The organism is Rhodococcus sp. USK10 (genome assembly GCF_019378875.1).
GTDB lineage: Bacteria > Actinomycetota > Actinomycetes > Mycobacteriales > Mycobacteriaceae > Rhodococcus_F > Rhodococcus_F pseudokoreensis.
Genome location: NZ_CP076048.1, coordinates 3,348,319 through 3,809,691, shown reverse-complemented (window position 1 = coordinate 3,809,691; position 461,373 = coordinate 3,348,319). Strand labels below are relative to the sequence as shown.

Annotated in this window: 398 protein-coding genes and 17 pseudogenes (2 of these 415 cut by a window edge); 232 read left to right on the top strand and 183 right to left on the bottom strand. The window is 65.1% G+C overall.

The genetic code is table 11. The features are described 5' to 3' along the window. Together I1A62_RS24465 and pruA are read right to left on the bottom strand one after the other, a co-directional pair. Nucleotides 1-180 carry the start of a proline dehydrogenase family protein gene (locus I1A62_RS24465; protein WP_219460507.1) on the bottom strand. It extends 792 nt beyond the left edge of the window, so only the first 180 of its 972 coding nucleotides appear in the window; its start codon is at nucleotides 178-180; the stop codon falls past the left edge of the window. Next, nucleotides 180-1,835: an L-glutamate gamma-semialdehyde dehydrogenase gene (pruA, locus tag I1A62_RS24460; protein WP_219460504.1), complete on the bottom strand. Its 1,656-nt coding sequence runs from the start codon at nucleotides 1,833-1,835 to the stop codon at nucleotides 180-182. The genes I1A62_RS24465 and pruA overlap by 1 nt, the downstream gene beginning before the upstream one ends. 164 nt (nucleotides 1,836-1,999) lie before the next feature. Between pruA and I1A62_RS24455 the strand changes: the two genes are divergently transcribed. Continuing rightward, entirely contained in the window at nucleotides 2,000-3,709 is a 1,710-nt protein-coding gene (locus I1A62_RS24455; protein ID WP_219460502.1) for a CdaR family transcriptional regulator, read from the top strand. A gap of 170 nt (nucleotides 3,710-3,879) precedes the next feature. Beyond that, nucleotides 3,880-8,634 carry an NAD-glutamate dehydrogenase gene (locus tag I1A62_RS24450; RefSeq protein WP_257890907.1) on the top strand — a complete coding sequence of 1,585 codons (4,755 nt, stop codon included), beginning with the start codon at nucleotides 3,880-3,882 and terminating at the stop codon, nucleotides 8,632-8,634. Between the two features lie 61 nt (nucleotides 8,635-8,695). Here I1A62_RS24450 and I1A62_RS24445 read toward each other — a convergent pair. From I1A62_RS24445 to I1A62_RS24435, 3 genes and pseudogenes are all read right to left on the bottom strand, one after another. Further along, nucleotides 8,696-10,048 (bottom strand): annotated as a pseudogene (locus tag I1A62_RS24445) (amino acid permease); the annotation flags it as partial. A 490-nt stretch (nucleotides 10,049-10,538) separates the two neighbouring features. Then, nucleotides 10,539-11,540: a MerR family transcriptional regulator gene (locus I1A62_RS24440; RefSeq protein WP_219460496.1), complete on the bottom strand. Its 1,002-nt coding sequence runs from the start codon at nucleotides 11,538-11,540 to the stop codon at nucleotides 10,539-10,541. 12 nt (nucleotides 11,541-11,552) lie between these two features. Further along, the gene (locus tag I1A62_RS24435; RefSeq protein WP_219460492.1) at nucleotides 11,553-12,218 is read right to left on the bottom strand and encodes a HEAT repeat domain-containing protein; all 666 of its coding nucleotides are present in this window, start codon (nucleotides 12,216-12,218) and stop codon (nucleotides 11,553-11,555) included. Nucleotides 12,219-12,298: 80 nt separating this feature from the next. On the opposite strand from I1A62_RS24435, the gene I1A62_RS24430 reads away from it, so the two are divergent. Beyond that, on the top strand, nucleotides 12,299-12,814 hold the full coding sequence (locus I1A62_RS24430) for a putative immunity protein (RefSeq protein ID WP_219460490.1): 516 nt from the start codon (nucleotides 12,299-12,301) through the stop codon (nucleotides 12,812-12,814). Nucleotides 12,815-12,826: 12 nt separating this feature from the next. Here the strand turns inward: I1A62_RS24430 and I1A62_RS24425 are convergent, their stop codons facing one another. Both I1A62_RS24425 and I1A62_RS24420 read right to left on the bottom strand, forming a co-directional pair. Beyond that, the gene (locus I1A62_RS24425) at nucleotides 12,827-13,450 is read right to left on the bottom strand and encodes a hypothetical protein (RefSeq protein ID WP_219460488.1); all 624 of its coding nucleotides are present in this window, start codon (nucleotides 13,448-13,450) and stop codon (nucleotides 12,827-12,829) included. Beyond that, entirely contained in the window at nucleotides 13,434-14,369 is a 936-nt protein-coding gene (locus I1A62_RS24420) for an alpha/beta hydrolase (protein WP_219460486.1), read from the bottom strand. Before I1A62_RS24420 ends, I1A62_RS24425 begins: the two co-directional genes overlap by 17 nt. Nucleotides 14,370-14,446: 77 nt before the next feature. Here I1A62_RS24420 and I1A62_RS24415 point away from each other — a divergent pair. Together I1A62_RS24415 and I1A62_RS24410 are read left to right on the top strand one after the other, a co-directional pair. Next, nucleotides 14,447-15,283 (top strand): annotated as a pseudogene (locus I1A62_RS24415) (alpha/beta fold hydrolase). 11 nt (nucleotides 15,284-15,294) lie between these two features. Continuing rightward, on the top strand, nucleotides 15,295-16,200 hold the full coding sequence (locus I1A62_RS24410; RefSeq protein WP_219460484.1) for an amidohydrolase: 906 nt from the start codon (nucleotides 15,295-15,297) through the stop codon (nucleotides 16,198-16,200). 26 nt (nucleotides 16,201-16,226) lie between these two features. Here I1A62_RS24410 and I1A62_RS24405 read toward each other — a convergent pair whose 3' ends face one another. Beyond that, the gene (locus I1A62_RS24405; RefSeq protein WP_219460481.1) at nucleotides 16,227-17,396 is read right to left on the bottom strand and encodes a serine hydrolase; all 1,170 of its coding nucleotides are present in this window, start codon (nucleotides 17,394-17,396) and stop codon (nucleotides 16,227-16,229) included. 146 nt (nucleotides 17,397-17,542) lie between these two features. On the opposite strand from I1A62_RS24405, the gene I1A62_RS24400 reads away from it, so the two are divergent. From I1A62_RS24400 to I1A62_RS24385, 4 genes are all read left to right on the top strand, one after another. Then, nucleotides 17,543-17,878 carry a YciI family protein gene (locus tag I1A62_RS24400; protein WP_124391476.1) on the top strand — a complete coding sequence of 112 codons (336 nt, stop codon included), beginning with the start codon at nucleotides 17,543-17,545 and terminating at the stop codon, nucleotides 17,876-17,878. Continuing rightward, nucleotides 17,875-19,074, top strand: a complete 1,200-nt coding sequence (locus tag I1A62_RS24395) for an RNA polymerase sigma factor (protein WP_219460479.1) — start codon at nucleotides 17,875-17,877, stop codon at nucleotides 19,072-19,074. The genes I1A62_RS24400 and I1A62_RS24395 overlap by 4 nt, the downstream gene beginning before the upstream one ends. Before the next feature lie 196 nt (nucleotides 19,075-19,270). After that, nucleotides 19,271-21,091: a zinc ribbon domain-containing protein gene (locus I1A62_RS24390; protein WP_219460476.1), complete on the top strand. Its 1,821-nt coding sequence runs from the start codon at nucleotides 19,271-19,273 to the stop codon at nucleotides 21,089-21,091. A gap of 10 nt (nucleotides 21,092-21,101) precedes the next feature. Continuing rightward, on the top strand, nucleotides 21,102-21,407 hold the full coding sequence (locus I1A62_RS24385) for a DUF899 domain-containing protein (protein ID WP_257890906.1): 306 nt from the start codon (nucleotides 21,102-21,104) through the stop codon (nucleotides 21,405-21,407). 32 nt (nucleotides 21,408-21,439) lie between these two features. On the opposite strand, the gene I1A62_RS24380 is transcribed toward I1A62_RS24385, so the two are convergent. The 7 genes from I1A62_RS24380 to I1A62_RS24350 all read right to left on the bottom strand — a co-directional run bounded on the left by I1A62_RS24380 (nucleotide 21,440) and on the right by I1A62_RS24350 (nucleotide 27,063). Then, nucleotides 21,440-22,660: a cytochrome P450 gene (locus tag I1A62_RS24380; protein WP_219460473.1), complete on the bottom strand. Its 1,221-nt coding sequence runs from the start codon at nucleotides 22,658-22,660 to the stop codon at nucleotides 21,440-21,442. A gap of 74 nt (nucleotides 22,661-22,734) precedes the next feature. After that, the gene (locus I1A62_RS24375) at nucleotides 22,735-23,580 is read right to left on the bottom strand and encodes a DUF4097 family beta strand repeat-containing protein (protein WP_219460471.1); all 846 of its coding nucleotides are present in this window, start codon (nucleotides 23,578-23,580) and stop codon (nucleotides 22,735-22,737) included. 278 nt (nucleotides 23,581-23,858) lie between these two features. After that, nucleotides 23,859-25,076, bottom strand: a complete 1,218-nt coding sequence (locus I1A62_RS24370; protein ID WP_219460470.1) for an NAD(P)/FAD-dependent oxidoreductase — start codon at nucleotides 25,074-25,076, stop codon at nucleotides 23,859-23,861. Nucleotides 25,077-25,132: 56 nt separating this feature from the next. Beyond that, the gene (locus tag I1A62_RS24365) at nucleotides 25,133-25,426 is read right to left on the bottom strand and encodes a putative quinol monooxygenase (RefSeq protein ID WP_124391467.1); all 294 of its coding nucleotides are present in this window, start codon (nucleotides 25,424-25,426) and stop codon (nucleotides 25,133-25,135) included. A gap of 237 nt (nucleotides 25,427-25,663) precedes the next feature. Beyond that, the gene (locus I1A62_RS24360) at nucleotides 25,664-25,909 is read right to left on the bottom strand and encodes a hypothetical protein (RefSeq protein WP_124391466.1); all 246 of its coding nucleotides are present in this window, start codon (nucleotides 25,907-25,909) and stop codon (nucleotides 25,664-25,666) included. Nucleotides 25,910-25,997: 88 nt separating this feature from the next. Next, complete coding sequence (locus I1A62_RS24355; protein WP_124391465.1) at nucleotides 25,998-26,327, bottom strand: branched-chain amino acid transporter permease; 330 nt, start codon at nucleotides 26,325-26,327, stop codon at nucleotides 25,998-26,000. Continuing rightward, on the bottom strand, nucleotides 26,320-27,063 hold the full coding sequence (locus I1A62_RS24350; RefSeq protein WP_124391464.1) for an AzlC family ABC transporter permease: 744 nt from the start codon (nucleotides 27,061-27,063) through the stop codon (nucleotides 26,320-26,322). The genes I1A62_RS24355 and I1A62_RS24350 overlap by 8 nt, the downstream gene beginning before the upstream one ends. 77 nt (nucleotides 27,064-27,140) lie before the next feature. Between I1A62_RS24350 and I1A62_RS24345 the strand changes: the two genes are divergently transcribed. The 4 genes from I1A62_RS24345 to I1A62_RS24330 all read left to right on the top strand — a co-directional run bounded on the left by I1A62_RS24345 (nucleotide 27,141) and on the right by I1A62_RS24330 (nucleotide 31,114). Beyond that, nucleotides 27,141-27,581, top strand: a complete 441-nt coding sequence (locus I1A62_RS24345) for an Lrp/AsnC family transcriptional regulator (RefSeq protein ID WP_005254660.1) — start codon at nucleotides 27,141-27,143, stop codon at nucleotides 27,579-27,581. A gap of 16 nt (nucleotides 27,582-27,597) precedes the next feature. Beyond that, nucleotides 27,598-28,572: a histone-like nucleoid-structuring protein Lsr2 gene (locus I1A62_RS24340; RefSeq protein WP_124391463.1), complete on the top strand. Its 975-nt coding sequence runs from the start codon at nucleotides 27,598-27,600 to the stop codon at nucleotides 28,570-28,572. A 168-nt stretch (nucleotides 28,573-28,740) separates the two neighbouring features. After that, nucleotides 28,741-30,108, top strand: a complete 1,368-nt coding sequence (locus I1A62_RS24335; protein ID WP_219461391.1) for a hemolysin family protein — start codon at nucleotides 28,741-28,743, stop codon at nucleotides 30,106-30,108. Further along, the gene (locus tag I1A62_RS24330; protein ID WP_219460467.1) at nucleotides 30,101-31,114 is read left to right on the top strand and encodes a hemolysin family protein; all 1,014 of its coding nucleotides are present in this window, start codon (nucleotides 30,101-30,103) and stop codon (nucleotides 31,112-31,114) included. Before I1A62_RS24335 ends, I1A62_RS24330 begins: the two co-directional genes overlap by 8 nt. Nucleotides 31,115-31,186: 72 nt before the next feature. Here the strand turns inward: I1A62_RS24330 and I1A62_RS24325 are convergent, their stop codons facing one another. Beyond that, on the bottom strand, nucleotides 31,187-32,164 hold the full coding sequence (locus tag I1A62_RS24325) for an MBL fold metallo-hydrolase (protein ID WP_219460466.1): 978 nt from the start codon (nucleotides 32,162-32,164) through the stop codon (nucleotides 31,187-31,189). Nucleotides 32,165-32,858: 694 nt separating this feature from the next. On the opposite strand from I1A62_RS24325, the gene I1A62_RS24320 reads away from it, so the two are divergent. The 10 genes from I1A62_RS24320 (at nucleotide 32,859) to I1A62_RS24275 (ending at nucleotide 43,373) form a co-directional block, all read left to right on the top strand. Beyond that, a complete protein-coding gene (locus I1A62_RS24320) occupies nucleotides 32,859-33,020 on the top strand; it encodes a hypothetical protein (RefSeq protein ID WP_219460462.1) in 162 nt (53 codons plus the stop codon). 252 nt (nucleotides 33,021-33,272) lie between these two features. Continuing rightward, nucleotides 33,273-33,722 (top strand): MarR family winged helix-turn-helix transcriptional regulator, encoded by a 450-nt coding sequence (locus I1A62_RS24315; RefSeq protein WP_218271661.1) that lies wholly within the window; start codon nucleotides 33,273-33,275, stop codon nucleotides 33,720-33,722. Beyond that, entirely contained in the window at nucleotides 33,719-35,155 is a 1,437-nt protein-coding gene (locus I1A62_RS24310) for an MFS transporter (RefSeq protein ID WP_218271591.1), read from the top strand. Before I1A62_RS24315 ends, I1A62_RS24310 begins: the two co-directional genes overlap by 4 nt. Before the next feature lie 133 nt (nucleotides 35,156-35,288). Then, nucleotides 35,289-36,452, top strand: a complete 1,164-nt coding sequence (locus tag I1A62_RS24305; protein ID WP_219460459.1) for an iron-containing alcohol dehydrogenase family protein — start codon at nucleotides 35,289-35,291, stop codon at nucleotides 36,450-36,452. Nucleotides 36,453-36,665: 213 nt separating this feature from the next. Continuing rightward, nucleotides 36,666-38,153 carry an aldehyde dehydrogenase gene (locus I1A62_RS24300; protein ID WP_219460456.1) on the top strand — a complete coding sequence of 496 codons (1,488 nt, stop codon included), beginning with the start codon at nucleotides 36,666-36,668 and terminating at the stop codon, nucleotides 38,151-38,153. A 59-nt stretch (nucleotides 38,154-38,212) separates the two neighbouring features. Then, nucleotides 38,213-39,394, top strand: a complete 1,182-nt coding sequence (locus I1A62_RS24295) for a MaoC family dehydratase N-terminal domain-containing protein (RefSeq protein ID WP_219460453.1) — start codon at nucleotides 38,213-38,215, stop codon at nucleotides 39,392-39,394. Further along, entirely contained in the window at nucleotides 39,391-40,977 is a 1,587-nt protein-coding gene (locus I1A62_RS24290; RefSeq protein ID WP_219460450.1) for a class I adenylate-forming enzyme family protein, read from the top strand. Before I1A62_RS24295 ends, I1A62_RS24290 begins: the two co-directional genes overlap by 4 nt. Then, on the top strand, nucleotides 40,974-41,723 hold the full coding sequence (locus tag I1A62_RS24285; RefSeq protein ID WP_219460447.1) for an enoyl-CoA hydratase/isomerase family protein: 750 nt from the start codon (nucleotides 40,974-40,976) through the stop codon (nucleotides 41,721-41,723). The genes I1A62_RS24290 and I1A62_RS24285 overlap by 4 nt, the downstream gene beginning before the upstream one ends. Before the next feature lie 117 nt (nucleotides 41,724-41,840). Then, on the top strand, nucleotides 41,841-42,539 hold the full coding sequence (locus I1A62_RS24280; protein WP_257890905.1) for an IclR family transcriptional regulator: 699 nt from the start codon (nucleotides 41,841-41,843) through the stop codon (nucleotides 42,537-42,539). A gap of 87 nt (nucleotides 42,540-42,626) precedes the next feature. Beyond that, on the top strand, nucleotides 42,627-43,373 hold the full coding sequence (locus tag I1A62_RS24275; protein ID WP_219460443.1) for an alpha/beta fold hydrolase: 747 nt from the start codon (nucleotides 42,627-42,629) through the stop codon (nucleotides 43,371-43,373). On the opposite strand, the gene I1A62_RS24270 is transcribed toward I1A62_RS24275, so the two are convergent. The 4 genes from I1A62_RS24270 to I1A62_RS24255 form a co-directional block, all read right to left on the bottom strand. After that, nucleotides 43,370-44,086 (bottom strand): 2,3-bisphosphoglycerate-dependent phosphoglycerate mutase, encoded by a 717-nt coding sequence (locus I1A62_RS24270; protein WP_219461389.1) that lies wholly within the window; start codon nucleotides 44,084-44,086, stop codon nucleotides 43,370-43,372. The two genes, I1A62_RS24275 and I1A62_RS24270, sit on opposite strands and share 4 nt — an antisense overlap. A gap of 128 nt (nucleotides 44,087-44,214) precedes the next feature. Continuing rightward, complete coding sequence (locus tag I1A62_RS24265) at nucleotides 44,215-45,570, bottom strand: MFS transporter (protein ID WP_219460440.1); 1,356 nt, start codon at nucleotides 45,568-45,570, stop codon at nucleotides 44,215-44,217. Nucleotides 45,571-45,693: 123 nt separating this feature from the next. Continuing rightward, nucleotides 45,694-46,071 carry a carboxymuconolactone decarboxylase family protein gene (locus I1A62_RS24260; protein ID WP_219460437.1) on the bottom strand — a complete coding sequence of 126 codons (378 nt, stop codon included), beginning with the start codon at nucleotides 46,069-46,071 and terminating at the stop codon, nucleotides 45,694-45,696. A 34-nt stretch (nucleotides 46,072-46,105) separates the two neighbouring features. Further along, entirely contained in the window at nucleotides 46,106-47,116 is a 1,011-nt protein-coding gene (locus I1A62_RS24255; RefSeq protein WP_257890903.1) for an NAD(P)-dependent oxidoreductase, read from the bottom strand. Between the two features lie 368 nt (nucleotides 47,117-47,484). On the opposite strand from I1A62_RS24255, the gene I1A62_RS24250 reads away from it, so the two are divergent. The 10 genes and pseudogenes from I1A62_RS24250 (at nucleotide 47,485) to I1A62_RS24205 (ending at nucleotide 58,578) form a co-directional block, all read left to right on the top strand. Next, nucleotides 47,485-48,897 (top strand): aldehyde dehydrogenase family protein, encoded by a 1,413-nt coding sequence (locus tag I1A62_RS24250; RefSeq protein ID WP_219460435.1) that lies wholly within the window; start codon nucleotides 47,485-47,487, stop codon nucleotides 48,895-48,897. 240 nt (nucleotides 48,898-49,137) lie between these two features. Further along, on the top strand, nucleotides 49,138-49,443 hold the full coding sequence (locus I1A62_RS24245; protein ID WP_219460434.1) for an MBL fold metallo-hydrolase: 306 nt from the start codon (nucleotides 49,138-49,140) through the stop codon (nucleotides 49,441-49,443). Between the two features lie 693 nt (nucleotides 49,444-50,136). After that, a pseudogene (locus I1A62_RS24240) lies at nucleotides 50,137-50,315 on the top strand (transposase); the annotation flags it as partial. A 453-nt stretch (nucleotides 50,316-50,768) separates the two neighbouring features. Continuing rightward, entirely contained in the window at nucleotides 50,769-50,906 is a 138-nt protein-coding gene (locus tag I1A62_RS46495) for a hypothetical protein (protein ID WP_257890902.1), read from the top strand. Nucleotides 50,907-51,323: 417 nt separating this feature from the next. Beyond that, a complete protein-coding gene (locus I1A62_RS24230) occupies nucleotides 51,324-52,736 on the top strand; it encodes an aldehyde dehydrogenase family protein (protein WP_219460432.1) in 1,413 nt (470 codons plus the stop codon). A gap of 85 nt (nucleotides 52,737-52,821) precedes the next feature. Continuing rightward, nucleotides 52,822-53,865 (top strand): ABC transporter substrate-binding protein, encoded by a 1,044-nt coding sequence (locus tag I1A62_RS24225; protein ID WP_219460429.1) that lies wholly within the window; start codon nucleotides 52,822-52,824, stop codon nucleotides 53,863-53,865. Nucleotides 53,866-53,915: 50 nt separating this feature from the next. After that, nucleotides 53,916-54,755 carry an ABC transporter ATP-binding protein gene (locus tag I1A62_RS24220; RefSeq protein ID WP_219460427.1) on the top strand — a complete coding sequence of 280 codons (840 nt, stop codon included), beginning with the start codon at nucleotides 53,916-53,918 and terminating at the stop codon, nucleotides 54,753-54,755. Between the two features lie 135 nt (nucleotides 54,756-54,890). Next, entirely contained in the window at nucleotides 54,891-55,655 is a 765-nt protein-coding gene (locus tag I1A62_RS24215; protein ID WP_257890901.1) for an ABC transporter permease, read from the top strand. 179 nt (nucleotides 55,656-55,834) lie between these two features. Further along, on the top strand, nucleotides 55,835-57,328 hold the full coding sequence (locus I1A62_RS24210) for an MmgE/PrpD family protein (protein ID WP_219460422.1): 1,494 nt from the start codon (nucleotides 55,835-55,837) through the stop codon (nucleotides 57,326-57,328). 74 nt (nucleotides 57,329-57,402) lie between these two features. Then, entirely contained in the window at nucleotides 57,403-58,578 is a 1,176-nt protein-coding gene (locus tag I1A62_RS24205) for an alpha/beta hydrolase (protein WP_219460419.1), read from the top strand. A gap of 185 nt (nucleotides 58,579-58,763) precedes the next feature. Here the strand turns inward: I1A62_RS24205 and I1A62_RS24200 are convergent, their stop codons facing one another. From I1A62_RS24200 to I1A62_RS24185, 4 genes are all read right to left on the bottom strand, one after another. After that, the gene (locus I1A62_RS24200; protein WP_218271572.1) at nucleotides 58,764-59,621 is read right to left on the bottom strand and encodes an enoyl-CoA hydratase/isomerase family protein; all 858 of its coding nucleotides are present in this window, start codon (nucleotides 59,619-59,621) and stop codon (nucleotides 58,764-58,766) included. A gap of 510 nt (nucleotides 59,622-60,131) precedes the next feature. Then, nucleotides 60,132-61,178, bottom strand: a complete 1,047-nt coding sequence (locus I1A62_RS24195; protein WP_219460417.1) for an NAD(P)-dependent alcohol dehydrogenase — start codon at nucleotides 61,176-61,178, stop codon at nucleotides 60,132-60,134. A 73-nt stretch (nucleotides 61,179-61,251) separates the two neighbouring features. Next, nucleotides 61,252-62,280 (bottom strand): zinc-binding dehydrogenase, encoded by a 1,029-nt coding sequence (locus I1A62_RS24190; protein ID WP_219460415.1) that lies wholly within the window; start codon nucleotides 62,278-62,280, stop codon nucleotides 61,252-61,254. A gap of 43 nt (nucleotides 62,281-62,323) precedes the next feature. Next, the gene (locus tag I1A62_RS24185; RefSeq protein ID WP_257890899.1) at nucleotides 62,324-63,511 is read right to left on the bottom strand and encodes a CaiB/BaiF CoA-transferase family protein; all 1,188 of its coding nucleotides are present in this window, start codon (nucleotides 63,509-63,511) and stop codon (nucleotides 62,324-62,326) included. A 283-nt stretch (nucleotides 63,512-63,794) separates the two neighbouring features. Here I1A62_RS24185 and I1A62_RS24180 point away from each other — a divergent pair, with 283 nt between their 5' ends. The 4 genes and pseudogenes from I1A62_RS24180 to I1A62_RS24165 all read left to right on the top strand — a co-directional run bounded on the left by I1A62_RS24180 (nucleotide 63,795) and on the right by I1A62_RS24165 (nucleotide 68,666). Continuing rightward, nucleotides 63,795-65,138, top strand: a complete 1,344-nt coding sequence (locus I1A62_RS24180) for an MFS transporter (RefSeq protein WP_225929128.1) — start codon at nucleotides 63,795-63,797, stop codon at nucleotides 65,136-65,138. A gap of 95 nt (nucleotides 65,139-65,233) precedes the next feature. After that, on the top strand, nucleotides 65,234-66,622 hold the full coding sequence (locus tag I1A62_RS24175; RefSeq protein WP_219460412.1) for an MFS transporter: 1,389 nt from the start codon (nucleotides 65,234-65,236) through the stop codon (nucleotides 66,620-66,622). A gap of 22 nt (nucleotides 66,623-66,644) precedes the next feature. Then, the gene (locus I1A62_RS24170; protein WP_219460410.1) at nucleotides 66,645-67,394 is read left to right on the top strand and encodes an N-acyl homoserine lactonase family protein; all 750 of its coding nucleotides are present in this window, start codon (nucleotides 66,645-66,647) and stop codon (nucleotides 67,392-67,394) included. Between the two features lie 73 nt (nucleotides 67,395-67,467). Then, nucleotides 67,468-68,666: pseudogene (locus I1A62_RS24165) on the top strand (acetyl-CoA C-acyltransferase). 81 nt (nucleotides 68,667-68,747) lie between these two features. Here I1A62_RS24165 and I1A62_RS24160 read toward each other — a convergent pair. From I1A62_RS24160 to I1A62_RS24140, 5 genes are all read right to left on the bottom strand, one after another. Next, nucleotides 68,748-69,857 (bottom strand): alpha/beta fold hydrolase, encoded by a 1,110-nt coding sequence (locus tag I1A62_RS24160; RefSeq protein WP_219460409.1) that lies wholly within the window; start codon nucleotides 69,855-69,857, stop codon nucleotides 68,748-68,750. Between the two features lie 40 nt (nucleotides 69,858-69,897). Further along, on the bottom strand, nucleotides 69,898-70,632 hold the full coding sequence (locus I1A62_RS24155) for an SDR family oxidoreductase (RefSeq protein WP_219460407.1): 735 nt from the start codon (nucleotides 70,630-70,632) through the stop codon (nucleotides 69,898-69,900). Between the two features lie 205 nt (nucleotides 70,633-70,837). Continuing rightward, on the bottom strand, nucleotides 70,838-71,527 hold the full coding sequence (locus I1A62_RS24150) for a flavodoxin (RefSeq protein WP_219460405.1): 690 nt from the start codon (nucleotides 71,525-71,527) through the stop codon (nucleotides 70,838-70,840). Between the two features lie 31 nt (nucleotides 71,528-71,558). Then, nucleotides 71,559-72,380 (bottom strand): oxidoreductase, encoded by an 822-nt coding sequence (locus tag I1A62_RS24145; protein WP_219460404.1) that lies wholly within the window; start codon nucleotides 72,378-72,380, stop codon nucleotides 71,559-71,561. Next, nucleotides 72,377-73,222, bottom strand: a complete 846-nt coding sequence (locus tag I1A62_RS24140; protein ID WP_219460400.1) for an oxidoreductase — start codon at nucleotides 73,220-73,222, stop codon at nucleotides 72,377-72,379. The genes I1A62_RS24145 and I1A62_RS24140 overlap by 4 nt, the downstream gene beginning before the upstream one ends. Nucleotides 73,223-73,411: 189 nt before the next feature. On the opposite strand from I1A62_RS24140, the gene I1A62_RS24135 reads away from it, so the two are divergent. The 3 genes from I1A62_RS24135 to I1A62_RS24125 all read left to right on the top strand — a co-directional run bounded on the left by I1A62_RS24135 (nucleotide 73,412) and on the right by I1A62_RS24125 (nucleotide 78,953). Then, nucleotides 73,412-74,293, top strand: coding sequence for a helix-turn-helix transcriptional regulator (locus I1A62_RS24135; RefSeq protein WP_219460397.1), 882 nt, complete (start codon nucleotides 73,412-73,414; stop codon nucleotides 74,291-74,293). A gap of 123 nt (nucleotides 74,294-74,416) precedes the next feature. Then, nucleotides 74,417-75,292, top strand: coding sequence for an aldo/keto reductase (locus I1A62_RS24130; RefSeq protein WP_374710819.1), 876 nt, complete (start codon nucleotides 74,417-74,419; stop codon nucleotides 75,290-75,292). A gap of 397 nt (nucleotides 75,293-75,689) precedes the next feature. Next, nucleotides 75,690-78,953 carry a protein kinase gene (locus I1A62_RS24125; RefSeq protein ID WP_219460391.1) on the top strand — a complete coding sequence of 1,088 codons (3,264 nt, stop codon included), beginning with the start codon at nucleotides 75,690-75,692 and terminating at the stop codon, nucleotides 78,951-78,953. Between the two features lie 160 nt (nucleotides 78,954-79,113). Here the strand turns inward: I1A62_RS24125 and I1A62_RS24120 are convergent. From I1A62_RS24120 to I1A62_RS24105, 4 genes and pseudogenes are all read right to left on the bottom strand, one after another. Further along, a pseudogene (locus I1A62_RS24120) lies at nucleotides 79,114-79,407 on the bottom strand (ABC transporter ATP-binding protein); the annotation flags it as partial. Between the two features lie 199 nt (nucleotides 79,408-79,606). Then, nucleotides 79,607-80,782: a MaoC family dehydratase N-terminal domain-containing protein gene (locus I1A62_RS24115; protein ID WP_219460387.1), complete on the bottom strand. Its 1,176-nt coding sequence runs from the start codon at nucleotides 80,780-80,782 to the stop codon at nucleotides 79,607-79,609. A 116-nt stretch (nucleotides 80,783-80,898) separates the two neighbouring features. After that, nucleotides 80,899-82,095 carry a CaiB/BaiF CoA-transferase family protein gene (locus I1A62_RS24110; RefSeq protein WP_219460385.1) on the bottom strand — a complete coding sequence of 399 codons (1,197 nt, stop codon included), beginning with the start codon at nucleotides 82,093-82,095 and terminating at the stop codon, nucleotides 80,899-80,901. A 121-nt stretch (nucleotides 82,096-82,216) separates the two neighbouring features. After that, complete coding sequence (locus tag I1A62_RS24105) at nucleotides 82,217-83,866, bottom strand: class I adenylate-forming enzyme family protein (protein WP_219460380.1); 1,650 nt, start codon at nucleotides 83,864-83,866, stop codon at nucleotides 82,217-82,219. Between the two features lie 246 nt (nucleotides 83,867-84,112). Between I1A62_RS24105 and I1A62_RS24100 the strand changes: the two genes are divergently transcribed. From I1A62_RS24100 to I1A62_RS24075, 6 genes and pseudogenes are all read left to right on the top strand, one after another. Beyond that, nucleotides 84,113-85,135, top strand: a complete 1,023-nt coding sequence (locus tag I1A62_RS24100; protein WP_219460377.1) for an ABC transporter substrate-binding protein — start codon at nucleotides 84,113-84,115, stop codon at nucleotides 85,133-85,135. Further along, a complete protein-coding gene (locus tag I1A62_RS24095) occupies nucleotides 85,132-85,899 on the top strand; it encodes an ABC transporter ATP-binding protein (RefSeq protein WP_219460375.1) in 768 nt (255 codons plus the stop codon). Before I1A62_RS24100 ends, I1A62_RS24095 begins: the two co-directional genes overlap by 4 nt. Continuing rightward, entirely contained in the window at nucleotides 85,896-86,744 is an 849-nt protein-coding gene (locus I1A62_RS24090; protein ID WP_219460373.1) for an ABC transporter permease, read from the top strand. The genes I1A62_RS24095 and I1A62_RS24090 overlap by 4 nt, the downstream gene beginning before the upstream one ends. Continuing rightward, entirely contained in the window at nucleotides 86,723-87,556 is an 834-nt protein-coding gene (locus I1A62_RS24085; RefSeq protein WP_257890898.1) for an IclR family transcriptional regulator, read from the top strand. Before I1A62_RS24090 ends, I1A62_RS24085 begins: the two co-directional genes overlap by 22 nt. A 234-nt stretch (nucleotides 87,557-87,790) precedes the next feature. Then, nucleotides 87,791-88,309 (top strand): annotated as a pseudogene (locus tag I1A62_RS24080) (hypothetical protein). 132 nt (nucleotides 88,310-88,441) lie between these two features. Then, nucleotides 88,442-89,945 (top strand): annotated as a pseudogene (locus tag I1A62_RS24075) (PepSY-associated TM helix domain-containing protein). Between the two features lie 21 nt (nucleotides 89,946-89,966). Here I1A62_RS24075 and I1A62_RS24070 read toward each other — a convergent pair. Beyond that, nucleotides 89,967-90,635: an AIM24 family protein gene (locus tag I1A62_RS24070; protein WP_219460369.1), complete on the bottom strand. Its 669-nt coding sequence runs from the start codon at nucleotides 90,633-90,635 to the stop codon at nucleotides 89,967-89,969. 21 nt (nucleotides 90,636-90,656) lie between these two features. Beyond that, entirely contained in the window at nucleotides 90,657-91,133 is a 477-nt protein-coding gene (locus I1A62_RS24065) for an Lrp/AsnC family transcriptional regulator (RefSeq protein ID WP_124391460.1), read from the bottom strand. A gap of 135 nt (nucleotides 91,134-91,268) precedes the next feature. Between I1A62_RS24065 and pdhA the strand changes: the two genes are divergently transcribed. The 5 genes from pdhA to I1A62_RS24040 all read left to right on the top strand — a co-directional run bounded on the left by pdhA (nucleotide 91,269) and on the right by I1A62_RS24040 (nucleotide 96,555). Next, entirely contained in the window at nucleotides 91,269-92,405 is a 1,137-nt protein-coding gene (gene pdhA, locus I1A62_RS24060; protein WP_124391459.1) for a pyruvate dehydrogenase (acetyl-transferring) E1 component subunit alpha, read from the top strand. 3 nt (nucleotides 92,406-92,408) lie between these two features. Further along, entirely contained in the window at nucleotides 92,409-93,413 is a 1,005-nt protein-coding gene (locus tag I1A62_RS24055) for an alpha-ketoacid dehydrogenase subunit beta (protein WP_219460368.1), read from the top strand. Beyond that, a complete protein-coding gene (locus I1A62_RS24050) occupies nucleotides 93,410-94,639 on the top strand; it encodes a dihydrolipoamide acetyltransferase family protein (RefSeq protein ID WP_219460365.1) in 1,230 nt (409 codons plus the stop codon). Before I1A62_RS24055 ends, I1A62_RS24050 begins: the two co-directional genes overlap by 4 nt. Beyond that, the gene (gene lpdA, locus I1A62_RS24045; RefSeq protein ID WP_219460364.1) at nucleotides 94,640-96,013 is read left to right on the top strand and encodes a dihydrolipoyl dehydrogenase; all 1,374 of its coding nucleotides are present in this window, start codon (nucleotides 94,640-94,642) and stop codon (nucleotides 96,011-96,013) included. It begins immediately after the preceding gene. 107 nt (nucleotides 96,014-96,120) lie between these two features. Continuing rightward, a complete protein-coding gene (locus tag I1A62_RS24040) occupies nucleotides 96,121-96,555 on the top strand; it encodes a VOC family protein (protein WP_219460357.1) in 435 nt (144 codons plus the stop codon). Between the two features lie 12 nt (nucleotides 96,556-96,567). Here I1A62_RS24040 and I1A62_RS24035 read toward each other — a convergent pair whose 3' ends face one another. Next, nucleotides 96,568-97,407 (bottom strand): nucleotidyltransferase domain-containing protein, encoded by an 840-nt coding sequence (locus tag I1A62_RS24035; RefSeq protein ID WP_219460356.1) that lies wholly within the window; start codon nucleotides 97,405-97,407, stop codon nucleotides 96,568-96,570. A gap of 38 nt (nucleotides 97,408-97,445) precedes the next feature. On the opposite strand from I1A62_RS24035, the gene I1A62_RS24030 reads away from it, so the two are divergent. Continuing rightward, nucleotides 97,446-97,841: a VOC family protein gene (locus I1A62_RS24030; protein ID WP_219460353.1), complete on the top strand. Its 396-nt coding sequence runs from the start codon at nucleotides 97,446-97,448 to the stop codon at nucleotides 97,839-97,841. 10 nt (nucleotides 97,842-97,851) lie between these two features. Here the strand turns inward: I1A62_RS24030 and I1A62_RS24025 are convergent, their stop codons facing one another. Beyond that, a complete protein-coding gene (locus tag I1A62_RS24025; RefSeq protein ID WP_219460351.1) occupies nucleotides 97,852-99,000 on the bottom strand; it encodes an aromatic acid exporter family protein in 1,149 nt (382 codons plus the stop codon). Nucleotides 99,001-99,275: 275 nt separating this feature from the next. Between I1A62_RS24025 and I1A62_RS24020 the strand changes: the two genes are divergently transcribed. Continuing rightward, nucleotides 99,276-101,639, top strand: a complete 2,364-nt coding sequence (locus tag I1A62_RS24020; RefSeq protein ID WP_374710843.1) for an arylsulfatase — start codon at nucleotides 99,276-99,278, stop codon at nucleotides 101,637-101,639. 3 nt (nucleotides 101,640-101,642) lie between these two features. On the opposite strand, the gene I1A62_RS24015 is transcribed toward I1A62_RS24020, so the two are convergent. Then, entirely contained in the window at nucleotides 101,643-102,725 is a 1,083-nt protein-coding gene (locus I1A62_RS24015) for a M48 family metallopeptidase (protein WP_219460348.1), read from the bottom strand. 336 nt (nucleotides 102,726-103,061) lie between these two features. Here I1A62_RS24015 and I1A62_RS24010 point away from each other — a divergent pair, with 336 nt between their 5' ends. Both I1A62_RS24010 and I1A62_RS24005 read left to right on the top strand, forming a co-directional pair. After that, a complete protein-coding gene (locus tag I1A62_RS24010) occupies nucleotides 103,062-105,404 on the top strand; it encodes a pyruvate dehydrogenase (protein ID WP_257890897.1) in 2,343 nt (780 codons plus the stop codon). 17 nt (nucleotides 105,405-105,421) lie between these two features. Then, entirely contained in the window at nucleotides 105,422-106,594 is a 1,173-nt protein-coding gene (locus tag I1A62_RS24005; protein ID WP_219460345.1) for an FAD-binding oxidoreductase, read from the top strand. Between the two features lie 58 nt (nucleotides 106,595-106,652). On the opposite strand, the gene I1A62_RS24000 is transcribed toward I1A62_RS24005, so the two are convergent. After that, nucleotides 106,653-107,903 (bottom strand): LuxR C-terminal-related transcriptional regulator, encoded by a 1,251-nt coding sequence (locus I1A62_RS24000; RefSeq protein WP_219461379.1) that lies wholly within the window; start codon nucleotides 107,901-107,903, stop codon nucleotides 106,653-106,655. A 191-nt stretch (nucleotides 107,904-108,094) separates the two neighbouring features. Between I1A62_RS24000 and hxlB the strand changes: the two genes are divergently transcribed. Both hxlB and hxlA read left to right on the top strand, forming a co-directional pair. After that, the gene (hxlB, locus tag I1A62_RS23995; RefSeq protein WP_124391449.1) at nucleotides 108,095-108,676 is read left to right on the top strand and encodes a 6-phospho-3-hexuloisomerase; all 582 of its coding nucleotides are present in this window, start codon (nucleotides 108,095-108,097) and stop codon (nucleotides 108,674-108,676) included. Nucleotides 108,677-108,723: 47 nt separating this feature from the next. Beyond that, nucleotides 108,724-109,353 carry a 3-hexulose-6-phosphate synthase gene (gene hxlA / locus I1A62_RS23990; protein ID WP_219460342.1) on the top strand — a complete coding sequence of 210 codons (630 nt, stop codon included), beginning with the start codon at nucleotides 108,724-108,726 and terminating at the stop codon, nucleotides 109,351-109,353. Between the two features lie 140 nt (nucleotides 109,354-109,493). Here hxlA and zwf read toward each other — a convergent pair whose 3' ends face one another. After that, the gene (gene zwf / locus I1A62_RS23985; protein WP_257890896.1) at nucleotides 109,494-111,038 is read right to left on the bottom strand and encodes a glucose-6-phosphate dehydrogenase; all 1,545 of its coding nucleotides are present in this window, start codon (nucleotides 111,036-111,038) and stop codon (nucleotides 109,494-109,496) included. Nucleotides 111,039-111,235: 197 nt separating this feature from the next. On the opposite strand from zwf, the gene gnd reads away from it, so the two are divergent. Further along, a complete protein-coding gene (gene gnd, locus I1A62_RS23980) occupies nucleotides 111,236-112,141 on the top strand; it encodes a phosphogluconate dehydrogenase (NAD(+)-dependent, decarboxylating) (RefSeq protein WP_257890895.1) in 906 nt (301 codons plus the stop codon). A gap of 3 nt (nucleotides 112,142-112,144) precedes the next feature. After that, nucleotides 112,145-113,827 (top strand): glucose-6-phosphate isomerase, encoded by a 1,683-nt coding sequence (gene pgi, locus I1A62_RS23975; RefSeq protein ID WP_257890894.1) that lies wholly within the window; start codon nucleotides 112,145-112,147, stop codon nucleotides 113,825-113,827. A gap of 6 nt (nucleotides 113,828-113,833) precedes the next feature. Here pgi and I1A62_RS23970 read toward each other — a convergent pair whose 3' ends face one another. The 4 genes and pseudogenes from I1A62_RS23970 to glsA all read right to left on the bottom strand — a co-directional run bounded on the left by I1A62_RS23970 (nucleotide 113,834) and on the right by glsA (nucleotide 118,517). After that, the gene (locus I1A62_RS23970) at nucleotides 113,834-114,241 is read right to left on the bottom strand and encodes a hypothetical protein (protein ID WP_219460338.1); all 408 of its coding nucleotides are present in this window, start codon (nucleotides 114,239-114,241) and stop codon (nucleotides 113,834-113,836) included. Between the two features lie 44 nt (nucleotides 114,242-114,285). Beyond that, a complete protein-coding gene (locus I1A62_RS23965; protein ID WP_219461373.1) occupies nucleotides 114,286-115,716 on the bottom strand; it encodes an aldehyde dehydrogenase family protein in 1,431 nt (476 codons plus the stop codon). A 498-nt stretch (nucleotides 115,717-116,214) separates the two neighbouring features. Further along, nucleotides 116,215-117,438 (bottom strand): annotated as a pseudogene (locus tag I1A62_RS23960) (MFS transporter); the annotation flags it as partial. 65 nt (nucleotides 117,439-117,503) lie between these two features. Next, complete coding sequence (glsA, locus tag I1A62_RS23955) at nucleotides 117,504-118,517, bottom strand: glutaminase A (RefSeq protein ID WP_219460336.1); 1,014 nt, start codon at nucleotides 118,515-118,517, stop codon at nucleotides 117,504-117,506. 130 nt (nucleotides 118,518-118,647) lie between these two features. Here glsA and I1A62_RS23950 point away from each other — a divergent pair, with 130 nt between their 5' ends. The 4 genes from I1A62_RS23950 to I1A62_RS23935 all read left to right on the top strand — a co-directional run bounded on the left by I1A62_RS23950 (nucleotide 118,648) and on the right by I1A62_RS23935 (nucleotide 123,257). Next, nucleotides 118,648-120,870 (top strand): thiamine pyrophosphate-dependent enzyme, encoded by a 2,223-nt coding sequence (locus I1A62_RS23950; protein WP_219460334.1) that lies wholly within the window; start codon nucleotides 118,648-118,650, stop codon nucleotides 120,868-120,870. A gap of 127 nt (nucleotides 120,871-120,997) precedes the next feature. Next, complete coding sequence (locus I1A62_RS23945) at nucleotides 120,998-121,531, top strand: gluconokinase (RefSeq protein ID WP_219460332.1); 534 nt, start codon at nucleotides 120,998-121,000, stop codon at nucleotides 121,529-121,531. Next, nucleotides 121,528-122,301 carry an SDR family oxidoreductase gene (locus I1A62_RS23940; RefSeq protein ID WP_219460329.1) on the top strand — a complete coding sequence of 258 codons (774 nt, stop codon included), beginning with the start codon at nucleotides 121,528-121,530 and terminating at the stop codon, nucleotides 122,299-122,301. The genes I1A62_RS23945 and I1A62_RS23940 overlap by 4 nt, the downstream gene beginning before the upstream one ends. A 26-nt stretch (nucleotides 122,302-122,327) precedes the next feature. Beyond that, nucleotides 122,328-123,257, top strand: coding sequence for a D-isomer specific 2-hydroxyacid dehydrogenase family protein (locus tag I1A62_RS23935; RefSeq protein ID WP_219460327.1), 930 nt, complete (start codon nucleotides 122,328-122,330; stop codon nucleotides 123,255-123,257). On the opposite strand, the gene nac is transcribed toward I1A62_RS23935, so the two are convergent. Next, nucleotides 123,251-124,168: a nitrogen assimilation transcriptional regulator NAC gene (nac, locus tag I1A62_RS23930; protein ID WP_072944342.1), complete on the bottom strand. Its 918-nt coding sequence runs from the start codon at nucleotides 124,166-124,168 to the stop codon at nucleotides 123,251-123,253. The two genes, I1A62_RS23935 and nac, sit on opposite strands and share 7 nt — an antisense overlap. Before the next feature lie 281 nt (nucleotides 124,169-124,449). On the opposite strand from nac, the gene I1A62_RS23925 reads away from it, so the two are divergent. The 9 genes from I1A62_RS23925 to I1A62_RS23885 all read left to right on the top strand — a co-directional run bounded on the left by I1A62_RS23925 (nucleotide 124,450) and on the right by I1A62_RS23885 (nucleotide 133,670). Continuing rightward, the gene (locus I1A62_RS23925; RefSeq protein ID WP_219460323.1) at nucleotides 124,450-125,256 is read left to right on the top strand and encodes a LamB/YcsF family protein; all 807 of its coding nucleotides are present in this window, start codon (nucleotides 124,450-124,452) and stop codon (nucleotides 125,254-125,256) included. Beyond that, complete coding sequence (locus I1A62_RS23920; RefSeq protein ID WP_219460319.1) at nucleotides 125,244-125,966, top strand: allophanate hydrolase subunit 1; 723 nt, start codon at nucleotides 125,244-125,246, stop codon at nucleotides 125,964-125,966. Before I1A62_RS23925 ends, I1A62_RS23920 begins: the two co-directional genes overlap by 13 nt. Next, nucleotides 125,959-127,002: a biotin-dependent carboxyltransferase family protein gene (locus I1A62_RS23915; protein ID WP_219460317.1), complete on the top strand. Its 1,044-nt coding sequence runs from the start codon at nucleotides 125,959-125,961 to the stop codon at nucleotides 127,000-127,002. Before I1A62_RS23920 ends, I1A62_RS23915 begins: the two co-directional genes overlap by 8 nt. Beyond that, complete coding sequence (locus I1A62_RS23910; RefSeq protein ID WP_219460314.1) at nucleotides 126,999-128,348, top strand: MFS transporter; 1,350 nt, start codon at nucleotides 126,999-127,001, stop codon at nucleotides 128,346-128,348. The genes I1A62_RS23915 and I1A62_RS23910 overlap by 4 nt, the downstream gene beginning before the upstream one ends. An 88-nt stretch (nucleotides 128,349-128,436) precedes the next feature. Further along, nucleotides 128,437-129,192, top strand: a complete 756-nt coding sequence (locus I1A62_RS23905; RefSeq protein WP_219460313.1) for an SDR family oxidoreductase — start codon at nucleotides 128,437-128,439, stop codon at nucleotides 129,190-129,192. A gap of 8 nt (nucleotides 129,193-129,200) precedes the next feature. Then, a complete protein-coding gene (locus I1A62_RS23900) occupies nucleotides 129,201-130,265 on the top strand; it encodes an L-idonate 5-dehydrogenase (RefSeq protein ID WP_219460310.1) in 1,065 nt (354 codons plus the stop codon). A gap of 140 nt (nucleotides 130,266-130,405) precedes the next feature. Continuing rightward, nucleotides 130,406-131,614, top strand: a complete 1,209-nt coding sequence (locus I1A62_RS23895; RefSeq protein ID WP_124391432.1) for an aspartate transaminase — start codon at nucleotides 130,406-130,408, stop codon at nucleotides 131,612-131,614. 32 nt (nucleotides 131,615-131,646) lie between these two features. Further along, entirely contained in the window at nucleotides 131,647-132,318 is a 672-nt protein-coding gene (locus I1A62_RS23890; RefSeq protein WP_219460307.1) for a 4-carboxy-4-hydroxy-2-oxoadipate aldolase/oxaloacetate decarboxylase, read from the top strand. A gap of 56 nt (nucleotides 132,319-132,374) precedes the next feature. Next, nucleotides 132,375-133,670: a Glu/Leu/Phe/Val dehydrogenase gene (locus I1A62_RS23885; protein ID WP_219460303.1), complete on the top strand. Its 1,296-nt coding sequence runs from the start codon at nucleotides 132,375-132,377 to the stop codon at nucleotides 133,668-133,670. Nucleotides 133,671-133,675: 5 nt separating this feature from the next. On the opposite strand, the gene I1A62_RS23880 is transcribed toward I1A62_RS23885, so the two are convergent. The 4 genes from I1A62_RS23880 to I1A62_RS23865 all read right to left on the bottom strand — a co-directional run bounded on the left by I1A62_RS23880 (nucleotide 133,676) and on the right by I1A62_RS23865 (nucleotide 136,176). Then, nucleotides 133,676-133,843, bottom strand: coding sequence for a hypothetical protein (locus I1A62_RS23880; protein WP_201453015.1), 168 nt, complete (start codon nucleotides 133,841-133,843; stop codon nucleotides 133,676-133,678). Nucleotides 133,844-133,980: 137 nt separating this feature from the next. Continuing rightward, nucleotides 133,981-134,277 carry a putative quinol monooxygenase gene (locus I1A62_RS23875; protein ID WP_219460301.1) on the bottom strand — a complete coding sequence of 99 codons (297 nt, stop codon included), beginning with the start codon at nucleotides 134,275-134,277 and terminating at the stop codon, nucleotides 133,981-133,983. 115 nt (nucleotides 134,278-134,392) lie between these two features. Next, nucleotides 134,393-134,632, bottom strand: coding sequence for a hypothetical protein (locus I1A62_RS23870; RefSeq protein ID WP_219460298.1), 240 nt, complete (start codon nucleotides 134,630-134,632; stop codon nucleotides 134,393-134,395). Then, the gene (locus I1A62_RS23865) at nucleotides 134,629-136,176 is read right to left on the bottom strand and encodes an amidase (protein WP_219460295.1); all 1,548 of its coding nucleotides are present in this window, start codon (nucleotides 136,174-136,176) and stop codon (nucleotides 134,629-134,631) included. Before I1A62_RS23865 ends, I1A62_RS23870 begins: the two co-directional genes overlap by 4 nt. Nucleotides 136,177-136,457: 281 nt before the next feature. On the opposite strand from I1A62_RS23865, the gene I1A62_RS23860 reads away from it, so the two are divergent. The 10 genes from I1A62_RS23860 to I1A62_RS23815 all read left to right on the top strand — a co-directional run bounded on the left by I1A62_RS23860 (nucleotide 136,458) and on the right by I1A62_RS23815 (nucleotide 147,221). Then, complete coding sequence (locus I1A62_RS23860; RefSeq protein WP_219460292.1) at nucleotides 136,458-137,420, top strand: helix-turn-helix domain-containing protein; 963 nt, start codon at nucleotides 136,458-136,460, stop codon at nucleotides 137,418-137,420. A gap of 113 nt (nucleotides 137,421-137,533) precedes the next feature. Continuing rightward, on the top strand, nucleotides 137,534-138,433 hold the full coding sequence (locus I1A62_RS23855; RefSeq protein WP_374710818.1) for a helix-turn-helix domain-containing protein: 900 nt from the start codon (nucleotides 137,534-137,536) through the stop codon (nucleotides 138,431-138,433). Nucleotides 138,434-138,586: 153 nt separating this feature from the next. Next, nucleotides 138,587-139,642, top strand: a complete 1,056-nt coding sequence (locus tag I1A62_RS23850; RefSeq protein WP_219460287.1) for a phenylacetaldoxime dehydratase family protein — start codon at nucleotides 138,587-138,589, stop codon at nucleotides 139,640-139,642. Nucleotides 139,643-139,681: 39 nt separating this feature from the next. Further along, nucleotides 139,682-140,305, top strand: coding sequence for a nitrile hydratase subunit alpha (gene nthA / locus I1A62_RS23845; RefSeq protein ID WP_219460284.1), 624 nt, complete (start codon nucleotides 139,682-139,684; stop codon nucleotides 140,303-140,305). Nucleotides 140,306-140,330: 25 nt separating this feature from the next. Beyond that, complete coding sequence (gene nthB / locus I1A62_RS23840; RefSeq protein WP_219460281.1) at nucleotides 140,331-140,972, top strand: nitrile hydratase subunit beta; 642 nt, start codon at nucleotides 140,331-140,333, stop codon at nucleotides 140,970-140,972. 106 nt (nucleotides 140,973-141,078) lie between these two features. Further along, a complete protein-coding gene (locus I1A62_RS23835; protein ID WP_219460279.1) occupies nucleotides 141,079-142,305 on the top strand; it encodes a GTP-binding protein in 1,227 nt (408 codons plus the stop codon). Between the two features lie 167 nt (nucleotides 142,306-142,472). After that, entirely contained in the window at nucleotides 142,473-143,582 is a 1,110-nt protein-coding gene (locus I1A62_RS23830) for a ring-opening amidohydrolase (protein WP_124391422.1), read from the top strand. A gap of 99 nt (nucleotides 143,583-143,681) precedes the next feature. Beyond that, nucleotides 143,682-145,187, top strand: coding sequence for an amidase (locus I1A62_RS23825; RefSeq protein ID WP_257890892.1), 1,506 nt, complete (start codon nucleotides 143,682-143,684; stop codon nucleotides 145,185-145,187). Between the two features lie 9 nt (nucleotides 145,188-145,196). Then, nucleotides 145,197-146,891, top strand: coding sequence for a PucR family transcriptional regulator (locus I1A62_RS23820; RefSeq protein WP_219460277.1), 1,695 nt, complete (start codon nucleotides 145,197-145,199; stop codon nucleotides 146,889-146,891). Nucleotides 146,892-146,948: 57 nt separating this feature from the next. After that, the gene (locus I1A62_RS23815) at nucleotides 146,949-147,221 is read left to right on the top strand and encodes a hypothetical protein (protein ID WP_219460273.1); all 273 of its coding nucleotides are present in this window, start codon (nucleotides 146,949-146,951) and stop codon (nucleotides 147,219-147,221) included. A 16-nt stretch (nucleotides 147,222-147,237) separates the two neighbouring features. Here I1A62_RS23815 and I1A62_RS23810 read toward each other — a convergent pair whose 3' ends face one another. After that, nucleotides 147,238-147,954: a TetR/AcrR family transcriptional regulator gene (locus tag I1A62_RS23810; RefSeq protein ID WP_124391419.1), complete on the bottom strand. Its 717-nt coding sequence runs from the start codon at nucleotides 147,952-147,954 to the stop codon at nucleotides 147,238-147,240. Nucleotides 147,955-148,047: 93 nt separating this feature from the next. Here I1A62_RS23810 and I1A62_RS23805 point away from each other — a divergent pair, with 93 nt between their 5' ends. Further along, on the top strand, nucleotides 148,048-149,259 hold the full coding sequence (locus tag I1A62_RS23805; protein WP_219460271.1) for an FAD-dependent monooxygenase: 1,212 nt from the start codon (nucleotides 148,048-148,050) through the stop codon (nucleotides 149,257-149,259). Here I1A62_RS23805 and I1A62_RS23800 read toward each other — a convergent pair. Both I1A62_RS23800 and I1A62_RS23795 read right to left on the bottom strand, forming a co-directional pair. Further along, nucleotides 149,224-149,637 carry a VOC family protein gene (locus I1A62_RS23800; protein ID WP_219460268.1) on the bottom strand — a complete coding sequence of 138 codons (414 nt, stop codon included), beginning with the start codon at nucleotides 149,635-149,637 and terminating at the stop codon, nucleotides 149,224-149,226. The genes I1A62_RS23805 and I1A62_RS23800 overlap by 36 nt on opposite strands. A gap of 101 nt (nucleotides 149,638-149,738) precedes the next feature. Beyond that, the gene (locus I1A62_RS23795) at nucleotides 149,739-150,971 is read right to left on the bottom strand and encodes a CHAT domain-containing protein (RefSeq protein WP_219461371.1); all 1,233 of its coding nucleotides are present in this window, start codon (nucleotides 150,969-150,971) and stop codon (nucleotides 149,739-149,741) included. A 189-nt stretch (nucleotides 150,972-151,160) separates the two neighbouring features. On the opposite strand from I1A62_RS23795, the gene I1A62_RS23790 reads away from it, so the two are divergent. After that, nucleotides 151,161-151,637, top strand: a complete 477-nt coding sequence (locus tag I1A62_RS23790) for a hypothetical protein (protein WP_257890890.1) — start codon at nucleotides 151,161-151,163, stop codon at nucleotides 151,635-151,637. A 537-nt stretch (nucleotides 151,638-152,174) separates the two neighbouring features. Here the strand turns inward: I1A62_RS23790 and ahpF are convergent. The 5 genes and pseudogenes from ahpF to I1A62_RS23765 form a co-directional block, all read right to left on the bottom strand. Beyond that, nucleotides 152,175-153,767: an alkyl hydroperoxide reductase subunit F gene (gene ahpF / locus I1A62_RS23785; RefSeq protein WP_219460265.1), complete on the bottom strand. Its 1,593-nt coding sequence runs from the start codon at nucleotides 153,765-153,767 to the stop codon at nucleotides 152,175-152,177. Between the two features lie 172 nt (nucleotides 153,768-153,939). Continuing rightward, nucleotides 153,940-154,503 carry an alkyl hydroperoxide reductase subunit C gene (gene ahpC, locus I1A62_RS23780; RefSeq protein ID WP_072944388.1) on the bottom strand — a complete coding sequence of 188 codons (564 nt, stop codon included), beginning with the start codon at nucleotides 154,501-154,503 and terminating at the stop codon, nucleotides 153,940-153,942. 243 nt (nucleotides 154,504-154,746) lie between these two features. Next, nucleotides 154,747-156,260: pseudogene (locus I1A62_RS23775) on the bottom strand (tetratricopeptide repeat protein). 1 nt (nucleotide 156,261) lies between these two features. Further along, on the bottom strand, nucleotides 156,262-157,296 hold the full coding sequence (locus I1A62_RS23770) for a hypothetical protein (protein WP_219460263.1): 1,035 nt from the start codon (nucleotides 157,294-157,296) through the stop codon (nucleotides 156,262-156,264). Continuing rightward, on the bottom strand, nucleotides 157,293-158,618 hold the full coding sequence (locus I1A62_RS23765; protein WP_219461366.1) for a hypothetical protein: 1,326 nt from the start codon (nucleotides 158,616-158,618) through the stop codon (nucleotides 157,293-157,295). Before I1A62_RS23765 ends, I1A62_RS23770 begins: the two co-directional genes overlap by 4 nt. 208 nt (nucleotides 158,619-158,826) lie before the next feature. Between I1A62_RS23765 and I1A62_RS23760 the strand changes: the two genes are divergently transcribed. Beyond that, on the top strand, nucleotides 158,827-159,351 hold the full coding sequence (locus I1A62_RS23760; RefSeq protein ID WP_219460260.1) for a lipoprotein LpqH: 525 nt from the start codon (nucleotides 158,827-158,829) through the stop codon (nucleotides 159,349-159,351). Between the two features lie 103 nt (nucleotides 159,352-159,454). After that, nucleotides 159,455-160,258 carry a hypothetical protein gene (locus I1A62_RS23755; protein WP_219460257.1) on the top strand — a complete coding sequence of 268 codons (804 nt, stop codon included), beginning with the start codon at nucleotides 159,455-159,457 and terminating at the stop codon, nucleotides 160,256-160,258. A 16-nt stretch (nucleotides 160,259-160,274) separates the two neighbouring features. On the opposite strand, the gene I1A62_RS23750 is transcribed toward I1A62_RS23755, so the two are convergent. Beyond that, nucleotides 160,275-160,715 carry a MarR family winged helix-turn-helix transcriptional regulator gene (locus I1A62_RS23750; RefSeq protein WP_095861756.1) on the bottom strand — a complete coding sequence of 147 codons (441 nt, stop codon included), beginning with the start codon at nucleotides 160,713-160,715 and terminating at the stop codon, nucleotides 160,275-160,277. A gap of 99 nt (nucleotides 160,716-160,814) precedes the next feature. Here I1A62_RS23750 and I1A62_RS23745 point away from each other — a divergent pair, with 99 nt between their 5' ends. Both I1A62_RS23745 and I1A62_RS23740 read left to right on the top strand, forming a co-directional pair. Continuing rightward, a complete protein-coding gene (locus I1A62_RS23745) occupies nucleotides 160,815-162,956 on the top strand; it encodes an MMPL family transporter (RefSeq protein WP_219460255.1) in 2,142 nt (713 codons plus the stop codon). A gap of 34 nt (nucleotides 162,957-162,990) precedes the next feature. Continuing rightward, nucleotides 162,991-163,497 carry a DUF664 domain-containing protein gene (locus tag I1A62_RS23740; protein WP_219460252.1) on the top strand — a complete coding sequence of 169 codons (507 nt, stop codon included), beginning with the start codon at nucleotides 162,991-162,993 and terminating at the stop codon, nucleotides 163,495-163,497. Here I1A62_RS23740 and I1A62_RS23735 read toward each other — a convergent pair. Then, complete coding sequence (locus I1A62_RS23735) at nucleotides 163,482-164,714, bottom strand: oxygenase MpaB family protein (RefSeq protein ID WP_219460251.1); 1,233 nt, start codon at nucleotides 164,712-164,714, stop codon at nucleotides 163,482-163,484. The two genes, I1A62_RS23740 and I1A62_RS23735, sit on opposite strands and share 16 nt — an antisense overlap. Before the next feature lie 141 nt (nucleotides 164,715-164,855). Here I1A62_RS23735 and I1A62_RS23730 point away from each other — a divergent pair, with 141 nt between their 5' ends. Beyond that, nucleotides 164,856-165,482, top strand: a complete 627-nt coding sequence (locus tag I1A62_RS23730; RefSeq protein ID WP_124391406.1) for a TetR/AcrR family transcriptional regulator — start codon at nucleotides 164,856-164,858, stop codon at nucleotides 165,480-165,482. 99 nt (nucleotides 165,483-165,581) lie between these two features. Here I1A62_RS23730 and I1A62_RS23725 read toward each other — a convergent pair whose 3' ends face one another. The 7 genes from I1A62_RS23725 to I1A62_RS23695 form a co-directional block, all read right to left on the bottom strand. Continuing rightward, entirely contained in the window at nucleotides 165,582-167,882 is a 2,301-nt protein-coding gene (locus I1A62_RS23725) for a serine/threonine-protein kinase (RefSeq protein ID WP_219460248.1), read from the bottom strand. Between the two features lie 100 nt (nucleotides 167,883-167,982). Then, a complete protein-coding gene (locus I1A62_RS23720; protein WP_219460245.1) occupies nucleotides 167,983-169,257 on the bottom strand; it encodes a glycosyltransferase 87 family protein in 1,275 nt (424 codons plus the stop codon). A gap of 149 nt (nucleotides 169,258-169,406) precedes the next feature. Continuing rightward, a complete protein-coding gene (locus I1A62_RS23715) occupies nucleotides 169,407-170,216 on the bottom strand; it encodes a sugar phosphate isomerase/epimerase (RefSeq protein ID WP_219460242.1) in 810 nt (269 codons plus the stop codon). Beyond that, complete coding sequence (gene aroQ, locus I1A62_RS23710) at nucleotides 170,213-170,680, bottom strand: type II 3-dehydroquinate dehydratase (RefSeq protein ID WP_219460239.1); 468 nt, start codon at nucleotides 170,678-170,680, stop codon at nucleotides 170,213-170,215. Before aroQ ends, I1A62_RS23715 begins: the two co-directional genes overlap by 4 nt. A gap of 43 nt (nucleotides 170,681-170,723) precedes the next feature. Next, nucleotides 170,724-171,815: a Gfo/Idh/MocA family protein gene (locus I1A62_RS23705; protein WP_124391402.1), complete on the bottom strand. Its 1,092-nt coding sequence runs from the start codon at nucleotides 171,813-171,815 to the stop codon at nucleotides 170,724-170,726. A gap of 48 nt (nucleotides 171,816-171,863) precedes the next feature. Beyond that, the gene (locus I1A62_RS23700) at nucleotides 171,864-173,195 is read right to left on the bottom strand and encodes an MFS transporter (RefSeq protein WP_219460236.1); all 1,332 of its coding nucleotides are present in this window, start codon (nucleotides 173,193-173,195) and stop codon (nucleotides 171,864-171,866) included. Between the two features lie 213 nt (nucleotides 173,196-173,408). After that, nucleotides 173,409-174,095, bottom strand: coding sequence for a TetR/AcrR family transcriptional regulator (locus I1A62_RS23695; RefSeq protein ID WP_219460235.1), 687 nt, complete (start codon nucleotides 174,093-174,095; stop codon nucleotides 173,409-173,411). A 100-nt stretch (nucleotides 174,096-174,195) separates the two neighbouring features. Between I1A62_RS23695 and I1A62_RS23690 the strand changes: the two genes are divergently transcribed. The 4 genes from I1A62_RS23690 (at nucleotide 174,196) to I1A62_RS23675 (ending at nucleotide 176,079) form a co-directional block, all read left to right on the top strand. Next, nucleotides 174,196-174,528, top strand: a complete 333-nt coding sequence (locus I1A62_RS23690) for a helix-turn-helix transcriptional regulator (protein ID WP_072944441.1) — start codon at nucleotides 174,196-174,198, stop codon at nucleotides 174,526-174,528. Then, nucleotides 174,525-175,013 carry an SRPBCC family protein gene (locus I1A62_RS23685; RefSeq protein ID WP_219460232.1) on the top strand — a complete coding sequence of 163 codons (489 nt, stop codon included), beginning with the start codon at nucleotides 174,525-174,527 and terminating at the stop codon, nucleotides 175,011-175,013. The genes I1A62_RS23690 and I1A62_RS23685 overlap by 4 nt, the downstream gene beginning before the upstream one ends. A 71-nt stretch (nucleotides 175,014-175,084) precedes the next feature. Further along, complete coding sequence (locus I1A62_RS23680) at nucleotides 175,085-175,522, top strand: helix-turn-helix domain-containing protein (RefSeq protein ID WP_124391397.1); 438 nt, start codon at nucleotides 175,085-175,087, stop codon at nucleotides 175,520-175,522. Between the two features lie 26 nt (nucleotides 175,523-175,548). Then, nucleotides 175,549-176,079: a PIN domain-containing protein gene (locus I1A62_RS23675; RefSeq protein WP_219460230.1), complete on the top strand. Its 531-nt coding sequence runs from the start codon at nucleotides 175,549-175,551 to the stop codon at nucleotides 176,077-176,079. Nucleotides 176,080-176,131: 52 nt separating this feature from the next. Here I1A62_RS23675 and I1A62_RS23670 read toward each other — a convergent pair whose 3' ends face one another. The 4 genes from I1A62_RS23670 to I1A62_RS23655 form a co-directional block, all read right to left on the bottom strand. Beyond that, nucleotides 176,132-177,301 carry an NADH:flavin oxidoreductase gene (locus tag I1A62_RS23670; RefSeq protein WP_219460227.1) on the bottom strand — a complete coding sequence of 390 codons (1,170 nt, stop codon included), beginning with the start codon at nucleotides 177,299-177,301 and terminating at the stop codon, nucleotides 176,132-176,134. Between the two features lie 135 nt (nucleotides 177,302-177,436). Next, nucleotides 177,437-178,858, bottom strand: coding sequence for an amino acid permease (locus I1A62_RS23665; protein ID WP_219460224.1), 1,422 nt, complete (start codon nucleotides 178,856-178,858; stop codon nucleotides 177,437-177,439). Between the two features lie 16 nt (nucleotides 178,859-178,874). Further along, nucleotides 178,875-180,101: a Glu/Leu/Phe/Val dehydrogenase dimerization domain-containing protein gene (locus I1A62_RS23660; RefSeq protein WP_095868784.1), complete on the bottom strand. Its 1,227-nt coding sequence runs from the start codon at nucleotides 180,099-180,101 to the stop codon at nucleotides 178,875-178,877. 208 nt (nucleotides 180,102-180,309) lie between these two features. Then, nucleotides 180,310-180,837, bottom strand: coding sequence for an Lrp/AsnC family transcriptional regulator (locus I1A62_RS23655; RefSeq protein ID WP_219460220.1), 528 nt, complete (start codon nucleotides 180,835-180,837; stop codon nucleotides 180,310-180,312). A 181-nt stretch (nucleotides 180,838-181,018) separates the two neighbouring features. Here I1A62_RS23655 and hppD point away from each other — a divergent pair, with 181 nt between their 5' ends. The 3 genes from hppD to I1A62_RS23640 all read left to right on the top strand — a co-directional run bounded on the left by hppD (nucleotide 181,019) and on the right by I1A62_RS23640 (nucleotide 186,230). Then, on the top strand, nucleotides 181,019-182,224 hold the full coding sequence (gene hppD / locus I1A62_RS23650; RefSeq protein WP_219460217.1) for a 4-hydroxyphenylpyruvate dioxygenase: 1,206 nt from the start codon (nucleotides 181,019-181,021) through the stop codon (nucleotides 182,222-182,224). A gap of 68 nt (nucleotides 182,225-182,292) precedes the next feature. Further along, nucleotides 182,293-183,840, top strand: a complete 1,548-nt coding sequence (locus I1A62_RS23645; RefSeq protein ID WP_219460214.1) for an FAD-dependent oxidoreductase — start codon at nucleotides 182,293-182,295, stop codon at nucleotides 183,838-183,840. Nucleotides 183,841-183,854: 14 nt separating this feature from the next. After that, nucleotides 183,855-186,230, top strand: coding sequence for an FdhF/YdeP family oxidoreductase (locus tag I1A62_RS23640; RefSeq protein WP_219460210.1), 2,376 nt, complete (start codon nucleotides 183,855-183,857; stop codon nucleotides 186,228-186,230). A gap of 123 nt (nucleotides 186,231-186,353) precedes the next feature. On the opposite strand, the gene I1A62_RS23635 is transcribed toward I1A62_RS23640, so the two are convergent. After that, nucleotides 186,354-187,121, bottom strand: a complete 768-nt coding sequence (locus tag I1A62_RS23635; RefSeq protein ID WP_219460208.1) for a hypothetical protein — start codon at nucleotides 187,119-187,121, stop codon at nucleotides 186,354-186,356. A 132-nt stretch (nucleotides 187,122-187,253) separates the two neighbouring features. On the opposite strand from I1A62_RS23635, the gene I1A62_RS23630 reads away from it, so the two are divergent. The 9 genes from I1A62_RS23630 (at nucleotide 187,254) to I1A62_RS23590 (ending at nucleotide 198,051) form a co-directional block, all read left to right on the top strand. Then, nucleotides 187,254-187,499 carry a sigma factor-like helix-turn-helix DNA-binding protein gene (locus tag I1A62_RS23630; RefSeq protein WP_219460206.1) on the top strand — a complete coding sequence of 82 codons (246 nt, stop codon included), beginning with the start codon at nucleotides 187,254-187,256 and terminating at the stop codon, nucleotides 187,497-187,499. Between the two features lie 110 nt (nucleotides 187,500-187,609). Then, nucleotides 187,610-188,662: an MFS transporter gene (locus I1A62_RS23625; protein WP_257890888.1), complete on the top strand. Its 1,053-nt coding sequence runs from the start codon at nucleotides 187,610-187,612 to the stop codon at nucleotides 188,660-188,662. Nucleotides 188,663-188,681: 19 nt separating this feature from the next. Continuing rightward, nucleotides 188,682-189,791, top strand: a complete 1,110-nt coding sequence (locus I1A62_RS23620) for a response regulator transcription factor (protein ID WP_219460205.1) — start codon at nucleotides 188,682-188,684, stop codon at nucleotides 189,789-189,791. Between the two features lie 140 nt (nucleotides 189,792-189,931). Further along, complete coding sequence (locus tag I1A62_RS23615; RefSeq protein WP_219460201.1) at nucleotides 189,932-191,998, top strand: hydantoinase/oxoprolinase family protein; 2,067 nt, start codon at nucleotides 189,932-189,934, stop codon at nucleotides 191,996-191,998. Between the two features lie 10 nt (nucleotides 191,999-192,008). Then, nucleotides 192,009-193,928, top strand: a complete 1,920-nt coding sequence (locus I1A62_RS23610; RefSeq protein WP_219460200.1) for a hydantoinase B/oxoprolinase family protein — start codon at nucleotides 192,009-192,011, stop codon at nucleotides 193,926-193,928. A gap of 12 nt (nucleotides 193,929-193,940) precedes the next feature. After that, nucleotides 193,941-194,201 (top strand): hypothetical protein, encoded by a 261-nt coding sequence (locus tag I1A62_RS23605; protein WP_219460197.1) that lies wholly within the window; start codon nucleotides 193,941-193,943, stop codon nucleotides 194,199-194,201. A 37-nt stretch (nucleotides 194,202-194,238) separates the two neighbouring features. Continuing rightward, complete coding sequence (locus tag I1A62_RS23600) at nucleotides 194,239-195,003, top strand: SDR family NAD(P)-dependent oxidoreductase (protein WP_219460195.1); 765 nt, start codon at nucleotides 194,239-194,241, stop codon at nucleotides 195,001-195,003. 107 nt (nucleotides 195,004-195,110) lie between these two features. After that, complete coding sequence (locus I1A62_RS23595; RefSeq protein ID WP_219460193.1) at nucleotides 195,111-196,574, top strand: aldehyde dehydrogenase family protein; 1,464 nt, start codon at nucleotides 195,111-195,113, stop codon at nucleotides 196,572-196,574. A gap of 49 nt (nucleotides 196,575-196,623) precedes the next feature. Further along, nucleotides 196,624-198,051 carry an MmgE/PrpD family protein gene (locus I1A62_RS23590; protein ID WP_219460191.1) on the top strand — a complete coding sequence of 476 codons (1,428 nt, stop codon included), beginning with the start codon at nucleotides 196,624-196,626 and terminating at the stop codon, nucleotides 198,049-198,051. Between the two features lie 261 nt (nucleotides 198,052-198,312). Here I1A62_RS23590 and I1A62_RS23585 read toward each other — a convergent pair whose 3' ends face one another. Next, nucleotides 198,313-199,293: an AraC family transcriptional regulator gene (locus I1A62_RS23585; protein WP_219460188.1), complete on the bottom strand. Its 981-nt coding sequence runs from the start codon at nucleotides 199,291-199,293 to the stop codon at nucleotides 198,313-198,315. A 435-nt stretch (nucleotides 199,294-199,728) separates the two neighbouring features. Between I1A62_RS23585 and I1A62_RS23580 the strand changes: the two genes are divergently transcribed. The 5 genes from I1A62_RS23580 (at nucleotide 199,729) to I1A62_RS23560 (ending at nucleotide 207,979) form a co-directional block, all read left to right on the top strand. Next, a complete protein-coding gene (locus I1A62_RS23580) occupies nucleotides 199,729-201,771 on the top strand; it encodes a hydantoinase/oxoprolinase family protein (protein ID WP_087559334.1) in 2,043 nt (680 codons plus the stop codon). Nucleotides 201,772-201,797: 26 nt separating this feature from the next. Beyond that, nucleotides 201,798-203,732 carry a hydantoinase B/oxoprolinase family protein gene (locus I1A62_RS23575; RefSeq protein ID WP_257890963.1) on the top strand — a complete coding sequence of 645 codons (1,935 nt, stop codon included), beginning with the start codon at nucleotides 201,798-201,800 and terminating at the stop codon, nucleotides 203,730-203,732. Next, a complete protein-coding gene (locus I1A62_RS23570; protein WP_219460184.1) occupies nucleotides 203,732-204,748 on the top strand; it encodes an alcohol dehydrogenase catalytic domain-containing protein in 1,017 nt (338 codons plus the stop codon). Before I1A62_RS23575 ends, I1A62_RS23570 begins: the two co-directional genes overlap by 1 nt. A 62-nt stretch (nucleotides 204,749-204,810) precedes the next feature. Beyond that, nucleotides 204,811-206,301 (top strand): aldehyde dehydrogenase, encoded by a 1,491-nt coding sequence (locus I1A62_RS23565; RefSeq protein ID WP_218271265.1) that lies wholly within the window; start codon nucleotides 204,811-204,813, stop codon nucleotides 206,299-206,301. 247 nt (nucleotides 206,302-206,548) lie between these two features. Further along, complete coding sequence (locus I1A62_RS23560) at nucleotides 206,549-207,979, top strand: aldehyde dehydrogenase (protein ID WP_219460182.1); 1,431 nt, start codon at nucleotides 206,549-206,551, stop codon at nucleotides 207,977-207,979. A 69-nt stretch (nucleotides 207,980-208,048) separates the two neighbouring features. Here I1A62_RS23560 and I1A62_RS23555 read toward each other — a convergent pair whose 3' ends face one another. Further along, nucleotides 208,049-209,035 (bottom strand): LuxR C-terminal-related transcriptional regulator, encoded by a 987-nt coding sequence (locus I1A62_RS23555; protein WP_257890962.1) that lies wholly within the window; start codon nucleotides 209,033-209,035, stop codon nucleotides 208,049-208,051. Nucleotides 209,036-209,338: 303 nt separating this feature from the next. Here I1A62_RS23555 and I1A62_RS23550 point away from each other — a divergent pair, with 303 nt between their 5' ends. The 7 genes from I1A62_RS23550 to I1A62_RS23520 all read left to right on the top strand — a co-directional run bounded on the left by I1A62_RS23550 (nucleotide 209,339) and on the right by I1A62_RS23520 (nucleotide 217,591). Further along, the gene (locus I1A62_RS23550; protein WP_219460178.1) at nucleotides 209,339-209,521 is read left to right on the top strand and encodes a hypothetical protein; all 183 of its coding nucleotides are present in this window, start codon (nucleotides 209,339-209,341) and stop codon (nucleotides 209,519-209,521) included. Between the two features lies 1 nt (nucleotide 209,522). Then, on the top strand, nucleotides 209,523-210,536 hold the full coding sequence (locus I1A62_RS23545) for an ABC transporter permease (RefSeq protein WP_087559339.1): 1,014 nt from the start codon (nucleotides 209,523-209,525) through the stop codon (nucleotides 210,534-210,536). Between the two features lie 50 nt (nucleotides 210,537-210,586). Beyond that, on the top strand, nucleotides 210,587-211,666 hold the full coding sequence (locus I1A62_RS23540; RefSeq protein WP_218271262.1) for a substrate-binding domain-containing protein: 1,080 nt from the start codon (nucleotides 210,587-210,589) through the stop codon (nucleotides 211,664-211,666). Next, complete coding sequence (locus I1A62_RS23535; RefSeq protein WP_219460175.1) at nucleotides 211,584-213,863, top strand: SMP-30/gluconolactonase/LRE family protein; 2,280 nt, start codon at nucleotides 211,584-211,586, stop codon at nucleotides 213,861-213,863. Before I1A62_RS23540 ends, I1A62_RS23535 begins: the two co-directional genes overlap by 83 nt. After that, nucleotides 213,860-214,966, top strand: coding sequence for a hypothetical protein (locus I1A62_RS23530; RefSeq protein WP_219460173.1), 1,107 nt, complete (start codon nucleotides 213,860-213,862; stop codon nucleotides 214,964-214,966). The genes I1A62_RS23535 and I1A62_RS23530 overlap by 4 nt, the downstream gene beginning before the upstream one ends. After that, nucleotides 214,963-216,477: a sugar ABC transporter ATP-binding protein gene (locus I1A62_RS23525; RefSeq protein ID WP_219460171.1), complete on the top strand. Its 1,515-nt coding sequence runs from the start codon at nucleotides 214,963-214,965 to the stop codon at nucleotides 216,475-216,477. Before I1A62_RS23530 ends, I1A62_RS23525 begins: the two co-directional genes overlap by 4 nt. 64 nt (nucleotides 216,478-216,541) lie before the next feature. Continuing rightward, complete coding sequence (locus tag I1A62_RS23520) at nucleotides 216,542-217,591, top strand: zinc-binding dehydrogenase (protein ID WP_219460169.1); 1,050 nt, start codon at nucleotides 216,542-216,544, stop codon at nucleotides 217,589-217,591. 383 nt (nucleotides 217,592-217,974) lie between these two features. On the opposite strand, the gene I1A62_RS23515 is transcribed toward I1A62_RS23520, so the two are convergent. From I1A62_RS23515 to I1A62_RS23505, 3 genes are all read right to left on the bottom strand, one after another. Further along, nucleotides 217,975-218,253, bottom strand: coding sequence for a hypothetical protein (locus I1A62_RS23515; RefSeq protein ID WP_219460166.1), 279 nt, complete (start codon nucleotides 218,251-218,253; stop codon nucleotides 217,975-217,977). Between the two features lie 4 nt (nucleotides 218,254-218,257). Next, nucleotides 218,258-218,485, bottom strand: a complete 228-nt coding sequence (locus I1A62_RS23510; RefSeq protein WP_257890887.1) for a hypothetical protein — start codon at nucleotides 218,483-218,485, stop codon at nucleotides 218,258-218,260. 716 nt (nucleotides 218,486-219,201) lie between these two features. Further along, entirely contained in the window at nucleotides 219,202-220,566 is a 1,365-nt protein-coding gene (locus tag I1A62_RS23505) for an aromatic acid/H+ symport family MFS transporter (protein ID WP_257890886.1), read from the bottom strand. A 252-nt stretch (nucleotides 220,567-220,818) separates the two neighbouring features. Here I1A62_RS23505 and I1A62_RS47275 point away from each other — a divergent pair. Further along, nucleotides 220,819-221,042 (top strand): annotated as a pseudogene (locus I1A62_RS47275) (transposase); the annotation flags it as partial. Between the two features lie 91 nt (nucleotides 221,043-221,133). On the opposite strand, the gene I1A62_RS23500 reads toward I1A62_RS47275, so the two are convergent. From I1A62_RS23500 to I1A62_RS46475, 4 genes are all read right to left on the bottom strand, one after another. Next, nucleotides 221,134-221,352: a WhiB family transcriptional regulator gene (locus I1A62_RS23500; protein ID WP_256974055.1), complete on the bottom strand. Its 219-nt coding sequence runs from the start codon at nucleotides 221,350-221,352 to the stop codon at nucleotides 221,134-221,136. A 230-nt stretch (nucleotides 221,353-221,582) separates the two neighbouring features. Further along, entirely contained in the window at nucleotides 221,583-221,831 is a 249-nt protein-coding gene (locus I1A62_RS46485; RefSeq protein ID WP_257890885.1) for a hypothetical protein, read from the bottom strand. Between the two features lie 51 nt (nucleotides 221,832-221,882). Then, complete coding sequence (locus I1A62_RS46480; protein ID WP_257890884.1) at nucleotides 221,883-222,014, bottom strand: hypothetical protein; 132 nt, start codon at nucleotides 222,012-222,014, stop codon at nucleotides 221,883-221,885. A 114-nt stretch (nucleotides 222,015-222,128) separates the two neighbouring features. Continuing rightward, nucleotides 222,129-222,353: a hypothetical protein gene (locus tag I1A62_RS46475; RefSeq protein ID WP_257890883.1), complete on the bottom strand. Its 225-nt coding sequence runs from the start codon at nucleotides 222,351-222,353 to the stop codon at nucleotides 222,129-222,131. Between the two features lie 177 nt (nucleotides 222,354-222,530). Between I1A62_RS46475 and I1A62_RS23490 the strand changes: the two genes are divergently transcribed. The 8 genes from I1A62_RS23490 to I1A62_RS23455 all read left to right on the top strand — a co-directional run bounded on the left by I1A62_RS23490 (nucleotide 222,531) and on the right by I1A62_RS23455 (nucleotide 231,177). Then, on the top strand, nucleotides 222,531-222,995 hold the full coding sequence (locus I1A62_RS23490) for a MaoC family dehydratase (protein WP_219460164.1): 465 nt from the start codon (nucleotides 222,531-222,533) through the stop codon (nucleotides 222,993-222,995). Between the two features lie 51 nt (nucleotides 222,996-223,046). Further along, nucleotides 223,047-224,996 carry an AMP-binding protein gene (locus I1A62_RS23485; RefSeq protein WP_219460162.1) on the top strand — a complete coding sequence of 650 codons (1,950 nt, stop codon included), beginning with the start codon at nucleotides 223,047-223,049 and terminating at the stop codon, nucleotides 224,994-224,996. Between the two features lie 10 nt (nucleotides 224,997-225,006). Then, nucleotides 225,007-226,173 carry an acyl-CoA dehydrogenase family protein gene (locus tag I1A62_RS23480; RefSeq protein WP_219460159.1) on the top strand — a complete coding sequence of 389 codons (1,167 nt, stop codon included), beginning with the start codon at nucleotides 225,007-225,009 and terminating at the stop codon, nucleotides 226,171-226,173. Between the two features lie 24 nt (nucleotides 226,174-226,197). Further along, nucleotides 226,198-227,319: a CaiB/BaiF CoA-transferase family protein gene (locus I1A62_RS23475; protein ID WP_219460157.1), complete on the top strand. Its 1,122-nt coding sequence runs from the start codon at nucleotides 226,198-226,200 to the stop codon at nucleotides 227,317-227,319. A gap of 52 nt (nucleotides 227,320-227,371) precedes the next feature. Beyond that, nucleotides 227,372-228,163 carry an enoyl-CoA hydratase/isomerase family protein gene (locus I1A62_RS23470; protein WP_219460155.1) on the top strand — a complete coding sequence of 264 codons (792 nt, stop codon included), beginning with the start codon at nucleotides 227,372-227,374 and terminating at the stop codon, nucleotides 228,161-228,163. Next, the gene (locus I1A62_RS23465; protein ID WP_219460153.1) at nucleotides 228,160-229,314 is read left to right on the top strand and encodes a CaiB/BaiF CoA-transferase family protein; all 1,155 of its coding nucleotides are present in this window, start codon (nucleotides 228,160-228,162) and stop codon (nucleotides 229,312-229,314) included. Before I1A62_RS23470 ends, I1A62_RS23465 begins: the two co-directional genes overlap by 4 nt. A gap of 16 nt (nucleotides 229,315-229,330) precedes the next feature. Then, on the top strand, nucleotides 229,331-230,677 hold the full coding sequence (locus I1A62_RS23460; RefSeq protein ID WP_219460151.1) for a phenylacetate--CoA ligase family protein: 1,347 nt from the start codon (nucleotides 229,331-229,333) through the stop codon (nucleotides 230,675-230,677). 128 nt (nucleotides 230,678-230,805) lie between these two features. Further along, the gene (locus I1A62_RS23455) at nucleotides 230,806-231,177 is read left to right on the top strand and encodes a hypothetical protein (protein ID WP_219460148.1); all 372 of its coding nucleotides are present in this window, start codon (nucleotides 230,806-230,808) and stop codon (nucleotides 231,175-231,177) included. Nucleotides 231,178-231,542: 365 nt separating this feature from the next. On the opposite strand, the gene I1A62_RS23450 is transcribed toward I1A62_RS23455, so the two are convergent. Next, nucleotides 231,543-232,436 carry an alpha/beta hydrolase gene (locus I1A62_RS23450; RefSeq protein WP_219460145.1) on the bottom strand — a complete coding sequence of 298 codons (894 nt, stop codon included), beginning with the start codon at nucleotides 232,434-232,436 and terminating at the stop codon, nucleotides 231,543-231,545. 152 nt (nucleotides 232,437-232,588) lie between these two features. Between I1A62_RS23450 and I1A62_RS23445 the strand changes: the two genes are divergently transcribed. Then, nucleotides 232,589-233,521 carry a helix-turn-helix domain-containing protein gene (locus tag I1A62_RS23445; protein ID WP_257890882.1) on the top strand — a complete coding sequence of 311 codons (933 nt, stop codon included), beginning with the start codon at nucleotides 232,589-232,591 and terminating at the stop codon, nucleotides 233,519-233,521. On the opposite strand, the gene I1A62_RS23440 is transcribed toward I1A62_RS23445, so the two are convergent. From I1A62_RS23440 to I1A62_RS23430, 3 genes are all read right to left on the bottom strand, one after another. Then, nucleotides 233,462-235,000, bottom strand: a complete 1,539-nt coding sequence (locus tag I1A62_RS23440) for a sigma-54-dependent Fis family transcriptional regulator (protein WP_257890881.1) — start codon at nucleotides 234,998-235,000, stop codon at nucleotides 233,462-233,464. The genes I1A62_RS23445 and I1A62_RS23440 overlap by 60 nt on opposite strands. Before the next feature lie 224 nt (nucleotides 235,001-235,224). Next, a complete protein-coding gene (locus I1A62_RS23435) occupies nucleotides 235,225-236,139 on the bottom strand; it encodes a mycofactocin-coupled SDR family oxidoreductase (protein ID WP_219460140.1) in 915 nt (304 codons plus the stop codon). 50 nt (nucleotides 236,140-236,189) lie between these two features. After that, nucleotides 236,190-237,293 (bottom strand): beta-propeller fold lactonase family protein, encoded by a 1,104-nt coding sequence (locus I1A62_RS23430; RefSeq protein ID WP_219460138.1) that lies wholly within the window; start codon nucleotides 237,291-237,293, stop codon nucleotides 236,190-236,192. A gap of 281 nt (nucleotides 237,294-237,574) precedes the next feature. Between I1A62_RS23430 and I1A62_RS23425 the strand changes: the two genes are divergently transcribed. After that, nucleotides 237,575-238,105: a cupin domain-containing protein gene (locus tag I1A62_RS23425; protein WP_219460136.1), complete on the top strand. Its 531-nt coding sequence runs from the start codon at nucleotides 237,575-237,577 to the stop codon at nucleotides 238,103-238,105. Between the two features lie 6 nt (nucleotides 238,106-238,111). On the opposite strand, the gene I1A62_RS23420 is transcribed toward I1A62_RS23425, so the two are convergent. Genes I1A62_RS23420 through I1A62_RS23410 form a run of 3 tightly spaced genes read right to left on the bottom strand, consistent with a single transcriptional unit; the run spans nucleotide 238,112 to nucleotide 241,947 of the window. Beyond that, on the bottom strand, nucleotides 238,112-238,987 hold the full coding sequence (locus tag I1A62_RS23420; RefSeq protein ID WP_219460135.1) for an alpha/beta fold hydrolase: 876 nt from the start codon (nucleotides 238,985-238,987) through the stop codon (nucleotides 238,112-238,114). Between the two features lie 57 nt (nucleotides 238,988-239,044). Next, nucleotides 239,045-240,439 (bottom strand): MmgE/PrpD family protein, encoded by a 1,395-nt coding sequence (locus I1A62_RS23415; protein WP_219460133.1) that lies wholly within the window; start codon nucleotides 240,437-240,439, stop codon nucleotides 239,045-239,047. Between the two features lie 26 nt (nucleotides 240,440-240,465). Continuing rightward, nucleotides 240,466-241,947 carry an aldehyde dehydrogenase gene (locus I1A62_RS23410; RefSeq protein ID WP_219460130.1) on the bottom strand — a complete coding sequence of 494 codons (1,482 nt, stop codon included), beginning with the start codon at nucleotides 241,945-241,947 and terminating at the stop codon, nucleotides 240,466-240,468. Between the two features lie 263 nt (nucleotides 241,948-242,210). On the opposite strand from I1A62_RS23410, the gene I1A62_RS23405 reads away from it, so the two are divergent. Further along, complete coding sequence (locus I1A62_RS23405; RefSeq protein ID WP_219460128.1) at nucleotides 242,211-243,386, top strand: CaiB/BaiF CoA-transferase family protein; 1,176 nt, start codon at nucleotides 242,211-242,213, stop codon at nucleotides 243,384-243,386. A 69-nt stretch (nucleotides 243,387-243,455) separates the two neighbouring features. After that, entirely contained in the window at nucleotides 243,456-244,349 is an 894-nt protein-coding gene (locus I1A62_RS23400; RefSeq protein WP_219460125.1) for a CoA ester lyase, read from the top strand. Between the two features lie 72 nt (nucleotides 244,350-244,421). On the opposite strand, the pseudogene I1A62_RS46875 reads toward I1A62_RS23400, so the two are convergent. Next, nucleotides 244,422-244,978: pseudogene (locus tag I1A62_RS46875) on the bottom strand (SDR family oxidoreductase). After that, nucleotides 244,975-246,385: pseudogene (locus I1A62_RS23390) on the bottom strand (aldehyde dehydrogenase). The pseudogenes I1A62_RS46875 and I1A62_RS23390 overlap by 4 nt, the downstream one beginning before the upstream one ends. A gap of 274 nt (nucleotides 246,386-246,659) precedes the next feature. Between I1A62_RS23390 and I1A62_RS23385 the strand changes: the two are divergent. Next, nucleotides 246,660-247,982 carry an MFS transporter gene (locus tag I1A62_RS23385; protein WP_219460122.1) on the top strand — a complete coding sequence of 441 codons (1,323 nt, stop codon included), beginning with the start codon at nucleotides 246,660-246,662 and terminating at the stop codon, nucleotides 247,980-247,982. Between the two features lie 62 nt (nucleotides 247,983-248,044). On the opposite strand, the gene I1A62_RS23380 is transcribed toward I1A62_RS23385, so the two are convergent. Then, the gene (locus I1A62_RS23380; RefSeq protein ID WP_219460120.1) at nucleotides 248,045-248,971 is read right to left on the bottom strand and encodes an alpha/beta hydrolase; all 927 of its coding nucleotides are present in this window, start codon (nucleotides 248,969-248,971) and stop codon (nucleotides 248,045-248,047) included. Nucleotides 248,972-249,007: 36 nt separating this feature from the next. Continuing rightward, nucleotides 249,008-249,934, bottom strand: coding sequence for an alpha/beta hydrolase (locus tag I1A62_RS23375; protein WP_219460119.1), 927 nt, complete (start codon nucleotides 249,932-249,934; stop codon nucleotides 249,008-249,010). 180 nt (nucleotides 249,935-250,114) lie between these two features. On the opposite strand from I1A62_RS23375, the gene I1A62_RS23370 reads away from it, so the two are divergent. Then, the gene (locus I1A62_RS23370) at nucleotides 250,115-250,981 is read left to right on the top strand and encodes a helix-turn-helix domain-containing protein (RefSeq protein WP_219460118.1); all 867 of its coding nucleotides are present in this window, start codon (nucleotides 250,115-250,117) and stop codon (nucleotides 250,979-250,981) included. Nucleotides 250,982-251,005: 24 nt separating this feature from the next. Here I1A62_RS23370 and I1A62_RS23365 read toward each other — a convergent pair whose 3' ends face one another. After that, nucleotides 251,006-252,145 carry a low temperature requirement protein A gene (locus I1A62_RS23365; RefSeq protein WP_219460115.1) on the bottom strand — a complete coding sequence of 380 codons (1,140 nt, stop codon included), beginning with the start codon at nucleotides 252,143-252,145 and terminating at the stop codon, nucleotides 251,006-251,008. A gap of 146 nt (nucleotides 252,146-252,291) precedes the next feature. On the opposite strand from I1A62_RS23365, the gene I1A62_RS23360 reads away from it, so the two are divergent. Both I1A62_RS23360 and I1A62_RS23355 read left to right on the top strand, forming a co-directional pair. Then, entirely contained in the window at nucleotides 252,292-253,464 is a 1,173-nt protein-coding gene (locus I1A62_RS23360) for a CaiB/BaiF CoA-transferase family protein (protein WP_219460113.1), read from the top strand. A gap of 59 nt (nucleotides 253,465-253,523) precedes the next feature. Further along, nucleotides 253,524-254,243: a nitroreductase gene (locus I1A62_RS23355; RefSeq protein WP_219460111.1), complete on the top strand. Its 720-nt coding sequence runs from the start codon at nucleotides 253,524-253,526 to the stop codon at nucleotides 254,241-254,243. Between the two features lie 15 nt (nucleotides 254,244-254,258). Here the strand turns inward: I1A62_RS23355 and I1A62_RS46460 are convergent, their stop codons facing one another. From I1A62_RS46460 to I1A62_RS23335, 5 genes and pseudogenes are all read right to left on the bottom strand, one after another. Continuing rightward, nucleotides 254,259-254,582, bottom strand: a complete 324-nt coding sequence (locus I1A62_RS46460) for a DNA-binding protein (RefSeq protein ID WP_257890878.1) — start codon at nucleotides 254,580-254,582, stop codon at nucleotides 254,259-254,261. A gap of 68 nt (nucleotides 254,583-254,650) precedes the next feature. After that, a pseudogene (locus tag I1A62_RS23350) lies at nucleotides 254,651-255,045 on the bottom strand (helix-turn-helix domain-containing protein); the annotation flags it as partial. A 16-nt stretch (nucleotides 255,046-255,061) separates the two neighbouring features. Beyond that, complete coding sequence (locus I1A62_RS23345) at nucleotides 255,062-256,462, bottom strand: MmgE/PrpD family protein (RefSeq protein WP_219460108.1); 1,401 nt, start codon at nucleotides 256,460-256,462, stop codon at nucleotides 255,062-255,064. Between the two features lie 129 nt (nucleotides 256,463-256,591). Then, on the bottom strand, nucleotides 256,592-257,401 hold the full coding sequence (locus I1A62_RS23340; RefSeq protein ID WP_257890876.1) for an IclR family transcriptional regulator: 810 nt from the start codon (nucleotides 257,399-257,401) through the stop codon (nucleotides 256,592-256,594). Between the two features lie 191 nt (nucleotides 257,402-257,592). Beyond that, the gene (locus tag I1A62_RS23335; RefSeq protein ID WP_219460106.1) at nucleotides 257,593-258,285 is read right to left on the bottom strand and encodes a GntR family transcriptional regulator; all 693 of its coding nucleotides are present in this window, start codon (nucleotides 258,283-258,285) and stop codon (nucleotides 257,593-257,595) included. Nucleotides 258,286-258,538: 253 nt separating this feature from the next. Between I1A62_RS23335 and I1A62_RS23330 the strand changes: the two genes are divergently transcribed. Next, nucleotides 258,539-259,816, top strand: coding sequence for an MFS transporter (locus tag I1A62_RS23330; protein ID WP_219460102.1), 1,278 nt, complete (start codon nucleotides 258,539-258,541; stop codon nucleotides 259,814-259,816). 60 nt (nucleotides 259,817-259,876) lie between these two features. Here the strand turns inward: I1A62_RS23330 and I1A62_RS23325 are convergent, their stop codons facing one another. Both I1A62_RS23325 and I1A62_RS23320 read right to left on the bottom strand, forming a co-directional pair. Further along, nucleotides 259,877-260,995, bottom strand: coding sequence for an NDMA-dependent alcohol dehydrogenase (locus I1A62_RS23325; RefSeq protein ID WP_219460100.1), 1,119 nt, complete (start codon nucleotides 260,993-260,995; stop codon nucleotides 259,877-259,879). 38 nt (nucleotides 260,996-261,033) lie between these two features. Then, nucleotides 261,034-262,518, bottom strand: a complete 1,485-nt coding sequence (locus I1A62_RS23320) for an aldehyde dehydrogenase (protein ID WP_219460097.1) — start codon at nucleotides 262,516-262,518, stop codon at nucleotides 261,034-261,036. 73 nt (nucleotides 262,519-262,591) lie between these two features. Between I1A62_RS23320 and I1A62_RS23315 the strand changes: the two genes are divergently transcribed. Both I1A62_RS23315 and I1A62_RS23310 read left to right on the top strand, forming a co-directional pair. Continuing rightward, nucleotides 262,592-263,395, top strand: a complete 804-nt coding sequence (locus I1A62_RS23315; protein WP_219460094.1) for an N-acyl homoserine lactonase family protein — start codon at nucleotides 262,592-262,594, stop codon at nucleotides 263,393-263,395. Nucleotides 263,396-263,427: 32 nt separating this feature from the next. Continuing rightward, entirely contained in the window at nucleotides 263,428-264,321 is an 894-nt protein-coding gene (locus I1A62_RS23310) for a LysR family transcriptional regulator (RefSeq protein WP_219460093.1), read from the top strand. Here I1A62_RS23310 and I1A62_RS23305 read toward each other — a convergent pair. Genes I1A62_RS23305 through I1A62_RS23295 form a run of 3 tightly spaced genes read right to left on the bottom strand, consistent with a single transcriptional unit; the run spans nucleotide 264,261 to nucleotide 266,267 of the window. Then, on the bottom strand, nucleotides 264,261-265,130 hold the full coding sequence (locus tag I1A62_RS23305) for a LysR family transcriptional regulator (protein WP_219460091.1): 870 nt from the start codon (nucleotides 265,128-265,130) through the stop codon (nucleotides 264,261-264,263). The genes I1A62_RS23310 and I1A62_RS23305 overlap by 61 nt on opposite strands. Nucleotides 265,131-265,164: 34 nt before the next feature. After that, nucleotides 265,165-265,908, bottom strand: a complete 744-nt coding sequence (gene fabG / locus I1A62_RS23300; RefSeq protein WP_124391386.1) for a 3-oxoacyl-ACP reductase FabG — start codon at nucleotides 265,906-265,908, stop codon at nucleotides 265,165-265,167. Next, a complete protein-coding gene (locus I1A62_RS23295) occupies nucleotides 265,905-266,267 on the bottom strand; it encodes a 4-coumarate--CoA ligase (protein WP_124391385.1) in 363 nt (120 codons plus the stop codon). Before I1A62_RS23295 ends, fabG (I1A62_RS23300) begins: the two co-directional genes overlap by 4 nt. Before the next feature lie 230 nt (nucleotides 266,268-266,497). On the opposite strand from I1A62_RS23295, the gene I1A62_RS23290 reads away from it, so the two are divergent. From I1A62_RS23290 to I1A62_RS23275, 4 genes are read left to right on the top strand one after another with little or no spacing between them, the layout of a single operon-like run. Next, nucleotides 266,498-267,667, top strand: coding sequence for an acyl-CoA dehydrogenase family protein (locus tag I1A62_RS23290; RefSeq protein ID WP_072944572.1), 1,170 nt, complete (start codon nucleotides 266,498-266,500; stop codon nucleotides 267,665-267,667). A 3-nt stretch (nucleotides 267,668-267,670) separates the two neighbouring features. Beyond that, nucleotides 267,671-268,894, top strand: a complete 1,224-nt coding sequence (locus I1A62_RS23285) for an acetyl-CoA C-acetyltransferase (RefSeq protein WP_219460089.1) — start codon at nucleotides 267,671-267,673, stop codon at nucleotides 268,892-268,894. 44 nt (nucleotides 268,895-268,938) lie between these two features. Then, nucleotides 268,939-269,391, top strand: coding sequence for a MaoC family dehydratase (locus tag I1A62_RS23280; protein WP_219460086.1), 453 nt, complete (start codon nucleotides 268,939-268,941; stop codon nucleotides 269,389-269,391). Nucleotides 269,392-269,404: 13 nt separating this feature from the next. Continuing rightward, the gene (locus I1A62_RS23275; protein ID WP_219460084.1) at nucleotides 269,405-270,601 is read left to right on the top strand and encodes an acetyl-CoA C-acetyltransferase; all 1,197 of its coding nucleotides are present in this window, start codon (nucleotides 269,405-269,407) and stop codon (nucleotides 270,599-270,601) included. On the opposite strand, the gene I1A62_RS23270 is transcribed toward I1A62_RS23275, so the two are convergent. The 3 genes from I1A62_RS23270 to I1A62_RS23260 all read right to left on the bottom strand — a co-directional run bounded on the left by I1A62_RS23270 (nucleotide 270,598) and on the right by I1A62_RS23260 (nucleotide 272,979). Then, nucleotides 270,598-272,034, bottom strand: coding sequence for an MFS transporter (locus I1A62_RS23270; RefSeq protein WP_219460081.1), 1,437 nt, complete (start codon nucleotides 272,032-272,034; stop codon nucleotides 270,598-270,600). The genes I1A62_RS23275 and I1A62_RS23270 overlap by 4 nt on opposite strands. Continuing rightward, nucleotides 272,018-272,446: a MarR family winged helix-turn-helix transcriptional regulator gene (locus I1A62_RS23265; RefSeq protein WP_219460077.1), complete on the bottom strand. Its 429-nt coding sequence runs from the start codon at nucleotides 272,444-272,446 to the stop codon at nucleotides 272,018-272,020. Before I1A62_RS23265 ends, I1A62_RS23270 begins: the two co-directional genes overlap by 17 nt. Before the next feature lie 281 nt (nucleotides 272,447-272,727). After that, on the bottom strand, nucleotides 272,728-272,979 hold the full coding sequence (locus tag I1A62_RS23260) for an anti-sigma factor (protein ID WP_257890875.1): 252 nt from the start codon (nucleotides 272,977-272,979) through the stop codon (nucleotides 272,728-272,730). Between the two features lie 117 nt (nucleotides 272,980-273,096). Here I1A62_RS23260 and I1A62_RS23255 point away from each other — a divergent pair, with 117 nt between their 5' ends. The 5 genes from I1A62_RS23255 to I1A62_RS23235 all read left to right on the top strand — a co-directional run bounded on the left by I1A62_RS23255 (nucleotide 273,097) and on the right by I1A62_RS23235 (nucleotide 278,264). Continuing rightward, a complete protein-coding gene (locus tag I1A62_RS23255) occupies nucleotides 273,097-273,759 on the top strand; it encodes a class I SAM-dependent methyltransferase (RefSeq protein WP_219460075.1) in 663 nt (220 codons plus the stop codon). 110 nt (nucleotides 273,760-273,869) lie between these two features. Next, nucleotides 273,870-275,012: a sugar diacid recognition domain-containing protein gene (locus tag I1A62_RS23250; RefSeq protein WP_124391379.1), complete on the top strand. Its 1,143-nt coding sequence runs from the start codon at nucleotides 273,870-273,872 to the stop codon at nucleotides 275,010-275,012. Nucleotides 275,013-275,123: 111 nt separating this feature from the next. Next, nucleotides 275,124-276,326 (top strand): glycerate kinase, encoded by a 1,203-nt coding sequence (locus I1A62_RS23245; RefSeq protein WP_219460072.1) that lies wholly within the window; start codon nucleotides 275,124-275,126, stop codon nucleotides 276,324-276,326. 50 nt (nucleotides 276,327-276,376) lie between these two features. Then, a complete protein-coding gene (gene pyk / locus I1A62_RS23240; RefSeq protein ID WP_257890874.1) occupies nucleotides 276,377-277,855 on the top strand; it encodes a pyruvate kinase in 1,479 nt (492 codons plus the stop codon). 46 nt (nucleotides 277,856-277,901) lie between these two features. Continuing rightward, nucleotides 277,902-278,264, top strand: coding sequence for a WhiB family transcriptional regulator (locus I1A62_RS23235; RefSeq protein WP_219460069.1), 363 nt, complete (start codon nucleotides 277,902-277,904; stop codon nucleotides 278,262-278,264). Between the two features lie 19 nt (nucleotides 278,265-278,283). Here the strand turns inward: I1A62_RS23235 and I1A62_RS46455 are convergent, their stop codons facing one another. From I1A62_RS46455 to I1A62_RS23180, 12 genes and pseudogenes are all read right to left on the bottom strand, one after another. Then, entirely contained in the window at nucleotides 278,284-278,721 is a 438-nt protein-coding gene (locus I1A62_RS46455; RefSeq protein ID WP_257890961.1) for a WSD1 family O-acyltransferase, read from the bottom strand. A gap of 213 nt (nucleotides 278,722-278,934) precedes the next feature. Continuing rightward, nucleotides 278,935-279,638 (bottom strand): annotated as a pseudogene (locus I1A62_RS46450) (wax ester/triacylglycerol synthase domain-containing protein); the annotation flags it as partial. A gap of 255 nt (nucleotides 279,639-279,893) precedes the next feature. Next, a complete protein-coding gene (locus I1A62_RS23225) occupies nucleotides 279,894-281,369 on the bottom strand; it encodes an aldehyde dehydrogenase family protein (RefSeq protein WP_219460066.1) in 1,476 nt (491 codons plus the stop codon). Between the two features lie 31 nt (nucleotides 281,370-281,400). Next, entirely contained in the window at nucleotides 281,401-282,174 is a 774-nt protein-coding gene (locus I1A62_RS23220) for an SDR family oxidoreductase (RefSeq protein WP_219460064.1), read from the bottom strand. Beyond that, on the bottom strand, nucleotides 282,174-283,088 hold the full coding sequence (locus I1A62_RS23215; protein WP_219460061.1) for a dihydrodipicolinate synthase family protein: 915 nt from the start codon (nucleotides 283,086-283,088) through the stop codon (nucleotides 282,174-282,176). The genes I1A62_RS23220 and I1A62_RS23215 overlap by 1 nt, the downstream gene beginning before the upstream one ends. A 21-nt stretch (nucleotides 283,089-283,109) precedes the next feature. Beyond that, nucleotides 283,110-283,904 (bottom strand): enoyl-CoA hydratase-related protein, encoded by a 795-nt coding sequence (locus I1A62_RS23210; protein WP_124396205.1) that lies wholly within the window; start codon nucleotides 283,902-283,904, stop codon nucleotides 283,110-283,112. Beyond that, a complete protein-coding gene (locus I1A62_RS23205; protein WP_219460060.1) occupies nucleotides 283,901-285,160 on the bottom strand; it encodes a CaiB/BaiF CoA-transferase family protein in 1,260 nt (419 codons plus the stop codon). Before I1A62_RS23205 ends, I1A62_RS23210 begins: the two co-directional genes overlap by 4 nt. Beyond that, nucleotides 285,157-286,521, bottom strand: a complete 1,365-nt coding sequence (locus I1A62_RS23200) for an FAD-dependent oxidoreductase (RefSeq protein WP_219460057.1) — start codon at nucleotides 286,519-286,521, stop codon at nucleotides 285,157-285,159. Before I1A62_RS23200 ends, I1A62_RS23205 begins: the two co-directional genes overlap by 4 nt. Nucleotides 286,522-286,529: 8 nt before the next feature. Continuing rightward, on the bottom strand, nucleotides 286,530-287,825 hold the full coding sequence (locus I1A62_RS23195) for an MFS transporter (protein ID WP_219460056.1): 1,296 nt from the start codon (nucleotides 287,823-287,825) through the stop codon (nucleotides 286,530-286,532). Between the two features lie 220 nt (nucleotides 287,826-288,045). Further along, on the bottom strand, nucleotides 288,046-288,654 hold the full coding sequence (locus I1A62_RS23190; protein ID WP_124396213.1) for a helix-turn-helix domain-containing protein: 609 nt from the start codon (nucleotides 288,652-288,654) through the stop codon (nucleotides 288,046-288,048). 136 nt (nucleotides 288,655-288,790) lie between these two features. After that, nucleotides 288,791-289,162, bottom strand: a complete 372-nt coding sequence (locus I1A62_RS23185) for a hypothetical protein (RefSeq protein ID WP_219460054.1) — start codon at nucleotides 289,160-289,162, stop codon at nucleotides 288,791-288,793. A 25-nt stretch (nucleotides 289,163-289,187) separates the two neighbouring features. Further along, nucleotides 289,188-289,649, bottom strand: coding sequence for a hypothetical protein (locus I1A62_RS23180; RefSeq protein ID WP_219460052.1), 462 nt, complete (start codon nucleotides 289,647-289,649; stop codon nucleotides 289,188-289,190). Nucleotides 289,650-289,733: 84 nt separating this feature from the next. Here I1A62_RS23180 and I1A62_RS23175 point away from each other — a divergent pair, with 84 nt between their 5' ends. Continuing rightward, complete coding sequence (locus I1A62_RS23175; RefSeq protein WP_219460050.1) at nucleotides 289,734-290,213, top strand: SRPBCC family protein; 480 nt, start codon at nucleotides 289,734-289,736, stop codon at nucleotides 290,211-290,213. 56 nt (nucleotides 290,214-290,269) lie between these two features. Here the strand turns inward: I1A62_RS23175 and I1A62_RS23170 are convergent, their stop codons facing one another. Together I1A62_RS23170 and I1A62_RS23165 are read right to left on the bottom strand one after the other, a co-directional pair. Then, complete coding sequence (locus I1A62_RS23170) at nucleotides 290,270-290,812, bottom strand: hypothetical protein (protein ID WP_124396198.1); 543 nt, start codon at nucleotides 290,810-290,812, stop codon at nucleotides 290,270-290,272. Nucleotides 290,813-290,982: 170 nt separating this feature from the next. Beyond that, nucleotides 290,983-291,873, bottom strand: coding sequence for an alpha/beta fold hydrolase (locus I1A62_RS23165; protein ID WP_219460049.1), 891 nt, complete (start codon nucleotides 291,871-291,873; stop codon nucleotides 290,983-290,985). 127 nt (nucleotides 291,874-292,000) lie between these two features. Between I1A62_RS23165 and I1A62_RS23160 the strand changes: the two genes are divergently transcribed. From I1A62_RS23160 to I1A62_RS23130, 7 genes are all read left to right on the top strand, one after another. Further along, the gene (locus I1A62_RS23160; protein WP_219460047.1) at nucleotides 292,001-292,612 is read left to right on the top strand and encodes a hypothetical protein; all 612 of its coding nucleotides are present in this window, start codon (nucleotides 292,001-292,003) and stop codon (nucleotides 292,610-292,612) included. A gap of 145 nt (nucleotides 292,613-292,757) precedes the next feature. Next, complete coding sequence (locus tag I1A62_RS23155; protein ID WP_124396195.1) at nucleotides 292,758-293,138, top strand: decarboxylase; 381 nt, start codon at nucleotides 292,758-292,760, stop codon at nucleotides 293,136-293,138. A 48-nt stretch (nucleotides 293,139-293,186) separates the two neighbouring features. After that, nucleotides 293,187-293,891 carry a TetR/AcrR family transcriptional regulator gene (locus tag I1A62_RS23150; protein WP_219460046.1) on the top strand — a complete coding sequence of 235 codons (705 nt, stop codon included), beginning with the start codon at nucleotides 293,187-293,189 and terminating at the stop codon, nucleotides 293,889-293,891. 8 nt (nucleotides 293,892-293,899) lie between these two features. After that, nucleotides 293,900-294,829 (top strand): ABC transporter ATP-binding protein, encoded by a 930-nt coding sequence (locus I1A62_RS23145; protein ID WP_124396193.1) that lies wholly within the window; start codon nucleotides 293,900-293,902, stop codon nucleotides 294,827-294,829. Next, nucleotides 294,826-296,463 (top strand): ABC transporter permease, encoded by a 1,638-nt coding sequence (locus I1A62_RS23140; RefSeq protein ID WP_219460044.1) that lies wholly within the window; start codon nucleotides 294,826-294,828, stop codon nucleotides 296,461-296,463. Before I1A62_RS23145 ends, I1A62_RS23140 begins: the two co-directional genes overlap by 4 nt. 27 nt (nucleotides 296,464-296,490) lie before the next feature. Beyond that, nucleotides 296,491-297,243, top strand: a complete 753-nt coding sequence (locus tag I1A62_RS23135; RefSeq protein ID WP_124396191.1) for an IclR family transcriptional regulator — start codon at nucleotides 296,491-296,493, stop codon at nucleotides 297,241-297,243. Nucleotides 297,244-297,319: 76 nt separating this feature from the next. Beyond that, the gene (locus I1A62_RS23130; protein WP_192582155.1) at nucleotides 297,320-297,475 is read left to right on the top strand and encodes a hypothetical protein; all 156 of its coding nucleotides are present in this window, start codon (nucleotides 297,320-297,322) and stop codon (nucleotides 297,473-297,475) included. Between the two features lies 1 nt (nucleotide 297,476). Here I1A62_RS23130 and I1A62_RS23125 read toward each other — a convergent pair whose 3' ends face one another. Beyond that, nucleotides 297,477-298,517 carry an NAD(P)-dependent alcohol dehydrogenase gene (locus I1A62_RS23125; RefSeq protein WP_257890873.1) on the bottom strand — a complete coding sequence of 347 codons (1,041 nt, stop codon included), beginning with the start codon at nucleotides 298,515-298,517 and terminating at the stop codon, nucleotides 297,477-297,479. A gap of 103 nt (nucleotides 298,518-298,620) precedes the next feature. Here I1A62_RS23125 and I1A62_RS23120 point away from each other — a divergent pair, with 103 nt between their 5' ends. The 4 genes from I1A62_RS23120 (at nucleotide 298,621) to I1A62_RS23105 (ending at nucleotide 301,902) form a co-directional block, all read left to right on the top strand. Further along, entirely contained in the window at nucleotides 298,621-299,289 is a 669-nt protein-coding gene (locus I1A62_RS23120) for a TetR/AcrR family transcriptional regulator (RefSeq protein ID WP_219460042.1), read from the top strand. A 98-nt stretch (nucleotides 299,290-299,387) separates the two neighbouring features. Beyond that, on the top strand, nucleotides 299,388-300,365 hold the full coding sequence (locus tag I1A62_RS23115) for a PDR/VanB family oxidoreductase (RefSeq protein ID WP_219460041.1): 978 nt from the start codon (nucleotides 299,388-299,390) through the stop codon (nucleotides 300,363-300,365). Nucleotides 300,366-300,409: 44 nt separating this feature from the next. After that, the gene (locus I1A62_RS23110) at nucleotides 300,410-301,612 is read left to right on the top strand and encodes a cytochrome P450 (protein ID WP_219461350.1); all 1,203 of its coding nucleotides are present in this window, start codon (nucleotides 300,410-300,412) and stop codon (nucleotides 301,610-301,612) included. Between the two features lie 110 nt (nucleotides 301,613-301,722). After that, entirely contained in the window at nucleotides 301,723-301,902 is a 180-nt protein-coding gene (locus tag I1A62_RS23105; RefSeq protein ID WP_124396187.1) for a hypothetical protein, read from the top strand. Between the two features lie 634 nt (nucleotides 301,903-302,536). Here I1A62_RS23105 and I1A62_RS23100 read toward each other — a convergent pair. Next, complete coding sequence (locus I1A62_RS23100; protein WP_219460039.1) at nucleotides 302,537-303,886, bottom strand: MFS transporter; 1,350 nt, start codon at nucleotides 303,884-303,886, stop codon at nucleotides 302,537-302,539. A gap of 916 nt (nucleotides 303,887-304,802) precedes the next feature. Between I1A62_RS23100 and I1A62_RS23095 the strand changes: the two genes are divergently transcribed. The 3 genes from I1A62_RS23095 (at nucleotide 304,803) to I1A62_RS23085 (ending at nucleotide 307,696) form a co-directional block, all read left to right on the top strand. Next, nucleotides 304,803-305,327: a MaoC family dehydratase gene (locus I1A62_RS23095; protein ID WP_124396185.1), complete on the top strand. Its 525-nt coding sequence runs from the start codon at nucleotides 304,803-304,805 to the stop codon at nucleotides 305,325-305,327. A gap of 244 nt (nucleotides 305,328-305,571) precedes the next feature. Then, nucleotides 305,572-306,771: a CaiB/BaiF CoA-transferase family protein gene (locus I1A62_RS23090; RefSeq protein ID WP_124396184.1), complete on the top strand. Its 1,200-nt coding sequence runs from the start codon at nucleotides 305,572-305,574 to the stop codon at nucleotides 306,769-306,771. A gap of 64 nt (nucleotides 306,772-306,835) precedes the next feature. After that, entirely contained in the window at nucleotides 306,836-307,696 is an 861-nt protein-coding gene (locus I1A62_RS23085; protein WP_192582153.1) for an SDR family NAD(P)-dependent oxidoreductase, read from the top strand. A 66-nt stretch (nucleotides 307,697-307,762) separates the two neighbouring features. Here the strand turns inward: I1A62_RS23085 and I1A62_RS23080 are convergent, their stop codons facing one another. Next, on the bottom strand, nucleotides 307,763-309,055 hold the full coding sequence (locus I1A62_RS23080) for an acetyl-CoA hydrolase/transferase family protein (RefSeq protein ID WP_124396182.1): 1,293 nt from the start codon (nucleotides 309,053-309,055) through the stop codon (nucleotides 307,763-307,765). 150 nt (nucleotides 309,056-309,205) lie between these two features. Here I1A62_RS23080 and I1A62_RS23075 point away from each other — a divergent pair, with 150 nt between their 5' ends. From I1A62_RS23075 to I1A62_RS23045, 7 genes are all read left to right on the top strand, one after another. Beyond that, nucleotides 309,206-310,306, top strand: coding sequence for an amidohydrolase family protein (locus I1A62_RS23075; protein WP_219460036.1), 1,101 nt, complete (start codon nucleotides 309,206-309,208; stop codon nucleotides 310,304-310,306). A 166-nt stretch (nucleotides 310,307-310,472) separates the two neighbouring features. After that, on the top strand, nucleotides 310,473-311,378 hold the full coding sequence (locus I1A62_RS23070; protein ID WP_192582150.1) for an amidohydrolase family protein: 906 nt from the start codon (nucleotides 310,473-310,475) through the stop codon (nucleotides 311,376-311,378). 1 nt (nucleotide 311,379) lies between these two features. After that, nucleotides 311,380-311,820: a Rieske 2Fe-2S domain-containing protein gene (locus tag I1A62_RS23065; protein WP_219460034.1), complete on the top strand. Its 441-nt coding sequence runs from the start codon at nucleotides 311,380-311,382 to the stop codon at nucleotides 311,818-311,820. After that, entirely contained in the window at nucleotides 311,817-312,065 is a 249-nt protein-coding gene (locus I1A62_RS47270) for a ferredoxin (RefSeq protein WP_219460031.1), read from the top strand. The genes I1A62_RS23065 and I1A62_RS47270 overlap by 4 nt, the downstream gene beginning before the upstream one ends. Further along, on the top strand, nucleotides 312,062-312,898 hold the full coding sequence (locus tag I1A62_RS23055; RefSeq protein ID WP_219460029.1) for a CoA ester lyase: 837 nt from the start codon (nucleotides 312,062-312,064) through the stop codon (nucleotides 312,896-312,898). Before I1A62_RS47270 ends, I1A62_RS23055 begins: the two co-directional genes overlap by 4 nt. A gap of 77 nt (nucleotides 312,899-312,975) precedes the next feature. Beyond that, a complete protein-coding gene (locus I1A62_RS23050) occupies nucleotides 312,976-314,148 on the top strand; it encodes an acyl-CoA dehydrogenase family protein (protein WP_124396176.1) in 1,173 nt (390 codons plus the stop codon). Between the two features lie 288 nt (nucleotides 314,149-314,436). Then, nucleotides 314,437-315,810 carry an MFS transporter gene (locus I1A62_RS23045; RefSeq protein ID WP_124396175.1) on the top strand — a complete coding sequence of 458 codons (1,374 nt, stop codon included), beginning with the start codon at nucleotides 314,437-314,439 and terminating at the stop codon, nucleotides 315,808-315,810. Between the two features lie 878 nt (nucleotides 315,811-316,688). Here the strand turns inward: I1A62_RS23045 and I1A62_RS23040 are convergent. After that, entirely contained in the window at nucleotides 316,689-317,459 is a 771-nt protein-coding gene (locus tag I1A62_RS23040) for an enoyl-CoA hydratase/isomerase family protein (RefSeq protein ID WP_219460026.1), read from the bottom strand. Nucleotides 317,460-317,606: 147 nt separating this feature from the next. Here I1A62_RS23040 and I1A62_RS23035 point away from each other — a divergent pair, with 147 nt between their 5' ends. The 10 genes from I1A62_RS23035 to I1A62_RS22990 all read left to right on the top strand — a co-directional run bounded on the left by I1A62_RS23035 (nucleotide 317,607) and on the right by I1A62_RS22990 (nucleotide 329,370). Next, nucleotides 317,607-318,449: an alpha/beta fold hydrolase gene (locus I1A62_RS23035; RefSeq protein ID WP_192582148.1), complete on the top strand. Its 843-nt coding sequence runs from the start codon at nucleotides 317,607-317,609 to the stop codon at nucleotides 318,447-318,449. Between the two features lie 24 nt (nucleotides 318,450-318,473). Continuing rightward, nucleotides 318,474-319,370 carry a CoA ester lyase gene (locus I1A62_RS23030; protein ID WP_219460023.1) on the top strand — a complete coding sequence of 299 codons (897 nt, stop codon included), beginning with the start codon at nucleotides 318,474-318,476 and terminating at the stop codon, nucleotides 319,368-319,370. Further along, nucleotides 319,367-320,749 (top strand): MmgE/PrpD family protein, encoded by a 1,383-nt coding sequence (locus tag I1A62_RS23025; RefSeq protein WP_219460021.1) that lies wholly within the window; start codon nucleotides 319,367-319,369, stop codon nucleotides 320,747-320,749. Before I1A62_RS23030 ends, I1A62_RS23025 begins: the two co-directional genes overlap by 4 nt. Before the next feature lie 42 nt (nucleotides 320,750-320,791). Next, nucleotides 320,792-322,009 carry an NAD(P)/FAD-dependent oxidoreductase gene (locus tag I1A62_RS23020; protein WP_219460019.1) on the top strand — a complete coding sequence of 406 codons (1,218 nt, stop codon included), beginning with the start codon at nucleotides 320,792-320,794 and terminating at the stop codon, nucleotides 322,007-322,009. 352 nt (nucleotides 322,010-322,361) lie between these two features. Further along, a complete protein-coding gene (locus tag I1A62_RS23015; protein WP_124396169.1) occupies nucleotides 322,362-323,162 on the top strand; it encodes a FadR/GntR family transcriptional regulator in 801 nt (266 codons plus the stop codon). A gap of 412 nt (nucleotides 323,163-323,574) precedes the next feature. After that, complete coding sequence (locus I1A62_RS23010) at nucleotides 323,575-323,754, top strand: hypothetical protein (protein ID WP_219460016.1); 180 nt, start codon at nucleotides 323,575-323,577, stop codon at nucleotides 323,752-323,754. Between the two features lie 927 nt (nucleotides 323,755-324,681). Next, complete coding sequence (locus tag I1A62_RS23005) at nucleotides 324,682-325,284, top strand: nuclear transport factor 2 family protein (protein WP_124396167.1); 603 nt, start codon at nucleotides 324,682-324,684, stop codon at nucleotides 325,282-325,284. 105 nt (nucleotides 325,285-325,389) lie between these two features. Further along, entirely contained in the window at nucleotides 325,390-326,847 is a 1,458-nt protein-coding gene (locus I1A62_RS23000) for an aldehyde dehydrogenase family protein (protein WP_219460010.1), read from the top strand. Between the two features lie 81 nt (nucleotides 326,848-326,928). After that, nucleotides 326,929-327,741 (top strand): SDR family NAD(P)-dependent oxidoreductase, encoded by an 813-nt coding sequence (locus I1A62_RS22995; RefSeq protein WP_219460009.1) that lies wholly within the window; start codon nucleotides 326,929-326,931, stop codon nucleotides 327,739-327,741. A gap of 273 nt (nucleotides 327,742-328,014) precedes the next feature. Further along, entirely contained in the window at nucleotides 328,015-329,370 is a 1,356-nt protein-coding gene (locus I1A62_RS22990; protein WP_219460006.1) for an MFS transporter, read from the top strand. Between the two features lie 227 nt (nucleotides 329,371-329,597). Here I1A62_RS22990 and I1A62_RS22985 read toward each other — a convergent pair whose 3' ends face one another. From I1A62_RS22985 to I1A62_RS22965, 5 genes and pseudogenes are all read right to left on the bottom strand, one after another. Continuing rightward, on the bottom strand, nucleotides 329,598-330,791 hold the full coding sequence (locus tag I1A62_RS22985; RefSeq protein ID WP_219460004.1) for a flavin reductase: 1,194 nt from the start codon (nucleotides 330,789-330,791) through the stop codon (nucleotides 329,598-329,600). A 748-nt stretch (nucleotides 330,792-331,539) separates the two neighbouring features. Then, on the bottom strand, nucleotides 331,540-332,316 hold the full coding sequence (locus I1A62_RS22980; protein WP_219460002.1) for an enoyl-CoA hydratase: 777 nt from the start codon (nucleotides 332,314-332,316) through the stop codon (nucleotides 331,540-331,542). Next, nucleotides 332,313-332,945 (bottom strand): annotated as a pseudogene (locus I1A62_RS22975) (enoyl-CoA hydratase/isomerase family protein); the annotation flags it as partial. The gene I1A62_RS22980 and the pseudogene I1A62_RS22975, both read right to left, overlap by 4 nt. A gap of 133 nt (nucleotides 332,946-333,078) precedes the next feature. After that, complete coding sequence (locus tag I1A62_RS22970) at nucleotides 333,079-333,606, bottom strand: nuclear transport factor 2 family protein (RefSeq protein ID WP_124394091.1); 528 nt, start codon at nucleotides 333,604-333,606, stop codon at nucleotides 333,079-333,081. A gap of 46 nt (nucleotides 333,607-333,652) precedes the next feature. Further along, nucleotides 333,653-334,978 (bottom strand): MFS transporter, encoded by a 1,326-nt coding sequence (locus I1A62_RS22965; protein ID WP_124394092.1) that lies wholly within the window; start codon nucleotides 334,976-334,978, stop codon nucleotides 333,653-333,655. Between the two features lie 293 nt (nucleotides 334,979-335,271). Here I1A62_RS22965 and I1A62_RS22960 point away from each other — a divergent pair, with 293 nt between their 5' ends. Continuing rightward, nucleotides 335,272-337,233 (top strand): NAD(P)/FAD-dependent oxidoreductase, encoded by a 1,962-nt coding sequence (locus I1A62_RS22960; RefSeq protein WP_225858291.1) that lies wholly within the window; start codon nucleotides 335,272-335,274, stop codon nucleotides 337,231-337,233. Nucleotides 337,234-337,876: 643 nt separating this feature from the next. Here the strand turns inward: I1A62_RS22960 and I1A62_RS22955 are convergent. From I1A62_RS22955 to I1A62_RS22945, 3 genes are read right to left on the bottom strand one after another with little or no spacing between them, the layout of a single operon-like run. Beyond that, a complete protein-coding gene (locus tag I1A62_RS22955; RefSeq protein ID WP_124394093.1) occupies nucleotides 337,877-341,059 on the bottom strand; it encodes a carboxyl transferase domain-containing protein in 3,183 nt (1,060 codons plus the stop codon). Further along, the gene (locus I1A62_RS22950) at nucleotides 341,056-341,568 is read right to left on the bottom strand and encodes a flavin reductase family protein (protein WP_374710804.1); all 513 of its coding nucleotides are present in this window, start codon (nucleotides 341,566-341,568) and stop codon (nucleotides 341,056-341,058) included. Before I1A62_RS22950 ends, I1A62_RS22955 begins: the two co-directional genes overlap by 4 nt. 35 nt (nucleotides 341,569-341,603) lie before the next feature. Next, complete coding sequence (locus I1A62_RS22945) at nucleotides 341,604-342,428, bottom strand: mycofactocin-coupled SDR family oxidoreductase (protein WP_124394095.1); 825 nt, start codon at nucleotides 342,426-342,428, stop codon at nucleotides 341,604-341,606. A 377-nt stretch (nucleotides 342,429-342,805) separates the two neighbouring features. On the opposite strand from I1A62_RS22945, the gene I1A62_RS22940 reads away from it, so the two are divergent. The 4 genes from I1A62_RS22940 to I1A62_RS22925 all read left to right on the top strand — a co-directional run bounded on the left by I1A62_RS22940 (nucleotide 342,806) and on the right by I1A62_RS22925 (nucleotide 345,611). Next, nucleotides 342,806-343,315, top strand: a complete 510-nt coding sequence (locus I1A62_RS22940; protein ID WP_124394096.1) for a nuclear transport factor 2 family protein — start codon at nucleotides 342,806-342,808, stop codon at nucleotides 343,313-343,315. A 163-nt stretch (nucleotides 343,316-343,478) separates the two neighbouring features. Then, nucleotides 343,479-343,961, top strand: a complete 483-nt coding sequence (locus I1A62_RS22935) for a nuclear transport factor 2 family protein (RefSeq protein WP_124394097.1) — start codon at nucleotides 343,479-343,481, stop codon at nucleotides 343,959-343,961. Nucleotides 343,962-344,038: 77 nt separating this feature from the next. Beyond that, entirely contained in the window at nucleotides 344,039-344,818 is a 780-nt protein-coding gene (locus tag I1A62_RS22930; protein ID WP_257890872.1) for an enoyl-CoA hydratase-related protein, read from the top strand. A 16-nt stretch (nucleotides 344,819-344,834) separates the two neighbouring features. Next, entirely contained in the window at nucleotides 344,835-345,611 is a 777-nt protein-coding gene (locus I1A62_RS22925) for an enoyl-CoA hydratase/isomerase family protein (protein ID WP_124394099.1), read from the top strand. A 102-nt stretch (nucleotides 345,612-345,713) separates the two neighbouring features. Here the strand turns inward: I1A62_RS22925 and I1A62_RS22920 are convergent, their stop codons facing one another. After that, on the bottom strand, nucleotides 345,714-346,430 hold the full coding sequence (locus I1A62_RS22920; protein WP_225858292.1) for a TetR/AcrR family transcriptional regulator: 717 nt from the start codon (nucleotides 346,428-346,430) through the stop codon (nucleotides 345,714-345,716). A 313-nt stretch (nucleotides 346,431-346,743) separates the two neighbouring features. Between I1A62_RS22920 and I1A62_RS22915 the strand changes: the two genes are divergently transcribed. Both I1A62_RS22915 and I1A62_RS22910 read left to right on the top strand, forming a co-directional pair. Further along, nucleotides 346,744-348,405, top strand: coding sequence for a class I adenylate-forming enzyme family protein (locus tag I1A62_RS22915; RefSeq protein WP_219459997.1), 1,662 nt, complete (start codon nucleotides 346,744-346,746; stop codon nucleotides 348,403-348,405). Beyond that, complete coding sequence (locus I1A62_RS22910) at nucleotides 348,318-349,070, top strand: carboxymuconolactone decarboxylase family protein (protein WP_225858293.1); 753 nt, start codon at nucleotides 348,318-348,320, stop codon at nucleotides 349,068-349,070. Before I1A62_RS22915 ends, I1A62_RS22910 begins: the two co-directional genes overlap by 88 nt. A gap of 128 nt (nucleotides 349,071-349,198) precedes the next feature. Here I1A62_RS22910 and I1A62_RS22905 read toward each other — a convergent pair whose 3' ends face one another. Then, nucleotides 349,199-351,868: a LuxR C-terminal-related transcriptional regulator gene (locus I1A62_RS22905; RefSeq protein ID WP_219459994.1), complete on the bottom strand. Its 2,670-nt coding sequence runs from the start codon at nucleotides 351,866-351,868 to the stop codon at nucleotides 349,199-349,201. 233 nt (nucleotides 351,869-352,101) lie between these two features. Here I1A62_RS22905 and I1A62_RS22900 point away from each other — a divergent pair, with 233 nt between their 5' ends. After that, nucleotides 352,102-352,503: a nuclear transport factor 2 family protein gene (locus I1A62_RS22900; protein WP_124394102.1), complete on the top strand. Its 402-nt coding sequence runs from the start codon at nucleotides 352,102-352,104 to the stop codon at nucleotides 352,501-352,503. A gap of 60 nt (nucleotides 352,504-352,563) precedes the next feature. Continuing rightward, the gene (locus I1A62_RS22895; RefSeq protein ID WP_257890871.1) at nucleotides 352,564-353,679 is read left to right on the top strand and encodes an LLM class flavin-dependent oxidoreductase; all 1,116 of its coding nucleotides are present in this window, start codon (nucleotides 352,564-352,566) and stop codon (nucleotides 353,677-353,679) included. Nucleotides 353,680-353,834: 155 nt separating this feature from the next. Here I1A62_RS22895 and I1A62_RS22890 read toward each other — a convergent pair whose 3' ends face one another. The 8 genes and pseudogenes from I1A62_RS22890 to I1A62_RS22855 form a co-directional block, all read right to left on the bottom strand. Further along, on the bottom strand, nucleotides 353,835-355,001 hold the full coding sequence (locus I1A62_RS22890) for an LLM class flavin-dependent oxidoreductase (RefSeq protein WP_124394104.1): 1,167 nt from the start codon (nucleotides 354,999-355,001) through the stop codon (nucleotides 353,835-353,837). Between the two features lie 442 nt (nucleotides 355,002-355,443). Continuing rightward, the gene (locus I1A62_RS22885) at nucleotides 355,444-356,907 is read right to left on the bottom strand and encodes a 3,4-dihydroxy-2-butanone-4-phosphate synthase (RefSeq protein WP_219459992.1); all 1,464 of its coding nucleotides are present in this window, start codon (nucleotides 356,905-356,907) and stop codon (nucleotides 355,444-355,446) included. 444 nt (nucleotides 356,908-357,351) lie between these two features. Beyond that, nucleotides 357,352-358,488, bottom strand: a pseudogene (locus I1A62_RS22880) (acetyl-CoA C-acyltransferase). A gap of 17 nt (nucleotides 358,489-358,505) precedes the next feature. After that, a complete protein-coding gene (locus tag I1A62_RS22875) occupies nucleotides 358,506-359,441 on the bottom strand; it encodes an alcohol dehydrogenase catalytic domain-containing protein (protein WP_124394106.1) in 936 nt (311 codons plus the stop codon). Between the two features lie 39 nt (nucleotides 359,442-359,480). Continuing rightward, complete coding sequence (locus I1A62_RS22870) at nucleotides 359,481-360,686, bottom strand: cytochrome P450 (protein WP_124394107.1); 1,206 nt, start codon at nucleotides 360,684-360,686, stop codon at nucleotides 359,481-359,483. A gap of 37 nt (nucleotides 360,687-360,723) precedes the next feature. Beyond that, complete coding sequence (locus tag I1A62_RS22865) at nucleotides 360,724-361,044, bottom strand: 2Fe-2S iron-sulfur cluster-binding protein (RefSeq protein ID WP_124394108.1); 321 nt, start codon at nucleotides 361,042-361,044, stop codon at nucleotides 360,724-360,726. Nucleotides 361,045-361,080: 36 nt separating this feature from the next. Further along, nucleotides 361,081-362,289, bottom strand: a complete 1,209-nt coding sequence (locus tag I1A62_RS22860; protein ID WP_124394109.1) for an NAD(P)/FAD-dependent oxidoreductase — start codon at nucleotides 362,287-362,289, stop codon at nucleotides 361,081-361,083. 565 nt (nucleotides 362,290-362,854) lie between these two features. Then, nucleotides 362,855-364,141 (bottom strand): CdaR family transcriptional regulator, encoded by a 1,287-nt coding sequence (locus tag I1A62_RS22855; protein WP_124394110.1) that lies wholly within the window; start codon nucleotides 364,139-364,141, stop codon nucleotides 362,855-362,857. A gap of 116 nt (nucleotides 364,142-364,257) precedes the next feature. Here I1A62_RS22855 and I1A62_RS22850 point away from each other — a divergent pair, with 116 nt between their 5' ends. Next, nucleotides 364,258-364,449: a hypothetical protein gene (locus I1A62_RS22850; RefSeq protein ID WP_124394111.1), complete on the top strand. Its 192-nt coding sequence runs from the start codon at nucleotides 364,258-364,260 to the stop codon at nucleotides 364,447-364,449. A gap of 428 nt (nucleotides 364,450-364,877) precedes the next feature. Here I1A62_RS22850 and I1A62_RS22845 read toward each other — a convergent pair whose 3' ends face one another. Continuing rightward, entirely contained in the window at nucleotides 364,878-365,561 is a 684-nt protein-coding gene (locus I1A62_RS22845) for a TetR/AcrR family transcriptional regulator (RefSeq protein WP_225858294.1), read from the bottom strand. A gap of 151 nt (nucleotides 365,562-365,712) precedes the next feature. On the opposite strand from I1A62_RS22845, the gene I1A62_RS22840 reads away from it, so the two are divergent. Beyond that, nucleotides 365,713-367,371 (top strand): class I adenylate-forming enzyme family protein, encoded by a 1,659-nt coding sequence (locus I1A62_RS22840; protein WP_124394112.1) that lies wholly within the window; start codon nucleotides 365,713-365,715, stop codon nucleotides 367,369-367,371. 238 nt (nucleotides 367,372-367,609) lie between these two features. Here I1A62_RS22840 and I1A62_RS47265 read toward each other — a convergent pair whose 3' ends face one another. Then, a complete protein-coding gene (locus tag I1A62_RS47265) occupies nucleotides 367,610-367,801 on the bottom strand; it encodes a DUF3263 domain-containing protein (RefSeq protein WP_374710842.1) in 192 nt (63 codons plus the stop codon). Between the two features lie 82 nt (nucleotides 367,802-367,883). After that, on the bottom strand, nucleotides 367,884-369,437 hold the full coding sequence (locus tag I1A62_RS22830; RefSeq protein WP_257890960.1) for a 3,4-dihydroxy-2-butanone-4-phosphate synthase: 1,554 nt from the start codon (nucleotides 369,435-369,437) through the stop codon (nucleotides 367,884-367,886). 472 nt (nucleotides 369,438-369,909) lie between these two features. Here I1A62_RS22830 and I1A62_RS22825 point away from each other — a divergent pair, with 472 nt between their 5' ends. Then, nucleotides 369,910-370,677 carry an SDR family NAD(P)-dependent oxidoreductase gene (locus I1A62_RS22825; RefSeq protein ID WP_219459986.1) on the top strand — a complete coding sequence of 256 codons (768 nt, stop codon included), beginning with the start codon at nucleotides 369,910-369,912 and terminating at the stop codon, nucleotides 370,675-370,677. A gap of 409 nt (nucleotides 370,678-371,086) precedes the next feature. Here the strand turns inward: I1A62_RS22825 and I1A62_RS22820 are convergent, their stop codons facing one another. Then, a complete protein-coding gene (locus I1A62_RS22820; RefSeq protein ID WP_219459983.1) occupies nucleotides 371,087-374,407 on the bottom strand; it encodes a protein kinase in 3,321 nt (1,106 codons plus the stop codon). 621 nt (nucleotides 374,408-375,028) lie between these two features. On the opposite strand from I1A62_RS22820, the gene I1A62_RS22815 reads away from it, so the two are divergent. After that, complete coding sequence (locus I1A62_RS22815) at nucleotides 375,029-378,280, top strand: protein kinase (protein ID WP_219459979.1); 3,252 nt, start codon at nucleotides 375,029-375,031, stop codon at nucleotides 378,278-378,280. 382 nt (nucleotides 378,281-378,662) lie between these two features. Beyond that, nucleotides 378,663-379,424: a FadR/GntR family transcriptional regulator gene (locus I1A62_RS22810; RefSeq protein ID WP_192581993.1), complete on the top strand. Its 762-nt coding sequence runs from the start codon at nucleotides 378,663-378,665 to the stop codon at nucleotides 379,422-379,424. Nucleotides 379,425-379,428: 4 nt separating this feature from the next. Here the strand turns inward: I1A62_RS22810 and I1A62_RS22805 are convergent, their stop codons facing one another. The 3 genes from I1A62_RS22805 to I1A62_RS22795 all read right to left on the bottom strand — a co-directional run bounded on the left by I1A62_RS22805 (nucleotide 379,429) and on the right by I1A62_RS22795 (nucleotide 383,124). Beyond that, nucleotides 379,429-381,087 carry a thiamine pyrophosphate-binding protein gene (locus I1A62_RS22805; RefSeq protein WP_219459976.1) on the bottom strand — a complete coding sequence of 553 codons (1,659 nt, stop codon included), beginning with the start codon at nucleotides 381,085-381,087 and terminating at the stop codon, nucleotides 379,429-379,431. Between the two features lie 225 nt (nucleotides 381,088-381,312). After that, nucleotides 381,313-382,056, bottom strand: a complete 744-nt coding sequence (locus I1A62_RS22800) for an SDR family NAD(P)-dependent oxidoreductase (protein ID WP_124394120.1) — start codon at nucleotides 382,054-382,056, stop codon at nucleotides 381,313-381,315. Between the two features lie 36 nt (nucleotides 382,057-382,092). Then, nucleotides 382,093-383,124, bottom strand: a complete 1,032-nt coding sequence (locus I1A62_RS22795; protein ID WP_219459974.1) for a zinc-binding dehydrogenase — start codon at nucleotides 383,122-383,124, stop codon at nucleotides 382,093-382,095. Nucleotides 383,125-383,324: 200 nt separating this feature from the next. Between I1A62_RS22795 and I1A62_RS22790 the strand changes: the two genes are divergently transcribed. Together I1A62_RS22790 and I1A62_RS22785 are read left to right on the top strand one after the other, a co-directional pair. Next, nucleotides 383,325-383,648 carry a 2Fe-2S iron-sulfur cluster-binding protein gene (locus I1A62_RS22790; RefSeq protein ID WP_124394122.1) on the top strand — a complete coding sequence of 108 codons (324 nt, stop codon included), beginning with the start codon at nucleotides 383,325-383,327 and terminating at the stop codon, nucleotides 383,646-383,648. After that, nucleotides 383,645-384,898: an NAD(P)/FAD-dependent oxidoreductase gene (locus I1A62_RS22785; RefSeq protein WP_124394186.1), complete on the top strand. Its 1,254-nt coding sequence runs from the start codon at nucleotides 383,645-383,647 to the stop codon at nucleotides 384,896-384,898. Before I1A62_RS22790 ends, I1A62_RS22785 begins: the two co-directional genes overlap by 4 nt. 394 nt (nucleotides 384,899-385,292) lie before the next feature. On the opposite strand, the gene I1A62_RS22780 is transcribed toward I1A62_RS22785, so the two are convergent. Then, complete coding sequence (locus tag I1A62_RS22780; RefSeq protein WP_124394123.1) at nucleotides 385,293-385,823, bottom strand: MaoC family dehydratase; 531 nt, start codon at nucleotides 385,821-385,823, stop codon at nucleotides 385,293-385,295. A 61-nt stretch (nucleotides 385,824-385,884) separates the two neighbouring features. On the opposite strand from I1A62_RS22780, the gene fabG (I1A62_RS22775) reads away from it, so the two are divergent. The 7 genes from fabG (I1A62_RS22775) to I1A62_RS22745 all read left to right on the top strand — a co-directional run bounded on the left by fabG (I1A62_RS22775) (nucleotide 385,885) and on the right by I1A62_RS22745 (nucleotide 390,382). Further along, the gene (gene fabG / locus I1A62_RS22775) at nucleotides 385,885-386,628 is read left to right on the top strand and encodes a 3-oxoacyl-ACP reductase FabG (RefSeq protein WP_219459972.1); all 744 of its coding nucleotides are present in this window, start codon (nucleotides 385,885-385,887) and stop codon (nucleotides 386,626-386,628) included. 46 nt (nucleotides 386,629-386,674) lie between these two features. Beyond that, on the top strand, nucleotides 386,675-387,463 hold the full coding sequence (locus I1A62_RS22770; RefSeq protein WP_124394125.1) for an enoyl-CoA hydratase-related protein: 789 nt from the start codon (nucleotides 386,675-386,677) through the stop codon (nucleotides 387,461-387,463). A 188-nt stretch (nucleotides 387,464-387,651) separates the two neighbouring features. Beyond that, nucleotides 387,652-387,834, top strand: a complete 183-nt coding sequence (locus I1A62_RS22765; protein WP_219459969.1) for a hypothetical protein — start codon at nucleotides 387,652-387,654, stop codon at nucleotides 387,832-387,834. Continuing rightward, nucleotides 387,831-389,012: a thiolase family protein gene (locus tag I1A62_RS22760; RefSeq protein WP_219459967.1), complete on the top strand. Its 1,182-nt coding sequence runs from the start codon at nucleotides 387,831-387,833 to the stop codon at nucleotides 389,010-389,012. The genes I1A62_RS22765 and I1A62_RS22760 overlap by 4 nt, the downstream gene beginning before the upstream one ends. Before the next feature lie 28 nt (nucleotides 389,013-389,040). Beyond that, nucleotides 389,041-389,514 carry a Zn-ribbon domain-containing OB-fold protein gene (locus I1A62_RS22755; RefSeq protein WP_124394128.1) on the top strand — a complete coding sequence of 158 codons (474 nt, stop codon included), beginning with the start codon at nucleotides 389,041-389,043 and terminating at the stop codon, nucleotides 389,512-389,514. A 2-nt stretch (nucleotides 389,515-389,516) separates the two neighbouring features. Further along, complete coding sequence (locus I1A62_RS22750; protein ID WP_219459965.1) at nucleotides 389,517-389,990, top strand: MaoC family dehydratase N-terminal domain-containing protein; 474 nt, start codon at nucleotides 389,517-389,519, stop codon at nucleotides 389,988-389,990. Beyond that, the gene (locus I1A62_RS22745; RefSeq protein ID WP_124394130.1) at nucleotides 389,987-390,382 is read left to right on the top strand and encodes a MaoC/PaaZ C-terminal domain-containing protein; all 396 of its coding nucleotides are present in this window, start codon (nucleotides 389,987-389,989) and stop codon (nucleotides 390,380-390,382) included. The genes I1A62_RS22750 and I1A62_RS22745 overlap by 4 nt, the downstream gene beginning before the upstream one ends. A 24-nt stretch (nucleotides 390,383-390,406) precedes the next feature. Here I1A62_RS22745 and I1A62_RS22740 read toward each other — a convergent pair whose 3' ends face one another. From I1A62_RS22740 to I1A62_RS22685, 12 genes are read right to left on the bottom strand one after another with little or no spacing between them, the layout of a single operon-like run. After that, nucleotides 390,407-391,213, bottom strand: coding sequence for a CoA ester lyase (locus tag I1A62_RS22740; RefSeq protein ID WP_219459962.1), 807 nt, complete (start codon nucleotides 391,211-391,213; stop codon nucleotides 390,407-390,409). A 55-nt stretch (nucleotides 391,214-391,268) separates the two neighbouring features. Next, nucleotides 391,269-392,033 carry a hypothetical protein gene (locus I1A62_RS22735; protein WP_374710803.1) on the bottom strand — a complete coding sequence of 255 codons (765 nt, stop codon included), beginning with the start codon at nucleotides 392,031-392,033 and terminating at the stop codon, nucleotides 391,269-391,271. Between the two features lie 3 nt (nucleotides 392,034-392,036). After that, entirely contained in the window at nucleotides 392,037-393,197 is a 1,161-nt protein-coding gene (locus tag I1A62_RS22730; RefSeq protein ID WP_124394133.1) for an acyl-CoA dehydrogenase family protein, read from the bottom strand. Between the two features lie 14 nt (nucleotides 393,198-393,211). Continuing rightward, the gene (locus I1A62_RS47260) at nucleotides 393,212-393,634 is read right to left on the bottom strand and encodes a Zn-ribbon domain-containing OB-fold protein (protein ID WP_219459957.1); all 423 of its coding nucleotides are present in this window, start codon (nucleotides 393,632-393,634) and stop codon (nucleotides 393,212-393,214) included. Continuing rightward, complete coding sequence (locus tag I1A62_RS22720; RefSeq protein ID WP_219459955.1) at nucleotides 393,631-394,794, bottom strand: acetyl-CoA acetyltransferase; 1,164 nt, start codon at nucleotides 394,792-394,794, stop codon at nucleotides 393,631-393,633. Before I1A62_RS22720 ends, I1A62_RS47260 begins: the two co-directional genes overlap by 4 nt. After that, nucleotides 394,791-396,200, bottom strand: coding sequence for an MmgE/PrpD family protein (locus I1A62_RS22715; RefSeq protein ID WP_219459952.1), 1,410 nt, complete (start codon nucleotides 396,198-396,200; stop codon nucleotides 394,791-394,793). The genes I1A62_RS22720 and I1A62_RS22715 overlap by 4 nt, the downstream gene beginning before the upstream one ends. Then, entirely contained in the window at nucleotides 396,197-397,414 is a 1,218-nt protein-coding gene (locus tag I1A62_RS22710; RefSeq protein ID WP_124394137.1) for a CaiB/BaiF CoA-transferase family protein, read from the bottom strand. The genes I1A62_RS22715 and I1A62_RS22710 overlap by 4 nt, the downstream gene beginning before the upstream one ends. Continuing rightward, nucleotides 397,411-398,178, bottom strand: coding sequence for an SDR family NAD(P)-dependent oxidoreductase (locus tag I1A62_RS22705; protein WP_124394138.1), 768 nt, complete (start codon nucleotides 398,176-398,178; stop codon nucleotides 397,411-397,413). The genes I1A62_RS22710 and I1A62_RS22705 overlap by 4 nt, the downstream gene beginning before the upstream one ends. Beyond that, nucleotides 398,175-399,794, bottom strand: coding sequence for an AMP-binding protein (locus I1A62_RS22700; protein ID WP_219459949.1), 1,620 nt, complete (start codon nucleotides 399,792-399,794; stop codon nucleotides 398,175-398,177). The genes I1A62_RS22705 and I1A62_RS22700 overlap by 4 nt, the downstream gene beginning before the upstream one ends. Further along, nucleotides 399,791-400,918 (bottom strand): acyl-CoA dehydrogenase family protein, encoded by a 1,128-nt coding sequence (locus tag I1A62_RS22695; RefSeq protein ID WP_124394140.1) that lies wholly within the window; start codon nucleotides 400,916-400,918, stop codon nucleotides 399,791-399,793. The genes I1A62_RS22700 and I1A62_RS22695 overlap by 4 nt, the downstream gene beginning before the upstream one ends. A 2-nt stretch (nucleotides 400,919-400,920) precedes the next feature. Then, nucleotides 400,921-402,144 (bottom strand): acyl-CoA dehydrogenase family protein, encoded by a 1,224-nt coding sequence (locus I1A62_RS22690; RefSeq protein ID WP_219459947.1) that lies wholly within the window; start codon nucleotides 402,142-402,144, stop codon nucleotides 400,921-400,923. Nucleotides 402,145-402,171: 27 nt separating this feature from the next. Further along, nucleotides 402,172-403,053, bottom strand: coding sequence for an SDR family NAD(P)-dependent oxidoreductase (locus I1A62_RS22685; RefSeq protein WP_257890959.1), 882 nt, complete (start codon nucleotides 403,051-403,053; stop codon nucleotides 402,172-402,174). Between the two features lie 133 nt (nucleotides 403,054-403,186). On the opposite strand from I1A62_RS22685, the gene I1A62_RS22680 reads away from it, so the two are divergent. Further along, a complete protein-coding gene (locus tag I1A62_RS22680) occupies nucleotides 403,187-403,933 on the top strand; it encodes an enoyl-CoA hydratase/isomerase family protein (RefSeq protein WP_124394143.1) in 747 nt (248 codons plus the stop codon). Nucleotides 403,934-403,992: 59 nt separating this feature from the next. Here I1A62_RS22680 and I1A62_RS22675 read toward each other — a convergent pair whose 3' ends face one another. The 3 genes from I1A62_RS22675 to I1A62_RS22665 are packed head-to-tail and all read right to left on the bottom strand — an operon-like array spanning nucleotide 403,993 to nucleotide 406,532. Beyond that, complete coding sequence (locus I1A62_RS22675) at nucleotides 403,993-404,472, bottom strand: VOC family protein (protein WP_124394144.1); 480 nt, start codon at nucleotides 404,470-404,472, stop codon at nucleotides 403,993-403,995. 47 nt (nucleotides 404,473-404,519) lie between these two features. Beyond that, nucleotides 404,520-405,713 (bottom strand): cytochrome P450, encoded by a 1,194-nt coding sequence (locus I1A62_RS22670; protein ID WP_219459942.1) that lies wholly within the window; start codon nucleotides 405,711-405,713, stop codon nucleotides 404,520-404,522. 33 nt (nucleotides 405,714-405,746) lie between these two features. Next, nucleotides 405,747-406,532 (bottom strand): SDR family NAD(P)-dependent oxidoreductase, encoded by a 786-nt coding sequence (locus tag I1A62_RS22665; protein WP_124394146.1) that lies wholly within the window; start codon nucleotides 406,530-406,532, stop codon nucleotides 405,747-405,749. A gap of 299 nt (nucleotides 406,533-406,831) precedes the next feature. Here I1A62_RS22665 and I1A62_RS22660 point away from each other — a divergent pair, with 299 nt between their 5' ends. The 5 genes from I1A62_RS22660 to I1A62_RS22640 all read left to right on the top strand — a co-directional run bounded on the left by I1A62_RS22660 (nucleotide 406,832) and on the right by I1A62_RS22640 (nucleotide 411,769). Then, on the top strand, nucleotides 406,832-408,250 hold the full coding sequence (locus I1A62_RS22660; RefSeq protein WP_124394147.1) for an MFS transporter: 1,419 nt from the start codon (nucleotides 406,832-406,834) through the stop codon (nucleotides 408,248-408,250). A 165-nt stretch (nucleotides 408,251-408,415) separates the two neighbouring features. Further along, nucleotides 408,416-409,618, top strand: a complete 1,203-nt coding sequence (locus I1A62_RS22655; protein WP_219459939.1) for a cytochrome P450 — start codon at nucleotides 408,416-408,418, stop codon at nucleotides 409,616-409,618. Between the two features lie 14 nt (nucleotides 409,619-409,632). Next, a complete protein-coding gene (locus I1A62_RS22650) occupies nucleotides 409,633-409,863 on the top strand; it encodes a ferredoxin (RefSeq protein ID WP_124394149.1) in 231 nt (76 codons plus the stop codon). A gap of 236 nt (nucleotides 409,864-410,099) precedes the next feature. Then, complete coding sequence (locus tag I1A62_RS22645) at nucleotides 410,100-410,420, top strand: DUF4286 family protein (protein WP_124394150.1); 321 nt, start codon at nucleotides 410,100-410,102, stop codon at nucleotides 410,418-410,420. Between the two features lie 8 nt (nucleotides 410,421-410,428). Continuing rightward, nucleotides 410,429-411,769 (top strand): FAD-dependent oxidoreductase, encoded by a 1,341-nt coding sequence (locus I1A62_RS22640; RefSeq protein WP_219459938.1) that lies wholly within the window; start codon nucleotides 410,429-410,431, stop codon nucleotides 411,767-411,769. 394 nt (nucleotides 411,770-412,163) lie between these two features. Here I1A62_RS22640 and I1A62_RS47255 read toward each other — a convergent pair whose 3' ends face one another. After that, nucleotides 412,164-412,421 carry a hypothetical protein gene (locus I1A62_RS47255; protein WP_374710841.1) on the bottom strand — a complete coding sequence of 86 codons (258 nt, stop codon included), beginning with the start codon at nucleotides 412,419-412,421 and terminating at the stop codon, nucleotides 412,164-412,166. 812 nt (nucleotides 412,422-413,233) lie between these two features. Between I1A62_RS47255 and I1A62_RS22635 the strand changes: the two genes are divergently transcribed. Further along, a complete protein-coding gene (locus I1A62_RS22635) occupies nucleotides 413,234-413,998 on the top strand; it encodes an FCD domain-containing protein (protein WP_308340773.1) in 765 nt (254 codons plus the stop codon). Between the two features lie 475 nt (nucleotides 413,999-414,473). Here the strand turns inward: I1A62_RS22635 and I1A62_RS22630 are convergent, their stop codons facing one another. Then, entirely contained in the window at nucleotides 414,474-415,928 is a 1,455-nt protein-coding gene (locus tag I1A62_RS22630; RefSeq protein ID WP_124394153.1) for an aldehyde dehydrogenase, read from the bottom strand. A gap of 237 nt (nucleotides 415,929-416,165) precedes the next feature. On the opposite strand from I1A62_RS22630, the gene I1A62_RS22625 reads away from it, so the two are divergent. Continuing rightward, nucleotides 416,166-416,780: a PaaI family thioesterase gene (locus tag I1A62_RS22625; RefSeq protein ID WP_192581994.1), complete on the top strand. Its 615-nt coding sequence runs from the start codon at nucleotides 416,166-416,168 to the stop codon at nucleotides 416,778-416,780. Between the two features lie 111 nt (nucleotides 416,781-416,891). Then, nucleotides 416,892-417,542, top strand: a complete 651-nt coding sequence (locus I1A62_RS22620; RefSeq protein WP_192581995.1) for a TetR/AcrR family transcriptional regulator — start codon at nucleotides 416,892-416,894, stop codon at nucleotides 417,540-417,542. A 200-nt stretch (nucleotides 417,543-417,742) separates the two neighbouring features. Here I1A62_RS22620 and I1A62_RS22615 read toward each other — a convergent pair whose 3' ends face one another. The 3 genes from I1A62_RS22615 to I1A62_RS22605 all read right to left on the bottom strand — a co-directional run bounded on the left by I1A62_RS22615 (nucleotide 417,743) and on the right by I1A62_RS22605 (nucleotide 422,038). After that, the gene (locus I1A62_RS22615; RefSeq protein WP_219459935.1) at nucleotides 417,743-418,891 is read right to left on the bottom strand and encodes a YbfB/YjiJ family MFS transporter; all 1,149 of its coding nucleotides are present in this window, start codon (nucleotides 418,889-418,891) and stop codon (nucleotides 417,743-417,745) included. Nucleotides 418,892-418,967: 76 nt separating this feature from the next. Further along, the gene (locus I1A62_RS22610) at nucleotides 418,968-420,815 is read right to left on the bottom strand and encodes a long-chain fatty acid--CoA ligase (RefSeq protein ID WP_124394155.1); all 1,848 of its coding nucleotides are present in this window, start codon (nucleotides 420,813-420,815) and stop codon (nucleotides 418,968-418,970) included. 26 nt (nucleotides 420,816-420,841) lie between these two features. Next, nucleotides 420,842-422,038 carry a phenylacetate--CoA ligase family protein gene (locus tag I1A62_RS22605; protein ID WP_124394156.1) on the bottom strand — a complete coding sequence of 399 codons (1,197 nt, stop codon included), beginning with the start codon at nucleotides 422,036-422,038 and terminating at the stop codon, nucleotides 420,842-420,844. A 230-nt stretch (nucleotides 422,039-422,268) separates the two neighbouring features. Here I1A62_RS22605 and I1A62_RS22600 point away from each other — a divergent pair, with 230 nt between their 5' ends. From I1A62_RS22600 to I1A62_RS22535, 14 genes are all read left to right on the top strand, one after another. Next, complete coding sequence (locus I1A62_RS22600; RefSeq protein WP_124394157.1) at nucleotides 422,269-422,922, top strand: TetR/AcrR family transcriptional regulator; 654 nt, start codon at nucleotides 422,269-422,271, stop codon at nucleotides 422,920-422,922. Then, nucleotides 422,919-424,049: an acetyl-CoA hydrolase/transferase C-terminal domain-containing protein gene (locus I1A62_RS22595; protein WP_124394158.1), complete on the top strand. Its 1,131-nt coding sequence runs from the start codon at nucleotides 422,919-422,921 to the stop codon at nucleotides 424,047-424,049. The genes I1A62_RS22600 and I1A62_RS22595 overlap by 4 nt, the downstream gene beginning before the upstream one ends. 99 nt (nucleotides 424,050-424,148) lie before the next feature. Next, nucleotides 424,149-425,000: a cyclase family protein gene (locus I1A62_RS22590; RefSeq protein ID WP_219459931.1), complete on the top strand. Its 852-nt coding sequence runs from the start codon at nucleotides 424,149-424,151 to the stop codon at nucleotides 424,998-425,000. A gap of 85 nt (nucleotides 425,001-425,085) precedes the next feature. Next, entirely contained in the window at nucleotides 425,086-426,177 is a 1,092-nt protein-coding gene (locus I1A62_RS22585) for a thiolase family protein (RefSeq protein WP_225858298.1), read from the top strand. Between the two features lie 2 nt (nucleotides 426,178-426,179). Further along, complete coding sequence (locus tag I1A62_RS22580) at nucleotides 426,180-426,560, top strand: Zn-ribbon domain-containing OB-fold protein (protein WP_219459929.1); 381 nt, start codon at nucleotides 426,180-426,182, stop codon at nucleotides 426,558-426,560. Nucleotides 426,561-426,586: 26 nt separating this feature from the next. Further along, complete coding sequence (locus tag I1A62_RS22575) at nucleotides 426,587-426,985, top strand: hypothetical protein (protein ID WP_124394161.1); 399 nt, start codon at nucleotides 426,587-426,589, stop codon at nucleotides 426,983-426,985. Then, nucleotides 426,982-428,355 (top strand): acyclic terpene utilization AtuA family protein, encoded by a 1,374-nt coding sequence (locus tag I1A62_RS22570; protein WP_124394162.1) that lies wholly within the window; start codon nucleotides 426,982-426,984, stop codon nucleotides 428,353-428,355. Before I1A62_RS22575 ends, I1A62_RS22570 begins: the two co-directional genes overlap by 4 nt. Continuing rightward, the gene (locus tag I1A62_RS22565; protein WP_124394163.1) at nucleotides 428,348-429,112 is read left to right on the top strand and encodes an enoyl-CoA hydratase/isomerase family protein; all 765 of its coding nucleotides are present in this window, start codon (nucleotides 428,348-428,350) and stop codon (nucleotides 429,110-429,112) included. The genes I1A62_RS22570 and I1A62_RS22565 overlap by 8 nt, the downstream gene beginning before the upstream one ends. A 185-nt stretch (nucleotides 429,113-429,297) precedes the next feature. Then, the gene (locus tag I1A62_RS22560; RefSeq protein ID WP_225858299.1) at nucleotides 429,298-430,059 is read left to right on the top strand and encodes a phosphate acyltransferase; all 762 of its coding nucleotides are present in this window, start codon (nucleotides 429,298-429,300) and stop codon (nucleotides 430,057-430,059) included. Between the two features lie 6 nt (nucleotides 430,060-430,065). Beyond that, nucleotides 430,066-431,238: an acyl-CoA dehydrogenase family protein gene (locus I1A62_RS22555; RefSeq protein WP_219459927.1), complete on the top strand. Its 1,173-nt coding sequence runs from the start codon at nucleotides 430,066-430,068 to the stop codon at nucleotides 431,236-431,238. 63 nt (nucleotides 431,239-431,301) lie between these two features. Further along, nucleotides 431,302-433,119, top strand: coding sequence for an NAD(P)/FAD-dependent oxidoreductase (locus I1A62_RS22550; protein WP_257890870.1), 1,818 nt, complete (start codon nucleotides 431,302-431,304; stop codon nucleotides 433,117-433,119). 184 nt (nucleotides 433,120-433,303) lie between these two features. Beyond that, a complete protein-coding gene (locus tag I1A62_RS22545; RefSeq protein WP_124394166.1) occupies nucleotides 433,304-434,146 on the top strand; it encodes a mycofactocin-coupled SDR family oxidoreductase in 843 nt (280 codons plus the stop codon). A gap of 168 nt (nucleotides 434,147-434,314) precedes the next feature. Next, complete coding sequence (locus I1A62_RS22540; RefSeq protein ID WP_124394167.1) at nucleotides 434,315-435,649, top strand: MFS transporter; 1,335 nt, start codon at nucleotides 434,315-434,317, stop codon at nucleotides 435,647-435,649. 126 nt (nucleotides 435,650-435,775) lie between these two features. After that, nucleotides 435,776-436,618, top strand: coding sequence for a PaaI family thioesterase (locus tag I1A62_RS22535; protein ID WP_219459924.1), 843 nt, complete (start codon nucleotides 435,776-435,778; stop codon nucleotides 436,616-436,618). Nucleotides 436,619-436,935: 317 nt separating this feature from the next. Here the strand turns inward: I1A62_RS22535 and I1A62_RS22530 are convergent, their stop codons facing one another. The 5 genes and pseudogenes from I1A62_RS22530 to I1A62_RS22510 form a co-directional block, all read right to left on the bottom strand. Beyond that, entirely contained in the window at nucleotides 436,936-437,592 is a 657-nt protein-coding gene (locus I1A62_RS22530) for a DUF2889 domain-containing protein (protein WP_219459921.1), read from the bottom strand. Nucleotides 437,593-437,977: 385 nt separating this feature from the next. After that, entirely contained in the window at nucleotides 437,978-439,063 is a 1,086-nt protein-coding gene (locus I1A62_RS22525; RefSeq protein ID WP_124394170.1) for a zinc-binding dehydrogenase, read from the bottom strand. Nucleotides 439,064-439,416: 353 nt separating this feature from the next. Continuing rightward, a pseudogene (locus I1A62_RS47250) lies at nucleotides 439,417-439,802 on the bottom strand (flavin reductase family protein). Between the two features lie 490 nt (nucleotides 439,803-440,292). Beyond that, nucleotides 440,293-441,459: an LLM class flavin-dependent oxidoreductase gene (locus I1A62_RS22515; RefSeq protein ID WP_095861890.1), complete on the bottom strand. Its 1,167-nt coding sequence runs from the start codon at nucleotides 441,457-441,459 to the stop codon at nucleotides 440,293-440,295. Nucleotides 441,460-441,621: 162 nt separating this feature from the next. Continuing rightward, nucleotides 441,622-442,752, bottom strand: a complete 1,131-nt coding sequence (locus tag I1A62_RS22510; protein WP_219459914.1) for a 3,4-dihydroxy-2-butanone-4-phosphate synthase — start codon at nucleotides 442,750-442,752, stop codon at nucleotides 441,622-441,624. 1,029 nt (nucleotides 442,753-443,781) lie between these two features. Between I1A62_RS22510 and I1A62_RS22505 the strand changes: the two genes are divergently transcribed. Continuing rightward, nucleotides 443,782-444,513 (top strand): TetR family transcriptional regulator, encoded by a 732-nt coding sequence (locus I1A62_RS22505; protein WP_257890958.1) that lies wholly within the window; start codon nucleotides 443,782-443,784, stop codon nucleotides 444,511-444,513. 150 nt (nucleotides 444,514-444,663) lie between these two features. On the opposite strand, the gene I1A62_RS22500 is transcribed toward I1A62_RS22505, so the two are convergent. Together I1A62_RS22500 and I1A62_RS22495 are read right to left on the bottom strand one after the other, a co-directional pair. Next, nucleotides 444,664-445,308 carry a TetR/AcrR family transcriptional regulator gene (locus I1A62_RS22500; RefSeq protein WP_219459911.1) on the bottom strand — a complete coding sequence of 215 codons (645 nt, stop codon included), beginning with the start codon at nucleotides 445,306-445,308 and terminating at the stop codon, nucleotides 444,664-444,666. After that, entirely contained in the window at nucleotides 445,305-446,780 is a 1,476-nt protein-coding gene (locus I1A62_RS22495) for an MFS transporter (RefSeq protein WP_219459910.1), read from the bottom strand. The genes I1A62_RS22500 and I1A62_RS22495 overlap by 4 nt, the downstream gene beginning before the upstream one ends. A gap of 614 nt (nucleotides 446,781-447,394) precedes the next feature. Between I1A62_RS22495 and I1A62_RS22490 the strand changes: the two genes are divergently transcribed. Further along, the gene (locus I1A62_RS22490; RefSeq protein ID WP_124394177.1) at nucleotides 447,395-448,279 is read left to right on the top strand and encodes an alpha/beta fold hydrolase; all 885 of its coding nucleotides are present in this window, start codon (nucleotides 447,395-447,397) and stop codon (nucleotides 448,277-448,279) included. 228 nt (nucleotides 448,280-448,507) lie between these two features. Here I1A62_RS22490 and I1A62_RS22485 read toward each other — a convergent pair whose 3' ends face one another. The 3 genes from I1A62_RS22485 to I1A62_RS22475 form a co-directional block, all read right to left on the bottom strand. Continuing rightward, entirely contained in the window at nucleotides 448,508-448,834 is a 327-nt protein-coding gene (locus tag I1A62_RS22485) for a hypothetical protein (protein ID WP_225858302.1), read from the bottom strand. Nucleotides 448,835-449,001: 167 nt separating this feature from the next. Beyond that, nucleotides 449,002-449,181: a hypothetical protein gene (locus I1A62_RS22480; RefSeq protein WP_124394178.1), complete on the bottom strand. Its 180-nt coding sequence runs from the start codon at nucleotides 449,179-449,181 to the stop codon at nucleotides 449,002-449,004. Between the two features lie 136 nt (nucleotides 449,182-449,317). Next, nucleotides 449,318-450,064: a glucose 1-dehydrogenase gene (locus tag I1A62_RS22475; RefSeq protein WP_219459908.1), complete on the bottom strand. Its 747-nt coding sequence runs from the start codon at nucleotides 450,062-450,064 to the stop codon at nucleotides 449,318-449,320. 162 nt (nucleotides 450,065-450,226) lie between these two features. On the opposite strand from I1A62_RS22475, the gene I1A62_RS22470 reads away from it, so the two are divergent. After that, on the top strand, nucleotides 450,227-450,841 hold the full coding sequence (locus I1A62_RS22470) for a TetR family transcriptional regulator (protein WP_124394179.1): 615 nt from the start codon (nucleotides 450,227-450,229) through the stop codon (nucleotides 450,839-450,841). Nucleotides 450,842-451,573: 732 nt separating this feature from the next. Here the strand turns inward: I1A62_RS22470 and I1A62_RS22460 are convergent. Next, on the bottom strand, nucleotides 451,574-452,338 hold the full coding sequence (locus I1A62_RS22460) for an Lrp/AsnC family transcriptional regulator (RefSeq protein ID WP_219459904.1): 765 nt from the start codon (nucleotides 452,336-452,338) through the stop codon (nucleotides 451,574-451,576). Between the two features lie 417 nt (nucleotides 452,339-452,755). Between I1A62_RS22460 and I1A62_RS22455 the strand changes: the two genes are divergently transcribed. From I1A62_RS22455 to I1A62_RS22445, 3 genes are all read left to right on the top strand, one after another. Next, nucleotides 452,756-454,138: an amidase gene (locus I1A62_RS22455; RefSeq protein WP_219459902.1), complete on the top strand. Its 1,383-nt coding sequence runs from the start codon at nucleotides 452,756-452,758 to the stop codon at nucleotides 454,136-454,138. A 198-nt stretch (nucleotides 454,139-454,336) separates the two neighbouring features. Then, complete coding sequence (locus I1A62_RS22450; protein ID WP_219459900.1) at nucleotides 454,337-455,032, top strand: DUF5058 family protein; 696 nt, start codon at nucleotides 454,337-454,339, stop codon at nucleotides 455,030-455,032. Nucleotides 455,033-455,060: 28 nt separating this feature from the next. Then, nucleotides 455,061-455,798, top strand: coding sequence for a hypothetical protein (locus I1A62_RS22445; protein WP_219459899.1), 738 nt, complete (start codon nucleotides 455,061-455,063; stop codon nucleotides 455,796-455,798). Between the two features lie 601 nt (nucleotides 455,799-456,399). Here I1A62_RS22445 and I1A62_RS22440 read toward each other — a convergent pair. Further along, nucleotides 456,400-456,582 carry a hypothetical protein gene (locus I1A62_RS22440; protein WP_219459897.1) on the bottom strand — a complete coding sequence of 61 codons (183 nt, stop codon included), beginning with the start codon at nucleotides 456,580-456,582 and terminating at the stop codon, nucleotides 456,400-456,402. Between the two features lie 423 nt (nucleotides 456,583-457,005). Continuing rightward, the gene (locus I1A62_RS22435) at nucleotides 457,006-457,656 is read right to left on the bottom strand and encodes a GntR family transcriptional regulator (RefSeq protein ID WP_124394783.1); all 651 of its coding nucleotides are present in this window, start codon (nucleotides 457,654-457,656) and stop codon (nucleotides 457,006-457,008) included. Between the two features lie 242 nt (nucleotides 457,657-457,898). On the opposite strand from I1A62_RS22435, the gene I1A62_RS22430 reads away from it, so the two are divergent. Further along, a complete protein-coding gene (locus tag I1A62_RS22430; protein WP_219461341.1) occupies nucleotides 457,899-459,347 on the top strand; it encodes an aspartate ammonia-lyase in 1,449 nt (482 codons plus the stop codon). A 43-nt stretch (nucleotides 459,348-459,390) separates the two neighbouring features. Continuing rightward, nucleotides 459,391-460,230: a CoA ester lyase gene (locus I1A62_RS22425; RefSeq protein WP_219459895.1), complete on the top strand. Its 840-nt coding sequence runs from the start codon at nucleotides 459,391-459,393 to the stop codon at nucleotides 460,228-460,230. Here I1A62_RS22425 and I1A62_RS22420 read toward each other — a convergent pair. After that, nucleotides 460,193-461,373, bottom strand: partial view of a PucR family transcriptional regulator gene (locus I1A62_RS22420; RefSeq protein ID WP_219459894.1) — the 3' portion only. The gene runs 394 nt beyond the window's last position; 1,181 of the gene's 1,575 nt are visible here — the last part of the coding sequence; the start codon falls outside the window, past its right edge; it ends in the stop codon at nucleotides 460,193-460,195. The genes I1A62_RS22425 and I1A62_RS22420 overlap by 38 nt on opposite strands.

Sequence of the window (461,373 nt, the reverse complement as noted above, 5' to 3'; positions counted from 1 at the left end):
GATGTAGCGGCCCGAGTCGAGGATGGATGTGGTCGCGGCGATCGCCTGGTCCTCGGTCTCGCCGGCGACGAACCGGTCGACGAGGCTGCGGGTCACCGGGATCCTGGTGACGGTGCGTTCCATGCGGGGCGAGCGGGCGGCGGCCAGCAGGGCGGGCCGCAGCAGGTCTGCGAATGCCATCAGATGTCCTTCGAGGTGTCGGCGCCCTGATGCGGGTAACGGTGGTCGGTGGCGGGGACGAACGTTTCCTTGATGGTGCGGGCGGACGCCCAGCGCAGCAGGTTCTGCGGGGAGCCGGCCTTGTCGTTGGTGCCCGACGCGCGGGCACCGCCGAACGGTTGCTGTCCGACGACGGCGCCGGTGGGCTTGTCGTTGATGTAGAAGTTGCCGGCCGCGAACCGCAGGTCCTCGGTGGCCCGGGCGATCGCGGTGCGGTCGTCGGCGATGATCGACCCGGTCAGCGCGTATGCGGAGCCCTTGTCGACGACGTCGAGGACCTTCTCGAACGATCCGGCGGCGGAGTCGTCGTAGACGTGCACGGCCAGGATCGGCCCGAAGTACTCGGTGCGGAACGCCTCGTCCGTGGGGTCGTCACCGAGCAGCACGGTGGGGTCGACGAAGTAGCCGACGGAGTCGTCGACATGGCCGCCGGCGGCGATGGTCAGGCCGGGGGTGGCCTTCGCGCGGGCGAGGGCCTCGGCGTTGCGGTCGAAGGCCCGCTTGTCGATGACGGCGCCGCCGAAGTTCGAGAAGTCGGTGACGTCACCGTATTTCAGGGCGGACACCTTGTCGATGAAGTCGTCACCCATCTTCGCCCACACCGACTTCGGGACGAACGCGCGGGAGGCGGCCGAGCACTTCTGGCCCTGGAATTCGAAGGCGCCGCGGATCAGCGCGGTGGTGAGGGTATCGGGGTTCGCGGAGCTGTGGGCGAGGACGAAGTCCTTGCCGCCGGTCTCGCCGACCAGCCGCGGGTAGGAGTCGTAGTTCGCGATGTTGGTGCCGACCTGACGCCACAGGTGCTGGAACGTCGCGGTGGAGCCGGTGAAGTGGATCCCGGCCAGCCGGCGGTCGGCGAGAACCACGTCGGAGACGGCGGCGCCGGGACCGTTGACGAGGTTGATCACCCCGGGCGGCAGGCCGGCGGCCTCGAGCAGTTTCATCGTCCAGAACGCGGCCACGGACTGCGTCTGCGACGGCTTCCACACCACCGTGTTGCCCATCAGTGCGGGCGCGGTGGGCAGGTTGCCGGCGATCGCGGTGAAGTTGAACGGGGTGATCGCATACACGAAGCCCTCGAGCGAGCGGTACTCGAGCTTGTTCCACACGCCGGGGGAGGAGATCGGCTGGTCGGCGAGGATCTGCCGGGCGAAGTGGACGTTGAACCGCCAGAAGTCGATCAGCTCGCACGGGGTGTCGATCTCGGCCTGGTACGCGGTCTTGGACTGACCGAGCATGGTTGCGGCGGCGAGGGTTTCGCGCCACGGTCCGGACAGCAGGTCGGCGGCGCGCAGGAACACCGCGGCGCGGTCCTCGAACGACAGCGCCCGCCACGCCGGGGCCGCGGCGGTGGCCGCGGCGACCGCGTCCTGGATGTCCTGGGTGCCGGCGCTCGTGAAGGTGCCCAGCACCGCTGAATGCCGGTGCGGCTGCACCACGTCGATCGTGGGGCCGTTGCCGCGTCGGTGCTGCCCGCCGATCACGTGGTGGATCTCCGTCGGATTCGACCCGAGTTCGGCCAGCTTCGCCTGCAGCCGCGCCCGCTCCGCGCTGCCCGGCGTCAACGACCCCACCGGCTCGTTGACGGGCTGCGGGGTGGTGGTGATGGCGTCCATGAAAACCTCCTACGGGATGTGGCGGCGAAGACGGCCGCCGCAACGAACTAGCCGTAGTCAACACCAGCCCGGCGCCAAAAGAATGAGTCAGTCGAACAAATCTCTACTATTGAAGTTGTACAATCAGCCAACTGCTCGTGTGATCCCGAAGGGGAGATCGTCCCGTGAATTCTGAAGGCGGAACCCGTGGGGGTTCAACCGATTCGTCCGGCCGTGCCACCGGAAGCATCACGCTGCGTGAGCTTCTCAGCGCCCTCGACACCTCGGTCGTCGAACTGATCGACGCGCCGGCCGGCACCGAGATCGCGCTGTCCTCCGTCGCACTCGTCGACAGCTCCGACCTGGCCACCGAGACCGATTCGCAATCGCCGCTGCCGGACCTGTACCTGCACGTCGGGATCGGCAAGACGGAGGCCGTGCGGTGGTTCGACGACATCGCCCTCCGCCCGTCCGAGCACCGGGTGAGGGCGGTGATGTCCAAGAATGCGGCCACGTCGACGGCGCTGCAGGCAGCGGCGCGGCGCGCCGGGGTCGCGTTGGTGGCGGTGCACCCGAAGGCCCGCTGGGATCACGTGTTCCCGCTGGTGCAACGCATGCTGGACCGCTCCCGCCGCAGCACGGGCCTGGGTGATCCGGATCTGCTGGCCACCGACACCGACCTGTTCGGGCTGGCGCAGATCGTCGCCCAGAACGCCGGCGGCATGGTGTCGATCGAGGACGCGCAATCGCACGTGCTGGCCTACTCCGCCTCCGACGAGGCCGCGGACGAGTTGCGGACACTGTCGATCCTCGGCCGCGAAGGGCCCCGCGACTACCTGCGGGCACTGCAGCGGTGGGGGGTTTTCGACCGTCTCCGCAGCAGCGACGAGGTCATCGACGTTCCCGCCCATCGCAAGCTCGGCACGAAGCGGCGGCTGGTGGTCAGCATCCGGCAGTCCTCCGACGACGCCACGACATCGGCGCGCACGCTCGGGTCCATCTGGCTGCAACAGGGGGTGGCGCCGTTCGCCGACGACGCCGAGGACGTGTTGCGGGGCGCGTCCGCGATCGCAGCGCGGATCATCTCCCGCAGTCTCAATGCGCCATCCACCGAGGGCCTGCTGATCCAGCGGCTGTTCGGCGCCCGCGGGGGTGGTGTGGACGTCCCGTCCGTGGTCAGTGCCCTGAACCTGCCGGCAACCGGGCCCGCTGCGGTCGTCGGTTTCGCGGTCAGTGCCACCGAGACCGCCGGTGGCGGCCGGCTCACGGAACTGGGCAGCATGCTGCGCCTGCAGGCCAGTTCCTTTCGCCGCGACTCTGTGGCGACGATCATCGGGGAGCGCGCCTACGTGCTGCTCCCGCGCTACACCAGCCCGAAATCGGTGACCACGTGGACCCGGCAACTCGTCGAGCAGTTCGAGGCGAAGCGGTCGATCGCCTTGCGGGCGGCGATCGCGATCCCGGTGCCCGATCTGGGGCAGGTCGCCGGAGCACGGGGAGAGGTCGACCGTGTTCTCGACGGCACCGCCGCGACCTTCCCCGAGGGCCGGGTGACCACGCTTGCCGAATCGCGCACCGCGGTGCTGTTCGGGGAAATCCTCGACCTCCTCGCCGAACACCGGGAACTGCACGACCCGCGGCTCGACGCCCTCGTCGACTACGACGAGAAACATGCGTCGAATCTGCAGGACAGTGCCGAAGCCTATCTCGCGGCGCACGGTGACGTCCGCGCGGCCGCCGCTGTCCTGCAAGTACATCCGAATACCCTGCGCTACCGGATTCGCCGCGTCGAGGAGATCGTCGGTATCGACCTGCACGACGCCTCCGACCGGATGTTGTTCGAATTGCAGCTCGCCTTGCGGCGCCGCGGCGTCGCGAATTCCTCCGCCTCCTGAGAGTTGGCCGAGAGAACAAAATCCAGTACCCCTTTTCTCACATCGAGCCCAATACTTCGGCAGGCGCGGTCGGTTTACTAACTGGCACCAGTTCGCGGCAACGGCGCCGCGTGCGTGGACCTCGACGAAGGAACGGTGAACTCCCGGTGAGTATGTCGGTGCATTCCGGAATGCGTGAGAGGCCGGCCGCGGCGCCTCACGCGACGATCGAAAGCCTCCGAACGGCGTTCTTCCCGCACACCGCCCCTGGCGATCACGCCGCCGCGGACGCCGTCGTGCGCGAGCATCTCGATCTCGCGACGAGGCGCCTGCCCGGTACCGACATCGTGCAGTTCCTCTCCGCCGGCCGCCTTCCGGCCGTGCTCGTCGTCACCGACGACGCGCCGCTGCTCGTCGATACGCTCAGCGGCGTCGTGGAATCCGGCGAAGCGGTGATCACTCGCCTGCTTCATCCCGTCGTCCCGGTGATCCGAGACGAGACGGGGACGCTGGTCGACGTCGCCGCCGACCGAACCGAGGCGACGATCGAATCCTGGATTCGGTTCGAACTTGCTGCCCCGATGGAAGATTCGCGGGCCGAGCAGCTGCAGGCCGATCTCGCGCAGGCACTGACCGCCCTCCGGAACATTGCCGCGGACCGGCCCGCCGCACTCGAACGCGTCCGGCAGGCCGCGGCGACACTGGCCGCGGCGCCCTCGGTCTCCGCGCCGTGGGATCCGCGGGAACTCGCCGACGGCATCGACCTGCTCGGCTGGTTCGGTGACGGACACTTCACCTTCCTCGGCTACCACTACCAGGGCCTCGGCGCCGACGTCGCCGACGAACTCGGAATGTTCCGGACTACCCGATCGACGGTCGACCAGGAGAGCGCGACACAGTCTCCGGTCGCGGTCGTTCAGGGCCCGGAGTTCCCCACGAGTTGCCGCGGGCTGCACCCGCACCTGATCAGGGTCCCGGAGATCGGTGAAACCGGTGTGGTGTTGGGCGAGCACCGATTCCTGGGGGTGTTCACCGTCACCGCGCTGCACGAAAACGTCCTCGACATCCCGGTTCTCGGCCGCCGTGTTCGCGAGGTCATCACAAGGGCGGGTTACCGGCTCGACTCCCACACCGGGCGGACACTGCTGGAAATCATCCAGGACCTCCCGCGGCCGCAGTTGTTCGCGCTCGACGTCGACACCCTGCACCGCACCGTGGTGGCGGTCCTCGGCGCCGCCGAGCGCAAAGAGCTGCTGGTGTTCCTGCGCGCCGCCGACGACCGTCGGTCGCTCTCGGCGCTGGTCTACCTGCCCCGCGACCGCTACACCACAGCGGTGCGCACCGGCATGCGGCGCGCGCTGCTCGAACACTTCCCCGGCACGGCCATCGACCACACGGTGCGGGTCACCGAGAACCCGCTCGCTCTGGTGCATTTCACCCTCCGAGCCGGCGGCGACCAGGTGCTGGACGCCCACGAGGACTGGAACGTCCTCGAAGAACAGGTGCGATCCCGTCTGGCGGCGGTCTGCCGCAGCTGGGACGACGCGCTCCACGACCACCTGCGCGAGTGCGCCGGAGTGCCCGCGACGGTCGGTGCGAGCTACACGCACCGGCTGCCCGCGTCCTACCAGCACGACTTCTCCGCCGAACGCGCGGCCGCCGACATCTCCCGCCTGGAGGCCCTCGCGGCGGGTGCCGTCGACGTCGCGCTCACCACTCGGCCGGCCGGCGACCACACCGAACTGCGGTTCACTCTGTATGTCGCCGGTGAACGGGTCTCGCTCAGCGACATCCTGCCCATTCTGCACAGCCTCGGCGTCGAGGTACTCGACGAACGGCCGTACCCGGTGACCCGTCCCGATGGGTTGTCGACCTGGATCTACGAGTTCACCCTCCGCTCCGCCGGGCCGTCCGACGTCACCGCGACCGTCGCGCGCGAATCGCAGTCGGCGGAGCCGGGGACACTGGCCCGCCGCTTCTGCGACACGTTCGTCGCCGCCTGGTCCGGTGCCGCCGAAGTCGACTCCTTCAACGCCCTCGTCACGCGGGTCGGCCTGACCTGGACGGAGGCGGCGCTGCTGCGGGCCCACGCCAAGTACTTGCGGCAGATCGGGTTCCCCTACAGCACCAGACGCATCGCCGCCGTGCTCGTCGACAACCCCCGCACCTGCGCGGCATTGATCGAGCTGTTCACCGCCCTGTTCGACCCCGCCGCCGATCAGAGCCGCGACAGCACTGCCGTTGCGGAGCAGATCGGCGGAGCGATCGAGGAGGTCGTCAGTCTGGAGGCGGACCGGATCCTGCGCGCTTACCTCGACCTGATGCGGGCCACCGTGCGCACCAACTACTACCGCAACGGCGACGGAGTCCGGCGCTCGCCGGCCCTGGCCCTCAAACTCGAACCCGGTGAGCTGTCCCAACTCCCGCAGCCGCGCCCGCGGTTCGAGGTGTTCGTCTACTCCCCGCACGTCGAGGGCGTGCACCTGCGCTGCGGCGCCGTCTCCCGCGGCGGGCTGCGCTGGTCCGACCGGCGCGAGGACTTCCGCACCGAAATCCTCGGTCTGGTCAAGGCGCAGGCGGTGAAGAACGCGGTCATCGTCCCGGTCGGCGCGAAGGGTGGCTTCGTCGTCAAGAGGCCACCGGCCGCGACGGGAGACCCCGTCGCCGACCGGGAGGCGTTCCGAGCGGTGGGTATCGGGTGCTACCGCGCCTTCATCGGTGCGCTGCTCGATGTCACCGACAACGTGCATCCGGAAACGGGTGCGACGGTGCCCCCGACCGGGGTGGTGCGCCGAGACGGTGACGACCCGTACCTGGTGGTCGCCGCGGACAAGGGCACCGCCACCTTCTCCGACGACGCCAACGCCGTCGCCGCCGAATACGGGTTCTGGCTCGGTGACGCGTTCGCCTCCGGCGGGTCGGTGGGCTACGACCACAAGGCCATGGGCATCACCGCCAAGGGCGCGTGGGAAAGCGTCAAGCGGCACTTCCGGGAAATGGGCGTCGACACCCAGACCCAGGACTTCACCGTCGCCGGGGTCGGGGATATGAGCGGCGACGTCTTCGGCAACGGCATGCTCCTCAGTGAGCACATCCGGCTCGTGGCCGCGTTCGATCACCGGCACATCTTCGTCGATCCGAATCCGGATCCGGCCGCCTCGCACCGGGAGCGGGCCCGGCTGTTCGCGCTGCCCCGCTCGTCCTGGAACGACTACGACACCGATCGGATCAGCACCGGGGGAGGAGTGTTCGACCGCACCGCCAAATCGGTTCCCGTGTCCGCCGAGATGCGCGAGGCACTCGGCCTGGACTCGACCGTGACCCGGCTGTCCCCGCAGGACCTCATCCGGGCCATCCTCTGCGCCCCGGTCGACCTGCTGTGGAACGGCGGGATCGGCACGTACGTCAAGGCCGCCCGTGAAACGCACCTCGAGGTCGGGGACAAGGCCAACGACGGTGTCCGCGCAGACGCTGGGCAGGTGCGGGCGAGGGTGATCGGCGAGGGCGGCAACCTCGGCGTCACCGCCCTCGGACGCATCGAGTTCAGCCTCGGCGGCGGCCGGATCAACACCGACGCACTCGACAACTCGGCCGGCGTCGACTGCTCCGACCACGAGGTCAACATCAAGATCCTCCTCGACGGACTCGTCTCCACCGGGCGCATCGAACCGGAGGCCCGGAACCGGTTGCTGCAGAACATGACCGACGACGTCGAGACACTCGTTCTGGCCGGCAACGTCGACCAGAACGCTCTCCTCGGCACCAGCCGCGCCACCGCGGCCGCCAAGTTGCGGGTGCACGCCCGTCAGATCCGGGCACTCGAGGCGCAGCGCGGCCTCGACCGCACCCTCGAAGCCCTCCCCGACGAGGACGAGCTGGAACGACGCGGCAAGCAGGGGCGAGGGCTGACCTCCCCCGAACTGGCGACCCTGACCGCGCATGTCAAACTTGCCCTGAAGTCGGACTTGCTGGCCGGCGACCTCGTCGACGGGGATGCCTTCACCGACCGTCTGCTCGGGTACTTCCCCGCCCGGCTGCAGAAGGACTATCCGGACGCGATCCGCACTCACCGGCTGCGCCGCGAGATCATCGCGACCGTGATCACCAACGAGGTGGTCGACGCCGGCGGCATCACCTACGTGTTCCGGCTCTGCGAGGACACCGGCGCCTCTGCCGTCGACGCCGTCCGCGCCTACGCGGCTGCCAGCGCGATCGCCGATCTGCCCGCAACGATTTCCCGGATTCACACGGACGCACCGAACACCGCGGTCTCCGATGCCATGATGGCGGAGGTGCGGCGGCTGCTCGACCGGCTGTCGCGGTGGTTGCTCCACCACCGGCCGCAGCCGCTCGCCATCGGCGCCGAGATCACCCGATACGGAAAGGCTTTCGAGCACCTGCTGCCGAAGGTCGCGGGTTGGTTGCAGGGCCCGGATGCTCAGATTGTCGAAACCCGAGCCGCCGGCATGCAGGCACTGGACGCTCAACCCGAGCACGCAACCGCCATCGTCAGCCTGCTGCACGCCTTCTGCGTCATGGACATCATCGACGTCGCAGACCTCGAGGGCCGGGCACTCGACGAGGCCGCCGAACTGTACTACACCCTCAACGCGCACCTCGGTCTCGATCACCTGCTGACCGCAATCTCCGGCCTCGACGACACCGACCGCTGGAACGCCCTGGCCCGGCTCGCCTTGCGCGACGAGGTGTACGGCTCGATGCGACTGCTGTGCCTGGACGTGCTCTCCGGTTCGGCATCCGCCGAAACCGCCGCGGAGAAGATCGTCGACTGGGAGGCCACCAACACCTCCCGGCTGGCCCGCGCCCGCTCGATCCTCACCGAGATCTTCGCCGTCCACCCGGCCGACCTGTCGACGCTGTCCGTCGCGGCCCGGCAGGTGCGGACCATGGTCGGCCGCGCCGGCACCGGCCGATCGACCAACTGACCAAAGACGCGGTGGACGGTGCTGGCAGTACCCGTCACACTTTCGCCGCGGTGAGGGGCGATTCGACGGCTTGGCGACGACTCAGGAACCACTTGTTGGCGAGGAACAACACCATGACCACAGCCCAGGACAGCAGGCTCAGGACCAGTTGCGACCGGGCGCTGTCCTCCAGGTACATCTGCAGCAGCACGCCGAGGATTGCCGCGGTGGTCAGCAGCGACAGCACCGGGAACAACCACATCTTCACGCGCAACTCGGAGTCCGGGGTGCGGAAACGAAGAACGATGTGCGAGATCGCGATCAGCAGGTAGACGAACAGGATGATCGCGCCGCTCGAGTTCAGCAGGAACGTGAACACGGTGTCCGGCGAGATCGCGGCGGCGATGACACAGAGGAATCCGACGACCGAGGACACCAGGATCGCGGCGGCCGGCACGCCGCGCCGGGTGACCCGGGTGAGGAGAGGTGGCGCCTCGCGGCGCGCGGCCAGGACGAACAGCATGCGCGAGGAGGTGTACATCCCCGAGTTGAGACAGCTCAGCACCGCCGTCAACACGACGGCATTCATGATGTTGTCGGCGTAGGGGATGCCCATCTCGGTCATCGCGGCGACGAAGGGGGAGGCCGCCAGGTCGGTGTCATTCCAGGGGAGGATCGTCACCAGCAGGAACACCGCGCCGACGAAGAACACCGCGATGCGCATGATCACCGAGTTCGCGGCCTTGGCAACGGCCTTCTCCGGATCCTCCGACTCGGCAGCCGCGATCGTCGCGACCTCGGCGCCGACCATCGAGAAGATCACCGTCACCACACCGACGGTGATCGCGGCGGGACCGTGCGGCAGGAAGCCGCCGTGGGACCACAGGTTGGAGAAGTCCATCGTCTTGTTCGGCCAGATACCGAACACGTAGAGCGAGCCGAGCCCGATGAACAGACAGATCGCGAACACCTTCACGCCCGCGAACCAGTATTCGAACTCGCCGAAGGACGAGACGGAGAACAGGTTGGTTGCGGTCATCAGGACCATCAGCACCAGGGCGCACAACCACAGCGGGACGTCGATCCAGAACTGGATGATCTTGGCGCCGGCGATCGCTTCGAAGCCGACGACGATCACCCAGAAGTACCAATACAGCCAGCCGACGGAGAAGCCGGCCCAGTTGCCGAGCGCGCTGCGGGCATAGTCCGCGAACGATCCGGTCGACGGGTTCGCCACGGCCATCTCGGCCAGCATGCGCATGACCATGATGATCAGGATGCCGCTGGCGGCGTAGGTGATGAAGGCCGCGGGCCCGGTGTCGGAGATGACGACGCCGGATCCGACGAACAGGCCGGCGCCGATCACGCCGCCGATGGCGATCATCGTCAGCTGTCGCTGGCTGAGCGCCTTCTTCAGTTCCGGTGCGCTGCTCATGAGCGCCCGGTCCGGATCGAAGCTGCGTGCCGCGAGTGTTGGTCGTGTAATTCGGCGATGGACATGGGGGCTTCCCTTTCGTCGTTCTCCGCAAGACCTCGATGTCGGGAGGCACGTGACGTGCCTCATACGAAGCTCTCTGCAACTAAAGACGATCACCACGGCCGTGTGATCGGCGGATCGAACGAAAATCCTCGCAGCTACTTGGCCGATCGAACGTATCGCTCAGAGGGGCTCGGTTTCGTGGGTGACGATCCGCCGGCGTTGCTCACGAGACCGGACCGTTGCCGGTGGTCGCATCGCGGAAGCACCGGCGGCTGCAACTACCATCTCGGATCCCCGTACATCGCAACCCTGGCCAGCATCGGTGTCTGCCTCGCCGTCTACCTCACGACCATCGCATCGACGAGGGACGCCGTCCTCATCTACGGTGCCGCCGGGGGCTTCGGAACAATGCTCGCACCCGACCCCCGGCACACTGTGTCAGGAATTATCCGCGGTCCTGCGCCTGCATGATCGCTGCCGCGGTGGAGGCGATCGTCCGATCGTCGTCGTGGGTCAGCCGGATGAGCGCCTTCCGTGCCGCGGTGCCGGGAATCTCGGCGAGTGCCTGCGTGATTCGCAACCGGGAGGGCGCGTCGTCGATGGTGTCGAGCGTGTCTTGCATGGCCCCGACGATGTCGTCGGCCGTCGGAGAGAGGGTCGTCAGCAGACCCAGCACCTCGGCGGCCTCGACGTCGAGCCGACCCGTGACGACCATCTGGAGGAGGACGGGTATCGACTCGCCGTTCCCGCGAGAGCCGAGCGCCAGGGCCGCGTATCCGCGGACCGTGGCGTCCGGGTCGTCGAGGGCACGTCTCAGATGTTCGGCGGCTTCCTCGGTGTGGATTGCCGCTATCGCGGTGGTGGCGCGACGCCGGACGTCGACCTCCTCCGCGTCCAGGCCGTGGGCGAGATCCGCGAGTCCTCGACCGGCGATCCTCGCCAACGACCACTGCAGCGCGCCGGCCACATTGAGGTCGTCCTCCGTGAGGGCGGCCTCGACCAACGCCTCGACGGGCAGCGACGCCTTCCCGTTCGCAGACAGGATCGCCTGTTGACGCCGGGCGGCGGACTCCGATTCGAGCGCCCGCAACAGGGTGACGAGGTTCAGGACGTCGTCCCACTCCACGGGGGAGGCAGCGTCGACGCTTTCGAGCCTGCCGAGCAGTTCCTCCTCGGCGGCGATCCGCTGGCGAGTGTGCCGAATGAGGTCTCCCACCAGATCGGCCGGTGCGAAATCGGGCTCGTCCAGTGCGCGCTTGGCCTCGTTCAGCGACAGCCCCAACGTCCTCAGGCTCTCGACGTGGAAGAGCCGTCGGATGTCGTCGGCGGAGTACTCGCGGTAGCCACCCGACGTGCGGCCGGTGGGCTCGACCAGTCCCAACCTGTCGTAGTGGCGCAGCATCCGCGTGCTCACACCACACCGCCGCGAGACCTCGCCGATCAACATCCCATCTCCTCCTTACATGTCCGGACCGGCGACAGCCACGCGCTTCGCCGTCTCGAGTGAGAGGGCGAATCCGCTGTCGGGGTCGTGGCAGAGCTGCCTCGTCGCATCGGCATGCGCGCGAACGTGCGGATCGGGACTCGTCCCGGCTACGTCGAGGACCGGTAGGGCAGCGTCCCCGAGTTCCACGAAGGCACGGCTCAGGCTGAGGTGCATCTGATGGTCGCCGCGTCCGAGTTCGGTCACCAGTTCGGCCGCGAGCGCAGCCTCCCCGCCGGGTGGCACGAGGACCACGGCCGCCCGCCATGCGCTGCGCGCGACCTCGTCGTGCTCGTCGTGCAGCAGTGCCGACACCGCGGGCCAGGCGAGCCGATCCCCGATCTTGGACAGGGTGTGCAGCGACTGGCTGCGGCCCTGCGCGGAGCCGGACACGAGCTCGTCGACCAGTCTCGGCACCGTGACCTCGCCCGGCATGCGACACAAAGCCCAGGTCAGCATGTCGCGGACATAGAAATCCGGTTCGACGGCACACCGATCGACGAGAGCGTCCGCGAATCGGGGATCGGGGTGCGTGCCCGCGGCGAGCGCCGCCCGCAGCCGAGCCGACGCGTCGGTCGCGGCCAGAGCGTCGACGAGGTGAGCATTCGGCCCACCCTGGTTGGTTGTGTTCACGGCAACCACCTCCTTCGCCGACCATTCGAGTCCTTGTCACTGTGTCAGGGTCAAGGGCCGGGTGGATGCGCGTGGTGGAAAATCTAGCCATGATCCTCCCGAAGGTCCGAGACCCGCGCTTCGTGACGATCCGCCGCGGTGGCACCCTCACCGACGCGGATCACCAGCTTCTGGCCCTGTGGGCGGCATCGTGCGCGGAGCATGTGCTGAACCTGTTCGAGTCGGTTCGGCCCGACGACGCACGACCGCGTGACGCGATCGAGAACGCCCGCGCGTGGGTGCGTGGGGAGGTGAAGATGATGGAGGCCCGCGCCGCCGGCGGTCATGCGATGGGGGCGGCCAGAGACCTGCGTGGAGCCGCCCGGCACGCCGCCTACGCTGCGGGGCAGGCCGGGGCGGTCGCGCACGTCGCGGCGCACGAACTCGGTGCCGCCGCCTATGCGATCAAGGCCGCACGTGCTGCCGCGCCCGCCGGGGAGGGCGACGCAGCGGGACGGCGTGAGTGCCGTTGGCAGCGTGACCAACTCCCCGAGGCGATTCGTGCACTCGTACTCGACGACCAGCGGTTGCGGAACGACATCTGCTGGTCGGTGTTCGACTGCTGAGCGCGCGTCGTTTCACCGAGCGTCACCTGTCCGGGCGGGACGGCGTCCCCGTCCGAGCACCCAGCCGGCGTAACCGATGAACACGACCCCGGCCCCGGCACCGGCCGCCGCGCTCGGCGCCACGGCATCGGCAAGCCCGAGACCTGCAGCAGCCACCGCGACGAGCGCCGCGACGACACCGGTCAGCGCAAGACCCCGGGCGTGAAAGAGCTTGCCCAGCGGAATGAAGTGGACACCGACGACGAACAGCGTCCACGCCGCGTCGTACGCCGGATGCCCGACCGCGGCGAGGAGGAGGTTTCCGCCCACGATCAGCACCACCTCCACCGCCACGGTGAGCCAGTAGTGGCGGCGGACCCGCGGGTCGGCCATCGCCGAGCCGGTCGTCGTCAGCCGGCGCACCAGCAGCACCACCAGCGCGACCAGGAGTAGCGCCGAGATCACCGATCCGGCGACCAGGTAGGGCACCCACGGTGCGGGCGGGTCCTCCTGTGCCCAGCCGAACCAGGCGATCCCCGCGACCGCCAGCACCGCTGCGCCGATCACCTCGCCGCGATCCCAGAGCGGCGCGATCGGCGTTACCGGAACGGAACTGTCGGACAACTGATTCGAACGGCGCTCACTGATGCCGATCACCTCCTGCAGTCTCGCGTCGGTGGCCGTTCAGCCACATCTGCATGTCGTCGTGTGCCGCCCGGGCCATCGGCGTCGGGTGGCCGGTGAATCCGTGGGGCGAGTCCGGGTAGATACGGAGATCGACGTCGACGCCCGAAGCGGACAGTCGTGCGGCCATGGCCAGGTTGTCCTGCAGCAGGATGTCTTTATTGCCGACGACCATCAGGATCGGAGGCAGGTCGGTGAGGTCGGCATAGATCGGGGAGAGGTCGGGATGAGTGCGGTCCGACGCCGCGCCCGCGTAGGCGTCGAGGAAGTACTCGTCGGCGATGAGGCGTCCGGCGGGTGTCTGAGCGCTGAGGTCGTACGTTCCGAACTGCAGGACGGCGGAATCAAAGGCGAACATCCCCCGATCGCGCAGCCGTAGAAGCGTGGTCATCGCGAGCGTTGCACCGGCCGAGAAGCCGCCGATGGAGAGTGTCGTCGTCCCGAAGCGGTCCGCGGCGTGCTCGGCGAGCCAGAGTGCGGCGGCCTCGCAGTCGTCGGGTGCGGCCGGCCACGGGTGTTCCGGAGCGAGCCGGTAGTCCACGCTGACGACCGCGACGCCGAGCGCGTCCGCGAGCCGGCGGTTGCGGACGTCGCTGCCGGCGGCCGACCCCATGTAGAACCCGCCGCCGTGGATCTCCAGGTAGACACCCGTCGCGGCCCGGCCGACAGGGGCGTGAATCCGCAGCGGGACTCGACGACCACCGCTGACGACGACCTCCTCGACAGCCGGCGGTTGGGACTGGGCGGGGGCGGGGGCCTCGGCGCGGACCGATCGAAGTTCCTCCCAGCTACTCGGACCCCGACCGGCGACGCGCTGCGCGTAGAACGCACGCGACGCGTCGACGAGAGGCAGCAGGCGCGGGTCGATCAGATCAGACAGTCCGAAGTGCATCGAGATCACAGTACGGACTGGACCCGCACTCCATCTCGTGACGCGCGGACCGTCCGGCGCCGTGGCAGGGTGAGGCGGTGGGCGACGCACTATATCCGGCGGTAGAGCCGTACGAGTCCGGACTCCTCGACGTCTCCGACGGTCACCGCGTGTACTGGGAGACCGTCGGGACCCCGACCGGGATCCCCGTCGTGTACCTGCACGGCGGACCGGGCTCGGGGAGTACCGCGGGAGCGCGACGCTATTTCGACCCGACCGCGTTCCGGGCGGTGCTGTTCGACCAGCGCGGGTGCGGTCGCAGCACGCCGCTCGCGGACGGCCCCGACTACGACCTGGGGTCGAACACGACCGCGCACCTGGTCGACGACATCGAGCGTCTGCGTGAGCATCTCGGGATCGAGCGGTGGATCGTCACCGGCGTCGGGCGCGTGTGCCCGCAGCAGTGTGACCAGTTCGTCTCTGGTGTCCCGGACATCGAACGGTAGGGAAACCTCCCGGCCGCCTACGCCCGCCTGCTGGCCGACCCGGACCCGGAGGTGCGCCGGACCGCGGCGGTGAGGTGGTGTGCGTGGGAGGACACGCATGTTTCGCTGATGCCGGGGTGGCAGCCGAACCCGCGCTACGCCGATCCCGTATTCCGGAGCGTGTTCGCGCGGTTGGTGACGCACTACTGGTCACACGATTGCTTCCTCGCCGCGAACGAGATCCTCGACGGGATGGGCGCCCTCGCCGGCATCTCGGCGATCCTGGTGCACGGACGTTACGACGTGTCCGGGCCGTTGGACACCGCGTGGGACATCGCGCGGGCCTGGCCCGGCAGCAAGTTGGTCGTGCTCGACGACGCCGGGCACGGGGGAGAAGGATTCGCCGCCGCGGTGGCCGCCGCCGTGGACAGTTTCAACGGCCGGTCGTGACGCAGTGAAATATGCTGCGTGAGGTGGATATTGTCGACGCGCATCATCACTTCATCAACCTGCCTGGCCTCACGTACCCGTGGATCGACAACCGCCCACCTGCACTGACCGCCCTGCTGTCGAATTACTACGACGCGGCACACCGATACCTGCCGCACGACTACCGGGCACAGGTCGACCGGATACCCGTCACGGCCTCGGTCGCATGTGAGTTCGGAGCAGCGGACGGTGTCGCGGAGGCCGTCTGGGTTCAGCAGTGCGCCGATCGTGTCGGCGTTCCGAACGCCTTCATCGCGGCCGCTCAGCTCGAATCGGATGGTCTGGCAGATGTTCTCGCGCGATACCGGGATCTGCCGGTGGTCCAGGCGGTGCGGCAGCCGCTGTACTGGGCGGACGACCCCGTCAAGCGTCTGAGTGCGCGGGGCGACTACCTGTCGGACCCGGCCTGGCTGCGCGGGTTCGAGAAGGTCGCCGATGCGGGGTTCGTGTGGGATCTGCTCGTATACGACGAGCAGCTACCCGGCGCGCACGAACTCATTGCGGCGTTTCCCGACACCACCTTCGTGTTGGAGGCGGTCGGTTGGCCCGTCGACCTCACCGCCGAGGGCTTCTCCCGTTGGGAAGAACGCCTCGGTGCGGTGAGTCGGTTTCCGAACGTCGTCCTCAAGTTTCAGGGAATCGCCCTCATCTTCGGAACCTCCCCGGACGCGATCGGTCGCTGGATTCGGACGGCGCTCAGGATCTTCGGCGCCGGACGATGCATGTTCGCCTCCCATTACCCGATCGACCATCTGCTGTGGGACAGCGAGACCATGGTGTCCACCGTGCAGGCGGCCCTCGACGACCTGTCGTCGGCGGAACAGGCGCTCTTCTTCGGCGACACCGCGCGGCGGGTGTATCGCCTGCCGGCGCGTTAGGCTCACCACACGCGCCACAGCGGGGATCAGACGTTCGGGGGTCGGTCCGGGACGAGGAGTGCGCCGATGTCTTTGCCGATGGGGACGGCGTTGTTGGTGTCGGAGTTGGCTTTCGGTCCGAGGGTGCAGTAGACGACGATCGTCGTGTCGGTCTTGGTGTCGTAGAAGGCGACGCCGTTGTAGCCGCCGAATGCCGGGTTCATGTAGAGCCAGTCGTCGATGTGGACGACCCCGAACGCGAAGTATTTCTGCGCCGTCATGGGGCCGAGGCCGGCGGTGCTGGGGGCCATCATCTCCTTGAACTGCTCCTCGGGGAGGAGCTTGCCTGCGGCGAGAGCACGCACCCACACGGAGACGTCGGCGAGGGTGGAGTTCATGTTGCCGCTGTTGAGGAACGCGGTGGGGTTCCAGAACGTGGAGTCCTCGAAGACGCCACGTTCGTTCGTGTAGCCGTGCAGCGTCGGCTCCGTCATCTGGGGTGTGAGGACGACGTCGCTGGAGTTCATGCCGAGCGGGTCCAGGATGCGCTGCTGGATCAAATCGTGGAGCGTCGTGCCGGTGGCCTTCTCGAGGACCACGCCGAGCAGGCACAGGTCGCTGTGGGCGTACGCCCAGTTGGTGCCGGGTTCGAACAGCGGCGGCCGCGCGTTGGCGAGGTCGAAGATCTGCTGCGCGGTGAAGCCCGCCATCGGGTTGGCGTAGAACTGCTTCAGAAATTCGGGGTCGGTGACGTAGTCCGCGATGCCGGTGGTGCTGTTGGCGAGCATCCGCGGGGTGATCTTGTCGGCGCGCGGGAAGTCGGGGACCCATTCGGCGATGGGCTTGTCGAGGGGGACGACGCCGTCCTTGTCGAGTTGCAGCAGCACCGTCGACAGCATCGGTTCCATCGGCTGGCCCACCCGCAGCTGCATGTCGGGTGTCGCGGGGACGCCGATCGGGGATCCGCCCAGCGCGCCCGCGGTGACCTGCTCGTCGCCGCGCCACACCCCGAACACGGCGGACGAGAGGTCGAGTTCGGTCATCTTGCCCTGGACGATCTGTTCGATCTTCGCGGCGTCGGGGGATTCCGGGGCTTTCGACTCCGTCCCACCGCCGCCGGTGTCATCCGATCCGCAGGAGAGGGTGGCGAATCCGATGGCGACGGCGAGGGCGGCGGATGCACCGCGGCGCACCCACCGGTGAGTCGGCTTACTCATAACGGACGATCCCTTCGACGAGCGGGAATCTTGCGGGAGCAGCGATACGTGAATCTACCGTCGCCGACGCCGCGCGGGGAGCAAACGGCGGGTGCGCCCCGGCCGATCCGGTGACCGTGCGGCCACCGCTCGGGCAAGATCGGAGTATGAAGTACGTCCTGCTGATCTGCGACGACGAGTCGGTATCGCCGACGAACGAGGAGCTCGAGGCCGACCCCGTGCATCAGGCGTGGTGGGCCGATGTGCAGCGGCGGGGCGGTTTGCTCGTCGGCCAGCGGCTGCGGCCGGTGGTGGACGCCACGACGGTCCGGGTCCGCGACGGCGAGACTCTGGTGTCGGATGGGCCGTTCGCCGAGACCAAGGACTTCGTCGGCGGATTCGTGATCGTCGAGTGCGCCAATCTGGACGAGGCGATCGAGATCGCGGCCGGCCATCCCTACGCGCGGTGGGGCGGCGTCGAGATCCGCCCCGTGTGGGAATGACGGAGTCCGAGAACCGAGTCCTTTCCGCCGTCGCTGCGGCGTTCCGGGACGAGTGGGGTCAGGTGGTTGCGACCCTGATCGGCATGACGGGGGACTGGGATCTGGCCGAGGACTGCGCGCAGGACGCGTTCGCCGTCGCGTTGACGAGCTGGACGCGCGACGGCGTTCCGCGGAGCCCCGGTGCGTGGCTCACCGCGACGGCCCGCAACCGTGCGATCGATCGTCTGCGCCGTGCCGCCGTGGGTGCGGGCAAGGTGCGCCAGCTCGCCGTGCCGGTCCGCGACCAGGACGAGCTGCCGTACGACGAGATTCCTGACGAGCGGCTGCGGCTGATCTTCACCTGCTGCCATCCGGCGCTGCCGTTCCCGGCCCGGGTCGCCCTCACCCTGCGGACGCTGGCCGGTTTGAGCACCACCGAGATCGCCCGGGCCTTCCTCACCGCCGAGTCCACGATGGCGCAGCGTCTCGTCCGCGCGAAGCGCAAGATCCGGGAGGCCGGGATCCCGTACCGGGTGCCGCCCGTCGAATTGCTGCCACCGCGACTGGCCGCCGTCCTGGCGGTGCTCTACCTGATCTTCAACCAGGGCTACGACGAGGAGAACGGAGAACGGGCCCTGACCGCCGAGGCGATCCGCCTCGCCCGGCTCCTCGTCCGGCTGATGCCCGGGGAACCCGAGCCGCGCGGCCTGCTCGCGCTGATGCTGCTGCACGAGTCCCGGCGCGCGACGCGCACCGACGCCGGCGTGCTCGTCACCCTGGAGAACCAGGACCGGTCTCGGTGGGACCGAACGCTGATCGCCGAAGGAGTGGCAACACTCGACCAGGCGCTGGCGATGCGACGAACCGGTGCCTACCAGGTGCAGGCCGCCATCGCCGCCTGCCACGTCACCGCACCCGACGCGGCGAACACGGACTGGCAGCAGATCGCGGCCCTGTACACCGAGTTGGCGCGGCTGGCGCCGTCCCCGGTCGTGGATCTCAACCACGCCGTCGCGGTCGCGATGGCCGACGGCATCCCGGCCGGCCTGGCCCTGGTCGACGAGATCAAGGCGTCCGGCCGGCTCGACAACTACCACCTGCTGCCCGCGACCCGCGCCGATCTTCTCCGCCGAGACGGCCGCGCCGCCGAGGCCCGGGCGGCGTACGAGCAGGCTCTGGAGCTGGCGCCGACCGACGCCGAGCGGCATTGGATCTGACCGTACCTGTCGGTGGTCGGCGTTACAGTCGGGGTCTTGCGAGAGATGGGGCGGCACATCGGTGTTGGGGGTTGATAGATGACGTCAGTGTGGTGCCGGCATCGTGGCCCGGCCGGTTCTGTGCGCCACGATCGGCGCAGAATCATCACCGGCTTGTCCGGTGATGGCGCGCCGCACGGTTGGGGAGGGGTAATCAATGAGCTCGCCGGGTGATCGCGGCTCTTCTCGGACGACGGAGCGTCAGTTCGCGTTCACCACCCGCCCGTACCGGGCGGTCGACGACGCGACCGGCGAATCGATCGGACTCGACGACGTCGGCACCCGGGTGCGGTGGCTGCTCGACCTGATCGCGGCGGCCGGCACCGAGTTGGTGGCACGGCTGTGGCAGCCGGTCACGTTCGACGTCCTCGCGGCCGGTCGCGACCGCCAGGACCGCAGGCTGCCCGCACAGGGTCATGTCGCCGCGTCCCGCCTCGGCTGGAACCCGCACTACCCGGACGGGCTCTACGTGCCCTCGCGGGTGACCCGGGTGGTGACGGCGCAGGTGATGGCGACGCTGCGGACCCTCGTCTACCGGGACACCGCGATCGCGGCACTGTCGGCCCGCTTCGACGCGGCGACCGGCACTCTGGCGCCGCCGACCGAACCGGGCGACTGGGTGCCGTTGGGTTTCGCCCGGGGCGTGCGGCGCCAGCTCATCGCACGCTCTCGCCGCACCGACGAGGCGAAGTCGACGCGGTTGCGGATCACCGACATGCAGGGACCACCGCAGACCAGCGCGATGGCCCGACTCTCCGCCGCCGACCGGCAACTCGCACAGCTCACCGTCACAGGCCGTGAGCTGGTGTTGACGGTGAAGCTGCCGACCTGCCCGGCCCCGGCGGGGCGGGCGCAGTGGCGGCGGGTCCGGCTGACCGCCACCATCCCCGCACACCTGCACGGCCGGGCGATCACCGACTGGCATCTGCCAACCCTGGTCCTCGACCGTCGTGGTCTGTTGTGGCAGTGCGCGGCGACCGAACTCGCCCCCGACTGTGACCTGGGATCGGCGACCGTCGCGGTCGGGGTGGATTGGTCCCCGTCCACGCTCGGTGCCGCCGCCACCGTCGCCGAAAACCCTGACGGGCTGGTGTCGGATTACCGGGGCTTCACCTACGACGACCGCGGCCTCGGGACCAAACTCGCACGCCTACAGGCCGAAGGCCAAATGCTGCACCGCAAGGCGGCCCGGTTGACCCGGCTGGCCGCCACCGCCCCTCCCGAGGTCCGCGCCCAACTCGAGGAGAAGATCGCCGTCCTCAACGAGCATCGCACCGCGGTGGGCGTCAAGCGCGGGAAGATCAACCGGGAACTGGGATTCCATTTTGCCCGCCAGGTCACCGACTACGCCGAGGCGGCGGGTGCGCAGGTGATCGCGGTCGAGGACCTGACCACTCTCGAGACCCGCGGACACGGACGGGTCAACAACAACCGGGCCGCGCAATCGGCCCGCCGTAAAGCGGTCGCCGCGCTCGCGCACACCGCGGGAGGTGTCGGTGTCGACGTGGTCGTGGTGCCGGCCCGCGGATCCTCGGCATTGTGTCCGGGGTGCGACGAACCGCTTTCGCGTCCCGGCGGCTATCACACCGCGTGGTGTTCAGGTTGCCTGCTCGGCGGCAACCGCGACCACGTCGCCGGGGTGAACCTGGCCAAACGCGCCCTGCTCGGCAAAGGCAAGCTGACCCGTCGGCGGGGGCAGCTGCCCGCGATCCGGGTCGCCGAGCACACACCTGTCCGCAGGTCCAGGGACAAGACCAGTCCGACCCCACCTCGGCCACGGCATCGCCGGGTCCGTCACAGCATCCCCACCGCACCACGACGGGTGGGGGTGACTCCGAAACAGCATGATCCTGCACCTCGAGCGTCGGTGTGGGACACGGTCAAACCCACACCACCGCAAGGTGATACGGGTAGCCGTGACACACGCACATCTCCAACGAACGCCACACCCGTGGCCGACGGTATGAGATCTACGTAGACGCTGGGACGTGCCCTGGTACTCCGCGCAGGACGCGGCGGATGCTCTGCTCGGCGACCGGCCACGGTCGCCGGCGCCGCTGGTCTGCTGTCTGAGACAGGGCGGCCGAGTGTTCGAGACGTTCTGGACCAGCGGCCGCGGCCTGGAACCGATGGCTCCGACGTACGGGCTCCTCGACATGACCACGTACGGGCGTCAGGAGTCGTGGGAGGACTCGCCCGCCGGGTGGCCGCAGCGGTGGGAGCGTCGCACGCGGGACATCATGCGCACCGACGGACGGCCCACCGCGCAGTGGTCCCGGTTGCTTCGCCCGTAAGTACTTATCAACCGCCCGACGTTAATAAGTACTCACGGGCCGAAGGCACGCACTGGAAGTGCGTGCACACCATAGATATTCATGTCGGACTTGAGTTTCACCTCGCCCGCCGGGACGGCGAGCTCGAGATTCGGGAAGCGGCGCAGCAGTCCCGCGAAGCCGGCGCGCATCTCGAGGCGGGCCAGTTGCTGGCCCAGGCACAGGTGGACGCCGTGGCCGAAGGACAGCTGACCGCGGGCCGTGCGATGGATGTCCAGGGTGTCCGGGTTGTCGAAACGCAGGGGGTCGCGGTTGGCGGCCAGCAGGGAGACGACGACGGTCGATCCCTGCCCGATCGTTTCGCCGCCGAGTTCGATGTCTTCCGTGGCGTAGCGGTAGAAGATGTCGGCGACGGCCAGGTAGCGCATGAGTTCCTCGACGGCATCGGGCATCAGGTCCGGGTCGGCGCGGAGCTCGGCCAGCTGCTCGGGGTGCTCCAGGAGCGCGAAGGCGCCCAGCGCCAGCATGTTGGCGGTCGTCTCGTGGCCCGCGAGCAGCAGCAGGAACGCGATGCCGATCAGTTCCTCGACGGTGAGGTCGTCGTCGCGGGCCAGGTCGGACAGGATGTCCTCGCCGGGCGTGGCGCGTTTGAGCGCGGCCAGTTCGGCCAGATACCCGGTCAGCGCGCCGTACGCGGCCATCTTCTCGTCGAGCGCCTGATCCTTGACCAGGAACTTGGCCGTGTTGACCTGGAACGTCGCCCGGTCCGCGTAGGGAACGCCGAGCAGTTCGCAGATCACCAATGAGGGCACGGGCAGCGCGAACTCCTTCACCAGGTCGACCGGCTGGGGCAGGCCCGACATCTCGTCCAGTTGCCGCTCCACGACGTCGACGATGTGCTCCTCGAGCTGCTTCATGCGCCGCACGGTGAAGGCGCCGGTGAGCTTGCGCCGCAACCGCGTGTGGTCCGGCGCGTCCATCGCGATGAACAGTCCCGGCACCTGCGGGGACGGCTCGGTGGCGGCGGGCATGCCGGGCGTCTCGTACGGCACGTGGAGAATGCCGATGTCCGAGCGGGAGCTGAACCGGGTGTCGGCCAGAAGCCGGCGGACCGCGTCGTAGCCGGTGACGAGCCAGCCCTCGTGACCGTCGGGGAAGACCAGCGGACTGACAGGTCGAGCGTCGCGTAGCCGGGTGATTGCGCTCGGCGGGTCGAACGGGCCCGCGTCGCGATCCATGGGAAGGCCGTGCGGGACGGGAACGGTTCGGCTCATCGGATGTCCTTCTCGTGCCGGGTGAGTGTGCCTGACGGTCATGGGTTTTCCCTTTCTCCAGGGCTGGAAGTGGATCAGGAACGGCGGATCGTGATGCCGCCGAACGAGGTGTGCGCACGCACCTCGGCGGTCCGGTCGGACGCCGCGGGCCGGGTGACGTCGTCCAGCAGGTTGTGCACCCGCCCGAACTTGGACGTCACGTCCAGCCGTGCGGCGGTGCCCTCGGCGATGCCGATCTCCAGGTCGCCCATCGCGGTCCCGACCTCGACCGAGCCGTGGGCGACCTCGGCGATGCGAATGTTGCCGTTGGCCGTCTTGGCCTCGACACTCGCGCCTGCCCGGTCGACGGAGATGGCGCCGTTCGCCGAGCGCACCCGGACGTCCCCGGTGACGGCGTCGATGGTGGTGTCGCCGTTGGAGTTCTTCACGACCACGGAGCCCGCGGTCTCGCCGATGCGGATCTTCCCGGAGCCAGTGCGGATCTCTGCATTGCCCGCGACGCCGTCCGCGGTGACGTCGCCGGCGGCGGTGTTCACGCGCAGGGAACCGGTCCGCTCGAGCCGGACGTTACCTGCGGAGGTCTTGAACGTGCACTCCCCGAGCCGGCCCGTGCCGCCGAGGTCTCCCACCTGCAGCGAACCGGATACCCGTGAACCGCTGGGAAGTTCGATGGACACGTTCACCGACCTGGTCTTGCGGGAGAAGTCGAAAGCGCGCGCCTTCGGTCCCGTGACCTGAAGAACGCCGTCCGCGTAGTCGACGCGGACCTGCTGGGCGGCCTCGACGTCCGACTCGTCGGAGTCGTCGCTCGGAAGCACGTCGACGACGGTGTCGGTCCGGTCGCTCGCGGTGATCCACACATTGCCGACGCCGAGCCCGAGCGTGACGGAAATCGGTTCGGGTGTCTCGAAATTGGGCATGGTTGTCCCCTTCATCATGGGTGGGTGGCACGTCCCGCAGGTCGGGGACGTGGTGTGGCGGGATGCACGGCCGCATCCTCGACCGGCTCAGCAGGCGGTGCGGTCGCGGTGTCTCATGTACGAGATCAAGTGCATGGCACCACTATGGCACCAAGATGGCATCAACGCAAGACCTATATGGCTCAACCTGGGCGTAGCGCGGCACCACGCAGTAAAAGCTGCTGGTCGGGAAGTGACCAGGTCGATCGGCGCAGAATGTCCTCAAAAGGCCCGGATGGTCACTGTCCGGGGTCGGGTCGTGCCTGCAGCACCGGCGCGGCGGCGGCCAGCAGCGCGTCGCGGTCGCGGTTCAGCGGGGGATAGATGCGTTGGGTGTTGATGGTGACCTTGGTGGCTTTGGCCTGCGCGCCGCGCGTCACCACCTGGCGATCCCACCCCTCGGTGTACACCGCACCGGCCGGTCCGAGATCGAGAATTGTTGCGTACCAGGGGATCCGGAGGGGAAGCATCGGCTCCCCGAGCGGATCGCTGACGACGTTGTAGCCCGCGTAGCGGCCCATCGGGCGCCCGTGCTGGCACGACATCACCGACAGGTGGCCCTCGTCCACCCGCGCCGCGGCGACGTCACCGGCGGCGAACACGCCGGGCGAGCCGATCACGCGCAGATAGTCGTCGACCGGCAGGCGGCCGAGCCGGTCGCGCTCGGCATCGAATTGTGCGGTCAGCGGGTTCGCCCGCATGCCCGCACACCAGACGACGGTCCCCGCGGCCAGCACCTCACCGGAGGAGAGCGTCACCCCGTGCTCGTCGACGGCTGCGACGCCGACACCGGTCATCGTCTCGACGCCGTTCTCGGACAGACCCGCTTCGATCACCGGTCGCGCCGAGTCCCCCATGTCGGAACCGACGCGGGGATTGTGGTCGATCAGCACCACCCGCGGTTCGGCGTGGCAGGCCTTCGCGAGCATTGCGGGCAACTCGGACGCCGTTTCGATGCCGGTGAGTCCGGCGCCGACCACCACCGCGGTCGCCGCGCCCACGCCCGCTCGGCCGTTGGACAGTGTGGCCAGGTGGCGTTGCAGCTTCATCGCGCCGTCGTACGTGTCCACGTCGAAGCCGAATTCCCGCAGTCCGGGGATGTCGGGCTTCGCCACCCGACTGCCCAGCGCCAGGACCAGGCGGTCGTACCGCTGCGTGCCTGCTGCTCCGTCGCCCGAGACGGTGACGGTGCGTGCTGCGGTGTCGATCGCCGTCACCTCTGCGGTGATGTGCCCGACGCCGACCGGGTCGAGCAGGTCGCCCAGTGGGATGCGGCACGCGCTCAGGTCCGCTTCGTAGTTGCGGACCCGGATGTCGTGGAACGGCTTCGCGCTGATGACGGTGACGTCGACGGTGCCCGCGGCGCCGAGTTCGTCGAGCCGCCGCGCTGCCCCCAGCGCGGCCCACAAACCGGCGAACCCCGAGCCGAGGACGAGGACGCGATCGGAATCGGTCACCCCGCCATCGTGCCAGGTCTACGCCGCGACGACTGCCGGATCGCGATCATGCGCGATCATTCGCCGAACAACGCCCGCTCGTCGGCGACGTCGTACTCGGCTACCGACGCCGTGAGCATCGCCTCGCCCTGCTCGTCGCTGGGGCCGCTGCTGCGGAAGGCATCGACCGCCGCCTGCGTCTCCCAGCGCTCGAAGATATTGATGCGGCCGGGGTCGATCAGGTCGGCGGAGATGGCGAAGTCGAGGCAGCCGGCCGCGCCGCGCGCCTGTTCGACGACGCTGACGCAGCCCGCGAGGTAGGACTCGCGCTGTTCCGGTTCGACGGTGATGTGCCCTGCGACGATGACCATGGCTTCGCTCCCGGTTCGGGACAGTCGGACGCTTGGTCCGTGATCGGGGTGGTTCCGGGGGCGCGGAATATCTCTGAGGACGGTACTGTTGAACCCGTCGACGGTGTCGGACATACCCCGGGTACCACATTAAAATTGTCGCCGAGAGCGACCACTTGCCGAGAGGCGATATGACGGCACCGTCGCAGAAGCCGCCGGCACCTCCGGGTGCCGGCGGTTTTCGTTGCGCAGTGGACGTTACTTTTCCTTCTTGTCCTTCCCGAGGCGGGCGGCGAGCATCGCCTTGCCCAGATCGCCGCCCTTCCGGCTGACGGCCTGGGCGCGGCGGAAGAAGTCGGCCAACTCGGCGTCGCCGTCCATGTCGGCGTCGGAGATGTAGCCCTCGAGACGCAGCGCGTTGCTCAGTGAGGCCTCGACGAACCAGATCAGGTTGTAGTCCTTGTCCCGTAGACCCGTCACCGAACCGGCATCTTGTTCACTCATCAGTGCGTCCTTCCCGAGAAACGGCCGACTGTCTTGTGGTTCCTGCCTACCCGTGTGGTTGCATCGTAGAACGTAAGGCGCGCCGGGCTCAGGCGAATGCCCAGTTCATCAGGACGACGTACAGCCCGGTCCCGACGACGATCGAGAGCACCGCGTTCTTACGCCACAGGTGTACCGCGGCCGTGGCCCCCACCGCGATCAATTCGGGGATCCCGTGCGACGGGGCGGTGACGGAGACGTTCTTCAGCGAGTACGCCACCAGGATCAGCATGATCCCGGCGGGCATGTAGACACCCAGGTAGCCGACGAGCGCGGACGACCGCAACGGCATGACGATCGCGAACGGGACCGCCCGCAGTGCGAACGTGACCACCGCCATGATCGCGACGGCCGCGAGGATGTAACCGGGGTCAGGCATCGGCAGGCACCTTTCTGCGCGTTAAGAAGTATCGGACGACGAGCAGGCTCACGAATGCGCCCATCGCGATCGGCAGCATGTGTTCGGCGTCGACGAGTCGCGCCGTCAGGGCGCACGCCACGGCGATCGTGGGAACCGCGAAACCGCTCTGGGCCCGGATCGCCTCGATGGACAGCACGACGAACAGTGCGGTCAGCGCGAAGTCGAGTCCGACGATGTCCTCCGGGATCCACTGCGCTGCAGTCGCTCCGAGGATCGCCCCGCCGATCCAGTACGCGTGGAGATACAGCTGCGAGTACACCATGACCCGACCGGTCATCGACCTCCGGTCGCCGGTGACCGACATGGCGTACGCCTCGTCGGTCAGCGCGAACATGCTGTAGAACCGGGCGAGCCGGCCCTTGACCCTGTCGAGGGGAAAACTCAAGGCGTAGAACACGTGCCGGAAGTTCACCAGCAGCGCGGTCAGCGCGATGTAGGGGAGTGGCGTCAGGGTGGCGACCATGCCGACCGCGATGAATTCGAGGGAACCGGCGTAGATCAGCGAGGTGAAGACCAGCGCCCACCAGGGGTTGAGTCCCTGCTGGACCACGAGCACCCCGAGGGCGATCCCCAGCGGAACCAACCCGATCCCGACGGGGAGGGACGCCTGCAGGGCCCGACGCCATTCCGGGGTGTGCCGGTGGTCGGGGTCGACGACTGCGGTCGTGGAAAAGGGGGCTGGATCGATCACCACGCAAATCTATAGCAACTATCCCGGTGCGCGATTGCGAGCGAATGCCCATAATCGGCCTCGTGCGCAATAATAGTGCGATGGATGACATCGATCACGCAATTCTCGACCACCTGCGCAACGACTCCAGTCTGACCAACACCGAATTGGCGGATCTCGTGGGTCTGACTCCCTCCCCGTGCCTGCGCAGGGTCAAGAAACTCGAGGCGGACGGCGTCATCACCGGCTATCGCGCAATCGTCAGCCAGGAGGCGCTGGATCGGGGCTTCCAGGTGATCGTCACCGCCGAGATCGGGGTGAACGACCAGGCGACCATCGAGCAGTTCGAGTCCCGGGTCGCCGCGTTCGATGAGGTGATCGAATGCCGGCGGCTGTTCGGGATCCCCGACTACTTCATCCGGGTCGCGGTCCGCGACCTCGCGACGTACGAGAACTTCATGGCCACCAAGCTCAGCGGACTCCCGGCCGTGTCGCGGGTGACGTCGCTGATCACGATGAAGACCATCAAGAGCGCCGACTGACCTTTATTCTGGCGGTATGCCCGACGACCTGCTGATCGCGCGGAATCCGGAAGCCGGTTCGACGCTTCCCTATCTGGTGCGGGTTCCGCTCGGACCGGGCGGCATCGTCGTCAAGGCGAAGCAGCCCTGGCCTCGCGAATCCAAGGTCTACTGCCACCGGGCCGACGAGTGGCCTGCCGACGCCGAGATCCTCGAGCGGCTCGAGGTTCGTTCGTGCACCCGGCGGGGTCCCGCGATCGACCTGGTGCTCACCCGTGCCCGGGAGAACCGCTCCCAACTGGTCATGACTCGTGCGCGGGGCCGGGAGATGATCTTCTGGCAGTCGCCGCGCACCGCGAAGCAGGCGAGGCCCGCGGTCACGGTGCCGACGGCGCGGGCCCACGGCCGGGTGCTCGACATCGTCGTCGACACCGCCGAAAAGTATCCGTACACGTTCGGGAAGCAGCAGGCGACCACGGTCCGGCGACGGCTGTCGGCGGGAGACTACGCGGTCGAGATCGGCGACGAGCTCGTGGCGGTGGTGGAGCGTAAGACGCTCGAGGATCTTGCGGCGAGCCTGCTGTCCGGGCGGATGACCTACGCGGCGGCCGAGTTGAGCGCGCTGCCTCGGGCCGCCGTGGTGGTCGAGGACCGGTACAGCCGACTGTTCAAGCTCGAACACGTCAGCGGCGCCAGGGTCGCCGAGGCGCTGGCCGAATTGCAGGCCCGGTTCCCGGCGCTGCCGGTGACGTTCTGCGAGACACGGCAACTGGGGCAGGAGTGGACGTATCGCTGGCTCGGTGCCTGCCTGCACGAGTGGGAATCGGCCCGGGCGACCAGCGAACTCGAAACGACGTTCGCGACGGCGCCGCCCGTGGCGCCCGCGAAAGTCGACGTGCAGCGCCCCGCGGTCGTCCGCGCCTGGGCTCGGACTCAGGGTATCGAGGTCTCGGAGAAGGGCCGGATCCCGGCGGCGGTGATGCGGGCGTTCTCGGCGGCTCACGCCGATTGATATCGGTGATGCTGCGCACCCCGCGCGCCAAAAGGTAAAGAGTCCTTTACTATGGGTGGCTCGTACTCCTATTGCAGAGAGAGCCATGACCAGCGCTTCGCGCCCCCGAAGACCCAGCCCGCCCCAGAGTGATCACCGCAGTCCCGGATGCAGGACGCGGGTGACGCCATGGTGACCGTCCTGAGCATCGGCTTCGGCGTCGTCGTCGTATTACTGATCACCGCCCTGACCGGCTATTTCGTCGCGCAGGAATTCGCGTACATGTCGGTCGACCGTTCGCGGCTCAAGGCCAGGGCCGAGGCGGGAGACGCGGGCGCCGCACGCGCGCTGGGCGTCACTCGCCGCACGTCGTTCATGTTGTCCGGCGCCCAGTTGGGTATCACGGTCACCGGTCTGCTCGTCGGTTATGTCGCCGAACCCCTGATCGGGCGCGGCCTTGGTGAGCTCCTCGGCGGTGTCGGCATCCCGACCGCGGTCGGTGTCGGTGTCGGTGCCGTCCTCGCCGTCCTGTTCTCCACCTTCGTTCAGATGCTGTTCGGTGAGCTGTTCCCGAAGAACCTGGCGATCGCCCGTCCCGAACCGGTGGCCCGATGGTTCGCGCTGTCGACCACCGTCTACCTGAAGCTGTTCGGCTGGCTGATCTGGTTGTTCGACCAGTCGTCGAACCTGCTGCTGCGTGCGCTGAGGATCGAGCCGGTCCACGACGTCGAACACTCGGCGACCGCACGGGACCTCGAGCACATCGTCGCCGAGTCCCGCGACGCCGGTGAGCTGCCGCGGGAACTGTCGACCCTGCTCGACCGGATCCTCGACTTCCCCACCCGCACTGCCGGGCACGCCATGATTCCCCGCGCCCACGTCGACACCGTCCGGGCCGACGAACCCCTGAGCAGCGTGCTCGGGAAGATGGGCGCCGGACACACCCGCTACCCCGTCGTCGGGACCTCCTCCGACGACCTGCGCGGCGTCATCCACCTCCACGACCTGCTCGGCGAACAGCCCGACGGGGCGGCCGCGTCCCGGACCCGCGCGGCCGTCGTCGTGCCGACGTCGCTGCCGCTGCCCGACGTGCTGGAACAGCTGACGGCCGCCCGGGACGAGATGGCCCTCGTCGTCGACGAGTACGGCGGTTTCGCCGGCGTGATCACGATCGAGGATCTCGCGGAGGAACTCGTCGGTGAGATCGCCGACGAACACGATCCCGACGGCGACGCGTCCGTGACGGGCTCCGAGTCCGAGGGCTGGACGATGCCCGGCGACCTGCACATCGACGAGGTGGAGCGCGTCCTCGGACACGACCTCCCGTCCGGTGACTTCGAGACGCTCGCCGGCGCCGTCATCGCGGAGTTCGGTGGTCTCCCCGTCGTCGGGGATGTCGTCGCGATTCGATTGAACCCGGATCCGGCCGACCTGATCGCCGACGCCGACCCACCCGTCCGCAGCCTCGACGCCGAGGTGCGGGCGGTCGACAAGCACGTTCCGTCCTCGCTGTTCGTGAGGCTCCGCGTCCTGGAAAGCGAGACGACCGATGAGTAATCCCTGGGTCGTCGTGGTGGTCACCGTCGGGTTGATCGCGGCCAGCGCGTTCTTCGTGGCGATCGAGTTCGCACTGATCGCTGCCCGCCGCCACCGCCTCGAGGACGCCGCCCCCACCAGTCGTGCCGCCCGGTCCGCCCTGCGCAGCGCGTCCGAGCTGTCGGTGTTGCTGGCCGGATCCCAGCTGGGCATCACCGTGTGCACCCTCGCGCTCGGTGCCGTCACCAAGCCGGCCGTGCATCACTGGCTGACCCCGGCGTTCGCAGGGTGGGGTGCCCCGCTGTGGCTGGCGGACGTCCTCGGATTCGTCCTCGCCCTGATCATCGTGACGTTCCTGCACCTCGTCGTCGGCGAGATGGCACCGAAGTCGTGGGCGATCGCGCACCCGGAGAAATCGGCGACCCTGCTGGCGATCCCGATGCGCGGGTTCATGTGGGCCACCCGCCCACTGCTGCTGGTGCTGAACCGGATGGCGAACCGGTGCCTGCGACTGTTTGGTGTGGAACCGGTCGACCAGGTCGGGGCGGGCCAGGATCCCGACGCGCTGCGTCACCTTGTCGAGCACTCCGCGACCGTCGGCACGCTCGACGAGCGGTACCACGGCCAGCTGACCAGCGCCCTGGAACTTCAGTCGCTCACCGTGCGGGACGTGGTGCGGCCGAACACCTCCCCGAGCAGCGTCGCCCCGGACGCGACCGCGGCGGCGATCAAGGCGGCTGCGGACCGAAGCGGCCACCTCCGGCTGCTCGTGCGCGACGACGACGGGATCAGGGGCGTGGTGCATGCGCGGGACAGTCTGCGGGCAGGCTCCACTGTGACGGCCGCCGACCTGATGCGTCCCGTGCTGACCCTCGACGCGGACGCCGCCGTGTACGAGGCATTGCACACGATGCGCGAGACCCGCAGCCATCTCGCGATCGTCACCGACGACGGGCAGCTGATCGGTGTCGTCACGTTGACGGACGTCCTCGCGCGCCTGCGTCCGGCGGCGGGGGCGCCCGCCTGACCCGTTTCGCATACCGCAGCCGGTGCTGGGACCGCGGGAGCGGTGCCTCGTGGAATTCCCCGCCGACTCACGTCAGGGCCCGCCGGGGAGCCAGATGGTGGGGGGCCCGGTCCGTTCTTCGAGGAGGTCGTTTCGGCTCAGTCGGGTGAGGTGAGCACCTGCCTCTCCTGTGGCCGACAGCTGCGCGGCTACGGGGAGGGAGCTCCAGTCGCGTCTGCGTGGCAGACCAGCTGCCACCTCCCAGACCGTCGCTCCCTCACTCGGTATCGCGCGAGCAATGTGATCTGCCCGCGACCTATGGTGCGACGCGACTGTGTCGATTCGCGTTGCGAGTCCGGTGAACGGCGAATGGTGCCCTGGCAGAACCCATTCGACATCGAAGTTGCGAAGACGCTGCAGCGAGTTCAGGTACTCGGACATGGGGTCTTCGGAGGAGCCGGGACGCAAGGTCGGGCTGTAGGTCGATCTCGAGAACAGCGTATCTCCGCTGAACAGCGACCGGGTCGAGGACTCGTAGAAGCTGACGCTGCCGGGCGTGTGGCCAGGGGTATGTATGACGGTCAGGTGGAACGGGCCGTGGCGAATGACCGATCCTTCACGCAGGCTGATGTCGGGGACGCCTGGCCAGAAGAGCGCTGCCTGCTCCGACACTTGTTGCTGCGCTCGGTGCCAGAGCGATTCGGGCACGCCTGCCCACGCCAGCCACGCCGCGGTTTCGTCATGGTGAGGCTGCGGCAGATGGAAACGGTCCTCGAGTTGCACTGCATCCGCCGGATGTAATCCCACCGACACTCCCCAACTCTGCATCCACCCCGCGAGACCGGCGTGATCAGCATGCAAGTGTGTCAGGAGAAGTGTGTCGATGTCATCGAGACGATAGCCCAGATGAGCAACGAACTGTTCGAGGTGTGCGCGAGCCTCCGGCGTGGACCAGCCGCAGTCGATGATCAGTAGGCGTCCACCTGCTTCGAGCAGGTAGACGTTGACGTGATCGATGCTGTGGCCGGCGAGGGGGAGTTCGAGGCGGTGCAGACCGGGCTTCATCGACATGCTCGGCGGTTATTCGAGTGGGTGCTACTCAGGCAAGAGAACCCAGCAGCCTCCTGGCGAACGACTGTGATCACGTGTGTCTCTCTACTCGGTGGCGCGGACGCCTGGCTCGATCGGCGTGAAACCCAACGTTAGTGGGCTGGTTCGGTCAAAGCAGTCCTTGTCGACCTCGCGTATCCGGTGTTCATTGCCGGGTCGTGGCCGGGGATCACATCGACCTCCAGCCGTTCGCGCCACCTTCTTGCGGTCGATATCGATGTCGGTAACGACCTGACCTGGGGTATGCCCGGCGTAGCGAGTGATGCGCGCTTTACCGGCGCAGATCTCACCGCTCTCGTCGACAAGCTCCAATCGTTCCTCGCGGCATAGTGACTCGAAGAATGTGACCTCCTGGGACTCGACCGGCCACGAGAACGCCGGCCTGTCCAGTATTCGTACTCGGACCGCGACTTGTGGAAGGTGGCATTGGGAAGGGTTGCGGGGTCGAGCCGACGTTCTCGTTGAGACCGTATTCCATTACCACCCTTTGATCCCGTCACCGGATGTGTCAGAGAAATTACTACATCTCGATTCGGGTGTCCCTCTCGCCGTGAAGTTTACAGCGATAGAACGTCTCACTGGTCATTCGCTCGGAACGCGTGGCATACCGCGCCGATCTTCCGGTGACCGTGATGTTCCGTTCGATCAGGCAGACATGCGCGCGCCGACTCCCACCGGCCCATCGCCTTTGCCATCGGGCGCGCTCTCGGCCAGGCCGGACGAGCGCGCGGCGCTGTTTCGCAGGCTCGCACTGTGGGGCCTTTCGATGGTGATCATCGGCCCGTTGCTGTCATGGGGCATCTTCACCCTGTCGTGACGGTAGATCGCAGCCTGGACGTGAGGGAGGAACTGTCAGTACACGTACTGGCAGACACTGGCAGCCGCGTTCGTTTGCGCGTCCAATGATGGGTTGACCACGGATCGGGCCTTCACGTGGCTTTTGTCGATTTAGTTACATCCACTCAAATTAGTCATCAATGCTGTGTATCCTTCATGCATCTAGCGTGGAAGAGTCGGATACTTCTTCCGGATTAACGCAGCAAGGCTGACTAATTAGTGGGTGAAGCTGATGGATGAACGTGTCGATCGGTTGAGGGAGAACGTCGTCGCATTCAGCCGCAGGATTCGAAGCAAGAGCTCAGGGCACCTGATGTCGCCGACGCAGATGCAGGCCCTGTCTCATCTGGATCGGTCGGGGCCGTTGAGCGCGCGCGCACTTGCCGACCTCGAGCAGGTGGCGCCGCAGACCATTGCTCGCACGGTCTGCTCGCTGGAGGGCACGGGGATGGTCACTCGTTCCGTCGATCCCAGAGACGCTCGTTCGCAGCTTATTTCGATTACCGAAACGGGTGCCGGCACCCTTGCGGCGGATCGGGCCAGGCGCAGGGAGTGGCTCGCGGCCGCAATCGAGGAGCGATGTACCGAGGTCGAACGGGAATTACTGTTCCTCGCGGGCGGCCTGTTGGCTCGACTCTCGGAGGCGCCCGGCTCGGCCCGGACGCCGGAGTCGCAGTCGTGACGGCTGTCGGTAGTCGAACCCCGCCTGCATCGGAAGGCCGGGCGATCCCATTCCGTGTGAGTGGGGCACTGGCGACCGGTAGTGTTCTGCAGCCGCTGAACTCGTCGATGATCGCCGTTGCCATCGTCGGCATCGCCGCGCAATTCGGATCGAACTCGGGAGTTTCCTGGGTCATTTCGGCGATGTACATCACCACCGCGGTGGGTGCGCCCACGGCAGGGCGCATGGGTGCACTCTTCGGAGCGCGACGCGTATTCGTCGGTGGCCTGGTTCTGGCTGCTGCCGGGTCGATCGTGGGAATGCTGGCCCCCGACGTGAGATGGTTGATCGCAGCGTATGTGCTTCTTGGCTGCGGTATTTCGGCGCACATGCCCAATGCGATGACGATGATCCGCAGCTATGCGGAGCGTTACGGGCGGCAGTCGCGCACCGCGCTCACCACGTTGGTGGTGTGTGGCCAGTCCGTCGCCGCTCTCGGGCCCACGATCGGCGGCTTGCTCGTGGGAACATTCGGATGGCAGTCCATTCTGTGGGTAAACCTTCCGGTCGTGCTGCTCAGTGCCATCGCAGTAATGCATGCGGACGTCGGGTACGCAGGCGGGCGTTCGGCGTCGGTCCGCGAAGCGCTCCGTGCGCTCGATGTGGCCGGAATCGGGATGTTCCTCGTCGCGATCACTTCGCTGATGTTGCTACTCGTCTCGCTTCGCGACAGTCCCGCGTGGTGGTTGCTACCTGTGGCCGGAAGCGGCCTCGCCCTGTTCGTCTGGTGGGAGTGGCGTGCGTCCGACCCCTTTTTCGATGTTCGTGCTCTGGTGCGCAACCGTGCGCTCAGCAATACTCTCGGTCGTACACTCGTCACCTACACGTGCTTCTACTGCATTTTCTTCGGCATACCCCAATGGCTGCAGTATGTGCGGGGGATGAGTGCGATCGAGGCCGGCATGACGATGCTGCCGGTCGCGGGGGTCAGCGTCTTCTCCACGATCGTCGGGTCACGTGTCTACCGAAGGACGGGGGCTCGGGCGACGCTGCTCGTCGGCACAATCGCTCTGATGATCGGGGGCGTCCTGATTGCCTCCGTCGAGCGTTCCACAGCGCCGATACCGGTCCTGCTGCTTGTCGCCGCGGTGCTCGGCATTCCCAACGGATTCAACAACATCGGCAATCAGAGCCTGGTCAACTCGGTGACTACGGTCGAGGAAGTCGGCACTGCAATCGGCATGTTCCGCACGATGGCGTTCATCGGAGCCAACCTCTCGGTGGTGGTGCTTCAGGTGACTGCCGGTCACGAGATCGACGATGCCGGACTGCATCGAATGGGCTGGTTCATTGCCGCCACCGCGTTCGTGCTGGTGGTCGGGGTCGCGCTCTCGCGCCATATGGGTCCGAAGGTCGAGGACGAGAGGGTCGATTCCGAACCACGCTCGGGATAGCTCCTTCCTTCTCCGCTGTCGCAGTTTCATGAAAATGATTGCATATACGGCCTAGGGTTCCTATATAAGAACAACGCGGCTACGCTCGGGTCGGAGAAGACGTCAAGAATTCACCGACCCTGGAAGGCGCCCCATGACCGTGTTGACCGTGCGGCACGCAACCCCAGCGTTCCGCACCTACTCGGGTGAGAATGCCCTCGACCTGCTGTCGAAAGAACTCGACCGTCCCAGTCCGCATCGCGTGATGCTCGTCTGTGGCGCCTCGATGCTGGCTCACGACGAGGCGCTTCGTCGCGTGGAATCGGCAATCGGAGATCGGTTGGTGGCGCGTTTCAGTGAAGTGCGCGAGCACAGCCCGTTGCCCTCTGTGGAGAAGGCGCGTGATGTGCTGATCGACTCCAGCGCGACTGCGGTGGTGGCGCTGGGCGGCGGTTCCGCGGTCGTCACCGCGCGGGCCGCGGTGATTCTCGCGGGTGAGAACGGAGATGCCCGCGACTTGTGCACCCGACGCGCGGACGACGGCCGGATGATCAGTCCGCGCCTGACTGCCCCGAAGGTTCCGATGTGGGTCGTCCCGTCCACGCCGACGACCGCCTACGCCAAGGCCGGCGCCGCGGTACGGGATCCCGCGACAGGCGAGAGGCTGGCGCTGTTCGACCCGAAGGCGCGGGCGGCGGGGGTCGTCTTCGATCCGGTGGTTGCCCTGACCGCGCCGGCGTCGCTGATACGTTCGTCCTCGCTCAACGCCCTCGCGATGGCAGTCGACGGGATGCAATCCACGGGCGGAGACCCGCTGGCCGAAGCGTTGCTGAGCCACGCGCTGACCGTGTTGACGACCTGGCTGAGCCGGCTCGGCGACCGGCCCGACGCCGAGGCCGCCGTCCAGTTGATGTTCGGCGCGCTCCTCGCGGGGCAAGGCAGTGACCATGCCGGAACGGGCTTGGCGCAAGCGCTTTCGCATGCGGTCGGCCCCCGATCGACGGTGGGCAATGGCGTCGTCGAAGCCCTTCTGCTGCCGCACACGATGCGTTTCAATCTCGGCACGACCGACGAGGCCCTGGCCCGGATCGCACGCCTACTGGGTGCGCCGGGAGCCGATGCGCCGGCCGATGCCATCGCTGCCGTCGAAGATGTGTTGACCTCGGCGCGAATTCCGCTTCGACTTCGTGACGTCGGCATCGAGCAGACGGACCTGCCGGACATCGTCGACCACACCCTGCACGACTGGGCCCTCACCGCGGTCCCGCGTCCGGCCGATCGCGACGGGCTGCGCAGCATTCTCGATCAGGCCTGGTAGCAACGGGCCGAGGCCGACGCGCGCCGCCGGCGTGTTGCCGGTTCGGGTACTTCTTTGCCGTCAGGTGTTCCCAAATACAACCAAGAGTTCTAATATACGAACTATCGTATTCTGCTGACCCCGGGCCGGCGAGTGCCACCGACACGAGAACACCGTCACGTCCAGCCGGTCTGCACTACAGAACCGGCCGTCCATTCACAAGGAGAGACGTTCATGACGACACAGCCGCAGAGCTGGTCTTTTCCCCTGCAAGCAGATAACGGGCCCGCACCGATGCTCATCGACGGGAGTTGGCTCTCCGCGATCTCGGGGCAGACGTTTCCTACCTACGACCCGGGAACGGGGGAGAAGATCGCGGAGGTCGCACTCGGTTCGGAAAAGGATGCCGAGGTCGCGGTTGCGGCCGCCCGCCGCGCCTTCGACGAAGAGCGGTGGATGAAGCTGCCGGCGCAACAGCGGGGTGCAATCCTGTGGCGGGCGTCCGAGCTGATCAAGTCCTCGGCCGACGAACTGGCCAAGCTCGAGAGCCAGGACATGGGAATCCCCGTTCCCCAGGCCCGCGCCATGGTGCTCGAAGCCGCCGCGCAGTTCCAGTACTACGCAGGATGGGCAGACAAGATCCACGGTCGCACCGCCGACCTCGGCCCCGCCGAACGCCGCATCCAGGGTTACACGCTACGAGAGCCGGTCGGCGTGGTGGCGATGATCGTGCCCTGGAACGCCCCGTTGATCTCGGCATCGAAGAAGCTCGCCCCCGCCCTCGCCGCCGGATGCACCTGCGTCCTCAAGCCCGCCGCCGAAACACCACTCACCGCGCTGTGGCTGGGACAGATCCTCTTCGCAGCCGGAGTTCCTGCGGGTGTGGTCAACATCGTCACCGGCCCCGGCTCGACCGTCGGAGCCGCGCTGGCCGAGCACGACGACGTCGATGCCGTGGCATTCACCGGCTCGACCGAAGTCGGACGCTCGATCATCAACGCCGGTGCCGGCAACATCAAGAAACTGTCCCTCGAACTCGGCGGCAAGTCACCGGTCATCGTCATGCCGGACGCCGATCTCGCGGCCGCGATTCCCGGAGTGGCAGGAGCGGTGTTCTGGAACACCGGTCAGGTCTGCGCCGCGGGCACGCGACTGTTCGTACACGAGGCGGTCTACGACCAGGTCGTCGAAGGTGTCGCGGAAGAAGGCCGTCGACTGCGCATCGGCTACGGAGCGGACCCCGACGTCGATCTCGGTCCTTTGATCTCCCGCAAGCAACTCGAACGCGTCACAGCGTACGTCGACGGCGGCCGCGAGGCCGGCGCCCGCGTGGTGTCGGGCGGCAACCGGATCGGTGACAAGGGCTACTTCTTCGAGCCCACCGTCCTGGCCGACGTCGACCAGACCATGGCGGTCATGCGCGAGGAGATCTTCGGACCTGTCCTCGGGGTGATGCCCTTCTCCGATGTCGACGAGGCCGTCGCCCTCGCGAACGACAGCTCGTTCGGGCTGGCTTCGAGCGTGTGGACACGCGACGGCGCAGTCGGCCACGCGATCGCGCGGCGACTGCGCGCCGGGCGCGTGGGCATCAACGTGCATCGCGCCGGCGGCGTGCACATGCCTGCCGGCGGCTACCGCCAGTCGGGATGGGGTCGCGAGAGCGGCCCGGAGGCGATGGAGAACTACCTCGAGACGAAGTCGGTCGTCTCAACCCTGAGCTGACCCAGCCGGACAAGGCTGCAGCCACCTCACCGCAAGCTCATACATCCACAAGGAGAATTATGACCCAGACACAGGACCCTCAGATCGGGCGCGAACTCGCGCAGGCAAAGTTCACCGACGAGATGCTCGACAACATGCGCGCACTGATCGGCACCGAACTGCGCACCGCCTCGGCAGTGAACAACGAGTACGCAACACGATTGGCCATCCTGCGCTTCTGCGAAGGCATCGGCGACGACAACCCGCTGTGGACCGACGAGGAGTATGCGTCGACCACAGTGCACAAGGGAATCATCGCTCCGCCGTCGTTCATCTTCGCCTGCCTGGGTTCGGTGCAGGTCGGATGGCCCGGCCTCGGCGGATTCCACTGCGAGACCACCATCAACTTCCACGAACCGATCCGCGTCGACGACAAGATCACCGCGAAGGTGGTTTTCGACGGGTTCGACGGCCCGACCGACGCAAGTAACTTCGCCGGCCGACGGATCAAGGATTACTTGCGGCAGGAATACCGCAACCAGAACGACGAGCTCGCCGCAACATTCATCTGCTCGCGGATGCGGTTCGAGCGCACCGAAATGCAAGCGAAGCGTGAGTCCCGCAAGGTCGAACTTCCCCACCCCTGGACCGAGGCCGAACTCGAACGGATCGAATCGGACATCCTCGCCGAGGCGCCGCGTGGCGCCGAACCGCGCTACTGGGACGACGTACAGATCGGTGACGACCTCGACGTGATCACCAAGGGTCCGATCGGACTGACCGACGAGATCGCGTTCGTCGCCGCAGGTGCCGCACCGATCCCGCGCATCGCCGCCCACGGTGTCGCGCTGCGCCGCTACAAGAAGCACCCCAAGTGGGCGTTCCGCGACCCGTCGACCAGCGCGCTCGAGCCCGTCTACTCCGTGCACTACAACGACTACGCGGCCCGCCTGCAGGGCGCCCAGGTCGCCTACGACGTCGGAATCCAGCGCACCTCCTGGCAGATCCACCAACTGACGAACTGGATGGGAGACGACGGATTCCTGAAGTCGATCCACGGTCAGTACCGCTCCCACGTCTACCTGTCCGATGTCGTCCGTCTCGGCGGCCGGATCACCGACAAGCTCATCGACGACGCCGGCGACCACGTCGTCCGCGTCGAGACCTGGGCAACCAATCAGCGCGATCAGTCCGTGATGCCCGGCTCCGCCGTCATCCGCCTGCCGCACCGCGCGACCGATGCAGAGGAGACCGCGCAGTGACCCCAGAGCCCACCACCACGGTCTGGGGAACGTCGATCGTCCCCGTCGTCGTCCACGGCCGAGAATTCCGCATGTACGCCGATCGCCCGCGCAATCTCGGGTCACTGTTGCCTTTCGCGGACCGCTGGAGCGAACGTGCCCACATCGTCCAGGGCGAACGCGTGATGACCTTCGCCCAGTTCCATCGGGCAGTTCGGGCACGCGCCTCTGAACTGCGAGCACGCGGGGTCACCACCGGTGATCGCGTGGTGATTCTCGGATGGAACAGCCCGGAATGGATCGTGAACTTCTGGGCGACCGTCTCCGCCGGCGGCGTCGCGGTTCTGGCCAACGCCTGGTGGAGTGAGAAGGAACTCGCCGACTCGCTGGACACGGTGGCGCCCGCATTGGTGATCGCCGACGACCGGGTCGTCGACCGGGTGGCCTCCCAATGGGAGTTGCTCCCCTGGGATCCGCAGTCCGAGACCGACTCGGAGACACAGCTCGAAGCGACTGTCGATGACATCGACGAGAACGCCCCGGCGACGATCATCTTCACGTCGGGAACCTCGGGCCGCCCCAAGGCCGCCGTCCTGTCCCACCGGTCGCTGCTTGCCGGCCTGCAGATGCTTCTGCACATCACCCGCAGGTTGCCGCATCAGGTCGACGAATCGACCGGCCAGCCCGCCCTGCACACCGGGCCCATGTTCCATGTCGGCGGAGTGCAGACCCTCCTGCGGGCGATCTGCGTCGGGGACACGCTGGTGATGCCGGCAGGCCGGTTCGATCCCGTCGAGGCGATGCGACTGATCGAGCAGTGGCGCGTCCAACGGTGGAGCGCGGTGCCGACCATGGTCTCCCGTGTCCTCGAGCACCCGGACGTTCGGACCCGCAACCTGACCACACTGAGGTCATTGACCGTCGGCGGCGCCCCGATGACCCCGGAGTTCGTCGAACGCATCCGCACCGGGCTCTCCGGTGTGGAGCCGCGGATCGCCACCGGCTACGGGCTCACCGAGAACGGCGGACAAGGCGTCGCGGCCTCGGGAGCCGACACCGTCGAACGCCCCGGAACCACCGGACGGGCCCTTCCGTGCGTCGAAATCATGATCGCCCCGGCCACCGAGTTCACGGACGGGGAAATCCTCCTGCGAAGCCCGACCCAGATGCTCGGGTACCTGGGAGAGAACGAAGCGCCGATCGACTCCGACGGCTGGCTGCACACCGGCGACCTGGGACGCCTCGACGACGACGGGTACCTGTTCATCACCGGACGGTCGAAGGAGATGATCATCCGCGGCGGTGAGAACATCGCCCCCGCAGCAGTCGAAGCGGCTCTGACGGCCTTGCCGGACGTGGCAGACGCCGTCGTGTTCGGGATGCCCCACCCGGATCTGGACGAGGAGGTCATGGCGGCGGTCGTTCTCACCCACAACGTCGATCCGGACACCCTGGCCGGACAACTGCGTGGCCGGATCGCATCCTTCGCGATCCCGAGCCGCTGGGTCCCGCACCGCGAGCCCTTCCCGGTCAACCACGCAGGCAAGATCGACAAGAAGGCGGTCGTTGCCGCCGCACGACAGCTCCTCGAGGAGGTCCGATGACCGGCGTGGTTGCAACCCACACCCAGGGACGGGTCGGCATCGTCGAAGTACAGCGAGGACCACACAACTTCTTCGACGAGGCAAGTCTGTGCGACATCGGTGCGGCACTCGTGCACTTCGACTCCGTCGCCGACGTTCGTGCGATCGTCCTCTGCTCGCAGGGACGGAACTTTTGTGCGGGCGCTGATCTCCGGGGAGTGGACCAACACATCCTTCGTCGGGTCTACCGCGCAGCGGCGTCGCTGTTCACCACCCGAAAGCCCATCGTCGCGGCGGTCCAGGGCGCAGCGGTCGGAGGCGGGCTCGGTCTCGCGTTGGCCGCGGACTTCCGCGTCGCAGGTGCGGACGCCAGGCTGACGGCTAACTTCGCGAGACTCGGCTTCCATCATGGCTTCGGGCTGTCCGTCACCCTCCCCGCGGTCGTCGGCCAGCAGAAGGCGCTGGACCTGCTGTACACCGGCCGCAACGTCGGTGCGGACGAGGCGCTGGCGATCGGGCTGTGCGATCGAGTCAGCGCTGGTGATCCCCGCGAGGCCGCGATCGAGTGGGCAGCCGAGATCGCGGAGTCCTCACCGCTGTCCCTGGCAGCCATCAGGTCCACGATGCGACGCTCCCTCGCCGCCCAGGTAACGGCAGCCCTGGACGAGGAAGCCACCGCGCAGACAATGCTGCTGGCAACCACTGATCTACACGAGGGCATTGCGGCCTCGATCGCCAAGCGTCCCCCGGTATTCGTCGGCGCCTGAGATGAAAGGCTGCAGCGGCCGGATACCACGAATGAATGGGGTTAAATTGTGACCGTGAGCGATTCTTCGAGCGACCAGGTGGAGCGAGGTCCACAGAACCACCGGACGATCGACCGAGTGACGCGCATCCTCGAGGAGGTTGTCTACAACCCGGGGATGACCTTCGCGGAGCTGTCCCGCGCGCTGGACGCTCCGAAGAGCTCGGTACACGGTTTCATTCGTGGACTGGTCGCTGCCGGATGGCTCCACCAGGACAACAACCGGTTCTACATCGGTCCGGCCTTGCACGGGCTGACGCTGGCAAGTGGACACCTTCGTGCCGGATCGGTCACCGACGCCGATCTTCAATCGCTGCACGAGGCGACTGGTGTGACGGTGTTCCTCGGCGTTCAGGCCGGCGACAACCTGATCTATGTTTCCGAGATCGGCGCGGATCTCCTCGCCGGGTTCGGTGCCCGCAAGAACATCCGCCGTCGGCTGCTCGAGACCGCCGGCGGCAAGGCGCTGCTGGCCGACCAACCAGCGAGCCAGATGGACGCCTACCTCCGTCGGTGCGGGGGCGACGAAGCGGCGCTCGTCGATACCTTTCTCAGCGAGTATGACGAGATCAAGCGCACCCGCATCGCTCGGAATACTCTCCACGCCGGTACTCGGTTCGCGCTGGCCACCGTGGTTCGGAACAAGGCCGGGAAACCGGTTGCCGAAGTGACCCTGGTCGGTGCGAGCGCCGACATGCTGCCACGCGAGCAGGAACTGAGGAAACTGCTGCTCGACCACGTCGACGGATGGCAGCAGCGGATCGGTTTCCCGCGCTGAGCGCTGACTCCCAGAGCTCGTGCGGCAGTGGCACCGCTGTGCGCACATCACACTTGTGCAGTAGTGACTCGAGAAAGGGAAGCTGCGATGGAAGCGGCCGCTTCACAGGAATCGACACCCTTCGTACTGCTCCACGGCGGTCGCCACGGCGGGTGGTGTTGGCGACGTGTCGCCACGCTTCTCCGTCAGGATGGACACGAGGTCTACACACCGACGCTGACCGGGCTCGGCGACCGATCCCATCTTCTGAGCCCGCAGATCGGCCTCGACACCCACATCCAGGATCTTGTCGCGACCTTCACCTACGAAGACATCCGAGACGCTGTGCTCGTCGGTCACAGCTACGGCGGCATGGTGGTCAGCGGTGCAATGGAGGTCATCTCCGACCGTGTGAAGACCGTCGTCCTGCTCGACGCACTCGTGCCCCGCGACGGGGAGTCGGTCTTCGACCTGAACGGTGAATCGCGGGCCGCGGCGATGATCGCTCTTGCCGATCAGCACGGAGATTCGTGGTACATCCCCCCGGCCGACGCGAGTCGATACGGGGTGACAGATCCGGACGACGTCGCGTGGGCGAACAGTCGAATGACCGCCCAGCCACTGAAGACCTATCAGGATCGGATCGGCGCCACCGACCGGCTCTGGCGCCACCCCGGGATGTTCGTCGAGTGCGTCCCCTCATCACTCGAACCCCACCTGCTCGAGCGAGCCAGACAGCGAAGCGCAACCGATCCGCGCTTCCACTACCGGGTACTGCAGACCTCGCACAACGCGATGGTCACCGACCCCAAGGCCGTGGTGGAGCTCCTGTTCGAAGCGCGTGGCCTCGCCTAATACGCGCAGGTGGGTTCCAGGACGACACCCCCGGGAACGACCGGGCGCAGAGCGTCGTCCAAGTCGTATCGAATCGGGATTCCGGTCGGAATGCTCACTGCGCCGATATCGTCGGCGGTCAGGCGGTCGAGATGCATGATCAGCGCACGCAGGGCGTTCCCGTGGGAGACGACCAGTGCTGTTCGACCCTGCACCAGATCGGGGACGATTGCCGTCGCCCAGTAGGGAAGTAGTCGGTTCTGCACGTCCTGCAGTGACTCCGCCGGGGGGACGTCGACGCCCAACGCGCGATAGCGGGGATCGCCTTCCTGCGAGAAGGCGCTGTCTGCGCGAATCGCCGGTGGCGCAATGTGATACGAGCGCCGCCACACTGTGAAGGTCGCCTCGCCGACCTGAGCGCGGACAGCGTCCCGAGTTCGCCCCTGGAGATCGCCGTAGTGCCGCTCGTTGAGCCGCCAACTGCGATGGGCGGGAATCCAGTGACGTTCGGCAGCATTGAGCGCAACGTCGGCGGTCGCAACAGCACGCCGCAGCAGCGACGTGTGCACAACATGCGGAAGCACGCCCGCCCGACGGATCAGCTCACCGGACCGGTGTGCTTCCGCCCGCCCCACGTCGGTCAGTGGGACGTCGACCCAACCGGCAAAGCGATCAGCGGCGTTCCATGCGCTTTCCCCGTGCCGTAAGAGGATCAGGTGGCGTCGCCCACCCATGGTGCTGTGCTTCCCGGAATCTAGATTCATCGTCAGCTTTCCTTTTGCAGCGTGCTCATCGCCGTTGACGCCGGACTGCCTCCGGTCCCCGTAGAGGGGCCGGAGGCAGCCTGCTGTCCAAGGATTCGTCACGAGACGGGGACGCCGTCTTCGCGGTCGAGGTCCAGTTGCTTCGTCTCGCCGATCACCAGGACGCACGTCAGACTCACAGCCGCCAGGCCGGCCATGACGAGACCGAAAGCGAATCCACCCCAGGCTGCGATGATGGGCGTCGCAATGAGCGGGGGGATCGCTCCACCGAGCATGCCGGCGAGACTGTAGCTCAGGCCGGTCGCGGTGTATCGATAGCGAGTGTGGAACAGCTCGGAGAGGAAGGCGCCGAGGGGACCGGTCGCCAGACCCGAGATGAACATCGTCACCGGAACGCCGATGGCGAAAGCGAACAACGACCGAGTTTCGAGGATCGGAAACAGCAATAGTGTCCACACGATCGCCAGACACGCAGCCGTCATGATCATGCGGCGGCGCCCGATTCGATCGGACAGGACGGCGCCGAGGATGACCGCGACGGAGATTGCGAAACCGCCGGCGATCGCGATGCTGAGTACAAACGGACGAGGCAGCTCGAGCATCTTGGTTCCGTAGCTGATCAAGTAGGTGCCACCGATGTAGGTCAATGACAGCGTCATCGCCGCGGTGCCGGTTGCGAGCAGGACCTGCCACGGCTGACTCTTGAACGCATCCAGGAAGGGTGTGCGGGCAGTTCCGTGCTGCTTGACCTGCTTGGCGAACACCGGTGTCTCGTCGATACTGAGGCGAACCCAGAGCCCGACCGCGATCAGGAAAATGCTCGCCAGGAAGGGGATTCGCCAACCCCACGCCACGAACGTATCGTCGCTCATTCCGATTGCCGCGGCGAAGAACGTGGCGTTGGCAAGGATGATCGCGCCGCCTCCGCCGAGTGACGGGAACATCGACCAGAACCCGCGCTTGGACTTCGGAGCATGCTCCGAGACGAACAGCACCGCGCCGCCCCACTCGCCACCTGCAGCGAGGCCCTGCAGGATCCGTAGAACCACGATGAGAATCGGTGCAGCCACGCCGATCTGCCCCGCGGTCGGCATCAGGCCGACAAGGAGGGTAGCCACTCCCATCAACAGCATCGTGACGATCAGAGTCTTCTTCCGGCCGAGTCGGTCACCGAAGTGTCCGAACAGGATGCTGCCGAAAGGCCGTGCGACGAAGGCCACACCGAGTGTGGCGAAGGATGCCACAGTGCCTGCCACCGCACCCAACGCAGGGAAGAACACGGTTGGGAACACGAGCGCCGCGGCGACACCGTAGATGTTGTAGTCGTAGAACTCGATCACGGTACCGATGAAGCTCGCTGCCGCGACCTTTTTCATGCCCGGCGGATTGGCCTTACCCGTGGAGGATCCGGGTGTGGGGCTTGGTGGGTGGACCTTCTCCTGCGAGTGGGTCATTAGATCTCCTTGTTGCCGACGAGTCACATCACCCAGCGAGGGGAGGGAGCCGCCAGGTGTCGTGTAGAGGAGTTGTGGAGGAGAGCGGGGATTGGGGCGGCGCGGCGGGTGCGTGACACAGCGTCAGTCGAGATGACCGTGTTCGCGCAGCACGTTCTCTGCGACCCGGAATGCTTCACCGGCTGCCGGAAGCCCGCAGTAGACGGCGGCCTGCAGCAGCACTTCCTTGATTTCGGCGACCGTGCAGCCGTTGGTGAGGGCACCCTCGACATGGTGTGCGAGTTGAGCCGGCCGGTTGAGCGCCGTCAGCATGGCAATGTTGACGATGCTGCGTTGCTTGCGGTCGATGCCGTCGCGGGCCCAGATCCGGCCGAAGCAGACTTCGGTGGAGTAGTCATGGATGACGTCATTGAAGTCGTTGCGGGTCTGGTCCTTCTTCTCGACGTAGTCGGCACCCATGAGTTCGCTCATGATGCGACGTCCGGTCTCGTTGGCGTCCAATGGATCTCCTGTGGTTCATGATCGAGGCGGCTGGTCAGCCTCGATCGAGGACTTCCTGTACATCTTCTGCGGAAAGCTTGATCGTCACGTTCGCTCGTTCGTTCTGCAGCTGCATCGGCGACTGGGAGTCACGATGTCCCCATCCACGATCGAGCGCTTCGGTGAAGTCGGCTTGCGCAACTTCCGCGCACGCCATGGGCACACCGAGCTGCTCGGCCAGTTCGAGGGCCAGGCGAAGGTCTTTGTTGGCCAGTGCCAACGCGAAGGACGGCGGGTCGTAGGCAGATTGCAGGTACCGATCGCCGATGCGGTCGAACGTCCGCGCGCGTCCGATGGCCCCTTGCCGCACTGCGTGCCAGAGGGCCGCCGGCTCGACTCCGGCCTTGACTCCCATGGTGAACACCTCGGCGATGGCACGGCGGATCGTGATGCTCGCGCAGTTGTGGACGAGCTTGGCTGTATTGCCCGCACCGATCTCGCCGACATAGAGGATCTGGTCACCGATGGCATCGAGCACCTGCTTGTGCTGGCCGAATGCTGTCCGACTGCCGCCGACGTAGATGGCGAGCTTGCCAGTCCGTGCGCCCTTGGGCCCACCGCTGACCGGCGCATCGAACAGTTCGACGCCGTGGTCGGCGCAGGTTGTGTGCACCTCACGAACGACGGCGGGGGAATTCGTCGTCAGGTCGAACCAGGCGCTTCCGGTCCGCAGTGTGCTCAGCAGGCCGTCCGTGCCGAGGCCGACCTCTTGCATTTCCACCGGACCGGGCAGTGAGGTGAAAACTACGTCGACCTGCCGACCGAGCTCGGCGACACTGTCGGCCCAGGTTGCGCCTGCCTGCTCGAACGGTTGCCCGCTTTCTCGCTTGATGTCGTGCACGACGAGGTCGTATCCGGCGTCGAGGAGGTTGTGGGCCATGCCCGACCCCATGCCGCCGAGGCCGATGAACCCTACTTTCATCTGCGGACTTCCCTTCAATGATCCTATATACGAACAATAGTTCCTAAACGGGAACGGAATGACCGTAGCTGTGGTGGCTGTCACTCGTCAACAGGCTCACAGGCAGGGGTGCGATCGAACTACAGGCTCGGCATGTCATCGCGGGGCGACGAGGGTTCGTCACCCCCCCGCGGTCGCAACGGCGCGGGTTGGGTAGTGCATGGATCAAAGGGGCGCGGCACGAATTCTCGCGCGCAGTGCTAATGGGTGACGGGCGGGCATTGACAGCTTTGTTCCTCTCCGCGTAGCGTGCGAAGGACACACTCTCGATCAAAGGTTCGTATATGCGAACGCGATGAGGTAGGGCCAAGCCCGAGTCGTATGCCATCTTCATATCTGCGTTCGCCGGGGTGTCCGAGTGCTGGCAGCCTTGTCCGCCCCGGCGTCACAACACATCACAGGAGTGATTTCGGTTGATCGTCAAGGATCAGATCTTCATCAACGGTAAGTGGGTCCCTTCGGCGGGCGCCGACGTCATTCCCGTCATCAGTGCGATCTCGGAGGAGACGATCGCGACCATTCCGGCAGGCACTGCGGAGGACGTCGATCTCGCCGCGCAGGCGGCGGCGGACGCGTTCCCGGCCTGGTCCCAGACACCGGCCGACGAGCGCGCCGAGATGCTGCACAAGATCGCGCGCGGTATGGAGGCGCGAGTCGACGAGATCACCGAGACCATCGTCTCCGAGCTCGGATACCCGGTCAGGATGGCGGAGGCCGCGCATGCACGAGCGTCGATCAAGGACCTCGAGATCGCCGCGGACAGCCTCCGCGACATCGTCTGGTCGGAACAGGTCGGTGACACGACGGTGTGCCGCGCGGCCGCGGGTGTCGTCGGCGCCATCACACCGTGGAACGGCCCGATGCGGATGGTGAGCCTCAAGGCCGGGGCGGCGCTCGCCGCCGGATGCACCGTGGTGCTGAAGGGGACGGAACTGGCTCCGCTGAGCTCGTTCCTGTTCGCGGAGATCGCCGAGGAGGCGGGGCTTCCCGACGGCGTGTTCAATCTGGTGTCGGGAACCGGTCCGGTGGTCGGTGAGGCGCTCGTGACGCACCCGCTGGTGGACATGGTGTCGCTGACGGGGTCGGTTCGCGCCGGCCGGCGGGTGATGGAGTTGGCGTCCCAGTCGGTCAAGAAGGTCTGCCTCGAACTCGGCGGCAAGTCCGCCAACATCATCCTCGAGGACGCCGACCTCGAGACTGCGGTCACCCGCGGGATCGAGGACTCCTTCCGTAATACGGGGCAGGCCTGCGGCGCACTCACCCGGATCCTGGTGCCGCGATCGCGACTGGCCGAAGCCGAGCAGCTTGCGGTCCGTGCGGCGGAGAGCTTCGTACTGGGAGATCCCTACGACCCCGGCACGACCCTCGGCCCGGTCGCGAACGCTTCGCAGCGCCAACGCGTCCGTGACTACATCCAGGTGGGCATCGACGAGGGTGCGCGTCTGCTGACGGGCGGTCCCGAGGCACCCGAGGGCATCGAGCGTGGATTCTTCGTGCGCCCCACCGTGTTCTCCGGCGACAACTCTCTTCGTGTCGCCCGGGAGGAGATCTTCGGCCCCGTCGTCGTCATCATCCCGTTCGACAGTGAGGAAGAGGCCTTCCAGATCGCGAACGACTCCGTGTATGGGCTTGCCGGGGCGATCTGGGCCGGCGACGCCGATCGGGCGAAGAAGCTGGCGAGCAAGCTGCGCGCCGGACGCATCCGCATCAACGGTTCGCCCGTGAACCTGAAGGCACCGCACGGCGGGTTCCGGCTGTCCGGAATCGGCCGCGAATCGGGCCGCTTCGGGGTCGAGGAGTACCTCGAGTACAAGTCCATCGGATAACTGCTTCAATCCGGCAACGCCCAGGGGCAGCTGTTCGTAGCTCTCGATCGGGCCGTTGAAGAAACGACTATGACGGCATCACGACCATCCGGATCGTTAGCACCTTAATCGTTCGACACCGCACGTCCTGCACTCCCGATCGAAGGCGACTTGCCGAACTACGGCCTGCCGGCATCGAGGAGCTTCTTCGGTACAAGCTCATCGGATTGTCGGCAAAGGGGTCCAATTCATTATTCGGCAATGGATTACGCCCGCGGCCGAGGCTTCTACCGCCGAGATCGGGAGTCCAGGACGGGTGGAAAGGTGATCTACCTCGATGACCATTCCCGGCGAATTCTCAGCATCCCGCTGGTGATTTTCGTGCTGAGGTCGGGCGACCGGGCCGTGGTGGTGGACACCGGCGGTCCGGCGGACGAAGCACAGATCCGTCGCATGATCCCCTTCGGGTACGCGGTGAAGGAGGCGGATTCCATGGAGAACGCGCTGACCCGCCTGGGCGTGCGCGCCGACGATGTCGACCTCGTCATCAACACCCACCTGCACTGAAACCACTGCTCGAACAGCGACGTATTCCGCAACGCCGAGATTCTGGTCCAACGCGACGAACTGGGCTATGCCGCGGGCGCCTTGTGCGGAGCATCTGCGGGCCTATGGGATCACGGCAGGCTTCGTGCCGCCATGCCGCTGCCGTCCGGGCGGTTCACGGCCCTCCGTGCCTTCTACGCTAGCCTCGCCCACCTCGAGGGCACTGGCTGGAAACCGCTGCCCAGCCACGACCACACGGTGGTCGAGAAAGGTACCTTCGGCTCCTGACACCACGACCGCCGGATTTCCGCCCGATGGCGTCGGTGTCGAAAGCCTGATCGGAGAGGGTCTCAAAATCGGGCCCGGTGCGGAGGGTGGTCTGGTCTCCTACGGAGTGAACGCAGGCCCCGTCTCGGTGCTAAGAAGGTGCCACCGGGACAGTCTGATTGCGGGTTGATCAATCACCGGCACCCAACCCACCGATGAGACACGCAATCGGGACCTGTGCGACGTCCTTGCCTCAGAGCGCTGACCCATGCCCGTCCGCGAGAGGCATGGGCCGGTGCCCGGAACGACCGGCCTGCCTGTGCTCAGCGGATACGGCAACGACACTTTCCGACAGGTAGGCGACCCTGGTCGGGTGGTCCTCAATCTGGTTGCTCTCGAGTTGGAAGCGTTGCGTGAGAGGATCTCCGGTAGGTTCGCCGTGTCGGGGAGCTGTACCTTCCAAGTCCTGGACTCCGACCGGGACCGGTGCCTGCCCGGAGGATCGGTGACGATGTGGAGTCGTGACCAAACCCGCTCTGGCGCAGCGCATAATCGAACGCGCGCTCGATGCGCGGGTGCCGTTCGCCTGGTTCACCGCGGACGAGGCGAAGGTGAAGTATGTCCGGAGCAGCGGCACCGCGACTCGGCCGGCGTGCGTAACAACGGGTCTTCTCCCGAGCCCGTATCAAGGGCTACCGCTGGGCACAACATCAGGCGGCGAGGGCCGGGCTCGAGTTCACAGCGCTCGACAACGCCTTCACCGCCGTCGACGACGCCAACGCGCTGCAAGCGATCTGCGATCGGCTGAACGATCCACGGATCGATGCTCTGCTACGCAAGTGGCTGGCGATTCTGCCGGAATCCGTTCACCGATGCCGACAGCGACGCCGGCTACCGCTACGACCTGTCGGTGTTGCAGACGGAGTCCTCCCCGACTCATGACCTCGACGCGCCGGGCCCGTCACCACCGCCGCCGGCACCCACGTCCCAGGCTTGCGGTTCGCCGACCATCGTAGCTATGCCCTGCTCTCCGCGGTGCTGGTTTTTCGCTGCACCCGAACACGTTGTCCGCCGGGCAGATGACCTACAACCTGCGTCGGCTGAAAACCCGCGACCTCGTCGTCCGGATCGAGGGCACCCACCGCTACAGCAGCCACGGGCTCGACACAGTGAATTCCTCACCTGGGTCCACGACCGGGCACTGCGCGCAGGCCTGACCGAACTCGCCACCCCGACAACCACTCCCGGCCTCCTGTGATCGGCCGCCATTCGCGTATCTCACCGCCGCTGGTGCCCTCATCGGCACAGCGCAACTCGTGGCGCGAAACGTCAAGCAAGCAAAAACGATCCGAACACCACAAAATTGGTCCCGAAATCCGGCTACGCCATCGGTAGCTACCTAGGTTTCGCGTGAGTCCGAGCGAACGGCCGGCGAGAGGCATTGACAGGTTTGTCCGAATCCACGTAGCGTGCTCAAGGTCACACTCTCGATCAAAGGTTCGTATATGCGAACGCGATGAGGTAGGGCCAAGCCCGAGTCGTATGCCATCTTCATATCTGCGTTCGCCGGGGTGTCCGAGTGCTGGCAGCCTTGTCCGCCCCGGCGTCACAACACATCACAGGAGTGATTTCGGTTGATCGTCAAGGATCAGATCTTCATCAACGGTAAGTGGGTCCCTTCGGCGGGCGCCGACGTCATTCCCGTCATCAGTGCGATCTCGGAGGAGACGATCGCGACCATTCCGGCAGGCACTGCGGAGGACGTCGATCTCGCCGCGCAGGCGGCGGCGGACGCGTTCCCGGCCTGGTCCCAGACACCGGCCGACGAGCGCGCCGAGATGCTGCACAAGATCGCGCGCGGTATGGAGGCGCGAGTCGACGAGATCACCGAGACCATCGTCTCCGAGCTCGGATACCCGGTCAGGATGGCGGAGGCCGCGCATGCACGAGCGTCGATCAAGGACCTCGAGATCGCCGCGGACAGCCTCCGCGACATCGTCTGGTCGGAACAGGTCGGTGACACGACGGTGTGCCGCGCGGCCGCGGGTGTCGTCGGCGCCATCACACCGTGGAACGGCCCGATGCGGATGGTGAGCCTCAAGGCCGGGGCGGCGCTCGCCGCCGGATGCACCGTGGTGCTGAAGGGGACGGAACTGGCTCCGCTGAAACCGTTCCTGTTCGCGGAGATCGCCGAGGAGGCGGGGCTTCCCGACGGCGTGTTCAATCTGGTGTCGGGAACCGGTCCGGTGGTCGGTGAGGCGCTCGTGACGCACCCGCTGGTGGACATGGTGTCGCTGACGGGGTCGGTTCGCGCCGGCCGGCGGGTGATGGAGTTGGCGTCCCAGTCGGTCAAGAAGGTCTGCCTCGAACTCGGCGGCAAGTCCGCCAACATCATCCTCGAGGACGCCGACCTCGAGACTGCGGTCACCCGCGGGATCGAGGACTCCTTCCGTAATACGGGGCAGGCCTGCGGCGCACTCACCCGGATCCTGGTGCCGCGATCGCGACTGGCCGAAGCCGAGCAGCTTGCGGTCCGTGCGGCGGAGAGCTTCGTACTGGGAGATCCCTACGACCCCGGCACGACCCTCGGCCCGGTCGCGAACGCTTCGCAGCGCCAACGCGTCCGTGACTACATCCAGGTGGGCATCGACGAGGGTGCGCGTCTGCTGACGGGCGGTCCCGAGGCACCCGAGGGCATCGAGCGTGGATTCTTCGTGCGCCCCACCGTGTTCTCCGGCGACAACTCTCTTCGTGTCGCCCGGGAGGAGATCTTCGGCCCCGTCGTCGTCATCATCCCGTTCGACAGTGAGGAAGAGGCCTTCCAGATCGCGAACGACTCCGTGTATGGGCTTGCCGGGGCGATCTGGGCCGGCGACGCCGATCGGGCGAAGAAGCTGGCGAGCAAGCTGCGCGCCGGACGCATCCGCATCAACGGTTCGCCCGTGAACCTGAAGGCACCGCACGGCGGGTTCCGGCTGTCCGGAATCGGCCGCGAATCGGGCCGCTTCGGGGTCGAGGAGTACCTCGAGTACAAGTCCATCGGATAACAGTTGCGACAACAATGTCAACGCCATCCGGTCTCGCGCCCAGCGGTCGTTGCACACACCCCCGAATCGATACGAGGAATGAACAATGATGTTTCGCCGACTGGCCATGGTGGCCATTCCTGCACTCGCGGTTGCATTGACAGCCTGCGGCGCTCAGTCCGGGCCACTGAAGGCCGACGACGCTGGCGTGACGACCGTCCGAGTCACAAGCAGCCAGTCGTTCAACACGGCGCCCGCAGCACTCTTGACTCAAGGTGATTTTACGCAGGACGGCCTGAACTTCGAACAAGTGAACATCGCTGGATCGGGAAGCTCGAACCAGATCGCAGCGATCCTCTCCGGTGATGCCGACATCGCACTCGCAGGCTCCAACGCGTTCGTCGACGCCGTTATCGGCGGAGCGGATCTCCAGATCATCGCAGGTACCAGCGACATCATCCAGAGCCTGGTCGTCTCGAACAGCGCGATCGAGAGGTTCAACGTCGACGTCCATGCCGGCCCGGACGAGCGAGTGCAGGCACTTCGCGGAATGACGATCGGCGCAGGAGTGACGGGCTCGGCCGGCAATTCCGCGCTGCGCGTCGTGCTGACCCACGCAGGACTTGACCCCGACCGCGACGTCAAGCTCGTTCCCCTCGCAGACACCACGACTGCAGTAGGAGCAGGCCTCGAGCAGGGTACCTACGATGCGACGTGGGCTGCTGCCGGTTCCGGCGAGGTTGCCGTAGCGAGAGGTACTGCCACCACGCTCATCTCGGTGCCGGCCGGCGAAGCACCGGCACTGGACGGCTACGTCTGCAATGTGGTTTTTGCCCCCACCCGCTTCATCGAGCAGAACCCCGAGCTCGTCGACCGCATCCGCGAGGCACTCGCCGAAACCACCCGGATGACGAAGCAAGAGCCGGAGAAGACGGGGCAGATCCTGAAGAACTCCATCTACTCCGGTATGGATCAGCAGGTGTTCGACCTCGCATGGACCGAAGCCGTCAAGGCGTACTACGAGGGCAACCTGTTCACTCGAGAGGACTGGAACACCTTCGTCCGAATCTTCGATCCCCTCTCCGAACATGACTATTCCGAACTGGAATACGAGACAGTCGTCAACCCGGTGGCGCGCGGAGAGAACTGACGGAGCTCGAGTCAACGCCTACCCCGAGCTACACCCTTAGGAGACTGATCATGTCGAAGTTAGCCCACCATGCAAGACGAGCCGCCGCGAAATCAGCTACCAGCCCCGCATCCGGGCCGATCTTTGAGGTACGCAACCTAGCGATAGGTTTCGACGAACGTGAAGACATTCTCCACAATGTGACAATGCAGGTCGAACCTGGCGAGTTCGTCGTCCTGCTCGGACCGAGCGGATGCGGAAAGACCACCATCCTCAACCTCGCCGCCGGACTGTTGAGCCCGCGCAGCGGATACGTCCGTTTCGACGGCGCCGAGATCAACGGTGTCAACACCAATGTCGGCTACATGACTCAGGACGACACCCTCCTTCCCTGGATGTCCGTCCAAGCGAATGTCGGTCTGCCTCTGCGCATGCGAGGAGTGAGCAAGTCCGAAACCAAGGCGCAGGTCGAGCACTACCTCTCGCTTCTGGATCTCTCGGAAGCCGGAAGTCTGTTTCCGAGCCAGCTCAGTGGTGGCATGCGCCGCCGCGCACTCCTCGCGCGAAGCATGATCTACGATCCCCGCCTGCTCCTGATGGACGAGCCGTTCGCAGCCCTCGACGCCCAGCTTCGCCACCAGATGCATGTCGAGCTACGACGAACAGTGAAGAAGCTGAACCAAACGGTCGTCTTCGTCACTCACGATATCGCCGAGGCAGCAAAGCTGGCCGACCGAGTGCTGATCGTCGGCGGAGGGCGACCCAGCCGCTTGGTCGCCGAGTTCCAAGTTCCCTACGGTGACGACAGGGACCTCGAAACCATCGTCTACACAGACGAGTACGCCCGGTTCGAGCGTGAGTTGAACGAAGGGCTCCGTGGCGCGCGTGACCCGAACATGCCAGCCGTTTGAGCGTGACGAATCCATCGAGCATCAACCCCTGACGAAGACAGGTGAAATATTATGTCTACACAAGTCCTCAGCGCACCGGCGCGTCCGGCGTCCCCGTCGGTGAAGCGGCGCAGCACGGTCTCACACACTCGGAGGATGCACCGTGCGAAAATCGCCCTCGCACAGATCGCGATCATCGCATTCCTGATCGCTACCTGGGAGCTCGTGTCGGGTCGGCTGATCAACGACATCATGATCAGCGCGCCATCGAAGGTGTTCCCGCTCTTCTGGGAATGGCTGCTCGACGGAACTGTCTTCGACGCCGCTCTCCAGACGTTCAGCAACGCCGCCCTCGGTCTGGTGCTCGGTGGAACCGCCGGCATCGCGGTCGGAGTAATCCTGGGTCAGTCACGGCTATTGGGCGACACCTTCGAACCATTCATCACCGCGCTTTACACCATGCCGAAGTTCGCCCTGATCCCGCTCTTCATCATGTGGGTCGGAATCGGATCAGCACTGGGAATCCTCACCGCGTCGGTCGTCGCATTCTTTCTCATCTTCTTCAACACCTTCTTCGGCATCCGGGAAGTGAAGCAATCGTTGATCAGCTCCGTCCGCATCATGGGCGGATCGACCCTGGACGTACTGTGGCGCGTCCGGCTTCCCTCGGCGCTGGTGTGGGTCTTCGCAGGACTCAAGCTCGCGGTGCCGCAGGCGATCGTCGGAGTCGTCGTCGCCGAGATGCTCGCCGGCGACCAGGGCCTCGGTCACCTCGTCGCACGTAACGCGTCGTCATTCAACTCCGCGGGCACGTACGCGGCGCTGATCGCGCTCCTGCTTGCCGGATTCCTGATCGACAGGGTCATGACCGCGCTGACGAAGAAGCCGCTCGAATGGAAGAACTCCGGCAGCGCGATGTGATGCCGAATCAGCCGCGCCGCCGCGCCGCCGCGCCGCCGCGCCGCCGCGCCGCCGCGCCGCCGCGCCGAAGGCCCCAGCGCCGCGGCGGACCCGGTATCCCGGCACCGACAGGAAAAATCGGGTCGGCTGCGACCCGACGAGACCGGTAGCGGTCCGGTCCGGTCCGACGGCATCGACCGATGGAACTCAACGAGGCGTTCGCCCCCCTGGCGGTGTCGCGATTGACATCGTCACGACGAAGATACGGAAAAAGAATGCTCAAGCAACATGAAGTCGCCGCAGACACCCTGGTCGGCAGTGCCGCTTATGCATTGGCGAGCTACGCCACTGCCACCCAGTACGAAACACTGCCCGGGGAGGTGGCCGATCGTGCGAAGCTCATCGTGTTCGACCAGCTCGCCTGCGGGTTCGTAGGCGCCGAGCTCCCGGCAGGCCGGATCATCGGACGCTACGTCGCCGATATGGGCGGCAAACCGCAGTCAGTGGTGCTCGGATCACCCGACCGAAGTTCAGCGCCCCTAGCTGCCCTCGCCAACGGCACCTCCGGCCACGCCGATGAGTTCGACAGCGTCCATGCAACGTCGGACTTCCTCGGCACAGGTCATCCGGCCGCGATCATTGTCCCGGCGGCCGCTGCACTGGCCGAACGCCAGTTCTGCACCGGCCGCGATCTGGTGAACGCAGTGACCCTCGGTTACGACGTCGGCGCACGAGTCATCTCGGTGACTGGTGGCCTTGCGCCCATGATGGGCAACCATGGGATCGATCCGGGTTCACTGCATTCGCTGGGTGCTGCATTCGCATGTGCGCGGCTGCTCGGTCTGGACGAGAGCCGTCACCTGTTCGCTGCTGCACTGGCGGTCCAGCAAAGCGTTGCGCTCAACGCGCCCTACGGGGAACGCAGGCACATGAGTAAAGCGTTCGTCACCGGCCAGGCGGCATACGCAGGCGTCACCGGCGCGGTGCTGGCGGCAACGGGTTTCGAGGCCAGCGACAACATTTTCGAGGCACCGGGCGGGATCATCGACACCTGGGCCGAACCGGGCCGTGAGGGACAGCTGGCGAAGGATCTCGGCGCCGACTATGCGGTGATGGGCGCGAACTTCAAGTTCTATTCCGCTGGCTACCCCATCCATTCCCCGGTTGAAGCCGCCCTCGGATTGAAGAGTGAGCACGGCTTCGAGCTCGACGACATCGAGCGGATCACCGTTCGTATGCCGTCGCATCCGGCCAGCGTTGTCGACAACCGGTCGATGCCGACCATCTGCCTACAGCACATGGTTGCGGCCGCTCTGGTCGCCGGCAACCTTGGATTCGACGAAGCACACTCGGCGACGTTGCTCAACGACCCGAAGGTGCTGCACCTGAAGTCGCTCGTCCTCCTGATCCGTGACGCTGAATTCGATCGCGTTCAGCCGCAAGGGCGAGGCGCCGAAGTGACGATCGATTTCGCCGGTGGCTCGGTCTCGCGCAGGGTCGAGCACCCCCGTGGGCATCGGTTCAGGACCCCAGCCCCGACTTGGGACGATCTGCGGGCCAAGTGGGAAGACCTGCTGGTACGCCGGGTCGGCCAAAGTCGCTTCGATCAGTTCTACCACGCATGTGCATCCCTCGAATCGGTAGACGACGTCAATGAGGTGAGTAGCCTCCTCGCCGGAGGATATGTGTCGTGACGACTACACAACCCGTCTTGTCGAATCCAGCTGAATATTCGTCCGGATCTGCGTCGAAGAAAGCACGGTCTTTGATGACGATCGACAAAGGTACGCGGGCGAGCTACGACCGGACAGGCGTATCGACGTTGACGGGCATTGCGGACGGCGACATGGCAGAACACCGGAACGACCCAGGCCGGGATGCAGACGAATCCCGATGGCCGCTCGTACTGTCCGACCAAGGCTGCTTCTATGTCGGTGGCCGGTACAGCGACGACACGGACACCATGACGGGCCAGGTATTCGTGCAATACCAGATACCTGCGGACCTGCGTTACCCGTTCCCCGTGGTAATGATTCATGGAGGCGGACAGACCGGCGCGGGCTTCCTGTCGACGCCCGATGGGCGGCGTGGCTGGGCCGACAACTTTGTTGCGCACGGATTCGCCGTGTACGTCGTCGACGTGCCAGGCCGAGGACGAGCCCAAGGTCACGACCAGGTGGGCGCAGTGCGCCCGGCAACCGCGGTAGCGGGCCGGGTGCGCGCCGACCGGTCGGCACCGGCGTGGCCGCAGGCGCACCTGCACACCCAGTGGCCAGGAAACGGGAGGCGGGGAGATCCGACCTTCGACCAGTTCTACGCGTCACAGGTATCGAGTTCGGCCGACGCAGACTCGGTAGAGCTGGCGATGCGCGACGCCGGCGCCGCGTTGCTCGACAAGATCGGTCCCGCTGTTCTGCTCACGCATTCCCTGGGCGTCCCCTTCGGTTGGCAGATCGGTGACGTACGTCCGGATTTGACGCACGCAATCGTGGCGATCGAACCGAACGGTCCGCCCGTTTACGACGTACGTTTCACACCTGAACCAGAATGGTTCGACGATGCTGACCTCGCCCGGCCATGGGGAATAACGCAGACGCCGATCACGTACTCGCCGCCTGCCGAATTGGCAGACGAGCTGTCGTTCGAGCGTCAGGAACGGCCGGACGGCCCCGGTTTAGTGCGGTACTGGCGTCAGGCCGAGCCTGCGCGCAGGCTGCCGAATTTGGCTCGCCTCCGAATTCTGATCGTCTCCGGCGAGGCTTCGTATCACGCGCCATACGACCACGCGACGTCGGCGTACCTCACCCAAGCTGGCGTCGAGCACGACTTCGTTCGACTCGCTGATCGAGGTATCCGCGGCAATGGGCACATGATGATGTTGGAAAAGAACAACGCCGACATCGCGCGTTTACTCCGCGAGTGGATCCTCTCCAGTCCTTCATGAGACCTCTTCGACTCTGGCCACGGTGCCCGCCGAGATTTCGGCGGGCACCGTGGCCAGAGCGGCCGCCTCTGCAAACGCGCGGGTTGGTGCAACCTCCGGCCGGCGAACAAACGGCCGACACACCGCTCAGCCTCTAGCCAAGCCCAGGTGCCTTTTTTGAAACCGTTCTGATGGAGATCGATCCGTTATCGCGAAGACCCCAGCACGTCGCCGAGTAGGGCCTCCAGGCGCACCTCGCCCTCTCGCGTCTCACCACCGATGGCAAGGAATCGCTCCACGTTCGCCAAGGACTCAGAAGAGGCCATGAGACGTTGGAGTCTGAAATTCTCCTGTCGCAGGCCATCCTCGATGGGCCCGTCTGCCAGGGCGATGACTTCCTTCGTGAGACGAACAGCCTCCGCGGGGCAGGATGCAATGCGTCGCGCGGTGCTGGAGACGAAGTCGTCGATCTCAGTAGGCGGAAGTGCGCGGTTGAGGTACGCCCAGCGTTCCGCTGTCAGCGCATCCAGATCGAGCCCACCCATGATGAGTTCAATCGCACGCGATCGCCCGACGAGGCGAGGTAGGTACTGCGATGCTCCACCGCCCGGAACGCTACCGATGGGAACCGACATGGTGTTGAAGACAGCTTTGCCGATCGCGCCGAACTTCATGTCACATGCCATCACGATGGCCGCGCCGCCGCCGCTCGCTCGGCCCTCTACCTGTGCAATCGTGATCTTGTTCATCGTCCGTAGCCGCTCGCAGATTTCATGCATGTGGTTGAGACCGACCTCACCCACGGACGCGGGGACTTCCGGTGGCTGCATACGGTAGAGGTTCGCGAAGTCATTGTGAGTGATGAAAATGTCGGGATCCCGACTCTTCAGGACGACCACCAGCGGATCGGGGTCGGCCGAAACCTGCCGGGTAAATGCGTCGAGGTCATCTACCAAGTCGCGGGTCAAGAGGTGCAGCGGTGGATTATCCACGGTCGCTGTGACGATCCGCCCCAGATCCTCGACCTTCAACGTGGTGAATGAGTCGTACTGCAGTTTGGACATGATGTTTCCCTAGGTGATTCGTGTGGGATTGGGCGCAAGGGTGCCGACAACACCCGGTGCGCTTTGTGCCGGCCAGGCTGTCGTCTGGCCCTCGAAGTTCTGGTCACACGCCATGACGCGATGCCCGCGGGCTCGAAGGGTGCGGATATACGCTCTCGAGAATGCGTACCTCACTTGGGAGACAAGTCGATTCAGGGAGGACCTGCCACAGTCGCTCGATGAACCGGCGCATTGTCATTCCGAACTGCACAAGGACTTCCTCCTCGGTGGCGCCCCCGAATGGTGCCCATTTGCTGGCAAACTCGATGAGGCACTCCGCGTCGGTGTCAGAATGAATCCGTTGACGGTTGACTTCGATCCAAGCGGCGCGACGTCTTTGGCGCCACTGGCGATACTCACGAGAGTTCATGCGAATTTACAATCCAAATGTAGGGGCAGCCGAGCCTTGCCCGGCGGGTGCCGTCCGACAGACGGCACCCGAGAGCTGGGTCTATCAGAGTTCACGTGTCGTTACGAAGCCATCGTGCTGATGTCGATGACGAAGCGATACTTGACATCACCGGCAGCAACGCGATCGTAGGCCCGATCGATCTCATTGGCGTCGATTACTTCCACCTCGGCAGTGATCCCGTGGGTGGCGCAGAAATCGAGCATCTCCTGGGTCTCTTCGATGCCACCGACCAGCGTCCCCGCGATCGATCGTCGGTTGTGCAGCAAGGAGAACACGTCGAAGCTGATGGGACGCTTCGGGACACCGAGATTGACGAAAGTTCCGTCGAGCGCGAGCATCTGCAGGAATGCGTCGTAGTCGAGGTTCGCCGGCACGGTCGACACGATCAGATCGAAGGTGACGGCGTAATCGGTGTAGACCGTCGAATCAGTCGACAGGCGATAGGCATCAGCGCCGCGCCGCAGAGCGTCCGCTTCCTTGTCCATGGTCAGATCCAGCACGGTGGTGTGAGCACCCAGGGCCTTGGAGATCGACACGCCGACGTGTCCGAGGCCGCCGAACCCCACGATCGCCACTTTGCTGCCGGGGCCGGCCTTCCAGTGGCGGAGGGGTGTGTACGTGGTGATTCCGGCGCACAGCAGGGGCGCGGCCTCGTGCAACGGGAGACTGTCCGGGATCCGGAGTACATACGCCTCGTCCACAACGATCTTTTCGCTGTACCCTCCCTGGGTGACCTTCCCATCGCGGCCGACGGCGTTGTAGGTCCGGATGTGTTCGACGCGGCAGTACGACTCGAGGCCGGCCTTGCAATGGTCGCACTCCCGGCACGAATCGACGAAACAGCCGATTCCGACACGGTCACCCACAGCGAACTTGCTCACTTCAGCGCCGACGGCGGAGACGGTTCCGGCGATCTCGTGTCCAGGGACCAGTGGATAGTTTGTCTTGCCGAATTCGCTTCGCGCGCGGCTGACGTCCGTGTGGCAGATCCCGGCGTACGCTATGTCGATCAGTACATCCGCCGGGCCGACCTCCCGTCGCTCGATCTTGGTCGCTTCGAACGGCGCGCCCGGGGCCGCCGTGGAGCGGGCGTTGACAAGCATCATTCGTCCTTTCTCTCCGCCACTGCCGACCAGCTTTGTGGCCGAGGCGGATCGGATATGAATCTGTTCGGGTCGGTCAGGAGACGAACACGCCTTTGCCCGCGTCCTGTTTGTCGAACTTCGTGTACGCCTCTACTGCCTGGTCCAAGGACCAGCGATCGCTGAACAGGTCGTCGACCGGCAGCCGGTGACGATCGATGAAATCGGCACATTCCAGCTGCTGAACACTCGACAGTGACCATGAGGTCATGACGGTCAACTGCCGCGAGAGGTTCTTCCGCACATCGAGTTCGACGGTGCCACCCAGCCCCACCACGCACAGACGACCCCACGGTGCCAGCGCTGCCACGGCCGACTTGGCTGCTGCGATTGCGCCGGACGTCTCGACAATCGCGGGTGCGCCCAATCCTCGAGTCAGATCTCTGATCGCCTGGACGACGTCGCCGGACCCGGCGTCGACGGTCTCGGCAGCACCGAACTGAATCGACTGGGCCAACCGCTTGGGCTCGAGATCCACTGCGATGACTCGCGCTCCTCGTGCCGCGGCGAGCATGGTGGCGGAGAGACCGACCGGGCCTTGCCCGAACACCACGACATCGGTGCCACCGATGTCGCCGAGTCGTTCCAAGGCGCCCCACGCGGTACCGGTCCCGCACCCGATCGCCGCGCCGGCCTCGAAAGAGAGGGAGTCGGGAAGTCGAAGTGCCGACCTCGCGGCAACCAGCATGAACGGAGCATGGGCACCGTGTGCGTTCTTGCCGTACACGAGGGGAGCGCTGGTGGTGCACATCTGGGTCCACCCGGACCGGCATGCGACACAGCGTCCGCAGCCCGCGTAGTGATGGATCATGACCCGATCACCGATGGCCAAACTGTCGTCGATACCGGGGCCCAGCTCCTCGACGATGCCGGCCGGCTCGTGGCCACCGATGCAGACCTCTGCCGGGCCGGGTGTCGCATCAGCGGGTGCACGATAGTAGTGCAGGTCGCTCCCGCACATGCCCGAAGCGGTTACCCGAATGACGACCTCACCCTCGCCTGGCTTCGGGTCCGGAAATGGGCGCAGTGAAACCCGCCGATCTCCGTGGAACACCAGACCCTGCATTACGACCTCCTGTTATGAATGATTTCACGAGTGCCGAGCATTCTCAGATGGCTCCGGTCGAGCGCAGTTGCTCGACGTCCTCGGCGGACATGCCCAGCTCTTCGATCAGGATCTGGTCGGTGTCGGCTCCCAGCCCGGGGGCCCTGGTCGGCTCCACGATCGGTGAGTCGGAGAGGAACAGCGGGCTGCCGAGCGTCATCCACGAGCCCTTGTCGTCGGACATCCGGCGCAGAACGCCACGCTCGGCGATGTGGGGATCCACCATCAGTTCGGCAAGGTCTATGACGGGCGCGGTGGGGATGCCGGTGTTCTGCAACAGGTCGGCTACCTCTTGCTTGGTGTGAGTGCTCGTCCACCGTTCGACGATCATGTCGACGTCGTCGACATGATCGCAGCGGCCCCCCATCGAATCGAAGCGGGGATCCTTCGCGTCGGGGTCACCCATGATGTCGCACAACCGATCCCAGTGGACCTGAGTGGGGCACAGCACGGTCACCCAGCCGTCGCGTGCGCGGTACGCGTTGTACGGTACGACGGCCATGCCGCCGTGACGGTTCCCGGTCCGCTCCGGCATCGAGTTCTCGCTGTGTGCCATGCCGGCGATGTTGGAGGTGAGTGACGGCAGGATCGCGTCCTGAAGCGCCACTTCCACGTGTTGCCCTCGCCCGGTGTGCTCGCGCTGATAGAGCGCCGCGAGGACGCCGCCGACGAGATGGGCTCCTCCCATGAAGTCGACTACCGAGGGGCCGGTGCGAGTCGGGGGCCCTTCCATGAACCCGGTTGTGCTCATGACTGCCGTGCGGGCCTGGATGGTCAGGTCCATCGCGGGTTGTCCCGCGTACGGCCCGAACGAGCCGAATCCGCTGCCGGAAGCGACGATCAGCTGTGGATTGATCTTCGCCAACTCTTCGTAGCCCAGGCCGTAGCGGTCCATCGCGCCCGGCGCGAGATTCTGGATGAGAACATCGGCGGTTTCGGCGAGTCGCCGAAGCACGGCCTGTCCGTCGGGGTTCTTCAGGTCCAACCGCATGGCGCGCTTACCGGAGTTCAACATGCTGAACTGGACTGACGACCCGTCTTCGCCAGCGGTGGCCAGCCTGCGGTAGGGATCGCCGGCGGGCGCTTCGATCTTGATGACGTCGGCGCCGAGCCGAGCGAGCAGCATCGAGCAGTAGGGCGCGAAATAGAACTGCCCGACGCAGATGACCTTCACACCGTTGAGTGCGGGCATGCCCACCCCTTCGTGATCGTAATTGCGGACAAAAGTTTGTTACTGCGGAACGATAGGCGCGGCCATGGGAGGTGTCAATGAACGGAAAGGGCACCGAGGTGGCCTTGCCCCGCCGTCGGGTGAGTGGTCGACGCGAGCCCTTGACTCGTGACGGACGCCACAGATATCGTGAGGTAGATCTTTATTAGGAACTCGCGTTCTTATATACGAACTCAGTATTGAGGTGCGGGTCGCGGCGATACTGCTTCATGTTGGATCGCCCCACCATCAAGGAGAAGACCGGATGTCGCTGCACGAGCAGCCGGTGGAAGTGGATTCCCCCGCTTCGCCCCCCAGTGTGAAGAAGATGCGGAAGGTTGCCCTCGCAAGCTTCATGGGCACTGTCATCGAGTTCTACGACTTCATCATCTACGGCACCGCTGCGGCGTTGGTATTCTCCGACGTCTTCTTTCCCGCGTTGGGGAATCAGGCCGGCACCGTCGTTTCGTTCGCCACGCTGGGCGTGGCGTTCGTCGCGCGACCGTTCGGCGCGATCTTCTTCGGGCACTTCGGAGACCGGCTCGGGCGAAAGCGCACGCTGATCGCCACCATGCTGACGATGGGCGTTGCGACCGTCGTCATTGGTGTACTTCCCACTGCTGAAACGATCGGTGTCCTCGCGCCGGTCTTCCTTATTCTCTTACGCGTTGCGCAAGGGCTGGCAGCGGGCGGTGAATGGGCTGGTGCCGCGCTGTTCACGACAGAGAATGCGCCGAAGGACAAACGTGGGTTCTGGGCGATGTTCACGAACCTGGGAGGCGCTGCCGCCAATATGCTGGCCGCAACGACCTTCCTCCTGACCAGTGTGTTCATGACCGACGAAACATTCGTGTCCTACGGGTGGCGGATCCCCTTCCTGCTGAGCGCGCTCCTGGTGGTCTTCGGCCTCTATGTCCGGCTCAAGCTCGATGACACTCCGGTGTTCACCAAGCAGATCAAGGGTGAGGGGGCCAGCTCTCTTCCGTTCGCGGACGCGTTCCGCAACCAGGGCAGGCAGATCCTGCTCGGCGCCGGCACATTGCTGATGGCGTTCGCTCTCAACTACATGGGCGCGTCCTACCTGACCAACTACGGCACCGCCACGCTCGATCTGGCTCGCTCGCAGGTCCTCGGCGCAGGGGTGTTCGGTGGTGTGATGCTCGGAATCGGCATCATCTCGGGCGGAACCCGTTCCGACCGCGTAGGCCGGAGACGCATTCTGCTGATCACGAACGTTGTTGCGATCCCCTGGGCTCTGGTGCTGTTCCCGTTGCTGGACACGAAATCCCTGGCCGCGTTCTGGATCGGTCTTGCCGTGAGCTTCCTCGTTGCCGGTCACGCATTCGGCGTCGCGGGATCCTTCCTGTCGGAGCTGTTCCACACCAGGTACCGCTACACCGCCGCGGGTCTGTCCTACAGCCTCGCCGGAATCTTCGGTGGGGCACTTCCCCCACTGATCGCCGCGAGTGTCATCTCGACGTGGGGAGGCCTCGCCTTCGGCGTCCTGCTGGCCGGCATCGGCGTGATCTCCATCGTGTGCACTCTGAGGTTGCGGGAAACCCGGGACTTCGAGTTGGACGACATCCCGGACGCCCCACGAGCCGCCTGATCCTTCGGCGCTCGACGCGTTACAGCTCCTTGGCACCTTCGTCGGACGACGACTGCCTGCCGCGCCCACTACTTCAGAGATTCAGGAGTATTCGCTTGACCGACTACCTCCCTCCTTCAAAGCAGGACTCTCCGGTTGCCGAGCGCCCGACGGAGTCCGCCGATCCGTCCACGGCCAAGACGAACAAGATGCCGAGGGTGGCATTCGCCAGCTTCATGGGGACTGTCATCGAGTTCTACGACTTCGGCATCTTCGGTACAGCAGCTGCTCTGGTGTTCGCCCACGCCTTCTTCCCGGCGCTGGGAACGTACGCCGGAACGGTCGTGGCATTCGCGACTCTCGGCGTAGCGTTCGTCGCCCGTCCGTTCGGCAGCATCCTGTTCGGACACTTCGGGGACCGTCTCGGCCGCAAGCGGACGCTCATCTCCACGATGTGCCTGATGGGTACCGCCACGGTCATCATCGGTCTGCTGCCCACCGCAGCGACGGCGGGGGTCGTCGCACCGATTCTGCTCATCGTGCTCCGCATCGCCCAAGGGCTGGCCGCGGGCGGTGAATGGGCAGGCGCTGCACTGTTCACGTCCGAGAACGCTCCCAGCGAGAGCCGCGGCTTCTGGTCGATGTTCACCAACCTCGGTGGAGCGGTAGCCAACATCCTCGCGCTCTCGACGTTTTTCGTGACCGGCCTCTTGATGAGCAACGAGGCGTTCATCGCCTGGGGCTGGCGCGTTCCGTTCCTCCTCAGCAGCGTTCTCGTCGCCGTGGGCCTCTACGCCCGATTCAAGCTCGAGGAGAGCCCGATCTTCGCGAACGAGGTCGAGCGGCGCGGGCGAAGCAGTCTTCCGTTCAAGGATGCCCTGGCCAACCAATGGAGGGAAATCATCCTCGGTGCAGGGGCGCTCGTGTCATCGTTCGCCTTCGGCTACATCGGGATCGCATACCTGATCAATTACGGGACCGCCACGCTGCATCTGAGCCAGCACGGGGTGCTCGCGGCCGGGATCTTCGGGAACGTCGTGAACGGTCTCGCCATGATCTCCGGTGCGATCCTGTCCGACAAAATCGGTCGCCGACCAGTTCTGTTGATCGTCAACATAGTTGGCATACCGTGGGCACTGATCCTGTTCCCCCTGCTCGACACCGAGTCGCCGGTCGCCTTCTGGATCGGCATCACCGTCAGCTTCCTCATCGCAGGCCACGGCTGGGGAGTCTGCGGGTCCTTCCTCTCCGAGCTGTTCCACACGCGCTACCGCTTCACCGCCGCCGGTCTCGCCTACAGCCTCGCCGCCATCCTGGGTGGTGGTATCCCGCCGCTGGTCGCAGCGAGCATCATCGGCAGTCACGGCGGCTTCGTCTTCGGGATGTTCCTGGCGGGCTACTGCCTGGTGGGCCTTGCGTGCACCTTCGTCCTTCGGGAAACTCGCAGCAGGGCACTGGACGAACTCCCTCCCGACATCGGGTTCGCGCGAGCCGGCAACAACTAGACAACTACATCGGAGCGGTCTCATGAGCCTGACAATCAGAGCATTCTCTGTCGGCCGAGTATTCGGCCTCCCGAAGCCGTCGTTCACCTACTTACGGGGATGGGGCGACACCATGGACCTCCCGCTCATCATGTTCGTGATCGAAGGCGGAGAAGCGCCTGTGGTCGTCGATACCGGGGCCGATCTCAGCCGCGCCTGGGAGACCCATCGCATCAAGATGGAACAAGCCGTCGAGGAACGACCGGAGGTGGCTCTGCGGTCCGCGGGGATCGACCCGAATGACGTGCGCCTCGTTGTCAACACGCATCTGCATTGGGACCACAGCTCGAACAACCATCTGTTCCCCAACGCACGCGTCGTCGTCCAGCAAAATGAGCTCGACTTCGCCCGTCAGCCCGTGCCCTGGCACTGCCGGCAATTTGAAGCACTGCCTGATATGGACGCGGCGTGGAAGCGGGCCGAGGACAAGATCGTTCCCGTCGAAGGCGACACCGAGTTGGCTCCGGGAATCACACTGGTCGCATTGCCGGGGCACACTCCGGGCTCGCAGGGAGTTCTCGTCGAGGCAGACACCACCCGCTACCTCATCGCCGGCGACTGCGTCTACCTGTACGACAACTGGGAGGGCGACGCCGAAGCCGATCACATTCCCGTCGGACTCTTCACCGATCTCGTGGCCTATCAAGAGAGTCTGCTGAAGATCGAGTCCCTTGACTGCGAAGTCATCCCGAGCCACGACTTCCGTGTCCTCGAACGGTCGATCTTCAAGTGACCCCATCGGTTTTCGAGGGCGCCGGACCGCGTCTCCCTGTTGAGCATCATCGACCGTCTATGGAAGGAATCCAGTGACACGAGAAGCCGTTGTCGTTTCCACGGCACGAACCCCGATCGGCAAGGCCTACCGCGGCGCCTTCAACAACACCCAACCGCAACACCTCGCCGCCCACGCGATCACCGCCGCGGTCGAGCGGGCCGGGATCGACCCCGCCGAGATCGACGACGTCGTGCTCGGCTGCGCCATGCAGGAAGGCGCCTCCGGACTCAACATCGCCCGCCAGGCGTCCCTGCGCGCATCGCTGCCGGTCACCGTGCCGGGTATGACGATCGACCGCCAGTGCGCATCCGGGTTGATGGCGATCGCCACCGCCGCGAAACAGATCATCGCCGACGGCATGACCGTCACGGTCGGCGGCGGCGTCGAATCCATCTCGCTGGTGCAGAACGACCACGCGAACCACTACCGGGCCCGCGACCCGTGGCTCGAGGAGAACCTGCCACAGACGTACATGCCGATGCTCGAAACGGCCGAGATCGTCGCCGAACGCTACGGCGTATCCCGAGATCGCCAGGACGCCTTCGCGCTTCTGTCCCAACAACGCACCGCCGCCGCGCAGCAGGCTGGGCTGTTCGACGCCGAGATCGTTCCCCTCACCACCACCAAGGTGCTCACCGATCGCACCACCGGGGAGACCCGCGTCGAGACGGTTACCGTGACCCAGGACGAAGGCAATCGCCCGCAGACCGATCTCGCCGGACTCTCCGGGCTGCGTACGGTCCTCGCGGACGGTCAGGTCACCGAGATGGCTACCGTCACCGCAGGCAACGCCTCCCAACTCTCCGACGGCGCATCGGCCGCAATCCTCATGGAACGCCGGGAGGCTGCCCGCCGCGGCCTCGATGTCCTCGGCACCTACCGAGGGATGGCCGTCGCCGGCAGCCACCCGGACGAGATGGGTATCGGCCCGTGCACGCCATCCCGAAACTGCTCCGACAGCACGACCTGAAGATCGACGACATCGACCTGTGGGAACTCAACGAGGCCTTCGCCTCCCAGGCGGTGTACTGCCGCGACCACCTCGGGATCGACTCCGACCGCTTCAACGTCAACGGCGGCGCCATCTCCATCGGCCACCCCTACGGCATGAGCGGCGCCCGCCTCGTCGGGCACGCACTGCTCGAAGGCCGTCGCCGCGGGGCCCGCTACGTCGTGGTCACCATGTGCATCGGCGGCGGCATGGGTGCCGCCGGGCTGTTCGAAATCTGAACCGCATGAATACCGCTCGACAGCAAGGCGTCCGGGAAGGACGAACGCACGGAGCTTCGCCTTTCGTGCAGCGGAGTTCGGCTACTTGCCGTCGAGTTGCTTGTCGGCGAGGAATTTCGAGACTTCCTCAGCGATTTGAGTGTTGTTGAGGTCGGAGAACGGGAAGTGGGTGTTGCCGGTGATGCCGATCTCGGGAAGGTGGACGACGGTGGCATCACCGCCGTGGCGATTGACAGCATCGGCCCACAACCGTGCCATCTGGAGCCGGGCGCGCCAGCTGTCCTGATTCGGCTGATCAGTGGGCTGGTCGGGGATGTTGTCGCCGTAGAAGATGACGATCGGGATCTTCGTCAGCGCGTCGAACTGGCCCATCGGAACGGTTTCCGGGGTGAGGGTGTCGAAACCGTTCGGGATCGGTTGTGGTGCTTCCCCTTCGGGGAAGACGAATCCGCTGCCCGGCTCGAACGCGACCATACCCTTCACGTCGGGATTCTTCATCGCGGTCTGCCAGCCGGGGCCGCCACCTTGCGAGTGGGTGAAGAGGATCCCTTCGCCGATCCGGTCGAACAGGGCTGACAGGCTGTCGGAGATGACCCCGGCGTCGAAGGGACCGGTGTTGGGTGTCATCGAGCGGTAGAACTGATCCAGGGCTGCGGGGTCGCTCGAAAACTGCACCCCGGGGAACATGTCCGGCCAGGTCCCGAGGCGGAACTGATTGAACCACAGTTGCTCGTCCGGGGTCGCCGTGACGGTGGTGCCGACCATGCTGCGGCCCGCGTCACCGCGCCGCGGCTGGTCGACGACATAGGTGGAGAACTGTTTGCGCAGGAACAGGTTCTGGAAACCTTCCCGGCCGTCGGCGGTGGTCTCCCAAGTCTTGGAGGACTGGCCGGCGCCGTGCAGCATCACGATCGGCAGGTCCCGGGCGTCTTCGGGCACCTGGTAGTAGGCGTAGGCGTGGTCGCCGTGGTAGGTCTGGCCCTGCGGATCGGCGGGACGGCGCGGATCGAACTGGCCGGGCGCGGTCGTCATGGTGCCGCCGACGGCGAAGCTGCCCTGCTCGGCGAGGGTGAGTCCGGTCGCCGATGTGTCGCTTCCACTCTCGCCGGAGCTGTACGCAGTGAGCAGTGCGGCGGCGGCCACCGCGCCGGCCAGCAGCCGTGTACGCGTGCCGATGGTTGTGGTGTGCATATCGTCTGTTCTCCCGACTGGAGCGGCCTCTGGAACGCCGTCAGCCGAGTTGGCCGGCGGGGCGGAGCAGGATCTCGTTGATGGCGAGGTGCCGGGGGCGGGAAAGAGTAAAGGCGATGACCTCGGCGATCTCCTCGGGCTTGACGGTGGCCGCGTCGTAGCCCTGCTGAACGGCCTGCCGGGTGGCCTCGTGGGTGATGTGGGTGGGAAGCTCGGTGTCGACGACACCCGGTTCGATCAGCGTGACCCGGACGTCCGGTAGCAGTTCCTGGCGGAGGGATTCGGACCATCCGTTGACGCCCCACTTGGTGGCGGCGTAGACCCCGTTGGTTGCCCTGGCCGTGCGTCCGGCGACGGAGGAGATGTTGATGAGGTCGCCGCCGCCATCTTTGAGCTGGTCGAGGAAGACCTCGGTGGCGGTGATCGCGCCGAGAAGGTTGACCTCGATCATGTTGCGGTAGTCGGCGCGCTGTTCGGAGGAGAACGGGCCCAGGAGCATGGTTCCGGCGTTGTTGACCAGTACGTCGGCCCCGCCGAGCTCGTCCTGCACCCGATGGGCCGCGGCCACGAGTGCGTCGCGGTCGGTCACATCGGCCTGGATGGCGATCGCACCGTCACCGAGCTCGGCGGCGAGAGCCTCGATGCGGCCGAGGCGGCGCGCCAGGAGCGCGACGCGGTACCCGTCGGCATGGAGGGCGCGAGCGGTGGCCGCGCCGATCCCGGACGATGCACCGGTGATGACCGCAACACGGGGAAGGTTCTGGGAGTCAGTCATGTGATTGGTTTCCTTGTAATTGGTCAGGGGATCTCGCAGAGGTAACGACCCGACACACGGTGGGATACTCGCCTGCTGCCTTTTCCAGCACACCACGGTGAGGCCGAATACGGGAGTAACCGCCTATCCGTGTACTGGCATTACTCCTTACCGCCGTCGAGCGGTCGTGACGTACACGAGCGGGCGCCTTGCCCGTGCCGCGTTCTCACACGAGTTTGTTGGCGCTGAGCCACTTGTCGAGGTCCGGGGCTGCTTCTGCGACGGTCTCGCCCTGAATGGCCAACCCGTCACGGACATCGCTGCCGGGAAGGGCATCGCGGTAGTCGTCATCGATGCCGCTCATGCCGCTGACGGCATAGGTGACGAAGGGCAGGATCGTCTTCCCCGCGACGTCGACGCCCTCGACGAAGGTGGACATGATCATCGGGGTGCGCATGTTCCACACGGGGCTGCCCAGGAGCACGATGTCGTAGCCGCCGACGTCCGGAAGCGGGTTCACGATCGCGGGACGGGCGTCGTCTTGTTGCTCTCGGCGGTTGCGCTCGACCGTCGGGTCGTACGCATCCGGATAGGGGTCGGCGGCTTCGATTTCGTAGGTGACACAGTCGATCCGGTCGGAGATCATCCCAGCGAGGACTTCGGTGTTGCCGACCTCCAGGTTCCGACGGCCCCTGTACCAGTAGTTCTCGCCGGCGCGGGAGAAGTAGACGAGTAGCACCCGCGTGCCGGGGACGGTGGTTGTCTCGGGATCGGGTGTCCTCGGGGTTCGCTCTCCGGTGGCCGGGCCCTCCCGCGGGCGCTGCTCGGTGGTGCAGCCGGTGAGGACCGCGGCAATGGCCGTGATTCCGGTGAGCCCGGCGGTCAGGAGTGTTCTGCGGCTGAGGGATTCGTTCATGTTGCCGTCAGGTGCGGGTCGGCGGCGGTGCTCACGATGCTGCATCGGTGCTGCGGCTGAGTTGCTCGAACCGATCGACGTCACGGGCGGCGTCGTCGGCGGCCGCGCGAAAACCGCCGAGCGCATCGCTACCGAGAACGAGCAACGTCGGTGGCTCGGCGTCCTCGGCGACCTGCAGGATCGCGGCCGCCGCCTTCTCCGGTGCGCCACGCTGCGGACTGAGCGCCGAGTCACCTGTCCGTCCGAGTACCTGGTCGTACGACTCGACCCGGACGCTGGACCGGTCGGCGGAGCGTCCGCGAAAGTCGGTGCGGAACGATCCGGGTTCGACGACCATCACGCGCAGCCCCAACGGCTCGACCTCCTTGCGGAGCGACCCGGACAGTCCCTCGAGGGCCGCCTTCGCGGCGGAATAGTAGCCACCGCCCGGAATGGTGATGCGCGCGCCCACAGAGGAAATGTTGATGATCAGGCCGTTCCCGCGGCTGCGCATACCGGGCAGGGCCGCCTTGATCAGCGCAACGGGACCGAAGAAGTTCGTCGCGAACAGGCGCGTCACAGCCGTGTCCTCGCCTTCCTCGACCGCGGCGGTGTACCCGTAGCCTGCGTTGTTCACCAGCACGTCGATGCCGGCGAAACGCTCCTCGGCCCTCGCCACGGCGTCGTCGATGGACGACGGGTCGGTGACGTCCAGAGACGTGATCAACGCGGTTTCCGGATAAGCCGCCCGGAGGTCGTCGAGGGCGTCCGTGTTCCTCGCGGTGGCGACGACCCGATGCCCGGCATCGAGAACACGCTCGGCGAGCGCGCGGCCGAGTCCGCTCGATGCTCCGGTGATCAACCATGTCGTCATTCGTCGTCCTTCTCGATAGCGAAGTCGGTGGTGGCACTGACGTGCGCCCACTCGTCGATCTCGTCGATGCGTCCCTGGAGCTCCTCGCGGACGATCTGAATGGCGTCGGTCCCGAGCAGCAGGCGGAACGGGGCGTCCTTGCCTTCGACCGCGGCGATGACGACCTGCGCCGCGCGATCGGGATCACCCTGCTGGGTACCGTGGGTGTGGTCGTTCTCCTTGCGGCGCTTCCCGGCGGTGTCGGCGTAGTCGTCGATCACGGTGCTGGACTGGTTCAGAGAGCGACCGGAGAAGTCGGTCCGGGACGCGCCCGGCTCGAGCACCATCACCCGGATCCCGAGCGGAGCGACCTCGCGGTTCAACGCGTCGGACACGCCCTCCAACGCTGCCTTCGTCGCGGTGTAGTAGCCGGAGGCCGGGTTCGATCGGGGCGCGCCGATCGAGGAGACGTTCACAATGGTGCCCGACCGGCGGGAACGCATCTGCGGCAGCACCTGCTTGATCAGATCGACGGGGCCGAAGAAATTCGTGGCGAACAGCTCGTCCACCTCGTCCACAGCTGCTTCCTCGACCGCGGCCCGGTACCCGTGCCCGGCATTGTTCACCAGCACATCGATGCCCCCGAACCGGTCGGTCCCGGCGTTGACCGCGGCGACTACCTGATCATGGTCGGTGACGTCCAGCGGCACCGCCAGCGCACTGTTCGGATACGCGGTGACGAGGTCCTGTACGTGGTCGGCGTTGCGGGCGGTGATCACCGCGTTGTCGCCGTGCTCGAGGACGGCCCGTGTCAGCGAGGCTCCCAGGCCGCTCGAAGCTCCTGTGATGAACCAGGTGGTCATGTTCGTCTCCTTTTTCGTGCGTAGTGCGCCAGCGCTCGCGCCGGGCCGGCGGGCAGGGACGCTGTCCGGGGCGCGGAAGCAGAAACCCTATGCCCATTCCATCGCACCTTGCGCGACCGTGGGAGTCACGTCTTATCCGTGTACTGGCAGTTCCTCCCACAGCACCGTCGCCGGCGTTAGCGTTGAAATATGGATCACCGAGCAGAAGTGGCCGAGTTCCTGCGGACCCGCAGGGACCGAATCACCCCGGACCAGGCGGGCATTATCGGCGGGGGACGCCGCCGCGTGCCCGGGCTGCGCCGCGAAGAGGTCGCCATGCTCGCCGGGGTCAGTGTCGAGTACTACGCGCGGATGGAACGCGGCGATCTCACGGGCGTCTCCCCCGAAATACTCGACAGCATCGCCAGAGCTCTTCAGTTCGACGATGCCGAGTGCGACCACCTGGCGGATCTCGCCCGAGCCGCCGGACCACCGCCGCAGCGGCGACGCAAACGACCCGCCGAGCAGACCGTGACGCCCACGTTGCAGCGGTTCCTGGACGCGGTGACCGGCGCGCCGATGTGGGTGCGGGACCGGCGTATGGACTTCATCGCCGCCAATCCACTGGGGCGGGCGCTCTACGCGCCCATGCTGGAAGACCCGGCGAACCGTGGGAATACGGCCCTGTTCACGTTCCTCAATCCCGCCGCGCAGATCTTCTTCCCGGACTGGGAACAGAACGCCGATAACATCGTCGCGACCCTGCGCACCTACGCCGGTCAGAATCCGCTCGACAAGCCGCTCACCGATCTGATCGGAGAGCTCGTCACCCGTAGCGACACCTTCCGGCACCGGTGGGCCGCACATAACGTCCGTCATCATCGCGGTGGGATCAAACGCATCCACCACCCCGCCGTCGGTGACCTCGAATTCTCTTACGAAGCAATGGATCTGCCGGCGAACACGGAATGGTTCATGTTCGCCTATACCGCCGAGCCCGGCAGCCCCACGGAGGAACGACTGAAGCTCCTTGGCAGCCTCGCCGCCACCGGCCAGACAAACAGCGACGCCCGCGCGCACCGCTCATTCTGATCGGCCCCGACCCATCCGGGGCTGGAGAGTCACACCGCCGAGTCCGGCAGTCCGACCGCGAAGGGTGTACTCCCAGTTACTCCCTCATCTCACACAGAGTGTCTAACGTCAAGGAATATGAGTATGAACGTGACTTTGAACAATGGCGTCGAGATGCCCGCGTTGGGCTTCGGCGTCTTCCAGACCCCGCCTGAGACCACCGCCGCTTCCGTCGCCGAGGCCCTCAGGGTGGGCTACCGGCTGATCGACACGGCCGCCTCCTATTTCAACGAGCGCGGGGTCGGCGAGGGCATCCGCCGGTCCGGGCTCGACCGTTCCGAGGTGTTCGTGGAGACGAAGATCTGGATCAGCGACTACGGCTACGACCAGACCCTGCACGCCTTCGACAAGAGCGCGGGCAAGCTGGGCGTCGACCAGATCGACCTGCTCCTGCTGCATCAGCCCGTGCCCACGCAGTTCGACAAGACCGTCGAGGCGTACAAGGCGCTGGAGACGCTGTTGAGCGACGGCAAGGTCCGCGCGATCGGCGTCAGCAACTTCATGCCCGACATCCTCGCGAAACTGCTGGAGCAGACCGCGGTCGTGCCCGCGGTGAATCAGGTCGAGGTGCATCCGTACTTCACCCAGGCGGACGTGCAGGCCGCGGACACGGAGCGCGGGGTGCTGACTCAGGCGTGGTCGCCGATGGGCGGCATCACCAGCTACCGTGGCGACGGCGCTCGGTCGACCTTCGACGATCCGGTGATCGGCGAGATCGCTGCCGCCCACGGCAAGACGCCCGCCCAGGTCATGCTGCGCTGGCACCTGCAGGAGGGCCGCTCAGCGATCCCGAAGTCCGTCAACCCCGAGCGCATCGCCTCCAACTTCGACGTGTTCGACTTCGAACTCACCACCGAACAGCTCGGCGCGATCGACGCACTCGATACCGGTGTCCGCGGCGGACCCGATCCCGTGACCGTCACCCCCGAGCTGTTCGCCCGCGACATCCCGGAAGCCTGAACCGCAACTCGCGGTGACCCGCTGAGCGCCATGTTCGAACGGATGGCCAACCAGTGAACTTCGAGGCCACATTCCGGTTCCAGCTGAACACTGCTTTGGCAGGAATCATGATCCACGGCGACCGGCCACTACCGGCAATACTCGCCCAGACCGGTGTCGAAGCGTCCACTCGATAGCGATACACCGGCGCACCAGTTTGCAGATCAGATGGCTGGGTCCTCGTTTCGGTGTCCGACGGATGCGCCCTGATCGGGGACGGCGTTATGACCTAACCCAGCGTCACACTCGAGTGGCGGCGATACTCTTGAAGTAATCATCGAAACGCCAGTCAGTTACTGGTCATGCCGTCGGGACCAGTGCGCGGAGCCACGAGTCGACGGGGTGAGTTGACCGTCCGATGGGTGCAGGTGATCCGCTCGACACGCAGCGGTACCCGCCGTCCCCGGCCGCGGAGTTGGCAGGCACCGGCTTCGACGACGCCCAGGAGATCGGGCGCGGCGGTTTCGGCGTCGTCTACCGCTGCACGCAGGCGGACCTGGATCGCACGGTGGCGGTGAAGGTGCTCACCGTCGATCTCGACGAGGAGAACAAGGCCCGGTTCTTCCGGGAGCAGCGGGCGATGGGCCGGATGACCGGTCATCCGAACATCGTGAACATTCTGCAGGTCGGGGCGACCGCGAGCGGTCTTCCCTACATCGTGATGCCGTATCACCCGCAGGATTCCCTCGACGCGCTCATCCGCCGCCGCGGGCCGTTGCCGTTGGCCGAGGCGCTGCGGTTGGGTGTGAAGATGGCCGGTGCGGTCGAGACGGCGCACCGGCTCGGGATCCTGCATCGGGATGTCAAACCCGCGAACATCCTGCTTTCGGATTACGGGGAACCGGAGTTGACGGACTTCGGCATCGCGCACATCAGCGGTGGTTTCGAGACCGCGACCGGTGTCGTCACCGGGTCGCCGGCGTACACGGCGCCGGAGGTTCTCGCGGGTGATCCGCCGAGTCCGGCCGCGGACGTCTACGGGCTCGGGGCCACCCTGTTCAGTGCGCTGACCGGCCACGCCGCGTTCGAGCGTCGCAGCGGGGAGCAGGTGGTCGCGCAGTTTCTGCGGATCACCACGCAGGAGGTGCCGGATCTGCGGGAGCACGGAATCCCGGACGACGTGTCCGAGGCGATCGCCCGGGCGATGTCCCGTGAGCCCGATCGGCGACCGGCGACCGTTGCGGACTTCGGTGAGGAACTGCGGGCCCTGCAACGCGACCACGACCTCCCGGTCGACGAGATGGCGCTGCGTGCCGAACCGGACACACAGGGCGACGACCGGCGACCGCGCTCAGAAGAACGACCGCGGCGTGCAGGTGCCGCCACTCCCATCACGACAGGGACTCTTCCCCTGGAATTGACCAGTTTCGTCGGTCGCCGACATGAGCTCACCGAGGCGAAGAATCTGCTGGCCGGGTCGCGGCTGGTGACACTGACCGGGATCGGCGGGGTGGGCAAGACCCGGCTGGCGATGCGGGTCGCGTCCGCGGTGCAACGTGAGTACGACGACGGTGTGCGCCTGGTTGAGTTAAGTGAGCTCCGGGAGGAGTTATTGGTCGACTCGGTAGCCACCGCGGTGGGTGTGCGGGACCAGTCGGCGCGGCCGGTGGGGGAAGTCCTGGTCGAGTTCCTCGCCCCGTGCGAGTTGTTGTTGGTCCTCGACAATTGCGAACATGTGGTGGACGCGGTCGCGGAACTCGCCGGCCTGCTGTTGCAGGCCTGTCCGCGGCTGCGGATTCTGGCCACCAGCCGTGAACCGCTCGGTATCGGTGGGGAGGCGGTGTTGCGGGTTCCGCCTCTGGGGGTCCCAGACCCGGAGCGGACTCCGTCGGTGCGGGGGTTGCCCAAATACGATGCGGTGACCCTGTTCGCCGACCGCGCCGCTGCGGCCGTTCCGGGGTTCGCGCTGACCGAGGAGAACGCGGCGGCGGTGGCGGGGATCTGTCACCGATTGGACGGGTTGCCGTTGCCGATCGAGTTGGCGGCCGCCCGGTTGCGGGCGATGTCGCCCGAGCAGATTCTGCGGCGGCTGACCGACCGCTACGCGCTGCTGACTCGTGGTAGCCGGGGTGCGCCGACGCGGCAGCAGACCCTGCGGTTGTCCGTCGACTGGAGTTTCGAGTTGTGCACCGCAGGTGAGCAACTGGTGTGGGGTCGGCTGGCGGTGTTCGCGGGGAGTTTCGAGCTCGATGCGGCGGAGCAGGTGTGCGGTGCGGGCCTGGATCCGGACGAGTTACTCGACACAGTGACATCCTTGGTGGAGAAGTCGATCCTGATCCGGGAAGAGCATGGGTCGGTGGTGCGCTTCCGGATGCTCGAGACTCTCCGCGAGTACGGCTACGAGAAACTCGAGCAGACCAGTGAGGCTGTGTCTTTGCGTCGCCACCACCGGGAGTGGTACGAGTGGTTGGCGCTCGAAGTCGAGGCCGAGTGGATCAGCGCCGATCAGCTCGGCTGGATCGCCCGGCTGAAGCGGGAGCAGCCGAATCTTCGTGAGGCCCTCGAATTCAGCGTCGACGACGATCCTGTCGCCGGCCTGCGGACCGCTGCCGCACTCCATGTGTTCTGGGCTTCTCAGGGTCTCTACAGCGAGGGGAGGCGCTGGCTCGATCGCCTGCTCTCCCGTGAGAGTGGACCACCCACCCCCGAACGGGCAAATGCACTGTACTGCGCCACCGTTATGGCAAATGCGCAGGGCGACATTCACGCCGGGACAGCACTTGTCGAGGAGGGGCACACGCTCGCAGCGCGGAACAGTGACCCCATGATCCGCGCGTTCGTCTCGTTTGCCGACGGCATGCTGGCCCTCTACCGAGGTGACCTCGTACGCGCCCGCTCTCAACTCGAAGCCACACTCGCCGAATTCAGCAAACGCGGAGATCGAACACTCGAAGTGGCCGCCCTGTACCCGTTGGGGACGGCCTATGGGCTGAGTGGCATGACGAAGCGGTCGATCGAGAGCCAGGAGCGTGTCCTCGCGATCACGGAAAAGTACGGCGAAAAGATGTATCGGTCGCATTCGCTGTGGGCCTTAGGCATTGCCGTGTGGCGAGATGGGGACGTAGATCGCGCGGTCCGGGTCCTCGAGCAGTCGCTGGAGCTGACCCGGCACGTGCATGGCCCCCGCATCGCCGCCTCATGTCTCGAAGCACTGGCGTGGATCGAGGGCGATCAGCGCAACCTCATCAGGGCTGCAACGCTGATGGGAGCCTCAGAGGCTGTGGCGCGGTCCGTGGGCGGTACTGTGATCATTCATTCCGATCTGCTCGTTTACCATCAGAACTGCGAGCACGATGCCCGGCAAGAACTCGGAGTCGCAGCCTTCGAGAAGGCCCACCGCAAGGGTGAACAGCTCGGCTTCGACGCGGCCATCGCGTACGCCCTCCACGAGCAACCTCCCGCTGCCTCCACTCCCGACACCGACGCGTCGACGCGACTGACGAAGCGGGAACGCCAGGTCGCCGGCCTCATCGCCGAAGGCCTGACCAATCAGGCCATCGCCGACCGCCTCGTGATCTCACCCCGCACCGCACAGGGCCACGTGGAGCACATCCTGGCGAAACTGGGCTTCACCTCCCGCACCCAGGTCGCGGCCTGGGTCGCGAATCGGGCACACGACTAGCACTACAGTGGCGTGCAGGGCAGGTGTTCTCGGGCTGAGTAGTGGAATCGTCGGGCTCGATGTTGAAGGCGGCGACACTGAGCTGGCGATCACCGCGTGCTTGGTGACGGGGAGCGCGAGTCTTGAGCGTTGGCGATATTAAGATTTCCGGTGGCGGAATCTAATTCGGTGTATCGCTGGTTGTCCTCGTTTCTTTTTGGATGGTAACCTGCGCGCTTTCGGGGAGGGAGCGCCTGATGCGCGGGACGCGTTCCGGACGACGGGCGACGGCCTGCCGGAAAGGCATTCCCGGCGTCGTTTTCATCCATGGAACGATCCCCGCGACACTGTCGACCCCACTGGCATGGTGACCGGCATCGACCATCGCCTGCTCTTGCGCCATCTGCGCCTCGTCCTTCTCCTCCGACATCCCGATCGGACCGATCATCGTGCCGTTGAGGAACTGTTTGACCACCGTCGCCGATCCGTATGGAGCCCGGAAATGACGATAGGAGCGGTCGGCCATGGTGCAGCCATCGAGGACAGGTCCCTGCTCCCTCGATGGCGGTAACCCAGCCGGTTGGGGTGGCGCTGAAGCGCGCAACCGCTCTGCGCCCCTGACGGCTTGCTTCCGCGTCTGGCAGACGTGGTAGTCGTGGTAGTCGCGCGATTGTTCACCTGCGGCGGCGGGTGACCGGATTCTGCAACGATGAACGGCTTGGCAGAGCAACTATGGCGGTACCTGGCATCACGTCGATGCCGCGCTGGTTTTTGGCGAATGTACGCAGCTCGAGGATGTGCTCACCATCGGGGTCCACAGCCTTGTCAACGACTTCTCCGCCCAATGTGACGACGTCGCCGAGATACACGAAGCCGCGGTATTGCGCCGACACGCTCTTGATCCACCCGTCATTACCCATCCAGTGCGTCAGGAGCTGGAGCTGCCAGCACTGACGCTGGAATCCGACGTCGTACTGATAGGTCACGCCCATCGCCCGCGCCGCTGACTTGTTGTAGTGCACGGCGTAGATCGGTTCCGAGGCGGAGGTCTCGGGATCGCGGTAAGTCCAGGCAGGGTGCGCTTGGTAATCGGTGAGTGAGGCGGCATGAGCCTTCAGCCGCGGAACGGGTGTGCCGCCGCCGGCGATGAATGCCACTTCATCGGTGAGTCCGATCGGACCCTTGGTGAGACTGGCGATCTCGTCGCCGATCTCGACATCCTCCCAGAGGAGCGGGGCGGCACCTCGTGGTTGCTCGCTCAGCACCTGCGCTTCGACCCTCTCGACCTCCTCAATCGTCCAGGGGTGCGGGATCTCGGGTGTGGCGCGAGTGCTCCTGGCTGAGCGTGCCTTCGTGCGCTCGTAGTTCATGACCTGCCACCGAACCTCTGCGATCTTCTCGCCGTTCTGGTTGGTGTACTCGTTGGTGAAGCGATCTGTGACCATCTGGCCAGCGAAGGTAGAACGCTGGGGTCCGGTGAATCCATCGTAGCGGCAGGTCGCAGTGACTTTGTCGCCCCAGTAGACCGGGCGTAGGAGATCCATCTGTGTCGCGCAGTGGAACGCTCCGAGACCGGGCCACCCGAACTGCATCCCGGAGAAGCAGCCGATTACGAAGGACGGCGGTGCCACGGGTCCGCCGTAGGTCGTCGTGGCTGCGTACTCGCGATCGGTCCAGAGTGGGTTGACATCGCCGATTCCGCCCGCGAATTTGGTGACGGCGATTCGGGTCGCCTCTTCGTTGTTGATCGAATGATCGATGCGCAGCTGCAGTCCCACCTTCTGCTTCATCCGCTCGATCATTTCGTCGTCGATGGCGGCATCCGGCATAATTGCGGTCATCTCACTCATGTGAACTCCAGTTCCTCTTGGGTTGCGGCGGACGTCAGCCAGCGGATGTCCCGTCCGCGTCGTGGGTGTGGCAGCACGTCACTCGAAGTGACGGGTGTTGTGGCTTTTCGTGGCCGTCATAGGCGCCCGAAGGCTCCTCGGCTTCTCAACTCGTTCACGTCGTCCGTGCCGAGGTGAAGAAGTGTCTCGAGCACTTCCTCCGTGTGCTGGCCCAACCTCGGCGCCGAAAATGGCGGCTGGGGTGCGGATTTCGCGAAGCGCAGAGGGCTGTTGAAGAAGGTCGAGACGCCGCCGCCGGGCCGCTCGATGTCGTACAGAAAGCCCCGCTCGCGCATGCCTGCGTCACTCATGACGTCTTTGATCTCGCGAACCGGTGAGGCGGGCACGCGGTTCTCTTCGCACAGGTGACTGACCTCGTCGGCGGAGTGCGATCTGGTCCAAGCAGCGACGACCGCATCGAGTTCGTCCTGGTTCCGGATGCGTTCGGCGGTCGTTACGAACCCTGGTCTCGAGCTCAGGTCCGGGGCGTCCATTGCCTTCGTCAAGCGAGCCCACTGGTCGTCGGTGAGACACAGTATCGCCACCCATCCGTCCCGGGTGGGGTAGACGTTGTGGGGTGCTACCGCTTCCCCCGAATGATGATTGTGGGTGCGCGGCGGTCGCGTAACGTCACGCTCGAACATCCATGCCATGCTCGACAGCAGGGTGGGTACCAACGCTTCGATCATCGCCACCTCCACGACGCCGCCCCGTCCCGTGCGGTTCCGGGCCAGCAAGCCGCTCACTGCCGCCGCGTACATGTGGATGCCTGCAATGAAGTCGGCGACCGCGGGCCCCGCGCGGGTCGGAACGCCATCAGGTTCACCGGTCAGGCTGAGGACGCCAGCGGCAGCCTGAATCGTCAGGTCCATCGCCGGTTTCCGGCGAGCCGGCCCAGTGCGGCCGAACCCGGATCCGGAGGCGTAGATCAGACGGGGATTGATCTCGAGTAGTTTTTCGGGCGAGCATCCGAGGCGCTCCATCGTGCCTGGGACGAAGTTCTCGAGGAGAATGTCTGAATGTTCGACGAGCCGGTGAAGTAGCTCAACGCCGTGGCTGCTCTTGAGGTCAAGTACGACGCTTTGCTTGCCTGCGTTGAGCGCGCTGAAGGTGTAGCCGGTCTCTCCGGGCCGTTTGCGGACCGAGTCGCCGGTGGGAGGCTCGACCTTGATCACGTCAGCTCCGGCACGAGCCATCAGGAAGCCGGCATAGGGGCCTTGGTAAACCTGTCCTAGATCAAGGACGGTTACGCCCTCCAAGGGTGCTTCGATCATCGTCCCTCCTGATGTCGGTATCTGTGTGAAGTGGGGCAAGAAGAGCAATCAGGGGCATCGACGACTGCTGCCTCGTCGCGGTCTTGCCGGTCTTGTGTGCTGTGGGTCGTCCTCGTGTCCTTCACGTCATGGCCGGCCGAGTGTCGATGCTCGGCCGGTCCTCGAATAACTGAAGAAGCTCGCGCTTGAGGATCTTTCCCATGGCATTGGTGGGTAGAGGTTCGCGAACGATCCGCCAGTGCGCAGGTATCTCGAATCGCGCCAGGAGGGTGGACGCGTGATCGACGAGTTCCTGTTCATCGATATCGCCCGAGCTCGCCCGCACCACGACGGCCACAACTTCGCCCCATTCGGCGTCGCGTAGGCCCACGGCCGCGGCTTCCAGCACTGCTGGGTGGGCATGGAGCACCGCTTCGACGCGCGCGGCCGAGATGTTCTCGCCGCCACGGATAATGATGTCTTTGCTGCGACCTTCGACCCACAGGAACCCGTCGTCGTCGATCCGACCGAGGTCGCCGGTCATGACCCAGCCGCCCGACTTGGCGGGCTCTTCGGCCAGTCCGTTCGGTGTCAGGTAGCCGAGCATCTGTGCCCCTGATCGCACCGCTATCTCGCCACCGCCCTGCTCGTCGGGGTTGTCGATGCGAATTTCGGCCCACGGCAGTGCCCGCCCGGCGGTACCGGGACGTGCAGCGACGTCGGCGCCGGAGGCAGCTGTGACGGCTCCGCCGGCCTCGGTCAGCCCATATCCAGTGTTGACACCGACCTTCAGGCTCGGAATTGCCGTACGGAGCTGCTCGAGAAGTGACGGAGGTACCGGCGCGGCACCCAGAGTTGCGGATCGGAGGGAGGACAAGTCGCGGTGCGCGAAATCGGGATGTGAGAGAAGGCGCGTCAGCGCAGTGGGCACCAGGAACAGGCTCCGGATCCTTTCGGTTTCCAAGATGCGGAGTACCTCGCCGGCATCGAAGCGACCGGACAAGAAGATCCGTTTGCTCCCTTCGACAAGGCTGCGGACGACACCATGAATTCCCCCGATGTGGAAGAGCGGCGCGGTGATGAGGGCTGTCGGTGCCGGCTCCCGTCGCATGACCCGATCGGTCTTGCCTGTCAGCGCCAGAAAGCCTTGGAGGTTGAGCGCGAAGGTGCGGTGGGTCAGCACGGCGGCCTTGGCGAACTCTGTCGTTCCCGACGTGAACACGACTGCCGCTGCATCGTTCGCCGCGACTTCTCGAGCCCGGTCATCGAGGAGTCTGGACCAACTGTCATCGACGTGCTTCTCGTCGAAGTCGATGTCGTCCATACTCCACCGTTGCGCTCCTGACGGGAGCCTGTCCATCAACGACGAATCGACCACGGCGAATTGGCTTGTCGTGACAGTCAGCGCGTGGCGAACCTCCTCGCGGGTCCATGACGGATTGCCGAGGACGGGAACAGCCGCAGCCCGCCAGACGCCCCACACGGCGGCTACCCAAGCGGCACTGTTGCGTCCGTGAATGAAGACTCGGTCACCGCGATTGACCCCGTGCTGTGCGAGTGTCACCGCAAACCTGTCGGCGGAGCAGACGATATCCGCGAAGCTGACCGTAAGCGACCCATCTTGGATGTGGATCAGGTCATCCCATCGCGCCCCGATCTCTAGCAGGTCCGCGGTATTTGTCAGGCAACCACAGTGCCGTTCGTGAATGTTATCGAGGCAGTTCACCTCATCGGGTGGTGCCAGCCATCGATTGATGGCGTCCTGGATTGCTGGGGATGGAACTCGTTTCATACCGTTTCCGTCCTATATGCGACAGTTGGATCGTGTATACGACAGTTGCATGCCTGAGGTGTGCGCGTCAAGCCGCAGTCTCCGACCGGCCTCAGGGCTGAGGTTCTTGCGAGTTGGCCTCGGGAGTGGTTGAACCGCAACCCGTTATGACGATTCCGGGGTCCCTATTGACCGTGACCCGAGTCACTACTAGTCTCGCAGTTACGTTATTGATGTCGTATATACGACAAGAGTGAGGATTGATCAATGAAAGCTCGCGGACTGAAGGCCACCCTTGCCTTCGTGATAGCAATGGCGGGATTGACCGCCTGCGGCACTGGCGGCGATCCAGCTTCCGATACAGGAGCGATTCCCGTGCGGGTCCTGGCCACGACACCCAGCATGAACACGGGACTGCCGCTTGCCATGGTTGCCTTGGGCACGGCGGACGGCGCGGGCTTGGACATGAAATATGAAGCCGTCGGAGCTGCGAGTTCGACCGTGATCGCGGGCGTGATGTCGGGGGAAGCCGACTTCGGGGTGCTGGCACTCGCTCCGGCGATCGAGGCCATCCACACCGGTGCACCTATCGAGATCATCGCTGGGACAGCGGAAGTGGCGTCGCTGATGGTCGTGTCGAATGATGTGGCCGAACGCTACGGAAACAAGTCCGTCGACGAGCGCCTGCGGGGACTCGAGGGCTTAACCGTCGGCACCGGTCCTGTCGGTTCGACGAACTACAACATCCTGCGCGCGGAGCTGAGTCGTGTCGGCCTGGATCCGGACAAAGACGTCACGATCATCGGGATGAGCGAGCCTACGGCCTTGGTCTCAGGTCTCAAACAGGGACAGTTCGACGCGGGCTTCTACGGGGCTGGTGCGCTGGAGCAGAACCTCGCAGATGGTGACGGGGCCGTGTACCTCACGGGCAAGGATCTCCCCACGATCCAAGACATGATCGGAATCGGTGTTATCGGCCGGAGTGACTACATCGCCAAGAACGCCGACTCCGTTGAACGGCTGCGTGCGGCACTGGCCGCTGCGACCGAGCAGATCACCGCGGACCCAGTCAATGCGGGCGAGAAGCTGCACACAAAGTTCTTCGCGGAGACATCACCAGCAGCTTGGGCGATCACCTGGGAGCTCGGACAGAGCGTCATGGTCGCGGACACGAAAATCTCTCAGGACGCCTACGAGAAGAACCTCACGCTCCTCGCGGCGGGCGGCTCATCGGTCGATGTGCCATTCGATGAAGCTGTCGCCGAAATCGCCCGGAAGGACTCCGAATGAAGAACATGATTGAGTTCTCCGACGTCAGCATCGGATTCGGTCAATCCGCCGATGTTCTCAGAAATTTCGATCTGGAGGTGCGCGAGGGTGAGTTCGTCTCGCTCCTCGGACCGTCGGGATGTGGAAAGTCGACAACCCTGAACGTTCTGGCCGGCTTGCTTCACCCCCGGCGGGGTGCGGTCACCTTCGATGGCAGTCCGATCCGGGGGGTGAACACCGCAGCGGGCTACGTCACCCAAGATGACACGCTCCTGCCGTGGCTGACGATCGCCAAGAATGTCGGGCTACCGCTGAAGTTACGCAAGGTCGGCCGACGAGAGATCGAGGACCGGGTGGAAAGCCTCCTGGCGCTCACTGGATTGGAGAGTGCAGGTCCACTCTTCCCCTCGCAGCTGTCCGGCGGAATGAAGCGGCGCGCGCTGCTCGCGCGTGCACTGATCTATCGCCCGGCACTCCTGATGATGGACGAGCCGTTTGCGGCGCTCGACGCCCAACTGCGCACAGAACTACACGCGGAGTTGCTCAGGATCGTTCGCGCGGAGAACACCACGACGCTGTTCGTCACCCACGACATATTCGAAGCCGGCATCCTCTCCGACCGAGTGGTGGTCGTTGGTGATCGACCCGGACGCGTTGTCGCCGATATTCCTGTGCCGTTCGGGGCGGTGCGAGATGTCCACACCCTGCGCTTCGAACCAGAGTTCAACGTACTCGAGCGCACACTCCATTCCGCGCTCGCCTCAGCACGGAAGGTTGATGCATGATGTCATCGCACGTAGCCGCCCTGTCCACGACTCCCAGTCCATCAATCGTCGTCGACGACAACGACATACCTCGCCGGCCGCTGTCCGAATCGCCGATCACGCTGTTCCTGGCCCGTCTGTTCGTGCTGGTGGCCGCGCTTGCCGCATGGGAACTCTGTTCCGACACCGTGGTCGACAGCTTCTACATCTCCTCACCCAGCCAAGTGGCCCCGATGCTGTGGACATGGATCACCGACGGCACCCTCTGGTACCACGCACGAAGCACCTTGTGGTCGGCGGCAGTCGGCTTCACTGCCGGCGGCATCATCGCCGTTGTCGCCGGGTACATCTTCGCGCAGTGGAAATTTGTCGCGAGCGTGTTGGAGCCGTTCATCACTGCGATCTACGGTATCCCGAAGATCGCACTGATCCCGCTCCTGATCGTCTGGTTCGGACTCGGCTTCCAGCTGCAAGTAATATGCGTAGCGATCGTCACGTTCTTCCTGATGTTCTACAACACGTTTTTCGGAATTCGTGAGGTCAACCATGCGCTGATCGACCAGATGCGGGTGATGGGGGCGAACCGCTGGAACGTCGCGGTGAGGGCCAAACTGCCGTCCGCCCTCGTCTGGGTCGTGGCCGGTCTCAAGATCACCGTCCCGCAGGCGCTCATCGCCGTGGTCGTCGCTGAGATGTTGGCCTCCAACCAGGGCCTGGGGTACCTCCTCACACGGAGTGCGAACCAGTTCAACACCACAGGAGTGTTCGCTGCGATCATTGTCCTAGTAGCGGTCAGTTTCACGGTCGACCGCGTTGTCTCACGACTCACCCGTCGTGCAATGCAATGGAAGGAGGCACGGTCGTGACCACACTCTCGTCCGACTCGCACTCGGCCAGCTCGAAGGATCCGGATCCGACGGCAAAGGACGATCGACTGTCGCGAGACGGAATACCACATCGCACGATCGATCGAGTCACCGAGATCATGGAGCATGTGGCACACAGCGCGGACGGACTCACACTCGCGGAACTCGTACAGATCACCGGCGGCGCGAGGACCTCGATCCATGGGTTCGTCTGGGGACTAGTGTCGGCGGGATGGCTATTCGCCGAGGGAAATCGTTTCTACCTGGGTCCCGTCACGTTCAGCTTGACGCTCGGTCAGGAGCGCCTCCAGTTCGACGACTTCAGTCTGGAGGACCTTCAGCGCGTCAGTGACCGGGCAGGCACCAGCGCACTGCTCGCGCTCCGCGTTGGTAGCTCGATCGTATACGTCGGTAGGACGAGCCCGGACGGCTCGACCGCGAACTGGTGGCAGCGACGACAGCACGGCTGGAAGTCCCTGCGAAGGCCTCTGTTCGACACGGCCGCGGGACGTGCGCTCGTGGCCGCACAGCCGGACAGCACCATCCGGCTTCTCATCGCCAACATAAGTGCCGACCAAGCCGACGCCGCGGATGAGTTCCTCCGGCAAGTCGACGATATCCGCGAGAAGGGCTACAGCCTCAATGAGCACCCCGACAAGGATCTCAGCGGGCTTGCGGTAGCGGTCCGAGATCGTCACGGAGAGCACCCGGTGGCTGCGATCGCGCTCGTGGGGCCCGTCGCCACTTTGCGTGAGCGACGGGACGAACTGGTGACCATCTTGAAGGATGCGGCGAATTGCCGACAGAGATGACGTAAGCGCACGAGGGTGTGACATGCGGACGGGTGATTCTCACCTGCATCCGCTGAAGGCGTATCAGCGGCGCGGATACTTCCCGAAGCTGGATGACATTTCGGCCGTTGTCGTCGACACCGCGCGGCGTGCTCGATCACCGGTGTCACCTGCGGTGGCGACCTGTAGCGGACGCCCGCGCCCGGCCTTCGTGCCGGGCGTGGGAGGCGGTACCCCCGCGGGGTGAATTCACGGATGGATGTGGTCGTGCAATTGCGCGGCTCCGTCGTGGGTTCACTGTCCGGCGCGGTCAGCATTGCCGCGCACGGTATCGCCGGCGGCGGAATGCCCCCGAGCGACGGTTCGAAGGTGCTGCTTCTCGCCGCGTGCGCCGCGGTCGGCGCGTCGGTCGCCGCCATCCGGGTGTCCAGCCGCGAATGGTTGTTCGTCCTGTCAGTGCTCGCAGCGGGCCAGCTGATCGGCCACACCACGCTCGCCTTGCCGGCCGATCATGCGCACGGCCTGGGGCTATCCACTCCGATGATCGCCGCGCACATCGCCGCGATCGCGGTGGCCGCGGTGCTGGTCCGGTCGGCCGAACGTGCCTGTCTGCGGGCCCTGGCGGCGCTGTCGCGCATCGTTCTCGCCGTCCTGGCCCCGCCGCAGGTCGATACCGGCACCTGGTAGGCGACCCCGGTCTACCGCGCGAAGCTGTCGTTGTGGCTGCTGGTCGCCGCGGGCGCCGGCACCCGCGGATCACCCGCCCTCGTTTAGGCGACCCCTCCCGAGTCGGTGCGTCCCCGACGCGTCACCGCGAGTTGTCAGCGCACCTTCCCCGTGCGCGGCCTCGAGGGCGCTGGGTGCCCCGGCTCACCCGAACTCGAATCGAGATCTTCATGTCCGTCCCTGAGCTCGAACGCGACAAACCGGTCGCGCCCGCCCCGTCCTCCCCTGTCGAAGGACTCCTCGCCACCGCGCAGTCTCCGGCCACTGATCCTGCGCCTGCACTTCTACGCGGGGATTCTGGTGGCACCGTTCCTGATCATCGCCGCCGTCAGCGGCGGTCTCTACGCACTCGCGCCGTCCGTCGAGCAACTCGTCTACCGCGACTACCTGCATGTCGACTCGATCGGCCCCGACCTGCCGATGTCCGAGCAGGTGCGGGCCGCGCAGCAGGTTCGCCCGGACCTCGCCGTCGCGGCCGTGCGCCCGGCGACCGAACCGGGTGAGACGACGCAGGTGATGTTCACCGACCCCGGGCTGGGCGAATCCGAACGACTCGCGGTCTTTGTCGATCCCGCCACCGCGCAGTCGAAGGGCGAGCTGGTGGTCTACGGCGGCAGCGGGGCGCTGCCGATGCGGACCTGGATTTCGCAGTTGCACCGGCACCTGCATCTCGGTGAGCCCGGACGTATCTACAGTGAGCTCGCCGCGTCGTGGCTGTGGGTGATCGCGCTCGGCGGCGTGTACCTGTGGGTGCAGCGGTATCGCACGACCCGCGCCCGGAACGCGGACGCCGCCAGGCTGTGGTGGCCGACGTGGGTGGCCCGTCGGCGGGACTCATGTTCACCCTCGCCGCTCGACCGGTCGAGCCGCGGCCGTAATCGCACCCTCAGCTGGCACGGGGCTGTCGGCATCTGGAGCGCGGTCGGTCTGGTGTTCCTCTCGGCGACGGGCCTGACCTGGTCGCGTTACGCGGGCGAGAACGTCGGCGAACTCCGCTCGGCCCTGAGCTGGACCACCCCCCAAGATCGACAAGAAACTGGACTCGGCGCCGAACACGGGCGGCGCAGCATCGGGCGGTCACGACGGGCACGGCGCGGGGCATACTCCCGCGTCGGATCCGGGGATCCTCGGCACGAACGTCGGCGAACTCGACACCGTCCTCGGTGTGGCCCGGCGCAGCGGTGTCACCGGTGCCGTCGAGGCGACCGTTCCCGCGGACGCGGGCACCGCGTTCACTGTCACCCAGACCCGGGAACCGTGGCAGTTCTCGACCGACTCGATCGCCATCGAAGGGGCAACGGGCACGGTGACGGACGTGTCGCGGTTCGCCGACTGGCCCCTCGCCGCGAAGCTGACGTCCTGGGGCATCGCCCTGCACATGGGTTTGCTGTTCGGCCTGCTCAACCAGCTGATCCTGGCGGCTCTCGCCGTGGCGTTGCTCGCCGTGACCGTCCGCGGCTACGTCCTCTGGTGGCGGCGCAGGCCCACCCGCGGCACCGCCCGGACGGTGGGCAGGCCGCCCGCGCGGGGCACCTGGCGTCGCATCCATCCGGTCGTGGCCGTGACCGGAGTCGCCTGCGTCGTCCTCGTCGGCTGGTTCGTCCCGCTGCTGGGACTCAGCCTCGTCGCGTTCCTGCTCGTCGACGTCGCGGTCGGCGCCCTCGGCCGTACCCGGGCCGGGTGATGGACAGGGGCACCCGCGCGGTCAGGCCTTGGGAACCGGGTGCCCCTCCGACGCCTGCACGACGACGATGCCGCTTCCGGTGAGGCACAGCTGGTACGCCTCACCGGACCCGCGGCCGATCGCGGCGGCCATCTTCGCGGTCATGCGGATCGTCGAGTGCAGGCCGGTCGACCACAGCACCGCACTCTGCATATCGACATAGGTGGGGGTGTCGACGTTCAGGACGACGGGAGTGCCGTACACGGTGACGGCGAGAACGCCGCGCCCGGTGAACGTGGTGTTGAACAGACCGCCGCTGAGCATCGACGCGCCCTCGACGCGGTGGATATCCCAGCTCAGCGAGCTGTCGAACGCGAGGACGTTGGACCCGTTGACGGTCACGGACTCGTCCTCGAGTTCGAGCAGGAAGATCTCGTCGGCGTCGCGGGCGAGGAACACGTCACCGCTGCCGGACACCTTCATCAGCGACATGCCCTCACCGGTGAGCGCTTTCTTGAAGAATTTCCCGACACCGCCGCTGCCTTCGTACGAGAAGTCGACGTCACCCTGGTACGCGACCATCGCTCCCTGCCGGGCGAAGAAGTGGCCACCGGTTCCGGTCAAGTCCACCTTGAGCATTCGGGGATTCTGGAGCACGAAGGTGCCCGGTTCTCCATTGCGTTCCGCGTTCTTCATCAGGTCGCTGCGCATGCTGCGATCGTATCCGCCGCGTCAACGAACCCACTCCGGACCGGGCCCGCTGGCTTCCTCGAAGATCAGCCACGTCTTGGTCGCCTGCACACCTTCGAGGCTCTGCAACCGTTCGAGGACGACGTGACGCAATGCGCTGTTGTCCGGTGCGCGGACGAGGACGAGTACGTCGAAATCGCCACCCAGTAACGAGAAGTGCTCGACGAACGGCAGTGTCCGCAGCTGGGTGGAGATTCCCCGCCACGAGTCCTGCCTGATCGACAGGGCGATGAACGCGGAGGAGCCCAGACCTGCCTTGGAATGCGAGATGCGGGTGGTGAAACCTTCGATGATCCCGGCGTCCTGCAACCGTTCGATACGGACGTACGCGTGGGCGCGGGAGATGTGGGCCTTCTCCGCCAGCGCTCGCATCGAGATGCGGCTGTCGGCGACGAGTTCCTTGATGATGCGTCGGTCGATCGCGTCGAGTTCGTACGTGTCCGCTGTGCCTTCGGCCATCTGTCCATCCCTGCTGTGGTCGCTCACGCTCCGGTGAGACATTCTGCCCCCGACGGGCCGATTCTAGGCCATTTGTCTCTGATTTCGTCCGGTCGTTGTCGATAGGTCGTTCAGTTGCGAGCATTGACGAACACAATGCATCTGGAGGTAGACGTGACGCTCGTAGAGCCGCCCCTGGCGAGGCCGTATCGGAAGTTCCTTCCCGCCGACAGCGCGGTGCAGTATCTGGACTCGGCGGGCGAACTCACCGGGAGCGAGGCCCGGTACCCGAGGCCGAGCGATCACCGTCTGGTGGAGATGCACCGGAACATGGTGCTGGGCAGGCGCTTCGATCAGCAGGCGACGGCCCTGACCAAGCAGGGCAGGCTCGCGGTGTATCCGTCGTCGCGGGGTCAGGAGGCCTGCCAGATCGCGGCGGCGATGAGCCTGCGACCCGGCGACTGGATGTTCCCCACCTACCGCGACTCGGTGGCGCTCGCCGCCCGTGGCATCGACCCGGTCGAGATCCTCAGCATGCTCGCCGGCGACTGGCACTGCGGCTACGACCCGGCCCGGCACCGCAGTGCACCCCAGTGCACCCCGCTGGCCACCCAGTTGCTGCACGCCACCGGTGTGGCGTACGGCGAAAACCGCAGGGGCCGTGACACGGTCGCACTGGCCTTCTGCGGCGACGGCGCGACCAGTGAGGGCGACTTCCACGAGGCCCTCAACTTCGCCGCCGTGTTCAAGGCCCCGGTGGTGTTCCTGGTGCAGAACAACGGATTCGCGATCAGTGTGCCGCTCGCCCGGCAGAGCGCCGCACCCACGCTGGCGCACAAGGGCGTCGGCTACGGGATCGGCAGCGAGCAGGTCGACGGCAACGACCCGGTCGCCATGCTCGCCGTGATGGACGAGGCAGCGAACTTCATCCGGGCCGGCAACGGACCGGTCATCGTCGAGGCCCACACGTACCGGATCGACGCGCACACCAACGCCGACGACGCCACCCGCTATCGCGATTCGTCCGAGGTGGAGCAGTGGCTCGGACGCGACCCGCTGACCCGGCTGGAGAAGTACCTACGTGGGAAGGGCCTTCTCGACGACGCGTCCGCCGACGCCCTCACTGCCGAGGCCGACACCGCCGCCGCGACCCTGCGCGCCGGGATGAACGTCGACCGGCCCCACGACCCGCTCGATCTGTTCCGGCACGTCTTCGCCGAACCCACCCCACAGTTGCGCGAACAGCAGGCGCAGGTGCAGGCCGAACTGGCCGCCGAATCCGAGGAGCACTGAATCATGCCCACACTCACCATGGCTCAGGCCCTGAACACCGCACTACGCGACGCGCTCGCCGCAGACGAGAACGTCGTCGTCTTCGGTGAGGACGTCGGCACCCTCGGCGGCGTCTTCCGGGTCACCGACGGACTCACCCGCGACTTCGGCGACGACCGCTGCTTCGACACCCCGCTCGCCGAATCCGGCATCATCGGCTTCGCCATCGGCATGGCGATGGCCGGATTCAAGCCGGTCGTCGAAATGCAGTTCGACGCATTCGCGTACCCGGCGTTCGAGCAGATCGTCTCCCACGTCGCGAAGATCCGGAACCGCACCAAGGGCGCGCTGTCGGTGCCGCTCGTCATCCGGATCCCGTTCGCCGGCGGCATCGGCGGGGTCGAGCATCACTGCGATTCCAGTGAGGGCTACTACGCCCACACCCCGGGTCTGAAGGTGGTGGCCCCGTCCACCGTCGAGGACGCCTACACCCTGCTGCGGGCGGCGATCGACGACCCGGACCCGGTGATCTTCCTCGAGCCGAAACGGCTGTACTTCTCCCGCGCCGACGTCGATCTCGCGGTAGGCGCACCGCTCGGGCAGGCAGTGGTCCGGCGGGCCGGCCGGGACGCGACGCTCGTCGCCTACGGTCCGTCGGTAACCGTCGCGCTCGACTCCGCCGAGGCCGCCGCGGCGGAGGGTCACGACCTCGAGGTGATCGATCTGCGGTCGATCGTGCCGTTCGACGACGAGACGGTCATGGCGTCGGTCCGGAAGACCGGCCGGTGCATCGTCATTCAGGAGGCGCAGGGTTTCGCCGGTGTCGGCGCCGAGATCGCCGCCCGCGTCCAGGAACGCTGCTTCCATCACCTGCACGCCCCGGTGTTGCGGGTCAGCGGATTCGACATCCCGTACCCGGCGCCGAAACTCGAACGCCTGCACCTGCCGAACGTCGACCGCGTCCTCGACAGCGTCGACCGGTTGCAGTGGAACGACTCCGCCGACACCCGTTGGGCGGTGACAGCATGAGCAACCAGGTCTTCCTGCTCCCCGACCTCGGCGAGGGACTCACCGAGGCCGACATCGCCGAGTGGCGAGTCCGGGTCGGCGACACCGTCACCATCGACCAGGTGGTCGTCGAGGTCGAGACCGCCAAAGCTGCGGTCGAGGTGCCGATTCCCTTCGAGGGCACGGTGATCTCCCTGCACGGCGAAGAAGGCTCGACCCTCCACGTGGGCACACCCCTGATCACCGTCAGCGGAACCCCCGCCGCGCACGAGCAGTACCGCGAGGAGGAACGCGCCGGCTCAGGCAACGTCCTCATCGGATACGGCACCAGTGAGGACACCCGTCGGCGTCGGCGTCGTGTCGCCGCGAACCGTGAAGTCACGCAGGTCGACAAGGCCTCGGCGACGCGGGTCATCTCGCCGGTCGTCCGCAACCTCGCACGGCAGAACGACCTCGACCTGTCGCGGCTGCCGGGCAGCGGTCCCGGAGGGGTGATCAACCGCGCCGACGTCGAGCGGGCACTCGCCACGACACCCGAGGGCGACACCGGCGACGAGCAGCGGATACCGATCAAGGGCCTGCGCAAGGCGGTCGCCGACAAACTGTCGACGAGCCGCCGCGAAATTCCGGACGCGACGACGTGGGTGGACGTGGACGCCACCGATCTCCTCGCCGCCCGCCGCGCGATCAACACCGCACTGCCCGAGGACGACAAGGTCAGCCTGATGGCACTGCTCGCGCGCCTGGCCCTCGCGGCGCTGGCGAGCTACCCGGAACTGAACTCGACCGTCGACACCGACCGGGGCGAGATCGTCCAATACGGTCACGTCCATCTCGGCATCGCGGCGCAAACCCCGCGCGGTCTCGTCGTCCCGGTGATCGAGCGGGCCGACTCGCTCACCACCGTCGACCTCGCCCGGTACCTGCGGGACACCACGGCGCTGGCCCGGGAGGGAACACTCCCGCCGGCGCGGCTGACCGGGGGCACGTTCACCCTCAACAACTACGGCGTCTTCGGCGTGGACGGTTCGACCCCGATCATCAACCATCCCGAGGCCGCGATCCTCGGTGTCGGTCGGATCGTCGACAAACCGTGGGTCGTGGACGGGCAGTTGGCCGTTCGGAAGGTGACCCAGGTGTCACTGAGTTTCGATCACCGGGTGTGCGACGGCGGCGTCGCCGGCGGATTCCTGCGAGCGTTCGCCGACTACATCGAGAATCCGATCACCGTGCTGGGGAGGCTGTAAGTGACCGACACACACAGTGACGTCCTGATCCTCGGTGGTGGTTCCGGCGGCTACGCCTGCGCCTTCCGGGCCGCGCAACTCGGGCTGTCGGTCCGGCTGATCGAGGGGGACAAGATCGGCGGAACCTGCCTGCACCGGGGTTGCATCCCGACCAAGGCGCTGCTGCATTCCGCCGAGATCGCCGACGCCGCGCGGGCCGGTGCGGAGTTCGGTGTGCGAACGACGTTCGACGGCATCGACATCGACGCGGTGCACCGGTACAAGAACGGCACGGTCGATCGCTTGCACAAGGGGCTCCGGGGCCTGGTCGACCACCACAAGATCACCGTCGTGACCGGTCACGGAAAGTATCTCGGGAACAGGACGATCGAGGTAGGCGGCACCCGCTACACGGGAACGTCCGTGGTTCTCGCCACCGGCTCCTACGCCCGGACCGTTCCGTCCATCGAGCTCGGTGAGCGCATCGTCACCAGCGACGACGCCCTGAACCTCGGGCTCGTCCCGAAGAAGGCCATCGTCCTCGGCGGCGGCGTGATCGGTGTCGAGTTCGCCAGTGTCTGGGCGTCGTTCGGTGCGGACGTGACCATCGTCGAGGCACTCCCTCGCCTGGTCGCGGCGGAGGATCCGTGGTGCTCGACGCAACTCGAACGCGCGTTCCGCAAGCGCGGGATCTCCACTCGTACGGGCGTCACGGTCGCCGCGGCGAAGGAAACCGCGGACGGCGTCCTCGTCGAACTCGACGGCGGCGACACCCTCGAGGCGGACATCCTGCTGGTGGCGGTGGGGCGGGGGCCGCGCACCGGAGACTGCGGATTCGCCGAACACGGCATCACCCTCGACCGCGGGTTCGTCGTCACCGACGACCGGCTCCGCACCCCCGTCGACGGCGTGTATGCCGTCGGGGACATCGTGGCCGGACTTCAGTTGGCGCACCGCGGTTTCCAGCAGGGAATCTTCGTCGCCGAGCAGATCGCCGGGCTGGACCCCATTCCCGTGGCCGAGGATCTGATTCCGCGGGTGACGTACTCGCACCCGGAGGTCGCGTCCGTCGGCCTCACCGAGGACGCCGCCCGCGAACGGCACGGCGACGCGACGTCCGTGGTGTACGACCTCGCAGGCAACGGCAAGAGCCAGATCCTGCGAACGTCGGGCGGGATCAAGGTCGTCCGGGCCGGTGACACCGGCCCTGTGGTGGGTGTGCACATGGTCGGCGATCGCGTCGGCGAACTGATCGGCGAGGCCCAGCTGACCGTCGCCTGGGAGGCTCTGCCCACCGACGTGGCGCCGTTCGTCCACGCGCACCCCACGCAGAACGAGGCGCTGGGCGAGGCGATGCTCGCGCTGTCGGGGAAGCCGCTGCACACGCACGGCTGAGCGCGGCGTCGTCGATGCGCCACCACGCGATGCGGAACGGTGCCACTATCTGATGCGGAGCAGTTTCGCTCCCAGGTACACCGCCCAGCTACGGAGGAACTCGCATCATGGACTGGACCCTCGAAGTGGTCGTTCTGCCCGTCAGTGACATCGATCGATCCGTTGCGTTCTACCGCGACAAGCTCGGTTTTCATCTCGATCACGACACCACCAACGAGCACATGCACGTCGTTCAGCTGACGCCGACCGGTTCGGGGTGCTCGATCGTGATCGGCGACCTCCCGTCGCACACGGAGATGGCGCCGGGGTCGATGAGGGGGTTGCAGTTGGTGGTCGCCGACGCGAACGCGGCGCGGCAGGAGTTGCTCGACCGGGGCGTCGAGGTCAGTGAGATCACCGTGTTCGACGAGCGTGACGGGGGAACGTTCTTCGGTTTCGCCGATCCCGACGGCAATACGTGGGCGGTCCAGCAGATCAGGGCGCGGGCGGAGAAGCCGCTGATCCCGCTCGAGGCCCGCGGGCGGTTCGGCGAGGACGGCTGACGGTGCGCCTGCTCAGGTGAGCGGGCAGGCGTCGCGAGTGTCCGCGACGAGACGTTCCGCCAGGGTGAGAGCGGCGGTCAATTCGTCCGGTGTCGTGCCGAGCCGGCCGAGGACGGCGTGAGCGCGGGCGCTGAAATCGGCCGGTGCGTTCGGCAGGGCGCCGGCGGCGGCAACGGCGCCCTTCTCGCTGATGAGCCAGCGCCGGGCGTGCGCGTGCAGGGCGTGGGCGCACAGGCACACCGCGCGAAACAGGCACCCCGCCACGTACGTGGTGTCGGCGCGCGGGATTGCCTTGCGGGCCAGCACCGTCACGAACTCCGCCTCCCACAGCCCCCGCCGCACCAGGGCGTCGCGCAGCGCGTCCGGATAGTGCTGCATGTCGGCGCGGAACTCGCCGAGCTGTCCGGACGGATCGGCGAGGATCACCGCCGACGCGAGTTCGCCCGCGTACGCGAAGTCCGCGAATCCGAACGGGTGACCGGTCTGGGCGTGGAACCCGTACATACCCTGTTGCGCGTCCCGCCACACCGCGGCCACCCGGTCGAGGTCGCGGTACAGCCAGTCCACCGCCCGGCCGTCGTACGACAGCCACGCCCCGCCGTCCACCCACGGACCCCATTCGCCGGTGCGCGTCGCAGACGTCCCGGCGCCCGCCCACTCCTGCGCGAGCGCGGTCAGCCCGTCGGTGTCGAGCGCCCCGCGGTAGTAGACGCCGAGGTCGTAGTCGGATTCCGCCGTGTGCGTGCCGCGGGCGCGGCTGCCGCCGAGGGTGACACCGACGACGCCGTCGACGCGACACAACCGCTCGGCGAGGGGTCGCAGCACCGCATCCTGAAAATCCACACCCCACATCGTCCACCCCGGCCCGGCCCAGCGGATAAATTCGGATCATGCTCATCCTGGGAACGACCGTGATCGGGGCACGCGACGTCGACCGCGCAATCAGGTTCTGGACCGAGGCACTCGGACTGACCGCGCGCCCGGCGGTCGGCGACAACGACTTCACCAACCTGACGCGGCCCGACGGCCGACCGGTGCTCGCGATCCAGCAGAGCGAACACGACGCGGAATCCGAGCCACGGCTGCACCTCGACCTGCACGCCCGCGACAGCGAGGATCAGGCCGCCGAGATCGAACGACTCGTCGGTCTCGGCGCGCAGCGGGTGCCGTGGGACCGCTACCCGGAGGACTCGGACTTCGTGGTGCTGGCGGACACCGAGGGCAACCGGTTCTGCGTCATCGACAACTCGCGCGCGCCGGAGGAGTGCCGGCTCGACCTGTCCTGAGGCCGACGGGCTACGCCGCGCCCGCGTACTGGGCGGGCCGGGGCAGCATCGGCCGGCAGACGGCGCGCGGGATGCCGCACACTTCGAAGAAGTCGATGACGATCGATCGGACCTGCGCGGAGACGACCGCCGCGGAGAACCCGGCCGAGATCTCCTGCTGCGGCAGTGCGCGCGCGAACCGTTCGAGTTCGTCGCTGAGCTGGATTTCGTTGGGCTTCTTCGCAGGTGTCGTCGCGAGAATCATCAGCCGCATCCGGTCGGCGAGGTGCGCGAGCTCGGAGACGGCGCCCGCCAACTGCGGGTCCACCCGCTCGCCGTCGTACGTGGCGATCAGGGCCCGCCGCACCAGAACCCGGGTGTTGCGTGCGGCGTTGTCGATCGGGTCCGCGATCGACGCGAGCCGGCCGATGCGGCGACGTCCCCGCCAGTGAATCGGCGAGATCCGTGCCACCTCGGATCCGGAGCGGAGTTCGACGCGCATGCTGTCGATCATCGACTGCGTCGAACGGGCAAGTGCGAGAGCGTCCTCCAGCGCGGACACATCGCCGGCGGCCAGGCCCTTCGACGTCTGCCGGAGGGCCGCGGCGACGCTGTCCAGCACCGCGGCGGCGCACCGCCGTGTCCGTCGGACGGGGTCGGTGGGCAACACGGACAACGCCACCAGACTGAGCGCACCCCCGATCAACGCATCGACGACCCGATCGAACGGGTGCGCGGCGGTCGCGGACGCCATCGCCGCGACCAACGCCGCCGACGAACCCGACTGCAACACGATCACCGAACCACCGTCGAGGAGCACCGCCAGAGACATGGCCACCGCCACCACGAGGCAGATCTGCCACGGGCCGTTGCCGATGTACCGCACGACGACATCCGACACGATCGTTCCGATGGTGACGCCGGCGATGAGTTCACCGGCGCGGCGGCTGCGGGCGCCACGCGCGACGCTCAGGCACACGACCGCGGCCAGCGGGGCCAGCAACGGCTGCTCGTGACCGGCCACCTCGACCGACACCCACCACGCCGCCCCCGCGGTGACCGCCGTCTGCGCAATCGGCACCAGGTACCCCGCGAAACGAAGCAAAGCGGTGCGCAGCGACGGCCACGCGGTGGAGCCGGCACGTCGGAGGAGGCCGAGTATCGAGATGAGCTGGAGCACAGTGGTACAGCTTTCTGGACGATCACACGCGGGCAGGAGCACGTTCACCGCAGATCGTGTCCTGAAATTCTTACGCGCGTGTAAAAGTGGCCCCTTTCATTGCGCAGATCACGTTCTGCCACGGGTTTTGGGCGATGCAGGTCACAACGGGTGAACGCGGTTTGGAATCTTCGTGATTCAAACCACTCGCCGGGGTCGTGAGCATCCGTACGATTCCCCCACATGTGCGGGGAAATCCTTTCTCCGTGAGTGAAGGGATTGCGCGCGTGCCCGAAGTGGGAAGTAACGGAACCGGTGGTGTCGACGGTCAGCAGCAGATCCCGCCGGGCGCGCGAGGGTACGACGGATTCGGCGGACACATCGGGCGGACGAGTGCGGAGTCGACGCCGTGGTGGAAGCCGGAGACGAAGGCCCCGGCCGGCGCGCCGAACATCGTGGTGATCCTCATCGACGACATGGGCTACTCGGACATCGGACCGTTCGGCTCCGAGATCGACACCCCCAACCTCAACCGGCTCGCCGACAGCGGCTACCGGTTGTCGAATTATCACACCACCTCGGTCTGCTCGCCGGCCCGCGCTGCGCTGCTCACCGGGCTGAACCCGCACCGCGCCGGATACGGCAGCGTCGCGAACTTCGACCCCGGCTTCCCCGGGCTGCGGATGGAACTGGCCGACGACGCGCTGAGCCTCGCCGAGATCCTCCGCGCGAACGGGTACGCCACGCACGCGGTGGGGAAGTGGCATCTCGCGCGCGACACCAACCTCGCGCCGGGGCGCACCCGCGACTCCTGGCCGCTGCAACGCGGCTTCGACAGCTACTACGGGTCGCTCGAAGGGCTGAATTCGTTCTACTACCCGAACGAGTTGATCTGCGACAATTCGGTGGTCGACGTCGAGGAGTACCCGTCGGACTACTACGTCACCGACGACATCACCGACAAGGCCGTCGCCCGCATCAAGAGCCTGCGCGCACACGACGCCGACAAGCCGTTCTTCCTGTACTTCTCGCACATCGCCATGCACGGGCCTCACCAGGCCAAGCCCGAAGACCTCGCGAAGTACCGAGGCCGCTACGCCGAGGGCTGGGACGCCGTGCGACGCAACCGGTTCGATGCCCAGGTCGAGGCCGGCTTCTTCCCTCCCGGAACGCCGATCGCCGAGCGGAACACCGAACCCGGCTACGACGCCCCGCCGTGGGACGAGCTCACCGAAGAGGAGCAGTTGCGGTTCGCCCGGTACCAGGAGGTCTACGCCGCCATGGTCGACAGCATCGACCAGAGCGTGGGCCGGGTCCTCGACACCCTCGACGAACTCGGCGAAACCGACAACACCATCATCGTGTTCACCTCCGACAACGGCGGCACCGCCGAAGGTGGTGCGGCGGGAACCCGTTCGTACTTCAGTCAATTCGTGCACGGGCCGGTGCCGTCCGACTGGGTGCGCGACGTCCCGCACGACGAGGAACTGATCGGCTCGGAGAAGATCGGCGTCCACTACCCGCGCGGGTGGGGTCAGGCCTCGAACACGCCGTTCCGGTTCTACAAGGGGCAGACGTTCGCCGGCGGTGTCCGGGTGCCGTTCCTGCTGTCCTGGCCTGCCGGGCTCCGGCGCGCCGACGGCGACACCGGGCTGCGCAAGCACTACTCGTACGTCACCGACATCACCCCGACCCTCCTGGACCTCGCCGGACTCGAGACGCCGACCCATCGGAACGGGCTTCCCGCGCAGGAGCGGGACGGCGTCAGCATCGCCGAGGTCCTGCGCGACGCCACGCAGCCGACCCCGCACACGGAGCAGTACGCCGAGTTCGGCGGTCACCGCGGGTTCTACCGGGACGGCTGGAAACTGCTGTCGCTGCAGACGGATCCGACCCGGGTCGACGATCCGCAGTGGCAACTGTTCGACGTCGAATCCGACCCCGCCGAGACCACGGACGTCGCACGCCTCTTCCCCGAGAAGGTGCAGGAACTGGCCGAGGCATGGGATCGCGCGGCCTGGCGCAACACCGTGTTCCCGATCCTCAACGACCGCAAGGCCGTGCAGCGCCGGCCCGACGAGCGCCGGCTCGCGGAACCGGTGAAGATCCTCGCGGGCACACCCACGCTGGAACGCTATCGGTCCAGTGTGCTGATCCAGTACCGCGACTTCACCATCGACGTCGCCACCCACGAGATCGCCGCAGGCGACGAGGGAGTGCTCGTCGCGCACGGCGATCCGCACGGCGGTTATGTGCTCTACGTCGAGGACGGCCGGATCGTGTTCGCGGTCAACAGCTACGGCCGTGTCGCACACACGTCGGCACCCCTGGGCGAGGGTGTTGTCGGTGTGCAGGTGCGGGCCGAGGCCACCGAATCCGTCCGGTGGAACTTCACCGTCGCCCTCACCGATGCGGCCGGGGTGAGCGCCGACGTCGCCACTCTCGACAACCAGTTCCAGCTCGTCGGCATGGCGCCGTGGACCGGGATCTCGGTGGGCGTCGACGCCCGGGGGCCGGTGATATGGGATCTGCGGGAACGGCGCGGGACGTTCCGGTTCACCGGCCGACTGCGGTCGGTCACCTACACCCCCGGACCGGTGCGGGTACCCGAACCGGTCATCCAGGAGGTCGAGGAGCTGGCCGAGGCAATGGCCGACTGACGGTCAGCTGTCGCCGCCGGAATCCTTCTTGCCGTCGGAGTTCCGGCGCCAGTGGGTGAAGCGTTCCTTGATGTCCGCCGCGACGTCGCCGACACCATTGCCGACGGCGTCGACGGTGGTGCCCAGTCCGCTGCCGATCTCGCGGAGCATCCGGATCAGCGGGTCGTTGGAGGCGTCGAAATTCTGCTTGTACGTTTTCGCGGCCTTGCGGAACTCTTCGCTGATCTTGGCGTCGTCGTCCTCGTGCCGGCGCGGGTACTCCCCGCGCAGGATCGCCGCGTAGGCGCCGCTGTCCACCCACTTCTTCAACTCCGCCGCCCGCAGCACCGAGAACGGGTGGGCGAGCAGTTCGATGTTGAGGAGCTTGAGGACGCCGTCGCGGAGGTCCCCGCTGGCGTCGTACTCCGCGGCCTGGGCCAGGAAGGCGTCGGTGTCGATCTCACTCACCCGGGAACCGCCGGCCAGTTTCAGTTGCACGCGGAGGGCGGTGTGGACGTCCTGCCCACAGAGCAATCCGGCACGGTCGCCGGACAGTTCGGACTTGCGCTGCCATTCCATGAGCGCGGCGATGATCGCCCGCAATGCCCACCCGCCGATGGGCATCCAGCCGATGGTCCCGGCCAGCCGCATCAGGTGCATGAGGATCGTGCGATACACCGCGTGCCCGGACAGCGCGTGACCGAGTTCGTGACCGATGACGAACCGCTGCTCTTCGTAATTCATCACGTCGAGCAACCCGGTGGTGACCACGATGAACGGCCGGTCCATGCCGATGGTGAACGCATTCACCACCGGGGTCTGCAGCACGAACAGCTCAGGGGTTTCGTCGGCGCCGAGGATCCGCACGCAGTCGCTGCGGAGGTCGTGGAGATCGCTGAACTGCCGCTCGTCGACGCGCACCGACGTGGCCAGGTACATCAGCCGGTGCTGACGCTCCTGCAGCAGACCCGAGATGGTCCGGAAGACGGTGTCGAACCCCTTCAGCGTGCGCAGGGTGACGAGCGCCGCCCGGTCCGCGGGGTGCTCCCACGCACGCGAACTGATGTCCGGGAACGCCGTGCGAACGCGGTCTGGTGTGGTGGTCAAAATCGATCCCCCTGAGTTGGTGTGCGCGGTGAACAGCCCTTCCGGTCAGGGTAGCGCCGGGCGGTAGCGACGGCGGTCGTGCTGGGCATTTTGCCAACCGTCGACCGCGGCGTCCGCTCCGTGAATGCGCAGGATGCTCGAGTTTGTCCACCGGTATTGCTCAAAGTGCGTTCCGATGTTCGACTGTTGGGAGAGATCTGCACACGAGACCTCGACGATGCGGTGAGGACGGTTCCCACAGGTCCGCCTGCCCGTCACCGCCGATCCGCCTCGCTCACGAACTGGGCCGAGGAGGATCGGATTCGGTGCCAGGAACTCACAGGCAAGGACGACACCATGAACGACGCCCGCACGATCGATGCCCACACGAACGAACTCGCCCCGCGCTCGATCACTCCGGAAGCACTCGTGGAAATCGAGCAGCGGGTGTTGTGGCTGGCGACGTCGATGATCCATCACGCCAACCGGATTCGGCCGAATCCGACGGGGTTGAAGGTGGGTGGTCATCAGGCGTCGTGTGCGTCGATGGTGTCGATCATGACGTCGTTGTGGTTCGAGCAGTTGCGGCCGGGGGATCGGGTGTCGGTGAAGCCGCATGCGTCTCCGGTGCTGCACTCCATCAATTACCTGCTGGGGGCGTTGGACGAGAAGTATCTGACGACGTTGCGGGAGTTCGGCGGCCTGCAGTCCTACCCGTCGCGGGCGAAAGATCCGGATCCGGTGGACTATTCGACCGGCTCGGTTGGGATCGGTGCGACCGCCCCGATCTGGGGTGCGATCGCCCGCCGGTATGTGAACACTCAGATCGGCTCGGCGGGGACGGGCCGGCAGTACTCGCTGGTCGGGGATGCGGAGTTGGACGAGGGGGCGGTGTGGGAGGCGATACTCGACACCTCCGTTGCCGAGCTCGGGGAGATCGTGTGGATCGTCGACCTGAACCGGCAGTCACTGGACCGGGTGGTCCCGAACATCGCGGCCGGCCGGCTCGAGGCCATGTTCTCCGCCGCCGGTTGGCAGGTGCTCACCGTGAAGTTCGGGACCCTGCTGGAGTCGCTGTTCACCCGGGCGGGTGGTCCGTCGCTGCGGACCCGGATCCTGGACATGCCCAACCCCGAATACCAGCGGCTGCTGCGCTGCGGCGCCGAGGAGCTGCGTCGTCGTTTGCCCGGCGACGGCCCCGACGCCGCGGCGATCACCTCGCTGATCGCCGAGTTGGATGACGCCACCCTGCTGCGGGCGATCAGGAATCTGGGTGGGCACGACCTCGACGCCCTCCGGGCTGCGTATGCGCGGATCGACGACACCCGGCCGACCGTGATCATCGCGTACACCATCAAGGGCCGCGGCCTGCCCACGCAGGGGCATCCGCAGAACCATTCGTCGTTGCTGACCGTCGAGCAGTACAAGCAACTCGCGGCCGAACTGGGGATGGATCCGGCGCATCCGTGGGCGCGGTTCGCGGCCGATAGTGTGCCCGGTCAGGTGTGCCGCGCCACCGCGGAGACGTTGACGCGCAAGAAGGTCGAACTCGCCACCCCGCCCGCCGTCCCCGCCGACATCGGTCGTACCCCGTCCGGGACGTCGACCACCCAGGCCGCGCTGGGCCGGGCGTTGCTGGATCTGTCGCGTCAGGCCCCGGACGCCGCGAAGCGGGTGGTCACGGTCAGCCCGGACGTGTCGTCGACGACGAACCTGGCGGGCTGGCTGAACAAGGTCGGGGTGTGGTCGCCGAACGAGCGCCGCAACTGGTTCGACGACGACGCCGAGACGATCATGCACTGGCGGGAAAAGCCCACCGGGCAGCACATGGAACTGGGGATCGCCGAAACCAACCTGGTCGGGTTGATGGGTGAGCTGGGAGCGACGTGGAGTCGGTGGGGACAGCCGCTTTTCCCGATCGGGGTGATGTACGACCCGTTCGTCGAACGGGCCCTCGAGCCGTGGTCGTACGGGATCTACGCGGGCGGGCAGTCGATCCTGGTCGGCACTCCCTCCGGCGTCACCCTTGCCGCGGAGGGTGGGGCGCATCAGTCGATCAAGACGCCGTCGATCGGGCTGGAGCAGCCCGGATGTGTGAGTTTCGAGCCGGCGTTCGCGATCGACACCGAATGGACTTTGCTCGACAGTATTTCCCGGTTGGGTCGGCCGGATGGGTCGTCGTCGTATCTACGGCTGTCGACGCGCCCGGTGGATCAGACCCTCGCCGCGGTGCCCACGGATCCGGCGGCGCGGGAGCGTCGTCGCCGGCAGGTCGTCGCGGGGGCGTACACGTTGCGGCGCACCGAGCGGCCGGTGGTGACGTTGGTGGGGATGGGGGCGGTGATCACCGAAACCCTCGCCGCGGCCGACCGGTTGGCGGAGCAGGGGATCGCCGCGGATGTGGTGTGTGTGACCAGTGCGGGGTTGTTGTTCGAGGCGGTGCAGGCGCGGCGTGGACTGGCTGAGGGTTCGTCGTGGATCCTGGATCAGGTGTTCCCCGCCGACCGGGCGGCGCCGATGGTGACGGTCCTGGACGGGCACCCGCACACTTTGGCGTTCCTGACCGGCATCAACCGGGTGGCCGGTGCCGCGCTCGGGGTCAGCAGGTTCGGTCAGGTCGGCTCCCTCGACGAGGTGTACCGGTATCACGGCATCGACACCGACAGCATCGTCCGCGCCGCCCTCGACCTGACCGACTGAAAGCTACCGTGTCCGTCATGGATTCACGGTGCGCGTGGGACGATGACCCGGTCGTGGCGGCGTGGGCAGGGTTGCCCCGGTTGGAATCAGGCCTGACCGCGGATGCGTGCGTCGTCGGACTCGGCGGTTCCGGTCTCGCCGCTGTCGAGGAACTGACAGCCCGCGGGCTCACCGTCGTCGGCCTCGATTCCGGTCGCGTTGCCTCGGGCGCGGCCGGACGGAACGGCGGATTCCTGCTGGGTGGTCCGGCGGCGTTCCTGCATTCGTCGGTCGCCGCGTGGGGTGCGGCGTCGGTGGACCTGTACCGGGCGACGCTCGCCGAACTCGACCACCTCGCCGACGTGCTGGGTACGGACGTGATCACGCGAACCGGGTCGATTCGACTGGCCGGACTTCCCGGCGATCCCGTCGGCGACGCCGAAGCCGCCGAGCGGGCGGCCGAACTGGAGGATTGCCACGAGCTCGCACAGACGTTGCGGGACAACGCCATCGCCGTCGAAACCTACGACGGGGAGCTGGGGCGGGGGATATTCCTGCCCGACGACGCGGCGACGAATCCGTCGCGCCGAGCATTGGGTCTCGCGTCGATACTGCGGAATTCGGCCGGCCTGTACGAGCATTCGCGGGTGACCTCGCTCGAACCGGAGGTCGTGCACACCCTGCACGGCACGGTCAGCGCACCGGTGATTCTGGTGGCCGTGGACGGGAAACTCGAGCAGGTACTTCCGGAGCTGGCCGGCCGAGTCCGCACCGCGCGACTGCAGATGCTCGGCACTGCACCCGGACTGCCGCCGCGGCTGCCGTGCCCGGTGTACGGGCGGTGGGGCTACGACTACGCGCAGCAATCCGCCGACGGCCGATTGCTGGTCGGCGGCGGCCGCGACCTGTTCGCCGACGAGGAGTGGACGTCCGACACGGAGCCGACCCGACCGGTGCAGTCCCACATCGAGAGGGTGGCCGGTCGGATGGCCGGGCGGCCGGTGTCGGTGACGCGGAGATGGGCGGCGTCCGTCGGCTTCACTCCCGACGGTCGCCCCCTGTGCTGCGAGGTGCGGCCCGGCGTCTTCGCGGTCGGCGGGTACAACGGGACCGGCAATCTGGTGGGGCCCGTCGCCGCCCGGGCCGCGGTCGCACTGGCGCTGGACGGAATCGCGCCGCCGAGCTATCTGGTTGCGTCGGTGGCCGACTGAACGCCGACGTGGAGGAAGAGTTCGACACCCTCACCGCGACCTACACCGACGCGTCCCGCTAGCGGCGTGAGACGGCGACCATCGCTGCTCCGGGTGAAATGCCGGCGCGAATTCCGATCGCACCGGCCTCGCCGCGGTTGGTGACGTCGAGTTTCTGCAGCACGCTGGCGACGTGGAACTTGATCGTGCTCTCGCTGATGCCCAGTTCGGAGGCGATGGCCTTGTTGCGTTTGCCGACCGTCAGGTGCGCGAGGACCTCGAGTTCCCGGGGATTGAGGGTGGACAACAGGTGCTCGTCCGGGCGAGCGGCCGGGGGATCCAGCGGAATCACGAGCGACACCCGACTACCCCACCCGGCGATGCTCTCGATGTCGACGCGCCCGCGCAGGGTGTGTAGTCGCCCGGCCAATTGCCTGGTGAGGGCGCTGCCGTCGATCGCTCCGGAGCCCTGATCTCGGACCTCGAGCAGCACGTTGTCGCCGTCGCAGTCCCACGCGACCCGCAGCCGGGCCAGCACCGGTTGCGCCCCGAACGCCAGGACGATGGTGCGGACCATCGCCCTGGCCGCATGCGCGATCTCACCCGGAAGCGGTCGCCCGTCCGCCGGGGGTTCGACGTAGTCGATCTCGACCTCGCAATGCCGCAGCAGCGGACGTAGTTCCCCCTGTAGCCGGGCGAACGCTGTGGTGACCGCCTCCTCGGAGAGGGCGCGGTCGGCATCGCCCGCCGATCGCAGCGCGATCAACGCCGCCGACGCCGTCTCGCTGGCGGTGATCCGGGAGCGGCGATCGTCGAGGTCGTTCGATCGCAGTGTCCCCAGGATCGAGGACAGGGTGGCGTCGTGAATCTCGGTGAGTTCGGCGATGGTGCGGGCCCGTTCACTGGACGCGGCGCGGGACTCGGCGAGGTAGTCGGGGCTGGCCTGGGCGACCTGCTGACGGATCGAGGTGGCGACGATCCCGAACAGCGCCACGATCAGGTCCGGGTCGGGCGGTTCGGGTTGGACCCGCTTGGGTACGACGACCAGCAGGGTGTCGGTGGCATCGCGCACCACCCAGAGCGGGCGCCGGGCCCCTCCGAGAATCTGGACCCCGTCGACAACCGTGCCGAGGTCGGCCGACTTCTTCAGGGCGTCGAGTTCGTCGATGGTGACGCGGTCGACGATCTCCCGGTTCCCGGCGACCTTCCGTGGTCGCCCGGTGCATTCACACGTGAAGATCACCAGCGCGTCATGCGACCACAGTGAGGTCAGATACCGGGAGAAGCGCGTCGCGATGTCCGGCAGCGGGCCCGCGATCACGGCGCGCATGTCCGCCCACGACTGCGCTTGCTTCCGATCGGTGTCCTCGACGCTTACCACGGCATCCACCGTAGGACCGATCGGTGTGCGGCGGCACTGGCCATCCGGCCAGCGCGCACTCGTCGAGCGACCGGGTGCCGTCGGGGTGCGGGCTCGGCAATCTTGTCTCCACGACCGGACCCGCTATACCGAGGAGGATCATGACCGTCACCATCGAAGACACTCGAACACGGTTCGACGATGGGCGTCGCATCGTGCTGGACGAGAACGAACGGCTGCTCAATTCCGTTGCCGCCGAACAGTGGGACCGTGCCGGCGCGTTGATCACCTCCGCCCGCGCGGTGTTCGTGATCGGCAACGGCCGCAGCGGCCTGGCCGTGCAGATGGCCGCGATGCGACTGATGCACCTCGGCCTGCGCGTCCACGTGGCCGGTGAGGTCACCGCCCCTGCCGTCGGATCGGGCGACGTCCTGATCGCGGTGTCGGGGTCCGGGACCACCGCCTCGGTCGTCGGCGCCGCCGACACCGCCCGGAAGGTCGGCGCCTCCGTCGTCGCGGTCACCACCGCCGCCGAGTCGCCGCTCGCTCAGCGGGCCGACGAGATCCTCGTGCTCCCCGCGGCCGACAAACAGGACCACAGCGCCGCCATCACCGCGCAGTACGCGGGCAGCCTGTTCGAGCAGTCCGTCCTCCTCGCCTTCGACGCGCTGTTCCAGGCGCTGTGGGCGCACGCGGACCAGACCGCCGAACGGCTGTGGGAACGCCACGCCAACATCGGCTGAACCAGCACCACCCTCTGAACCCCCAAAGTAAGAAACAGGAGAAATACATGACGAAGCTGCAGGTAGCAGTCGACCTTCTCACCACCGCGGACGCACTGGCACTGACCAACAAGGTGGCCCCGTACGTCGACATCATCGAGTTGGGCACGCCGCTGATCAAGAGCGCCGGCCTCGGTGTGATCAGCGCCGTGAAGGCTGCGCACCCCGACAAGGAGGTCTTTGCGGACCTCAAGACCGCCGACGCGGGCTTCCTCGAGGCCGACCTCGCGTTCGAAGCCGGCGCCGACCTGGTCACCGTCCTCGGTGCCGCCGGTGACGCCACCATCAAGGGTGCCGTCGAGGCCGGTGAGAAGCACGGCAAGAAGGTCGTCGCCGACCTGATCGGTGTCGAGAACCGTGTCGAGCGGGCCCGCGAGATCGCCAAGCTCGGTGTCGCGTTCGTCGAGATCCACGCCGGACTCGACGAGCAGGCCCAGCCCGGGTACTCGATCCAGACCCTGCTCGACGACGGCAAGATCGCCGGCGTGCCGTTCTCGATCGCCGGGGGCGTGAAGGTCGACACCATCAAGGCCGTCCGTGATTCCGGTGCGGACGTCGCCGTCGCCGGTGGCGCCATCTACAGCGCTGCCGACCCCGCCGCTGCAGCGAAGGCCCTCAAGGACGCACTCACCAAGTAGCCTTCCGGCGCCCGAAATACCCTGAGCAGGATCGCTGCTCAGGGTGTTTCGCGTGTCCGGGAACTACCGGAGACAGGTGAGCGGCAAAGCGTGCCGGGGCACACTTTGCCACTCACGTGGGGCGACCACCGCGCTGAAAACTAGAGCGTGCGCCACACCCGGCCGGAGCGGCTCAGGATGTCGTCGGCGGAAGCGGGGCCCGAGGTGCCTGCCGGGTAGGTGTCCGGCCGGCCGGCCGTGGCCCAATGCTGCAGGAGGGGGTCGATGATCCGCCAGGAGTGCTCGACCTCCGCGCGGCGGGGGAACAATGTCCCGTCCCCGCGGAGGACGTCACCGATCAGCCGCTCGTACGCCTCCGGCGCCGGGTCGAACACCGACCGGAAGTCCATGCCCAAGCTCACCGGCTGGATCTGCATGCCACCGCCCGGGCGCTTGGCGCCGATGTGCAATTCGATCCCGTCGTCGGGTTGGACGCGGAAGACGAGGACGTTCGAGACCCCGGCGGCGCGGGCCGCGGGCGACCCGTGAGCGGGCGGCGTGAACGTGACCGCGATCTCGGTGGTCCTGCGGGCCAGCCGTTTTCCGGTGCGAATGTAGAACGGCACTCCCGCCCAGCGGCGAGTGGTGATCCCGACGGTCAGGGCGGCGAAGGTCTCGGTCGACGAGTCGGCAGGGAACCCGTCCTCCTCCGTCAGGCCGGGGAGCCGAACGTCGTCGTCGATGCCGGGCCCGTACTGGCCGCGGGCCGACGTCTGATCCAGGGGTCCGAGTAGTTCGGTGGCGGAAAGGATCTTGACCTTCTCGGCGGCGATGCTGTCGGCGTCGAAGCCGACAGGTTCCTCCATGGCGATCAGCGCCAGCAACTGGAGTAGGTGGTTCTGGATGACGTCGCGGGCGGCGCCGACGCCGTCGTAATAGCCGGCCCGTCCGGTCACCCCGACACTCTCGGCCATCGTGATCTGCACGTGGTCGATGTGCCGGTTGTTCCATAGCGGTTCGAACATCCCGTTCGCGAACCGCAGCGCGAGGATGTTCTGTACCGTTTCCTTGCCCAGATAGTGGTCGATCCGGTAGATCGACGACGGCGGAAAGTATTGGGCCAGTAAGACCTCGAGCGTCCGGGAGCTCGGCAGGTCGTGCCCGAACGGCTTCTCGACCACCACCCGTCGCCACCCGCGTGCGGGCCGATTCAACCCGACGACCGCGAGCTGGCCGCACACGGTGGCGAAAGCGGACGGCGGGACCGACAGGTAGAAGACGTAATTGTCCGGCTTGCCGCGGCGCTGATCGAGGACGGCCAACAGCGAAGCCAGCTGCGTGAACCCGCCCGGATCGTCGAACGACCCCTCGACCAGGTGGATGCGCTGCGTCAGGGCCTGCCAGACCGCGGGGTCGAACGGCCGCCGGGCGTGAGCGATCACCGACTCCCGCAACACCGGCTCGCTGTTCGCGGCGTCGCGGGCGAATCCGACGAGATCGAACCCCGCGGGTAGCTGACCACCATGAGCGAGATCGTAGATTGCGGGAACCAGTTTCTTGCGGGCCAGATCACCGGTGATGCCGAAGATCACCAGCGAAGACAAGTCGGCCACCGGGCCGATGTCACCGATCACCAGTTCCCCGCCGACGCGGCCACCGACCTCGCTCGAGAGCGGGACGCTCTGCTGCACTTCAGACACGGTCACTTCTGCTGCACTCCGTACATTCGCTCCTCGACAGGCGCATTCAGACAATGCGTCGGCTATCAGTGTCGGAGCGGCGAGCGGCGAATGCACTTGGCCGGGTGACCAGTAGCGGCTCCCCATCCGGTCAGGTGAACCAGGCGTCGCGCGGCACTACACATAGAGCAGGTACTCGACGGATCGACGGCGAAAGTGAAACTGTGACGATGAAACTCGGTGTGGTAGGGCTCGGTCGGATGGGATCGAACATGCGCGAACGTCTGCGTGAGAAGGGGCACGACGTCCTCGGCTACGATCCGAATCCCGACGTCAGCGACGTCCGCAGCCTCGAGGCCCTCGTCGAGGCCCTTCCCACACCCCGGGCGGTGTGGGTGATGGTGCCCGCGGGCGCGCCCACCCGCCAGGTGATCGAGCAACTCTCCCGGCTCCTCGCCCCCGGCGACGTGGTCGTCGACGGCGGCAACTCCCGGTTCACCGACGACAAGGTGAACGCAGCCCTGCTCGCCGAACACGACGTCCGCTACGTCGACTGCGGAGTCTCCGGCGGCGTCTGGGGACGTCAGAACGGGTACGCGCTCATGGCTGGTGGCCACGAGGACGACATCACAAGGCTGCTACCGATTTTCGACGCCCTCCGTCCCGAAGGAGACCGTGCGGACTCGTTCGTCCACGCCGGCGGCATCGGAGCCGGGCACTACGCGAAGATGGTGCACAACGGGATCGAATACGGGCTCATGCAGGCGTACGCCGAAGGCTACGAACTCCTCGCGGCCGAGGAATCCATCGCCGACGTCCCGGCGGTGCTACGGGCCTGGTCGCAGGGCACCGTGGTGCGTTCCTGGCTGCTCGACCTTCTGGTGCAGGCCCTCTCCGACGACCCGGACCTGGCCGCGATCTCCGGCTACACCGAGGACTCCGGAGAAGGCCGGTGGACGGTCGAGGAAGCGATCGCCCACGCCGTCCCCGCCCCCGTGATCTCCGCGGCACTGTTCGCCCGGTTCGCGTCCCGTCAGGACGACTCCCCGGCGATGAAGGCGGTCTCCGCGCTGCGCCGGCAGTTCGGTGGACACGCCGTCCGCAGCGCCGAGCCTGTCGAGGTCGCGTAACCCGTGACCGCGACGTCCGTATCACCGAGCATCACAGCGTTTCTCGAATGGCAGCGCCTGCAGGACCACTACGGTGACATCGCCTCGGTGCATCTGAGGGAATTGTTCGGCGCCGACCCCCGGCGTGGCAGGGATCTGACGGTCACCGCCGGTGATCTGTTCATCGACTACAGCATGAGCCGCATCGACCGCGACACGCTGCCGCTGCTCGTCGCGCTGGCCCGTGCCGCCGGCCTCGAGGACCACCGCGACTGCATGCTTCGCGGAAACCCGGTCAACACCACGGAGAACCGGCCTGCCCTGCACACCGCGTTGCGGCTGCCCCCATCTGCGGAACTGTCTGTGGATGGGCGCGACGTCGTCGCCGACGTGCATCGCGTGCTCGACCGGATGGCCGGCTTCACCGACCGCGTGCGCAGCGGCCGGTGGCGGGGCGCCACCGGCCGGCGCATCACCACCGTCGTCAACATCGGAATCGGCGGCTCCGACCTCGGCCCGCGGATGGTGTGCCAGGCGCTGCGCCCCTACTTCCACCCCGATCTGTCGGTGCGGTTCGTCTCCAACGTCGATCCGGCAGACCTGCTGGCTGCCCTCGACGGCCTCGACCCCGCGGCCACCCTGTTCGTCGTCGCGTCGAAGACCTTCACGACGATCGAGACCCTCACCAATGCCACTGCGGCCCGGTCCTGGGTCACCGGCGCGCTCGGGGAGGATGCGGTCGACCGGCATTTCGTCGCCGTGTCCACTAACGCGGCGAAGGTGGCCGAGTTCGGCATCGACCCGGCCAACATGTTCGAGTTCTGGGACTGGGTCGGTGGCCGCTACTCGATCGGCTCGGCGATCGGCCTGCCGGTGATGCTCGCGATCGGACGAGGTGCGTTCGGCGACTTCCTCGCCGGCATGCACACCGTGGACCGGCATTTCGCGACGACGCCGCTCGAGTCGAACGCACCGGTCGTGCTCGCTCTGCTGAGCTTCTGGTATTCGAACTTCTTCGACGCCGAGACCCGGGCCGTCCTGCCCTACGCCAACGACCTCGCAGCCCTGCCCGCGTATCTGCAGCAACTCGCGATGGAATCGAACGGCAAGTCTGTGCAGCTGAACGGGACGCCGACCGACGTCTCCACCGGGGCGATCTGGTGGGGTGAGCCCGGCACCAACGGGCAGCACGCCTTCTACCAGCTCCTGCACCAGGGCACCCGCCTGGTCCCGGTCGACTTCCTCGGATTCGCCGAACCGGCCGCCGATCTGCCACTGAGCGACGGCAGCGGCAGCATGCACGACGTCCTGGTCAGCAATCTGCTCGCCCAGCGCAGAGTGCTCGCATTCGGCCGTACTCCTGCGGTTCTCGCCGCCGACGGGGTCCGCGAAGACTTGATTCCCCACAAGGTGATGGCGGGGAACCGTCCGTCGACCACAATTCTCGCCCCTGAGCTGAGCCCCTGCGTGCTCGGCCAGCTGATCGCGCTCTACGAGCACCAGGTCTTCACCGAAGGTGTGCTGTCCAACATCAATTCGTTCGACCAGTGGGGCGTCGAACTCGGCAAGGATCAAGCCCTGCAACTACACCGGGCAGTCGGTGGGGACGGGGTCGCCGAGGGCGTGGACAGTTCCACCGAATCGATCGTGCAGTGGTACCGGGCAATCCGCGACGGTTCCCCGCAAACGCGATCGATGGCGCTCTGAAGAGTGTCAGCGCATCATCTCGCTCCGGATGGCGTCCTGGACCTTTCCCCGAGTCGCAGCGATGCTGCCCGCCATCGCGGCGAGATCTGTGCCCCGGTTGAACGACTCGGTGTGTTGCGAGAGCTCCTCGAGTTGTCGCAACACGTCCGGGCCGGCGACGACCTTCGCCTGGCTGAGCAGGCCGTCCAATTCCTCGGTGCCGATCTCCTCCATCTCGGCAGCGGGATTCGGTGCCCCCGAGTGTGCTTGTGCTGCGAGGCGGGCCGTCGCTCTCAGCAGTTCGGCATAGATGGCGAGCCGCAGCTTCATGAGCTGGTCTTTCCGCGCATTCTTGCTGCGTAGTCGTTCCGCGATCCACGGTGAGACGGCCGTGCCGATTATCCCGGCGATGCCCATCCACATGATCGGATTCACGATCCGTCCCTCCATCAGTCGTGCAGAATGCGGAACGCTCCCGCTCAGTTCTCGTTGTCGCCGAAGATGGCCTTGGCTTCGAGGTATTCGGCGAGGCCGAATTTGCCGAACTCGCGGCCGTTGCCTGAATGTTTGTAGCCGCCGAAGGGCGCATCGAACGCCAGTGGCGCCCCGTTGAGGTGGACCATTCCCGTCCGCAGCTTCCGGGCGACGCTCCGCGCGCGCTGTGGGTCGCGCGAGGAGACCATGCCGGAGAGTCCGTACGTGGTGTCGTTCGCGATGCGGATTGCGTCGGCCTCGTCCTCGTAGCCGATCAACATCATGACGGGACCGAAGATCTCCTCTCGCGCTATCGTCATGTCGTTGGTGACGTTCGCAAAGACGGTGGGCCGGACGAAGTATCCGGCGGAGAGTCCGTCCGGGCGGCCGACACCGCCTGCGACGAGCGTTGCGCCCTCGTCGACGCCCGTCTGGATCAGACGCTGAACCTTGTCGAACTGTGCCTGTGAGACAAGGGGGCCCACCGTCGTTCCGTCGGCGTCGGGAGGCCCGACGACGATCTTCTCGGCAGCCCCCTTCGCGATCGCGCAGGCTTCGTCCATGCGGTCCGACGGGACCAGGATGCGAGAGCCCGCGTTACAGGACTGGCCCGCATTGACGACCACACCCATCACGTCCCGGGTGATGACTTCGTCGAAGTCCGCGTCGACCAGCACGATGTTCGCCGACTTGCCGCCGAGTTCCTGCGCGACGCGTTTCACGGTCGGCGCAGCATTCCGCGCGACCTCGACACCGGCACGGGTCGATCCGGTGAACGACACCATGTCGACGTCCGGGTGCCTCGACAGGGCGGCTCCGACGGTAGGTCCGTCACCGTGAACAAGGTTGAACACCCCGGCAGGGACACCCGCTTCGTGAAGTATCTCGGCGAAGATGATCGCATTGAGTGGCGCGATCTCGGAAGGCTTCAGCACCATCGTGCAGCCGGCGGCCAGCGCGGGTGCGACTTTCGCGGCGATCTGGTTGACGGGCCAATTCCACGGTGTGATGAACGCGCACACGCCGACCGGTTCGTGCACGACGGTCGTGGTGCCGATCTTCTCCTCGAATTCGAACCTGCGGAGCGCATCGAGGGCGGCGGCAAGGTGTGCCATGCCGCACGGTGCCTGAGCGGTCGCGGCGAGTCCGGCAGGTGCGCCCATTTCCTGGGTGATGGTCGTGGCAAGGTCGTTCATTCGCCGCCCGTAGACCTCGATGACCCTGCTCAGCAACTCGATTCGGTCGGCGCGTGTCGTCGACGCGTAACTGTCGAAGGCTGTGCGTGCGGCCGTGACGGCTCGGTCGACGTCCTTCTCGTCGCCCAGCGCGATGGTGGTGATGGCCATTTCCGTCGCAGGGTTGACGACGTCGAGTGTGTCGGTGCCGATCGGCTCGACCCACTCGCCGTCGATGTAGATCTTGCGGGTGTTCTGCATGGTGCTCCCTCGTTGTCTGCCGTCCAGGTGTTCGCGGCATGTGACAACAATGGCTTCTCGCCGCTCGGACGTCTGTCCGCCGACGGGGCCTTCTGCGGGGTGAATGCGTTGTCCTCCGATCGGGGGACAACCCCGTTTCCGGGTGGGTCTAGTCCGCGTGGGGGAGGGGTCGGGGATCTCGTCCCTGCGGTAGTTGGGGAGCCTGCTCGCCGGCACCATGGCGATGGCGCTGAGCCCGGCAAGGGTGAGCAGCCCGATCTTGAGGGCGTCGAGGCGGGCGTCGATGTTGATCTGCACGGCGGCGTCGACCTGCACGTCGGAGGCGGTGGTGGTGTCGAGGATCTCCTCGAGCCGGTCGTTGCTGATGAAGTTTATGTTGTCGAGGTCGACCTGTGCGACGAGGTCTTCGGGTAGGTCGACGTGACTGGCGACTGCCTGCCCGACACCGATCGACAGCAGCGTCACCAGGAGCGCGCCTGCGAAGGCCGTGCCGACGGCGGACGCGAGGTTCTGGGTGGTGCCGCGTACCGACCCGACGTCGCCCGCGAGTTCCTTCGGGGCGGCTGTGACGAGCACGTTGAAGACGAGGGTGACGAGGGCGCCCTGTCCGATGCCGAAGACGATGAGCCCGAGGATGGTCGGGACGGTCTCCCAGTTGTTGGTCACCACGAACGAGAGCCAGATCAAGGCGCCGGTGGTCAGCGCGAAGGAGAAGCGGGCGATGACGCGGGGGCTGAACCGGCCGTAGAAGCGGACGACGAGCATGGCGGTGACGAACACGGTGATGTTGAACGGCATCATCGCCAGCGAGGTGTCGAACGGAGTTCGGCCCTGGACGATTTGAATGTAGAGGGGCACGGTGAAGTTCAGGGCGGCTTCGAGTGCGACGACGACGAACATCGCATAGACGGCCGCACGCTCGGTGGACTCCGACACCACCTCGAGGCTGATCAGGGGGACGCGGCCGCTGTTAGCGCGCCGTCTGGTCCAGACGAAGAACGCCTGTCCCAGGATGATTCCCAGCACGATCAGGACCGGGGCGCCGGAGACGCCGAGCACGCTGAAGGGCGCGGTGGGCGATGCCGTCAGCAGACCCCACGAGTTCAGATTGTTGAAACCCAGCGTCAGCGACACGACGGCGATACCGATGATGAACGCGCCGACGATGTCGATGCTGATGGCGTCGTTGCCGCGATCGGAGCGGAGCGTGAAGCTCAGCAGGAACACCACGACGGCGACGACGATGAGGATGGCGAACACGGGCCGCCAGCCGACGAGAGTTCCCAGTGCACCACCGATCAGGAACGCGGACAGCCCGGAGAAGGCCCTCGCCGATCCGAGTGATCCGATCGCGGTCGCCTGCTGGGCGTCGCGATAGTTCTCGGCGATGAGGGCGACGAGGGCGGGCACGATGATCGCCGCCGCGGCCCCCGCGAGCGCTTGCGCGGCGATCACCCAGCCGATACTCGGTGAGAGAACCATCATCAGTTCCGCGACCGCGAACACGGCGACCATGATGCGGAAGATCAGCACCCAGCCGACTCGTTGTCCCAGCTTCGCGCCGACCATCACCAGAGCCGCGACCACCAGGCCGTAGGTGACGATCGCGGTGCTCACCGTCGTCGGGGGAACACCGAAATCCTCGACCATGCCGCCCAGCGAAACCGGCAGCGCCGCGACGTTGAAGGACATGAGCACCTGCGCCAGGGCGAGTCCGATCATCGGACGCCACGACGCCTTCACCTGCTCGCCGGGATCACGCGGGCGGGACGTATCGGCGGGGATCGTCATGCTGACCTGCTTTCACGCGGAGGGTGGGGCCCGGACGCGAAGACGTTCAATCCGAGAGTCCGGGACAGGTAGGCGGTGGCCCGCTGCCCCCGAACGCTGTTGCCCGCGGAATCGAGTCGCGGGGAGAAGGTGGCCAGCCCGGCCTTGCCCGGGGCGATCGTGACGATACCGCCGGACACACCGCTCTTGCCGGGCACACCGATCTCGAACAACCATTCCCCGGATCGTTCGTAGAACCCGGTGGCGGCCAGCACCGACAGCGTGTCGCGGCAGATCGACTCGTCGACGACGCGCTCTCCCGTCACCGGGTTGACGCCGCCGTCGGCGAGAGTGGCGCCCATGATTGCGAGATCGCGGGTGTTCACCCGGAGTGAGCATTGATTGGTGTAGACGTCGACCGCGTCCAACGGGTCGACGTCCAGGCGGCCGTAGCTCTCCAGAAGCTGGGCGATCCCGCGGTTGCGCAGGTTCGTCGCCGCCTCCGATTCGTAGACGGTGACGTCGAGCGCCAACCGGCGCCCGGCGAAGCGGGAGAGACCGTCCTGGACGAATTCCCACTTCGCGGTGGGGGTGACCCCGGGAACGAGTGCGGTTGTGGCGATGGCCCCTGCGTTGACCATGGGATTCATCGGGTGGCCGTCGTTGAGTTCGAGGGCCACGACGGAATTGAACGCCAGGCCGGTGTTGTTCACCCCGATCCGGTCGCCCACCACCTCGTGGCCGATCTCCTGGCAGACGAGCGCGTACGCGAAGGCCTTGGAAATGGACTGGATCGAGAACTCGTGCGACGAGTCGCCGACGGCGTGCACACCCCCGTCGACCTCGGCGACGCAGATCCCGAACAGGTCGGGGTCGACTGCCGCGAGGATCGGGATGTAGTCGGCCACGACTCCGCCGGTGGCGGGGGCAGCGCGCTCGTACGCGCCGTGCAGTAGCGACTCGACATCGTCCCAGCCGGGCAGGGCCCCCGTCGAGGCCCGTTCCGGCACCCCGGTCACGTCCAACTCCATGGCCCCACCTCCGTCCTGACATTCTGACGCCGAAACACGTTCTTGTCCGGATAAGACCGGGCACTGGTCGAGAAGGTGAGTGGAGCACGAGACCCTTGCCCGCCGCTCGGCGTCACAGGATGATCGGGGGATGGCCGAACAGATCGACGATTACTTCACCTCCGTCGTGTCGGCGCTTGTCCGCGGGAAAGGCAGCACCGGGGTCCGCCCGGAGGATCCGATCCGGCCCCCGTCCCCGTTGTCGGTGCAGGGCGCTCTGGACCTTTTCGACGCCCAGCTCGGCAGCAGGCATCTCGATCTGGCGGCCCGGTGGTTGCGGTCGCAGGGTAAGGGTTTCTACACGATCGGTTCCTCAGGGCACGAGGGCAATGCCGCCGTCGCGGCAGCGCTGCGTCCGACCGATCCCGCTCTGCTGCACTATCGTTCCGGCGGATTCTTCCTCGCGCGGGCGCAGCAGGTGGACGGCAGTGATCCGCTCCGCGACGTCCTCCTCGGCGTCGTGGCCGCGACGGAGGAGCCGATCTCGGGTGGACGGCACAAGGTGTTCGGCCGCCACGATCTCGGCATCATTCCCCAGACCTCTACCGTCGCTTCGCATCTGCCGCGATCGGTCGGTGTCGCCTTCTCGATCGCCCGGGCACACAAGCTCCACCTGCCCTCGCCGTGGCCCGCCGACGCGGTGGCCGTGTGCAGTTTCGGGGACGCGTCGGCGAACCACTCCACCGCCGTCGGCGCGATCAACACCGCCGTCCACTCGGCCTACCAGGGGTTGCCGCTCCCGTTGCTGTTCGTCTGCGAGGACAACGGGATCGGGATCAGCACCAGGACACCGACGGGATGGATCGCCGCGAATTTCGGTACGCGGGCGGGTCTGGAGTACTTCGAGGCGGACGGTTCCGACCTGCCGGCTGCGTACGCCACCGCGAAGCGTGCCGCCGACTGGGTGCGCGGGCGCCGCAGGCCGGCGTTCCTGCACCTGCGGACCGTCCGGTTGATGGGTCACGCCGGATCCGATCTCGAGTCCGCGTATCGGACGTCCGCCGAGATCACCGCAGACTTCGACCGGGATCCGGTGCTGTGCACCGCAAGACTTCTGATCGAAGGCGGACACCTCGGCCCCACCGAGATCCTCGCGCGCTACGAGGACACACGCGCGAAGGTTCTCGGACTCGCCCGGGAGGTTGCCGAGTTACCTCAACTGGACAGTCCCGCGGCGGTGATGAGGCCCCTCACCGACACCGCCGAGCAGGCCGCCGGGGCGGTGCCGGAGCGCGTCGACCAGGCCGAGCGCGCCGAGTTCGTCGGATCGCCGCTGCCGGAGGAGGAAGGCAGGCTGACCCTCGCTCTGTCGATCAACCGTGCCCTGCTCGACGTGCTCGCCCGCTGCCCCGAGGCGCTGGTGTTCGGTGAGGACGTGGCCCGCAAGGGCGGGGTGTACGGGGTGACCCGGGGTCTGATGAAGAAGGCCGGATCGGCGCGCGTGTTCGACACCCTGCTCGACGAGCAGGCGATCCTGGGTCTTGCGCTGGGTGCGGGGGTGTCCGGGTTGCTGCCCATCCCGGAGATCCAGTACCTGGCCTATCTGCACAATGCAGCCGACCAGATCCGCGGGGAGGGTGCGACGTTGCAGTTCTTCTCCGACCGGCAATACCGCAATCCGATGGTGGTGCGCGTTGCCGGGTACGGGTATCAGAAGGGCTTCGGCGGGCACTTCCACAACGACAACGCCGTCGCCGCACTGCGCGACATCCCCGGCGTGGTGGTGGCGTCGCCGTCCCGCCCCGAAGACGCCGCGGCCATGATGCACACCTGTGTGGCGGCGGCGCGCACCGCCGGCGCGGTGTGCGTGTTCCTGGAACCGATTGCGCTGTACCACATCAGGGATCTGTACGACGACGGCGACGGGCTGTGGCTGGCACCGTACCCGGACCCCGCGACGCAGGCCGAGAACCACGTCCCGATCGGCTCGGCCCGCACCCACGGTGACGGCACCGACCTGACGATCGTCACCTACGGCAACGGTCTGCGGATGAGCCTGCGAGTCGCGCGGAAGCTCGAGCGGGCGCACATCGCCGCCCGGGTGGTGGACCTGCGCTGGCTGGCACCGCTGCCGGTGCAGGACGTCGTCCGGGAGGCGCACGCCACCGGCCGGGTGCTCGTGGTCGACGAGACCCGCACGTCGGGGGGTGTGTCCGAGGGCGTGGTCGCCGCGCTGGTCGACGAGGACTTCACCGGGCCGCTCGCAAGGGTGACGAGCGAGAACAGCTTCATCCCACTCGGCGACGCCGCGCTCGAGGTACTGCTGTCCGAGGACACCATCGAGGCGGCGGCGATCACACTCGTGAGCCGCTAGCGCCGGCATCCCTCGCGCTTCGGTATGACGGCAACGTCAACCGGTATCCCCTCCGCCATTGCCAAGCCGACGTGCGGTCGGGCATGTTCGAACTGCATCTCTCCACACCGGCGGACAGGAACAATTCATGAGTGGCGATCAGCGACCCCACATCGTGGTGATGGGGGTGACCGGCTGCGGGAAGACGACAGTCGCGCAGCAACTTTCCGCACTGACCGGCCACCGGTTCCTCGATGCAGACGATCTGCACCCGCAGTCGAACGTCGCGAAGATGGCCGCCGGCATCCCGCTGACCGACGACGACCGGGCCCCGTGGCTGGGAGTCGTCCGGGACCGGCTGCAGGAGCTGTCCGGGCAGGGGCGCCGCGGTGTGGTGGCGTGCTCGGCGCTGCGGCGCAGCTATCGGACGATCCTCGGCGACGTCTCCGACCCGGTGCTGTTCGTGCACCTCACCGGAGACCCGCAGGTGATCCGCGGGCGGATGCAGGCACGGAGCGGGCACTTCATGCCGCCTGCACTGCTCGATTCCCAGTTCGCGCTCCTCGAACCGCTCGACGCCGACGAATTCGGTGTCGCCCTGGACGTCGCACGCGCACCGGACCTGATCGCCCGGGCCGCCGTCGAATACCTGCACGAAGAACGAAAGGTCGCCACACAGTGAGTTCGCATCGGAGCTTCGACGTCGAGGGCAAGATCGCGCTCGTCACGGGGTCGAGCCGGGGAATCGGTTTCGCACTGGCCAACGGGCTCGCCGAGGCGGGCGCGGAGGTCGTGCTCAACGGACGCGACGCGGCAGCCCTGGCGCGCAGTCGCGACGAGATCGTCAAACACACCGGCGCGACGGTCCACACCTGCGCCTTCGACGTGACCGTCCCCGAGGAGGTCGCCGCCGCCGCGAAGCGGGTCGAGAACGAGATCGGCCCCGTCGAGATCGTCGTCAACAACACCGGCGTCCAGCACCGCAGCCCCCTGCTCGAGTTCGGCGACGATGACTTCCGTCGTGTTCTCGACACCAATCTCAGCAGCGCCTTCTTCGTCGGCCGCGAGTTCGCGCGGGCGATGGTCGAACGCGGGCACGGCAAGATCGTCAACATCTGCTCCGTGCAGAGCGAACTCGGGCGGGCGGGCATCGCCCCGTACGCTGCCAGCAAGGGTGGGCTGAAGATGCTCACCCGCGGAATGTGCGCCGACTGGGCGCCATTGGGGCTGCAGGCCAACGCCATCGCACCCGGCTACTTCGACACCCAGCTCACCGAGGCGCTCGTGAACGACGCCGAGTTCAGTGCGTGGCTCACCAAGCGCACACCGGCCGGACGGTGGGGACGCACGGACGAACTCGTGGGTGCGCTGCTCTTCCTCTCCTCGCCGGCGTCGGACTTCGTGAACGGCCAGATCCTGTATGTCGACGGCGGACTGACCGCCGTAGTCTGATCCCCACCCGACCGACTCGAAAGACGATGATGCCGAACACCGCAACGCCCCGTATCCACCTCGGACCGAACCCCGACGCAGCCCTGATACGCGGGATCGAGAGGGGCGGCGGCGTACTCACCCCGCTCGACGACGCCGAGGCCGTCGTCTGGGCGCAGGGCCCCGACACGTTTCCGGCGGAACTGCCGGACTCCGTGCGCTGGGTGCAGCTGCCCTCGGCGGGGGTGGAGCCCTGGATCTCCGCAGGAATCGTCGACACCGACCGGGCCTGGACGTCCGCGGCCGGCGCCTACGCCGGCAACGTCGCGGAACACGGCGTCCTGCTGCTCCTGGCCGGGGTTCGGGCCCTCACCGAGCAGGTGCGCGCGACGTCGTGGCGCAAGGCCGAGTTCGACCCCCGGGTGGGCACGCTGCGCGGGGTGACGGTCGCCATCGTCGGCTGCGGCGGCATCGGTCGCGCGATGATCCCGCTGCTCGCCGCGTTCGGCGCCGACGTGCTGGCGGTCACTCGCTCGGGCACCCCGGTTCCGGGTGCGTCCGAGACGCTGCCGGCCGACCGGACCTCGGAAATCTGGTCCAGAGCAGACCATTTCGTCATCGCCGCACCGGCGACGTCGGCCACCGCCCACCTCGTCGACGAGGCCGCGCTCGCACAGATGAAATCGACGGCGTGGATCGTCAACGTGGCGCGCGGTTCCCTCATCGACACCGAGGGTCTGGTACGCGCGCTGCGCGCCGGCTCGATCGGCGGCGCGGCACTCGACGTCACCGACCCCGAACCGCTGCCCGACGGGCATCCGCTCTGGACCCTGCCGAATGCGATCATCACCCCGCACGTCGCGAATCCCGCGACCGGACTGACCGGGTTGCTCGCCGATCACGTTGCGACCAACGTCGAACGGTTCGCCGCGGGCGCGCCCCTGCTGGCGCCGATCGATCCGGCCCGGGGCTATTGAGGGCCGCGTTCGGCTTCCGAACTGGTCCTGATGTAGTTGGCCACGACACTGCGCAGCACCTCGCGCACCGCCTCCGCCGGTCCCGACAGCGGCTGATTGGCGGGTGTCCCGAGGGAGACCTGGACTTCGATCGACGGTTCGATCCGGCGGAGTTCCAGGTTCTCCACGTTCATGATCCGGCGTGCCACCGAGAACGGTAATACCGTCGCGCCCAAACCGTTTCGGACGGCCTGTGCCATCAGCGTCACCGATTCCACCTCGCCGACCACCCGCGCGTGCTCGAAGGCGTGCTCGTAGGCCTGCTCCACCACCTTGCGGATCGTGTGCATCGGGCCCGGCAGCAGCAGTGGCAGATCGACGAGGTCCTTGATGGCGACGGCCGTCCCGGTGTCACCGGGCAGTCCGGTGCCCGCCGGGGCGACGACCATCAGTTCCTCGGTGAGAAGACGCTCGAAGTTGACGCCCTTGATCGGCCCGGCGTCGTACAACAGCGCCATGTCCATCCGGCCGGTCATCATGGCCTCGCTCAGCACACCGCCGAAATTCTCGTTGATGTGCAAAAGGATGCTGGGGTAGCGCGACCGCACGGCGGTGAGGAGCGGCAACGCGATGGAGCTGACAGTGCTGTACGGCGCGAGTCCGACGGAGACACCGCCCGCCAGTTCCCGGCCGACGACGCTCACCTCGGCCTGAGCGCTCTCCACCTGCCGCAGGATCACCTGCGCGTGCCGGTACAGCGCGCGCCCCGCGTCGGTGGGTTCCACTCCCTGCTTGCTGCGGATCAGCAGTTGCTGACCGAAGTGCGTCTCCAACGCCGTCATCTGCTGACTGAGCGCCGGCTGCGCGATGTGCAGAATGTCCGCCGCCCGCGTGATGGATCCGGCGTCGACGATGCGGACGAATGAGAACAAGCGTCGGGTATCCACGAGCGATCTGCCTTTCTGACGATGCGGCGACGCGAGCACGCCGCGGTTTCGAGAAGGTTGCCGGGCGGAAACACCGCTGTAGCCAAGTGCGGGGCCCGATTCTTCCGTCTGTGCATCGTCGCTGTTCAAACACCATAGACGTTCGTTATCGCCTCACGTAAAACAGGTATTAACCGCCTGAACCGGAACCTGCGTAGCGTCCGTTTACATCGAAAGTTCACTGGAACGGCACCCGCGGTTCCACTGCAGGCCCCCCTGGAGGCACCGTGACTGTCACGATCGATCTCGTCGCCGACCTCGGCGAGAGCTTCGGCGCTTGGACGATGGGCGACGACGACGCACTGCTCGACGTGCTGACGTCCGCCAACGTCGCGTGCGGCTTTCACGCCGGCGACCCCAGGACCATGGACGCGACGGTCCGAGGGTGCGTCGCCCGCGGAATCGGCATCGGCGCACACCCCAGCTTCCCCGATCTCGCCGGGTTCGGCCGGCGCGCGATGGACCTCACCGCCGACGAGGTCCGCACGGACGTCCTGTACCAACTCGGCGCACTGCACGCGTTCGCGACGGCCCACGGCACGTCCCTCTCGCACCTCGCACCGCACGGCCGGCTGGGGAACCTCGTCGCGACCCGCGCCGACTACGCGTGCGCTGTCGTCGATGCGGTGGAGGCGTTCGACCCGCGGCTCATCGTGCTCGCCCAGGACGGGGAACTCGCTGATCACGCCCGTGCGCGGGGGCTCCGCGTCGCCATCGTCGCCATCGTCGACCGCGCGTACCGGGCGGACGGCACCCTGGTCCCGCGGTCCGAGGCCGGCGCCGTGATTCACGACCGCGACGCTCTGGTGGCGCGCACGGTGCAGATGGTGACCGAGGGGGTCGTCGAGGCCGTCGACGGCACGCGCATCCCGATCGAGGCCGACACGGTGCTGCTGCACGGCGACGGCGCCGACGCGGTGGGCAACGCGCGGGCGATCCGAGAGGCACTGGTACGCGCGGGCGTCGTCATCGCCCCCGTCGCCGAGGTCCTCGAGGCCAGGGCCGAGAAGGAGTCCGCGTCGTGTCCGGCGTGACGTGCCTTCGGCCGCACCGCGACTTCGTCCTCGCGGATTGCGGGGACTCCGCGGTCCGCCTGACGTCGCTGTCTCCCGATGCCGAGGAGCGCTGGCAGGCCGTCCACACGGTCGCCGCCGCGCTCGACGCCCGGGGCGACGACGCCGCGGTCACCGGCATCATCCCCACCTACGACTCACTGCTGGTCGAATTCGACTGTGCTGCAACGACACATGACACCATTCGCGCGCTGGTCGAACGACTGATCGAGCTTCCGGCGCAACCCGCGACGCGCGGTTCGCGGCAGTTCGAGATCCCGGTCGTCTACGGAGGCGAATTCGGACCCGACCTCGACGACGTGGCGGCACACCTCGCACTCTCCCCGGCCGAGGTGATCCGCCTGCACAGCGCCCGCCCGCTGACCATGCGCTGCTTCGGGTCCCCGGGCGGCGCCCCCATGCTCGACGGCCCCGCGTTCCCGCGGCCCGTTCCCCGTCGCACCATCCCGCGGCCGCACGTTCCGGCAGGCGCGGTGGCGGTCGCGGGCAGGCAGGCCGTCATCTCGGCGCGCCCGGCGCCCGGCGGCTGGCCGGTGATCGGCCGCACGCCCCTGACGATCGTCGATCCGTCGACGGAACCGCTGTCCGACTTCCGGCCCGGCGACACGTTCCGCTTCGTGCCGATCACCGCGGCCGAGTGGCCGGCGTACGAGGGGGTCCGGCATGGCTGAGACGATCACCGTCACGACACCCGGTCTCACCTCGATCCAGGATCTCGGGCGACTCCGGGGCTCCCGGTTCGGGCAGATGACCGGGGGAGCCTCCGACCAGTACAGCGCCGACGTGGCGAACGCGCTGGTCGGGAGTCACCGCACCGCGCCGCTGCTCGAAATGGTGGCCATGGACTTCGGCGCCGTCGCGAGCGTCGACCTGCTCGTCGCGGTGACCGGCGCACCGGCCGAGGTCCAGGTCGGGGGTGTCACCCGCCCCCAGTGGGAGCCGTTCGTGTGGACCGCGGGCGAAGAACTCACCGTCCGCGGAATCCACGACGGGCTCCGCGTGTACCTCGCGGTGCACGGCGCGATCGCCGCGCCGTCTCTGCTCGGCAGCTGCGCCCCCGACTCGGTTCTCGGTTTCGGCCGGCAACTGACGGTCGGCGAGTCCGTCGCCATCGACGTCGACGGACCGCCGATCGACCACCCGTACTTCCGGGTTCCGCTGTTCCGGCTCGGCGCCGAGCCCGCATCCTTCACCGGACGCTGGACGATCGACGTCACCGACGGCCCCGACGTGCACGAGTTCGGCGCGTCCGCCGCCCGGTTGTTCGACACCCCCTTCGTCATCGGCGCCGACACGAACCACATCGGTCTCCGCCTGACGCCGACCGATCCGGGGAGCGACGTTCCCCGGCGGGACCGGTCGACGGAAGTGCTCTCCCGCGGGGTACCGATCGGCGCCGTCGAGGTTCCCGCAGGCAACGAGATCCTCGTCCTGCACCGGGGCCGTGGAGTGACGGCCGGATATCCGGTGCTCGCGGTGGTGACCGCCACCGCACTGTCCCAACTCGGTCAGGCGCGCCCCGGCCAGGAGGTGCGGTTCCGAAAGGTGAGCGTCCCCGAAGCCGTGGACGGCTACCGGAGCCAGCGACGCGCGATCGCGCTGCTGCGGTCCCGCGTGGCGAGCGCCTTCGCCGGTCTTCGGATCCCCACTCACACAGAAACGACATCCGCCCAGCACCACTCTGTAGCCCAGATGGAGTCAGCATGACCAACGCGATCTCACCCGACACGGCCGGGCACACGCCCGAACACGAGGTGCAACCCCGCCAGCTACGCAAGGTCGTTCTCGCAGGGTGCGTGGGCATCTTCGTCGAGCTGTACGACAACGGCATCTTCGCCTTCATGGCGACCGCCCTGGCCATCGTCTTCTTCGACGTCTCCAAGTCGAGCGACGCGCTGATGCTCGTCTTCGCCGGTTACGCGATCTCGTTCTTCGTGCGACCGCTCGGCGCGGTCGTCTGCGGCATCCTGGGCGACAGGATCGGCAGGCAGAAGATGCTCGTCTTCGTGATCATGCTGATCAGCGTCGCCACCGCGGGCATCGGTGTTCTCCCGACGTACGCCGCGATCGGAGTCGCCGCTCCCGCGCTGCTGATTCTCCTGCGGATCCTGCAGGGATTCTCCGTGGGCGGTGAGGCGGCGGGCGCCATGACCTTCCTCGCCGAGCACGCACCGGAGGGCAAGCGCGGACTGATCACCAGCTACGCACAGATCGCGTCGTTCCTGGCCCTGCTCACCGGCACGCTGGTCGCGTTCGCGATGTCGCCGTGGCTCAACGAGGCCGCGATCGAGGGCGGCGGACCGGCGAGCTGGGCGTGGCGCGTCCCGTTCCTCGTCGCGATCCCGATGGGCATCATCGGCTGGTACATCCGGCGGGCGATCAGCGACACCCCGAACTTCGAGAAGCTCAAGGCCGAAGGCGGACTGTCCCGCAACCCGCTGAAGGAAGCGTTCGCGACTCCCGAACACCGCAAGGCGATGCTGCTCGCGCTGTTCATCCCGTTGATGAACGGTTCCGGCTACTACGTGCTCTTCTCCTACATGCCGACGTTCCTCAAGGGCGAGAACATCGGCTTCTCCACCGGCACGGCACTGCTCGTGACCGCGGCGAGCCTGGTGGCGATCTGCTTCGCCATTCCCTTCATGGGCGCACTCTCGGACCGCGTCGGCCGCAAGAGGGTCATCGCCGGCGCGGCGATCGCCATGGCCGTCGGTGCCGTCCCCTGTTATGCCCTGATCGCGACCGGCAACTTCGCGCTCGCGGTGCTCGGAGCCTGCGTCATGGCCGTGATCTTCGCCGGCCACACCGCCGTCATCCACATCCTCATCGTCGAACTCTTCCCCACCCGGGTGCGGTACTCGGCGTACGGCCTGGGCTACAACATCTCCTCGGCAGTGTTCGGCGGCACCGCGCCGCTGCTGATGACCTGGCTGATTCCGCAGTTCGGGATCTACGTTCCCGCGGTCTACGCCGTCGTCACCGCACTGGGAACCCTCATCGCCGTCAGCACCGTCACCGACCGGGCGCACGTGCCGCTCCGTGACACGCTCTGACGCATTCAGACTCGGCCCGGTGGTCTCCTGGCCACTCGAAGACCACCGGGCTGCACCACTTTCACCACCAGCAAGGCAAGGGAGCGTCATGCCATTCAACGACTACCGGACCGCACTCGTCACCGGCGCCAACACCGGAATGGGTGCCGCGGTCACCGAGATCCTCACCAAGCGGGGTCTCACCGTCTACGGCGTCGCCCGCAACAAGGAACGGCTCGACGAGGTGGCGGAGAAGACGGGCATGATCCCGCTCGCCGTCGATATCACCGACATCGACGCCCTCGGCGCCGCCGTCGAGGGTCTCGAGATCGACGTGCTGATCAACAACGCGGGAGTCTCGGCCACCGGCAACATCCTGGACGCGTCCGCCGACTCGGTCGACGCGATGGTCGACGTCAATCTCCGTGCGGTGCTGCACCTGTGCCGGTTGCTGATGCCCGGGATGGTCGAGCGCGACCTCGGTCACATCGTCAACATCAGTTCCATCGCCGGCCTGTACAACTTCTACGGCCACACCGCCTACCACGCCACGAAGGCCGCGGTGCACCAGATCTCGCGGCAACTGCGCAACGACACCATCGGCAAGCGCATCCGTGTGACCGAGATCTGCCCGGGCCGGGTCGAAACCGAGATCTTCGGACGAAACCTGGGCGGCTCCCCGGAGGCGATGAAAGAGGCGTGGGAGACGTATTACGAAGGCTTCGAATCCATCACGACGAAGGACATCGCCGACACGATCGAGTTCGCGATCGACGCCCCGCGCCACGTCAACCTCGGCCTGATCGAGATCATGCCCACCTTCCAGGTGCCGGGCGGTCTCGACTTCGTCCGGCGCAACGACTGAGGCCGGCCGTGACCACGACGCCGCACGAATCCTTCGCCCCGCTGCCCACCGAGACCCTCGGGGTGGTGGCGCACGCCGCAGGCGACCTACGTATCGAATCGGTGCCCCTGCGCCGGCCCGAACCGTCCGAGGCGGTCGTCGAGATCGCCTACGGCGGGATCTGCGGATCCGACCTGCATTACTGGACGCACGGCGCCGCCGGTGAGTCGATCCTGAAGGCGCCCATGCTGCTCGGCCACGAGGTGGTGGGAACGGTCGTGCAGGCCGCGGCCGACGGGACCGGCCCCGCCGCGGGTGACACCGTGGCCGTGCACCCCGCGACCCCCGGCGGTCGCGGCGCCAGGTTCCCCGAGGACCGCCCGAACCTTTCCCCGGGATGCACCTACCTCGGCAGCGCGGCACAATTCCCGCACACCGAGGGGGCATTCGCGAAGTACGCGGTGCTGCCGTCGCGGATGCTGCGGCGACTGCCGCCGAACCTGCCGCTGCGCACCGCCGCCGTCGCGGAACCCGCCGCCGTGGCGTGGCACGCCGTGGCCCGCGCAGGTGACGTGGCCGGGAAGAGCGCGCTCGTCGTGGGGTGCGGCCCCATCGGCGCCCTCGTGGTGGCCGTCCTCCGCCGGGCCGGTGCGAGCGAGATCACCGCGGTCGACGTGCACGACTTCCCCCGATCGGTCGCGAAGGCCCTCGGTGCGGACACGACGCTGGACGCTACCGACGCCGCGAGCATCGCCGCGGTCGACGCCGACGTCGTCGTCGAGTGCTCCGGCAACCGCTTCGGACTCGAATCGGCCATTCGTGGCGCGACGCGCGGCGGCAGGATCGTCATGCTCGGACTGCTCCCCACCGGGCTTCAGCCCGCGCCGCTGTCGCTCGTCATCACACGGGAACTCGAACTCGTCGGTTCCTTCCGGTTCAACGACGAGATCGATGCGGTGCTCGAGGCTCTGGCGGACGGCAGCCTGAACGTCGAACCGGTGATCAGTCACGAGTTCGGCATCGAGGACGGCCTCGAGGCGTTCGCCGTCGCGAGGGACGCGTCCGCGTCCGCGAAGGTGTTGCTGGCGTTCTGAATCCAGCCATGCCGAACGGCTATCACCCGACACACAATCGGTCTTGTACAGGGGTGGTCCCCACCCGATAGCGTGAGTGTGGAGATACCGCCCCCACTTCCCGGCTTCTTTCGTTCCCACGCCCTCTACCAGGAGGAACTATGTCCACCTTCGTTCCAGCAGCGCGAGTCGACCAGATGCGTGAGTCACCGAGTGTGGCAGCCGCGCAACGGGTTCGCGAACTCCGGGCGTCGGGACGGGAGATCCTCGACCTGACGGTCGGAGAGCCCGATTTCGACACCCCGGAGCACATCAAGGCCGCGGCCGTGGCGGCGATGGAGTCCGGTCTCACCAAGTACACCCCGGTCAACGGAATTCCCGCACTGCGGGAGGCGATCTCGAAGAAGATGCTGGCCCGCACCGGAGTGGAGTTCGCGGACAACGAGATCACCGTCGGCGGAGGCGCCAAGCAGGTCATCTTCCTCGCGCTGATGGCGACAGTGGAGGAGGGCACCGAGGTGATCGTGCCCGCGCCGTACTGGGTGTCGTACCCCGACATGGTGACCGTGCACGGCGGGACACCCGTCGTCGTCGACTGCCCGGAATCCGACCGGTTCCTGCTCACCGCAGAGAAGCTCGAGGCCGCCATCACCCCGGCGACGAAGTGGGTCATCCTCAACGCGCCGTCGAACCCGACAGGCGCCGTGTACAGCGAGCACGAACTGGCGGAACTCGCGAAGGTCCTCGACCGGAACCCGCACGTGAACGTGCTCTGCGACGAGATCTACGACGAGATCGTGTTCACCGACTCACCCGTACCGAACCTGCTGTCGTCCGCGCCGCACCTGCGCGATCGGATCCTGGTCACCAACGGTGTGTCGAAGGCCTACGCGATGACCGGCTGGCGCCTGGGGTACGGCGTCGGGAACAAGGGCCTGATCGGCGCGATCAACAAGCTGCAGTCGCAGAGTTCGTCCTGCCCGTCGTCGATCAGTCAGGCCGCCGCCGCCGAAGCCCTCACCGGGGATCAGAGTTTCGTCACCACATCCGTCTCGAACTATCGCGCCCGGCGTGATGTCACGTTCGAATTGTTCTCTGGCATAGACGGTCTCGAACCCGTACTGCCGCAGGGCGCCTTCTACCTGTTCGTCGGATGCGCAGGCCTCGTGGGCAAGCGGACACCCGACGGCGCGCTGCTCGAAAACGACCAGGACGTGGTGCTGTTCCTCCTCGACCACGCGTCGGTGGCCACCATCCAGGGCTCTGCGTACGGGGCCGAATCCTATTTCCGGGTCTCCTTCGCCACATCCGAGGACGTGCTCAGGAATGCGGCAGCCGCGGTCGAGAAGGCCGTCGCGTCGCTCAGCTGACCCACCCGCCCACACCGACACACGGAGACATCATGGTTCACGTCACTACCAAGATCGATCGCGCCGACAAGGCCGCCATCGACAGCCTGGGCGCCTTCTCTGCCGCCACCATCCACGAAGCGCAGGGCCGCAAGGGCGCACTGGATTCGGGGATCAAGCCCATCGACCGCGACATGTCGTTCTGCGGATCCGCTTTCACCGTCGTGTGCCACCCGCGCGACAACATCATGCTCCAGGTCGCCATCAGCTACGCGCAACCCGGTGACGTGCTCATCGTGTCCTCCGGCGACCAGCCGGCGGGCCAGTTCGGCGACGTGCTGGCCAATGCGTGTGTGGCGCGGGGCATCAGCGCCCTCGTCACGGACGGCGGCGTGCGGGACAGCCGGGAGATCCGCGAACTCGGTTTCCCCGTCTTCTCCAAGCACGTGTGCATCGAGGGAACAGTGAAGGAATCCCTCGGCCCCGTCAATCAGCCGCTGGTGTTCGGCGGCCAGATCATCTACCCCGGCGACGTCGTCAAGGGCGACTGCGACGGTGTGGTCGTCGTCCGGCGCGACGAGGTCCAGTTCGCCATCGACGCCTCCCGCGAGCGGGACGCCGCCGAGGCCGCCTACATCGAGCGGTACAAGAAGGGCGAAACCCCGATCCAGGTCAGCAACCTCGCCCCGGTGCTCGAGGCGAAGGGTCTCACCGTCGACCAGTGAGCCGGCCGCTCCCCGCCGCAGATGTCCATCCGAGTTCGACGACGAAGGCGTAGGTCATGACCGTTGAAGAATTGGCTCCACCCGTATCGGCGCCGGATCGCGCCGCCCCGGGAGCGTTGGCTCACCGCGCCGCCCTGTCGCAATTGCGGGACGCGACCGGCATCCTCGGCCTCGACGAGGGCATGTACCGGCTGTTGGCCACACCGCGGCGATCACTGACGGTGTCGGTGCCCCTGCGGCGCGAAAACGGAAGAGTAGAGGTCTATTCCGGCTACCGCGTTCAGCACAATCTCACGCGCGGGCCCGGCAAGGGCGGGGTGCGGTTCCACCCCGACAGCGACATCGACGAGGTGACCGCGCTCGCGATGTGGATGACGTGGAAGTGTGCGCTGCTCGGGTTGCCCTACGGCGGGGCCAAGGGCGGCATCGCGATCGATCCGCGGGGGTTGACGCTGTCGGAGAAGGAACGGCTGACCCGGCGCTACACGCAGGAGATCCTCCCGTTCATCGGTCCGGACAAGGACATTCCCGCCCCGGACGTGAACACGGACGAATCCACCATGGCCTGGATGATGGACACCTACTCCGTCAACGCCGGGTACTCCGTCCACGGAGCCACGACCGGCAAACCGCTGACCGTCGGTGGGTCGAACGGCCGCGCAGGCGCCACGTCCCGCGGCGTCGTGCTCGCCGCACTCGACGCGATGCGGCACAGTCACCTCGACCCCACGGGACGCACGGTCGCGGTGCAGGGGTTCGGCAAGGTCGGTGCCGGTGCCGCGCGGTTCTTCGCCGACGAGGGCTGCCGCGTCGTCGCGGTGTCCGACATCAGCGGAGGATGCTACCGGGCCGGTGGACTCGACATCCCGGACCTCGAGGCGTGGGTCGCAGGGGGTGAGTCGCTCGCGTCGTACCCGAACGCGGACTCCATCACGAACCGAGAACTGCTGGGCCTCGACGTCGACGTTCTGGTTCCCGCCGCGATGGACGGCGTCCTGACCGCCGACAACGCCGGCGACGTCCGCGCCCGCATGATCGTCGAAGGAGCCAACGGGCCGACCTCACCCGAGGCCGACACGATCCTCCAGAGCAACGGCGTCACCGTCGTCCCCGACATTCTCGCGAACGCCGGTGGCGTGGTCGTGTCGTACCTCGAATGGGTCCAGAACCTGCAGGCGTTCTCCTGGACCGGTGCCGAGGTGGACCGGAAGCTCTGCGTGTTCATGCAGAACGCCTCGCGCAGTGTGTGGGCCCTCGCCGCGGAGAAGTCCCTGACCCTGCGGCGTGCCGCCCACGTCATCGGTGTCGGGCAGGTCGCCGAAGCGCACGAGGCGCGGGGACTGTTTCCCTGACGGTGCTACAAGGACGTCACAGCGTGGACACCTGCTCCCGAGGGGACTTCGTGGAGTCGATGGTCGTCCTCGCCGGGTGTGTCCGACCCTCCGGTCAGTTCGTCGAGGAGGATGTAACCGCCGTAGCCGAGGCCGGCGACGGCGAGGACAGCGGCGTACAGCCGGTCGAGCATCAGTTTCTCCGTATCGTTTTCGGAAACCCCCGAGCCGGGCAAGTATGCCGTGCAATGGACGGTCGGGGCCCTACCCGATCGGGTAGGTTTACGGTCAGGATTCGACTGACCCTTCGGTAGGAAACCCGGCGGGCGCCCTACTTGACGGCAACCACGTCGACCGGGCGGATGTCGGGGTCCTTCGCGAGGAGGTCGGGGCCGACGTCGGCCAGAGCGGCGGGGATGGCTCCGCTCAGGTGCGCCTGCCGGCCGTCCTCGTTCTCGAACGTGTCGAAGATGCCGTACGTGGTGTCGCTGACCTTGAACGCGTACCAGGTGACGGTGCCTTCCTCCGCCGCGGCCAGGGCGCGCCCCTGCTCCAGGAACGCAGCCAGTTCCTCGCCCTTTTCCGGCTTGGCCTCGAGCAGGGCCAGAATTCCTCTGTCGATCGTCACGATGTCTCCTCCTCGTTCGTTCCGACTCTCGTACACCTACGACGCTACGAGCGTCGAGTGGCTGACCACCACCCCTCTGACCCAAGTTGCGACTCGGCCGTTCGTCACCTGGTGACTACTTCGGTCTCAGGGCTGTCAGCATCGAGGTCTCGAAGAATCGGTCGAGTCGTGCGACGGCTTCCGTGTTCGACGTCTGCAGGTAACGGTCGATGGCGCGGGCCAGGCGGACGCGATATTCGGCCGGTTCGACGCCGAAGTCGCGCTTGATCTTGTCGGCCGGCGGGTCGCCGATGGGAAGCCACATGACGGCGAGATCGAGAATCTCGTCGTCCAAGGACAAGCGTGGTGGTGTCATCGAGCGGAACTCATCAAGGCCGGCGGGGTGGGGAAACCGCCGACGGCCTGTTCATAGGTGTGTGCCACGCGCAGAACCGTGGCGTCGTCGAATGTGTTGCCGACGATCATCAGCCCGGTCGGCAGGCCGTCGACGAGCCCCGCGGGAACCGAGCAGGCGGGGTGACCGGTGACATCGAACGGGGCGGTGTTGCCCACCATCGACAGCGCCACGTCGAGGTAGTCGCCCAATGCCACATCGGCAGGCGGGATCTTCTTCGCGGTGTAGGGGACCGTGGGCATGACCAGCACGTCGTAGTCCGTGAGCGTGGCGTCGTAGGCCGCGCGGAGTTCCGGGACGAGTTGGCGCGCCATCGCGTAGTACTTTCCGCCGCCGACCTCGAAGGTGTACCGGCCCGACAGCCCCACCAGCTTGACCGTCTCGGACAACTCGTGACCGCGCTCGAGGCGCTGAGCGGCGAAATGCGCGATCAGTTCCGGGTCGTAGAATCCGTCGGTGTTCATGCCGTAGGCGTTGCCGTCGAGCATCTGGTACGCGGCGCCCTCGGTCGCGATCACGTTCCAGACGTGCATCGCGTCGAGGTGCCACGGAATCGACACCTGCTCCGCCGCGAGTCCGGCGCTGCGCAGCACGTCGACCGCGGCGCGGACGGCGGCGTCGACCTCCGGATCGGACACGGCGGTGCCGAAGCCCTCGGTCACGACGCCGACCCGCAGCCCGGAGGTGGGTTCGGTGAGCGCCGCCAGGTAGTCGACCGGCTCGACCTGGCGTGATTGCCGCGGATCGGCCCCGTCCGTACCGGCGAGCACACTCAGCATGGTGGCCGCGTCGGCGACGGTCCGGGTCATCGGGCCGAGATGGTCGATGGTCCTCTCGATCGGGAATGCACCGGTGTAGGGGACCAGTCCGTGCGTCGGTTTGTGACCCACGATCCCGCAGAATGCGGCGGGAATGCGGATGGAGCCGCCCTGATCTCCGCCGACGGCCAGGTCGACCTCACCGCTGGCGACCAAAGCGCCGGAGCCACTGGAAGATCCACCCGAATTGCGGGTCGTATCCCACGGATTGCGCACCGGTCCCGGCTGCGAGGTGAAACTCCCGCCCGAGAAACACAGATCCTCACATACCGATTTTCCTGCGATCGTGGCGCCGGCATCGAGCAGCCTGCGGACGACCGTGGCGTCCTGCCGCGGGACGAACCCCTCCAGGGTGCGCGATCCGTTCATCATCGGAACACCCGCGACCGCGACGTTGTCCTTGACCGCCACGGTGCGGCCGGCCAGCGGACCCCCGGCGGAGCCGTCGATCGAGGTCGTGACGTACCACGCCCCGAGACGGTTGTGCTCCGGTGCCGGTGGTGCCCAGGATCGCTCGGGGGCCGGTGACGCCGCACGCCGATAGAGCTGCTCGACCGCGATCGGCGCAGTGAGGGTGGCCTCGACCGCGGGGGCGAACTCGTCGAGGTCGGCGGCGGACAACCCGAATCGGAAATGCTCGTTCAACGCCGCCAATCGGGCGGAATCGGGTGCAGGCAACGAAGTCATGAAGGTGCGCTCCTCAGCTGTGCAGTGGCGCCCGCGGGCACCTGGTCGAGGGCCGGTTGTCGGTCCGGATGCAACGCAGGACCCGTCGACATTTCCCGGTGTTCTACGAACCGTAGAAGCAGGCGAACCGCAGCGTTTGTCTCAGAGTGACAGCCCGCTTTGCGCTCAGCGCCAACTTCGCCGCCGAGGCAGGCGTCCAGCGGAAACAGTGGTCAGCTGTCATTGACAGTGACGCCGGACTGCTCATAGCGTGACGTGCAGGCGAGGGAAAGGGGCTGCTCATGCCGTTGTCGCTCGCACCGGGTGGCGAGCACCGCCGCACCGAGGTGATCCGGACTGCCGCCCTCCGCGACTGGGTCGAGGTGATCAGCGAGACCTTCGTGGCATTGAAGATCAGCCCGGGCGAATCCGATCGCTTCGCGGGGGCGGTCCACACCCGGCGATTCGCGCATCTGCTGGCGGCCGACGTCCTGGCCACACCGCAGACCTTTCACCGGACGCCGCAGCTGACCGACCGGCATCCGCTCGACCTCATGCAGATCGGCATGGTCGTCGCCGGTGAGGGACAACTAGTCCAAGACGGGCGAACCTGCACACTGCGACCGGGCGACTTCGCCATCTACGAATCCTCCCGCCCGTTCACCTGGAACCTGCGACCGGAATGGCACCTCCAGGTCTTCACGTGGCCGCGCGGTGCCGTCTCGCTGACCGAGGGGGAGTCGCAGAAATTGACGGCACGGACCGTGCGGTCCAATTCGGCAGTAGGGCAGCTGCTGTCGCCGATGCTGGCCGGACTCCTCGCAGTCGAGAAGGAACCGTCGCCGGGTGGTGCGATGCGGCTGGCGGACGGAATCGCAGACCTGGCAATCACCGCCGCACAGGAAGAGGGTGAGCCGGACGATCCCGATGTCACCGCACGCGACCTCTACGCGAACATGCTGCGGTATATCGAGCGGAATCTCGACGACCCGGACCTGTCCCCGCAGCGCATCGCCCACGCGTTCTTCATCTCCACGAGAACTGTTCACAGAGTGTTCGCTCGATTCGGAAACACCGTGGCAGCCACGATCCGGGCACACCGACTCGAGGTCTGCCGTGACGCGATGCTGTCACCGCGCAACGCCTCCCGTTCGCTGACCGATATCGCCGCGCAGTTCGGATTCATCGATCTGTCGGTATTCAGCCGAGCGTTCGCCACCCGATACGGCGTCAGCCCGAGCAGGTACCGGGAATTGCACCGGTAACCGAAGGCTCCCGGGGGAGCGCCCCGCGATCAGACCGAAGAGAGGTACCGATGCTTGTCAGGTCCGGGTTTGCATTACCCGTGCGGACGACACGGGCCTCCGACTGGGAGGGCATGCTGCGCGAGCACTTCGTCGCCCTCAGCGTCTCGGACATCGCAGACCGCCGCGGGTTCACCGGTGCGGTGCGGTCATCCGAACTTGCTCATCTCAAGGTGTCCACAGTCCAATCGAGCGAGCAACGGATCGCCCGCAGCGGCAGCCTGGCCAGAGCCGACCGTGCCGACTACCTCCAGATCGGGCGGATCCGTCGTGGGCGTGCTGTGGTCACCCAGGATGACCGGGAGTGCGTACTCGATCACGACGACTTCGTCCTGTACGACACGTCTCGCCCTTTCGATTGGCGGATCGACGGGCATCCGGATGACGGTTCGTGGGTGCTCGAGGTCTTCACGTGGCCGAGGAGCTCACTGTCGTTCAGCGAAGCGGAGATTCACGACCTCACCGCGATAGCCTTCGACGGCCGTGCCGGAGCCAGTGGGCTTGTGGGCCGGTTCCTTCACGACATCGTGACGAGCCGGATCGCATCCGATGCCGGAGCGGGGAACGCAATCGTGGACGAGGTCGGCGACCTGGTCACTGCCGTCCTGCGGGCAGTCGGCCGGCCGGTCGGCGCGCCACGTTCGAGTACCTACCGCGCAGCGATCACGATGATCGACGAGAGCCTCGGAGATCCATCGCTCTCGCCGTCCGTGATCGCCTCGGCCCTCGGCATTTCCACCCGGCACCTGCACCGGGTATTCGCTGAGCAGGACACGACGGTGTCACGCGTCATCCGCGTGCGGCGACTCGAGCAGTGTCGCCGCGACATGGCGCTGAGCACGACCACGGATCGCTCGCTCGGCCAGATCTCTCGCCGTTGGGGTTTCGCCGACCCCTCGCTGTTCAGCCGCACGTTCAAGAGCGAATACGGGATGAGCCCGCGCCAGTACCGGGCGACGGCGGCAGCAACCTGACGTCGGGACGCAACTCGAGTTGTCCCTCTCGTCCAAATACCTGTCTCTCTCGGTCAGATTCGCCGTCGATCGGGGAGGTAACTTCTGCATTGCCGGGATTTTCAGCCGCCGACGCGGCGGCCCGCACGCGATGGACCGGAACCAGGAGCCCTCATGGAATCTGCAATCAGCGATCACCTCACCTGCCCCCGCACGTTGACCCGACGCGTCCCGGATGGCTACCAGCCACCCTTTCCGATGTGGGTGGGACGTGCCGACGAAGAAGTGCAGCAGGTGGTGATGGGATACTTCGGTGTGCAGTTCCGCGGTGACGCGCAACGCCCGGCCGCGCTGCGCGCCATGCGCGACATGGTGGCTGGTTTCGATCTGGCCGACGGCCCGTTGCACTATGACCTGACCCATCACGTCGACAATCAGAACCATGAGAATCTGATGATCGTGGGCTATTGGAAAGATAGTGCTGCCCATGATCGTTGGCTCCAGTGTCCGGAGGTGGCCGACTGGTGGGCATCGGACGAGAGGCTGTCGGAGGGGCTGGGGTACTTCCGTGAGATCGTGGCCCCGCGGGCCGAACAGTTCGAAACGCTGTACGCGTTCCAGGACGCCCTTCCGGGTGTCGGTGCCGTCATGGGCGGTATCAGCGGCGAGATCAACGAGCACGGCTATTGGGGCTCGATGCGCGAGCGCTTCCCGATCTCCCAGACCGACTGGATCCAGCCGTCGGGTGAATTGCGCGTACTCAGTGGTGATCCCGCCGCAGGCGGCCGCGTGGTGGTTCAGGGTCACGACAACATCGCACTGATCCGCTCCGGGCAGGACTGGGCCGAGGCCGAAACGGCGGAACGCAACTTGTATCTCGACGAGATCCTGCCCACTCTGCAGGACGGCATGGACTTTCTGCGCGACAACGGACAATCGGTGGGCTGCTACAGCAACAGGTTTGTGCGCAACATCGATCTGGACGGAAATTTTCTCGACCAGAGTTACAACATCGGCCACTGGGGTTCGCTGGACAAGCTCGAACGCTGGGCGGAATCTCATCCCACCCACCTGCGAATCTTCACCACTTTCTTCCGCGTCGCAGCCAGCTTGTCGAAACTTCGCCTTTACCATGAAGTCTCGGTATTCGACGCGCGCGACCAGCGATACGAGTACATCAATTGCCATCCGCAGACCGGCATGCTGCGTGATGCGCAGCCGCCGCAGTAGAGCTATTCGCAATTTCAGCCCCTACAGAGAAGGTGAAGAATGTCGGTAACGATCGAACACACACCAGAGAACGCGACTCCCGCACAGGCACCGGCCGCCGACCGCGCCTGGGCGCTGTTCCGGGCGCTGGACGGAAAGGGATTGGTTCCCGAGGGATACGTCGAAGGCTGGAAGAAGACGTTCGAAGAGGACTTCAGCCCCCACCGCGGCGCAGAACTGGTCGCCCGGGCATGGACCGACGACGAGTTCCGGCAACTTCTGCTCACCGACGGTACCGAGGCCGTCGGCAGCTACGGGTACCTGGGACCGCAGGGTGAATACATTGTGGCGCTCGAGGACACGCCCACACTCAAGAACGTGATCGTGTGCTCTCTGTGCTCGTGCACCGCCTGGCCGATCCTCGGCCTGCCGCCGACCTGGTACAAGAGCTTCGAGTACCGCGCCCGCGTGGTTCGTGAACCGAGAAAAGTGCTGTCCGAGATGGGCACCGACATTCCGGAGGGCGTCGAGATCCGGGTGTACGACACCACCGCCGAAACGCGCTACATCGTCCTGCCCCAGCGGCCGGGAGGCACCGAGGGGTGGAGCCGGGAGCAACTCCAGCAGATCGTCACCAAAGATTGCCTGATCGGGGTCGCGATCCCGCAGGTTCCGAGCGCCTGAGCACCTGAAGAGAAGGAACAGATCCATGGATGGAGTACACGATCTCGCCGGTGTCCAGGGGTTCGGTAAGGTCCCGCACACCGTCGACGCCGACATCGGCGGACCCTTTCACGCGAAGTGGGAGCACCTCCCCTACAGTCTGCTGTTCCTCGGCGCCGCAGACCTGGGGGCGTTCAGTGTCGACGAAGTCAGGCACGTCGTCGAACGAATGGAACCACGCCACTACATGATGACGCCGTACTACGAGCGGTACGTCATCGGCGTCGCAACCTTGATGGTGGAGAAGGGAATCCTGACCCACGACGAGCTCGAGGCGCTCGCGGGCGGCCCGTTCCCGTTGTCCCTTCCTGCGGAATCGGAAGGCCGGCCGGCGCGGACGGACGGCATCACCTTCGAGGTGGGGCAGCGCGTTCGGGTCCGCGACGAGCACGTGCCCGGGCACATCCGGATGCCGGCATACTGCCGCGGCCGGGTCGGAACGATCACCCACCGCACCACCGAGAAATGGCCGTTCCCCGACTCGATAGGCCACGGGCGCGACGACGCCGGTGCCGAATCCACCTATCACGTCCAGTTCGCGGCGGAGGACCTCTTCGGCGAGGACACCGACGCAGGCAGTGTCGTGGTCGACCTCTTCGAGGGATACCTCGAAAAGGTAGCCGCCTGAACGCATCCGACACGATGACCACAGACCGGCGGTGGAAAGCCCTTCCGCGCCTCCGCCGCCGGTCTGTCATCGAGTACACCCAGATTCTCCGGAAGGAACTTGACAAATGAATGACACGCGCCTCCCCGTCACCGTGCTGTCCGGATTCCTCGGTGCAGGAAAAACGACACTCCTGAACCAGATCCTGCGCAACCGTGAAGGCAGGCGCGTCGCGGTGATCGTCAACGACATGAGCGAGATCAACATCGACAGTGCCGAGGTCGAACGAGAGGTCTCGCTGAGTCGATCACAGGAAAAGCTCGTCGAGATGACCAACGGCTGCATCTGCTGCACGTTGCGGGAGGATCTCCTCGACGAGATCAGAACCCTGGCAGCCGACGGACGATTCGACTACCTCCTGATCGAATCGTCCGGCATCTCCGAGCCCCTGCCCGTCGCCGAGACCTTCACGTTCATCGACACCGACGGGCACGCGCTTGCCGACATCGCGCGATTGGACACCATGGTGACCGTCGTCGACGGCCACAGTTTCCTCCGGGACTACCGGTCCGGCGGCCCCGTCGAGGCCGACGCCCCCGAGGACGAACGTGACATCTCCGATCTTCTGGTCGATCAGATCGAGTTCGCCGACGTGGTCCTGATCAGCAAAGCCGACCTCGTCTCCGCCGAGCACCTCGCCGAGCTGACCGCCTTGATTCGATCGCTGAACAAGGCCGCGGACATCCACGCGATATCTCACGGCCACGTCCCACTCGACGCCATCATGGATACCGGCCTGTTCTCCTTCGACAGGGCAGCCCAGGCACCCGGCTGGCTGCAGGAACTCCAGGGCGAGCACACCCCTGAGACCGAGGAATACGGGATCGGTTCGGTCGTCTACCGCGAACGCGCCCCCTTCCACCCGGGGCGACTGCACGAGTTCCTCACCGGCGACTGGACGAACGGCAGACTTCTCCGCGCCAAAGGGTACTTCTGGAATGCCGGCCGGTTCACCGAGATCGGCAGCATCTCCCAAGCCGGTCACGTGATCCGACACGGGTACGTCGGACGGTGGTGGAAGTTCCTTCCCGACAGCTACTGGCCGGAAGACGACTACCGCCGCCAGGGAATTCTCGACAAATGGGAAGAACCGGTCGGTGACTGCCGACAGGAACTCGTCTTCATCGGCCAGGGCATCGACGCCGACATCCTTCGGCGTCAGCTCAACACGTGTCTCCTCACCATCGAGGAGATCGACGCCGGCCCCGACACGTGGTCGGGGTGGCCCGACCCCCTCGGCGCCGGTCACTCCGATCACGTGACCAGCCAGGTAGCCCAGACGAGCACCATCTGATCCTGTCACCAGCGGCACTGGTCAACTCTGCCCAATGTGAGTTCTGGTTTGGGCAAGCTTTGCCAATGTCCGAACGTGCTCGCCCTCATAGCGTGGGCTGCGTTGGAGTTCCGATCGCCAAAAGCTGATCTCGACTACCCCGCAAGCCACGTATAGAGGAGATGTCAATGCCCGAAGCAATCGAGGTCCGCAAGGTTCCCCTGCACAGCGTGTCCGACGCCGGCGAGCTGGCCAAGCTCATCGACGACGGTGTGCTCGAAGCGGACCGCGTCATCGCAGTCATCGGCAAGACCGAGGGCAACGGCGGCGTCAACGACTACACGCGCATCATCGCGGATCGGGCTTTCCGTGAGGTCCTCTCTGCCAAGGGCAGCCGAAGCGCGGACGAGGTGGCGGGGGTGCCCATCGTCTGGTCCGGCGGTACCGACGGTGTGATCAGCCCGCACGCAACGATCTTCGCAACGGTGCCCGCGGAGAAGGCTGTGAAGACCGACGAGCCGCGACTGACCGTCGGTGTCGCGATGAGTGAGCAGCTTCTCCCCGAAGACATCGGTCGCACGGCGATGATCACCAAGGTGGCAGCGGCGGTGAAGATGGCGATGGACAACGCCGGCATCACCGACCCCGCCGACGTGCACTACGTGCAGACGAAGACGCCGTTGCTGACGATCCACACCATCCGGGACGCCAAGAGCCGCGGCGAGACGGTGTGGACCGAGCAGACGCACGAGTCGATGGACCTGTCGAACGGTGGTACGGCACTGGGGATTGCCGTCGCCCTCGGCGAGATCGAGATGCCCGGCGATGACGATGTCATGCACAGCCGGGACCTCTACTCGTCGGTCGCATCCTGCTCCTCAGGTGTCGAGTTGGACCGGGCTCAAATCGTGGTGGTGGGCAACACACGCGGTGTCGGCGGCCGCTACCGGATCGGGCACAGCGTGATGAATGATCCGCTCGATCAGGACGGCATCTGGTCGGCGATCCGGGATGCGGGACTCGAACTGCCCGAGCGGCCCCACACGAGCGACCTGGACGGCCGGCTCGTCAATGTCTTCCTCAAGTGTGAGGCGAGTCAGGACGGGACGGTGCGCGGCCGCCGCAACGCGATGCTCGACGACTCGGACGTCCACTGGCACCGCCAGATCAAGTCGTGCGTAGGCGGTGTCGCGGCGTCGGTCACCGGTGACCCGGCGGTGTTCGTGTCCGTGTCGGCCGCGCACCAGGGCCCGGAGGGTGGCGGCCCCGTCGCCGCCATCGTCGACCTCGGTCAATAGTTCCTGGTCGCACCGTGAACGAGGGTGCGTGGCCGCCACCGGGCGCCGCGCACCCTCGATCGCCGGTCATCGCTTCCGAAACCGTGGAGAGGTTCACAAGTGTCACACGTCATCGATCCCGTCGACGCAGGTGATTCGCCCCTGACTGACGTCGAACCCTTCGGCGGGCCAGGAGGATACGACAATCTCGTCATGTGTGACGCGCTCACGCTCAGCGGTTTGATCAAGAGCCGCGAGGTGTCGTGCGTCGACGTCATGACTGCCTATCTCGACCACATCGCACGGCACAATGGCAGTGTCAACGCCATCGTTGCCCTGCGGGACCGGGACGAGTTGCTGGCCGAAGCGCGCGAGCGCGACCATCAGCTTGCCGACGGGCACTACCTCGGCTGGATGCACGGGTTCCCGCACGCCGTCAAGGATCTCTCCGCGGCCAAGGGACTTCCGTTCACGTCCGGATCACCCATCTTCGCCGACCGGATCGCCGACGCGGACGACCTGTTCGTCGCGCGGATCAAGGCAGCAGGTGCCATTGTCATCGGCAAGACGAACACGCCCGAATTCGGACTCGGGTCCCAGACGTACAACCCGGTGTACGGCACAACGGCGACACCGTACGACACGTCACGCACCGCAGGTGGAAGCAGTGGCGGCGCCGCCGCGGCCCTGGCACTGCGGATGGTCCCGGTTGCCGACGGCAGCGACTACATGGGGTCACTGCGAAATCCACCAGCCTTCAATAACGTTGTGGGATTTCGCCCGTCATGGGGACGCATCCCGGAGGCAGGCTTCATCGCTCAGGGCGCGGTGGTCGGCCCGATCGGGCGGTCGGTGGCCGATGTGGCGCAGCTCTTGTCGACGATGGCCGGGCCCGACGCAGGCGCCCCGCTCGGCATCGACGAGGACCCAGAGGTCTTCACACGGAACCTCGATCGGGACTTCCACGGAACGCGGATCGCGTGGGTGGGTGACTGGGACGGGTACCTGGCGACGGAACCCGGGGTTCTCGAGCTGTGCGAGTCGTCGTTCGACGCATTCCGGAACATCGGGTGCCGCGTCGAGGCGGCGCTCCCCGACTACAAGCCCGAAGACATCTGGCAGCTGTTCCTGAGATGGCGCTGGTGGGCACAGCTCGGCTTGGTCGACCTCTACGACGACCCACAGACACGCGAGCAGATGAAGCCCGAATTCGTGTGGGAGATGGAGCACGGAATCGCACTGTCCGCGCTCGACGTCACGAAGGCCGCGGCGGCCCGCAACGACTGGCAGGCTGCCCTCACGAAGATGTTCGAATCGTATGACTACATCCTCGCGCCCAGTGCTCAGGTGTTCCCGTTCGACAAGTCCGCACACTGGCCCACCGAGATCGACGGCCGGCCCATGGATACCTATCACCGATGGATGGAGACCGTCGCACCGTGGACGATGACGAGCCTCCCGGTGGCCGCGATGCCGGTCGGTTTCGATGACCGGGGGCTTCCGATGGGAATTCAGATAATCGGACGACACGGCGCCGACCGAGCCGTTCTCCAACTCGCCCACGCGTACGAGCAGCGGACGAAGTGGACGCAGCGTGTGCTTCCGCCGGCACTCCTCCCGAGCTGAGCTGCACCCGTGGACGCAGTCGGTCTGCCGTCACCTGCCGGATACGCGTTGACGATTCGGGAGGTGCTGACCCTCCCCAGCTTGGCCGGCGCCACGCTCGTCGCGGGGGCGGGCGGACTGGAGCAGACCGTTCTGCGAGTCAACGTCATCGAGGTACCGGACATCCTGCCGTGGGTGAAGCCCAACGAACTGCTGATCACCACGGGGTTCCCTCTGCGACATGCAGATTCGGGTGAGCCGTTCGACCCCCTCGCGCTGGTCGAACTCGTCGAGGGCCTCGCCCGGTGCGGCGCGGCCGCACTCGGTGTCAAGGAGGGCCGGTACCTCGGCGATCTCCCTGCCGCGATGCTCGAGGCATCGGACCGTCTCGACATTCCGCTGTTTCTCATTCCGCACGACATCGGTTTCGACGAGGTGATGTCCGAGGTGTTCACACACCTCGTCGATCGGCAGGCATTCGCCCTCGACGTCGCCGATCGCATGCACCGTGCCTTGACGAAGATCGTCCTCGAAGGTGGCGATCTGCCGCAGATCGCGGACGAGGTCGCCGCGCTGTTCGACGCTGCGGTGTTGATCTGCACACCGGACGGGCGGGTCAACGCGTCAGCGGGTACGACGGCCAATCTGGAGGTGTTGGAGGGGCTGCCGCTGTTCGACCGGTCCGGCCGGCTTCGCACCGAGCGCCTGCACCACGGCCTGCAGCCGGCGCCGGGCACGGAGGCCGGCCAGATCGCCGTCGCACCGGTTCATGCCGGCGGGACCGAACACGGCGTCATCGTCGCCTTCGTGGGCGACGGCGGATTGGGCCCCGTCGCCGTGCAAGCGCTGGAGCGAGCCGCAACCGTTGTCGCGCTGGCGGTGACCAAGCAGCTCGCCGTGTCGGCGGTCGAATCAAAGTTTCACGGCGACTTCCTGCGCGACGTACTCAACGGGAATGCCGGTACGGTTGAACAGATTACGGAGCACTGCGCGCAGCTCGAATGGGACGTGAACCGCGCCATGGTGGTCGTTGTCGCGGAGCTCGATCCGGACCCCGCTCGCTCGACCACCGGCCCCGTGATACGGCCGCCGGGTGCCGGACGGATGCCGCAACAAAGACTCACGGCTGCCTGGAAACAAGTGGTCCGGCGCAGGGACCGGTACGCACCGGTGGTCGGGTTCAGCCACGAGGTGGTGGTGTTGATGCCGGTCGGTGACGACGACGCAAGAACTGTCATCGACGATCTGATTGCGGCCGTCACCGGTGACCGAGGAGGCGGCAGGCGTTCGTTCTGCACCGGCGTGAGCCGGGTCATCGGTTCGGCTGCCGACATTCCGCAGGCGTACGACCAGGCACGTAAGGCAGTGGCGGTGGGGCGGCGCATGCGCGGGAACGGTTCTGTCGCACACTTCGACAGCCTGGGCGTCCACAGACTGCTCTCCCTGGTCGACGACAGCGCCGAGCTCCGATCGTTCGCCACCGAGATCCTCGGGTCGCTGGCCGGCGACGCAGACGAGGCGATCGATCTCCGCCAGACGATGCAGGCACTCCTGGACACCAACTGCAACGTGGCTGAGACTGCACGCGTCCTGCATTTCCACTACAACACGCTGCGTTACCGGATCGGCAAGTTGGAGAGCATCGTCGGTCCGTTCACGACGGATCCCATTCTGCGCCTGGATGTCGCGCTCGCATTGAGAGTAGAGGAGATGGAGGGTCTGTGACCGATCCGCACGATATGAACTCGTCCTCACCGTCCACCGCTCTGTGATAGGACAGCAATGAACGCTCTGCTCTACCCCGGCATCGTGCTTCTCATTGTCTCCAACGTACTGATTCCCCCGTCCCTTCTGCGAGTCCACGCCGGAACCAGTCAGCTTCTGAACTGGAATGTCACCCTGTCATTGACTGGTGCGGCGACGATGCTGGCGTGCGCGCTGACTTCCACGGATGCATCGGTGGGACAGCGTTGGGCCACAGCGCTTGCCGGGCTTCTGTGCGGCGGCGTCCTGGCTGTGACGATCGCCGTGGTGCTCAGGCCTCGATCCACCTGATCGGACCGCGGCTCCGCTATTCGGCGCGTTCCGCGACGAGTGCGGCCAGGCCGTCGAAGATCCGGGCCAGGCCGAATTCGAGCGCATCGTCCTGCCCGGAAGACGAACTCGCCGACGCGAAGGCCGCCGCCGCTTCAGGAAAGCGCTCGGCGTTGTCGGTGAGGATTCCCGTCATGATCGCGTTCAGGGCCTTCTCGGGTGTGTCGGTTTCGGCGCCGGCGGCCGTCGACTGTTGCGCGAGGCTGCGGACGTGGCCGGTGATCAGGACGACCGAATCCAGTCGTTCTCCGCCGGTGAGCCCGGTGCCGCTCAGTGCCGAGAGGCCGGTTTCGAGCCAGCCCAGTTCGTTCGGTCCCATCACGCGGGGGCCGACGGCGACGTCCACGACCCACGGATGCCGTCGCAGACCCGCCCACATGCTCAGTGCCCACTCGTGGAGCGCTGCGCGCCAGCCGCCGTCGATCTCGGACAGGTCGGGTGCGGGTCCGAGAGCGGCATCGAGCATGAGGGCGGTCAGCTCGGCCTTCCCCGGGGTGTAGCGGTAGAGGGACATCTTGGTGAACCCGAGGTCCTCCGCGAGGCGCTGCATCGACAGCGTGGCGAGGCCCTCCGCATCGGCCATCGAGATGGCGGTGGCGACGATCCGCTCGAGACTCAGCGCCGGCTTCGGACCGCGCTTCGGTCTGTCCGGTGATCCCCACAGCAGCTCGGCGGTACGGGGCTGGGTGACCATCTTGCGCTCCTCCGGTCGACTCTTGATCCGGAATGGTGTCTACCATACACTGAATTGTGTCCATAAGACACAATTAATTCCCGGAGGGCTCCCATGCCGAACGAAACCGTCCTCATCTCTGGTGCCGGCATCGCCGGGCCCGCCCTGGCGTTCTGGCTCGCTCGCAGCGGCTACGCCGTCACCGTCGTCGAGAAGGTGCCGGTCCTTCGGCTCGGCGGCCAGGCCGTCGACTTCAAAGGGGAGGTGCACCGGCAGGTGCTGGAGAGGATGGGGATTCTCGACGAGGTGCACCGCAGGCAGACGGGAAAGACCGACCTCCGGATCGTCGACGAACGTGACAAACACTTGGCGACCATGCCCGGTGAATTCATCGGCGGCGACGTCGAGATCCTGCGGGGCGACCTGACCGAGATCCTCTACGAACGGACCGCGGATTCGTGCGAGTACCTGTTCGGTGACTCCGTGACCGCGCTCACCGACACAGAGTCCGGTGTCGAGGTCACGTTCGAGAAATTGCACGCACGCCGTTTCGACCTGGTGTTCGGCGCCGACGGCATCCACTCGGCGGTGCGTAAACACCGGTTCGGGCCGGAGGAGAACTTCGTCCGATTCCTCGGGTACTACTACGCCGTCGTCGGCACCACGGACGCGGTGACTGCGGCGTCGCCCGACCGGGAACGCGCGACGGGATGGATGTACAACGAACCCGGAAGGATGGCCGTCGTCGGTGGACCGAAGGCTCCCGAGTTGTTCGTCTTCGCCTCCGACCCGATCGACTACGACCGTGGCGACATCACCGAGCAGAAGCGCCTGCTGGTCGCCGCGTACGCAGGTGCAGGCTGGCGCGTGCCCGGGTTGCTCGGGCACCTGGACGACGCCCCCGACTTCTACCTCGACTCGATCGCGAGGGTCGAGACCGATACCTACACCGCCGGGCGCGTCGCCCTACTCGGCGATGCCGCGTACGGAAACACGCTGGGCGGCTTCGGAACCGGTCTCGCCCTCGTCGGTGCGTATGTGCTCGCGGGCGAACTGGCCGCAACCGGTGGCGACCACCGCGTCGCATTCGGACGCTACAACGAGCAGATGCACCGGTATGCGAAGGTCGCCCGCAAGGCCAGCGCCGGACCGTTTCTCGCGCCGAAGTCGTCGACTCGCATCAGGCTGCGGAATTGGACGTTCAAGTCCAGGACCCTGTTCGGCCTGATGATGACGCTGACCGACTCCTTCGCCACCGACATCGACCTGCAGGACTACCCGGCGCTGAGATCAGCTGGGCGTCCCGGCGATGTTGACCATCCATGAGATACCGAATTGGTCGGTACAGGCACCGAATTCGTCTCCCCACATCTGCTTTTCGAGGGGCACCGACACGGAGCCGGCGTCCGAGAGCTTGGCCCAGTAACCGCGGAGCAGGTCGCCGTCGTCGCCGCTCAGGCTCACCGCGATGTTGGTGCCCGGGTTGTGTTCCATGCCGGGCGGCGTGTCTGCCCCCATGAGGGTGAACCCGTTGTCGGATTCGAGCATGGCGTGCATGATCTTGTCGGCTCCCTCGGCGTCCGGGGCGCCGAACTCACCGAATGTGCTCACCGCCAGAGTGCCACCGAAGACGTCCTTGTAGAACTCCATTGCCTGCCGAGCGTCGCCGTCGAAGCTGATGTAGGGGTTGAGACGAGAGGTCATGAGGCATGCTCCTTCTAGGTGCCGGAACCGACAGCAACGACGGTACAACGACCGACCGACACGATGTGGGGAACGCAAAGCTCGGTACTGCACCAGGTGTTTCAGGGCACCGCGACGGTCGCGAACGCCGCCCACAGCACCGGCGAATGCTCGATCGTCCGTTCGTCCCGCCAGGCGGCGACCCGGTCGCGCTGCCACGCGCAGAGCGCGCCGACCGCGTCGGGCAGTTCGTGCGCCGCGTCGATCGAACAGATGACGTCCTGCAGCGGGCGCGCGTGCGGTGCTGCGCCGGCGATGCGTTGGAACGCGAGGTCGGTGGGAAGTGCCCAGCGGCTCGCGGTGACGAGTTCCGCCCCGCCGGCGATCATCGCGGAGACCAGTCCGAGGGCCTCGCTGAACCGCAGGTCGCCGCCGCTCTCGCAGGCGATGAGCGCAACCCGGCTCGGGATCGGCCACAGGTCGGCGCCGCGGATCGGTTCGTCGGTGAGCGTGTGCGTTCCCAGCAGGAGGTCCTTCGCGGACAACGGCCGGTGCGCACGCGTCGGCTCCGCGAACCCGACGGCGTCGGTGGAGCAGGCGAGGTGCAATTCCGCGTGCTCGCTCTGACCGGATTCGGGTGCCGCCGCCGTGACGTGCCCGACGTACACCAGCCGGCCCGCGCCCTCGCGCAACGCCGCACCGAGCCATGCCCGGTCGGCGTCTTCGCGGCGGAACACGTCCAGTGGTCCGTCCACGGCCGGGAGCAGCCGGCCCTCGCCGGCGTACGTCGCGACCCGTTGCGACAGCGGGCTGTCCGCGGCCATCCGCCCCAGGACGGAACCGAGAACCGAATCGGCGCGGAACCCCGGAACGCGGGGGTCGAGGACCGCGACGACGGGGAGCCGGTGGCCGTCCGTCCAGGTTCGGACCGGGCGACCGGGTGAGTGCACGATGCTGAGCGGGGCCAGCAGGCTGACGTCCGCGATGTCGACGAGACGCAGCCCGGCGTCGGGAGCGATCAGTTCCCACGGGACCTGCGCGACCCGGGGTGACGGCTGGATCCGGAGGTGGGGACGCACACCGCGGGTGAAGAGTTCGTGCAACTGCCGGGCGAGGCCGAACGGGAGAAATGTGCGGGAGAGGAGTTGAGCCAGATCGTGTTCGGACTCGTACCGGGAGAATGCGCCCGTCGTCAGTGAACGGTGCAGCCCCTCCGTGTCCGTGAGGTCGGGCAGGGCCCGGGCCAGCGCGGCGACGGCCTCGTCCACCACCCCGGCGGGGGCGACGCCGACACCGCCGGGGTGGGAGTCGTGGGTCCACCGCCAGGACGTGTACAGGTCGCCGGCGTCGGCCATCCGCACGATCGCGGTGGGCGGCTCGTGCGAGGTCGGCGGGTGGGACAGGTGAGTCGGCACCGCCCCAGCATTCCCTACCCGCCTGGCATCTTCACCGGCAAATAGATCGGCTCCCCGAGCAACCTCCGACTTCCGGTCGCCTGAGCCTCGACGTGGAATATCTGAACTAGTTCTGATGTAATGGTGTGTATGAGCAAGTCGACCGCCACCACCACGTTCTCCGACTTCTTGAGGTCGCCGAAGGATGTACTCGGCGTCCTCGAGGACAACGGTGAGGTGGTGTTGACGCGTCGGAACGCGCCCGCTCTGCGGCTGACCCAGGAATCGGCGAGCCGTGCGGAATTGAGCACTCTCGGCGTCGTGGGACAGCTATTCGCCGCCTCTCTCGACGAGGCGGCCCTCGATCGTGTCGCTACCCGGCTCGCGGTGGCACTGCCGTGGATCGGGTTGCTGCCGGCGTCGTTGCACGCGGAGTTCATCGCGGAGTTCCAGGACATGGCCCGGGCCTGCATCGCGGTTGCCCGCTTCGACCGGCTCGCGATTCTGCTCGAAGCGTGGAGGGCCACCGCGGAGGCGTATGCCGACCCGCGCCTGACTGCGGACGGTTCCGATCTGGAACATCTTGACGTCGCCGAGGTGGTCGCGGCGCCGGGCCGCGACGCGTGAGCAAGAAGGGCGGATCGGTCCCTCGTCCGATCAAACGTGCCGAGTGGCAGCTGGTGTTCGTTACACGTGACGCGGAGAAGGGCTGGACGGATCTGTTGGCGACCGCTCGCAATGCGACGGTCGATGCGTGGGACACCCTTACCCGTGAACCTGCAGTGGAGACACCGCGGCTGTATCAGCCAAAGGTGACTATGCCTACGGCACGCACATCGGGCGGAACTACGCCCGCTACCAGTACAAAGTGACCAATGGTGGGCGTATCTGGTTCTTTCTCGACCCGGCTCCGACGGGCGGCAAGGTCGCCGGCCGGGTCCTGCTCGAGCGATGCGAGCCCGGCCATCCGAAGGAAACCGAGTAAGCACGACCACATGTGATTCTGCGGCCGCTGCGGGTCGGCGCTGTGGCTGGTTTCAGCGCCTCGAGTACTCCCCGCGAAGCGACTTACCCACACCGTGCCCGGCACGGTGTGGGTAAGAAGTCGCGTCTGTTGGACCGCAGTCGTGCTTCGTGAGTGCCTCTGACGCAGGGGCGACCGAACTAGCCGACAGTTGCGGCGGCGGAATCCTCGGCAGGCACACCCGCGCGGATGAGCCGATCGAATGCGCTCAGCGCTGCCGTGGCGCCGGCACCGGCGGCGATCACGATCTGCTTGTACGGCACGGTGGTGCAGTCACCGGCAGCGAACACGCCGGGGACCGACGTCTGGCCGCGGTCGTCGATCGCGATCTCGCCGCGATCGGACAACTCGATGCTCCCGGCCAGCCACTCGGTGTTGGGCAGGAGACCGATCTGGACGAAGACACCCTCGACGTCGAGCGTGTGAGCGGTATCGGTCGTGCGGTCCTGGTACGCCAGACCGGTGACCTTGTTGCCGTCCCCGACGACCTCCGTCGTGAGCGTGCTCAGGAGGATGTCCGCGTTGGGGAGGCTGCGCAGTTTGCGCTGCAGCACCTCGTCGGCGCGGAGCACCGAGTCGAACTCGATGAGCGTGACGTGCTCGACGAGTCCGGCGAGGTCGATCGCGGCCTCCACTCCGGAGTTGCCGCCACCGATCACGGCGACGCGCTTGCCCTTGAACAGCGGTCCGTCGCAGTGCGGGCAGTAGGTGACGCCCTTGTTCCGGTACTGGTCCTCGCCGGGCACGTTCATCGAGCGCCACCGCGCACCGGTCGACAGGATCACGGTCCGCGCGAGAAGGGAAGCACCGCTTTCCAGTTCGATCTCGACGAGACCATTCTCGGTGGCGGCGGGCACGAGCTTCGCGGCCTTCTGCGTGTTCATGATGTCGACGCCGTACTGGCGGACGTGATTCTCGAGCGCAGACCCGAACTGGGGGCCCTCCGTGTAGGGCACGGAAATGAAGTTCTCGATCGCCATGGTGTCGAGCACCTGGCCGCCGAAGCGTTCGGCGGCGATACCGGTGCGAATTCCCTTGCGCGCGGCGTACACCGCGGCCGCGGCACCGGACGGGCCACCGCCGACGACGAGCACGTCGAACGGATCCTTCTGCGCGATCGCGGTGGCGGCGCGGTCGGCGGCACCGACGTCGAGCTTGCCGATGATCTCCTCGAGGCTCATCCGGCCGGACCCGAAGAGTTCGCCGTTGACGAAGACCGTCGGCACGGCCATGATCTGGCGGCCGTCGACCTCATCCTGGAACAGGGCGCCGTCGATCGCGACGTGGCTGATGCGCGGATTGAGCACGGACATCAGGTTCAGGGCCTGCACCACGTCGGGGCAGTTCTGGCAGGACAGCGAGAAGTACGTCTCGAAGTGGAAGTCGCCGTCGAGGTTGCGGACCTGCTCGAGCAGCTCGGGGGACTCCTTCGACGGGTAACCGCCGACCTGGAGCAAAGCGAGTGCGAGCGAGGTGAATTCGTGGCCGAGCGGGATCCCGGCGAAGCGGACCTCGATGTCGGTGCCACTGCGGCGGACCGCGAAGGACGGGCGGCGCGCGTCGTCGTCGCGGCGTTCGTAGGTGACCTTGTCCGACATCGCCGCGATCTCGGTGAGCAGTTCGGCGAGTTCGGTGGACTTGGGGCCGTCATCGAGTGAGGAGACGAGCTCGATCGGCAGGGTCAGCCGTTCGAGCAGGGACTTCAGTTGGCCGGCGAGCGAGGCTTCGAGCATGCGGATCTACTCCATCGATCGGGGAGGAAAGGGATCGGAACCGGAAACCAGCTCTGGGCGGTCCGGAAAGTGTTGGTGCGACACCGATTGCCCCTCACGGGAGCGGAGCACCGGGAACCGCGCGCACGGGCTCAGAAGTTCTGAGCCCGTGCCTACGGTCGACTGGGCTACGTCAGATCTTGCCCACGAGGTCGAGCGACGGAGCGAGGGTCTCTTCGCCCTCTTCCCACTTGGCCGGGCAGACCTCGCCCGGGTGCGACCGGACGTACTGAGCGGCCTTGACCTTGCGGACCAGCTCGGCGGCGTTGCGGCCGATGCCTTCCGCGGTGACCTCGGTGAACTGGATGACGCCGTCGGGGTCGACGAGGAAGGTGCCGCGATCGGCCAGTCCCTCGTTCTCGCGCAGAACCTCGAAGTTCTTGCTGATCTCCTGCGTCGGGTCACCGATCATGGCGTACTTGATCTTGCCGATGGTGTCGGACGATCCGTGCCACGCCTTGTGCGTGAAGTGGGTGTCGGTGGACACCGAGAAGACCTCGACGCCGAGACGCTGCAGTTCTTCGTGGTGATCGGCGAGGTCGCCGAGCTCGGTCGGGCAGACGAACGTGAAGTCGGCCGGGTAGAAGTAGAAGACAGCCCACTTGTCCTTGATGTCGTCCGCGGAGACGGTGATGAACGCGCCGTCCTTGAAAGCGGACGCCGCGAAGGGCTTGATCTGCGTGTTGATCAGGGCCATTGGAACCTCTATTCGTAAGACTGGAAGCCGACAGCGACGAGGCTATCCAGCAGATTGGAATAGGTCCAATCTATGAGACCTATTCCATAGATTGGATGGGGCTATCAATGACCGTCGAATCGGACGCGTTGCAGGTCAGCGCGGACATTCACCCACGCACCCCGGGGTGGCCGCCGGACGAGCGGTGTGACCACCGTGACACCTTGCGGCCCTGAATCTCCTCGCAGGGAACGGAAAGTGGGATCACCAGGCCGGAACGACGCGGCTGTCGCGGACCTCGCGCCCGTAGCGTTCCTCGGCGGCCGCGATCGAGGATCCCAGCATGATCCGTCCGTCCGACGTCACGGCGAGCCGCGGGGGGAGGGGCACCGGCAGGCCGGCGCCGGCCGCGACTCCCGCCAGTGCGGCGCCGAGCAGGAAGGAGCCGTCGGTGTCTGCGGCGCCGGCCGGGGAGGGTCGGGCAACTGGAGGGGCAGCCGCGGCGCGGTGCCGTGCCCGGCCCGGCCGATGTCCACCGTCGCCCCCGCGCACTGCGCCTCGACGAGATCGGCGACCAACTGGGCGTCGCCGGAGGCGTAGGCGAGACGGAACGCCAATTGCATTGCTGGACTCGCGATCTCGCGGTTCCACTGCTCGCGCTGTCGGCCGTTCGGGAGTGTGTATCGCACGGCGTCGATGGCAATTGCCGCGGGCACGGCGAGCGCGGTGGCCCGTGCCTGCGCCGCATCGTCCGGTGTGCCGGCGGTGGTCAGTGCGGATTCGAGGAGGGTCGCGTGCCAGAAGTCGACCTGCGCGCAGTGCAGTCCGAGTCCCAGTCCGCGGTACGTGGCGAACGCGGCGGCGAGCAGTCTCTCGCCCTCGCCCGGTCGGCCCTCGGCGAAGGCAGCGGTGGCGAGGCGCGTCTCGACGTCCGCGACGTCGAGCACGGCGCCGGACCCCCGGAAGTAGTCGAGGCTGCGGCGGTAGAGCGCCGTCGCGCGTGCGGTGTCGCCGCGGCCCTCGGCGAGAAATGCCAGCACCTTCGATCCGATTCCCGCTCGGTGGCCGATCCCGGCCCGTTCGAAATACGACTGACTCGATTGCAGCAGCGGTTCCGCATCGTCGAGGCGACCCGTGCGGACACGCATGATGCCCAGGTTCTGCTGCGTCTCGGCGACCGCGTTGACGTCGCCCGCCGTCTCGAATGCGGCGAGTGCCTGCCCGGCGAAGTCGTCGGAGAGATCGAATCGCCCGGTCTCGAAATGGATGGCAGCGAGATTCATCAACGGATGGCCCGCGAGTCCCGGCGCGAAACGGACTGTCGCGTCGAGGGACTCGGTGGCCACGTCGGCCGCGTGCGCCCACTGCTGCCGATGCATCGCGACCGCGGTGAGCGACAACAGGCACGCGACCCGCAGGTCACCCTGGTCTGCGCCGCCGGCCGCGAGCAGTTCCCGCGCCTGCTCGAGCGCGTCCTGTGCGCCGTCGAGATCGCCGACGTGTTGCAGTGCCTGCGACAGGTTGACCAGCGCCGCCGGACGCATCCGGATCGCGTCGGCCGGCATCACCGCGAGGGCCTCCCGGTACAGGTCGACGGCCTTCGCGTGCTCGCCCAGTTCGTCGGACATGCTGGCCGCATTGATGATCGCGCTCGTCCGGAGATCACCGGTGGCCCCGGCGGCGACCTGCTCGAACGTCCGGAGCGCCTCGGCGACGTCGCCCCGCGCATAGGCCGCGGCTCCCGCGGCAAGAAGGTTGCGGCCCGTCTGGTCGTCCATGTCAGAAGTCTGAATCCGAGGCGGCCGCGTCTATCTCGGCGAGCAGCGGTGCGTCAGGTCCGTCGTCAGAAGCCGGCTCCGCGGCGCGCCGCAGCCGCAGACGGGCCAGGGCCCGAACCCGCTCCCGGACGTCCTGACCTCCGACCTCAACGGAACCGTTCACACCGAATCCGGGCAGGTACACGTCCACGGACACCCCCGCTTCCGCGCCGGGTGGCGCGGCCGACTCGCCGAACCAGATGTCTCCCGACAGGTGCAGCGGGACGTCGACGGCGCCCGATGCGGTGCCGACCAGAGCGCGGGGGCGGACATGATCCGGCACGGGTCCGGAGACATCCGGTGCCGCAACGACACTCACGTGCACTGCGGTGTTCCCGGAGGTGCGCACCACCTCCCACGACACCGCGCGCTCGGAACAGTCGACGAGTCCGGGTGGGTACCGGCGCCAGTCGGATCCCGTGATGCCCCGCGCCAGCACGAGGGTACCCGGCCGCGTCGCGGTCGCGGCGCCCGCGGCGAGCGCGTAGTCCTCGGCCCGCCCGGGACGGTCGGCGAGCGTGGGTCCGCTCGGCGCGAGCGCGTCGTCCCCGTCGACGAGCAGATCGCAGTCCTCGACGAGTGTCGCGATCTCGCGGTTCAGCAGCCCCGCGTCGAGCGCCGCGATACCGTCGACCGTCGACGTCGGCCACCACCGCGCCGCCCAGTGCGCGAACGCGAGGCGTCGAGCGCCGACGGCCACCCACGGCCGGGCCGGTTCGACCACGACCTCGCTCCCGGTCTCGCCCTCGGCCACGGCGAGTGCCACCTCCTCGCCGAACACCGCCCACACCCAGTTCTGCGCCGAGTCGACGTCGTCGATCACCGCGACCGGGACGGTGTGTTCGGCGAACACACTCCACGACAGGTGCCCGCCGAGCACCTCCAGCACGGTGACGTCGATGCCCGCTGCGTCGCCGAGGACGCTCGGTGCGTTCTCGGGGGCGATGATCCAGACCCCGTCGGCGACGCGGTCGATCCGCACGGTGCCGGTGGTCAACTCGCCCTCGATTCGGGAGCATCCGCCGCGTCCGCGAGCGGAATTGCGCTGAGCGCCTGCTTGACCCGCATCCGGTGGTCGAGGATGACCGACCGCGCCACCCCGTCCAGGAGATCCCACAGTTCGCCTGGTTCGTGGACGGAGAACTCGCGGACGTCGCGACCGTGCAGGCGGACCCACAGGCGGCGGAGGTAAGGCCGCCACGGCTCGCGGAGTTCGGCGGCGATGGCCGCCAGCGGATTCGTGTCGGGCAGCGCCGCTGCGTCGACGTTCACGGTGAGGCGCCGCGCCTGCAGGACGTACGCCTCGCGCTGCCAGCGACCGTTGATCACCCGGACGGCGGTCGTGTCCGTCGCCGCGGGAGAGGGTGCCGTCCCGATCGGGCGGAGCCCGGTCGCTAGCGAGGCACCCGTCGTTGCCGCGACCCGCAAGGACTCGTCGAGAAGTGCCCAGGGCGAGCAACTTCGGGCGATCTCGGTGGTGACCAGTTCGTGGATCGGCGGTAGCCCCGCACGGTCGGTCGACGCGCGGAGCACCGTGAAGACGCGTTCGTGGACGGAACGATCGAAGGGGAGCCCGAGCGCCGAGGTGGACGCCGACGTCCCCAGGCGCGGTGGCGCGGGGAGGGGATGCACCGTCAGACCGAACCGCTGAGCCGAGACCTCGTTCGTCCACAACGCAATTCCGTGGTGAGTCCCCGCGTGGCCGGCGATCAGGTCGTCGAGGGCGTGCCGTCCGTCGTCGCCGGCCTGCTCGAGTCGCGCGCCGGGACAGGCGTCGAGGACGGCGGTCACGGCGGCCTCGTGGTCGCCCGTCGCGGCGCCCGACAGCGGTCGCCGCCCCCACGCGAGGTCGATCAGGGCGGTCAGTCCCCGCGCCCGGGCCGGGTCGGTGACGTGGGCCTTCAACGCCTGCGTGGTGCGGCCGGCGGCGACATCGTGCACGTCGCGCAGCATGTCCTCGGCGACGGACTCGTCGCGGAGCGGGTCGGGCGCCCCCGACCCGGTCGCGAGTTCGAAGCACCGCTGGAAGTACAGGTCCTGCGGGTTGCCGTCCGTGATGCGCAGCGCCCGGCGGACCCGCTTGAGCAGCATGAACCAGGCCGCGGTGGCCCGCAGTACGTCGGCGGAGGCGTGCACCCGGGTGGCGAGCAGCTGCGCCCCGTCGGCCGTGACGATCGGACCGGCGCACAGCGGGTTCTGCACCGGGCGGATGACCAGCGGATCGAGGATCAGTTTCACGGTGCGGCTCAGGGGGCCGCCGTCGGGCCCGCTGAGCGGTTCGACGCCGTCCAGTTCGCGCCACACCTCGTCGAGGACCATCGCGCGTGGTCGCCGAGCAGCCGCTGAGCCCCTCGGTCCCGTCCGCATTCGAGCAGGTTACCGCAGGCGCGGCCCGTCGACGCCGCGAGAAATCTGGGATCGGTAGGGCGCGAGACGTTCCTACCTTTCTCACATCGGCTCCAGTCCGCGAGCCGAAGGAATCGACGACGGGCGCCGAGCGCCCCTCACGAAACGTGAAGGACGGATCATGAACAAGATCGTTCGGACTCAGAAGTGCGTCTACACCGCAGGCATCGTCGCGGCGGCCGCCGTCGCCCTGCTCGTCTCGGGCTGCAGCGACACCGGCGACAACTCCGGCGGCGGAAGCTCCGAGCAGAGCCCGGCGGGTGCGTCGGCGGCCGCGGTCGACGGCAAGGCACTCGACGCGAACTTCGACGCGACCTGCGCCAAGCAGGGCGACACCCTGGCCCTGGCGCTGGCGGACACCGGCAACGCGACGTACGGCGACCTGGCGGTCTCCGCGACGATCACCGGCACCGACACCGTGCAGGCGGTCGGGATAGCCGGCAGCAAGGGCGGGTCGAACGGCCTCCCGTACGCACTCGGCTTCGGGCAGGGCATGCCCGGCGGCTCCGCGAAGGTCGTCAAGGACGGCGACATCTACACGGTCACCGGCGAAGGCGTCGGGGCACCCGACATGAGCAACCCGACCGCGCCGAGTTCGGCGAAGTTCGACATCACGTTCGCATGCTCGACCGTCGTGGGCGGCTGAGCCCGGCCCACCCCGGGACGCGCGCGGAGTCACCTCGAGTTCGCGCGCGTCCCACCTCCCCCAGTTCAGGCACCCCCCAGTTCAGGCACGGAAAGGACACCTCGTGAAGAAGATCGTGCGTACCGCCGCCCTGGTGTTTCTCGTCGGCTCGGTCGGCTACTACCTCTGGCACGGCCTCGGCGATCGCGGCCGGACGAACTACGGAATCGACGCGCTGTCGTGGGTCGGCCCGCAGATGATCTGGCCGATCGTCGCGGTCAGCGTGGTCGTAATGTGTTTCGCCGTCACCGGCGACAGCGTGCTGGCGGCGTTCACGGGGCGCAACAGTGCCGCGTTCCGCAACGGAGCCGTCGGGATCGGAACGGTGCGGTCGGTGCATCAGACCGGCATGACACTCAACGACCAACCGGAAGTGCGGATCGACCTCGCCGTGGAGGGCGACGACGGCAAGATGTTCGAGTCGCACGCCAGGATGATCGTGCCGCTGACCGAGTTGGCGCTTCTCCGCCCGGGTGTCGTGCTCCCCGTCCGTTACCTTCCCGGCCGCACCGACAGGGTCGAGATCGACCGCTCGGGAGACGTGGCATCGGCGCAGGAGGCGTTGAACCGATCCATGATTCGGCAGGGAGTCACCACCCCGGGCAAGCTCGACATCGCGGCCCGCGGTATCCCCGCGCAGGCGGTGGTGCAGTCGCTCAGTGTGCCCGGGGAGATCCGCAACGGGAATTCGAAGGTGGAACTCGGGCTGGCGGTCACCCGGCCCGACGGCACGACGTTCACCACCCGCGTCGAGAAGTTCATGCCGCCGCGCACCGTCGGGCACGTCCAGGTCGGCAGGGTGGTGACGGTTCACTATCTGCCGGGGAACGAGCAGGAGGTCGTCATCGCCTTGCCTGCGAATGTGTGACGGGCCCGCGGCCGGGTCAGTCCTCGTCCCGGGGTGGAAGTCCCAGCGACCGGACGAGGTGGAGGAGTTGTTCGCGCAGCGGCCCCACGTCGCCGACGGCGGCGGTGAGGGCCGCGTCCTCCTTCTCCAGGGTCAGGAGGTGCTGGTAGATCGCGCGTCCCGGCTCGGTGATCGCGACCCGTTTGCGGCGCTCGTCGTTCGGATCGGTCTCCCGGGTCACGTACCCGCCCCGTTCGAGGCGGTCGATGGTGCGGCTGATGGTCTGATCCGTCACCCGCGAGGCCTTCGCGATGTCGCGTTGCGAGGCCGGCCGGCCGGCGATCGTGTGCAGGCAGATCAGTCCCGCGTGGGTCATGTTCTGCGACCGGAGAATGTCCTCCCACGAGTGCTCGACCAGGCGCGCAGCCGTGGACAACAGCCGTCCGGTGGGCCATTCGTCCATGCCGTCGCTCGTCATTTCTTCGCCTCCATTTGCAATTTGCTCAGCAGGCTGAACAAAATAGGATCGTCGCAATCCGGACATCCGGTCGTCGAACCGTCCAGCATTGGAGAGCACGTGACCACAACTGCCCGCCCACGCCCGGTTCGTCGCCTGCGGTGGATTCTGCCAGCCGTGCTGGTGATCCTCTGGCTCGCCGTCGGCGGGTTCGGCGGACCGTTCGCCGGCAAACTGTCCACGGTTCAGCAGAACGACAGCACGTCGTTCCTGCCCGCGTCGGCCGAGGCCACCGAGGTGTCGGCGCTGCAGAAGGGCTTCACCGACACCCGGTTCGTGCCCGCGATCGTCGTCGCCGAGCGGACGTCGGGGATCACCGCCGCCGACACCGAATTCCTCGCCGACACCGCGGCCTCCTTCGCCGGGTCGGAGGGATTCGGCGACGAGGTGTCACCGCCGATCCCGTCCGAGGACGGGCGGGCGCTGCAGATGTTCGTGCCCGTCGACAGCACCGGGGAGGTCGGCGACAGCGTCACCGAACTCCGTGACGCGCTCGGTGCCGCGCCGGACGGTCTCACCGTCCTCGTGACCGGGCCTGCCGGGCAAGTGGCGGATCTGTCCTCGGCGTTCGCCGGCATCGACGGACTGCTGCTCCTGGTGGCGGGTGTCGTGGTGATCCTCATCCTCATCGTCGTCTACCGCAGCCCGATCCTCCCGTTCGCGGTGATCACGTCCGCGGTCTTCGCGCTGGGACTGTCGAGTCTGCTCGTCTATCTGCTCGCCGACGCCGGTGTGATCGCGCTGAACGGCCAGAGTCAAGGGATCCTGTTCATCCTGGTGTTCGGCGCCGCCACCGACTACGCCCTGCTGCTCGTGTCCCGCTACCGCGAGGAACTGCGGATCGAGCAGGACAAGTACCGCGCCATGCGGACCGCCTGGCGGGCGACACTCGAACCGGTCGCGGCGTCCGCGGGCACCGTCATCGCCGGCGTGCTCTGCCTGCTGCTGTCCGATCTCAACTCCAATCGCGGTCTCGGTCCGGTCGCGGCCATCGGCATTGCGGCGTCGTTCGTCGCCTCCATGACGTACCTCCCTGCGGTGCTCGTGCTCCTCGGCCGGGCGGCGTACTGGCCGAGCAGGCCCGCCTTCGACGCACGGCACGCCGAGAAGGACGAGGCCGCCGACCACAAGTTCTGGGCCGCGCTCGCCGCGCGGATCGGCGCACATCCGCGCCGATTCTGGGTCGCGTCCAGCCTGGTGCTGGTGCTCTTCGCGCTCTTGATTCCTCAGTTCAAGGCCAGCGGCGTCGCGGAGTCCGAGACGTTCCTGCTCGACGTCGATTCTGTTGCGGGCCAGCAGGTCCTCGGCGACCACTTCGACGCCGGCTCCGGTTCGCCTGCCGTGATCATCGCGAACGAGGGCGCCCTCGACGCCGTACTCGACGCCGGCCGGGTCGACGGCGTCGGCGACCTCACCGTGCTGACCGCCCCCGGCACCCGGGATCCGCTGGTGGTGGACGGCCGGGTGGCGATCGAAGCCACCCTGACCGATCCCGCCGACTCCCTCGAGGCCGAAGACACCATCGTCGCGCTCCGCGACGCCGTCCACCCGATCGACGGCGCCGACGCCCTCGTCGGGGGCAACACCGCCACCGATCTCGACACGAAGACGACGTCGACGCGGGACCGCACCCTGATCATCCCCGTCGTCATCCTCGTGGTGTTCGCGATCCTGTGCCTGCTGCTGCGGTCGCTCCTCGCACCGCTGCTGCTGATGGGGACGGTGGTGCTGTCCTTCGCTGCGACCCTGGGCATCTCGTCCCTGGTCTTCGAGCACATCTTCGGATTCCCGGGCGCGGACCCCGTCGTCCCGCTGTTCGCGTTCGTGTTCCTCGTCGCCCTCGGAATCGACTACAACATCTTCCTCATGACCCGCGTCCGGGAAGAAGCCCAGCGCATCGGCACCCGCCGCGGCGCGCTGCGCGGTCTGACCGTCACCGGTGGGGTGATCACCTCGGCGGGAGTGGTTCTGGCGGCGACGTTCTCGGCGCTCGCCGTCATTCCGCTGATCTTCCTCGCGCAGATCGCATTCATCGTCGCCTTCGGTGTTCTCCTCGACGCACTCCTCGTGCGGTCGCTCCTGGTGCCCGCCCTCACCGTCGACATCGGGCAGAAGATCTGGTGGCCGAGCACGCTCGCATCGGCACCGGAGCCGGACGAGACCGTCCAGAGGCATGCCGAACGGGCCCGCCTGGGGTCATAGTGGAACGTGATGTGCACACGACGAAAGGAAGATCGTGGACCATAGCGCGCTGTTGACCGACGCCTTCGATCGCATTCAGGAGACCGTGCATTCGACGCTGGCCGATTTGCCCGCGGACGCCCTCACGTTCCGGGTGGACGCGGACACGAACACCATCGCCTGGCTGATCTGGCATCTCACGCGGGTGCAGGACGATCACGTCGCCGGAGTGGCGGGCACCGAGCAAGTGTGGACGTCCGGCGGGTGGGTGGAGCGCTTCGACCTGCCGTTCCGGGTCGCCGACATCGGCTACGGGCAGTCGTCGGACGAGGTGGCGAAGGTGCGGTCCGGGGCCGACCTGCTGCGGGAGTACCACGACGCCGTGCACGATCGCACCGTCGATTACGTCCAGACGATCGGCACGGACGACCTCGACCGGATCGTCGACGAGAATTGGGATCCGCCGGTCACTCTCGGGGTCCGCTTGGTCAGCGTCGTCTCCGACGATCTTCAGCACGCCGGGCAGGCGGCGTACGTGCGCGGCATCTACGAGCGTCGCTGACTCCGCGACGTCGTCTCGTTCGCGGCGAGCCACGCCTCCACTCGCCGACGGGACCGCCTGCCGACGCGGTCCCGGACGGCCGGACTCACCCGCGCCGCACCGTGCATCGTCCCGTTCCCGGCGACTGCCAGCGGCACGAACCAGGCCGGCACGACCGGCAATCCGAGTTCCCGCATGCCCCTCTTGCCGGAGAACATCCGCTGAATGCTGAGCAGGCGCTGCCGGTTGAGTCGGCGTCGCAGCGCCTCCGCGTGCCGGTAGTGGAACATGCCCCACGACTTCTGCAGTGAGTCGGCCAGCACCCGGGAGTTGCCGTCGGGGCCGGGAGCGAACATCCCGATCTGGCACATGTTGCGGCGCCCGGTGTTCTCGTCGTCGACCAGCCAGTGGTCGTCGATGCCCATCAGCCAGCCGATGTACCGCCACAGGTGCATGACGTCCGCGCCCTCGTCGGCGGACACCCACACCCCCAGCGAGCGGAGGCCGACGAGGAACGTCGTCGAGAAGAGGGCGAGCGTGCCCGCCTGATCCGACTGGTTGATCGGCATGCCCCAGTCGGACACGTCCCAGTCCTCGTCCTGCAGCAGCGTCAGATTGACGAACGCGTGCATCAACCGGACGTGGACGGACAATTGCCAGCCGCGGCGGTCGCGGTCCAGGCCACCCGGGAGGACGCACTCGTACCACCACCGCACGGTCTCGGCGACCCGCTGACCGGCGCCGTCCCCGACGAGCCTGCCGGTGGCCACGAGTTGGCGGGACGTGGCGGCGCTGCGGTAGCCGTTCATCAGCGAACCGGTCGCGAGGAGGTCGAGTCCGGTCATCCCGCTGCGCAGGCAGACTGCGGCCCCGCGGTCGAGGCGACGGTCGTCGACCCACGACGGCCGGTGGTCCACCGCGTCGAAGAAGGCGGCCAGTGCCGGCGCGGGGTCGGGCACACTGCCGATTCCGTCGGACAGTGCCCGGGAGAACTGGGCCATAGTCACGGTCTTGTCGACGAGCACCGCCCGCGCGAGTGCGGCACCGATCTCGTCCTGACTGACGACCGCCCGGGCGTGGAGTTCCCGCTCCGCCGCGGTGGGCGTCGGATCGCCGTGCACGAACCGCGACAGCGTCCGCATCGAGCGGCGACCCCACTCCGAGTCCATGTCGAAGCGTCGAGGCGGCGTGAAATCGGAGAAGCCGGGGGCGGATTCCCGAGACTGGGTTTCTGTCATTGTCGAGGTACTCGATTCGGTCGTCGAGAGGGGGCGTCCTGGTGCCTCAGCCCCCGCTCGAGTTGCTGTGAGTTACAGTTCACTCCACCGGATCGGACGGGTACAAGTCGCATTGTGTGACAGATCGGGAAGGCTGCGCGAATGGGCACTGGCCAGCGGAAAGATCCCTCCCAGCAGCGTTCGCAGGCGACGGTCGCACGCATCCTGTCGGCAACAGGTCAGGTTTTGCGGGCGAAGGGGTACACCGGCTGCAGCACGAACGCCATCGCGGACGCGGCGGGCATCTCGAAAGGATCGGTGTATCAGTACTTCGCGAACAAGGACGAGATCATCGAGGTCCTGATGGACAGGATCATGGAGGAAACCACGGCCGCGTTCGGGGCGCAGCTCGAGCAGTCGGTCGCGGAGGGCACATTCTTGGCGGACGCCGCCCTGCAGGCTCAATTCCTCGCCGTCCTGGACGAGTACCGCGACATCCTCGGTTCGCTGCTCAACGATGCCCCGCACCTGGCCCTGGCGGCTCACCGTTCGGTCCGCATCGAGGAGCGGTGCCGCGACCTGCTACGTACGTATGTGACGTTGAATCCGTCCGCCATCGGTCCGGGTGTGGACCTCGACGCGCTGCTCCTGGTACTCACCGTCAGCTACCGGGAGGTGGGCCTCGAGTACCTCCGCCGGGACCTGCGCGGCCGGCGGAACCAGCTGGCCACGGCCCTGTACGACATGACGATGGGCGGCCTCGCCGGGACCGCGACACGAGGGGTGTAACGCGGAGGGGGCTTCGGGAGAAATACCTGTTGAGCCCATGGTGCTGTCGGACCCCGACCTGGCAGCACCAGGGGCCTTCTTTTTTCCACCCGGACGCTCCTACCGGCGCCGCCGAGCCGGCGATCCCGGCACCTCCAGCGACACGACCCGCGCGAGTGCGCGCAGATCGCTCTCGATCCGCCGGAACAACTGGTACACGGCGATGAAGGCGAAGATGCCGCCCAGACACAGCGCGCGAACCGTCGCGTTGACGGCGTCGCCGGTGCTTCCGCCGACGAAGCTGAGCCCGGCGACCCCGATCAGCGGGACGGCCGCGGCGACGGCGAGGTACCGCGGCATGCCCCGGCCGAGGGCCCGGATGTTGCGGCCGTCGCTTCCGCGCAACTCGCCGTGCGACAGCAGGATCGGGCAGAGACACCGCACCGCGTAGAAGGTGAGGATGAAGAACGGGTAGGCGAGGGCGACCGCCCCGCACACGGCGAGGGACGCGAGGAGTTGCGTGTACGCGCGCAACGGGATGCCGCCGGCCGTGAGTTCCAGGGCGATCGGGTAGGCGACCCCGGCGACGACCCACAGCCCGAAGCTGACCACGACCGCCCGATGTCCGAGCGCCAGCGTCGTGGCCCGCGCCTTCTCGAGCACCTCGGAACTGTAGGTGCGGCCGTTGCGGAGACCACGCGGCACCGTCAGCGACAGCCGACACCAGTAGACGATGAGAACCGCGCCCAGCGGAAACGCGATTCCGCCGATCACGAGGTGGACGAACTCCAGATCCTGCTGCGCTTCGGCGGGCAGCGTCGCGATGATGAGCACCTTGTTGTAGTAGTAGTTGTATCCCGCAGCCAGCAGATTCGGGATGCCGACCGCGGCGAGCACGATGGGCAGCGCCCACCGCCACATCCTCGACCGGACGCTTCCCGGCGCCGGGTCGACGAGATCGCGCGCGTGCGGGTCGAGGCAGAGCGCGAACTGACGCGTCAGCTTCCGGCCACTCGACCACCGGTCGTCCCGGTCGGGCGCGAGGGACTTCACTAGGATGCGCCGCATCGCGGCCGGACAGTCCTCGGGGAGCGCGGACCGCTCGGGGTCGACGCCCCGGCGCCGCGACTCGAGAAGTACCTGCGGCGACGCGGTTCCGTCGTCGTCCGGGAACGGCCGCGCCCCGGTCAGCAGTTCCCACAGCATGACCCCCAGCGCGAAGATGTCGCTGCGGGTGTCGAGGTCGGTGGCGGTCCGGCGGGTGTCCGGGTCGATCACCTCCAACTGTTCGGGCGACATGTACGCGACGGAGCCGCCGATGAATCCGCCGGCGCCGCGATTCTCGACGCTGTCGCTCGAACTGACGTTGAAATCGGCCAGCTTCGGGATTCCTTCCAGGCCCAGCAGCACGTTCGCGGGTTTGATGTCGCGGTGCAGGACGCCGTGCGCCCGCGCGTAGTCGAGTGCGTCGGCGAGCCGCAGACCGATCCAGGCGACGGTCTCCGGCCACGACAGCGCGGCGATCTCGTCCCGCACACTCGAGTACTCGGGCCGGATCTCGCCCCGCGCCTCGAGGACGCGGTCGACCGAATCGAGCAGCAACTGTCCCGAGCGCTGCTCGGGTGGGGTCTTGCGGACCAGCCGCACCACGTCGAGGAGCGTGCCGCCGGGGACGTACTCCATGAACAGCACCCGCAGGCGGCGATCCTCCAGCACCCGCTGGTCGTACACGCGGACGATGTACGGGTGGTCGAGCTGCGCGAGGGTCTGCGGTTCGTTGCCGATGTTGCGGGAGATCTTCAGCGCCACCCACCGCTGCATCGACCGCTGCCGGGCGAGGAACACCCGCGCGAACGCGCCGTGGCCCAGTTCCATCATCAGATCGAAATCGTCGAGGCGGCCGCCGACGTCGAAGTCGTCGTCCGGGCCGAGTGTCGCGCTCGCCGAGCGCCGGTCCATGCGCCGGTCGTCTTCGAGCAGGGTCTCGAACCGGTCCGCTTGCTGCGGGTACTCGGCGACGTACTCCTCGGGGTCGACGTCGGCGCCGCTCCGACTGCGGACCCGGTACTCCAGGTAGACGAGTTCCGGCGGCAGCGGTTCGGCCAGCAATTCCGGGAATTCGAGGCAGTACTCGGGGATGCGTTTCGGGCAGCCCGACCGCAGCCACCGGTACTCGAGGTCGACCTTGATCAACTCGATCAGCGCCGCCCGCCGGATCGCGGCGGTGTCGGGCAGGTACTCGGTGAGTTCGGCCGGCGAACCCGACGATTCCCAATCTGCGACGAGGCGTTCGACGCCACTGTCGACGACGAACACCGGTTCGGCGCCCGACGTCGTCGACGGCGGCAGCTGAGTTTCCTCGCCCAGTTCGGTGGGCGGCCCAGTCGCGACCGTCGAATCACTCGGCGGGCGCTCGGTCATGGCGGTTCGATTCCGGGGGTGCAGAGTCCAGGCAGTGCAGGGCGTGCACTTGCCAGGGTATTCCCGACGGCGCGTCGAGGGGTGCGGAAAGGCGGTGCCGTCACGCGCTTCGCAGCGACATCTCCGGCGGTTCCGGTGCCTGCGGGTACGTCACGACCGAGGTGAGGTTCGGCCGATGCCGGGTGCGCCGGGTGACCATCCGGATCGCCGAGGCGAGGACCGGGAAATACACGAGCACGTAGATGTTCTGCAGCAGAAACGCGACCGGCCACGACGGAGGGAACAGGAACAGTCCGACGACGGCGAAGTCCGGGCTCCACCAGTACGGCCACGCCGCCGTCGACGCGAACAGTGCGGCGAACGCGAACCACCACCGCCCGGTGTCCGTGACCGCCCGTTGCATCAGGTAGACCATCAGCGGCACCAGCCACACCCAGTGATGGCTCCAAGAGAACGGCGACACCACGGCGGCGGTGAGCCCGCCGAGCACCACCGACAGCAACCGCTCGCCGCGTTCGTACAGGCGCACCGACACGACGAGGCCGGCGACGGCGACGGCTCCCGCGAGGATCAGCCACAGCCACGGCGGTGCCTGCCCGTCCGTGAGCCGGGTCAGTGTTCCCCGCAACGATTGATTGGACGGATGCGCGTCGTCGGCGATGCGGGTGGAGTCGAAGAACGTGCTGGTCCAGTACCGGCGGGAGTCGTCGGGCACGATCACCCAGGCGAACGCCACCGTGCCCGCGAAGACGGACGTCGCGACCGCGGCCGCCCGCCACTGGCGCAGGGCGAGGAGCTGGACGACGAAGAAGCCGGGGGTCAGTTTGACGGCCGCGCCCAGCCCGATCCCCACCCCGCGCAGCACGCTGCGCTCCGGCCGGGAGAAGTCCCAGAGCACCCACAGCATCAGCACCAGATTGACCTGGCCGTAGAACAGCGTCGTCCGCACCGGTTCGACGAAGGTGCAGGTCACCGTCGTCAGCGCGGTGACCAGCAGCAGGTACGGGGTGATCCGGTACCCGAGGATGCGCCAGCACAGGAGGATGCAGCCCGCCAGCACACCCAGATTGAACGCCATCCACAGGTTGTCGACGTACGCGCCGGGTATGCGTTCGAGCGGCACGAACGCGATCGCGGAGAACGGCGTGTAGGTGTAGAGCAACCCCAGCGCGACGGGTCCGCTGTACAACGGCAAGCCGTGCAGCACCCGCCAGCCACCGTCGCGGTAGACGTGCAGATCGGCGCCGCCGGCGAACAGCCCGACCTTCGGCGTCCACGGGTCGACGGTGCCGAGCAGCGCCACGACGGCCAGCGTCGCGCACACCGCGAGCGCCACCACGACCACCGGGCGGCGAGGAAAGACGCGTGATTCCATCTGCGCCCCCTCGGTGTGCGGACGTGTGCCGACGGGTTCGACGCTAACGGCGCCCGCGAGATGACCAGTGCGGCGACAGGCGGGTCGTCCGGATTCGTTACCGATCCGTACCGGCACCGAGATGCCGCGGGCGCCGTCGCCGGCCGGGCCTACGCCGCGGACACCGTGTCGCGCAGGGCCCGGTACGCATACTCGGCTCGGTCGCCGACCGCCCACCCGGTGTGAGCGAGGACCGGGGCCTCCACGGAGAAGACGGTGCCGGCGGGAAGGGCACCGACCAAGTCGTGCAACGGGAGTTCACCCTCGCCGGGCAGCAGCCGGTCGGTGCGCGCTTCGGTGATCAGTCCGGCGTGATCGGCCGGCGCCTCTTTCGGGGCGTCGCACAGCTGAGCGTACGACAACCAGTGGTCGGGAACTGCCCGGACCTCGTCGGCAGTGCTACCGGTCCGAGCCAGGTGCAGCGCGTCCACGACCAGCACCGCCGCGGGACTGGCAGCGTGCGTCAGCACGGCGGTGGCGTCGCCGAGGGTTCGGATCCGACTGAACGCCATGAACTCCAGCGCCAGGGACACCCCTCGTTGTTCCGCCTCACGGCACATGTGTGCGAAGGTATCGGCTTGCCGGGTGGGCTCCGGGTCGCTGCCGTTCACCAGCACATAGCTCGCACGCAGCGTCGACGCCGCGTCGAGGACCCGCAGAGCGACCTCCACGTCGTCTGTGCCGGTGATTCGCAGGACCTCGACGTCCAGGATCTCGATGCCCAGATCGTCGGCACGGCGGCGAGTCTCGCGCACCATCGGGCCGTTGTCGAGCATCGGCCATTGAGTGTCGGTGGCGGCCGCCCTCGCCCGGATTCCCACACAGTCGAAGCCGGCGTCGGCGGCCGCGGCCACCAGGTCCGGTGGTGAGGCGTCGACGGCAGTGAGCGGCGAGAGTGACAGCAGTGGTCTGTCGGTCATGGCCGGATCGCGTCCCCTTCTGCCGGGGCCAGCACGGCCGCGAGGTGCTCGATCGCGAACTTGTACCCGGAGATCCCGGCACCGGCGATGACGGCATTCGCGATCGGCGAGACGAAGGAGCGATGACGGAACTCCTCGCGGGCGTGAATGTTGCTGATGTGCACCTCGACGATCGGGATCTCCGGGACCACCAGCGCGTCGCGAAGGGCCACGGACGTATGGGTCCACGCGCCGGGGTTGATCACGATTGCGTGTGCGGATCCCCGGGCCTGATGGATGCGGTCGATCACGGCGCCTTCGTGATTCGACTGGAAGAACGTCAATTCGACGTTCAGGGGCTCGGCGGTCCGCTCGCACAGTATGCGGACGTCGTCGAGGGTGTGGTGACCGTAGTGTTCGGGCTGCCTCGTCCCGAGCATGTTGAGGTTCGGTCCGTTGGCGACCAGGAAGGTCGGTGAATGCATCGTGTCGTCCTCGCCTGATGGAGTGAAAACTGTTGCGGTGCAGTTACTGCAGTCCGGCGAGAGCGCCCGAGGTGAGTGCGACGGGTTGCCCGGTCCGGGAGGATTCGTAGATGGCGAGGACGATCTCGAGCGCGCGACGCGCGTCGCGTCCGGAGACCGCGGGCGCGCGGTCCTCGACGATGGCGTGGACGAAGTCCTCGATCTGCATCTGATGGAACGGTGCGAGACCGACATGGATCTGCGAGAGCGGCGGATCCGATTCGATGTCCGTCGAGTGCATCTGCAGGTACTCCTCCTCGCCCTCGACGGTCCAGATGTCGTTGACCGCCGGCATCCCCTCGGGAAATTCCGTCAGGCTCACGGTGCGCCCGTTGCGTCCACCGACCACGATCTGGGTGCCCAGACCGGGTGTGAAAGTCGTGCCGGCGGTGATGGTGGCGAGTCCGCCGGACGAGAACTTCACGGTGGCTGCGACCGTGTCCTCCACCTCGATGTAATCGCCGTGCACCAGGGTGTCGATATGACCACTCACCTCGACGGCGTCGCCCATGAACCACTGCAGCAGGTCGATGTAATGAATGGCCTGAGTCATCAGCACCCCGCCACCGTCGGTGTCCCAGCGGCCGCGCCACGGGTCGGAGGTGTAGTAGTCGCGGTCGCGGCCAAGGCGTACGGTGCAGGTGGCGACGACGGGCGCGCCGCCGAGCGCGCCGGCATCGATGGCGGCTCGGATGCGCTGAGCGGCAGGCCAGAATCGGCGCTGGAACAGCACGCCGAATTTCACCTCCGCGGCGGCTGTCGCCTCGACCATGCGGTCGGCTTCGTCGAGCGTGATCGCGATCGGCTTCTCGCACAGCACGTGCAGTCCGTGTTCGGCGGCCGCGAGGACGATTGCTTCGTGGGTCGGGTGCGGAGTGCAGATGGTGACGGCGTCCAGGCCGCTGCCGAGCAGAGCCTCGAGGTCGCCGTAGGCGTGGGCTATTCCGTGTGCGGCAGCGAAGGATTCGGCTCTGTCCTGGTCGGTGTCACTGCAGGCGACCAGTTCCACCTCGGGCATGGCGTGCAGAGCCTTGGCGTGGTTGATGGCGATCTTGCCGCAGCCGACGATTCCGATTTTCAAGCGTGTGGTGGTCATGGGTTCTTCCTTGTCGTCGTAAACGTGTGAAGGATTGGTGGCGACGTGTCAGGTGATGGGCTTGCCGAGCTGCGCGAGCGGTGTCTTGTACGTCTCCCGCGCGGTGGAGGCCGCCGCTGCCGAGATGAGGCACGCCACGGCCACCAGGACGGCAACGGGGATCCAGTTCGTTCGGCTGTCGCCGACGATGGTCCATGCGATGGTGGGGGCGAAACCGGCTAAGGCGAAACCGATCTGGGTGCCGAGCGCCATGCCGGAGAATCGCACCTTCGTGTTGAACATCTCCGCGTAGAACGAGGGGAAGATGGCATTCGGTGCGCTGTAGCAGATTCCGGTGAAGACGATCGCGCCGGCAAAGATGAGTACCACGTTCGCGGTGGAGATCGCCCAGAAGTAGAGGAAGATCGACAGCGCGAGACCGACGACGCCGCTGATGAACACCGGCTTGCGGCCGATCCGGTCGGCGAGGACGGCCAGCGAGGGCTGCATGAACAACGCGACGACGTTGGCGACGACGGCCGCCCAGAGCATGGTCGGGCGACTGATGCCGACCTCGGCGCTGGTCGCGAACGCGAGTCCGAAGACCGCGAAGATGGTGCCGCCGACCGACTGGAACGCGCACAGAATCACTCGCAGCACATCGGTGGCGTGGGTGCGCAGAAGTGTCGCGACAGGAAAGCGTTCGAGTTCGCCGTTGTCGCGATTCTCGGTGAAGACCTCCGGCTCCTCCAGCTTGCGCCGCGCGATGTAGGCCGCGAGGACGACGACGGCGCTGGCGAGGAAGGGGATCCGCCATCCCCAGCTGAGAAGCTGGTCTTCGGGCAGGGTGGCGACGGAGAGGAACACCAGCGTGGCAAGGATGAAGCCGGCCTGCGTGCCGGTGAGGGTCCAGCTGGTGAAGAAGGCCCGCCGGTGTTCCGGGGAGTGCTCGAGGGTCAGTGAATTGGCTCCGGACTGCTCGCCGGCTGCCGAGATTCCCTGACACACGCGGAGGCAGACGAGGAGGATCGGCGCCCAGATTCCGATGTGCTTGTACTCGGGCAGGCAGCCGATGAGAAACGTTGCCGTGCCCATCAATCCGAGCGTGAACAGCATGATCTTCTTACGTCCGACGCGGTCTCCGAGATGCCCCAGCAGGACCGCTCCGATGGGCCGGGCGATGTACGCGACGCCGAACGTTGCCAGCGACAACAGGGTTCCGGTGGCCGCGCTGGACGAGGGGAAGAAGACCTTGCCGAAGACCAGGGCGGCCGCGGAGGCGTAGATGTAGAACTCGTAGTACTCGAGCATGCTGCCGAGAAAGGCGGCGGTGGCTGCTCGTTTGACCTTCTGCAGGTCTGTCCGAGGACCGGTGCCCGTGGCATCGATAGTCGTCGTCATTCGGTCTCTCCTCTGTGCGTGCATGACACCGCCCGACTGGCGTTCGTATGGCGAACGGAAGTTCGTCCTGCGCAGGTCCTGAATCTAGCGCACTGAATGTGACGGGCGCAATAGCTTTGTACCTCACGGACCAAAAAGTGTCCAGTGGGTACAAAGACCGCGACAAACCGCTCCTATCAGGAGCGGAAGGTGCGTGGAGGGGCTTGTGTGCCGTCAGATGCAGACGTACCGGACCGCGACGTCACCGATGACGGTGCGCAAGTGCGATCGGAGCTCGTCCGCGGCGAGATCGCGCTGGAACAGCGCGTCGAAGGTGTACTGGTTGGAGATGCGGAACAGGGACACGCTGTTGATGAGCATGTGGACGTCGATAGCCTCGACGTCCTGGCGGAACACGCCGGCCGCCTGACCGCGGCACAATACGTCCTCGAGCACGGCCAGTACGGGCATCCCGAGTCCGGCTACCTCGTCGGACCGCCGAATGTACTTGCCTTTCATCATGTTTTCTCCGCTGACGAGGCGGACGTAGGCACGATGAGTGTCGTGGTGGTCGAACGTCAACTGCGCGATCAACCTCAGCGCATCGACCGGTTCGGCGTGTTCGAGGTCTACCTTGTGTTCGAGTTCGCGAATGAGTTTGTAGTTGCGCTCGAGTACGGCGGTGTACAGGCCTTCCTTGCCGCCGAAGTAGTAATAGATCATGCGTTTGGTGGTCTGCGTCTTCTCGGCGATCTCGTTGACGCTGGCGCCGGACAGGCCCTTCTCGGCGAACTCTGCGGTCGCGACTTCCAGGATGTCGGCCTGGACAAGTGCCGGATTGCGGCGCGTTCTCGCGGGCGAGACGCGGCTGTGCGGGCGATCGCGGATCGCCTCTTCGTGTTCGTCGGGCGACGCTGTCATCGGTGGACCACGGCCCAAGCTTATCCGAGCGCGTTCGCGGCTCGTGGATCCCCGGGGCCAGGCCTTGACGGAGTGCAGGGCCGGTGCAACACTGAACTCGATGGTTCAGTATTCGGCTCTCGACGCTACGTTCGCCGCACTGGCAGACCCCACGCGACGTGGGATCCTCCGCCGGCTCGGTGACGGCGCCTGCTCGATCAGCGACCTCGCCGAACTCTTCGAGATGACCCTCACCGGCATCAAGAAGCACGTGCGACTGCTCGAGGAGGCCGGGATGGTCGTGACCGAGAAACGTGGCCGGGTGCGGTACTGCATGCTGGGGACCAATGCCCTCGAGCGTGAGGTGGCCTGGATCCGCGACTACCAGCTGTCGCTCGAAGGGCGCCTGGACCGTCTGGACGAATTCCTCAATCGAACGGAAGGCACGTCATGAGCACTTCGCAGACTCCCACGACCGCGACCGTCTCGACGCCGACGGACCGGGAGATCCACGTCGAACGCATCTTCAACGCTCCCCGCGATCGCGTGTGGGCCGCGTTCACGAGACCGGAACTGCTCGCCCAGTGGTGGGGTCGCGGAAACGAACTCGACGTCGAACGCTGGGAATTCGAACGCGGCGGACACTGGCGCTTCGTCGAACACGCGGGCGGCGAGACCCACGGTTTCGAGGGCAGATTCCGGGAGATCACCCCGGAAGAGCGCCTGGTGTACACATTCGAGTGGGACGGCATGCCGGGCCACGTCATCGTCGAGAACAACACCTACACCGACCTCGGTGACGGACGCACCAAGCTGTCCGTCGTCAGCCAGTTCCACACCCCCGAAGAACGCGACGGCATGCTGCAGACCGGCATGGAGGGCGGCATGAACGAGAGCTACGCGGCTCTGGATGCGGTTCTGGCGCAGACGAGCTGGTGATCGGTGCCCTCGGGCAATCATCGTTGCGTTTATTTCGTTTGTTCCGTATATTGCGTTTAGGAGGTGCGGTGGTGTCAGGAGCGCATGAGCAGCCCAGCGTTGTCGAGCAGGAGCAGGCCCGACAGGCGCTCAAGTTGCTTCGTGACGTCGATCCCACGGGGGAGACCGTTGATATCACCGTCGCCGGAACCTCGGAGTCGGTTCACCTTCCTCGTGCCGCCCTCGACCTGATTCGCGACGTGCTGGCGAACATGGCCGCAGGGCGGGGTGTAACGGTCGTCCCGGCGCACGCGGAGCTGACCACGCAGCAGGCTGCGCAGATGCTCAACGTCTCGCGCCCGCATGTGATCAAGCTTCTCGACGAGGGGCGCATCGAGTATCGGATGGTCGGACGACATCGGCGGATCCGCGCTACGTCTCTGCTCGCCTATCAGCGGTCGCAGTTGGGAAGTTCCCGCACCGCGGCGGACGAGTTGGCGGCTCTGTCGGAAGACCTCGGACTGTACTGACGTGACGTTCACCGTACGACGCGAATGTGCTGTACCCGAATGTGTTGCGTGATGTTCTCATCCGGCTTGCGCAGACCGGCCTGGTGCATGCCCGGTGGACGGACCGGATCCTGGACGAGATGTTCGAGAACTTGGGTGAGGATCGCCCGGATATCCCGGCAGCGGCGTTGGCGAAGCTGCGGGAATTGATGAACAGAGCGGTACCGGACTGCCTGGTCACCGGGTACGAGAGGCTCATTCCTGCCCTCACTCTGCCGGACGAGGATGACCGGCATGTGCTGGCTGCGGCCATTAGATCGGGCGCTCAGGTCATAGTCACAGCAAACCTGCGCGACTTCCCCGACTCCGAGTTGGCGCAGTTCGGCATCGAAGCCAAGCATCCGGACGAGTTCGTGATGGATCTGTTCCACCTCGACGGGGTGCGGGTCCATCAGGCTGTCAGCGCGACAGCAGCGGCGTGGCGCAATCCGCCGGGAACTCCCGCTGATGTGTGTGACCGCCTCGTGGCGGCGGGGCTTCCCATCTCGGCTGCAGCCTCCGGCGCTGACGCTGAATAATTGGGATCAACGTCGATCACGCTGCGTGTGCAGCCCGCGCAGAGTTCGCCGACTATTCGACGAGCACGCAGCGCGCTCCGCTGAAGATGGTGGGCATGCATTTGTTGCAATGGATGCACAGCGACCGGGTGCCGGATTCGGACCGGATGCGGTTCACCAGGTCGGGTTCGCGGAGCAGTGCCCGGGCCATGGCGACGAATTCGAAGCCCTCGGCCATGGCGGTGTCCATGCCCGCCCGATCGGTGACTCCGCCGAGCAAGACGAGCGGCAGCGTCACCGCCGCGCGGATCTGGCGTGCGTGCTCGAGCATGAACAGGTCGCGGTACGGGTAGGCGTGGATCATCGACTTCCCGGCCAACTGGACGCCGAGGCGGACCGGCTGCGGCATGGCGGCCGCGAACTCCCGTACCGGCGCGTCGCCCTTGAACAGGTACATCGGGTTGAGAAGTGAACTGCCCATAGTGAGTTCGAGGGCGTCGACACTGCCGTCCTGCTCCAGCAGTCCGGCCACCTGGATGGCCTCGTCGAGCCAGAACCCGCCGGGGACGCCGTCGTCCATGTTCAGCTTGGCGAGAATCGCGACCCGGCCGCCGACGGCGTCGCGCACGGTCCGGGCGACGTCGCGCACCACCCGGGCCCGGTTCTCGAGCGATCCGCCGTAGGAATCTTTGCGACGGTTCAGTTTCGGACTGAGAAACGAACTGGCGAAGTAGTTGTGGCCGAAGTGGATCTCGACTGCGTCGAAGCCGGACTCGACCGCCAGCCGTGCCGCGGTGCCGTGGGCGGCGGCGATCCTGCTGATGTCGGCGGCCGTGGCGCTGCGGATCATCCGCATGCTCAGCGGATTGAATGATCGCGAGGGCGCGAGCGCGGGTAGTCCGGTGGACTTCTCGTTGGCGACGGGTCCGGCGTGACCGAGTTGGGCGGACGCGGCCGCACCCTCGGCGTGGATGGCGTCGGTGAGTCTGCGCAGCCCGGGCACGGCGTCCGGGCGCATCCACAACTGCCCGCGTTCGGTGCGGCCCTCGGGGGCGACGGCGCAATAGGCCACCGTCGACATCCCGACCCCGCCGGCCGCGGGCCGGCGGTGGAACTCGACCAGTTCGTCGGTGACCAGGGCGTCGGGGGTGCGGCCCTCGAACGTGGCCGATTTGATGATCCGGTTGCGTAACGTGATGGGGCCCAGCGTGGCCGGGGCGAAAACGTCTGGAGGTGTGGTCATTCCCGCCCCTTCGTCGTGTGCAGTCGACGGTAGGCCGCGGGGACGTTCGGCGACCGGGAGGTGTCCGCTGAGCGGGACACCACCGCACTCTCGCGGACGACCCCTCGACGTCCGTGAGCGTGCGGCGGTGGCCTCTCAGCTGACGGTCTCGGGCAGCTTCTCCGGTGCTTCACCGCTGGTCGCGCCGCGTTGCCTGCGCCCGAGCGCCCAGCATGCGAGCGTGATCGCACACGTGAACGCCAATGTCGCGAACAGCTGGTTGCGTGCCGCGTCGTCGAACAACGCCAGCACCGCGATCGCGGCCAGCAGCGCGAGAGCGACGTACGACAGGTACGGGAAACCCCACATCTTCAGCGGCAGATCCGTCCGGCCCGACTTCTCGGCGCGCCGCCGCAGCACGATCTGCGAGACAGTGACGAACGTCCACAACACCAGGATCGTCGAACCGACCGCGTTGAGCAGCAGCGGGAGAACACGATCCGGCGCCAGGTAGTTGAGGACGACGGTGACGAAGCCGAACGCCACCGACGCCAGCACCGCCACGCGGGGGACGCCGTTGCCCGACACCCGGCCGAACACCTTCGCGGCCGCCCCGCGTTCGGACAGCGAGTAGATCATGCGGGAACCGCTGAACAGCATGGCGTTCAGCGACGACAGCAGCGCGATGACCACGACGACGGTCATGACGGCGCCGGCGCCCGGCACGTGCGCGGCGTTCAGGACCGCGACGAACGGACCCGTCGCGAGTTCGTCTGCGGTCCACGGCAGCACCGTCACCATGATGAGGACGGAACCGATGTAGAACACCAGGATCCGCCACACGATGGACCGCACCGCCCGGCTCACGTTGCGCCGGGGCTCCGACGTCTCGGCGGCCGCGATGGCCATCACTTCGGTGCCGCCGAATGCGAAGACCACGATCAGCAGGCCGGCGGCGATGCCGGTGACGCCGGTCGGGGCGAAACCGCCGTGGCCGGTGAGGTTCGACAGACCGGGCGCGTCGAAGCTGGGGATCCAGCCGAGGATCATCGCGGAACCGACCGCCAGGAACGCGACGATCGCCACGATCTTCAGTGCGGCGAACCAGAATTCGAACTCACCGAAGCGGGAAACGCCCGCGAGGTTCACGGCGGTCAGCACACTCATGTACGCCAGGGCGGCTACCCATTGCGGCACCGCCGGCAGGGAGGCGGCAGTGATCGCCGCCGCCGCGGTCGCTTCCGCGGCGACCACGATGACGACCTGCACCCAGTAGAGCCAGCCGATGGTCCGGCCGGCGATCGGGCCCATCGCCTTCTCGGCGTGGACGGAGAACGCACCGCTGTCCGGGTCGGCGGCCACCATCTCGCCCATCATCCGCATGACGAGGACGACGAGGAATCCGGCGATGAGGAAGGAGACGAGCACGGCGGGCCCGGCGACGGCGATGCCCGCACCGGAGCCGACGAACAGTCCGGCGCCGATCGCGCCGCCCAGACTCATCATCACCAGCTGCCGTGGTTTCATCGCCTGCTGCAGGCGCGTGGTGGAGGCCGGTGGGTCGTGAACTGTGTTCATGGGGTCTCCCGTGCCGTCAGACGAGCTGATCGAGTGCGATCTCGAACGCGGTACCGGCGATTCCGGTCGGCTGCGACGAACGGGCGAAGCAGCGCTCGAGCGCCGTCGCCACGGTGGCGGAGACGTCGCCGAAGATCGCCTCGTCCGACACCTCGATGTCGCCCTCCATCAGCAGCGCGAACGCCCGGGCCATGCCGCAGTTGGCGATGAAGTCGGGGACGACGGCGACGCTCTTGTCGGCGTACTCGTAGGTGGGGCCGTAGAAGATCTCGTCGTCCGCGAACGGCACGTTGGCGCCGCTCGCCACCACCTCGAGGCCACCGGCGATCAACCGGTCCACCTGGTCACGTGTCACGAGACGTGATGCGGCGCAGGGGAGGAAGATCTCGGCGCCCGAACTCCAGATCGCTTCATTGATCTCCTCGAACGGCACCATGCCTGCTGCGCGGAGTTCGTTGCCCTCCTTGGCCAGGAACAGCGCCCGGATCTGCTCGAAGTCGTAGCCGTCGGTGTTCGACAGCCCACCGTTGCGGTCGAGTATGCCGACGATCCGGGCCCCGGACTGCGCCAGGTAGTACGCGGCGGCGGCACCGACGTTGCCCCAGCCCTGCATGATCACGCGCTTGCCGGCCAGTTCGCCGCCGTAGACCCGGTAGTAGTGCCGCACCGATTCGGCGACACCCCAGCCGGTGATCAGGTCGGACACCGTGTACTTCGCCTGCGGATCGGGGGTGAACCGCGCATCCTCGACGACCTTCGCGACACCCAGTCGAAGCTGTCCGACCCGCTGCACCCGCTCACGATCGCTGGCCGCGAAGTGCCCGTTGACGACGCCCTCCTGCGGGTGCCACAGGCCGTAGCTCTCGGTGATCGGCACGACCTCGGCCATCTCGTCGACGTTCAGGTCGCCGCCGGTGCCGTAGTACGCCTTGAGGAGCGGGGTGACGGCCTTGAACCAGCGCCGCAGCACCTCGTCCTTGCGCGGGTCGGTCGGGTCGAAGTCGATGCCCGACTTCGCGCCGCCGATGGCCGGGCCCGAGACGGTGAACTTGACCTCCATGGTCTTCGCGAGTGACTCCACCTCGCGCCGATCGAGACCGCGGCGCATCCGGGTTCCGCCGCCGGCAGCGCCGCCACGCAGCGAGTTGATCACCGTCCATCCGCGTGCGGAGGTCTCCGTGTCGTGCCACTCGAAGACGATCTCGGGGGCCTTCTCTTCGAATCGGGTGAGCAGATTCTTCATGGCTTCTCTCGGTTTCTCGACTGCCGGGGCTTGGGGGGCGATCCGGTCGGAATCCGGCCGGTACCCGCGCTGTTACGGCGATCACTGTGGTGGGCACCACTCGTGCGCCGCAACCGGCTGTGCAGCAGATAGCCACGATGAACATCACCGAGAAAGAAGTTCGTCGATTTTCTATTCAGTTTGTGCAGCAGAAGCGGTGATCGCGTTGCTAATCCGCGTCTGCGGGCGCGGCGCGGTAGGCCGGTGCCTTCGCCGGACGCGGTCGGTCGAGCGTCCGCAGGAGAGGCATCGACCGGTAGGGGACGATCACCGACAACACCATCACGCTGGTGGATCGGGCGACGACGCTCGACTTGTTCAGATCGATGAGCGTCTGCTGCAGCCCGAGGTGGGAGCCGGCGGCGATGCGGCACAGGATGTCGCCGGAACCGGTGGTCGCGAAGGCCTCGAGCACCCCGGGGATGGACTCGAGCTCCGACGTCACCGAGTCGAGTGCGCCCTGCGCCGTCTCCAGCGTGACGAACGCCTGCACGTCGAACCCCGCGGCGGCGATATCGAGGCGCGGCTCGTACCCGGCGATCACGCCCGACTCCTCCAGTTTGCGGACCCGCGCCTGAACGGTGGCCCGCGCGACCTTGATCCGGCGCGACAGCTCCAGCACGCCGGCCTTCGGGTCGTCGTGCATGGCGTCGAGGAGGGCGAAGTCGAGCTCGTCCAACTGCACTGCGTCCTTCATGGCCAGACCTCTCCGAACGAATTCAACTAGTCCGACTGTATAAGAAATCCGTCCTCGAGGCGCCCGAAAGTGGCACCGCGGCTAGCTTCTGCTGGCTCGGTTGCCTATGTGGCCGGTCTGGGTTTTCGTAGTGACCCACACAACAGGCCAAGCCCTCCGTCCCCGAAACAGGAAGACAGCGATGACGATCGAGCAGACTCTCACCGACAAGGAACGCCTGGCAGGTCTCGACCTCGGCCAGCTCGAACAGCTGGTCGGGCTCGTCGAATACGACGGCACCCGCGACCCGTTCCCGGTCAGCGGCTGGGACGCCGTCGTCTGGGTGGTCGGCAACGCCACCCAGACCGCCCACTACTTCCAGTCCGCGTTCGGGATGACCCTCGTCGCCTACTCCGGACCCACCACCGGCAACCGCGACCACCACAGCTTCGTCCTCGAATCCGGCGCCGTCCGCTTCGTCATCAACGGCGCCGTCGACCCCCAGAGCCCGATGATCGAGCACCACCGCACCCACGGCGACGGCGTCGTCGACATCGCCCTCGCCGTCCCCGACGTCGACAAGTGCATCGCCCACGCCCGCGCCCAGGGCGCCACCGTCCTGGACGAACCCCACGACGTGACCGACGAGCACGGCACCGTCCGGATCGCCGCGATCGCCACCTACGGCGACACCCGCCACACCCTCGTCGACCGCAGCAACTACACCGGCCCCTACCTGCCCGGCTACCAGCCGCGCACCTCGTCGCACACCAAACGCGACGGCGCCCCCACACGCCTGTTCCAGGCCCTCGACCACGTCGTCGGCAACGTCGAACTCGGCAAGATGGACCACTGGGTCGACTTCTACAACCGGGTCATGGGCTTTACGAACATGGCCGAATTCGTCGGCGAGGACATCGCCACCGACTACTCCGCCCTGATGAGCAAGGTGGTCTCCAACGGCAACCACCGCGTCAAGTTCCCCCTCAACGAACCCGCCATCGCCAAGAAACGCTCCCAGATCGACGAATACCTCGACTTCTACGGCGGGCCCGGCGCCCAGCACCTGGCCCTGGCCACCAATGACATCCTCACCGCGGTGGACCAGTTGACCGCCGAGGGTGTCGAGTTCCTGGCCACCCCCGACTCCTACTACCAGGATCCCGAACTGCGGGCCCGGATCGGCAACGTCCGCGCCCCGATCGAGGAGTTGCGCAAACGCGGCATCCTCGTCGACCGCGACGAAGACGGCTACCTGCTGCAGATCTTCACCAAACCCCTCGTCGACCGGCCCACCGTGTTCTTCGAACTCATCGAACGCCACGGCTCCCTCGGATTCGGCATCGGCAACTTCAAAGCCCTCTTCGAAGCCATCGAACGCGAACAAGCCGCCCGCGGAAACTTCTGAGCGAGAGCCGATGAGCGGGTGCGGCGACTTTCCCGCGGGATCGGTGCCGTCGCGAATACGATGACGCCATGAGCCCTACCGAGGCAGTGGTGGCCGGGGCCGGGCCGACCGGTCTCACGCTCGCTCTGGAACTGGCGCGGCGTGGCGTCGAAGTGCGGATCCTCGACAAGTCTCCCGAGCCGTTCGCGGGTTCGCGCGGAAAGGGATTGACCGCCCGCAGTCAGGAAGTGATGGACGATCTCGGTATCGTCGACGAGGTCGTCGAGGCCGGGTTCCGGCACCTTCCCAACCGGGTCGCGGTGCGCGGCCGGGTGGTGGGCGACAGCGACCCGAACGCAGACCTGAGCCCCACACCCGACCGGCCCTACGAGAGCGGGTTGATGATCCCGCAGTGGCGGACCGAGCAGATTCTGCGAGAGCGTCTCTCCGAGTTCGGTATCGACGTGGAGCGCGGCGTCGAGGTGGTGGGTTTCGAGCAGACCACCGACAAGGTGACCGTCCGGCTCGCCGGGGGCGGGACCGTCATGGCGCGTTACCTCGTCGGGTGCGACGGCGGGCGTAGCACGGTGCGCAAGGCGCTCGGGGTGTCGTTCGAGGGGACGGGCGGCATCGAGGGCATGCTCCTCGGCGACGTGTCCGTCGACGGCCTGACCCCCGATCACTGGTACCAGTGGTCGCACCCCGAGAAGGGATTCGTCGCGCTGTGCCCGTTCCGTGGAATCAACTCCTGGCAGTTCCAGGGAGTGCCGTTCGCGGACTTCGACGAGGAGGGGAACCTGCCCGAACCGTCGCTGGAGTACTTCCAGCGAGTGCTCGACGACATCGCCTGCGATCCCGGCGTGCGACTGTCCGCACCGACGTGGCTGTCCACCTGGCATGTGAACGTGCGGATGGTGGACCGCTTCCGAGACGGCCGGGTGTTCCTCGCCGGCGACGCCGCGCACGTTCATCCGCCCGCCGGTGGGCTCGGGATGAACACCGGGATCCAGGACGCCTACAACCTCGGCTGGAAACTCGCGCTCGTCCTGGCCGGGTCCGCGGATCCGTCGCTCCTCGACACGTATCAGGAGGAGCGGTTGCCGCTCGCCCGCTGGACGCTCGGGGTGAGCAGCGCGGGGCTGCAGAAGGTGACCGACAACCTCGGACGCGAGGACTCATCGGGGTTCGCCGGCGCGGCGACCGAGGACGGCCAGCAACTCGGGCTGGGCTACCCGTGGAGTTCGCTGTCCCGGGACGGGGACGTGACGACGGGCGTCCGCGCGGGTGACCGCGCACCCGACGCGCCGTGCCTGAGCCCGGACGGCACCCCGCTGCGACTGTTCGACGTCTTCCGCGGCACGCACTTCACGGTTCTCGGGTTCGACGGCGGGCCCCGGCACGCCCTGCAGACCCTGGCCGAAGACGCGCCCGACGACGTGAAATACGTGGTGGTGGGTGATTCCCGCGGCCCCGGCGTGGACGTCGTCGACGACCGCGGTTTCGCGCGTAGCGCCTACGGGGCACACGGTGGCACGCTGGTGGTGGTGCGCCCCGACGGTTACGTCGCGCTCACCGCCCCGGCCACCGCGACCGACGACGTCATCGACTACCTCGGCTGCCTGGTGGGGAGATCGTGACGGAAGGCTGAACGATGCGTCCCAAGGACGAGGAACTCGACTACGACGAGGCCGACCTCGAGGTCGGGCACCCGAAGGATCATGCGGCCGGGCCGACCGCTGTCGCGGTGTCGATGAAACGTGCGCTCGAGCAGATGGGTGTGGTCCGCACGGCCGAGACGTTGCTGCGGCTGAACCAGGCCGAGGGCTTCGACTGCATGAGTTGCGCCTGGCCCGACCCCGACCCGGGTCACCGCCACGCCGCGGAGTTCTGCGAGAACGGCGCCAAGGCGGTGGCCGAGGAGGCGACGCGGGTCCGGGCGACACCCGAATTCTTCGCCCGCCACAGTATCGCCGAACTCGACTGCCACAGCGAGCACTGGCTGGGGCAGCAGGGCCGGATCACGCATCCGATGGTGAAGCGGCCCGGCGGAATCCACTACGAGCCCATCGAATGGGACGAGGCCTTCACGCTGATCGGCGAGCAGTTGAACGCCCTGGACAGCCCGGACGAGGCGATCTTCTACACGTCCGGCCGGGCGTCGAACGAGGCCGCGTTCGCGTACCAGCTGTTCGTCCGCGCGTTCGGGACGAACAATCTGCCCGACTGTTCCAACATGTGCCACGAATCGACCAGTATCGCGCTGCAGGAGTCGATCGGCATCGGAAAGGCCAGCGTCACGATGGACGACGTCTATCAGGCGAAACTCATTGTCCTGCAGGGGCAGAATCCGGGAACCAACCATCCGCGGATGCTGTCGGCGCTGGAGAAGGCCAAGCAGAACGGAGCGAAGATCCTGTCGATCAACCCGCTGCGCGAGGCGGGGCTCGTCAACTTCAAGAATCCGCAGACGCCCCGCGGCATGGTCGGTCCCGGCACCGACCTGTCCGACCTGCATCTGCCCATCGCGCTGAACGGCGACCTCGCCCTGCTCCAGGCGTTCGGCTCACTGCTCGTCGAATGGGATGCCCTCGACCACGACTTCATCGACCGGTACACGATCGGATTCGAGCTGTGGAAGCAGCACGTCACCGACATCGACTGGGACGTCGTCACCCGCACGACCGGGCTGTCGCGGGAACAGATCACCGACGCCGCCCGGATGCTGCGGGATTCCGACGCCACCGTGTTCTGCTGGGCGATGGGGCTCACCCAGCACCACAACTCGGTGTCGATCATCAAGGAAGTCACCAATATCGCGCTCGCGCAGGGCAACATCGGGAAACCCGGCGCAGGGCTGTTCCCGGTGCGCGGGCACTCGAACGTGCAGGGCGACCGCACGATGGGGATCTGGGAGCGCCCGCCGCGGCATTTCCTGGACGCGCTCGCGAAGGAGTTCGACTTCGAGCCGCCCCGCGAGAACGGCTACGACACCGTCGATTCCATCCGGGCCATGCGCGACGGCAAGGCGCACTTCTTCCTCGGGCTGGGCGGCAACTTCGTCCAGGCCGCTCCGGACACCGAGGTCACCGCCGCCGCCCTGCGCAAGACCCGGATGACGGTCCACGTCTCGACGAAGATCAACCGATCGCATCTCGTATGCGGTGACACGGCCCTGATCCTGCCGACGCGGGGACGCACCGAGCAGGACGTCCAGGCCGGCGGGCCGCAGTTCATCTCCGTCGAGGATTCGGTGTGCTCGGTTCATGCCTCCCGTGGTCCGCTGAAACCCGCGAGCCCCCAACTCGATTCGGAGGTGGGTATCGTCACCCGCATCGCCGAGGCCACGCTCGGCGACCGCTACGGCATCGAGTGGAAGAAGATGCGGGACGACTACGCGAACATCCGCCTGCACATCTCGCGGGTGGTGCCCGGATGCGAAGGGTACGAGGTGAACGTCCGCAAGCCGGGCGGGTTCGTTCTGCCGCACCCGCCGCGCGACTCCCGGACGTTCCCCACCCACTCGGGGCGCGCCCAGTTCGCGGTGTCCCCGATCGACGTGCTGCAGGTGCCCCCGCGGCACGTGATCCTGCAGACCATCCGCAGCCACGACCAGTTCAACACCACGATCTACGGGCTCAGCGATCGGTACCGCGGCATCGAGGGCGGGCGCCGCGTGATCTTCCTGCACCACGACGACATCGCGGCCCTCGGCTTCGACGACGGCGACATGGTCGACCTCTTCACCCACTGGGACGGCGACGACCGCGTCCGCTGCGCCCACGACTTCCGGATCGTCGAATACGACACACCCCGCGGGTCGGCCGCCGCCTACTATCCGGAGACCAATCCGCTGGTGCCGCTCGATTCCACGGCGACCGGCAGCAACTGTCCCACGTCGAAGTCCGTCGTCGTCTCCCTGGAACACGCGGGCAAGTACAGCGCCGAATGCCCACCGGAGGCGAGCCAGGACGCGGTCGGATCGGACCAGGTCCACAAGTCGCACCCCCAGCCGGAGCACCTCTCCTGACGTGAGCGGCAAATCCTGACGTGAGTGGCAAAGCGTGCCCCGACACGCTTTCCCACTCACCTGCGCAGGTGAGTGGCAACGTGTGCCGGGGCACGCATCGCCACTCACGTACGGAGGGACTGCTCAGCCGCGGTCGCGGTCACGCAGGTAGGCGGCCAACGGCGCGTGGCGTTGTATGCGTGACAGGGCGATTCGCCGCGCCACCGCCCACATCAGCGCCGAGATGACGACGGCGAGGACGACGCACAGCGCGAAGTCCGCGGTACCCATCCGCGAGTGCACATCGGCCGGACGGACGAGGCGCCACAGCACGACCGGGACGACGGCGATCGCCGCCGAGAACGCGGGGAACACCCCGTACGGCACCACCAGCAGGATCAGCCACCGGACGACGACGGTGCGCCACCGGGCACGTTGTTCCCATCGCCACCGCAGCGACCGCTGGTGGTACGGAAAATAGACCCCGACGAGACTCGACCCGGCGAGTGCGCCGAACGGGCACAGCGCCACCGCGACCACCACCACAGCGGTGAACAGCCAGTCCTGCTCGGCGAAGCCGACGACGATCGCGATGGTCGCGCAGATCGGGGCGATCAGCATCCACAGCGCCACCGCCTTGGCGCCGAGCATCGCACCCAGCGCGTCCCGGTCGTCGAGTGCGGCGAGAACCCGCTCACTGTCCGGCGCCAGCACGTTTGTGGCGGTGACGTCGGCGTACATCCAGCCGGCCAGGGCGAGCGCGAAACCGGACGGCCCGGTCCACTCGAACAACCAGCTCCGGGGCAGCAGGAACCAGGCCCCGATCATCAGGACGGCATTGAACGCAACGGTCGTCAGGGTGTCTGCCGGGTTGCGCCAGATTCTGATCCACTCCGCGCGAAGAGCGGCCATGACATTCAGCGTAAAGCGTCGGGCCGGCCGTCGGACCCGTGTCGGCAGGATCCCGGACGATCGGGACGCCGGTCCCTTCCACCTGGGACATCGGGTCGGCGACAGTGGTGCGATCCGAGAGAAAGGCCTGTCGTGACCATCGACGACGAGGAGGCAGCCGGGGCCGCGATCCTGATGGACACCCTCCCCGACCGCCACCGGACCGTACTGCGACTCCGGCTCGCACACCGACTCCCGGCCGTCGAGGTCGCGCGCATCCTCGGGACGAACGTCGACGCCGTACTCCTCCTCCAGCACGCGGCGCTCAACCACCTCCGGGGGCAACTCGCGGCGGGGGAGAGACACGACGTCGAGACTCCGGCGGACGGGCGCTACTGAGCGACCGCACCCAAGGTGGTTCGAGTCTCACTCGACCCAGTTCGTGACCCCCGCCACTTGATTTTAAAGATTATACATAATAGTTTTGCGCGACAAGTGGCGGAAGGGACGTGACTGTGGCGCAGAGACGTGAGGTACCCGTTCGGCGGGAATCCCCCAAGAGCGTGAAGAAGGTCGGAGCTGCGGTCATCGTCGGAACCTCGCTGGAGTGGTTCGACTTCTACCTGTACGCATCGATGGCGGCGCTCGTGTTCGGCAAGGTGTTCTTCCCGTCGGCGAATTCGTCGGCGAGCACCCTCGCGGCGTTCTCCACGTTCGCGGTCGGATTCCTGGCCCGGCCCTTCGGGGGCATCCTCTTCGGAATCCTGGGTGACCGCATCGGGCGCAAGGCGGTGCTGTCGATCAGCCTGCTGATCATGGGAATCGCGTCCGGGCTCATCGGACTCGTGCCGTCGTATGCCGCGATCGGTGTGGCGGCACCGGCGCTGCTGATCATTCTGCGGATCCTGCAGGGCTTCGGCGCGAGTGCCGAACTGGGCAGCGCAATCACGGTGGCGTACGAGCATGCCGACGAGACGACCAGGGGCCGGAACGGCGCCTACCCGGTGATGGGCGCCCAGATCGGCCTGCTGGCGGCGTCGCTCGCAGTCGCCGCGGTCACCAGCCTCGACGACGAAGCCCTGTACACCTGGGGATGGCGGGTGCCGTTCGTCGCGAGTTTCGCGATCGTGATCGTGGGTTACTGGATTCGCCGCGCGATGCCCGAGTCGGAGGAATTCGAGAAGGTGGCGACCGAGGCGCGGCAACGCAAAGGTCTCCAGGTTCTGCGTGACCTGGTGCGCGGCAACTGGCGGGGCCTGGTCGTCGTTGCGGCCGTGTACGGCGGATACTCCGCCCTCTCGTACACCTTCAAGACGTTCTCGCTGTCCTACCTCGCGGAATTCCAGGGGGTGGCGAAGAACGTCGGCGCCCTCGGGGTGACGTTCGCGAGCATCGCGGCGATCGCCGCGTGTCCGCTCCTCGGGCGGCTGTCCGACTGCGTGGACACCCGCAGGGTCATGATCGGCGGCGGGTTGTTCGATCAGTCCCGTCGGCTGACACGTGACGCGAACGTACGGGCGGAGCCCCTCGACATGGCTCACCAGGAAGCACAGCGAACGTAGGCCACCGAGGGAGTAGAAAATGCGCAACTCGTCGAGCAGGCAGGACGGTGTCGCGGTGCAGGATGCGGTCGCCGAGATCACCAATGACGTGGGCGTGCTGCTGGACCGCGGTCTCGGCGGTCCGGAGCTGACGGGCGCACACTCGGACCGGCAGGTGCTGGGTCGGCTGTGGGACCTCGTGACCGCGGAGATGCTGCGCGTGATCGGTGATCGCGGCTCGTCGCCGGACGTTCTCACATCCCTCACGGAGATGCTCGGCCGCATACGCGAGGCGGAGGCGGCGGTGGCGCGGCGGGGGAGGGCCGGCCCCGCAGAAGTACTTGCCATGGTGCAGTCGGCGTTGGCGCGGGTCGGCGACGCGCAGACCGTCGACGCGCTGCTCGCACGGGCTCCCGAGGCGGTGTGCAGCCTCGGTTTCGACCGTGCGCTGCTGTCGACGGTGGACGGGTCGTGGCGGTTGCATTCGATGCATGTGGTCCGGGATCCGCGCTGGGCGGAGGAGATCGTCGCGGTGGGCAGGGAGAATCCGCCGGTGCTCGACCGCACGCTCGTCGAGAACGACACGGTGACCGGTGCTCGTGCAACGCTCGTCCACGAGGTGCAGGACAACCCGCGCGTCAACCGTCCACTCGCCGAGATCACCAGATCCTCGTCGTACGGCATTGCGCCGCTGGTGGTCGGCGGCGACGTCGTCGGCCTGGTTCACGGCGACTGCTATCACCAGAGGCGCAACCTCACCGGCGTCGATCGGGCGCTGTTGTCGACGTTCGCCGAGGGGATGAGCCAGAACCTGGCGAGAGTCACTGTGCTCGAGGGGCTTACGGCCGTGCGTACGCAGTTGGACGGGCTCGGACGCTGGAACAAGGCCACCGGACCGGGGGTGGCGAAGTCCGTGGCGCTCGGACGCGACGACGATTCCGTCCTCACTCGTCGTGAGGTGCAGATCGTCCGGCTCATGGCGGACGGTGACTCCAACGGCAGGATCGCCCGCAGGCTGGTCATCTCCGAGGGAACCGTCAAAACCCACATCACTCGGATCCTGCGCAAACTGGGCGCATCCAATCGGGCCGAGGCCGTGTCGATCTGGCTGCGCAACGTCGACGTCACGCGCACTGCACCGCAAGGCTGACGCCAGCCGAAGGTCGTACGAAACTACGACCTTCGTCAGATGTTCCCGCACCCTCCGTGCGGAAGAGTGACTCACGACACACACGAGTGACGCGGACGCACTGCGCACGTCACCGAAGCACACAGCACGGAGGCCGAGATATGACGAAGAGTGAGCGGGCAGCCGACTGGATAGTCGGCATCGACGTCGGGGGCACCTTCACCGATATCATTGCGCTCAACCGTAAGACGGGTGAGACCCGAGACGGCAAGGTGCTGTCGACCCTCCAGCAGGAGGAGGGGGTGCTGCTGAGCATCGAGGCGATCGGCGTCGAGATCCCGGACGTCGCCGAGATCGTGCACGGGCACACGGTGGGTATCAACGCCCTGCTCAGCCGGACCGGCGAGCGGACCGGCCTGATCGCGACCCGCGGTCACCGGGATCTGCTCGACATCGGCCGCATGCACCGCGAGTTCGGTGACCGGTTCTACGATCCCACCTGGCTGCGACCGCACCAGGAACGCCCGATCGTGCAGCGCGAGTCGCGCTTCGGGATCCCGGAGCGACTGCGGTACGACGGTTCCGAGTTGTTGCCGTTGGACGAGAACGCCGTTCGCGAGGCCGCACGTGCTCTCGCGGGCCAGGGCGCGAAGTCGGTGGCCGTATGCCTGATGAACTCGTACACCAATCCGGAGCACGAGCGGCGAGCAGCCGAGATCGTCGCAGAAGAGTTGCCGGACGCCTACATTCAGACGTCCGCGCTCTACCCGGTGACCAAGGAGCACGAGCGCACCACGACCGTCGCCCTCGACGCGTACGTGGGCCCGGCGGTGGTCGGCTACCTTGACCGTCTGATGAACGAGCTGTCCGAGCGCAATTACGCCGGGACGCTGTGGATCATGATGATGAACGGCGGTGTGGCGACGTTCGCCGACGCGGGCCGGGCGCCGGTGTTCCAGCTGGTCTCAGGTCCGGTCGGCGGCGTGAGCGGCAGCGTCAAACTCGCCAACGAGAGCGGCTCACCGAACCTGCTCACCATCGACGTCGGCGGCACGAGCACCGACGTGGCGGCGATCGTGCACGGCAAGACGCCGCTCACCGATCTGTGGACACTGGAAACCGGCCTCACACTGACGATGCCGCTCGTCGACGTCGAGAGTGTCGGCTCCGGCGCCGGCAGCCTGATCCGGCCCAACACGCTCGGCAACGTGGCGGTCGGTCCGGCATCGGCCGGATCGAATCCCGGACCGGTGTGTTACCAGCGCGGCGGTGTCGAACCCACCCTCACCGACGCGTGCGCGGCGCTCGGGATCCTGCAGCCGGACCTGTTCGCCAATGGCTCCATCCGGCTCGACGTCGACGCGTCGCTCGACGCGCTCCGCAAGACCGGGGAGCAGTGGGGCATGACGGCCCTCGAACTCGCGTCGGCCGCCTACGAGGTGGCCTGCGAGGACATCGCCGCGAAGGTCCGCACGATCTCGGTCTACCGGGGGCTCGACGTCCGCGAGTTCGCCCTGCAGCCCTCCGGTTCGGCCGGCCCGATGCTCGCCGACCGCGTCGGGCAGATCCTCGGCCTGGACAAGGTGATCGTGCCGCGCAACCCGGGCCAGTTCTCGGCCCTGGGACTGCTGCGCAGCGACCTGATGGTCACCCGGGCGCAGTCGATCATGACTCCGCTCGCACCGGAGAGTGCCGAGGCGATCGAGGCCGCGTTCGTCGCGTTGCAGGACCGGATCCGCGGCGAACTCGCCGGCCAGGGTGCCGACGTGGATCGAATCCGCTTCGAGCGGGCCGTTTTCGCGATGTACCGCGGCCAGACGTGGGACAACCGCATGCCCATCCACGCAGATGCGCTCACCGCCGACACCGTGACCGGTCTGGTGCCGCAGTTCCACGACTTCTACCGGGAATCATACGGTTTCGCGGCGACGGAGATCCCTGTGGTGATCTCGACGGTCGAGGTGACGGCGATCATCCCACGCGAGCAGCACAAGTCCGATCTCACCCCGGACGACGGGGAAGCGTTCCTCCGCACGGCGGAGATCACGCTGCCGGGAACGACCGAGCAGGTCGAGGTCGCGATCCACGTCCGGGAGCGCCTCGAACCGTTCGAGCGGGTGCAGGGCCCGGCCCTCGTCGCCGAGAAATTCGCGACCACCCTCGTCCTTCCGGGCCGGACGGCCTACGTGGACGGCGACCTGAATCTCATCATCGAGCCGCAGAGCTGAGGAGCAGACCATGACGATCACCACCCCCGACGCAGGCCCCGCCGTCGACGTCGAACTCGACATCCTCCGGTACGGCCTCACCGAGGTCGCCCGGGAGATGCTCGACTCGCTGATGCGCAGCGCCTTCTCCCCGGTCTGCCGCGACATCCTGGACTGCACCAGCGCCATTCACATGCGCACCGACGACGGCTGGGAAACCGTCGCGCTGTGGGAAGGCTGCATGCAGCACGCGTTCACCGCCCCGCACATCGCGAATTTCGTGATGGACGACTGGGACGTCGACAGCATGCAGCCCGGAGACGTCATCTTCGTCAACGACCCGTGGCGCGGCACCATCCACCAGTCGGACGTCAATCTGCTCCGGCCCGTCTTCGTCGACGGCCGTGTGGAATTCCTGCTGCACTCGACGTCTCACCTCGTCGACCTCGGCGGTGCGATCCCGGGTGGCTTCTCCAACGGCACGCAGACGCATTTCGAGGAGCAGTTGAAGCTGCCGCCGACGCTGCTGTACGCCAACGACGTTCCGGTGCGGCCACTGTTCAATTTCATCCTGGAGAACAACCGGGTGCCGCACCTCGTGCTCGGCGACCTGCGAGCCCTGCACGGCTGCCTGGTGGTCGGTGAGCGCCAACTGCAGGCCCTGATCGCCCGCGGCGGACTGGACAAGGTGCGCGCGGCCGGTCGTTACGCCATCGACGCGACCGAGGCCAGCATGCGGCGCGGCATCGCGAGCATCCCGGACGGCGACTACACCGCCGAGGACTTCCTCGACGAGGACGGCGTCACCGACGAACCGATCCCGGTCAACGTGACCGTGAAAGTCCGCGGAGATTCCATGGAGATCGACTTCTCCGGTTCGGGCCGGCAGCCCCTCGGCAACTGCGGCACCGCCTGGTGCGAGGCCTCCCGCTGCATCGAGGCGGTCAAGCTGATGGTCGACCCGTCGACCCCGGTCAACAGCGGCACGCTGCGGCCGATCGAGACCCTGCTGCCGTCCGGCAGCGTGGTGCAGGTTCTGCCGCCGTCGAGTTGCTCCAACCACGCCGACATCGGCGCACGGGGGATCAACGTCGTCACCCAGGCCCTGAGCCAGGCCATGGACGAGGCATTCGCCTGTGACACAGGCACTGCCGTCGTCGTCAGCCTCGGCGGCATCGACACCCGCCCGGGTCACGAAGGCACGCCGTGGGGTGCATTCGCGCTCGCCGGTGGTGGCTGGGGCGGCACCTGGAAGGACGACGGCGTCTCCTTCTGCGTGATCCCGATCGGCAACTGCCGGACGTCGGTGCAGGAGCACGTCGAGATCGAGAGCCCGCTCGTCATCGTCCAGCACGAGATGGTGATCGACACCGCCGGCGCCGGTGAGTTCCGCGGCGGTCTCGGCTCGGTCTACTCGATCTTCGCCGAGTCCGACACGATGGTCACCATCACCGCCGACCGGGTCCGCCTCGGCGCACCCGGTTCGAACGGAGGTGGCGCAGGCTCGCCGGCCTACGGCTGGTACATCGAAAACTTCGACCTGGCCGCACACGGCGACCCCCTCGACCTGCGCGGGGCCGAACCGCTGTTCGGCATGTTCGACGAACAGGGCAGACCGGACCCGAACAACGGCGAGTTCGGGCGCGGTGCCCGCTACCAGACTGGCAAGTTCTCCGGGCTGATCCTCAAAGCAGGCGACGCACTCCGCTTCGTCATCGGCGGTGGCGGCGGCTGGGGTGACCCTCTGGAACGCGTCCCGGCGAAGGTGCTGCAGGACGTCCGCAGCGGACTCGTCAGCCCTGAGTTCGCGGCCGACGCGCACGGTGTCGTCATCGCGAACGGTGACATCGACGACACCGCCACCACCGCACGACGCGCACAGCTGGCCGCCGAGCGCGACCAGGGGCGCTGGAGCGTGCCGGTGGCCAACCCCCGCAACTGGAATCTCTGAGAAAGGAAACCCATGGCTGTCGACCGGCTACTGTTCCCCCGCCCCGAGACCGACCGTGTCTACGTCGAACGCAACGCCGTCGACGGCGCCTGCCCGGCCTGCGGCGCAACGAGTCTCGCCCGCTACCCCGTGGCGAACCATCTCGGCCCCCGCATGGTCGTCAAGTGTCAGGAGTGCTTTCACCACGTGTCGGTGACACGTCCGGAGCCGGAGGACAACTGGCCCGCGTGGCGTTCGCCGGCACGCGACTGGCCGGCATCCCGCGTCGGATAGATCGCCACCACAACATCGGCTCAGAAGAAGGACGGAAATGTCAGGATTACTCGACGGGAAAGTAGTACTCGTCACCGGCGCTGCGGGAGGGATCGGGCGCGCGACGTCCCTGCTGGCGGCGAAGGAAGGCTCCCGGGTCGCGGCGACCGACGTGTCCGAGGAGGGCGTCGGGGCGACGGTGGAACTCGTGCGCGCTGCCGGCGGCGAGGCGATCGCGCTTCCCGCCGACCTCACGGTCGGAGCCTCCGTGGACGCGATGGTCGCCGCGGCCGTGGACCATTACGGCCGCCTGGATGGCGCGTTCAACAACGCCGGGGTGAGCGGCGGGCAGATCGGCCAGGGAGGCAGATCCGTTGCGGAGTGGGACGAGGACGCATTCGACCGCGCGGTCGCGGTAAACCTCAAGGGCGTATGGCTCTGTATGCGCGCGCAGTTGAAGCAGATGGTGGCGCAGGGTGGGGGCGCCATCGTGAACACGGCGTCGCTCGCGGGTCTCACCGGATTCAGGACCACAGCCGGGTACGCGGCGGCCAAACATGGCGTCGTCGGCCTGACCAAGACTGCCGCAATCGAATACGCGCCGACGATCCGGATCAACGCGGTGTGCCCGGGCTATACCGACACCGACTTGATGAAGGACGCCAAGCGCCGCAGCGGGGCCACCATCATGGCCCGAATTCCCTTCGGCGCCCTCGCCCAGCCCGACGACATCGCCGAGATGGCGTGCTGGCTCCTCTCCGATCGCGCCGGCTATGCAACCGGCGGTTCGTTCGTCGTCGACGGCGGATACATGGCGGGATAGCCGCGCAGAACGCCAGTAAGAACATAATATATTGAGTATGGTGTCCCTTGTCCGGCGTCGAGCCGTGCAAGGCGCCGTGCGAGATCGAGAGACAGAGGTTCATTGTCATGACCGCAGCGATAGTCGAGGCCGAATGCCACATCGGGGGGCGGTGGCTCGCGGGTGAGGGGGAGCCGTTCGCCTCCGTCGACCCGACGACGGGCCGGCAGTTGGCGCTGACCCCGGCGACGAGTCACAGGCAGGTCGCGGCGGCCGTGTCCGCGGCCAGGGAGGCGTTCGACGGCGGCGCGTGGAGTCGCCTCACACCGGGCGAACGGGGTGTCCTGTTGCACCGGTTGGCGGATCTGCTCGACCGGGACCGGGACCGGATCGTCGACCTCGCCGCCACCGAGATCGGCACCCCGGTCAGCAGCGCCGCGACGTTGCACGTGGATCTGCCGGTGCGGTTCTTCCGGTGGTTCGCCGATGCCGCCGCCCGCGGACCGCGAGAAGGCTACGAGCAGCCGCTGCCGCTGCACCACGACCCCATCACGTCGAGCAGCATGCTGGTGCGGGATCCGGCCGGGGTGGTCGCCGCGATCGTCGCCTACAACGTCCCGGTGATGATGTGCGCGTACAAACTCGGGCCCGCGCTGGCGTCGGGATGCTCGGCCGTCCTGGTCACCTCCCCGAAGGCGGTGCTGCTCACGGCGGCGATTGTGCGGCTGATCGAGGAGGCGGGATTCCCGCCGGGTGCGGTCAACCTGGTGTTCGGGCCGCCGGAGGTGACCGCGCAGGTGGTCGCCGCCCCGGAGGTCGACATGGTGACGTTCACCGGATCCGCGGCCGTCGGCAGCAAAATCTTGACGTTGGCGGCACCGACGCTGAAGAAGGTCGTTCTCGAACTCGGCGGCAAGTCCCCGAACATCGTGCTGCCGGGCACCGACCTCGCGGCGGCGGTGCCGGCGTCGGCGTTGCGCTTCACCCGCAACAGCGGTCAGGCGTGTGGGGCGACGACCCGCACCCTGGTGCCCCACGCCGATTTCGACGAGTACGTCGAACGATCGGGGCAGTTCCTGCAGAGCCTGACGGTCGGTGATCCGCATCTGCCGGGCACGGTGCTGGGGCCACTGATCACCGCCGAGCATCGGATGAACGTGGAGGGGTTCCTGGCGCGGGCCGTGGAGCGCGGTGCCCGGGTGCCAGTCGGTGGCGGCCGGCCTGCCGGTCTCGACGACGGGTTCTTCCTGGAGCCGACCCTGGTGACCGGGGTGACGAACGAGGCGGAGATCGCGCAGGAGGAACTGTTCGCCCCGGTCGCGGTGGTGATGCCGTACACCGATCTGGACGAGGCGGTGCGGATGGCGAACGGTGTCCGGTACGCCCTCAACGCCAACGTGTGGGGGCCGACGGCGGAGGCGTTGGCGTTCGCGCGTCGTCTGCGGTCGGGGACCGTCACCATCAACGGTGGTGGTGGGATGCGAGCCGACGCCCCCTGGGGCGGTCCCGGGCACAGCGGCATCGGCCGCGAGGGCGGCGAGGAAGGCCTCCGCGAGTTCTTCGAAGTCAAACACCTCCAGTGGCCCTTGTAACCGCACCGACGTCAAGAACCCAGCAACAGAAATGAAGAGGACGAACCTGATGCCAACAATTGTCGAAGACCTCGCGGATTTCGCCGCCGGCGCCGACGGACGGTCACTTCCGAAGGACGTGGTTTCCGAGTCCAAGCGCATTCTGCTGGACACCCTGGGCTGTGCGGTGGCGTCGCTCGGCGACGCGGGTGCGCAACGAGGGGTCGAGTACGGCCGGATCCTGGGCGGCTCCGGCGGTTCGGCGTCGATCCTCGGGACGGGCACGAAGACGTCGGTGCCAGGCGCGGCGTTTGCCAACGCCGAACTGGTCAACGCGCTCGACCAGGACGCGGTGCTGCCGCCCGGCCACGTGACGCCGTACGTCGTCCCCGGTGCGCTGGCGACCGCCGAGGCCCTGCACTCCTCGGGTGAGCGGCTGCTCACGGCGATAGCGGTCGCGCACGAGATGTCGTACCGCATCGGCAAGGCCACCGACTATCTGCGCGACATCAAAGACGGCGTGGTCACGATCCCCAAGGTCATCGGCTACAGCAGCACGCTGTTCGGTGCCGCGGCCGCGATCGGTGTCGTCAAGGGATTCTCCGGCGAGACGCTGGCCGATGCGCTCGGCATCATGGGCTCGACGATGCCCACCAACACCCAGCGCGCGTGGATGATGCACGCGCCGTCGACCACCATCAAATACCAGCTCGCGGGAGGCATGGCCCTGTCCGCGGTGACGGCCGCGAACCTGGCCGAACTCGGGCACACCGGTGACCGGCAGATGCTCGACGACCGCGAGTACGGCTTCCCCCGGTTCATCGGGACGTCGCGTTGGGAGCCGGCGCCGATCACGGCAGGCCTGGGGTCGGAGTGGACCTTCACCCCGTTCCAGTCGTTCAAGCCCTACCCCCACTGCCGGGTGATGCACGCGCTGTTCGATGCCCTCACCGAGATCGTCGAGGCCAACGACCTCGCGCCCGGCGAGATCGACGCCATCGACGCCTGGGGCGAGAGCTTCGTGATGCAGCCGGTGTGGGTCAACGAGACCATCCGCAATCCGCGCGACGCCCAGTTCAGCATGACCCACGGCCTCGCGCTCGCCGCCCACCGGATTCCTCCCGGAAAGGACTGGCAGACACCGGAAGCGGTCCTCGATCCGTCCGTCCTCGCACTCACCACGAAGACGACGTTCCAGGAACACCCCGATTACACGGCGGCGCTGGCGAGTAACCCGGCCGCACGCCGCTCGCGCGTCGAGATCCACGCGCGCGGCACCACGTTCTCCGGTGAACGCGGCTACCCCAAGGGCAGTCCGTCTCCCGACCCGGTCACGTACATGACCGACGACGAACTGATCGCGAAATTCCGGCACAACGTCGACGGCGTCGTGAGCGACGCAGACGCGGCCGCGGTCGTCGAGGCCGTGTACGACCTCGAGAACGTCGACGACATCTCGACGATCCAGAACCGACTGCAGCCCAACTCCGCTGACTGATCGGATGGAATACTGCGCCGCTCTTGTGGGAGATTTCGACCGCGAGAGCGGCGCGGTTCTGTGCAGGCACTCATTACAGTCTTCACCCGGGCTCCCTCTGCCGGCGGGTGCATGCTCGTGCAGCCCCGAGTTCCCTCGGAGTCAATTCACCCCCCACGACGTATTGTTCGCCGAAATGTATGGCTTGTAACGGAATTCACCGGCACGGCACGGTACGACCTGCCTCACCACCCAGCTGCTTCCGGCCGTTCCGTTCTCCGATCACCTTTTCGAGCGGTTCAGTGTCTCGGAGGGCAATTCGCCGAACTTTTCGCGGTACTGCCGGGCGAACCTACCGAGGTGGAAAAACCCCCACCGTGCGGCAGAAGCGCTCACCGATTCCGATCGACCCGTCGCCAAATCGGTGCGGACTCGATCGAGCCGCACCGAACGTACGTACTCACTGGGCGGCATTCCAACGGCCTGCTGAAATCCGAGTTGCAAGGCCCGTGCGGTCACGCCTGCCTTGGCGGCAAGGTCGGCGGTCGTAATAGCCTCGTCGGGGTGTGCGTCGATGAAGTCGATCAGGTGGCGCACCGTTGGCGACCCAGCGCGCGGGGACGGCCCGACCAGTGCTTCTGTCAGCTGATTCGGAACGGTGAGCAGCAGTTGGGTCATGAGCGACGATTCGAAGTCGTGACGTGCGAGAGGCATCGTGGCTATCCCTCCCTCACGCGCGAGTTCTCGGTAGAGGAACTTCACGGCGGCGAGGAGCGACCTACCTGTTCCAGCAGCCGTATCGAAGGTCAAGTCGAAGCTGACTTCCTGCTTCTCCGGTCGGCCGAGCAATGTACCCGCATGGGTCTCCAGCGTGTCGATGGGCAGCTTCAGATGATATTGCGTTGCGTCCGCGCTCCAATTGATCATCACGGGCGCATCGGGTACGAAGACAACGCCATCTCGCCTCGCATCCAAGTTCCTCCGGACGCCCCGCTGCTCGACGACACTGCTGCCCTCTATCAAGAAGTTGACGTGATAGCAGGATCGCATCGGCGGACCGTTGAGAATGGCCGCCGCCCCGTAGGACATGCGACCCAGCGTCAGGCGTCCCGGCGAAATCGTGTCGAGACGAAAGTCGACCGGCTGCCGATCGTCCAATTCCAACTCGTGGTTCGCAAAGGTCGTGGCTACGTGTCTGTGGGCGACGTCGGCATCGCCGGTTCGAAACTTTTGGAGGCTCGACGCCGCTGCTACCTGTAGCAAGACCCTTCCTTCCTGTGGTGACCCGTATCACACCTAGTAAATATATTATGCCTTACCAGCGGAATGCGCCACCTTCGCATCGTGGACACCGCGGCTTCGCTCTGAGGATTGTGACCCGCATCTCTCCTGCTTAACGTTGTGAATCAGCGTTCTGCGACTAAACCGTCGCTGCCACAGGAGGACTCGATCATGTCAGAACCCACGCACGAAGCCCCACGGCTTGAAGTCGACAGGATCCCGAGAGAAGGGGCGTGCCCCCGATGCGGGCAGGAGAAGCTGCGCGCGTATCCCGTCGTCGCCGAGACCGGCTGGCTCCACGTCGTCAAGTGTCAGAACTGTCTCCATTCCGTCGAGCGTGAGCGGTGGTCGCGTCTTGGACACATCCAGCTGCTCGCCGATCTCGTTTAATCGCCAACCATCGAGGAGTACGACAATATGATTGCAGTCGACGTAGGGGGCACCTTCACCGATGTCGTCGCATGGCGCGACGGCAAGATTCTGACCACCAAGGTGTCTACCGACTACACCGAGGTCGCAGGACCGGTGCTCAAGGGCGCGCAGCTGCTCGGAGTCGAAGGCTCGGCCGTCTTCAACCACGCCAGCACCCACGGCCTCAACGCGGTCATCACTCGAAAGCTACCCAAAATCGGTTTCTTGACCACCGAGGGACATCGCGACATTCTCGACATGGGACGGGTCTGGCGACCCACGGAAGCGATACTCGATCCGCATTGGCGCCGCAGTTTCGGCGACGCATCGAGGCCGATCGTCGATCGCTACCTCCGCCGAGGCATCCGCGAAAGGCTCACTTCCGATGGAAGCGTGCTTTTCGAATTGGACGAGGAGCAGGCCCGTGCGGAGCTGGAAGTTCTGCGCAGGTGCGATGTGACCGGGGTGGCGATCTGCCTCATCAACGCGTACGTCAACCCCGTCCACGAAATCCGGCTACGCGAGCTGGTCACCGAGGTGCTCGGCGACGTCCCGTGCTCCATCTCCAGTGAGGTGTCGCCCCTCGCCAAAGAGTACGCACGCGCATCGACGACCGTGATCGACACCTTGATGAAAATCATTTACACCAAGTACTCGGCGAGCTTGGGAGAAGGGTTGACCGAACTCGGCTTCACCGGGCAGCTCAACTTTGCAGACTGCGCGGCAACCCTCGTTCCCGCCTCGCGCGCAATGGACCTGCCGTTCAGGATCGTGTTCTCGGGACCGGCCGCAGGCACAGTCGCATGCGCTCACTTCGGCGACCTCATCGGTGAAACCGACCTACTGTGTGCCGATGTCGGCGGAACCTCGTGCGACATCAGCGTAGTAACGGGCGGGGCTCCGTTCGTCAACACCAGTTTCGAACTGGAACATGATCTGGTCGTCAACGCACTCGCCAACGACATCTCCAGCATCGGCGCCGGTGGCGGAAGCATCGTCGCGATCGGCCAGTCCGGGGAAATTCTGGTTGGTCCCGACAGTGCGCGGGCACAGCCGGGCCCCGCGTGCTACGGGCGCGGCGGTACCGTACCCACGACCACAGACACGTGTCTGATGATCGGAATCATCGAACCGGAAGGTTTTGCCGGCGGTGAACTCGATCTTGACATCACGGCCTCCGAGCGTGCGTTCGAAGGGCTCGACACCGACTTCAGCCTCGCACAGCGAGTCCGCTACGCGTACGAGATGGCGGTCAACAACATGGCCGAAGGCGTGTTCAATGTCGCCATCAAGAACGGCGTCGACCCGCGTGATTACAGTCTCGTCGCCTTCGGTGCAGCCGGACCGATGTTGTTACCCGCCGTTCTCGACACCGTGCATTGCAAGCAGGTGATCGTGCCGCCGAATCCCGGTCTGTTCTCGGCTATCGGTCTGCTGGCCGCCGACCAGGTGTTCACGGTCAACCGAAGCGCATACCTGCTGCTGTCGCCGGACGAGGCACCGTCGATCGACGCGGTGTTCACCGAAATGGAGACTCAGCTCCGCGAACAGGTAGGTGATACCACCGCGGTGACCTTCCTCCGCAGCATGGACGCGCATCTCGTCGGTCAAAGTTGGGATACACCGTTCGTGCCGGTACCCGACGGCGTGATCGACGCAGACGCCGTAGCGACGATGGTGACCTCGTTCCACGACACGTATGAGAGTCGTTCCGGCAACCGTTTCGAGGCCATGCCGGTCGAAGGCGTGACATTTCGGATACGCGCCGTGGTCGAGACGTCGAAAATCGAGTTCCCACATGTCCCCGTTCGCCGAGCCGACGAGCCCCTAATGCCGGTGCGCACAACCACACTGCGTTTCCTCGGCGACATCGATGGGGGCGGCGACGGCGCTCAGGAGGCGCACGTATACGAGCGGTCGACGCTGCGCGCGGGTGATGTGCTTCCCGGCCCGACCATCATCGACGAGGGACTGTCCACCACCCATGTGGGCGCCGGCCAGCAGGCGACCGTCGGCGAGTACGGCGAACTGATCATTCGGAGGAAATAGCTATGTCCACTCTGACCGTCCCGGCCGTGTCGCCGGAATCGACTCGGCGACTTCGCGACCTCAGCGACAGCGAATTCAAGGACACCTACGGGTGCGACCGCTTCAGCGCATCCGTAATCTTGAACCGGCTGCGATACGCCGTAGAGCATATGTCCACCGGTTTCATGCGAGAGGCGTTCTCTCCGATCATCCGCGATTGGTACGACTTCGCGTGCACCATCAGTGGCCCGGCGGACCGGGACTACCCGATGGCCGTCGTGAGCAACAGCCTCGTCGTCTTCCTGGGAACCATGGGTGACGCGGTTCGCAACGCCGTCGAGGAGTACGGCCCCGAAAATCTGCGCCCCGGAGATGTTCTGATCTGCAACGACCCGTACCGCGGAGGCAGGCACGTCAACGATGTCGCGTTCACGCGCCCGGTCTTCGTGGACGGAAAGATCGTGTCCTACGTCAACCTGTGCGCCCACCAGTTGGACATGGGTGGCACGGTACCGGGCGGATTTTCGGCCACCAAGTCGAACGTCTACGAGAATGGCCTCGTCATCCCACCGATGTTGTTGTGGTCGGAAGACAAGCCGGTCCGATCCACCTTCAGCCTGATCTTCGACAACACCCGATGGGGGGGAATGCTGCTCCCGGACTTCAAGAGCATCTATCAGCAACTGAAGCTCGGGGAGCGGTTGATCCTGGAAAACATCGACCGCTACGGACTCGACTCCTACCTCGGGACACTCGACTATTCGTGCGACACGTCGGCCGAACGGATGCGCGACGCTATCGGACGCGTTCCCGACGGCGACTACGCCGGGTCTGCGCTGATCGATGCGGACGGATTGGACGACACCCTCGACTACACGGTCCGCGTGCTGGTGCGCAAACGAGGAGATGATATCGAGGTCGATCTGTCAGGGACCTCGGCTCAAGCGCGGACATGCATTAACTGCGGGGTACTCGATGCAAAGACTGCGGTGGGTGTCGCCTTGACCATCCTGCTGGATCCGAAAGTTCCGTTCACATCCGGAACCTGGCGAAACATCGACATCGCCGCTCCCGCTGGGACTATCGTCTCCTCGCTGCCCCCGGACGGCGGCATCATGATGTTCTGGGAGGCCTCGGGCGCGATCGCATCGGCAATCTTCGATGCGCTCAATCCTGTTCTCGGAGTGCAGGGTGTGGGCGGAGACTACGGTTCCACCAATACCCACAATGCCTCGGGCGTGCGGCCGGACGGCACACCATGGACGAGCGCGACCCAATGTGGAGGGGAGCACGGCCCGTGGGGTGCATCGAAGGCCGGTGACGGCGACAGCTACACCGTGCTTCTGACCCTCAACAACCTCGACCCGGCAACCGAAACGATCGAACACGACTCACCGGTCGTCGTTCTGCGGAAAGAGCACGCGATCGACACGGGTGGCGCGGGTACGTTCCGAGGTGGAGCGGCGAATCTGAAAGACACCTTATGGCTGACTGCCGGCCAGCACTATTTGTCGCCTTTCCGGACGAAGAAGCCGAGTGGTGTCGGCGCCAACGGGGGCGATGCAGGACCGAACGGGGCGATGTGGCTATTTCCACCGACGACCGATGCCCCGGTGCAAGGCCTCCTCGATACCGCAGACAGCGCCTACGAACACAGCGAACCGGTCGCCGGCGTTCTCGATCCGTCGACGCATGCGCTCGATCCCGAAATCGGCGAGTACAACTATTTCGCACGTCAGCAGGTATGGACGACCGCACCGAACACCATCCTGCGCTGTTTGACGAACGGAGGTGGGGGTTGGGGTGATCCCTTCGCTCGAGACCCCGAACGAGTACTGGCCGACGTACGCAACGAGTACGTCAGCATCGAGGCTGCTGCAACACAATACGGCGTCGTCGTCGTCGGTGACCCACGCAACGACCCGGAAGGTCTGCGGATCGACGTTGCCGGTACCGATGCGCTCCGTGGAAAGGCACAGTGATGAAGAGCGTACTTTTTCCAGGTGATGGCACTACCGTGCTGGAGGACGTGCCGGAGCCGACGCCCGGCCCTGGCGAGGTGGTCGTCAAGATCCGGGCCTCGGGGATGTGCGGATCGGATCTGCACTTTTATCACGGCAATTTCGATTTCGACCACTCTGTAATCCAGGGACACGAGCCGTGCGGAGAGATCTACGCAATCGGTGAAGGTGTCGCGCCCACCGCCGCAACCGTCGGCGACCGCGTCATGATCCACCACTACTTCGGTTGCGGTATGTGCAGGCGCTGTCGCGCAGGCTGGCCACAGATGTGTGAAACAGGTCAAGGCAAGACGATGGCTGTCCACGTCAACGGGGGACATGCACCGTTCGCAGTCGTACCGGTTACTTCGATACTGCCGCTGCCCAGCGAACTGTCCTTCAAAGCCGGCGCGGCGATCGGGTGCGGTACAGGAACTGCCTGGGGTGCGATCAAGCGACTCGGCGGAGTCAGTGACACCGTCACCGTTGTTATCGGCCAGGGTCCAGTCGGACTTTCCGCCACGATGTTCGCGGCGTCCATGGGTGCGACCGTAATCGGCGTGGACATCGATGCGACGCGGTTGGAGCGCGCGAAACACTTCGGTGCGGACGTCGTCGTGAACTCTCGTGAGGAATCGTTGTTCGACGTTGTCAGTGACTACACCGGTGGGCGTTTGGCCGATGTCGTGATGGAGACGTCTGGGCGGGCGACCAAAGATGCTTTCAGCGTACTGGGGACATTCGGCCGGGCATGCTTCTCAGGATTGCCCGGTGACGTGGAATTCACGACGCAGGCCGTATACAAGAAGCAGTGGACGGTCATGACCTCGTGGACCATGTCGTCCATCGAACAAGCGCGCTGCGCCGACTTCGTGGTCTCCCACAACCTGCCGGTCGACGACCTGTATTCGCACCGTTGGACGATCGATCAGGCAGCCGAGGCCTACGAGTGGTTCGACAGGCAAGACGCGGGCAAGGGTGTCTTCGAGTTCGACTGATACGTCCCGTCCGTACTCACGTGACATCACGAGCGAACGCGGTAGACCAAGAAGGAGTCATTATGACTACACAAGAAGTGCTTTCACCTCCCCGGCCCGACTTCATCGCCGGTAGAAAGAAGAACCTGATCGGTGGAAGGTGGGTCGACGCTACATCCGGAAGAACAATAGATGTCGTCAATCCCGCTACCGGCGGAAAGATGTGCGAGATCGCAGCAAGTGACAGCACCGACATCGATCTCGCAGTATCGGCGGCGCGGTCGGCGTTCGAAGGTGAGTGGAGCCGGTGGACTCCGCATCAGCGCCGCAAGTTGATGTTGAAGATTCACGATCTCGTTCTGGAGAACTTCGAGGAACTGGCTCTGATCGAAACCCTCGACATGGGTGCTCCGCTGTCGCGAACGAAGGGGCTCGCAGAGTGGACCTCGCAAGTTCTGCACTTTTTCGCTTCACAGTGTGGCGCCGGAACCGTAGCGACTCCGGAGAACTCGCTGCCAGGTGATTTTCTCACACTGCGAAGTCTTGCCCCTGTAGGTGTGGTGGGTGGCATCATCCCCTGGAATGGGCCGTTGATCGGTCTGTGGTGGATCTTCGGGCCGGCGCTCGCCACCGGTTGTACCGCGGTCCTCAAGCCCGCCGAAGACGCATCACTGTCGGTGCTACGCGTGGCGGAGTTGATGTCGGAAGCCGGTCTACCCGACGGCGTGATCAACGTTGTGACCGGATTCGGTCGAGACGCGGGACAGGCATTGGCGGAACACAAGGACATCGACCGAATCGCGTTCACGGGGTCCATCGGCACAGCCCAGTCGATCGTCCGAGCCTCTGCAGGCAACCTCAAGCGTCTCCAGTTGGAACTGGGAGGCAAATCACCGGACATCATTTTCGCGGATGCCGATCTGGACAAGGCCGTTCCAGGTGCGTCCATGGGCGTGTACACCAACAGCGGCCAGGTATGCGTCGCCGGCACACGCATACTCGTTCAGCGCTCGATCCACGACGAATTCGTGGAGCGAATGACAGAATTCACGAAAACGATCAAGGTCGGAGATGGACTGGACCCGAACACGCAACTCGGCCCACTCATCTCACAACGGCAACTCGACCGCGTCATGAACTACATCGACATCGGCGGAGGCGAAGGCGCTCAGTTGGCCAGCGGCGGTGGCCGACTCGGTGGAGCACTTGCGAACGGCTTCTTCGTGGAGCCAACCGTATTCGCGGGTGCGTCCAACGAGATGACGATCGCGCAGGAAGAAATTTTCGGTCCCGTCGCATCGGTGATCCCATTCGACGAACCCGAAGACGCGCTGCGCATCGCCAACGACACACCCTTCGGACTGGCGGGTGGGGTGTGGACGCAAAACTTGGCTACTGCGCATAAGGTCTCACGCGGAATCAATGCGGGCACGGTATGGGTCAACTGCTACGGCGTACTCGATCCGGCCGTCGGATTCGGCGGCACAAAAATGAGCGGGTACGGCTGGAAGGGCGCCAAGGAGCATGTCGAAAGCTACCTCTATCCGAAAGCGGTCTACATCAACCTCGGTTGATGGGGTAAGGGTGTAGTCCGATCAGGCTGCGGATTCTTCCGAGGAGTCAGACCCGCCGACGCACGCGCCGTCGGCGGGTCTGACTTCATCGAAGCGCGGGCGCAAACTCCCCCTTTCGGACGATGCGCAATACGAGCAGCGGCAGATGCACGGCAACACAGCGATGAGATTCACTGTCAAACAGCCCGACGATGATTTTCACAGCTACGACCCCAGATTCTGTTCACCGGAATGAGGTAACTATCACATGATGATCGAGCACCATCAGCATTTTATCGGTGGGAAGCTAGTGGACTCACACTCCGCTGGTCGAATCACAGTGATCGACCCGGCCACGGAAGAGGTCATCGGGGTGATCGCCGACGGTGACGGCAGTGACATCGCAGCAGCCGTCGGAGAAGCCGAAGCGGCCGCCCCGGCCTGGGCGGCGAAGAGCCCCGCCGAACGCGCGACCGTGTTGCGGGCGATCGCCAATGCCTTCGAATTGCGGATGGATGAGATCTCGGCACTGGTCACCAGGCAGAACGGAACGCCGATCTCGATCGCCCGAGCCATGCAGTCCCAGGTGCCCGTGGTTTACCGCTACTTCGCCGATCTCGCCGACGCCTTCGAACCAGAAGTACTGGTGGAAACCGCCAGTGGTGATGCGATCGTTCGGCGAGAGCCGGTCGGCGTGGTCGGCGCGATCATCCCGTGGAACGGTCCGCAGCCATTGACCGCCTGGAAGCTGGGTCCGGCATTGGCGGCGGGCTGCACGGTGGTGATCAAGCCGGCGCAGGAGACATCGCTCGATGCGTTCATTCTCGCCCAGATTCTGACCGAGGCGAACGTTCCCGACGGTGTGGTCAACATCGTCACCGGAGGACGAGAAACGGGCGCGGCCTTGGTTGCCGATCAAGGCGTTCGAAAGATTGCATTCACCGGTTCCACCCGCGCGGGTCGGGCAATCGCCGCCGAATGTGCAGCTCAACTCAAGCGCGTGACTCTGGAACTGGGCGGTAAGTCCGCCGGAATTCTTCTGGATGATGTCAACCTCGATGTTTTCCGGCCGCTCGTAATGTCGGCGTGCTCGCCGAACACCGGCCAGACCTGCCGCGCACTGACCAGAGTGCTGGTGCCCTCGTCCCGTCACGATGAGATCGTCGAAATGCTGAAGGAGACGCTGAGCTCGATCCCTCAAGGCGATCCCAGCGATCCGGTGATCATGTTCGGGCCGTTGGTCAATGCTCCCCAGCGTGAACGGGTCGAGTCGTACATTGCCCTCGGCCGCGCGGAGGGCGCCACTGTGGTTTTGGGTGGTGGACGACCCGAAGGTCTCGAGCGGGGCTATTACGTGGAGCCGACCATTTTCACCGACGTCACCAACAACATGCGCATCGCGCGTGAGGAGATTTTCGGCCCGGTATTGGCAGTGATGTCGTACGAGACGGTCGACGAAGCCGTGGCGATCGCCAACGATTCCGAGTATGGCCTGGGCGGTGGGGTGTTCTCCGCAGATCGTGAGAAGGCCACCGAGGTGGCGCGGCGGATTGTGAGCGGCAGCGTGGGGATCAACACCTCGACACTGCCGATCGAAACCCCGTTCGGTGGGGTGAAGAATAGCGGGATGGGGCGCGAGCTCGGCCCACAGGCGCTCGACGCCTATCTCGAGTACAAGACCCTGTTCCGCGCCAAGTGACGATGCGGCGGGGGGCGATCGACCTCGCCTCCACCGTCGTTCGGGATGCTTCGGAGCCGTGCACACGCGTCAGCGTCGCAGCCAATACGCCACCGCTTCGGCGCGGTTGCCGGCATCCAGCTTGCGCAGGATATGCGTGATGTGGGTCTTGACGGTGCCTTCGGAGATCGTCAGGCGGCGGGCGATCATGCGATTGCTGTCGCCGGCTGCCATCCGCTCGAGTACTTCGACTTCGCGGCCGGACAGACCGTATGAGGAATTGTGCACAGTCGGCGAGACTGCGCCTCCGGTGAGGTCGGACAGTGTGGTGGTGAGCGCCGACACTCGTTCCAGCACGGTAGCCCGGGCCAGTGCGTGGCCGAGACCCTCGCCGAAAAGGTTGAGGATTGACTGATCGGTGTTGTCGACTGGACGACGTGCATAGTAAGCGTCGGCATGGACCAAACCCATGACCCGCCCGCCCACGTTGATCGGCGCGACCCCGTAGGACGTGCACCCGGATATCGCCACGAGTGTGCGATCCACCCTGGGGTTGTCCTGTACGTCGTAGACGAGACCGGGTTCACCACGGTCAACGACGTCCGACTCCACCAGAGTGCCGTCCAGGGTCGGCGGATGTTCTCTTCCGGCGGCCACCATTTCGTCGGCGAGGCGAGGGTCCTTCTCGATTACCATCGTGTGCAGATTCCAGCGCCCGCGTTCCACAGTGGAGATCAGGGCGCGGTCGAAACCGATGGTGATTACTTCCTCAGCGGCGCTTCCGAGTAACTCGTCGACTGTCTTGGCGGACTGTAATCGTACGAGGGAGCGGTGGATCGACCGCATCACTTCGACGCTCGCCGCCACGCGCGACTCGTTGACGCGGCTTTCGAGGTTGCGGACGGAGCCGAGCAGTGAAGTCAAGCAACTAATTCGGCCAGGAGTAGTCGTGGGCGGAAGCTGGGTGAGCTCGCCGAGAGCGACCGTCCACACACGATCGAGTATTCGCTTCGCCGACTCTGTGGACATCGCCCCGTATTCGATGAAGGGGCGGTCGAGGACCGCTTCGGCGTGCATGCCCACTGACCGGACCTCTGCGTACAGGTCCGGAGACAGTATGCCGTCGTGCACGGGGTGGTTATCACTCGATCGCATGACCACAGCCTCCACGTCGCCTCATGGCGTGTTTCATATCACAGATAATATACTATACGCGATCTAAAACATCGTCCGTAGGTCGTACTGAAGATCGAACCCACGGCAGATGTCGCCCGATGTGTCTGGCTTCACACTGATTGTCACCACTTGGCCCTCCGGCCGGCACAGCGCACTCCCCGCCAGAACCCGAAGGGTGTGCCGTCGCCGGACCCGGAGACGGACATGACCGATGAACAGCTGATTACCAAGTTCCGGCACGACGTCGACGGGGTGCTGCCCGACGCGGCTGCCGAATGGATCGTCGAGGCCGTCTTCGATCCGGAGAACGTCATGGACGTCGCAGTCCTGCTCGACCTGACGAACCCCGTCGCCGAAGCCACGCCCCACCCACAGACCAGGAGATGACATGACCGCAGCCCTTACCGAGCGACCCCGGGTCTCGCTCCGGGCCAGGATCGGGTCGTTCGACCAGGCATACCTGGTCCTGGCGATCACTTTGGTACTGGTACTTGTCGGCGGTGCCACCACCGAGAACTTCCTTACCACAGGGAACTTGAGCACCATCCTCAATCTCTCCGCTGCGTTCGGCATCATGGCAGTCGGGCAGGCGATCGTAGTGATCGGAAAGGGTCTCGACCTGTCGATCGCTGGAATCGGTCTCGGCTGCGCCCAGGCCACCCTCGCGCTGATAAACCAGGGGTGGGGACAGTGGGAGGCCGTCGGGGCGATGATTTTGCTCGCGGCGTTCATCGGATTGGTCAACGGTGTAATCATCGCTTTTGTCGAGGTTCCGGCGTTGTTCGTCACGCTGGCCACCGGAATGCTGGCGATAGGGGGGATCGGGATACTGATCCTCGACCAGAACGTGTACTCAGTTCCGGCGGACTCTGTGCTGGCCGAGCTGAGCGGTACCGCGTTCTGGTCGGTTCCGCGGCCAGTGTTGATTGCGGCGATCATCTTCCTCGCGGCATGGCTGTTCATCACCTTTACTACACCGGGCCGGCTCATCCGGGCGATGGGCGACAACTTCGCCACTGCCCGGTCCTCCGGCGCCCCGGTACGTCCTCTGCAGGTGCTCACCTACGTAGTGTCCGCGCTGCTGGCCGCGTTGGCCGGATTCGTCACCGTCGCAATCCAGGGCAGTATCCAGACCACATCCAGCTCGTTCGACCCGATCCTGTTCACCGCGTTGACGGTGGTGGTGATCGGCGGTGTCTCGTTGTCGGGTGGTCGCGGAACTGTCCTCGGAGTACTGGCCGGTGCGCTATTCGTCGGCATATTGAACAGCCTGCTGGTCATGCACGGACTGTCCACCGCGGTGCAGGACCTCATCCGGGGAGCGGTTCTGCTCGGCGCCATCGGCTTCGACGCCTGGCTGCATCCACGCAACGACGAGACCGACAAGTCCGGTGAGCTCTGACGCCGCGCCGGCGTCGCTCCCCGAAAATCATCCCAACGTAGGAGAACCACATGTCATCACACAGGAAGTGGACAGGTGTCGGTGCGGTACTGCTCGCAGTCGGCATGATCGCCGGCTGCACAGTGAACACCGGCGCCGAAGCCGGAACCGGCGGTGAGCGAGGCGACGGGCAGGGCTTCGGCGCCAACGTCGAGTTGCTGCCGGCACGGCAGAAAGTACAGGACATCATGCAGGGCAAACGGGTTGCATTCGTTCCGATGCTCTACAAGGGGTATCAGCTCACCGAAAACTGGGGCACGTCGCTCACACGTTCGCTCGAGGCCTCCGGAGCCCAGGTCACCATCCACGATCCGAACTTCGACCCCGATCGCATGCTGGCGATCCTCAACGACATAATCGCGCGGAAACAGGCCGATGTGCTGGTGCTGCAGAGTTCGGCGCAGGGACTGTTGGACAACGTCATTGAACGTGCAGCGCAGGCAGGTATCTACACCGTGGTGTTGAACATGATGTCCACCCGGCTCAGCGACGCGTTCGTCGGCGTCGATGTATACGGTGCAGCCCAAGCGATCACCAAGCGGGCCGTCGCGGATTGTAACGCCCGCGGCACCACCAAGAAGCTGTCGATCATCGACGGCATGGGCAATGATCCGGCGTCCCTGCTGTGGAACGCCGGTATCAAGGATGTCGCCGAGCACGAGGGCTACGAGGTACAGATCAGCCATTCGCAGTTCGACAATTCCAAGGCGCAGGCAGCGGCCGAGGCGGCGATGCAGCAGAACGGCAACGATCTGTGCGGCTTCCTGGTCACCTTCGACCTGAACGCGGTATCGGTCGGGCAGTCGGTGAAGGCCGCCGAGAGCCGCGGGCAGATTCAGCCCGCCGCGATCGGGGTGTACACCCTGGACGCGAACTCGGCGACCTGCGAGGAACTCAGACGCGGCACGGTTACCGCCACAGCGGCGTACGACGTTCAGGGTATCGGGGCTGCAGGCGCGGTGGCGGTGCAGAACCTCCTCATCAACGGCGCGCCCGCGGGGAGCCGCCATGACGTGGGCTACGTCTCGTACCACGTGGTGGACGGCAAGACCGCCGACGAGACGACCATCGCCTGCTACCGGTCCAACTAGGAGTCGACGAATGACGACGACCACACTCCGCCGCGGACCCAATCCGCTTCGCCGGGGAATCGACGCCTACCGGATGACCGGGGGCCGGGCCTTCGATCGGATCGCCCGCTACCGCGCCATATCCGATCTGTTCGAGAAACGCTGGATGGAGGGCGCAGTGCCGTTGGTGCTGGCACTGCTGCTGTGTTTCACAGTGATCGCCACGACCGATGTGGGCACCGCGAACGCACCGCTCGCCATCGACGACGTCGCCGAATGGGGATTGCTCGCCATCGGTCTGACGGTGGTGCTGGTCGCCGGCGGCATCGATCTTTCCATCGGTTCCATAGTCGGTCTGTGCTCGATGTTCGCACTGATCTCCGACCGGGTCTGGTACTGGCCGCCGGGATGGGTGATCCCTGCAACCGTGATTCTCGGTGCATTGCTCGGTTCGGTCAACGGGTATCTCATCGCCTTCCTGCGTATGCGGCCGTTCATCACCACCCTGGTAACGCTCATTGCATTCGGTGGTGCAGCAGTGGCCCTGCAGAACGCGCACACCACTCGGATTGGGATCGCGCGCCCGGCGCTGGTGTGGGACGCCATCCCCTACGGCAAGATCATTGGCATCCCGACAGCGTGGTTCACTTTCCTGTGCGTGCTCGTGGTCGCACACGTGATGCTCACTCGTTCGCGCTGGGGATGGTGGGTCACCGCTACCGGATCCGACCGCCGGTCCGCCCGCCGCAACGGCATCCCCGTGCGCGCGGTGACGTTCTGGGCCTACGTGCTTTCCGGGTCGATGGCAGGCAGCGCCGCCATCCTGACCACCGCCCGGCTGAGTCGCACGGATGCGGCGATCGGACGCGGTTGGGAACTCATCGTGCTTACCGCGGTCGTACTAGGCGGAGTCAGCCTCAAGGGCGGTCGCGGGTCGGTCCTGCGTGCCACCGTCGGCGTCATCGTCGTGGCCGTCATCCGGCAGGCAACCGTCGCCGAAGGACTCGATTTCAACTACTACACGGTGATCCTCGCCGCAGCGCTGCTCGCCTTCACCATCCTCGACCTGCAGTGGGGAAAGTACCGCCGACGTGCGGTGGAGAAGCTCAAGATCGATCCGGCGCGCGTGCGACTCGGCCCGCTGACCGATGTCACAGCGCCAGGCACCGTCTGGACTCCGAACTGCGCGTTGACCGACGCACCGCCTGTGGGACTTGGCAAAATCCGGGGCGCTGAGGCGTGTGCCGTCGACCCCGAGGGCAACATCTACGCCGGTGACCAGCGCGGCTGGATATGGCGCTTCCGGGGACCGGACGACACCGAGGGGGAGATCTTCTCGCGCACCGGAGGCTTCCCTTGCGGGCACGCATGGGACCGGGAGGGACGGATGCTGGTGGCGGTCGGCGGCATGGGCGTCTACCGCATCGACGCTGACGGGGAGCCGCAGATGGTGGCGAACCGAGTCTCACGGAGCCCGTTGTCGTTGGTCGACGACTCCGGTCTGCGTGCTGTCGACGACCTGGACGTGGCACCCGACGGAGCGATCTACGCCTCGGACTTTTCTATCCGCAACAATTCCACCGACTTCCTCCTGGAACTGGTGGAGTTCCGCCCGAACGGCCGGTTGATCAAAATCGCTCCGAACGGGAAGGCGGAGGTCGTGGCCTCGAACTTTGTGTTCCCGAACGGTGTATGCACCGCGCACGACGGCGAATCGATCCTCGTCTCCAGCACGGGATTGTGCCGGGTCGATCGGCTGTGGATCTCCGGCCCGAAGGAGGGCCAGCTCGAGCCGGTCCTGGAGAATCTGCCGGGCTATCCGGACAACATCCACCGTTCGTCGGACGGAAATTACTGGATGCCCCTGGTGGCATTGCGGACTCCGATGTCGGATCTGCTCAACCGCTATCCGGAGGTGCGGCGGCGGATGACGCGCGAGGTCTCGCTGGACAACTGGATGGTGCCGCAGCTCAACGTCTCCTGCATCGTCAAGTTCTCCGACATAGGAGAGATCATTGCCGTCAAGTGGGACAAGAGCCTGAAGAACTATCCGATGGTGACAGCCGCGACCGAGCGGGACGGCTACCTCTACTTCGCCGGCGTTTCGAACAACCGGTTGGGCCGACTCGAGCTCGACCCCGACGAGGTCGGCACTATCGACACCAATCTGGTGCCCGGCACGTTCGGCACCCGGACCGCCGCGGAGGTGGGCTCATGAGTTCGATCCTGGACACCGTCAGAGAGTGGATCAATCCGGACAGGGTGCGGCATCGCTCTGTGCCCCGGATGGAGACCGGGCTCCGCCCGAACCTGCGTCTCGACGAGGCCGAGGAGTTGCTTGCCGCCGGTGTGCACACTCCGGACGACATCACGGTCACCGCGGACGGCACCGTCATACTTTCCAGCGGATGTGAGCTGCTGCGTGTGGAGCGAGGCGGTATCCGGTTGTTCGCCCGGTGTGCCGCGCGCATCGCAGCGGTCACGACGGTCGGGAACGCGGTGGTCGCGGCCGTCGAAGGCACCGGTCTGGTCACGGTCGACGCGAGCGGAGCGGTGACCCCCCTGTGTGCCGACCCAGCGGTCGCACGCGGTGTCACCGCGCTGACCGGCGTACCCGGAGGTGACCTGCTGGTCACGGTCGGCTCCACTACCGCCGATGTGCGCGGCGATTGGGCGCGTGCCTTGCTCGCCGGCGACGCGTCGGGACGGATCGTGCGGGTGCGGGACGGCGCTGCCTCTGTGGTCGCCGAGGGGTTGGCCTGGCCATCCGGAATTGCCCTCAGCGGCGATGGTCAGGTGATTGTGGCAACGAGCCTGACTCACCGCCTGGAGATCCGATCGCTGAACGATCCGAGCGAGCCGGTCCGATCCATAGCTACCAACCTACCGGTGTACCCCGGACGAATCGTCGCCGTGCCGAATGGCCACTGGGTGGTTGCGCCGTACCCGCGGAATCGGATCACCGAGATGCTCCTCGATGAGCGGTCACTGCTTTCGGAGATGGTCGAGACGATCGATCGGGAGGAGTGGTTCGTCCCGCAGTTGCGCAGCGGGAATCTGTTCACCGAAGCGATGCAGATGGGGCAGTTGCGGGTGTTCGGCCAGGTCAAGAGCTGGGCACCCGCGAGGTCCTGCGGCGTGCTGTTCCGGCTCGACGACACCGGGCGCATTGCGGAGAGCGCACATGCCCGGGTGGACAGCCCGCGGCACGGAGTCACCGGCGTGGCCGTCGCTGACGGCCGGGTCGTGACCGCACTGCAGGGTCACGGCTCGGTTCTGCGACTGCACACCGACGAGATTGCACAGGAGGGGCGCTCATGACGGAGCACAGCACTGGTGTCGACATCACCCCAGTCATCCGACTGACCGGTGTCAGCAAACGCTACGGCGGAACCTTCGCAGTTCAGGGTGTCGACTTCGACGTGCGGCCTGGTGAGATCCACGCGCTGCTGGGTGAGAACGGCGCCGGCAAGTCCACGATGGTGAAGATCATCTCGGGAGCTATCACCCAAGATGCGGGAACTCTCGAAGTCGAAGGTGCCGAGCGCCGCTTCGCCGCGCCGCGGGACTCCACCGAGGCCGGGGTGGCGATGGTCTACCAGGAGGGTTCGCTCGTCGAATCCATGACAGTGGCGCAAAATCTGTTCCTCGGTGACGAGCGGGTATTCAACGACTTCGGGACTTTGAATGTGGTCGCCCGCGAACTGCTCGAATCGCACAACTTCCACATCCGGCCGGACGCAGAGGCCGGTGCGCTGGGCATCGGCCAAAAGCAGATGGTGGAGATCGCGCGGGCCGTGCACCGCAATGCCAAAGTGGTGATCCTGGACGAGCCCACCGCTTCGGTGACCCCGGAGGAACGCCTGCAGTTGTTCATGTCGATGCAGAGTCTTCGTCGACGTGGCATCGGGGTGGTTTTCATCACCCACATGTTGGATGAGGCATTCGAGCAGGCGGACCGGATTACCGTCTTGCGGGACGGGGTGGTCCAGGGCACTCTGAATCGCTCAGAGTTCGGTCACGACCGGGTTGTGAAGATGATGGTCGGCCGCACCGTCGAGATGGGCAGAAAGTCACCGAGCCGGAGGCCCGACATCATTCCTGCCCTCCAGGTCGAGGACCTTACCCTGCTCCCAGCGGTTCGCAGTATGTCCTTCTCGGCCTACGGCGGCGAGATCCTCGGCTTGTACGGTCTGGTCGGGGCAGGGCGTTCGGAGGTCGCGCAAATCATCAGCGGTGTGGTGAAGCGGCGGCGCATGCGTGGCGGCACTGTGTGGCTGGGTGGGCAGCGGGTCCGTTTCCGCACCCCACGGCACGCTCGGAAAGCTGGGATCGTGTACATCACTGAGGATCGGAAGGCATCAGGCTTCTTCGGTCACCTGACCATCTCGGAAAACATCTTCCTCGCGCATCTGTGCAGCGCGCTGCGCCTGCCGCTGCTGTTCCGTCCCCGGTTGGGCCGGGCGATCGCGAAGAAATTCGTTGAGCAGTTCGAAGTCCGGACCTTGGCTCCGAGCAAGGCCGTGGTGGAGGAGCTCTCCGGCGGAAACCAGCAGAAAGTCGTGCTGGCCAAGGGGCTCACGCGCAAGCCGCGGGTGGCGATCATCGACGAGCCGACCCGCGGTGTGGACCTGGGTACCATCCCCGAGATTCATGCCATGATCCGTGCCCTTGCCGACGAAGGTGTTGCCGTGATTGTGATTTCGTCATACATCCCAGAGATCCAGGCCCTCTCCGATCGCGTGCTGGTCGCCCGTGGGGGCAGCATTGCGGCCGAATTCTCCCCGGACGAGGCCGACGAGGAGAGCCTGATGTTCGCCGCAGCGCATTAGCGGTAGTCCGGCAATCACTTCGGTGACAGAAACCAATTCATTACAGAACTTGAAGGAGTACCAGATGCGTGGAGTGATCTTCAAAGGCGAGCGGGTGCTCGAGATCCAGGACTTCCCGGATCCCCACCCCGGCCCCGACGAGGTGGTGCTCGAGATGAAGGCATCCGGGATGTGCGGCAGCGACCTGCATTTCTACCGGGCACTCGCTGGGCAGGCGCTCGCCGCGTTCGGGATGGCCGGTGACGACGCCGGATTCATCGGGGGACACGAACCGTGCGGGGTGGTCGTCGAGGTCGGTGCCGCCATCGATCCGAGCGTGATCCGTATCGGTGACCGGATGATGGTGCACCACTATGACGGGTGCGGGTTCTGCGACAACTGCCGCACCGGATGGCCTCAACTGTGCGATTGCGGCAACGTGATTTACGGCGCGACCGCCCATGGCGGGCACGCGGACTACATCAAAGTGCCCGCTCGCACCCTGATCAGGCTGCCCGATGAGCTGAGTTTCGCGGCTGGCGCCGCCATCTCGTGCGGCACCGGTACCGCCTTCGGGGCGCTGGTGCGGCTGAACGTGAACGCGAAGGATTCGTTGGCTATATTCGGGCAGGGGCCGGTCGGCCAGGCGGCGGTGCAACTCGCCTCCGCGATGGGCGCCGAGGTGATCGCGGTGGACGTTGCAGCCGCGCGGGTGGCCCGGGCACCGGAGTTCGGTGCGGTACACACCATCAACTCGGCCGAGACCGACCCGGTCGTGGCGATCAAGGAACTCACACGCGGCAAGGGTGTGCTCAAGGCGCTGGACTGCTCGGGGGCGCCCGCCGCGCGCGCGGCGGCCGTGAAATCCACCGCGAAATGGGGCAGCGTCGCGTTCGTCGGCGAAGGTAGCACGGTTACCCTGGACGTCAGCCCTGACATGATTCGGAAGCAGCTGACCATCATGGGCTCGTACACCTTCTCCACGGTGGGCCAGGCCGACTGTGCGAAATTCATTGCGCGCCATGGTGTCGAGGTCGACAAAGTATTCACCGACCACTGGCGGCTGGACGACGCGGTAGACGCGTACCGAAACTTCGATCTGCAAACCGGCGGCAAGGCGGTAATCGAATTCTGATCGCCGGTGTCGACTGTGCGGCCTCGATTGGCGCGGCATCGGACGCATCGGCGACCGCGGTATGCGGCGGCGTAGGTCGTCGGCGCCGGGTCCGGCGGTGGTGGGCGGGGCAGCCGAGTGTCAGCGGCAGCTGCCCGATCACGGGTATTGACCGGGGTCCGGACGTCGCGACGCAGTCCGGGCATGCGCGGTAAATGCGGTTCGCGCTCACCAGGGTCGCCACCGAGCAGCCCTGGCCCATCCGGCCAGGCTCGCGGCGGTTCCGGCGCACCGTTGGTAAGTGCTCGAGTTCTGCGGACAAGCGCAATCCCCGCCCGAGCCAGTGGATTTCGCTACCGCGCGGTGGCGGACCCACCATCGACCCGGCGCATCGGAGTGCCGGTTCAGGAGGTGAGCAGCGGACCATACTTCTGGCGGGCCGCCTCTCCGGAGGTGCCGACCTCGGTGCCGATCGTCGACCACGGCAGGCCGTGCTTGCGGGCCGCGACGATGTGGTCGACGAGCTGACGCTCGGCTTCGGCGCGGGCAACCACCGCGGCACGCAGCTCGGCGAGCGCGGCCGAATCCCGGCGGCCCTCCTCTCGGGGTCCGTAGTCCTCGAACCGCTTCGCGAGTTCGTCGGCGTGCGCGAGGATGTCCTTCGTTGTGCGTGGGATAGTCATCACCTCAGGTAGCTTGGTCGGGCTTCATGGCGTGGACGATCACCTGGGCGTCGGTGCTGGTGATGTTGCCGAACTCCAGTAGCGGCGCGTCGAGCGCTGGTCCGACGAACACGATGAACCCCTCGCCGAGATCGAACGCGGTGATCGCTTTGTTGAACGCGTGCACCATGTCGCCGGAGTCGATCCCGTCCTTGTAGGCGCACTCGGAGATGACCGGCTCCGACTGCATCATTCCAAGTTGCCTTGCTAGTACTCGGGCTGCACCACAGGGTGAGGGGTAACCCCGCCGCTTCGGCGCAACCGATCTGCTCTTCGATGCGATCCGGATCATCGCCGCACAACTGGCCTGATCGGATGGCGGCGGCGACGGCCGAATTCTCGTGTCCACCAATCCGCAGAAACCGTGTCGGCCCAACCGGAGCGAACTGACCGCCTACAAGGAGTCTGACGTGTCCGTTGGCCGGCGAGGGAAGGCCGGACGGTCCGCTCGACTGCCACCCGGGTGGCCGTGGGCTCCCCCGAACAGGTTGCCGACATGCTGCAGCAAGGGTTCGAAGCCGGCATGGGAAACGGCTTCAAACATCACCCCGACGCCGCGGACCGTGTCGAGGACTTCGTCGACCACGTGGTGCCGATCCTGCAGCGGCGCAGCCTATTCCGCACGGAGTACGAGGGCACCACTCTGCGTGAGCACCTCGGCATCCCGTACCAGAACGGCCTGCCCGAAAGCCACCCGGGCGCTTTGCGGTACCAAATCATCGCAACGGGTATGAACCCGCTGAGCCCGCGACCCGTGGCAACGAGGCGCTGCGAGAGAGAGATCGAGTGGCGCGCTTTTCGCGGAATCATCTGGCACGGTGTGTCGGGTTGGGGTGTACCCGACACGACACATCACACACCCACCGGCCCAATCATCCTCCCCAGAAACGCCGACTGCGGTGGGCCGCGTCACGCCGTGGTTAGGGCAGGTTCTTCCGCAACGCGGCGGGAAGCGGTGATCACGGGAACGAGGGTGACGAGCACCGCACCGACGATCGCAGGAATGGCAAAGGAGTAGAAGCTCCACCGAGCACCGAAACCGGCGTCGAGAATCCAGCCGGCCATCGCCGGCCCCACCAGTGCACCGATACGGCCGAGACCCATCACGACACCAACTGCAGACCCGCGGTTGGCCACCGGGAAGTTGCTGGCGACGTAGCCGTAGAGCACCGAATTGGTCCCGGTGCCACCGATCCCGGCGCCCAAGATCGCGAGCATGAGCCATCCGGTGTCGAGCTTGTTGCTCAGAGCCAGCAGGGAGGCCGCGCCGACGACGAACAGGACCATGACGACCCGCGCACACCCGACACGATCAGCCAGGTACGAGCCGGCGACGGAGCCGATTGCGCCCCCGGCCTGCAGCACGAGCATGAAGGTCAATGCCGAGCCGAGCGCGTAGCCCTGCTCGCGCATCAGCGCTGGTGCCCACGTGTTGAGTCCGTAAACGACAACATTCACGCAGACGCTGATCACGACGAATACGATGAGCGGGAGCAACCACGGACGTGCAAGCAACCGACGAACTCCCTGTGGACTCGAGGCGGACTCTCTTCGGTTGCTGGCGGCCGATGCGGCGATGGCGTCGTAGTCTCGCCCGTAGGCCTCGGCCAGTGCACGTGCCTCGGTTTCGCGACCGCGCGCGTCGAGGTAGTCCACGGATTCGGGCAGCCGGAAGTACATGATCGGCATCAGCAGGACGAAGACAATGCCCAGACCGAACAGGACTCGCCAGTCGTGATGGGGGAGAAGCCAGATTGCCGCCAAGGAGGCGAGGACACCACCGACGGAGAAGCCGGTGAGCATTGCACCGTTGTACAGCAGTCGCCGATTCCGCGGTGCGTATTCCATGGTCAACGCGACCGCCGACGGAACGACACTGCCGATACCGACGCCTGTGAGGAACCTCGCGAATCCGAACACCTCGACGTTCATCGCGAGCGCGGAGAGCAGTGAGCCCGCCGAGATCCACACGACTCCGACGAGCATGAGCTTGCGGCGGCCGATCCGATCGGTGAGTGGGCCGGCGGTCACGAATCCGACCATGAGGCCACCCAGCGTCCAGGTGCCGATGAGACCCGCAGTGCCGGGGGTGAGGTGCCAGCCCGGTTCGTGCAGGATCTTGGGGAGTGCGGCCCCGTACACGACCATGTCATAGCCGTCGGCAACGATCGTGAGAAAGCACAGAATCAGGACAGTAAAACCGCTTCGGGGTCGGCTCTGAGGTCTGGGCACGGAATCCTCCGGGGGAATGGGCTGTGTGCGAGCATGCTGCATCTGCGGGCGACGATGTGTGCTGCGCAGGTTGCGGATCTGAATTGCGACCTACTTCACACCGAACATTATGCATGATACTTTGGAGGAATCAACCAGGACCGGTGAATCGATGCCGGCGCCACCCGGTCGAGCAGCTGCTGGACCTTGCGATGGAACAGGAGAGTTGTGGCTATCCGAAGAGCGAGGCACCGCGCGCATCGCTGACTCCTCTACTCGGCGAGGCGACATGACCGTTGCCGAGGCCGAGGGCGGATATATCGTGCCACCCGGTTCTCGTACACGACCCGCCCGTGCGCGGCGGTCGACGACGCGACCGGCGCCTCGCTTGGGCTCGGCGACATCGATATTCGTGTCCGGTGGATGCTCGACCTGATCGGCGCCGCCCAATCGAAATTGGAGTCGAGGCTGTGGCAACCGGCCACCTTCGATGCCCCGCCGGACGTGACAGTCACGACCGGAAGCTCTCGATGCAGGGCATGTCGCCGACCGGGTCGAACCACTGCGCCGCTCTGCCGGAGACTCCAACGGTAAAAGCAGCGCGGCTTCGTGTAGGCACTCGTTACAGACTTACCCAGGCTTCCGCTGCCAGCGGCTCCATTTTCTGGCAGCACCGAGTTCCCTTGGAGTCAGTCCGCCCCACACTCCGTGTTGTTCGCCGAAATGGATGGCGTACTGACGGCATTCATTGATCACCGGGCATCGTCGGCAAATATTCTTCGCGGTGCGCAGGCGCTGCGGGTGGGGCTTCGCTGTGTCGTCATCGAGGTAGAAGACGGTGATGTCCATGCCGCGGCAACGTGCGCGCAGTCGCCATTCTTCGGGGCTGACATCCGGGACGGCGTGTGATGCAGTCATGTGGACGCGCTCCGATCGTTCGACGTAGGAGTCTTTGCCCCGTGCCGGGGTGTAAAACATAATATATTAACCGTGGAAGTGGGTCAACCTCCGGAACGATCGCTGTCCGGACAGCAGGTGTGTGTGCCCAGAACTGCCGACGGTTGCCGGAAGTGCTGGGCCTACTGCGTACGCACCGGGTGGGCGAGGACGAGCGCGGCGATCCCCATCGACCACGGTCCGCTGATTCCGCCGATTGCCTGGATCGCGAAGAAGGCGCCGATGATGCCGGCCGTCCGGCGCGGCGGGTACGTTGCGATCACCGCGGCGTGGAGCAGCGGGAACACCGCGACCACTAGTCCGTGTGCCACCGACACCGCACACACCGCAAGAAGCGGAGACCCGAGAGCAGGGAGGCTCAGCAGCAGCACTCCGGCGACGATGACGGGGCAGGGCCGCCAGGTCAGCAGCCACGGGATGCATCACGGCGTGGTCGTGAACGAGAGCACGATGATGGCCGCCCGCCATCCGTACTCGGCGACCACGAGCGCGAGGATCGGGACGACGGCGATCTTGGCCAGCGTGCTTCCGCTGATGATGAGCGCGCTCGGCATACCCCGCTTGACGAGCGCATGTCGTGATTAGGCGGCCGTGTGCAGCAAAGCGGACGTCGGCCCCCATGCGAGGCCGAGAAGCATCCGGCCCGCGAGGAGCGCGGTGAACGTCGATCACACGACGAGCGGGAGCATGACGACATCCCACAGCTCGGCGATGATTGCTATGGACCAGCGGATCGCGAGAACTTTGTCGATCGGTCCGCGAAGAAAACCTCCGAAGCTGAAGGCGAGGAGGAACATGCTGCCGGTGAAGCCGATCTGGGAGGCACTGAGCCCGAGGTCCTCGCTGAGCGGTTGGGCGATGAGCCCGACCTTCGGTCTTGTCCGTGAGACCACACCATCAACCGCAGGGTAATATACATCATATACTATCTTTTTATCCCGTGGAGGTATGGGATGCATCAGACATCAAACGTGATCCTTGCATGCATAATATATTTATTCTAGAGTGAGGCTCACGTACTGCAGCGACCGAGCATCGGACTCGTCGTCGCTCGAGAGAAAGGACGTCACATGCCGGGTCTGTACTTCGAGGAATTCGTACCGGGAATGGTCATCGATCACGAGGTCCGACGGACCGTGACCGAGACCGACAACGTCCTGTTCAGCACGATGACCCTGAACATGGCGCCGCTCCACCTGGACGCGGAATACAGCAAGGACTCCATTCACGGACAGCGCCTGGTCAACAGCCTGTTCCTCCTGGGCCTCGTCGCCGGCATCTCGATGCACGACACCACGTACGGCACCACCCTCGGCAACCTGGGCTTCGACTCGATCAAGTTCCCGAAGCCGGTGTTCCACGGTGACACCATCCACGTGCGCACCGAGATCGTGTCGGCCCGGGAGTCCAAGAGCCGCAACGACTCCGGAATCGTCACGTTCCGTCACTTCGGCCTCAACCAGCGTGACGAGATCGTCTGCGACGCAACCCGCGTCGGCCTGATGCTCAAGAAGTCGGCCGGCGAGCAGGCCTGACCGCTCACCCCGACACGACGACCGACAGCCCCAGACGAGGAGAACACGGAAATGGGCATCAGTAGCCAGCCCGAGGAGATGGCCTGGGTTCCGGGCCCCGCGGTGCGCGAGCGCGCGAGGCTGCTCGCGGCGATGAAGAGCTGGGGCTTCGGGGACGATGCCGCCGCTGTCGCCGAGCTGGGCCGTCGCGCCGTCGCCGACCCCGAGTGGTTCTGGCGCGAGGCGCTGGCCGACCTGGACGTCGCGTTCTCGGCGCCGTTCGACCGGGTTCTCGACGAGTCCGAGGGGCGGGAGTTCCCGAAATGGTTTCCGGGCGGCCGGATCAACGTCGCCGAACTGGCGGCCCTCCGGCACGCCCGTGGTGACCTCGCAGGCAAGACCGCGGTGGTCTACGAAGGCGACGGCGGACAGCGGCGCACGCTGACCTTCGCGGAACTCGCGGCTGAGGTGAGCCGGTTCGCGGCGCACCTCACGGGTCTGGGTGTGCGTCGCGGCGATCGCGTGGTGCTGTTCATGCCGGTGGTGCCCGAGGCCGCCGTGGCCTTCCTCGCCATCGCGATGATCGGCGCGGTCGCGGTACCCACGTTCAGTGGATACGCGCCCGACGCCTTGGCTACGCGACTGCAGGATTCGGACGCCGTCCTCCTGGTGACCGCCGACGGCACGACTCGACGCGGCAAGGTCGTCGAGATGAAGGCGACCGCGGACGCCGCACTGGCTCAGGCGCCGTCGGTCCGCTCCGTCGTGGTGATCCGGCATTTGGGTACCGACGTGCCGATGCAGGCCGGCCGCGACGTCTACTACGACGAGCTTCCCGCCGATCCGGACCCCGTCGACGTGGCGGACACCGAGTCGAACGACCCACTGACGATCGTCTACACGTCCGGCACCACGGGCAGGCCGAAGGGAATCGTGCACTCGCACGGCGGTTTCGCGGCCAAGACGGCAGTCGACTTCGCCTACGGCTTCGATGTGCACGCCGACGACGTGGTCTCCTGGATCACCGACCTCGGGTGGCTGGTCGGCCCGATGCTCATGACCGGTCCGCTGCAGCTCGGCGCGACCATCGTGATGATCGAGGGTCTTCCCACCCATCCCACACCGAATCGTATGTGGGAGATCGTGAACCGCAACGGCGTCACCGTGCAGGGCATCGCGCCTACGGCGGCACGCGCGCTGAAGGCGGCGGGCGACGGCACCGCCCCGGAGATGCCGACCCTGAAAACGTTCGTCTCCACCGGCGAAGCCTGGGACGAGCCGACGTGGTTCTGGCTGTTCGAGGTGGTCGGCCGGCGAGAGCGCGCGATCGTCAACTACAGCGGCGGCACCGAGGTCGGTGGCGGCATTCTCGTCGGCTACCCGTTCCTGCCCGCCGCGCCGGCGGCGTTCACCGGACCGCTGCCCGGTGTCGACGCCGCGGTGCTCGACGACGACGGCAGGCCCGTGGTCGGTCAGATCGGCGAACTGGCGGTGCTCAACACGTTCCCCGGGATGACGCACGCCTTCTGGCAGGACCGGGACCGCTACCTCGACACCTACTGGAGTCGCTGGGACGGCATCTGGGTACACGGCGACCTGGCAAGTATCGACACCGCAGGCATGTGGCGGATCCACGGCCGCTCGGACGACACCATCAAGTTGTCCGGACGCCGCGTCGGGCCGGCCGAGATCGAGGCCGCCCTGTTGCGGGACAACCGGATCACGGAGGTCGCGGTGATCGGCGTGCCGGACGAGATGCGCGGTCAGCGGGCGGTGGCGTTCGCGGTACTGGGCGCCGACGGCGTCGACAACGACGACCTGCAGGCGACGGCGTTGGCGAACGCAGGCAAATCCTTCGCGCCCGAGGTGTATGCCGTACCGACGCTGCCGAAGACGAAGAACGGAAAGATCATGCGCCGCGCCATCCGGTCGCGGTTCATCGGTGCCCCGATCGGCGACATGTCGTCGCTCGATCCGGCGACGCCGCTCGAGGACATCCCCGTGTACGCGGGCGAAGACTAGGAGAGTTGAGATGGCAGACTTCGATACCGAGAGCAACATCGAGATCGTCCGCAAGGCGACTCGCGAGCTGGCGCGGAAGTTCGACAACGACTACTGGCTGGACAAGGACCGCAAGCACGAATACCCCTGGGATTTCATCAAGGCGTTCGCGGACGGTGGCTGGCTCGGCGCGATGATCCCGGAGGAGTACGGCGGAATCGGCCTGGGTCTCCAGGAGGCCGCGGTGATGATGGGCGAGATCGCGTCCTCCGGTGGCGGTATGAGCGGTGGCTCGGCGATCCACTTCTACGTCTTCCCTCCGGCTCCGATCGTCCGGTACGGCTCGGAGGAGATGAAGAAGAAGTATCTCCCCAAGCTCGCCTCGGGTGAGATCCTCACCGCGTTCGGCATCACCGAACCGACTGCCGGCGTGGACACGTCGCGCATCAAGACCAAGGCGACCAAGGTCGACGGTGGCTGGGTCATCAACGGCCAGAAGGTGTTCATCACCAACGCCCAGAACGCGCACCGCATCCTGCTGCTGGCCCGCACGTCGCCGCGGCGTGACGACAAGCCGCTGCACGGGATGACGATCTTCTTCGCCGAACTCGACCGCAAGCACGTCACCATCCGCGAGATCGACAAGCTGGGACGCGCGGCCATCGACACGAACGAGTTGTTCATCGACAACCTGTTCGTGTCCGACGAGGACGTCGTCGGCGAGGTCGACAAGGGCTTCTACTACATCATCGACGGGCTCAACCCGGAACGCATCGTGGTCGCCATGGAGGGCATCGGCCTCGGCCGCGCTGCCCTCGAGATCGGCACCGAGTACGCGAAGAACCGCGTGGTCTTCGATCGGCCGATCGGCCAGAACCAGGCCGTCGCCCATCCGCTCGCGGACTCGTGGATCCGTCTCGAGGCGGCCGAGCGCATGGCGATGCACGCCGCGAAACTGTTCGACGACAAGCAGGAGTGCGGGCACGAGGCCGCCGCGGCGAAATACCTCGGCGCCGAGGCCGGATTCGAAGCGTGCGACCGCGTGTTCTCGACCCTGGGTGGGTACGCGTACGCGAAGGAGTACCACATCGAGCGGCTGTGGCGTGAGGTGCGACTGCTGCGCAACGCGCCGTTCTCGCAGGAGATGGTGCGCAACTACGTCTCGCAGCAGGTCCTCGGCCTGCCGCGGTCGTACTGAGCCCACCGACGAAGGAGTGTGACGATGACCGGTCCGCTGGCTGGAGTCCGGGCCCTGGTGCTCGCGGGAATGGGCCCGGTGCCGTACGTCTCGATGCTGCTCGCCGACATGGGAGCCGACGTGGTGCGGGTGGTGCGGCCGCCCAACCGGTCGGCGCGTGCGCTCAGCCAGACGGACGGTCTGACCGAGGAGGTCGACGTGGTCAACCGCGGCGTCGACGCGGTGGCCGTCGACCTGAAGGACCCGGCCGGGCGTGAGAGTGTGCTGCGCCTGGCCGAAGCCGCGGACGTCTTCATCGAGGGATACCGCCCCGGCGTGACCGAGCGGCTCGGTCTCGGACCGGACGACGTGATGGCCCGCAACGAGCGTCTCGTCTACGTGCGGCTGACCGGCTACGGACAGACCGGTCCGCGGTCACGGGATGCCGGGCACGACATCAACTACGTGGCGCAGTCCGGCGCGTTGCACGCCATGGCGCGGTCGGACAGCGCGCCGCGCCCGCCGATCAACCTGCTCGGCGATTACGCGGCAGGCGGCGCCATGGGGGCGTACGGCATCGCGTGCGCCCTCGTCTCCGCCGCCCGCACGGGCCGAGGCCAGGTGATCGACGCCGCCATGGTCGACGGCGTCGCGGCCCTGACCGCCAAGCTGCAGGGTCTGCGTGCGGCCGGCCTCTACTCGGACGATCCGGGGACGAATTTCCTCGACTCCGGGGCACCGTTCTACGACACCTACCGGTGCGCCGACGGCGGGTACATCGCCGTCGGAGCGCTCGAACCCGATTTCTATCGGGAATTCACCTCGCGCCTCGGCCCCGACACCGACGACTGGCCCGACCAGAACGATCGCGAATCCTGGCCGCACCTGCGCAAGCTCATCGGTGACGCCGTCGAGCGGCGCACCCGAGACGAATGGGAGAAGGTGTTCGCCGGTACCGATGCGTGCGTCACCCCGGTGCTCACGTTCGACGAGGCCGCGGTGGACCCCCACAACACCCAGCGGGGCGTGTACCGGACCGTCGGCGGCGTCCTGCATCCGATGCCCGCGCCGCGGTTCGGCGGCACCCCCGCGCGCGAACCCGCGACGCCGCGGGTCGGCACCGTCGCTCCCGCGGACGTCGCGTCTCGGTGGGGCGTCGGCGACTGACACGGCCGCCGTCGCACCGCTCGACCCGAGAAATTTCAGGAAGGAAGTAATGGTGACCAGGTACGAGGCCTTCACCTCGCTGAAGGTCGACCGCCCCGAAGACGGCATCCTCCGCATCGTGCTGGAGGGGCCGAACCTCAACGCGGTGGGACCGGACGCGCACCGCGAACTGGCCGACATCTGGCCGGTGATCGGACTCGACGAGTCGGTCCGCGCCGTGGTGATTCGAGGGGCGGGCGATCGCGCGTTCTCGGCGGGCGGCAGCTTCGACCTCGTCGAGAACATGATCGGCGACTACGCGTCGCGGTCGCGGGTGATGCGTGAGGCCCGCGACCTGGTGCGCAACATCATCGAGGTTCCGCAGCCGATCATCTCCGCGATCAACGGGCCTGCTGCGGGCGCCGGTCTGGTGGCCGCGCTGCTGGCCGACATCTCGGTCGCGGGCCGCCGCGCCAAGATCGTCGACGGTCACGTCCGGTTGGGTGTCGCCGCCGGCGACCACGCGGCGATCTGCTGGCCGCTGCTCACGAGCATGGCGAAGGCGAAATATCACCTGCTGACCAACGAGGTGCTCACCGGCGAGGAGGCCGAGCGGATCGGCATGGTGTCGCTGTGCGTCGACGACGACGAGGTGCAGGACCGGGCGATGGAGATCGCACGGAAGCTGGCCGCCGGCTCCCGGGCCGGGATCCAGGGCACCAAGATGGCGCTCAACGGCTGGTACCGGCAGGCCATGCCGATCTTCGACGCCTCGCTGGGCCTGGAGTTCTTCGGCTTCGGTGGTCCCGACGTGGTCGAGGGCGTGTCCTCGTTCCGCGAGAAGAGGGAGCCGAAGTTCTCGTGACCGCAACCGAACAACGAACGCAGGGCCCGCTCGCCGGCATCACCGTGGTCGGGCTGGAGCAGGCGATCTCGGCGCCGCTGTGCACGCGCCACCTCGCGGACCTCGGGGCCCGGGTGATCAAGGTGGAGGCCCCGGGCTACGGCGACTCGACGCGCGCCTACGACTCCGTCGTCGGCGGGATGTCGGCACACTTCACGTGGCTGAACCACGGCAAGGAATCGGCGGCGCTGGACCTCAAGTCCACATCGGACATGGGGATCTTCCGGAACATCCTCGCCACCGCCGACGTCGTCGTCAGCAACCTCGCGCCCGGCGCACTCGATCGGCTGGGGATCGGCACCCGGGACCTCTCGCGTGACTTCCCGCGCCTGATCGTCGTCGACATCTCCGGATACGGGAAGGGCGGTCCCCTCGACCACAAGCGGGCCTACGACCTGCTCATCCAGTCGGAGGGCGGTTCCTGCAGCATCACCGGCGCACCGGGACAGCCGGCCAAGCCGGGCATCCCCGTGGCGGATGTCGGCACGGCACTGTACGCGTACTCCGCGGTGCTCGCCGCGCTCTACGACCGGGAGCGGACCGGCAGGGGAGCGGTCATCCCGATCGCCATGCTCGACACCGTCGCCGAGATGATGGGGTTCGCGCTCAACCAGGTGATCCACGCCGGCACCGAGCCGGTACCCGTCGGTATGGGTTCGCCGATGATCGCACCCTACGGTGCGTATCCCACCTCCGACGGCCAGACCGCGGTGCTCGGGACGACCAACGACCGTGAATGGCGGCGCCTGGCCGAGATGATCGGCCGGCCGGAACTGGCCGACGAGCCGCGGTTCGCGCACAACGACACTCGCGTCGAGGCGCGTGACGAACTGGACGCGGTCGTGGGCGCCTGGTGCGCCGAGCACACGCTGGCGGAGATCCAGAAGACGGCGGATGCCGCGGGGATCGGCAACGCGCGGCTCAACAGCGTGCGAGATCTGGCCGAGCACCCCCAGCTCGTCGAGCGCGGACGGTGGCGCGACGTGGGCACCCCGTCCGGCCCGGTGCCTGCGCTGCTGCCGCCCGCGGTGGCCGACGGGTGGCCGGTGCGCAGCGGCTCGGTGCCCGCACTGGGCGCGCACACCGACGCCATCCGCGCCGAATTCGAGTAGAAGGACGGTGAGTGCTGTGGCTGTTCCCCATTCGGCACGGCATTGGAGCGAGGTCGAGTCGCTCGCACCCGGCGACGCTGCGGCGCTGCAGAACACCCGCCTGCGTGAGCAACTCGACTATCTCGCGGCCCGCAGCGACTTCTACCGGCAGAAGTTCGCCGAGCATGACGTGGACGTCACCCGGGTCCGGACGGTCGCGGACCTCGCCGGGCTGCCGTTCACCGAGAAGCAGGAACTGCGGGACAGTCTCGCGGCGACGCCACCGCTCGGCAGCCACGTCGCCGCCGACCGCGCCGACATCGTGCAGATCCAGGCGTCGTCGGGCACCACCGGCAGCCCGTCCTACGTCGGACTGACCCGGAGTGATATCGACGTCTGGTGCGAGCTCGGAGCGCGGGCCCTGTACGCCAACGGTTTCCGGCCTGGAGACCGGCTGCTGCACGGATTCGGGATGAGCAAGGGCTTCGTCGGCGGAATCCCCGTCGTGCAGATGGCGCAGTACATGGGCATCGTGGACATCCCGATCGGCGCCGAGGCGGGCGCGGAGCGACTCCTGCGGGTGCAGGCCGATCAGCGACCCGACGCTTTGATCGGCACACCGAACTTCCTGGCGTACCTGGCCGAACAGGCACCGGCGATCCTCGGCGTGGCCGCCCGCGATCTGGGTGTGCGGGCGATCAGCGTGGGCGGCGAGCCCGGCGGTGGCCTCCCGGCGGTCCGCGGCAAACTCGAGTCGTTGTGGGGAGCGACGTCGCGGGAGATGCTCGGCGGCACCGACATCGCCTGTATCTACTGGGGCGAGTGCGAGGCGGGCGACGGCATGCACTTCCTCTCCCCGGATCTGATGGTGGCCGAGCTGATCGATCCGGAGACCGACGAGATCGTCGCGCCCGTGGCCGGCGCGCAGGGTGAGTTGGTGTACACGGCGCTCCGTCGGCAGGCGTCGCCGCTGCTGCGGTTCCGCACCCGCGACCACGTGGTCGTCACCGGCATCGACTGCGCGTGTGGCCGCACCGGGTACAAGGTGCGGTGCGTCGGCCGGACCGACGACATGCTGATCGTGCGCGGCATCAACCTCTTCCCCTCCGCTGTCAAACAATTGGTGTCTGAGCTGGCCCCGGCCACCACCGGCGAGATGCGCATCCGCGTCGACTTCGAGGGGCATTCGACCCAGAAGCCGCTCGTGCTCGTCGTGGAATATTCCGACGGACTCCGCGTCGAGCAGCAGGACGAACTGCGGTCGTCGATCGAGCAGCGGGTCCGGTCGGCGCTGGGGGTCAAGGCGGTGGTCGAGCTCGTGCCCGAGCGCACCCTCGCGCGACCGGACCACGTCAAGGTGAATCTCATCGAGCGGGTCTCGTAACGGAGGCGACTCTGAGTCACAGTCTTTCGCGCAGTGTCCAGATATCTGGACACTCGATCGGCTCACGCGGGGGCAGCATGGGTGATGCAGATCACCTGCATGAACCCGGCAGAAAGGCCCGATCACAGATGAGCAGCACCCCAGACCAGGCAACCATCGAGCTCTCGGAGAACTGGGTCAAAGCCCTGGCGAACATAGACCTGTTCCTCGAGATCTGCGTCAAGGACTGCCCTGTATGGCACAGCGCCGACGACAAGTGGGTCTCGGTGTCCGAGGCCGTCGCCGCGGTCTACGAACGCGCCGGCGACGGTCCGGTTCCGGACTTCCGTCCCGAGGGCATCACTTTCACCGAGATGGGCTTCTTCAACGAGGCGTCTGTCGAACTGGAGATGGGCGGCCGGCCGGTCAAGTTGCACCTCGTGCAGATCGTCGAGGCGCGTGACGGTAAGGCAGTTCGCGTCAAGGAGTACATCGGCCCGGAGATGGGCATTCAGCCCTGATGTCATCGTCCCCTCGGGGATAGCGGCCCGCCCGGCTCCCTCGAGTGCCGGGCGCGTACCGACTACGCGCCCGGCAGGACCGATTGTGCAAGTTCGTTCCGCAGCGGGCTCGGCAGAGAGCGGCTCCGTGGCATGCAGTCTCGGATGGCGTATCGCCGAGACGATTCGGTACTGGTTGGGCGAATCGGCTGAGTGGAAAGCGCCAACCGTCGCTTTTTCCGCCTGAGGGCAAGGTCGTACAACCGAGATAACTACGGCGTATCGCACGCGAAACCCAGTTATGGAATTCGCGGTCAGTAACCCCCGTGCCCCCGGCCGAGGACCGGGGCACGGGGGCAATCGACCGGTGGCAGTCGCGACTGCTATCAGGCCAGGTGCTTGGTGAAGAAGGTGGTCAGCTTGTCGGCTGCCTGGGAGACGTACTGGTCGATGTCGTAGAGGTCGACGTGGGTGGCGCCCTCGATCTCGAACAGTTCGGCGGTGTCTCCGCCGGCCGCGACGGCGCCCTCGCTGAAGCCCTTGGTCTCGGCCTCGGTTCCGGCGATCATCAGTAGCGGCCTGGGTGCGATCTTGGCGACGCCGGCGTAGGCGTCGAACTGCTCGAGTTGGTCGACGCTGCGTAGCGCGAACTTCCCGATGGACCGGGGGTGCTGTGCGCGCGGCGTCTTGTAGTAGTCGAAGAATTCCGCGACGGCCTTCGGCGTCGACGCGTCCACCGAGTCCGGCAGCACCGGCACCATGGGGATCTCCTCGCCCTTCGCCTCCGCGGTCCGCGCGGCGCCGGCCTGATCGACCAGCTTGGCGAAGCCCTCGGGGTCGGGCACCCGGAAGAAGCAGGTGGCGTCCGCGCCGCTGACGGTGGCGACGGCCTTCATCCGGTGGTCGGTCTGTGCGGCGAACGGCACGTAGCCGCCCGAGGCGCAGATGCCGAGGACACCAATCCGCTCCGGGTCCACGTCGTCGCGGGTGCTCAGGTAGGTCACCGCGTTCCGGAAGTCCTCCGCGCGCTGGAACGGATCCTCCAGTCCGCGCGGTTCGCCCTCGCTCTCACCCTGGTACGCGGCATCGAACGCCAGGGTGATGAAACCCTGATCGGCGAGGCGCTGCGCGTACAGTGCCGCAGTCTGCTCCTTGACACCGGTCATGGGATGCCCGACGACGATCGCGGGCAGCCGGCCGGCGGCCTCGGCCGGGGTGTAGAGGTGGCCGGCGAGCTGAAAGCCGCTGCTGGTGAACCGAACATCGGTTTTGGTGGTCATGGTGCCTCCGTGGTGTTTCGAGAGTATCGATCCGTTTTCCGGATCGCTCGATACCTAGTCTCGGAGTTCCGGGGAAACCGGGGAAGGGAGACATTTATCCTGGGAACAATCCTGCCCAGGATAAATCCGCGCCCCGGACCTACCCTGGTTGTATGCCCAGTCCGGTACACCAGGCACCACACCTACGTGAGCTCGGCGCGTTCCTCAAAACCCGCCGCAGCGAGCTGTCGCCGTCCGAAGTCGGCCTGCCCGACCTCGACCAGCGCCGCCGGGTGAGCGGGTTGCGGCGCGAGGAGGTGGCGCAGCTCGCCGCGATCAGCACCGACTACTACACCCGGATCGAGCAGGGCCGGCTCGTCCCGTCCGAGCAGGTGCTCGCCGCGCTGGTGCGAGCGCTGCAGCTCGACTCGGATCAATCCGAGTACCTCGACAGTCTGGCCGATCACGCCACCCACCGGTCCACGCCCCGTCCGGCGGCGCAGTCGCGCACCGCTGGCAGCCGGGTACGCCCGCAGGTGCGACGGCTACTGGACCAGCTCACCGACACCCCGGCCATCGTGCTGGGTCCTCGGACCGATATCTTGGCGTGGAATCCCTTGGCCACCAAGGTGTATGCCGATTTCGATGCGATGGCTCCGCGCGAGCTGAACTATGTGCGGCTCATCTTCACCGACCCTCGGATGCGGGAGCTGTTCGACGACTGGACGGCGGTCGCCCGGTCCTGTGTGGCGATCCTGCGCCGCGAGGCGGCCATCAACCCGGCCGATCCGGCCCTGTCCGCGCTCGTCGGCGAACTCACGATCGCCGATCGTCAGTTCGGACAATGGTGGGCGGCGAGAAACGTGGCGCGCCAGGACTTCGGCGTCAAGGTGCTCAATCATCCGGTCGTCGGTGAGCTGACCCTCGACTGGGAGATCTTCCGTTACTCGGGCGCGCCCGAGCAGCAGTTGGTGCTGAACTCCGCTGAGGACGGTTCGCCGAGCCAGGAGCGACTGGCACGGCTGGGCGGATGTGAACCCGAGGGGTCAGGCGATCTTGAGAACCCGGAGCCGGTTGTAGAGAGTCGACCGGCTCACCCCGAGTGACTGCGCGGCCTTGAGTTTGTTCCCGCCGGCAGCTTCGATCGCCGCGACGATCACTTCCCGTTCGGCATGTCGAATGGGTGACAGGGGTGTGCCGACTTCCCGGTACGATGCGGGAAGGTCGGTCGGAATGATGTCTCCGGCCGAGCGGGTCCGGGCCAGAACGTGGATCACCCGCCGGAATTCGGCGAGATTTCCCGGCCACGGATGTGCCGCCAGGACCTGCAGTGTCGCCGGGGTGAGGCGCAGGTCGGACGTCACGGCCTCCTCCGCCAGCATCCGCCGGGCCAGCCCGGGAATCTCGTGGCGGCGCCGACGGAGCGGAGCGAGTTCACGTCGTGCGGCGCAGAGCCCCACCAGGGAGGGGTGGATCCCCGCGTCGTCGTTCGCACTCGTCGAGGTCAGAACGACGTGTCGCCGCGTGCCCCGGATGAGGCGGGCAACCAGTGTGGCCATCGAATCGGTGAGGAAGTGGACGTTCTCGATGATCACGACGGCACCATCCTGCTCGAGCTGCCGGCCGAGTCCGACCGCCCAGGCCTGCTCACCCGTGTGCACGACGTCCGCGGCGTCGACGATCGCCCCGCCCGGTCCGGCCGCACGCACCGCCTCGGTTGTCCGGCCGGTGCCGGTTTCTCCGACGACGAGGAGCGGCCATTCCTCGACCGATGGTCGTGGTTGCGGCTTCGGGCTCGTTCTCGCCATAGCGAAATCCACCACGACGCCGTTCCCGCCATCGACCGGAGTGCAGGTGAACTCCACTTCGCAACCGGATTCGAGCGTCAGGCGATTGGTGACGGCCGTTGTACGAGCGGTGTCGGCGCTGGCTCGGACGGCCGCATGGTCGGCGGGATCGAGGAGGTCGAGGGCCGCCGGGGTCGCAAGCACCATCCCCTCGCCGAGCACCATCACCGGCCGTTCCTTCCGCCGTGCCGCAGAATGAAAGGCCGCCAGCAGATTTCGTTGCGCGACAGGCGTGCTCAGCGCCAGTCGGTCCTCGATCTCCCCGACCAACCGCTGGGCGATCGGCGCGAAGTACCGGTGATCCTCGCCTGCGCCGCCTCCGACGTCGAGAACGCCTTCGAGTCTTCGCGTGATCGGATGAATGATCGGCTGGCCGAAGCAGCTGAACTCGTGGAACGCGGACATGAAGTGCTCAGGGCCGTGGACGAGCAGCGGTTGCCGGGCTTCCAGGACGGTGCCCACCGCGTTGGTTCCCACCTCGTCCTCGGCCAGCCGGATGCCGGGCTCGATGCCCATCCAGTCGACCGCGTCGCGGACGGCCGGACTGGCGTGCCGGATATCCAGGATCCGGGCGTCGTGGTCGGCGAGAACGAACACCAGTGGCGCACCGTCGAACTCGCGGCAGACGCGATCCAGAACGGGCGCCGCGGCGCGCCGGAGGCACCCATCAGAGGCGACGTCGATCCTGTCCAGCCTCGGCGTCGTATCGCAGTCGAGACCCGACAATTGCGAACGCATCCACGACGACGCGATTTCCGGCCGAGCATCGACCGTGGAATGCGGTGAGCTACTGTGCACTCCGACACCACCTTCCGGCCAGGTGCGATGAGAACGGACTCGCACCACCTGTGAGCGAGAACACAATATAATATATGCCCACTTCGAGCAAGGGTCGGCCGAGGGGGACGCTCAGACACCGGCCCCGGCCGCGTGCAGCGGTCGGGGCCGGGGCCGTCAGGCTGTCACAGATCGTCGGGCGACTGGGCAGGTGAGCGGTAACGATCGGCTTCCGGTCCCTCGGTCTGCGGCGCGAAATTCACGCCGGGGAGCAGGAGGTGGCCGGCGTCGACCGGCAGGGCCACACCGGTGATGTGCTCGGCGTAATCGGACAGCAGCCAGCATGCGGCATTACTGGTGGCGTTCGGCGGAAGCGCGGGCCTGCCGGCCAGCGGCGCATAGCCGTACGTGGCGGCTATCGCCACATCGCGGTTCGCTGTCTCGCCGGGGGCGACGAACAGTTGGTGGCCCATCGGGTTGTCCCAGATCTTCGCGTCCACCGCGCCGGGGCAGACCGCGTTGCACCGCACGTTGTACTCCGCGATCTCCAGAGCGGTGTTCTTCATCAGGCCGAGGACGCCGTGCTTGGCCGCGATGTAGTGGGTGTATCCGGCCGTTGCCTCCAGCCCGCCTACCGACGCAATACAGACGATCGCACCGCCACGCTGCTCGACGAGATGCGGCGCGGTGGCCTTGATCGTCCGGAAGGTACCGCCGAGCACCACATCGGTGACCGTCGTCCACATCTGCTCGGTGATTTCCCAGGACTTGGGCCCGAGATCCCACAGTCCGGCGTTGGCGATGACCGCGTCGAGCCGGCCGAATGCGTCGAGACCGAGAGCGACTGCCGCGTCGAGTGCGGCCTGATCACGGACGTCGGCGACGGCACTGACCGCCCGTCGGCCTTCCTTCACGACGAGAGCCTGTGTCTTGTCGAGATCCTCCTTGCTCGCCAGCGCGTATCGAATTCCGTCGACGGGTGAGCAGATGTCGGTGATGACGACATCGGCTCCTTCCTTCGCTGCGGTCACCGCGTGCGCTCGACCCTGCCCGCGTGCGGCGCCGGTGATGAAGACGACCTTGCCGTCCAGTAGTCCCATATCGATGTCCTTTCCACAATTCATTCGGCAGTGCGGGGTAGATGGGTAGTTCACGCAGGATCGACGGATGCGAATACTCCGGTGGCGCCGTCGGAGAACGTCACACCGGTATCGACCGGTGGTTCTCCCGTGGTCTCGAGTGCCCCGTCCGGCTTCACCCGGTAGGTAAACACCTTCTCGGTGCCGGTCGTGGTCAGCGTGTCGATGACGTAGAGCCGCTGGGCATCCGGACTGAGCACGACGCGGCCGGGGAAGTGTCCCGGTGCGCTGGGTGCGTCGGCGCCCGGCACGGGAACCAGGGCGCCGTCGTCTCGGATCTCGAATCCGTTCACGCTCTGACCGCCGGTCTGGGGAAGGTAGAGATACCTGCCATCCGGTGTGATGGCCATGCCGTGCGGAATCGCCTTCGTCGGGAAGCGTCCGATCGGGCTCAGTGTGCCGTCGGGTGCGATGCGGTAGCCGGAGACGTCATGGGTCCCCTCGTTGGTGATGTACAAGAACTTGCCGTTGGGCGTCACCGACGGCAGCGCCGGACGATCACCGGTCGGCACCTGCGAGCCGGTCGGCGTCAACCTGCCGTCGGATCCGATCGCGTAGGAATCCATCGTCGCCCCGATGAAGCTCGGGGCGAATAGGAATCGACCGTCCGGCGACACCACCGGAATGGACAGACCGCTCGTCGCGCCGGGGATGGTCACCGAATCGACCTGTGTCAGAGCGCCGGACTGCGCGATGGCATACGTCTGCACGTCGTTGGTCGTCGAGCCGACGGTGGCGAAGAGCCACTTCCCGTCCGGGCTCACGACCGCGCCCACGATCGGCCGGCCGGGGGCGAGGCGGGCGCCCTCGAGGCGCTCGAGTGCACCGTCGTCGCCGACGCGGAATCCCTGAAGCGTTCCCGAGACAGTATGTGCGACATACGCGAATCGACCATCCGGCGTGACTGCGATCGACAGCGTGCCGGTATCGGTGGGCACGGGCTGCCCGACGGGAGTCAGTCGACCGCCGGATTCGCGCAACACACCGATGTTCGACGAACCTGTGCCACCGACCAAAAGGTAACTCGGTCCCGCCGCATCATCAGCCAGGGCTGCGCCTGCCGAGGGAGAGATGACCGTACCGACGGACACGCCTGCGGCAACGCCGATCGCCATGACGGTCGTACGTATTCGCGCTCGCAGCATCTTCCAGGTCGAGCACTTCCGTTCGGCCGCCGGTGGATTCCGAGTCGTCAATGCAACCTCCGTGGTTCCTCGATTCGGCGGGTTCGCCACGCTGAACGTAGGCCGAGAAGCCGGGGTGACAGTGTCCAATTATCTGGACACTCCGCTGCACGCGCCGGTCCATAACATGGCCAACATTATATATGATACTGTACGAACTGAGACGTCCGTCACATAATGGGCGGCGGCGCAATCGAACGAAAGGGACAGTGATGAGTGGTGAGCACCTGAAGAAGACCGCCCGGCGCGTGATCGCCGGAGTCGATGCCGACGGCAAGTCGACGATCGTCGTGGACGAGACAACCCGCACTCGGGTCGCATTGCCTGCCTTCTCCGTGAACGACGTGTGGAGGGTCGATGCACTCCCCGCCGTCTTCACCGACGATGACACCCTCGAATCCGAGGTGGAACTCGCGCCACCGGCCAGTGGGCTCGTCGTCCGCCTGGCGACATTTCCACCCGACAGCGAAATCGATCCGGCTGTCTATGCGGCATCGATCGGAAACCTGCACGGCGAGGACGCCAAGGCGGACAGCGAGGAGATCGTCGGTTTGCACGCCACCGAGACCGTCGATATCGCGACGATCATCGACGGTGAGATCTATGCGATCTACGAGACGGGTGAGACCCTGCTCAGGCCGGGTGACACGGTGATCAACCGGGGCATCAAGCACGCGTGGAGCAACCGCACGGACAAGCCCGTGACGATGGTCGCCGTGATGGTCGCGGGCACGAAGGGCTGACTCCGCTCAGCGTGACGGGAGAGCCCGATCGAGGAAGCCTTCGAGGTGCAGGGCGAACGCCTCGTTGTCGTCGCCGGCGATCATGTGCCCCGCGTCCACCTCGACGGATTCGGAGTTCGGCACCAGGGCTAGCATCTCGTCGACTGCCTCCCGCGACACGATCTCCGACCTGGTTCCGTGAACTATCAAGGTGGGAACCGTGATCCGGGAGGCAAGGTCGGCGAGTTGCCGCTCGTCGGAATTGCCGCGATTGTCCGCGTAGCCGACGAAGGCTGGATCCCAGTGCCAGTGCCAGCGGCCGTCGCCCCTGAGGCGCAGGTTCTTTCGTAACCCGTCGCTGCGGCGACGACGGGGTGGCGTGCCACGGAAGGCGTCGATTGCCGCGGACGCGTCGTCGAGCGAGGCGAACCCGTTGGGCGCCGCGCCCAGGAAGTCGCGGACCCTCCGCTGGCCTGTGCGGTCGGTTCGATGCGTGATGTCGACCAGCACCAACCCGGCGAGGGAACGGGGGCGTTCGCCCGCGACAACGATGCCCGTCCGGCCGCCCAGCGAGGCGCCTACGACGACGACACGGCCGCCGAGTTCGGCGAGTACCGCTTCGAGGTCGGCCGCGAAAAGCTCGGCCGAGTACTCGGGTGCCCATTCGCTGTCGCCGTGCCCGCGCGCGTCGAGAGTGACCGCGCGCCAGCCACCCTCGGCGAGTCGCGCCGCCGTGCGATCCCACGAGTGCCTGGTCTGGCCGCCGCCGTGGAGGAGGAGAACGGTTCCCTCGGTCGAATCGGTCAACCGATCGTTGGTCTCCCACCGATCACCGGCAAGACGGACCCCACCGGATCCTGTGAACTCGACGGGGATCGGCCGGGCTGTGGTCTGGGCGTCCATCTGCTCTCTTGCTCGTCATCGGCCGCCGGCCCGGTTGGGGCCGGCGGCCGGAGGGAATCAGACCTTCAGCAGCGCTGCGAAGTCGGAGGCGGGCTGGTCGAGGTCGCCGCCCTTGATGGCCTGCAGCAGGGTCTCGCCGCGCTCGGGCCCCAGCGATGCCGAGGTCACGTCGCGGAACTTCGCATCCAGGTCTTCCTGCGACATCGGGTTCTCGGCGGTGCCGGTGGGGTTGTCGACGAACAGGCTCTCGCTGGTGCCGTCCGTGTAGGTGACGGTGATGTCGCCGACCCATCGGCCGGGGTAGGCGGTGTCCAGTTCCGGCTTGACCTCGATCTTCACCTTCTGGGCGAGGGCGGCGACGTCGCTGCCCTCGCCGAGGTCGAGGCGGCCGGCCATGTAAGCGTTGTGGGTCGAGAATCCGTTGCCCTTGCCGAGGATCGACAGTGCGAACTGGAACGGCAGGCTGTACTGCAGGTGCTCGATGATCTTGGGTGCGTAGGCGTTGGCGTTCTTGTTGCCGATCACCACGTCGCCGCCGGTCTGGATGCCGAGCAGCACCGAGTCGACGTCCGCGGCGCGGGCCGCGAGTTGACGGGCGCCGTCGATGTAGGCGTGGTTGATGCCGCAGCAGCAATAGGGCTTGACCCATACGCGGGTGATCTCGAACGTCTTGTCGAGGCCGAACGTGGCCGCCGCCTCGTCGGCGACGGGGCGTCCGACGAACGTGCGGTAGAAGCCCTTCCCGCCGGTGAGGAACGACGTCGGCCCGGTGATGCCCGCGGCGGCCATCTCGGCGGCGCGGATCCCGTTGCGGGTGCCGATGCCGGAGTGGATGCGTTTGATCGAGCCACCGGACGACGTGTACTCGGTGGTGCCCGACGCGTGGCTGAGGGCGATGGCGAGGGCATGCACGGTCGTTTCGACGTCGAAGCCGCGCATCTTCGCGACGACGGCGGCCGCGCCGAAGTTCGACAGCAACCCGTGCGGGTGAAAGCCGCGCTCGAGCAGTTGGGGTGCCGCCAAATTGCCGATGCGGGTGTAGACCTCGTAGCCGGCGACGATACCGGTGATCACCTCGCGCATCGTGGCGCCGAGTTCTTCGCCGACGGCGAGTGCGGCGGACACGACGCAGCTGCCCGGGTGCGAGGAGCTGGCCCGGTGGGCGTCGTCGTATTCGAAGCCGTGGCCGAAGGAGGCGTTGACGAATGCCGCGTCCGCGGCGCTCATCTCGTCGCCTGTCGCGGCGATGTGCGACTTGCCCGGAACGTGGGCCGCGCGCGTCAGCTCGAGCAGCGCCTTGCTCCAGGGCAGCGAGGCGCTTCCGACCTGGAGGGCGAGCTGGTCCTGCATCAGGCGGCGCGCACCGGCGAGCGCGTCGGCGGGGATGGAGTCGAAGGTCAGATCCGTGACGAGCCGGGCGGCAGCTTCTTCGACGGGGGGAATGGTGCCCATGTGTGGTGCCTTTCGGTAGATCTGGGTCAGGAGAGCGAACCGAGCAGGCCGCCCGGGATGCCGTAGGACTTGAGCTCGACGTAGGCGTCGAAGCCCTCGAGTCCCGCCTCGCGGCCGATGCCGCTGTTCTTGAAACCGCCCATCGGGGCGCTGAAGCCCGCCGGGTTTCCGTTGACTTCGATTGTGCCGGTGCGGATGTGGCGTGCCACCGCCAGCGCGTGCTCGGGGTCGGCGGCGAACACCGATCCGTTGAGTCCGTACTCCGAGTTGTTGGCGATGTCGATCGCCTCGGCCTCGGTGTCGAACGTGTGCACCGTGAGAACCGGGCCGAAGATCTCCTCCTGCGCGATCTTCGCGGCAGGGTCGACGTCCGTGAAGATCGTGGGCTCGACGTACCAGCCGCGGTCGAGACCGTCGGGACGTCCGCCGCCCACCAGCAGGGAGGCCCCGGATCCCTTGGCGTCGTCGATGTGGCCCTCGACGCGGGACCGCTGGTTGGCGCTGACCATCGGGCCGATCTCGGTGGCGGGGTCGAAGGGGTCACCGACGGGCATCGACTGGATCAGGTCCACGAGCCGGTCGTGGAGTTCGTCGCGCCGCGAGCGTGCCACCACGATCCGGGTCTTGTTGCTGCACACCTGGCCGCTGTTGCGCAGCGAGACCGCGCGGATGGCGGCGACTGCGGCGTCGAGGTCGGCGTCGTCGAGCAGGACCGCGGCGGACTTGCCGCCCAGTTCCAGGGTCACGCGGCGCAGGTCCTGGCCGCAGAGGGAGGCGATCCGACGGCCCGCGGCCGTCGATCCGGTGAAGGAGACCTTGTCGATGCCGCGGTGGCGCACGAGGTATTCGCTGGCCTCGCGCTGCGCGGGGACGATGTTCACGACGCCGGCGGGGAGACCGATCTTGTCCAGGATGTCGGCGAGCAAGTAGGCGTCGAGCGGGGTCTCGGGGGAGGGCTTGATGACCATGGTGCAGCCCGCCAGCAGCGCTGGGGCGAGCTTGATCATCGTGATGAGCAGTGGGGCGTTCCACGGCACGATGCCGGCGACGACCCCGACGGGTTCGCGGGTCACCAGCGCGCTGCCCGTTGCGGACGACCGGGTGTCGGTCCACGGGTAGGCGGGGGCGAGATCCAGGAAGGAGTCCAGGAGCAGGCGCGGTCCGATGGACTGCATCTTCGTGGACAGCGTGATCGGGCAGCCCATCTCGGCGCTGACGAGCCGGGCGGCGTCGGCCTCGCGCGCGGCGAGTTCGGCGCTGAGCTTCCGGAGGACCGCGATCCGCTCTTCGAGTGCCATCCGGGGCCAGGGCCCCTTGTCGAATGCCTCGCGGGCCGCGTTCACCGCCGCGTCGATGTCTTCTTCGACGCCCTCCGGAACGCGTGCGACGAGCTCTTCGGTGGCCGGCGAGATCACGTCGAAGGTGCGCGCGGTGGCCGGCTGCACCCACCGTCCGCCGATGAACAGCTTGTCGTACTGTCCCTGCCAAATTTCTGTCTGCACACTCACGGTGCTGCTCCTTCTTTGGACGATAAGGGGTGGAAGTAGTCCGGATCGCAGGCGGGACCGAAGTGTCCGGCCTGGTGGGCGGAGCCTTCTGCTCGATATGTGAGCTGCACCATGCAAAGTATATAATGTTGCATAGCTCCATGGAAGTGCCTTGCCGTGATCCGCCCGACTGGGAGTCGCCTCGGTGGGGTACCCCGATCCGGTGGGGCTTGACCCCAACGTGAACTATATATAATGTTTTGTTGAGACGAAGGCGAGGCAACATGCAGCACAAGCCGCTCGACGGTATTCGGATCCTCGAGATCGGGGGATACATCGCGCTCCCGTTCGGGACGTCGATGCTGTGCGCCCTCGGCGCCGAGGTGGTCAAAGTCGAGCGCCCGGTGGTCGGAGAAGATTTCCGGCGCCATCAGAACGACGCCAGCCCCTACTTCCGGCAGTACAACACCGGCAAGCGCAGTCTGTCGGTCGATCTGAAGTCCGAAGAGGGCGTCGCGCTGGTCAAGGCGCTGGTGCCACACTTCGACGTGGTGCTCGAGAACCTGCGCCCGGGCAAGGTAGCGGCCATGGGGCTCGGCCCCGAGGACTGCCGCGCGCTGCGCCCCGACATCGTGTACGGGTCCGTCACCGGATTCGGCGCCGGCGGTCCGCTGGCCAACCGTCCCGCCTACGACACGATCGGCCACGCCTTCGGCGGCCTGTACTCGCTGTTCAGCGACGGCGACCACCCGCAGCTGGCCGGTGGCCTGAGCGCGGACCTCGTCACCGGTCTGAGCACCGCGACCGGTGTCCTCGCGGCCCTCGTCGGGCGGCTGAAGACGGGTCAGCCGCAGCGGATGGAGACGTCGATCATGGAGGCCGTCAGCGCACTGACCATCGACGGCATCACGCAGTCGTTCGAGCTCGGCAGCAATCCGGCCCGCACGAGCCGTCATCCGCAGGCGCAGAACTTCTGCGTCCCGACGTCGACCGGCGAGTACCTGGCCGTCCACCTGTCGTCCTCGCAGAAGTTCTGGCAGTCGCTGTGCCGCGCGATGGACCGCATGGACCTGGCCGAGGACCCCCGGTTCGCCGAATACCGCCCGCGGGAGTCGAACTATTTCGAGCTGGTGCCGATCGTCGAAGCGGAGTTCGCCACCAAGTCGAAGGACCACTGGGAGAAGGTCCTCACCGAGGCCGACGTGCCGTTCGCACCGGTTCTGTCGATGACCGGCTACCTCGAACACGAGCAGGTCGAACACCTGGACCTGGTCGAGTGGCAACCCGACGGCCTGGCCCTGATCCGGCCGCCGTGGACGTTCGACGGCGAGCGCCCGGACCGCGGTGACCGCGCTCCCAAGGTCGGCGCCGACACCCGTTCGGTGGCGGGCGAGGTGCTCCCCGCCGAGAAGATCGACGAGCTGCTCGCGTCCGGCGTCCTCTACGCCGACGAGTCCTGACCCGCTACTTCCCATACCCACTGTTTCCCCACACCCGCTACTTCCCGTACTCACTACTGAGGAGAGTTCATGAATCCCTACCGTTCCATGCTGTTCGTGCCCGGTCACAAGCCTTCCTGGGCCGACAAGGGGCTGGCCTCCGGCGCCGACGCCCTGATCCTCGACCTGGAGGACTCCGTTCCCGTCGCGGACAAGGACGAGGCGCGTGGCGTCACCGCCGCCACCATCGATCGTTTGCACGCCGAGGGCGTTCGCGCCGACGTGTGGGTGCGGCCCAACGCGTTCGTGACCGGGATCCAGGGCAGTGACCTCGAGGCGGTGATCCGGCCGGGGCTGACCGGTCTGTTCCTGCCCAAGGTCTTCGACGCCGAGGAACTCGTGCGGATCGACGCCGTGGTGTCGCACATCGAGGCCCGGCAGGGGCTCGAGGCGGGCAGCGTGGGACTCATCGTGAGCTACGAGACCGCGGTCTCGATGGCACACTGCGAGGAGATCGCCGCCGCCACCCCGCGCATCTCCAGCCTGCTGGGCGCGACCGGCCCGAGCGCGGACGTGGGACGCGAGCTGGGCTTCGAATTCACCGCGGCCGGCCTCGAGACGCTGTACCTGCGGAGTCGACTCGTCCTCGCCGCCCGCGCGGCGGGCCTGCACCACCCCGTCGCGGGCGTGTGGCAGGACATCAAGGACCTCGACGGTGCCCGTCAGTTCTGCCTGGACAACAAGCAGCTCGGCTACCGCGGCATGGTGTGCATCCACCCGTCGCACATCGCCATCGCCAACGACGTGTTCACGCCGTCCCCCGAGCAGGTCGACTTCTACCGCCGCATGATCGACGCGTTCACGGTGGCCGAGGCCGCCGGTAGCGCGGCCGTCGACTTCGAGGGTCAGCACATCGACATCGCCCACGTGAAGACCGCCGAAGGCATCATCGCGCAGGCCGAAGCCATCATGGCCCACGCCTGACCCGTCCCGCACCGACCGCGGCGAAGCCTCGTATCCGGAATGATGTGAGGCTTCGCCCGGAGAGTCATCCACCTACTCGAGCGTCTGTCCGGCGTCGACCTCGAGCTCGACGCCGGTCACGTAGCGCGCCTCGTCCGACGCGAGGAACGCGACCGCGTTCGCGATGTCCTCCGGCTCCACCCACGGCACGTCCATGACGGGGATGGTGGCGAAGCGGTCGGCCACGCTGTCGGGGGTGCGCTCCGCCTCGGGGATGTCGGGCGCGAACAACGCGTACGTCGGCGCATTGTGGATCAGCTGAATCGCGGCGCCGCACATCCTTCGTCGAGCGCATGCTTCAGAGCGTCGTAGTCACGCACGTCGACCTGGGTGGTGACGACGTTGCGGCCCAGCGCCTTCACACCCCGCTCGGTCTCTACGAGGTCCGCCGGTGTCGACGGCGGGGCCACGTTGGTCTCGACGGGTGCGACGACGTCGACGGCGATGATGTCGGCTTCGTCCTGTGCCAGCCGAAGCGCTTCCGCCCGTCCCTGACCACGCGCTGCCCCCGTGACGAATGCGACTTTCCTGCGAGTCTCGGCATCTGCCTGTCCCTTCTCGTGTCCTGAATGGGGTTGTCGGTTGTTCAGTGCTTCGGCGGTGTCCCGAGGACCAGGCCGTAGGCGCGACGGCTCAGGTTGCCGGACATGTCGACGGTGATGGATTTGTCCTGGGTGAACTCCGCGAGTGCGTCCGGGCCGAGCTCGCGGCCGATCCCGCTCTGCTTGTAGCCGCCGAACGGGAGGTGCTGAGACATGTTGTGCCAGTCGTTGATCCACACCGAGCCGGCCTCGAGTCGGTCTGCGACGTCCAGTGCGCGCTGGTTGTCCCGGCTCCAGACGCCCGCGGCCAGGCCGTATTCGGTGTCGTTCGCGATCTTGACGGCCTCGTCCACCGAGTCGTAGGCGATGATCGACAGCACCGGTCCGAAGATTTCTTCGCGCGCGATGCGCATGTCGTCGGTGACGCCGGTGGACACCGTCGGTTCGACCCAGAAGCCTCGGTCGAACTCGGGACCGGCAGGGGTTCCGCCGCCGTGGACGAGCCGGGCGCCTTCGGTCTTGCCGCTCTCGATGTAGCCGAGGATGCGTTCGCGCTGCGCCGCATTCATCACCGCGCCGACGTCGTCGACGGGTCCAGGGGGACACCCATTTTCAGCGATTCCAACCGCGCGACGAGACGGTCGACGAAATCGTCGTGAATCGAGGCAGGGAGGAGCAGCCGGGTGCCGGACTCGCAGGCCTGGCCGGCGTGCAGGACGAACCCATAGATGGTGCCGTCGACGGCGAGGTCGAGGTCCGCGTCGTCGAGGATGATGTTCGGTCCCTTGCCGCCCCAGTTCGAGCAGCACGCGCTTGATCGTGTCGGACGCTTTGGCCATCACCCGTCGGCCGGTGGCGGTCGAGCCGGTGAAGGACACGAGCCGCACATCGGATGCTTGACGAGGTGCTCGCCGACGGTCGGACCGTCGCCGATCACGACGTTGAGCACACCGTCGGGGAGGCCCGCGTCGCGCAGAACCGCCGCCAGTTCGAGGGCGAAACTCGGTGTCTTCTCGTCCACCTTCAGCACGACGCTGTTGCCGGCCGCCAACGCGGGGATCGACTTCCACACGGCGATAATCGCCGGGAAGTTCCACGGGCAGATTCCGGCACAGACTCCGATCGGCTCCTTCTTGACGAGCCCACTGTGCAGTACCTGGCCGGTAATCGGTGCCGGCCGTACCCATTCGAATGTACTGGTCAGCTCGGCGTAGTATTTCAGGTGCATCTGCGGAAATCCCACGGCGATCGCCAGTGCCGATCGAATCGGCATGCCGGTCTCGCGGGAGCTGATCGTCGCGATCGCGAGCCTCTGCTCGCTGCGGTCGCCGTGACCTGCTCGGTGGCCGGGTTCACGATCTCGTAGCGATCCGCGGTGTCGACCCACTCACCGTCGATGAACATCCGATAGTGCGGAATCCCGTTCTTCGTCACCGTGGGGCCTTCGTCTCGCATGCGCACACTCCGTTCTCGACTCCGGATCCGTTGGGTCCGAGATTTGCCCGGAGACGACAAGGACGGAAGTAGCTTCTCGGCCACCGAGAAGCACAGAGTGAGGCCGGTCTCAATGCGTCGTCGCTGCGATCCGCTTCATAAAATGGATAATGTGTGATACACAATCACCTCGCGGCTATTCCGGGCGAACGACTTCGCCGGACAGCCGGTCCCGCACGCGATGTGCAGCGTGCGGCAAGTGCGGATCCGCACACGATCAGATTGGAACCCCGACATGTCACCAACGGCACCATCGACGGCGGCTGAATCGCCACAGCGCGAGCGCAGCCGATCCGAATCTCGGCGTAGGGCATGGGGGTTGACCGGACTCCTGGTCACCCTGTACGTCCTCAGCTCGGCCGACAAGGCGGTCTTCGGCCTGATCACGGTGCCGCTCCGGGAGGAGTTGCACCTGTCGGCCACCCAGATCGGCATGACCGGCAGCATCTTCTTCCTCGCCTACTCGCTCGGCGGGTTTCTCGCCGGTCCGCTGAACCGGATGCTGACGCTGAAGTGGGCGATCGCGCTCATCGCGATCCTGTGGAGCGTGGTGCTGCTGCCGTTGATCGTGTGGGCGACGTTCGTCGCGCTCCTGATCAGCCGCACGCTGCTGGGAATGGCGGAGGGCCCGGCTTCGGCCCTGCAGCACACGGCCGCGTACTCGTGGCATGCCCCGGCCAAGCGCGGGCTACCGGGCGCAATGATTACTTCCGGCACGACCATCGCAAAGATCGTCGTCGTCCCCGCGCTGGCGTTCGTCATGCACGCCTACGGCTGGCGGGCCACCGTCCTGGTGCTCGCCGCAGCATCCGCGCTGTGGGTCGCTCCGTGGCTGCTCACGTGGCGTCCCGGCCCGTACCTCGGCGTGGGCAAGCCCGGTGCGGATCAGGGCACTGCCGAACCCGCGGTGCCGTGGCGCCGCATCGTGTACTCGCGCACGTTCCTCGGTGGACTCCTCGCGGTGATTCCCGCGTACATGCTGATCAGCGTTGTCCTGCAGTGGCTTCCCTCGTACTTCGAAAAGGGGCTCGGGTACTCGCAGCTTCAGTCCGGCTGGATGTTCGCGTTCCCGAGCTTCGTCGGTTTCGCGGCGCTGATCGGCGGCTCCTTCCTCAGCGACCGTGCGGTGGCACGCGGCAGGTCGGTGCGCGCGGTCCGGGTCGTCGCGCCCGCGATCGGCATCATGATCGCCGGAGGCCTGTTGCTTGCGCTGCCGGCGATTCCGTCGCGCATGCTGACCGTCACCGCGATTTCCCTGGCCTACGGCCTGACCATCGCGGTGTTCCCGCTGTTCACGGCCACGATGTCGGAGATCTGCCCGCCCCGGCAATTGGCCGGGACTCTGGGCGCGTTCCTCGCGATGCAGTCGATCGGCGGCGTCGTCGGGCCGTTGGCGACAGGCATCATCCTGGACGCGGCCGCCACGCCGGTCGCGGGATACCAGCTGGCTTTTCAGCTGATCGGCGCCGCCAGCGCGGTCCTGGCGCTGCTCGCCGTGGTGATTGCGGATCCGGCGAAGGACCGGAGGCGTAACCGGCAGGCCGTCAGCCCGAGTTGAGTCGAGACCGCCCGAGCCCCTGGGGATCCCAGGAGCTCGGGCGGATCTGAGCGGCCGGTGTATCAGTTCTCGTCGGGGTGAGCGGCGAGGTTCTCCCGGAAGAACGGGGTCGCCTCCGCCACGGCGTGGTCGACGTACTTCGGGACGTCGTAGAAGTCCATGTGGGCGCCGCCTTCGACGACCACCAGCTTCTTGGGGCTGCGCACCCGGCTGTGCAGTTCGGTGGACATCCACAGCGAACCGGCTTCACTGCCCGCGACGATCAGCAGCGGTGCCGTGAACAGGTCCTCGACCAGGTGGAACGCGTCGAACGTGAAGATCCGCGAGATGCTCTTGGTGAACAGCTGCTTGTTCTTCGCGTTCGGGTGCTGCGCCCGCGGGGTGAGGTAGTAGTCGTGTGCCTCGACCAGGTCGCGCGGAGTGCTGTCGTCCGGCTGTTCCGGAACGTACGGGATGTACGCCGGGTCGGCGCCCTGGGCCTCGGCGGTCCGCTGCTGCGCGACTGCCTGCAGCGTGGGCACCGCGGCCGCGTCGGAATCGGTTCCGTACCAACCGCGTCGGAACGAGGTGCCGATGTTCACGGCGCTGACCGTGGTGACAGCCTTGACCCGGTAGTCGGTCAGGGCCGCGTTCACGGCGTATCCGCCGCCGGCGCAGACACCGAGAACACCGATCCGCTCGGCGTCCACGTAGTCCAGGCTCTGCAGGAAGTCGACGGCCGCGCGCACGTCCTCGACTCGCGCTGCCGGGTCCTCGAGGTGGTGGGGTTCGCCGCCGCTCTCACCCTGGAAGGACGCGTCGTAGGCCAGTGCCACGAAGCCTTCCTCTGCCAGCTTCGCGGCGTACAGACCCGCGGTCTGCTCCTTCACACCGCCGCCGGGGTGCACGGTGACGACCGCCGCGTAGCTGCTCTGCGGATCGAAGTTGTCGGGCAGAAACAGGTTGCCGGCCATGGCGATCGGGCCGTTGGGGAAGGTGATGCTGTCCATTGCTGTGTCTCTTTCTGATGGGGTTGTGATGTTCGGTCAGAGGTTGGTGTCGTAGAACGGGATCAGGGCGTCGAGAGCGAGCTTGACGGGCTCGGGCTGGTCGTACAGGTCGTAGTGTGAGAAGCCTTCTGCCACGACGAGTTGTTTCTTCTCGGAGCGGGCGCGGCGGTAGATTTCGAGGCCGTCGCGGTAGGAGCCGAACGCGCCGGGCTTGTCGCCGACGACGACGCACAGCGGTTGGGTGAGGAGCACTTCCGCGTGGGTGAAGGCGTCCCATCCGTATCCCGCGGCCCGTCGTGAGATCAGGCTGCGGGTGGCGCCGTTCGGCTTCTCCCCGCGGGACGTCTTGTAGTACTCGGTGGCCTCGGCCACGTCGAGTCCCATCCCGGCTGCCGCGTCTACGGCGGGCGGCAGCAGGTTCTCGACGTTCGGTTCGGCGCCGCGGGCCTCGGCGGTGCGCTGCGCGGCGATCGCGTCCAACGTCGCGATCGGGTCGTAGGCACTGAAGGCCTCGTGCAGCAGGTGACCGAAGTTGACGCCGACGACGCTGCCGACGACTTTGATGCGACGGTCGGTCTTCGCGGCGGCGATGGAGTATCCGCCGCCGCCGCAGATGCCGAGCACGCCGATCCGGTCGGCGTCCACGTAGGGGAGGGTGACGAGGTGGTCGACGACGTAGCTGAAGTCCTGGACTCGCTGCGCGGGGTCTTCGATGAATCGTGGTTCGCCGCCGCTGGCGCCCTGGTGGCTGGCATCGAACGCGATCACGACGTAGCCGGCGTCGGAGAGGGCGGTGCCGTACACGTTGCCGGAGGTCTGCTCCTTGCAGCTGCCGATCGGGTGTGCGCTGATGATGGCCGGGTATTTCTTCGATTCGTCGAAGCCGGGCGGGAAGTATATGTCCGCCGCGATGTCCCAGTACGAGGTCTTGACGCTGACGGTCTCGATGCTCTCCGTGGCCATGAACTGATGTCCCTTCGTCGTCCGCCGGAGCCCGACGGTCTGAATGTCACTGCGTCGTGGACGATGTCCTCGACCCGCACTCATCACTCTGCTGCGATCCGTGGGCCCGTACCAGAGGCCGGTTATCGGGGGTACCGGCAGCCTCTCCCTCGGGCCGTCGGAGGTCCTTAGGCTGCAGGTATGGAGATCGCCAAGGAGATCAAGGACTTCCTGACGACCCGCCGCGCACGCATCACGCCCGACCAGGTGGGCCTGCCCGCCGGCGGCCGGCGTCGGGTCGCCGGGTTACGTCGCGAGGAGGTCGCGATGCTCGCCGGAGTGAGCGCGGAGTACTACGTACAGATCGAACGCGGCGGCGTGTCGGGTGTGTCCGACGAGGTGCTGGACGCCATCGCGACCGCGCTGCGACTCGACGACGAGGAGACGAAGCATCTGTTCACCCTCGCCCGCGCCGCGGCCACGAAGCCCCGCAGGCGTAAGCCCGCCCGGGCGCGCGTCGAGATGCCGGAGCCGGTCCAGGCGCTCGTCGATGCGATGATCACCGCCCCGGCCGTCGTGCAGAACGGTCACCTCGACATCGTCGGCGCCAATGCGCTCGGTCGCGCGCTGTACGCCGACGTGTACGACCGCGTGGACGGCGCACCCAACGTGGCCCGGTTCATCTTCCTCGACCGCCGCGCCGACGAGACGTTCCCCGACTGGAACAACGCGGCCGACGACGCTGTCGCGATGCTGCGCGTGGAGGCGGCGCGGTCGCCGTATTCGACGGCGGTCACCGGTCTCGTCGGCGAGCTCGCCACCCGCAGCGACGAGTTCCGCACTCGCTGGGCGGCACACGACATCAAGGCGCACCGGCGCGGAACGAAACGGTTCCATCATCCCGTCGTCGGCGACCTGACGCTGCGTTTCGAGGCGCTCGAGGTGGCCAGCGCGACCGGTCTCACCCTGTACGGATTCACCGCGGAGCCGGGTTCGTCCGCCGAGGAGGCCCTCCGCCTGCTGTCCAGCTGGATCGCCACCGACAGCGCGGCGCATCAGCATTCCTGAAGCGGGCAATTGTTGACCGTGAGTTCAGGATTCGCTCGGCGACCCGTCCCTCGAGAGGGTCACGGCCACCGCGAGGAGGATGAGGACCAGTGCGAGGACGACGGCGTAGGACGGCAGCCAGTACGCCGCGACGGAGGCCGATGCGAGCACGGCGGCGCCGACGGCGCGCGGCACCCAGCCGGTGTGGGTGGTGAGCCGGAAGTAGATCGCGTGCGAGAGCAGGTAGATCGCCGGACCCGCGAGCATCAGCACGCCGCCCAACCCCGCCCGGTCGTCGCCGGCGTGGGCGAGCACCAACTCGCTGCCCGCGGCGAACATGACGAGTCCGGTGACGACGCCGTAGATCACGTTGATCCCGATGTGCACGGATCGGATCGGGTTCTCGGTGGCGGCGATATGACTTTCCACGATCTGTTCGGCGCGCCCGAAGTAGACGGCCCACAGGCAGACGAGCGCGACGAAGCACCCCGCCGCCAGCGCCAGCGTCAGTGCGTCGGAATGATGGGCGGCAATCACGCGTCCCAGGGTCAGGACCGTCTCGCCCAGCAGGATGATGAGGAACAGTCGCATCCGCTCGAGCATGTGCTCGGCGTCGAACGGAAGTTGCTGCGTCTGTGTGCGTCCGCTCGGCACAGGGTGTGCGCTCCAGGTGCCGACGAGGTCGACGAGCGCGGCCACCGCCCACAGCCACAGGCGCCATTCCGGGTCCAGTGCGGCGCCGGCCACCCAGAACGGCGCCGAGACCGCGAACCAGATCAGCACGTGCAGGAAATGCGTGCGGAGGCGGGGTGCCGGGGCGGTGGCCGCCGCGTAGACGGCGGGGCCGATCAACGCCAGCAGCATGGGAACGACGAAGAGCCAAGGGCTTTCGTCGAACGCGTGCCCGATGCCGGCGTTCATGAACAGGCCGAGGCCCATCACCGTGATCGTTACGGCCCGGGTGGCGGTGCGTTCGATGTCGAGGAGGGTGATCTCGAACGTGGTGAATGCCCAGACCCCGCACACCGCAACGAGCGCAACGAGGGTTTCGGCGGCGCCGTGCCAGGTCAGGTGGTCGACGAGATGGTGCGTGAGCTGACCGATCGCCAGCACGAACACGAGGTCGAAGAACAGCTCGAGCGGCGAGACCTCACGGTGGGTGCTGCGGGCTTGCCTGACCATCATGGATTCCTCCTCGGCGCCCAGAATCCTATCCGGCGGCGTCGAGGCGGACGGTCGTTTCGGCGGCGGTGTCGGCGACCCCACCTTGACATCCATCGAATGGTGGATAATGTATTATATTGTTACTCGCGACACATGGAGGCATGCCCATGCAGCACAAGCCGCTCGACGGGATCCGCATCCTGGAGATCGGGGGGTACATCGCCCTTCCGTTCGCCACGTCGATCCTGTGCGCGCTCGGCGCAGAGGTCGTGAAGGTGGAGAAGCCCGTCGTCGGGGAGGACTTCCGCCGCCACCAGAACGACGGGAGCCCCTACTTCCGCCAGTACAACACCGGAAAGCGGAGCCTGTCGATCGACCTGAAGCGGCCCGAAGGCGTCGCGCTGGTCAAGGCCCTCGTACCGCACTTCGACGTGGTCCTCGAGAACCTGCGGCCCGGCAAGTTGGCGGCGCTGGGCCTCGGACCCGACGACTGCCGCGCGCTGCGATCCGACCTCGTCTACGGGTCGGTGACCGGGTTCGGCTCGGGTGGCCCGCTGGCGAGCCGTCCCGCCTACGACACGATCGGGCATGCGTTCGGCGGTCTCTACTCCCTGTTCGGCGACGACGCCCGGCCACAACTGGCCGGCGGGCTGAGCGCGGACCTGATCACCGGTCTGAGTACGGCCACGGGTGTCCTCGCGGCGCTGGTCGGACGGCTGCGTACCGGCTCGCCGCAACACGTGGAGACGTCGATCATGGAGGCCGTCAGCGTGCTGGCGACCGACGGGATCACGCAGTCCTTCGAACTGGGATACGACCCGAGCAGGCAGAGCAGGCACCCGCAGGCGCAGAACTTCTGCGTCAAGACCGCCTCCGGGGAGTACCTGGCGGTCCACCTGTCGTCCTCGCAGAAATTCTGGCGCTCGCTGTGCACGGCGATGAACCGGATGGATCTCACCGAGGATCCCCGCTTCGCCGAGTACCGTCCCCGGGAATCGAACTACCACGAGCTGGCCAAGATCGTCGAAGCCGAGTTCGAGCAGCAGTCGCTGCAGCACTGGGAGGACGCCCTCTCCGCCGCGGACGTGCCGTTCGCCCCGGTGCTGTCGATGACCGGATTCGTCGAGCACGAGCAGGTGGAATGGCTCGAACTGGTCGAACGGCAGCAGGACGGGCTGGCGCTGATCCGGCCGCCGTGGCGGTTCGCGGGCGAACGCCCCGATCGGGCGGGCACCGCACCGCGGGTCGGCGCCGACAGCCGCGAAGTCGCCTCGGAGGTGTATTCCGCCGAGCAGATCGACGATCTGGTGCAGGCGGACGTTCTGTTCGTCGAACCCTGAGCCTGATCGCGCCCGGGGCACACATATTCCGTATTCGAACGACGATGGGTGAGTAATCGATGTCTGCCGATGTATCGACCGAAGGGATCGTGGTGGACTCCGTCGACGACGAGTCTGCCGTGCTGGAGAACCTGCTGGCGACACGGTGGAGTTGCCGCGCGTTCGAGCCGCGTGAGGTTCCGCGACCGCTCATCGAGCGCATGTTCACGCTGGCGCAGCGGTCCGCGTCGTGGTGCAACACGCAGCCCTGGCAGGTCATCGTGACCAGCGGTGCGGGAACCGGGCGATTCCGCGACGGTCTCGCGGAGTACGCGCAGCAGCACAGTGCCGCCTTCGAATTCGATCCGCCCGCGGAGTACCGCGGGGTCTACCGTGACCGGCGCCGGGCGAGCGGGTGGCAGCTGTATCAGGCCGTGGGAGTCGAGCGCGGTGACCGTGCCGCGTCCGCACGTCAGTCGTTCGAGAACTTCCGCCTGTTCGGCGCTCCGCACGTCGCGATCATCACGACCGACGCCGAGCAGGGCGTGTACGGCGCGGTGGATTCCGGGCTGTACCTCGGCACCCTCCTGCTCGCGGCCCGGAGCCTGGGGATCGCCACGATCCCGCAGGCCGCCCTGGCGAGCCAGTCTCCCTTCATCCGTGAGCATTTCGGCATCGCGGACGACCGCAAGATTCTGGTGGGGATCTCCTTCGGCTACGCCGAACTCGACCACCCGGCGAACAGCTACCGGACGGCACGCGCGTCGCTCGACGAGGTCGTCAGCTGGCAGGACCGGTAGCGTCGGAGACCCCGCCTATTCGGTTGCCGTGGAGGGTGTATCGGTCGGGGTGTGATCGGTCGCGGCCACGATCGCGAGCAGTCGCAGAGCCTGCTCGGAGGGTGACTGCGGTTCCGCGGTGTACCCGACGAGGGACAATCCGCCCGCACCCGTGATGTCGAAGACGTTGTAGGTCAGCGACAGGTCACCGACGTCCGGATGCCGGAACTGTTTGACACCGTGCCGATGAGCCTTAACGTTGTGGGCGGCCCAGCGGGTGCGGAATTCCTCGCTCCGCGTGGCGAGTTCGCCGACGAGCCCGGTGACGACCGTCGACTGGGGTGAGTGTGCGGCCTCCACCCGCAGCAGGCCACGGCGTCATCGGCCGCGGTGTTCCACTCCGGGAACACGTCGTCGGCGTGCGGGTCGAAGAAGATGAACCGGACGAGGTTCGGCACTCCCGTCGCCCGCGCGAAGACCGGCGCGTACAGCGTGCGGCCGAGGGGTTGGCGGCGACGATGTCGAGGTGCCCGTTCAGCACGACCGCCGGCGAGTCGACCATGCCGTCGATCAGCGCCTGCACACCGTCGGGGATCGTCCGGTCGGCCCGACGCGGCGACCGTGCGGCGCCCGTCGTGGTGCCGGCGGCCCGCACGAGGTCGAACAGGTGCGCCGTTTCTTCCTCTGTCAGTCGCAGTGCTCGGGCGATGGAGTGCAGAACGTCGTCGGAGACTCCGGCGACGTTCCCGCGTTCGATCTGCGTGTAGTACTCGATGCTGACCCCGGCCAACTGCGCGACCTCTTCACGCCGCAGACCCGGCACCCGGCGCCGGGAAGGGTCAGGGTGTCAGCGGCAGCAGCAGGGAGGCGACGACGTCGTCCACCTTGTCGAGGTACAGCACGTCGTGAATCATCGTGTCGACCACCTGCTCGTCCAGCGGATGCACCGAGTACGGCACGCACTTGCGGAACTTGTCGACGAAGTCCTGCTCGCTGAACGGGTTGTTCGGGTGCCCCTTGACGTAGACGTGTTCGGTGGTGATCTTGCGGCCGTCGCGCAGCGTGGTCGTGAGCCGTGCGCCCCAGTCCGACACGGACGGGTCCTCGGCGGCGGAAATCCTGGACATCGGCTCCCGGACGTCCTGACGTTGCCGTGCTTCGTCCGTGTAGGACTGCACGAAGACACTCTTGTCGATCGCGGCGGTCGCGACGGCGTACGGGAGGCTGAACTGACATTCGGGGACCGTGTGCGGGTGCCACTTCACGTCGGTCGGCTCGCACACGGCGCGCCAGCCGGACGTGGAGACGTCGACGTGGACGGTGGCGATGTCGTCGGGGCCGAAGCCGTGCGTGCGCATCTGATCCAGGATGCCGTCGATGGAGGAGTGCGAGAAGTAGCAGGCGCTGTACCCCTTGGTCGTGATGTTCGTCGTCTCCCAGCGCTCACCCAGATCGCGGGTGAGAAGTTCGGGGTCCGTCTCCCAGCGGGCCGTGCGCAGGTATCCGTTGGGTCCGGTCAGCACTTCCCGGCGGGGGCCGGTGATGCCCTTCTCCGCGAGGAGACAGGCGGTGATCGCCGATTGGCAGACGAGGCCGTGGTGCACCCGGACCATCAGGGTGGCCGGTGCGTAGATCGCCATCGTGTGCGGCTGCGTCATGGTGCGGGCGATGCCCTGGGCATTCTCGAGCAGGTCCTGGGAGAAGCCGAGGAGTTTACCGACGGCCGCGACAGCACCGAAGATGTAGTGGCCGCCGCAATCGTGGGACTTCACGGCGGTACTGATGACCTTGTAGGCCGAGCCCACGCGGATCAGTGTCTCCTGCCCGACGACCAGCGCCGTCAGGAACTCCTTCCCCGTGACGTCCGGCCGCAGCCCCGTGGCCGCCAGCAGGCTGGCGACGATGTATTCGCTGATGTGCCCCGCTTCTTCGTGAAGATCGCCGCAGTCCATCGCGCGGGGCATCGGGCCGATCGCCAGTGCCGCCTCGGCAGCGGGGACGCGGCCACCGTAGAACGGCAGGACCGACTGCGGTGCGCCGCCCTTGTCCTTGACCAGATCCACGATCGCCGGAATCCCGTCCATCCCGGAGCCGCCGATCATCACGGCCATGCAGTCCAGCAGGGTGTGCTTGGCATGCCGGACGACCTCGGCGGGGAGATCGTCGTAGTCGGTCTGCACCGCCATCCGGCACAGGGTGCTCATCGGATCTTCCGAGTTCTGGATCGCGAACTTCGTCATGTCGTCCCTCTTCCGCGTCGAGATGTCGCTGTCGGCAACGCAAGTCGGCGTCCCGGTTCATGTCAGAAGGTCGCGCATGTCCCGGCTCGGGGATAGGGGGATTCTCGCCTACCGAGAACACGAGTCCGGTCAGGGCACCTCGGTCGCGTGCCGGATCTGCTGCTTCAGCAGCGCCAACCGCGGGCCGTCGGCGGTGCGCGTGGCGCGGGAGATACCGAGAGCGGTGGCGTGCAGCGCGGGCAGCAGGGTCGACGGCGCGTCGGCGCCGAACGCGGTGGTGACCGACAGCGCGCCGATCGCCGTGCCGTCGTCGGCGAGAATCGGCACCGCGACCGCCGTCGAGTCGGGGGAGATCCAGCGGCGGGCGACGACGTAACCGGTGCGCCGGGTCTCGTTCACGATCCGCAGCAGTTCGGCGCGGTCGACGACGGTGTGCTCGGTGAACCGGGTGATCTTGCCGGTCGCGAGGATGTGTTTCCGCACCTCCGGCGGAGAGAACGCCACCAGCACGATGCCCGGGGACGACGCCAGCGCGGGAAGCCGCACACCCGGCTGAGTCACGTTGGTGACACCCGGTTGCCGCGTCGTCAGTGTTTCCAGGTTGAGGACGTCGTTGCGGTCGAGTACCGACAGCAGCGTGGGGGCCTGCACCGCCGACCGCAGGTCCTCCATGTACGGCAGGGCGACCTCCCGGAGCGTGAGGGCGCTCGACGACCGGGCCACCACCTCCCACAGTCGGGTGCCGATGCGAAGCCTGCGGTCGGGGTCGCGTTCGAGGAATCCCACGTCGACGAGTTCGGCCACGATTCGATGCGCCGACGGCATCGGGATCGCGGTCCTGCGCGCGATCTCCGACGCCGTCAGGGCGCCGCCCGCCCCCTTGAACGCCTCGAGCACCTCGACGACCCGCTCGATCATCGATTCACCGCGAGTGGGCATCGAAACTCCTGGGGCATCGAGCGTGTCTCGACCGACTCGGGGCAGTCCCGACCCTCGTCTTGCGCAGATTGTCACGCGCCATTCGGCGGCACCAAGATGAGCGGCTACGGCGCTCGAAGTAATGGGGCCTTTTCGTCGGCTGGGTGCGCCGGGCTGTCGTGAACAGCTGAATGGTGCGAGAAAGTGGGCGATCAGCCCGCGTTGGCCTCGGCGTCGGTGTCCCACAGCCCGCGCTGCTCAAGTTCGTCGATCAGGTGATCCGCGCCGTCCAGGATGTGCGACTCCATGATCGTCTTCGCCCGCTTGCCTGCGTGCTTCTTCAACGCATCGAGCAGGAGGGGGTGTTCCTCCTGGGTTGTGGTGACGTGACCCTCGATGGTGGCGTAGAAGCGGTTCGGAAGATTCGTGACGACGGAACCGAGGAGGCGGGCGAGGCGCGGTGAGTCCGCGATCAGGTTGATCTTTCGGTGGAACGCGTGCCCGAGGGACGAAATTCGCTCCGTGTCGCCCTGTGCGATGGCGTCATCGTGCTCCTTCAGGATTCCCTCGAGTTCGGCGATCTGCTGCGGAGTGATGTTCTTCGCCGCCCGTGCGGCCAGTTCGGCGGCCAGCTGAGCCTGGGCCCAGAACAGATCACGCACGTCCTGCTTCGTGAACGGGGCCACGACGAAGCCGCGCCGGGGGACCATCTCCACGAAGCCTTCGCTCCGCAGGGCGAGGAGCCCTTCGCGGACGGGTGTCGTGCTGACTCCGACGGCTTCGGCGATCCGCTCGATGCGAAGGAAGTCGCCGGCACGCACCTCGCCGGAGATGATCATCTCGCGCACGTACGTGGCAACTTCCTCGGGCAGTTGCTGTCGTCTTGACCTGTCATTCAGGGGCATCGTCGGTCGCACCTTCCCGGATTCGAAAGACTCGACATAATGTACCATCCGCGCCCGCATGGCCGACCGCGGCCCGGAGTCGCGGCCGGGAATACGCGATTCCCTGGCACGGGCGAGTTCGTATCCCCGCCGCAATTTCTCGCAGCCGGATCGGTCACATTTCGGAGTCGACATAATCTACAACGCATCATATATTGTTCTGAGTGTGATCTGTGTCGCACCGACGGTCGGTGCTTCGAGCGAGAGGGACCTGATGAGCACAACGAACGATGGGACGTCGCGCGTGGGGATGCGCCCGTATCAGATTGCATCCGTGGTCTTCTGCATGTTCCTGAACATGCTGGACGGATATGACGTTCTCGTGATGGGTTTCGCGATGCCGCATCTGCCGGAGGGCTTTGCGACAAATACGGAGAAGGGCTACCTGATCAGCGCCGCCCTCGCCGGGATGGCGGTCGGTGCGATCGGCCTCGCCCGCTTCGCCGATGTCATCGGCAGGCGGCGCATCCTGCTGGTGGGCCTCGCGGCCAACACCCTGGGCCTGACCGCGTCGGCGCTGTCGAACGGTGTCGCGATGCTCTTGGTGACCCGCTTCGCCACCGGCATTGCGATCGGCACGATCAGCGTCGTCCTCTGCCAGGAGGTCGTCCCGCCAAATCGGCGAAGTGTGGCGCTCGGCCTGGTCATGGTCGGCTATCCGCTCGGCACGACGCTCGCGGGCTTCGCGGGCGCCGGGCTCGTGGCACTGGCAGGCGGGGCGTGGCAGGGCATGTTCTGGATCGGCGCCGCGCTGGGGGTTCTGTCGTTCGTGGTGACCGCCGCCTTCCTCCGCGAATCGGACGACTTCCTGGCCCGCAAGGGCACGAAGACGGAACCCGACCAGGCGATCCCCGCGCTGCAGAGCGAGGTCCGTCTGCTCGGCCGCGAACTGCGATCGCGCACACTCCTCCTGACGTTCGGATACTCGATGCTCACCGCCGGGTACTACTTCGTCGGCACGTGGACGCCGCAACTGATCAAGGACGCCAGTGGCGACGCGGGGAGCGGTGCGCTGGCCGGCATCGTGATCAGCTTCGGTGCGGTGGTCGGAGGTTGCCTGTTCGGTGCGTTCGGGTTGCGGTTCCCCGGCGCGCGGATCGCGGTGATCACCTCGGCCGTGTCCGCCGCGGCGATCGCCGGGTTCGCGCTCACGCTGCAGGGACCGTTCGCACTGGCCATGGCCGGGCTTCTCGGCGCAGGCACGTTCGCGGCCATGTCCGGGTTCACGTCCACGTCGACGGCGGTGTACCCGGTGCTCGCGCGCGCCAAGGGCTACGGAGCGATGATGGGCGTGGCCCGCGCGGGTGCGATTCTGTCGCCGATCGTCGCGGGATACGCGCTCAGCGTCATGACCCCGCGCGCGATGTACCTCGCGGTCATCGTCCCTCTCGTGCTCGCGCCCGTCGCGGCGATGGCTCTGACCCGCATCACCCGTACCGCCGTGGTCGGTGAGTCGAGCCGGACGGCCCCGGCTCTCGCCACGACCGAGTAGGTGCAGGACGAAGAAGGGCCGCTCGGGAGTTCCCGAGCGGCCCTTCGTGTGCGCGGGTGATCAGTCGAACAGGATGACGCCGCGGATGTTCTTGCCGTCCTTCAGGTCCCGGTATCCCTGGTTGATCTCGTCGAGCCGGTAGGTGCGCGTGACCATGTCGTCGAGGTTGAGCTGCCCGGCCTTGTACATGTTCAGCAGCCGGTTCACGTCCCACGTGCCGTTCGTCGAGCCGAAGACGCAGCCCTGCAGACGCTTCTGGGAGAGGGTGAGGTCGGCGACCGGGATCGGAAGACCGATCCGGGAGTGTTCGCCGACGGCGGTGACGACGACGGTGCCCGCCTTGCGGACCGAGGCGAGTGCCTGGGCGACGTGCTCGGGTTCGAGTACGCCGACGGTGATGACGAGGGCGTCCGCGCCCTGACCGTCGGTGTACTGCTTGGCGAGTTCGGCGCCCTCCTCGATGGTCGCGACCGCGTCGGTGGCGCCGAACGTCTTGGCGCTGTCCCGCTTGAACGCGACGGGGTCGATGGCGATGACGTGCGAGGCGCCGGCGTGCCGGGCGCCCTGCAGCGCGGCGGAGCCGAGCCCGCCGATGCCCATGACGATGACGGTGTGCCCGGGCGCGACGTTGCCGAGATTGACTGCCGATCCCCAGCCGGTGCTCACACCGCAGCCGACGAGGCAGGCCTTGTCGAGCGGAATGTCCTTGTCGATCTTGACGACCGAGTTGATGGAGACCGTCGTCGTCTCGAGGAACGTCGAGATGCCGCACATCTGCCCCACCGGGGTTCCGTCGGTCGTGCGCACCCGGAACGTCCCGTCCGTCCAGCGCGGGCCTGCGAGGATGCCGGCGGCGAGATTGCACAGGCTCTGCAGGTTGGACGAGCACCAGCGGCAATGGCCACAGGACGGGATCGCGGAGAACACGACGTGGTCGCCGACCTCGATGCCCTTGTAGTTGGGGGACGCCTTCGTCACGATGCCCGCGCCCTCGTGGCCGAGCGCGAACGGGTACATGCCGACCGGGATGTCCCCGGTGACGTGGTGGTCGTCGGAGTGGCACATACCGCTCGCGACGAGCTTGACCTGGACCTCGTCGTCGCGGGGATCTTCCAGTTCGAGGTCGATCACCTCCAGTTCGCCGGGGACCTGCCGGATGACTGCGCCGCGAGTTCTCATGCTTCTCCTTGGGGTTGGTGAATGGGATGTGACTGGTGTCAGTCGGCGAGCCGAGTGACCACGGACTTCGTCTCGAGGTATTCGGCGAGTGCCTCGGCGCCGTTCTCGCGGCCCCAGCCGGACTGCTTGTATCCGCCGACCGGCATTTGCACACCGCCCGCGCGGTGGACGTTGATGCCGATTCGGCTCGCCCGCAGCCGATGAGCGATCGAGTGGGCGCGGGCGACGTCGCGGGTCCAGACGCTGCCCGCGAGGCCGTATTCGGTGTCGTTCGCGGCGTCGACGGCGTCGCCGAGGTCGGCGAATTTCACGACGCCGAGCACCGGACCGAAGATTTCTTCGCGGATCATCGCCATCGACGGGTCGGCGTCGGCCACCACGGTCGGTTCGTAGAAGTAGCCGGTGTCGCCGATTCGGTTGCCGCCGGAAACAACCCGCGCCCCGGCCGCGACACCACTCTCGACGTAACCGTGCACCCTGTCGAGGTGCCGCTGCGAGATGAGCGGCCCGAGGTCGGCGTCCGGGTCGGTGCCGTAGCCGACCTTCAGGTTGCGGCCGAACTCGGCGACCCCGTCGGCCACCTCGTCGGCGACATCCCGATGGACGAACAGCCGGGAGCCGGAGGTGCAGATCTGTCCGGAGTTCCAGAAGATTCCGGTGGCGACGCCGGGGATCACGGTGTCCAGATCGGCGTCCGGCAGCACGATCATCGCCGACTTGCCGCCGAGTTCGAGCGAGACCTTCTTGAGGTTGCCCGTGGCGGCGTGCACGATCTGCCTGCCGACCTGGGTCGACCCGGTGAAACTCACCTTGTCGACGCCGGGGTGCGCGGCGAGCGGGGCGCCGACTCGCGGCCCGAATCCGGTGACGACGTTGACGACGCCGGGCGGCAATCCGGCGTCGAGGAGCAACCGGCCGACGGCGAGCGCGCTGAGCGACGCCTCCTCGGAGGGCTTGAGCACACATGAGCATCCGGCGGCGAGCGCGGGTGCCAGCTTCTGCGCGGTCGCGACGACGGGTGCGTTCCACGGCACGATCAGCGCGGCCACCCCGACCGCTTCCTTGCGGGTGTATCCGTGGAATCGCATGTCGGCAGGGCCGATCTCGACGCTCTTGCCCTCGATCTTGTCGGCCCAGCCGGCGAAGTACCGGAACTGATTGACCGCCTCGCCGACCATCAGGCGCGCCTGGGAGACCGGCATGCCGGCGTCCATACTCTCCAGTGCGGCGAGGTCGTCGGCCCGGCTCTCGAGCAGGTCGGCGATGCGCCACAGGATCAGCGACCGTTGCTGGCCCGACAGCCGCAGCCAGCGCCCGTCGTCGAAGGAGCGGCGAGAGGCGGCCACCGCGGCGTCGACGTCGGCCTCGGTGCCCTCCGCCACCCGGGCCACCTGTTCTCCGGTGCCGGGATCGATCGCGGGGAACGACACACCCTCGGCCGCGGGCACCCAGGAACCGTCGATCAGGAGTCGTTCCGGCTCGATGAGTTCTTTCAGTGCCTGCGCACCCGTGGTCGATGTCATCTGCTACCTCCGACTGGTTTCCACACTGTTAGTACATAGTACAGAATATATAAAAAGGTCGAGGAAGCACGACGTGGCCAGTTCCGGCACCATCACGCATTTGTGGGCGCTCGACGCACCCATGCTGAAGGTCGACAAAAGCATCATGATCCTGGGTGCGGGCGGTGAGCTGGTGTCGCTGCCGTCGCTGCCGTCGCCGTCGTTCCTGATCGAGCACGCGGAGCACGGACTGCTCATCTTCGACACCGGTCTCGCCGGCGCAGGCGATCCCGCGTTCACCTACGGCCCGCTCGCGGAACTGTTCATGATCGATTTCCCCGCCGAGCGTGCCCTCGACCGCCAGCTGGAGTCGCTCGGATTCTCCACCGCCGACGTCGAGCGGGTGGTGATCTCGCATCTGCACTTCGATCACACCGGCGGCCGCGAGCATTTCGCCGGGGCGCAGGGATACCTCGGATCCGGAGAGCTGCGGTACGCGCGCACACCCGACAACCACGTCACGGGCTTCTTCCGGCAGGAAGACCTCGACGCGGCCGATCGGATCGACTGGTGCGAAGTGCCCGCCGGACACGACCACGACGTGTTCGGCGACGGCAGCGTCGTCGTGCTGTCGATGCCCGGACACACGCCGGGTTCGCTCGGACTGAAACTCCGCCTGCCGGACGGCGGCACGCTGGTCCTGTCCGGCGACGTCGCGCACATCCAGGACAACATCAGCTGCTGCGTCGGCATGCCTGCCGACTCCGATACTGTCGGTGCGATCGAATCGCTGAAGAAGCTCAAACTGCTTCGCAGTCAGCCCAACACGACCGTGGTGGTCAATCACGACATCGACGACTGGAACCGCCTCCGCGCCAACGGGCGGCAGGTCGTCTAGGCCCCGGACCTCGTGGTCGCTAGACTCGGGTGGTGGACATCCGGGATGCCGAATACCTGGTCGCCGTTGCCGATCACGGCAGCGTCACCGAGGCTGCCCGCGCGTTGTTCATCGCGCAGCCGTCGCTGTCGCAGGCGATCCGCACTCTCGAACGCGATCTGGGTGTCGAACTGTTCGATCGCGGGGGACGGAAGCTGCGGATCACCCCGGCGGGCGCGTCGTTCGCGCATGCGGCGCGCCAGGTGCTCGCGGACGTCGAGCGGGCGCGGGCCGTCGTGCACGACGTCGCCGAATTGCGGTCCGGCACGCTCACGATCGCGGTTCTCAATTCGCTTGCCGCCGATCCGCTTCCGCGCCTGGTCGGCCGGTTCCACCGGCAGTTTCCGAGGGTGGTCCTGTCCACGGTGTCGGCGGACGGTCCCGACGGCGTCGGCCGCGCTGTCCGGTCGGGGGAGTGCGACCTCGGGCTCACCGAACTGCTCGTCGACCAGCAGGGCCTCGAGTTCCGGACGGTGGGGGATCAGGAGATCGTGCTCGCGCTGCACGCCGATCTGGCGATCGAACTCCCCGATCCGGTGCCCGTCGGCCTGCTCGCCGACATTCCGATGATCGTCGAGATCGGGTCGCGCCCACGACTGCCGGTGAACAACATCGCCGTCGAATGTGCGCATCGCCAGTCGATGTGGGAACTGGTGGTCCAGGGGGCGGGGGCGACGCTGCTCCCGCGGCGCGTCGCCGAGCAGGAACTACCGGGCGTCGTGGTCCGCTCGCTCGCGCCGCCCGAGGTGCGGACCGTCGGGATCGTGCACCGGCCGGATCCGCTTCCGCCTGCCGCGGCGGCGTTCATCACTGCGCTCGACGAGACTCACGGCGCGAGCGTGCCGAGGAACGCCCGGCCGGCGGGCGACAGCCTGGCCTCGTCGTAGATCACCCCGTACGGGGCGGTGATCGGCGGGTCGAGTGGGCAGATTCGTGCTCCGCCCCCGGCGGCCCGTTCCGCAAGGGTGCGTTCCATGAACGACATTCCGACACCCTCGACGACGAACGCGCCGACGGCTTCCCGCTGCTCGACAACGGCCGACAGGGTGGTCCGCCTCCCCGCGGCCTGCAGCGCCTTCTCGATGACGGTGCGCGAAGACGATTCCTTGGGCAGCCCCACCACGGGAATGTCCGGAAGGTCGTCGAGCGGGAACGGATCCCGCCACGTGATCTCGGCGTCGTGCGGAACCACCAGCCAGTATTCGTGGATTCCGAGGACGCGGGTCGTCAATCCTGGTGCGGAAAAAGGAAAATGACTGAAGGCGATCTCGCAGTGCCCGTCCCGGATCAGCGACGCGACGACGTCGACCGGACGCAGGTCGGCGAGCCGGACGACGACACCTGGATACTGCTTGCGGAAGGACCCGATCAGTTCCGTGACAGGGCCTTCCGCGACGTGCGCCGACGCGCAGATGTCGAGGCGGCCGCGCGGCAGACCCGACACGTCGACTAATGAGCTCTCGGCGGCCACCAGGTCGCGCACGATCTGCCGCGCCGGGCCGACGAACGCCTTGCCCGCCGCGCTGAGCACGAGGCCGCGGCCCACGCGGTGGAACAGGTCGACACCGAGGTCACGCTCGAGATTGCGCAGCCCCTTCGACAACGACGGCTTCGTGACGCCCAGGGCCTCGGCCGCGAGCGCGAGGCCGTCGTTGTCGACGGTGGCGAGAAAGTACTCCACGTGACGCGACTCCACCAGTGAAGACTACTGCGTAGAATCGCGCGGGTTGTCAGATGTGACGTCCGCCGGTGACTTCGAGGACGGTGCCCGTCATGTAGCTGGACAGGTCGGACGCGAGGAACAGCGCAACGTTCGCGATCTCCTCGGGCTCGGCGCCCCGGCCCATCGGGACCTCCTTGAGCTTCGCCTCGATGATGTCGGCGCGCAGGGCCCGGATCATGTCGGTGTTCACCACGCCGGGCTGGATCGCGTTGACCCGCACGCCGAGGTGGGCGACCTCCTTCGCGGCGGCCTTGGTCAGGCCCACCATGCCGGCCTTCGCGGCGCTGTAGTTGGTCTGCCCGACCATGCCGACCTTGCCCGAGATCGACGAGATGTTGACGATCGAGCCCTTGCCCGCCTCCCGCATCGCGATCGACGCGATCTGGGTGCCCAGCCACGCGCCCTGCAGGTGCACGTCGATGACGGAGCGGAAATCGGCGAGCGACATCTTGCGCAGCGTCGCGTCGCGGGTGATGCCGGCGTTGTTGACCCACACATCCATCGCGCCGAAACTGTCGATGGCGGTCTTGCCCAGATTCTGCATCTGATCCGGGTCGGTCACGTCGCAGGCCACGGCGACGGCCTGGAAGCCGTCGGCCTCGAGCTTGGCGGCCGCGCCCTTCACGTTGTCGGCATGCATGTCGCCGAGGACGACCGATGCGCCCTCGCTCGCGAACTTCCTGGCCATCTCGAAACCGATGCCCTGGGCTGCGCCTGTGACGACGGCGACCCGTCCCTCGAGAAGTGTCATGTGTGTGTTCCTTCCTCAGTTGTACGAACGTCTTCGGCGTGCGTGTTCAGGCGGTCGCGCAGCGCGGACCGCAGGACCGCACCCCACGGGGACAGAGGCAACTCGTCGACGAACACCACTTCCCGCACCTTCTTGTACGGGGGCACGGCGGCCGCCACGAACTCGATCAGTTCCTCGGCGGTCGGGTGCGCGGCGTCGGCCACCACGTACGCGACCGGCATCTCCCCGATCCCGGGGACGGAGCGGCCGACCACCACGGCGTCGTGAACGCCCCGCCGTGACAGCAGCAACTGTTCGAGTTCCTGCGGATCGACGGTGTAGCCCTTGTAGAGGAGTGCATCCTCGGGTCTGCCAACCATGTCGAATATCGAATTCCATCTCGCCGGGATTTTGTTTGTTCGCGAATATGCCCGAAATGGAAATCCGGGCGGTCGACATCTATTCAAGTGCCTCGGGCCGCCGTGGTCAAAGACGCTGAGGGAAACCGACGGTTGCCTTCTTCCTATGGGTCGTAAATAGCCTCTGCGCTGCAGGTTCGCGTTCGGAGGCCGCGCTTGACAGCGCGGCTCGGTTGCTGGATATTCACCTCATGGCTGAACGCGAAGTGAGTGACGAAGACTTCAAGGACATTCTCGCGCAGACGAGGACCTTTATTCAGAAGGAAGTAATTCCCAGGGAAAATGAAATCGCGGAAAAGGATCTGATTCCGGACGACATTCGCCGTAAGGCGGCGGAGATGGGTCTGTTCGGGTACGCCATCCCGCAGCAGTGGGGCGGGCTCGGGCTCGACCTCACGCAGGACGTGGAAATGGCGATGGAGTTCGGGTACACCAGCCTGGCGTTGCGGTCGATGTTCGGCACCAACAACGGGATCGCCGGCCAGGTGCTGGTGAACTTCGGTACGGACGAGCAGAAGTCGGAATGGCTCGAGCGCATCGCGTCCGGCGACGTGGTCGCCTCGTTCGCGCTGACCGAGCCGGAGGCCGGATCGAACCCGGCGGGCCTGACCACGCGCGCCGTCCTGAAGGACGGCAAGTGGACGATCAACGGCACCAAGCGGTTCATCACCAACGCGCCGCTGGCCGATCTGTTCGTCGTGTTCGCGCGCACCCGTCCCGCCGACGAGACCGGCACCGGCATCGCGGTGTTCCTCGTCCCCGCCGACACCGCCGGTGTCGTGGTCGGGCCGAAGGACAAGAAGATGGGCCAGGAAGGTGCCTGGACGTCCGAGGTGGCGTTCGACGACGTCGTCGTCGCCGAGTCCGCGCTGGTCGGCGGCAGTGAGGAAGCCGGCTACCGCGCAGCCATGACCTCGCTCGCCCGCGGCCGCGTCCACATCGCGGCGCTCGCGGTCGGCAGCGCCCAGCGTGCGCTCGACGAGTCCGTCGCCTTCGCGGCGGTCACGAAGCAGGGCGGCACCCCGATCGGCGACTTCCAGTTGGTGCAGGCCATGCTCGCCGACCAGCAGGTGGGCGTGTCCACGGGCCGCGCGCTGGTCCGGGACGCGGCGCAGAAGTACGTCAGCGGCGAGGACCGCCGGATCTCCCCGTCCGTCGCGAAGCTGTACTGCACAGAGATGGTAGGCAAGGTCGCCGACCTCGCGGTGCAGGTCCACGGCGGAACCGGATACATGAGAGACGTTCCGGTGGAACGGATCTACCGTGAGGTCCGGCTGCTGCGCCTGTACGAGGGCACCAGCGAGATTCAGCGCCTGATCATCGGCGGCGGCCTCGTCCGCGAAGCGAAGAAAGCACTCTGACCCATGTACGACGCAGTGATCTGTGAACCCGTCCGCACCCCTGTCGGCGGATTCGGCGGCATCTACCGCGACGTTCCCGTCACCACCCTGGCGTCGACGGTGCTGAAGGGCCTGCTCGAGCGGACGTCGCTGACGTCCGAGGACATCGACGACGTCATCTTCGGTCAGGGCTACGCCAACGGTGAGGCGGCGGCGATCGGCCGGATCGCTGCGCTCGACGCCGGTCTCGACGTCACGGTTCCCGGCATCCAGCTCGACCGCCGGTGCGGCTCCGGGCTCCAGGCCGTGATCTACGCGGCCATGCAGGTGCAGACCGGGATGAGCGATCTGGTGATCGCGGGCGGCGCCGAGTCGATGAGCCAGACCGAGTTCTACAGCACCGGGATGCGCTGGGGCGTCAAGGGTGCGTCGGTGGAGTTCCACGATCGGCTGGCCAAGCCCCGCACCAACTCCGGCGGCGTCAATTTCCCCGTCGACGGTGGCATGATCGAAACCGCGGAGAACCTCCGCCGCGAGTACTCGATCACCCGCGAGGAGCAGGACGCGTACGCCGCCGAATCCCATGCGCGTGCGATCCGCGCGCAGGACGGCGGTCTGTTCGACGCCGAGACGATCCCGGTGACGGTGCCCGGCAAGCGCGGCAAGGACCCCGTCGTCCACACCGCCGACGAGCACCCGCGCCGCGACGTCACCGTCGAATCGCTGTCGGCGCTGCGGCCCATCCGATCACGCGTCGACCCGGAGGCGACGGTGACCGCGGGCAACGCGTGCGGCCAGAACGACGCTGCCGCGGCCGCGATCGTCACCACCCCCGAGAACGCGGAACGTCTCGGACTGCGCCCGTTCGCCCGGCTCGTCAGCTGGGGCGTCGCCGGAGTGGAGCCGAACCGGATGGGCATCGGCCCGGTTCCGGCCGTGGACAAGGCCCTCACCCGGGCGAAGCTCACCCTGAACGACATCGATCTCCTCGAGATCAACGAGGCGTTCGCGGCTCAGGTGCTGGCGTGCGCGCGGGAGTGGAAGTTCGACGAGTCCGACATGCGGGACCGGTTCAACGTCAACGGATCCGGTATCTCCCTCGGTCACCCCGTCGGCGCCACCGGTGGCCGCATCCTGGCCAACCTGGTCCGCGAACTCGACCGCCGTCAGGCCCGCTACGGCATCGAGACGATGTGCATCGGCGGCGGCCAGGGCATCGCGGCCGTATTCGAGAACGTGAACATCTGACCGTCCCCACCCTGCCCGGTACCGGGCCGACCCGAAGAGAGCTCATGCGCGTATTTCAGAACATCGACGACGTCGAAGCCGCAGTCGGTGAACATCTCGGCCACAGTGACTGGTTCGAGATCACGCAGGACCGCGTGAACGTGTTCGCCGACGCCACCGGCGACCACCAGTGGATCCACGTCGACCCTGAGCGGGCCGCCGAGGGTCCGTTCGGCGCCCCCATCGCCCACGGCTACCTCACGCTGTCGTTGCTGCCGAAGCTCGGGGCCGACCTGATGCGGGTCGAGGGCACCAAGCTGGTGATCAACTACGGACTCAACAAGGTTCGCTTTCCGAAGCCGGTGAAGGTGGGAGCGTCGATCCGGGTCGGCGGTGAGATCGCGGCGTTCGAGCACACGAAGCAGGGCGCGCAGGTCGTCGTCAAGTACACCATCGAGATCAAGGGCGAGGACAAGCCGGCGTGCGTCGCCGAGACCGTCCGCGTCCTGGTCGCCTGAAACGAGGAACAACATGCGAAGAGCAGCACTGGTAGCCCCCGTCCGCACCGCCGTCGGCCGCTTCGGCGGCGGACTGCGCGACGTACCCGCGGAGAGCCTTGCGGCGGCCGTCATCAAGGAGACCGTCGCACGGTCGGGCATCGACCCCGAACTCATCGAGGACGTCGCGATGGGGCAGTCGTACGCCAACTCCGAGGCCCCGTGCATCGGACGGTGGGCCGCACTCGAAGCGGGACTGCCGATTTCCGTCGCCGGACTGCAGACCGACCGCCGCTGCGGCACCGGACTGCAGGCCCTCGTGACCGCGTCGATGATGGTGCAGACCGGCGCCGCGGACGTCGTCCTCGCCGGCGGTGTCGAGTCGATGAGCAACATCGAGCACTACACGACCGGGGCCCGCTGGGGCACCCGCGCCGGATCGCTGAACCTCTACGACCGCCTCGACCGCGGCCGGGAGCGCTCCCAGCCGGAGTGGCGGTTCGGGAAGATCAGCGGAATGATCGAGACCGCCGAGAACGTCGCGACACGGTGCGGCATCGGCCGCGAGGAATCCGACGCGTTCGCCGCCGACAGTCACGCGAAGGCCCATGCCGCTTGGGAGGCAGGCAAGTTCGACGACGAGGTGATCGAAGTGAAGATCACCGACCGCAAGGGCAACGTCTCCGTGGTGGCGCGTGACGAGGGCATCCGCCCGGACACCACCGCCGAGTCGCTGGCGCGGCTGCGCAGTGTCGTCAAGGACGGTGTCGTCACCGCGGGCAACGCGAGTCAGCAGAACGACGCGGCGGCGTCGATGCTCGTCGTCGCCGAGGACAAACTCGACGAACTCGGGCTCGAGCCGATGGGTTTCCTCACCGGGTGGGCCGCCGCCGGCTGTGAACCGGGACTGATGGGTCTCGGCCCGGTCGCGGCCGCGTCGAAGCTGTTCCGCCGCACCGGTGCGAGCTTCGACGACTTCACGCTGATCGAGCTGAACGAGGCATTCGCCTGCCAGGTGCTCGGGGTCCTGAAGGAATGGGGATTCGAAGACCGGGACCGCCTCAACGTCAACGGGTCCGGCATCTCGCTCGGACACCCGATCGGCGCCACGGGCGCACGGATGACGACCACCGCGCTGCACGAGTTGAAACGGCGGGGCGGCGGCAAGGCGCTCGTCACCATGTGCATCGGCGGTGGGCAGGGAATGGCCGCCGTCGTCGAGGGTGTCTAACCCCTACCGAGTTGGGCGTCCGCCGGCTCCGATGCCGGGGCCGGCGGACGCGACATCACGTTGTTGACGAGCAGCGCCGCGAAGACCACCGCGCACCCGATGGCGCCGACAGCGAGAGCGGTCTTGATCCCACCCTCGGTGGGGTGCAGGTCCGGTGCCAGGTTCGCGGCGAGCACCGCACCCGCGACGGCGCTGCCGAACGAACCGCCCACGGTGCGCAGCACCTGGTTGAAGCTTGCGGCACTGCCGAGTTCGGTGTCCGCGACACTGCGGGCGATCAGGGCGGGCATCGCCGCGTACGTCATACCCATTCCCATGCCGAACCCGAACATGCCGATGAGGATTTCCCACAGTTCGTCGTGCGCGAACCACAGGAGCACGCTCGAGGCCGTCACGAGTCCCGCCCCGGAGAGCAGCAGCGTCCGCATGCGTACCCGCTGCGAGAGCGCGCGCACGAGTCGGTTCGCGCTGAAACTCGCCACCGACAGCGGAAGCATCACGAATCCGGCCCAGAACAGCGGCAGCGCGATGCCGTACCCGGTGGAGGCGGGCGCCTGCGCGATGAGGCTGCCGATCGAGAGTCCGATGTACATCGTGGCGCCGAGACCGATCGCGGTGCTGTTCGCGACCAGTACGTCGCCGTTGCGCAGCACCCGCAGGTTGATCAGCGGATTCGGGGTGCGCAGTTCCACGACGCACCACAGCGTCAGCAGTATCGCCGCGGCGGCGAAGAATCCGATGGTCCACGGGGAGGTCCATCCCCACCGCGATCCCTCGCTGACGCCGACGAGCAGTGACGCGAGACCCGTTCCGACCAGCAGAGCGCCGGGGACGTCGAGAGTGCACCGAGGTGCCCGCTCGTCCGGTCCCGCGGGAATCACCCGCCAGACGACGACGATGGTGGTGATCAGGAACAGAGCCGCGAACCAGAAGGCGAAGCGGAACCCGAGAAGGTCGGCGAGGATGCCGGTCAGGGGGTATCCGAGCCCGAGGCCGGTGGTCACCGTCACCGACAGGCTGGAGATGCCGACGCGGGCCTGGCTGTCGGGGAGGTAGCGGCGGGCGAGCGCGATCGTCACCGGAACGATCCCGTATGTGAGTCCCTGCAGAGCGCGTCCGATCAGGAAGACGGTGAAGTTGGGAGCGGACGCGGCGATGATCGAGCCGGCGAGGATCGTCGCGAGGGAGCACAGGAGCAGGCGCTTCTTGTGGGGTCCGTCGCTCAGCCGGCCCATGATCGGCGTGGCGATCGCCCCGACCAGGAGGTTGACCGTGAGCATCCACTGTCCCGTGCTCACCTCGACGTGCATGTCCTGGGAGATCGTGGGCACCAGCAGCATGCCGAGGGAACTGACGACCGCGGTGGTCAGGGCGGCATAGGCGAGGGCGGGCAGTAACCGGGGGTGTGTCGCGGCTTCAGTCGGTGGATGCATCGTCCACCAACTTGCGCAGAATCGGGACCAGGGAGTCCAGAGTCGCTTTCTCTTCCGCCGTCAACCGCTCCGCGATGGCGTGTTCCAGCCACTCGAGGCCCTTCGACCGCTCTTGTGTCAGCCTCTCGCGACCGGCATCGGTGAGTTCGATCCAGATCCGGCGCCGGTCTTGCTCGTCGGGGGTGCGCGCCACCAGGCCGAGACCTTCGAGTTCACGCACGGCCGTGGCGATCGCTTGTGGCGTGATCTTCTCGGCCGACGCGAGCGTCGAGGCCGACGTCCGTCCGTGCTTCGACAGATACGCGAGCACACCTATCTTGCCGACGGAGATCGTCCTGCCCGCGGTGAGCTGTCGCCAGATCGGGCGCAACGCTTCCCGCAGAACCTGCGCGGTGGCCTGTTCGGTGATCATGAGCAAAGCGTACAACCCAATTGATCAATTTAGTTGTCTAAATGGGGAGGCTCACACCACCCACCGCACGATCGCCCGCAGCGGACAGTGTCAGCGATATCCTCGAGAGCACGCCATCGAGAGGTGAGTCCACGGTTGTCCGGCCGGGCGGACGAGGCGATCGAATGCCACGAGCGTGACCGACGAAGCGGGAAACCCAGGTCGCCGGCCAGATTGCCGAAGGCCGGCCACCTCCCGGAATGAGCGAATTTGTCTGTCGCCAAACGGTTTCCGATGAGGCCTCAGCTTCGTCGCCGGAAGTCGGTGAGGATGCGGTCGCGCAAGGCCGGGTCCAGTTCCTCGATCGACAGTTCGCCGAGGGTGTGCACCGTCTGTTTCATCTGGTCGACGTAGTGGGCGCAGCCGCCGCATTCGCCCACGTGCGTCTCGAACCTGGCCTTGGCCTTGGCCTGCGCCGCGAACGCATCCTCGAGGTAGACGGTGACGAGTTCGACGAGTTCCTGACAGTCCATCGTTCGTTGCGATTCCTTCACGGGGGTGCCTCCTGAGTCCCGCCGACCCAGCGTCTGCGGCTATTGACACAGTGTCGGGAAGCGTCCGGATCGTTACACGGGACGGTGGCGAGAGCCGGTGGGCGTACGGTCGAGGTCATGACCGAGGACAACCAGGTTGCGCCGTGGGACGACATCTACCGAGGCAATGCGAAGGAATTTTCGGGACCGGTGCCGTGGAACATCGGTGAGCCGCAGCCCGAGATCGCCGCCCTGATCGCGGAAGGCAAATTCCGCAGCGACGTGCTGGACGCGGGGTGCGGGCACGCCGAAACGTCCCTGCAGCTGGCGGCGCAGGGGTACACGGTGGTGGGTCTGGACGTGTCGCCGACAGCCATCGCGGCAGCTCAGGCGGCAGCGGCCGCTCGCGGCCTGACGACGGCCACGTATCAGGTGGCGGATATCAGCTCGTTCACGGGTTTCGACGGCCGATTCGCCACGATCGTGGACAGCACCCTCTTCCATTCGCTGCCCGTGGACCGGCGGCGCGACTATCTGCAGGCCGTGGCCCGGGCGGCCGCACCCGGCGCGTCCTATTACATCTTGGTGTTCGCGAAGGGCGCCTTCCCCGAGGGGCAGGGACCGAACCCGGTGACCGACGACGAGCTACGGGAGGCCGTCGCCGAGTATTGGATCATCGACGATCTCCGCCCGGCGTTCATTCACGCGCTGCTCGGCCCGGAGGAGGCCGCGAACTGGCAGCGCGACGACAAAGGCCGGGCCATGCTGCCGGCGTGGCTGCTGTCGGCGCACCGCGACTGAGGCACCGAGCGGGACTGCCTCACGATGGGGGACCGGCGCCTGTCGCGAGGGTGAGTGCAGCCCATGCCGCTGCGACCCCCGCAGCGACCTCGCACGTCTAGTCTTGCTGCATGACCTGGGCGGTGCGGGACGGCGACGAGGACGAATTCGCGTACGTGTTCACCGGCGAACTCGCTCAGCGTGTGGTGGACGAGGTGAGCCCTCGCCTCGACTACAACATCAATCTGATGGACCGCAATGGTCGAATCATCGGGTCGGTCGACGGGACGCGTATCGGTACCGTGCACGCCGGTGCACTCCAGGCCATCCGGGACGGCCGGCGAGTCCTCGTGGACGCCGACGAAGAATCTCCGGACGTCAGGGCCGGGATCAACATTCCCCTGACGCTCGACGGGCGGATCGTGGGGGCCGTCGGGGTCACGGGCGACCCCGACGAGGTCGAATCGGTGTGCAACGTCCTCGCACTCACCGTGGAACTGCTGTTACGGAACGAACGGCACCGGGACAGTTCACGGTGGCGGGAAGCGGCCGTGCGTGAACTGCTCCTCGGCCTGGTGAACGGAACCGTCACCGAGAACGGCCTGCTGGAAGCGTTGCGCCACATCGGTTCACCGATGGCCCCGCCGTGGAACATCGCGGCGGTCGTCCCCGCTGCGGGCGGTGGATCGTGGTCCCTTCCCTCATCCACGTCGGTGGCCCTGCTTCGGCGGGTCCAGGGGATTTCCGGTGTGGTTGCGGCCGAATTGCGGGGCGCGGTGTGGGTGCTGAGTGGTTCGGTGACAGACCGCACCCTCGCCACGACCCGGCAGCGGCTGCGCACCGGCGACGTCCGTCTCGTCACCGGCAGACATGCCGCTTCGTCTCGTGAATTGTCGGTGGACGCTGCCCGGCTGGGCCTTCTCCTGGCCCGGGCGCACCTGCTGCCCGCAGGGGAGGTGACAGAACTCTCCGCGCTGGTGCCCGAAACCGCTGTCGCGCAGCAGTCCCGGGAGATTTCCCACGACACCGTGGAGCGCGTCCTCACGCCGCTGTCCGCGACGCTGCGTGAGACCGCTCGCGCCTTCCTCGACCACGATCTGTCGATCGCGGCGACGGCGACCGCCCTCGAGGTACACCGCAACACGCTGGTCCAGCGACTCGATCGGATCCAGCACGTGACCGGACTGAACCTGCGCACTTTCGACCACGCCGTCGCCATGCGGCTGGCACTCCTCGCGGCCGCGGCGCTGGAGGATCCGTACAACGGAGCGTGAAGCGCTGCCGAGTGCGTATGGCAATGTGCACATATATGCCAGCCCGAATTGGGTGTAAATCTGTGCGGAATGTACATATCATCCTGGGTGTGGGAGACCTACGCTCTAGTCATGCGAAAGCGCACACCTACCGTTGTCCTCGCCCCCGACTCGTTCAAGGGGAGCCTCTCCGCCGTTGACGTCGCAGCCGCGATGGCCGCCGGTGTCCGGGTGGCGCTCGGCGCCGACGTCCGGATCGTGCAGTGCCCCCTTGCGGACGGCGGCGAGGGCACGCTGCAGACGTTCCTCTCGGCGGGCAATGCCGAGCCGCGGGTGATCCATGCGCACGATGCCCTCGGACGCGAACGGACCGCCCGCTACGGACTGTCGAACGACGGCAGGGTCGCGATCATCGAGGCCGCGGAAGCGAACGGTCTGCCGCACGTGGCGGACGTTCCACCGGCACCGTTGCGGGCGGATACCTTCGGCGTCGGCGAAATCGCCGTGAGCGCACTGGAAGACGGCGTCGACGAGATCCTTCTGTGCATCGGCGGCAGCGCAACCACCGACGGCGGCACCGGGATGCTCCGCGCACTCGGTGTCCGATTCCTCGACGCAGACGGTCGCGACGTGGCACCCGGCGGTGCGGGGCTCGGTGACATCGCTGCCGTCGACGAGTCGCAGCTGCACCCCCGGGCGCGGTCGGTGCGCTGGCGCGTCGCGACCGACGTCGACAATCCTCTGTGCGGGGAGAACGGGGCTGCCGCGGTTTTCGGGCCGCAGAAGGGTGCGACGGCGGACCAGGTCCGCCAATTGGATTCCGGGCTCAAACAGTTGGCGATCGCTCTCCGCACTGCGTACGGGGCCGACGTTCTGACCCTGCGCGGAGCGGGAGCGGCCGGCGGCATGGCGGCCTGCCTGAGCGCGATCCTCGGCGCGGAGCTGGTGCCCGGGAGCGACCTCGTCTCGGAGACGGTGGGACTGCGGTCCCTGTGCGCCGACGCAGACCTGGTGATCACGGGGGAGGGGGCGTTCGACGCGCAGTCGCTGCAGGGGAAGGTGGTGCAGGGCGTCGTGCGTCAGACGCCGCCGGAGTGCCCCGTGGTCGTGATCGCCGGTACGGTTCGCTTGTCCGCAGCCGAGATTCGCGCTGCCCGGATCTCGGCGGCGTTCTCCATCGCCCGTGGACCGGCGGAACTCCACGAATTGCTCGACAACACCGCCGAACTCCTTCGGGAGGCAACCGCTCAGGTCGTCGGACTGATCGACAGTCAGTGGAGCCGCCCCGCGTCGACGCCGACGCATTCGCGGGCGACCGCGGATTGCCCGTCGTGATGAACCTGTCGAGTCACACAACCACTCTCAACTCAGCCGCGAGGAGTCCCATGCCCACCATCGATCTCGAACGGTCCGCGATACCCACCGCACAGTCCGGTCTGCTCAGCACGTCCCGGCGCACGAAGATCGTATGCACACTTGGACCTGCTACCGCCACCGGTGACCGTATTCGCGAGCTCGTCGAAAGCGGTATGGACGTGGCGCGGCTGAATTTCAGCCACGGCGAGCACGCCGACCACGAGGAGAACTACAAACGCGTGAGGGCGGCCTCGGACGCGACGGGTAAGGCGGTCGGTGTCCTGGCCGATCTGCAGGGCCCGAAGATCCGGTTGGGCCGGTTCGCGGAGGGGCGCACCACGTGGGTCAACGGTGAGGAGGTGCGGATCACCGTCGACGAGTGCGAGGGCACCCACGACCGGGTCTCGACCACGTACAAGCAGTTGGCGGAGGACGCCAAGCCGGGTGACCGGCTGCTGGTGGACGACGGCAAGGTCGGTCTCGTCGTCTCCGGTGTCGAGGGCAACGACGTGATCTGCCGGGTCACCGAGGGCGGCCCGGTCAGCAATAACAAGGGTGTGTCGCTGCCGGGGATGAACGTGTCGGTTCCGGCGTTGTCGGAGAAGGACATCGCCGATCTGGAGTTCGCGCTCGGGTTGGGCGTCGACTTCATCGCGTTGTCGTTCGTGCGGTCGCCGGCGGATGTGGAGTTGGTGCACGCGGTGATGGACCGGGTGGGGCGGCGGATCCCGGTGATCGCGAAGCTGGAGAAGCCGGAGGCGATCGACAACCTCGAGGCGATCGTGCTGGCGTTCGACGCGGTGATGGTCGCGCGTGGTGATCTGGGGGTGGAGTTGCCGCTCGAGCAGGTGCCGCTGGTGCAGAAGCGGGCGATTCAGATCGCGCGGGAGAACGCGAAGCCGGTGATCGTGGCGACGCAGATGCTGGAGTCGATGATCGAGAACTCGCGGCCGACCCGCGCGGAGGCGTCGGATGTGGCGAACGCGGTCCTCGACGGTGCGGACGCGGTGATGCTCTCCGGTGAGACGTCGGTGGGTAAGTACGTGATGGAGACGGTGCGGACGATGGCGCGGATCGTGGAGGCGGTGGAGAACGAGTCCACGCAGGTGCCGCCGTTGACGCATGTGCCGCGCACCAAGCGGGGTGTGATTTCGTACGCGGCCCGTGATATCGGGGAGCGGTTGGATGCGAAGGCGTTGGTGGCGTTCACGCAGTCCGGGGACACGGTGCGGCGGTTGGCGCGGTTGCATACGCCGTTGCCGTTGCTGGCGTTCACACCGTTGCCGGAGGTGCGCAGCCAGTTGTCGTTGACGTGGGGGACGGAGACGTTCATCGTCGATCCGGTGGACAGTACGGATGCGATGGTGCGGCAGGTCGACAATGCGTTGCTGGGGTTGGGTCGGTATCAGAAGGGTGAGTTGGTGGTGATCGTGGCGGGGTCGCCGCCCGGCACCGTAGGCTCGACCAACCTGATCCACGTCCACAGAATCGGCGAGGACGACCACTAGGCGTCGGAGGCGAATACGACCACCAGGCCTCGGAAACGACTGTCCCATGCCATCTTTGACACTCACCGTTCGTCTGCTGACACCGCACTCCGATCTCTGGGACTGGCAGACCCGTGCACTGTGCCGCACCACCCGGTCGGACCTCTTCTTCGGGCCGGACAGCGAAAGCAGGGCAACGCGAATTCGCCGGGAGAGGCAGGCGCAGGAACTCTGCCGGGGTTGCCCGGTCCGACACGAATGCCGACGCCACGCACTCGACGTCGGCGAACCCTACGGCGTCTGGGGAGGGCTGACCGAATCGGATCGGCGATTCGGTCAGGATCGGCCCCAACTGAATCCACAGTCAAACCGTAAGCCGGCCAGGAGTCTTCGCATCTCGCCGCGACACCCCCGCCCCGGAAGGCAGTGACAGCCCCACGGACTACAGGTCAGAGTCCGACGGCGGTCTCGAGGAGGTCGAGTTCGGCGTCGAGGTGGTCGAGCATCGGGTGCAGATCCGGGACGGTGCGGCGGCAGCCGGTCAGGCCGAAGACGATCTGGTCGTCGCTGCTGGTGCAGGTGATGTTGAGTGCCTGCCCGGTGGTGGGGATCGACAGCGGGTAGAGGGATTCGAGGCGGGCGCCGTTCCAGTACAACGGGGTTCGGGGTCCGGCGACGTTGGAGATGACGACGTTGAACGGCGGACGGAGCGGCCCCCGTCGGCCGAGGAACATCTCGACTCCGAGCGGGGCGGCGCCGAGGGCGCTCATCGCGAGCACCTGGGCGGGGCTCATCGCCTGCAGCGCGGCCTTGCCCTCGTTCATGCAGTTGCGCACCGTCTCGAGGCGGTGCGCGGGGTCGGGGAGGTGGGTGGCCAGGTTGCACATGAGCACTCCCACCCGGTTGCCTCCGGGCGCGCGGTCACCGGTTCCGGTCTCCGGTGCGCGCAGCGACACGGGGACCATCGCGATCAGCGGGTTGTCCGGCAACGCGTCGCGGGTGTGCAGGTAGGCCCGCAGGGTGCCTGCGCACATCGTCAGCACGATGTCGTTGATGGTCGCGTCGGCGTGCTTGGCCAGCAGCCGGATCCGTTCGATGGGGAACGACCGGGCGGCGACGTGACGGGCCCCGCTGATCGGCACGTTGAACAGGGTGTGCGGCGCAGTGAGCGACAACGCCCCACCCTTGCCGTGCAAGGCGCGGTCCACGGTGCCCATCGCCGCGGGCAGCAGTCCGGCCACCTCGCCGGCCGCGGCGCGGGCCGCGTCCCACGCCATGGCCGGAAGCGCGGAGCCGGGACCGGTCGTGACGACCGTGCCCGCGTCCGGCACGGCCGCCAGCGGGGTCCGGGGTTGCCAGGGGTGGGCATGTTCCGGCGGTGCGGGTCCTCGCTCATGCTGTCGCGGAGCAACCTCATCGCGGACGCTCCGTCGGCGAGGGCGTGGTGGATCTTGGTGTAGATCGCGTAGCGGCCGTCGGCGAGGCCCTCGATCAGGTGCATCTCCCACAACGGCCGGCTGCGGTCGAGCAGCGTGCCGTGGAGCCGTGACACCAGGGTCATCAGTTCGGCCATTCCGCCCGGCTGCGGCAGGGCGTCGCGGCGCACGTGATGTTCCAGATCGACCTCGTCGTGCGGAAGAGTGTCCCAGCCCCACTGGCCGAGCGACGTCACCGAGCGGCGGGCCCGCTTACGGAAGGGCGCCGCCACCTGATCGCCGATCAGCGCCGCATCGAACATCGCTCGCACGTCGGCCGCCGACGATCCCTCGGGTGGGGTGAACACCGCCAGGCCGCCGACGTGCATCGGATGCTCGCGGGACTCGCCGAGCAGAAACAGTGAGTCGGTCGGCGCCATCGGGAACAGCATGTGGTGTCCTTACCGTTCCCGAAACGGGATCTGCCTGCGCGGATCCGTTCCCCCCGGAACTGTCGTTCATGTCGATATTGCCGTGTGTAAAAGTAACGTTTAGGTGTGGTTCATGTCACAAACCGGTCTCGCTGTTTTAGTTCTACAGCACAGTCACCGTTTCCGCCACACACACGAAACGGACACCTGCGATCAGACGCCCGTGTACACGGTCTTTCCCCACGTGTAGAAGTCCACGGCGCTGCGGCCCTGCTCCCGGAACGTGTTCGTGGACGAGTCCTTCACCCCGCCGAACGGCACGTTCAGATCCAGCCCGGCCGTCGGGCGGTTGATCTTGACGACGCCGGCCTGGGCCCGGGCGGCGAAGTCCGTCGAGCGCGCCAGGCTGTCGGTGCATATGCCCGCGGTGAGTCCGTAGCGGGAGTCGTTGACGGCGGCGAGCCCGGCCTCGTAGTCGGCGACCTCCAGCACGGCGACGACCGGCCCGAAGATCTCGTCCGTGACCGCCGGATCGTCGAGCGGCAGATCCGTGAGCACGGTGGCCGGGAAGAAGAACCCGGCGGACGGGTCGCCGGCGTAGTCGCCGTGCCGCAGGGTCGCGCCGCGTTCGACCGCGGAGCGCACCGCCGCCCGGTTCTGCTCGAACTGCGCGCGGCTCACCACCGCGCCCATGCGGGTCGAGTCGACCGAGCCGTCACCCGGAACGTACCGCGCGGCCTCCTCGACCAGCGCGTCGACGAACGCATCGCGGATCCCGGGGGTCACGTACACGCGGGACGTCGCCGTGCAGGCCTGCCCGGTGAGCCCGAACGCGCCCGCGGCCACTACCTGTGCGGCGTTCCGGGCGTCGTCGAGCACCAGCACCGCGTTCTTGCCGCCCATCTCCAGCTGGACCCGGGCCCGGCGCGAGTTCAGGATGTCCTGCAGCCCCAACCCGACGGTGGTGGAGCCGGTGAACGACAGCCCGGCGACGCGGGGGTCGCGGGCCAGCGCGTCGCCGACCACCCGTCCCTTGCCGTGGACCACGTTGAAGACCCCGGCGGGGAGCCCGGCGTCGTGGAGGGCGCGGGCGAGGTGGGTGGCCGACAGGGGCGTGAGTTCGGCCGGCTTGAGCACCACGGTGTTGCCCGAGATCAGCGCGGGTGCCGTCTTCCACGCCGGGATGGCGATGGGAAAGTTCCACGGCGTGATGAGCCCGAACACGCCGAGAGGCTCGCGGCGGGTGGTGACGCTGGTTCCGGGCAGCCCGCTGGGAAGCACCTCGCCGGTGGCCGCCCATCCGAGGGACCCGAAGAACCGCAGCACGTCCACGGCGCGCGTGACTTCGCCGCGGGCCTCGGCGAGTGTCTTGCCTTCTTCCCGGACGAGGTCCGCGGCGACGGCGGAGCCCCGTTCCTGCAACAGGTTTGCCGCCGCGATGAGGATGGCGCCTCGGGCCGGTGCGGGGAGCGCGGCCCAGGCCGGCTGGGCAGCGTCCGCGGCGGTGACGGCGGCGTCCACCTCGGCGGTACCGCCACTCGGCGAGTAGGCGGCGAGCTCGTGAGGGCGGGCCGGATTCCAGCGCGCGGTGTCGGCGCCGCCCAGCCATGCGCCGTTCACGAGGTGCTGTGCGGTCGGGACGTCGCTGCGGAAGTGTGAGCCGAAAGGCTCGGTGACGGTCGTGGTCATGGTGTCTCCTCGAATAGTGGAGGTCTGGTGTCTAGAGGCTGCGGATCAGGCCGCCGTCGCAGCGGAGTGCGACGCCGGTGATGTACGACGCCGGGGCGCTGCACAGGAACGCCGCAGCGGCGCCGAATTCGTCGGGGTCGCCGTAGCGGCGGGCCGGGATCGTCTTGCGCGATTCGATTTCGATGTCGGTGACGGTGACACCCCGGCGCTTGGCGGCGGCCGCGTCCAGTTCGGCCACCCGGTCGGTGGCGATCCGACCCGGCAGCAGCAGGTTGACGGTGACGCAGTCGAGGGCGACCTCGGCGGCGAGCGTCTTGAGGTACCCCGCCAGGGCCGCGCGACCGGTGTTGGACATCGCCAGATTGGGCAGGGGCGCAGCAACTCCGGACGAGCCGATGGCCAGAATCCGGCCCCAGCGACGCTCCCGCATGCCGGGGAGGACGGTCGAGACGAGTGCGTGGTGCGGGCGGAGCAGGATGTCGAACGCCGCCGCGAGATCGTCCGCGCCCAGAGTCGCCGCCGCGCCCGGTCTGGGCCCGGGTCCGTTGAGCACCACGATGTCGACCGGCCCCAGCTCCGCCTCGGTGCGTTCGACGGCTGTTGCCGTGCCGTCCGGGGTGCTCAGGTCGGCCTCGATCGCGATGGCACCGCCCATCGACGACGCGATCTCCTCAGCCCGCTCGCGCCGCCGTCCGGTGATCGCCACACGTGCGCCCTCGGCCGCGAGGGCCCGGGCGACGGCGAGGCCGAGGCCGCCGGTGGACGCGGCGACGAGTGCGGTCTTGCCGCGGATTCCGAGATCCATCAGATCCTCCCGGCGGTGAGTGCGTCGAGGGCCTGCGCGGCCTCGGCGAGATGCGTTGTCAGACTGCCGCGGAGCACCTCCGGGAACGGTGCGGCCGGGGCGCGCACCGCGGAGTCCCGGATCAGTCCGCGCTGCAGCAACAACTCCTTGCGGACGGCGAGCGCGATCTTCGCCTGCTGCTCGAAGTTGACGAGGGGCAGGAACGGTTGCAGGACTTCGCGTGCGGCCTCGTATCCGCCCGTCTGCCAGGCCCGGACACAGGCCACCAGCGCTTCGGGATAGGAGAATCCGGTCATGGCGCCTGCGGCGCCAGAGTTCAGTTCGTCCAGCAGGCCCTGCCCGCCAAGTCCGCCGAAGACCGAGACATCCACGGCGGCGGTGAGTTCGGCGACGGCCACGGACGTCGGCGGTGACTCCGCCTTGACGGCCGAGACGAACTCGCAACGCCGTACGACTGTGGCCAGCGCGGCGGTGCCGATGGCTACGCCGCTGGTCGCGGGATAGTCCTGCAGCACAATCGCGGCGCCGGTCACCCGGTGCACGGCTTGCAGATGGTCGGTGACGACGTCGGCGACGGCCGAGTTGGCCTGCACCATGAACGCCCGGATCCGCTCGCCCGCCGCGGCCCGGGCGACACGGATCTCGTCGACGACCGGTCGCGTGGTGAGGGCGGTGACACCCACCACCAGAGGGAGATCGGAAGCCTCGGTGACGGTTTCGAGGACGAGGGCTCGTTCGTCCGTGGACAGTGCCGCGGCTTCACCGAACACCCCGAGCACCGTCAATCCGACGGCGCCGATCCTCTCGTAGTGCTCCACCAGATTCGCGAGGCTGTCGGTGTCGACATCCTGGGTGCTGCCGATGAACGGTGTGGCGACCACGCCCCACACCCCGTGTTCCAATGATTCGCGCATGGTTCTTCCTTTCCGTTCGAGCTACGCGCCGGACCACACGGGCGCGCGCTTTTCCTGGAACGCCAGCACGCCCTCGGCGGAGTCCTTGCTGTCCAAGGCGTCCATGAGTGCCGGAAGTCGCAGTCCCCGAGCCTCGGCGGAGGTGAGATGGGCGGTGCGCGTGACCATCTGCTTGACGGCCCGCAGTGAGGTGGGCGCACACGCCCGGATCTGGTCGAGCCAGCGATCCACGGCGGCGTCCAGCTCCTCGGCCGGGACCACCTCGTTGACGAGACCCATCGCCTGCATCTCGGCGGCGTCGGCCTTGCGTCCGGTCAGCAGCATGCCCATGGCCTGGGTGTAGGGAACCCGGCGCACCAACTGATGGATGCCGCCGTCGAGCGCCAGACGCCCGACCCGCGGCTCCGTCAGACCGAACCGAGCGGTGTCGGCGGCCACGACGATGTCCGCGCCCAGAACGATTTCCATGCCACCGCCCAGTGCGTAGCCGTTCACCTTCGCGATCACCGGAACATCGAGGGTGGTGCGCAGACTCAGTCCGCCGAAGCCGTTGGCGTCCAGCTCGGCCCAGTACTCCAGTCCGGTCTTGTCCACCGCGGCGGCCGTCATGTCCGCCCCGGTGCAGAAGGCCTTCGGGCCCGCGCCGGTGACGACGACCGCGCGAATGCGGTTGTCCCGCTCCAGCTGTTCCCAGATGCCGTTCAGGCGTGCCGTGGTGGGGCCGTCGACGGCATTCAGCACGTGCGGACGATTGATCGTCACGGTGGCCACACCGTCGTCGACGGTGAGGATGACGTCGTCGGTGTGCCCGGTCACGCGAGGACCCCCAGCGCCACGAGACGCGCGATCACGTCGTCGTCGAATCCGTGTTCCCGCAACACCTCGGCGTTGTGTTCGCCGAGGCGGGGGGCGCTGTGCCGGATGGACGGTGGGGTCGCCGAGAGCCGGATGGGGGCGTTCAGCATCTTCACCGTGCCGACGGTGGGATGTTCGGCTTCCACGATCATGCCATTGACGCGGGTCTGCTCGTCGGCCAGCGTCTGCTCGAGCGTGTTCACCGGGGCGTTCAGCAGACCCTCCTCTTCGAGTCTCGCCGTCCAGTACTCCGTGGTGTTTTTTGCGAAGTGTTCCCGGAAGATCGCCTGCAATGCCGGTTTGTTGTCGAATTGGAGTTCCTTCGTGGAGAACTCCGGTCGGAGCGTGAGGTCCTCGTCCAGGCCGAGCGCGCGGGAAATGTGCAGGAGCGGGTCGGCCGTGAATCCGCCGACCATGCAGACGGCGCCGTCCATGGTGGGGAAGACGCCGGTGAAGGGCATTGCGCCCCAATTGACCTCGTAGCCGCGGTTGAGCTGCATGCACGCCTCCTGCATCTGCATGTGCAGCATGGAGTCGTACATGGTCACTTCCACCTTCTGCCCGGTGCCGTACTGCTCGCGGGCGCGGAGCGCCAGCAGGATCCCCTGCATCAGGTGCATGCCGGTGGTGTAGTCGCACAGGGTGGTCGGGTAGACGACGGGCGGCGCGTCGTCCGACTCACGCCGCCACATTACACCGGAGTAGGCCTGCGCGATCGCGTCCTGGCCGCCCTTGTGGGAGTACGGACCTTCGGTGCCGAAACCGGTGCCGGACGCCCAGATGATCCCGGGGTTGTCCTTCTTCAGCTCGTCGTATCCGAAGCCCATGCGTTCCATGACGCCGGCCCGGAAGTTGCTGACCACCACGTCCGCATCGCTCATGACCTTGCGCAGCACGGCCCGGCCGTCCTCGGTGCGCGTGTCCACGCTGATGCTGCGCTTGTTGCGGTTGATGGCCAGGAAGATCGGGTTGTCCTGCCCGTCCGGGTCCGGGAACGAGTTGCGGGCGATGTCGCCGGCACCGGGGCGTTCGACCTTGATGATGTCGGCGCCGTAGTCGCCCAGCATCTGCGTCGCGCTCGGGCCCATGTAGACCTGGGTGAAGTCGACGATCTTGACGCCGGTCAGCGGAAGCTTCGGAGCCGGGTCCTCGGCGTATGCCGTCCGCGTCGGACGATGTGCGGTGGTGATGTTCAGTTCTTCGGTGGTGGTGCTCATGCCGGGACCGTCGCTTCCTGGTCGAGAGTGGCGTTGGCGGAGGGGATATCGCCGGGGTCTGCGCCGTGGCTGCGCATACCTGCCTGGATGTCGAGGGCGGACACGTCGCGGACCCTCACGCCGTCGCGGACTGCGAGGGCGGACGCGACGCCCACCGCCTGACCCATGGCCATGCAGGGCGGGATCTCGCGGGACATCTTCTGGGCATCCGGTGTTGCCGAGTAGTGGCGACCGGCCACGAGGAGCTGATCGACTTCCTTGGGTAGCAGTGAGCGGTACGGGTAGTAGTAGTCGCGTCCGCGGGCGACGGAGTCGGCGAAGTGCCGCCGCGTGGTCACGTCCTCCTTGGTCATGACGTACTCGCCTTCGAGGAGGCGGGTCTGCCGGACCCCGAGCTGGGATGCGACGTCCACGATGTAGCTATTGCCGAATCCGGGGAGGTGCTCCTTGACGTACTCGACCGCCTCGGTGATGCGGTCGCGGGCGGCGAACTCGGCGGCCGTGAGGTCGCCCGGGTCGGTGCCGTCGAATCCGCTCATGTGCGGGGCGTTGCACCAGACGACGCCGTCGAGCGGTGTCTTGAGCCACCACAGCTCCCAGGCGCCGCCGAGCAGGCGCTTGATCTTGCGGTTGACGGCCCGCGCTTCCTTGGGGTTCTCCTGTTCGAAGCGCTCGGCCGCTGCCGTGTCGACGCCGCCGAGGCGGAAGACGAGGGTGGTGATGTAGCTGTCCTTGACATGGGCGGCGCCGGCACGGGATGCGACGTCGATGTCTCCGGTCGTGTCGATGACCACGTCGGCCAGGAATGCCTGGGGACCGGACTTGGTCTCGCACACCACACCTTTGACGACGCCGTCGTCGACGATGGGACGGGAGAACCAGGTGTGCAGCCGCAGGGTGACGCCGGCTTCGCGGACGAGGTCGTTGGAGACGCGCTTCCAGCCGTCGGGGTCGAATGCGGCGGCGTAGCAGATGGGTTTGGGGTTGGTGTGGGAGTGGAAGTCGAAGGTGCCGTAGCGGCCCCATTTGTTCCACAGTTCCGTGGACGCCGTCCGGTCTTCCCGGGGCGGGACGACGGCGAGGCCTAGTGCCTGGAGCCGCTCCACGTATTCGGAGACGATTCCGGTGACGGTGATGTCCTGGCCGTTGATCATGTCGTCGAGGACCAGCACCATGCCACCGGACGCCAGGCCTCCGAGCGACGAGTAGCGTTCAAGCAGAGTGACATCGGCCCCGGAGCGTGCCGCGGTGACCGCGGCGGCCACACCGGCGGGTCCACCGCCGACAACGAGTACCTGGGAGCGGTTGACGACGGGTGCTGCGAGGTCGTGGCTGGCGACGCGCAGATCGAGAGTGGTCATGGAAGTCCTTACTTTCCGACGAAGATGCCGTTGACACGGCGGGCAAGCAGGTAGAAGACGATGCTGAGGACGGAGAGAACGGCCACGTAGACCGGGAAGATCCAGTTGGCGTTCACGGATTGGAACCACACGAGCAGGTAGGAGGCGGTGCCGCCGAAGAGCGCCACGCCGACCCCGTACCCCAGTGACACTCCGGCGCCACGGCAGTTCTTGGGCATGAGCGACGTGCTGATCACGTTGTACAGGGTCATGTTCAGCACCAGGACCACCGAGCCGCCCAGCAGCACGACCGCAAAGCCGCCGATCCCGGGTTGCACGTACAGCAGCATCAGGAAGACCGCCGGGATGGCCAGGGCGCGGGTCCAGAGGAACCAGCGTGACATGGACTTGCCGTCCGTCAGCTTGCCGACCACCCAGCTTCCGATGACCAGGACGACGCCCAGCGCAGTCGTCAGGGCGAACACGGCGGTGGGATCTTCCTTGAAGTTGCTGCGCGCGGCGGCAGGCAGTCCGACGTTCCACGCGTAGTTGTAGGCCTGGGCGGCGCCGACTACGAAGATGATGGCGACGACGCTGAGCCAATGCTTGCGGACCCCGGTCCAGACTGCGCGGGTCGTGTTGTCCGACAGCTCTTCCGGACGCATGGTCTCGGGCAGAGCGCGGCGCAGGTACACGACCACGATGCCGAAGACGGCGCCGATGACGAAGGGGATCCGCCAGCCCCACTCACCCATGGCGGCCCCGCCGATCACCAGACTGCACAGGAAGCTGACGAGGGATGCCAGGAGCACACCGAGGTTGACGTAGAACGACATGACGCCGGCGACGAGGCCTTCTCGTCCGGCGGGGACGAGTTCCACGGCGTGGGCGGTGGAGAGCGGCGCCTCGATACCGGTGGAGACGCCCTGCACGATGCGGCAGGCGACGAGGATGGCCCCGGCCCACGCCCCGATGTGCGCGTAGCCGGGGGTGATCGCGATGATCAGGGTGGTGACGGCCATCGTGCTGATGGAGATCAACATGACCCGTCGGCGGCCGATCCGGTCCGCGAGGGTTCCGAGCATGACGCCGCCGAGCGGCCGGAAGGCGAAGCCGACAGCGAAGACGGCCAGCGTGTTCAGCGTCGCGCTGAGGGGGTCGGAGGAGGGGAAGAAGTTCGGTCCGATGAACGCCGACAGGAGGCCGAAGACCATCCAGTCGTACCATTCGAGGGCGTTGCCGAGGCCGAGGCCGAGAAGGCCTTTGCGGACCTCGGGGGTGAGTTTTTGCTGCCTGCTCGGTGCTGTCACAGTGGTGTCTAGCAATGGACTTGTCCTTACGCTGGCACCTCGAGGGTGCAAGAGGATATGACGCATCACGGCAACGCGACGCGTTGTGTCCGGCCGGGAGACGGCCTGACGGTAAGGAGGTTGGGCTGACGGCAGGCGGTGGACGCCGGGTTCACCACGGTGTGGTGTGTCAACCCAATTCGCTACGCATACCTCTTCGTAGCTGTTCTGGTACCGGTGCGGATGTGCGCCGCGGTCACCACGCGTGTGGTGCGTTGACCCAGATCGCTACGCATACCTCTTCGTAGCTGTTCTTGTACCAGTGCGGAATGTCCGAGGAGAAGGTGATCGAGTCACCCGCTTCCAGAGAATGGCATTCCCCGTCCAGATAGATGTCCTTGCGGCCGGCGAGGATGATGCCGAACTCTTCGCCGCTGTGCCGGAACGGGGTTGCGCTGGTGTCGTGCCCGGGCGGAGTTTCGATCCATTGCGCCTCCAGTGCGCCGCCGCCCAGTTCGGGAGTGAGCAGCTCGTAGACGGCTTCCCCCATCGACTTCTTGGTGACGCCGACGAGGTTGCGCCGCTCGTGTTTTCGCACGACGGGCGATGCGGTGTCCGGTTGGCCGATGAAGAATCTGCCGACCGGGATGTCCAGCCCGTGGGCCAGCTGGGCGAGGGTGGTGAAGGACGGATTGGCCAGACCACGCTCGATCTGGCTGACGATCGCCGGGCTGAGTCCGGTGATGTCCGAGAGCTGCGCAAGGGTCAGGCCCTTCTCCTTGCGCATGGTGCGAATCTTGTTGCCGACGGTCGTCAACAGGGCACTCGTCGCGGGGGGAGTGTGCGTTGTGCTCTCCGCCGTCATTGGCTTTTCCTCCCACCGGGTGACCTGACTCACAGAACTATAGTGAAGATCTTCAGCGAGTCAATGACTCTTCTTAAATATTTTGAAAAAATTCATTGGATCCGCGATTGTCCAGGTCGGCGGGGACCGCGGGCGGTCAGAGTTCGAGGTACAGGAAGTTGTCGGCCCAGTTCGTCTCGCCGGCGGTCGTGGCGAAGTAGAAGATGCGGTCGGAGAATCCGCAGTCGAAGTACTGGGCGATTTTCGATTCGCCGGGAGCGAGCGTGCCGAGGTTCGTGCTCTCGTACACGAGCGGGGTGTGGACCGTGACGCCGGTGGCGGTGCCGTCGCCCTCGTTGGTGACGCGCACGGCGCACGCGTTGACGCCGTCGGTATTCGCCTGGTTGATCGTGAGATCGGGGCCGTCGCCGAGGGAGCCGAACGGCGCGGCGGCCGCCGTTGCGGTTCCGACGGTCATCAGTCCCGCGATCATGGCCCCCGCCACTGCCGTACGTCGAAGGTTGCGCATGTTGTGCCCTTTCCTCGTCCGGTGCTCAATACACGTTGATCTGCGTGGTGCTGGGGATGTGCGGGCGGTCGGTGGTCAGCGTGACCTCGACGCGACCGGATCCCGTCTCGAGGTGGGCCCACGGTTCCGCCGGGAAGTCGAGCAGCCCGCCACTGACGTCGGCGGACCACGAACCTGCGGCGCCGGTTTCCAGGTTGCGCCAGTGCAGCGTCGCGAATACCGAGCACAGCACTCCCGGCGTCGACGACACACCGACGAACGTCCCGTTCAGCCGAACGTAGACCAGGCCGGGCAGTGCGTCGGTGGCAACGGTGACGCCTCCGATCCGGCCACCACAGGCAAGTCCGTGAGCGACCGTCGCGGTGGCCGGAATGTTCACCCACCGGTCCTGGGTCTGATCCGCTGCGGCCGGGGCGGCGGCACCGAACAGTCCGGCCAGCGCCAGTCCGGTGATCGCGATCGACTTGCCGAGCGTGGGAAGAGACATGGTGCTCCAGATCGCCGTCGGTCAATGGTCTTGACGGTACCTCGGAAACACGCCACGAGTGATGCCTCGTGGTTTGATCGAGTCATGACCGAGGAGAACGGGATTCCCACCGTCGTCACCGCGAGCCGTGTTATCGCGGCCCCGGCGCGGGTGATCTTCGAACTGATCGCCGACCCGGCGCAACAGCCGCGCTGGGACGGCAACGACAACCTGGCCGAGGCCGCGCCCGGCCAGCGGGTGCGCGCCGTCGGTGACGTATTCACCATGACGCTCACCAACGCAGGCATTCGCGATAATCACGTGGTGGAGTTCGAGGAGGGGCGTCTGATCGCCTGGACGCCGTCCGAGCACGGCCATCCACCGCCGGGGCATCTGTGGCGCTGGGAGCTCGAGCCGCTCGACGAGAACCGCGTTCGCGTCACGCATACCTATGACTGGTCGCGCCTGACCGACGACCCGAAACGCCAACAGCGTGCCCGCAACACCACGTCCGACTGGCTGCTGGCGTCCGCTGACCGGCTTGCCGAACTCGCCGAGGCGAACGACGGGCAACCTTCCGCCTGACAGTCGAGGACCGTCGGCGGCGTGGCACTTGTGCGCCACGCCGCCGACGGCTCCGGTTAACGCCCGGGTACCACGGAGATCGTTCCCTGGCAGACGGCGTTCTGAGAATTGACGAACCACCATCCCGCGCCGGTCTGGACGGTGACGGTGAACGACACCGTTCCGGTTCCCGTCCACGTCCGGTTGATCGGGATTCCCGGCTTCTGCTGCCACGCCGCCTCGTCGCTGACGCTGTGGCCGCTCGCGCCCGTCGTCGTGTTGTGCCAGTCGACCGACACCCGCGTGCCGTACCAGTTGATTCCGATGCTCGGGATCAGACCGCCGGGCGGCGTGGGCAGTTCATTCCCGCCGCTGAGCAGGATCGCCGGCTCCAGCGCCGACCCACCCGGTCGCAGCGACTCCCCGGACGAGGCGTTGACGGTCCACGTGAACGGCGGTGCCCAGACGAGCGGATTCGCGCTCGAGCACGTCATCGTCGTCGACGTCGGCGGTGCGGGCTGAGCATGTGCGACCGCACCCCCTCCTGCCACGACAGCGGTTCCCAACCCGACAGCAGTGAGTACCGCAGCGCATGCGCGGCGCCCCAACTGGTTGCTCATGAGCCCTCCCATTTCTTCATTCCCCGAGACTCGAGACGTACCTCGCCCCCTGGACTTTCGGCGGCGGACAAGAATTCGTTACAGCTCGCGCGGGTCGGACGTTTCTCACGCAGCTGTATTCGGGTCCCGGCGACCGGCTTTCATGCGGTCATCGTGGGCTTCCGGGTCTTTCAGTTGGATGCTGACGCAAGCTCGTTCGCTGTCAGCGCGAGGATGTCGTCGGCGTGGCTGACGGCGATGAAATGACCACCATCGCTGACCGGGTGCCAGACGGCGCCCGGGGTTCTGTCGGCCACAGTCTTGTTGATGATCTCGGGGACCAGGGTGTCTGCGCTGCCCTGCCAGAAGTGCACCGGGCGTGTCACTTTGGTCATGTCGAACGGCCAGGCCTCGTAGAGCATCGTGGCGTCGACGACGAGTCCGTCTGCGCCGTGGCGGAAACACTCCCGGCTCGCCTTCAAAAATGTTGTGAGGACGTCCTCGTCGGCCAGTACCTCCCGGTCTGCCGCGCACGCCGACTTCGTGATCGCCTGCCCGTAGCGATCCTCGAAATGTGTGGCACTCATGCCGAGCAGCTCGTACATGAGCGTGAAACCCGGGTGGAAGTGCAGCGCCAGGCGACCGCCCAGTGCGTCCACACTGCTCAGATACTTCGCGGCCCAGTTCGGTCCGAACGTTCCGTAGTTTCCGCCTGCGATGCACACGACGTTGGCGAGGCGCATCGGGTCCAGATACGCGGCCGCCGCCAGGGCCCACGGTCCGCCTTCGGACCACCCGGTCACCGCGAACCGGTCGGCGTCGAACGAGTCGGCCAGCAGCAGGAGGTCGTCGGTCCAGCTCTCGAAGGTGCGGCCCGGCTGGAGGTCGGACCCGCCGATGCCCGGCCGATCCGCGCACACGAATCGCAATCCGTTGGCCTTCGCGTACGGGTCGAACAGTTCGGCCTCCCATCGGCTGGACGGTCCGCCGTGGTTGTGCAGCACGAGCGGTCCGCGCGGATCACCGGCTTCGAGATATGTGATGGTCCGGCTGCCGACCCGGATGCTTCCCTCGCTCGTCACGTGGACTCCTCACAGCGTTGGCCGGACGCCGAAACTGGGTGGGCGGCGTCGAAACTGCAGGTACCTCCGAACTTCTCCATACTAGGCTCGACGGGTGGTTCGTCCCGAGCGGTGAGGGGTATCCGGCGTGGTGCAATCGACGGAGCGGCACGGAGTACGTAGGCGCGGCGGTCTCGCCTTCTTCTCGATCGTCCTGGCAGGAGTCCTGCTTGCGGCCGGGTGCGGGCAGCAGGACTCCGGGTCCGAAGGCGACTCGCAGCAGGACCAGGCGACGTCCGCGGCGAACCTCTTGCCCGAGGGCGTGGTCGTCGCGCTGGACGGAGTGCAGAACTACTTCCCGGAGATCGAGCGACAGACCGCGACGAGTGAGAACTCCACCGCGGCCGGTGCCCCCGATGCGACGAGAATGGTGATCTACGAAGGCGGAGACGGGCGAAGAGTCACCATCTCCGTGGACCAATACCCCAGCCCGGACGCGGCCTCCACCGCATTCGAGCAGGCGATCGGTAAGAGTGAAGTCGTCCCGGGATTCGTGGCGCTGCCCGCGCCGGCGGATGTGGGCGACAAGGCGTTCGCCGGTTCCGTCACGCAGGGTGAAGACACGCACATCGGGTACGGTGCGCTCGACGGCGCATATGTCGTCGGGGTGACGTCGGCCGGCTATCCGGCCACCCCCGAGAACGTCGACAAGCTGACCGGTCTCACTCGCGACGCCGTCGCGAAGGCCACCACGGCGTAGGCCCGCGCCAACACCGCGTCAGGATTGCGGTCGCCGGAGTCAGATCTGTGTCAAGACCGGCCGAAACCTCGCGCAACCGGGGTAGATCTGGAACTGAATCCCGAGTCGGCCCACCCACGGCCGTCGACGGATCGAGGAGGTTCCGATGACGCTTCATCTTCCCCACCTGTTCGCGCACGAGCAGTCGCGGCAGAACACGCTGCTCGACCTGTCGGCCCTCGGCACGGACGGCCCGGGCATCGAGGACGCGCTGCGTGCGGTCATGGAACAGCCACAACTCCGGCTCGTCGGTGTCCGATGCCCCGCCGGCTCGGGTTCGATCGACGACGCGATCGGGCTGATGGAACGGGTCCGCCGCGACTACGGGGTGATCCTGACGGAGCTGGTCCTGGCGGACGCGGATCGGGTCGATCTGCGCGAGGCCGTCGACGAATCACTGGACGAGGCCTGCGCTCGGAACCGGTTCCCCCGCCCGAGTGTCGTGTTCACCGGGCGCCGGGATGTTTCCGCCTTGACGAAATCTTGACGCCGTCACCCCTTGCGTCCGGTTGAACGCGCGTTTAGCGTATTAAACATGCGTTCAACCATTGCCGCTTCCGGGGTCCCGCAACCCGACATGACCACCCGCGCCCGAGTGCGCGACGCGGCCATCACGGTGTTCGGCAATCACGGTTTCGGCACCGGACTGCGGGCGATCGCCACCGCCGCCGGGGTGTCACCCGGCCTGGTCATCCACCATTTCGGTTCGAAGGACGGCCTGCGCGCCGAATGCGACGAGCACGTGCTGCGGATCATCCGGGAACAGAAGGCGGAGGCGATATCGACGCCCGGACCGGCGGGAGCCATGCAGGCCCTCGCCGACATCGAGCAGTACGCCCCGCTGGTCGCGTACATCGTGCGGAGTTTCCAGGCGGGCGGAGGTCTCGGCGAATCCCTCTTCGAGCACATGGTGGAAGACACCACCCAGTACCTCGAACTGGGAGTGGCGACCGGAAGTGTCCGGCCCAGCCGCAACCCGGCGGCGCGGGCCCGCTATCTGACCCTCTACAACGTCGGCGCGATGCTGCTCTACCTGCAGATGCGCGCCGACAAGGAAGTTCCGCTCGATTACGCCACCGCCATCCGCGACCTCGCCACCGACGTCACGCTGCCCGCCCTCGAGATGTACACGGAGGGTCTGCTGCCGGATTCGTCGATGCTCGAGGCGTATCTGGCCACCGAAGACGGCGCCGCGCAGGCGGGTGCGGCACCCCCAGAACATACCGACTCCCCGAACTAGGAGCAGCTATGAGCGCGATCATCGAAGTGCGCAACCTGGTGAAGACGTTCGGACGAACCCGGGCGCTGGACGGACTCGACGTCGAAGTCGGCGAAGGGGAAGTGCACGGATTCCTCGGGCCGAACGGGGCAGGCAAGTCCACCACCATCCGCGTCCTCCTCGGCAGCCTGCACCCTGACAGCGGTGAGGCCACCGTGTTCGGCCGCGATCCGTGGCGCGACGCCGTCGCACTGCACCTCGACATGGCGTACGTCCCCGGCGACGTGACACTGTGGCCGTCGTTATCCGGCGGCGAGACCATCGACCTCCTAGCGCGGATGCGCGGCGGACTGGACGAGACCCGCAAGCGGGATCTGATCGAGCGTTTCGACCTCGACCCGCGGAAGAAGGGGCGAGCGTATTCGAAGGGCAATCGGCAGAAGGTGGCCCTGGTGTCGGCGTTCTCGTCCGACGCCCGCCTGCTGCTGCTCGACGAGCCGACGTCGGGCCTGGATCCGTTGATGGAACAGGTGTTCCGCGAGTGCGTCGCCGAGGCCCGGGACCGCGGGGTGACGGTGCTGCTGTCCAGTCACATCCTGTCCGAGGTGGAGGCGCTGTGCGAGCGGGTCACCATCATCAGGTCGGGGCGGACGGTCGAATCCGGGACACTGGCGTCGATGCGGCATCTCAGCCGCACGTCGATCACGGCCGAACTTCTCGGTGATCCCGGCGATCTGAGTCGCATCGACGGCGTGGCGGACATCCAGTTCGACGGGTCGACGCTGCACTGCCAGGTCGACAGCGAACATCTCGGCGAACTCATCCGGGTGCTCGGCGACACGGGGGTGCGGAGCCTCGTCAGCAAGCCCCCGACCCTGGAAGAACTCTTCCTGCGGCACTACGAGATCGACGACGGCCCGACGGCGTCGTCCGACACGGTGGAGAAGGTGCGGGCATGACTACCGCGACGGTGTCCCGGTTCCGGCCCGTGGAACCGGCGCCGGTATCTTCCTCGGATTTCAAAGGGACGCTGCACTTTCTGCGGTTGTTCCTGCGCCGGGACCGGATCGCGCTGCCCCTGTGGGTGCTGATCTTCGCGTTCGCGCCCGCCTTGTACGTCGCGAGCATCGCCGACATCTACACCTCCCCGGCCGACCTGGCGGAGTTCGCGGCCACCACGGCGGCCAGCCCCGCGCAGATCGCCATGTACGGGCCGATCTTCAACTCCAGCCTTGGTTCGGTGGGGGTCTGGAAGGCCGGCATCTACTACACGCTGATCGGGCTGGTGGTGATCCTGACGGTCATCCGGCACACCCGCGCCGAGGAAGAGACCGGCCGGGCCGAGCTTCTCGACTCCACCGCCGTCGGACGGTATTCAGGTCTGACCGCGGCGCTGATCCTCGCCGGTGGTGCCTCCGTCGTCACCGGGATTCTCTGTTCGGCAGCGTTACTCGCCCGCGACCTCCCGGTGGGCGGCTCGGTGGCCTTCGGGACGTCGCTGGCCTGCTCCGGTCTGGTGTTCACGGCGGTGGCGGCCGTTGCGGCCCAGGTGAGCACCGGCGCCCGCGTCGCGCGCGGCATCGCGTTGACGGTGCTGGGCGTCGCGTTCGCGTTGCGCGCAGTCGGTGACGCCGGCAGCGGCACCCTGTCGTGGTTCTCGCCGCTCGGCTGGGCCTTGCAGATCCGTCCGTATGCCGACGAACGCTGGTGGGTCGTCATCCCCAGCCTCGTCACGGCGGCCGTACTCACCTGTGCTGCGTACGCTCTCCTGCGCCGCCGCGATGTCGGAGCCGGCCTGATCGCCGAACGGCCCGGTCCCACCGACGCATCGCCCGCGCTCGCCGGAACCCTCGGACTGGCGTGGCGGATGCACCGCGGCACGCTCGCGGCCTGGACCGCCGGGCTCGGACTGTACGGACTGCTGATCGGCAGCGCCGCGAACGGCGTCGGCGGCCAGGTCGGCAACAGTCAGACGATCCGGGACATCATCCTGCGGATGGGTGGGTCGCAGTCGCTGGAGGAATCGTTCATCGGCTACGCGTTCACCATGCTCGCCATCGCGGCCGCGGCCTACGCGATCTCCGCGTCGCTGCGGTTGTACTCGGAGGAGAACGCTCAGCGTCTCGAACCCGTGACCGCCGGTTGCGTCGGCCGGGTCCGGTGGGCGTCGAGCCACATCCTGTTCGCGTTGCTGGGTCCGGCGGTCGCGATGATCGTGGCCGGGGTGGCCGCCGGACTCACGTACGGGGCATCCATCGACGACGTGGGAGGAGCCCTGCCCGACGTGATCGGGGCGGCGCTCGTGCAGCTTCCCGCGATCTGGATGCTCGCCGGAGTGACGGTCCTGCTGTTCGGTGTCGTTCCACGGTTCACGTCGGTGGCGTGGGGAGTGCTCGTCGCGTTCCTGCTGATCTTCATGGTGGGGTCGATCGCGCAGTTCCCGCAGGCGGTACTGAATCTCGAGCCGTTCAGCCACGCTCCGAAGCTGCCGGGCGGCCAGTTCGAATGGGCGCCGATCGGGTGGCTGCTGCTGATCACGGCCGCGCTGATCGTGGTGGGTGTGGCGGCGTTCCGGCGGCGCGATCTGCGCTGAGCCCCGGCCGGTGTGCACACTGAAGGCATGGCACGTGTGCACACCGGCGAGTCCGTCCTGGCCCGGACGGTGCGGATCGTCGAATCGTTCCGTTCCGACGATTCGCTGCTCACGGTGTCCGAGATCGCCCGGCGGTCCGGTCTCCACATCTCCACGACGTCGCGGCTGATCGACGAACTGGTGGGATGCGGCTGGCTCGAGCGTGAGGACCGGAAGGTGCGGATCGGCGTGCGCCTGTGGGAGGTCGCGTCGCGGGCATCCCCGACCCTCGGGCTCAGGGAAGCGGCGATGCCGTTCATGGAGGACCTGCACGCCGTCGTCGGGCAGCACACGCAACTCGGTGTCCTCGAAGGCGACGAGGTGTTGTTCATCGAGCGACTCACGGCGCCGGGAGCCGTCGTCAACTACACGCGCATCGCCGGCCGGATGCCGCTGCACGTCTCTTCGTCCGGGCTGATCCTGCTCGCGCACGGACCGTCGGAGCTCCAGGAACGGATCCTCGGAGAGCCGTTGAAGGTGTTCACCGACAAGACGATTCGTACCCCACGACAGTTGCGGGGTGTGCTGGCGGACGTGCGCCGGCACGGCTACATCCTCTGTGCCGGTCACCTGTACCCGGACACGACGGGTGTCGCCGTTCCGGTGCGGGACGGCACCGGCAAGGTGGTGGCCGCGCTGTCGGTCGTCGTGCCGAACGACGAGAGGGCGTACGCGCAGATCCCCGCGCTGCAGGCGGCCGCGAAGGGCATCACCCGGGTGATGGCGACCGCGTCGAAGTAGGCCCTCTGCGGTGGACTATCCGACCCGCCCGTGCCACGGTGGAATCGGAACCACTTCTCCCGGAAAGCGCAGCGCCATGGAAAGCACCGCACAACCCAGCCCCCTGGAATGCCCGGACTGCCACGCCCTCACCGCGGATCTCGAGGCACACAAACACTGGCATTCCCGGCTCGTGCACGACATCGCCACCGCGGTCGACAAGGACATCAGCCGACGGGCACACACCTCCTGACTCAGTCGGCAGACACGGAGAGCACGACTTTTCCGCGCACCTGCCCGTCGACGAGGCGACGGAGGGCCGTGGCGGCGTCGCCCAGCGGGTACGTCCGCTCGACGACCGGTCTGACGTCTCCCGACTCGACGAGGTCGCGAAGCACGAGCAGGTCGTTACCGTCCTCCTTCGAGACGAACACGCACAGTGTCTGACTCACGAAGGGGGACAGCGCCAGCGCGCGGAGTTGGCGATCCGTGCCGCCCAGCCACCGTCCATCCGTTTCGCCGCCGACGATGACGAGTCTCCCGCGCGGAGTGAGGACCCGGCGCAGCCGCGACAGCGACGTGTTGCCGCCGATGTCGAGGACGACGTCGTAGCGTCGTCCGAGCCGGGTGACGTCGTCGACTGTGTAGTCGACGACGTGATCGGCGCCGATCGACCGGACCAGGTCGACCTTCGCGGTGCTGCACACGCCGGTGACCTCCGCGCCGTTCGCCTTGGCGATCTGCACGGCGAACGTGCCCACACCGCCAGAGGCGCCGAGGATCAGCACCGACTGCCCCACTGCGACTCGGCCGTGGTCGCGTACCGCCTGCAGCGCCGGGAGGCCGGAGATCGCGATCGCCGCGGCCTGCACGAACGTCAGATCGGCCGGCTTGTGTGCGAGTTTGGCCGCGGGCGCGCACGCGTACTCCGCGAACGTCCCGGTGCCGATGCCGAGGACGTCGTCGCCGGGCCGGAATCCGGTGACGCCGTCGCCGACCGCCTCGACGCGTCCGGCGAGGTCCATCCCGGGAACGGCGACCTTGGGCCTGCGGAGGCCGTACCCGGCGAGGCGCAACGGGTACGGAAGTCCGGTTACGAGGTGCGCCACGCCGCGATCGACACCTGCCGCGTGCACTCGGACCAGCACCTGGCCGACGGCGGGAACGGGTACCGCGACGTCCCGCAGTTCGAGGATCTCGGGCGGGCCGTAGACGTCCCGGACGACGGCCTTCATCGTGCCGCGTGGGTGCCTGGACGCAGAAGTGGGGCGTTCGGGTTCGGTCGGTGGCTCCATTGTCGGGCTCCGTTCGGAGGGTGATCGGCCATCTGCTTACAGCGTACGCTTACAATGTAAGCCTGATGCCTACAATGTTGACTGTCCCGATGGAGAATGAGCGATGACGGAACCGCGGGTTCCCCTGACCCGCGAGCGCATCCTGCGTGCCGCCGTCGACCTGGCCGACGACAGCGGCGTCGACGCGCTCACGATGCGCCGGATCGCGCAGACGCTCGGGGTGGAGGCGATGTCGCTGTACCGCCACGTGAAGAACAAGCCCGACCTCCTCGACGGCATGGTCGACGTCGTCTTCGGCGAGATCGACCTGCCGCAGACCGGGCTCGATTGGAAGACCGCGATGCGCCGGCGGGCGATCTCCGCACGCGACGTGCTCGCGCGGCACCGCTGGGCCACCGTTCTGATGGAGTCCCGCGCGACGCCCGGTCCCGCGACGCTCCGCCACCACGACGCGGTGCTGGGGATTCTGCGGGCAGCGGGATTCTCCATCGAGCTTGCCGCGCACGCCTTCTCGGTCCTGGACAGCTATATCTACGGGTTCGCGATGCAGGAGGCGAGTCTGCCGTTCGGCTCCTCCGGCGAACTCGCCGACGTGGCGGAAGCGATCCTGGGCAGCGTTCGAGTCGACGAGTACCCCCACCTCACCGAGTTCGTGACGGAGCACGCGATGGCTCCCGGCTACGACTTCGGCTACGAGTACGAGTACGGGCTGGATCTCGTTCTGGACGGACTCGAGCGTGTGACGGCACCGGAAATTCTCCCGGGAGAGTGACCCCGGTTACGTGCTCGACTTTCAACTATTGAAAATGCCCTGGCGGCTCGGCCCCTGCTCGGAAGATCCTCGAACAAACGCGAGATCGAGGAGTCGAGATGCCACAGAACCCGGTTTCTGCCGGTGCGCCCGCGGACGCGGCGCTGCGAGTTGTCGCCAAAGAGGTTGTCGCGGAGGGTGTCGTAGCGCTGACCTTGCGGCACCCGGACGGCCGCCGGCTGCCGGACTGGGCGCCCGGCGCCCACATCGACCTGATGCTCCCGAACGGGCTGACCCGCCAGTACTCGCTGTGCGGTGACCGTTGGGACGCGCACACCTACCGGGTCGGGGTGCTGCGGGAACCTGCCGGCCGCGGCGGGTCCGCGTACGTCCACGACGAACTGGCCGAGGGCGACCTCGTCGGGGTCGGCGGCCCGCGCAACAACTTTCCGCTCGTCCCCGCGCCGAGGTACCTGTTCGTCGCCGGCGGCATCGGAGTCACCCCGCTGCTGCCGATGATCCGCCAGGCGGAACTGATGGGAATCGACTGGCAACTCCTGTACGGCGGCCGCACCCGGACGTCCATGGCGTTCCGGGGCGAACTCGCCGGCTACGGCGACCGGGTGGTCGTCGTGCCCCGGGACGAGCAGGGCCACCCCGACCTGCCTGCGTATCTCGCCGCCGCGGCCGCCGCGGACGGCACCAAGGTCTACGTGTGCGGACCCGGGCCGCTGCTCGCGGCCGTCGAAAGCTGTTGCGCCGACTGGTCCGTCGGCAAGTTGAGGACCGAACGCTTCGTGCCGAAGGATCGCGGCGCGCCGCTGCGCGACGAACCGTTCGAGGTCGAACTCGCGCGCTCCGGCCTCGCGGTGACGGTGCCTCCCGGCGCCAGCGTCCTCGACGCCGTGCAGGCGGCCGGGGTCAACGTCCTGTCCTCTTGCCGTGAGGGCACGTGCGGGACCTGCGAGACCACCGTCCTCGCCGGCGCCCCCGACCATCGCGATTCCGTCCTCGACGACGACGAGCGATCCGCAGGCGACTGCATGCTCATCTGCGTCTCACGGTCGTGCTCCGACCGTCTCGTGCTCGACCTCTGACACACCCAGACGTGACATACCCAGCGAAGGGATTTCCCGTGACGATGTTCGCCCCCGCCCCCGCGTTGCCCGTCAGCGACGCCGACCCGTTTGCCCTCGACGTCCTGGAGGATCCGTTGCCGTTCCAGGCGGACCTGCGGGCCGCGGGCCCGGTCGTGTACCTGCGGCGCTACGACGTCTTCGCGCTCGCCCGCTACGAGCAGGTTCATGCCGCGCTGACCGACTGGCAGTCGTTCCAATCCGCCGCCGGTGTCGGTTTGAGCAACTTCCGGTACGAGACCCCGTGGCGTCCCCCGAGTATCCTGCTCGAGGCCGACCCGCCGCACCACGACGCTCCGCGGGCGGTGCTGAGCAAGATCCTGGGTCCGCGCGCACTGCAGAAGCTCAGGGCGTCGTGGATTCAGGACGCAGATGTCCTCGTGGACCAGTTGGTCTCGAACACAACCGAATTCGACGCGGTCACCGACCTCGCTGCAGCGTTCCCGCTACGGGTCTTCCCGGATGCCGTCGGCATCTCCCGCACCGGACGGGAGAACCTGCTGCCGTATGGGGACCACGCCTTCAACAGTTTCGGTCCGCTCAACAGCCTGGTGGAGAAGGGGGCGCCGAGGGTGGCCGAACTGTCCGGCTGGGTCAACGAGCAGTGCGCGCGCGACGCGCTCACCGGCGACGGCTTCGGTGCGCAGATCTGGGCGGCGGCGGACCGAGGCGACATCACGTACGAGCAGGCGCCGCTCGCCGTGCGCTCGCTGCTGACGGCAGGAGTGGACACCACGGTCAACGGGCTCGCGGCCGTGCTCTACGCGTTCGCGCGGCATCCGGAGCAGTGGGCGAAGCTGCGCGAGAATCGCACGCTGGCCCGGACGGCGTTCGACGAGGCCGTGCGGTGGGAGTCACCGGTCCAGACGTTCTTCCGCACGGCCACGCGTGACACCGAGATCGGCGGCGCGGTGATCCCCGACGGCAGGAAGATTCTGATGTTCCTCGGCGCCGCGAACCGTGATCCGCGCAGGTGGGACAATCCGGACGCGTTCGATCTCGGCCGGAATCCGTCCGGGCACGTGGGGTACGGGATGGGCATCCACCAGTGCGTCGGCCAGCATGTCGCCCGCCTCGAATCGGAGGCGTTGCTGACGGCGCTGGCATCCCGCTTGGAGTCGCTGGAGATCGCCGGGCCGGTGCGCCGCCACCTCAACAACACGCTGCGGTCGTGGGAATCGGTGCCGGTGCGGGTGCGGCTCTCGTGAGACAAGACTTGCAATACGTACGTATGTATTGATGCGGCAGAAAGTCGCAGGACTCCGAAGGTCCCGTCGATACGATGCTCCCGACCCCGGCCGCCACGGAGAGGGGGACCATGGACACTCGCTCATCCGCATCCACCGAACCCACCACCGAAGAGAAGGACTCGCTCACCAGCGGTGAGAACTTCTGGGAGACAGAGGTACTCGACCGGGTGAGTGTTCCCTCGGGCCTCTTGGGGAACACGGTGATGGAAGTGGCAATGTGGGCGACAGCTCCCTCCACGACGGCGTGATCATCTTCGACACCGGCGCGCCCCGGCGTGCTCACCAGGTCGACCGATGTCGGCGACGTCAGCTGGGTCACGCCCACCGCGCTATGCACCACCGACTGTGTCATTCCTGACTGGAGTGACGCACGACTTGTCGTGAGGTCGTCCCTCGGCCGGTAAGGATGTGCCGGCGCTGGCGGTCGATGCCAACGTCGTGCATGCTTGCTGCGCTGCGCGTGCTCCACGTTGTCCTCGCAGCCTTCGTCGGCGGGCCGTGGTGATCGAGGGACGCCTCCCATACCTGTCCTGCTTGGGGGCCGTGCATCGTCGTGATGTCCCACGACCACAATTGCCCGGCCCAACCGGCCTGGGCGACCGGTGCCCGGCGGGCCGCGGCCCGCCGGGTGCGGCGAGGGTCCCCGGTCAACTTCTGCGCCCGCGCCGCCCGGTAGAACGTCGATTCCGAACAAGCGATCCCCACATTGATCCGCCCCGGCACTGGGAATCCAGGCTAATCGCCTCGTAACTGGACCAATTCGACGGCGAGCAGGAGATGCTGGCGGCGACTGCCCCCCTGCCGTGAAATATTTCGCCGTTGTTCGCAATTACCACGCCTCCGCTCAGCTGCTTGCATCAGCCGACCTCGGGACTTACGGAGTCATTCCAACCTGAGCGGATTTTTCGCGGTCTCCTTCATCACTAGACTCGCAACGAATGAAATTGCTGCAGCGAACATAATCATGTATGCGGGTACGAAGAGACTACCGGTGGCAGACGTGAGTGCCTGCGCGACAAACGGAGCACTGCCGCCGAAAACGGCTGCGACGATACCCATTGCGATGGCGTGACCGGTGTACCGAACTCGCGTGGGGAACAGTTCACCCTGGGTTGCAAGCAGTGAGGCTGCGGCGAGAGAGCCTGGAACTACGAGTACCAACTGACCGATAAGCGCGGTCCTGAAGCCATCGTATGTAATGAGAAGGAAACTAGGGTAGCTCAGAGTCAGGAATCCGAGGGTAGCCGCAATCAGACTCCAGCGGCGCCCGATCTTGTCCGAGAGGGCGCCCATGGGGGGAATCAGAAGCATCAGCACAGTTGCGGCAATTCCGAGAACCAAGTACGCCTCGCCCTGAGACAGGCCGATCTGTTTGACGAGGTACGTCGGGAGGTAGCTCAGGAGGACATAAAACGCGACAGTCTGGATGGCCCCAATGGCGACGGCGAGAGCGATCGCCCTGCGTTGTGCTCCACTGTCACTTCCCGTTCCGGAAATGCTCTGCTGTGTAGCCTCCCGCGATTCTTGCAACTCCTGAAACTTGGGCGTCTCCTCGAGGTTGTTTCTGATGTAGAGCCCAACGATTCCCAGGGGCGCCGCCAGCAGGAATGGGATCCTCCATCCCCAGTTCTGCATGGCTTCGGTCGAGAGGGTGGCGTTCAGTATTGACGCGGTGACAATACCTGCGAGCATCGCGCATGTTGTCGATGCCTGAATCCAACTGGTGAGGAGCCCTCTTCGACCTTCCGGAGAGTACTCGGAGACGAACGCTGCCGCGCCGGTGATCTCACCGCCGGCGGAGATACCTTGGACGAATCGCAGTACCACCAGGAGAGTGGGGGCCAGTGCGCCGATGCTTGCGTATCCGGGCAGGAAGCCGATCAGCATCGTTGCGATCGACATGATGATGATGACTGTGGCAAGTGTTCTCTTTCTTCCTATCCGGTCGCCGAGCCTGCCCCAGATCAATCCGCCAATCGGGCGTGCAAAGAAAGAAACGGCGAAAATTGCGAAGGTCGAAAGAAGCGCTGCAGTGTCGTTTCCGGGTGGGAAGAAGACGAGAGATATTGTGGCGGCCAAAAAGCCGTAGGCGCCCAGGTCGTAGTATTCGACGAAGGAGCCGACAGATGCTCCACCGACGACCTTGACAAGAACTCTTCTCGAGGGGCTTCCGATCGCCCGGGACGAATCGGCTTGTGCGATTCCATCCGTCGATGCTGCTAGTTCACTCACGGTCAATCCGATCTCTGTGATTCGTGGATGTATTGTGGTTGCTGATCAACTTTGCGCGTATGGAATTCGCTGGGTTCGTGCGGCGTGCCGAAAGCGGAAACGTGACAACTTCGGCGATTCACTGGGTTTGTCGAGTCGCGATGCGGAGTCCTTCGCAACTTGATCAAAGAGCGCATCGGTCTTCGTAGCCTTGCTGCAGGCTCGCCAGGCATCGTCAGTGCGAGAGAGCCATTCAGGGTAGACCCTCCTACTCGATCGTATTGGCTCTCAGCCGGATAGCGGTGTCGCGCGATCGCCTGCACCGGGAAGGTGCAACGATCTGGTGTTGGATACGCGAATCGCGCTCCACTGGGTTCGTGTGACGACAAGGAAGTGAAAAGCGATGTTTCATCGCCGTGTGTCGACGAGTGCATCGACGCCGCCGCAGCGTGCAAGTTCCGTCTCGAAATGGATCAACGGTGGCGGAATTCGTGTCGGCTTCGGCGAAGGTGAACTCTCGGCTATCGCAGTGGCGACATCCGGACGCGATCGGCCGATGACCGCGTAGCCGCCCGCGGTAGTGACAGAGGCAACTGTTCTGCGCGCAGTGTCGCCGACGACCCCTCATCGATTGTCAGGCCGGTGGTGGCAACCGGGAAAAGCGCTGCGCGCCTATCCCGTACCTGTCCCGAACGTTGTCCGGGGGTGGGGACCGGAGTGAGCCTCGACAACGTGTTCAACTGTTGAGCATCGGTAGTCGATTCGGATCGTCATGCGACTCCTGTTCGTCTTCACCCACGAAGGAGGGATCGTATTATCAGTACCATACGTATAATCTGTGTCACAAGAGCAACCGCCCGCAGTGGGGCGCATCCGGCTGGCGTAGGGCGAACTCGCCCTCGACGAGTTAAATATGCGTATGGTAAGTATAAATGCTATGGTAACTCACAAGGCTGAACTCGGTCGCTTCTTTGAGGACTTCGTGGCAGGCGACATCTATCAGCACCCGCTCGGACGGACGATCAGCGAGGCGGATTGCACATGGTTTACCCTGCTGACCTGCAATTTGAATCAGAATCACTTCAACGCCGACTATGCGGCACGCAACCCCGTCTCGGCGGGGCGAATCCTGGTCAACTCAGGTTTGACGATCGCACTGGTGCTCGGGTTGTCCGTTCTGGACATGAGCCAGAATGCGGTCGCAAATCTGGGGCTGACCGATCTTGAACTCACTCACCCGGTCTACGTCGGGGACACCCTCTATGCTGAAAGTGTCTGTACGAGAACTCGTCCAAGCCAATCGCGTCCGGGATTCGGCATTGTCGAAATGCGTACTCGAGGATTGAACCAGGATGGTGACGTCGTCATGGCCTGGCAGCGTTCGGCGCTTCTGCCCTCGCGCGAGACGGGTCTGGGGCAGGACTACTTTCCGGTCGCGAAATCTGGTCCCCTGACGAAGTAATGGGGCATGAGGGCGCTGCGACTCATCCGGGATCGATGCCTCGGATGACGTCATTGCGAGCAAGTCTGGCGATCGCGGAACGTTTGCGAACTGCGAATGAAAGCTGTTCGTCTGCAGTTGGTTACTGCCGGCCGGCTCCCGCGTGGACGTTCACTCTCGCCCGACTCCAACCCCTTGACCATTTACAGCATTTATACGTATAGTTCGCATCATTGAATCGTGTATCGAAATAATGGAGGTGCTCATGGCCGCGTCTGAGGGAGCTTTGGCTGGTCTCAAGGTCGTAGAATTCGCGCATGTGATTGCCGGGCCGCTGGCGGGAACATTGCTGGCTGACCTGGGGGCCGAGGTTGTCCATGTCGAGGACCCTGGTGCCGGCGACCCGCAACGCGCCGCGGGTCCCCACAAGGACGGTGTCCACCTGTGGTGGAAGGTCTCGGCGCGCAACAAGAAGTCGGTCACGCTGAATCTCCGGACAGAGGAGGGGCGCGAGCTTGCCCGGGAACTGACCGAGTGGGCGGACGTCGTGATCACGAACTTTCGGGTCTCGACGCTGGAGAAGTGGGGCTTGGACTACGCCTCACTGCAGTCTGTGAACCCGAAGATCATCGTGCTGCAGGTGACCGGATTCGGTGCGACGTCGTCGCGCCGAGACCAGCCAGGCTTCGGCAAGGTAGGCGAGGCGATGAGCGGAGTTGTCAACATCACCGGCTTCCCCGACGGACCCCCGGTGCATACCGGCTTCTCCCACGGGGATTCAGTCACTGGCCTCATGGGCGCGTTCGCGATCCAGGCGGCGCTCTATCGACGATCACAGGATCCGGACTTTGCCGGTGAGTGGATCGACTTGGCGCTGTACGACGGATTGTTCCGCCTTATCGAGTGGCAGGTGATCTTCTACGACCAGTTGGGCGAGGTGCCGGAACGGGTGGGCAACCGACTGGCTGCTGCGCCGGCTGCAGTAATCAACACTTTCAAAACTGGCGACGGGCAGTGGTTGACGGTCACCTCCGGCACTCCTCGGTCGGTGCGCAATGTGGCTGAGCTCGTTGGTGAGCCGGTCGCGGACTACGCCACCTCGGCAATGCAGGCCGAACGGCGTGAGCGTCTCGACGGTCTGGTCGCCGAGTGGATTTCGAAGCGGCCCCTCGAAGAGTGCATGACGACCATGATCGAGTTGGGGGTCGTCGCGTCGCCGATCTACACCGTGCAGGATATCCTCGAAGATCAGACATTCCGTGAGCGAGGCAATGTGGTCGAGGTTGCCGATGCAGATCTGGGAACCATCAAGATGCAGGGAGTGATTCCGAGGCTGACCAATCACCCCGGCTCGGTACGGCACGCAGCACCCGCACTCGGGGCGGACAACAAGGCTGTCTTCGGAGATTACCTCGGCCGCGAATCCGACGAAATCGAACGCCTTTCCTCGGCTGGCGTCATCTGAGACACTGCATCGGCGGTCGTCTCCGGACGGCGCAGAAAGGCAAGAAATGAGTCGGGAAACAGAATTGACCGTTCCGGATCTGCCACGAAACGGGCGGCTCGCGGGTCGGACAGCGATCGTCACCGGGGCTGGCTCGTCCGGCGCGCTGGCGGGTACGGGCGCGGCGATGGCAATACTGTTTGCCAGTGAAGGCGCGCAAGTCCTCATCGTCGACGTCGAACGTGCCCGCGCTGAGCACACCCTACGGGCGGTGAGGGCCGTCGGAGGAACAGCGGACCTGGCAGTCGCCGATATCACCGACCCGGCGATGTGCCAGCGAGCGGCGGATCTCGCCCTCGAACGGTTCGGCAGTGTGGACATCCTGGTCAACAACGCCGCAATCGCCCCGGACGAACGAGCGAATACCGACGAGCTATGGCAGCGCGTGGTCGACATCAACCTGCGCGGAGCGAAGTTGATGTGCGATGCCGCCATCCCGCACATGCGTAGCGCGGGCGGCGGATCCATCGTCATGATCGGCTCGATCGCCGGCATGCGCGGTGGCGGTGGAATCGCGTACTCGGCCGCAAAGGCCGGGATGGTCGGCATGGCGAAGGCGATGGCCTTCACCTATGGGCGGGACGGCATTCGCGCGAATACCGTAGCTCCAGGCCACGTCGCAATCCCTATGGGTCTCGGCTACAGCGGTGGAGGGTGGGATGGCGAAGTCAATGCGCGCGAGATGCGAGCGCAGGCCGGACTCACCGGCACCGAGGGCTCCGGCTGGGATGTCGCCTACACTGCGCTGTTTTTCGCCAGTGACGAGTCGCGGTACGTCACTGCCGCAACCATTGCAGTCGACGCTGGGACCACCGAGGTGATGCCGATTGTGATGCATCCATACCTCGCTGGTTCCGTCGGGCCAGGCAACGGCCATTCCGCCTGAGCAACGTCACGCCCGTGGGGCCTCAACTGACCAATCAGTTGAGGCCCCGCGGTCGTCTGATGTCCGTCAATAACAGCCGACGCCGGCGGTGGCGCCTCGGAGTTCGTCACGATCGTCGGGATGGGCAATCGATATCAGGTTTCGTGCCCGCTCGAATGCGCTCTTACCCCTGAGGTCCGCGACCCCGAATTCCGTAACGACGTAGTCGACGTCGTTGCCTGACGATGTCACGCGATGATCGGGATCGGTGAACGCCACGATGCGAGAGACTCCGCGCCGAGTCCGCGCCGGAAGCGCAAGGACAGAACCACCACCGTTGCTGATGTGCGCCGCCCGCAAGAAGTCGGTCTGACCGCCCCCCGACGCTATACGGATCTTGCCTGCGTACTCGGCATTGACCTGACCGGTCAGGTCGATCTCGAACGCAGAATTGATCGCCCACAGACGCTCTTGCCCGAGAAGAGTGCGAGGCGAGTGGGTTTCGGAGATCGGAGCCAGCCTCAGCGATGGTCCCCACCCGCTGTCGCGAACACCCTGTGAGAGCACACCCGTGGCTAGATGCCGACCCGGATCACGTGACTTTCGACCACCCGTGACAACGCCGCTGCGAATCAGATCCTGAAGTGGGCCCGCGATGACTCCCGAATGCACCCCGAGGTCAGACTTTCCGCGCAGCGCTCGAATGACGGCGGTCGGAACCGCGCCCAATCCGAGCTGTACCGTCACTCCGTCGGGAATGAGGGTCGCCACGTTATCGGCGATCTTTTTCTGTTCGTCGGTCGGTGGTGAGACTGTCGCGGTGGTGGGCTCGTGACTGTGCGAGAAAGCAATGGCCGTGGCTCTATCGAGACGTGTGTTGTATGGGGCAATCGCTCCCGAACCTAGTGGAGAAACCTCGAATCCGACTCTCGGCGCGATCTCGAGTGCAGTAGGCGTGTAACCGATCATGTGTCCGAGCGACACCAGATCCCACTGTTCACCCTGCACGACGCGGGCGACCAGGATGTCTATACGCAGTTTTCCGGTGGCGATCAGCCGGTCGACGTCCCAGAGCGAGTTCGGCAGATGATCGACGTGGGGGCTCAACTGCCGAGGAACGGCACCGGCCACCGAGACCACTCGCAGCCGGCCGGCGCGGAGGTCGGCAACTGCGGTGTCGTCGAGGAAGGTGAACTGCCCGGAGAGATCCGCCACGACCAGGGTCAACTCGACATCATCTCGACGGGCGATGCGAACGAGGGCGGCGATGAGTGCGTCGGGCTGCTGCGGCGACATTGCCGCCAGAACCGTTGCGTGACTGTGGTTGTGCAGCAAGCTTCGTGCTGCCGCGATGTGGGTGTCATTGACGTCGATCTGCATGCATCTTCTCCAATTGGCGGTGACCGGCACTTTTCATTCCCCGAGCCGTCGTATACCCTTATTATAGGTATAAATCATACAGACATGCTCGGTGTCGGCGGACTCGCCGAATAGTCATCCGAGCGTCCCCCGCAGGGAAGGTTTATGAGCGTGACCGTCCACACCAAACGTCCCCCGATCGTCGATTGCGACGTTCACCCGCTGGTCAAAGGCGTCGAATCCTTGTTCCCGTATGTCTCGTCGTCGTGGCGACGTCACTTCGAGACCCGCGGCGCCCGGATGTACGCCCGAGCTCGTGACCGCTACAACCACCCGAATCGCACGTATCGCATGGACGCCGTGCCGGACTCCGGGGGTCCAGCCGGATCCGATCGCGACTTCACACTCGAAAAGCACATCGCCCCCTACGGGATCGCTTCTGCTCTACTACTTCCGCAAGAGCCGTATGGGGTCACGACGTGGAGTGACCCGATGGCTGCTGGAGCCTTCTGTGCCGGCGCCAACGACTACTTCCTCGACACCTGGGTCAATTACGACCCGCGGTTCACCCTCGCGATCAGTGTGTCGCCTCACGATCCGCACCTCGCAGCGGAAGAAATTCGGCGACGAGGTGCAGAGCCCGGTGTCGTCGGTGTGCAACTGTTGCTCACCGAGCACATGATGGGTTCGCGCTGGTTCGACCCGATCTACGAGGCGGCGTGTGATCTAACCCTGCCGATCGTTTTGCACCAGAGCGGAAACGAAGGTTGCTACGCAACGTCGCAGGGCCCGGCTGGCGGTGTTCCGCGTTCATACGGAGAACGGCACGTCGTCCTGACTCAGGTCGGAGCGGCCAACGTCGTCGACATGATCGTCAACGGCGCATTCGAGAGATTCCCGACCCTACGGGTAGTTATGGTGGAGTGGGGATTCAGCTGGCTGTCGAGCCTGGTGCCCCGCATGGACTACCTGTGGGACTGCGACCCCGGCGCAGCACCACTGGTACTGAAACGGCCCAGCGAATACGTCGCGGAACACTTCACCTTCACAACCCAGCCACTCGACGAGCCCGACACTCGCGATGAACTGCAATCACTCTTCAGCATCCCGAACATCGACAAGATGCTGTTGTTCAGCTCCGACTATCCGCACTACGACACCGACGATCCAGACTTCGTCATCAAGCGGATCCCCGAGGCTATGCGCTCGCGGGTGAGCTTCGAGAATGCCGTTGACGTCTTCGGCGACAAGATCCTGCGGTCCACCCATTGATCGACTTCCACGGCTGGCACGACAACGCCACCGGGCGAAACGGAGTTCCCCAACAATGATCATCGACGTTGACCGTCACGCCACGGTCGAACGATACCAAGACCTCTTCCCCCACATGTCACTGTCGTGGCGCAAGCATTTCGAACGCGACGAGTGGCTCGAATCCGTGACCGTCGCCGGTGACCACGTGCGCGTATCGGACCGATTCGTGCACGAGCAGTCCACCGAATCGCCAGGTCAAGACGACGACGATTCGTTCCGCCTCCTCCTCCCGCACCACGGGCTGGCCGTGAACGGCTGGGCCGACCAGGTAGCCGCACGCACCTTCCTGGAGGCGCTGAATTCGTACGCCGCCGAAAGATGGGCGTCGACATCCACACTGCCGGTCGTGGTGGTGTCACCTCATGACACGGCTTGGTCGGCAGGTGAGATTCGACGGCGGGCCGCCGCCGGGACCGCCGGAGCCGTCGCCCCGCCACTGACCTCGACGATGCTGGGTTCGCAGCATTGGAACCCCATCTTCGAAGCCTGCGTGGAAACGAACCTGCCGCTTGTTGTCCACTTCTCCGGCGTCGAAGGACGCTACTCCGGTGCCCCGCCCCTCGCGGGCGGTGTCCACGCGAGTGCGTTCTCGAGGTTGACGCTGATGCCGCATCTGGCAGAGTCCAACATCGCGAGTCTGACGTACGAAGGCGCGCTAGTCCGGTTCCCCGAACTTCGCATCATCTTCACCGGATTCGGCTTCACCTGGTTGCCCTCCTTGCTATGGCGGCTGGACCGGGAGTGGCGGACATTCCGACACGACATTCCCTGGGTAACCGAACCGCCGAGTGAACAGGTGCTGACCAATATGTGGTTCAGCACGTGGCCGGTCAAGGAGGCAACGAATACGGAGGAATGGGAGGCCTCGTTTACCGAGCGGCTTCGCGACCGGGTGGTGTACGGCTCGCACAGCCCCCACGAAGGCGACGCAGTAAAAGACATCCTTACCCACCTGGGAGGCGAGTGGGCGACCAGGCTAATGCGCAACGGCGCGGCTTCCCTGGCACGACCGATTCCGGCGGGGGTGTGAGATGAGCAGCGAACAAGACGAAGTCACCGCAATCCGCCCCGCGACCAACACCGCTCACCGCAAAGCGGAGCACTTGGTGGGTCGTCTCGAAGAAATTCCGATGCACACCATCCACAGCGTCCGAATCGACGGACGCGATGTCGGAATCATCAGGACTCCCGACAAGGTGTACGCAATCGGCAACCGCTGTCCACACCAAGGTGGGCCGATGTGCCTGGGAAAGATGACGGGAACGATGGTTCCCTCCGATCCGGACCAATACGTGTACGACCACGATGGACTCGTGGTGCAGTGCCCCTGGCACGCCTACGAATTTCACGTCGATACCGGCGAAAGTGTGGCAGGTGCTCTGCGCGGGCGAGTGCCGGTCTTCGAGGCCACGATCCGCGACGGAAATGTCTTTTGTTCACTGAACCGTCCTCAAACTGGAGGTACGCAATGAGGGTATATGTCGACCAGGTCGAGTGCACCGGCGCCGGGCAGTGTGAGCAGATCGCACCGCAGTTCTTCAGAGTGCTCGATACCGGACTCGCCACAGTCCTCGATGCACAGGGACATCCGCTTCCCGAGGGTGGTGCAGGGATCGGTTCAGATGTCCCTGATGCGTTGCACGCTGACGTCCGCGACGCGATGGATGTGTGCCCGGGTGCGTGCATACGCGAAATGAAAAGCGGGCCCCGGCAGTGACCGGTCGTGCCGATGACGACCTCAGTGGCGTGCGGTCCTTGTTGTTCGTACCGGGGGATGACCCGCACAAACTCGCGGGAGCGCTGTCCAGCTCGGCAGATGGCGTGATCGCCGATCTCGAGGATGCCGTAGCGCCCAAGAGGAAGGACTCGGCTCGCCTGACCGTTCTGGAGACGTTGTCACAAAACGGCGATTCCGCACGGCGGTTGGTCCGAATCAACGGGCTCGATACACCCTGGGCTGCCGATGATCTCGCCGGCCTCGAAGACGTTGCGATCGATGCGATCGTCGTTCCGAAGGCCACGCCCGATACGATCGGTGGACTTCCGCGCTCCGGCGTTCCTGTCATCGCCCTGATCGAGACTTCACTTGGGCTGCGACGGGCGTACGAGGTTGCCCAGCACCCGCGGGTGGTCGCTCTGATGTTGGGTGGCGCGGACCTGGGTGCCGAGCTGCGATTGCAGTCGCGGAACGATGGGTTGGAACTGCTCCATGCCCGGTCGATGTTGGTCGTGGACTCCGCTGCTGCGGGTATCCGGCCCCCGTTCGACGTAGTTCACCTCGCTCCCCGAAATATCGATGATCTCGTCACGGAGTCACGGCTCGCGCGTTCCCTGGGTTTTGGCGGGAAGGCCTGTATTCACCCTTGCCAGATTGAACCCGTGAACCGGGTGTTCAGCCCCTCTGCCGCTGAACTCGAGCACGCACGCGAAGTGGTCGACGCCCTCGACGCGGCACTTGCCGCGGGGTTCGGCACTGCAATCGTGCGCGGACAGCTCGTCGACGAGCCGGTTGCCCGACACGCCCGGTCGCTTCTCGGTCAGTCGCACTGAGGCGACGCCCGTCCGGGATCCGCGACTCGTGGCCTAACCACCATTTTCTCGCAGTTGCATCCAGAAAGGCACAATTAATGGAACTGACGACAGAACAGCAAGACATCATCAAGGTGATCCGGGATTTCGTGGATCGCGATGTGCTGCCGAAGGCTTCAGAGTTCGATCATGCGGACGAGTTTCCCGAATCGATGGTCGAAACCCTGCGCGAGCTCGGACTATTTGGGATCACGATCCCCGAACAGTACGGCGGTCTCGGCCTCGACCTGACGACATACGCGCTGGTGATCAAGGAGCTCTCCCGAGGCTGGATCTCACTGGCCGGAGTGGTGAATACCCACTTCATGTCGGCCTGGATGATCGAGAACTTCGGTACTGAGGAACAGCGTCAGCGCTACCTGCCGAGGATGGCCACGGGCGAACTTCGGTCTGCGTACTCGATGACCGAACCCCACGCGGGCTCCGACGTGCAGGCAATCCGAACTCGCGCCACCGCTGACGGCGACGGATTTCGGATCGACGGGCAGAAGATGTGGGCGACCAACGGTCTCCGCGCTGGCATGATCATGCTGCTCGCCGTCACCGATGCCGACGCCGACCCGCGGCACCGCGGAATGACCGCATTCATCGTGGAGAAGGACGCCGAAACCCACGAACAACCAGGACTGATCGTACCGCCCCAGTTGAAGAAGCTCGGGTACAAAGGTGTCGAATCGACAGAACTGGTCTTCGACGGATTCCATGTCGACCGGGATGCCGTACTCGGGGGCGAGGAGGGATTGAATCAGGGATTCAAGTACTTCATGGCCGCCGTCGAACTCGGACGGGTCAACGTCGGAGCTCGGGCCGTTGGGCTGGCGACATCCGCATTCGAGGCAGCGATTCGCTATGCGCAGCAACGAGAGACCTTCGGCAAGAGGATCAGCCAGCATCAGGCGATTCAGCTCAAGTTGGCACAGATGGGCACCAAGATCAGGGCGGCTGAGCTGATGGTGATTGATGCCGCCCAGCGCAAGGCCAGTGGAGATCGGGCGGACCTCGAAGCCGGCATGGCCAAGTTGTTCGCCACCGAAACCGCGCAGGAATGTGTCGTCGAGGCCATGCGGATCCACGGGGGCTACGGTTACTCGCAGGAGTTCGTGGTCGAACGGCTCTATCGTGACGCGCCACTGCTGATCCTGGGCGAGGGAACCAACGAGATCCAGCAGCTGCTCATTGCCCGCCGGCTCCTCGAGCAGTACGCCATCTAAGGTCTGGGTTGTGGGTAGACTCACCGCTCGCGACTCGTCTGCGCCGGCGTGAGGAGTGTTTGTCGCCGCAGACAGGCGTCCATCCTCGTTTCGACACTGCCGATCGGCACCGGATCTCGGGCCGATGCACCCGCTATTACTGTGGCGCAACGAGCCTGACCGACATGACCTGTACCGCTCTCGATTCAGGTGAGGGCAGCGACCCTCAGGCTCCAGTGTCGAACGGCTCCACGCCTGCCTCAGGTCCAAACCGTCCATCAACGACCCCACGGAAGGAAGCGACTGCACATGAAGGAGGAAACTTACCCGGATGGTGGCAAGTCCAGTCCAAACCGCCGAGCATTCGTAGGTGCCATTTCGGGGAACGCCTTTGAAGCGTATGACACCGCCATCTACGGTTTCCTCGCGGTGCAAATGGGCGCATTGTTCTTCCCCGGAAGCAATCACACAGCTCAGACCTTGGGCAGTCTTGCGCTCTTCGGCCTCACCTTCTTCGTGCGGCCACTCGGGGCATTGATCTTTGGCCCACTCGCGGACCGTATTGGTCGGACCCCGGTTCTCGTCCTGATGATCTCGCTCATGGCGCTGGCCACAGCAGCCGTAGGGCTACTTCCGGCCTACTCCAGCATCGGCATTACCGCAACGGTCGCTCTGGTGGGTTGCCGGATGCTTCAAGGTCTCGCAGTTGGGGGCGAGTACGGCACCGCTACGAGCTTCCTGACGGAATATTCTCGGCGCGGGCAACGAGGCTTCGGGACCAGCTGGTATATCTTTTCGAGCCTCAGCGGGTTTCTGCTCGGCAGTCTGATGGTCACCGGGTTGTCCGCCTTGCTCAGTGACGACGAGATGATGAGTTGGGGATGGCGGATTGCCTTTTTGATCGCCGCGCCGCTCGGATCAATAGCGATATTCATCCGGCTCCGAATTGAGGAGTCGCCGGAGTTCGCAAGGATCTCGGCCCAGCGCGAGACCTCCCGCGCACCACTGAGAGAAACACTCTCGTACGGCAAAGAGCTCCTACTGACTGCCGGCGTGGGAACGCTTCACTCCGTCGCCTTCTACATGGCATTCTCCTACGCCACCACCTATGTGGCTGTCGTTGCCGGACAGGGACATTCCGTCTCATTCGCCTCGACGGTGGTGGCATGCTGTGTGGGGCTGGCCGTTCTACCCTTTGGAGGAAAGGCCTCCGACAAGTGGGGTCGCCGCAGAATTCTCATGATCGGGGCATTGTGGTGCGTGATGGCCGCCTACCCCGGCTTCCTCCTGATGTCGAGTGAGTCGGCGGCGGGCGCCTTCGCCGGCCAGGCTCTCCTCGCGGTGGGCGCGGGAATATTCTTGTCGACCTCGGTGGCCACGATGGCCGAACTGTTCCCGACGCGAGTTCGCTCAACTGGGTCATCGGTCGGATACAACGCCGCAGCCGCACTGTTCGGTGGGACCGCGCCTTTCATCTCGACCTTCCTGGTGAGCACGACGGGCAACGACCACTCTCCCGCGCTCTATCTGTGCGCAGCGGCGATAATCGCACTCATCGCCGTGTCGATCATCCGAAATGATCGGCTACACACTGGAGCGGAGGTGACCGCACCCACCGTGGACGCTGACCGGCCCACAACAGCAGCAGTGGGTCGTGTCACTCCTGATGGCGAGTCGGCGTAAGGACGGCGTACTGGAATTCGCCGCAGCGATCCGGGCAGCTGAATGTGCGTCCGGAGGCGCTGCGGAACTGGAACTGCCAGACAGAGGCCGATCACGGCGAGCGCGACTATTGGCCGTCGACGTCGATGCTGGAGGAGAACCACCTCCTGGCGAAGGAGAACGCCGATGCACAAGCAAGGCGATCGGGGAGTACCTCGCCGGTCACACGGTTCCCGTTTCCGAGTCGATCCCCGCTCCACGGTGGTCGTTAGCCGAGAAGTGAGTGTGATGCCTCACGAGAACGGCTGAAACTCTCCCATGTATCTCACTGCGACGAAAAGCAAACCGCAGTTCCAATACCGACTCGCGCACATAGAGGTGTGAATCCCAAGAATTCCCATGAGTATCGCAGACGGGGGGCTACCGAGGAGGAGGCCCTTGGTCACTTTGGAATGACAACGAGCCGGTTCGTCGAGCGTCCGCGAATCGAACGGTGCATTCACAGATTGGCGGGTCGACTTGGTCATCACCGACCGTGGTCGGCTGACGGCGGCGTAGCAGAGTGCTGCTCCGCGATGCGCGATGATCGCCACTTGAGATCCGGAGATGGCTTCCGTACAAGCTATTGCGAGACCGCTGTCTACTCGCGCAGTACACCATCTAAAGTCTGGGTTGCGGGCAGGCTCACCGTTCGCGACTCATCTGTGCCGGTGAGGGAGCGACAGGCCGGCTCTGTGCCGGTGAGGGAGCGACAGGCCGGCCCAGGCAGACGCACATCCATGCTCTGCGATCTGGTCACGATACAGATTTCGGAGTGTGGATGTGCGTCGGTCTGGACACACGGCGTGCAGGGAGCGTCGACACTCGTCGCCTTCGATATGCCGCCGGGCAGAGGTGAGTTACGAGTCTGGAATCTCCGTGGTGTAGCGCGTCCCTTGGACACCTCCCCGCGACCAGTGACCAGCGCCCTGAACGCCCAACCCGTGACTGATGTTCTCCTGCAGTCCGCGTCGGAAGCCGATCGTGATCGCTGCCTTCGTGTAGCGCAGGACCGGCAGGCTTCGCGCCGCCAAGTCGTTACAGAGCTTCCATGCTCGATCGTGCAGCTCGGAGAGCGGAAGAACCTCGTTGACCACCCCGAGTCGGTGAGCCTCGGACGCGGTGATGGCTTCGCCGGTGAGGAGGAAGTACTTCGACCTGGTCGGACCGAGAAGCTCACCCCAAATGATGTTCACTCCATCCCCCGGGACCGTATTCCGGACCGCGAAGTGCGCGCGGTCGGCGAAAAGAGCATGATCGGCAGCCAGCACGATGTCACCCATCACCGGAATTTCGGAGTGGATCGTGGCGGGCCCGTTGACCACTGACACGACGGGCACGTCGATGTCGTCGAGACCGGTCAACATCCGGCGCCCCTCCCACCACAGCTCGTCCCAGTCCATTTCCGCAAATCCCCGGACGTCGATCTCCGCGCAGAACGTGTCTCCCGATCCGGTGAGCAGGACAACCTTCGTCGCGCGGTCCGTGCCGACCCATCGGAACGCATCGGTCAGGTCGCGGTGTGCGTCCGCGCTCCACACCAACGGCCCGTCATCGGTGTGGAAGCGCAACTCGGTGACTCCGCCGCGGTGTGACACCGCGACATTCGGCCACTGGGGTAGTTCGGGCATGGCTTACTCCTTACAGCGTGAATGTTCGACCAACCTCGACCAGCACAGCTGCCGCACTCGATTCGAGCAAGGGCTTGACAAGCACCGGTCACACTAGAGTAAGTATTATACCTATAAATCGGTTAAATGGACGCTTTGGAGGATGGCATGCCGGAACGACAGTTCGAAGACGGCTGGCTCGAATTGGACGGGCTTCGAATTCACTACACGGAGTGGGGATCTCCCACCGCAGAGCCCGTGGTGCTTCTCCACGGTCTCAATGTGCAGTGCCACACCTGGGATCCGATCGCTGCGGAACTGGCTGACGAGTACCACGTGATCGCTATGGATATGCGCGGTCACGGTGACAGCGGATGGTCCCGGGCGGGCTACCGTGTGCGATCGATGGCGCGAGACGTCCATGGACTCATCGACGCGCTCGGTCTCGGTCCGGTCAATCTCGTCGGGCACTCCGCTGGAGTGCGGGTAGCCATCGCGGTGGCGGGGGAGCGCCCCGAGATGGTGCGCCGCCTCGCACTGTCGGACGCCGGCCCGGCCAACTCGGCGTCGGGCGCAGTCGCGATGCGTGACTTCATCCAGGCGACGACCAACATCAGGGGATTCCGCAACGAGGACGAGGCGCGACAGTTCTACCTGGGATTCCACCCCGAGTGGCGGCAGGACTTCATCGACCTGCACGTCCAGCATCAGCTGCGGCGGAACTGGGCCGGCAAACTCGTGCCCAAGGCGGACCCGGATGTTCAGTGGATTACCGGCTCTGTGAGCCTTCCCGACGTCACGTATTTGTGGGAGATGTCGGCGCTTCTGACTATGCCCACGCTGCTCATGGTCGGTAGGACGAGCAATGTCCTCGACGAGCAGGTTGTAGACCGCATGTTGCAGACAATGCCCAATTCGACAGTTCGCTGGTTCGACACCGGTCACTACGTCCCACGTGAGGCACCCGAGGAGTTCACCGAGGTCCTCACCAAATTCCTCGCGAACGACTGACGAGAACCTGAAGGCAGGATTGAGATGACGAACGCTCGGCGCCGCTACGCGCAAATGAAGAGTCTGCTCGAGGTACCGATCCTCAACGACAAGTTCTGGGGAAAGGTTCCCACTGTCAAGGCAGATGCCATCATGTTGGATCTCGAAGACTCCACGACACCGGGCAACAAGGAACTGGCGCGAGACCGCATCGTCCGGGCCCTCGACGAGCCGGAGTACTTCGGTGGACGTCATGTGATCGTGCGGGTCAACAACTTGTCCACACCATGGTGTCGTGACGATTTGGCGGCCCTGGCCGAGGTCCGTGGCGACTTCCTCATCAGCTACCCGAAGGCAGAGACTGCTGAGGAGATCGCCGAGGTTCGGTCGACGATGGCGGCCGGTGAACCACGTGGACTTCACGTCATGATCGAGACCGCTCGAGCGGTCATAGAACTCGACAGCATCGCCAAAGCCGACGGCGTAGTCGGCCTTCACTTCGGCTACGTCGACTATGCCGCGGACGTCGGTTCACGTCCGTTCAACGAATCCGGCGACGATCTATATGCGCCATCGAATCATTATGTGCGGACCAAGATTGCAGTTGCGGCGGCCGCGTACGGTCTCTTCTGCACCGGTGGCACCCTGATTCCGGAATACAAGGACCATGACAAGGTGCGGAACTTCGTCCGCACTTGGGCCGACCTAGGGTACACAGCCTGCATCGCTGTGTCTCCGGCGCACCTCGACATCATCAACGAGGCATTGACTCCAAGCTCAGGGGAGCTAATGCGCGCCCAGGAAGTCTGCGCTGCGTACGAAGAGGCGATGAGTAACGGGGATCCCGCAGCTGTTCTGTCGGGCCGGGTGATCACCATGCCGGACTATCGCGTCGCGAGTCTGGTCCTCGCGCGCGCCGGCGAAGAGGTGGGTGCAGCATGACGATGATCCGAGATGAACCAGCGAGCACTGGTGGTCTCAGTGAGAAACTTGCCATCGGACTAGATGCCATCGCACAGGGCGATCATTCGCCAGAGGCGGCGGCATCGGCGAAAACGAGGCTGTTACACGCAGTTCGAGTAGCGCTCACGAGCCGCGACCTACCTGCCGCGGAGTTGGCGTGGAGCGCTACGGGTACAAACTCAGGAAACTGCGTCGTCATCGGCCGGGCGGAACGCCTGAGCGGGCCCGATGCCGCGTTCGTCAACGGAGTGACCAGCCACAGCAGCCTGAAAGAAGACTGCGGCCCGGGGGGACTGCGCGAAGGTAGCCATCCCGGCACATATGTCATTCCTGCCGCTTTGGCAGCGGCCGACATGGCGAACAGTTCGGGATCAGCGTTGTTGCGGGGTGTTATTGCGGGCTACGAGGCGGTCGGCCGGATCGGCGCGGCAAGTCCGCCCGGGATCGGCCTGCGCCGATTTCGCCCGGTGGGTGTGATGGGTCCCTTCGGCGCGGCAGCCGCTGCGGCTGCAGTGTGGAACCTGGGCCCGGCGGCAACGTCCCGAACACTCGCCATAGCTGCAAATATGGCCGCGGGAACAAATCAGGGCATCTACGAGGGCACCATGGAACCGTACTTCCATGCCGGCGTGAGTGCCAGAAACGGCATCCTCGCAGCTCAGCTTGCCGCCGCAGGAGCAGTGACGTCACACCAGAGCTTGGAAGGTGAGTTCGGATTCTTCGAAACATATGGTGGTGAGCAGGGTGCCACGGACGAAGTAACTGTGGAACGCGACGAGTACGCCGTCTCACGTGTTGGTACGAAAAGATTCGCAGCCTGCATGCAGAACCAGCAGACACTCGCGCTGATCATCGACACCGCGCCTGCAGACCTCAACGTCGGTGACATCGTCGGTGTGACAATCCGCAGGCCCGCGACCGGGACGAACGGACTGGGAAGCCCGGGAGTTTCCCGCATTCCCCCATACTCCAACATGTTGCAGGCGCAGATGTCGGCCCGGTTCACCGCGGCGGCAGCACTGGCCGGCGCGCCTGTCGAAGACCCGACCTACTTTCGGAATTCCTATGCAGATAGCGCTATCACGGCGCTGGCCCGGAAGATCACGCTGGACAACTCGACAGACGGATCTGTCGCGGTGGAAATCAAGCTGCCCGATCGAGTGATCGTTCTCGACTCCGACATGTCGAGCACACTTTTTCCCTCTGCCGAGGAAATCCGCGATCGATTTCTCCGGGATGTAGGGGCGAGTGAGGGATTTGCCCACGCAGGCAAGCTGGCTGCCCTGATCGACGATCTCGACCAACTCACGCTCGCCACTCAGCTCACCGATGCGCTGTGCATGCCGAGGGTTCCGTAGGTCGGTAACTCTCGACGCATCATCAGTCTTACAGGAGATCTCATGGACACCATCGTTGTTGCCGGAGCATCAGCGGCAGGCCTGAGCGCCGCGCGCCAGCTGCGGAAGTCCGGCTTCGCCGGCTCGATTCAGCTCGTCGACGAAGAACCCCACGGCCCCTACCGGCGACCGAAGGTATCGAAAGGCCTACTCAACGGACAGGTCGACACTAATTCGATCGCAGTCCGCTGGCCTGACGAGCTCGGATTGGAGCAAGTTTTCGGTACTCGACTCACCGCACTCGATCTCCAGTCACGGGAACTGCACATCACCTCGGATTCCGGCGCGGCGGTATTGGGCTTCGACGGATTGGTCATTGCGACCGGAGCCTGCGCCCGACAAACCCCATTCGACACCGAGCTACGAGGTGTGTACACACTGCGCACTCTCAGCGACGCGATGGCCATGCGCGAGGACCTCGATCACGCCGCATCTGTGGCGATCGTCGGGGGCGGATTCATCGGCCTCGAAGTCGCGGCCGTTGCTCGAGCGATGGGGAAGTCGGTCACGGTCCTCGAGACGTCCGATCGCCCTTTGGGGCGGGTGCTGGGGCCGGTCTTCGCAGATCACATTGCAGGTATCCACCGCGAACGCGGTGTCGAATTGCTCTGTGAAGTCGCGGTGACGGGACTACTCGCCGGGCCGGGGAACGCAGTCGCTGGTGTGGCCTTGACCGACGGCACCGCTGTCGAAGCTGACGTGGTGCTGGTCGCTGTCGGCTCAGCACCGGCGGTCGATTGGCTCGCATCATCGGGCCTGGACCTCACGGACGGAGTTCTGTGCGATGCCACGTTAGCTGTCGAGGGCGCGCAGGATGTGGTTGCCGCTGGTGACATAGCAAGCTGGTGGAATCCGTTGTACGGACGCCGAATGCGGGTAGAGCATTGGACTAATGCCACGGAACAGGGCGCCTATGCGGCTCGCCGTCTCCTAGGACTGCACGACATGAACGGGTTCGTCAGTGCTCCATACTTCTGGTCGGATCAGCACGGTATGCGTCTGCAGAGCATTGGTACGACAATCGGTCACGATCGCGCCGATATCGTGGAGTGCGCGGGCGAGCGCCTAGTCGTCGCATACTCGCGTGAGGGGCGGCTGACATGTGTTGCCGGAATCAACTCGGGCACTGCGGTCCAGAGTTACCGAAAGATGGTGCTCGAGGGTGAAACACGTGATGCCATGCGGAATATCTCCGATGCGACTGCTGACATCGCACGATGACACTGCCACAGTCCGCCGCCGGCATTTGCGCTACCACAGCCAGGCGTCTGACGGAGCTCGCGGCGGTACCTTCGACCTGCCCTTGTCCTACTATCGAGCTAGTCGCTCGACGTACCTGGTTCTCAATGGTGCCTCAGCGCCGAATGGAGATCGACTCGTCAGCGAGTTCGGTTCCTGCCGCCGCGCCGATGCCTGTACCTATGCCAAGGTGACTGGACCTCGATCGCGTGGTCGTCGTGCCAGCGTGGCAGGAAGGGGTCGTCGGCAACCAGGCAACTAGGCCTTACCGGATGACCTCCGATCTTGTACGTGTCCGTGCTTGTGGGCGGCAGATACGGGTATCCTGTCAACTATGGCTAATAACCGCAGAAATACCAGCGCCAAGCTCGAGCATACGCCTCTGTCGCAGCTCGCACCGTCGACAGCGCCATTGTCCCGGGGAACAAAGGTGTCCGAACGGATAGCCAGCCTACTGGTGGACGACATCATCAGAGACCGGCTAGGCCCCGGCGACCGGCTGCCGAACGAGCAGGCCATGGCGGAACGTTTTCAGGTCGGAAGAGGATCCGTGCGCGAGGCGCTCCGCCTTCTCGAAGTGCACGGAATGATCAAACTCAGGCTCGGCCCGCGCGGAGGTCCGGAGATAACCGCTGTCGATCCGAGAGAGGTAGGTCGCACCCTGTCGTTGTATCTCAGCCTTCGGGGTGCAACCATCGAAGAACTGGTTCAGACCCGGCTCATTCTCGAGCCCAAGGTGGCGCGTCTGGCAGCAGAGAACCGTTCGGGGGAGGACGAGCGTCGTCTGAAAGCCGCGCTCGCCGCTGAAGAGGCCAGCAGTTCACACGATTCGGGCTACATCGACGCCGCCAACGAATTCCACTACGTGCTGGCGACGATGACGGGGAACCGGGTCCTCGACCTCGTGGCGACAGCACTCAAGGACCTCTATACGCGCCGCATAGTCAACGACGGGGTCGCGCAAGAGGCCGCCGGGCCGAGCATCTGCCTCGAACACAAAGAGATTGGTGAAGCGATCCTACGCGGAGACGCCGATAAGGCAGAGAAGCTCATGTTGTCCCATATGGAGTTCTACGTCGACCGTGTCAGAAGTGTTGCACCCGGTTTTGTGACTTCCCGAATCAGCTGGGAGTGAGGACTTCTTGCGCGGCTGGTCGGCCTGGACGGGCCCGTCATCGCAGCCATATCGACGCGGTTGGACGGATGTGCGTGCGAGGCCACTGGTCGCCTCGGTTTCGCGAAGACTCGAGTCCCCCGAGGCGCTCCCGCAGGCCTTTCGATTCCAAGATTCGGGATCGATGTGTCGGCCGCCTGAGCTCAGTTGGGTATGCACCTCTGTGTCAGTTTGACCCGCTACCTCAAATCCGGACCAGACCCACCAGGCACCACCACCAGGGCTGCCCGAACCCGCGCTTGGACACCGGGCAGCTGGGTGGTGAAAGATGGAGTCATCCGAACGTGCTACGCGACGACCCTGTGGTGTCCAAATACTGACGATCCGGAGGTTCTGCGTACCTGCGCTCCGCACCCCATCTCTGACCGGTCAGATGCCAATTCTGTTCGTGCCAAGCATGGTCGGATGGCAGATGCATCCCCGGAAAGGTGCAACAGTTGCCGATCACCTCGATGCGGACCGGGTAGATTTCGACACCTTCGACACCTTCGACGCCTTCGACGCCTTCGAGGCGACCTGTGCTCTGGTCTGGCAGCCCCGCAGGAACGGCTGAACCAAGAGCCTTACCGCGCTTACGTCGCCCGCGCCTTCCCGGACCGCACCGTCCTGAGCCGGCTGGTAGGAATGTCCTCGCCGGTCAGTGCCACAAGTGGATTGAGGTCCGCCCCTCCGCGGTGCTCGCCGAGCAAGCCGCTCCAGCGGCGTTCGCCCAGTAGTCGTCGACCGCCATCAGGCGAAGGTATTGCCTGACAACGGCTATTACCACATCCAGGGGCGGCTTGACCGGCGGCGAACGCGAATTCGGACCTCATCGTACTTTGAGCTTGCCGGACAGGCGGCGTCGGCGATCGGTGATCGGATGGGGTCTTCCGCGACGAAACCGCAGCGTACATCGCATCTTCAGCAGTATCGAGTGGTTCCTTGCCCCGTGTCGGTGAGGTGGCCGCAGACAGCAAGATCTGGGCCAGTGCTTGACGTACGTCACACTTCCTGCAAGGATTCTAAATACACGCATAGATCGTATGGTACTGGTACATAAAGTTGCGCTAGGCGGATTGGAGTGCACGGATGCCCGTACTTTGCTGATATCGAAATATGCGGTCCAGCATAGATATTCGTTGATGATAGCCACGGTCGGTTCGCCTTTGTGGAGTTCGCCGACGTTTCGATCGTCGATCCAGGCCCGATGGTGGCACTACCGCCCGGCGCATTCGACGGGGACGATGGTCGCCGGACGGGGAGATGCTAGATCGAAATCTCGTGGAGCGGAGTAGTTTCCACTTGACACTTGTCTCGGAACCTGCCTTGTGGCGCGAAGAGCGAGATTGGAAGACCGTACGCACACCGAAACCCCACCGATAATGTCCAACTCGTACAAAATGACCTATTCGTATCGACCCTTCTTGCAGCTGGCGAGACGCGGAATCTACGGCTTCGCCGGCAAAGTGCAGGAATGCATAGGAAGGAAATCAAGTTTAGGATGGCAGAAACAGAGCTGGAAGTTCTTGTGCGCGAACTGAAGGATCGCCAAGACATACACGACTGTGTCATGAACTACGCGCGGGGGGTCGACCGTCAGGACCGGGAGCTTCTGCTCTCCGTGTATCACCCCGACGCCATCGATGATCACGGAATGTTCGTCGGGAACCGCGAGGAGTTCGCCGACTGGTGCCTGGGCATGCATATTGAAACCCACGTCTCTGGCCAGCATTGCATTCTGAATCATGTTTGCGATTTGGACGGAAACACGGCTCATTCCGAGACCTATTACATGTTTGCGGGGATGAACAGGGAAGGCGCGCCACTTGGAGTGAGCGGTGGCAGGTACATTGACCGGTTCGAGAAGCGATCAGGTCGGTGGGCAATTGCCCACCGGGTGTGTGTGCGTGACTGGGCCACTGGGATTGATCGGCCCGATCTGAACGATCCCTCGACCCTGACGGCAATTCGACACGCGCTCGACCCCGGGAAGCTTGAATTGCTGACGCGTGCGCCGGCATCACGTCGGGACCGGTTCGATTTGTCTTATGACCGCCCGCTTCGCTCGGATCCTGAAAGGCTTCGGATGGGAAGAATGTCATAGCAGGCAACGTTCGAATCGTCGGCTAAAGAATTCTTTGACGATCCCCGTTCGGTTGGCTCAAATTACTTATTTGCCCAATGCGCCTTCTCCTGAAAGAGATAGAGAATGTCGACAATCAAATCAACCTACATCAATAACGAATGGATTCTGGGGCGCGGCGCTCCGATGGAGTCGGTGAATCCAGCGACCCAGGAACGCATAGGACGTTTTGCCGGGAGCTCAGTAGATCAGGTTTCTCACGCTGTGCAGGCTGCGCGTATGGCTTTTGAGTCCGAGAGTTGGCGCTCGTGCGGTCCAACTGAGCGATCGAAGATCCTTCTGAACATCGCAGAGGCTCTGGAACAACACGGGGAAGAACTGGCTCAGCTCGTTACTTCGGAAGTGGGAACGCCGATTTCGCTCTCGCGCGGTATGCAGGTAGCCAATCCGATTGAGGTCCTGCGTTGGTACGCCGAGGTTGCATTGAGAGGGCCCTACGGATCGTACGAGACGGAGCTTCCGGCCTACTCGAACCCGGTGCCTTCATCCAGCATCCTTGTCAAGGAACCCGCTGGCGTCGTTGCCGCGATGACGGCATACAACTACCCGATCAATCTGCTGGCATGGAAGCTCGGAGGTGCGCTCGCGAGCGGCTGCACGGCCGTGCTGCTTCCGTCACCGCGTGGTGCGCTCACCAGCATCCGTGTCATGGAAATCATCTCGCAACTCGATCTGCCCGTCGGTGTCGTCAACATGATCGTCGGCGGACCGGACGTGGGGATTGCTCTGTCAAGCAACAAGGATGTCGATCTCATCACCTTTACCGGGTCGGACACCGTTGGCGGGAAGGTCATGTCACAGGCGGCGGAGAACATTACCGAAACCGTTCTCGAACTAGGCGGCAAGGCCGCGAACATCGTTCTCCCTGGGGTGGACCTGGCGACGGCGGTCCCAGCATCGGTCCTTCGATTCTGCCGGAACGCAGGACAGGGATGCGGCGCTTGGACTCGGATTCTTGTCAAGCGTGAGGAGATGTCGTCGTTCGTGGATGCAGCAGTCGAGTATCTCGCATCACTCGAGGTCGGCGATCCATCCGATCCTGACATCACAATAGGCCCGCTGATCTCCGCAGATCACCTGCAATTTGTACGTCGTAGCGTCGCCGAAGCGGTTGAGCGTGGGGCAAAGATCGCATTCGGGGCGGACGATCTCGGCATCGATATGCCGGGGAATTTCATGTCACCGGTCCTGTTGACCGATGTGCGTGTCGACGATCCAATCTGTGACCTCGAGTTGTTTGCACCTGTCGCTGTCGTCCTCCCGTACGACTCGGTCGAGGAAGCCATCCGTATCGCGAACACGAGTGCATACGGCCTGAATGCGAACATCACAGGCCGGCAGGAGGATGCGATGGTTCTTGCGCGGAAACTGCGTGTCGGAACTGTCACGATCAACAATGGCTCCGGCATGCGCCCCGACGCACCTTGGGGTGGGCTCGGGCGCAGTGGAACAGGCAGGGAACTGGGTGACAGCGGGTTTGATCAGTTCTTCCAGGTCAAACATATCCAGTGGCCAAATTCGTGACCCAATTGTGTTTATAAACCACACTAAATTCATTTTGGCTGCGTCACCGACGCACCATATCCAACCGTAAGAAGGGGAACCATGACTACAGTGTCTACGAAGGACGACGTGAGGCAATCCTATGGTCGACGTCTCGAGGGGCGAATCGCCGCAGTGGTTGGCGCAGGTTCGGGGATGGGAAGGGCCATCGCCCTCCGCTTTGCTGCCGAGGGCGCGCATGTAGTCGTTGCCGATCGTGACCTCGATGCTGCGCGATTGACGCATGAGGCCATTCTCGCCGGCGGCGGAGCAAGTCAGGCAGTCGAAGTAGATGCAACCAAAGAAGGGGACATGCGCCGCATGTTCGATGGTGTCGGCAAAGAGCATGGGAGACTGCATGTCTTGCACAATCAGGTCGGCGGCCCATCCCCAATCGGGTACGAGGTTCCAGAGGCGGAGTTCGACAAGGCTGTCGCTCTCAACATGAAAAGCGCTTTCTACGGCTACTCTTCGGCCTACGATCTTCTGAAGAAGGCTGAAGGTAAGGGTTCGATTGTTTTCACCGCCTCCACATCCGCATTAGTGGGTTCGCCGTTCAGTCCGCTTTACTCAATGGTGAAGAGCTCACTCATCTCATTCGCAAAATCCGTCGCATTATTCTCGGCGAAGGATTCGGTCCGAGCAAACGTCATCTGCCCGGGAGCGGTGGATACACCGATGCTCAGTGAGTTTCATGCGCAGGTTCCGGGTGTTCCGCTAGACGACGTGCAGCGAAATTTCGTATCCAGCATTCCGTTGGGTCGACCCGCCCGTCCCGAGGAGATCGCCGGGGTCGCTGCATTCCTCGCGTGTGACGACTCGAGCTTTGTCACCGGAGCGGTCATACCGGTTGACGGCGGCATGGTTGCGCGTTGACGAGGCAGGCGATTGATTCGCAGCATGCCCGAGGCGGCCAACGGGACTGACCGCCCACCTTCACTTGACGGAGACGGCATGGCGTTGCCCATCGGAGCGGCTCTCCTGGAACCGAGAAATCGTGTCGGTATCACGGAGTTCGCGTCGGTGCCCGTCCACGACGGGTGGCCATCCGTGACGAGAATTGGTGGATGCCTCGTCACGATTGCCGCCGTGATGCTCTCCGAATTCGCCATTAACAAAGCCTAATTCATGGATAAAGGATGGCCTTAAATGGATACGACAAAGAAAACAACCCCTCCTGACAACAAGCGGGCGATCGCTGCCGGCGCCATTGGCAACTTCATTGAATGGTTCGACTTCGTGTCCTATGGGGCATTGGCGGCGATCCTTGCACCTCGGTTCTTTCCCTCGGAGAACTCGACTGTATCCGTAATCACGCTGTTCGCCACCTTTGCGCTGGCATTTCTGTTTCGGCCGCTCGGCGGTTTCGTGTTCGGCCTTGTCGGTGACAGGGTGGGCCGGCGTTCCGCATTGTCTGCTTCGGTCATGCTCATGAGTTTGGCAACGGTGGTAATCGGTTCGCTCCCGACCGTCGAAGCCATTGGGCTATGGGCGACCGTACTTATCGTGCTAGCACGTTGCGTACAAGCCTTTGCCGCCGGCGGTGAATGGTCCGGTTCCGTTGTCTACATGGTCGAGTTCGGCGATCAACGTCGAAGGTCTTTCCACGCGAGTCTCACCCCCACAGGAGCTTGGTTGGGGGCCATGGCCGCGGTAGGCGTTGTTTCCGGCTTGAACGCGGTATTTGGGCAAGCAGCGGTGGATGCGTGGGCCTGGCGGGTGCCCTTCCTGCTGGCGGCACCATTGGGGCTCATCGGTCTTTATCTTCGCTTGAGGATTCGAGATACACCGGAGTTCGAGGCGTTGAAGTCCGCTGATGCTCTCGAAAGCCGCCCTGTTCGGGAAGCGTTCCGGTCTCATAAGAGGGCGCTGCTGTTGATTTTCATTGGTGCGGCGACGAATGCCACGTGCGGGTACATCCTATTGACGTACATGGCGACCTACCTCACCACAACGGTCGGCGTATCGAGGAGCGCAGCGCTCGCTACCAACACGATCGCGATCGGCGTAACTGCTATAGCAACAGTACTTTTCGGAATCGCCGCAGACAGAGTGGGTAGGAAGCCGGTCTTCATCGGCTCTTTGCTGGCGCAGGTAGTTATCGTCGTTCCGGTGTTTGTCGTGTTGTCACACGGCAGCGTGGCCGGGATTCTGATCGGGCAGTGCGTCCTGGGTGTCGCAATCGGTGCAGCGCACGCACCGTTCGCGGTGCTCTGCGTTGAACTCTTCCCGGCGCGGGTTAGATACGCAGCGTCCGGGGTTGGCTACAGTATCGGCTCCGGTGTCGTGGGTGGACTTGCACCCCTTGTGGCGACCGCGCTCGTGGCTGCCTCCGGAAGTGCGATCGCGCCTGCCTTTTACCTCGGTGGAGTGGTCCTCACCGCGTTTGTGGTTTTCACCGCCCTTCTGCCCGAGACTCGCGGCCTCAACGAGAGCCGTACCTCGGACACGCGGCATTCCGCCGGGCAGAGTTCGACGGTTCGAACGACGGCGCTGACCGAATAGACGGCCCGCCACCGGTGGCGAAGTCGTAACAGGCAGTGCGTCCTCGTGGATGCCTCGTCAGGGATCCGCCACCGGGCGCCTGATCCGGCGTTGACTGCTACGAAGTCCGTGCCATTGCCGCCCGACTGGCCGACACATCGTGTTGGCCGGTCGGGCGGTCAGTGTCGGTCGGCGAGTGTCTGGCGCGGCGATCCATCGGCGGCGCCGCGTCCTTCGGCGGATTCGGATCACGCGGTGGGGGGCTTACTTCCGCCCAGCTTGGTGGTGACAGTCTCGGCAGCGGTCAGCAAACGATCTCGGTACCGTTCGACCTCCGCGCCCGACAATTGACTGGGAAGCTGATAGAGGCTCAATAGGAGCTCCGGCTGAGCGTATGCACCGAATATCGGTGCACTGATGATTCGGACATCGTATGTGGCAGCAGGGTCGATCTCGGCCGGTTCATATCCTTCGAGGCTGAGCGCGCGGGCGGCTGCGGTGACATCCCCTGCCAGATCGCCCGTAGCGCCGGTCAGCGGAAGCCGGGCAACCGCCCCTTCGAATCGCACCTGAGCATCGCTGCGAAGCACGAGCGACCAGCCGCGGTCACGGACGCGGGAGGTTGCTTGCACGAGTAGGTCTCGATCGAGCGCCTGCCCGCCGCGTCCGATCCACTTGTCGAATTCGCGTCCTTCGGCCCATGCCATCAGTGGCAGTGCGAGCGGCGGTACGAAGGGCATCCGTTGACCGAGACGGATGTGTGGGGACGTCGGGAGAGTGCTTGCCATGCTGCTCCCTACCAGGACCAATTGGTCCCTGATCGCGACGGAGGCGCAGCATTCGACACCCAGCTCGCGGGCGACGGCTTCCATCTCGGGACGTGCCTGATCGACGATACTGAGGGGGCGTAACAGGTCAGCCTCGCCGGGGGCGGTGAGCGATGTCGACGAGAAGCAGCCGTAGCCGCCCTGGAAGAAGATGAGCGGTGAGGTCGCATCATCGACCTCGAGTGATGCGACACGACCTATGACAACGAAATGATCGCCGGCCTCGTGGATGGTATCGATCACGCAGTCGATCCACGCGATGGAGTCGTGGATGCGCGGATTGCCGTGCTGTGTCGGTGTCCAGTCGATCGACGCGAACTTGTCAGAACCCTTCAGTGCCAGACTTCGGCAGATGTCCTGCTGGCCGGCGCCGAGCACGTTCACGCAGAAACGGCCACTTTCGCGAATCTTTGGGAAGGTACTGCTGCTCTTGTCCGGAAGGAAGGCAACCAACGCTGGATCGAGCGAGACCGACGTGAAGGAGCCGACGGCCATCCCGACCGGTAGTCCTGCCGAATCGGTCGAGGTAATAGCCACGACGCCGGTCGGGAAGTGGCCGAGCACGGTGCGAAAATGCCCCGGGTCGATCACTGTGCTGGTCTCGGTGAGTGTCATCGGGTCATCCTTCTCGGCGTCAGGGCGTAGGTGCCTGTTCGTCCTTGGTGATCGCTGGTACGGCTCGGACCGTTTGAGCGGTGCCTTCACCGAACTCCGAGCGCCGCCCGATCACCTCGGTCCGCCAGAGGTGGAACTGCGCATGTGACGTGCGTCGCTCTTCAGAGATGGTCGCACTGATCGCGAGGCGCGTCAACTCTAACGTTGAATTATATCTACGGGTGTGTTGAAAATTGGGGTGGTGTTCTCGGGTCGGTGGATGCCCTGTGAAGTGCTGAGATGTCCGCTCTGGAGGATGCGGTGAGGCGTGTTTGAACGGCCAACGCATCTACATAAGTGTAAATCGTTGATGGAACGCTCGGTAGTTCGGCGGAGTCCGGGTTGTCCGTTCGCCGACCTTGCGGCGGCGATCCGGACCAGGCAAGACCTTGTGACGGTCCAGTGCGCCGCGGCCCGATGCTGCACCCGGTCCCGGACGTGGTCGACGTCGCACTCGACCAGGGCTACTACGAGGTGCTATCGCCGCGCCTCTGCTCACGCGCTCGTATAAACCGTGATCACTCGAGGCGTGACCTCGTTGACTTCATGTCTGTCGACAGCGGACTGGCGAGTTGTGGTCGAGCAGCGATAACCGATCGATGGAAAGGCAGTGCCTGAGCGCGTTGCCATACCTCCGATCTCGGCACCGCCACACCCGAATACCCCGCACCGGATGCTCGGTGCGGGGTGTTCGGGTCGGGCTGGGGGACTACCGGTGGGTGAACTCCGGTGACCGCTTTTCGACGAACGCGGCCATGCCTTCCTTCTGGTCTTCGGTGGCGAAGGTCGAGTGGAACACGCGTCGTTCGAAGCGGAGTCCTTCGGTGAGGGTGGTTTCGAAGGCGCGGTTGACCGCTTCCTTCGCCATCATCGCGATGGGCAGCGACATCTCGGCGACGGTGGTGGCCGTGTCCAGCGCCTCGTCGAACAGGTCGGCGGCCGGGATGATGCGGGCGACGAGTCCGGCTCGTTCGGCCTCCTCGGCGTCCATGTTCCGGCCCGTCAGGCACAGTTCCATCGCCTTGGCCTTGCCGACGGCGCGCGTGAGGCGCTGTGAGCCACCGATGCCGGGGATGACGCCGAGTTTGATCTCGGGCTGACCGAACTTGGCGGTGTCGGCGGCGAGCAGGATGTCGCACATCATTGCCAGTTCGCACCCGCCGCCGAGGGCGTATCCCGCCACTGCGGCAACGATGGGTTTACGGGCGGCGGCGATGCGGTCGCCGATGGAGAAGAAGTCGTCGAGGTAGACGTCCATGTACGACTTGGTCTGCATCTCCTTGATGTCGGCGCCGGCGGCGAACGCCCGGTCGGAGCCGGTGATGAGGATGGCGCCGATGTCGCTGTCGGTGTCGAGTTCCTCGATTGCCGTGACGAGTTCGCGCAGCAGTTGGGAGTTCAACGCGTTCAGCGCTTTCGGGCGGTTGAGGGTGATGATTCCGACCCGGCCCTTGCGGTCGAGGAGGATGGTGTCGTAGTCGGTCACTGCTGATCTCCGATTGTCGTAGGGGCCGTGAGGCCGAGTTCGAGGTCGCCGAGGGGTGCGAAGAATGTGGCGACGGCGGCGTCGGTCACCTCGTCGATCGTCGCGGGTGACCAGTGTGGGTTGCGGTCCTTGTCGACGACCTGCGCCCGGATCCCCTCGACCAGATCGGCCGAGCCCAGGCACGCCACGGACACCCGGAACTCCTCGTTGAGGACCTCCTCGAGGCTGCCCGCGACCCTTGCCCGGCGCAGCGACCGTAGGGTGACCGCGCACGCGGTCGGCGACTTCGACAGCACCTGCTCAGCCGCCTTCGTCGCCTCCGGCACCCCGCTGGCCTGCAGCCGGGCCACGATCTCGGCAACACTGTCCGCCGAGTATGCGGCGTCGATCCAGCCCTGCTGCGCCAGCAGATCCGACTCGGGGGCCGGTTCGGTGAACTCCGCCAACGCCTCCTCCACCGACGTGTCCGTCAACTTTTGCACGAACTGCTCGATCTTCTCCGACGGGATGAAATGGTCGGCGAACCCGCACGCGATCGCATCCCCGGCACTCAGCCGTGCCGTGGTGAGCGCGATGTGCGTGCCCAGCTCACCGGGGGCACGCGCCAGCAGGAATGTGCCCCCGGCGTCAAGGTGTCGGGAGAGTTGATGCCTGCAGCGCGGACGTCTATGCGAATGTCTGTGTCACCTAGGGAGGGACGGGGCACGTCTGCGATCTCGAGATCTTTTGGAGAGCCGTGTGATTCGCACAGTACCGCCCGCACTATCGGCTCGATTCTGTCAAGCCGAGGAAGTTGTAGAGGGGGTCGTTGCTGCGGGCTCCCCGTTTGAAGCCGTCGAGCGCCATGGGTGGATTGGACTCCTCCCACTGCTCGCACTTGTGCCAGTCCAGCACTACCGTTCTCTCAGCGATCCGCCAGACGTCTTGGTTGCGTGTGAACACGTCCAGGTAGCGCGCGCCCATCAGGTCGACGGTCGGTGGTCCGTCCCCTTTTCGAATCAGCGTCACCATGACCTGGCTCTCTGCGCGCGCAGTCTCGTGGTCGAGTAGGTCGATGAGTGTGTTGGTGACGGAGTGGGTTGTCGCCGAGTTCGACTCCGTAAGCCGACCGGCCACGAAGGTGGCGAACTCCTGTCCGTTTCCTTTCCAATAGCCATGATCGTCGTAGGAGTCTGAGTGATACACCGATTTGAGGATCTCGACGTCACACCGATCGACTCCGCGGCAGTAACGGTGGATAACATCTGTGATGGCCTGCTTGTCCAGCAGATTCTTCAGGTCCTCGTTCATGCCCAACCTGTCTGCAATCGTTGGGCGAGTTCGATCGACGAACGTGTCACAGTTCGAGTTCTTCACGGTGTTGATTTCGCTGCGTTCCTCGAATAGTCAGCAAAGCAACGGTACTGATGGCTGCACAACCGAGGGTGTAGTAGGCGGCAGAGAGGGGATCGCCAGTCGTAGAGGCCAACCATGTGATGATGTACGGTGCAGTACCGCCGAAGATCGCCACGGACAGTGCATACGTCACCGAGACCCCGGTTGCACGATTACGAGTGCGGAAACGCTCGGACAAGAACGCCGGCATGGGTCCTCCCACGACGCCGATCAGAATCCCTGCGATGATGAGCGCCACCAGGCCTCCACCGAATCCCAACTTGAGCATGTAGTACAGCGGGTAGGACAGCACAACCACGGCAATGGAGCCGAACAGCAGTACGGGTCGTCGGCCGATTCGGTCGGACACGGCGCCGAACAGAGGCATCGTCAGTCCCGCAATTAGTCCAGTCACGAGCGCCAGGAAGTACGAGCGCTCGAACGACATGTTGTAGCTGGTGGACAGAAACGTGGGCATGCCGACCATGAACGTGTTTCCGACTGCGTTGTAGACCACGACCACGCCCAGGGTGGTCAGCAGGTATGTCAGCGGACGGCGTCCTGCACTTGTGGTGGAGACGAGTTCCCCGGTCTCGGCCTCGACCTTGACCTGCTTGAAGTGCGGCGTCTCGTCGACCTTCAATCGCAGGTACAACACAACGATCCCCATGGGGGCTGCCAGCAGAAATCCGATCCGCCAGCCCCAGGAAGCCATTGCATCCTCCGAGAGGAGGACCGCGAGCAGTGTGGCAACTCCACCACCGAGAACGAAGCCCAGCGTCGTTCCCACGAAAGACCAGGATCCGTATACGCCGCGCTTGTTCGCAGGCGCGGACTCGACCATCAGTGATACTGCACCACCCATTTCACCGCCCGCCGAGATTCCTTGAGCGATTCGGCACAGCGTCAGAAGCAATGGTGCGAGCACCCCGATTGCTTCGTGCGTAGGTAGGAAGCCGATGCAGGTCGTCGCAACGGACATCAGGGCGATGATGAGCGCCAAGACCGGCTTGCGCCCGATTCGGTCGGTCATCCGCCCGAAGATGAGTGCACCGATGGGGCGGAGGAAGAACGCCAGAGCGAAGAGCAGGAACGTCGAGAGAATAGAGGCCGTCGGGTTCTCGGAGGGAAAGAACAACGGTGCGATGATCGGAGCCATGTAAGCGTAGATAGCAAACTCGTACCATTCGACGAGATTTCCAAGAGAGCCTGCTACCAGTGCTTTTCGTGACTTGCTGACATCCAGCACCAGTTCGGTACCTGGGGTTGAACTCGTGGTGTTCGACATGGATTCGTCCGTTTCAGGATGTGCTCCACCCATCCGGCGAGGTGGATGCAGCAGGGAAGACTGGTTGATGTGACTCGAGCCACATCAACGTCAACGTGAATGTTGCCTTCGTCGGCCCCGAATGTCAACGCGTACGTGGACGAGGCGCCAAAAATCAACTTCGACGTTGACAAATTTAGGTGCCTCCTGCCACGATGAGGGAGCGACTCGTCAACGCGCGCGTTGAAGGGTGAGAGTGATCTGGGCGAGGAGCGCTTGCCTCCGGTAGCCACATCGACACGAGAGGTACTCGAATGAAGACAGTGCAAGGTGAGTTCACGGGCCCGGACGGCGCAACCGAGGTGGGCTTCAATCCAGACAGGCTGACCGAAGCCGAGGTCCGAACGGCAATTGGCCGCGCAAACATTCCCTCGCTGCTGATGGTCGTATTCCAAACCACTGGGGACGAGAAGTGGCTCGAGGAACCGTATCGACCGACCCGAGGTAAGGGGCTCGGCGATCACGACTCCGGCGGTCTCGACGAGGCGGTGCAGAACGAGATTCGCGAAGCTGCTGTCTCCGCCATACTCGACCTGCAGAACGGCGCCCGACCGGCCATCGAGGCACCGTCCCCCGAACTCACCGTACGCATGATGAGCGTGTGCATGGGTGAACCCGTCGGTGCGGAGTACGGACCGATGCTCTCGCTCGAGCTGGCTCGCCGGGCCGCGCCGGAGTCGCCGCATCTTGCCCTCGATCCGATCGACGCCCCCGAAGGCTTCTCGGTCATCGTCATCGGCACGGGCGTCGCCGGCATCGCCGCCGCTCAGCAGCTCGAAGAGATGGGGCTGAACTACGTCATCCTGGAGAAGCAGCCCGAGGCAGGCGGGAACTGGTGGCAGAATACTTACCCCGGCGCCGGCGTCGACACGCCCAGTCACCTGTACTCGTTCTCGTTCGCCAAGAATGACTGGACTACGCATTTCGAGCTCCGCAACGAGCTGCAGGGTTACTTTGCTCGGGTCCTGAAGGACCTGGGCGCGGGAGAACGTGTGCGGTACGGAACCGAGGTGCGATCGGCGACCTACGACGAATCGGCAGGTCAGTGGACTGTCGAGGTGCGAAACCCTGACGGTTCTTCCTCGACCTTGCGGTCCGATGTGGTGATCAGCGCCGTGGGCGTGTTGAATCGACCGAAGAAGCCCACCCTTCCTGGCATGGACCAGTTCGAGGGGATCAGCTTCCATTCCGCCGACTGGCCGGAGAACCTCGAACTCGACGGCAAGCGCGTCGCGATCGTCGGAACGGGTGCGAGCTCGATGCAGATTGCCCCGGCGATTGCCGATCAGGTAGCGCAATTGACGATCTTCCAGCGTTCGCCCCAGTGGGTGGCTCCGTTCGAGAAGTTCAGGATGCCCATCCCCATGGAGCTGCGGCGGCTCATGCAGACGTGCCCGATCTATCACAGCTGGTACTGGATTCGACTGTTCTGGCAGTTCGGCGACAAGGTCATCGAATCGTTGCGAGTCGATCCGGAATGGGATCACCCCGAGCGTTCGGTGAACGCCCGCAACGACGCGCACCGGGAGTACTTCACCCGGTACATCACCGCACAGGTCGGTGACCGGGAAGACCTGCTCGACAAGGTCATGCCGGACTACCCCCCGTTCGGAAAGCGCATTCTGCTCGACAACGGCTGGTACTCGACCCTTCGGAAGGACAACGTCGACTTGATCGACAGGTCCGTCGCGGGTGTACGGGCGGAGGGATTGGTCGACGATCAGGGCACACAAACCGACGTCGATGTGATCGTGTGGGCGACCGGCTTCGAGGCCGCACGGTTCGTCAGCTCGATGGATGTGCGCGGAGTCGGTGGACTCTCGCTTCGCGAGGCCTGGAACGATGACGACCCCAAGGCATATTTGGGTGTGTCCGTACCCGACTTTCCAAACTTCTTCATGCTGGGTGGGCCGAACTCGTTCCCCGGCAGCGGTAGCTTCATGTTCTTCATGGAGGTACAGATGCGGTACATCCGAGGTCTTCTCACCGAGATGTTCCGCAACGGAATCAAAGCCCTCGACGCGACACCCGAGGCGAACCGTCAGTACAACGAGCTCGTCGACTCGACGCATGCTCGTACGGTCTGGACCCACCGCGGAATGTCGACCTATTACCGCAACTCAAAGGGGAGGGTGGTATTCGTAATGCCGTTCTTGAACGTCGAATACTGGCAGATGACCCAGCGCCCCGACCTGGAGAACTACACCGCACGCTGATTGACCGACGAACAATGCCCCGGCGCCGCACACAGCGCCGGGGCATTGTTCGTCGTGGAAGGACCTAGTCTTGGACGTGTTTCGAAAGTCGTTCGGATGTGGGTTGTCGATCAAGTGGAGTGTCGCAACTGTTGAATGACCCCGAGCCCAGCGAAGCGGTGCCGGGCCGGGCGGGACACTGTGGCGGGACGTCCCGGCCCGGTACGGGGCCGGGACGTCCCGCAAACCATTGTCGATCATCGGTCCGCAGGTCAACGTGGTGACAGTCCGCAGATCACCACGGCTGTCGAAGCGATCAGCGTGCACGCTCATGGGCGGCCCCGGAATCGACCGGACCGCGTTCTCGCGGACAAGGCTTGCAGCAGCGCCGCGAACCGCACCTACCTGCGCACACGTGGGATCTGCGCCACCATCCCGACCAAGGCCGACCAAGGCCGACCGGAAGGAGGAGGGCTCGTCCGGTTGGCGGCCACCAGCGTTCGACGTCGAGCACTACGAGCAGAGCCGTGCAGTCGAGTGCCGCATCAACCAACTGGAGTAGAACCAGACAGACCGCGCGGTTCGCTACACCGCCACGATCCGCACCGCCGCCATCAACCAGTGGTTCCGCACCGCCGACTTCTGAAACACCCCTGAGGCGCTGCTACCACGTATCGATTCGCCGGCGCACGCTGGACGGGCGGTCCGGCCGCGGCGTGCTGATCACCGAGACGATCCAAGACCTCGTCGTTACCGGATCGATGACGTCGTCGATCTCGAAAACCGACGCAGCATTGATCGCCTTACCTTGCTTTTCGTACTGCTCGAGGTGAGCTCGGTAGGCCTGGTCCCGTTCGTCGTCGTCCTCGATCGCGTCGAGCTCGCGGCGGAAACCGAGCTTCACGGCGCCTTCCGGGCCCATCGCACCGAGTTCACCGGTCGGCCATGCCACGATTGCGTCGGGAACACGAAAACTGCCTCCGGCCATCGCCTGGCCTCCGAGTCCGTACGCCTTACGCACGATCACGGTGCAGAACGGCACCGTGAGGGATGGTGCGATGACGAACAGGCGGCTGACGTGCCGGACCGATGCCGTTTGTTCCGCGTCGGGTCCGACGAGGAAGCCCGCCGTGTCGCAGAGCGACACGATCGGTATCGCGTAGGCCTCGCAGAGCTGCAGGAAGCGCGCCATCTTGTCTGCTTCGGCGCTTCCGATGGTCCCACCGGCACGGCTTCCGTCGTTGGCAACCACGCCAGCGGGCTGGCCTTCGATCCGTACCAGCGCAGTGATGATTCCCGGTGCAAATTCGCGGCGAAGCTCCAGCACAGAGTCTTCGTCTGCGATCGTGTCGACGACGGTGCGCATATCGAAGGGGCGGCTGCGACGTTCGGGCACGACGTGCCGCAGCTGCCGCTGATCGGGTGCGCTCCATGTGGTCGTAGACCCACGAAAATAGCCCAAGTAGCGTCGTGCGACGTCCACTGCTTCGGCCTCGTCATCGACGAGCACGTCGATGACACCATTGGGGCCCTGAACTGATACGGGCCCGATCTCGTCTGCACCGAAGGATCCGAGACCACCCCCCTCGATCATCGCCGGACCGCCGAGGCCGATTGTCGAGTCTTGTGTGGCGATGACGAGATCACAGGCGCCGACCAGGGCCGCGTTGCCTGCGAAGCATCGTCCTGACGCGATTCCGACCGTCGGCACTACCCCGTTGAGGCGGCCGAGTGCAACGAACGTTCCCAGATCCATCCGTGTTGCGCGAGACATGTCGTCAGTGTCGCCTGGCCTGCCGCCGCCACCCTCGGCGAACACGACGACAGGGGTTCCTCGCCTGCCGGCGAGATCGAACATACGCTCGGCCTTCTTGTGGCTCTGGAGGCCTTGCGTCCCAGCCAGCACGGTGTAGTCGTATGCCAATGCTGCAGTCGGATGACCGTCGACAGTTCCGAAGCCGGAGACGAGACCGTCTGCAGGTGTGGAGCCTTCGAGTTCAGCAAGTGATTTACGGCGACGCTGTGCTGCGACCACGAGTGATCCGTACTCGTGGAACGGTTCGGGATCGAACAGATCCTGCAGGTTCTCCCTCGCGGTGCGCTTGCCTCGCTCATGGCGACGTTCGACGGCACCCGCGCGGGCGTCGTCGAGGGTTCGTCGATGTCGAGCCAAGATGTCGTCGAGGTCGGATCGCGTGGCGGTGAGGTCGATCTGGTCGATCACAGACGCTTCCTCGGGCTGATGCCTGTCCGGTTCAATGACGGCGAGCAGTGTTCGGGCTGAGACCGACTGCCCGATCTCCACGTCGACTGCGATGACGGAACCGGTAACTGGCGAGCGTACGTCGGTTTCCATCTTCATCGCTTCGACGGTGACCAGGACGTCGCCGCGCTCGACGGTGGAACCTGCTTTCACCGACAGCGCGACGACGGTACCCGTCAGTGGAGTCCGGACGTCGATCGATGCCTCATCCGACACCGCCTCGCTTGCCGGTTCAGCCCTCACCAGGTGGTCGTCGATCGTCCGAGTCGTGGTTCGACCGCAGCGAAACGCGTCGCTGCCGAGGAACCATTGGAGTGTGGAGATATCGGTGTCGAGGTCATCGAGACGAACCTCGCCGAGGGATGTATTCAACTCTGAAGCGGCAGTGGTGAAGTCACCGTCGTCCCGGTGAACTATCACCTTCGCGAGCAAGGGATCGTAACCGGTGCCGACCCGCATTCCGGTCTGCATATGGGACTCGACTCGAAGGTGCTGTCCGGTAGGAAACCGCACTTCATTCAGTCGGTCCGAACCGTCCGGTCTGGGTCCTCCGGTGATCCTCGCCTCGATTGCAACACCGCGGGGAGTACCGAGGACATCGGGGGAGAGGTTCAGGTCCGAGAGAGCCCGGTGCTGCGCAAGGTCGATCTGGAGACTCACTAGATCCAGGCCGGTAATCTGCTCGGTGATACCGTGCTCGACTTGCAATCGGGGGTTGGCCTCGATGAAATACCACTGGTCGAGGTCATCGGCGTCCACCAGGAATTCGAACGTCGCCAAGCCTCGCAGTGATACTGCGGAGGCGAGTGACAACGCAGCGGTGAACAATGCCTCGCGCGTTGTGTCGGGCAAGAACTGTGCCGGCGCGATCTCGACCATCTTCTGATGGCGACGCTGTCCAGTGCAGTCGCGGTCGAACAGGTGTATGGGGAACTTCCCACCGTCGCCGGCCACCTGAACTTCGATATGGCGCGCACGGGGGAGATATGCCTCGACGTAGACATCGGGAATGCCGAAGCTACGTTCGGCTTCTGAACGGCACCTGTCGATGGCTTGATCAAGTTTCTCGAGATCGTCCACTATGCGCATGCCGCGCCCGCCGCCACCGGCGGCGGCCTTGACTATGACCGCGGTCGTTCCGAGCGACTCGGCGAAGTTGCGAGCCGCTGTCTTGGTAGTCGGACCAGGTGTGGCGGGCAGCACCGGAACAGAGCATCGGGTGGCCAGCGCTCGGGTGGTGGACTTGTCCCCGAGAAGGCGCAGAGTTGGACCATCCGGGCCCACGAACGTCAGCCCGGCCGCGCCGCATGCTTCGGCCAGCTCCGCACTTTCGCTGAGGAACCCGTACCCGGGGTGCACGATCGCTGCCTGGGCCGACGACGCCGCTTCGCAGATGTTCGCCACGTTCAGATACGCAGACGGTCCGACCCCAGGGAGCGGAATCGACTCGTCGGCTCGCGTCACATGCGGAGAATCGGGCTCGTCCTCGCTGTACACGGCGACGGTGCGCAGACCTCGTGCGGCCGCGGTGCGCATGATTCGGAGCGCAACCTCGCCGCGATTGGCGATCAGCAACCCCGTCATGCGGAGGTGTCGGTGGCGGCGAAGCCGCCGTAACCGCCTTGGAAGAAGATAAGGGGAGACTCGGGTGTGTCGAGTTCGAGATGATGGACCCGTCCCACGACGATGTAGTGGTCGCCGGCGTGGTGCACGGCGTCGATCTCACAGTCGATCCACGCCAAGGAACCCAGAATGCGAGGCATTCCCGACGGTGCCGGTGTCCAATCGACATCTGCGAACTTGTCGTCGCCTTTTCGGGACAAACTTCGGCACACGTGCTGTTGATCATCCCCGAGCACGTTCGCGCAGAATCTCTGCGCCGCAAGAATCTTGGGGAAGGTCGTCGACGACTTGTCGGGGAGGAAGGCCACGAGGGGAGGTTCCAGCGAGACAGAGGTGAACGATCCCACCGCCATGCCGACCGGTCGACCGTCGGCGTCGATTGCTGTTACCGCTACCACCCCTGTGGGGAAATGACCCAAAATGTTGCGGAACAGTCGTGGGTCGATAACCCGATCGTCGTCGACGACCACCGATCCCTCGACGACTCCCGGGTTCTGGGTGCCGATCATTTGATCGTCAATCCTGCGTCGACAGGAAGCATCACGCCGGTTACGTATCTGGATTCATCGGATACGAGCCAGGCCACAGCATTGCTGATCTCCTCGGGTTCGAGGATGTCGATCGGCAGCAAGTTGCTGATCGAGTTACCCATGTTGGTCGGATCTGCCAATGCCCCCGCCAACGCGGTGTTTCCCACCACCATCGGTGTGCTCACCCCGGTCGGGTGTACCGAGTTGACTCGAATGTTGTGCTCGGCCAGCAGCACGGCGTACTGGCGCATCAGACCGACTACCCCGTGTTTGCTCGCTGTGTAGCCGATGCCCGCACCGGAGCTTCCCCCCACAGCTTTGATTCCGGCCGTCGAACTCGTCATCACGATCGATCCACCGCGTCCCTGCGCGATCATGCGCTCCCGCGCGACCTCGACGGTATTGAACACTCCGACCAGATTGACGCCGATCACGTCGGCGAAGACTGCGTCACGATCTCGTTCGTGCGCTTGCTGCGGCGCGATGCCTGCATTGGCCACGACGATGTCGACTCCGCCGAGTTCAGTGGCGCCGGCCTCGAGTGCGGCCGACAGCGCCTTCTTGTCGCGCACGTCAGCTGTTCGGGCAACGATTCGGCGATCGAGTTTCTCCACAAGCGCGACTGTCTCGGCAAGATCGTCCTCCGTCGCCAGTGAATACGGCACAGTCTCGATCGAGCGGCAGATATCGACGGCAATGATGTCAGCGCCCTCTTCAGCGAGCCGTATCGCGTGGCTGCGCCCCTGCCCGCGGGCCGCACCGGTGATGAATGCAACCTTGCCTTCTAGCGTGCCGCTCATAGGAAATCTCCCTCTCGAAATGGACCTGGGCTGGGCATCGAAGAGACATGGTGCCCAGCCCGAAATTCTGTGTGTCTGGCGATTCCGCCCACGGCGGACAGCCGTCGACATGTGACACAGCTGGTCGTGTCGCTACCACACCGAACTGTGACGTGCATCGCTCTCTCGGAAGCCTGCCTTCACGCGCCCATTCTGTCAACTGTGTCGTTGATGTAATCCACAGCCGTGTAGATTTCAGCCCTGTGTGCACGACGTTGGAGGTTGACATCTATGGCGCGGCGCACAATGATCGGAACTACGATCTACGCTGACGTTGATCGTGGCGCCGTACCGACGACTACGGATGCGCACAACGAGCTCGCCCCGAGGGAGTAGACATGACCGACATCGAGGCCAGGGTGCGACGGCTCGAAGACCGAGCCGAGATTCAAGACCTGGCGGTTCGATACTTCTTGGCGTCAGACTTCGACGACTTCGACACCATCGCCGACGCCTTCGCGCCCGAGGGCACCTTCTCCGCTGGAGGTTTCCCCGGTGCAACCGGCGGAAACGGGATCGCCGACATGATCCGGCAAGCGCGAACGGCATTCGGTACCACGATCCACACGCCGAACTACGTACTCGTCGATTTCGTCGACGACGATCACGCAACGGGTATCGTCGGCGCCCACCTGGAGATCGCGACGGGCGGCACGACCGTGTTCGGCGCCGTGCGCTACGAAGACGAGTACGTTCGAGTCGATGGCCGCTGGCGATTCGCTTCCCGCAACATGCGCACCGTTCACGTGGGCCCTTGGGGCGACGTTGCAACGTCGTTGACCGCGGAGTTGCCGGTCCGCTGGCCCGGCGCCGACGCCACGGCGTCCGACTATCCCGTCAACGCCTGACCCTTGCCACGCGCCGAACCCGGGGCGTTGTCGACCGCGGGAGTCACCCGCAACCAATTCCGACGTCTCCGTGAATCCACGAACGACGTTGACAAGATCAAACTGGAAAACCCAGTGCGCCGGATCGAACCGGTCGCAAAATCGTAACTCGAAGGAGATCCTCATGACTGCCACCCGCGAGGTGTCCACCCGCGAGCTCACCGAGCTCGTCGAAAAGGGAAAGATCGAACGGGTTCTGTTCGACTACGCCCACAATCTGGACATGAACCTTCCTGACCAGCTCGCCGAGCTCTTCACGGAGGATTGCTACGTCGCCTACGGTCCCGACTTCGGCGCCGAAGGACGCGCTGCCTACCGCGAGACACTTGACGGAATCGGCACCTTCTTCACGGCCACCAGTCACCACGTCTCGAACGTTGTCGTCGACTTCTCCGAGGATCTGACCTCGGCCAAGGTCCGTTCGGTCCTCTACGCATGGCATCAGTACACCAAGGAAGGCAAGGCCGACGGCTACTTCTTCGGCCAGTACCACGATGACTTCGTGTACGACGACGAGCACGGCTGGCGTTTCGCCCGGCGGGAACTGCGTGCGTCCGGTGTCGTCGACTTCCACGTCAAGAAGCAGATTCCGATCGGACGGGCATGACAGCTGTCACCGAGACCAAACCGGACGCTCGGTTCGACAACCTGCGGATCGAGCATCGGGGCCCCATCAGCTGGATCGTGCTGAACCGACCGGACAAGGCCAACTCTCTGTCGAACGAGCTGCTGGACGAGTTCAGTGCGGCGTTGGCCGCGCTGGCAACCTCCGGAGGTCCGGTCATCGGAATCCGCGGCGCCGGCAAGGGCTTCTCGGCCGGCTACGACATCGGCCAGGTCGGCAAAGTGGTGGCGGATCCGGATCCCGTGGCTGACCGAGAGCGACTGGCTCGCAACGTCAACCGATTCCTCGCGATCTGGGATCATCCGAAACCGGTGATCGCCGCCGTACACGGCTACTGCATCGCGGGAGCAACTCAGCTGTGCGTATTCACTGATATCACCTTCGTGGCACGCAACGCGAAGATCGGTGAACCGGCAATCCCGCTCGGTGGTGGGTACATTGCCCCACTGTGGGCCCCGCTGGTCGGCCCCAAGCGCGCCAAAGAACTGGCATTCGTGCCCGGTAACTCGATCGACGGCACTACCGCGGTCGAGTGGGGCTGGGCCAATCACGCCGTGGACGAGCAAGACCTGATCGGTGAAGTCGAAGCGCTTGCCGCTCGCATCGCACGCACGCCGTCGGACATTCTGCGGATCAAGAAGCTGTCCATCAACAGGAGTATGGAAGCAATGGGCGTGCGCACCGCGGCCCAGGGCGGCGCGGAAATGGATGCCCTGCTCCATCTGTCGCCGTCGGTGGCCGAGGTCCGCAGGTTCGTGGCCGAGGTGGGCCTGAAGGGCGCTATCGCCGCCTACCGCGAACCCGTGGAACTGACCGATCAACCTATGGCAGAGAAATAATGAGGAAGGACTTACCGTGAGCAGCGGAATCTTGTTCGAGCTGGACAATCACGTCGCACGAGTGACACTCGATCGCCCCAAAGCGCTGAACTCCATCGATCCCGAAATGGATTCGGCGTTGTTCGAGGCATGGACCGAAATCAACTCGAATCCGGACATCTGGGTCGCCGTGCTCGGTGCGACGGGGGAGAAGGCATTCTGTGCCGGCGCCAACGTCAGCGGAGGGACTGAAGGTGATGGCCGCCGGATGGCACTCGGTGGTGGACTCACCGGCGTCGGTGGACCCATGCTGACGCTGCGCAAGCCTCTCGTCGCGGCCGTTCAGGGCTATGCGATCGGCGGCGGTTTCGAACTCGCCATGTGTGCCGACATCATCGTCGCAGCGGACAACGCCCAGTTCGGCATTCCCGAGACCAAAGTGGGCATCATCGGCGAGGCGGGCATCATGCATCGTGCGATTCGGCAGCTGCCGCATCACATCGCAATGGCCTTGATTCTCACCGGCGAGCGCATCGATGCACAGCAAGCCGAGCGGTATGGACTCGTCAACGAGGTCGTCCCGCTCGAGAAACTGCTCGAGACTGCGACATCGTGGGCAGAGCGAATCGCCTCGGCGTCGCCACTCGCCGTTCAAGCAGCGAAGGACGCTGTGCTGTCACGGGCGGGATGGCCGCTCGACGTCGCGCTGGCAACCCGATACGAGCCGATCGAGGCATACGCAAACAGCGCCGACAGGCTCGAAGGCAGGGCAGCGTTCGCCGAGAAGCGCGCAGCCCAATGGACTGGTCGCTGACCGTAGGTACGTGACGTGAGCTGGGTCGGGATGATCGCTTCCTGACCCAGTGCACAGGGCCTCACAGCCCAGGAATTGCTCACTGCGTGTGGCGTGTCGGTGTCATTCTCTCAACCTCGCGCCCTCGAGGAACAAAGCACAGAAGGCCTCGCTGGTCTGCTTGGTATCGACTTTGCGCATTCCCGGTGTGAGCCACCGATGTGTCCAGTTGATCATCCCGAACAGCGACTTCGCCATCAGCTGCACGGGTACCTCGCTACGCAGGGTGCCCTCGTCGACGCCTTGTTGCAGGGTATCGAGAACAATGGTTTCGAAGCGCTTGGTCTTACGCGCCATCTCCCTACCCCACGACGTTGTGTCCAACTGCAACTGAGCCATGTCCTCCTGGATATACAGGTAGACGTAGGGATAGTTCCTCTCGTATGAGTTCATCTGTTGCTCGATGAGGCGGCGCAGTTTTCCGATCGCGTCTTCGTCGCTACCGATGATTTCCTCAGCAAACGCGATGTTCTCATCGAGCACACCGACCAAGATGTCATGAAAAAGGGCCTGAAACAGCTCTGTCTTGCTCGCAAAGTAGTAGTAAATCGAGGCTCTATCGGTCCCGAACCGCTCGGCAATGTCGTTGAGTGTCGTCGCTTCGAAGCCCTTCTCTCCGAAGATGGCTGCTGCAGTGAGCAACAGTTCCTGGCGCTTGGCCTGGTAGTTGGGGCTGCTGTCATTTTGGGCACTGCGACGGCGTCGGCTCATGCCGCTGTTGGCTGCGGTCGAGGTAGTCATGTCGAACAATATGCCGGGACCGGCGTGATTGATCAACATCTACGTAGATTCTCGCTTGATCAAATTGTCCAGGCGTAGAGCAGATTCCGAACGATGTAGGTGATCTGCTATCACGGTCGCGGTCTAGCCCTGGTCGAGAGCGGGCCGCCGGGAGAGTTTTCAACTTCAGATTTCGCTCTCGTGTCGACACAATTTTATGTTGACACAATCAACTCTGACGTTGACAGCGCGACGTGAGTCGCTTAGCGTGAACGTCAACGAGATCTTCTACGCGCAGCACGCGAACTCTGTGCCATTCATACAGGCAATTCGTCGGCGATATTGCTTACGACGATCGACAATTGAGGACGACATGACTGACTTCGGCGACTGGTGCACCGTCACTCCGCTCGGCGATCTGTTGGTGCGTGGAGCACACGCACATCCCGACCGCGACCTAATCGTGTTCCCTGAGGAGCGATTCACCTACGCTGAGGTCCTCGAGCGTGCAGTTTCGGTTGCACGTGGGCTGCTGGCTATGGGAGTTCAGTCCGGCGACCATGTCGCGCTTCTGGCGCCGAACGGTATCGAATTCGTCGAGGGATTCTTCGGATCGGCTTTGATCGGGGCCGTCGTCGTACCGCTCAATGCACGGCACAAGGCCAAGGAACTGGGTTACATCGTCGAGAACGCGGACATCACCGCGCTACTGACAGTATCCAGTCCTGACGCCTACGTTGATTTTGTCGAGGTTCTACACGAAGCGCTGCCGTCGTTGGCGACTGCCGATGGCCACGGCGACCTCGACCTTCCCGAAGCGCCGCGTCTGCGTCGTGCGTTACTGCTCCGAGGCGCGAACAAGCTCGGATTCACCTCCAGGGAGGACCTGGATGCTGCAGCAGAGACTGTCGACCCATCGCTCGTCCATCGACATCGCCGACGAGTCAGGACGCGGGATATCGCCGCGATCCTGTACACCTCGGGGACGACCGCCAACCCGCGTGGCTGCTTGCTCACCCACGAATCGATGACCCGTGGTCCGGTGGAGCGGGCGACCGGCCGCCTCTCGGCAGGGGACCGCCACATCAGTTGGGCGGGCGGGCCGCTCTTCCACATCGCGGCGCTGGCTCCGCTGATCGGTGCGATCGGTGCCGGGGGAACATTCCTCACCGACACGTTCTTCGAACCTGGCCGCGCCATCGAGCTGATCAGGGCCGAGCGGCCGACGTGCGTCTGGCCGTGGTTCCCTGCGCCGATGCAGATGATGATGGCGCATCCGACGTTTGACGCGGCCGAGTTCGACTCGATTCGGTACGTGTTCCTGATCGGTCCCCGTATTCTCATCGAAGAGGTTCAGAATCTGTTCCCGGCGGCCGAGCTGATGGCTGCGTGCGGAATGACGGAAACTACCGGAATCTATGCCCTCAGCGAGCCGGACGAGTCGTTCGAGGACCGCAGCAGTGCGCAAGGAAAGGCCGTGCCGGGAATCGAGATTCGTATCGTCGATCCATTTGACGGCGGGGACCAACCGGCGGGGGTTCCCGGCGAGATCCTGATTCGCGGCTACTGCGTGACCGAGGGTTATTACAAGGATCCCGTAAAGACCGCCGAGACAATCGATTCCGATGGCTGGTTGCGGACGGGAGACCTCTACAGTCGCACCGAGTCGGGGTGCCTGGTGTTCCACGGACGGCTCAAGGACATGTTGAAGGTCGGTGGTGAAAACGTCGCGGCCATCGAGATCGAGTCCTTCTTGTGTTCACATCCTGCCGTTCTGACTGCAGCTGTCATCGGCCGGCCTGATGACAGGCTCGACGAAGTGCCCGTGGCATTTGTCGAGGTCCGAGAAGGCCACCAAATCACAGAAGACGAGCTGATCACATTCTGTGACGGCCAAATCGGCCGGTACAAGATTCCGCGCGCAGTGTTTTTCGTCGAGCCCGGAGGGTGGCCGATGTCGGCAACGAAGATCAACAAGCGGGGGCTCAAAGAGCAACTGACGACACCCGCCAACGCATTGAGCACAGCCGGATGAGCTCCGTGACAGTCGAATTCGACGTCCGAGATCTTCGCATGTTGGCCGAAGAGATTTTGGACGGAGTGGACGAGGGATCCGCCCTCGATCAGCAGACACGTGTGCTCACACACATCGCAGTGTGCTCGGTCGCAACGACGATGGATGTCGCGGGTACCGGCCGCTACATCGAGGAAGCACTCGACCTGGGCCTCGACGCTGCGCAGATTCAGGAAGCGTTGACGGTGGTATCGGGACTCGGTGTGCACACACTGTTCGAGTCGTCCAGGCAGTTGTCGAGTGCAGTTCGTCGCAGAAGCGGGGGCGAGGTCGAACCGCTCGACGAGGCACGGCAGACCTTATGGGATCGTCACATCGGTACCGATCCGTACTGGCAGCGCATGGAGGACGAGCTTCCGGGCTTCTTCGACGCACTGCTCAGGATGTCACCAGAAACGTTCGTAGCGTTCTTCGACTACTGCGCGGTTCCTTGGAAAAGTCGGGCGTTGCGGGCAGTGACCAAGGAATTGATCTCTCTCGCTGCTGATTCCACTCCAACCCACCGATACAAGCCCGGGTTTCTGCTGCACCTGAAGAACGCGCTAGACCTCGGTGCCGGGGCACGCAGTATCCGCGAAGTTCTCGACATCGCGGCAGCAGCTCCCGGACACCGCGGCGTCGGCTGACATCCGCCCTCTCCGTGCGCCGGTCGGCACGAGATACACGGCGGCTTCGCCGAGCCTTGCGTTCGGACGCGTAAGGGTTCGTGCCGACAGGCGCATCGCACCGATCCGGTTTCCGTCGCCGCTGGCGTTCACACCTCTCGGACCCTGTCGACCGTGAGCGCGGCAGCCACCTGGTGGCGGCGAGCGAGTCCCAGCTTTCGGAGTACGTGTGCGACGTGCCCCTCGACGGTTCTGACGGACAGGACCAGGCGGTCCGCTATCTCCTTGTTCGTGAGCCCCTCCGCGACGCACTGTGCAATGTCCCTCTCGCGAGGGGAGAGCCCGGCAGCCGGGTACGATGACGGCCCGTGGCTATCGGGTAGCTCCTCGTCCAGGGCGAACGCGATGAGTTCGGCCATCGACAACGTAGAGCCGCGACGATGGGATGCGGAGTAGACCGAGCTGCCGAGGGCAGTCCTCGCGCGCGATTCGTATACCTCTCGTCGTTGGACCCAGTGCCGGGATCCGTATAGTTGCATGCCGAACGAATCCCACATCGACGATGCTGCGCCGAGAAGTACGGCGGCACGTTCGCCGGACCCTGCCGCTGCCTCCGCCCAGGCGAGAAGGTCCGTGACCAGTGTGGCTCCGACCGTGTCGTCGAAGGCGCGATTGAGTGCGAGGGCCTCGATCGCATGGGTGATCGCCTCGTCGTAACGGCCGCGAACGAGCGCTACCAACCCCAGCCCGTACACGGCATAGGACAACATCCATTTCTCTCCCGCGGCCGACGCGCGGGCGTGAACGAATGCGAAGTGTTCGGCAGCGCGCTCGTCCTCTCCGCTCGAGCTGTACAGCATTCCCATTTCGATGTGGGCGGTCCACATGAGATCGGTAATGCCGGGGAGGCGCTCGTACAGTGCCAACGCGTCCGACAGGTGGCGTTCGCCGCCCTCGAAATCGCCGCCGAGGTAGGTGTTGAGGCCTTGCGTCTGCAAGGCGAAGGCAAGCGTCGCGTCGTCGCCGATTTCGCGTGCGCGTCGTGCCGCTGTGTCGAGTGTTCGGACTGCCTCGGCCCTGTCGCCCTGCATTGTCTGCAGCACGCCCAGAGTGGCGTAGAGCTGCGGTACGACGTCCCCGGTCAGATCGGCGAGCGCAAGGAACTCGGTTACCCACATCCGGTGTTCACGGACCGAAAACGCCGACGACCACAGGAACCACGTCGCGACGACGCCGGATGCAAGGTGCAGCGTCTCGTGACCGCGGTCGGTCAGCGCAGTCTGCAGTGCCGACCGCAGGTTGGCGCGGTTCTCCCGAAGCCGGGTGCTCGCACCCTCCTGCTCGGCCCCTGTCCATGACCGGCGGGCGGCGTGTACCAGCTCAGCGCACCAACGCAGGTGTTCCACCCGCAATTCAGCCTTCTCGTCGTCGGACAGTTTGCCGGCGCCGAAGTGCCGGATCGTTTCGAGCATCTTGAATCGAACACGACCTTCGCTGGTTGTGCGTTGTAACACCGACTTGCCGATCAGACCGGTGATCGTATCCAGAATGCTCGCGGCGTCGACAGGAACACCAGCACAGATGCTCTCGGCCATGGCGAGATCGAATCCTTCGGAGAAAATGGACAATCTGGCCCAGAGTACCTGCTCCTGAGTGGTGCAGAGGTCGTAGCTCCACTCGACCGTCGCATGCAGGCTTCGATGTCTGCTCGGCCCGCCACGGTTGCCCGTCGTCAACAATGCCAGCCGGTCGTCGAGGCGTTCTGCGAGGTCTTCTACGGACAGCGCGGTCAAGCGCGCACACGCCAATTCGATGGCCAACGGCATACCGTCCAATTGCGTGCACACCCGGCGTGCAGCGTCCCGGCTCGAATTGGTGATGGTGAATCCGGACAGTGCGGCCGATGCGCGGTTCTCGAACAACTCGATGGCGGCTCCCGGCCTGTCCGGGTCGCGGTGGTCCGAGGTGGACAGCGGCTCGAGGACGTGCACGTACTCATCCGGGATCGACAGCACTTCGCGACTGGTGGCCAGGATCTTCACGTGTTCGGTGTGTCGCAAGATCAGCGAGATCAGCTCTGCGCACGCGCCGACGAGATGCTCGCAATTGTCCAGCACCAGCAGCAGGTGCTTGGAGCGGACCGATTCGAGGAGCGATTCGGTGGCACTGCGGTCCGGTGTGTCGCGCTCGTCGAACCCGAGCGTGTCCAAGATGGTTTGGGGGAGTAACGATTCGCTTCGAAGGGCGGCGAGCTCCACGAAGCGGATTCCATCGGAAAATGCGCGTCGGTATGCGGTTGCGGCCTCTGCTGCGAGTCGGGTCTTTCCGATACCGCCTGGGCCGGCGACGGTGACGAGGCGACTGTCGCCTAGCAGTACCCGGATCTTGTGGAGTTCTTCGACGCGGCCGACGAAACTTGTCGAAAAGAGTGGGATATCGGCTGCACTGGCAATGCGGGTGTTCGACGTGCGCGTGCCAGTCGTTCGTGGCGAACGCTCCTCCTTGACTCGGCGGACCGCGGCCGCCAAAGTATTTCGCGATCCGCTCCATTCGAGCTCCCGATGCAATTGGGCCACCGTGACGTCCGGGTCGGCATCGAGCGCCGCCGCGATCCGCGGTCGCAGGGCGTCAGCTGACGAACCTGACCGCGGCCGGTGGTCCCGGGGCGGTGCCTCGAAGTCCAGGGCGCGGCGCACTGTGTTGCGCGATACCTTCAAGCGCGTCGCGATCCCTGAGATCGATTCACCGGCTTGCCGAAGCTCGACTATCTCGCGCCACTCGTCAGCGTTCACGGTGTCCTCTCTGTTGCACGCGACCATCTGTGATCGGTGTCACTGGTCGATCATGTCTGTCCCGGTCCGCGTGGTCAAGATCCGACAACACACGCATTGACAGATCTTGATCAGTTCACGACCGACCGTGTTTTCGTCCTGACCTGCATGGAGTTTGTCGATCTGCGACAGGGTGGCGATCCGAGTGCAACTACGGTTTCGCCAACGACCCCAGGGGGTGAACAGTGATCCAGGGCACAGCGGAATGAAACGGAGCACCCATGAGCACCCCGGAACAGAACATCGACTTGGCCAACAACTTCGCAAAGGTTTTCTCTACGGGCGACGTGGAGCGGATTCTCGACACTCTCCATCCGGAGGCGACCTACTGGGTATCGGGAGGGATCGACGGGATGTCGGGGAGCTACGACAGGGAAGGCCTCGGAGCGTTGCTCGGCGGCGTCACGTCCGTGTACGAGAACGGAGCTCTCGAGGTCACCCCCAACTCGGCAATCGCGCAAGGCGACAGGGTGGCTGTCGAGGCGACGTCGTACGCGAAGTTGAAGAACGGCAGGGTCTATCAAAACCAGTACCACTTCCTGTTCGAGATCCGTGACGGAAAGATCCTGTCCGTCAAGGAGTACATGGATACCAAGCACGCATACGACATCTTCTTTGCCTGACAGAGGATTCCGTACCAGCAGTGGGCAAACGACCACAACTTCGTAGAAAGGCAGTTCACGATGGCAATGGAAACCGGACTCATCGTCCACCCGTACATGCGCCCCGAGCGGACCGCGCGCCAGACGTTCGATTGGTGCGTACAGCAAGCCGTCGAGGCCGACAAGATCGGCTTCGACTCGATCATGTTCTCCGAGCACGCATCACAGCGTTGGGAGAATATCCCCAACCCAGAGTTGATCATCGCAGCAGCCGCACGCCAGACCGAGCGGATCAAGTTTGCGCCGATGGCTCACATCCTTCCCCACCATAATCCGGCGAAGCTCGCGATCATGGTCGGCTGGCTGTCGCAGATCCTCGAGGGCCGGTACTTCCTCGGCGTGGGTGCCGGCGCCTATCCTGACGCCTCGTACATTCATGGCATCAAGAACGGTGAAGACACGCAGTTCACCAACGAGATGGTCCGCGAGTCCCTCGACATCATGGAGAAAATCTGGAAGCGCGAGCCGTTCTTCTACGAGGGACGCTTTTGGAACGCGGGCTACCCGGAAGAGAAGCACGGCGACGAGGGCGACGACCAGCACAAGCTGGCCGACCTCAGTCCGTGGGGTGGTGCACCGGAGATCGCCGTGACCGGATTCAGCGCCAAGTCACCGTCGATGCAGTTTGCGGGCGAGCGTGGATTCCGACCGATGTCGATCTTCTCCGGTCTCGACGCCCTGAAGATGCACTGGGACATCTACTCCACCGCCGCGGAGGCCAATGGGCACGTCGCTGATCGCTCGCGTTACCACGTGTCCCAGACGGTATTCGTCGCCGACACGGACACAGAGGCGAAGCGGCTCGTGATGGAAGGGCCGATCGGGTACTGCTTCGAGCGCTACCTCATTCCGATCTGGTGGCGATTCGGCATGATGGACGGCTTCATCAAGGACGCCGGCGCGGACAGGGCCGACGTCGACCTCGAATGGGTTGTCGACAACGTGTTCTGTGTGGGCTCACCGGACACCGTCGTGGAGAAGATCAATACGTTGTTCGAGGCCAGTGGCGGATGGGGCACCCTGCAGATCGAATCCCACGACTACTCCGACGATCCGGCGCCCTGGTTCAATTCGCTGGCAATGATTCAGGAGGAAGTGGCTCCCAAGATTTCACTTCCTACAGCGGTGACGGCGTAGTGCGCGGTTCGAACGAAGCACAGAAATGACGTAGCGGTGATGAGGGCAAGTCGCCCTCATCACCGCTACGTCTCAGGGGAACGATGCTTCATCCATCGAACCCCGGTGCCCAGTGCACCGATGAATGTCCAGGGAAATAGAACCGAGTGTGACTGTCAGTTCACAGCGACCGTCTCGTGCGTGCCCTCCACATGCACGTTCGGGACGACCTCCGTCGCGAACAGGCGCAGTGACTCCACCCACGGTGCCGGATCATCCAGAGCGTCATGGGTGTTGACAGCCAGCTGACCGTACCGGAAACCTGCCAGCTCGAAGGTCTTCTCGATCTTGGCGATGACGGTTTCGGGGCTACCGCACAACCAGACATGATCGGCCAGATAGTCCAGGTCGACATCGTCGATGTCGACCTTCTTGTCTGCATCGTCGATGAAGCCCTGAAGAATCCGGTACTTCTGGTAGACCGGCATGAGGTACTTCTTCCACGCGTGGCCCAGGGCGCCGTTCTTGGCCTGCTCCTTCGCTTCCTCGTCGGTCTTCGCAACGTACACGTCGCGGGCGATCTTGAAGTTTGCACCCTGCGGCGTTCCACCGATGGATCGGACCGCCTCGGAGTACGTATCCCACTGCGACTTCAGTAGTGCAGAACCGCCGTAGAAGGAGATGGGGGTCCATCCGCGTTCGCCGGCGAGTCGATGCGACGGGGAGTTCTTGCTCAGACCAGTGACAGCAATCTCGAGACCGTCTGCGCCGCCGTGCGGCGAGTGATCTGCGGTCAGATGGTATTCCTCGCCCTCCTTGACCTTGAACTCACCATGCGATGCGACGCTGCCGGGATCGATCTGGCTGTCGAGGCGGGCGGCCTTGTAGTACTTGCCTTCGAAGTTGAAGGGTTCCTGGCGCCACACCTTGTCCATCACCTCGAGCCCCTCCATCAATCGAGGGTGCGCTTCGGACAGGTCGCCGGGCTGACCACGCAGTACCGCCTCGTTCTCCCAGGACCCAGCCCCAACTCCGAGGAAGTAGCGGTCCTCGAGCAGTTGAGAGGTGTACCCGACCTGGATCGCGAGTGTCGACGGGTTGTGGAGAGGCACGATGTGCGCCATCGGCGCAAATCGCATCCGCTCGGTGATCTGCGCGGCCGCGACGATCAGCAGTTCAGGGTTGGGGATATTCTCCCACGCCTGCATGCCGTGCTCGCCGACCATGAAGTCGCGATAGCCGAACTTGTCGGCGGCCGCAGCAAGGAGCAGCGAGTACTCGAACGTCTCCTTGTCCCTGCGCCCGGGGCGCATGTACGGAGTGTGAAAAATTCCGCATTCCATCTTCGATCTTCCAATCTGTTGTCGTCGTCGAGGTATAGATTTCGGTCGTGTTGACAGTGCCGTGCATTCCGGTCGGATCGCTCTCTGGAATGAGCCTCCAGTCGTTCGGTCGCTCGTTGCGGGATTGCATCATTCATGCGAATCCGTATGTGTTCGTGTCGGCCCGATCTGTGACGGGCGTGAAGGCATCGCGCCGGGCTCGGTGCTATCGGCGACTCAGCACGGCTGTGTCCTTGGTGCGCACAAGCCGATCACCGCACATCCAGAATAATGGTGATCGCAATCACTGTCAACTGCCACGTTGACGTTGATTTTTGTGCTCGAGCAGTAGAAGTGCTATGCATCGCGCCCTGCAACCCCGGTTAGAGCTAGTGGCGAAAATGTCTTTGTAACAGAAGTATTCGATTCGGCGTGCAAAACGGGCGAGTCCGGCGTCGTGTCATCAGACAGCGCTCATCAAGGTTCGGGTTCGTACCACGTCGGCCGAGAGTGCCGCGATCAGTTCTTCCTTCGATGCGAAGGCTGCCTGCCCACGCATCCAATGCTCCAGCTGCACAGTGATCGTGAGGCCGTAGAGGTCGTCCGAGAAGTCGAGCAGGTGAGCTTCGAGGAGTCTTGCCCCCGACCGCCCGTAGAAGGTGGGTCGCCGGCCGATCGAAATGGCGGCGGTGAAATCCGAGCCGTCCGGCAGAAAGCACCGACCGGCCCACACTCCGTCTGCAATCGAGTTGGAATCCTCTAGCTGGAGGTTTGCAGTCCGGAATCCAAGCTCCCGGCCGCGCTGATCGCCACGCACAACCGTCCCGACGACGTGGGTGGACTGCACGTCGTTCTCCGCCATGGCTTGCGAGCTGGGTAGGGGGCTGTCGGACGAGACGGGACCGAATGGCCCACTACTTATACTCATGCCGAAATGCCACATCATCGTCCGAGCCTCTGGTGAGAAGTTGAGCAGAATCGGCGAGCGATATCCGCATTCCCGCACGACCTCGACTAGGTCTGCATTGACGTCGGCCGACCCCACTGCACCGTTGCTGTGGCGCGCCACAACCACTGTGCCGTAGCCATTGTCGGCTATCGTGGCCAAGGCGGCGGTGGCGATGTCAGGTGTCAGGTGCGGCGCTGGGTCGACCTCGCTTTCCAAACACACGACGGGCACGCCGAGACGCGAGGCGGAGTCGAGAGAGTATGCGACATATTCGGAGTCGGTGACGTCGCTGCGATATCCGACGCAACGGACCTGTCCGAATGTCGACGACCGCATGAGCGTGAACTGTGTGTGGAGATGCGATTCGGCCATTCGCCGGTAGGTGACTACGTCCTCGATCGAGACGACACCCAGTCCGTGGGCGGCGGCGAACCGCTGTGCCTCCTCGGTGCTGGAGATGCGGGTGGGATCGTCCTCGGAGACCAGGGCAGTGACGGTCCCGGCCTGACGGAGACCTGCCACGCTGACCAGGTCGACTGCGGCTTCCGCAGCAGCTCGACGCGCCAGGACCCCGGCAGGATCCGTACGCACCGGCAGCACGTGTCCTGGCCGGGTGAATGCATCAGCGACGCTGGACCCGTCCGACAGCATGCGTAGCGTTCGGGCCCTGTCTGCGGCCGATATGCCGGTGCCCGGCCCGACGGCATCGACGCTCACGGTGTACTCGATGCCGGAATGGTCACGATCCTCGCCAACCATCCTGGTGAGCTGAAGACGGTCGCATTCGATAGCGGGAAGCGCAGCGCAAACCAGACCGGAGCCGAACCTCACCAGGAATGCTGTCGACTCGACAGTTGACTTCTCCGCCGCGAGGAGAATGTGGGCGTCATCTGCCGGATTCGCGCCTGTCAACACAACAGGTCGTCCTGCGCTGAGATCGGACACGGCGCGTTGTACCCGAGTGGTCGGACAGTCCATCGTCGGCCTCGATTCTTCCAGGTGATTGCCAAAGCACTGTGACGAGCGTCGCAAAGATGCTCGCCGCTGTCAACATCAACGTGGACATTGAAATGTTTCCGCGGATCGCCGCACTTCGGCCGTACGGGAGATGTGCCCGGTGCCGTACCCGAGTGAGTGCAGCCTGGTGGCACGGACGATCCGAAGTGGGGAAGTGAAGGGGCGTGTGTCGATGTCCAAGTACGACACCGGCAGGGGGTGCGTCGCCCTGTGCGAGCCATCTTTGGATGGCGTTGGTGAAATCAGTGCCTTGCGGACTACTCGGTGGTCCGCGGCCTCACGTCGCGTCGGGGGCGGTCGGCGAGGCTGCCTGGACGTGGTCGTGAGTGGCGTCTGCATACGTTGACGAAGGTGCCTAGGTGCACCGGCGACAGGCTTCGGCTGTGTAAGGCCGCTCGGGCCGCTCTACCCCCTGATGATCAGTGCATTTCCCTGGCCACTGCCACCGCACAGCGCTGCAGCGCCGACGCCACCGCCGCGACGCTTCAACGAGTGTGCAAGCGACAGTGCGAGCCGTGCGCCGGACATGCCGACAGGGTGTCCGAGTGCAATGGCTCCGCCGTGGATGTTGACTTTGTCGGCGTCGATGCCCAGTTGACGTATCGACGCAAGGGCGACGCCGGCGAAGGCCTCGTTGATCCCGCGACGTCGAGATCGCTCACCTTCAGGCCGCCGTCCTTCTCAACAGCCTTCGCGATCGCACTGGCGGGCTGGTAGAGCAGCGACGTGTCCGGACCGGCGACAAACGCCGACGCCCCGAGCTCGGCCAACCATTCGAGGCCGAGTCCTTCGGCCGTCGCCTTGCTCATCAGAACCACCGCGGCCGCGCCATCGGACAGCTGCGACGCGGATCCGGCGGTGATGGTGCCGTCGTTGAGAAATGCGGGCTGGAGTTTGCCCAGACTCTCCGTGGTAGTGCCACTGCGGATGCCCTCGTCGGCAGATATCGTCGTAGTGCCACGGCGGGACTTGATCTCCACTGGAACGATCTCGTCGTCGAATGTGCCATCCTCGGTCGCCGCAACAGCCAGCTCGTGCGAGCGCGCAGCGAAGGCATCCTGGTCCGCGCGATCCAGGTCGGTGCACTGGACGTAGCGGTCGGTCGCCGCGCCCATGGGTACTTCGTCGAACGCACAGATCAAGGCATCGCGGTCAAGTGCGGCTTCGAGAGATGCTGCACCGTAACGTAATCCGACGCGTGCTCCACGCACGATGTAGGGAGCGCTGGTCATCGACTCCATACCACCTGCGACGACGATATCGGCGTCACCGGACTTGATGAGCCGGTCTGCGTCGATGATTGCCTGCAGCCGGACAGGCACAGGTGTTGACGGTTACCGCTGGGGTGGTGAGTGGAATGGACGCCGCTGCCGCTGCCTGGCGTGCAGGGTTAGGCCCGACGCCTGCCTGGACGACATTGTCCATGATGACTGCATCCACCGCGCTCGTGTCGACCCCTGCCCTCGCGAGGGCGCCACGGATGGCGTGCGCTCCGAGTTCGGCGGCACTGAGCGAGGCAAACGCCCCGGCCAGCTTTCCGATGGGAGTACGGGCTCCGGTTACAGGACCGCGATCAGGCGCGCGTCCGTTACGCCTTGCTCCAGGCGGCGCAACCCCTCGGGAATGTCGTCGAACGCGATTTGCTCGGTGTTGGGCCGAACCGATCCTTCCGCGACAAGTGCGAGGATCGCGCGCGCTTCCTCCTTCGTTCCATTGGACGCGCCTACGATGCGGACTTCTTTCATCGTGATGTTGGGAATGGACACCGATGATGTCGCCACCCCCAGGCCCACCTCGACGATGCGGCCACTGTGTCGAATGGCATCAACCGCGGAACTCAGCGTTCCGTCGGAGCCCGCGAAGTCGATGATCAAGTCCAATTGCTCGGACTCGAAATCGCGGATGTCCTTCGAACACGCCTTCGCGCCCAGTTCGCGCGCGAGTGGCCACCGTGACTCGTTCAGCTCGGAGACGAACACGATGGCCCCTGCCGCTAGCGCAATCTGGACCCCGAAGTAGCCGAGACCGCCGAAGCCGATGATGCCGACTTTCATCCCGGATTGGACCTGCCCAGCGGTATGTACTGCTCGGTACGCAGTCCGTCCGGAGCAGGTCGCCGGCGCGGCATCGCGGAATGAGAGCCCGTCGGGCAGTTTGACCGGGAGATGGGCAGGCACCTTGACTTTCTGTGCGTACCCACCATTCAGCGCGGTTCCCGGCCCATCGGTAGTGGCAGGCACTCCGACGCGGTCACCTTTCGCGAACTCGGTGACGTCAGGTCCGACTGCAGACACGGTTCCAACGATCTCGTGTCCGAGGATGATGGGTACGTGCCCCAACAGGTCCGTGATGGTCCCGTCCATGAATCCGATGTCCGAGTGGCATAGACCGACGGCCCCGGTATCGATGATGATGTCGGCGGGTCCGGGCTCGGGGTCAGCCAAGTCGACCTTGTGGAGTGGCTCGTCTATCGCTGTGAATTGCCATGCCTTCATCTGATCAGAAGCCTGTCGATGTCGATGTGTGCGAGGACTTCACCACTGCAGTGGCAAACTGACAACAGCGCCGACGATTCCGGATCGGTGTTCGATCTTCTCTCCGGGAACGATCTCGAAATCCGGAATACGGGCGAGCCACTCCTTCAGTGTCGTCGTGATCTCCTTCCGGGCAAGGTAGGAGCCCGCACAGTGATGCACTCCGTGGCCGAAAGTGAAGTGTTCTGGATCCTTTCGACGTAGGTCAACGTCCATGGGGCATCCAGTCACTTGCGGATCCAGTCCGAAGAGCATCGTCGGCACGGCGACCATGTCACCGTCGAGGAGGGTAGCTCCGTCCATCTCGCTGTCGCCGTTGATAATTCGAGCGTCGGCAACCAATCCGTATCGACGCAGCAACTCCTCGGCCGCGTTGTCGATGAGTTCCGGATTGTCGACGAGCGTCTGTCGATCGGAGGGGTTCTCGGCAAGATGTTGCATCATGAAACTGAGAAAATTGACGACAGTGTCCAGTCCGGCGAGCAAAAGCAGACCGCAGATTCGCAGGCATTCGTCCTGGGTCAGCGGACGTCCCTCTACGGTGCTCGTGACAACCGCACTGATCGCGTCCGGACCGGGATTCTCGCGTCGCTCGTCGATAACGGGCCCAAGGTAGTCGAAGAAGAGGTTCGTTGCCTCGGTCATCGTCATCGTACCGTCGGGTCGCGTCATCTGGTCCGCGATGTATTTCAAGCGAGCAGAATCCGAGCTCGGCAGGTCAACCAGACGCAAGAACACCTCGACCGGGAAGATCTCGGCGAACGCCTTCGTGAAGTCACACTTGCCTTCGGCGACGATCGACTCGATCAGGCCAGCCGCGATGCCTTCGATTTCACCCTCGATTCGGCGGATCGATCCCGGGCCAACGGCGGCGTTGAGTACTTTCCGGTACGGCCGGTGCTCGGGCGGGTCGAGAGAGGTGGGTATGAAACTGTACTGCTCGCCCGCTTCTTTCGGCAAGAAAGGGCACTTGCTCGAGAAGGTCTCGTGGTTCTCGAATACTTCCTTGATGAGGTTGCCGCGCACCGCTATCCAGTGTCCACCGTTGCGCGGCGTCCATACCAGGCCGTGCCCGTTGACCTGCAACCCGGCCCACGCGGCCTGAAGGCCGTTGCTGATGTCACCCGGCGCGAACATGTCGAAATCGACCACTCGCTCTGGGGGTACGTTGCTGGGAAGGTTTTGGGTCTCGGTGCTTGTCGTCATGGCATGTCCTTCTGGTTGGTGTGAGCGATTTTGGTAGTCACCACTGTTCGGGTGCGACACGAACGACGAGTGAGGCCAAGTCGTCGCGCATGACCACCTGGCAACCGAGGCGGCTGTTGGGTAGGACTTCAGACGCAGCGTCACTGAGCATTTCGTCCTCGTTGACGGTCTTGGGGGGCAGCTTTTCGAGGTGACTCTCCACGTATACATGGCAGGTGGCGCACGATGCGCTGCCCCCGCAATCGCCGACGATCGATTCGATGCCATGTGAGACAGCGGCTTTCATGATCGAGGTTCCTACCGGTACCTCGACCTCTTCCCGTTCCCCGTCGGGGCAGATATAGGTGACGTTTGGCATGGTTGTCCTTTCGTAGCGCTTCGAATGATTGATCGCTCAGGCGTGAATCGTCTCCACAATTCGGCGTTTACCCGACTGGAACGCGGCAGCATGGTTGATGGCATCTACCGCGATCAGTCGACCGTCTCTGAGGTACTCGACTGCGAAGGAGGTGCCCTCTGAGTCGTCGATGACTCGCGTCTCGTCATATCCGGTGGAGAGTCCAACGATCTTCAGGCTGTGTTCATACTGATTCGACCAAAACCATGGAACCTGCCAGGGTTTCGGATCTCCGCCGGTCAACGTGATTGCGGCGCGGCGAGCATGTTCCACAGCATTGGCGACCGATTCGATTCTCACGCGGCGGTCGTAGAATCCACTGTGGAAGTCCGCACAGTCCCCTAGCGCGAGGATGTTCGGGTCGCTCGTGGTCATCGAATCGTCGACCACGATCCCGTTGCCGATCTCCAGACCAGCATCGTTGGCGAGTTCGATATTGGGCTCCAACCCAACTCCTACCACCAGATTGTCGACATGGTATTCAGACCCGTCGGACGTGACGACACGATCTACTCCCCCGTCGGTGCCGAACGACAGGCTCTCGATGGTCGTGGAGGTCAGGATCTCCACGCCTCGTTTGGCATGTTCCCGTTCGAAGAACTGCGAGACCACCGGCGCGGTCACCCTCGCGAGAACGCGGGTCGCGGCTTCGAGCAGGATCACTCTCTGGCCGGCTTTCACTGCGGCTGCGGCGACTTCCAGTCCGATGTAGCCGGCGCCCACGATCATCAAGACGCGTCCCGATTGAAAGCAGGAACGCAGTCGCACGCAGTCGTCGAGGGTGCGCAGCTCGTGGACGTTGCTGGGCCGTGTTTCGAGTCGGGCAATGAGCGGGAGCTCGCGGGCGCGGCCTCCGACCGCCAGGACCAGACGATCGTAGGAGAGGGACTGATTCGCATTCATGCTCAAGGTTCGAGCAGTCGCGTCAATGCCGTCGACGCGACTTCCCAAGCGAAGGTCGACGTTCTTCTTGGCATAAAGTGATGCGCCTTTCAACGGATCAGGGTCAGCGAAGACGGCGTCCATCTTCAAGAGATCCTTCGACAGCGGCGGCCGGTGGTACGGCGCGTAAGCCTCCTCGCTGAGGACAATGATTTCACCTGTCCAGCCTGCGCTTCGGGAGGCGAAGGCTACCTCGGCCCCGGCGGTGCCACCGCCCACGACGACAAGTCGCCCTTCCACGGCGGTCGGATTTTCGCTGGTCACAAGTCACACTCCATCTCGATGGCGGTTTCTCGGGCATCCTCGGCCCACCCGTTCAGCGCGTTGAAGGCGAACGGAGCCTGTGTTTCGCCGCAGCCACCGCGTGCGAGTAGAAGTTGTTCCGACATTGGAGACTTTCTCCTTCATTCGCGGGCGGCCAACGAGGTGCTTGTCACGAGCGCTGGTTGCCGTTCAGTCTCAGTGATGTCGTAGTAGTGCTTGTTCGCTTGGCCGATCTGGGCGGCACCGGCTACCTCATGCTGTTGGCGGTGGGGCCGTCAACAGTGGAGGCCGGGAGTGCCGGTGTCCTCGGTGGTCTGTATTCGGGAACGGATTCGGTCGAGGGCAGTTCCCGAGTCGATGTCGCTCTATTTGGCTATTCCCAACCTAGGCGTGCAGGCTGTCGATTGCATCGGGCGCTCGGTACACAGATAGCTCGGGCTTTTAGTCTGTGCGCCCAATCACAGTCTCTAGGCAAAGTGGGATGCGTCATATCGTGTGGCGAGGTGTCGTGTCTGGCGTGTCCTCAGCCTGGACAGCGATGTGCCCCGTCGATTGATGCCCAAGCTCATTCTTGCGTTAGTACTGCCGACCCAAGCCAAAATGCCAGTTCCAGTGCATTTTCGAGGTCCAGCCTGTGATCCCGTACGGAGTACCCGAGCTGGTCTTCGATCTTCTTGAGCCGGTAGACGACAGAGTTCTTGTGCATGTGCAGCGCGTCAGCGGTAGCGGCGTAACTGCCGCCCGTTCGTAGAAACTCTCGTAGTGTCGCGCGCAGCTGAGCGGCGGCGGTGTCGTCGACTCCGAGAGTGCCCAGGACGTCGGCCACCCAGGTCCGGGTTGCGCTCAGGTCGTTGCACATCAACGTCACTGCTCCCAGGTCGCTGGCGAACACGATTCTTGGACCGGACGATTCCGACGCCTGCACGACGTTTCTGGCGAGATCGGCTTCGTTGTGAGTACGCACGAACCCCTCGACGCCTTCGCGCGGCTGCCCGATTGCGACGATGACAGGACTGTCCCAACGGCGCTTGACGGCGCTCAGACGTTCACTGTCGACGTTCTCAGAGTCGCCCAGCGGTACCCACGCGCGTGCCATGTGCTCATCTCGTGCCTCGAACAGAGGAGGTGCACTTGTGCCAAGTTGGCATGCAAGAGCAGTTGCGGCCGATTCGAGATGCGCTAACCCCACTTCGGGGCTCTGGACACGGTCGGTCCACGCGATGACGCCGAGATGGAATTGGCCGAAGTGGTATCCCAATAACTTCTCGGTCGGTTCGACCTCGACAGGGCGATTCGCAAGAATATCGTTGATTCGTGCTGATCTGGAGGCGCTTCGACGCGATCGCCAAGCGTCTCGCTCGAATTCGTAGGTGGACAACAATTGTTGGGCGATCAGGTTAACGTGGGCGGACACCAGGGTTGTGATCTCGAGCGCGGCGCCAGCGGTGACCGTTGCGCTTTCGCTGCGAAGGGCCAGCTCCTGCAAACACCAACGAACGACGCTGTCTTGGTACAGCCGGTATGCATGCTCGAGAGCTGTAATCGGGATGTCACGCTGCGCGAGCAATCGAGCTAACTCGGTGGCGGGCCCCGCCGGCCCAACCTGCTCGATTTCAATATCGTGCCGCAAGATCTTCATTGTGATGGCGAAGTTGTGGGCTGCACCGGCATTCAACTGGTCGAGGATCGGTTGATCGGCGGCGAAATATTCGATCTCACTGATCAGACGCGCGACGATAGCCCCAGTAATCTCGGTGAGGCGGGCGTCGGCAATGGCCGTGATCGCTGAGACTACCTCTCTCACTTGCGAATCAGCATGGTCCAGTCGGCTGCCTTCGACCCGGTCAGGCAATTTCGCCACCCTTGGTCTGCCGTTCCGATTCGGATTCTGTGCGTTCGGAGGTCAATCGCGCGAGTGGTCGATACTGGCCTCCATTCATCGCAGAGTGTGGGCGAGCGGCGTGCAGAGTGCGCGTTCTCGATCGAGCCGGCGAGATGTCTAGCTCGTACGGCTTTGCGATGGTGTTGCAACAAGCTGTCGGCCTTGCCCCGTACTGCGCGATGCGTTCGGGCGTGTTTCTGCTGAGCTCCGCTTGTACGGAAACCGGCATTCCGACCATCGCCTGCGATTCTGGAATCGACAATCTCCTCCTCTTCTGACGTGACGGGCGCCACAGGTGATCACTGTAGGCTTTTCGGGTCGGTACCGTCAACGTCAGGGTTGATTCGGGCTGTGGTCGGCATGCATTCGACGTCACCCGGGGGGTCGCCACAAAGGCTAACGCAGCTTGGAGGTCATTGAAGCCTGCGGCAGTACCTTCGGTGCAGGTCAACGGGCAAGAAGTGGTCGGTCCCCGTCGGCGGCATCGACTGCCTGCACGGGGCGTGGTGGGCTATCCGGTCGGGTCTGCGAGAGCCGTCAGGGCTCCGCGCGCGAGACCATCTGGATACGAAGATTCTCATCCGCGAGGCGGCGCAAGATCCGGAGGGCGCACGCGCATGTTTTACGGTCGTGATGCTTGACTGTCCACATGGTAACGGTGTGCAGTCGAGCCCGCTCCCGGGTAGTAGGTCTCTGTGCGTTCGTCCTAAGCGTCGGGGTTCAACGCGCCCTCGAAGAAGAGGCTGCAGAAGGCATCGATGGTCTGTTTGGCATTGACCTTGCGCGGTCCCGGCTTCAACCATCGATGGGTCCAGTTGATCATCCCGAACAACGCCTTTGCCATCAGCGGAGTGGGGATGTCAGCACGGAAGGTTCCCTCGGCGACAAGGTCGTCGAGCAAGTCGGAGACGATCTTCTCGAATCGCCTGGTCTTCCGGAGCATGTCCTTGGCCCAAGGCGTCGACTGGAACTCGAGCTTCGCCATGTCTTCCTGGATGTACAGGTAGACGTACGGGTAGTTGTTCTCGTATGACATCAGCTGGAGTTCGACCAGGCGGCGGAGTTTCTCGGCGGGGGATAGATCGAGTGCCAGCACGGCCTCCGCAGCCTTGATGTTCTCGTCGAGGACGCCGCTGACCACATCGTGGAAGAGGGCCTGAAAGAGCTCTTTCTTGCTAGCGAAGTAGTAGTAGATCGACGCGCGGTCGGTGCCGAACCGTTCCGCGATGTCGTTCAACGTCGCGGCTTCGTAGCCCTTCTCCTGGAACACGATGGCGGCGTCCTGCAACAGCTCGCGGCGTTTTGCCTGGTAGTTGGGACTACTTTCGTTCTGCGCGCTACGCCGGCGCCGACTCATCCCGCTGCTGGTAGTCACTGTGGTTCTGGGCACCTACGGAATGGTACGCGTTTCCCGCCCGAACTGCTATCAACGTTGACGTCAATCAACTTCAACGTTGACAGATCTCGCTCCGTCGCATAACGTCGGTGCAACCACCGCTTTGGCAGCTATAGCTCCACACTAGTTCCATGAGTGAGGGTCCATGACGTACAACGGCGATTGGTGCGAGGTGGCACCCGTCGGAGATCTCTTGGTCCGCGGTGCCCACCGTCATCCCGATCAGGACCTCATCGTCTTTCCCGGTAACCGCTACACCTACGAAGAGGTCCTCGACGGTGCCACCCGTGTTGCCAGGGGCCTGCTCGCGCTCGGCGTGGAGCTCGGTGACCACGTCGGACTCCTCGCCCCGAATGGCATCGAATTCGTGGAGGGCTTCTTCGGCGCCGCCTTGATCGGTAGTGTCGTGGTTCCGCTCAACGCCCGGCACAAGGCAGCCGAGCTCGCGTACATCATCGAAGATGCCGATCTCAAAGTGCTTCTCACGCTGGCAGGGACCGATGAGTACGTCGACTTCGTGGACCTGATTGATGAGGCTATCCCGTCTTTGTCGGGGGCGGCGTCCACGTCACGGCTCGCGCTCCCCGAGGCCCCAATGTTGCGGGGCGCCGTGCTCATGCGGGGAGAGGGCGAGGCCGGCTTCATCGGGCGATCGGAGTTCGACCACCTGGCCGGCCGTCGGACCTGCGATGACGTGCATCAACAGCGACTGCGTGTGCGCGTCCGTGACACTGCGGCGATCCTTTATACATCCGGGACGACAGCACACCCCAAAGGCTGCATGCTCTCGCACGAGGCGTTGACTCGCGGTCCGGTCGATCGTGCCGCGAAGCGGCTGACGACCGATGGGCGTCATATCAGCTGGGCTGCTGGACCGCTCTTCCATATAGCAGCTCTCGCACCATTGCTGGGAGCCATTGGGGCGGGTGGTACGTACCTGACCGACACCTACTTCGAGCCCGGGCGCGCACTCGAGCTGATCGCACAGGAACGCCCCACGACCGCCTGGCCGTGGTTCCCTGCCTCGATTCAAGCTCTGATGGATCATCCGGCGTTCGATACCGGGGTTTTCGCCTCCTTGCGCTATCTGTTTCTGATCGGGCCGCGCGTTCTCATCGAGCAGGTGCAGCGGATGTTTCCTGCCGCCGAGTTGGTGGCAGCGTGCGGGATGACGGAAACCGCGGGTATCTACGCGCTGAGTGAGCGGTCGGAGACCGTCGCCGACCGATCTGGAGCGCAGGGAAAGCCGGCGCCGGGGATCGAGGTACGCATCATCGACCCTGATACCGGCGCCGAGCAGCCCATCGACGTGCCCGGGGAGATCCTGGTGCGTGGCTACTGTGTCACCGACGGCTACTACAAGGATCCGGTCAAGACCGCCGAGGCACTCGACGCAGGCCGATGGCTCCACACCGGCGACCTGTACAGCCGCAGGGAGTCCGGCTGTCTGGTCTTCCACGGACGGCTCAAGGACATGCTCAAAGTAGGTGGAGAGAACGTCGCCGCCATCGAGATCGAAGCGTTTCTCTGTGAGCATCCTGCCGTGAAAACCGCCGCTGTCATCGGACGCCCCGATGAGCGGCTCGACGAGGTTCCAGTGGCATTTGTCGAGATCCGAGCAGGTCACACCCTCCGAGCGGAAGACCTGATCGAGTTCTGTCGGGGGAGGATCAGCAATTTCAAGATTCCCCGTGCTGTGTACTTCCTTCGCCCCCATGAATGGCCGATGTCCGCAACCAAGATCAATAAGCGTCAACTGCAGGTCCGACTTGCGGAACTGACAACCGAAATGGACGCCCTGTAAGGGGACTTGCATCAAACTCCAGCTCGAGCTGGTGATCACCCATACCGTCCGCCGTCAACTCTGCGGTGCCGTGGAGGACGAGCGCTTTGCCCGTCGTGATGGAGGAACTCATCTTTCCGGCTACTGACACGATGCACGAGCACTGCTATCTTTCGGACCGGCTTCGCAACTACAGACTCCCGTCGACCTCGGTTTCCTTGACGAAGGGCAGCGTGGTGCGCTGCTCGCGGTGTTTTGCTCACCCCTGTAGTCGTACCGCACACACACTCCGGATCGCTGCGCGCGTTTTCTCGGACGTGATGGATCGGTCCGCATCGAGTATCCGTGCGAGCCTGTTGAAGTAGGTCGGTGCGTCCATACCGAACTCCTCGAAAATCAGTCTGCTCGAGCCTCCGCCGAAAGGATGCCAGCGCAGCGCGAATTCCAGCATTTGGCGTTCGAAACGGTCATTGGCGTCTGCGAGCACGTGCGATCTCCGATTCTTCGCGATGCGTTCCGTATTCGAGCAATGTCTACTCGGGAGCGGCGTTTTCATTTGGCGCGGTAGAGGATTGATGGCTAGGCGAGCGAGCGGCTCGAGTCAGTGCTCGGACATTGCGCACATCACTGTCGAGCGCCGCGATCAGCTCTTCTTTCGACGTGAAGGTGGCCTGGCCGCGGATCCAGTGGTCCAGCTGCACGGTGATCTCACGACCGTAAAGGTCTTCCTGGAAGTCGAGTAGGTGCGCCTCCAGTAGTCGTGGTCCCACGCGCCCATAGAACGTAGATCGTCGCCCGATCGACACGGCCGACGCCACAGATCGTCCGTCGGGGAGTGCACAACGACCAGCCCACACTCCGTCGACGAGTCCCGTGTAGATGTCGTCGTCGTCGACCACCAGATTGGCCGTCGGAAAGCCCAACTCGCGGCCTCGCTGATCACCGTGTGCGACCACGCCGCGTACGGAATGGATCGACGTCGAGGTCGATCCAATTGGCGATGTCGTTGTAGGAACCGCCGCAGGATCGCCGGCCGGATCCAGCACGGCAGCGATCCCGAGATCGCACAGAGCGACGTGGAGATCTGCCGGTGATGCGAGCAGGCGGGGCGCAGTAATGCCCAATTCGCGAAGGATCTGCGCGATATCCGCATTTCTGCCGACTCGCTTGCAGCTACGCTCGTCTGGCGTGAGCGTGAAGGAGTCAATGTCGTTCATGTTCCGCTCGACAACAACTGCGCCGCCACCGTGGCCGGCAACGAACGCGAACATGTCTTGCAGACCCTGGTCGACGGGGGATGCGTGGGGCGCGTAGTTGGACTCTCGGTGTACATGCACCAGAGGGGTGTCGATGGTGTGCGGTTCTCCGATTCGGTAGGCGACATAGTCGGAACCGGTGGCATCACTGTGGAAGCCAGACGTGCGGAGATCGCCGTACGGTCCGGCCTGGGTCACCGTGAAGGTGGTACGAACATGCAGTTCAACGGCTCGACGATAGAGAATGAGATCGTCGGCGGTCACCCAGTTCAGTCGGTGAGCCTTGGCAAACTGACGGCACTCGTGTGCGCGCGCATTCTGGGTGGGGTCCTTCTCCGAGACCAACGCCGCGAATGCGCCCACCTGTCGAAGTCCTGCCGCCCGACTGAGATCGGTGATCACTTCGGCTGGGCCCGAATAGGCGAGTACACCATCTTCGTCTACGCAATGCGGAACTATATGGCCTGGTCTGGTGAATTGGCGGGCTGTACTCGCGGGGCTGGCCAGCTGCCGAAGAGTGTGCGCTCGATCTGATGCCGAGATTCCGGTGCCGACGCCATCGATTGCGTCGACCGCCACCGTATACCAGCCACCGGATTGCTGACGGTCCGTTCCCGCCATGGGTGGGAGGTCGAGACGGGTGCATTCTCGCCGTGTGACGGCGGCGCAGATGAAGCCGGAGCTGTGCTGGACGAGGAACGCGACGGAAGCCGGCGATGCCTTCTCCGCAGCAAGAAGGAGATATCCATCGGGGTCACCGGTCGGGCCGGGCGCTAGCACGATTGGCCTGCCGGCAGCGAGGTCCGAAAGGCTCTGTTGGACCCGCGTCATCGAAACAGTCATATCGGTGGATCTCCATTCAGTTGCTGCCAGCGGTAGAAGGAAAGGTCGGAGACTGTGTCACTGCCGAAGCAATGCGCGGATTCCTTCTGTGACAAGGATCGCAACTTTTCAGGATTGAGTCAACATCAACGTAGATGTTTAGATTGGGCTCGCGGGTTGGGAGTCCGAGCTGCCATTTACAGGAGGGTGCGTGCTCGTCGAAATGGCTGGGCGATCGCTGAGGAGTCGGTGATTGCATTGACATCTCGTCGTCGCGGGCCTGGCCTATTGCCTAGGACGGCGCGAAAGGTTGGTTGGCACGCTAACCTGACGCCCCGCCGACGAACTCGGCGGCTATCGTCTCATTGCCGCCGCCTCAACAGGCCCCCGCGTAGTAGGTAGTAGGGGCGAACCGCACAGGCGGTGCGCTTCAGCATGAGGCGGCCCAACGGAGGTCGCCGGAAACAGAAGGATGCGAACTGTGGAAATTCAGGGAACCGCCGCACTGGTCACCGGAGCGGCCTCGGGCCTCGGTGCCGCCACCGCCAAGCGTCTCGCCGACGCCGGAGCCACCGTGTTCGGACTGGACCTGCAGCAGTCCATCGAACGGGCAGGCGACACCGTCCCCGACGGCGTCACCCTGATCGCCACCGACGTCACCAGCGGCGACGAGGTCCAGGCCGCGATCGAGAAGATCGTCGAGTCGGGTCTGCCGCTGCGCATCGTCGTCAACTGCGCCGGCGTCGGCTGGGCCGGCCGCATTCTGTCGAAGAAGGGCCCGCACGACCTCGAACTGTTCCGCACCGTCATCACCGTCAACCTGCTCGGCACGTTCAACGTCCTGCGCCTCGCCGCCGACGCCATCTCCAAGACCGACACCGTCGACGAGTCCGGGCAGCGCGGCGTCGTCGTCAACACCGCGTCCGTCGCCGCATTCGAAGGGCAGATCGGCCAGATCGCCTACTCCGCATCCAAGGGCGGCGTACACGGCATGACCGTCCCCGCCGCCCGCGACCTCGCCCAGTTCGGCATCCGCGTCAACACCATCGCCCCCGGCATCATCGACACCCCCATGCTCGCCGGCGTCACCGACGAATACCGCAAGGGCCTCGAAGCCGGCGTGCCGTTCCCCTCCCGCCTCGGACAGCCCGCCGAGTACGCACAACTCGTCCAGATGATCGTCGAACACGACTACCTCAACGGTGAGACCTTCCGTATGGACGGCGCCCTGCGCATGGCACCGCGGTAATGTGAACGTCGCTGTCTGGCCGTGGGGTTCGGATCATCGTTCAGTGCTGTGAAGGTGGAGGGGCTTGGCCGTCGAAACGTTCGTTGCAACGGATTTATCCTCCGTTGCAACTGGATTCGTCTGTCCGCGCGACTCCGACCGAGATCCGGCGGCACATCTGTGAACTGGACGGGCTCATGGGGAGACTTACCCCAACTGGCTCACGCCATTCCCCCCGTGCGGGTTGTATCTGAGGGCGGCCAGGCAGGATGTTTCACCGCCCGCCGACACCGACGGGCGCTACAGCTCTTCAGATGACTGCCCTAGTCGCGAGGACGCACCCACTGCGCAGGCGTCAACGGTGACGTAGACAGAAATGCCGCACGAGATGCAGTCTCGTCAGAGTTGTCCGCCAGGCTGGCGGCGGGTCTCAATCATGCTCGTCCTGAGCATGCTCTACAACCCATGCCGCGATCTGAGCTCTCGAGGTAAAACCGAGTTTGGTGAGGATGTTTTCCACGTGGCCTTGCGCGGTTCGCTGGGATATTACGAGTTCATTGGCGATGGCCTTGTTGGTCAGGCCTTTGGAGACCAGGTCGGCGACTTGACGCTCACGTTTTGTCAAGCTTGTCGTGTGATCGCTGCGCGGCGACGCAGGCGGGGTGTGTTCGCCCAGGGCAAAGACCACGGCCTCTTCGAAGTTCATTGTCGCCCCCTCCCGATTGGCCGCATCAATCGCATGTTCGCCGAGTACCTGGCGGATCTGCTGCTCGCAGTGTTCATGGTGGGGAAGCAGGTTGTGGAACAGCACCGAGGAGCTGCCTACGGACCTGCCCAGAGCCTGGGCCGCGGCCAGCAGGACGGCTGCACGCTGTGCGTTGCCCTCGCCGACGGCGATCCACGCCTGCGCCTCCAGTGCCACTGCGGCAGTGAGGGGTTCGTCCAACAGTCTGGTTAGACGTAGGCATTGCTTCAGTAGCCGGCCCGAACGATCACGATCACCCTGCTGGAATACGGCGACCCCCATCGCCCACAGTGCATACGACCGAAACACTGATTCGCTGTGAGTCTCGGTGGTATCGAGCACTTGCTCGTGGCAGTCGATGGCACGAGAAGCGTCTCCCTGCAATTCGTAGGCCACACCGAGCATCAAGAGAATCCACACCTGATCTGACAGGTTACTTCGGGCGCCGAAAACCTCGAGGGCTTCCTCCAGGCGGGCGCATGCACGGGGTATATCGCCGCTGTAGAGGGCCAGGAGTCCGTCGGCATGCGCGACCCGCGCGTGGACTACGGGGTCAGCCATTTGCTCGGCCAGGACGTACGCCTCGTCGACTCGCGCAGCTCCGGCGGAGATCTCGCCCTGCAGTTCGGCCAGGATGCTGTCGGCGTACAGCGCTTCGACTCGTGCGGCGGTCGGCTGCTGTGGCAGACAAGCAAGGGCACGGCTCAGCCAATGCCGCCCCTCGCTGAGAAGGCTGCGTGAGAGCCAAAATTGGAACAGCGAGGCGGCGATTCGTAGTCCTGCCGTGTCACTGCCTGGGTCGGATATCAGAAATTCCGACAAGGAGTACTCCATCGCGCCACGCAGATTCGCCTGTTCCCGCTCGAGGCGTCCGATCCACTCCCGTTGGCGGGGGCTGATCCACTCAGCCTCCGCCTGTAAAACCAAGTGCTGGTACCAATCCCGATGACGGCGGCGTAAATCGGGATGCTCCCCGGACTGCTCGGACTTCTCCCGGCCGTAGTCTCGCAAAGTCTCGAGCATCCGGAACCGCACCACCGCGCCTGCGTCTTCTCGGATCAGGATCGACTTGTCGACCAGCGAGGTCACCGCATCGAGCAGATCACCCGCGGCAAGATCCGTGGCGCAAACGTCCTCGGCCGCGTCGAGTTCGAAGCTGCCTGCGAACACCGACAATCGGGCCCACAGCTGCTGTTCCTGCGGCGTGCACAGGTCGTGACTCCAGTCGATGGACAGTCGTAGCGTCTGCTGGCGCGTTGGTGCACCGCGACTGCCGCGTGTGAGCAGCGTGTAGCGGTCGGTGAGCCGCGCGAGGATCTGCTCGGGCGACATCGCCCGTAATCGTGCCGCCGCCAACTCGATCGACAGGGGCAGGCCGTCTAATTGTTGGCAGATCAGGGACACCGCGCCGCGATTGTCCTCGGTGAGTTCGAACCCGGGTACCGCGGCCGAGGCCCGATCCACGAACAATGTCACCGCATCGTACTGGGGGAGCCCGCGCAGGGTCGGCGTTCGTTCGGACGCGGGGACCGCCAGCGGCGGCACGCGGAGCACCGCCTCGCCACCGAGGGCGAGGGCTTCGCGGCTGGTGGTCAGAACCCGCAGCTCCGGGCAGGTGTGTAGCAGCTTCTCGGTCAGGGCTGCGGCCGCATTCACTACGTGTTCGCAGTTGTCGAGAACGAGCAGCAGCTTCTGCGGTGTGAGGAATTCGGCCACGACGTCGTCGAGTGGGCGGGCGGAGCGATCCCGCACCCCGAGCGCGGCGGCCACCACACCCACGACCAACGACTCATCCTGCAACTCACCCAGCTCGACCCACCGCACCCCTTCGGCAAATCCTTTCCGGGCATCCGCGGCCACCCGGAGGGCGAGACGTGTCTTACCGACACCACCGATGCCGGTCAACGTCACCAGACGAGACGCCGACAGCAAGCTCTTTGCTTCGGCCAGCTCGCTGCGGCGACCGACGAAATTTGTGAGCGCGAGTGGCAGGTCTCCCACAGAGGCTCGTACGGCGGGCGACGGCGTGCGGTGAGCCGGCGTTGACGCCGCAGGTTGAAGCGCTGTACTCGCTGAGTCCAGATCGTGGCCCGCAGCGCCGGCGTCGCCGGACAAGGCCATCTCGTCGACAGGGAACCCATAGGCGTGTTGAATCTGGCGCAGTTCGTCACCGAATGCGGCGGCAGTAGCGGGACGGGTCGCCGGGTCTGCAGCCATCGCGCGCTCGATGACCTCGCACACATCGTCTGGGATGCCCTGCTCGCGTAGGTCCGGAACCGGCTGGGTCGTGATCCGCAAAAACTGGGCGACTACCTGCTCACCACTGCGGCGCTCGAACGCCGCATGTCCAGTGATGGCGCAGAACACAGTGGCGCCGAGGCTGTAGACGTCCGACGACCCGCTTGGAGGGTCTCCGCTGAGAACCTCGGGTGCGGTGAAGGCCGGCGAGCCGGTCACGGTGCCCGTGGCGGTCTGGAAGCCGCCGGAAACGTGGGCAATGCCAAAATCGGTCAGCGCCGGCTCGTCGAAATCGGTGAGCAGGATATTCGCAGGTTTCACGTCCCGGTGCAGGATTCCCTCCCGGTGCGCGGATTCCACCGCCGCCGCTATCTTCACCCCAACCCGAAGCGCGACCTCTAGCGGTAGCGGCCCATTGCGGCGAATCCGTGCCTCGAGGGAGTCCTTTGGGTGATATGGCATCACGATGTAGGGACGGCCGGTCCCCGTGACACCGACGTGCAGGGCCGTGACAATGTTTGGGTGACCCGTCAGGCGGCCCATTGCCCGTTGTTCACGGAAGAACCGGGCCCGATTCTCCTCGTCCAGGTCGGCTTCGAGGATCTTGACTGCCACGGTGCGGTCCAGCGACGGCTGCAGGCATCGGTAGACAACACCGAAGCCGCCACGTCCGATTTCGTGAGCGTCTTCGAACCCGGCCGCGATCAGCTCCTCAGTGACCGACCGAGTCACTGCTCTCTCCGTCGCAAAGGGATCATCAGCGGCCATAAGAGAGTCCTCTCACCGTCCACAACAGCGTCGAGCCCAGAACCCGATCGGTATCGGTCTCGAGGACACAAACACGGCAATCACCTCAGAAGGTCGTTCCTTCAGGATATCGATTCTTCTTGGTTCCGATGGACTTCTCAAACGATGAGCGACACAGACCGATCGGTCTGCTCTGGGACAGCGAAGTTGTCCACCGCGGCGGGCCGTGAGATCGAGATCGCGTGCACTCGGGGGCGATGGGCAACCGATCTCCAGAGTCGATCTATTCCTGCAAGCATCTTGCAGGGTATCGCTATTGATTCCACGGCGGGCTCGACGTCTTCGACCAAGCCGGCAGAAAGTAGTCGATGTGGGACTGTTGCACTGGTCAGTGACTTCGCGGTAGTGCATTCGAGGGACAGCCCCGTACCCTAGTGACAGAACATCAGAGGTAAGCGCATGTTGTTGTTCCTTGAAATGGACAGAGTGGATGGTTACGCGTACCGCACTCTCGCTGCGTCTTGCATGTCGACACTGTGCTCTCACCTGCGAATCTCAATTGCAGATCTTGCGACTGTCCTGGTCGTGGAGGGGTCGGACTTCCTAGTTGTCAGCCCCGCGAAAGAATGAGTGGGGACTGGGATGGTCGAAGGTGATCCGTTCGCGACACAGCGCGACCTGGCCTCTGCTGTCGTCTTGGAGCTGACCGATGTGGGCTTCGAGGGCGTCAAGGACGTCGGAAGCGGTGGCTTCGGTGTCGTGTATCGGTGCGCGCAGCCGTCGCTGGACCGCACCGTGGCAGTGAAGGTCCTCACGACTGACCTCAGTAACGAGAATCGGGCCCGGTTCTTTCGTGAACAACGGGCGATGGGCCGCCTGACGGGTCACCCGAACATCGTCAGCATCCTTCACGTAGGGACACTCGGCAGCGGTCGCCCGTACCTCGTGATGCCGTACTACTCGCAGGACTCGCTCGAGGCAAGGATCCGCAAGACGGGGACGCTGGGACAGGCTGAGGCCATGCGCCTCGGTGTCAAGATAGCGGGAGCGTTGGAGGCGGCCCACCGCGTCGGAATCCTTCACCGTGATGTGAAACCGGGGAACATCCTGTTCACAGATTACGGTGAGCCGGTGCTGACTGACTTCGGCATCGCCCACGTCACCGGAGCATTTCAGACCGCGACCGGCACGGTTACCGGATCTCCGGCATACACGGCTCCCGAGGTGCTCAGAGGTGAATCACCCAGCGCCGCGTCGGACATCTATGGCCTAGGTGCCACTCTTTTCTGTGCCATCACCGGTCACGCCGCGTTCGAGCGCCGAAGCGGTGAGAACGTCGTAGCGCAGTTCCTGAGGATCACGACCCAAACAGCACCGGACCTCCGCGACAAGGGCGTCCTCGACGATGTCGGTGAGGTCATTGAACGGGCGATGTCTGCAAATCCCATCAACCGTCCCGGCACCGCGGCCGAGTTCGGTGAGAGAATGCGACAGATTCAAGTCCGCAATGGGTTCTCCGTCGACGACATGGCGCTGCCCAGTGAGCCTGGCGGTGTACGGCAAATCCCCCCGTTGATGACGGTCCCACGAACCTCGACAAGAGACCTACCCCTCGAGATGACCAGCTTCGTGGGTCGACGCCGTGAGCTGGCCGAAGCGAAGCGGCGGCTGTCAGCAGCCCACTTAGTGACGTTGACCGGGATCGGTGGTGTCGGCAAGACACGCCTCGGACTGCGGGTCGCTGCGGAAGTGCGCGGACGATACTCAGACGGGATCTGTCTGGTCGAGCTGAGTGAGTTGCGAGACGAGTTGCTGCTGGTGAATGTGGTGGCCGCCGCGCTCGGAATCCGCGACCAGTCCGCACGTCCGCTCGCAGAAGTCGTGGTGCAACATCTCGCCACTCGGAAAATTCTTCTTGTGCTCGACAACTGCGAGCAAGTGGTGGACGCAGCCGCACGACTGGTTGAGATGCTGGTACGCACTTGCCCCAAGCTGACAATCTTGGCAACAAGCCGCGAACCCCTGGGTATCGGAGGCGAAGTAGTACTGCGCGTTCCACCGTTGCCAACCCCCGACCCGGCGCGTGACATGTCGTTGAGGGGCATGCCCCGATACGACGCGGTAAACCTCTTTGTGGAACGGGCCGCTGCTGCGGTACCGGGATTTCAACTCACCGTAGAAAACCAAGACACGGTCGCCCGGATCTGTCAACAGCTCGAGGGTCTGCCTTTGCCCATTGAACTGGCGGCAGCCAGACTGCGTGCGATGTCGCCCAAGCAGATCCTCGAACGGCTCACTGACCGATTCAAGCTCCTGACCTTAGGCAGTCGTGGTGCGCCGACGCGGCAACAGACGCTACGGCTGTCCGTGGACTGGAGTTACGACCTGTGCACTCCGAGTGAACAGCAGCTGTGGGCCAGGCTTTCAGTCTTCGCCGGCAATTTTGAACTGGATGCAGCAGCAGAAATCTGCGGTCGTGGTCTTGCGCCGGAGGACCTTCTCGATTCGTTGACGTCGTTAGTCGACAAATCGATTGTCGTCCGAGAAGAGTGCGACACCACGGTGTATTTCCGGCTGCTCGACACTCTGCGCGAATACGGCCGAACGAAGTCTGAAGAGGCGGGTGAGCATGTGATCTTGCGGCGGTGTCATCGTGACTGGTATCAGAGGTTGATCGTGCAGGCAGAAGCCGAGTGGATCAGCTCACACCAATTGGCGTGGATCATTCGCCTCGAGCGAGAGCAATCGAACCTACGCGAGGCCATGGACTTCAGTTTGTCCGAGGAGGGTGAAACAGCAGCTGAGGCCGGACTGCGGATCGCGGCCGCGCTGTTGCCATTCTGGCTCTCACGTGGGCTGTTCAACGAGGGGAGGGGATGGCTCGATCGGGCGCTGGCACGCCAACCCCAGGCGCTGACGATGGAACGAGCCAAGGCGCTCTACGCCGGAAGCGTTCTGGCAGAGGTGCAGGGCGAACTCACGACGGCGGATGTTCTCGTCGAGGCTGGACAAGTTTTGGCCAAGCAATCCGGTGACAGTATCATCCATGCCCGGATCGCCCACGCCGAAGGGCTTCTCGCCCTCTACCGTGGGGATCTTCCACGGGCATGCTCCCGGTTGGAGAGCGCACTCGACGTGTTCCGCGAAGATCATGACCTCTCGATGCGAATCTGGATTCTCATGATGCTCGGGTTGGCGTACCAGTTGAACGCCGATGCTTCGCGTGCGATCGCCTGTCATGACGAGGTCCTCGCCATCACCGAAGCCCGCGGTGAGTTGGTCTATCGGTCGTACTCGCTGTGGGCCAAGGGCGTAGCGACCCTCCAGCAAGGCGATCTCAATGGGGCGGTGGTGGCACTCGAGCGATGCCTAGGGCTGACGAAACGAGTGGACGAACCTCTTACCGCCGCGGTTTGTCTGGAAGCGTTGGCTTGGATCGCTGGTAAACAGCACTTACCGGATCGCGCGGCCACCTTGCTGGGTGCTGCTGAGGGCCAGGCGCAGTCAGTCGGGACTACTGCGATCAGGTTCCACAACCTGCTCGCCGACCACGAGCAGTGCATACGCACGACCCGTCACGCGCTCGGTGCACGAGCATTCGAGGCCGCTCATCGACACGGACGAACCATGACGTCCGACGAAGCCGTTGCCTATGCCCTCGGCGAGCAGTCACCAGCCTCCGCACCGCCTACCGCGACGGACCTGACAAGGCGTGAGCGACAGGTCGCGGACCTCGTTGCACAAGGCCTGAGCAACAAGGCGATCGCAGACAAGCTTGTCATTTCTCCACGAACGGCTCAGGGACATGTCGAGCATGTTCTCGCGAAACTCGGGTTTACCTCCCGAACTCAGATCGCCGCCTGGGTGGTGGAAAAGAACGGCTCGACGCGCTGACCCGACACACGAACTCGGCATGCGTCGGGGGCATTCGAGTGGACGTCGGGTAAGCCGCGCAGATCTCGAGAGATCCTTGGACTCACACGGCCTGGAGGTCGGAATCATTGCGACCTCCAGGCCGCAGTGGCGCCATGCGATCCGATGAATCGCAGAGCGGCTCTCCCCGCTATAGCAGTCGAGATCGCCTGCAGAAGGACATCTGCCTTTCCCCGCGGGCCTGCAGTCGCCACTCGGTGCCCAACAGTGATCGCATCCCAGTCGGCCCAGTCGGGTATACTAATACTAATGATAGCTATTCATGCTAGTCGCATCACGTCACTACTGGGTCCGCGCGGGGTTCACGCAACCTCACCTGGACAAGTCGGAAATCGAGGGGCAAATGCTGAACGAGACGGAAATCCGAACCACGCCTCGCGTCCCCAAGGCCTCAGACATTCTGGCCAACCTCCTCAAAACGCGGATCCTCGGCGAAGGCTTGGGTCCAGGTGACAGGCTTCCCTCCGAGGCTGAACTGATCGGTGAGTATCAATTCAGCCGGGGCACCGTCCGTGAGGCTCTTCGCATGCTCGAAGCGGACGGGATCGTTGTCGTCAGAAGAGGTCCCCGCGGTGGCATTGAGGTCTCCAGTCCGGACGCGACTCAGGTAACCCGTTCCTTCGCATTGCTTTTCGCCTTCGATGGCACGCCGGTATCGGACATCATGGACTTTCGCCTCGTCGTTGAGCCAGGTGCGGCCGCGATGGCTGCAGCCAGCGCGACACCGGAGCAGAAGCAGCAGTTGTTGAGCGCTGCCGAACATCCCGGTACCGACGCCGTCCCTCACTCGGTGGACTTTCACCGAGCGCTCGGGCTGGCGACAAACAACAGGTTCATGGGAACCATCCTGACCGCCGTCTATGAGGTACTCGAGTGGCAGACCAAGACTCAAAAACTGTCGACAAAGGAACGCTGGGAGACTGATGCGGCGCACCGCGCGATCGCCGAGTCCATCGAACAGGACAACGCCGAACGCGCGGCGCATCAGATGAGTGTGCATCTCGAGGAGTTCAAGGAGGTTCTGCGCAAGCAGGGCCGGCTGACCGAGGCCATCATCCCCAAACCAACCGCCGACACCTCCCCGCAGGGATCGGCCTGGTACTAGTGAGTCACCCTCTTTTGATTTCGTTGGCTTGCACTGAAGTTACGTCGACGATCGACTGAGACATCTTCGCGTCGATGAGGTGGACAGTATTCCAATCGTATGAGGCGAGCTCCTTTGCGAGTTCATCGGCACTTCGTACGACCGCCCCACTGCCTCCGAGTCCCTCGGTGATCTTCGCCAGATCGGGGGTCGGGATCAGGGCGGCGTCTGGGGTCTCTCCATGCATCCGCAGCTTGTGTAGTTCGGCACCCATCGCGTCGTCATCCATGACGATCGACAGCAGCTTGAGGCGATGGCGAACCGCGCCATCGAGCTCCAGCAGATGGACCAGAACGCCTGTATCACCGTCGATCATGACTACCGGCAGGTCAGGATTGCCCACCGCGGCGCCAATCGCAATCGGCAATGTCTGCCCAATCGATCCGAAGCCGAGACTGCAGAGAAAACGTCGCCCACCGCGTCCGGTGAGCCCCTTGTTCGTGAAAGACCAAAAGTGTCCGGCTCCGGCGACGACGATTGCACCATCGGGGATCGCTGCTTCAACGGCCGCGACAAGATCTCGCGGATCCATTGCTTCCTCCTCGGGCCCAACGGTTCCTAGGTCGTTATTCTCGAACGGGTCGTACTCTCTTGGTTTGAAGGCCTTCCGTCCGCCATCGTTCTCGTAGTCGCCCTCGGTAAGCAGCGCTGCGAGAGCCTGCACTGTCAGTGTCGCATCTCCCTGGAGATAGCAGGTAACCGGAAGGCTGTGCGCCATCGCCGCAGCCGGTCGATCAACGATCTGAATGGTCCGCGCGTTCGGGAACAGGTACCCCTCCTGACGTGTGTACTTGTTCAAGCTCGCGCCGACCCCGATTACCAGATCGGACTCACGCAAGACGTGCTCGGTTTCAGGGAGCGAGAAGGTGCCGGCGACACCCAGAGACCACGGGGAATCAGCTAACGCGCCCTTGGCAAGCAGGCTCGTCGCGTAGAGCGCACCGATGCGGTCGCCGAGTTCCTCAACCGCACGGAGAGTTTCGCCGGCGAGTGCGCCCTGACCGACGATGATTACAGGTCGACGTGAGGACGCTATGAGACCAGCTGCGTCGTCGAGGGATTGGTTGCTGGGGACTGTCTTTCCCTCGCGCGCAACGAGTAGAGACGAGGGTACGTACTCGTACTCGAACGGCAACTCGGCATGCCTCATGGTCATCGGAACGCTGAGGATGACTGGCTCGCGCAGCGATCGAGCACGGTGAAAGGCGGTCTGGACTGCGTCCAACGCTCGGCCGGGAGTCAGCACCGGTTCACAGTGCACGTCACACATCTTCGCAAAGGCGTGATGGTCAATATACTGCAGCGCGGTCGCATCCCCCGGGATGGTGTCGCCAGCAAACAGCACCATTGGCACGCCGTAGCGCTTCGCGCCGATGATCGCAGTGGCAGCCTGGGTCAGTCCGGGACCGCTGGTCATTGTCGCGACACCGACCTTGCCGGTGCTACGCGCATAGCCGTCTGCCATTGCCACGGCCGAATTTTCATGGCGCACATGCACATTAGTCACCTTCCCCGAGTCGAGGAGGCTGGTCATCCAATACATGTTCGCATCTCCCATCAGGGAGAAGATTGTGTCGACTTCCTCGTCGAGGAATGCCTGGGCGAGTGCGGCGTAGATCTTCACTGGCATAGCCTCCAAAATGCTAGGTTTTGATATAACGCATAATGTGGGTGTTCATATTTCGACTATTGGGAACCGACCTGAATCTTCGGATCTGTGCACGTCGAAGTGAGGTCGCGCAGATATGCCCAGAACGGCCGAGTTCGAATACTCGATGTGCTTACCCAGGAGAGCGGAATAGGCTTGCCTGTGCAAGGGGTTGCTTCTGCTCATCGGCTCGAGTCGACGTCATGCAGCAGTCCACCCGCCGTCGACATCCAAATCTACGCCGGTAATGAAGCTTGCTCGGTCGGACGCCAGAAACACTGCAGCCGAGGCGATTTCCTCTGGTCTAGCCATTCGGCCGATCGGCTGCCGAGACTGTATCTGCAACCGCCTCGCGGCCGGGTCTTCCGACTTGGCGATGATGTCCGCGACCATGGGGGAATCGGTACTACCCGGGTTGATGCAGTTGCACCGGACACCCCGCGCAGCGTACTGGACGGCAACTTGTCGGGTCATCGCAATTACCGCTCCCTTGGATGCGGTGTAGGACGCGCGGTCGGCGATCGCCATCTTCGCCGAATTCGAAGCGGTGTTTACGATGGCTCCCTGGCCGGCTGCAAGCATATGGGGCAGGACTGCCTTCATTCCGATAAACACACCGCGGGCGTTGACGGCCACGATTTGGTCGAACTCCTCGACTGTCGCGTCGAGGATATTGGTGTACGCATTGACCCCCGCATTATTGAACATGGCGTCGATTCGGCCCGTACTCGCGAGAACATCGTCCGTCATAACGGACATTTCCTGCCAGTTCGAAACATCAACCGCAATAGGTTTACAGCCTTCCGGTGCCGTCGATGGGTCACGATCGACCGCGAACACAGTCGCACCTCCTTCCACGAGCAGCGTTGCGATCGCTGCCCCGATTCCCGACGCACCGCCCGTCACGATCGCTGTCTTTCCCTCGAAATCGAATATGGTCGTCATGTGTGTCTCCTCTGTCAGCGCGAACCGCGGTGACAATCAGTCCTCAACCGTGAGTTGAACCTTCAGGCGCCCCTTCGCCGGCGTCGATGCAGTCTCGAAAGCGGCTTGGGCTGAGCGCATCGGGAAGGTATGGGTAACGTAGGTCTTGTGCAGCTCGGGGTACAATTTGAGGTAGTCGTCAGCTCTTTGCAGGGCGTTTCGTCGATCACCGATGACTCCACCGGCCATGGTCAGCTTCTTGCGGAACAGTTTCTGCATCGGGAACGGGTACATCGGCTCGTCGGGAACTCCGAAATAGAAGACCCTACCTCCGACGGCCAATGCCTCAATCGCATCGCCCAAAGTCGCGGTCTGATGGCCCACTGCTTCTATGATGATGTCTGGCCGCTGTTCATCACGGATCGTCTGCGACCACCGATCGCTGCTGCTGTGCACGAGTTCGTCGATCTGGAAATGATGCGCAACGTCCGATCGGTCGATCCTGTCAACGCCAACCACGCTGTGTGCCCCAAACGACTTCGCGACGTGACTGAAGAGTACCCCGAAGGGGCCGAGGCCGAGCACTGCCACTCGCTTTCCTGAGAGATCTCCGAGCCCCCGTACCGTTTCGGTGACACACGCAAGTGGCTGCAATGTCAGTGCTTCCGAGGCCGGTCGATCGTCAGGAATCGCCCAAAGGTTGTCGGCCTTGGATACGGTGTATTCGGCCATCGCAGTGGTTCGCGTCGCCCATCCAACCGCTCGCGCACCGACCGGCAGTCGGGGATCCGCGCTGGCGATCACCTCGCCGACCACCTCGTGCAGAGGAAATCCAGGCACGTTGGCCGCGAGAGCGATGTCGTCATCGAACAGCGGCGATCTTCTGCCTGCAAAGTAGGGCAGGTCGCTGCCGCAGATCGCGCCGGCATGAACCTTGAGCAGTGCATCGCCAGGAAGTAACGCCTCCGGATCCGGGGCCGACGTGTCGATCAGCTCGAAAACTCCTGGCCGAACTAGCTGTTGTGCCCACATATCGCAGAACTCCATTCTGTTGTTGTCGACTAGTGCAGTGCCGATCGGCTTGACCAATTAAGATGATAAGAAGTATCAGGTATCTTCACGTGAAGAGATCGAAATCACATTCCATCTTGACAATGATTATAATGCTTGTCAAGATGTAGAAGTGTTTGAAGATCCGGCCCTCGGTTGCCGGTCGGTCGAGCCTCATCGCCTCGCGCCGATTCCTCGGTGGGGCATGCATATACGACGCTAGAGAGGATGGGCTCACTATGCCCAAAGTGACCTACAAACTTCCCGACGGTTCAGCCGTCACTGTCGACGCCGAGGTAGGCGACTCGGTGATGTCGGCGGCGTTACAGAACGGAGTCGACGGCATCATTGGTGAGTGCGGAGGTGCCTGCGCATGTGCAACGTGCCACGTGTTCGTCGACGCCGCGTTCCTCCCCGAGATCAGTGAGTTGGAGGAACTCGAGGACGACATGCTCGAAGGTGTCGCTGTTGACAGACGCCCCACCAGCCGACTGTCGTGCCAGATTTCACTCGTCGATGTCTTGGACGGTCTGGTTGTCGAGATCCCGGGAACCCAGCTGTGAGCGCGGGAACACTTGTTATCGGTGCAAGTCAGGCCGGAATGCAGGTCGCGGTGAGCCTGCGCGAACTCGGGTACGACGCGCCGATCACGATGGTCGGTGCTGAGAGCCATCCGCCCTATCAGCGACCGCCGCTGTCGAAAGCGTTCCTGGCTGGCGATGCCTCAGCCGAGAGTCTCGAGTTCCGGAATTCGGAGTTCTACAAAGACAAGGGCATAGACCTGCTTTGCAGCACCCGCATCACGGACCTGCAGGTCCATTCGTCAGGCGGCGTCGCTACCGCCCTCGACGGCCGGCAGTTCCCCTTCGAAAAGCTAGCGCTGACCACTGGCGCCGCGCCGCGTCGGGTCAAGATCCCGGGGTCTGACCTGGGCGGAATCCTGTACCTCCGCGGTATCGACGACGCAGTCGCCCTGCAGAAACAACTCGAGACCGCTCGGGACGTGGTTGTGGTCGGGGGCGGCTTCATAGGCCTCGAGGCCGCAGCGGTGTGCCGAAAGCGCGGTAAGAACGTCACAGTCGTCGAAGCCATGGACAGTCTGCTTTCTCGTGTCGCCGCACCGGCAATCGCCGACTTCTTTCTCGCTGCGCACCAACGACGCGGAACTCGATTCCGGCTCGGATCCGGAGTGGTTGCGTTGCACGGAAAGGGTGGCACAGTCAGTGCCGTCGAGCTCGCAGACGGGTCATATCTGGACGCTGACCTTGTTCTGATCGGAATCGGAGTCGTCCCCGAGATCGAGCTTGCCGAACAGATCGGCGCAGTCTGCGATGGCGCGATCGTCGTCGACGCACGTGCCCAGACCAGCGTCCCGGGAGTTGTCGCGGCCGGCGATTGCGTCATCGGTCCCAACCCTCTCGGTGGAACGGACCTGGTACGGCTGGAGTCAGTGCAGAACGCTGTCGATCAGGCGAAGGTCGCGGCAGCGACCCTCGTCGGCATTGACATGTCCTACGAGGTAGTGCCGTGGTTCTGGTCGGATCAGGGGGAAATCAAGTTGCACATGGCCGGCTTGACCACTGGCTACGACCAGATCGTCATGCGCGGTGACCCCGCGACCGAGAAGTTCTCGGTGCTCTACTACCGCAATGGGCAGTTTCTCGCAATCAATGCAGTCAACCGCGCTCCGGACTACCTCGCGGCGCGCGCGGCCCTCACCGCGGGATCTCATATCCCAGCGGAGCTGGCCGGCGACGAACAGATGCCGCTGAAGAAACTTGTGGTGGCAGGAGCACAGATAACTACTGTGTAGTTGCGACGGCAGCACCCGGCCTCGTGCGCGGTTGTTCAGATCAGCTCGGATCACCGGGCGAAGGATAAATCCGCCCATGGTCGCCGAAATCCAGACCCGCTCGGTCGCCTGCTGCGTTTGCAGACGGTCTGGTTGCTGAGACGGCGCCACGATCCGCACATTGTCCGATGCGGCGATGGATCGTTGGCGCGAAATGTGCCTTGCCGAGGACGAGTTGTGCATTGCCGACGGCGGGCACAACGTCGCTCGATCGTGGTTCCCATCGCTGACGAGGTGTACGACAAGCGTTGGTGCTTCATGTTCGGCTTCGGTTGTCGCAATCGATGATTCAAGCTGATTCCAGCGATCATCGCGTCCTTCAGGGTCCGCTTCACCGAAGCGGACCCTGAAGGGGTCAGGCCGATTCTCTCGGCAGCTGATTCTGAATGGGTTCGGCTGGTTGAGGAAATGGGAACCGGGAAGCGGCCGACCGCCGATGCACCAGAACTGTACGGTCAAATGTGACGCAGATGTCACCGTGTTGGTTGAGACCCCTCGTAATCACCGAGACGATGCCGGCCTTCGGTCGACTGTTCGAAGCTCGGGTCGCAGTCACGAGACTTTCGGCGTAGATCGTGTCCCCGACGAACAGAGGATGCGGCAATTGGATGTTCGTCCAACCCAGATTTGCCACAGCGTGCTGGGATACATCGGACACGCTGATACCCAGCACCATTGCTACGGACAAGCCCGAATTCACCAGCTGCTTTCCGAAGTCGGTGCGTTCTGCGTAGTCGTCATTGAAGTGCAGAGGGTGAGTATTCATGGTTATCAACGTGAACCACGCATTGTCGGTGGCGGTGATGGTTCGGCCCAGTGGGTGTTGGAAGTGATCTCCGACGGCGTAATCCTCGAAGTAGCGGCCAAACTTCGAATTCGCTTGCAACGGGAACTCCTTTGCATCATAATGATTGTGACTCTTACACTAATCATACACGAGGTTTGAGATGAACCAAACAGTTCCACTGCTGGACGGGGTTCACGCCGTTGTCACCGGAGGTGCAAGCGGCATCGGCGCGGCGATAGTTCGCAAGATGTCCGAAGCAGGTGCGTCAGTTGCCGCCTGGGATGTCAAACCGCCTGAAGCAAGCACATTTTCAGGACTCGATCGAGCTGTAGAGTTCGTCGAAGCCGACATCACGGACCCGCAAAGCGTGAGCGCCGCACTGGAAGCTACTGAATCGTTGATCGGGCCAGTGCATTCGTTGATCAACAACGCGGGCGTCACCCGAGACCGCCTGGTTCGAGACATGTCCTTCGACGAGTGGGACACCGTACTCAACGTCAACCTCAAAGGCGCCTTCGTGACGACCAAGATCGTCACCGCGGGAATGGTTGAGCGAAAGTCGGGGACGATCGTCAACATCTCGTCACTCGGCGGCAAGGTTGGTACCGTGGGCCAGGCAAACTATTGCGCCTCCAAGGCTGGGCTAGTCGGACTCACGAAGTCCACAGCGAAAGAGTTTGCGCGATTCGGGATACGGGTCAATGCAATTCAACCAGGGCTCATCGACACACCGATGACTGCAGCACTGCGACCCGATATCTACGACAAGAAGTTGCAGGAGGTCCCACTGCGCCGGGCCGGTCGACCTGACGAAATCGGCGACGGGTGTGTGTTTCTGGCCAGCAACATGAGCAGTTACATCACCGGTGTCGTTCTCGAAATAGGCGGCGGGCGCAACATCTGATGCCAACTCGGTGCTTATCCATGCTCGCACGACACGAAGGAATCTCATGACACATGTACCCGCCATCGAGGTCGGTGAGGTAAACGCGCACGGAATCGTGCTCGTGACGATCAAGCGGCCGGACCGACTGAACGCGCTCACCGAGATGGAGCACGACGCTCTTGCCACAATCTGGACTCAATTCGACGAGCGACCCGAAGTGAAAGTCGTCGTCGTCACCGGCGAGGGAAAAGCCTTCAGTGCCGGAGGGGACTTGGACTTCGTGCGCGAGGTGACTCAGGACGACACTGTGCGGGCGAACGCCTGGTGGGCGGCACGAGGCATCGTCAAAGGAGTACTCGACTGTCGCAAACCGATCATCTCGGCACTCGAGGGTGTGGCGGTCGGTGCCGGCAACGCCGTCGCTCTGATGGCGGATATCTGCATCGCCGCTGAGACCGCGAAGATCGTTGACGGACATCTTGCTTTCGGCGCCTCACCGGGCGATCATGCAGCCTTTCTGTGGCCATTGGCGATGGGGGTCAACAGAGCGCGAGGGAAACTGCTGCTGGGGGAAGCGCTCACCGGCTCGGAGGCTGCCGACCTGGGGCTTGTGTACGAGGCAGTGCCAAAAGGAAAAACTCTCTCGCGTGCAATGGAACTCGCTGAACGGATCGCCGGCTTCGACCAGTTCGCCGTTCAGGCGACCAAAGTGTCCACCAACGGCATCCTCAAACAAAACTGGCAGACGTTCGAGGCCGGCCTGGCACTGGAGTTCATGTGCTTCACCAACGGATCGACGCGCAATGCGCTGGTTGAGGCGAGCGCACTCAAAACGAAGTCGTCCACCAACTGAGAACGGAGTTCGAGATCGTGGCCGTTTCCGCTGAACTTCACGACATCATCACGACACTGGCAAAGAATGCGCGGCCAGACCGAACTCCCAACTGGAGTTCGACCATAGGCATTGCGGTAAACGGGCGACCATGGGTTACATGTGCCGTTGACGGACGGGGTGTGCGCCTGAGTGACGGAGTCGGCGCAGTGGCTACCACGATCGACGTCACCACCGATGAGGCGATACGGCGCTGGCTGGTCGATGGAGTCGACTTCACCCACATCATCCAGTCCGGTGACCTCGGCATCGAGGGAAGCTACTTCGACGTTCTGTTGCTGTCGAAGGTCCTCGGTCTGCGGTCCGATCGTAAAGTGAGAGCAGGAGAATGAGGAACGTATACGTCGCCGGGACCGGTCGGCTGCCATTCAAGAGCAAGTATCCCTTCAATTACCAGGAACTCGCGTTGGGTGCGGCCAAGGCCGCGCTCGCCGATGCAGAAGCTGACACTGCTGCAGTTGATTCGGTGGTGTACTCCATCTACAACGATCTGCTTCTGCGCCAGGGGACCCCGGATGTAATGCTGCACGAATACTTGGGATTCTCTGGCAAACCTGCTCAGCGCGTGACTCAAGGCGCGGCGACCGGAGGTTACGCGATCAGGGCCGCTTACGCCGACATCGCCTCAGGCCTGTCCAATGCCTGCTTGGTCATCGCTGTTCAAAAGGCACTCGATGTGACAACTGCTGTCGCTGGGCAGCGAGGTGACGCGGCGCTGACTGCAGAGAACTGGACCCTCGACGCGACGTGGGATATGCCGTTCGCTCAACAACCATGGGCTTTGATCTTGAATCGGTACATCGCGCAGTACGGGCTCCCGTTGCCGGAAGACCTTGCTGCAATCGCGGTCAAGAATCGCGGCAATGCGGTGCTGAATCCGTACGCGCAGTTGCGAACCCCCGTTACGGTCGAAGAGGTTCTCAACGCACGGCTTGTCGGCGCGCCAACGACCATGTACGAGTCGTGCCTGTACAGCGAGACCGCTGCCGCAGTCCTGCTGGTGTCCGATGACGCACCCAAGTCGCTGCCGCGCCGACTGCAACTCACCGGCGTGGGAACCTGCCATGCTGATGGCGTCGCGTGGTCCGACGCCGAAGGCATCCCCGGCATCCCTTCTGTTGCGGGCTCTGCGCAACGGGCGTACAGGATGGCTGGCATCACCGATCCCGCCTCGCAGGTCGATCTATTCGAGGTCCACGACCTGACCACGGGAGTCGAACTGATCTGTTACGAAGAGCTCGGTCTGGCCGAGCGTGGCAAAGGGGTAGAACTGTTGCGTAGCGGCGCAACACAGCGAGACGGCTCGATACCTGTGAACCCGTCCGGTGGACGTATTGCGTGTGGACACATCGCCGGTGTTTCCGCTGTTCACAGCTTCGGCGAGGTTGCCGACCAACTCCTTAATCGGGCCGGTGACCGTCAAGTTCCGACGTCCAAGGGAGTCGGAGTGGTCTCGTCGACAGGTGGAGCCGGCTTGAGTCTCGGTGCCGCCGCTGTACTGACCCGTTGACATCACTGGATCGAGTAGGAGCGAAGCGATGAGCAAGTCCACAGGTTTCGAAATCGACGATGTATTGACCGTGACCTACAGCTATGGCTACGGCGGAATCAGTCCCTTCTTCGAGTCACTGAAGGAAAAGACCGGTACTTTCAAGGTAACCCGATGCAAGACATGCCAACTCTCGTTCTGTCCACCGCGTATCCACTGTCAAAAGTGCTGGGACGCAACCGAGTGGGACGAACACACTGGAGAGGGTGTCATCGAATCCGTGGTCTGGGCGTACTGGATGCCCATCGATTCCCCGGCGCGGGCCTACACGGACCTGCCTTATGCGTACGCTGCGATTCGACTGGATGGCTGCGTGAACCTCATCCGAGTGCGGGTCGAAGGACTTGATCAAAGGCAATCGATCGAGTCGAGCACCGGGCGTCGGGGACGCCTGAGCACGATCGACAACCCGACAGCGCGCCTCGGCGACCTCAAGTTCGTCGTAGACCCAGAGCCGGTGTAGACATGGAGGAATTGGGGCCTGAGCGCAGCTTCGTGGTCGAGGCGGGACACATCATGATGTTCGAGCGCGCACTGGGCGACGAGGCTGAATACCGTTCCGATGCGCTCGCACCGCTGACCTTCACACAGGCTGCAGCACACTATGACCCAGACTCACCGCTCAGACCTCACGCAGGAAAGTCCTGGAAAGGCGTGGGCGACTACTCTCACCGTCGGACTGACAAGTCGGTCGGCGAGGGATGGTTGCACGCAGAACAGCACTTCGAGTACCGGCGTCATGTTCGTGCCGGTGAAACGTTGCGGCCGAGGACGCGCCTGGGAAGGCAGTGGACCAAGACTGGATCGTCCGATGCTGTTCTCATCTTTGCGGAAGAGGTCACCGAGCTGATCGACGATGCAGGCGTCCCGGTAGTCACCTCCACGATCGTGCGGGTTCGACGGTCCGCATCCTCAACCGAATGGGAGGAAAAACTATGACGCGGCCGTTCCGCCACGGGGGATCCGAAGAGGTCCTCGTCGACGACCTGACTCGTACTCAGATCGTGCAGTACGCCGGCGCCTCGGGCGATTTCAATCCCATTCACACCGACGAGGCCTTCGCCACCGAAATTGCCGGTCGCAAGACAGTGATGGCACATGGCATGTTGACGATGGGACTTGTTGCCAGAGCGCTGTCCAGACTGGTGGATCAACAATCGATCCGGACATTTGGAGGACGGTTCAAGCAGCCGGTGTGGCCTGGAGACACACTCACTCTGCGAGTCACACCAGGTGAAATAGCTGACGCCGTCATACATATGGAGTTGGCAGTCACGAACGGCGACGGTCATCCGGTGTTCACCGGCTATGCAACAGTCGGTACCGAGTGACACGGACTGCGTTGGCGGCTTCCGCTATTCTCCCTGGGGGACCCGGGCAAGGATCAGCTCCGCCTGACGCAACACCGGCTCGTCGACCAAAGCGCCATCGAACTGGAATGCGCCGGTCTCCGAAACCGCGGCGAGCAGCACTCGCCGAGCCCATTCGAGATCCTCCGGCGAGGGGCGAAAACCTAGGCGAACCTGTTCAACCTGCCGGGGATGGATACACGCCTTGCCTGCAAAACCCGAGGCGGCGGCGTCCTCGGATTCGGCCCGCAGACCCTCGCTGTCTCGAATGTCCACATACACCGAGTCGATCGCAGGGACCCCGGCCGCAGACGCGGCGAACAGCACCTGGCTGCGGGCAACATTGACGACTCCCCTGTTGGTGCCATCGTCCTGCCTGCTGCTCCGTCCACCGAGAGACACGATCAGGTCCTCGGAGCCGATCATCAAGCCGGCCAAATTCGGAGCCATCGCGATCTCGGCCAGCGCCAACATTCCCGCGCCGGACTCGATCAGCGCAATCACCTCGTGTCCGATCAGCCGCGACACCTGATCGGGCGTTTCCGTCTTCGGAAGCATTACCCGCCGGTAGGCGGTCTGGGAGAGTGCTTCGAGGTCACGGCGGTGGTCTGCTGTTGTTGCCCCATTGATCCTGACGACTGTGCGCGCTGGATCGAGTGAGGAGGCCACCAGTGCCGAGCGCGCTTCATCCTTCCGGGACCGTGCCACAGCATCCTCGAGATCGACAATCACGACATCAGCACACGCGGCAGCTTTGTCGTACCGCTCGGGCCGATCAGCTGGGCAAAACAAGAGCGCAGGTCCAGTCAACATTGAGTCGAGCCTTTCGATCGCTTACCGTGTTTGAAGCTCATTCGACATCGCCGCATCAGCCACCAACAGAGGTTCGCTGTTCCAGCAGTCTTCCGTAGCCGGAAATTTCTGCATTGCTGCCGAGCTCCTCCAGTACGGCCCAAATGGTTGCCTGTGTGGCGGTCAGTACCGGTACTTCGAGTTCAGCTTCGAGTTCGGCGATGACTAGATGGGAATTGAGATTCATGCATCCGATGAACAGAGCGCTCGCCTCGCCATCCGCGTCCTCCCACGCGGATAGCGCAACCTTCCTGATGTCCGCGGCGCTCGGTGACGCGAGATCGAATCCGCCCGTGATGCCCAGATGGGCATGGCCGGTGACCGGATAACCGTTGGAAACCAGAAATCCTACCTCGGCAGCGCCCACCTGTTCGGTATAGGGGGAGGCTGCTGCCACCGTGTGCACACCAAGATGTCGCAGAGCCCGAAGAACATTCTCGGTGGTGGTCAAGCAGGGCAGACCGGTCGCTTCGTTCAGTTCCTGCATCAAGCGGAGATCGTAGTCCCGGCCTCCGACCAGGCTCGAAGCCGTGCAGCCGTACACGATCACGTCAGGGCGGCAGGTCGAAAGAGTGCGCGCGGCCTCGATACCGTAACCGTCCATTTCCCGGAGCACTTCGGGGGTCACCGTCTGCCCGATCAGCATGCGTGCGACATTCAGTCCGATCCCCGGAGGTAAGACCTTCGGATACCACGCCTCGATCACGGTGTTGACACTCGGAACGACTACTCCGACCCGATGGGTCGGAGTAGTCGGGGTGGGCGTAGTCGGGGTGGGCATCGGTCAGTCCACCGACGAGCCGTTGAGCAACTGCTTGGCGATCACCGTGCGCAGGATATCGCTCGTGCCTTCGCCGATGGCCATCAGCGGGGCATCTCGGTAGTAGCGCTCGACCTCGAATTCAGTCGAGTATCCGTATCCGCCGTGAATTCGCATGGCGTCCAAGCTGGCACGCAGACCGACCTCGGACGCGAACAGTTTAGCCATGCTCGACTCGAGGTCGGCCCGTTCTCCGCGATCGAGTTTGGAAGCGGCCCAATAGGTGAGCAGCCGGGCAGCCTGGACGTCGACGGCCATGTCGGCAAGTTTCATCTGGATGGCCTGAAAGTTCGAGATCGGCTTGCCGAACGCATCACGGTTCTTGCTGTATGCGTATGCCGCATCGTACGACGCTTGCGCAACCCCAAGCGCCCGTGCCGCGACGTTGATCCGGCCGGTTTCGAGAGCGGACAATACCTGCTGGAGTCCCCGGCCTTCGACGCCGCCCAGCAGGCAGGAGGCCGGCACCTTGACATTGTCGAGAACGATCTCGCACGATTCGGTGCCCTTGTAGCCCAGCTTCGGGATGTCGCGCGACACGGTGAATCCGGGCAGGCTTGAATCGATCAGCAGCACGCTCATTCCCTTATGTGCCGGTGACGTAGTGGGATCGGTCTTCACGAGGGTAGGAAGTGGATTTGCATAGCGCGCGTTGGTAATCCACATCTTGGATCCGTTGACGATGTAGTGATCACCTTCGCGACGAGCGCGGGTCGTGATTCCCTGCAAATCGCTTCCTGCTTGCGGTTCGGTCAAGCCGATACCGCTGCGGCGAGCGCCGGTGGCGAGTTCGGGGAGAAGCGAGCTGCGCTGTTCCTCGGTGCCGTACTTGGCAATGAGCCAGCAGGCGATGGAATGGCTGCCGAGCGTTCCGGCGACGCCCATCCACCCGCGCGCGACCTCCTCGAACGTCAACGCAAAGGAGACGAAGTCCGCATCGGCGCCGCCGTACTCCTCGGGCACCAGCAATCCGAACAGACCCATTTCCTTCATCTTGTCGATGATCTCGGTGGGATATCGTCCGGACTGCTCCCAATCGCGCGCTACCGGCTTTATCTCGCGTTGCACAAAATCGCGCAGCATCTTTCGGTACGCGGTCTGCTCTTCGTTCAACGTGAAATCCATTACTCGGCTCCTTTTTAGCTGACAGGGGTGAAGAGCGGGAGTTGACGGCCGTCGGGCAGGGGTTCCCAGACAACGGTCACTGCGTCACCGCATCTGATGAGCGTGGGCTCTATCCCTACGACGTTGGTCAACAGTCGCGGGCCTTCGACCAGGTCGACGAGCGCGACCGCATAAGGCGGGGTGAAGAGTGTTGTATCGGGCGACTTTTCGACCGTGGTATGCGAGTAGACAATCCCGGTCCCGGCAGCGTCCCGGAATTCGAGCTCGACGGAGCCGCAACTGCTACAGAGGCTACGGGGGTACAGCTGGTGCAGATCACATTCCCTGCAATGTTGTACGAGCAACCTGCAGCTGCGAGTTGCATCCCACCACTCGATCGTCTCGGGAGTCGTTGGCGGTATCGGCCGGCAGGGGAAGGGTGACGTCGGTACGGTCATCGATCTGCTCCCAATATCAATGTGGCATTGTGCGACAGAATTCCTCCTGTGCCGTGGCACACGGCGGTCTGCGCTCCGGGGATCTGACGCTCCTCGCTTTCACAGCGCAACTGGCGAACCGCCTCGATGATCAGGAAGATGCCGAACATTCCCGGATGCGTGTACGACAGGCCGCCGCCCGTGGTATTGAACGGCAGACTTCCACCCGGGCGCAGCTTTCCGTCGGAGATGAAATCGCCGCCCTCACCGTGTCCGCAGAAGCCGAGTGCCTCGAGCGAGAGCAAGGCGGTGATCGTGAAGGAGTCGTAGACCTGGACTACGTCGATGTCTTCGGGGCCGAGACCGGCCTGCCTGAATGCCGCGGAGGCCGAAGTGATTGCACCAGTCCGGGTTAGGTCTGGCATTTGGGTGAACCCATGGTGCGTCGAACACTCGCCGTGCCCGAGGACGTAAACCGGCCGCCGGCGGAGATCGGCTGCGCGTGCGGCGGAGGTCAGGACCACTGCTCCTCCGCCGTCTGTGACCAGGCAGCAGTCAAGGGCGTGCAAGGGCGCCGAGATGACGGGTGAGGAGAGAACGTCGTCAACGGACAGTGGCTTTCCACCATATCGGTAGGCCCGTGGATTCAGCAGTGCCCATTCTCTAGCGGCCACCGCGACCTCGGCGAGTTGTTCGGAAGTAGTGCCGAACTGGTGCATGTGTCGCTGTGCGGCCAATGCATAGAAGGAGACGGGACTCAGCGGGCCGAAGGGAGCATCGAACTGCGACTCAGGTTGCATGGGGTCGAGGACACCTCCCAGTTTGCGTGAGCGCGCCGACCGTTGATTCGACCCGTATACGACGACGACTACCTCGGCGTTCCCTGATGTGATCGCCTCGGCCGCGCGTGCCGTAAGGACCTCAAATGACGAGCCGCCCGAAAATGTGCTGTCGCTCCATGCCGGGTGAATTCCTAAGTACTCGGCGGTCTGAATGGCGGGGAAACGCGGTATGCCCGTCGTTGCTATACCGTCGACGTCACTCAGAGTCAGGCCAGCATCGTCGAGTGCCCGGACGACCGCCTGGGCTTGCAAACCCAGTGCCGATTGGTCGGTGACACCGAGCTCTGATTCGGCGACGCCAACGATTGCCGCGCCCGCGTAGGCGTTGGTTGCAGTCATGATTGATACTCCGTAACAGGAGGCACCGGAACGAGTTCCCAGTGCTCGGCCACGTCAGTGAGCGCAGCTCTGAGAGCCCGGAGATCGGACGCTTGTGTAAGTCCCATCACCGCCGAGACGAGCGCGTCGGTAGCCCCCTCGGGGGCTCCTACGTTCGCGCGGAACTTCGCGATCACCATGTCATGCATGCTGAGGGCTGTTTCCGCTGAACCCGGGTCGTCGGACCGCAACCGGACAAGTGTTCCATCAGCGAGGCCGATCGTGACGTCGCCGGGTTGAAGTGCGGCGGGCCCGTCGCCGGCGACGGGGTTGATTCGAACACGCGAACTCAGTTCGACTATGTCAGGTCGAGAGATTCGATCAGATCGGTAGGAATCGACATCGATGTGCCCATCGAGCAACATTGCGGCCACGCTCCATTGCACGCTGAATTTAGCTTCGTATGCCGATCTTGGAGCGACCTTGGTGTGGGATGGCTCGGCGACGATCGGGATGCTCTCCGGCGGAACGCCGACAACGACGAAGTCGATCTCTGCCGGGTTCAGCCGCGCATGCAGCTGCGCGGCGATGTCCAGATTTCGGTGCATCAAATGACAGGCGGGGTAGGGCTTGACCTCGATGTCGGCGATTTGCCACGAGTCTCCGAGACCTGCCGTGATGCCGGCGAGGTCGGCTGGAACCGCCGAGAATAGGCGATAGAGGCCACGTTCGCCCTCGAAAACGGTGTCTGGTCCCGAGCCGCCGTGCACAGCCAGCGCACTGGACATCACTCCTGCCATCGATGCCCAGCCGGGATGGATTTGCTTGGTGGACACACCAGTGGCGAGGAACTCCATACTTCCCGACGCCTGGCTTGCGGCAATGCCCAATGCGTTCACTGCCTGATCCTTCGAAGACCCGGACAGAAGACTTGCGATCAACGATGAAGCGAAGACGCCACACACCGAAGATGCGTGGAATCCTCTGGCATGAAACCCATGTGGTGCAGCCGAGCTGATTCGACCGAGTAGTTCATCGCCCACGAGGACGGCTCTGAGCAGGTCCGCTCCGGATGCATACTCACGCTCGGCGACCGCAAGTGCCGCGGGCAAAGTCACCGCCGTAGCGTGAACCAGTCCCGCCGGGTGAGTGTCGTCGAAATCGAGCGAGTGGATAAGGATGCCGTTGGCGAGTGCGGCGCCGGCTGCGCCGAATCGGCGGCAGGATCCGATCACCGACGACTCATCGGCGTGCCCCATCGAAGCGGCGGTGGGGACGGCGAACGGGGCTGCGTTCATCCGGCTCGCGGCAAGCGCAGTACCCAAGCCATCAAGTATATGCAGCGCGGTGCGATCCAGAATGCCTGTCGGTATCGTCGACTGGTCCAGGGTCCATGCCCACTCGACGAAGTCGCGTGCGATCGTCATGCCATCTGCTCCGCAGGAGCTCCGAACGCGCCGGACTTGCTCAGGTTCAGCACGTCGGCGGCATCATATTGGAGAAGGTCGTGCAGGATCTCTGCGGCATTCTCGCCTCGCCTTGGTGCTCGTTTGTGCGTCGATTGCGCGGCGCCTACCCGCACCGGCGTGGCGATCGAGCGGACAGTTCCGAACCGGGGGTGTTCGGTCTCGATAATCCCCTGGCGTGCGTCGATCTGTGCATCGCGAACGGCTTCGGGTACATCGTTGACGGGTGCGCAAGGGACTCCGGCAGCGGCGAGTTCGAGAAGAATCTCGGAGGTGCGGCGTTGCTGCAGAGCAGCTTCCAGGATCTCCAAGATCGCATCCTTGTTCGTGCGCCGAGTCTCGAAGTCGGTGAACCGCGCATCGTCCACCAGGTGGCCGAGCTTCAGTACGCTCAGCAGTCGGCGGAAGAACTTGTCTTTGGGACACGCCACCACGATCCAGCCGTCGGCAGTCTCGAAGTTCTGGAACGGCACCAAGGAGGGGTGTGCCGAGTGGCGAGTGCGGGTCGGGATGTGGCCGCTGGTGAGATGCCAGGTTGCCTGGTAGTTCAACATGCTCAGCGCTGTCTCGTACAGGGAGACGTCGCAGTCCATTCCGACCCCGTCCCGGCGAGCGGCATGCAGGCCGGCCATCAGTGCCAAAGCCGCGACGTACCCTCCAGCGAAGTCGACGAGTGACAGACCTGTCTTCTGCGGAGGGCCGCCGGGCTCGCCGGTCAACGACATCCAACCGGTGAGGCCCTGCATGACGTAGTCGTAACCGGGTTCGCTCGCACGAGGTCCGGTCATGCCGAACGCTGACAGTGAACAGCAGACGATCGCAGGATTGACGTCCTTCAGGTCGTCGTAAGTAAGCTCGAGCCGACCCGGAACATCGCCTCTCAGATTCGAGTACACCGCGTCCGAACAAGCAACGAGTCGTTCGAAGACTTCGCGCCCCGCATCGGTGGTGAGGTCGAGGCTGAGGCTGCGCTTGTTCCGATTCAAAGCCTCGAAGAAGAGGCTGTCCTCACCTTCCTGGAATGGCGGCACATAGCGACCGACGTCACCGTTGGTTCGGGGATCCTCGATCTTGATCACGTCGGCACCGAGATCGGCAAGATGTACCGAACCCCACGGCCCGGCTCCATACTGTTCTACTGCAATGATGCGCACGTCTTCGAGTGGTCGGGTCATGACATCGTCAATCCGCCGCTGACGCTGATCGCCTGCCCGGTGATGTACGAGGCTTCGCCGGACAGCAGGAAGATCGCGGCCGCCGCCACCTCTTCAGCCTTCCCAATGCGGCGCAGAGGAATTGCACGAATCATTGCGTTTCCGATCTTGCCACCGAACTCATCGTTCTCGACGAGGTCTTCCCACAGCCCAGTGTCGGTGGGGCCTGGGCATACGACGTTGACCAGTACGTTCTGGCGTGCGTACTCGCGAGCGAGGGACTTCGCGAAGGATACGATCCCGCCGCGACAGGCTGCGGAAATGACCTCCCCACTGGTTCCTACCTTGCCTGAGTCGGAACCCACGAGCACGAAGTGCCCGCCACCAGCCTCGATGAGGTGGGGAAGTACTGCCTGGGCAGAGGTGATGACGCCGCGCAGTTCGGTGGCGATCGTCTCGTCGACAACGTCGTCGGAGATGTCGAGGAACGGTTTCATCCGCAACGCGGTGCCCACCGTATTGAGGCAGCCATCGAGCTGTCCATACGTCGCGACCACCTGTTCGACCCCGCTGGTCAGCATTGCGCGGTCGGTGAGGTCGGCCTGAATCGGCAGGGCACGGTCTTGGCCGTACTCCGCGATCAGCTGCTTGATCGGTTCTGCGTTGCTGCGGTAATGCAGCCCAACCCGTGCACCCCGGTCGAGGAGCATCTTCGCTGCGGCGTGCCCCACGCCTCCTGATGCACCGAGTACCAGGATTACCTTGCCTTCGAATTGACTGGTCATGCTCGTTCAACCTCTCGCTGATGTGCGGAGCCCGGACGGGCGCCGTCTACGACTCTGTCCCATCGACCTGTCGCTCTGTCCGCGTTGCGCAGCAGAGCCTTACGTACCTTGCCAGTCGATGTCTTCGGCAGTTCGTCAACAACCTGGATGTATCTCGGGACCGCATACTTCGGTAGCTGCTCGCCACAGAGCGCAATGATGGATGCTGGTTCAAAGGCGAATCGATCGCGCACCACGACCACCGCGCAGATGTCCTGATCGAAGTCACCGAGGTCTGACGCAATAGGTATAACGGCTACTTCGGACACGGTCTCCATCGTGATGATGACATTCTCTACCTCGAACGACGAGACATTGTTTCCACGATGGCGGATGACGTCGCGCATGCGATCGACGAAGTAGAGGTACCCATCGGCGTCGAGTCGGGCGGCATCGCCGGTGTGAGCCCAGAGATTGCGCCAGGTCGCGGCAGTGGCCTCCTCCTTGCGCCAGTAACCTGACGAGGTGGTGAACGGTCTACGTGGCCGCACGACCACCTCGCCGGTCTCGCCGATTGGCAACGCCCGATCTGTTTCGTCGACAATTGCGACGTCAAACATGTCGAGGACTCTGCCCGCAGCGCCGGGGTGTTGGTGTGACATCGGTGCGATCGCAACCATGTTCACCTCGGTCGAGCCATATCCCGAAACGAAGTCGACACCGAATCGCTGACCGAACCGATCGGCCTGGTCCTGGCCGATAGCGATTCCGAAACACACCCGCAAGCGATGTCCGGAGGCCGCGGCGTCGGCGCCGGCATCCTTGTTCAGGATCTCGAGGATCGGACCCATACCGTAGAACGTGGTGCATTCGTGCACAACAACGTCAGACCAGAACCGGCTCTTCGAGAAACGCTCGGTGAGCAGCATCCGGGCGCCGACCACCAGCACCGATCCGGTGATGATGCCGAGCCCAGTGTTGTGGTGAAGCGGGTAAAAGTTGTAGAAGCAGTCCGACTCGGACAGACCGATCCCTGCAGCGATGTTCTCGGCGAGTGTCAGTTGATGTTCGTGACAGAGAAGAACGCCCTTCGGATCTCCGGTGGTTCCCGAGGTGTAGATGATCGCGAGCGGGTCACTTGGGGCAACCGGTTCCATCTGGCTGGCAGAGTTTGCAGCGCGACGGAGTAGCCCGGCCCAGTGGTGGTGGCTGACGCGACCTGTCACGTCAGCCGGCGGGTCGACGAAGAGGACCGACTCGAGTTCAGAGGATTCCAGTACGGCGATGTGCTGGCTGTAGAAATCGCAATCGGTTATCAGTACGGCCGGCTCGGCGTCAGCAATCACGTAGGCAACCTGTGCGCTGCGGTACTCCAAACTCAGCGGAACCTGGATGGCACCCAGGCGCATGAGGCCGAAACTCGCAACCAAGAAGTCGATCCCGTTGGGGAGAGCTATACACACGCGGTCTCCCCGCTTGACACCCAGATCGGCGAGTCCCACGGCGGCCGTAGTTGCCAGTCCGTCGAACTCACGATATGAGACATCCCTGCCATCGAAATGAACAAAGACCGCATCACCACGACACCCTGCCTGTCGAGCCAGAAGTGCGCCGAGTGTGCGCTCGTTGCCCATCATCGTTCCTTCCCGTTCGCAGATGAATCGGCGGCGGCGTGGATGTGGTGCGCCAGGTACTCGCGCAGACGAATCTCGTCGGTCAGATAGCCGCGGACGAACTGGGCGGCGCGATACCAGTAGTGCAGGCCTAGTTCCCACGTGAATCCCACACCGCCGTGCAACTGAACTGCGGATTCTGCGGCAAAGACGGCAGACGCAGCCGAGTGCAGCCTCGAAGCCGCAACCGCAGCGGATTCGCGATGGGAGTGTTCTACCCACCGGCGCGCGGATGCCGCCAGCATCTCGGCGCTGGTTTCGGCGGCGATGTGCATGTTTGCGGCCAAGTGTTGTACGGCCTGAAAACTCCCAATTGGTACACCGAACTGTTTTCGGCGGCAGGCATACTCGACAGAGCGCTCGACCAGTTCTCGGCAGATGCCGACTGAGTAGGCGTCCAGTACGAGGCTCCAGATGATCGCCGCCCGGTGAATCGCGTCGATGCAGTCGTCGTGGTGAATGTTCGCATCGCTGATCGCAGCGCCGTCGAACTCGACACGTGCCACATCGAGCCCGGGCACGATGGATTGGATGGGATGCATATGCACGCCGTCGGTTTGAGTCGGAACGGCTGCGATGCGATTATCTTCGAGCGATACCAACATTACGTCGGCAGCTGCATCGGTGGTGTGCTCGGCTCGGCCGTGCAGCCTCACGACTCCATCGGCGATGTCCGCCCGGACGGCATCGTTCAGCCCGAATCGGAGGGAATCCTGCCGGGATGAGTCGAACACCACACGAGTAGTTGGTACGCCGATGATCTTACCTTCAGCAATCCAGGACGAGAGTTGCTTGGCGAACGGGGTCTCTGTTCCGATCGCAGTAAGTAGTGGCACAACGAAGCCGGCGGTCGCAACTAGGGACATGGGGGCGGCCTGCCGGCCGAACGTCTCGCAAGCCACTAAGGCGTCACGGACGCCGATATCGGGCGAGTCGGACAGCCCCAGATCGACTACCTCAAACCAACCGTCTCTGGATGCTTGGGAAAGGAGCGCAGGGAGATCGCAGTAGCGGCCTGGACCCTCACTGTGGCTTCGCAACAGCGCCTGCACACTTTCCGCGATGTGCGGATCGACTTCTTCTGTCATTGTTACTTCCCCTTCGGGAGTCCGAGCGACCGCGCGAGGACGTTGCGCTGAATCTGCGTCGTCCCGCCATAGATCGTTTCTGCACGGGTGAATACCGATGCTCGGTACCAATCGGATCCGACCCCGTTTCCGGAAACGAAGTCGCTACCTAGAATGTGGGCGGCCAAACCCATTTGCTCTTGGTGGCTTTCGCTCCAGAAGACCTTCGCCATAGCTGCGACGGTTCCGATATCCTTGCCCGCAGCGTCGAGATCGATCGCCCTGCGTACCATCGAAGTCGTCACCAGCGAACGAACGTAGGCATCGACCATTCCGCCGGTGAGAATCGGGTCGTTGTCGCGCAGATTACCCTCGGTGAGCTTCCGGCCGGCGATCTCAGCCAGGGCGGTGAATTCGGCGCGGAGCTTGAGTGAGCGCTGCGCAAGTCCGACCGAACGTTCCTGTGATAGGGCATACATCGCCATCGACCAGCCGTTTCCGGGCTCGCCGACGATGTTTGTCATGGGAGTGGTTGCACCATCGAGGAAGACTTCACAGAACTCGTCGGTCCCCGCGATGTTGCGGAGTGGCCGGACGTCTACAGCGTCTTGATGCATTGGAAGGATCGCCAAAGTGAGACCGGAATGGCGCTTCTCGCTGCGTTCGGTGCGAACCAGGATGTAGCAGAAATCAGCAAGGTGCGCGTACGAGGTCCAAATCTTCTGTCCGGTGATGACGAGTTGATCACCCACGATCTCACCTCGTGTAGAAATTGCGGCGAGATCGGATCCGGCTTCCGGTTCGGAGAAGCCCTGGCACCAGATGGCGTTGTGCGTCACCATGTCCGGAAGGAACTTCCGATGCTGGTCGGGAGTTCCGTACTTGATGAGTGTTGGTGCGAAGATCCCCAGAGAATTGGAGTTCATCGGCTCGGGTGCTCCGGCGGCAACTAACTCTTCGAGGACCGCGATGCGCCGCGCCGCAGAGGCGCCGAATCCGCCGACGGATGTCGGCCAGTTCGCGGTCAGCCAGCCGGCACGTCCAAGAAGGGCACCGAACTTGCGGCGTTGTTCTGATAGCGACTCGTCGGTTGCGCCGAATGAGCGGCCACGCCAATCACTGGGGAGATTCTCTTCGATCCAGCTTCGGATCGCGAGACGGAATGCCGTGTCTGCGCCTGTGTCACTGTTCTCGCACGCCATGGCGGCGGGGGAGGCGCCTGCATTGTCTATCAGCATAATGCTCATAAGGATAATCCTCGTCTCGGTGAGTGTCTAGTGGTCGCGCAAGTTCGGTTGCGGCATGTAACCGACAACGCCGCTCTGTCCACCGTCGACGAAGAGCACCTGGCCCGTGATCCACGAAGAGTCGTCGCTGGCCAGAAACAGAACGGCGGCAGCAATATCCCAGCCACTTCCCTCGGTGCCAAGAGGTACACCTTGTGCGCGCTCGTCTCGGTGCTGCGCGATCTGATCGCTCGTCATCCCCAGGTCGATCAGGCGGCGCTGTCCCATTGGCGTCCAGACCTGGCCGGGTGCAACGCCATTGACTCGTATACCTCGAGGGCCGAACTGGACTGCCATGGTGTTGACCATGCTGTTCACAGCACCCTTGGATGCCTCGTAGTCAAGCTTGGCGAAGCTGCGGATGGACCCCAGGGAACTGATATTCACGATCGACGAACCAGTATTCAAGAATGGAGCGGCGGCGCGTGTCAGTCGCACCGAACCCATGATGTTGATGTCGAAGGTTTTCACGAAGGCGGCATCGTCGGCCTCGACGGTAGCGGCGTCTCCCAGGATCGCTGCGTTGTTGACGACGATGTCCAGGCGCCCGTATGTGTCCAAGGCGGTTTGGACGGCGGTCGTGCAGTCGGTGCTCGAGGCCACGTCCGCGACGGCGACAACAGCATCTCCTTTGTGGGCGCGGATGGCCGCCGCCGTTCGCAGCGCGGCATTCCTATCGCGGTCGACCACAACTACCTTCGCTCCGCCGACCGCCAGCAGCACGGAAATGGCGTGCCCGATACCGACGCCATCTTCAGTTGTGGAGCCGGCGCCAGTGACGATGGCAACCCGTCCGCGGACTCGATTGCTTGATCGCTCGCTCAGGCCCGGTCGAACGTTGTCGATGAGGGTGTTCGCAGTGACGGGCATTTCCACCTTCTTTCCTTATTAGAATAGTACTAATAGCATATGATGAGGCCGCTGTGGTGCGGATTGGTGCCATGGTTCGGTGGGCCGATGGACGGCTCGTAAAATCACGAAAAGAAATGAAAGGCAGGAAAAAATGCCGCAGCTTGCCCCCGAAGAATGGGAGAGCATCTCACTCCGGCGTCTCGGTGGTGTGACCGAGGTGACGCTCCACACGAACGGAGGACCGTTGGTCTGGAATGCCCGCATCCATCGTGAGTTGGTGGATCTGTGGACATGGCTCTCTTTTGATGAAGTGACCCGGGTGGTCGTGCTGACAGGCACAGGCGACCGGTTCTGTACCGACATCGACGCTCCCAGTGCAACCAAGTCATGGCACGAGTTGTGGTGGGAGATGCCCAAGGTAATCGGCGGAAGAATGGACCTTCTGGTGCCGGTGATCAGTGTGGTGAACGGTCCAGTCTCGATACATTCGGAAATTCCGGTGCTCGGTGACATCGTGCTGGCAACTGACGATGCAACTTTCGCCGACCGGGCACACACTGCACGAGGATTCGCGCCCAGCGATGGGGTGAATATCGTATGGCGGCATCTCCTAGGCCCCTCGAGGGCCGCCTATTTCCTGCTGACTGGTGCCACGCTGGAAGTCACGGAGGCCTTGCGGCTAGGGGTTGTGCATGAGATCCATGCTCGTGATGCAATTCTTGGACGCGCTCATGAGATTGCGAACGATCTGGCCGAACTCTCGCCGGAAATGCTCGCTTACACGTGCACCGCGCTCCGGATGGTCGACAAGGACGATTACACCCATTCGATGAGCCACAGCCTTGCGCTGCAAGGGCTGCAAGCGTTGTCGAAGTTGACCAGCACCCAGCGAGGCTAGTTGTCGAAGAAGGAGTGGGGCAGTCCCATTGGAACTGCCCCACTGACGTTTGCGGTCGTTCAGGGTTGCATGGTTGCGTTCGACAGCTCGCGATAGGACTTGCTCACCAATTCCACGGTGTTTCCCCACGGATCGGAGCAGTAACAGACGTACGCGCCGCCGAAGACATCGTGAACGCCGGTGCGCTGCGTCCCGCCGGCGTCGAGTAGCCGCTGCAAGGCCGCGTCGAAATCGGCTACTGTCAAAGCGATGTGGTGGGGCCCGACTCGCCAGTAGGTGAAATTGTCTTCCAGGCTCTCGACCGGCGGCCCGACGAACTCGAACAGTTCGAGGCCTGTCCCATTTGCGGTCATGAGGTGTGCGAGTCGCATTCCTGTCCAGTTCGGCCCGAAGACTTCCTGTCGCCTGCTGGCGCCCACGGTCGCGAGGCTGGCATCGATGGGTCCATCCATCAGTTCGAGCCCAAAGACGTTGACGTACCAGTCGATGGCCTTCTCGAGGTCGCTGACGGTCACGCCGACGTGGTTCATTTCGGTCATTCTGTCTCCTCAATCGTGTGAAATTCGTTTATTTGAAAGACCATCCATCAATAGAGAGTGGTCGGCAGCGCGTGCAGACCGTAGACGAACATTTCGGTGCGGAACCGCAGATCGTCGAGGTCGGTGGCCAATGCGGCCTCGGGGAAACGCCCGAAGAACGCAGGCAGTGCCACCTGCAACTCGAGCCGCGCCAGAGCCTGTCCCAGGCAGAGGTGAACGCCGAAGCCGAAAGCTAGATGAGGCTCAGGCTTGCGGTCGAGCTTCAGCTCATCGGCATCACTCCATACCTGCGGATCCCGGTTGGCAGCCGGGACATGGCAGCATACGTAGTCGCCTTCGGCGAACTCGATACCACCGACCACGAGTCCGGATCGGGTGGTTCGGCGTAGCGGACTCATGTGTGTGATTGACAGGTAGCGCAGTAGTTCACGGATTGCGACGTCCAGTTCGGCATCGGTGGCGCCCCGCGTGAACAAGTCCCGTGCCTCCGGGTTGGTCATCGCAACTAGCGCGCTCAATGACATCATGTTGGCCGTCGTTTCGTGGCCCGCAAGTAGCAGTTCGAAACCGAGGCCACCGATCTCCTCATCAGTGAATTCATCACCGTGGTCGCGCACAAGATCGGAGATCAACCCGGTACCTTCGCGGACTCGGTACTGCCGCGCGATGCCGGCTATGTAAGCGGGCATCTCCGTTCGCGCCTCGTGTGAGTCCTCAGGTGATGCCCCGAGGTCCATGATGATCTGGCTCCACCGGTGAAACTGCTCGCGGTCGGCATACGGAACGCCGAGCAGTTCACAGATGACGAGTGATGGGATGGGTAGGGCGAAGTCGGCCACGAAGTCGACATTCCGACCTTTGACCGAGCATTCATCGAGCGTCACGGCCACGATGCGTTCGATCTGAGGCCGCAGTCGCGCGATGGCGGGGGCTGTGAATGGCCGTTGCAGCGCTTTTCGGTAGCGGGTGTGCTCCGGCGCGTCCATTCGGTTGAACATTCCGGGGATCTTGTTCTCGGTATCGGCATCCGGGGTCAGCAGCGCGAAGTGGAAGAAATCCGCGCTGAACGCGGGATTCCCGAGGACCTCACGGATCAAGTCGTGGCGCGTTACCAGCCATGCCACCTGTCCGCCAGGCATGCGGACCTTGCTTACCGGTTCGGTCTCGCGTAACCGGGCAAAGACTGCGGCGGGAACCAATGGGTCTACGCGTGTTGGGTTCAGTGTATCGAGTGTGGACATCAGGCTGCCCTTCTGAGCTGTCGGAATGGGAGTTCAGTCGGTTTGGCTTCGACGGGCGGTGCTGCCGCGGGCTCCGCCCGTTGCATAGAGGATCTGGCCGGAGACGAACGACGAATCCTCGCTGGTGAAGAATGCGATGACATTGGCGAGATCGGATGGCTGGGCGACCCGTCGGAGGGGTATGTCAGCCGCTGCGGACGTGATCAGCTCGTCGAACGACATGTTTCTTTTCGTCGCCAGGGCCCGCGTCATCTCCGTGATCGTGAAGCCGGGAGCGACAGCGTTGACGTTGATGTTGTCCGGACCGAGTTCGAGCGACAGTGCCCGAGTGAGCCCCTCGATGCCTGACTTCGCCGCACTGTAGTTCGCCTGCCCGATGTTTCCTTGCGCAGACGTGCTGCTCACTAGGACAATCTTTCCGAAGTGCTGTCCGATCATGTGTTTGGCTACCGCTCGGACGCAGTTGAAAGCACCGGTCAAGTTCACATCAACGACGAGTGACCAGTCGTCGTCTGAGATGTCCAGAATGGCCGCGTCGCGTAGGACCCCGGCGCAGCACACAAGGACGTCGATCGAACCGAGGGTGCCGATGCAGCTGTCGACGGCAAACTCGACTTCGGCCGAGACGGTGACGTCGCACGCTAATGGCAGCGCACTCCGGCCGAATCCTTCGACGTCTCGTGCGGCGTCCTCGAGCAGGTGGAGTTCGCGATCGACAAGTGCGACATCGAGGCCATCGGAGGCAAGGCGGTTGGCAACTGCGCGGCCGATACCTTGAGCGGCGCCGGTGACAAGGGCAACTCTTCGTTTGGTGCTCATCGTTCCTCGTTTTCTCTCTGCACCCAGCTGGAAACGATCGTTGGTGAGGGCGTAGTGTCGCCGCAGGCACACTGTGTGACTGGAGACACATGCTATGTGATTCTTATAAGAATAACAATCAAAGTACCGATATAGATCATGTAGCCCTCGCGACCTGCGACGACGCTCCTCGGGCGAGGTGTGTGAACCCCATGGTTGTGCCGCAAATCATAGGCAAGCCTTGACGTGATCCAGTGCATAGGTAATATTCCTTACAAGAATTACCCTCAAGGTTAGCTTCCCGTGAAGGAGACAGTTGCATGGCCGACTCTCACCCCGCAGATGGGCCTTTGGTGGCGCCGCCCCCTATTGCAGGAAGAGCTTCCTCCGGTTCGTCGTATACGCGGAATCTTCCGCCGCGGGACCTGACTGCTCAGAGCTCGAAGACCGAACCGATTGCGCCGAATCGGAAGGTCATTATTGCTGCATCCATCGGAACGTTCATCGAGTACTTCGACCTGGTCCTTTACGGCGCTCTGGCCGCAATCATGGCGACGGTCTTCTTCGCCGGCGAAGACGACGTGAGCGCGTTGCTCAGCACTTTTGCCGTCTTCGCCCTCGCCTTCGTCGCTCGGCCACTGGGCGGGCTGTTTTGGGGACCACTAGGCGACCGTATCGGCCGAAAGCGAGTCCTTTCGACAATCATCATCGTGATGTCGGTGTCGACCGCACTCGTCGGGCTGATCCCCAGCTATGACTCGGTTGGCGTTGTGGCTCCTCTGGCGCTGGTGATACTCAGATTCATTCAAGGCATCTCGGCGGGGGGCGAGATGCCGGGGGCTGCCGTCTACATAGTCGAGTACGCACCGAAGCACCGGCGTGCTTTTCAGGCCAGTTTTCTTCAGATGGGCGCAAGTTCGGCAATGCTTGCCGGTCTGCTCGTCGGCGCGGCGTTGACGGCGACACTCTCGCACGATGCCCTCTACAGTTGGGGCTGGCGCATCCCGTTCCTCCTTGCCCTGCCGATCGGCGCCGTTGGGCTCTACATCCGAACCAAGCTCGAGGAGACGCCAGTCTTCCGAGCAATCGAAGAGGCAGGCGCGCGGAGCCAAGGCCCGGTCATGTCGCTGGTGTCGAGTGTGACAGGCTGGAAGTTGATGGGAAGGGCCCTCCTGTTTTCGCTGCCGACTCAGCTCACCGGGTACATGATCTTGACTTACATGCCCAGTTTCCTCAAGAAGAACTCCGGGCTGAGTGCGACGGAGGCGCTCCTGGCCATTTCGGTTGCTACCGTGGTTATCTTGGTGTGCCAGCCGCTCGGCGGTCTTCTCGCTGACAAGGTCGGCCGCCGACCGATGCTGTTCTTCTGTTCTGCCGGGATCATCATCGCGGCTTACCCCACCTTCGCGCTCCTTCTGCAAGGCGGGATGGCGTTGTCGATCCTGGCCTTGTGTCTGCTTGCGATCCCGTTTGCATTGGCCAGTGGGAATCAATTGGCGGCGTCCCTGGAGATTTTTCCGACCAAAGTCAGATTTACCGGCTTTGCCCTGGTGCTCGGTGTTGCGGTGGCAACGCTCGGCGGCACTGCGCCATATGTCTCGACCTGGCTTGTTCAGCAGACTGGCAGTCTCTACTCACCGGCGTTCTATCTGATGCTGTCAGTATTGCCAGCGCTACTCATTGCACCGTTCCTCCGGGAAACATTCAGGGATGACCTGAGTCGCAACGATCCAATCTGAGGAAATCGAAATGCCGGCAATTGACGATCATTCGACGCGAATGCTCGACATCCGAGGCAGTCAGTGCCGGCGTACTTTAAACGTTGATCGGTAAGACCTACCTCGCCGTGTCGTCACACGATAGGGAAAGGCACCAAGGCGCAAGTCCTTGACAGACAGAAAAGGTTGAGTTCGAAGCTGAAGACAGCAACATTCAATCCGCTCGACCTCGAGTACCAGGTCAACCCCTTCCCCTTCTATGAGCAACTCCGGGAAGAGTCGGTTGTCTGGGTCGAGCCTCTGAACGCATACTTCGTCGGCCGCTACGACGACATCTACGACATAGTAAGAAAGCCGGAGATCTTCTCCCACCGACGTTTTGAGGAGCTCTCGAAGGGAGAGTTCAACCCGGTGCCCGACGCCCGCTCCCTGTTGTCATCAGACCCGCCCGGCCATACGCATATGCGTAAGCTTGCGGCGACCGGGTTCAAGCCCTCGCGGCTCAAGCAGCTTGAAGGTTTTGTTGCCGAGTTGTCGCAGTCATATCTTGACGGATGTATTGCCAATGGCCAGCCGTTCGATTTTCAAGGCGACTTCGCCGACCGAATCCCGATCGACATGATCAGCAAACTCCTCGGCGCCGACAAGACGAGACACGAAGATTTCAAGCGCTGGGCCAACGAGATTCTGTCTGCAGGCCAACGGGCATCCATGAACGTTCAGCAGCTAGCTCGCATCCAGGAATCAGTTGACGGCGCGCGCGACTACTTCACTGCACTGATCGCAGAGAAGCGTGACGCTCGCGGCGACGACATTCTGTCGGCCTTCCTGGATGCCGAGGTAGACGGCGATGTTCTAACCGAGCGAGAGATCTTGGGACTGGCGATCCTTCTGTTGATCGGAGGCGTCGAGTCGACTGCACACCTGATCGGCAACACAATGTTCGCACTGTGGAAGTTCCCTGAACAGTACGAATTGGCAAAGAGCAACCCAGACCTCATCCCGAACATGATCGAAGAGAGTCTGCGCTTTGATTCTCCTGTACAAACCGGTTTCTTGACCACCAACATCGACGTTGAAATTGGTGGCATGGTCATTCCCGCCGAGTCAGCTGTGGTGGCGGTCTGGGGCGCGGCGAACCATGATCCGGAGAAGTTCCCCGATCCTGGGAAATTCGATATCACCCGAGACACGCGTGGCCATATGGCATTTGGCCAAGGTCCGCATTTCTGCCTCGGATCCGGGCTGGCGCGGCTGGAGGCCAAGACTGTGTTCAATCAGCTTTTCGAACGGGTGCCGAACCTGCGGCCCGCAATGCCACTCGAGCAGGTGCAGCAGATCCCGTCGTACTGGGTTCGTGGTCTGATCGAGCTTACGGCAGCGTACTGAGAAAGGTCGTTTTGATGCTGATCACTACAACGAATGGTACAGAGCTCGAGGTATTGGTCGACAAAGGCACCTGTGCGAGTTCTGGTGCCTGTGTGTACTCCGCGCCAGAATTCTTCGAGTTCGACAACGCAGACGAGGCGCAGATTGTTGACGGCGCCGATCCGATGGATGAGGCAGCGTTGCGGGAGATCGCATACAACTGCCCGGCCGGTGCGATCAGAGTTGAGCAGGTGGCGGACGACTGACTCTCAGCACAGCACGGCGCGCCCTACTGTCGGTGGCGTTAACCCATGCCTGCAGAAGTGCGTTCGAATCCGGGTGTCTAACGGTCACGGATCTCGACAGTCACGGAACTGACGGGGAGCAATCCTTCCCGTCGGTCTGCGCCGGCATGCGGCTGGGACTGCGCAGATCGAACGGGAGGCAGTGCCGACTTCGAAATCAGTAGTCGCGCTATGAAAATTGGAAGGTTGTGGATCGTATGGCAAAGGGTTTGTATCTAGCATTCACGCACCCGCACAGCCCAGAGACCGAGACCGAGATGAATGAGTGGTATTCCACCCTCCATCTGCCAGAGGTTCTCGCACTGGACGGGATCGAGAGCGCGACACGGTATCGCTCGATCGAGCACGATTCGACGTATAAGTATCTAGCGGCGTACACGCTGGAAGGTGACCTCCACGCGATCGTCGCTCGGCTCCACGCCGAAGGGCCGAACCGAACACCGACGTCGTCCACGCGCAAGGATCCGGGAGCAGACTTTCGGCTGTTCGAGTTTGTTGAACAGCAGCGGAGCAGGTGAGCGCTTCAATGACTGATGCGATGGAATTCGAGTGCGATGTCGTCGTTATCGGCGCGGGAATGGCCGGTTTGACCGTCGCATCCCGTCTGGCGAAGTGCGGAGCCTCGGTCGTGGTGCTCGAGAAGAGCACTGAAATCGGCGGAACCGCACGTGGCTCGGGAGGCTACGTGTGGACGCTGCCGGACGCGCAAATCATGAGTCGCCAGGCGGCGTCGGGTGATCCGAAACTGCAGCACGTAATCTTTGAGGAATTCGAAGCCCTCGTCGATTGGATGCGTGCGTTGGGCACGCAGGTCGAGGGACCGCATGCTGTCATGAGCGGTCGAGGCTATCACGTGGACATCATCGGTTACCTCGACCGCTGTCATCGTGCGATCGTGTCGAATGGTGGAAACATACTGCGAAACAGCAGGGTTCAAGGGCTACTGACGAACGCTGGTGGTGCTGTGTGCGGTGCTGTGGTCGTGGACGACGCGGACGAACAGGTTGCAATTCGCGCGTCGTGGATCATTCTAGCGACGGGCGGATTCACTGCCGACCCCGGACTCACTGAGGAGTTCATCGGCCGCCGCGACGTACCGATGCGAGTTCGAGCAAGCAAGAACAACGTAGGCGATGGGCTGGTTCTGGCGCGTTCGGTCGGTGCGACGACAGCCACCTCCTCCGGCTTCTATGGACATATGGTGGGAACGTCGATTCCTCTTGACGACCTCGAAACCATGCGAACGTACGGGCTCTACCACTCGGATCATGCGCTGTTGCTGGGTCGGGATGGATTTCGATTTGTCGACGAGAGCCTCGGCGATCACATGAGCGTCCAAAGTGACTACTTCGTGACGGAGGGGGCTGCGGCTCTGGTGTGGGACGAGCGCATCAACCGGGACGTTGTCACGAAGCCTTGGATCCAGGGAAGCCCTGGCGAGGATCGCTTTGCCATCGCTCGCGAAGCCGGCGCGCGAACTGTCAAGGCCGCCAACTTGGATGATCTTGCCTCGGGACTGGATGAGTGGGGATTCGACGGCTCGCGGGCAGCTGAAACGGTGAGGAAGTTCAACTCCGACATGGAGTCCGGTGGAATCCCCGACCCGGAACGCAGACACCATCGCTCGCCGCTCGCTGAGCCGCCGTACTATGTGATCGAGGTTTCGCCCGCGATTACCTTTCCATACGGTGGACTGCGTGTCGACGAGCACTCCCGTGTGCTCGACGCAAGAGGCGCACCGATCGGTGGCCTGTTGGCAGTCGGGTCCGATGTCGGTGGCATCATGGGGCCGGACTACACCGGTGGACTGTGTACCGCCGGTTCGTTTGCCATCCGCGCCGCTCGTACCGTGGCGGCAGGTTCGTGAGCGCCGGCCGGCGGCAAAGTCTGTCGCTGGGTTTTTCGCAGGCACCACCCGAGTGGACGTACATCGTCCGCATCAGGTTGCTTCCGGCGGCCGCTGTCGACGACTTCAGAACCTGGTATGACGAACACCACCTGCCGCGTATATTGGCGTTGCCCGGGTTTCATTGGGCCAGCAGGTACGAGTCAGCGGGCCGTCACTTCATCACCATGTACGCGGTCGACGGTCCAGCAGTCTTCGAATCAAAGGAGTATTTGTCGCTACCAGGCTGGGAGCATTGGCGTCCATTCATTACGGATTGGACCAGGTCGCTGTACCGGCTTTCGGATAACCTGGGGCATCGCGGACGGGATTAGGCACGAAGTGCGCGATGAATCGACCTCGGTCGGGCACGCAGTCAAGCGTGCCAGGGTTCCCTCGTCGGCTGGGGGAATGGTGCGGTTGGCCGGGCCCACCCGCAGTGCCACGTACCGCGGGCGCATCCCCCGCGGCCGAGACCGCATCGGCGCGGTGCGCGAGGGAGCCCCTGACCGCGACGAGGTTGATCAGGGGGCCGGTCGGTCAGTCCCCGGCGACAGGTGGCCGAGCCGCCGTAGCCGGCGTCGGCGGCGATCACCGGCGGGACCCGGCCCCAGGATGTCGGCTCGTCGAGCATCTCGAGTGCCATCGCCGACTTGGTGCGGGGCACACTCACGGCGACCTGACGGTTCCCGGCCTTGCCGAGGGTGCCCGAGTATTGGCGGGCTACGCACGGCGGTCCGTCCCTGTCCTTGGAGAATCCGGGTGTGGTCGATCCCCGATGCGTGGGGTGTGATCAGTTCGCATACATTGCGGGACAGTATTTTCCGGACCGAAATCACGTCCCAGGCCTTCGGCTGCATCGACTTGCGGCGCCCGTCGGGCATCAACCCCGCGCGTCTATGCCCGCGGTGGCACGCTGGTCCTTGCGTGTGACTGAGGAGAACATCTCGTCGGCAAACGTATCGAGGCGTTCTCCGGCGTCGGTCAGGGCCGCGGCGTCCACCTCGTCATCGCCTCGAGAATCACGCCGAATCTCGAGCCCTCTCGACGAGAAGTGGCGGACCAAACACAGTCCTACTAGTATCCGCCGGTATCGGGTCGCGAGGTGAGCACCTGCCGTCCAGCTTCACCGCACGGGGATCCGGCTCCGCCGATGGCCAGGCCGGCTGGAGCGTCTGTCACGGGTCGCGATATCTGAAATGCGCGCCGCACAACTCGTCGCGTGCATTTGAGATCCTGATCGACACGCACGAACAAGACGTGCCTTGGCTACACAGATACTTTAGATTATATTCCTTGTAACCGAACCGGCTCGGGGATTGCCTTCCGCAAGGAGGACGCGTAGGGCGCTGAACGTAGGGAGGTGCAATCCAACCCGAAGGGTGCAGAACGTTTAGGGTTGCCCTCGCCGGTACAGCCGCCACCAGACGAAACGGAAAACCTAGATTGAACGGTCCCGAAGCTCGGCCCAGTACCCGGGTACCCAAGGCCTCCGACGTCCTCGCGAATACGTTGAAAGTGCGAATTCTCAGCGAGGGACTTCGGGCTGGTGAACGCCTCCCCTCGGAGGCTCAGCTGATCGAGGAGTATCAGTTCAGTCGCGGTACCGTGCGTGAGGCGCTGCGCATGCTTGAAAGCGACGGCCTCGTGCGCGTCCGCCGTGGCCCTCACGGTGGGATCGAGGTCGCATCCCCGGATGCGTCGCGGGTGACCAGGTCGCTTGCTGTGCTCTTCGCGTTCGACCGAACGCCCATGTTGGATTTGGTCGATTTCCGACTGGTGGTCGAGCCGGGTGCGGCTGCGATGGCCGCTCGCGATGCGACACTCGAGCAACGCCAGAAGCTGTTGGATACGGTGAAGTCCGAGGCGAATGACACCGTTCAGCACTCCCTCCAGTTTCATCGTGAACTCGGTGTTGCCACCAACAACGGCTTCATGCGCACCATCCTGACCGCGCTGCATGCAGTGCTTGAATGGCAGACCAAACCGCAGATACTCTCCGACTACGATCAAGCAGAATCCGGGGCTGCCCACCTGGCCATCGCAAAGGCGGTCAGTGCGGGCCATGCGACCAAAGCCGAGCGTTTGATGCGTGAGCATCTCGAACAGTTCAGGCAGGTACTTGAACGCGAGGGGCGATTGGATGATCCCATAGTTCCGAGACCGGACGCGGATTCGGCCATTCAGATGCCGAGCTCTGCGTGGTACTGATGAACGAAACCGACCGTCCGGCGTGATGCGCTGGATCTAGAACTCCCACGGACTGTGGGTAAGTTCGCCCCGGGCGATCAACGACCAGTGACTACCCTGCGGCTGTTCCGATTCGGCGAATACACGTAACGTCTCTCGGCAGTCATCGGGTTCGAACTGAGCACTCGATCGCAATGTGTAGAACGATTCCCCGGGCCAAGTCCGCAGGGGTTCTCGGGTTCCGTCCGAACACTCCAGAGATACTTCATCGTTCGGATCGGTTGGGGATGAGTTTCTCGCGGAAAGACGCTCCACGATGTCAACAGGTCTGGTTGGCGTATATATGTGATCGCCGAACTGGACGAGCAGGACGCCGCCGACTGCCGTTCGGCTCTCGAGCTTCTCGTTCATGGGGCCTCGCGAAGTGAAAGCTTTGGCTTTGGCACCGCCCCGCCCCGCGAACGTGATGTGGTACGCGGGGCGGGCAGACGATGGATCAGAGCCGAATCTGGACGTTCTTGATGGTGGTGTACTCGAGGATGCCGCCGATGCCGCCGAGGCGTCCGAGCCCGCTTTGCTTGACACCGCCGAATGGTGCGTTGGCGGCGGCAGGTGCAACGCCGCCATTGATCCCGACGTTGCCGGTTTCGAGCGCGGCGGCGACTCGTAGTGCTCTGCTGAGATCGTTGGTGTGGATATAGCCGGCCAAGCCGTACTGCGAGGCGTTCGCCATCTCGACGGCCTGGTCCTCGTCCTCGAATCGAAGCGCGGACAGGACCGGTCCGAAGACCTCGTCCTGAGCGAGCTCACTGGAGTTGTCCACATCGCCGAACAATGTGGGAGCGATCATGTAACCGGGAAGATCCAGGCGCGTACCGCCGGTCAGTAGCGTCGCCCCCTGCTGCTGCGCGCGGTCGACCATGCCGAGTATCCGCTCGACAGCTCGTGCGTTGATGACTGGGCCCATGCCGGTATTCGGATCGATTGCGTCGCCGACCTTCAGTCCCTGCATCAAACCTGCCAGGGTTTCCACATACTGGTCGTAGATGTCGGTGTGCACGATGAACCGGGACGCCAGGGTGCACGCCTGTCCATTGGTGACCAGCAGCCATCCCAGCGCCTCCTGGGCTGCCTTGGTGACATCCGCGTCGGAAAACACCAGGTCGGCGGACTTACCGCCGAGCTCGAGGACGCAACGTTTGCCCATTTCGGCGCATTTGGTGGCGATGGCGCGGGACGTTGCTGTGCCGCCGGTGAAACTGATCATGTCCACCCCGGGATGTCCTACGAGGGCTTGTCCTGCCTCTGCGCCCCCAGGCAGGACCGACACGACGCCGGGCGGAATTCCTGCTTCCTGACAGAGCTTGCCGAACAGGCTGGCGCTGAAGGGCGCGAGTTCCGAGGGCTTGATGATGACGCAGCAGCCGGCGGCGAGTGGGGGCAGCGCGCACATGCCCAGTGAACCCACCGGACCGTTCCACGGAATGATGACGCCGACCACGCCCACCGGTTCGACGAGTGTGTAGTCGAAGATCTCGCCGGGAGTGCTGGGGACGACCTCACCGGACAGTTTGTCGGCTGCGCTTGCCGCGTAGTCGGTCCAGTTCAGTGAATTCTCGACCAAAACACCCGCCATCGAGATCGGGATTCCACTCTCGAGGGCCTGGACGGTGTGCAGCTCGTCAGCGTGCGCCCGCATGAGGTCTGCCAGCTTGGTCAGGGTTCGCCGACGCTTGACGGGATCCCATTTGCGCCATGTGCGGAAGGCTTCGCGCGCGGCGGTCACTGCTTCGTCGACCTCGGCGGTGCCCGCGAGCGGAACGGAGGCCTGCGAGAGACCCGTCGATGGATTGATGTGATCGTACGCGCCGCCGGTCGATGTCTGCCTGAATTTTCCTCCGATGAGGAGGTCGGCCGACAGGAGATCGGAGTGTTCGACGGTAGCGGTCATATGAATGACACCTTTCGAGAAGTGTGAGATCCGGTCCCGCGAGACGTCGTCCGGTTTGGGGACGCCGCGGGCCGATCGATCGCGATTCGGGCTTCCATGCGAAAACATATGTGGCTCGAATCACTATGTCAACAACCTTGTTGATGCGAAATCGGCTAGGGTCAACTATTATGTTGACAACACATCTGCGCGGTCACGATCGTGCTACGAAACGTTGCCGAGAGGGGCTTTCACGACATGCCTGAGGTGAACATTCCGCCTCATCCCTGGTGGCACTCCGGAATGCAACCGGATCGGGGAGGGCGCCAATACGGAGCGCTGGTCGAAAGCCTCCGTGAGCTGGTCGACACCGTCGCAGGAATCGAGGCGACGCACTCGGAGCTCGTCCAGGCGACGGCCGCCGTGAACGCAATTTCGGCCGACCTCCGCGACCATGTCGTGCCGGGTGATCACCAGATCGCGGGAACACGCCTTGATCTGCCCGGACGCGGTCATCCCGGTGTAGTTCCCTACGTACCGACCTCATGGACCGAGGAGCGGATGTCGGCCCGAGTTCGGTTCGGACGTACGTACCTGGGCGACCGCGCCGCGGTCCATGGGGGAGCGTTGTCGCTTCTTTTCGACGAGATTTTGGGGCGCTTCGCCAATCATGGTCGGGAAGGCGCTCGAACCGCGAGATTGCAGGTCGAATACCGCAAGGTTGTCCCACTCGATCGGAACCTCGATGTCGAGGCCTGGGTATCGGACCAGCAGGGGCGCAAGCTGACGATTGCGGGCCGCCTCACGGATGGTGACCACACCCTCGCCGAGGCCGAGGCGCTCTTCGTGGTGCTACGAGAGGGGCAGCCCTGAACTTGTGTCGGGTAGGGGGCATTCAGACAGGGGGAGTCCCGGCCGCTGCGTTCCGCGCAGGTCGTAAGGTGGTTTCTCGATGTTGTAACGGTGTTGGTGGAGGGGTGCGCAATGGCTGACCAGCCCAGTGGTATCGGTGTTCGGCGCCGCAACGCCCGCGAGGAGTCGTCCGAGGTCTACGACGAGCGTCGCGAGCAGTTGCTGCGTGCTGCCGCGAAAGTATTCCGGGCGAAAGGGTTTCACGCCACGAGTGTGTCCGATATCGCCGCCGAGTTCGGCAGCGACCGGGCGTCTCTGTACTACTACGTGGGCAGCAAGAAAGAACTGTTCGAGATGGTGGTCGAGCAGGCGGTCCTCGAGAATGTGCAGATGGCCGAGCAGGTTCGTGACGGTACGGGCGAGCCCGCGGCGAAGTTGCGGGAGATCCTGGTCGGGTTGATGCGCTCGTACGACGCAAACTATCCACAGCTGTTCGTGTTCTTGCAGGAGGACACGGATCGGCTGGCCGGCAAGGACGAGGCCTGGCGCGAGCGCATGCAGGAGTGGAGTCGGCGGTATTTCCGAGCGGTGCGGGATGTGATCGGGGCCGGGATGGAGTCCGGTGTGTTCGCTTCGCAGTTGCCGGTGGCGGTGATCGCTCAGGGTGTAGTGGGTATGGTGAGTTGGTCGCATCGCTGGTACCAACCCGATACGGGTGTTCCGGCCGAGCAGATCGGCGCCGGCTTCGCCGACATGCTGCTCGACGGGTTGACCACCCATTGAGTGCTCGTCTCATCACGGTAGCTGCCTGAAGCGGGTGAGCACGTGGAGGTGGACGAGCTTCCCAGCTGCATTGGAGGCATTCGACGACCTCGACACTGTCGGGAACCCCGAGCTGCCTGAAAAGCCCCGGCCCCGGATTCTGCGGCGCGACGGACGCGGGGCGGATCATCGCGGCGGTGTGCAAGGCTGAGATGCCTGATCTAAGCAGGTCCACCTCTCACAACTCTGCGATCACGAACGGTCTGGGTCACCGTGTACACAGCCAGTGGAATCGCCCCGATGATCATCACCGCACCGCCGATGATGAAGGCCGAGAACGGATCGTGTGTCCGGTCCACCACCCACCCTGCGCTGTGGGGTCCGAGGATCTGGCCGATCCCCACGGGTATGAACATCAAGCCGAAGGCCGCCGTCATTGCGGGCGGTGACAATCGGTCGTGCAGATCTGCGGAAATCACTGCCGCGGTACCGGACATGCACATCCCGACGATGATCGCCGCTATCGTCACCCATGGCTCGGCGGCTGTCGTGACGAGAAGCATCGCCAGCCCCGACAACATGAACTCGCCGGCCAATGTGGGGAGCCGACCGAGCGACCGAGAGAGTCGTTCGGACACAATGCCGCCGGCGATCATTGCGACTCCGATCGCGGCGTATGAGGCGCTTGCGTGCCCGGGGTCCCAATGCCCGCCATCCCGTAGCGCCGCGACGAAGAAGGTCAGACACGTCACCACACCGAGACTGAACGTTGCGTAGCCAACGACAGTCCAGGCCCAACGCGTATCGGGCCGCCACCGGACGGTGTCTCTCGCACCGTCGGGTCGGGAGCGTCTCACTCGCGGCAGCCACCGGAGACCGGCAAGCAGGATGATCACCGCGAGCACGGTCTCGATACCCCACGCGATGCGCCAATCCCCCATCGTGCTCAAGATCGCCGGGACGCCACTTCCCGCTGCGATGCCGACACCCATACTGCTGGCAACGATGCCGATGGCCCGGCCCGGATTGCGGGGCCAGATCGCCGTGGCCAGGCCGGGTGCCGACAACCAGACCAACGCCCCCCCTGCGCCGGTCAGGAACAGGCCGCCTGCAGCGACCGCCATCACGGGACCGAAAGTCAGAAAGGCTAATCCTCCTGCAGTGCACAGCATTCCGCACTTGACCAGCGTGTCGGCCGCAAGTCGCCGGCTTGCGGCGATGCTGACCAAAGCGCCGGTCAGATAGCCGATCATGTGGATGGTGGCGAGCAGGCCTCCATCCCCGTAGGAGCGGACGATATCCTCGCGCATCGCCGGAAGCAGCGGCCCGAAGGAGAAACGAGCCAGTCCCTGCGCGATGGTTGTCGACAATGCCAGAACCAGAAGGGCGACTGCCGGAGTACTGGTCGTCCGCGGTGTCGTGAGGGTTGAGTTGGTATCGCCCTCGTCAATCAATTGCGGCTACTCGGCTCCGAAGGGTCTGCACTGTGCCTTCACCGTCACGACCGACGTAGACATCGAACGACACCAGCGTGTCCGGCGAGTCGTACATGGCGTCGATGAGCGATTGATACCTTTCCAGCACCGTCGTTCGGCGCAGTTTCATGCTGCGGGTGAGTTCACCATGCTCCGCGCTCAAATGCTTGGGTAGAACAGCGAACACGCTGATATCGAGCGGCTGATCGCAATTGCTTGCCGCAAGCTCCTTTCTCACCAGGGCCATGACACGCGGGTCGGTGGCAAGTTCGGCGTAGTCGAATCCGCCATTCTCGCCATCGAAGAGATGGTCGCGGACGCTGAGTTCGTTGATTTCGACGAGCGCGCCGATCCGGGAGTCGTCGCCGTGCCCCGGAACGAGCAGGACATTGCTGATGAAGGGGCTTCGGCACGCACTGATTTCCAGCGGCTGTGGCGCGAACAGTGTTCCGTTGGGGAGGAATTTGATGTTTCCGACTCGGTCGACCACCCTCAGAACGCGGCCGTCCCAGGTACCCGCATCCCCACTGCGGAGCCATCCGTCGGACGTGAGCGAGAGCTGGTGTGTCGTGCCCCAGTATCCGGCGCACCGTACACCACCGCGAATCAAGATCTCGCCCGTGTCGTCGACTCGAACCTCGATCGGTTCGTCGCCGTACGGGGACGGGAGCGGCGCGCCGACGCTGTCGAGGTCGGCGCCACCTTCGGTTCCGGTGATGATGCCGGTTTCCGAGAAGCCGTAGACGCTACGGATGCCGACTCCGATCAGGCGGAAGAACTCGAAGACTTCCGAACTGAGTGAGCCTCCCGCGCTGATGCCCGACTTGGCGTTGTGCAGTCCGAGCTCGAGTCGGATCTCGTCGCTGCGGCCTTGGAGTTCATCGGGCCGTTCGAGCAGGTCGGTGGAGATTTTGGCCCGCAGGGCCTCCCACTGGCGGGGCCCGAGGAACCGGAATTGCGCGGCGGCCGAGACGAAGTCCTCGTCGATCGATGCAGGCGAGCGTGCGAACGCAACGTTTAGCGGTAGTGCTGCGGTGAGGGCCATGCCGCAGTACTGCTCTACGGAGAACGCTGCCGGCAAGGAGCTCAGGTAGCTGTCACACGGCTGTGCACCGTAGAGCAGGGCATAGCGTGCTGCGATGTCGAGCATGTATCGGTGTGTCCCCATCACCCCTTTGGGGGTGCCGGTGGTACCGGATGTGAGGATGATGCAGGCAACGTCGTCGAGAGTGGTCGCGTCGATTCGCCGCTCGAGTTCCGCGGAGGCATGAGATAGATACTGGCGACCGCGGGAGCGGAGTTCGGTGAACGCCAGTACTTTGTCGTCTTCGGGCGCGGCCTGTGAGCCCCATTGGACGATCGTCTCGATGCCGAGTTCCTCTGCGGCGTCGAGGAGTTCGCGAGTCAAGGCCGCCGAGCCGCTGAAGGCGACCTTGGCGCCGTATCCGGTCAACGTCGTCGTCATCTCGCCCGCGGTCATGGTCTCGAAGAGTGGGAACGCGATGCCGCCGAGCGCCTGGATCGCGTATTCGCAGATGAAGTATTCGGGGCTGTTGGGGCCGATGACGAATGCGGGGAGGCGGTCGGTGTGCCCGAGGTCGAGTAGTCCGGCCGCGGTCTCGAGCATGACGCGTTCGACCTCGCTCCAGGTCCACGGACGCCACCCGTCCAGTTCGGGAGTGCGGAATGCGGTGGCGTCTCCCAGGTGCGTGGCGTTGCGTCGGATGAACTGGGGGATGGTGGCTGAATCCATCGAGGCGTCGACGCTGAACCGTGTTGCGGCCGGACCCGCGGAGCCGACTGTATGGGTGGTGAGCATGGTTCTCCCTGGAGCGATATCGGTGGTCAGTGATGTTCGAAACGGCGCAGATCCCTCAACACGCCTTCGCCCGGCGGCAAGGATTCGACGAAACGCACGGCGGTGCGAATTCTCATTGCACGCTCGAGAGCAGTGGAAACCAGTTCGATGTCGACTGTGGGTGCACCGCTGATCAAAACCTCGATCTCATCCCGACCTTGCTGGCGGTCGACCACCACGCAGTGTTCGGAATCGATACCCATCGTGCCCAGGGTGCGCGTGATCAGGCTGGGAACGATGAACATTCCGCGCACTTTGGTGATGTCGTTGGCGCGGCCGACGATGCGGGAAATGCGGGGTGCACTGTTGCCGCATCCACAGTCGTCGTAGATGATCTCGTCGACCAGGTCTCCGCTGCGTAGTCGCACGATGGGCATTGCCTGCCTTGCGAAGTCGGTTACCACGATCTCACACGGTGATCCCTTGGTCGGGGAGGAGGCCTCTCCGGTCTCGGGGTTGACGAACTCGATCAGGAGATCGGAGCGCAGGTGCATCCCCTCGCCCCGTTCGCATTCGTACGCGACGGCGCCGACGTCGCCGACTCCGTAGAACTCGCGGACCGTGACTCCGTAGGTGTCCGAGATGCGTTGTTTGGCACCGGCGTCGCTCAGTTCTCCCATGATCACCGCTTTTCTCAGGGAATGAGGGCGATCGCCGAGAGTCTTCAGCAGGTGTTCGAGGAATGAGGGCATAGCGACCACGCCGGTCACACCGACTCGGGCGATGACCTCGGCGTGCTGGTCGGTGGCCCCGGGGCCACCCGGCACGATGGCACAGCCGAGGGTGCGGAGGGCCTGATCGACCATCGTCGCTGCGATGACCCAGTTGTAGAGCAGCGTCTGATCGACGATGTCCGCCGGGCCGAATCCACAGGAGCCGAGGGCGCGCGCGTACGCGGTGGTGACCCGGCGCATGTCATCGGCGGTGTAGGGCATGTAGATGGGTCCGGGAGCCGCGAATACCCAGGCCAGGTCGGCAGGCTGGACGGTCAGCCGGCCACCGAAAGGATCGTCGGTCGCCGCCGAGATCAGTCGCTCTTTACTCAGCAGTGGCACTGCTTCCCAGGTCTCTGGTGTGATCGACTCGGCATCGAGACCCCACTCGGCCGCGTATGCGCGGGTTGTCGCCGCCAAACGCGCGATTTCGACGGCTTGGCTGCGGACGTCGGCATTGTCTTGCCACATCGGTGGGGACCTTCCACTCAGAATATGCGTCTCGGGCGGCGCCGATTACGGCGTCTTTTCCGATTTCCAATCCCGATGTTAAGCACACCACACCCTCTCGTCAACAACCCTGTTGAAGGGTTATCGTCGATCATCAACAGAGAGGTTGATGACGTGGCATGGGAAGAAGTCGTTTCGGCCAACGAAAACCTGGAAGCGTGGGCGCGGCGTCCACGGGCGGGCAGTCTCCGATGAGAAGCGGACCGAGCGGTATCGGGGTTCGACGCCGAACCGCGCGCGAGGAGTCGTCCGAGGTGTACGACGAGCGACGCGAGCAGTTGCTGCGTGCTGCCGCGAAAGTATTCCGGGCGAAAGGGTTCCACGCCACGAGCGTGTCCGAGATCGCCGCCGAGTTCGGCAGTGACCGAGCCTCGCTGTACTACTACGTGGGCAGCAAGGAAGAACTGTTCGAGATGGTGGTCGAGCAGGCGGTCCTCGAAAATGTGCAGATGGCTGAGCAGATTCGTGACGGTGCGGAGGAGCCGGGCGCGAAGTTGCGGGAGATCCTGATCGCCCTCATGCGGTCCTACGATGTGAATTTTCCGCAGTTGTTCGTCTTCCTGCAGGAGGACACCGGCCGGTTGACCGGCAAGGACGAGGCGTGGAGCAACCGAATGCAGGAGTGGAGCCGGCGATACTTCCAGGCGGTCAGGGATGTCATTCAAACCGGTATCGACTCCGGTGTGTTTGCTTCGGTTCTGCCGGTTGCGGTGATCGCCCAGGGGGTGGTGGGCATGGTCAGTTGGTCGCACCGGTGGTACCAGCCCGGCAGTGGCGTTCCCGCGGAGGAGATCGGTGCCCGCTTCGCGGACACTCTCCTCGGCGGACTGGAGCGGTCGGCATGAGAACTGTCCTGTGCGCCGAAGGCCTGTACGAACCGACCGTCGGTATCGCCCACTACCTCGAACGGTTCCCCGCCACTGCGGACGATCCCGTCGAGTTGCTTTTCGGCGTGCGCCGGACACCGGTGCCGGCGAGCGTCACCGAGGCGCCACACGTAAAGCTGGCAGCATTCATTCCCGGCCGCGGGCTGCCGCGAGACAAGCACGTCGACTACCGGCGCTATTCGTACAGCCAGGTCTGTGACTCCCTCCTGCGCGGAGAACTCCGGCTCGACGCCGTCGTCGCGGTCGCCGGGCAACCTCTTTCCGACGGGAAGCGCAGTCTCGGAGTGATCGACGGCTACCTGCAACTGGCCATCGATCGCGCGCGCATCGTCGTGGCGGAACAGCGCGACGGTGTCCCGCACCTGCCCGGGGCAGCCACTGCCGACGCCGATTGCCTGGTCGTTTCCGCTCCCGTGGAGGAGGCCTTCACGCCCCTGTCGGGCGTGCCGGACGCAACGAGCGCCCGGATTGCCGAACGCATCGCGGATTTGATCCCCCCTCGGCCGACAATCGCCCTCGGTGTCGGCCGGATCCTCGACGCGTTGACCGACCGTCTCACTCGGTTGACGGACCTCCGCATCGTCAGTGGCGCAATCACGGATGCCGCGGTTGCCCTCGACGCCGCCGGCGCGCTGAATCCCAGCGCTCCTGTCGAGGGAATGTCCCTGGTGGGCAGTAACGAACTCGTATCGTGGGCAGCGGACGAAGGCAGGGTACGTTTACGCCCGTCCACTCGAATTCACGATCCATCCTGGTTGGCGGCCCATCCGCGCTTCATTTGTGCACTCGGTGCACTGTCGGTTGACCTCGCCGGAAACGTCAACTCCGAACGAATCGGTGAACGGGTGGTGTCCGGTCTGGGTGGAGCGCCCGATCTGGCCGCGGGCGCTCACCGTAGTGCAGGGGGCCTGTGCATCGTCGCACTCCCGTCAGTGAGCCCCAACGGTCGGTGCACCCTCGAGGAAACGCTTCCTTCCGTCTCGGTCGACGGAAGCATTGTCGACGCCATCGTCACGGAGAAGGGTGTGGCCCGACGCACCGGAACCGCCGACGAGTGGCGACACGCGATTGAGCGCATCTTCTGAGCATCAACAGGTATGTTGACCGATGGGGTACGGGTCGCTACCGTGAAATCACGACCGGGATCACACCGGCTTCAATCTTCGAGTGTCCGGAGGACATCAATGAACTCATGGGGTCAATGGGGCGCGGACGACGAGCGAGGTGCCCTCAATCGCATCGACGACGACGCTCGCCGGCGAGGAGTGTCGGCGATCGCGGCGTTCGAGCCCCTCTCCTTGGCTATCCCGATCTCCGAGAAGTCGGTTCCCTTTGCGGGGATGCGAACTCCACCAATGCACTTCATGACACGCGACGGCGGTGACTACGCAGCAGGACACCGAGAGGCCGGAGGCTTCGGGTTCGCCGACGACTACCTCATGGTGGCGTGTCACGGCACAACCCACCTCGATGCGCTGTCCCATGTGTGGCAAGACGGCCAAATGTGGAACGGCCACTCCGCCAACGAGGTCACCAGTCGCGGCGCCCGGCGCTGCGGGATCGAGAAGACCGGCCCGATCGTCACCCGTGGTGTCTTCGTCGACATGGGTGGCACGCCCGACCCGATCATCGGGGTCGAAGATCTCAAATCTGCGATCTCGAACTGCGGCGTGCAATTGCTGCCCGGCGACGCATTACTGGTACGGACCGGATGGCTCGATCGCTGGCGCAAAGGGGAGACCGGTGTCGACTCGTGGCCCGGACTCGGCATCGACTGCGCGCGGTGGCTCGACGACTGCGGAATCAGCCTCGTCGGCGCCGACAACATCGCGGTGGAGGCATTTCCGTCGGGTGTGGACGGCGAGCAGGTTCCCCTTCACATCGAATTGATGCGGAACCGAGGTGTTCATTTCCTCGAACTGCTCGACCTCGAGGCCTTGTCTCGCACGTCGCGACACGAATTCCTTCTCGTTATCTCCCCATTGCCGATCGTCGGCGGAGTCGGCAGCCCGGTCGCTCCGGTCGCCATCCTCTGAAAGGCGGGTATTCGTGCCTCGTGCTGTTATTTCCGGACTCGGTGAGGTCGCGCCGGTTCGGCGTTCTGGTCGTACCACCTTGGACATGGTTGCTGATGCCACCCGGCTGGCGCTGGCCGACGCCGGGATCGAACCCGCGGAGGTCGCGGGCGTCGTCACGGAAGCGTCCCTGACGCCGAAGATGGCCCCGATCGGGGATCTGGCGCCGGTGGTGGGCCTCGACCAGGTCAGCGTGACCGCGATGTCGAGTCCCACCGGTGCCGGCATACTCCAAGCGATCGGTATCGCCGCTGCACTCGTCGAATCCGGAACAGCCGACCATGTGGTCTCGTACTTCGGGATCGACTGGGGAACCCGGTCCAGTGGGCCGAACGATTATCACGCCGCGATGGACGCGAAGTCCGTGATCGAAAGACCTGCCGGCTTCGTCGGACCGCCGCTCTACTTCGCCGCGGCGATGCGCCGCTACGGTCATGTCTACGGACTGTCCGACCACGACACCGAAGACCTTCTCGCATCGATTGCGATGGCTGCGCGCGCGAACGCCACGCTTCACCCCGGCGCCCAGGTCAACTCGCCGCTCACCCGCGAGGATTACGACAGAAGTCCGATGATCGCATCCCCGGTTCGAAAGGCGGACTGTTGTCTCCTCAGTGACGGTGCTGTAGCGGTTGTTGTCTCGAACTCGCAAGCCGTCTCGCCGCGAGGGCGCGCGGTGTCGATACGCGGCTGGTCCTGGGCACAGGACCGATTCGATGACGCCTCCTTCTACAGCCAGAGTCCGCTGCCACTGCTGTCGGCGACTGCGCGCGCCAGCGAGGACGCGTTCCGGCTGGCCGGTGTGGCTCCCGCGAACATCGACGTCGCCGAGATATACGACTGCTTCTCGCCGGCGATCGTGCTCCAGCTCGAGAGCGCCGGTTTCTGTGCACCTGGCTCCGCCGCCGAATACACAGCCGCCGGCGCTCTAAAGACACGGGGAGAGCATCCGACGAACACCCATGGTGGACTGCTGTCGCACGGATACTTGTTCGGAGCCAATCACCTCGCCGAGGCTGTCACCCAACTCCGGCACGAGGCCGGGCAACGTCAAGTTCGCGATGCGGAACTGGCCTTCGTCGGAGCCGGCCCGGGCCGTCAGTACACGGCGCTGATCCTCGAACACGCGGGAGAATGAACATGTCTGAACTGCTGTCGACGTGGACTGACGGGCTGATCCGCGGAATTCCGCGGGTGCCGAGGTGTGAAAGGTGCGGGCTTTGGAACTGGTATCCGCAACCGTCGTGCCGTAGTTGTCAGGTATCGGAGTTCACCTGGCACGACATCGGCGCCGAAGGTGTGGTTCACACCTGGACGGAGGTCATGCGCGCGATCGACAGTGTGGATGGCCTGGAACCGCCGTATGTAGTTGCCCTCGTCGAACCCGACCGGACTCCCGGAGTTCGAATTCCGATGCGAGCAAGAAGCGGTATCGCAATCGGTGATCGTGTCGCATTCGAGCCTGTCTCCACCCCCGTGGGACCGGTGCTCGAAATCTCATCAACAGGGTTGTTGACCTAATCCGAAAAACGTCGTATCGTCGTGGTATGCCCGATATCAACAAGGTCGTTGACGACGAAATTGCCCTGCATCGCATTGCCCAGGCCCGCTCCGGCGACAAGAACGATGTCTCCGACATCACCGTCTTCCTGGCAACCGCCGAACTGTTCGAACATGTGGAACCGCTTCTGACTCGCGAACGCGTCGCCGAACACATGGCGCCACTGGCAACCGGTCGAATCGACCGATATGTGTTGCCAACCGTGTGGGGAGTCAAGTTCGTCCTGCACGACGCGCTCGGCGGTGGCGGATCCAGCAGCTTGCGCGGCGACAACCTCGGCAAATCGATGGCCGCCGCCCTTCTTCAGATGACGGTGCCCGGAGTGCCGGCCGAGATCGCGCAAGCTTCGCACACCTACAACGGACCAAAGGACTCGAGCCGATGACCACACCGACGATTCTCGCTGCCGGCCAAGGATTCTACGGAGACAGCCCGCGACCGTCGCGACGCGCTCTGGAAACCTCCGACGTCGACTTCATGGCCTTCGATGCGCTGGCCGAATTGACCCTTGCCATCCTCGCCAAAGATCGCTCACGCAACCCCGAGCTCGGCTACGCCAAGGATTTGCCGGGCATGTTCGCAGATCTGTACCCCGGCGCGGCGCGGCGCGGCGCGACCCTGCTGTCCAACGCCGGCGGTCTCAATCCCCGTGCGGCCGCTCATGCCGTCGCGAACGAATGCGCCAAACGGGGACATTCGGACGCCTCGGTGGTCGCTGTCAGCGGCGACGATGTCCTCGAATGCCTCGGCGAGTGGAACGCCAACGGCATCGATCTCACCGACAAGGACACCGGGCAGGCATTCGACGACATGCCGACCAAGCCGCTGTTCGCTCACGTGTACCTGGGCGCGGAACCGATCGTCGAAGCGCTCACGCACAAACCGACTTTCGTCGTCACCGGCCGAGTCACCGACACCGCGCTGTTCCTGGCGCCCCTGATCTCCACCGGAGCGGTCGACCCCAACGACCCGGCGGACCTCGCCCGTGGAATCTTGGCCGGACACCTTCTCGAATGCGCAGGACAGGCCTCCGGCGGCAATTTCAGTGGTGACTGGTGGAATGTCGAGCGACTCGAGGACATCGGATATCCGCTGGCCGAGGTCACCGCGGACGACCTCGTCATCACGAAACCAGCGGGGACCGGCGGTCGTGTCAGCCGCGACACACTCAAGGAACAGCTCTTCTACGAGATTCACGATCCCACCTCTTACCTGACCCCCGACGTCACCGCAGACTTCTCCCGTGTGCAACTGACGGACATCGGCCCCGACCGAGTCCGCGTGTCCGGAGTGACCGGCACCGCCGCACCGGAAACCCTCAAGCTGATCGCCGGCATTCCTGATGGATACCTTGCATCGGTGTCACTGCCGTTCGCCGCGCCGTACGCCCTCGACAAGGCCCAGCGCGCGGCCGACATCGTGCGCAAGCAGATTGCGATCGACCAGCTTCCCGTGACGGACATCCACGTCGAGTACGTCGGGGTCAGCTCGCTGATGGGCGGCGTGGCAACCATTCCCGCCGAGCGCGACGTCAACGAAGTCGTCATGCGAGTCGCGGTGCGCACTGACTCGGAGACCGCTGCGCGAGCATTCATCAAGCTGCTCCCGCCGCTGGCGATCAACTCCTACCCCTTCGTCGGTGGCCTTCGTGGTGGTTCGTTCGTCAGTCAGGTCCTGCGGGAATGGACCAGCCTGGTGCCCCGTGAGCTCATGGCTGACCGGATTCGGATCGATGCGGTGACCGCTGATGAGTAAGGACCTGGTCACCGTCGACGTGGACAACGCGGTCGCGACAGTTCTGCTCCGCGACGGCGCCCGACGCAATCCGCTCAGTGACCGGATGATCGAGGCACTCGTCGATGCATTGCACTCGGCCGAGGTCCGCAACGCGCCTGTAGTCGCAATCCGCGGCGAATCCGGATTCTTCAGCGCCGGGGGAGACCTCGACCAGTTCTACGCCAATCTCACCACCGACGCGCTGGTCGAGTTCCGAGCAACCGAGCTGTTCCGTTCGCTGTTTCAGGCGCTCGAAGCGCTGTCCGGAATCACGATCGCGCTCGTCGAAGGCAAGGCACTCGGAGGCGGCTTCGGCCTTGCGGCGGCGTGTGACATGGTGCTCGCATCCCGATCGGCGATGTTCGGATGCCCCGAGATCAAAATCGGTGCCTTCCCCATGGTGATCGTTCCACCCTTGGTGCGGGCCATCGGCGCCCGCAACACCCTCGCGCTCTCGGTGACCGGGCAGCCCGTCACGGCTGAACGAGCCCGGGAACTCGGACTCGTCACGGAGATCTTCGACGCCGAAGAGTTCGACGAACGTGCGCGTACCTTCGTCACCGCCCTCGGAAATCAACCCGCACATGTGCTGACCCTCGGAAAATCGACGGTGCGCAGCGCGGCGGAGTCGACCTACGACGAGGGACTTCTGATGGGCAGCGTGATGCGGGCGCTGGTCTTCTCACAGCAGTCCTTCCACGACGGTGTGTCGGCGTTCGTGCAAAGGAAACCCTGATGTACCCGGGACTCCCAGCCTTCGACTCTCTGTTGACGGATCTGACGGCGCGAGCCTTGCCACGCTGCGTCGTGGTCGCACCTCACACGCATGCGGCGATGACCGCGGTAGCGCAGGTCGTGGCAACCGGAGCGCACGTTGATGTCGTCGGGGACGTAACACTTGTCTCCGGTCTCGCGTCGAACATGAGTGTTGATCAGGATCTCCTGCGGATCCACCCCGCCTCGGACGCCGCTGCGGCCGTCGAACGCGCCGCTCGACTCGTGCGAGAGGGCGACGCGGCGTTCGTGGTCAAGGGCTCACTGTCGACCGCCGAACTGCTCGGCGGTTTGTTGAGAGAGCGGCTTCCAGGGCGCAGCTCTTGCGCCTCGCATGCGTACGTGATGCACCTCGAAGCCTTCGGCGAGCGCACCGTCATCTTGACCGATGCGGGGGTCAACATTGCTCCCACACTCGAAACCAAGGTGGCCATCATCGACAACGCGGCGGCACTTTTTCGGTCGCTCGCGCGGACCGAGCAGCGAGTTGCGGTACCCCGCGTGGCGTTGCTCAGTGCTGTCGAGAAAGTCAACCCGAAGCTCGCCAGCACCATCGACGCCGCCGCGCTACGCGTGATGTGGGAACGCGGACAGATCAACGACGTTCTCATCGACGGGCCGATGCCGCTCGACGCTGCGCTGTTTCCGCACTCGGCGGCGGAGAAGGGGCTGGAGGGGGCGGTCGCCGGACAGGCCGACATCCTGGTCGCGCCCGACCTGGATGCGGGAAATCTCTTGGCCAAGGCACTGATCGGGCAGCACACCCCGGCAATGGGTGTGGTCCTGGGCGTCGGAGTCCCGGTAGCGCTGCCCAGCCGCGGCGACACCGTCGACACCCGGCTGCGCAGCTTCTTCCTCGCCGCGCACCTGGCGGAAACGAACCAACTCGAACTCGAACGAACATGGTGATTTGATATGAAGTGGAACGAAACACTGCGCGACGAACAGAAGTTGTTCCTGCGCTCACTCACCGACGCGTGCCGCCGCTTCGACGACACCTACTGGGCGGAGCACGAGGAGGCTCACGAGTTTCCGGCCGAATTCTTCAAGGCGATGGCCGAAATGGGTGTCATCGGAATGCTGATGCCGCCCGAATACGGCGGCGAGGGCGGATCGCTCGAGGATGCAGCTCTGGCTCTGCAGACCATCGCGGCAACCGGCGCCGGACTGAACGGATGCTCCGCCATCCACCTGTCGATGTTCGGGTTCCACCCGCTGGTGGTGCACGGCACCGAGGAACTCAAGCAACGATACCTGCCGCGTGTGGCCGCCGGCGACATCCATATCGCTTTCGGCGTGACCGAACCCAACGCCGGGATCGACACCGGGCGGGTATCGACCCGGGCCGTACGGGACGGTGACGACTGGAAGATCACCGGTCGCAAGGTCTGGATGACCAAAGCGGGCTTCTCCGAGGCTGCGCTCGTCTTGACCCGCACACGGCCAGTCGAGGAGACGAAACGCCCCATCGACGGGTTGACCCTGTTCGTCGTCGATATGGACTCCGAATACGTTGATGCGCGACCGATCAAGAAGATGGGACGCAACGCTGTACCCAGCTACGAGGTTGCGTTCGACGGGTTGCCGGTTTCAGCTGCGAACATGGTGGGCGAGGAAGGCCGTGGCTTCTACACGCTCTTGGACGGACTCAACCCTGAACGTATTCTGGTCGCCGCCGAAGCAATCGGCATCGGCCTCGCCGCGGTCGAACGCGCCAGCCGGTACGCCAAGGAGCGGGTCGTGTTCGGCAAGGCGATCGGCTCCCATCAGGGCATCGCACACCCGCTGGCCGACGCGTACATGCAGCTGCTGGCCGCCAACCACGTCATGCTCGACGCTGCCCGGCGATACGACCGCGGTGAGTCCTGCGGTCTCGAGGCCAACACCGCGAAGTTCCTCGCCGGTCGCGCCGGCTTCTTCGCCGCCGACCGCGCCGTCCAAACACACGGTGGTTACGGGTACGCCAGTGAGTACGTCGTCGAGAGGCTCTTCCGCGAGGTGCGCCTGACCCGTATCGCCCCCATCCCCGAGGAAATGATCCTCAACTTCGTCGCAGAACAAGAGCTGGGTCTGCCCCGCTCGTACTGAACCCCGAGCTGCTCCGTCGTGTTGCCAGTCAACCCGGCCGGAAGCGATGGAAGGATTTGCCCAATGAGCGTTGTGGATACCGACCCCGGCACCGCCGTGGATGTCTTCGGGAAATGGCTCGATCACTTCGGCCAGCTGCTCGAAAACGGATCGACGCAGTCGATCGCGAACGAGTTCGAGACCGAGGGTCATTGGAAGGACATTCTGTCCTTTACCTGGAGCTACAAGACATTCTCAGGCCGCGACCAGATCGAGCACGCCCTCGCCACTACCCGCGAGACGAACAAGCCCAGAAACCTACGGCCCGCCGCCGGGCGACAGGACGCACGATTCGTCCGACGGTCTGCGCGATCGGTGATCGAGGCATACTTCGATTTCGACACCGACCTCGGCCAGGGGACCGGGTTTGTGCGTTTGGCCTACGATCCTGCGCGTCCCACCGACCCCGCGATCTGGATCCTGCTGACGAGCCTGCAGGAACTACGTGGATTCGAAGAGCGGGTCGACGATCACCGTCCGACGGGTATCGAATTCTCACAGAATTTCTCCGGTGACAACTGGCTCGACAAGCGGCACAAGACCCGGGAATTCGCCGATCGCGACCCAGAAGTGCTTGTCGTCGGCGGCGGACAAGCAGGGCTGGCCCTGGCAGCCCGACTCGGACAGATGGGAGCAGATACTCTCGTCGTCGAGCGTGAACAGCGCATCGGTGACAACTGGCGTAATCGGTACCACTCGTTGACTTTGCACAATGAGGTATGGGCCAACGGATTGCCGTACCTCCCCTTTCCTCCCACGTGGCCGACCTTCGTCCCCAAGGACAAACTGGCGGGCTGGCTCGAGCACTACGCCGAGGCGCTCGAGCTCAACGTCTGGACCGGAACAGAGTTCCTGGCAGGCGATTACGACGAGGAAGCCGGCAGATGGGATGTCACCGTGCGGCGTCCCGACGGCACGGAACGCAGCATGCACGTCCCGCATGTGGTGTTCGCGACCGGCGGAGTCAGTGGAGTTCCCAAGATGCCCCATCTGCCGGGCCTCGACAAATTTGGCGGCGAGGTGATGCACTCCGCCCAATTCTCCAGCGGCACTCAGTACGCAGGACGTAAAGCGCTCGTGTTCGGTACCGGAAACAGCGGCCATGACGTAGCGCAGGACCTGTACTCCAACGGTGCGGATTCGGTGTCGATCGTTCAGCGTGGGTCGACGTGCGTCGTGAGCCTGGTACCCAGCGGAACTCTCGTCTACTCGCTCTACTCCGAAGGGCGAAGCGCCGAGGACACCGATCTGATCACCGCCGCCATCCCGTACCCGGTTCTGCGCCAGACGTATCAGTTCCTGACGGAGAAGATCCGGGGGCTGGACAGCGAACTCATCGGCAAGCTCGAGGCGGTCGGGTTCCGGACCGACTACGGCGAGGACGAGACCGGCTTCCACATGAAATACCTGCGCACCGGTGGCGGCTACTACATCAACGTCGGATGCTCGGACCTGATCGCAGAGGAGAAGATCGGCCTGGTCCAGGCGGAGCAGATCGAATCGTTCGACGAGAAGGGCGTAGTCCTCGCGGACGGCACCGCGGTTGAGGCGGATCTGGTCGTCATGGCGACCGGATACGAGAACCTGCAGGAAGGCGTGCGTCGTCTGCTCGGTGACCGGGTTGCCGACAAGGTGGGTCTCATCTGGGGATTCGACGATGACTTCACGATGAAGAACATGTGGAAGAAGACTGCGCAGCAAGGATTCTGGGTGATGGGCGGAAATCTGATGGACTGCCGCCTGCATTCACGGTTCCTGGCGCTGCAGATCGTCGCCGAACTGAGGGGTGTGGCACCTACCGTCACGGCCGTCGATCACGCCAGTTCAGGGGTTCTGGCCTGATGTAGCCGGCAACAACCTTCGGCCGGTCCCTCGTCGGGCCGCGCAGACAGCCGAGTCGCACGTGCGCGACTCGGCTACTGGCGTATCCGCAGGTCGACCCCTGTTCAGCCTGGCAACATACCTGTTGACAGGTGTGAGCTAGGTCGCATACGCTCTGAATAACAAACCAGGAGAGGAGTTTTCAGTGTCAAGGGTAGACGGGAAGGTAGCGTTCATCACCGGTGCTGCGCGCAGCCAGGGGCGATCGCATGCGGTTCGCCTCGCGGAAGAGGGCGCCGACATCATTGCGGTCGACATCTGTCAGCAGATCGACACCGTGCCGTATCCGCTGTCGACCGAGGAGGACCTCGCCGAAACGGCGCGACTCGTCGAAAAGCACGGGCGGCGGATCGTGACGGTGCAAGCGGACGTCCGGGACGCCGACGCCATGAAGAAGGCCGTTCAAGCCGGCCTCGACGAATTCGGCCATATCGACATCGTCTCGGCCAACGCCGGCATCTGGAGTTCGAACCGCACCTGGGAACTGACCCAGGAGCAATGGGACGACATGATCGGCGTCAACCTGACTGGTGTCTGGCAGGCCATCAAGGCCGTCGTACCGTCGATGATCGAAGCCGGAAACGGAGGATCGATCATCATCACGAGTTCTAACGGCGGCGTAGCGGGTTTCGAGAACCTCGCACACTACGTCGCAGCGAAGCACGGCGTCGTCGGTCTCACACGCACCCTGGCCAATGAGCTCGGGCGACACAACATCAGGGTCAACAACATCCAGCCTACCGCGGTGAACACCAACATGATTCACCACGACGGGGTGTACCAGCTGTTCTTCCCCGGCGACCCCAATCCCAGTCGGGAGCAGTTCGCGTCAGCGTTCCAGTCGTTGAATTCCATGCCGGTACCGTGGGTGGAGCCTCTGGACGTCTCGAACGCGGTCCTCTGGCTCGCTTCCGACGAGGCCCGCTTCGTCACCGGGGTGTCCTTGCCCGTCGACGCCGGCTTCCTTCAAAAGGTCGGTGCAAGCTAGCGCACACCGGCGCGGGTGACCTGCTGCGTTCGCGCAGGTCACCCGCTGAGACGGACGCAGAACCACCACTCTGCGGCCCTATCAAGCAAACGGCCTCGAGTTCCTTCGGGTCGCGCCCGTCACAAACAGCCGCTTCCAGGGCGGCCTTCGAACGACATAAGGATTCCCGTGGACACTACTCCGGAACTCGGCGTTCACTCTCAATCGACATACGATACCCCCTCTCGAGGGCAAAGCTCCTTACGGCGCGTGATCGGCTCAGCCACCGCCGGCACCTTCATCGAGTACTACGACTTTGCGATCTACGGGGCGATGGCACCGATCATCGCGAAGGCATTTTTCCCCAACGCCGACCCGGTCGTCGCGCTACTGAGCACATTCGCCGTTTTCGCTCTCGCGTTCGTGGCCCGGCCGCTGGGTGGATTCGTGTGGGGTCCGATCGGTGATCGCATCGGCCGCAAACGGACCCTGTCGGCGATCATCCTGCTCATCTCCATCGCAACCGTACTCATCGGCCTCATACCCGATTATCACGCCATCGGAATCGCAGCACCGATTGCACTCGTCGTACTTCGCCTCGTGCAAGGCCTCTCGGCAGGAGGCGAGATCGCCGGTGCAGCCATTTTCGTCGCCGAGCACGCTCCTGCTCGACGCAGGGGTTTCCTCGTCAGCTGGTTGCAGGTCGCCACTACCGCTGCATTCCTGTCGGGCATATTCGTCGCAGCGGCCGTCGCTGCCCTGCTTTCCGATGACGCGATGCAATCGTGGGGGTGGCGAATCCCGTTCCTGCTCGCAGGACCGGTGGGGCTCATCGGACTCTACATTCGGCTCAAGGTGGACGAGACTCCCAGCTTCCAGTCCGTCAAGCGTGACGCTGCGGTGGCGCGAACGCCTCTCGTCGCTGCGCTGCGAGGACGCGCCAACCTCGCGGAAATGGGCTATGCCGCTGCCTATTACATGCCAGTGCTGGTGAGCTTCTACCTGCTGATGACCTTCATGCCGACGTTCCTGAAGAAGGAAATGAATTTCACGGCAGCAACCTCTCTGCTGATCATCGCGATCGCAGGCTCCATCCAGATGATCGCAGTCCCGATCTTCGGCAAGATATCGGACATCATCGGTCGTCGGGTGCTCCTCCGGCTGACCGCCGGCGGGTTCATCGTGCTCACCGTACCGGCGTTTCTCTTGCTCAACAGCGGAGATCTCCGTCAGGCCGCACTCGGGCTGATCTTGCTCGCATTGCCGACATCCGCGGCACAAGCGAACAACCTCACTCCCGCGCTCGAACGCTTCCGCACGAATATCCGCTTCACCGGATCCGCCGCGACGCTCGGTGTGCTTGCTGCACTCTTCGGTGGAACCGCACCTTACATCTCGACCTACCTGATCGAGATAACCGGCAGCCCTCTTGCCCCCGGGATCTACCTGATCCTCACTGTCCTGCCGTCCCTCGTCGTCTCCTTCTTCGTATCCGAAACAGCCAACCGGGCGCTGCCTGATTGATCGAACCGACGTCCAGCAGAACTCGCAGCGGAGTAGCTACGCCGCGGGAACAACCGACGCCGGGCCCGGGAGCTTCGATGCTCCGGGGCCCGGCGCTATCGACAACAGCACTGTGAGCGAGCATCGATGACCTGTGAACCGCGCAGCGAAGCCATTCGCGTAGATATCAATGCGCTCGAGGAATTCCACCCGGCGAGGCACCCCGCCGAAGCGTTGACTGGCTGTCGAGTCATCGAACGCAGCGATGGGCGTGCTCGCGCGATCATGCCCGTACCGGAATTCCAGTCCGAGACTGCGACACTCGGATGGATGGGCACCGTTGCTGACGCCGCGGCAGCGCAGGCGTTCGCTACCCGTGTAGCCGATGGGCACGGGATCCGGACCATGAATCTTCGACTCGACAGACTTGGTCCCCTACCCCCTCCACAGTCGATGACGACTGCGGAGGGGTTCGCATCAGGTGTCGACGAACTCACCGGATTGAGTAGGGCGACACTGCTTGACGTAGAGGGACGCGCATTCGCCGAGTGCACCGCCAGATTCGCCGTGGTGCCCTCACAGGAGGCCACGATGCCGCCTCAGCCCCATCGACCCGCAATTGTTCACCCGACCACGCCGTCCGAGCTTGTCGGGGTTCAACGCGTGCAGTTCGATTCGTCCCGGGTCGATATCATCGCCCGCCCCCCGCTCGACGTCTGCAATCATTTCGGAATCGTCCACGGGGGACTGCACGCCGGCTTCGTCGACTTCGCGATGCGCAAGTTGCTCACGACCATGTCGCCGAGCCTGTACCGCATGCTCGACCTCTCACTTGTCTACCATCGTCCGGCAATGCTCGAACATGATCGAGGCCTTAGGCTTACGGCCTCGATAGACCGCCGTGGCCGGCGCATCACCACCGTCGACGCATCGATACTTTCGTCAAGCGGAACGCCCTTGACGATCGCTCGTGGCACCTTCCGCACGTGATCAAGGACTACCCCGGAATCGAATCAATTCCAGTGCGCCACACAGCCCGATCGACGATCGTATGAGATCGGAGACAACCATGCTTCGAGGCTTCTCAGGACAGGGTTCGTCCATGTTGTCGCACAGCTGCGCCTATGGATGAAGGGCTTCGCGCCGACGATCAGCGGTTGCACCGCCTGCTCATGGTCGCGGTGATCGGACAGTGGTCGCCGACTTCCTGGGTTTGATGTCATGCCGTGGTGACGGTACCTAGGTCCGGGTAGCGCAACGACGTCAGACATCGGCCGGGTCAACGTGATCGACTCGCGGTGAGCCGATCACGGCAGGTAACTACTCAGGGTCGGCACGTCGGCGAGGGTTCGCAGCAAGTCGTTCAGATGTGTGCACGACGCCGTCCCCGAAATCAACGACGGTATCGACCGCCGAGCATCGGATGCCGGCATGCCGATGATGTTCTGCACTGCCGCGGCCGCCATGGGGCACTCGAGATAGGGCAATACTCTCGGCGTCGCAATAGCCTCGACGATTTCGTCTGTGGCGAATTCGACTATCGCGTGCAAGTCGTATTCGTGAATCACAGTCTCTATCCCGGTCCCGTCGGTGTGGCTGTCGCGGAACGACGCCTCGACCCTCCATCCTCGGATATCCCTTATGACGTCGGTTCGTCGTAACCGGCGAACCGAGTGGTGGTCCAACGACGGAAGTCGATGCCATGCTGCTGCGTCGTGGTCTTCGGGTGCGGGGACGATGGGTCCGTGTGGAATCGGGATCGCTCCAGACCGAGCAAGCTCGAGATCGACCGTCCCGCCTTGGCGCCATCCCATGCACACACCGATGCGGTCGAGGTTGGGTTGCTCGCGAACTTGGGCGCCCGCCACTGCGGTGGAATAACCGGACACGATCAGGGCGACCGGAAGGTCGTCGAGGAGTTGGGAGGTGATCGATCCGGGTTGGGCTACATCGGCTTCAGCCACTGCTTTCCGGAATCCTCTACGCAGACTTGTTCCTACGAGTCTGCGGACTTCCGATGACGAGTGTGGTACCACTACCGAATCGACTATACCGTCAGGTTTCGTCATGGCGATCGTGAACGATGTTTCGGAGATCGTTTCATGGCCGTCGCGACCGGTGAGAAGATCCCTTCCCTCGCATGTGAACTGAACGTGATCGGGTGGGCCTTGTACATGGAGTACGTCGATGCTCGTGGTGCGCCGAATCGAGCCCTGAGCCCGCGGCGGTTGCGCTGCCCGCGGGTGCCCCTCAGTAGCAATTCCGTTGGGCAGCATCTTTACTCCTCGGTCAGGTAAGGCGTCGGACGGAGTCGACCGACTGACTGTTTACGTGGTCTCGATCGTGGACTCACAGGGACGGGTCGATGACGGCCTTGATGACAGTTCCGGTTCGGATCGCTTCCAGCGCTGCGCCTGCGTCGGCGATTGAAAAACGGTGGGTGACCAGACTTGACAACGGCACGGTGTCCTGGCACCGCGCAACTAGCTGCACGGTGCCGTAGTAGTGCTTGGGTTTAGGGAATGTTGCCCCGGTGATCTGGACGTTTTTTGTGGTGAGCAGTCGCGGCGACACGGGGATCTCTCCCATCGCGCCCCAGAGGCCGAGGACGATGTACCGGCCGTGTAGCCCCACGAGGTCGATACCTTCGGGGAAGGCACCGAGGAAGCCTGCCGCCTCGACGACTACATCGGGCCCGGACGGCCCGGTAAGGGCATAGATGTCGTTGAGGCGTTGCTCTGCTGACGACTCGGCAAGAGAAACTGTCGCTGTCGCTCCGAGGCTCCGTGCAGTCTCCAGGCGCTTTTCGCTCCCGTCGATGACGATGATCTCGCCGGCCCCCGACAATGACGCGACCAACACCGCCGACAGCCCCACCGGGCCTGCGCCCTGAACGACCACGGATTGGTTGTACCGCAACCCGCCTGCCTGCTCGAACCCGCGCAGCGCCGTTGGTAACGCGCAACCGAGCGCGGCCAAAGCCTCCGGTTCGACATGATCGGGTACACGAAAGAAGGCCATCCCGGGCGGCAGCCAAGCGAAGTCTGCGTAGCTGCCCCAGTTGGGTAGGTCGGCGTTCTCGAAGAACCGAGAATTCTCGCACGGAGTGTTGTCGAGGATCGTGCACGAATAACATCTGTGGCACAGGGCGATTGGCGCCCAGTACACCACATCACCCACTTCAACCGGTACGCCAGCGTAATCCGTCGTGATGTCGACGCCGAGTTTCTCGATCCTGCCGACGCCCTCATGGCCGAGGACGATCGGAAATGGCATTACGCCGGCATCGCCGGTAACGATGTGGGCGTCGCTCCCGCACACTCCACCGACCACAACGCGGACCAGCACCCCTGCTGGTGCGGGCTCGGGGACATTGACCTCCCAGGTCTCGACATTATTGGGGCCGACGAGGACAGCCGCGCGGGCGGTGGACATGATGGGCTCGCTTTCTCGAGGGGGAGAATCCAGTGGCAACGACCGGAACCTCCAGTCAACGCCAACTTCACGCACTAGTCAACATTGTAGTTGACCGGGTATGGACTGGCATGCACTGGTGCCGTCGGAGTAGGCGCAGCGTGACCGCGTTATCTGTGAGGGCGGAGTCGTAGTCGCGTTGCTGTCGACCTGCGGGGCATCGCGAAAAGGTCAGCCGTGAGATCGCCGCTTCGGTGACCAGGGCACCATGGGACCGCTACTGCGCCGGAACTGCTCAGTGGCGCAACAATTAGTGCGGAGACCGTGCGCGTGATGTGATCGAACCTCGCGACGATCGGCGACGGGAGGCCCGGTCATGCGTGCGTTTTGGCGGTAGCGAAGCCGCCGTATCGGCCTTGGAAGAAGATGAGGGGTGACTCGGGAGTGTCGAGTTCGAGGTGGTCCACGCGGCCGACGACGATGTGGTGATCGCCCGCATCGTGCACAGCGGCTAACAGAACCGCTTGGCAGCACGAATTTTCGGAAATGTGGACGACGACTTGTCCGGAAGGAAGGCAACGAGAGGCGGATCAAGCGAAACGGAGGTGAACGATCCCACCGCCATGCCGACGGGGCGGCCTTCATTGTCCGCCGCTGTCACCGCAACCACTCCTGTGGGGAAGTGGCCGAGGATGTCACGAAACTGTCGAGGATCGATCACGCGGTCATCATTCAAGGCCAACGAAGCCTTCGTGTTCATAGCGTGCTATCCAATCGTCTGTGAATGCAACATTGCTATCGAATCCACCTGGGTGTGATGCGCGTCGCTTCTCTGTAGCTTGCCTGCGCGGCCGGACTGTGTCAACCCTAATGTTGATGGAATCCACGTACGTGTAGATGGAGGCTGTGTGCATGCGTCCGGCATTGGTTGAATGCCTTTGGTGCAGTGTACGAACGGCGGCGAATGTGATTGCCGTGGCGCTCGCTCAACCGTCTCGCTGTCGATCACCCGAGTGCTCCGGCCGGTGCCGTCGAATCGGCTATCGTGCTTGCCTATCCGTTGGACCGGACGGTCGGTTCGCTTGGGGAGGTGGGCCGTGTTCATGGTGGAGCGCAGCGATACGCACAACTCGGGAAACCGGTGCTCGCGATTTCCCGAGTTGTGCGATCATGAAATCGGTTTTGCGACCGAGGCTGCCCTCATCCTCCAGGCCCGTTCGATCCCGTGGTCAGGGTGGGCTGAGCAGTTGTCAGCTGACGGCCACGGTTTCGTGAGTGCCCTCGACTGGGATGTGCGGAATAACTTCCGTCGCGAAGAGGCGGAGAGACTCTACCCAGGGTGCGGGGTCGTCCAAGGCATCGTGGGTGTTGACGGCAATCTGGCCGTATCTGAATCCTGCCAGGTCGAACGTCTTCTCGATCTTGGCGATAACCGTTTCGGGGCTTCCGCAGAGCCAGACGTTGTCGGCGAGGTAGTCCAGGTCGACATCGTCGATATCGATTTTGTGGTCGGCGTCGTCGATGAATCCCTGCAGGATCCGGTACTTCTGGTACACCGGCATCAAGTACTTCTTCCAGGCATACCCGATCGCACCGTTCTTCGCCTTCTCCTTCGCCTCTTCGTCTGTCCTGGCGACGAACACGTCGCGTGCGATCTTGAACTTGGATCCCTGTGCAGTCGCACCGACGGATTGGCACGCTTCCGAGTACGTCTTCCACTGAGACCTCAGCAGCTCCGACCCGCCATAGAAGGAAATAGGAGTCCAGCCGCGTTCGCCGGCGAGTCGGTGTGACGGCGAGTTCTTGCTCAGTCCCGTCACTGCGATCTCGAGGCCATCTGCACCACCATGAGGGGAATGGTCGGCAGTCAGGTGATACTCCTCGCCTTCCCTGGTCTTGAAGGAGCCGTGCGATGCGACGCTGCCGGGATCGATCTGGGCGTCGAGCCGCGATGCCTTGTAGTACTTGCCTTCGAAGTCGAACGGTTCCTGACGCCAGACCTTGTCCATCACCTCGAGCCCTTCCATCAGTCGCGGATGGGCTTCGGAGAGGTCGCCTGGCTGGCCGCGAAGGACGGCCTCATTCTCCCACGAGCCGGCGCCGACGCCGAGGAAGTAGCGGTCTTCGAGCAGCTGCGAGGTATAGCCGACCTGTACGGCGAGCGTGGACGGATTGTGTAGCGGCACGATGTGCGCCATGGGGGCGAAACGCATCCGCTCGGTGATCTGCGCAGCAGCGACGATCAGAAGTTCAGGATTGGGAATGTTCTCCCACGCCTGCATGCCGTGCTCGCCGACCATGAAGTCGCGGTAGCCGAACTTGTCGGCTGCAGAAGCAAGCAACAGTGAGTAATCGAACGTCTCCTTGTCCTTGCGTCCCGGGCGCATGTAGGGGGTGTGAAAGATTCCGCATTCCATGTTTGTTCTCCTAGTATTTCGTCATCATGAGTGAGCATTTGTAGGGTCGTATCGACAGCTCCGTGCTGTCTCGTCGGATTACATTCGGACGGCGCCTCCAACGGCAGATATGGTCCTCTTCGATTGAGCGAGCGTCAGCCTCGGCGGCCACGCTGATTCAGGTCATGCCGTCTGAAAGTGTGTTGCACCGATTTGGCCCAACAACTCGTCGTATGCGGCACAACCGAGTTCAATTTGCGCACCAGTTGCATCGATCACACTGTCAGGTACGGCCACGGGGTTGCTGATGCTTCCGTTGAGATGCAACGTCAGGGGGCGCTCCACTGCGGGGAAGTTTCTCAGGAAGGGGGAGCGGTAGCCGCAGTCTCGCACGATCTCGGCCAGATCCGCGCGGATGTCTGCGGTGCTCGCTCGGCCGTCGTTGCGCCTCGCCACAATCACTGTGCCGTAGCCATTTTCGGCGACGGCCGCCAGTGAGGCTGTGGCAACTCCTGTCGACAAGTGGGGTGCCGGATCAACCTCTTGCTCGAAACACACCAGGGGAGTGGTGCCCGAAGGTGAAGAATCGATTGAGTACGCCACATACTCGACGCCGGACACATCGCTGCGATAGCCGACACAGTGAATGTGCCCGTAGTCAGAATTCCGTACGACTGCGAACTGGGTCCGCACGTGTGACTCCATTGTGCGCCGGTATGCGACTACGTCCTCGAGCGAGACAACAGCGACATCATGCGCGTCGGCGAAACGCTCGGCCTCGGCAGTCTCGGCGATCAAGGTCTGATCATCCTCGGAGACGAGTGCGGTAAATGCGCCGGCTCGGCGAAGTCCTGCCACAGTTGCAAGGTCGACGGCTGCTTCTGCCGGACCTCGACGGTCGAGCACACCCCCAGGTGCTGTTCGGGCAGGAAGGACATGTCCTGGTCTGGTGAAATCGCCGACCGCGCTGGAGCTGTCGGCCAGCATCCGGAGGGTGCGTGCTCTGTCGGCTGCAGAAATGCCGGTACCGGATCCAGTGGCGTCGATGCTCACGGTGTATTCGGTGTTTGCACGATTCCTGTCCGCGCCGATCATGGGGGCGAGTTCGAGGCGGTCGCACTCGCTGCCGGGCAGCGCTGCGCACACGAGGCCAGAACCGTATCGCACAAGGAACGAGACGGATTCCACCGTCGACTTCTCGGCCGCAATCAGAATGTGCGCGTCGTCGGCAGGGTCCGCGCCCGTCAAGACCACTGGCCGTCCCGCGTAAAGCTCGGACATTGCCCGCTGAACACGGGTGGTCGGATCATCCATCTGTGGCCTCGATTCTTGCGATGGCATGTGCACTGTGACGAGCGTCGCAAAGATTCTGCGATGTGTCAACATCAACGTAGACATTGAACTTGGTTTACCTGCTGGAGTTGGGGTTTGCCTGTAGGCAATCGCTACTTTTCAGGCACTGCGCTTGGTATCGAATGGAGCAACGCCGTCGTATCCCGAAGGCCGCAATGGGTCCGAGATGCATTGGCGAGCAATATAGTTGACCAGGTATCTACCCTACCGTCGAGCGGGTGCGACTAGCCCGGATGTCGACCACGGCTGCGTCTAGCGTGGGGGGCACGCACGAGCGTGTCTCGAGGATGGTCGATACGGAAAGGGTAGCCGCGAACCGTGAGACATGCTGTGTATAAACCGATTCTGCGCTCGCAGACTCGGATGCGCCGCACTCGTGACCGTCGCCCGTGATATATCCATCTCGGATGGAAGGGAATTCGAAGTTTCGGCTGAGTCCTGAGGTGGGATCCATTTTGGGCGAATCCGGCTCGATCCCATCTCGAAGGGTCGATGATTTCGGGAAAGAGTCGCCGAAAGTCGCGGCAGCACAGCGGTATTGGCTATTGAAATTTTGGGCGTGGATCACACCATCGAAATTGCAGGGGCTGCAAGCTGTTTCGACACGATCGACTGCGAAGTGGTGCGCACGGTTCGTGTGAGCAACCTGATCTATGCCGAAGCGCGTTGGCGTCACGAATCGAGTTGCTGCATCTTCCTTGCGGCATCCGCAACGCAGTTGCGAGCCTGCTTGGTGGCATCGACGCATCGACTACGCGTTGGACGCCCGCCAACCTGTTCCTACCGGCGACGAGCGCGGCGCGCGTGGCCCTGCGGGTGCATCATTCTTCAGCTTTGCTGGCGCGTTCGACTCCTTTCGCCGGGCGCCCGGGTCCTGCCCACGCGCGCAGATGGTCTTGCTGACGGCATTAACGGTACCAGGTTCCGAAAAGATTTGGTGACCCAACTCTCAACCGATCCCTGAATGCCGGTCGGTATGCTCGATTGACCATGACGAACCGCGGTAGTGCACGAGGGCGTCCCCGTCGAAGTTCGCGACTCGAGATCGAGCAGCGCGCAATCGGGTTGTTTCTGCGGGACGGCTACTCGAGTACCAGCATCGAGGCGATTGCAGTCGCTTGCGGCATCAGCAAGACGACCTACTTTCGTTACTACAAGTCCAAGTCTGAGCTGGTCTGGTGGGTCTTCGACGAATACATCCGAGCGACGGAGGATGCCTTGAACTCGGCAGACCTCCAGCTTCCGGTGATGGCAGCGATCCGCCAGGCCGTGATGGAAGCCACCGGCGGGGTAGCTGATGACGAGGGCACCTGGATGAAGCGGTTCGAGCTGCTCGACACCACGCCGGAGCTGAGAGATGGCGAAGCTGCCCACTGGCAAGCCTGGGGTGAGGCCATCAGTCGCTATGTGGCCGCGAGAACAGGGTCGCGTGCGACCGACGTCGTACCCGCTGCTGTCGGCGGCGCTTTGCAAGCGGCATATCTCGCCGGCTTCCGGGAGAGCTCGGCAACTGGCGAGTCGTCCACACAAACACTGGCGCGGCTCGATGCGACGTTTGCGCTGATCAGCCAGCCTCTGCAGGCCTGGATCAACCTCGAGCAAGCCGAGCCGGCACAAATGTGCAGGCATCCCCTTGTGGGATCCACTACTGGACCGCGGGAGATCGAGTCCTCGGGCGGGGTCGGCCCTCGCCTTCGTTCACAGGATCAACACACTAGTTGACCGCCGGTATGTGCTGATACGAAGATCTCGGTGCAGGCGACGCATCGCGTGATCCACCTGGTTGCGTGTCACGCGGTGGACTGGCGGGCAGATGGCGTTGCGTTGTCGTGCGGCGCAGAATTTCGACGCTGGAGTCTCGAACCGCCGCACCTATCGAGAGTTCAGTTGGTCCATGATTTGTGCGACGTGGTGGGCGCTCATCGGGGCCGCGTCGAGAGCGTCCGCGCCGGGCCGCAGTCCCGCGATCATGATCGCCATGGTCCGGCGCCACCCGGTGTCGGTGACGCCGCGGGTTGTCGCGACGACGCCGCGCACGGACCAGAAGATGAGGTCCAGGTCGGCGTCGGCGGCATCCTCGCGGATGCGGCCGTGTTGCTTGGCTCGCGTCAGGAGTTCGAACAGGATCCGTCGGTATTCGTCCCGCAGAATCGTGGTCTCGTCGTCGTTCCACATACGGGACAAACATCCGCGGTTCGATGCCAGGATTGCGCCGGTACCGTACAGAACCTGCTCCAGACCCTTGCCCTCCGGTGCGGACAGAGCCTCGTCGGCCAGGGCCACGAAGTCCTCGAGCACCTGTCGGACGAGCTCACTGATCAGTGCATCCTTGGTGGGGAACCGGCGGTAGAGGGTGCCGATTCCGACGCCGGCGACCCGGGCGATCTCGTCGACGCCCACATCCAGGCCGCGCTCGCTGAACACGGTCGCTGCCGCGTCGAGTAGCCGCTGCCGATTCTCTGCGGCGTCGCGGCGCAGCGCCTTTTCGCTTCCCCGAACCCTCACGTCGGACTTCATTCGGATTCGTCGCCCACCAGAGTGCCTCCCGCGACCATCGCGAGTTCCGGGTGCCGCAGTGCGGCCGACTCCTCGAGACGCGTGGTCTTGTCCCGCTTCATCGCCGGGATGAACATGGCCGCAACGACGCCGAGGCTCACAGCTATACCCAGCATGACGAATCCGTTGGTGTAGCCGGATTCCGGCGGAACCCCCGACGAGGACGCGCCGGCGGTGACGACGGTGGTCATGAGTGCAGCGCCCAGTGCTCCGCCTATTGTGCGGATGTTGGCGTTCATACCGCTCGCGACACCGGTCTGTTCCGCCGGGACCGCTGCGACGACGACATTCGACATCGCCGAGAAGGCCAGGCCGAAACCGACGCCGACCAACGATGTAGCGACATAGATGTCCACCTCGGTCTCGTGCAGAAATGCCACGACGAGGTAGCCGATCGCACTGACGATCGACCCCGCGATCAGGAGGTTTCGTGAGCCCAATCGAGTTGCCAGGCGGCCGGAGGCGAGTCCGAGCAGGAACATTCCCACGCTCAGGGGGAGCAGCATCAGACCCGACTCGGTGACCGAAGCGCCGAAGCCGTATCCGGCGGACGTGGGTGTCTGCAGAAGCTGTGGCAGGAAGCCGAACGCCGCGTACATGCCGACGCCCATCAGCAGCGCCACTAGATTGGCGGCCCAGACGCTGCGGATCCGCATCATCGTCATGTCGATGAGCGGGTTGACGGATTTCGATTCGGCTGCCACCCAGGTCACCACGATGACCGCGGCGGCTGCCAGCAGTCCGACGACGATCGGTGAGCCCCAACCCCGCGTGGGCGCCTGACTCACACCGAGCAGTAGCGCGACCAGCCACCCGGACAGCAGCAGCGCGGTGAGCCAGTTGATCTTCCCGGCGGTGCGAACTGGGGACTCGGGGACCAGGATCTGCGCGGCCACCCCCGCGAGGACGACCATGATCAGCGGAATCCAGAACAGCCAGTGGTAACTGAGCACGGTCACGATGGGACCGGCGAGGACGATGCCGAGACCTGCGCCGACAGCGGTGAGTGCGGCGATGATGCCGACTGCTCCCGCCACCTTCTCCTCGGGGAACTCGTCGCGGATGATGCCGAACGCCAAGGGCAGCACACCGCCACCGATGCCCTGGATCACCCGAGCCGCGATCATCACCGGCAGAGACGTGGCGAGGGCGGCGAGCAGGGACCCCACCGCCAGCGCGGTGAGTGCGATGACGAACACGCGCTTCTTGCCGTGCATGTCGCCGAGGCGTCCCATGACCGGGGTGAAAATCGACGCCGACAACAGGTAGGCGGTCAACACCCACGTCACATTTGCCTGTGTCGTGCCCAGCGCCGACTCGAGGGTCGGCAGCACCGGCATCACCAGTGACTGCAAAAGGGCATAGGCGGCGACGCCAACGGTAAGGACTGCAAACGTCAGCTGATAGTGCGCCCGCCGGGTAGCGGTTTCCATAAGGTTCTCCCCAAGGCTAAGCGGAGCGATCGCTCCGCATTCGGGGAATCTATCACGAAACGAAGGCTGGTCCGGATCGAGATCAGGCAGTGGTCAGGCCACCGAATCCGTCGGGAGACCGTCTGATCGGTCGGATGCCTCGCAATTCGGTGCTGCCTCGAATACCTGTGTGCTGAAATCCTGCAGGCACTACAGGCTGTGTGCTGACGTTTCCTCCACGCGCGGAGGACGTCGTTGCAGAGGGTGGTCTCGAGGGCACGTAGGTGCTCCAGGTCTGATGGAGTGCATCGTGGTGAGATCACAGACGCGCAGGGGCTGCCGTACCCAGTCGAGCTCGGGGCAGCCGGTGGAAACATCAGTTCGGGCGGAGCGTCGTCGGCGGGGAGGGTGTGGTGCCGGCGCGCGGGTCGGTACGGGAGCGGCTGGGACGGTAGAGTGCCCACTCCGGTCCTCTCGGACCGTCGTGGCCTGTGCGGGCTGGGGTTTGGGGGCGCGATCCGTCGGTCGGGGTCACCGCCCGCATGAGGTGCAACAGGTACGGGGGTGAATTATGTTCACCTCGTGGTGCGCCATGGTGGAAATGCTCAACTCGATGACGTTGGTGAGGAAACTCGATGGATCCCGTAGTCACACAGTCCGAATTCCGCGGTGCCGGTGTCACCCTTGCCGCCGACCGGTGGGATCCACCATCGCAGGTTGCCGGCGGAAAGGGCTTGGTCCTGCTACTGCACGGCGGCGGGCAGACCCGACATTCCTGGCGGAACACCGGACGCAGCCTCGCGGCGGACGGCTGGTCCACGATCGCGGTGGACGCGCGCGGGCACGGAGACAGCCAATGGGCACCGGATGGGGACTACAGCATCGATGCGCTGGTCGCCGACCTGACCTCGGTCATCACAGGGCTGGGGGAGAAGCCGGTCTTGGTCGGTGCCTCGATGGGCGGTATGACATCCTTGATCGGGCAAGGGGAGAACCCGGACCTCGCTCGCGGTCTGGTCTTGGTCGATATCGCACCGAAGGTCGAAACGAGTGGCACCGCGGAAATCATGGCCTTCATGCGCAGTGGCCTCGAGGGTTTCGCGAGCCTCGACGACGCGGCGGCGGCAATCGCGGCGTATACCCCGAACCGGGATCGCAAGCCCAACCCGGTTGGGTTGCGCAAGAACCTGCGTCTGCGTGATGGCCGCTGGTTCTGGCATTGGGATCCGGCGTTCCTTCGCGTCGGCGACGAACCCACTCGTCAAGCGGACTCGATCGTGCGATACGAACGTGCCCGGGACGCCGCCGCCGCGATCACCGTTCCTACGATGCTCGTTCGTGGCGAGCAATCGAATGTGGTCAGCGAGGAAGGTGCCAAGGAGTTGCTCGAGCTGATCCCGACCGCCACGCTGATCGACGTGTCCGGGGCCGGGCATATGGTTGCCGGCGACGACAATGACGTCTTCAGTGGCGGGTTGAAGGGGTTTCTCGACGAAGACGTTGTCGCATCGCGTCATTGAAAACACGCTTCGGAAAGCAGAAATGTCGGAATCCTGGCCGCCGCGCTCGACCAGGTTCTCGATGATCTCAACATTCTCGAACGATCACCGTGGGATCCGACATGATTGCCGGCCGTGCAGCGCCCGAGGTGTGCTTGCCGAGATGGAGTCATCTCCTGCAGCGGTGGTGCCACGGTGGTGCGAATCGATTCGAACGTCGACCGAGAATGTCGCGGCCACGTTAGCGGCTTACGGCTGCGCCAGCATGGGGAACAAGGCGATCGAAGAGACGGTGATCCCGGCGACGCCGGAAACGATACCCAGTAGGGCCCTCAAAGATGCCGCCTCGTCGTCGGCCACTGCGGACCGCGACGTGGCGACGGCACCGCAGACCACCGCGGCCACACCCAGAATGAAGCCCAGTCCGACCACCCAGAACGACGCAACGGACAGCGCCCCCACGGCGATCGACACGGCGGGCAACCACGAATGATGCTGCTTCCGTAGCTCGTTACCGTCGACGGAGAAATGTACGCGGTTGTCGGCGCAGGAGCTGTGGGGGACGGCGGCGCTCATGATCCTCCTTCATACGTTGATGAATCCGTTCGCGGGCACGTGTCGGCGTCACACACCGGAAGCGTCTTCGTGACTGTCCGGTCCAAGAACGTGGCCAGCGGCGTCCTGGCGCGCAAGTGGTCGAGGGTCGTGACTCGGTCAAGGGTCTCCAGCTTGTGACGCCGACGCTATGAGAATTCAGCGCTCATGCCTGGTGGCGTTGACGACGCACTGTGCCCGGTTCGTGCGCAGCCTTCGCCACCTGATCGTTCACCCGCAACGGCGTTTGTGGCTTCTTCGAGCAGCACGTAACCCCCGAAACCGATTCCGGTCAGCGTGAGCATTGCTGCATAGAGCTTGTCGAGCACGGGGCATCGTCTCCTTGATTTCGATTTGGGCTACCTGAACTGCTCAGATCCCGAAAACGGGCACTTCGATCCGGTTCATACGACTCGTAACGGGGTGGGTGATGCCGCCGCAATGACCAGGACCGAGAGTCGATGGTCAGGAGGCAGTGAGGCCGCCGTCGATGACGTGCTCCATGCCGGAGATGTATGACGAGTCGTCGCAGGCAAGGAACAGGACCAATTTCGAAACCTCGTCGGGTTCGGCCATCCGGCGGATCGGGACCGCGTCCGCGATGCCGCCGCCATTCTCGTCGGTGGCAGCCTCCATCATTGGAGTCTTGATGTAACCCGGGTGGACTGAGTTGACCCGGATATTGTCGGGGCCGAATTGCACGGCCACCTGCTTCGTCATGCCACGGGAGGCGAACTTGCTGCCCACGTAGGCAAGGTTCGGCGCTCCGACGATGGACACCATTCCCGCCGTCGACGAGATATTGACAATGGTGCCGCCCCCTGCCTTCTTCATCGAAGGGATAGTGGCTTTCATGCCGTAGAACTGCGAATGCTGGTTTATAGCGACAACTTTGAGATACTCGTCCTCGCTGATCTCGACGACATCCTTGATCGGCCCGAGGATTCCTGCGTTGTTGACCAGGACGGTGACGGGCCCGAAGGCCTTCTCGGTCTGGCCGACGACGTCGGCCCAGTCGCTGAGTGACGCGACGTCGTGTTTGAGGAAGAGTGCGTTGGCGCCGAGCTCGTCGGCAAGTTGTTTGCCTTCCACTTCGTTGACATCGGTCAACGCGACCTTCGCGCCCTCTTCGATGAACTTTCTCGCGTGGGCAGCACCCATGCCCTGTGCTGCCCCGGTGATGATGGCGACTTTGCCGTCCAGTTTTCCCATGATCGTCGTATTCCTTCGTGTGGAAGTTCTCCTCGCCGCTCCGGAGCGCGCCGGCGGTGGCTTCGGAGGGCATTGTGTTGGCTCGCTCACATTAGTGGGATTGAGTACCACAATGCAATGATCCGGCGGAACTTCCTGCGTGCAGGTGGTTACAGTGGGGGAATGCAGACGCCTCCCCGCCGGAGCCCAGGAAGACCGTTCGCGGCTAGTCGCGATGCGGTTGAGCGCGCCGCTCTCACTCTGATGCTGCGCGATGGCTATGAACAGGTCAGCGTCGACGACATCGCACGAGAGGCGGGAATTGGACGGACTACATTCTTCCGCTACTTCAAGTCGAAGCCCGGCGTCGTGTGGTCTGCGTTCGACGACACAATCTCATGGCTGGCTCAGAATCTCACAGAGAAGAAGGAGCATCCAGGCATCCTTGATGCCGTTCGCGAAAGCATCGTCCTCTCCACTCGCTCTGCTATATACAACAGCGACGTGTGGCTGGAGCGTTTCAGGCTGCTCGACAGCAGCGCCGAACTCCGTGCCGACGCATACGATCATTGGGAACGATGGGCCTCCACGGTCGCGACCTTCGTTGCTACCCGCACCGGGCTTTCTCCGCAGGACGCCATCCCCATGGCAATCGCTGGCGCTGCCCGGGGCATGTTTCTCTCCGAACTCCGAAACTGGCTCAACACGGACGACGATCGCGAAGACATCCTCAACCGACTCGACCACAACTTGAGAACCGTTTTCACTGCGTTCAGTGGGCTGTTGGCTGAGCCCTGACGGGGAACTGCTCAGCGGCCGGACCGAAACCCCGTAATCGTTGCTGACCTGCATCAGCGAGGTGATGTCCTGTCTGCCGCGAACCTCACCGTCAGTCGGGGATTGCCCGGTCAACGATCCGTGTCGGGCCATTAGCCGTCCAGCTGTTTCGTGTGCTCATCATCTTCGGAAGCCCGGCCAGCACTCAGCGTTGCCGGCCCATTGATGGTGCCGGAGCGAAAGCTCTCGCAGCGCCACAGGATCGGCACCGCTTCAGCGAATCCCGTTTCTGTCCACGGTGTCTGGCCGACCCGGACTGCATCTGGCAGATGGAATGGGCATACCCGCTGCTTCCGATATGCCTCCGACACCGCCTGCGGTTGCAGACCCGATGTCCCGGCTGCGGACAGGTGCCCTTTTCCGACACCACGTGGCTGGCCAGCCACGGCCAGCCATGGCACTGCCCTCAACGGGGTCCCCGCGGCACCGACGACCGCAGGGTGCGCCCGTTCTGCCGGCACGACCTCCGCGACGCCGCCACAATCGATGCCAACGAAACGGGCGTTCCCCTGAGTGAGGACATCGTGAACACGTTGTGAGGACCCAGAGGAAGAGATGTCACTGATGGCGATGAAGCCGTACTCGGCGGCGCAATACACATATTCTCGCGTGGATCGCGAACTGGAACGACGACCCCCCTACGTCTGGGCCTGGACCGCCGAAAAGATACTCGACTTTATCGACCATTACTGCTCACGAATCAATCGTCTGGTCGGACTGAGCCAGCTCCCAAGGGACAAGTTCTCGTGGCAACTCATCGTCGCCGAACGTCCGTCCTACTCGTTTGCGCACAGCAAGCACCAGAGATCGGTCGACGATGCGGACGGACGGAAGCGCCTGCTCCATTGCAATCTCGAGCCCTTCCACCTCGTTGATCGAAGGAAGCCACACCAGGACGAGCACGTTCGCCGGGCCGGCGACAGATAAAATCGCTCTCACCGTGCGGAGTGTTCGGAGTCGCGCTCCTACTTCGCGCAATTTTGCTGCCGGAACACGAAGAAAATACCAGGCACTGACCGGCCATCCGGATTCTTGGCTTAGCACGTCGGTTCGCAGTTCGATTAACCCGGACATCAGCGTGGAATGTAAATACTCACGTGCCCGTCTCTGAGGAATCCCGAGACGTTTTCCGATCAATGTGCTCGTGGCGCGGCCGTCGTGACAGAGAATCTCGATCACGGCACGATAGTCACTGTCACTCATCGATGCGCGATCTTCCATCTGGCGATCGGCAACTCGCTGAGCGTCCTCGATAGCCGCGACTTGCTCCTCCAGCAACGCGTTCACGCGCCATTGAACCGCACCGGCAATCGTCGTCACAACGGGATTGGTACGAACCGAACGGACCCCGGACATCTCACCGAGTTGCGAGATGAGGTAACGATTCAGATTGGCCGCAGTCGTGCAACCGATGGTCAGTATCAGGCCTCGGCCGCCCGAAACGACGTCGATGGACATGCATGATCGATCCCGCGACAAATTCGCCACGACTTTGTTGACGGAACCCGGGACACATTCGACCTCAACGATCGCACCGTGCCGAAACGAACGTGGCTCCGGTTGGCATGTAGTCCACGCTAACCCGCGATCACCGATGGACGACCATCGCCGTGCGAGCGTTACCGGGTCTACATCGAGAATTGGTCCAAGTCGCGACCACGGAGCGCGTGGCCACACCTGGAGCGCATGCACTAACTGCAAGTCTTTGCGAGCAAGAACCATAATCTGCGTCCGATCACCATTGTGAGACTAGAAGCTGCATTTCGTTGCGCCTCCGCCTCCGGAATCCGATAGTAGGCGAACCCGTTCGATTCGCAAGTGCCGACGGGCAGATTCGCGATCTCCGTCAGCGACGATCTCACACATGGAGGACACATGGCAGCAACGTTCAATGGGGGACACGCACAGAGCGCAGTCCAATCCAACCTCGACAACATCGACAAGTACGAAGCCCACATCGCGGCCTTGATAACCGACCGCCGCGACGAAGCACTCGGCGAAGCACAGAACCTCGACGCGCTAGCGGAGCGCGGTGAGTGGCCGGGACCTCTCTATGGAATGACGTTGACCGTCAAGGATAATTTCGATGTTGCCGGCACGCCAACTACCAACGGAACTTCCTTCGCCTACGCGCGGGAGGCTGAGGACGACTGTTTCCTCGTCGAACGTGTCAAGAACGCCGGCGCAGTTATCGTGGCCAAGGCCAACCAATCGGAGTACTGCCTCACGGTCACCAACCAAAACGTGCACCATGGGACGTGCCGAAATCCGTGGAACCTGGACAGGATTTCCGGAGGGTCAAGCGGCGGGTCCGCGGCCAGCGTTGCAGCCGGATTCGCAACAGCATCGATCGGCAGCGACTCAGGAGGGTCGATTCGCATCCCCGCCAGCCTCAATGGTTTGGTTGGTCTCCGGCCATCAGCAGGTCGCCTCTCCAACCGCCGCGCTGATATGACAAGAGTTGCCACATTCACGGCCGGTGGCCCAATTGCTCACCGGGCAACCGACATCGCGCGCTTGTTTCACGTGATGGATGCGTACGACAGGTCGGATGTTACATCGGTTGACCTGCCACGAGATGGATCCCCGGTCTTCTCGCGCGAGGGGATCAAAGGGTTACGCATTGGAGTTCCGACCAACTTCTGGATGGAAGACATTGACAACGAAATCCTCACGGCAGTTCGAACCGGTATCGATACGCTGGTCGCGCTGGGAGGCAACGTCGTTGAGATCCAGGTGCCCGGATCCGAGAGCTGTCAAGCCCAGATGACCCCGATGATCACAGCAAACTTCCACGCTCTGTACGGCGACTATCTCACGCGAGAGCAGTCAGCGACCGACCCAGAGGTGGTCTCGTATCTGGAAACGGGGGCATCGGTGTCTGCGAGCGAGTACGCAGAATCTGCCATGTTCCGCCAGCAGTGGTGCCGAACGCTCGACAACGTATTCCAAGACGTAGATGTACTTGTATCACCGACGGTACCGGCACCGACTCCTCCGATTGGATGGAAACCGGACTACTCCGAGATGAGCGACTTCGTCAGACTCACCTATCCCCAAGCGTTTGCAGGCGTGCCGGCGATCTCGATTCCTTGCGGATTCCGTTCGGACGGAATGCCTATCGGACTACAGCTCGCAGGCGCGTATTGGAGGGATTCCCTACTCATCCGGACGGCCATAGCGTTTCAGGAGGCCACCGACTTTCACACTGCTCGTCCGCATATCGTACCAAGGCTCGAGGTAGCACCAACCGCTTAAACGGCGGCATTCGAGCCACCATCGTCCTCATTCCTGGGGCGGCGAGTCTCGTGTCAGTTTCGAGACAGCCGCCCCCCGAGGGCCACTCGTGCTACCCGTCGGTTACCACGATTCCATTAGGCAGACCGGATTGTCCGGTCTTCCGCTCTCCTCGAGAGGCTTAAAGAAATGCTTGCGCTTGGAGAATCCACGAACATTATGGCCGTCGCCAATTCCCCCGTGCTCTGGGCGGCCGTCGCCGGCATCTTCGCCGTCATCATCGTGCAGTCGGCGATCTACATTACCGCGGTCCGAAAGGTCGCGCCGGCCGCCGACCTCTCGCGCGAGGACATGAAGGTGTCCTTCCGCTCCGGTGCAGTGTCCGCTGTCGGACCGTCGATTGCGGTATGCCTTGTAGCGATCGCTCTGCTCGCCCTGTTCGGCACCCCTGCCGTGCTTGCCCGGATCGGCTTAATCGGCTCGGCCGCTTATGACGTGTCCGCAGCCAGTATCGCCGCCGACTCCATGGGCGCGAAACTCGGCGATGACACCTACACGCAGAACGTGTTTGTCGTTGCCTTCTTCGCGATGACCATCGGTGGCGTTATGTGGATGCTGTCTGCGCTGATTCTCACCCCGTTACTCAAGCGTGGCGACGCGAAGGTCCGCACGGTCAATCCTGCGTTGATGACTGTCGTACCCTCGGCTGCCCTGCTGGGCGCGTTCGCGTCCCTCGGTTTCGGGGAACTGACGAAGTCGATCTTCCACGTCGTCGCGTTCGCCGCGTCCGCCGTGACGATGACTGTGTTCCTGTTCCTGGCCAAGCAGTTCGGCAAGAACTGGATGCGTGAATGGGCACTCGGAGTCGCGATACTCGTCGCTCTCACGGTCACTTACTTCACCACTACCTCCTGAGCACGAATACCTCGAAAGGCGTCTCTCGATGACTACCGACGATATGTTGGCTCCTGCCACCGGAGCAGCCGCACTCGCCGAGTTCGACCGCACCACCTCCCGCTGGGGCAGGCTCACCATGCTGGCAGGACTGTCACTCTCGCTCGGCGCTCCTCTCTACCTTGTGTTCTCGGGGACTGTGGACGTCACTACAGTTCAATTATGGACAGCGTTCGCGGCAGTGGCGGGGACGTTCTTCATCATCTGGATAGTCGAACCACTGACCTATTTCCCGATCCTTGGTCCCGCCGCGATGTATCAGGCATTCATGATCGGCAATATCGCGAACAAGTTGCTGCCCGCGGCGCTGATTGCACAGGCAAATATCGGCGCGAAACCGGGGACGAAGCGCGCCGAACTGGCTGCGGTGCTGGCGATCTGCGGCGCTGCGATGGTGCATCTGATCTCGCTTGCCATCTTTGTCGGCTTGCTCGGTACATGGCTGATCAGCGTGATCCCTGCAGACATCGTCGCCGTCACGCGCTCCTACATCCTCCCGTCCGTGCTCGGCGCAGTCCTCGTGCAGGCGATCGTGTCGATGAAACGGCCTCGTGCCACCGTCATCGCACTGTTGGTCGCCTCGGCGATTACCCTCGTCGTTGTTCCGGCGATGCCTGAACTTGCACTTGCGTCGACCGCGATCGTCGTCATCGTCACTGGAGTGCTGTCGTGGTTCCTCCGCAACAAGAACCGCAAGGCTCCCTCCGAGCTCGCGATGATTGAGTGAAATTGGATAGCGCGGCGTACTTCCGACTTGTACGACCTGACTTAGGGCATTACTGGCAAGTAGGTTCTGCTGCAGCGCCTTGACCTGCGGTGTCGGCTTCCGGTAGGGCTGAAATGGGGCACTAAGTGGGCTGATTCATAACTTCGTCGGGGGATGTTGCCGGGCGGTCGGGTCGTCAAGGTACACGCCACAGACGCAGTCGAATGCGTCCTCTGGACAGCCGGCGAAGTTTCCGTTGGGCAGGACCGAGTCCTGGTACTTGCCGGTGCTGCCGAACCTCGATGTCCGCGCGGACCGCTATCGCGGCAGCAGATGCGGCCCGGTTCCTCGCCGCGGTGCGGGGACATGACGTCGACGACGCGCTGCAACAGGTGGGGGCCGGCATACCAATGGCACTGAAGCAGCGACGGGAGCAGGCCGAACCGGTGGCGACGTCGACGTGCACACCGGACAGGTGTACGACGCCAGCATTTGCTGATCCAATGATGGTCGGCGGGGACGCCACCGTCGACGCGGAGGCCGAGCCCGACCGTTGGCTCCGGTTCGACCGGACAGGCTCGCGGGAAGGCTGGCGTGACATGGCGGCCTTCGCCGAGCGGCATCATGATGCGGATCGGCTGGGGCGGACGACCAGGGCAAGTGCGCGTTCAGCCGATTCCGCGACCTCGTCCACCAGGAGAACTTCGCCGACCAGTGGTACGCCTTCGCCACCGACCGCCAACTGGGTCGTGCCCGCGAGTTCCTCGCCGACAAGGGCATCCGCGTGGGCTGACGGGCACCCCACGCCGTGCCACCTGTGTCTGTACCCCTCCCGCTCATAGCGATTGCTAGCGAGCCAGGCGAGCAGCGGACCTGAGTTGACCACCACGAATGGCCCTCCGGTCGAGTTCGCGATGGATCTGTTCTACCTCGACGGGGTGCGCGTTCGGCAGGCGGTCAGCGCGACCGCCGCGGCCTGGCGTAATCCACCCGTGACCCCGGATGATGTGTGTCATCGCCTTGCGGCGGGGCTTCTTGTTTATTGTTTAGGCGTCCGCGCTCCGCCGCCGAGCGAACGGTCGGGCTGGATTGTTCGTCGCGCGTCGGTTCGTACTGCCGGCCTGATCGCCGGCGCCAGGCACCGGGCAGCTGGATGCCTTGGTCCGGCGCGCCGAACGGCCGCGGCGGGGGATAACCGATCATGCTCGGGCCGGTCTGTTGTAGCTGGTTACGACGTGTCGGAGGCGGACTCGTCGATGTCGAAGAGTTCGCCGATCAGACCGCCCAGGAATCGCCGGTGCTGCGAGGACACTTCGGCCGCCGCTTCGCCGTCCCGGGTTGCGCACAGGGCGATCAGTTTGTCGTGGTGTTCGATGGCGTCCTGCCAGCCGCGGAGGCTGGAGAACTTGCGGTAGTAGATCCGGTGGATCTGCGGGTGCACCTGGTGCATGAGCCGCTTGAGCAGTGGGTTGGCGGCCGCCTCGACGATGATGCCGTGAAGGGTGTCATCCGCGGCGAGAGCGGCACCGATGTCGTTGGCCTTGATCGCCTGCGCGAGGTCGTCGTTGGCGCTGCGCATCACGGCGATCATGTCGTCGGTGAGGTTGGGAACCCCCGTCTTCACAGCCAGCTGGTCCAGAACTTCCATCACTGCGAGCGTTGATTCGACGTCGGCGCGGTTCAGCGGGGTGATCCGGGTGAAGGCGGCGGGCTTGGCCTCGACGAGTCCGGTGTCGATCAGCCGTGCAAGCGCCTCACGGACCGGGGTCCGGCTCAAGCCCAGATGTTCAGCCAGTTCGCTGTCTTTGACCTTGGATCCGGGCGCGAGTTCACCGGTGACGATCGCGTCGCAGATCCGCTCGAACGCGACGTCGCTCATGCGAGGGCGCTCCACCGGATTATCACGCAACATACTGGATACTGTAACTCTGCAGGCCGCACGCTCCTGGGGCCGCGTGGGCGAGTGCCGGGCGCCCTTGCCGTGAAACACCGAGAACATCTTCCGTCACTCAACCAATATATTGGATGTGGTGTACTGTTCGACACGCGGCGATCGACGTCATAGACCCTGTCGAGTAGAACGGCGAATAGGTGCTGGTGGAACAGTTGAGCGAGTGCGATGTGCGGATCGAGCGTGACTCGATTGGAGATCTGGCAGTACCGGCGCGGGCGTACTACGGCGTCCACACCGCCCGCGCGATGGAGAATTTCGCGATCACCGGATCAGCGATCGGTCAGTACCCGGCACTGGTTGCATCGCTGGCGACAGTGAAACAAGCTGCCTGCCAAGCGAACCGGGACCTCGGCCTCATCGGCGACCGGCGCGCCGATGCCATTGTTGCCGCGTGCGCGGAGATCCGCGGCGGGGCGCTGCTCGACCAGTTTCCGATCGACCCGATCCAGGGCGGAGCGGGTACGTCGTCGAACATGAACGCCAACGAGGTCATTGCGAATCGTGCTCTCGAGATCCTGGGGTTCGGACGCGGCGCCTACACCGAACTCGACCCCCTCACCCATGTGAACCTGGGGCAGTCCACCAACGACGTGTATCCGACCGCGATCAAGCTGGCGCTGGTCGAGCATCTCCGGCGATTGATCGCGTCGCTCGGCCGGCTCGCGGAGTCGTTCGAGCGCAAGTCGATCGAATTCGACGACATCGTCAAGATGGGTCGCACCCAGTTGCAGGACGCGGTACCGATGACCCTGGGTCAGGAGTTCGCGGCCTACTCGATCATGTTGAACGAGGACTGCGCCCGGCTTTCCGAGGGAGCGCTTCTGCTGTTGGAATCCAACCTCGGTGGCACCGCCATCGGTACCGGGATCAACGGCCATCCCGAGTACTCCGCGCTCGCCTGCAACTATTTGCGTGAGTTGACCGGTGAACCGGTCGTCCCGGCAGGCAATCTCATCGAGGCAACCCAGGATTGCGGAGCGTTCGTCCAGGTCTCCGGCATCCTCAAACGTGTCGCCGTGAAACTGTCCAAGACGTGCAACGATCTGCGGCTCACGTCCTCAGGGCCGACGGCGGGGCTCGGCGAGATCAATCTGCCTCCGGCCCAGGCCGGTTCGTCGATCATGCCCGGCAAGGTCAACCCGGTCATCCCCGAAATGGTCAACCAGGTCGCGTTCGAGGTGATCGGCAACGATCTGACGGTCACGATGGCCGCCGAGGGCGGGCAACTCCAGCTCAACGCATTCGAACCCGTGATCGTCTACAGCTTGCTGCGCTCGACGACGCACCTGGCCGCGGCAGCGGACACCCTGGCTGTCAAGTGCGTCGACGGGATCACCGCCAACCGCGACCATCTCGAGCGGGGGGTGCGGCGCTCGATCGGCATCGTCACTGCGCTTTCGCCGTTCATCGGGTACACCGCCAGTGCCGACATCGCCAAGCGGGCCCTGGCGACCGGCGCCTACGTCGGCGACCTCGCCGTCGACGACGGTCTGCTCACCCAGGCGCAGGTCGACGACATCCTGTCGCCCCGTCGGCTCGCCGGCCTGCTCACCGCGCCAACCGTGGACCGCGAATTCGCCGCACTCGACCCTGTGACCGGTGTCGCCGCGCACTGATCGACCCATCACACCCCGCACTATCGAGAGAAACGAGAATCGGATGACCCTCACATCTCCGACGCAGGCCGTCGTAGTCCCCGCGACACATGCGCGCTCCTGGCTCCTGGTCGCGGGCTCGCGCCCGGAAGAGTTCGCCGCAGCCACGAACTCGGCGGCCGACGCAGTCATCTTCGACCTCGAGGACGGCGTCGTTCCGGCCTCGAGAACGCGGGCCCGCGACCATGTGGCCGGCTTCCTCGCTGATGGGGGTGCCGGGTGGGTGCGCATCAACAACGTCACCACCGCGGACTGGGCCGATGATCTGAAGGCGATCCGCGGGCTCCCCGGCCTCCACGGCGTGATGCTCGCCAAGACCGAATCGGCGGACCACGTCGACCGCACGGCCGCCGAGCTGCCGCAGACGCCGATCCTCGCCCTGGTCGAATCGGCGCGGGGCGTGGAGTTCGCCTTCGACATCGCCTCGGCGGACGCGACGACCCGAATAGCGTTCGGCACCGGCGACTTCCGCCGGGACACCGGCGCCGGCGATGCGCCCGACGCATTGGCGTACGCGCGGGGGCGACTCGTCGTCGCCAGCCGCGCCGCCGGGATCTCCGGTCCCATCGACGGCCCGTGCCTGACGGGCGAACCCGATCTCACCGACGCCCTCGCCGTCACCAGGACGATGGGCATGACCGGCAAGCTCTGCATGCGTGCCGGTGACACGGCGACCGTCAATCGTGAACTGTCCCCGCAACACACCGACGTGGCATGGGCCACCGAGGTCATCGCACAACTCGGCGCACAGGGCGAGAACGTCGCCGACGGTAGCGACCTCCCCAAACTCGCTCGCGCCTTGCGAATCACCCACCTGGCCGACGTCTTCTCGGTGTCGGCTTGAGATTGTCGTCCGTCGACTCCGACCAGTCCCGGTCGCGGGTGTAGAGCAGTTCCGCAGCGCGCACGGCGAGCCAGAGCTCGGACAGTGAATTGGTGTCCGCCAGGTCGCGGGACGTCAGCGCCTCGACCTTGCGGATGCGGTACATGACGGTCTGCCGGTGAATGTGCATCGCCTGCGCGGTCTGCTGCCACGACCGCTGGTTCTGCAGGAACGCGTCGAGTGTTTCGACGAGTCTCGAGTTGTGCTGTTCGTCGTAGTCCAGAACCGGGCGCAGGATCCTGTCCACCAGGGTTTGTGCGTCGGCCACGCTCGACAGCCCGACCCACGGGACGGCGCTGCCGTACCGGGAAACGATCGTCTCGCGTCGTTCGGCGATCGACAGTGCCCACAGGGCCTCCCGGGCCGCATCCTGAAAACGTGCGAGGGACCCGAGGGTTCGGCTGATGCCGATGCGCGCGGTCGGGCCCAGCGCGCGGGACAGCACGGAGTCGGTGTCCGGGCCGTCCGGCACGAGGACGTGCGCGGTACCCATGCGCACCAGGCACAGATACGGAAGGGTGTGCCGCCACAGCGAGTTGTGCAGTTCGAGCATCCGTTCCGGCTCTTCGCTGCGCGCCGCCACCAACACGGCGGACTCGGGTTTCAAGCCGAGATCGGCGAGCTGGGCGGTGACCCCGGCGATGTCCATGCGTCCTTCGAGCATCTGGGTGAGAAGCCCTGAACCGTAACGACGTTCGTGTTCGAGCATCAACTGTGTCTGGGACAGTTCGATGGCGACTACGGTGGCAGCGTGCTGGAGTTGGATCGGGTCGACGCCGACCCGTGGATCGCTCAGTGTGACGAGTGCGGCGCCCGCGTGGCGGGGGATGCCGGTGAGCATCGCCGCCCGGTCGCCGACCGCCGGAAGTCCGTATGCGCCGCCCGCCACGTTCTTCGACGCCTCGGACAACGCCACCACGGCGTCGCTGATCGTCGGGTCCAGCGGGGTCGTGCCCGGAAACCAGGGCTCCCCGGTGGCGCGGTCGCACACCTGAATCTCGCAACCCAGTTCGCGCGCGAGTGCAGACAGAAGCTCGGCGGGCGCGGCGCCGCGGGCGGTGTGCCTGCGGATCAGGTCGTAGATCCGGACGGTGCGAGCGAGGC

Coding starts and splice junctions, on each gene's coding strand:
- I1A62_RS22900 (WP_124394102.1), top strand. CDS start 352,102: ATGAGCACCCCGGAACAGAACATCGACTTGGCCAACAACTTCGCAAAG.
- I1A62_RS23030 (WP_219460023.1), top strand. CDS start 318,474: ATGACGAACGCTCGGCGCCGCTACGCGCAAATGAAGAGTCTGCTCGAG.
- I1A62_RS23950 (WP_219460334.1), top strand. CDS start 118,648: ATGGCCGAACAGATCGACGATTACTTCACCTCCGTCGTGTCGGCGCTT.
- I1A62_RS24085 (WP_257890898.1), top strand. CDS start 86,723: ATGGAAGGAGGCACGGTCGTGACCACACTCTCGTCCGACTCGCACTCG.
- I1A62_RS22580 (WP_219459929.1), top strand. CDS start 426,180: ATGTCTGAACTGCTGTCGACGTGGACTGACGGGCTGATCCGCGGAATT.
- I1A62_RS23760 (WP_219460260.1), top strand. CDS start 158,827: ATGAACAAGATCGTTCGGACTCAGAAGTGCGTCTACACCGCAGGCATC.
- I1A62_RS23815 (WP_219460273.1), top strand. CDS start 146,949: ATGAACGCTCTGCTCTACCCCGGCATCGTGCTTCTCATTGTCTCCAAC.
- I1A62_RS24330 (WP_219460467.1), top strand. CDS start 30,101: ATGAGTAATCCCTGGGTCGTCGTGGTGGTCACCGTCGGGTTGATCGCG.
- I1A62_RS23830 (WP_124391422.1), top strand. CDS start 142,473: ATGCCCGAAGCAATCGAGGTCCGCAAGGTTCCCCTGCACAGCGTGTCC.
- I1A62_RS23730 (WP_124391406.1), top strand. CDS start 164,856: ATGGGCACTGGCCAGCGGAAAGATCCCTCCCAGCAGCGTTCGCAGGCG.
- I1A62_RS22505 (WP_257890958.1), top strand. CDS start 443,782: ATGACGAACCGCGGTAGTGCACGAGGGCGTCCCCGTCGAAGTTCGCGA.
- I1A62_RS24215 (WP_257890901.1), top strand. CDS start 54,891: ATGCACCGTGCGAAAATCGCCCTCGCACAGATCGCGATCATCGCATTC.
- I1A62_RS23425 (WP_219460136.1), top strand. CDS start 237,575: ATGAGTGGTGAGCACCTGAAGAAGACCGCCCGGCGCGTGATCGCCGGA.
- I1A62_RS23505 (WP_257890886.1), bottom strand. CDS start 220,566: ATGCAGCATGCTCGCACACAGCCCATTCCCCCGGAGGATTCCGTGCCC.
- I1A62_RS23910 (WP_219460314.1), top strand. CDS start 126,999: ATGACCAACGCGATCTCACCCGACACGGCCGGGCACACGCCCGAACAC.
- I1A62_RS23580 (WP_087559334.1), top strand. CDS start 199,729: ATGATTGCAGTCGACGTAGGGGGCACCTTCACCGATGTCGTCGCATGG.
- I1A62_RS24420 (WP_219460486.1), bottom strand. CDS start 14,369: ATGCACTTCGGACTGTCTGATCTGATCGACCCGCGCCTGCTGCCTCTC.
- I1A62_RS46455 (WP_257890961.1), bottom strand. CDS start 278,721: ATGTGCAACCTGGCCACCCACCTCCCCGACCCCGCGCACCGCCTCGAG.
- I1A62_RS22495 (WP_219459910.1), bottom strand. CDS start 446,780: ATGGAAACCGCTACCCGGCGGGCGCACTATCAGCTGACGTTTGCAGTC.
- I1A62_RS22905 (WP_219459994.1), bottom strand. CDS start 351,868: ATGGTCGCGTGCAACAGAGAGGACACCGTGAACGCTGACGAGTGGCGC.
- I1A62_RS23150 (WP_219460046.1), top strand. CDS start 293,187: ATGCGTTCAACCATTGCCGCTTCCGGGGTCCCGCAACCCGACATGACC.
- I1A62_RS22630 (WP_124394153.1), bottom strand. CDS start 415,928: ATGACCGCTACCGTCGAACACTCCGATCTCCTGTCGGCCGACCTCCTC.
- I1A62_RS23590 (WP_219460191.1), top strand. CDS start 196,624: ATGCCAACAATTGTCGAAGACCTCGCGGATTTCGCCGCCGGCGCCGAC.
- I1A62_RS23405 (WP_219460128.1), top strand. CDS start 242,211: ATGCAGCACAAGCCGCTCGACGGTATTCGGATCCTCGAGATCGGGGGA.
- I1A62_RS24100 (WP_219460377.1), top strand. CDS start 84,113: ATGAAAGCTCGCGGACTGAAGGCCACCCTTGCCTTCGTGATAGCAATG.
- ahpF (WP_219460265.1), bottom strand. CDS start 153,767: ATGCTCGAAGCCTCGCTCGCCGGCCAACTGAAGTCCCTGCTCGAACGG.
- I1A62_RS23020 (WP_219460019.1), top strand. CDS start 320,792: ATGGACACCATCGTTGTTGCCGGAGCATCAGCGGCAGGCCTGAGCGCC.
- I1A62_RS24130 (WP_374710819.1), top strand. CDS start 74,417: ATGAACGTGACTTTGAACAATGGCGTCGAGATGCCCGCGTTGGGCTTC.
- I1A62_RS22665 (WP_124394146.1), bottom strand. CDS start 406,532: ATGAGCACCAAACGAAGAGTTGCCCTTGTCACCGGCGCCGCTCAAGGT.
- I1A62_RS23140 (WP_219460044.1), top strand. CDS start 294,826: ATGACTACCGCGACGGTGTCCCGGTTCCGGCCCGTGGAACCGGCGCCG.
- I1A62_RS24005 (WP_219460345.1), top strand. CDS start 105,422: ATGGATTCACGGTGCGCGTGGGACGATGACCCGGTCGTGGCGGCGTGG.
- I1A62_RS24110 (WP_219460385.1), bottom strand. CDS start 82,095: ATGATCGAAGCACCCTTGGAGGGCGTAACCGTCCTTGATCTAGGACAG.
- I1A62_RS22450 (WP_219459900.1), top strand. CDS start 454,337: ATGGCCGTCGCCAATTCCCCCGTGCTCTGGGCGGCCGTCGCCGGCATC.
- I1A62_RS22575 (WP_124394161.1), top strand. CDS start 426,587: ATGCCCGATATCAACAAGGTCGTTGACGACGAAATTGCCCTGCATCGC.
- I1A62_RS22510 (WP_219459914.1), bottom strand. CDS start 442,752: ATGGATGATCCGACCACCCGTGTTCAGCGGGCAATGTCCGAGCTTTAC.
- I1A62_RS23890 (WP_219460307.1), top strand. CDS start 131,647: ATGGTTCACGTCACTACCAAGATCGATCGCGCCGACAAGGCCGCCATC.
- I1A62_RS22945 (WP_124394095.1), bottom strand. CDS start 342,428: ATGAGCGGCACGCTAGAAGGCAAGGTTGCATTCATCACCGGTGCGGCC.
- I1A62_RS22935 (WP_124394097.1), top strand. CDS start 343,479: ATGACTGCCACCCGCGAGGTGTCCACCCGCGAGCTCACCGAGCTCGTC.
- I1A62_RS23645 (WP_219460214.1), top strand. CDS start 182,293: ATGAGCCCTACCGAGGCAGTGGTGGCCGGGGCCGGGCCGACCGGTCTC.
- I1A62_RS24400 (WP_124391476.1), top strand. CDS start 17,543: ATGAAGTACGTCCTGCTGATCTGCGACGACGAGTCGGTATCGCCGACG.
- pdhA (WP_124391459.1), top strand. CDS start 91,269: ATGCATCTGGAGGTAGACGTGACGCTCGTAGAGCCGCCCCTGGCGAGG.
- I1A62_RS23805 (WP_219460271.1), top strand. CDS start 148,048: ATGCCGAACGAAACCGTCCTCATCTCTGGTGCCGGCATCGCCGGGCCC.
- I1A62_RS23550 (WP_219460178.1), top strand. CDS start 209,339: ATGACCGATGAACAGCTGATTACCAAGTTCCGGCACGACGTCGACGGG.
- I1A62_RS24200 (WP_218271572.1), bottom strand. CDS start 59,621: ATGTCCAAACTGCAGTACGACTCATTCACCACGTTGAAGGTCGAGGAT.
- I1A62_RS24070 (WP_219460369.1), bottom strand. CDS start 90,635: ATGCGCAGCGACCTGATGAAGAACGCGGAACGCAATGGAGAACCGGGC.
- I1A62_RS23215 (WP_219460061.1), bottom strand. CDS start 283,088: ATGCGCGAATCATTGGAACACGGGGTGTGGGGCGTGGTCGCCACACCG.
- I1A62_RS22500 (WP_219459911.1), bottom strand. CDS start 445,308: ATGAAGTCCGACGTGAGGGTTCGGGGAAGCGAAAAGGCGCTGCGCCGC.
- I1A62_RS23185 (WP_219460054.1), bottom strand. CDS start 289,162: ATGCGCAACCTTCGACGTACGGCAGTGGCGGGGGCCATGATCGCGGGA.
- I1A62_RS47270 (WP_219460031.1), top strand. CDS start 311,817: ATGAGGGTATATGTCGACCAGGTCGAGTGCACCGGCGCCGGGCAGTGT.
- I1A62_RS22810 (WP_192581993.1), top strand. CDS start 378,663: ATGCTGAACGAGACGGAAATCCGAACCACGCCTCGCGTCCCCAAGGCC.
- I1A62_RS22820 (WP_219459983.1), bottom strand. CDS start 374,407: ATGGCCGCTGATGATCCCTTTGCGACGGAGAGAGCAGTGACTCGGTCG.
- I1A62_RS23155 (WP_124396195.1), top strand. CDS start 292,758: ATGACGCTTCATCTTCCCCACCTGTTCGCGCACGAGCAGTCGCGGCAG.
- I1A62_RS23905 (WP_219460313.1), top strand. CDS start 128,437: ATGCCATTCAACGACTACCGGACCGCACTCGTCACCGGCGCCAACACC.
- I1A62_RS24270 (WP_219461389.1), bottom strand. CDS start 44,086: ATGGGTGGGCGACGCCACCTGATCCTCTTACGGCACGGGGAAAGCGCA.
- I1A62_RS23850 (WP_219460287.1), top strand. CDS start 138,587: ATGGAATCTGCAATCAGCGATCACCTCACCTGCCCCCGCACGTTGACC.
- I1A62_RS23340 (WP_257890876.1), bottom strand. CDS start 257,401: ATGCCCACTCGCGGTGAATCGATGATCGAGCGGGTCGTCGAGGTGCTC.
- I1A62_RS23480 (WP_219460159.1), top strand. CDS start 225,007: ATGGCAGACTTCGATACCGAGAGCAACATCGAGATCGTCCGCAAGGCG.
- I1A62_RS23220 (WP_219460064.1), bottom strand. CDS start 282,174: ATGGATCTCGGAATCCGCGGCAAGACCGCACTCGTCGCCGCGTCCACC.
- I1A62_RS24040 (WP_219460357.1), top strand. CDS start 96,121: ATGGACTGGACCCTCGAAGTGGTCGTTCTGCCCGTCAGTGACATCGAT.
- I1A62_RS22470 (WP_124394179.1), top strand. CDS start 450,227: ATGCAGACGCCTCCCCGCCGGAGCCCAGGAAGACCGTTCGCGGCTAGT.
- I1A62_RS24295 (WP_219460453.1), top strand. CDS start 38,213: ATGACCCAGACACAGGACCCTCAGATCGGGCGCGAACTCGCGCAGGCA.
- I1A62_RS24065 (WP_124391460.1), bottom strand. CDS start 91,133: ATGGCCGAAGGCACAGCGGACACGTACGAACTCGACGCGATCGACCGA.
- I1A62_RS22445 (WP_219459899.1), top strand. CDS start 455,061: ATGACTACCGACGATATGTTGGCTCCTGCCACCGGAGCAGCCGCACTC.
- I1A62_RS23025 (WP_219460021.1), top strand. CDS start 319,367: ATGACGATGATCCGAGATGAACCAGCGAGCACTGGTGGTCTCAGTGAG.
- I1A62_RS24340 (WP_124391463.1), top strand. CDS start 27,598: ATGCCCGACGACCTGCTGATCGCGCGGAATCCGGAAGCCGGTTCGACG.
- I1A62_RS23615 (WP_219460201.1), top strand. CDS start 189,932: ATGACGAAGAGTGAGCGGGCAGCCGACTGGATAGTCGGCATCGACGTC.
- I1A62_RS23485 (WP_219460162.1), top strand. CDS start 223,047: ATGGGCATCAGTAGCCAGCCCGAGGAGATGGCCTGGGTTCCGGGCCCC.
- I1A62_RS22745 (WP_124394130.1), top strand. CDS start 389,987: ATGACGCGGCCGTTCCGCCACGGGGGATCCGAAGAGGTCCTCGTCGAC.
- I1A62_RS47260 (WP_219459957.1), bottom strand. CDS start 393,634: ATGACCGTACCGACGTCACCCTTCCCCTGCCGGCCGATACCGCCAACG.
- I1A62_RS23225 (WP_219460066.1), bottom strand. CDS start 281,369: ATGACCACGACCGTCACCGAGCCTTTCGGCTCACACTTCCGCAGCGAC.
- I1A62_RS24135 (WP_219460397.1), top strand. CDS start 73,412: ATGGATCACCGAGCAGAAGTGGCCGAGTTCCTGCGGACCCGCAGGGAC.
- I1A62_RS23430 (WP_219460138.1), bottom strand. CDS start 237,293: ATGGCGATCGGCGTTGCCGCAGGCGTGTCCGTCGGTACGGTCATCTCT.
- I1A62_RS24225 (WP_219460429.1), top strand. CDS start 52,822: ATGATGTTTCGCCGACTGGCCATGGTGGCCATTCCTGCACTCGCGGTT.
- I1A62_RS23090 (WP_124396184.1), top strand. CDS start 305,572: ATGGCCGCGTCTGAGGGAGCTTTGGCTGGTCTCAAGGTCGTAGAATTC.
- hxlA (WP_219460342.1), top strand. CDS start 108,724: ATGACGAAGCTGCAGGTAGCAGTCGACCTTCTCACCACCGCGGACGCA.
- I1A62_RS22640 (WP_219459938.1), top strand. CDS start 410,429: ATGACTGATGCGATGGAATTCGAGTGCGATGTCGTCGTTATCGGCGCG.
- hxlB (WP_124391449.1), top strand. CDS start 108,095: ATGACCGTCACCATCGAAGACACTCGAACACGGTTCGACGATGGGCGT.
- I1A62_RS24155 (WP_219460407.1), bottom strand. CDS start 70,632: ATGACTGACTCCCAGAACCTTCCCCGTGTTGCGGTCATCACCGGTGCA.
- I1A62_RS23700 (WP_219460236.1), bottom strand. CDS start 173,195: ATGACGACGACTATCGATGCCACGGGCACCGGTCCTCGGACAGACCTG.
- I1A62_RS23735 (WP_219460251.1), bottom strand. CDS start 164,714: ATGACAGAAACCCAGTCTCGGGAATCCGCCCCCGGCTTCTCCGATTTC.
- I1A62_RS22755 (WP_124394128.1), top strand. CDS start 389,041: ATGAGCAAGTCCACAGGTTTCGAAATCGACGATGTATTGACCGTGACC.
- I1A62_RS24320 (WP_219460462.1), top strand. CDS start 32,859: ATGCGCGCGCCGACTCCCACCGGCCCATCGCCTTTGCCATCGGGCGCG.
- I1A62_RS23750 (WP_095861756.1), bottom strand. CDS start 160,715: ATGACGAGCGACGGCATGGACGAATGGCCCACCGGACGGCTGTTGTCC.
- I1A62_RS23355 (WP_219460111.1), top strand. CDS start 253,524: ATGTCTGCCGATGTATCGACCGAAGGGATCGTGGTGGACTCCGTCGAC.
- fabG (WP_124391386.1), bottom strand. CDS start 265,908: ATGACACTTCTCGAGGGACGGGTCGCCGTCGTCACAGGCGCAGCCCAG.
- I1A62_RS46495 (WP_257890902.1), top strand. CDS start 50,769: ATGACCTACAACCTGCGTCGGCTGAAAACCCGCGACCTCGTCGTCCGG.
- I1A62_RS24145 (WP_219460404.1), bottom strand. CDS start 72,380: ATGACGACATGGTTGATCACCGGAGCATCGAGCGGACTCGGCCGCGCG.
- I1A62_RS23810 (WP_124391419.1), bottom strand. CDS start 147,954: ATGGTCACCCAGCCCCGTACCGCCGAGCTGCTGTGGGGATCACCGGAC.
- I1A62_RS22740 (WP_219459962.1), bottom strand. CDS start 391,213: ATGTTGACTGGACCTGCGCTCTTGTTTTGCCCAGCTGATCGGCCCGAG.
- I1A62_RS23510 (WP_257890887.1), bottom strand. CDS start 218,485: ATGATGCAGTCGGAGCCGGTCATCTCCGAGTGCGCCTACAAGGACGGG.
- I1A62_RS24375 (WP_219460471.1), bottom strand. CDS start 23,580: ATGCCCAATTTCGAGACACCCGAACCGATTTCCGTCACGCTCGGGCTC.
- I1A62_RS23475 (WP_219460157.1), top strand. CDS start 226,198: ATGACCGGTCCGCTGGCTGGAGTCCGGGCCCTGGTGCTCGCGGGAATG.
- I1A62_RS22885 (WP_219459992.1), bottom strand. CDS start 356,907: ATGGACTGTCCGACCACTCGGGTACAACGCGCCGTGTCCGATCTCAGC.
- I1A62_RS23110 (WP_219461350.1), top strand. CDS start 300,410: ATGTTCGCCCCCGCCCCCGCGTTGCCCGTCAGCGACGCCGACCCGTTT.
- I1A62_RS23115 (WP_219460041.1), top strand. CDS start 299,388: ATGCCACAGAACCCGGTTTCTGCCGGTGCGCCCGCGGACGCGGCGCTG.
- I1A62_RS22750 (WP_219459965.1), top strand. CDS start 389,517: ATGGAGGAATTGGGGCCTGAGCGCAGCTTCGTGGTCGAGGCGGGACAC.
- I1A62_RS23365 (WP_219460115.1), bottom strand. CDS start 252,145: ATGATGGTCAGGCAAGCCCGCAGCACCCACCGTGAGGTCTCGCCGCTC.
- I1A62_RS22685 (WP_257890959.1), bottom strand. CDS start 403,053: ATGCCCGTCACTGCGAACACCCTCATCGACAACGTTCGACCGGGCCTG.
- I1A62_RS24115 (WP_219460387.1), bottom strand. CDS start 80,782: ATGAGTGAGATGACCGCAATTATGCCGGATGCCGCCATCGACGACGAA.
- I1A62_RS23335 (WP_219460106.1), bottom strand. CDS start 258,285: ATGCCCCTGAATGACAGGTCAAGACGACAGCAACTGCCCGAGGAAGTT.
- I1A62_RS23285 (WP_219460089.1), top strand. CDS start 267,671: ATGTACGACGCAGTGATCTGTGAACCCGTCCGCACCCCTGTCGGCGGA.
- I1A62_RS23330 (WP_219460102.1), top strand. CDS start 258,539: ATGAGCACAACGAACGATGGGACGTCGCGCGTGGGGATGCGCCCGTAT.
- I1A62_RS23885 (WP_219460303.1), top strand. CDS start 132,375: ATGACCGTTGAAGAATTGGCTCCACCCGTATCGGCGCCGGATCGCGCC.
- I1A62_RS22870 (WP_124394107.1), bottom strand. CDS start 360,686: ATGACGACAAGCACCGAGACCCAAAACCTTCCCAGCAACGTACCCCCA.
- I1A62_RS23245 (WP_219460072.1), top strand. CDS start 275,124: ATGCGAAAGCGCACACCTACCGTTGTCCTCGCCCCCGACTCGTTCAAG.
- pruA (WP_219460504.1), bottom strand. CDS start 1,835: ATGGACGCCATCACCACCACCCCGCAGCCCGTCAACGAGCCGGTGGGG.
- I1A62_RS23515 (WP_219460166.1), bottom strand. CDS start 218,253: ATGACTATCCCACGCACAACGAAGGACATCCTCGCGCACGCCGACGAA.
- I1A62_RS23145 (WP_124396193.1), top strand. CDS start 293,900: ATGAGCGCGATCATCGAAGTGCGCAACCTGGTGAAGACGTTCGGACGA.
- I1A62_RS23500 (WP_256974055.1), bottom strand. CDS start 221,352: ATGGACATCACCGTCTTCTACCTCGATGACGACACAGCGAAGCCCCAC.
- I1A62_RS23535 (WP_219460175.1), top strand. CDS start 211,584: ATGACGTGGGCTACGTCTCGTACCACGTGGTGGACGGCAAGACCGCCG.
- I1A62_RS23655 (WP_219460220.1), bottom strand. CDS start 180,837: ATGAAGGACGCAGTGCAGTTGGACGAGCTCGACTTCGCCCTCCTCGAC.
- I1A62_RS23200 (WP_219460057.1), bottom strand. CDS start 286,521: ATGACCACTCTCGATCTGCGCGTCGCCAGCCACGACCTCGCAGCACCC.
- I1A62_RS24285 (WP_219460447.1), top strand. CDS start 40,974: ATGACCGGCGTGGTTGCAACCCACACCCAGGGACGGGTCGGCATCGTC.
- I1A62_RS24410 (WP_219460484.1), top strand. CDS start 15,295: ATGCTGCGTGAGGTGGATATTGTCGACGCGCATCATCACTTCATCAAC.
- I1A62_RS23010 (WP_219460016.1), top strand. CDS start 323,575: ATGCCAATTCTGTTCGTGCCAAGCATGGTCGGATGGCAGATGCATCCC.
- I1A62_RS24220 (WP_219460427.1), top strand. CDS start 53,916: ATGTCGAAGTTAGCCCACCATGCAAGACGAGCCGCCGCGAAATCAGCT.
- I1A62_RS22485 (WP_225858302.1), bottom strand. CDS start 448,834: ATGAGCGCCGCCGTCCCCCACAGCTCCTGCGCCGACAACCGCGTACAT.
- I1A62_RS22590 (WP_219459931.1), top strand. CDS start 424,149: ATGAACTCATGGGGTCAATGGGGCGCGGACGACGAGCGAGGTGCCCTC.
- I1A62_RS23235 (WP_219460069.1), top strand. CDS start 277,902: ATGCCATCTTTGACACTCACCGTTCGTCTGCTGACACCGCACTCCGAT.
- I1A62_RS23715 (WP_219460242.1), bottom strand. CDS start 170,216: ATGACCGACAGACCACTGCTGTCACTCTCGCCGCTCACTGCCGTCGAC.
- I1A62_RS24265 (WP_219460440.1), bottom strand. CDS start 45,570: ATGACCCACTCGCAGGAGAAGGTCCACCCACCAAGCCCCACACCCGGA.
- I1A62_RS23455 (WP_219460148.1), top strand. CDS start 230,806: ATGAGCAGCACCCCAGACCAGGCAACCATCGAGCTCTCGGAGAACTGG.
- I1A62_RS23595 (WP_219460193.1), top strand. CDS start 195,111: ATGACCGCAGCGATAGTCGAGGCCGAATGCCACATCGGGGGGCGGTGG.
- I1A62_RS22965 (WP_124394092.1), bottom strand. CDS start 334,978: ATGTCGAACACCACGAGTTCAACCCCAGGTACCGAACTGGTGCTGGAT.
- I1A62_RS23080 (WP_124396182.1), bottom strand. CDS start 309,055: ATGCAGATCGACGTCAATGACACCCACATCGCGGCAGCACGAAGCTTG.
- I1A62_RS23635 (WP_219460208.1), bottom strand. CDS start 187,121: ATGGCCGCTCTTCGCGCGGAGTGGATCAGAATCTGGCGCAACCCGGCA.
- I1A62_RS23610 (WP_219460200.1), top strand. CDS start 192,009: ATGACGATCACCACCCCCGACGCAGGCCCCGCCGTCGACGTCGAACTC.
- I1A62_RS22670 (WP_219459942.1), bottom strand. CDS start 405,713: ATGTCCACACTCGATACACTGAACCCAACACGCGTAGACCCATTGGTT.
- I1A62_RS23545 (WP_087559339.1), top strand. CDS start 209,523: ATGACCGCAGCCCTTACCGAGCGACCCCGGGTCTCGCTCCGGGCCAGG.
- I1A62_RS22695 (WP_124394140.1), bottom strand. CDS start 400,918: ATGACAGAAGAAGTCGATCCGCACATCGCGGAAAGTGTGCAGGCGCTG.
- I1A62_RS24205 (WP_219460419.1), top strand. CDS start 57,403: ATGACGATCGACAAAGGTACGCGGGCGAGCTACGACCGGACAGGCGTA.
- I1A62_RS47255 (WP_374710841.1), bottom strand. CDS start 412,421: ATGCTCGACGAGCCGACATCCTGGGGCCGGGTCCCGCCGGTGATCGCC.
- I1A62_RS46480 (WP_257890884.1), bottom strand. CDS start 222,014: ATGCCGAGCGCGCTCATCATCAGCGGAAGCACGCTGGCCAAGATCGCC.
- I1A62_RS23860 (WP_219460292.1), top strand. CDS start 136,458: ATGCCGTTGTCGCTCGCACCGGGTGGCGAGCACCGCCGCACCGAGGTG.
- I1A62_RS23895 (WP_124391432.1), top strand. CDS start 130,406: ATGTCCACCTTCGTTCCAGCAGCGCGAGTCGACCAGATGCGTGAGTCA.
- I1A62_RS22715 (WP_219459952.1), bottom strand. CDS start 396,200: ATGACGATCGCACGCGACTTCGTCGAGTGGGCATGGACCCTGGACCAG.
- I1A62_RS23565 (WP_218271265.1), top strand. CDS start 204,811: ATGACTACACAAGAAGTGCTTTCACCTCCCCGGCCCGACTTCATCGCC.
- I1A62_RS23120 (WP_219460042.1), top strand. CDS start 298,621: ATGACGGAACCGCGGGTTCCCCTGACCCGCGAGCGCATCCTGCGTGCC.
- I1A62_RS24405 (WP_219460481.1), bottom strand. CDS start 17,396: ATGAGTAAGCCGACTCACCGGTGGGTGCGCCGCGGTGCATCCGCCGCC.
- I1A62_RS23660 (WP_095868784.1), bottom strand. CDS start 180,101: ATGAAGAATCTGCTCACCCGATTCGAAGAGAAGGCCCCCGAGATCGTC.
- I1A62_RS22875 (WP_124394106.1), bottom strand. CDS start 359,441: ATGAAGGCATGGCAATTCACAGCGATAGACGAGCCACTCCACAAGGTC.
- I1A62_RS23685 (WP_219460232.1), top strand. CDS start 174,525: ATGAGCACTTCGCAGACTCCCACGACCGCGACCGTCTCGACGCCGACG.
- I1A62_RS23570 (WP_219460184.1), top strand. CDS start 203,732: ATGAAGAGCGTACTTTTTCCAGGTGATGGCACTACCGTGCTGGAGGAC.
- I1A62_RS22435 (WP_124394783.1), bottom strand. CDS start 457,656: ATGAGCGACGTCGCGTTCGAGCGGATCTGCGACGCGATCGTCACCGGT.
- I1A62_RS23670 (WP_219460227.1), bottom strand. CDS start 177,301: ATGACCACACCTCCAGACGTTTTCGCCCCGGCCACGCTGGGCCCCATC.
- I1A62_RS23375 (WP_219460119.1), bottom strand. CDS start 249,934: ATGGCCACGGAGAGCATCGAGACCGTCAGCGTCAAGACCTCGTACTGG.
- I1A62_RS22525 (WP_124394170.1), bottom strand. CDS start 439,063: ATGTCCACCGCCCGCGCGGCTGTCCTCGTCGGCCCCAATAATGTCGAG.
- I1A62_RS24150 (WP_219460405.1), bottom strand. CDS start 71,527: ATGAACGAATCCCTCAGCCGCAGAACACTCCTGACCGCCGGGCTCACC.
- I1A62_RS22565 (WP_124394163.1), top strand. CDS start 428,348: ATGAGTAAGGACCTGGTCACCGTCGACGTGGACAACGCGGTCGCGACA.
- I1A62_RS23915 (WP_219460317.1), top strand. CDS start 125,959: ATGGCTGAGACGATCACCGTCACGACACCCGGTCTCACCTCGATCCAG.
- I1A62_RS22460 (WP_219459904.1), bottom strand. CDS start 452,338: ATGTCCATCGACGTCGTTTCGGGCGGCCGAGGCCTGATACTGACCATC.
- I1A62_RS23295 (WP_124391385.1), bottom strand. CDS start 266,267: ATGGTTGGCAGACCCGAGGATGCACTCCTCTACAAGGGCTACACCGTC.
- I1A62_RS23765 (WP_219461366.1), bottom strand. CDS start 158,618: ATGGTCCTCGACGAGGTGTGGCGCGAACTGGACGGCGTCGAACCGCTC.
- I1A62_RS24390 (WP_219460476.1), top strand. CDS start 19,271: ATGAGCTCGCCGGGTGATCGCGGCTCTTCTCGGACGACGGAGCGTCAG.
- I1A62_RS23790 (WP_257890890.1), top strand. CDS start 151,161: ATGAGCAAGTCGACCGCCACCACCACGTTCTCCGACTTCTTGAGGTCG.
- I1A62_RS22605 (WP_124394156.1), bottom strand. CDS start 422,038: ATGTGGCAAGACAATGCCGACGTCCGCAGCCAAGCCGTCGAAATCGCG.
- I1A62_RS22660 (WP_124394147.1), top strand. CDS start 406,832: ATGGCCGACTCTCACCCCGCAGATGGGCCTTTGGTGGCGCCGCCCCCT.
- I1A62_RS22705 (WP_124394138.1), bottom strand. CDS start 398,178: ATGACCAGTCAATTCGAAGGCAAGGTAATCCTGGTACTCGGTGCATCA.
- I1A62_RS22710 (WP_124394137.1), bottom strand. CDS start 397,414: ATGACCCGACCACTCGAAGACGTGCGCATCATTGCAGTAGAACAGTAT.
- I1A62_RS22890 (WP_124394104.1), bottom strand. CDS start 355,001: ATGGAATGCGGAATTTTTCACACTCCGTACATGCGCCCCGGGCGCAGG.
- aroQ (WP_219460239.1), bottom strand. CDS start 170,680: ATGCATTCACCGACCTTCCTGGTCGCCAACGGACCGAACCTCAACATG.
- I1A62_RS22815 (WP_219459979.1), top strand. CDS start 375,029: ATGGTCGAAGGTGATCCGTTCGCGACACAGCGCGACCTGGCCTCTGCT.
- I1A62_RS24395 (WP_219460479.1), top strand. CDS start 17,875: ATGACGGAGTCCGAGAACCGAGTCCTTTCCGCCGTCGCTGCGGCGTTC.
- I1A62_RS22560 (WP_225858299.1), top strand. CDS start 429,298: ATGAGTGTTGATCAGGATCTCCTGCGGATCCACCCCGCCTCGGACGCC.
- I1A62_RS24380 (WP_219460473.1), bottom strand. CDS start 22,660: ATGAGCCGAACCGTTCCCGTCCCGCACGGCCTTCCCATGGATCGCGAC.
- I1A62_RS23415 (WP_219460133.1), bottom strand. CDS start 240,439: ATGGGCACCATTCCCCCCGTCGAAGAAGCTGCCGCCCGGCTCGTCACG.
- I1A62_RS23280 (WP_219460086.1), top strand. CDS start 268,939: ATGCGCGTATTTCAGAACATCGACGACGTCGAAGCCGCAGTCGGTGAA.
- I1A62_RS22895 (WP_257890871.1), top strand. CDS start 352,564: ATGGCAATGGAAACCGGACTCATCGTCCACCCGTACATGCGCCCCGAG.
- nthB (WP_219460281.1), top strand. CDS start 140,331: ATGGATGGAGTACACGATCTCGCCGGTGTCCAGGGGTTCGGTAAGGTC.
- I1A62_RS23420 (WP_219460135.1), bottom strand. CDS start 238,987: ATGGACGCCCAGACCACAGCCCGGCCGATCCCCGTCGAGTTCACAGGA.
- I1A62_RS23865 (WP_219460295.1), bottom strand. CDS start 136,176: ATGACTTCGTTGCCTGCACCCGATTCCGCCCGATTGGCGGCGTTGAAC.
- I1A62_RS23935 (WP_219460327.1), top strand. CDS start 122,328: ATGATGCCGAACACCGCAACGCCCCGTATCCACCTCGGACCGAACCCC.
- I1A62_RS23045 (WP_124396175.1), top strand. CDS start 314,437: ATGAAGGAGGAAACTTACCCGGATGGTGGCAAGTCCAGTCCAAACCGC.
- I1A62_RS23265 (WP_219460077.1), bottom strand. CDS start 272,446: ATGATCACCGAACAGGCCACCGCGCAGGTTCTGCGGGAAGCGTTGCGC.
- I1A62_RS23530 (WP_219460173.1), top strand. CDS start 213,860: ATGAGTTCGATCCTGGACACCGTCAGAGAGTGGATCAATCCGGACAGG.
- I1A62_RS23600 (WP_219460195.1), top strand. CDS start 194,239: ATGTCAGGATTACTCGACGGGAAAGTAGTACTCGTCACCGGCGCTGCG.
- I1A62_RS22680 (WP_124394143.1), top strand. CDS start 403,187: ATGCCGCAGCTTGCCCCCGAAGAATGGGAGAGCATCTCACTCCGGCGT.
- I1A62_RS23000 (WP_219460010.1), top strand. CDS start 325,390: ATGTCGACAATCAAATCAACCTACATCAATAACGAATGGATTCTGGGG.
- I1A62_RS24050 (WP_219460365.1), top strand. CDS start 93,410: ATGAGCAACCAGGTCTTCCTGCTCCCCGACCTCGGCGAGGGACTCACC.
- ahpC (WP_072944388.1), bottom strand. CDS start 154,503: ATGGCCCTGATCAACACGCAGATCAAGCCCTTCGCGGCGTCCGCTTTC.
- I1A62_RS23370 (WP_219460118.1), top strand. CDS start 250,115: ATGGAGATCGCCAAGGAGATCAAGGACTTCCTGACGACCCGCCGCGCA.
- I1A62_RS22690 (WP_219459947.1), bottom strand. CDS start 402,144: ATGAGCATTATGCTGATAGACAATGCAGGCGCCTCCCCCGCCGCCATG.
- I1A62_RS24170 (WP_219460410.1), top strand. CDS start 66,645: ATGAGCCTGACAATCAGAGCATTCTCTGTCGGCCGAGTATTCGGCCTC.
- glsA (WP_219460336.1), bottom strand. CDS start 118,517: ATGGAGTTGGACGTGACCGGGGTGCCGGAACGGGCCTCGACGGGGGCC.
- I1A62_RS22985 (WP_219460004.1), bottom strand. CDS start 330,791: ATGACACTCACCGAGACCAGCACAGTGATCGACCCGGGGCATTTTCGC.
- I1A62_RS24430 (WP_219460490.1), top strand. CDS start 12,299: ATGATCCTCCCGAAGGTCCGAGACCCGCGCTTCGTGACGATCCGCCGC.
- I1A62_RS23250 (WP_124391379.1), top strand. CDS start 273,870: ATGACCTGGGCGGTGCGGGACGGCGACGAGGACGAATTCGCGTACGTG.
- I1A62_RS23400 (WP_219460125.1), top strand. CDS start 243,456: ATGAATCCCTACCGTTCCATGCTGTTCGTGCCCGGTCACAAGCCTTCC.
- I1A62_RS22645 (WP_124394150.1), top strand. CDS start 410,100: ATGGCAAAGGGTTTGTATCTAGCATTCACGCACCCGCACAGCCCAGAG.
- I1A62_RS22675 (WP_124394144.1), bottom strand. CDS start 404,472: ATGACCGAAATGAACCACGTCGGCGTGACCGTCAGCGACCTCGAGAAG.
- I1A62_RS22800 (WP_124394120.1), bottom strand. CDS start 382,056: ATGACGACCATATTCGATTTCGAGGGAAAGACAGCGATCGTGACGGGC.
- I1A62_RS23540 (WP_218271262.1), top strand. CDS start 210,587: ATGTCATCACACAGGAAGTGGACAGGTGTCGGTGCGGTACTGCTCGCA.
- hppD (WP_219460217.1), top strand. CDS start 181,019: ATGACGATCGAGCAGACTCTCACCGACAAGGAACGCCTGGCAGGTCTC.
- I1A62_RS22625 (WP_192581994.1), top strand. CDS start 416,166: ATGCCTGAGGTGAACATTCCGCCTCATCCCTGGTGGCACTCCGGAATG.
- I1A62_RS22995 (WP_219460009.1), top strand. CDS start 326,929: ATGACTACAGTGTCTACGAAGGACGACGTGAGGCAATCCTATGGTCGA.
- I1A62_RS22735 (WP_374710803.1), bottom strand. CDS start 392,033: ATGCCCACCCCGACTACGCCCACCCCGACTACTCCGACCCATCGGGTC.
- I1A62_RS23385 (WP_219460122.1), top strand. CDS start 246,660: ATGTCACCAACGGCACCATCGACGGCGGCTGAATCGCCACAGCGCGAG.
- I1A62_RS22600 (WP_124394157.1), top strand. CDS start 422,269: ATGAGAAGCGGACCGAGCGGTATCGGGGTTCGACGCCGAACCGCGCGC.
- I1A62_RS23450 (WP_219460145.1), bottom strand. CDS start 232,436: ATGACCACCAAAACCGATGTTCGGTTCACCAGCAGCGGCTTTCAGCTC.
- I1A62_RS23695 (WP_219460235.1), bottom strand. CDS start 174,095: ATGACAGCGTCGCCCGACGAACACGAAGAGGCGATCCGCGATCGCCCG.
- I1A62_RS22570 (WP_124394162.1), top strand. CDS start 426,982: ATGACCACACCGACGATTCTCGCTGCCGGCCAAGGATTCTACGGAGAC.
- I1A62_RS23205 (WP_219460060.1), bottom strand. CDS start 285,160: ATGAGCACCACCACCGAAGAACTGAACATCACCACCGCACATCGTCCG.
- I1A62_RS22920 (WP_225858292.1), bottom strand. CDS start 346,430: ATGTTGATCAATCACGCCGGTCCCGGCATATTGTTCGACATGACTACC.
- I1A62_RS23320 (WP_219460097.1), bottom strand. CDS start 262,518: ATGACATCGACCACGGGTGCGCAGGCACTGAAAGAACTCATCGAGCCG.
- I1A62_RS24000 (WP_219461379.1), bottom strand. CDS start 107,903: ATGCGCGCCGTGATCGCGGGCCCGCTGCCGGACATCGCGACGCGCTTC.
- I1A62_RS24030 (WP_219460353.1), top strand. CDS start 97,446: ATGCTCATCCTGGGAACGACCGTGATCGGGGCACGCGACGTCGACCGC.
- I1A62_RS24450 (WP_257890907.1), top strand. CDS start 3,880: ATGCGTGAGAGGCCGGCCGCGGCGCCTCACGCGACGATCGAAAGCCTC.
- I1A62_RS22535 (WP_219459924.1), top strand. CDS start 435,776: ATGACCTGTGAACCGCGCAGCGAAGCCATTCGCGTAGATATCAATGCG.
- I1A62_RS23945 (WP_219460332.1), top strand. CDS start 120,998: ATGAGTGGCGATCAGCGACCCCACATCGTGGTGATGGGGGTGACCGGC.
- I1A62_RS23800 (WP_219460268.1), bottom strand. CDS start 149,637: ATGACCTCTCGTCTCAACCCCTACATCAGCTTCGACGGCGACGCTCGG.
- I1A62_RS23040 (WP_219460026.1), bottom strand. CDS start 317,459: ATGCCCGAACTACCCCAGTGGCCGAATGTCGCGGTGTCACACCGCGGC.
- I1A62_RS23345 (WP_219460108.1), bottom strand. CDS start 256,462: ATGACGAAGTTCGCGATCCAGAACTCGGAAGATCCGATGAGCACCCTG.
- I1A62_RS23555 (WP_257890962.1), bottom strand. CDS start 209,035: ATGCACGCCGAAGCGGTCCTCGACCGCCCCTTCATCGAATACGGGGCG.
- I1A62_RS23640 (WP_219460210.1), top strand. CDS start 183,855: ATGCGTCCCAAGGACGAGGAACTCGACTACGACGAGGCCGACCTCGAG.
- I1A62_RS24355 (WP_124391465.1), bottom strand. CDS start 26,327: ATGCCTGACCCCGGTTACATCCTCGCGGCCGTCGCGATCATGGCGGTG.
- I1A62_RS23445 (WP_257890882.1), top strand. CDS start 232,589: ATGCCCAGTCCGGTACACCAGGCACCACACCTACGTGAGCTCGGCGCG.
- I1A62_RS22455 (WP_219459902.1), top strand. CDS start 452,756: ATGGCAGCAACGTTCAATGGGGGACACGCACAGAGCGCAGTCCAATCC.
- I1A62_RS22970 (WP_124394091.1), bottom strand. CDS start 333,606: ATGAACGAGGACCTGAAGAATCTGCTGGACAAGCAGGCCATCACAGAT.
- I1A62_RS23880 (WP_201453015.1), bottom strand. CDS start 133,843: ATGCTCGACCGGCTGTACGCCGCTGTCCTCGCCGTCGCCGGCCTCGGC.
- I1A62_RS24125 (WP_219460391.1), top strand. CDS start 75,690: ATGGGTGCAGGTGATCCGCTCGACACGCAGCGGTACCCGCCGTCCCCG.
- I1A62_RS24090 (WP_219460373.1), top strand. CDS start 85,896: ATGATGTCATCGCACGTAGCCGCCCTGTCCACGACTCCCAGTCCATCA.
- I1A62_RS22700 (WP_219459949.1), bottom strand. CDS start 399,794: ATGATGGGCAACGAGCGCACACTCGGCGCACTTCTGGCTCGACAGGCA.
- I1A62_RS23965 (WP_219461373.1), bottom strand. CDS start 115,716: ATGCAGAACACCCGCAAGATCTACATCGACGGCGAGTGGGTCGAGCCG.
- I1A62_RS23190 (WP_124396213.1), bottom strand. CDS start 288,654: ATGACGGCGGAGAGCACAACGCACACTCCCCCCGCGACGAGTGCCCTG.
- I1A62_RS24300 (WP_219460456.1), top strand. CDS start 36,666: ATGACGACACAGCCGCAGAGCTGGTCTTTTCCCCTGCAAGCAGATAAC.
- I1A62_RS22955 (WP_124394093.1), bottom strand. CDS start 341,059: ATGACGGGGTTGCTGATCGCCAATCGCGGCGAGGTTGCGCTCCGAATC.
- I1A62_RS22585 (WP_225858298.1), top strand. CDS start 425,086: ATGGTTGCTGATGCCACCCGGCTGGCGCTGGCCGACGCCGGGATCGAA.
- pyk (WP_257890874.1), top strand. CDS start 276,377: ATGCCCACCATCGATCTCGAACGGTCCGCGATACCCACCGCACAGTCC.
- I1A62_RS22515 (WP_095861890.1), bottom strand. CDS start 441,459: ATGGAATGCGGAATCTTTCACACCCCCTACATGCGCCCGGGACGCAAG.
- I1A62_RS23605 (WP_219460197.1), top strand. CDS start 193,941: ATGGCTGTCGACCGGCTACTGTTCCCCCGCCCCGAGACCGACCGTGTC.
- I1A62_RS22770 (WP_124394125.1), top strand. CDS start 386,675: ATGACACATGTACCCGCCATCGAGGTCGGTGAGGTAAACGCGCACGGA.
- I1A62_RS23125 (WP_257890873.1), bottom strand. CDS start 298,517: ATGGAGCCACCGACCGAACCCGAACGCCCCACTTCTGCGTCCAGGCAC.
- I1A62_RS23380 (WP_219460120.1), bottom strand. CDS start 248,971: ATGGACAGCATCACCTTCCCCAACGGCCCGATCGCCATGGCCGGCAAC.
- I1A62_RS24195 (WP_219460417.1), bottom strand. CDS start 61,178: ATGATGCTTGTCAACGCCCGCTCCACGGCGGCCCCGGGCGCGCCGTTC.
- I1A62_RS47265 (WP_374710842.1), bottom strand. CDS start 367,801: ATGCTGGAATTCGCGCTGCGCTGGCATCCTTTCGGCGGAGGCTCGAGC.
- I1A62_RS24325 (WP_219460466.1), bottom strand. CDS start 32,164: ATGTCGATGAAGCCCGGTCTGCACCGCCTCGAACTCCCCCTCGCCGGC.
- I1A62_RS23520 (WP_219460169.1), top strand. CDS start 216,542: ATGCGTGGAGTGATCTTCAAAGGCGAGCGGGTGCTCGAGATCCAGGAC.
- I1A62_RS22490 (WP_124394177.1), top strand. CDS start 447,395: ATGGATCCCGTAGTCACACAGTCCGAATTCCGCGGTGCCGGTGTCACC.
- I1A62_RS23435 (WP_219460140.1), bottom strand. CDS start 236,139: ATGGGACTACTGGACGGCAAGGTCGTCTTCATCACCGGCGCCGCACGC.
- I1A62_RS22650 (WP_124394149.1), top strand. CDS start 409,633: ATGCTGATCACTACAACGAATGGTACAGAGCTCGAGGTATTGGTCGAC.
- I1A62_RS22990 (WP_219460006.1), top strand. CDS start 328,015: ATGGATACGACAAAGAAAACAACCCCTCCTGACAACAAGCGGGCGATC.
- I1A62_RS23620 (WP_219460205.1), top strand. CDS start 188,682: ATGCGCAACTCGTCGAGCAGGCAGGACGGTGTCGCGGTGCAGGATGCG.
- I1A62_RS22790 (WP_124394122.1), top strand. CDS start 383,325: ATGCCCAAAGTGACCTACAAACTTCCCGACGGTTCAGCCGTCACTGTC.
- I1A62_RS24160 (WP_219460409.1), bottom strand. CDS start 69,857: ATGCACACCACAACCATCGGCACGCGTACACGGCTGCTGGCCGGCGCG.
- I1A62_RS24180 (WP_225929128.1), top strand. CDS start 63,795: ATGTCGCTGCACGAGCAGCCGGTGGAAGTGGATTCCCCCGCTTCGCCC.
- I1A62_RS24190 (WP_219460415.1), bottom strand. CDS start 62,280: ATGCAGGGTCTGGTGTTCCACGGAGATCGGCGGGTTTCACTGCGCCCA.
- I1A62_RS22730 (WP_124394133.1), bottom strand. CDS start 393,197: ATGGATTTCACGTTGAACGAAGAGCAGACCGCGTACCGAAAGATGCTG.
- I1A62_RS23795 (WP_219461371.1), bottom strand. CDS start 150,971: ATGGCCGACGCCGGCGACCTGTACACGTCCTGGCGGTGGACCCACGAC.
- I1A62_RS23105 (WP_124396187.1), top strand. CDS start 301,723: ATGGACACTCGCTCATCCGCATCCACCGAACCCACCACCGAAGAGAAG.
- I1A62_RS24055 (WP_219460368.1), top strand. CDS start 92,409: ATGCCCACACTCACCATGGCTCAGGCCCTGAACACCGCACTACGCGAC.
- I1A62_RS22865 (WP_124394108.1), bottom strand. CDS start 361,044: ATGCCAAACGTCACCTATATCTGCCCCGACGGGGAACGGGAAGAGGTC.
- I1A62_RS22550 (WP_257890870.1), top strand. CDS start 431,302: ATGAGCGTTGTGGATACCGACCCCGGCACCGCCGTGGATGTCTTCGGG.
- I1A62_RS24365 (WP_124391467.1), bottom strand. CDS start 25,426: ATGGTCATCGTCGCAGGGCACATCACCGTCGAACCGGAACAGCGCGAG.
- I1A62_RS23035 (WP_192582148.1), top strand. CDS start 317,607: ATGCCGGAACGACAGTTCGAAGACGGCTGGCTCGAATTGGACGGGCTT.
- I1A62_RS22840 (WP_124394112.1), top strand. CDS start 365,713: ATGACGTACAACGGCGATTGGTGCGAGGTGGCACCCGTCGGAGATCTC.
- I1A62_RS24210 (WP_219460422.1), top strand. CDS start 55,835: ATGGAACTCAACGAGGCGTTCGCCCCCCTGGCGGTGTCGCGATTGACA.
- I1A62_RS22830 (WP_257890960.1), bottom strand. CDS start 369,437: ATGACGCGGGTCCAACAGAGCCTTTCGGACCTCGCTGCCGGCAGGCCA.
- I1A62_RS24305 (WP_219460459.1), top strand. CDS start 35,289: ATGACCGTGTTGACCGTGCGGCACGCAACCCCAGCGTTCCGCACCTAC.
- I1A62_RS23065 (WP_219460034.1), top strand. CDS start 311,380: ATGAGCAGCGAACAAGACGAAGTCACCGCAATCCGCCCCGCGACCAAC.
- nthA (WP_219460284.1), top strand. CDS start 139,682: ATGTCGGTAACGATCGAACACACACCAGAGAACGCGACTCCCGCACAG.
- I1A62_RS24245 (WP_219460434.1), top strand. CDS start 49,138: ATGGATTACGCCCGCGGCCGAGGCTTCTACCGCCGAGATCGGGAGTCC.
- I1A62_RS22475 (WP_219459908.1), bottom strand. CDS start 450,064: ATGGGAAAACTGGACGGCAAAGTCGCCATCATCACCGGGGCAGCACAG.
- I1A62_RS23050 (WP_124396176.1), top strand. CDS start 312,976: ATGGAACTGACGACAGAACAGCAAGACATCATCAAGGTGATCCGGGAT.
- I1A62_RS24275 (WP_219460443.1), top strand. CDS start 42,627: ATGGAAGCGGCCGCTTCACAGGAATCGACACCCTTCGTACTGCTCCAC.
- I1A62_RS24010 (WP_257890897.1), top strand. CDS start 103,062: ATGAACGACGCCCGCACGATCGATGCCCACACGAACGAACTCGCCCCG.
- I1A62_RS22960 (WP_225858291.1), top strand. CDS start 335,272: ATGAAGACAGTGCAAGGTGAGTTCACGGGCCCGGACGGCGCAACCGAG.
- I1A62_RS22610 (WP_124394155.1), bottom strand. CDS start 420,815: ATGCTCACCACCCATACAGTCGGCTCCGCGGGTCCGGCCGCAACACGG.
- I1A62_RS23130 (WP_192582155.1), top strand. CDS start 297,320: ATGGAAAGCACCGCACAACCCAGCCCCCTGGAATGCCCGGACTGCCAC.
- I1A62_RS23015 (WP_124396169.1), top strand. CDS start 322,362: ATGGCTAATAACCGCAGAAATACCAGCGCCAAGCTCGAGCATACGCCT.
- I1A62_RS22915 (WP_219459997.1), top strand. CDS start 346,744: ATGACTGACTTCGGCGACTGGTGCACCGTCACTCCGCTCGGCGATCTG.
- I1A62_RS24315 (WP_218271661.1), top strand. CDS start 33,273: ATGGATGAACGTGTCGATCGGTTGAGGGAGAACGTCGTCGCATTCAGC.
- I1A62_RS24335 (WP_219461391.1), top strand. CDS start 28,741: ATGGTGACCGTCCTGAGCATCGGCTTCGGCGTCGTCGTCGTATTACTG.
- I1A62_RS24105 (WP_219460380.1), bottom strand. CDS start 83,866: ATGAAACGAGTTCCATCCCCAGCAATCCAGGACGCCATCAATCGATGG.
- I1A62_RS22760 (WP_219459967.1), top strand. CDS start 387,831: ATGAGGAACGTATACGTCGCCGGGACCGGTCGGCTGCCATTCAAGAGC.
- I1A62_RS24185 (WP_257890899.1), bottom strand. CDS start 63,511: ATGCCCGCACTCAACGGTGTGAAGGTCATCTGCGTCGGGCAGTTCTAT.
- I1A62_RS23255 (WP_219460075.1), top strand. CDS start 273,097: ATGACCGAGGACAACCAGGTTGCGCCGTGGGACGACATCTACCGAGGC.
- I1A62_RS22555 (WP_219459927.1), top strand. CDS start 430,066: ATGAAGTGGAACGAAACACTGCGCGACGAACAGAAGTTGTTCCTGCGC.
- I1A62_RS23725 (WP_219460248.1), bottom strand. CDS start 167,882: ATGACCGAGCGCCCGCCGAGTGATTCGACGGTCGCGACTGGGCCGCCC.
- I1A62_RS23275 (WP_219460084.1), top strand. CDS start 269,405: ATGCGAAGAGCAGCACTGGTAGCCCCCGTCCGCACCGCCGTCGGCCGC.
- I1A62_RS23440 (WP_257890881.1), bottom strand. CDS start 235,000: ATGCGTTCGCAATTGTCGGGTCTCGACTGCGATACGACGCCGAGGCTG.
- I1A62_RS23270 (WP_219460081.1), bottom strand. CDS start 272,034: ATGCATCCACCGACTGAAGCCGCGACACACCCCCGGTTACTGCCCGCC.
- I1A62_RS23690 (WP_072944441.1), top strand. CDS start 174,196: ATGGTTCAGTATTCGGCTCTCGACGCTACGTTCGCCGCACTGGCAGAC.
- I1A62_RS23855 (WP_374710818.1), top strand. CDS start 137,534: ATGCTGCGCGAGCACTTCGTCGCCCTCAGCGTCTCGGACATCGCAGAC.
- I1A62_RS24140 (WP_219460400.1), bottom strand. CDS start 73,222: ATGACCACCTGGTTCATCACAGGAGCTTCGAGCGGCCTGGGAGCCTCG.
- I1A62_RS23720 (WP_219460245.1), bottom strand. CDS start 169,257: ATGGAATCACGCGTCTTTCCTCGCCGCCCGGTGGTCGTGGTGGCGCTC.
- I1A62_RS23705 (WP_124391402.1), bottom strand. CDS start 171,815: ATGACCACCACACGCTTGAAAATCGGAATCGTCGGCTGCGGCAAGATC.
- I1A62_RS23175 (WP_219460050.1), top strand. CDS start 289,734: ATGACCGAGGAGAACGGGATTCCCACCGTCGTCACCGCGAGCCGTGTT.
- I1A62_RS23560 (WP_219460182.1), top strand. CDS start 206,549: ATGATGATCGAGCACCATCAGCATTTTATCGGTGGGAAGCTAGTGGAC.
- I1A62_RS23325 (WP_219460100.1), bottom strand. CDS start 260,995: ATGAGAACTCGCGGCGCAGTCATCCGGCAGGTCCCCGGCGAACTGGAG.
- I1A62_RS23665 (WP_219460224.1), bottom strand. CDS start 178,858: ATGAACACAGTTCACGACCCACCGGCCTCCACCACGCGCCTGCAGCAG.
- I1A62_RS23135 (WP_124396191.1), top strand. CDS start 296,491: ATGGCACGTGTGCACACCGGCGAGTCCGTCCTGGCCCGGACGGTGCGG.
- I1A62_RS22720 (WP_219459955.1), bottom strand. CDS start 394,794: ATGACTGCAACCAACGCCTACGCGGGCGCGGCAATCGTTGGCGTCGCC.
- I1A62_RS23870 (WP_219460298.1), bottom strand. CDS start 134,632: ATGACACCACCACGCTTGTCCTTGGACGACGAGATTCTCGATCTCGCC.
- I1A62_RS23005 (WP_124396167.1), top strand. CDS start 324,682: ATGGCAGAAACAGAGCTGGAAGTTCTTGTGCGCGAACTGAAGGATCGC.
- I1A62_RS24440 (WP_219460496.1), bottom strand. CDS start 11,540: ATGTTGATCGGCGAGGTCTCGCGGCGGTGTGGTGTGAGCACGCGGATG.
- I1A62_RS24360 (WP_124391466.1), bottom strand. CDS start 25,909: ATGAGTGAACAAGATGCCGGTTCGGTGACGGGTCTACGGGACAAGGAC.
- I1A62_RS23290 (WP_072944572.1), top strand. CDS start 266,498: ATGGCTGAACGCGAAGTGAGTGACGAAGACTTCAAGGACATTCTCGCG.
- fabG (WP_219459972.1), top strand. CDS start 385,885: ATGAACCAAACAGTTCCACTGCTGGACGGGGTTCACGCCGTTGTCACC.
- I1A62_RS22940 (WP_124394096.1), top strand. CDS start 342,806: ATGACCGACATCGAGGCCAGGGTGCGACGGCTCGAAGACCGAGCCGAG.
- I1A62_RS23525 (WP_219460171.1), top strand. CDS start 214,963: ATGACGGAGCACAGCACTGGTGTCGACATCACCCCAGTCATCCGACTG.
- I1A62_RS24345 (WP_005254660.1), top strand. CDS start 27,141: ATGGATGACATCGATCACGCAATTCTCGACCACCTGCGCAACGACTCC.
- I1A62_RS24095 (WP_219460375.1), top strand. CDS start 85,132: ATGAAGAACATGATTGAGTTCTCCGACGTCAGCATCGGATTCGGTCAA.
- I1A62_RS23095 (WP_124396185.1), top strand. CDS start 304,803: ATGGTAACTCACAAGGCTGAACTCGGTCGCTTCTTTGAGGACTTCGTG.
- I1A62_RS23835 (WP_219460279.1), top strand. CDS start 141,079: ATGAATGACACGCGCCTCCCCGTCACCGTGCTGTCCGGATTCCTCGGT.
- I1A62_RS22620 (WP_192581995.1), top strand. CDS start 416,892: ATGGCTGACCAGCCCAGTGGTATCGGTGTTCGGCGCCGCAACGCCCGC.
- I1A62_RS23360 (WP_219460113.1), top strand. CDS start 252,292: ATGCAGCACAAGCCGCTCGACGGGATCCGCATCCTGGAGATCGGGGGG.
- I1A62_RS23170 (WP_124396198.1), bottom strand. CDS start 290,812: ATGAGCAACCAGTTGGGGCGCCGCGCATGCGCTGCGGTACTCACTGCT.
- I1A62_RS22425 (WP_219459895.1), top strand. CDS start 459,391: ATGACCCTCACATCTCCGACGCAGGCCGTCGTAGTCCCCGCGACACAT.
- I1A62_RS23180 (WP_219460052.1), bottom strand. CDS start 289,649: ATGTCTCTTCCCACGCTCGGCAAGTCGATCGCGATCACCGGACTGGCG.
- I1A62_RS24035 (WP_219460356.1), bottom strand. CDS start 97,407: ATGTGGGGTGTGGATTTTCAGGATGCGGTGCTGCGACCCCTCGCCGAG.
- I1A62_RS23490 (WP_219460164.1), top strand. CDS start 222,531: ATGCCGGGTCTGTACTTCGAGGAATTCGTACCGGGAATGGTCATCGAT.
- I1A62_RS22595 (WP_124394158.1), top strand. CDS start 422,919: ATGAGAACTGTCCTGTGCGCCGAAGGCCTGTACGAACCGACCGTCGGT.